The organism is Geodermatophilus arenarius, assembly GCF_042654585.1.
Lineage (GTDB): Bacteria > Actinomycetota > Actinomycetes > Mycobacteriales > Geodermatophilaceae > Geodermatophilus > Geodermatophilus arenarius.
Genome location: NZ_JBHSGR010000001.1, coordinates 170,885 through 494,902, shown reverse-complemented (window position 1 = coordinate 494,902; position 324,018 = coordinate 170,885). Strand labels below are relative to the sequence as shown.

The 324,018-nt window shown below is 75.5% G+C and carries 313 protein-coding genes, 8 tRNA genes and 2 pseudogenes (1 of these 323 running past the window's edge); 194 read left to right on the top strand and 129 right to left on the bottom strand.

Features of this window, described 5'->3' with window-relative positions:
* A partial coding sequence (locus ACFO3M_RS02405; protein WP_387985851.1) for a hypothetical protein occupies positions 1-700 on the bottom strand: 700 nt, incomplete at its 3' end.
* A gap of 89 nt (positions 701-789) precedes the next feature.
* Between ACFO3M_RS02405 and ACFO3M_RS02400 the strand changes: the two genes are divergently transcribed.
* Entirely contained in the window at positions 790-1,290 is a 501-nt protein-coding gene (locus ACFO3M_RS02400) for a DUF2127 domain-containing protein (RefSeq protein ID WP_387985848.1), read from the top strand.
* Here the strand turns inward: ACFO3M_RS02400 and ACFO3M_RS02395 are convergent.
* From ACFO3M_RS02395 to ACFO3M_RS02380, 4 genes are read right to left on the bottom strand one after another with little or no spacing between them, the layout of a single operon-like run.
* Entirely contained in the window at positions 1,241-2,212 is a 972-nt protein-coding gene (locus tag ACFO3M_RS02395) for an aldo/keto reductase (protein ID WP_387985845.1), read from the bottom strand. The genes ACFO3M_RS02400 and ACFO3M_RS02395 overlap by 50 nt on opposite strands.
* Before the next feature lie 42 nt (positions 2,213-2,254).
* The gene (locus ACFO3M_RS02390) at positions 2,255-3,322 is read right to left on the bottom strand and encodes a winged helix DNA-binding domain-containing protein (protein ID WP_387985842.1); all 1,068 of its coding nucleotides are present in this window, start codon (positions 3,320-3,322) and stop codon (positions 2,255-2,257) included.
* Between the two features lie 29 nt (positions 3,323-3,351).
* Entirely contained in the window at positions 3,352-3,990 is a 639-nt protein-coding gene (locus ACFO3M_RS02385; RefSeq protein ID WP_387985840.1) for a hypothetical protein, read from the bottom strand.
* A gap of 32 nt (positions 3,991-4,022) precedes the next feature.
* Entirely contained in the window at positions 4,023-4,553 is a 531-nt protein-coding gene (locus ACFO3M_RS02380; RefSeq protein WP_387985837.1) for a GNAT family N-acetyltransferase, read from the bottom strand.
* Positions 4,554-4,612: 59 nt separating this feature from the next.
* Between ACFO3M_RS02380 and ACFO3M_RS02375 the strand changes: the two genes are divergently transcribed.
* The 4 genes from ACFO3M_RS02375 to ACFO3M_RS02360 all read left to right on the top strand — a co-directional run bounded on the left by ACFO3M_RS02375 (position 4,613) and on the right by ACFO3M_RS02360 (position 7,688).
* Entirely contained in the window at positions 4,613-5,191 is a 579-nt protein-coding gene (locus ACFO3M_RS02375; protein ID WP_387985835.1) for a class I SAM-dependent methyltransferase, read from the top strand.
* 82 nt (positions 5,192-5,273) lie between these two features.
* A complete protein-coding gene (locus ACFO3M_RS02370; RefSeq protein ID WP_387985832.1) occupies positions 5,274-5,699 on the top strand; it encodes a DUF1801 domain-containing protein in 426 nt (141 codons plus the stop codon).
* Positions 5,700-5,815: 116 nt separating this feature from the next.
* Complete coding sequence (locus ACFO3M_RS02365; RefSeq protein WP_387985830.1) at positions 5,816-6,022, top strand: three-helix bundle dimerization domain-containing protein; 207 nt, start codon at positions 5,816-5,818, stop codon at positions 6,020-6,022.
* 46 nt (positions 6,023-6,068) lie between these two features.
* Positions 6,069-7,688: an ABC-F family ATP-binding cassette domain-containing protein gene (locus tag ACFO3M_RS02360; RefSeq protein WP_387985827.1), complete on the top strand. Its 1,620-nt coding sequence runs from the start codon at positions 6,069-6,071 to the stop codon at positions 7,686-7,688.
* A 57-nt stretch (positions 7,689-7,745) separates the two neighbouring features.
* Here ACFO3M_RS02360 and ACFO3M_RS02355 read toward each other — a convergent pair whose 3' ends face one another.
* On the bottom strand, positions 7,746-8,603 hold the full coding sequence (locus tag ACFO3M_RS02355) for a DUF4190 domain-containing protein (protein WP_387985824.1): 858 nt from the start codon (positions 8,601-8,603) through the stop codon (positions 7,746-7,748).
* Positions 8,604-8,791: 188 nt separating this feature from the next.
* Here ACFO3M_RS02355 and ACFO3M_RS02350 point away from each other — a divergent pair, with 188 nt between their 5' ends.
* Positions 8,792-9,181 carry a hypothetical protein gene (locus ACFO3M_RS02350; protein ID WP_387985822.1) on the top strand — a complete coding sequence of 130 codons (390 nt, stop codon included), beginning with the start codon at positions 8,792-8,794 and terminating at the stop codon, positions 9,179-9,181.
* Between the two features lie 105 nt (positions 9,182-9,286).
* Here ACFO3M_RS02350 and ACFO3M_RS02345 read toward each other — a convergent pair whose 3' ends face one another.
* Positions 9,287-10,492, bottom strand: coding sequence for an alanine racemase (locus ACFO3M_RS02345; protein WP_387985819.1), 1,206 nt, complete (start codon positions 10,490-10,492; stop codon positions 9,287-9,289).
* Between the two features lie 104 nt (positions 10,493-10,596).
* Here ACFO3M_RS02345 and ACFO3M_RS02340 point away from each other — a divergent pair, with 104 nt between their 5' ends.
* Both ACFO3M_RS02340 and ACFO3M_RS02335 read left to right on the top strand, forming a co-directional pair.
* Positions 10,597-11,916: a D-arabinono-1,4-lactone oxidase gene (locus ACFO3M_RS02340; RefSeq protein ID WP_387985816.1), complete on the top strand. Its 1,320-nt coding sequence runs from the start codon at positions 10,597-10,599 to the stop codon at positions 11,914-11,916.
* A 1-nt stretch (position 11,917) separates the two neighbouring features.
* Complete coding sequence (locus ACFO3M_RS02335; RefSeq protein WP_387985814.1) at positions 11,918-12,508, top strand: TetR/AcrR family transcriptional regulator; 591 nt, start codon at positions 11,918-11,920, stop codon at positions 12,506-12,508.
* A gap of 1 nt (position 12,509) precedes the next feature.
* Here ACFO3M_RS02335 and ACFO3M_RS02330 read toward each other — a convergent pair whose 3' ends face one another.
* From ACFO3M_RS02330 to ACFO3M_RS02320, 3 genes are all read right to left on the bottom strand, one after another.
* The gene (locus tag ACFO3M_RS02330) at positions 12,510-13,400 is read right to left on the bottom strand and encodes an aldo/keto reductase family oxidoreductase (protein WP_387985812.1); all 891 of its coding nucleotides are present in this window, start codon (positions 13,398-13,400) and stop codon (positions 12,510-12,512) included.
* Positions 13,401-13,435: 35 nt separating this feature from the next.
* Positions 13,436-14,644: an MFS transporter gene (locus tag ACFO3M_RS02325; protein ID WP_387985809.1), complete on the bottom strand. Its 1,209-nt coding sequence runs from the start codon at positions 14,642-14,644 to the stop codon at positions 13,436-13,438.
* A gap of 181 nt (positions 14,645-14,825) precedes the next feature.
* Positions 14,826-16,007, bottom strand: a complete 1,182-nt coding sequence (locus tag ACFO3M_RS02320) for an alcohol dehydrogenase catalytic domain-containing protein (protein WP_387985807.1) — start codon at positions 16,005-16,007, stop codon at positions 14,826-14,828.
* A 592-nt stretch (positions 16,008-16,599) separates the two neighbouring features.
* Here ACFO3M_RS02320 and ACFO3M_RS02315 point away from each other — a divergent pair.
* The 6 genes from ACFO3M_RS02315 (at position 16,600) to ACFO3M_RS02290 (ending at position 22,396) form a co-directional block, all read left to right on the top strand.
* A complete protein-coding gene (locus ACFO3M_RS02315; RefSeq protein WP_387985804.1) occupies positions 16,600-17,601 on the top strand; it encodes a M23 family metallopeptidase in 1,002 nt (333 codons plus the stop codon).
* Positions 17,602-17,742: 141 nt separating this feature from the next.
* The gene (locus ACFO3M_RS02310) at positions 17,743-18,678 is read left to right on the top strand and encodes a cation diffusion facilitator family transporter (RefSeq protein WP_387985802.1); all 936 of its coding nucleotides are present in this window, start codon (positions 17,743-17,745) and stop codon (positions 18,676-18,678) included.
* Positions 18,679-18,746: 68 nt separating this feature from the next.
* Entirely contained in the window at positions 18,747-19,709 is a 963-nt protein-coding gene (locus ACFO3M_RS02305; RefSeq protein ID WP_387985799.1) for a cytochrome c oxidase assembly protein, read from the top strand.
* 79 nt (positions 19,710-19,788) lie between these two features.
* Entirely contained in the window at positions 19,789-20,292 is a 504-nt protein-coding gene (locus tag ACFO3M_RS02300) for a metallophosphoesterase family protein (protein WP_387985797.1), read from the top strand.
* Entirely contained in the window at positions 20,289-21,515 is a 1,227-nt protein-coding gene (locus ACFO3M_RS02295; RefSeq protein ID WP_387985794.1) for an MFS transporter, read from the top strand. Before ACFO3M_RS02300 ends, ACFO3M_RS02295 begins: the two co-directional genes overlap by 4 nt.
* A 29-nt stretch (positions 21,516-21,544) precedes the next feature.
* The gene (locus ACFO3M_RS02290; protein ID WP_387985872.1) at positions 21,545-22,396 is read left to right on the top strand and encodes a putative RNA methyltransferase; all 852 of its coding nucleotides are present in this window, start codon (positions 21,545-21,547) and stop codon (positions 22,394-22,396) included.
* Between the two features lie 72 nt (positions 22,397-22,468).
* Here ACFO3M_RS02290 and ACFO3M_RS02285 read toward each other — a convergent pair whose 3' ends face one another.
* Positions 22,469-22,747 (bottom strand): GlsB/YeaQ/YmgE family stress response membrane protein, encoded by a 279-nt coding sequence (locus tag ACFO3M_RS02285; RefSeq protein WP_387985792.1) that lies wholly within the window; start codon positions 22,745-22,747, stop codon positions 22,469-22,471.
* A 202-nt stretch (positions 22,748-22,949) separates the two neighbouring features.
* Here ACFO3M_RS02285 and ctaD point away from each other — a divergent pair, with 202 nt between their 5' ends.
* Both ctaD and serB read left to right on the top strand, forming a co-directional pair.
* Positions 22,950-24,707, top strand: coding sequence for an aa3-type cytochrome oxidase subunit I (gene ctaD / locus ACFO3M_RS02280; protein WP_387985789.1), 1,758 nt, complete (start codon positions 22,950-22,952; stop codon positions 24,705-24,707).
* A gap of 119 nt (positions 24,708-24,826) precedes the next feature.
* Positions 24,827-26,095 carry a phosphoserine phosphatase SerB gene (serB, locus tag ACFO3M_RS02275; protein WP_387985788.1) on the top strand — a complete coding sequence of 423 codons (1,269 nt, stop codon included), beginning with the start codon at positions 24,827-24,829 and terminating at the stop codon, positions 26,093-26,095.
* 171 nt (positions 26,096-26,266) lie between these two features.
* Here serB and ACFO3M_RS02270 read toward each other — a convergent pair whose 3' ends face one another.
* The gene (locus ACFO3M_RS02270) at positions 26,267-26,833 is read right to left on the bottom strand and encodes an isochorismatase family protein (RefSeq protein WP_387985785.1); all 567 of its coding nucleotides are present in this window, start codon (positions 26,831-26,833) and stop codon (positions 26,267-26,269) included.
* Positions 26,834-26,847: 14 nt separating this feature from the next.
* Entirely contained in the window at positions 26,848-28,131 is a 1,284-nt protein-coding gene (locus tag ACFO3M_RS02265) for a nicotinate phosphoribosyltransferase (RefSeq protein ID WP_387985783.1), read from the bottom strand.
* Between the two features lie 72 nt (positions 28,132-28,203).
* Here ACFO3M_RS02265 and clpS point away from each other — a divergent pair, with 72 nt between their 5' ends.
* Together clpS and ACFO3M_RS02255 are read left to right on the top strand one after the other, a co-directional pair.
* The gene (clpS, locus tag ACFO3M_RS02260; RefSeq protein WP_387985781.1) at positions 28,204-28,500 is read left to right on the top strand and encodes an ATP-dependent Clp protease adapter ClpS; all 297 of its coding nucleotides are present in this window, start codon (positions 28,204-28,206) and stop codon (positions 28,498-28,500) included.
* Positions 28,497-28,994, top strand: coding sequence for a DUF2017 family protein (locus ACFO3M_RS02255; RefSeq protein ID WP_387985780.1), 498 nt, complete (start codon positions 28,497-28,499; stop codon positions 28,992-28,994). The genes clpS and ACFO3M_RS02255 overlap by 4 nt, the downstream gene beginning before the upstream one ends.
* Here ACFO3M_RS02255 and ACFO3M_RS02250 read toward each other — a convergent pair.
* Positions 28,933-29,289, bottom strand: coding sequence for a hypothetical protein (locus tag ACFO3M_RS02250; protein WP_387985778.1), 357 nt, complete (start codon positions 29,287-29,289; stop codon positions 28,933-28,935). The genes ACFO3M_RS02255 and ACFO3M_RS02250 overlap by 62 nt on opposite strands.
* Before the next feature lie 107 nt (positions 29,290-29,396).
* On the opposite strand from ACFO3M_RS02250, the gene ACFO3M_RS02245 reads away from it, so the two are divergent.
* The 8 genes from ACFO3M_RS02245 (at position 29,397) to ACFO3M_RS02210 (ending at position 36,540) form a co-directional block, all read left to right on the top strand.
* Positions 29,397-29,870, top strand: a complete 474-nt coding sequence (locus tag ACFO3M_RS02245) for a M67 family metallopeptidase (protein WP_387985776.1) — start codon at positions 29,397-29,399, stop codon at positions 29,868-29,870.
* A gap of 159 nt (positions 29,871-30,029) precedes the next feature.
* Complete coding sequence (locus tag ACFO3M_RS02240) at positions 30,030-30,308, top strand: ubiquitin-like small modifier protein 1 (protein WP_387985774.1); 279 nt, start codon at positions 30,030-30,032, stop codon at positions 30,306-30,308.
* Between the two features lie 47 nt (positions 30,309-30,355).
* Positions 30,356-31,306 carry a PLP-dependent cysteine synthase family protein gene (locus ACFO3M_RS02235; RefSeq protein ID WP_387985771.1) on the top strand — a complete coding sequence of 317 codons (951 nt, stop codon included), beginning with the start codon at positions 30,356-30,358 and terminating at the stop codon, positions 31,304-31,306.
* Positions 31,297-31,959, top strand: a complete 663-nt coding sequence (locus ACFO3M_RS02230; RefSeq protein WP_387985768.1) for an HAD-IA family hydrolase — start codon at positions 31,297-31,299, stop codon at positions 31,957-31,959. The genes ACFO3M_RS02235 and ACFO3M_RS02230 overlap by 10 nt, the downstream gene beginning before the upstream one ends.
* A 54-nt stretch (positions 31,960-32,013) precedes the next feature.
* Positions 32,014-32,751 carry an MBL fold metallo-hydrolase gene (locus ACFO3M_RS02225; RefSeq protein ID WP_387985766.1) on the top strand — a complete coding sequence of 246 codons (738 nt, stop codon included), beginning with the start codon at positions 32,014-32,016 and terminating at the stop codon, positions 32,749-32,751.
* 109 nt (positions 32,752-32,860) lie between these two features.
* A complete protein-coding gene (locus ACFO3M_RS02220) occupies positions 32,861-33,814 on the top strand; it encodes a DNA polymerase domain-containing protein (RefSeq protein WP_387985764.1) in 954 nt (317 codons plus the stop codon).
* Between the two features lie 114 nt (positions 33,815-33,928).
* Complete coding sequence (locus tag ACFO3M_RS02215) at positions 33,929-35,749, top strand: DUF4262 domain-containing protein (protein ID WP_387985762.1); 1,821 nt, start codon at positions 33,929-33,931, stop codon at positions 35,747-35,749.
* Positions 35,750-35,949: 200 nt separating this feature from the next.
* The gene (locus ACFO3M_RS02210; protein WP_387985759.1) at positions 35,950-36,540 is read left to right on the top strand and encodes a QsdR family transcriptional regulator; all 591 of its coding nucleotides are present in this window, start codon (positions 35,950-35,952) and stop codon (positions 36,538-36,540) included.
* A 4-nt stretch (positions 36,541-36,544) separates the two neighbouring features.
* Here ACFO3M_RS02210 and bcp read toward each other — a convergent pair whose 3' ends face one another.
* Both bcp and ACFO3M_RS02200 read right to left on the bottom strand, forming a co-directional pair.
* Positions 36,545-37,027: a thioredoxin-dependent thiol peroxidase gene (gene bcp / locus ACFO3M_RS02205; RefSeq protein WP_387985756.1), complete on the bottom strand. Its 483-nt coding sequence runs from the start codon at positions 37,025-37,027 to the stop codon at positions 36,545-36,547.
* 48 nt (positions 37,028-37,075) lie between these two features.
* Entirely contained in the window at positions 37,076-37,480 is a 405-nt protein-coding gene (locus ACFO3M_RS02200; protein ID WP_387985754.1) for a YjbQ family protein, read from the bottom strand.
* Between the two features lie 75 nt (positions 37,481-37,555).
* On the opposite strand from ACFO3M_RS02200, the gene rph reads away from it, so the two are divergent.
* From rph to ACFO3M_RS02175, 5 genes are all read left to right on the top strand, one after another.
* Positions 37,556-38,278 (top strand): ribonuclease PH, encoded by a 723-nt coding sequence (gene rph / locus ACFO3M_RS02195; RefSeq protein WP_387985751.1) that lies wholly within the window; start codon positions 37,556-37,558, stop codon positions 38,276-38,278.
* Positions 38,275-38,886 carry an RdgB/HAM1 family non-canonical purine NTP pyrophosphatase gene (rdgB, locus tag ACFO3M_RS02190; protein WP_387985749.1) on the top strand — a complete coding sequence of 204 codons (612 nt, stop codon included), beginning with the start codon at positions 38,275-38,277 and terminating at the stop codon, positions 38,884-38,886. Before rph ends, rdgB begins: the two co-directional genes overlap by 4 nt.
* A 121-nt stretch (positions 38,887-39,007) precedes the next feature.
* Positions 39,008-40,060, top strand: a complete 1,053-nt coding sequence (locus ACFO3M_RS02185) for an HPP family protein (protein WP_387985747.1) — start codon at positions 39,008-39,010, stop codon at positions 40,058-40,060.
* A gap of 89 nt (positions 40,061-40,149) precedes the next feature.
* Complete coding sequence (locus tag ACFO3M_RS02180; protein ID WP_387985745.1) at positions 40,150-41,352, top strand: glycosyltransferase family 2 protein; 1,203 nt, start codon at positions 40,150-40,152, stop codon at positions 41,350-41,352.
* Positions 41,353-41,372: 20 nt separating this feature from the next.
* Positions 41,373-41,534: a hypothetical protein gene (locus tag ACFO3M_RS02175; RefSeq protein WP_387985743.1), complete on the top strand. Its 162-nt coding sequence runs from the start codon at positions 41,373-41,375 to the stop codon at positions 41,532-41,534.
* Between the two features lie 16 nt (positions 41,535-41,550).
* On the opposite strand, the gene ACFO3M_RS02170 is transcribed toward ACFO3M_RS02175, so the two are convergent.
* Entirely contained in the window at positions 41,551-42,513 is a 963-nt protein-coding gene (locus ACFO3M_RS02170; RefSeq protein ID WP_387985741.1) for a hypothetical protein, read from the bottom strand.
* Between the two features lie 223 nt (positions 42,514-42,736).
* Here ACFO3M_RS02170 and ACFO3M_RS02165 point away from each other — a divergent pair, with 223 nt between their 5' ends.
* A complete protein-coding gene (locus ACFO3M_RS02165) occupies positions 42,737-43,657 on the top strand; it encodes a DUF6910 family protein (protein ID WP_387985738.1) in 921 nt (306 codons plus the stop codon).
* A gap of 8 nt (positions 43,658-43,665) precedes the next feature.
* Here ACFO3M_RS02165 and ACFO3M_RS02160 read toward each other — a convergent pair.
* A tRNA-Leu gene (locus tag ACFO3M_RS02160) sits at positions 43,666-43,746 on the bottom strand.
* A 102-nt stretch (positions 43,747-43,848) separates the two neighbouring features.
* On the opposite strand from ACFO3M_RS02160, the gene ACFO3M_RS02155 reads away from it, so the two are divergent.
* Both ACFO3M_RS02155 and ACFO3M_RS02150 read left to right on the top strand, forming a co-directional pair.
* Positions 43,849-44,079: a DUF3618 domain-containing protein gene (locus ACFO3M_RS02155; protein ID WP_387985736.1), complete on the top strand. Its 231-nt coding sequence runs from the start codon at positions 43,849-43,851 to the stop codon at positions 44,077-44,079.
* Positions 44,080-44,132: 53 nt separating this feature from the next.
* Entirely contained in the window at positions 44,133-44,585 is a 453-nt protein-coding gene (locus ACFO3M_RS02150; protein ID WP_387985733.1) for a DUF427 domain-containing protein, read from the top strand.
* Positions 44,586-44,588: 3 nt separating this feature from the next.
* Here ACFO3M_RS02150 and ACFO3M_RS02145 read toward each other — a convergent pair whose 3' ends face one another.
* Entirely contained in the window at positions 44,589-45,200 is a 612-nt protein-coding gene (locus ACFO3M_RS02145) for a TetR/AcrR family transcriptional regulator (RefSeq protein ID WP_387985731.1), read from the bottom strand.
* 121 nt (positions 45,201-45,321) lie between these two features.
* Between ACFO3M_RS02145 and ACFO3M_RS02140 the strand changes: the two genes are divergently transcribed.
* Positions 45,322-46,419 carry an EAL domain-containing protein gene (locus ACFO3M_RS02140; protein ID WP_387985729.1) on the top strand — a complete coding sequence of 366 codons (1,098 nt, stop codon included), beginning with the start codon at positions 45,322-45,324 and terminating at the stop codon, positions 46,417-46,419.
* Here the strand turns inward: ACFO3M_RS02140 and ACFO3M_RS02135 are convergent.
* Positions 46,397-46,978 carry a histidine phosphatase family protein gene (locus ACFO3M_RS02135; protein ID WP_387985727.1) on the bottom strand — a complete coding sequence of 194 codons (582 nt, stop codon included), beginning with the start codon at positions 46,976-46,978 and terminating at the stop codon, positions 46,397-46,399. The two genes, ACFO3M_RS02140 and ACFO3M_RS02135, sit on opposite strands and share 23 nt — an antisense overlap.
* A gap of 129 nt (positions 46,979-47,107) precedes the next feature.
* Between ACFO3M_RS02135 and ACFO3M_RS02130 the strand changes: the two genes are divergently transcribed.
* Positions 47,108-47,962, top strand: coding sequence for an aldo/keto reductase (locus ACFO3M_RS02130; protein ID WP_387985725.1), 855 nt, complete (start codon positions 47,108-47,110; stop codon positions 47,960-47,962).
* A 54-nt stretch (positions 47,963-48,016) separates the two neighbouring features.
* On the opposite strand, the gene ACFO3M_RS02125 is transcribed toward ACFO3M_RS02130, so the two are convergent.
* The gene (locus tag ACFO3M_RS02125) at positions 48,017-48,556 is read right to left on the bottom strand and encodes an STAS domain-containing protein (protein ID WP_387985723.1); all 540 of its coding nucleotides are present in this window, start codon (positions 48,554-48,556) and stop codon (positions 48,017-48,019) included.
* A gap of 190 nt (positions 48,557-48,746) precedes the next feature.
* On the opposite strand from ACFO3M_RS02125, the gene ACFO3M_RS02120 reads away from it, so the two are divergent.
* The 5 genes from ACFO3M_RS02120 (at position 48,747) to ACFO3M_RS02100 (ending at position 54,450) form a co-directional block, all read left to right on the top strand.
* Positions 48,747-49,901: an acyl-CoA dehydrogenase family protein gene (locus tag ACFO3M_RS02120; RefSeq protein WP_387985721.1), complete on the top strand. Its 1,155-nt coding sequence runs from the start codon at positions 48,747-48,749 to the stop codon at positions 49,899-49,901.
* A gap of 49 nt (positions 49,902-49,950) precedes the next feature.
* Positions 49,951-50,637 carry a PaaI family thioesterase gene (locus ACFO3M_RS02115; RefSeq protein WP_387985720.1) on the top strand — a complete coding sequence of 229 codons (687 nt, stop codon included), beginning with the start codon at positions 49,951-49,953 and terminating at the stop codon, positions 50,635-50,637.
* Positions 50,638-51,756: 1,119 nt separating this feature from the next.
* Positions 51,757-51,960, top strand: a complete 204-nt coding sequence (locus ACFO3M_RS02110) for a hypothetical protein (protein WP_387985718.1) — start codon at positions 51,757-51,759, stop codon at positions 51,958-51,960.
* Between the two features lie 1,062 nt (positions 51,961-53,022).
* Complete coding sequence (locus ACFO3M_RS02105; protein ID WP_387985716.1) at positions 53,023-53,784, top strand: hypothetical protein; 762 nt, start codon at positions 53,023-53,025, stop codon at positions 53,782-53,784.
* A gap of 48 nt (positions 53,785-53,832) precedes the next feature.
* On the top strand, positions 53,833-54,450 hold the full coding sequence (locus ACFO3M_RS02100; RefSeq protein ID WP_387985714.1) for a hypothetical protein: 618 nt from the start codon (positions 53,833-53,835) through the stop codon (positions 54,448-54,450).
* A 21-nt stretch (positions 54,451-54,471) separates the two neighbouring features.
* Here the strand turns inward: ACFO3M_RS02100 and ACFO3M_RS02095 are convergent, their stop codons facing one another.
* From ACFO3M_RS02095 to ACFO3M_RS02080, 4 genes are read right to left on the bottom strand one after another with little or no spacing between them, the layout of a single operon-like run.
* Positions 54,472-55,590 (bottom strand): NAD-dependent epimerase/dehydratase family protein, encoded by a 1,119-nt coding sequence (locus tag ACFO3M_RS02095; protein WP_387985712.1) that lies wholly within the window; start codon positions 55,588-55,590, stop codon positions 54,472-54,474.
* A 9-nt stretch (positions 55,591-55,599) separates the two neighbouring features.
* The gene (locus ACFO3M_RS02090; protein WP_387985709.1) at positions 55,600-56,889 is read right to left on the bottom strand and encodes an MFS transporter; all 1,290 of its coding nucleotides are present in this window, start codon (positions 56,887-56,889) and stop codon (positions 55,600-55,602) included.
* A complete protein-coding gene (locus ACFO3M_RS02085) occupies positions 56,886-57,467 on the bottom strand; it encodes a helix-turn-helix domain-containing protein (RefSeq protein WP_387985707.1) in 582 nt (193 codons plus the stop codon). Before ACFO3M_RS02085 ends, ACFO3M_RS02090 begins: the two co-directional genes overlap by 4 nt.
* Before the next feature lie 58 nt (positions 57,468-57,525).
* The gene (locus ACFO3M_RS02080; RefSeq protein WP_387985704.1) at positions 57,526-57,726 is read right to left on the bottom strand and encodes a hypothetical protein; all 201 of its coding nucleotides are present in this window, start codon (positions 57,724-57,726) and stop codon (positions 57,526-57,528) included.
* A 216-nt stretch (positions 57,727-57,942) separates the two neighbouring features.
* Between ACFO3M_RS02080 and ACFO3M_RS02075 the strand changes: the two genes are divergently transcribed.
* From ACFO3M_RS02075 to ACFO3M_RS02065, 3 genes are read left to right on the top strand one after another with little or no spacing between them, the layout of a single operon-like run.
* Entirely contained in the window at positions 57,943-59,493 is a 1,551-nt protein-coding gene (locus tag ACFO3M_RS02075; protein WP_387985701.1) for an MFS transporter, read from the top strand.
* Positions 59,490-61,172 (top strand): NAD(P)/FAD-dependent oxidoreductase, encoded by a 1,683-nt coding sequence (locus ACFO3M_RS02070; RefSeq protein WP_387985700.1) that lies wholly within the window; start codon positions 59,490-59,492, stop codon positions 61,170-61,172. The genes ACFO3M_RS02075 and ACFO3M_RS02070 overlap by 4 nt, the downstream gene beginning before the upstream one ends.
* Positions 61,169-62,599, top strand: coding sequence for an ATP-binding protein (locus ACFO3M_RS02065; protein WP_387985698.1), 1,431 nt, complete (start codon positions 61,169-61,171; stop codon positions 62,597-62,599). Before ACFO3M_RS02070 ends, ACFO3M_RS02065 begins: the two co-directional genes overlap by 4 nt.
* A gap of 71 nt (positions 62,600-62,670) precedes the next feature.
* Here the strand turns inward: ACFO3M_RS02065 and ACFO3M_RS02060 are convergent, their stop codons facing one another.
* Both ACFO3M_RS02060 and ACFO3M_RS02055 read right to left on the bottom strand, forming a co-directional pair.
* Positions 62,671-63,141, bottom strand: a complete 471-nt coding sequence (locus tag ACFO3M_RS02060) for an Hsp20/alpha crystallin family protein (protein ID WP_387985695.1) — start codon at positions 63,139-63,141, stop codon at positions 62,671-62,673.
* Positions 63,142-63,221: 80 nt separating this feature from the next.
* A complete protein-coding gene (locus ACFO3M_RS02055; protein ID WP_387985692.1) occupies positions 63,222-64,055 on the bottom strand; it encodes an alpha/beta fold hydrolase in 834 nt (277 codons plus the stop codon).
* A 59-nt stretch (positions 64,056-64,114) separates the two neighbouring features.
* Here ACFO3M_RS02055 and idi point away from each other — a divergent pair, with 59 nt between their 5' ends.
* From idi to ACFO3M_RS02035, 4 genes are all read left to right on the top strand, one after another.
* A complete protein-coding gene (idi, locus tag ACFO3M_RS02050) occupies positions 64,115-64,663 on the top strand; it encodes an isopentenyl-diphosphate Delta-isomerase (protein ID WP_387985690.1) in 549 nt (182 codons plus the stop codon).
* A gap of 104 nt (positions 64,664-64,767) precedes the next feature.
* Entirely contained in the window at positions 64,768-65,550 is a 783-nt protein-coding gene (locus ACFO3M_RS02045; protein ID WP_387985688.1) for a polysaccharide deacetylase family protein, read from the top strand.
* A gap of 108 nt (positions 65,551-65,658) precedes the next feature.
* Positions 65,659-66,432: an SDR family NAD(P)-dependent oxidoreductase gene (locus ACFO3M_RS02040; protein WP_387985687.1), complete on the top strand. Its 774-nt coding sequence runs from the start codon at positions 65,659-65,661 to the stop codon at positions 66,430-66,432.
* Positions 66,429-66,683: a hypothetical protein gene (locus tag ACFO3M_RS02035; protein ID WP_387985684.1), complete on the top strand. Its 255-nt coding sequence runs from the start codon at positions 66,429-66,431 to the stop codon at positions 66,681-66,683. The genes ACFO3M_RS02040 and ACFO3M_RS02035 overlap by 4 nt, the downstream gene beginning before the upstream one ends.
* A gap of 33 nt (positions 66,684-66,716) precedes the next feature.
* Here the strand turns inward: ACFO3M_RS02035 and ACFO3M_RS02030 are convergent, their stop codons facing one another.
* The 3 genes from ACFO3M_RS02030 to ACFO3M_RS02020 form a co-directional block, all read right to left on the bottom strand.
* Entirely contained in the window at positions 66,717-69,098 is a 2,382-nt protein-coding gene (locus ACFO3M_RS02030; protein ID WP_387985682.1) for a SpoIIE family protein phosphatase, read from the bottom strand.
* The gene (locus ACFO3M_RS02025; RefSeq protein WP_387985679.1) at positions 69,095-69,697 is read right to left on the bottom strand and encodes a biliverdin-producing heme oxygenase; all 603 of its coding nucleotides are present in this window, start codon (positions 69,695-69,697) and stop codon (positions 69,095-69,097) included. The genes ACFO3M_RS02030 and ACFO3M_RS02025 overlap by 4 nt, the downstream gene beginning before the upstream one ends.
* Positions 69,698-69,798: 101 nt before the next feature.
* Positions 69,799-70,365, bottom strand: coding sequence for a TetR/AcrR family transcriptional regulator (locus ACFO3M_RS02020; RefSeq protein ID WP_387985677.1), 567 nt, complete (start codon positions 70,363-70,365; stop codon positions 69,799-69,801).
* A 75-nt stretch (positions 70,366-70,440) separates the two neighbouring features.
* Here ACFO3M_RS02020 and ACFO3M_RS02015 point away from each other — a divergent pair, with 75 nt between their 5' ends.
* Complete coding sequence (locus ACFO3M_RS02015; RefSeq protein WP_387985674.1) at positions 70,441-71,016, top strand: hypothetical protein; 576 nt, start codon at positions 70,441-70,443, stop codon at positions 71,014-71,016.
* On the opposite strand, the gene ACFO3M_RS02010 is transcribed toward ACFO3M_RS02015, so the two are convergent.
* Positions 70,914-72,017: a PucR family transcriptional regulator gene (locus ACFO3M_RS02010; RefSeq protein ID WP_387985672.1), complete on the bottom strand. Its 1,104-nt coding sequence runs from the start codon at positions 72,015-72,017 to the stop codon at positions 70,914-70,916. The genes ACFO3M_RS02015 and ACFO3M_RS02010 overlap by 103 nt on opposite strands.
* Positions 72,018-72,144: 127 nt before the next feature.
* Between ACFO3M_RS02010 and ACFO3M_RS02005 the strand changes: the two genes are divergently transcribed.
* The 3 genes from ACFO3M_RS02005 (at position 72,145) to ACFO3M_RS01995 (ending at position 77,295) form a co-directional block, all read left to right on the top strand.
* The gene (locus tag ACFO3M_RS02005) at positions 72,145-73,074 is read left to right on the top strand and encodes a proline dehydrogenase family protein (protein ID WP_387985670.1); all 930 of its coding nucleotides are present in this window, start codon (positions 72,145-72,147) and stop codon (positions 73,072-73,074) included.
* Between the two features lie 19 nt (positions 73,075-73,093).
* Positions 73,094-74,719, top strand: a complete 1,626-nt coding sequence (gene pruA, locus ACFO3M_RS02000) for an L-glutamate gamma-semialdehyde dehydrogenase (protein ID WP_387985667.1) — start codon at positions 73,094-73,096, stop codon at positions 74,717-74,719.
* Between the two features lie 200 nt (positions 74,720-74,919).
* Entirely contained in the window at positions 74,920-77,295 is a 2,376-nt protein-coding gene (locus ACFO3M_RS01995; protein ID WP_387985665.1) for an ATP-binding cassette domain-containing protein, read from the top strand.
* A gap of 21 nt (positions 77,296-77,316) precedes the next feature.
* Here ACFO3M_RS01995 and ACFO3M_RS01990 read toward each other — a convergent pair whose 3' ends face one another.
* Complete coding sequence (locus tag ACFO3M_RS01990) at positions 77,317-77,835, bottom strand: DUF488 domain-containing protein (protein ID WP_387985663.1); 519 nt, start codon at positions 77,833-77,835, stop codon at positions 77,317-77,319.
* Between the two features lie 76 nt (positions 77,836-77,911).
* Complete coding sequence (locus tag ACFO3M_RS01985) at positions 77,912-78,400, bottom strand: hypothetical protein (protein WP_387985661.1); 489 nt, start codon at positions 78,398-78,400, stop codon at positions 77,912-77,914.
* Positions 78,401-78,569: 169 nt separating this feature from the next.
* Here ACFO3M_RS01985 and ACFO3M_RS01980 point away from each other — a divergent pair, with 169 nt between their 5' ends.
* The 3 genes from ACFO3M_RS01980 to ACFO3M_RS01970 all read left to right on the top strand — a co-directional run bounded on the left by ACFO3M_RS01980 (position 78,570) and on the right by ACFO3M_RS01970 (position 82,392).
* A complete protein-coding gene (locus ACFO3M_RS01980) occupies positions 78,570-80,525 on the top strand; it encodes a sensor histidine kinase (protein ID WP_387985658.1) in 1,956 nt (651 codons plus the stop codon).
* Positions 80,522-81,157: a response regulator gene (locus ACFO3M_RS01975; protein ID WP_387985656.1), complete on the top strand. Its 636-nt coding sequence runs from the start codon at positions 80,522-80,524 to the stop codon at positions 81,155-81,157. Before ACFO3M_RS01980 ends, ACFO3M_RS01975 begins: the two co-directional genes overlap by 4 nt.
* A gap of 83 nt (positions 81,158-81,240) precedes the next feature.
* A complete protein-coding gene (locus ACFO3M_RS01970) occupies positions 81,241-82,392 on the top strand; it encodes an MFS transporter (protein WP_387985655.1) in 1,152 nt (383 codons plus the stop codon).
* A 4-nt stretch (positions 82,393-82,396) separates the two neighbouring features.
* Here ACFO3M_RS01970 and ACFO3M_RS01965 read toward each other — a convergent pair whose 3' ends face one another.
* Complete coding sequence (locus ACFO3M_RS01965) at positions 82,397-82,828, bottom strand: Lrp/AsnC family transcriptional regulator (RefSeq protein WP_387985652.1); 432 nt, start codon at positions 82,826-82,828, stop codon at positions 82,397-82,399.
* Between the two features lie 103 nt (positions 82,829-82,931).
* On the opposite strand from ACFO3M_RS01965, the gene ACFO3M_RS01960 reads away from it, so the two are divergent.
* The gene (locus ACFO3M_RS01960; protein WP_387985650.1) at positions 82,932-83,969 is read left to right on the top strand and encodes an ornithine cyclodeaminase; all 1,038 of its coding nucleotides are present in this window, start codon (positions 82,932-82,934) and stop codon (positions 83,967-83,969) included.
* A complete protein-coding gene (gene ctlX / locus ACFO3M_RS01955) occupies positions 83,966-85,357 on the top strand; it encodes a citrulline utilization hydrolase CtlX (protein WP_387985648.1) in 1,392 nt (463 codons plus the stop codon). Before ACFO3M_RS01960 ends, ctlX begins: the two co-directional genes overlap by 4 nt.
* Here the strand turns inward: ctlX and ACFO3M_RS01950 are convergent.
* The 4 genes from ACFO3M_RS01950 to ACFO3M_RS01935 form a co-directional block, all read right to left on the bottom strand.
* Positions 85,338-86,159, bottom strand: coding sequence for an ABC transporter permease subunit (locus ACFO3M_RS01950; RefSeq protein WP_387985646.1), 822 nt, complete (start codon positions 86,157-86,159; stop codon positions 85,338-85,340). The two genes, ctlX and ACFO3M_RS01950, sit on opposite strands and share 20 nt — an antisense overlap.
* Entirely contained in the window at positions 86,156-87,076 is a 921-nt protein-coding gene (locus tag ACFO3M_RS01945; RefSeq protein WP_387985644.1) for an ABC transporter ATP-binding protein, read from the bottom strand. Before ACFO3M_RS01945 ends, ACFO3M_RS01950 begins: the two co-directional genes overlap by 4 nt.
* Before the next feature lie 137 nt (positions 87,077-87,213).
* Positions 87,214-88,290: an FAD-dependent oxidoreductase gene (locus tag ACFO3M_RS01940; RefSeq protein WP_387985642.1), complete on the bottom strand. Its 1,077-nt coding sequence runs from the start codon at positions 88,288-88,290 to the stop codon at positions 87,214-87,216.
* Between the two features lie 27 nt (positions 88,291-88,317).
* Positions 88,318-88,656 carry a hypothetical protein gene (locus ACFO3M_RS01935; RefSeq protein WP_387985640.1) on the bottom strand — a complete coding sequence of 113 codons (339 nt, stop codon included), beginning with the start codon at positions 88,654-88,656 and terminating at the stop codon, positions 88,318-88,320.
* Positions 88,657-88,771: 115 nt separating this feature from the next.
* Between ACFO3M_RS01935 and ACFO3M_RS01930 the strand changes: the two genes are divergently transcribed.
* Genes ACFO3M_RS01930 through ACFO3M_RS01915 form a run of 4 tightly spaced genes read left to right on the top strand, consistent with a single transcriptional unit; the run spans position 88,772 to position 91,059 of the window.
* Positions 88,772-89,911: a zinc-dependent alcohol dehydrogenase gene (locus ACFO3M_RS01930; RefSeq protein WP_387985869.1), complete on the top strand. Its 1,140-nt coding sequence runs from the start codon at positions 88,772-88,774 to the stop codon at positions 89,909-89,911.
* 9 nt (positions 89,912-89,920) lie between these two features.
* Positions 89,921-90,502 (top strand): hypothetical protein, encoded by a 582-nt coding sequence (locus ACFO3M_RS01925; RefSeq protein ID WP_387985637.1) that lies wholly within the window; start codon positions 89,921-89,923, stop codon positions 90,500-90,502.
* Positions 90,503-90,536: 34 nt separating this feature from the next.
* Entirely contained in the window at positions 90,537-90,728 is a 192-nt protein-coding gene (locus tag ACFO3M_RS01920) for a helix-hairpin-helix domain-containing protein (RefSeq protein ID WP_387985634.1), read from the top strand.
* Between the two features lie 19 nt (positions 90,729-90,747).
* On the top strand, positions 90,748-91,059 hold the full coding sequence (locus tag ACFO3M_RS01915; RefSeq protein ID WP_387985631.1) for an antibiotic biosynthesis monooxygenase family protein: 312 nt from the start codon (positions 90,748-90,750) through the stop codon (positions 91,057-91,059).
* Between the two features lie 50 nt (positions 91,060-91,109).
* On the opposite strand, the gene ACFO3M_RS01910 is transcribed toward ACFO3M_RS01915, so the two are convergent.
* Positions 91,110-91,182: transfer RNA gene (locus ACFO3M_RS01910), tRNA-Lys, on the bottom strand.
* A gap of 165 nt (positions 91,183-91,347) precedes the next feature.
* On the opposite strand from ACFO3M_RS01910, the gene ACFO3M_RS01905 reads away from it, so the two are divergent.
* The 4 genes from ACFO3M_RS01905 (at position 91,348) to ACFO3M_RS01890 (ending at position 94,506) form a co-directional block, all read left to right on the top strand.
* Complete coding sequence (locus tag ACFO3M_RS01905) at positions 91,348-92,550, top strand: L,D-transpeptidase (protein WP_387985629.1); 1,203 nt, start codon at positions 91,348-91,350, stop codon at positions 92,548-92,550.
* Between the two features lie 61 nt (positions 92,551-92,611).
* A complete protein-coding gene (locus tag ACFO3M_RS01900) occupies positions 92,612-93,043 on the top strand; it encodes a hypothetical protein (protein ID WP_387985627.1) in 432 nt (143 codons plus the stop codon).
* Between the two features lie 87 nt (positions 93,044-93,130).
* Positions 93,131-94,228, top strand: a complete 1,098-nt coding sequence (locus ACFO3M_RS01895; protein WP_387985625.1) for a WD40/YVTN/BNR-like repeat-containing protein — start codon at positions 93,131-93,133, stop codon at positions 94,226-94,228.
* Complete coding sequence (locus ACFO3M_RS01890; RefSeq protein WP_387985622.1) at positions 94,225-94,506, top strand: ubiquitin-like small modifier protein 1; 282 nt, start codon at positions 94,225-94,227, stop codon at positions 94,504-94,506. The genes ACFO3M_RS01895 and ACFO3M_RS01890 overlap by 4 nt, the downstream gene beginning before the upstream one ends.
* A 7-nt stretch (positions 94,507-94,513) precedes the next feature.
* Here the strand turns inward: ACFO3M_RS01890 and ACFO3M_RS01885 are convergent, their stop codons facing one another.
* Positions 94,514-94,759, bottom strand: a complete 246-nt coding sequence (locus ACFO3M_RS01885) for a hypothetical protein (protein WP_387985620.1) — start codon at positions 94,757-94,759, stop codon at positions 94,514-94,516.
* A 104-nt stretch (positions 94,760-94,863) separates the two neighbouring features.
* Entirely contained in the window at positions 94,864-95,124 is a 261-nt protein-coding gene (locus tag ACFO3M_RS01880) for a hypothetical protein (RefSeq protein WP_387985617.1), read from the bottom strand.
* A gap of 78 nt (positions 95,125-95,202) precedes the next feature.
* Between ACFO3M_RS01880 and ACFO3M_RS01875 the strand changes: the two genes are divergently transcribed.
* Together ACFO3M_RS01875 and ACFO3M_RS01870 are read left to right on the top strand one after the other, a co-directional pair.
* Positions 95,203-96,486 (top strand): MFS transporter, encoded by a 1,284-nt coding sequence (locus ACFO3M_RS01875; protein WP_387985614.1) that lies wholly within the window; start codon positions 95,203-95,205, stop codon positions 96,484-96,486.
* A 98-nt stretch (positions 96,487-96,584) separates the two neighbouring features.
* Positions 96,585-96,929 (top strand): ANTAR domain-containing protein, encoded by a 345-nt coding sequence (locus ACFO3M_RS01870; protein WP_387985611.1) that lies wholly within the window; start codon positions 96,585-96,587, stop codon positions 96,927-96,929.
* A 13-nt stretch (positions 96,930-96,942) separates the two neighbouring features.
* Here ACFO3M_RS01870 and ACFO3M_RS01865 read toward each other — a convergent pair whose 3' ends face one another.
* The 5 genes from ACFO3M_RS01865 to orn form a co-directional block, all read right to left on the bottom strand.
* Positions 96,943-97,323 (bottom strand): hypothetical protein, encoded by a 381-nt coding sequence (locus tag ACFO3M_RS01865; protein ID WP_387985608.1) that lies wholly within the window; start codon positions 97,321-97,323, stop codon positions 96,943-96,945.
* 246 nt (positions 97,324-97,569) lie between these two features.
* Entirely contained in the window at positions 97,570-98,652 is a 1,083-nt protein-coding gene (locus tag ACFO3M_RS01860) for a tartrate dehydrogenase (protein ID WP_387985605.1), read from the bottom strand.
* A gap of 101 nt (positions 98,653-98,753) precedes the next feature.
* The gene (locus ACFO3M_RS01855) at positions 98,754-99,719 is read right to left on the bottom strand and encodes a LysR family transcriptional regulator (protein ID WP_387985602.1); all 966 of its coding nucleotides are present in this window, start codon (positions 99,717-99,719) and stop codon (positions 98,754-98,756) included.
* A gap of 365 nt (positions 99,720-100,084) precedes the next feature.
* A tRNA-His gene (locus tag ACFO3M_RS01850) sits at positions 100,085-100,160 on the bottom strand.
* 57 nt (positions 100,161-100,217) lie between these two features.
* The gene (orn, locus tag ACFO3M_RS01845; protein WP_387985600.1) at positions 100,218-100,910 is read right to left on the bottom strand and encodes an oligoribonuclease; all 693 of its coding nucleotides are present in this window, start codon (positions 100,908-100,910) and stop codon (positions 100,218-100,220) included.
* A 151-nt stretch (positions 100,911-101,061) separates the two neighbouring features.
* Between orn and ACFO3M_RS01840 the strand changes: the two genes are divergently transcribed.
* Entirely contained in the window at positions 101,062-102,273 is a 1,212-nt protein-coding gene (locus ACFO3M_RS01840; RefSeq protein WP_387985597.1) for a hypothetical protein, read from the top strand.
* 133 nt (positions 102,274-102,406) lie between these two features.
* Positions 102,407-104,278, top strand: coding sequence for a hypothetical protein (locus tag ACFO3M_RS01835; RefSeq protein WP_387985594.1), 1,872 nt, complete (start codon positions 102,407-102,409; stop codon positions 104,276-104,278).
* Positions 104,279-104,300: 22 nt separating this feature from the next.
* Here the strand turns inward: ACFO3M_RS01835 and ACFO3M_RS01830 are convergent, their stop codons facing one another.
* Positions 104,301-104,900 carry an SACE_7040 family transcriptional regulator gene (locus ACFO3M_RS01830; RefSeq protein WP_387985591.1) on the bottom strand — a complete coding sequence of 200 codons (600 nt, stop codon included), beginning with the start codon at positions 104,898-104,900 and terminating at the stop codon, positions 104,301-104,303.
* Positions 104,901-105,040: 140 nt separating this feature from the next.
* Here ACFO3M_RS01830 and ACFO3M_RS01825 point away from each other — a divergent pair, with 140 nt between their 5' ends.
* Positions 105,041-106,195 (top strand): acyl-CoA dehydrogenase family protein, encoded by a 1,155-nt coding sequence (locus tag ACFO3M_RS01825; protein WP_387985589.1) that lies wholly within the window; start codon positions 105,041-105,043, stop codon positions 106,193-106,195.
* On the opposite strand, the gene ACFO3M_RS01820 is transcribed toward ACFO3M_RS01825, so the two are convergent.
* Positions 106,192-107,205, bottom strand: a complete 1,014-nt coding sequence (locus tag ACFO3M_RS01820; protein WP_387985586.1) for an NADPH:quinone reductase — start codon at positions 107,203-107,205, stop codon at positions 106,192-106,194. The genes ACFO3M_RS01825 and ACFO3M_RS01820 overlap by 4 nt on opposite strands.
* Before the next feature lie 79 nt (positions 107,206-107,284).
* Here ACFO3M_RS01820 and ACFO3M_RS01815 point away from each other — a divergent pair, with 79 nt between their 5' ends.
* The 3 genes from ACFO3M_RS01815 to ACFO3M_RS01805 all read left to right on the top strand — a co-directional run bounded on the left by ACFO3M_RS01815 (position 107,285) and on the right by ACFO3M_RS01805 (position 112,118).
* Entirely contained in the window at positions 107,285-108,187 is a 903-nt protein-coding gene (locus tag ACFO3M_RS01815; protein WP_387985584.1) for an ATP-grasp fold amidoligase family protein, read from the top strand.
* A gap of 51 nt (positions 108,188-108,238) precedes the next feature.
* Positions 108,239-110,104 carry a putative bifunctional diguanylate cyclase/phosphodiesterase gene (locus ACFO3M_RS01810; protein WP_387985581.1) on the top strand — a complete coding sequence of 622 codons (1,866 nt, stop codon included), beginning with the start codon at positions 108,239-108,241 and terminating at the stop codon, positions 110,102-110,104.
* 100 nt (positions 110,105-110,204) lie between these two features.
* On the top strand, positions 110,205-112,118 hold the full coding sequence (locus ACFO3M_RS01805) for a glycosyl hydrolase family 28-related protein (RefSeq protein WP_387985579.1): 1,914 nt from the start codon (positions 110,205-110,207) through the stop codon (positions 112,116-112,118).
* 68 nt (positions 112,119-112,186) lie between these two features.
* On the opposite strand, the gene ACFO3M_RS01800 is transcribed toward ACFO3M_RS01805, so the two are convergent.
* Positions 112,187-114,790, bottom strand: coding sequence for a bifunctional FO biosynthesis protein CofGH (locus tag ACFO3M_RS01800; RefSeq protein ID WP_387985576.1), 2,604 nt, complete (start codon positions 114,788-114,790; stop codon positions 112,187-112,189).
* A 94-nt stretch (positions 114,791-114,884) separates the two neighbouring features.
* Positions 114,885-115,385 carry a flavin reductase family protein gene (locus ACFO3M_RS01795; RefSeq protein WP_387985574.1) on the bottom strand — a complete coding sequence of 167 codons (501 nt, stop codon included), beginning with the start codon at positions 115,383-115,385 and terminating at the stop codon, positions 114,885-114,887.
* Between the two features lie 34 nt (positions 115,386-115,419).
* Between ACFO3M_RS01795 and ACFO3M_RS01790 the strand changes: the two genes are divergently transcribed.
* Entirely contained in the window at positions 115,420-116,844 is a 1,425-nt protein-coding gene (locus tag ACFO3M_RS01790) for a dihydrolipoyl dehydrogenase family protein (RefSeq protein ID WP_387985571.1), read from the top strand.
* A gap of 4 nt (positions 116,845-116,848) precedes the next feature.
* Here the strand turns inward: ACFO3M_RS01790 and ACFO3M_RS01785 are convergent, their stop codons facing one another.
* Positions 116,849-117,631 (bottom strand): transglutaminase-like domain-containing protein, encoded by a 783-nt coding sequence (locus ACFO3M_RS01785; RefSeq protein WP_387985568.1) that lies wholly within the window; start codon positions 117,629-117,631, stop codon positions 116,849-116,851.
* A 69-nt stretch (positions 117,632-117,700) separates the two neighbouring features.
* On the opposite strand from ACFO3M_RS01785, the gene ACFO3M_RS01780 reads away from it, so the two are divergent.
* Entirely contained in the window at positions 117,701-118,501 is an 801-nt protein-coding gene (locus ACFO3M_RS01780; protein WP_387985566.1) for an SGNH/GDSL hydrolase family protein, read from the top strand.
* A 41-nt stretch (positions 118,502-118,542) separates the two neighbouring features.
* Here ACFO3M_RS01780 and ACFO3M_RS01775 read toward each other — a convergent pair whose 3' ends face one another.
* A complete protein-coding gene (locus ACFO3M_RS01775; protein ID WP_387985564.1) occupies positions 118,543-120,564 on the bottom strand; it encodes a putative bifunctional diguanylate cyclase/phosphodiesterase in 2,022 nt (673 codons plus the stop codon).
* Between the two features lie 250 nt (positions 120,565-120,814).
* On the opposite strand from ACFO3M_RS01775, the gene ACFO3M_RS01770 reads away from it, so the two are divergent.
* Both ACFO3M_RS01770 and ACFO3M_RS01765 read left to right on the top strand, forming a co-directional pair.
* On the top strand, positions 120,815-121,183 hold the full coding sequence (locus ACFO3M_RS01770) for a VOC family protein (RefSeq protein ID WP_387985561.1): 369 nt from the start codon (positions 120,815-120,817) through the stop codon (positions 121,181-121,183).
* A 42-nt stretch (positions 121,184-121,225) separates the two neighbouring features.
* Positions 121,226-122,266 (top strand): LLM class flavin-dependent oxidoreductase, encoded by a 1,041-nt coding sequence (locus tag ACFO3M_RS01765; RefSeq protein WP_387985559.1) that lies wholly within the window; start codon positions 121,226-121,228, stop codon positions 122,264-122,266.
* Between the two features lie 62 nt (positions 122,267-122,328).
* Here the strand turns inward: ACFO3M_RS01765 and ACFO3M_RS01760 are convergent, their stop codons facing one another.
* Entirely contained in the window at positions 122,329-122,979 is a 651-nt protein-coding gene (locus ACFO3M_RS01760; RefSeq protein ID WP_387985556.1) for a DUF4333 domain-containing protein, read from the bottom strand.
* 118 nt (positions 122,980-123,097) lie between these two features.
* Positions 123,098-123,170, bottom strand: a tRNA-Arg gene (locus tag ACFO3M_RS01755).
* Between the two features lie 181 nt (positions 123,171-123,351).
* On the opposite strand from ACFO3M_RS01755, the gene ACFO3M_RS01750 reads away from it, so the two are divergent.
* The 3 genes from ACFO3M_RS01750 to ACFO3M_RS01740 all read left to right on the top strand — a co-directional run bounded on the left by ACFO3M_RS01750 (position 123,352) and on the right by ACFO3M_RS01740 (position 126,240).
* Complete coding sequence (locus ACFO3M_RS01750) at positions 123,352-123,861, top strand: single-stranded DNA-binding protein (protein WP_387985553.1); 510 nt, start codon at positions 123,352-123,354, stop codon at positions 123,859-123,861.
* Positions 123,862-123,978: 117 nt separating this feature from the next.
* The gene (ettA, locus tag ACFO3M_RS01745) at positions 123,979-125,649 is read left to right on the top strand and encodes an energy-dependent translational throttle protein EttA (protein ID WP_387985550.1); all 1,671 of its coding nucleotides are present in this window, start codon (positions 123,979-123,981) and stop codon (positions 125,647-125,649) included.
* 177 nt (positions 125,650-125,826) lie between these two features.
* Entirely contained in the window at positions 125,827-126,240 is a 414-nt protein-coding gene (locus ACFO3M_RS01740; protein WP_387985547.1) for an acyl-CoA thioesterase, read from the top strand.
* Positions 126,241-126,249: 9 nt separating this feature from the next.
* On the opposite strand, the gene ACFO3M_RS01735 is transcribed toward ACFO3M_RS01740, so the two are convergent.
* Positions 126,250-126,696, bottom strand: coding sequence for a YccF domain-containing protein (locus tag ACFO3M_RS01735; RefSeq protein WP_387985545.1), 447 nt, complete (start codon positions 126,694-126,696; stop codon positions 126,250-126,252).
* Positions 126,697-126,842: 146 nt separating this feature from the next.
* Here ACFO3M_RS01735 and ACFO3M_RS01730 point away from each other — a divergent pair, with 146 nt between their 5' ends.
* Positions 126,843-127,955, top strand: coding sequence for a class I SAM-dependent methyltransferase (locus ACFO3M_RS01730; protein WP_387985542.1), 1,113 nt, complete (start codon positions 126,843-126,845; stop codon positions 127,953-127,955).
* Positions 127,956-127,959: 4 nt separating this feature from the next.
* On the opposite strand, the gene ACFO3M_RS01725 is transcribed toward ACFO3M_RS01730, so the two are convergent.
* The 4 genes from ACFO3M_RS01725 to ACFO3M_RS01710 are packed head-to-tail and all read right to left on the bottom strand — an operon-like array spanning position 127,960 to position 130,446.
* A complete protein-coding gene (locus ACFO3M_RS01725) occupies positions 127,960-128,487 on the bottom strand; it encodes an MOSC domain-containing protein (RefSeq protein ID WP_387985539.1) in 528 nt (175 codons plus the stop codon).
* Positions 128,484-129,149, bottom strand: coding sequence for an energy-coupling factor transporter transmembrane component T family protein (locus ACFO3M_RS01720; protein ID WP_387985536.1), 666 nt, complete (start codon positions 129,147-129,149; stop codon positions 128,484-128,486). Before ACFO3M_RS01720 ends, ACFO3M_RS01725 begins: the two co-directional genes overlap by 4 nt.
* Positions 129,146-129,886 (bottom strand): energy-coupling factor ABC transporter ATP-binding protein, encoded by a 741-nt coding sequence (locus tag ACFO3M_RS01715; RefSeq protein WP_387985534.1) that lies wholly within the window; start codon positions 129,884-129,886, stop codon positions 129,146-129,148. Before ACFO3M_RS01715 ends, ACFO3M_RS01720 begins: the two co-directional genes overlap by 4 nt.
* Entirely contained in the window at positions 129,883-130,446 is a 564-nt protein-coding gene (locus ACFO3M_RS01710; protein WP_387985531.1) for a biotin transporter BioY, read from the bottom strand. Before ACFO3M_RS01710 ends, ACFO3M_RS01715 begins: the two co-directional genes overlap by 4 nt.
* A gap of 625 nt (positions 130,447-131,071) precedes the next feature.
* Between ACFO3M_RS01710 and ACFO3M_RS01705 the strand changes: the two genes are divergently transcribed.
* Positions 131,072-131,440 carry a hypothetical protein gene (locus tag ACFO3M_RS01705; RefSeq protein WP_387985528.1) on the top strand — a complete coding sequence of 123 codons (369 nt, stop codon included), beginning with the start codon at positions 131,072-131,074 and terminating at the stop codon, positions 131,438-131,440.
* Positions 131,441-131,518: 78 nt separating this feature from the next.
* On the opposite strand, the gene ACFO3M_RS01700 is transcribed toward ACFO3M_RS01705, so the two are convergent.
* The 6 genes from ACFO3M_RS01700 to ACFO3M_RS01675 form a co-directional block, all read right to left on the bottom strand.
* Positions 131,519-133,072 carry an ATP-binding cassette domain-containing protein gene (locus tag ACFO3M_RS01700; RefSeq protein WP_387985525.1) on the bottom strand — a complete coding sequence of 518 codons (1,554 nt, stop codon included), beginning with the start codon at positions 133,070-133,072 and terminating at the stop codon, positions 131,519-131,521.
* A 152-nt stretch (positions 133,073-133,224) separates the two neighbouring features.
* Positions 133,225-134,817 (bottom strand): glycoside hydrolase family 13 protein, encoded by a 1,593-nt coding sequence (locus ACFO3M_RS01695; RefSeq protein ID WP_387985523.1) that lies wholly within the window; start codon positions 134,815-134,817, stop codon positions 133,225-133,227.
* Positions 134,818-134,896: 79 nt separating this feature from the next.
* A complete protein-coding gene (locus tag ACFO3M_RS01690; RefSeq protein WP_387985520.1) occupies positions 134,897-135,295 on the bottom strand; it encodes a globin in 399 nt (132 codons plus the stop codon).
* Positions 135,292-136,602 (bottom strand): MFS transporter, encoded by a 1,311-nt coding sequence (locus ACFO3M_RS01685; protein WP_387985517.1) that lies wholly within the window; start codon positions 136,600-136,602, stop codon positions 135,292-135,294. The genes ACFO3M_RS01690 and ACFO3M_RS01685 overlap by 4 nt, the downstream gene beginning before the upstream one ends.
* On the bottom strand, positions 136,599-137,609 hold the full coding sequence (locus ACFO3M_RS01680; protein ID WP_387985515.1) for a mechanosensitive ion channel family protein: 1,011 nt from the start codon (positions 137,607-137,609) through the stop codon (positions 136,599-136,601). Before ACFO3M_RS01680 ends, ACFO3M_RS01685 begins: the two co-directional genes overlap by 4 nt.
* A gap of 53 nt (positions 137,610-137,662) precedes the next feature.
* Entirely contained in the window at positions 137,663-139,765 is a 2,103-nt protein-coding gene (locus ACFO3M_RS01675) for a prolyl oligopeptidase family serine peptidase (protein ID WP_387985512.1), read from the bottom strand.
* 227 nt (positions 139,766-139,992) lie between these two features.
* Here ACFO3M_RS01675 and ACFO3M_RS01670 point away from each other — a divergent pair, with 227 nt between their 5' ends.
* Both ACFO3M_RS01670 and ACFO3M_RS01665 read left to right on the top strand, forming a co-directional pair.
* The gene (locus tag ACFO3M_RS01670) at positions 139,993-140,520 is read left to right on the top strand and encodes an HNH endonuclease (RefSeq protein WP_387985509.1); all 528 of its coding nucleotides are present in this window, start codon (positions 139,993-139,995) and stop codon (positions 140,518-140,520) included.
* Between the two features lie 82 nt (positions 140,521-140,602).
* Entirely contained in the window at positions 140,603-141,481 is an 879-nt protein-coding gene (locus ACFO3M_RS01665; RefSeq protein ID WP_387985506.1) for an SCO6745 family protein, read from the top strand.
* A 15-nt stretch (positions 141,482-141,496) separates the two neighbouring features.
* Here ACFO3M_RS01665 and ACFO3M_RS01660 read toward each other — a convergent pair whose 3' ends face one another.
* Both ACFO3M_RS01660 and ACFO3M_RS01655 read right to left on the bottom strand, forming a co-directional pair.
* Positions 141,497-142,642, bottom strand: coding sequence for a hypothetical protein (locus ACFO3M_RS01660; RefSeq protein WP_387985504.1), 1,146 nt, complete (start codon positions 142,640-142,642; stop codon positions 141,497-141,499).
* A 48-nt stretch (positions 142,643-142,690) separates the two neighbouring features.
* Positions 142,691-143,944, bottom strand: coding sequence for a kynureninase (locus tag ACFO3M_RS01655; RefSeq protein ID WP_387985502.1), 1,254 nt, complete (start codon positions 143,942-143,944; stop codon positions 142,691-142,693).
* A gap of 38 nt (positions 143,945-143,982) precedes the next feature.
* Between ACFO3M_RS01655 and ACFO3M_RS01650 the strand changes: the two genes are divergently transcribed.
* From ACFO3M_RS01650 to ACFO3M_RS01640, 3 genes are read left to right on the top strand one after another with little or no spacing between them, the layout of a single operon-like run.
* Positions 143,983-145,422 (top strand): amidase, encoded by a 1,440-nt coding sequence (locus tag ACFO3M_RS01650; RefSeq protein WP_387985499.1) that lies wholly within the window; start codon positions 143,983-143,985, stop codon positions 145,420-145,422.
* 29 nt (positions 145,423-145,451) lie between these two features.
* The gene (ctaJ, locus tag ACFO3M_RS01645) at positions 145,452-145,838 is read left to right on the top strand and encodes an aa3-type cytochrome oxidase subunit CtaJ (RefSeq protein ID WP_387985497.1); all 387 of its coding nucleotides are present in this window, start codon (positions 145,452-145,454) and stop codon (positions 145,836-145,838) included.
* A 49-nt stretch (positions 145,839-145,887) separates the two neighbouring features.
* The gene (locus tag ACFO3M_RS01640) at positions 145,888-146,340 is read left to right on the top strand and encodes a DUF5130 family protein (protein WP_387985495.1); all 453 of its coding nucleotides are present in this window, start codon (positions 145,888-145,890) and stop codon (positions 146,338-146,340) included.
* Positions 146,341-146,464: 124 nt separating this feature from the next.
* Here ACFO3M_RS01640 and pepN read toward each other — a convergent pair whose 3' ends face one another.
* Positions 146,465-149,017, bottom strand: coding sequence for an aminopeptidase N (pepN, locus tag ACFO3M_RS01635; RefSeq protein WP_387985493.1), 2,553 nt, complete (start codon positions 149,015-149,017; stop codon positions 146,465-146,467).
* A 137-nt stretch (positions 149,018-149,154) separates the two neighbouring features.
* On the opposite strand from pepN, the gene ACFO3M_RS01630 reads away from it, so the two are divergent.
* Positions 149,155-149,817 (top strand): mycothiol-dependent nitroreductase Rv2466c family protein, encoded by a 663-nt coding sequence (locus tag ACFO3M_RS01630; protein ID WP_387985490.1) that lies wholly within the window; start codon positions 149,155-149,157, stop codon positions 149,815-149,817.
* 72 nt (positions 149,818-149,889) lie between these two features.
* Positions 149,890-150,645: an SDR family oxidoreductase gene (locus ACFO3M_RS01625; RefSeq protein ID WP_387985487.1), complete on the top strand. Its 756-nt coding sequence runs from the start codon at positions 149,890-149,892 to the stop codon at positions 150,643-150,645.
* Here ACFO3M_RS01625 and ACFO3M_RS01620 read toward each other — a convergent pair.
* Both ACFO3M_RS01620 and ACFO3M_RS01615 read right to left on the bottom strand, forming a co-directional pair.
* Positions 150,638-151,399 carry an MBL fold metallo-hydrolase gene (locus ACFO3M_RS01620; protein WP_387985485.1) on the bottom strand — a complete coding sequence of 254 codons (762 nt, stop codon included), beginning with the start codon at positions 151,397-151,399 and terminating at the stop codon, positions 150,638-150,640. The two genes, ACFO3M_RS01625 and ACFO3M_RS01620, sit on opposite strands and share 8 nt — an antisense overlap.
* Complete coding sequence (locus ACFO3M_RS01615) at positions 151,396-152,097, bottom strand: DUF429 domain-containing protein (protein ID WP_387985482.1); 702 nt, start codon at positions 152,095-152,097, stop codon at positions 151,396-151,398. The genes ACFO3M_RS01620 and ACFO3M_RS01615 overlap by 4 nt, the downstream gene beginning before the upstream one ends.
* Here ACFO3M_RS01615 and ACFO3M_RS01610 point away from each other — a divergent pair.
* A complete protein-coding gene (locus ACFO3M_RS01610; protein WP_387985480.1) occupies positions 152,096-152,587 on the top strand; it encodes a ribose-5-phosphate isomerase in 492 nt (163 codons plus the stop codon). The two genes, ACFO3M_RS01615 and ACFO3M_RS01610, sit on opposite strands and share 2 nt — an antisense overlap.
* Before the next feature lie 3 nt (positions 152,588-152,590).
* Here ACFO3M_RS01610 and ACFO3M_RS01605 read toward each other — a convergent pair whose 3' ends face one another.
* From ACFO3M_RS01605 to ACFO3M_RS01595, 3 genes are read right to left on the bottom strand one after another with little or no spacing between them, the layout of a single operon-like run.
* Positions 152,591-153,832 (bottom strand): GNAT family N-acetyltransferase, encoded by a 1,242-nt coding sequence (locus ACFO3M_RS01605; RefSeq protein ID WP_387985477.1) that lies wholly within the window; start codon positions 153,830-153,832, stop codon positions 152,591-152,593.
* Between the two features lie 42 nt (positions 153,833-153,874).
* Positions 153,875-154,546, bottom strand: a complete 672-nt coding sequence (locus tag ACFO3M_RS01600; RefSeq protein ID WP_458167100.1) for a response regulator — start codon at positions 154,544-154,546, stop codon at positions 153,875-153,877.
* Complete coding sequence (locus ACFO3M_RS01595; protein WP_387985474.1) at positions 154,537-155,826, bottom strand: sensor histidine kinase; 1,290 nt, start codon at positions 155,824-155,826, stop codon at positions 154,537-154,539. The genes ACFO3M_RS01600 and ACFO3M_RS01595 overlap by 10 nt, the downstream gene beginning before the upstream one ends.
* 222 nt (positions 155,827-156,048) lie before the next feature.
* Here ACFO3M_RS01595 and ACFO3M_RS01590 point away from each other — a divergent pair, with 222 nt between their 5' ends.
* From ACFO3M_RS01590 to ACFO3M_RS01570, 5 genes are all read left to right on the top strand, one after another.
* Positions 156,049-157,686, top strand: a complete 1,638-nt coding sequence (locus tag ACFO3M_RS01590; protein ID WP_387985472.1) for a hypothetical protein — start codon at positions 156,049-156,051, stop codon at positions 157,684-157,686.
* A 7-nt stretch (positions 157,687-157,693) separates the two neighbouring features.
* Positions 157,694-157,882, top strand: coding sequence for a hypothetical protein (locus ACFO3M_RS01585; RefSeq protein ID WP_387985470.1), 189 nt, complete (start codon positions 157,694-157,696; stop codon positions 157,880-157,882).
* 159 nt (positions 157,883-158,041) lie between these two features.
* The gene (locus tag ACFO3M_RS01580; protein ID WP_387985467.1) at positions 158,042-159,043 is read left to right on the top strand and encodes a sigma-70 family RNA polymerase sigma factor; all 1,002 of its coding nucleotides are present in this window, start codon (positions 158,042-158,044) and stop codon (positions 159,041-159,043) included.
* A gap of 120 nt (positions 159,044-159,163) precedes the next feature.
* On the top strand, positions 159,164-159,661 hold the full coding sequence (locus ACFO3M_RS01575) for a DUF4396 domain-containing protein (protein WP_387985464.1): 498 nt from the start codon (positions 159,164-159,166) through the stop codon (positions 159,659-159,661).
* Positions 159,662-159,728: 67 nt separating this feature from the next.
* Entirely contained in the window at positions 159,729-160,553 is an 825-nt protein-coding gene (locus ACFO3M_RS01570) for a M55 family metallopeptidase (RefSeq protein WP_387985461.1), read from the top strand.
* A 16-nt stretch (positions 160,554-160,569) separates the two neighbouring features.
* On the opposite strand, the gene ACFO3M_RS01565 is transcribed toward ACFO3M_RS01570, so the two are convergent.
* From ACFO3M_RS01565 to ACFO3M_RS01540, 6 genes are all read right to left on the bottom strand, one after another.
* Complete coding sequence (locus ACFO3M_RS01565; RefSeq protein WP_387985460.1) at positions 160,570-160,758, bottom strand: hypothetical protein; 189 nt, start codon at positions 160,756-160,758, stop codon at positions 160,570-160,572.
* 335 nt (positions 160,759-161,093) lie between these two features.
* Positions 161,094-161,243, bottom strand: coding sequence for a hypothetical protein (locus ACFO3M_RS01560; RefSeq protein WP_387985458.1), 150 nt, complete (start codon positions 161,241-161,243; stop codon positions 161,094-161,096).
* A gap of 473 nt (positions 161,244-161,716) precedes the next feature.
* Positions 161,717-161,935, bottom strand: a complete 219-nt coding sequence (locus ACFO3M_RS01555) for a hypothetical protein (RefSeq protein ID WP_387985456.1) — start codon at positions 161,933-161,935, stop codon at positions 161,717-161,719.
* Between the two features lie 211 nt (positions 161,936-162,146).
* Positions 162,147-162,815: a peptidoglycan-binding domain-containing protein gene (locus ACFO3M_RS01550; RefSeq protein ID WP_387985453.1), complete on the bottom strand. Its 669-nt coding sequence runs from the start codon at positions 162,813-162,815 to the stop codon at positions 162,147-162,149.
* 208 nt (positions 162,816-163,023) lie between these two features.
* On the bottom strand, positions 163,024-164,988 hold the full coding sequence (locus ACFO3M_RS01545; RefSeq protein WP_387985451.1) for an ATP-binding cassette domain-containing protein: 1,965 nt from the start codon (positions 164,986-164,988) through the stop codon (positions 163,024-163,026).
* A gap of 153 nt (positions 164,989-165,141) precedes the next feature.
* Positions 165,142-167,235 carry a serine/threonine-protein kinase gene (locus ACFO3M_RS01540; protein WP_387985448.1) on the bottom strand — a complete coding sequence of 698 codons (2,094 nt, stop codon included), beginning with the start codon at positions 167,233-167,235 and terminating at the stop codon, positions 165,142-165,144.
* 312 nt (positions 167,236-167,547) lie between these two features.
* Between ACFO3M_RS01540 and ACFO3M_RS01535 the strand changes: the two genes are divergently transcribed.
* Positions 167,548-168,672 carry a serine/threonine-protein kinase gene (locus ACFO3M_RS01535; protein ID WP_387985445.1) on the top strand — a complete coding sequence of 375 codons (1,125 nt, stop codon included), beginning with the start codon at positions 167,548-167,550 and terminating at the stop codon, positions 168,670-168,672.
* 431 nt (positions 168,673-169,103) lie between these two features.
* On the opposite strand, the gene ACFO3M_RS01530 is transcribed toward ACFO3M_RS01535, so the two are convergent.
* Positions 169,104-170,030 carry an FHA domain-containing protein gene (locus ACFO3M_RS01530; RefSeq protein ID WP_387985442.1) on the bottom strand — a complete coding sequence of 309 codons (927 nt, stop codon included), beginning with the start codon at positions 170,028-170,030 and terminating at the stop codon, positions 169,104-169,106.
* Between the two features lie 83 nt (positions 170,031-170,113).
* Between ACFO3M_RS01530 and ACFO3M_RS01525 the strand changes: the two genes are divergently transcribed.
* The gene (locus tag ACFO3M_RS01525) at positions 170,114-171,211 is read left to right on the top strand and encodes a calcium-binding protein (RefSeq protein WP_387985439.1); all 1,098 of its coding nucleotides are present in this window, start codon (positions 170,114-170,116) and stop codon (positions 171,209-171,211) included.
* Between the two features lie 581 nt (positions 171,212-171,792).
* Here ACFO3M_RS01525 and ACFO3M_RS01520 read toward each other — a convergent pair.
* Positions 171,793-171,866 (bottom strand) — tRNA-Gly (locus ACFO3M_RS01520).
* Positions 171,867-171,911: 45 nt separating this feature from the next.
* Between ACFO3M_RS01520 and ACFO3M_RS01515 the strand changes: the two genes are divergently transcribed.
* The 7 genes from ACFO3M_RS01515 to ACFO3M_RS01485 all read left to right on the top strand — a co-directional run bounded on the left by ACFO3M_RS01515 (position 171,912) and on the right by ACFO3M_RS01485 (position 179,301).
* Positions 171,912-173,363 carry an amidase gene (locus tag ACFO3M_RS01515; RefSeq protein ID WP_387985436.1) on the top strand — a complete coding sequence of 484 codons (1,452 nt, stop codon included), beginning with the start codon at positions 171,912-171,914 and terminating at the stop codon, positions 173,361-173,363.
* Between the two features lie 14 nt (positions 173,364-173,377).
* Positions 173,378-173,451: transfer RNA gene (locus ACFO3M_RS01510), tRNA-Pro, on the top strand.
* 87 nt (positions 173,452-173,538) lie between these two features.
* Entirely contained in the window at positions 173,539-175,014 is a 1,476-nt protein-coding gene (gene tig / locus ACFO3M_RS01505; RefSeq protein ID WP_387985433.1) for a trigger factor, read from the top strand.
* Positions 175,015-175,322: 308 nt separating this feature from the next.
* Positions 175,323-175,958, top strand: a complete 636-nt coding sequence (locus ACFO3M_RS01500; RefSeq protein ID WP_456902534.1) for an ATP-dependent Clp protease proteolytic subunit — start codon at positions 175,323-175,325, stop codon at positions 175,956-175,958.
* Between the two features lie 20 nt (positions 175,959-175,978).
* Positions 175,979-176,608 (top strand): ATP-dependent Clp protease proteolytic subunit, encoded by a 630-nt coding sequence (locus tag ACFO3M_RS01495; RefSeq protein ID WP_387985431.1) that lies wholly within the window; start codon positions 175,979-175,981, stop codon positions 176,606-176,608.
* A 306-nt stretch (positions 176,609-176,914) separates the two neighbouring features.
* Complete coding sequence (clpX, locus tag ACFO3M_RS01490) at positions 176,915-178,186, top strand: ATP-dependent Clp protease ATP-binding subunit ClpX (protein ID WP_387985428.1); 1,272 nt, start codon at positions 176,915-176,917, stop codon at positions 178,184-178,186.
* A gap of 197 nt (positions 178,187-178,383) precedes the next feature.
* Positions 178,384-179,301 carry a DUF559 domain-containing protein gene (locus ACFO3M_RS01485; RefSeq protein ID WP_387985427.1) on the top strand — a complete coding sequence of 306 codons (918 nt, stop codon included), beginning with the start codon at positions 178,384-178,386 and terminating at the stop codon, positions 179,299-179,301.
* Positions 179,302-179,343: 42 nt separating this feature from the next.
* Here ACFO3M_RS01485 and valS read toward each other — a convergent pair whose 3' ends face one another.
* Positions 179,344-181,929, bottom strand: a complete 2,586-nt coding sequence (valS, locus tag ACFO3M_RS01480; protein WP_387985424.1) for a valine--tRNA ligase — start codon at positions 181,927-181,929, stop codon at positions 179,344-179,346.
* Between the two features lie 41 nt (positions 181,930-181,970).
* Here valS and folC point away from each other — a divergent pair, with 41 nt between their 5' ends.
* A complete protein-coding gene (gene folC / locus ACFO3M_RS01475; RefSeq protein ID WP_387985422.1) occupies positions 181,971-183,323 on the top strand; it encodes a bifunctional tetrahydrofolate synthase/dihydrofolate synthase in 1,353 nt (450 codons plus the stop codon).
* Complete coding sequence (locus ACFO3M_RS01470; RefSeq protein WP_387985420.1) at positions 183,320-183,712, top strand: DUF4233 domain-containing protein; 393 nt, start codon at positions 183,320-183,322, stop codon at positions 183,710-183,712. The genes folC and ACFO3M_RS01470 overlap by 4 nt, the downstream gene beginning before the upstream one ends.
* Position 183,713: 1 nt before the next feature.
* On the opposite strand, the gene ACFO3M_RS01465 is transcribed toward ACFO3M_RS01470, so the two are convergent.
* Both ACFO3M_RS01465 and ACFO3M_RS01460 read right to left on the bottom strand, forming a co-directional pair.
* The gene (locus tag ACFO3M_RS01465; RefSeq protein ID WP_387985417.1) at positions 183,714-184,247 is read right to left on the bottom strand and encodes a Clp protease N-terminal domain-containing protein; all 534 of its coding nucleotides are present in this window, start codon (positions 184,245-184,247) and stop codon (positions 183,714-183,716) included.
* 1 nt (position 184,248) lies between these two features.
* Positions 184,249-184,488, bottom strand: coding sequence for a helix-turn-helix domain-containing protein (locus ACFO3M_RS01460; protein ID WP_387985414.1), 240 nt, complete (start codon positions 184,486-184,488; stop codon positions 184,249-184,251).
* 74 nt (positions 184,489-184,562) lie between these two features.
* On the opposite strand from ACFO3M_RS01460, the gene ndk reads away from it, so the two are divergent.
* The 4 genes from ndk to ACFO3M_RS01440 are packed head-to-tail and all read left to right on the top strand — an operon-like array spanning position 184,563 to position 187,576.
* Positions 184,563-184,976, top strand: coding sequence for a nucleoside-diphosphate kinase (gene ndk / locus ACFO3M_RS01455; protein WP_106280974.1), 414 nt, complete (start codon positions 184,563-184,565; stop codon positions 184,974-184,976).
* Positions 184,977-185,014: 38 nt separating this feature from the next.
* Complete coding sequence (locus ACFO3M_RS01450) at positions 185,015-185,968, top strand: ABC transporter ATP-binding protein (RefSeq protein ID WP_387985411.1); 954 nt, start codon at positions 185,015-185,017, stop codon at positions 185,966-185,968.
* A 1-nt stretch (position 185,969) separates the two neighbouring features.
* Positions 185,970-186,746: an ABC transporter permease gene (locus ACFO3M_RS01445; RefSeq protein ID WP_387985408.1), complete on the top strand. Its 777-nt coding sequence runs from the start codon at positions 185,970-185,972 to the stop codon at positions 186,744-186,746.
* The gene (locus ACFO3M_RS01440) at positions 186,743-187,576 is read left to right on the top strand and encodes an ABC transporter permease (protein WP_387985406.1); all 834 of its coding nucleotides are present in this window, start codon (positions 186,743-186,745) and stop codon (positions 187,574-187,576) included. Before ACFO3M_RS01445 ends, ACFO3M_RS01440 begins: the two co-directional genes overlap by 4 nt.
* Here the strand turns inward: ACFO3M_RS01440 and ACFO3M_RS01435 are convergent.
* The gene (locus ACFO3M_RS01435; RefSeq protein WP_387985404.1) at positions 187,573-189,819 is read right to left on the bottom strand and encodes a putative bifunctional diguanylate cyclase/phosphodiesterase; all 2,247 of its coding nucleotides are present in this window, start codon (positions 189,817-189,819) and stop codon (positions 187,573-187,575) included. The genes ACFO3M_RS01440 and ACFO3M_RS01435 overlap by 4 nt on opposite strands.
* Before the next feature lie 327 nt (positions 189,820-190,146).
* Between ACFO3M_RS01435 and ACFO3M_RS01430 the strand changes: the two genes are divergently transcribed.
* The 9 genes from ACFO3M_RS01430 (at position 190,147) to ACFO3M_RS01390 (ending at position 201,375) form a co-directional block, all read left to right on the top strand.
* Positions 190,147-192,075 (top strand): TIGR03960 family B12-binding radical SAM protein, encoded by a 1,929-nt coding sequence (locus tag ACFO3M_RS01430; protein WP_387985401.1) that lies wholly within the window; start codon positions 190,147-190,149, stop codon positions 192,073-192,075.
* Between the two features lie 2 nt (positions 192,076-192,077).
* Positions 192,078-192,845, top strand: coding sequence for a TIGR03936 family radical SAM-associated protein (locus tag ACFO3M_RS01425; protein WP_387985398.1), 768 nt, complete (start codon positions 192,078-192,080; stop codon positions 192,843-192,845).
* Positions 192,846-193,121: 276 nt separating this feature from the next.
* Complete coding sequence (locus tag ACFO3M_RS01420; RefSeq protein WP_387985397.1) at positions 193,122-196,490, top strand: Rne/Rng family ribonuclease; 3,369 nt, start codon at positions 193,122-193,124, stop codon at positions 196,488-196,490.
* 191 nt (positions 196,491-196,681) lie between these two features.
* Positions 196,682-196,993, top strand: coding sequence for a 50S ribosomal protein L21 (rplU, locus tag ACFO3M_RS01415; protein ID WP_110007164.1), 312 nt, complete (start codon positions 196,682-196,684; stop codon positions 196,991-196,993).
* A 7-nt stretch (positions 196,994-197,000) separates the two neighbouring features.
* A complete protein-coding gene (gene rpmA, locus ACFO3M_RS01410) occupies positions 197,001-197,258 on the top strand; it encodes a 50S ribosomal protein L27 (RefSeq protein WP_387985394.1) in 258 nt (85 codons plus the stop codon).
* A gap of 158 nt (positions 197,259-197,416) precedes the next feature.
* A complete protein-coding gene (gene obgE / locus ACFO3M_RS01405) occupies positions 197,417-198,910 on the top strand; it encodes a GTPase ObgE (RefSeq protein ID WP_387985391.1) in 1,494 nt (497 codons plus the stop codon).
* A complete protein-coding gene (gene proB / locus ACFO3M_RS01400; protein WP_387985389.1) occupies positions 198,907-200,043 on the top strand; it encodes a glutamate 5-kinase in 1,137 nt (378 codons plus the stop codon). Before obgE ends, proB begins: the two co-directional genes overlap by 4 nt.
* Positions 200,040-200,522, top strand: coding sequence for a peptide deformylase (def, locus tag ACFO3M_RS01395; RefSeq protein WP_387985387.1), 483 nt, complete (start codon positions 200,040-200,042; stop codon positions 200,520-200,522). Before proB ends, def begins: the two co-directional genes overlap by 4 nt.
* 70 nt (positions 200,523-200,592) lie before the next feature.
* Positions 200,593-201,375, top strand: a complete 783-nt coding sequence (locus tag ACFO3M_RS01390) for an isocitrate lyase/PEP mutase family protein (protein WP_387985385.1) — start codon at positions 200,593-200,595, stop codon at positions 201,373-201,375.
* A gap of 9 nt (positions 201,376-201,384) precedes the next feature.
* Here ACFO3M_RS01390 and ACFO3M_RS01385 read toward each other — a convergent pair whose 3' ends face one another.
* Genes ACFO3M_RS01385 through ACFO3M_RS01375 form a run of 3 tightly spaced genes read right to left on the bottom strand, consistent with a single transcriptional unit; the run spans position 201,385 to position 202,721 of the window.
* Positions 201,385-201,720 carry a hypothetical protein gene (locus ACFO3M_RS01385; RefSeq protein ID WP_387985383.1) on the bottom strand — a complete coding sequence of 112 codons (336 nt, stop codon included), beginning with the start codon at positions 201,718-201,720 and terminating at the stop codon, positions 201,385-201,387.
* 33 nt (positions 201,721-201,753) lie between these two features.
* Positions 201,754-202,068 carry a hypothetical protein gene (locus tag ACFO3M_RS01380; protein WP_110007157.1) on the bottom strand — a complete coding sequence of 105 codons (315 nt, stop codon included), beginning with the start codon at positions 202,066-202,068 and terminating at the stop codon, positions 201,754-201,756.
* Positions 202,065-202,721 (bottom strand): maleylpyruvate isomerase family mycothiol-dependent enzyme, encoded by a 657-nt coding sequence (locus ACFO3M_RS01375; RefSeq protein WP_387985380.1) that lies wholly within the window; start codon positions 202,719-202,721, stop codon positions 202,065-202,067. The genes ACFO3M_RS01380 and ACFO3M_RS01375 overlap by 4 nt, the downstream gene beginning before the upstream one ends.
* A 72-nt stretch (positions 202,722-202,793) precedes the next feature.
* On the opposite strand from ACFO3M_RS01375, the gene ACFO3M_RS01370 reads away from it, so the two are divergent.
* The gene (locus ACFO3M_RS01370) at positions 202,794-203,285 is read left to right on the top strand and encodes a MarR family winged helix-turn-helix transcriptional regulator (RefSeq protein ID WP_387985377.1); all 492 of its coding nucleotides are present in this window, start codon (positions 202,794-202,796) and stop codon (positions 203,283-203,285) included.
* Here the strand turns inward: ACFO3M_RS01370 and ACFO3M_RS01365 are convergent.
* The 4 genes from ACFO3M_RS01365 to ACFO3M_RS01350 are packed head-to-tail and all read right to left on the bottom strand — an operon-like array spanning position 203,276 to position 206,481.
* A complete protein-coding gene (locus ACFO3M_RS01365; RefSeq protein ID WP_387985374.1) occupies positions 203,276-203,686 on the bottom strand; it encodes a Fur family transcriptional regulator in 411 nt (136 codons plus the stop codon). The genes ACFO3M_RS01370 and ACFO3M_RS01365 overlap by 10 nt on opposite strands.
* A complete protein-coding gene (locus ACFO3M_RS01360) occupies positions 203,683-204,723 on the bottom strand; it encodes an iron chelate uptake ABC transporter family permease subunit (RefSeq protein ID WP_387985372.1) in 1,041 nt (346 codons plus the stop codon). Before ACFO3M_RS01360 ends, ACFO3M_RS01365 begins: the two co-directional genes overlap by 4 nt.
* 1 nt (position 204,724) lies before the next feature.
* Positions 204,725-205,528, bottom strand: coding sequence for a metal ABC transporter ATP-binding protein (locus ACFO3M_RS01355; protein ID WP_387985370.1), 804 nt, complete (start codon positions 205,526-205,528; stop codon positions 204,725-204,727).
* The gene (locus tag ACFO3M_RS01350; RefSeq protein ID WP_387985367.1) at positions 205,525-206,481 is read right to left on the bottom strand and encodes a metal ABC transporter substrate-binding protein; all 957 of its coding nucleotides are present in this window, start codon (positions 206,479-206,481) and stop codon (positions 205,525-205,527) included. Before ACFO3M_RS01350 ends, ACFO3M_RS01355 begins: the two co-directional genes overlap by 4 nt.
* A gap of 65 nt (positions 206,482-206,546) precedes the next feature.
* On the opposite strand from ACFO3M_RS01350, the gene ACFO3M_RS01345 reads away from it, so the two are divergent.
* The 10 genes and pseudogenes from ACFO3M_RS01345 (at position 206,547) to holA (ending at position 217,880) form a co-directional block, all read left to right on the top strand.
* Positions 206,547-207,815 (top strand): glutamate-5-semialdehyde dehydrogenase, encoded by a 1,269-nt coding sequence (locus ACFO3M_RS01345; RefSeq protein WP_387985365.1) that lies wholly within the window; start codon positions 206,547-206,549, stop codon positions 207,813-207,815.
* 26 nt (positions 207,816-207,841) lie between these two features.
* Positions 207,842-208,729, top strand: coding sequence for an AAA family ATPase (locus ACFO3M_RS01340; protein ID WP_387985364.1), 888 nt, complete (start codon positions 207,842-207,844; stop codon positions 208,727-208,729).
* Complete coding sequence (locus ACFO3M_RS01335) at positions 208,729-210,180, top strand: vWA domain-containing protein (protein ID WP_387985362.1); 1,452 nt, start codon at positions 208,729-208,731, stop codon at positions 210,178-210,180. The genes ACFO3M_RS01340 and ACFO3M_RS01335 overlap by 1 nt, the downstream gene beginning before the upstream one ends.
* Before the next feature lie 297 nt (positions 210,181-210,477).
* Entirely contained in the window at positions 210,478-211,197 is a 720-nt protein-coding gene (gene nadD / locus ACFO3M_RS01330) for a nicotinate-nucleotide adenylyltransferase (protein WP_387985360.1), read from the top strand.
* Complete coding sequence (gene rsfS, locus ACFO3M_RS01325) at positions 211,194-211,787, top strand: ribosome silencing factor (RefSeq protein ID WP_387985357.1); 594 nt, start codon at positions 211,194-211,196, stop codon at positions 211,785-211,787. The genes nadD and rsfS overlap by 4 nt, the downstream gene beginning before the upstream one ends.
* Positions 211,784-212,536 (top strand): histidine phosphatase family protein, encoded by a 753-nt coding sequence (locus ACFO3M_RS01320; RefSeq protein WP_387985355.1) that lies wholly within the window; start codon positions 211,784-211,786, stop codon positions 212,534-212,536. The genes rsfS and ACFO3M_RS01320 overlap by 4 nt, the downstream gene beginning before the upstream one ends.
* Before the next feature lie 70 nt (positions 212,537-212,606).
* Complete coding sequence (locus ACFO3M_RS01315; protein ID WP_387985353.1) at positions 212,607-213,461, top strand: DegV family protein; 855 nt, start codon at positions 212,607-212,609, stop codon at positions 213,459-213,461.
* A 135-nt stretch (positions 213,462-213,596) separates the two neighbouring features.
* Positions 213,597-214,463, top strand: coding sequence for a ComEA family DNA-binding protein (locus ACFO3M_RS01310; protein WP_387985351.1), 867 nt, complete (start codon positions 213,597-213,599; stop codon positions 214,461-214,463).
* Positions 214,460-216,565 (top strand): annotated as a pseudogene (locus tag ACFO3M_RS01305) (ComEC/Rec2 family competence protein); the annotation flags it as partial. The gene ACFO3M_RS01310 and the pseudogene ACFO3M_RS01305, both read left to right, overlap by 4 nt.
* Positions 216,566-216,878: 313 nt before the next feature.
* Positions 216,879-217,880: a DNA polymerase III subunit delta gene (gene holA / locus ACFO3M_RS01300; protein WP_387985348.1), complete on the top strand. Its 1,002-nt coding sequence runs from the start codon at positions 216,879-216,881 to the stop codon at positions 217,878-217,880.
* A gap of 85 nt (positions 217,881-217,965) precedes the next feature.
* Here the strand turns inward: holA and rpsT are convergent, their stop codons facing one another.
* Positions 217,966-218,226, bottom strand: coding sequence for a 30S ribosomal protein S20 (rpsT, locus tag ACFO3M_RS01295; protein WP_387985345.1), 261 nt, complete (start codon positions 218,224-218,226; stop codon positions 217,966-217,968).
* Between the two features lie 180 nt (positions 218,227-218,406).
* Between rpsT and lepA the strand changes: the two genes are divergently transcribed.
* The 4 genes from lepA (at position 218,407) to ACFO3M_RS01275 (ending at position 223,431) form a co-directional block, all read left to right on the top strand.
* Positions 218,407-220,236, top strand: a complete 1,830-nt coding sequence (gene lepA / locus ACFO3M_RS01290; protein ID WP_387985342.1) for a translation elongation factor 4 — start codon at positions 218,407-218,409, stop codon at positions 220,234-220,236.
* A complete protein-coding gene (locus ACFO3M_RS01285; protein WP_387985340.1) occupies positions 220,233-220,889 on the top strand; it encodes an MOSC domain-containing protein in 657 nt (218 codons plus the stop codon). The genes lepA and ACFO3M_RS01285 overlap by 4 nt, the downstream gene beginning before the upstream one ends.
* A gap of 123 nt (positions 220,890-221,012) precedes the next feature.
* Complete coding sequence (locus ACFO3M_RS01280) at positions 221,013-221,714, top strand: LppX_LprAFG lipoprotein (RefSeq protein ID WP_387985337.1); 702 nt, start codon at positions 221,013-221,015, stop codon at positions 221,712-221,714.
* Positions 221,683-223,431 (top strand): MFS transporter, encoded by a 1,749-nt coding sequence (locus ACFO3M_RS01275; protein WP_387985334.1) that lies wholly within the window; start codon positions 221,683-221,685, stop codon positions 223,429-223,431. The genes ACFO3M_RS01280 and ACFO3M_RS01275 overlap by 32 nt, the downstream gene beginning before the upstream one ends.
* Here ACFO3M_RS01275 and ACFO3M_RS01270 read toward each other — a convergent pair.
* From ACFO3M_RS01270 to selD, 3 genes are read right to left on the bottom strand one after another with little or no spacing between them, the layout of a single operon-like run.
* On the bottom strand, positions 223,400-223,714 hold the full coding sequence (locus ACFO3M_RS01270; RefSeq protein WP_387985332.1) for a hypothetical protein: 315 nt from the start codon (positions 223,712-223,714) through the stop codon (positions 223,400-223,402). The two genes, ACFO3M_RS01275 and ACFO3M_RS01270, sit on opposite strands and share 32 nt — an antisense overlap.
* A gap of 14 nt (positions 223,715-223,728) precedes the next feature.
* The gene (locus ACFO3M_RS01265) at positions 223,729-224,694 is read right to left on the bottom strand and encodes a zinc-binding dehydrogenase (RefSeq protein ID WP_387985329.1); all 966 of its coding nucleotides are present in this window, start codon (positions 224,692-224,694) and stop codon (positions 223,729-223,731) included.
* Between the two features lie 10 nt (positions 224,695-224,704).
* The gene (gene selD / locus ACFO3M_RS01260; RefSeq protein ID WP_387985327.1) at positions 224,705-225,712 is read right to left on the bottom strand and encodes a selenide, water dikinase SelD; all 1,008 of its coding nucleotides are present in this window, start codon (positions 225,710-225,712) and stop codon (positions 224,705-224,707) included.
* Between the two features lie 23 nt (positions 225,713-225,735).
* Here selD and ACFO3M_RS01255 point away from each other — a divergent pair.
* The 4 genes from ACFO3M_RS01255 to ACFO3M_RS01240 all read left to right on the top strand — a co-directional run bounded on the left by ACFO3M_RS01255 (position 225,736) and on the right by ACFO3M_RS01240 (position 229,354).
* A tRNA-OTHER gene (locus ACFO3M_RS01255) sits at positions 225,736-225,831 on the top strand.
* Between the two features lie 37 nt (positions 225,832-225,868).
* Positions 225,869-227,179, top strand: coding sequence for an L-seryl-tRNA(Sec) selenium transferase (gene selA, locus ACFO3M_RS01250; protein WP_387985324.1), 1,311 nt, complete (start codon positions 225,869-225,871; stop codon positions 227,177-227,179).
* On the top strand, positions 227,170-228,930 hold the full coding sequence (gene selB, locus ACFO3M_RS01245) for a selenocysteine-specific translation elongation factor (RefSeq protein ID WP_387985321.1): 1,761 nt from the start codon (positions 227,170-227,172) through the stop codon (positions 228,928-228,930). Before selA ends, selB begins: the two co-directional genes overlap by 10 nt.
* A 49-nt stretch (positions 228,931-228,979) precedes the next feature.
* Positions 228,980-229,354: a PH domain-containing protein gene (locus ACFO3M_RS01240; protein WP_387985318.1), complete on the top strand. Its 375-nt coding sequence runs from the start codon at positions 228,980-228,982 to the stop codon at positions 229,352-229,354.
* Between the two features lie 123 nt (positions 229,355-229,477).
* Here the strand turns inward: ACFO3M_RS01240 and ACFO3M_RS01235 are convergent, their stop codons facing one another.
* Together ACFO3M_RS01235 and ACFO3M_RS01230 are read right to left on the bottom strand one after the other, a co-directional pair.
* Positions 229,478-229,633 carry a hypothetical protein gene (locus ACFO3M_RS01235; protein ID WP_387985315.1) on the bottom strand — a complete coding sequence of 52 codons (156 nt, stop codon included), beginning with the start codon at positions 229,631-229,633 and terminating at the stop codon, positions 229,478-229,480.
* 32 nt (positions 229,634-229,665) lie between these two features.
* Entirely contained in the window at positions 229,666-230,448 is a 783-nt protein-coding gene (locus tag ACFO3M_RS01230) for an enoyl-CoA hydratase-related protein (RefSeq protein ID WP_387985312.1), read from the bottom strand.
* A gap of 48 nt (positions 230,449-230,496) precedes the next feature.
* On the opposite strand from ACFO3M_RS01230, the gene hemW reads away from it, so the two are divergent.
* The 3 genes from hemW (at position 230,497) to ACFO3M_RS01215 (ending at position 233,576) form a co-directional block, all read left to right on the top strand.
* Positions 230,497-231,720, top strand: coding sequence for a radical SAM family heme chaperone HemW (gene hemW, locus ACFO3M_RS01225; protein WP_387985309.1), 1,224 nt, complete (start codon positions 230,497-230,499; stop codon positions 231,718-231,720).
* 141 nt (positions 231,721-231,861) lie between these two features.
* Positions 231,862-232,974, top strand: a complete 1,113-nt coding sequence (locus ACFO3M_RS01220; protein WP_387985307.1) for a sensor histidine kinase — start codon at positions 231,862-231,864, stop codon at positions 232,972-232,974.
* A complete protein-coding gene (locus tag ACFO3M_RS01215; protein ID WP_387985304.1) occupies positions 232,971-233,576 on the top strand; it encodes a response regulator transcription factor in 606 nt (201 codons plus the stop codon). The genes ACFO3M_RS01220 and ACFO3M_RS01215 overlap by 4 nt, the downstream gene beginning before the upstream one ends.
* A gap of 3 nt (positions 233,577-233,579) precedes the next feature.
* Here the strand turns inward: ACFO3M_RS01215 and ACFO3M_RS01210 are convergent, their stop codons facing one another.
* Entirely contained in the window at positions 233,580-234,047 is a 468-nt protein-coding gene (locus ACFO3M_RS01210) for a GNAT family N-acetyltransferase (protein WP_387985302.1), read from the bottom strand.
* Positions 234,047-234,403: a type II toxin-antitoxin system VapB family antitoxin gene (locus ACFO3M_RS01205; protein WP_456904155.1), complete on the bottom strand. Its 357-nt coding sequence runs from the start codon at positions 234,401-234,403 to the stop codon at positions 234,047-234,049. The genes ACFO3M_RS01210 and ACFO3M_RS01205 overlap by 1 nt, the downstream gene beginning before the upstream one ends.
* Positions 234,404-234,619: 216 nt before the next feature.
* On the opposite strand from ACFO3M_RS01205, the gene hrcA reads away from it, so the two are divergent.
* From hrcA to ACFO3M_RS01190, 3 genes are read left to right on the top strand one after another with little or no spacing between them, the layout of a single operon-like run.
* Positions 234,620-235,639, top strand: coding sequence for a heat-inducible transcriptional repressor HrcA (gene hrcA / locus ACFO3M_RS01200; RefSeq protein WP_387985299.1), 1,020 nt, complete (start codon positions 234,620-234,622; stop codon positions 235,637-235,639).
* Between the two features lie 14 nt (positions 235,640-235,653).
* Positions 235,654-236,787: a molecular chaperone DnaJ gene (dnaJ, locus tag ACFO3M_RS01195; protein WP_387985296.1), complete on the top strand. Its 1,134-nt coding sequence runs from the start codon at positions 235,654-235,656 to the stop codon at positions 236,785-236,787.
* On the top strand, positions 236,784-237,557 hold the full coding sequence (locus ACFO3M_RS01190) for a 16S rRNA (uracil(1498)-N(3))-methyltransferase (protein WP_387985295.1): 774 nt from the start codon (positions 236,784-236,786) through the stop codon (positions 237,555-237,557). Before dnaJ ends, ACFO3M_RS01190 begins: the two co-directional genes overlap by 4 nt.
* Before the next feature lie 6 nt (positions 237,558-237,563).
* Here the strand turns inward: ACFO3M_RS01190 and ACFO3M_RS01185 are convergent, their stop codons facing one another.
* The 3 genes from ACFO3M_RS01185 to ACFO3M_RS01175 all read right to left on the bottom strand — a co-directional run bounded on the left by ACFO3M_RS01185 (position 237,564) and on the right by ACFO3M_RS01175 (position 240,852).
* Entirely contained in the window at positions 237,564-239,168 is a 1,605-nt protein-coding gene (locus ACFO3M_RS01185) for a PhnE/PtxC family ABC transporter permease (RefSeq protein WP_387985292.1), read from the bottom strand.
* Positions 239,165-239,842: a phosphonate ABC transporter ATP-binding protein gene (locus ACFO3M_RS01180; protein ID WP_387985290.1), complete on the bottom strand. Its 678-nt coding sequence runs from the start codon at positions 239,840-239,842 to the stop codon at positions 239,165-239,167. The genes ACFO3M_RS01185 and ACFO3M_RS01180 overlap by 4 nt, the downstream gene beginning before the upstream one ends.
* Before the next feature lie 62 nt (positions 239,843-239,904).
* Entirely contained in the window at positions 239,905-240,852 is a 948-nt protein-coding gene (locus ACFO3M_RS01175; RefSeq protein ID WP_387985287.1) for a putative selenate ABC transporter substrate-binding protein, read from the bottom strand.
* A 117-nt stretch (positions 240,853-240,969) separates the two neighbouring features.
* Here ACFO3M_RS01175 and ACFO3M_RS01170 point away from each other — a divergent pair, with 117 nt between their 5' ends.
* From ACFO3M_RS01170 to ACFO3M_RS01115, 12 genes are all read left to right on the top strand, one after another.
* A complete protein-coding gene (locus ACFO3M_RS01170) occupies positions 240,970-241,329 on the top strand; it encodes a histidine triad nucleotide-binding protein (protein WP_387985284.1) in 360 nt (119 codons plus the stop codon).
* A 31-nt stretch (positions 241,330-241,360) separates the two neighbouring features.
* The gene (locus tag ACFO3M_RS01165) at positions 241,361-242,188 is read left to right on the top strand and encodes an enoyl-CoA hydratase/isomerase family protein (RefSeq protein ID WP_387985282.1); all 828 of its coding nucleotides are present in this window, start codon (positions 241,361-241,363) and stop codon (positions 242,186-242,188) included.
* Between the two features lie 88 nt (positions 242,189-242,276).
* Positions 242,277-243,410, top strand: a complete 1,134-nt coding sequence (locus ACFO3M_RS01160) for a PhoH family protein (RefSeq protein ID WP_387985280.1) — start codon at positions 242,277-242,279, stop codon at positions 243,408-243,410.
* A gap of 5 nt (positions 243,411-243,415) precedes the next feature.
* Positions 243,416-243,919 (top strand): rRNA maturation RNase YbeY, encoded by a 504-nt coding sequence (gene ybeY, locus ACFO3M_RS01155; RefSeq protein WP_387985278.1) that lies wholly within the window; start codon positions 243,416-243,418, stop codon positions 243,917-243,919.
* Positions 243,920-243,923: 4 nt separating this feature from the next.
* The gene (locus ACFO3M_RS01150; RefSeq protein ID WP_387985276.1) at positions 243,924-245,255 is read left to right on the top strand and encodes a hemolysin family protein; all 1,332 of its coding nucleotides are present in this window, start codon (positions 243,924-243,926) and stop codon (positions 245,253-245,255) included.
* A 6-nt stretch (positions 245,256-245,261) separates the two neighbouring features.
* On the top strand, positions 245,262-245,594 hold the full coding sequence (locus tag ACFO3M_RS01145; RefSeq protein ID WP_387985273.1) for a cytidine deaminase: 333 nt from the start codon (positions 245,262-245,264) through the stop codon (positions 245,592-245,594).
* Between the two features lie 130 nt (positions 245,595-245,724).
* Positions 245,725-246,639: a GTPase Era gene (era, locus tag ACFO3M_RS01140; RefSeq protein WP_387985271.1), complete on the top strand. Its 915-nt coding sequence runs from the start codon at positions 245,725-245,727 to the stop codon at positions 246,637-246,639.
* Complete coding sequence (gene recO / locus ACFO3M_RS01135) at positions 246,639-247,430, top strand: DNA repair protein RecO (RefSeq protein WP_387985269.1); 792 nt, start codon at positions 246,639-246,641, stop codon at positions 247,428-247,430. The genes era and recO overlap by 1 nt, the downstream gene beginning before the upstream one ends.
* Entirely contained in the window at positions 247,420-248,202 is a 783-nt protein-coding gene (locus ACFO3M_RS01130) for an isoprenyl transferase (protein WP_387985267.1), read from the top strand. The genes recO and ACFO3M_RS01130 overlap by 11 nt, the downstream gene beginning before the upstream one ends.
* A 161-nt stretch (positions 248,203-248,363) precedes the next feature.
* Complete coding sequence (locus ACFO3M_RS01125; RefSeq protein WP_387985264.1) at positions 248,364-249,920, top strand: FAD/NAD(P)-binding protein; 1,557 nt, start codon at positions 248,364-248,366, stop codon at positions 249,918-249,920.
* 56 nt (positions 249,921-249,976) lie between these two features.
* Positions 249,977-250,411 (top strand): hypothetical protein, encoded by a 435-nt coding sequence (locus ACFO3M_RS01120; protein ID WP_387985261.1) that lies wholly within the window; start codon positions 249,977-249,979, stop codon positions 250,409-250,411.
* Positions 250,411-251,934: an FHA domain-containing protein gene (locus ACFO3M_RS01115; RefSeq protein ID WP_387985258.1), complete on the top strand. Its 1,524-nt coding sequence runs from the start codon at positions 250,411-250,413 to the stop codon at positions 251,932-251,934. Before ACFO3M_RS01120 ends, ACFO3M_RS01115 begins: the two co-directional genes overlap by 1 nt.
* Positions 251,935-252,396: 462 nt before the next feature.
* Here the strand turns inward: ACFO3M_RS01115 and ACFO3M_RS01110 are convergent, their stop codons facing one another.
* Positions 252,397-254,499: a cation:proton antiporter gene (locus ACFO3M_RS01110; protein ID WP_387985256.1), complete on the bottom strand. Its 2,103-nt coding sequence runs from the start codon at positions 254,497-254,499 to the stop codon at positions 252,397-252,399.
* 254 nt (positions 254,500-254,753) lie between these two features.
* Between ACFO3M_RS01110 and ACFO3M_RS01105 the strand changes: the two genes are divergently transcribed.
* Positions 254,754-255,599: a protein kinase domain-containing protein gene (locus tag ACFO3M_RS01105; RefSeq protein ID WP_387985253.1), complete on the top strand. Its 846-nt coding sequence runs from the start codon at positions 254,754-254,756 to the stop codon at positions 255,597-255,599.
* A gap of 81 nt (positions 255,600-255,680) precedes the next feature.
* On the opposite strand, the gene ACFO3M_RS01100 is transcribed toward ACFO3M_RS01105, so the two are convergent.
* Entirely contained in the window at positions 255,681-257,546 is a 1,866-nt protein-coding gene (locus ACFO3M_RS01100) for a serine/threonine-protein kinase (RefSeq protein WP_387985250.1), read from the bottom strand.
* A gap of 280 nt (positions 257,547-257,826) precedes the next feature.
* Here ACFO3M_RS01100 and ACFO3M_RS01095 point away from each other — a divergent pair, with 280 nt between their 5' ends.
* The 3 genes from ACFO3M_RS01095 (at position 257,827) to ACFO3M_RS01085 (ending at position 260,124) form a co-directional block, all read left to right on the top strand.
* The gene (locus ACFO3M_RS01095; RefSeq protein ID WP_387985247.1) at positions 257,827-258,675 is read left to right on the top strand and encodes a hypothetical protein; all 849 of its coding nucleotides are present in this window, start codon (positions 257,827-257,829) and stop codon (positions 258,673-258,675) included.
* An 84-nt stretch (positions 258,676-258,759) separates the two neighbouring features.
* Positions 258,760-259,077, top strand: a complete 318-nt coding sequence (locus ACFO3M_RS01090) for an antibiotic biosynthesis monooxygenase family protein (RefSeq protein WP_387985245.1) — start codon at positions 258,760-258,762, stop codon at positions 259,075-259,077.
* A 39-nt stretch (positions 259,078-259,116) separates the two neighbouring features.
* Entirely contained in the window at positions 259,117-260,124 is a 1,008-nt protein-coding gene (locus ACFO3M_RS01085) for a hypothetical protein (RefSeq protein WP_387985242.1), read from the top strand.
* A gap of 10 nt (positions 260,125-260,134) precedes the next feature.
* Here ACFO3M_RS01085 and ACFO3M_RS01080 read toward each other — a convergent pair whose 3' ends face one another.
* The gene (locus tag ACFO3M_RS01080; protein ID WP_387985240.1) at positions 260,135-261,595 is read right to left on the bottom strand and encodes an Nramp family divalent metal transporter; all 1,461 of its coding nucleotides are present in this window, start codon (positions 261,593-261,595) and stop codon (positions 260,135-260,137) included.
* 218 nt (positions 261,596-261,813) lie between these two features.
* Between ACFO3M_RS01080 and ACFO3M_RS01075 the strand changes: the two genes are divergently transcribed.
* Positions 261,814-263,217 carry a glycine--tRNA ligase gene (locus ACFO3M_RS01075; RefSeq protein WP_387985238.1) on the top strand — a complete coding sequence of 468 codons (1,404 nt, stop codon included), beginning with the start codon at positions 261,814-261,816 and terminating at the stop codon, positions 263,215-263,217.
* Here ACFO3M_RS01075 and ACFO3M_RS01070 read toward each other — a convergent pair.
* Entirely contained in the window at positions 263,187-264,386 is a 1,200-nt protein-coding gene (locus ACFO3M_RS01070) for a glycosyltransferase family 9 protein (RefSeq protein WP_387985236.1), read from the bottom strand. The two genes, ACFO3M_RS01075 and ACFO3M_RS01070, sit on opposite strands and share 31 nt — an antisense overlap.
* Before the next feature lie 122 nt (positions 264,387-264,508).
* Here ACFO3M_RS01070 and dusB point away from each other — a divergent pair, with 122 nt between their 5' ends.
* The 8 genes from dusB to ACFO3M_RS01030 all read left to right on the top strand — a co-directional run bounded on the left by dusB (position 264,509) and on the right by ACFO3M_RS01030 (position 274,267).
* Complete coding sequence (gene dusB, locus ACFO3M_RS01065; RefSeq protein ID WP_387985233.1) at positions 264,509-265,663, top strand: tRNA dihydrouridine synthase DusB; 1,155 nt, start codon at positions 264,509-264,511, stop codon at positions 265,661-265,663.
* The gene (locus ACFO3M_RS01060; protein WP_387985230.1) at positions 265,660-266,100 is read left to right on the top strand and encodes a hypothetical protein; all 441 of its coding nucleotides are present in this window, start codon (positions 265,660-265,662) and stop codon (positions 266,098-266,100) included. The genes dusB and ACFO3M_RS01060 overlap by 4 nt, the downstream gene beginning before the upstream one ends.
* A 104-nt stretch (positions 266,101-266,204) precedes the next feature.
* The gene (locus tag ACFO3M_RS01055; protein WP_387985228.1) at positions 266,205-266,564 is read left to right on the top strand and encodes a hypothetical protein; all 360 of its coding nucleotides are present in this window, start codon (positions 266,205-266,207) and stop codon (positions 266,562-266,564) included.
* A gap of 263 nt (positions 266,565-266,827) precedes the next feature.
* Positions 266,828-269,539: a pyruvate, phosphate dikinase gene (gene ppdK, locus ACFO3M_RS01050; protein ID WP_387985225.1), complete on the top strand. Its 2,712-nt coding sequence runs from the start codon at positions 266,828-266,830 to the stop codon at positions 269,537-269,539.
* 64 nt (positions 269,540-269,603) lie between these two features.
* Positions 269,604-270,230, top strand: coding sequence for a YdcF family protein (locus ACFO3M_RS01045; protein WP_387985222.1), 627 nt, complete (start codon positions 269,604-269,606; stop codon positions 270,228-270,230).
* Between the two features lie 9 nt (positions 270,231-270,239).
* Positions 270,240-270,758 carry a hypothetical protein gene (locus ACFO3M_RS01040; RefSeq protein ID WP_387985219.1) on the top strand — a complete coding sequence of 173 codons (519 nt, stop codon included), beginning with the start codon at positions 270,240-270,242 and terminating at the stop codon, positions 270,756-270,758.
* 102 nt (positions 270,759-270,860) lie between these two features.
* A complete protein-coding gene (dnaG, locus tag ACFO3M_RS01035) occupies positions 270,861-273,686 on the top strand; it encodes a DNA primase (protein WP_387985216.1) in 2,826 nt (941 codons plus the stop codon).
* A complete protein-coding gene (locus tag ACFO3M_RS01030) occupies positions 273,683-274,267 on the top strand; it encodes a hypothetical protein (protein ID WP_387985213.1) in 585 nt (194 codons plus the stop codon). The genes dnaG and ACFO3M_RS01030 overlap by 4 nt, the downstream gene beginning before the upstream one ends.
* A 21-nt stretch (positions 274,268-274,288) precedes the next feature.
* On the opposite strand, the gene ACFO3M_RS01025 is transcribed toward ACFO3M_RS01030, so the two are convergent.
* Positions 274,289-274,603: a hypothetical protein gene (locus ACFO3M_RS01025; RefSeq protein WP_387985211.1), complete on the bottom strand. Its 315-nt coding sequence runs from the start codon at positions 274,601-274,603 to the stop codon at positions 274,289-274,291.
* Between the two features lie 139 nt (positions 274,604-274,742).
* Here ACFO3M_RS01025 and ACFO3M_RS01020 point away from each other — a divergent pair.
* The 8 genes from ACFO3M_RS01020 to ACFO3M_RS00985 all read left to right on the top strand — a co-directional run bounded on the left by ACFO3M_RS01020 (position 274,743) and on the right by ACFO3M_RS00985 (position 285,301).
* Positions 274,743-274,815 (top strand) — tRNA-Asn (locus ACFO3M_RS01020).
* A gap of 388 nt (positions 274,816-275,203) precedes the next feature.
* On the top strand, positions 275,204-275,875 hold the full coding sequence (locus ACFO3M_RS01015; protein WP_387985208.1) for a zinc-binding dehydrogenase: 672 nt from the start codon (positions 275,204-275,206) through the stop codon (positions 275,873-275,875).
* 509 nt (positions 275,876-276,384) lie between these two features.
* Positions 276,385-278,700, top strand: coding sequence for a penicillin acylase family protein (locus ACFO3M_RS01010; RefSeq protein ID WP_387985205.1), 2,316 nt, complete (start codon positions 276,385-276,387; stop codon positions 278,698-278,700).
* A 48-nt stretch (positions 278,701-278,748) separates the two neighbouring features.
* Positions 278,749-279,672, top strand: coding sequence for a polysaccharide deacetylase family protein (locus ACFO3M_RS01005; RefSeq protein WP_387985202.1), 924 nt, complete (start codon positions 278,749-278,751; stop codon positions 279,670-279,672).
* A 193-nt stretch (positions 279,673-279,865) separates the two neighbouring features.
* Positions 279,866-281,443, top strand: a complete 1,578-nt coding sequence (locus tag ACFO3M_RS01000; protein WP_387985199.1) for a GAF domain-containing sensor histidine kinase — start codon at positions 279,866-279,868, stop codon at positions 281,441-281,443.
* A 4-nt stretch (positions 281,444-281,447) separates the two neighbouring features.
* Positions 281,448-282,080 carry a response regulator transcription factor gene (locus ACFO3M_RS00995; RefSeq protein WP_387985196.1) on the top strand — a complete coding sequence of 211 codons (633 nt, stop codon included), beginning with the start codon at positions 281,448-281,450 and terminating at the stop codon, positions 282,078-282,080.
* A 1,162-nt stretch (positions 282,081-283,242) separates the two neighbouring features.
* Positions 283,243-284,505, top strand: a complete 1,263-nt coding sequence (locus tag ACFO3M_RS00990; protein ID WP_387985193.1) for a DUF4032 domain-containing protein — start codon at positions 283,243-283,245, stop codon at positions 284,503-284,505.
* Between the two features lie 358 nt (positions 284,506-284,863).
* Positions 284,864-285,301 carry an ATP-binding protein gene (locus ACFO3M_RS00985; RefSeq protein ID WP_387985191.1) on the top strand — a complete coding sequence of 146 codons (438 nt, stop codon included), beginning with the start codon at positions 284,864-284,866 and terminating at the stop codon, positions 285,299-285,301.
* Between the two features lie 169 nt (positions 285,302-285,470).
* Here ACFO3M_RS00985 and ACFO3M_RS00980 read toward each other — a convergent pair whose 3' ends face one another.
* From ACFO3M_RS00980 to ACFO3M_RS00950, 7 genes are all read right to left on the bottom strand, one after another.
* The gene (locus ACFO3M_RS00980; RefSeq protein ID WP_387985188.1) at positions 285,471-286,307 is read right to left on the bottom strand and encodes a substrate-binding periplasmic protein; all 837 of its coding nucleotides are present in this window, start codon (positions 286,305-286,307) and stop codon (positions 285,471-285,473) included.
* Positions 286,308-286,387: 80 nt separating this feature from the next.
* Positions 286,388-287,044 carry an amino acid ABC transporter permease gene (locus ACFO3M_RS00975; protein WP_387985185.1) on the bottom strand — a complete coding sequence of 219 codons (657 nt, stop codon included), beginning with the start codon at positions 287,042-287,044 and terminating at the stop codon, positions 286,388-286,390.
* On the bottom strand, positions 287,041-287,679 hold the full coding sequence (locus tag ACFO3M_RS00970; RefSeq protein ID WP_387985182.1) for an amino acid ABC transporter permease: 639 nt from the start codon (positions 287,677-287,679) through the stop codon (positions 287,041-287,043). The genes ACFO3M_RS00975 and ACFO3M_RS00970 overlap by 4 nt, the downstream gene beginning before the upstream one ends.
* Complete coding sequence (locus ACFO3M_RS00965; protein ID WP_387985179.1) at positions 287,679-288,443, bottom strand: amino acid ABC transporter ATP-binding protein; 765 nt, start codon at positions 288,441-288,443, stop codon at positions 287,679-287,681. Before ACFO3M_RS00965 ends, ACFO3M_RS00970 begins: the two co-directional genes overlap by 1 nt.
* Positions 288,440-289,600 carry an aminotransferase class III-fold pyridoxal phosphate-dependent enzyme gene (locus tag ACFO3M_RS00960; RefSeq protein ID WP_387985177.1) on the bottom strand — a complete coding sequence of 387 codons (1,161 nt, stop codon included), beginning with the start codon at positions 289,598-289,600 and terminating at the stop codon, positions 288,440-288,442. Before ACFO3M_RS00960 ends, ACFO3M_RS00965 begins: the two co-directional genes overlap by 4 nt.
* 31 nt (positions 289,601-289,631) lie before the next feature.
* Complete coding sequence (locus tag ACFO3M_RS00955) at positions 289,632-291,167, bottom strand: aldehyde dehydrogenase family protein (RefSeq protein ID WP_387985175.1); 1,536 nt, start codon at positions 291,165-291,167, stop codon at positions 289,632-289,634.
* Positions 291,168-291,205: 38 nt separating this feature from the next.
* Positions 291,206-292,384, bottom strand: coding sequence for an NAD(P)/FAD-dependent oxidoreductase (locus tag ACFO3M_RS00950; RefSeq protein WP_387985173.1), 1,179 nt, complete (start codon positions 292,382-292,384; stop codon positions 291,206-291,208).
* A 285-nt stretch (positions 292,385-292,669) separates the two neighbouring features.
* Here ACFO3M_RS00950 and ACFO3M_RS00945 point away from each other — a divergent pair, with 285 nt between their 5' ends.
* The 5 genes from ACFO3M_RS00945 (at position 292,670) to ACFO3M_RS00925 (ending at position 298,365) form a co-directional block, all read left to right on the top strand.
* On the top strand, positions 292,670-293,530 hold the full coding sequence (locus ACFO3M_RS00945) for an MBL fold metallo-hydrolase (protein WP_387985170.1): 861 nt from the start codon (positions 292,670-292,672) through the stop codon (positions 293,528-293,530).
* A gap of 90 nt (positions 293,531-293,620) precedes the next feature.
* Positions 293,621-294,370 carry a FadR/GntR family transcriptional regulator gene (locus ACFO3M_RS00940; RefSeq protein WP_387985168.1) on the top strand — a complete coding sequence of 250 codons (750 nt, stop codon included), beginning with the start codon at positions 293,621-293,623 and terminating at the stop codon, positions 294,368-294,370.
* Positions 294,370-295,086 (top strand): cache domain-containing protein, encoded by a 717-nt coding sequence (locus ACFO3M_RS00935; RefSeq protein ID WP_387985166.1) that lies wholly within the window; start codon positions 294,370-294,372, stop codon positions 295,084-295,086. The genes ACFO3M_RS00940 and ACFO3M_RS00935 overlap by 1 nt, the downstream gene beginning before the upstream one ends.
* A gap of 388 nt (positions 295,087-295,474) precedes the next feature.
* Positions 295,475-296,923 (top strand): APC family permease, encoded by a 1,449-nt coding sequence (locus ACFO3M_RS00930; protein ID WP_387985163.1) that lies wholly within the window; start codon positions 295,475-295,477, stop codon positions 296,921-296,923.
* The gene (locus ACFO3M_RS00925) at positions 296,923-298,365 is read left to right on the top strand and encodes an amidase (RefSeq protein ID WP_387985160.1); all 1,443 of its coding nucleotides are present in this window, start codon (positions 296,923-296,925) and stop codon (positions 298,363-298,365) included. The genes ACFO3M_RS00930 and ACFO3M_RS00925 overlap by 1 nt, the downstream gene beginning before the upstream one ends.
* Positions 298,366-298,741: 376 nt before the next feature.
* Here ACFO3M_RS00925 and ACFO3M_RS00920 read toward each other — a convergent pair whose 3' ends face one another.
* The 3 genes from ACFO3M_RS00920 to ACFO3M_RS00910 form a co-directional block, all read right to left on the bottom strand.
* Positions 298,742-299,755 carry an SGNH/GDSL hydrolase family protein gene (locus ACFO3M_RS00920; protein WP_387985158.1) on the bottom strand — a complete coding sequence of 338 codons (1,014 nt, stop codon included), beginning with the start codon at positions 299,753-299,755 and terminating at the stop codon, positions 298,742-298,744.
* Between the two features lie 214 nt (positions 299,756-299,969).
* Positions 299,970-300,302 (bottom strand): branched-chain amino acid transporter permease, encoded by a 333-nt coding sequence (locus tag ACFO3M_RS00915; protein WP_387985156.1) that lies wholly within the window; start codon positions 300,300-300,302, stop codon positions 299,970-299,972.
* Positions 300,295-300,975 carry an AzlC family ABC transporter permease gene (locus ACFO3M_RS00910; RefSeq protein ID WP_387985153.1) on the bottom strand — a complete coding sequence of 227 codons (681 nt, stop codon included), beginning with the start codon at positions 300,973-300,975 and terminating at the stop codon, positions 300,295-300,297. Before ACFO3M_RS00910 ends, ACFO3M_RS00915 begins: the two co-directional genes overlap by 8 nt.
* On the opposite strand from ACFO3M_RS00910, the pseudogene ACFO3M_RS00905 reads away from it, so the two are divergent.
* From ACFO3M_RS00905 to ACFO3M_RS00895, 3 genes and pseudogenes are all read left to right on the top strand, one after another.
* Positions 300,887-301,108, top strand: a pseudogene (locus ACFO3M_RS00905) (winged helix-turn-helix transcriptional regulator); the annotation flags it as partial. The gene ACFO3M_RS00910 and the pseudogene ACFO3M_RS00905 sit on opposite strands and share 89 nt — an antisense overlap.
* A 21-nt stretch (positions 301,109-301,129) precedes the next feature.
* Positions 301,130-301,408 carry an Lrp/AsnC family transcriptional regulator gene (locus ACFO3M_RS00900; protein ID WP_387985857.1) on the top strand — a complete coding sequence of 93 codons (279 nt, stop codon included), beginning with the start codon at positions 301,130-301,132 and terminating at the stop codon, positions 301,406-301,408.
* Between the two features lie 109 nt (positions 301,409-301,517).
* The gene (locus tag ACFO3M_RS00895; RefSeq protein WP_387985150.1) at positions 301,518-302,711 is read left to right on the top strand and encodes an NAD(P)/FAD-dependent oxidoreductase; all 1,194 of its coding nucleotides are present in this window, start codon (positions 301,518-301,520) and stop codon (positions 302,709-302,711) included.
* On the opposite strand, the gene ACFO3M_RS00890 is transcribed toward ACFO3M_RS00895, so the two are convergent.
* Positions 302,690-303,418, bottom strand: a complete 729-nt coding sequence (locus tag ACFO3M_RS00890; RefSeq protein ID WP_387985147.1) for a B3/B4 domain-containing protein — start codon at positions 303,416-303,418, stop codon at positions 302,690-302,692. The two genes, ACFO3M_RS00895 and ACFO3M_RS00890, sit on opposite strands and share 22 nt — an antisense overlap.
* On the bottom strand, positions 303,415-304,005 hold the full coding sequence (locus ACFO3M_RS00885) for a helix-turn-helix domain-containing protein (RefSeq protein WP_387985144.1): 591 nt from the start codon (positions 304,003-304,005) through the stop codon (positions 303,415-303,417). The genes ACFO3M_RS00890 and ACFO3M_RS00885 overlap by 4 nt, the downstream gene beginning before the upstream one ends.
* Positions 304,006-304,070: 65 nt before the next feature.
* Here ACFO3M_RS00885 and ACFO3M_RS00880 point away from each other — a divergent pair, with 65 nt between their 5' ends.
* The 3 genes from ACFO3M_RS00880 to ACFO3M_RS00870 all read left to right on the top strand — a co-directional run bounded on the left by ACFO3M_RS00880 (position 304,071) and on the right by ACFO3M_RS00870 (position 307,152).
* Positions 304,071-305,180: a trans-sulfuration enzyme family protein gene (locus tag ACFO3M_RS00880; RefSeq protein WP_387985141.1), complete on the top strand. Its 1,110-nt coding sequence runs from the start codon at positions 304,071-304,073 to the stop codon at positions 305,178-305,180.
* Between the two features lie 116 nt (positions 305,181-305,296).
* Entirely contained in the window at positions 305,297-306,646 is a 1,350-nt protein-coding gene (gene gdhA, locus ACFO3M_RS00875) for an NADP-specific glutamate dehydrogenase (RefSeq protein WP_387985139.1), read from the top strand.
* 110 nt (positions 306,647-306,756) lie between these two features.
* Positions 306,757-307,152 (top strand): VOC family protein, encoded by a 396-nt coding sequence (locus tag ACFO3M_RS00870; RefSeq protein ID WP_387985136.1) that lies wholly within the window; start codon positions 306,757-306,759, stop codon positions 307,150-307,152.
* A 6-nt stretch (positions 307,153-307,158) separates the two neighbouring features.
* On the opposite strand, the gene ACFO3M_RS00865 is transcribed toward ACFO3M_RS00870, so the two are convergent.
* The 3 genes from ACFO3M_RS00865 to ACFO3M_RS00855 all read right to left on the bottom strand — a co-directional run bounded on the left by ACFO3M_RS00865 (position 307,159) and on the right by ACFO3M_RS00855 (position 310,874).
* Positions 307,159-308,022 carry a PhzF family phenazine biosynthesis protein gene (locus ACFO3M_RS00865; protein ID WP_387985133.1) on the bottom strand — a complete coding sequence of 288 codons (864 nt, stop codon included), beginning with the start codon at positions 308,020-308,022 and terminating at the stop codon, positions 307,159-307,161.
* A 62-nt stretch (positions 308,023-308,084) separates the two neighbouring features.
* Entirely contained in the window at positions 308,085-310,268 is a 2,184-nt protein-coding gene (locus ACFO3M_RS00860) for an MMPL family transporter (RefSeq protein WP_387985131.1), read from the bottom strand.
* A gap of 6 nt (positions 310,269-310,274) precedes the next feature.
* The gene (locus ACFO3M_RS00855) at positions 310,275-310,874 is read right to left on the bottom strand and encodes a TetR/AcrR family transcriptional regulator (protein ID WP_387985129.1); all 600 of its coding nucleotides are present in this window, start codon (positions 310,872-310,874) and stop codon (positions 310,275-310,277) included.
* 133 nt (positions 310,875-311,007) lie between these two features.
* Here ACFO3M_RS00855 and ACFO3M_RS00850 point away from each other — a divergent pair, with 133 nt between their 5' ends.
* The 3 genes from ACFO3M_RS00850 (at position 311,008) to amaB (ending at position 314,751) form a co-directional block, all read left to right on the top strand.
* Positions 311,008-311,844, top strand: a complete 837-nt coding sequence (locus ACFO3M_RS00850) for an HpcH/HpaI aldolase/citrate lyase family protein (RefSeq protein ID WP_387985127.1) — start codon at positions 311,008-311,010, stop codon at positions 311,842-311,844.
* An 85-nt stretch (positions 311,845-311,929) separates the two neighbouring features.
* Positions 311,930-313,087: an NAD(P)/FAD-dependent oxidoreductase gene (locus ACFO3M_RS00845; RefSeq protein ID WP_387985125.1), complete on the top strand. Its 1,158-nt coding sequence runs from the start codon at positions 311,930-311,932 to the stop codon at positions 313,085-313,087.
* Positions 313,088-313,221: 134 nt separating this feature from the next.
* Positions 313,222-314,751, top strand: coding sequence for an L-piperidine-6-carboxylate dehydrogenase (gene amaB, locus ACFO3M_RS00840; protein ID WP_387985123.1), 1,530 nt, complete (start codon positions 313,222-313,224; stop codon positions 314,749-314,751).
* Between the two features lie 33 nt (positions 314,752-314,784).
* On the opposite strand, the gene ACFO3M_RS00835 is transcribed toward amaB, so the two are convergent.
* From ACFO3M_RS00835 to ACFO3M_RS00820, 4 genes are all read right to left on the bottom strand, one after another.
* Positions 314,785-315,477, bottom strand: coding sequence for a hypothetical protein (locus tag ACFO3M_RS00835; RefSeq protein WP_387985121.1), 693 nt, complete (start codon positions 315,475-315,477; stop codon positions 314,785-314,787).
* A 66-nt stretch (positions 315,478-315,543) separates the two neighbouring features.
* Positions 315,544-316,425 (bottom strand): polysaccharide deacetylase family protein, encoded by an 882-nt coding sequence (locus ACFO3M_RS00830; protein ID WP_387985119.1) that lies wholly within the window; start codon positions 316,423-316,425, stop codon positions 315,544-315,546.
* Between the two features lie 68 nt (positions 316,426-316,493).
* Positions 316,494-317,480, bottom strand: coding sequence for an asparaginase (locus tag ACFO3M_RS00825; RefSeq protein ID WP_387985117.1), 987 nt, complete (start codon positions 317,478-317,480; stop codon positions 316,494-316,496).
* Between the two features lie 101 nt (positions 317,481-317,581).
* Positions 317,582-318,289, bottom strand: a complete 708-nt coding sequence (locus ACFO3M_RS00820; protein WP_387985114.1) for a class I SAM-dependent methyltransferase — start codon at positions 318,287-318,289, stop codon at positions 317,582-317,584.
* 14 nt (positions 318,290-318,303) lie between these two features.
* Between ACFO3M_RS00820 and ACFO3M_RS00815 the strand changes: the two genes are divergently transcribed.
* Positions 318,304-320,133, top strand: coding sequence for a CehA/McbA family metallohydrolase (locus ACFO3M_RS00815; RefSeq protein WP_387985854.1), 1,830 nt, complete (start codon positions 318,304-318,306; stop codon positions 320,131-320,133).
* The gene (locus ACFO3M_RS00810; RefSeq protein WP_387985111.1) at positions 320,126-320,725 is read left to right on the top strand and encodes a hypothetical protein; all 600 of its coding nucleotides are present in this window, start codon (positions 320,126-320,128) and stop codon (positions 320,723-320,725) included. The genes ACFO3M_RS00815 and ACFO3M_RS00810 overlap by 8 nt, the downstream gene beginning before the upstream one ends.
* Before the next feature lie 260 nt (positions 320,726-320,985).
* Here ACFO3M_RS00810 and ACFO3M_RS00805 read toward each other — a convergent pair whose 3' ends face one another.
* On the bottom strand, positions 320,986-321,924 hold the full coding sequence (locus ACFO3M_RS00805; RefSeq protein WP_387985108.1) for an alpha/beta hydrolase: 939 nt from the start codon (positions 321,922-321,924) through the stop codon (positions 320,986-320,988).
* Between the two features lie 65 nt (positions 321,925-321,989).
* Here ACFO3M_RS00805 and ACFO3M_RS00800 point away from each other — a divergent pair, with 65 nt between their 5' ends.
* Complete coding sequence (locus ACFO3M_RS00800; RefSeq protein WP_387985105.1) at positions 321,990-322,787, top strand: alpha/beta fold hydrolase; 798 nt, start codon at positions 321,990-321,992, stop codon at positions 322,785-322,787.
* A 15-nt stretch (positions 322,788-322,802) separates the two neighbouring features.
* On the opposite strand, the gene ACFO3M_RS00795 is transcribed toward ACFO3M_RS00800, so the two are convergent.
* Positions 322,803-324,018, bottom strand: partial view of an alpha-amylase family protein gene (locus ACFO3M_RS00795; RefSeq protein WP_387985102.1) — the 3' portion only. The gene runs 788 nt beyond the window's last position; only the last 1,216 of its 2,004 coding nucleotides appear in the window; the start codon falls outside the window, past its right edge — the gene reads right to left on this strand; it ends in the stop codon at positions 322,803-322,805.

The window sequence follows — 324,018 nt, the reverse complement described above, 5'->3', positions numbered from 1 at the left end:
GCAGCGCGGCGAGGAACAGCCGCTCGACGTCGTCGCGGCGGGCGCCGTGGCGGCGGTCGCCGCGGCCGCTGCCGCCGCGGACCGCGACGTCGGCCAGGCGCACCGCCCGGGCCGCGCCCGCCGGTGGGCCGCCCACCCCTGCCCTCCCCACCGCGGACTCGGCCGCCTCCAGGGCGCGGCGCTCGGGGCCGGCCGGGTCCCACACCCAGGGCAGCATGCAGCCGGCCCGGGCCAGCTCCGCGCCGGCGGCGGCGGCGAGGGCGTCCGCGCCGAGCCCGCCCGGCGTGGTGCCGAGCGCGCTGGAGCCGCCGGCCACCAGGACGACGCCCAGCGGGCCGGGCGGGCCGACCCGCCAGACGACGCTCGCCGCGGCGGCCGAGGCGGCCGGCGCCGCGCAGGCCAGCACCAGCGCGGCCGGGTGCCCGCCGGCCAGCGCGCCCAGGGTGCTGCTGGCCACGAGCACCACCCCGACGACGGCGACCACGCCCGCGCGGCGGCGGTAGGGCAGCGCGTGCCCGTAGACCGCGGTGAACGACGCCAGGCCCGCCGCCGAGCCGAGGTCCGGGCGCCCCAGCGCGACGCCGGCGGCCAGGGTCAGCACCAGGCAGGCCGCGGCGGTCACCCCGCGGCGCCCGCCGGCCCGCCACAGCGCCCGGAGCGGGGGGACCGGCGGGCCGAGCAGCGGGCGGACGGCGGTCACCCTCCCATCGTGGCCGTGCCCCGCGGGCCCGGCCGCGAGCCGCGGGCGTGATCCCGGTCCCTGGACGCGCCCCCTCCGGCTCCGGGATCATGCCCGGCACGACCACCGACCGGCTGCTGCGCGCCGCCCTGCTCCTCAAGGGACTCGACGGCGCGGTCGAGCTGCTCGCGGGCCTGGCGCTGCTCGCCGTCGGCCCGCGGGCGCTGGACGGGCTGACCCGCCGGGTCGTCGCGCACCACCTGCTCGGCAGCCCGGACGGCGCGCTGGCCGAGCGCGTCACCGCCGGGGAGGCCGCGCTGAGCGGCGGCGCCCACACCTTCGCCGTCGTCTACCTGACCCTGCACGGCCTGGTGAAGCTGGGCCTCGTCGCCGCGCTGCTGCGCGAGGTGCTGCCCGCCTACCCGGTCGCCGCCGCGGTGCTCGGGGTGTTCGGCGGCTACGAGGTGTACCTGGCCGTGGACCGGGGCTCGTGGGGGATGTGGGCCGCGGGCGGCCTCGACCTGCTGCTGACCGCGCTCGTGCTCCGCGAGTACCGGCGGCTCAGAAGCCGACGACGGCGTGCGGGCGGTACGGCTCCTCCAGGCGGGTGACCTCCTCGTCGGTGAGCCGCAGGTCGACGGCGGCGACGGCGTCGTCGAGGTGCGCGGCCCTGGTGACGCCGACGATCGGCGCGGTGACCACCGGCTTGGCCAGCAGCCAGGCCAGTGCCACCCGCGCCCGCGGGACGCCGCGCTCGCGGGCCACCTCGGTCACCCGCTCGACGATCGCGCGGTCGCTGGCCTCGTCGTAGAGGCGGCCGCCGAACGCGTCGTTCTCCGACCGGTGCGTCGTCTCGTCCCAGTCGCGGGTCAGCCGGCCGCGGGCCAGCGGGCTCCACGGGATCACGCCGATGCCCTGGTCGGCGCACAGCGGGAGCATCTCCCGCTCCTCCTCGCGGTTGAGCAGGTTGTAGTGGTCCTGCATCGACACGAACCGGTGCCAGCCGCGCTCGCCGGCCAGGTGCAGCGCCTTGGCGAACTGCCAGGCCCACATGCTGCTCGCGCCCAGGTACCGGACCTTGCCGCTGCGGACGGCCGAGTCCAGCGCCTCCAGCGTCTCCTCGATCGGCGTGGCCGGGTCCCAGCGGTGGATCTGGTACAGGTCGACGTGGTCCACCTGCAGCCGCCGCAGGCTCGCCTCCAGCTCGCGCAGGACGGCCACCCGCGACAGCCCGCCGCCGTTGGGGCCCGGGCGCATCCGGCCGTGCACCTTGGTGGCCAGGACGACGTCGTCGCGGGTGGTGAACTCGCGGATCGCCCTGCCGGTGATCTCCTCGCTGGAGCCGGCCGAGTAGACGTTGGCGGTGTCGAGGAAGGTGACGCCGGCCTCGAGCGCCTTCCGGATCAGCGGCCTCGCCTCGTCCTCGGGCAGGCTCCACGGCGTCATCCCGCGGTCGGGCTCGCCGAAGCTCATCATCCCGAGGCAGATCCGCGAGACCTCCAGGCCGGTGGCACCCAGGCGCACGTACTCCATGCCCCCACCCTTCCCCGGAGGCGCGGTGGTCGCCTCCCGGCGTCAGGGGAGCGCGGCGGCCAGCTCCGGCACGCGCTCGGCGACGCCCGGGGGGAAGGCGGTGAACGGCTCGGCGGCGGCGACCCGCTTCGCGCCCCTGCCGGTCCACCGCCACGTGCCCACCACCTGCCCGCCGCAGACCACGGTGGACCGGAACACCCCGTTGCCGCCGGGCACGATCCGCTCGGCGAACTCCGGCGGCACCGTGCAGCTGCGGTCGGCGTAGCCGAGGACGACCTCGTCGAAGCCGGGCAGCAGGTGCAGCCCCTCGGCGTCGGCGCGGCAGGCGGCCAGCCGCTCCGGGGTCTCCGGGTCGAGGTACGCCTCGGTGCCGCCGACGTCGACCGTCGCCAGCCGGTCCCGCACCGGCGCCAGGCCCGCGCGGGCGTCCCGGACCGTCGTGCCCGCCCAGCGCACCAGGTCCGCGACGGTGGCCGGCCCGTGCCCGGTGAAGAACCGCAGCGCGAGCTCGGCCAGCGCCTCCTCGCGCTCCAGGCGGCGCGGCGCGGGCACCCACTCGTCGAGCAGCACGAACGCCTGGTCGCCGTCGTCGGTGGGGCCGAGGACCAGCGTCCCGGTCTGGGAGAGGTACCAGAGCGTGTGGTAGCCCCTCTGGCCCGCGACGTCGCAGCCGGCGTCGGCCAGGGTGGCGAGCAGCGCCTGCCGGCCCAGCCGCCGCCCGCCGGTCAGCGCGGCGACGGCGGCCTCCCGCGACCGCTCGAGGTCCTCCTCGGTCAGCCCGACGACCGCCCGCCGCTTCGCCGCGCCGGCCAGCACCCGCCCGCCGAGCAGCTCGAGCATCCAGGGCAGGTCCTCGGCGGCGACCAGGTGCAGCGTCCCGCGCATCGGCCAGGAGCGGACGACGTCGCCGGCGTCGAGGGCCGCGGTGACCCCCGCCCGGGAGCGGCCGGCGGTGCGCAGCGCCACCGACGTCAGCGCGCCGGGCAGGTCCTGGCCCTGCACCGCGCCGAGCGCCCGCACCGCCGCCGCGGCGTCGGGGAACGGCGGTCCGGCCACCCGCTGGGCCACCAGGCGCAGCAGCGCGACCTCCCGGGGCGTCACCGTGGTCATGCCGGGAGGGTGCCAGCAGGGGGTGACCGTCAGGCGTCCTGCCCGCGCTCGATCCCCAGCGTGGCGAGCAGGTCCTCGTGCAGCTGGATCCACACCGTGTGGCAGGAGTCGACCTCGGGGGAGTCCACCCAGCGCCGCTCGCCGTGGTCGACCCGGGCGAGCGCGGCGGCGTAGCGGTCGGCGTAGCCGTCCAGGCGCTGCAGGCAGCGGGCCAGGGGGTCGGTCACCGCGGCCAGGTCGCGGCCGAGCGTTGCCAGCGCCCGGAGCACGCGCTCGTCCCACCTCCAGTCGGTGTGGTCGTTGGCGGCCATCGGCTCGGTGCGGGTCGGCCGCAGCTGCCAGTCGGTGCACACCTTCCCGAACCGGCGGTTCAGCGGGACGAACCGGCCGTGGGCCTCGGTGACCAGGTCCCGTGCGCCGGTCAGCTCCAGCTCCGCGCCCATCCGCCGCTCGTCCTCGGCCCGGCCCGCCTCGGTCAGCGACCACCCGGCGCTGTCGGCGAAGCGGGTGTGGGTGACCCAGCCCCGGGTGGCGTGCTCGAGCAGGCGGTCCTCGACCTCGTCGCGGTCGAGCCCGTAGCGGTCGGCGATCCGCCCCGGGGAGGCGAAGCCCAGCACCCGGGGGCCGTGCAGCGCGAGGTCGTCGGGGTCGGAGACGTGTGCGGGCACGGGGCCATCCTCGGTCACGGCACCCGCGCCGGTCAGCGCTCCAGGCGCAGGTGGACCACGTCCTCGGCGTCGGGCTCCGTGGTCAGCGGGGTGAACCCGGCTGCGGCGGCCACCCGCAGGCTCGCCGCGTTGTCCGGCTCGATGCCCAGGACGAACTGCTCGACGTCGGCGGTCTCCGGCGCGGCGACCAGCGCCCGCAGCGCGGCGCTGCCGTGGCCGCGCCCCCGGCGCGCCGGGTCGACGACGTAGGCCACGCCCATCGTGCGGCGCCCGTCGGTCGCGAGGACCCGCTCGGCCACCGGGTCCCACGTCGTCCACCGGTCGTAGACGTCCCCACCGATCTGGGCGACCGGGCGGCCGGTGTCGTCGAGCGCGACGAACGAGTGGCTGCGCAGCACCCGGCGCCCGCGGAACTCCTCGGTCCACCGCGTGCCGCGCAGGGCCATCTCCCGCACCGGCCACTCGCGGCCGCCCAGCCGCCGCCGCGTCGCCTCGTCGTCGAACCAGGGCGTGACGGCGGGGAGGTGCTCCGGCTCGAAGGGGACCAGCCGGAGGGTGCTCACCCGCCCACCCTGACCCCGGCCCGGACGGCGCGCACGTCGTCGCTGCCACACTCCGGCCCGTGCAGGCCGAGGACTGGGACGCGCGCTACGCCGAGCGGCAGCAGTGGTCGGGGGAGCCCAACCCGCTGGTCGCGGCGCTCGTGGCGGACCTGCCGCCGGGCGACGCCGTCGACCTGGCCGCGGGGGAGGGGCGGCACGCGCTGTGGCTCGCCCGGCGGGGATGGCGGGCGACCGCCGTCGACTTCTCGGCCACCGGCCTGGCCCGCGGGCAGGCGCAGCCGGACGCCGACCGGGTCACCTGGGTGACCGCCGACGTCACCACCTGGACGGCGCCGCCCGCCTCCCTGGACCTGGTGCTGGTCGCCTACCTGCACCTGCCGGACCCGCCGATGACCGACCTGCTCCGCCGGGCTGTCGGCTGGCTGCGCCCCGGCGGGCGGTTCCTGCTGCTGGGGCACGACGCCGAGAACGTGACCGCGGGCGTCGGCGGGCCGCAGGACCCGGCGATCCTGCACAGCACCCGGCGGCTGGCCCCGGTCGCCGGCCTGCTCGCCGTCGACCGGCTCGAGCAGGTCCGCCGGGAGACGCCCGCCGGCACGGCGCTGGACACCCTGCTCTGGGGACGGCGGCCCGCCTGAACCCGGGAGGACCCCTGCCCCTCGCCGCTCGCACGCTCGCGGCGGGACCCTGCAGGGGGCCGGGGTCGATACCGTCCGGTCCGTGACCGACACCGTCGAGGAGTGGTTCGCCGCGGCCGGGCCGCGCGAGGCCGAGCTGCGGCGGGTGGACGCCCTGGTCCGCGAGGCCGCGCCCGGGCTGGACCGCGAGCTCGTGCCGGCCGGGTCGGGGCACGTGCTCGGGTACGGCCTGCTGCCCTACCGGCCGCGCTCGGCCAGGGAGACCACCCGCTGGCCGCTGGTCGCCCTCGCCGCGCAGAAGCGGCACCTGTCGCTGTACGTGTGCGCCGTGGTCGACGGCGAGTACCTGCCCGAGGCGCGCGCCGCGCGGCTGGGGAGGGTGTCCTGCGGCAAGAGCTGTGTCCGGTTCACCTCCCTGGACCGGATCGACCGGGCGGAGCTCGCCGCGCTGGTGCGTGACGCCGCCGCCGTCACGTCCTCGGGCGGCAACGCCTTCTTCGTGTCCTGACCGACACGCCGCAGCGGTCCTCGGAGGGGGACGAAGGTCCCTGTTTAACACGCGTCCCACCCGCCACCGTGGACGCCGTACCCCCGCACGGACCGAACGAGGAGTCCCGCGCGCCCATGACGCCGATCGAGCAGCTCCCCGCCGACCCCAGCGTCGAGCAGGCCGTCACCCGGCTCGTGGACGAGTTCGGCGCGCGGTTGCGACCCCAGGTCGTCGGCAACGTCGTGCGCATGTGCCGGCAGGACCTCAGCGGCGTGCCCGTGACCGCCCTGCCGGAGATGGTGGAGCGGCTGGCCCGGACCCGCCTGCAGGCCGTCGGCTGAGGGAGGCCCTGCCGAATCCGGTTGCCCGGCCCCGGACGATGTCGGGGTGGGCTACGTCGACGTGAGCGGGGTCCGGCACACGCTGCCGGGCGGCCGGGTGCTGCTGGACGACGTCTCGTTCCGGATCGGCGAGGGCGCCCGCGCGGCGCTGGTCGGCGAGAACGGCGCGGGCAAGACGACGCTGCTGCGGATCGTCGCCGGTGACCTCGTGCCCGAGGCCGGCGCCGTCGCCCGCAGCGGCGGGCTCGGCGTCATGCGGCAGTTCATCGGCTCGGTGCGCGACGACACCACCGTCCAGCGCTTCCTCGTCGACCTCTCCGCGCCCGCGGTGCGCGCCGCCTGGGACGCCGTCGAGGCCGCCGAGCTGACCCTCATGGAGACCGACGACGAGCCCGCGCAGCTCGCCTACGCCGACGCGCTCGCGCAGTGGGGCGACGCCGGCGGCTACGACGCCGAGGTCACCTGGGACACCGTGACCGTCGCGGCGCTCGGCGTCCCCTACGACCGGTGCAAGTACCGCGAGCTGTCCACGCTGTCCGGCGGTGAGCAGAAGCGGCTCGCCCTCGAGGCGCTGCTGCGCGGGCCCGAGCAGGTGCTGCTGCTCGACGAGCCGGACAACTACCTCGACGTCCCCGGCAAGCGGTGGCTGGAGCAGCGGCTGCTCGAGACGCGCAAGACGGTGCTGTTCGTCAGCCACGACCGCGAGCTGCTCGCCACCGTCGCCGACCGGGTGGTCACCGTCGAGGGCGGGACGGCGTGGGTGCACGGCGGCGGGTGGTCGTCCTATCCCGAGGCCCGCGAGGCGCGGCACGAGCGGATGGCCGAGCTGCGCCGCCGCTGGGAGGAGGAGCACGAGCGCCTCGTCGACCTGGTCCGCACGCTGCAGCAGCAGGCGGCCAACTCCCCGGACATGGCCTCGCGGTACCGGGCGATGCAGACCCGGCTGGCGAGGTTCGAGGCGGCCGGGCCGCCGCCGGACCGGCCGCCGCAGCAGCGGGTGACGATGCGGCTGCGCGGCGGGCGCACCGGCGTGCGGGCGGTCGTGGCCGAGCAGCTGGAGCTGACCGGGCTCATGCAGCCGTTCGACCTGGAGGTCTGGTACGGCGACCGGGTCGGCGTCCTCGGGGCCAACGGCGCGGGCAAGTCCCACTTCCTGCGGCTGCTGGCCGGCCAGGACGTCGCCCACACCGGGTCCTGGCGGCTCGGGGCGCGCGTCGTCCCCGGCTCCTTCGCCCAGACGCACGCGCACCCCGACTGGCAGGACCGGACGCCGGTGGACCTGCTGTGGCACGGCGAGCCCGGCCGGCTGGGCGTCGACCGCGGGCGGGCGATGGCGGTGCTGCGCCGCTACGGGCTCACCGACTCCGCCGACCAGCCGTTCCGGACCATGTCCGGCGGGCAGCAGGCGCGGCTGCAGGTGCTGATGCTCGAGCTGTCCGGCGCCACGCTGCTGCTGCTCGACGAGCCCACCGACAACCTCGACGTCCTGTCCGCCGAGGCGCTGGAGGAGGCGCTGGCCGCGTTCGACGGCACCGTGCTCGCGGTGACCCACGACCGCTGGTTCGCCCGCTCCTTCGACCGGTTCCTCGTCTTCGGCTCCGACGGCCGGGTGTACGAGTCGGACGAGCCGGTGTTCGACGAGACGCGGGTCGCCCGCGCCCGCTGAACGACACCGGCCGGACCCCCGTCGTGGGGGGTCCGGCCGGTGGCGGGGGAGCGGGGACTACGGCAGGGCGTAGAAGACGCGGTCGTCGGAGTCGAAGCTCATGGTGGGCTCGACCGACAGCTGCCCGCCGGCGACGGCGGCCGGCGGCACGTCCATGCAGAACTGGAAGGTGTCCGACCCGCCCGGGTTGAGGGTCGGGGCGTCCATCGCGTCGTCGGCCAGGACCGCCGTGCACTCGGCGTCGCTGTACTGCCGGGCGTCGGACCCGTGGAAGACGGCGGTCAGGTCGAAGCCGGGCATGCCCTCCGTCTCGCCGGTGTAGGTCACGCTCAGCTGGGCGAGCACGTACTGGCCGGTGGCCGGCTCGTTGAAGTCGTTGGCGGCCTGCACGGACGCGTCGGCGTCGAGCTCGACCGCGTCCACGGTGACCTGGTAGTCGCCGACCTGGGCCGGGACGCCGAGCGGCACGACGTCGGCGGCCGGGGCCTCCTCGGGAGCGGGCTCGACCAGCCCCGCCGTCCCGCCGTCGGGCAGGGCGCCGTCCGACGGGACGGCGCTGCTGAGCTCCTCGTCGAGGCTGTCGGCGACCTCGTCGATGACGCTGGCGTAGAAGGCCTGCGTCGCGATCACCACGGCGATGGCCACCAACGAGGTGACGAGGCCGGTGACGGCCAGCCCCTTGCCGCGGTGGGTGCCGCGCCGGGCACGCAGCAGCGCGGGGATGCCCAGCGCCAGGCCGACGACGGCCACCACGGCGGCGACGTTGTTGATGATGGGCACCCAGCTCAGCAGCAGCGCGATGATCCCCAGGACCATCGACGCCACGGCCAGGCCGGCGCCCTTCTGCTGGGGGACGTACGGCGGCTGGACCGGAGCGTAGGGCTGCTGGTACGGCGCCTGCGGGGGATGGGACACGGAACGGCTCCTCGCGGGGGCGGGGCGGAATCGGATCGAGACCGTGTCGTTCTTCGGCCGGACCACGCCCACGAGTGACCCGAACCGCCCAGAGGCACCCCGGCCGCCGCAGGAGCACCACCCGTCCCGAGGGCGCGGACCGGGGCAGGGGCTCGTGCCTGTCAGGCCGTCCTGACGGAGGATGGGTCATGGACCTCGACGACCTCGAACGGCGGCACACCCTCGCCAGCGCCGTCCGCCGCTACGACGAGTTGCGCACGCGCGACTCGCTGGCCGACCCCGACGACCCGGCCGGACCGCGGCCGCTGACCCGTGAGGAGGCGCTGGAGCTCCTGGCGCTGGGCGAGGTCGTCGCCCGGCGGGCGGCCCAGGGGCGCCAGCTCACCGTCCGGACGGCGCGGGCGACCGGTGCGTCGTGGGCGCAGATCGGCCGGGCGCTGGGCGCCACCCGGCAGTCGGCGTGGGAGGCGCACCGGCGCTGGATCGACACCCAGGTCGACCACCCGGACGGCTCGGGCGGGCTCACCGAGGACGAGGCCGCCGAGGCCCGCGCCCTGCTCGCCAACGACGCCGACTGAACGGCTCGGCTCCGGCGATCACCGGAGGTGTGCACGGCCGGCCGGCGCGTCCCGCCGTGTCGCGTGCACACACCCGGTGATCACGCCGAGCGAGCGAGTCGGGGCTCAGCCGAAGGACCGGCCCTCGCCGCGGTAGGTGGGGACGGCGCCGGCCAGCCGGTCCCCGGCCAGCGTGTGCAGGACCTCGACGTGCTCGCACACCTCGCCGGCCTTGGCGTGCCGGAACCAGACGCGGTCGCCGACGGCGAGCCCGCCGGCGTCCGGGCCGCGCAGCGGCGTCTGCACCTCCCCGGCGCCCTCGGTGCCGAGCACCCGCAGCCGCGGCGGGTGCACCGGGCGCGGCAGCCGGTCGGCGCCGGGCGGCCCGGAGGCGATCCACCCACCGCCCGCGACGGTCACCGTCCCGCGCGCGGGGCGGCGGGTGACCGGCAGCGCGAACAGCAGCGCCGGCCGGCCGCGGAAGGCGCGGTACCCGTCGAACAGCGTCGGCTGGTACAGCCCCGAGCCCGCGGCGACCTCGGTGACCGACGGGTCGGCCGCGGTCCGTTCCAGGCTCCCGGTGCCGCCGCCGTTGACGAACGCCAGCGGCGCCACGGCGGAGACGGCGGCCACCGCGGCGGCGCGGCGTCCGGTCAGCTCCCGCACCGACAGCGCCTGCACCCCGCGCACCGCCAGGCCGCGCAGCGGGCGCCCGGGCGGCGCGTCCGGCACGCCCGCGACCTGGGCCTCGTAGGCCATGAGCCCGACCAGGGCGAAGCCGGGCCGGTCGCACACCGCCCGGGCCAGCGCCGCGGCGGCCCCGGGGTCGTGCACCGGCGACCGGCGCACCCCCACGTGCAGCCGCCCGGCCCGCAGCGACGCGTCGAGGTCCAGGCAGATCCGCACCGGCGGCCGCGACCCGGCCGGCGCCACCGCGTCGACGGCGTCGAGGTGGTCGGGGGAGTCGGCCATCAGCGTCACCCGCGCGGCGAGCGCGGGGTCGGCCACCAGCGCGCGCAGCGCCGCGCGGTCCACCGAGGGGTAGGCGACGACGACGTCGTCGGACACCGGGTCGTCACCGCCGGCCAGCCAGAGCGCCTCGGCCAGCGTGTACGCGAGAACGCCGGCGAAGCCCGGCCGGGCCAGCACCCGCCGCAGCACCGCCCGGCTGCGCACCGACTTGCTCGCCACCCGGACCGGACGCCCGGCGGCGCGGCGGACCAGGTCGGCGGCGTTGGCGTCCAGCGCGTCGAGGTCCAGGACGGCCAGCGGCGGGTCGAGGTCCGCGGTCGCCCGGTCCAGCCGGGCCCGGGCTGCGGCCGGGGAGGTCATGGCGCGGCAGCATCCTCGCGGTCCGCCGAGTGGGTCAAGCGTCCCAGTCGCTTGACCGAGTCCGGCGGGCACGGGACGCTGCCGCGCACGACGGAGGAGGCGGCGTGGGCACCTGGCGCAACTGGGCCGGCAACCAGCGGGCGGACGGCGTGACCGTCGTGCACCCGGCGGGCACCGGGGAGATCGCCGCCGCGGTCCGGAGCGCTGCCGACGCGGGCCGCCGGGTCACCGCCCTGGGCAGCGGCCACTCGTTCACCGGCATCGGCCGCCCGGAGGACGTCGCGCTGGCGCTGGACCGGCACGCCGCGCTGGTCGGCGTCGACGACGCCGGGCTGGTCACCGTGCAGGCCGGCATGCCGCTGCACCGGCTCAACGCGGAGCTGGCCGCGCGCGGCTGGGCCCTGACCAACCTCGGCGACGTCGACCGGCAGACCGTCGCCGGCGCGATCTCCACCGGCACCCACGGCACCGGCGCCCGGTTCGGCGGGCTGGCCACGCAGGTCCGCGCGCTGGAACTGGTCACCGCCGACGGGACGGTGCTGCGCTGCGCGCCGGACGAGAACCCCGACGTCCTCTCCGCCGCGCGGGTCGGCCTCGGTGCCCTCGGCGTGCTGAGCACCGTGACGCTGCAGGCGGTGCCGGCGTTCGCGCTGCGCGCCGAGGAGGGCACCGCCGCGCTGCCGGACCTGCTGGCCGACTTCGCCGGCTTCACGTCCTCGACCGACCACGTCGAGTTCTACTGGTTCCCGCACACCGACCGGTGCCGGACCCTGCGCAACACCCGGGTGCCCCTCACCGAGCTCGCGCCGCGGGGCCGGGCGCGCGCGTTCTGGGACGACGAGGTGCTCGCCAACGCCGGCCTCGCCGCCGTCGTCGCCGCCGGCCGCCGGGTGCCCGCGCTGGTGCCGACCCTGGCGCGGTTCTCCGCCGGGGCGCTGGGCGCCCGCACGTACACCGACGTCGCGCACCGGGTCTTCGTCTCCCGCCGGCGGGTGCGGTTCCGGGAGACGGAGTACGCCCTCCCGCGGGAGGCGGCCCCGGCCGTGCTGGAGGAGCTGCGGCGGGTGGTCGACGCCGGGCCGCACCGGGTGCCGTTCCCGGTCGAGGTGCGCGTCGCCGCCGCCGACGACGTCCCGCTGTCGACGGCGTACGGCCGCGACACCGCCTACGTCGCCGTCCACGTGCCCGCCCGCAGCGAGCCGGGCGGGTACTCCGCCGCGTTCGAGGCGATCGCGCTGGCCGCCGGCGGGCGCCCGCACTGGGGCAAGGAGCACGGCCTCGACGCCGCGGCGCTGGAGCAGCGCTACCCGCGGTTCGGCGAGTTCGCCGCGCTGCGCGCGCGGCTGGACCCCGCCGGGGTGTTCACCAACGCCCACCTCGCCCGGGTCCTCGGTCCGGCCGGGCAGCCCGCCGGGCAGGCCTGAGGTGCCCCGGCTGCCGGCCGGGCAGCGGCGCGCGGCCCTGGTGGAGGCGGCCCTGCGGGTGATGGCCCGGGACGGCCTGGCCGCCGGCACCACCCGCGCGGTCGTCGCCGAGGCCGGGATGCCGCTGGCCGCCTTCCACTACGCCTTCTCCTCGCGCGACGAGCTCCTGCGCGAGCTGGTCACCCGCGTGGTCGGCCGCGAGCTGGCCGCCGCCACCGCGGGGCTGGACCCGGCCGCGGGCCTGGCCGGCTGCCTGCGCGCGGCCGCCGCCGGCTACCTCGACCACCTCGAGCGCGAGCCCGGCGCCGAGGCGCTGATGCTCGAGCTCACGCTGCACGCGGTCCGCGACCCGGCGCTGCGGCCGGTGGCCGCCGAGCAGTACCGCGCCTACACCGCGGCGGCGACCCGCCTGCTGGAGGAGGCCGCCGCCGCGACGGGCGCCACCTGGCGGCGGCCGGTGCCGGAGCTGGCCCGGCTGCTGGTCACCGTCGTCGACGGCGCGACGACGACCTGGCTGGTCGACCGCGACACCGCCGCCACCCGCGCGGTGCTCGAGGCCGCGGTCGACCAGCTCGCGGCCTGGGGCAGGTGACTCAGAGGTCGACGTCGGGCTCGCCGGTGCCGCCGATGCGGTCGAGCTCCTCCATCTCCAGCGGCCCCAGGACCCGCGCGCCCGCCTGCAGGTTCTCCTCGAGGTGCGCCACCGACGACGTCCCCGGGATCAGCAGGACGTTGGGGGAGCGGGCCAGCAGCCACGCCAGCGCCACCTGCATCGGCGTGGTCTCCAGCCGCCGCGCCACCGTCTCCAGCGCCGCGGACTGCAGGGGCGTGAACCCGCCGAGCGGGAAGTAGGGCACGTAGGCGACGCCCTCGCGGGCCAGCGCGTCGAGCAGCGGGTCGTCGTCGCGGTGCACGAGGTTGTAGTGGTTCTGCACGCACACCACCGGCGCGATCGACCGCGCCTCGGCGAACTGCTGCGTCGTCACGTGGGAGACGCCGAGGTGCCGGATGAGCCCCTGCTGCTGGAGCTCGGCCAGCGTCTCGAACGGCTCGGCCAGCGAGCGCTCCGCCGGGGCGTGGCCGGGCATGCGCAGGTTCACCACGTCGAGCACGTCGACGCCGAGGTGGTCGAGGTTGTCGTGCACGGCCTGCGTCAGCTCGTCGGGGGAGAGCGCCTCGGGCCACGCGCCGTCCGGCGTCCGGCGGGCGCCGACCTTGGTGACGATCGTGAGCTGCTCGGGATAGGGGTGCAGCGCCTCGCGGATGAGCTCGTTGGTCACGTGCGGGCCGTAGTAGTCGCTGGTGTCGACGTGGTCCACGCCCAGCTCCACCGCCCGGCGCAGGACGGCGACGGCGGCCTCCCGGTCGGCCGGCGGGCCCATCACCTGCGGGCCGGCCAGCTGCATCGCGCCGTAGCCGATGCGGTTGACCGTGCGGTCCCCGAGCGGAAACTGTCCCGACCTCTCGGCCGTCGTGGTCGTCATGCCCGCCTCCTACCCGGGGAGTCCGGGGGAACCCGTCAGGCCGCCAGCCGGCTGCCGACCTCCGCGTGCCAGCGGCCGACGTCGGCGCTCACCCGGGCGGTCTCGCGCCGGTCGGCCCGCCGGGCGACCAGCGCCAGGCCGCTGCCCAGGAGCGCGAGGGCCGCGCCCACCCACATCGGCGCGGTGTAGCCCAGGCCCAGGGAGATGACCAGCGCGCCCAGGGCCGCGCCGACCGCGTTGGCCACGTTGAACGCCGCCTGGTTGGCCGCCGACACCAGGCTGCCGCCGGACACCCGCGCGGCCACGATCACGCCGTTCTGCACGACCGGACCCATCGCGAAGGCGACCGCGCCGAACAGGACCAGCACGACGACGGCGGCCGCGGGGGTGCGGGCGAGGAAGGCGAAGGCTGCCAGCAGCAGCGCGGTGGCCAGCAGCCCGGCGACCACGAACGTCCAGCCGAACCGGTCCCCGAGGCGGCCGCCGGCCAGCGTCCCGACGGTGGTGCCGACGCCGAACAGCGCCAGCACCGGCGTCACCCAGCCCTCGGGCAGGCCGGCCAGGTCGGTGAGGATCGGGCTGACGTAGCTGTAGACGGAGAACAGCGCGGCGAAGCCCACCATCGTCAGCACGAGCACCAGCCACACCTGGGGGCGGCGGAAGGCGGCCAGCTCGGCCCGCAGGTCCCCGCGCTCCCCGGTGCCGGCGGGCAGCCAGGCCAGCAGCCCGGCGATCGTGACCAGCCCGATGACGGCGATCGCGGCGAGCACCAGCCGCCAGCTCAGCTGCTGGGCGACGAACGTGCCGAGCGGGACGCCGACGACGTTGGCCAGCGTCAGCCCGACCATCATGAGCGAGATCGCCTGCGTGGCCCGCTCCGGCGCGACCAGCCGCCGCGCGGCCACCGCACCCACGCCGAAGAACGACCCGTGCGCCAGCGCGGTCAGCACCCGTGCCGCGGCCAGGGTCTCGTAGGTGGGCGCCACCGCCGACAGCGCGTTGCCGACGACGAACACGACCATCAGCGCGACCAGCGTCTGGCGCGGGGAGAACCGCACGCCGAGCGCGGTGAGCGTCGGCGCGCCGAGGACGACGCCGACGGCGTAGGCGGAGATGAGCAGGCCGACGGCGGACACCGAGACGCCGAGGCCGTCCGCGATCTCGGGCAGCATGCCCATCACGACGAACTCGGTGGTGCCGATGCCGAAGGCGCCGATGGCGAGCGCGAGCAGACCGCGGGGCACGGGAGGACTCCAGGGGACGACGGCGGGAGGGGGAGCGTGCGGACGTCGTCGTCCGTGCTGGCCCTGCGGGGCGGGTACTACAGGGAGGCGGGTACCGCAGAGAGGCGGGTACTACAGAGGGGCAAGGCACCGGCCGCGCAGGACATGCCCCGCGCGGCCGGTGGGTGTGCTCACACCCGGGTCAGGGCTGCAGCAGCACCTTGACCGCGCCGTCCTTCTTCTCGCGGAAGTCGGCGTAGGCCTGCGGCGCCTGCTCCAGCGGCACCCGGTGGGTGGCGAAGTCGTCGACGCCGAGCGGGTCGCCGTCGACCAGCAGCGGCAGGATGTCGGGCACCCAGCGCCACACGTTCGCCTGGCCCATCCGCAGCTGGATCTGCTTGTCGAACATCCGCATCAGGGGCAGCGGGTCGGTGGCGCCGCCGTAGACGCCGGACAGCGAGATGGTGCCGCCGCGGCGGACCGCGTCGATGGCGGTGTTCAGCGCGGCCAGCCGGTCGATCCCGGCGACCTGCATGACCTTCTCCATGATCGCGTCCGGGACGACCGCGGTCGCCTTCTGCGCGATCTGCGCCAGCGGGGAACCGTGCGCCTCCATGCCCACGGCGTCGATCACCGCGTCGGCGCCGCGGCCGGCGGTCGCGTCCTGGATCTGCTGGACGACGTCGTCCTTCTTCGTGGAGCGGATCACGTGCGTGCCGCGGGCGGTGGCCCGCTCGAGCCGCTCGGGCACGACGTCGGAGGCGTACACGTCCTCGATGCCCAGGTGGTGGGCGATCCGGGTGCACATGTCGCCGATCGGCCCCAGACCCAGCACCAGCAGCGTGCCGCCGGGCGGCGTCGCGGCGTACTGCACCGCCTGCCAGGCGGTGGGCAGGACGTCGGAGAGGTAGACGAACCGGTCGTCCGGCGGGCCGTCCGGGACCTTGATCGGCAGCGTGTTGCCGAACGGGACCCGCAGGTACTCGGCCTGGCCGCCGGGCACCTGCCCGTAGAGCTTGGTGTAGCCGAACAGCGAGGCGCCGAAGCCCTGGTCGCGGTTCTGGGTGGTCTCGCACTGCGACTGCAGGCCCTGCGAGCACATCCAGCAGGTCCCGCAGGAGACGTTGAACGGGACGACGACGCGGTCGCCGGGCTTCACCGCGGTCACCGCGGAGCCGACCTCGCGGACGACCCCCATCGGCTCGTGGCCCATGACGTCGCCCTTGGTCATGAACGGCGCCATCACCTCGATCAGGTGCAGGTCGGACCCGCAGATGCCGCTCGAGGTGATCTCGACGAGGACGTCGGTGTCCTCCTGCAGCGTGGGGTCGGGGACGGTGTCCACCTGTACGTCGGCACGTCCGTGCCAGGTCACTGCGCGCACGAGATCCTCTCCTCGGGTCGTCCGCAGGGAGCGCTGTCGATCACGCCTGTCCAGGGCCTTCTGCCCGGTGTGGGCCTGATCGCCCCTCGTTCAACGCTCAACCGGCGTGTTCATCACTGTCCGTCACATCAGTTCTACGCAGCGTCGAATGACAACGGTGCAGCTCCGTGGCCCGCGCCACACATCCGGCCCTCCGTACCCAGGTCCGCAGATCACGTAACGGTCACGGCGTGTTTACATGGGCCCCGCCCGCTCCCCCGGGCACGGCACGACGTCCCTGTCCCCGACGGAAGTCAGGTGCATGACCGAGCTCCACCCGGACCGCCTCCTCGACGGAGGGACGGCCGCGCAGCCCGCGGCCGGCACCCCCCTCCGGCAGGCAGTGGCAGCGTCGCCCGACCGGCGACCCGCCGACGCCGCGACGACGGCCCCGCGGCCCACCCCGTACCGACGTCAGGGGAAGACGTCGCCGGGCGGGGACCGCACCGAGTCCCGATCCGAGTCCCGCCCCGCCCGCCGTCCCGGCCCCCGGCCCACGCCGTCGCCGCGGACCTCGCCCGAGGAGACCGCCGCCGCGACGCCCGCCCCCGCGGTGGCCGGCCTCGAGGTCCGCACCGTCGTCGCCGGGACCGGGCCCGCGCAGGCTCCCGCCGCCGCCGAGCCCGCCGAGGTCCTCGCCGACGCCGACGCCGCCGGGCTGGCCGAGGCCGCCGGCGCCCAGGCGCTGGCCGCCGTCGACGCCGCCGGCGCCGACGACACCGGCGCCGACGGGCCCGAGGGCGCCGGCGCCGGTGGGGAGCGGGTCCCGGTCACCGTCGTCGCCGGCCACGGCCGGCACCGGGCGATGGCCCGTCTGCTGCGGCTGCCGCGCCGCCGGCCCGCCTTCTACCTCGCCGCCGCGCTGGTCGGCGCGGTCGGGGTCGGCTCCTTCTCCGTGGGCGACCGCGTCGCCCAGGCCGACGGCCCGGAGGCGGTCAGCCACTCGGTGAGCGTGGCCGAGGAGCTCGGCATCGCCGACCAGGACCTGCCCGCGGCCGCCGAGGCCGCGACCCTGCGCTCGGACGCCACCCTGCTCGGCGCGGTCACCGCCAGCCGCAACGCCCGCGAGGCCGAGGAGGCCGCCGCGGCGCAGGTCCAGGCCGACGCCGACCGCGCCGCCCAGGAGGCCGCCGCGGCCGCGGCCGCCGAGGCCGCCCGGCCCAGGACCGTGCTGCCGGTCGACGGCGCGCGGCTCACCAGCGGCTTCGGCGCGCGCTGGGGCACGCTGCACGCCGGCATCGACCTCGCCGCGCCCATCGGCACGCCGGAGTACGCGGCCGCCGACGGCGTCGTCCTCGAGGCGGGCCCCGCCAGCGGCTTCGGCCTGGCGGTGTACGTCCAGCACGAGAACGGTGACGTCACCGTCTACGGGCACATGGAGGAGATCCTCGTGCAGCCCGGCCAGGTGGTCCGCGCCGGCGACACCATCGCGCTGCTGGGCAACCGCGGCCAGTCGACCGGCCCGCACCTGCACTTCGAGGTGCACGTCGGCGGCATCGACGGCGAGCGGATCGACCCGATCCCGTGGCTGCGGGACCGCGGCGTCGCCATCTAGACGCGAGGACCCCGCCGCCCCGCCCCTCGCAGGCCCGGGGCGGGCCCCGTGCAGCGGGGCCGGCACGACACGCGCCCCCTCCCGGCAGGTCCGGGCAGGGGGCGCGTGCCGTCGGAGGACACTGGAGGGGGAGGTGGGCCGATGGGAGCCGGGCACGGGCACGCGCACGCGCACGCGCACGGGCACGCCACCGTCGCGGCGGCCTCGCGCGGGCGGCTGGCCGTCGTCCTCGGGCTCACCCTCGCCGTCCTCGTCGCCGAGGTGGTCGGGGCGCTGGTCTCCGGCTCGCTGGCGCTGCTCGCCGACGCCGGGCACATGGCCACCGACGCGCTCGGCGTGGGCCTGGCCCTCGGGGCCGTGACGCTGGCCCAGCGCCCGGCCCGCGGGCGGCGCACCTTCGGCTGGCAGCGGGTGGAGATCCTCGCCGCGGTGGCCAACGGGCTGCTGCTCGCCGGCGTCGCGGTGTTCGTCCTCGTCGAGGCGGTGCGGCGGATCGGCGACCCGCCCGAGATCACCTCCGGCGTCGTCCTCGCCGTGGCCGCCGGGGGCCTGGCCGCCAACCTCGCCGGGCTGGCGCTGCTGCACCGCGGCCGGCGGGGGTCGCTCGCCGTCCGCGGTGCGCACCTGGAGGTGCTCGGCGACGCGCTGGGGTCGGTAGCCGTCCTCGTCGCGGCCGGCGTCGTCGCGCTCACCGGGTGGACGCCGGCCGACACCGTCGCCGCGCTGCTCATCGGCTGCCTGGTGCTGCCGCGGGCGTGGGCGCTGCTGCGCGAGTCCCTCGACGTCCTGCTCGAGGCCGCGCCCCGCGACGTCGACCTCGACCGGGTCCGCGCGCACGTCCTCGGGGTGCCCGGCGTCATCGGCGTCCACGACCTGCACGCCTGGACGATCACCTCCGGCCTGCCGGTGCTGTCCGCGCACGTCGTCGTCACCGACGCGGCACTGGCCGCCGGGCACGGCGGCCGGGTCCTCGACGCGCTGTGCGCCTGCCTCGGCGACCACTTCGACGTCCCGCACTGCACCTTCCAGATCGAGGCCGAGGCGCACGCCGGCCACGAGGCCCCCGTCCACGACTAGGAGGCCGCCCCTGGTGGGGGCGCCGGTGGGACAGTGGGAAGCGCACGACCGACGGACCGGAGGTACAGGTGGAGCACGGGCACCACTCGGGCATGTGGGTGCCCGACGAGCCACCCACGTGGGGACGGGTCTTCCTGCCCCACCTGGACGCGTGGTCGGTGCTGCCGGTCCTCGCCCTGCTCGGCGTGCTGGCCTACCTGGTCGGCCTGGTCCGGCTGCGCCGCTCGGGCGTGGCCTGGCCGTGGTGGCGCACGGCGTCCTGGGTGGCCGGCTGCCTGTCGCTGTTCGCCGTCACCGGGACCTGGCTGAACGGCTACGGCATGGTGCTGTTCAGCGTGCACATGGCCCAGCACATGGTGCTGTCGATGGTCGCGCCGCTGCTCCTGCTGCTCGGCCGGCCGGTGACGCTGGCGCTGCGGTCGCTGCCGCGGGGGAGGGGAGTGGCCGGCGTCCCGCGGGCGCTGCTGCTCGACGCCCTGCACAGCCGGGTCGCGCGCTTCCTCTCGCACCCGCTGTTCACGCTGCCCCTGTTCCTGGTCAGCCTCTACGGCGTCTACTTCACGCCCGTCTTCGACGCGCTGATGGGCGACCCGTTCGGGCACCAGTTCATGCTCGCCCACTTCACCGTGACCGGGCTGCTGTTCTTCGGGCCGATCCTCGCCCAGGACCCGTGGCCCCGGCAGGTGGGTCACGCCGGCCGGATGCTCGAGCTGCTGATCCCCATGCCGCTGCACGCCTTCTTCGGCGTCGCGATCATGATGTCGACGTCGCTGGTGGTGCGGACCTTCGCCGACCCGCCCGCCGGCTGGGGCGTCGACCCGCTCGCCGACCAGAACGCCGCGGGCAGCATCGCGTGGTCCTTCGGCGAGCTGCCGACGGTGCTCGTCCTCGTCGTCGTCCTGTTCAGCTGGATGGGCTCCGAGGAGCGCCGCGGCCGCCGGATCGACCGCACCGCCCGGCGCACCGACGACGCCGAGCTCGAGGCCTACAACGCCCGGCTCAGGCAGCTCGCCGCCCGCTCCGGGTCCTGAACGCGGCACCGTCCGCGGCCCCGGCGCGGAACGGGTCGGCCCCCGGGGCGGCGACCCGGCGCCCTGCCACCATGGGGCCGTGTCCGTCTCGCTGGTGGTGACCGCCGACACGCACCTCCCGAAGCGGGCCCGTGACCTGCCCCGCTCCCTCTGGGCCGCGATCGAGGCCGCGGACCTCGTCGTGCACGCCGGCGACTGGGTCGACGTCGCCCTGCTCGACGCCCTCGAGTCCCGCGCCCGGGCCCTGCTCGCGGTGTACGGCAACAACGACCACGGGGCCCTGCGCGAGCGGCTGCCGGAGGTGGCGCGCGCCGAGGTGGGCGGGCTGCGGGTCGCCGTCGTCCACGAGACCGGCGACGCCAAGGGCCGCGAGCGCCGCTGCGCCGCGCGCTTCCCCGACACCGACGTCCTGTTCTTCGGGCACAGCCACATCCCGTGGGACACCACCGCGGACACGGGACTGCGGCTGGTCAACCCCGGCTCGCCCACCGACCGGCGCCGGCAGCCGCACGGCACCTTCGTCACCGCGGTCGCCGACGGCGGGGCGCTCACCGAGGTGGTCTTCCACCCGGTCGCCCGGTGACGGCCTCCCCACCGGCGTCCCCTCCCGCCGCCCGCTGGCGTCACCTGGCCGTCGGCCTGACCGGGCTGGTCGCCGCCTGCGCGGCGCAGAACGGGATGCCCTTCCTCACGCTGGCGCTGCGGGAGGAGGGGCTCTCGCTGCCGCAGGCCGGCCTGCTGGTCGCCGCGCCCACCGCCGGCCTGGTGTGCGCGCTGCTGCTCTGGGGCGTGCTGGCCGACCGGTACGGCGAGCGGCTGGTGCTCTCCGCCGGGCTCGCGGTCGCCGCCGTCGCGCTGACCGGCGCCGCGCTGGCCGACGCCGCCGTGCCCACCGGCCTGTGGCTGCTGCTGGCCGGGGCGGGCAGCGCGTCGGTGCACGCGGCCAGCGGCAGGCTGGTGCTGGGCTGGTTCCCCCCGGAGCAGCGCGGGCTGGCGATGGGCGTCCGGCAGGCCGGGCAGCCGCTGGGCGTGGGCCTCGCCGCGCTGACGCTGCCGCGGCTGGCCGCCGACGGCCCCGGCGGCGCCTTCGCCTTCCTCGCCGCCGGCTGCGCGGTCACCGCCGTCCTCGTCGGCCTGCTCGTCCGCGACCCGGCCCGGCCGCCGCGCACCGCCGGCGCCCCGCGGCCGGCCTCGCCCTACCGCGGCCCGGTCCTGTGGCGGGTGCACGCGGCCAGCACCCTGCTCGTCGTGCCGCAGTTCGCCGTCGCCGGGCTGGCCTTCGACTGGCTGGTGCGCGGCGCCGGCTGGAGCGCGGCCGGCGCCGGGACGCTGCTGGCGGTCGCGCAGGCCGGCGGGGTCGCCGCACGCCTCGGCGCGGGCAGCTGGTCGGACCGGGTGGGCAGCCGGCTCGGGCCGCTGCGGCAGGTCGCGGGCGCGGTGGCCGTCGTCGTCGGGGTGCTCGCCGTCGTCGCGGCCCTGACGCCGGGCCTCCTCGGCCCGGGGGTCGCCGCGGCGGCGGTGACGCTGGCGGCGGTCGCCACGGTGAGCCCGAACGGGGTGGCGTTCACCTCGGTGGCCGAGCAGGCCGGCAGCGCCTGGGCCGGGCGCGCGCTGGGCGCGCACAACACCGCGCAGAACCTGGCGGCCGCGCTGACCGTCCCGCTGGCGGCGCTGCTCGCCGACGGCGGACCCGGCTACCCGGCGGCGTTCGCGCTCGGTGCGGTCGCCGCCGCGGCCGCGGTCGCCGTCGTGCCCGCCCGGACGGCCGAGCCGGCGCCCCCGCCGGTCGCGGTCGGTGTGCCGTGAGCCGGTGGCGCCCCTGGCCGCCGCGGGCGGTGGCCGTGCTGGCCTGTCCCGTCTGCGGCGCGGAGCTGGCCGCGCTCCCCGGCGACGCCGGCCTGCGCTGCCCGGCCGGCCACTCCTTCGACCGGGCCCGGCAGGGCCACGTGACGCTGCTGCCACCGGGCCACGCGCCGCCGACCGGGGACACCGCCGCCATGGTCGCCGACCGGGCGGAGGTGCTCTCCGCCGGGACCTACGCCGGGCTCACCGGGGTCCTGGCCGGCGCGCTCGCCGCGGGGGAGGGGCCGGTGGACGCCGTCCTCGACCTCGGCGGGGGGACCGGGCACCACCTGGCGGGCGTGCTGGACGCGCTGCCCGGCGCGGTCGGCGTGGTGCTCGACGCCTCGCGGTACGCGGCCCGCCGCGCGGCCGGCGCCTCGCCGCGGGCGCTCGCCGTCGTCGCCGACACCTGGGCCCGGCTGCCGGTCCGCGACGCCGCCGTCGACCGGGTGATGGTGGTCTTCGCGCCGCGCAACGGGCCGGAGACCGCGCGGGTGCTGCGCCCGGGCGGCCGGCTGGTGGTCGCCACGCCGGCGCCGGAGCACCTGGCCGAGCTGGTCGGCCCGCTGGGGCTGCTGCGGGTGGACCCGGAGAAGGAGGCCCGGCTGTCCGCGGCCCTGGAACCGCACCTCGTGCCGGCCGGCCGCGTGCGGCACCGGGAGGAGCTGGAGCTCGACCACCGCACCGTGACCACCGTCGTGGGGATGGGGCCGCACGCCCGGCACCTGGCGCCGCAGCGGCTGGCCGCCGCGGTCGCCGCCCTGCCGCCGCGGGTGCGGGTCACCCTCGCCGTCGACGTCACGACCTGGGCGCTGCCCGCGGACGCAGGAGGGGCCCGGCCGTGACGGCCGGGCCCCTCCTGGGCGACCAGGCGCAGGGCTCTCGTGGCCCCCGGGGCGCCGGGAGCCCTGCGTCGGTCAGATGCGGGTGCGGCTGCGTCCGCGGGTGGCGAAGACGTAGACCAGCAGCACGATGATCGCGCCGATGATCGAGCCGATGATGCCGGCGGCGCCGATCTCGAAGCCGTTGCCGCTGATCAGGCTCCCGAGCAGGTTGCCGACGAAGGAACCGATGATGCCGAGGACGATCGTCATCCCGACGCTCATGGACTGCTTGCCGGGGACGACGGCCCGCGCGATGAAGCCGGCGATGGCGCCGACCACGATCAGCACGATGATGTTCCAGAGAAGCTCCACGGGGGACCTCCTGAGGGGATGGCCGGGTGGCCGAGGCGCTGGGATCTCCAGGCTCGGACGGTGCTGTTCCCCTGGTGAGCAGGGCGGAAACGCGTCTTGATCATGACGTGACCTGGTCGTCACCCGAGAGGGGGGCGCCGTCACCGGCGCGCCCGCCCGGACGGGCCCGACGGGCCCGTCGCCCTCGGTCTAAGCTGCGCTCGTGACGATCGCGCCTGCACCGATCGTGAGCCGGCCCAGCCCGGCTCGCGAGGTCCAGCGGGGTGCGCGGCTCTCGAACCTGCTGCGGACCACGGACCACAAGACCATCGGCCTGATGTACATGGCCACCTCGTTCGCCTGGTTCATCGTGGGTGGCTTCATGGCCATGCTGATCCGCGGTGAGCTGGGCCAGCCCGGGCTGCAGTTCCTGTCGCCCGAGCAGTACAACCAGCTCGTCACGATGCACGGCACGATCATGCTGCTGATGTTCGCGACGCCGCTGTTCTTCGCGTTCTCGAACCTCATCATGCCGCTGCAGATCGGCTCGCCGGACGTCGCCTTCCCGCGACTGAACGCCTTCTCCTTCTGGCTGTTCTTCTTCGGCAGCCTCATCGCGGTCTCGGGCTTCTTCACGCCCAGCGGCGCGGCCGACTTCGGCTGGTACGCCTACGCCCCGCTGTCCGACGCCGTGCACTCCCCGGGCCCCGGCGCCAACCTGTGGTTCTCGGGCCTGGCGGTCAGCGGTCTCGGCACGATCCTCGGCGCGGTCAACTTCACCGCCACGATCGCCTGCCTGCGGGCGCCGGGCATGACGATGTTCCGGATGCCGATCTTCACCTGGAACACGCTGGTCACCAGCCTGCTGGTGCTGCTGGCCTTCCCGATCCTCACCGCGGCGATCTTCGGCATGCTGGCCGACCGCAACCTCGGCGCGCTCGTCTACTCGGACGAGAACGGCGGCCCGATGCTGTGGCAGCACCTGTTCTGGTTCTTCGGCCACCCCGAGGTCTACATCATCGCGCTGCCGTTCTTCGGCATCATCACCGAGATCATCCCGGTGTTCGCCCGCAAGCCGCTGTTCGGCTACAAGGGCATGGTCGGCGCGACGCTGCTCATCGGTGGCCTGTCGCTCACGGTGTGGGCGCACCACATGTACGCGACCGGCGCGGTCCTGCTGCCGTTCTTCGCGTTCCTGACCTACCTCATCGCCGTGCCGACCGGCATCAAGTTCTTCAACTGGATCGGCACCATGTGGCGCGGCCAGCTGACGTTCGAGACGCCGATGCTGTTCTCCATCGGCTTCCTGGTGACCTTCCTCCTGGGTGGCCTGACCGGCGTGCTGCTGGCCAGCCCGCCGCTGGACTGGCACGTCAACGACAGCTACTTCGTCGTCGCCCACTTCCACTACGTCGTCTTCGGCACCGTGGTGTTCGCCGCCTACGCCGGCATCTACTTCTGGTTCCCGAAGATGTCGGGCCGGATGATGGACGAGCGGCTGGGCAAGCTGCACTTCTGGCTGGTGTTCATCGGCTTCCACGCGACGTTCCTGGTCCAGCACTGGCTGGGCACCGAGGGCATGCCGCGCCGGTACGTCGACTACCTGCCCACCGACGGGTTCACCACCCTGCACGTGATCTCCACGATCGGGTCGTTCGTCCTGGGCGCCTCGACCATCCCGTGGCTGTACAACGTGGTGAAGTCGTGGAAGTACGGCCGCCTCGCGCTGCGCGACGACCCGTGGGGCCACGGCAACTCGCTCGAGTGGGCCACCTCCTCGCCGCCGCCGCGGCACAACTTCACCGAGATCCCGCGGATCCGGTCGGAGCGTCCGGCGTTCGAGGCGCACTACCCGCACCTGGTCGAGCGGCTGCACGCCGAGGCGCACGTCGGCAAGCGGCACCAGCCCTACGCCGGTGTCAGCGAGCTGGCCGAGGGCACCGGCCCGCGTCAGGGTCCCAACGACCCCGACCCGTTCTGATCCCCGGGGCCCGGCCCCACGCGATCGCACGTCACGACGACGCCCCGTCGGCTCCGGCCGGCGGGGCGTCGCCTCGTCCGCGGGACCACCGCCCGGAGCCGCCGGGGGAGTGCGGCACCATGGCCGCCGTGCCGCTCGACCCCGCACCCCGCACGCGTCCGCAGGCCGCCCCCGACGGGCCCCGCGCGGTCCTGACGGTCACCGGCGCCGACCGGCCCGGCGTGACCGCCCGGCTGTTCGGGGCCCTCGCCTCCGGCGACGAGGGGCTCCCGCCGGTCGAGGTCGTCGACGTCGAGCAGGTCGTCGTGCACGGCCAGCTGGTCCTCGGGGTGGTCATCGGCGCCCGGCCGGCCGACGGCGCGGTGGACGAGGCCGGCTTCCTCGCCTGCCTGGGCCGGCTGGCCACCGAGGTCGCCCGCGCCACCGGGGTCCGGGTCGAGGTGGAGACCGCCTCCGGTCGCGGTGCCGGCACCACACCCACCGGGCGCCCCCACCACGTGATCCTGCTCGGCCGGCCCGTACCGCCGTCCGCGGTCGCCGGCGCGGCCACCGCCATCGCGGGCGTCGGCGGCAACATCGACGCGATCCGGCGGCTGTCGGACCACCCGGTCACGTCCCTGGAGCTCACCGTCTCCGGGGCCGGGGCCACCGAGCTGCGCACCGCGCTGGCCGCCGTCGCCGCCGCCACCGGCGCCGACATCGCCGTCGAGCAGGTCGGGCTCGCCCGGCGCAGCAAGCGGCTGATCGTCCTCGACGTCGACTCCACGCTGGTGCGCGGCGAGGTCATCGACGAGCTGGCCGCCCGCGCCGGGCGGGCGGCCGAGGTCGCCCGGATCACCGCGGCGGCCATGAACGGGGAGCTGGACTTCGCCGAGTCGCTGCGGGCCCGGGTGGCCACGCTGGCGGGCCTGCCGGTCGAGGTCCTCGACGAGGTGCGCGAGCACCTGGAGCTCACCCCCGGCGCCCGCACGCTCATCCGCACGCTGCAGCGGCTCGGGTTCCGCTGCGGCATCGTCAGCGGCGGCTTCAGCCAGATCACCGACCCGCTGGCCGCCGCGCTCGGCCTCGACTTCGCCGCGGCCAACACCCTCGAGGTCGCCGACGGGAGGCTCACCGGCGGCCTGGTGGGCGAGATCGTCGACCGGGCGGGCAAGGCCCGCGCGCTGGCCCGCTTCGCCGCCGAGCACGGCATCCCGCTGGAGCAGACGGTCGCGGTCGGCGACGGCGCCAACGACCTCGACATGCTCAACGCCGCCGGGCTCGGCATCGCGTTCAACGCCAAGCCCGTGGTGCGCGAGCAGGCGCACACCGCGCTCAACCAGCCCTACCTCGACGCCGTCCTGCAGGTCCTCGGCTTCACGAGGGACGAGGTGATGGACGCGCTGTGACACCGTGTGACTGTGACACCGTGTGACTGTGACACCGTGTGATCTGCCGTCCTGCCGGACGGCACCGCGGCCACGAGCCGTACCCCTGCTGCGCTGAGCCCTGCCACGACGTCCCGACCGGAAGCCTCCGGCCCCGCGGTCGGTCCGCCGTCCTGCGCGGGGCGGCTCGCTTCAGGGGCGGGTGACCGTGCCCTCCAGCTCCACGCCGGCGGTGCGCAGCTGGTCCAGCGCCGCCTCGGTCGACGCCTCGGACACCCCCGCGGTGAGGTCGAGCAGCACGCGGGTCGCGAAGCCCGCCGCGACGGCGTCGAGGGCGGTGGCCCGCACGCAGTGGTCGGTCGCGATGCCGACGACGTCGACGGCGTCCACGCCCCGCTCGCGCAGCCAGTCCGCCAGCGGCACGCCGTCGGCCCGCCCCTCGAAGCCGGAGTAGGCCGCCGCGTAGTGGCCCTTGTCGAAGACGGCGTCGAGCGGCCCGCGGTCCAGCGACGGGTGCAGCTCGAGCCCGCTCGTGCCGGCGACGCAGTGCGCCGGCCAGGTCTCCAGGTAGTCGGGCTCCTCGTGGAAGTGGTCGCCCGGGTCGACGTGGTGGTCGCGCGTGGCGACCACGTACGCGTAGTCGGCGGACCGCACGTGCTCGGTGATCGCCGCCGCCACCGCCGCACCCCCGGCCACCGCCAGGCTGCCGCCCTCGCAGAAGTCGTTCTGCACGTCCACCACCAGCAGTGCGCGCGTCACCGCGGGACCTCCGTTCACGCCGTCACCGTCTCCAGTGCGGGTTCCCCGCGGGAGAGCGCCCATGCCTCCTGCGGCAGGGCCTCGCGCGCCCGGCGGTGGTGCGCGGCCGCCGCCTCGAGCGCGTCGGCCGGCGACGACGGCGTCACCACCTCGCCGCCGCGGACCAGCTCCACCAGCAGCCGCCGGTCGCCGTCGCGCGGCTCGACCCGCCCGCTGCTGACCACCTCGGCGGTCGCCGTCCCGTCGGCGTCGTGCCGGCGGACGGCGGTCTTGCGGCCCCCGGTGGAGTTCTTGCCCTCGGAGCGCTTGGCCACCGGGACGCCGTCGCGCTCGACCAGCTTGTAGACCATCCCGGCGGTCGGCGCGCCCGACCCGGTGACCAGCGAGGTGCCGACGCCGTAGCCGTCGACCGGCGCGGCCATGAGCCCGGCGATCGCGTACTCGTCGAGGTCGCTGGTGACGATGATCCGGGTCTTCGTGGCGCCCAGGTCGTCGAGCTGGCGGCGGGCGGCGGTGGCCAGCGTCGGCAGGTCGCCGGAGTCCAGCCGGATGGCGCCGAGCTCCGGCCCGGCCACCTCGACCGCCGTCCTGATGCCCTGGACGACGTCGTAGGTGTCCACCAGCAGCGTGGTGCCGACGCCGAGCGTGTCGACCTGCGCGCGGAAGGCGGCGGCCTCGTCGTCGTGCAGGAGGGTGAACGCGTGCGCGCTGGTCCCCGTCGTCGGCACCCCGTACCGGCGGCCGGCCTCCAGGTTGGAGCTGGCGGTGAAGCCGACCAGGTACGCCGCCCGCGCCGCGGCGACCGCGGCCTGCTCGTGGGTGCGCCGCGAGCCCATCTCGATGCACGGCCGCTCGCAGGCCGCCCCGACCATGCGGGCCGCGGCCGAGGCGATTGCGCTGTCGTGGTTGAGCACCGAGAGGACCAGGGTCTCCAGCAGCACGCCCTCGACGAAGGGCGCGCGCACGGTGAGCACCGGGGAGCCGGGGAAGAACAGCTCGCCCTCGGCGTAGCCGTCGACGTCGCCGGAGAAGCGGAAGTCGGCCAGCCAGTCCAGCAGCCGCGCGTCGGTCAGGCCCTGCTCGCGGAGGGTGGCCAGCTCCTCGTCGCCGAAGCGGAAGGCGGGCAGCAGCTCCAGGAGCCGGCCGGTGCCGGCGACCACGCCGTAGCGGCGGCCGTGCGGGAGGCGCCGGGCGAAGACCTCGAAGACGCAGTCGCGGTCGGCGGTGCCGTCGGCCAGGGCGGCGGCGACCATCGTCAGCTCGTACCGGTCGGTGAGCAGGGCGGTACCCGTCGGCATGATCCCGACCCTAGGTCGACCGCCGCGACCGCACCCGGGGGACCGGGGGAGCGACCGTCCTAGAGTGGTCGGGTGGCCGGACCACTCGCGCCGACACGGACGCCCGAACCCACGGTCGAGGAGACCGCCGACCTCGACCGGCCCTGGGTCACCATCGTCTGGAACGACCCGGTGAACCTCATGACCTACGTGACCCACGTGCTGCGGGAGCTGTTCGGCTACGACGAGCCGACGGCGACCACGCTCATGCTGCAGGTGCACAACGACGGCAAGGCGGTGGTCAGCTCCGGCCCGCGCGAGCGGATGGAGCACGACACCAGCCGGCTGCACGCCTACGGCCTGTGGGCCACCTACCAGCAGGACGCATGAGGCCGTTCCGCCGCAAGGGGGCCGACGTCGTCGCGCGGCTCGAGCCGGCCGAGGCCGGCGTCCTCGGGCTGCTGCTCGACCAGCTCGAGCAGCTGCTGGGCGCCGACCCCGAGGACGTCGACGGCGACCCCGTGGTCGCGCGGCTGCTGCCGGCCGGGCACCGCACCGACCCGGAGCTCGCCGCCGACTACCGCGAGCTGACCGAGTCGGCGCTGCGCGCGGGCAAGACCGACGACCTGGCCGCCGTCCGGGCCACCCTCCCCGCCGACGGCGGTGAGGTGCGGCTGGACCGGGACCAGGCCGGCGCGTGGCTGCGCACCATGAACGACCTGCGGCTGGCCCTGGGTGAGCGGATCGGGGTCACCGAGGAGACCGAGCCGCCCGAGGACCCGGCCGGCGAGGAGGGCCAGCAGCTGGCCGTCTACTACTGGCTCACCGGGCTGCAGGGGTCGCTCGTCGACGCGGTCGCCGCCGGGCGCGACGCCCGAAGGTGAGCAGCACCAGCGCCGCCAGCAGCAGGTCCAGCACGAAGAAGACCAGCACCAGGCTGGGCAGCTCCAGCTCGCGGACGGCCGCCCCGACGGTGGAGACGAGCGTGACCACCGACAGGGCCAGCACCAGCAGGAGCACCAGCACCCGCAGCGCGACGAGCAGCGCCAGCGACAGGCGGTCGGCGGCGACGTCGCTGCTGTAGTGCCCGCTGCGCAGGGTCAGCCCCCGGATGCCGAGCCACAGCGACGGCAGCGCGACGACGACCACGCCGGCCGCCATGATCAGGTCGAGCACCACGGGTCCGCACCGTATCCGGTCGGTGACGAGCGGGTGACCTGCCCCGGTCGGGCGAGCGTCGCCCGGTGCCCGCGGTGCCGCTCCCGGGCGCCGCCTAGACTGGCGGTGTGCTGCGCATCGACCGCGCGACCTACGACGCCATCGTGGCCCACGCCCGGGAAGACCACCCGGACGAGGCCTGTGGCGTCGTCGCCGGGCCCGAGGGCAGCGACCGTCCCGAGCGGTTCATCCCGATGCTCAACGCCGCCCGGTCGCCGACGTTCTACGAGTTCGACTCGGCCGACCTGCTGCGCTTGTACCGGGAGATGGACGACCGGGACGAGGAGCCGGTGGTGATCTACCACTCCCACACCGCCACCGAGGCGTACCCCTCGCGCACCGACGTCAGCTACGCGTCCGAGCCCGACGCGCACTACGTGCTCGTCTCCACCCGCCACCACGGCCGGGAGACCGGCCTGGCCGGGGACGACGTCGAGTTCCGCAGCTTCCGGATCGTCGACGGCGAGGTGAGCGAGGAGGACGTCGAGGTCGTCGAGTCCTACCTGTTCGGCCACTCGCCGACCACCGTCGTCTACGACTGACCGAGGACCCCGTCCTCCCCACCCCTCGCGAGCCCGGGGCGGGGCCCTGGACGGGCCGGCCGCGGAATGACCCGCGGCGAGCGGGCGTTGCCCGCACCGACACGCGCTCACGCCGAGCGCTCCCGCACGTCCCCACCCTCCCGAGGAGAACCGCACGCCATGGCCATCGAGGTCCGGATCCCGACCATCCTGCGCACCCACACCGGCGGCAACAAGACCGTCGAGGGCAGCGGGGACACCCTCGGCGCGCTCGTCGACGACCTCGACGCCAAGCACCCCGGCCTCAAGGGCCGCCTGGTGACCGAGGAGGGCAAGCTGCACCGCTTCGTCAACGTCTACGTCAACGACGAGGACGTGCGCTTCACCGGCGCCCTCGACACCGCGGTCAAGGACGGCGACTCGGTCACCATCCTCCCGGCGGTCGCCGGCGGCTGCTGAGGCCTCCCGCCCCGCCGTCCCGTCCCCTCACCCGGAAGAGCTCCCGCATGGCCCGCTTCAACTCCCTCGTCGACTCCCTCGGCGGCACCCCGCTGGTGGGGCTGCCGAACCTGTCGCCGACGCCGGACGTGCGGCTGTGGGCCAAGCTCGAGGACCACAACCCGACCGGGTCGATCAAGGACCGCGCCGCGATCTCGATGATCGAGGCGGCGGAGAAGGACGGGACGCTGCAGCCGGGCGCCACCATCCTCGAGCCGACCAGCGGCAACACCGGCATCTCGCTGGCGATGGTGGCCCGGCAGCGCGGATACCGGCTGATCTGCGTCATGCCGGAGAACACCTCCGTCGAGCGGCGCCAGCTGCTGGAGATGTACGGCGCGCAGATCGTCAGCTCGCCGGCGGCCGGCGGGTCCAACCAGGCCGTCGCGATGGCCAAGGAGATGGCCGCCGAGCACGACGACTGGGTGATGCTCTACCAGTACGGCAACCCGGCCAACGCCGAGGCGCACTACACCGGCACCGCCCCGGAGATCCTCGCGGACCTGCCGTCGATCACCCACTTCGTCGCGGGCCTGGGCACCACCGGCACGCTCATGGGCTGCTCGCGCTACTTCCGCGAGCACAAGCCCGGCGTCCAGGTGATCGCCGCCGAGCCGCGCTACGGCGAGCTGGTCTACGGCCTGCGCAACATCGACGAGGGGTTCATCCCCGAGCTCTACGACCCCTCGCTGCTGGACTCGCGGTTCTCCGTGGGCCCCGAGGACGCCGTCCACCGCACCCGGCAGCTGGTCGAGCGCGAGGGCATCTTCGCCGGCATCTCGACCGGGGCGATCCTGCACGCGGCACTCGGCGTCGCCGACCGCGAGGTCGCCGCCGGCCGCCGCGCCGACATCGTGTTCATCGTCTGCGACGGCGGCTGGAAGTACCTGTCCACCGGCGCCTACGCCGGCACCCTCGAGGAGGCCACCTCGGCCCTCGAGGGCCAGCTGTGGGCCTGAGCCCGGAGCTGCCCGCCCGGGCCCTGCTGTTCGACAACGACGGCGTCCTGGTCGACTCCGACGCCGCCGTCACCTCCTCCTGGTCGCGCTGGGCCACCGAGCACGGCCTGGTGCCCGCCGACGTGCTCGCCGTCGTGCACGGCCGGCGGTCGGCCGACACCGTCGCCGACCTGGTGCCCGGGCCCGGGCGGGCCGCCGCGACGGCGCTCATCGACCGGTACGAGCTCGAGGACGCCGCCACCGTGGCCGCCGTCCCCGGCGCCGCCGACCTCCTGGCCGGCCTGCCCGCGGACGTGTGGGGCGTGGTCACCTCCGGCACCCCCGACCTCGCCACCGCCCGGCTGACCGCCGCGGGGCTGCCGCTGCCCCGCACCCTGGTCACCGCCCGCGACGTGCGCACCGGCAAGCCCGATCCCGAGGGCTACCGCCTCGGCGCCCGCCTGCTCGGCGTGCCCCCGGAGGACACCGTGGTGTTCGAGGACAGCCCCGCCGGCATCGCCGCCGGCCGGGCGGCCGGCGCGCGGGTCGTCGGCGTGGGGGAGCGGGCCCTCGGCACCGGGGCCGACGTCGTCGTCCGGGACCTGCGCGGCCTGTCCTGGGCCGGCGGCGTCCTGTCCGTCCCGGCCGCCGCCCTGCTCCCGACCGGCGGCTAGCCTGGCGCCCGCGATGGACAGCGGATGGACGTGCGACCGGCCGGGGGTCGCGGCATGAGGCTCACGGTCGTGGGCTGCTCGGGCAGCGGGCCCGGCCCCGCGTCGGCGGCCTCCTGCTACCTCGTCGAGCACGACGGCTTCCGGGTGCTGCTCGACCTGGGCAGCGGCGCGTTCGGGGCGCTGCAGGCGCTGGCCGACCCCGACTCGATCGACGCCGTCTACCTCTCCCACCTGCACGCCGACCACTGCCTCGACGTCGTCCCGTTCGTGGTCTGGCACCGCTACTCCGGCCGCTCGTCGCGGCGCCGGGTCCCGCTGATCGCCCCGGCCGGGGCCGAGCGGCGGCTGGGCCTGGTCTACGACGAGGGCGGCGCGCCGCTGACCGACGTCTTCGACTTCGCGGCCACCCCGGTGTCGGCGGTCCTCGGCCCGTTCACCGTGCAGACCGCGCGGACCGCGCACCCGGTCGAGTGCCACGCCGTCCGGCTGACCGCCCACGGCAGCTCGCTGGTCTACACCGGCGACACCGGGCCGTCGCGGGCCGTCGTCGACCTGGCGCACGGTGCCGACGTGCTGCTGGCCGAGGCCGCCCACCCCGACCGGGACGGGCTGCCGCCGGACCTGCACCTCACCGGCCGGCAGGCGGGGGAGGCCGGGGCCGCGGCCGGGGTGCGGCGCCTGCTGGTCACCCACGTGCCCGCGTGGGTGGACCCCGGCGCGCAGCTGGCCGCGGCGCGGACGGCGTTCCCCGGCGCGGAGCTGGTCGCCCCGGGCGCCACCTACGACGTGTGAGCGGACCCCTTCCGCCCCGCGTGCTCGGCGCGGGCGCCCGGAGGGTGGCCGGCGGGGACCAGCGGTGGACTCACTTGCCGCGCCCTTGCCGGCCGGGCACGGTGGGCCGGTGGTCGACGACGAACGGGACGGCGTCCGGCTGACCAGCCTCGACGCGCCGCTGGGGGACGGGCTGGGGGTCACCAAGGGCGACCTGGTCGACCACCTCGACGCGTTCGCGGACCGGCTGGTGCCGCAGCTGGCGGGCCGGCCGCTGTCGGTGAAGCGCGTGCGGCCGGGCCAGGAGCCGTTCATGCAGCGCAACGTGGCCAAGGGCGCGCCGGACTGGGTGCGCACCGTGCCGGTGTGGTCGTCCGGCGCCCACCGCCAGGTGCACCAGGTGCTGTGCGACGACCGCCGGACGCTCCTGTGGCTGGCCAACCAGCGCGCCGTGGAGTTCCACGTCCCGTTCTTCCACGCGGGCGCCGAGACCGAGCCGACCGGCGTCGTGCTCGACCTCGACCCGCCGGAGGGCGCCGACTTCGCGGTGGTCGTGCGGGCCGCGGAACTGGTGCGGCGGGCGCTGGCCGACGCCGGGCTGGCCGGGGCGGTGAAGACCAGCGGGTCCAAGGGCGTGCACGTCGTCGTCCCGGTGCGCGGGGCCGGGCCCGAGGACGCCGCCGCCGCGACCCGCGCGCTCGCCGCCCGCGCCGCGGCCCTCGACCCGGACCTGGCCACGACCGCCTACATCAAGGAGGACCGGCACGGCCGGGTCTTCCTCGACTCCACCCGCTCGGGGTCCTCGACGATCGTGGCCGCCTACAGCCCCCGCATCCGGCCGGGCCTGCCGGTGTCGGCGCCGGTGGCGTGGGAGGACCTGCCCTCGGTCCGGCCGGGCGACGTCACCGTGACGACCGCGCCGGACCGGCTGGGGGACGGCGACCCCTGGGCGCGGCTGCTGCCCCCGCCGCAGGAGCTCCCGGCCGACCTCGTCGCCGAGGGCCACACCATCCCGGTCGCGCGGGTGGCCGCGATGCACGAGGGCAAGCGGCGGGCGCGGGCCAAGCGGTCCGCGGAGGGCTGAGCGGGCGACCCGGGGGCCGACGGTCCGGCCGCCGTCGTCCACAGGGGGGACCCGCGTCCACCACCGGGTGTGCGCGGGCGCGTCCTGTCGGTGCCGACCCGCAGGCTCCCGGGCATGACGCACGACCCGCAGACCACCGCCTGGCTCGACCAGGAGGACGCCCACCTCGCCGCCGTCATCCGCCGCGCCCGCTTCGCCGTCCAGTACGTCGGGCCGGGGGACCGTCCCGACGAGCCGGCGTTCGGCTACACCATCGGCCTGTTCGGTCTCGGCCACCCCGAGCTGGTGCTCGTCGGGCGCGGGACCTCCGCCACGCACTCCCTGCTCGACGCGGTGGCCCGCGAGGTCGTGGCCGGCCGGTCGCTGGTGCCCGGGGAGCTGCTCGAGGCCGGCCGGGAGGAGCTGGTCGTGGAGGAGTGCCCGAACCCGGGCGAGGTGCTGCTCGGCGCCAACCGCTGGTACCGGCGGCCGGCCGAGTACTCGGTGCCGGCGCACGTGCTCACCTGGGCCTCGCCCGCCGGGTGCTTCCGTGGGACCCGGACTGGGACGACGGCCGGTGCGGGCAGCCCCGCCCGGGCACGTGGACGGCCTGAGTCCGCCCTGGGAGAACGCCTCTCGTCCCGGGCGCCGGGAGGGGCCAGGATGGCCCGCGTCGCGGGATGCCGGGACGCGCCCGGCGGGCGGGAGGTGCACGTGACCGCGCGAGCCGATCGACCGTCCGGGGTGCGCGCCCACGCCCGGGTGCTGCCGACGACGGAGCACCACACGGTCACCACGCTGGAGCTCTTCTTCGACCTGGTCTTCGTCTTCGCGATCACCCAGGTCACCGCCTTCATGGCCGAGGACGTCGGCTGGCGCAGCGCGGTGCGCGGCCTGCTCGTCCTCGCGCTGCTGTGGTGGGCCTGGAGCAGCTACGCGTGGCTCGGGAACCAGGCCCGGGCCGACGAGGGCGTCGTCCGCGGTGCGCTGATCACGGTGATGGGGGCGCTGTTCCTCGTCGCGCTGTCGATCCCGGAGGCGTGGCGCGACGAGGGCGACGGGTTCAGCGCCCCGCTGGTGCTGGCCGCGTGCATCGCCGTGGTGCGTCTGGGTCACCTCGCGGTCTACCTCGTCGCGGCGGGGCAGGACGCCGGGTTGCGCCGGCAGCTGCTGCGGACCGCGGTCCCGGTCGTCCTGGCCGTCGGGCTCCTGGTGGCCGGGGCGCTGGCCGGGGGGACCGCCCAGACGCTGCTGTGGGTCCTGGCGCTGGTCGTCGACTACACCGGCGTCTACGCCTCCGGAACCGACTGGCGGTTGCCGGCGCCGCGGCACTACGCCGAGCGGCACGGCCTCATCGTGATCATCGCCCTCGGCGAGTCGATCATCGCGGTCGGCGTGGGGGTCGTCGACCTGCCGCTGACCCTGCCGATCGCGGCCGTCGCGCTCCTCGGGCTCACGGTGAGCGTGTGCCTGTGGTGGTCCTACTTCGACGTGGTCGCCCCGGTGGCGGAACGGGTGCTGGCCGGCAGGCAGGGCGTGGACCGGGTCCGGCTGGCCCGCGACTCCTACACCTACCTGCACTTCCCGATGATCGCCGGGATCATCTTCCTCGCCCTCGGGCTGAAGAAGGTCGCCGAGTACGTCGGTGACGTCGAGCACCACGACCTGACCGACCCGCTGAAGGGGACGGGCCTGTGGTCGCTCTACGCCGGCGTCGCGGTGTACCTGCTGGCGCACCTTGCCTTCCGGCTGCGCAACGTCGGGTCGGTCAACCGGCCGCGGGCCGTCGTCGCGGTGGTGCTGCTGCTCGCGCCCCTGGCCGTGGCGCCCCTGCCGGCGCTGGCGCAGCTCGCGGTGCTCGCCGCGGTCCTGGTGGCGCTGCTGAGCTTCGAGGTGGTCCGCTACGCCGACGCGCGGGCGCGGGTGCGGGCGGAGGCGGCCGCCGAGCACGGGTGACCGCCTCCGCCCGTGCCCGGCCGCCGCGCCAGGAGCGGTGCGTGGACACCGGCACCCGGCACTCGCGGTGCACCGGCCCGACCCGGCGTCCTGACGACGGGGACGGCCGCCGTGCACGCACGGTGGCCACCCTCCCGCGGGCGGGTGAGGCCGGTGCCGGGGCCGTGTCGACGCCGGACGCCCGCGCCTACGCTGCGTCCGTGATCGCGCCGCGTGAGGAGGTCGTCCGCCGGGCGGCGCGGACCCTCCTCGACGGCGAGCGGCTCGACACCACGACCCTCTCCGCCCAGCTGGGCATCTCGCGGGTGACGCTGTTCCGCCGGGTGGGCAACCGGGACGCCATCCTCGGCGAGGCGATGTGGTGGCTGGCCGAGCGCACGCTGCGTCGAGCCGCGGAGGCGCACGACGCCCGGCCCGAGGGCGCGGAGCCCGCGGCCCGGCTGCGCAGCCTGGCGATCATCGAGGACTACCGCCACGTCCTGGGCACCGCGTCGTCGCTGCGCCGCTTCATCGACGACGAGCCGACCACCGCGATGCGCGTCCTCACCGACCCGCGCGGCCGGGTGCAGCCGCGGCTGGTCGAGGCCTACACCGCGCTGTTCGAGCGCGACGTCGAGGAGCGCGGGCTGACGCCGGAGGTGCCCCTGCCGGTGCTGGCCTACGCCGTCGTCCGGCTGGGGGAGTCGTTCCTCTACTCCGACGTCATGGTCGCCCGCGACCCCGACCTCAAGGCCGCGACGACGGTCGTCGACGCGTTGGTGACCGGGGTGCTCGGCGTCCGCGGGGACTGAGCGCTCAGCCCAGGCCGAGGTCGCGGCGCAGCTTCGCCACGTGCCCGGTGGCCTTGACGTTGTAGGCGGCCCGCTCGATGCGGCCCTCGGCGTCGACGACGAAGGTCGAGCGGATGACGCCCTGCACCTCCTTGCCGTAGAGCTTCTTGGTGCCGAAGGCGCCGTAGGCGGTGAGCACGCGCTTGTCCGGGTCGGACAGCAGCGTGATGCCCAGGCCCTCCTGCTCGCGGAAGCGCTGCAGCTTCTCCGGCGGGTCGGGGGAGATGCCGATGATGTCCAGCCCGGCCTCGGCCAGCTCGCCGGCGGCGGCGGTGAAGTCGACGGCCTGGGTGGTGCAGCCCGGGGTGAGGGCGGCGGGGTAGCAGTAGACGATCACCCGGCGGCCGCGGCGGTCGGCGAGGGAGACCGGGGTGCCGTCGGCGTCGGGCAGCGTGAAGTCCGGCGCCGGGTCACCGGGCGCGAGGCGGACGGAAGCGGTCTCGGTCATGCCCGGCATGATGCCGTGCCCGCCCGGCGGGGTCGGGGAGCAGGGGCGTCAGCCGCGGAGGAACGACAGCCGCACCTGCCGCTCGGGGTTGTCGCCGTTGGGGTCGACCAGGCAGATCCGCTGCCAGGTGCCCAGCTGCAGCCGGCCGCCGAGCACCGGCACGCTCAGGTGCGGTGGCACGAACGCCGGCAGCACGTGGTCGCGCCCGTGGCCGGGGCTGCCGTGCCGGTGGCGCCAGCGGCCGTCGCGGGGCAGCAGCTCGTCGAGCTGGGCGAGCAGGTCGTCGTCGCTGCCCGCGCCGGTCTCGATGACCGCGAGCCCGGCCGTGGCGTGCGGGACGAACACGGACAGCAGGCCGTCGTCCTCCTGCCGGACGAAGTCCTCGCACTCGCCGGTCAGGTCGACCACCACCGGCTCGCCGCCGGTCCGCACCGTCCGCAGCTCCGATCGCACGTCGTCGATCGTGGCACGCCGATCGCGGCATCTCGCCGGGAGGACGGCGTGCCGGCGTCGATAGGCTCGGTGCCCGTGACCCGCCCCGACGGCCGCGCGGCCGACCAGCTCCGCCCGGTGACCATCACCCGCAACTGGCTCGACCACGCCGAGGGCTCGGTGCTCGTCGAGTTCGGCCGCACCCGCGTGCTGTGCGCGGCCAGCGTCACCGAGGGCGTGCCGCGCTGGCGGAAGGGCTCGGGCCTGGGCTGGGTCACCGCCGAGTACGCCATGCTGCCGCGCGCCACGCACACCCGGGGCGACCGTGAGTCGGTCAAGGGCCGCATCGGCGGGCGCACCCACGAGATCAGCCGGCTCATCGGCCGCTCGGTGCGCGCCTCGATCGACCTCGCGGCGCTGGGGGAGAACAGCGTCGCCATCGACTGCGACGTCCTGCAGGCCGACGGCGGCACCCGGACGGCGGCCATCACCGGCGCCTACGTCGCCCTCGCCGACGCCGTCGCGTGGCTGGCCGACCGCCGGAAGCTGGCGAAGAAGAACGCGATCGTGCAGTCGGTGGCGGCGGTCAGCGTCGGCGTGGTCGACGGCGAGCCGCGGCTGGACCTCGCCTACGAGGAGGACGTGCGCGCCGGCACCGACATGAACGTCGTCTGCACCGGCGAGGGCGGGTTCGTCGAGGTGCAGGGCACCGCCGAGGGCGCGGTGTTCGACCGGCCCACCCTCGACCGGCTGCTCGACCTCGCCGTCGCCGGGTGCGCCGAGCTCACCCGCGTCCAGCAGGAGGCGCTGCAGCGATGACCACCCGCCTGCTGCTGGCCACCCGCAACGCCGGCAAGCTCGCCGAGCTGCAGCGGCTGCTGACCGACGCCGTCCCGGGCATCGAGGTGGTCGGCCTGCGCGACGTCCCCGAGTACCCGGAGGCCCCCGAGACCGGCGCGACGTTCGCGGAGAACGCGCTGCTCAAGGCGCGCGAGGCGGTCCGGTACACGGGCCTGCCCGCGGTGGCCGACGACTCCGGTCTCGCCGTCGACGCGCTCAACGGGATGCCCGGGGTGCTCTCGGCGCGCTGGTCGGGCCGGCACGGCGACGACGCCGCCAACACCGCGCTCCTGCTCGGCCAGATCCGCGACGTCCCCGACGAGCGGCGCGGCGGGGCGTTCGTGTGCGCCGCCGCCCTGGTCACCCCGGACGGCGCGGAGTCGGTCGTCGAGCGGCAGTGGCGCGGCCGGGTGGTCCGCGAGCCGCGCGGCAGCAACGGCTTCGGCTACGACCCGGTGTTCGTCGCCGACGGCCTGGACCGCACCGCCGCCGAGCTCGAGCCCGCGGAGAAGGACGCCCGCAGCCACCGCGGGCAGGCCTTCGCCGCGCTGGTCCCGGTGATCGCGCAGACGCTCGGCGCGGCCTGACCGCCGCGCCGCGGCGGCACCTCGGCACCGCCCCGACGACGTAGGGTCCACGCCCGCGGCGGGCGGGGGCCCGCGGGAGGGGAGCCGGGTGCGCGCGGACGTCGGGGCGTGGAGGACCGGGTTGCGGCCCTCGCCGGTGGGCTACCGCCGCTCGGAGGTGGTGCGCGGCGGGCTGGGCGCACTGGCCGGCATCGCGCTGGCCGCGCTGACCGCCTCCGCGGTCCCCGGCGGGCCGGCCGGGCTGCCGTGGATCGTCGCGCCGATGGGCGCCACCGCGGTGCTGCTGTTCGCCGCGCCGGCCAGCCCGCTGGCCCAGCCCTATCCCGTGCTCGCCGGCAACACGGTGTCCACGCTGGTCGGCGTCGCGGCGGGCAAGCTGCTCGACGACGTCACGCTGGCCGCGGCGGTCGCCGTCGGCGTGGCGGTCCCGCTGATGATGGTGCTGCGCTGCGTGCACCCGCCGGGCGGCGCCTGCGCGCTGTTCACCGCGGTCGGCGGGGCGGCGGTCGCCGACCACGGCTGGGCGTTCGCGCTGTGGCCGGTCGGCGTCGACACCCTCGTGCTGCTGCTCGTGGCCGCGCTGGTGAACAACCTGACCGGCCGGCCCTACCCGCACGTGCCCGAGCCGCCGCGCACCGGGCCCGGGGCGCCGCCCAGCGAGCGGGTCGGGCTGCAGGCCGAGGACGTCGCGGCGGCGATGCAGCGGCTGGACCGCGGCCTGGACGTGCTGCCCGGCGACGTGCTGGCGCTGGTCCGCGACGCCGAGGCGCACGCCCTGGACCGCCGGCTCGGGCAGCTGCGCGTGGGCGCGCTGATGGAGCGCGACGTGCGGACCGTGCAGCCCGACGAGACGCTCTACCGCGCCCGGATGCTCATGAACCAGCACGCGGTGAAGGCCCTGCCGGTGGTCACGCCCGACCGCCGGGTCGTCGGGATCGTCACCGTCCACGACCTGTTCAACCTCGACGTCGTGGACTTCGACCCGGTCGCGAAGGTCATGACCAGCCCGGTCACCACCGTCGGCGCCGACACCCCGGTCTCCGAGCTGGTCGGGCTGATGGCCGACCGCGGGCTGCGGCACCTGCCGGTGGTCGACGCCGACGACCGGCTCGCCGGGATCGTCACCCGCGCCGAGCTCGTCGCCGTCCTGCACCGGGCGCTGGTCGGCTCCTGACCCGTACGGGTGGTCCCGCCGGCGCCGGCTGCGGGATCCGCCTCGGGCTGCCGTTGACCTCCTGACGGGCCGACGGCAGGGGGGCGGGCATGGCAGGGGACGACGGGCGTCCGGCGGCGCGGCTGGTCGTGCTGATCCCGGCGCACGACGAGGCCGCGAACATCGGGGACACCCTCGACGCGCTGCAGCGGCAGACGCGCCGTCCCGACCGCGTGGTCGTCGTCGCCGACAACTGCACCGACGACACCGCCCGGATCGCGCGCGAGCGCGGGGCCGAGGTCTACGAGACCGTCGGCAACACCGACAAGAAGGCCGGCGCCCTCAACCAGGCGATCGTGCAGCGGTTCCGCCGCACCGCCACCGCCGACCGGCGGGGCGCCTCCGACGACCCGCGGCGCGGCCCCGACCGGCGCGGGGGCGCGGCGGACGACAGTGCACCCGCCGGCCCCACACCCGACCTGCGCGACGACGACCTCGTCCTCGTGATGGACGCCGACACCGAGCTCGCGCCCGGCTTCCTCGAGGCCGCCGCGGCCAGCCTCGAGTCCTCGCCGCGGATCGGCGCCGCCGGGGGCCTGTTCTACGGGCACCCCGGGGCGGGGGTGCTCGGGCAGCTGCAGCGCAACGAGTACCTCCGGTACAGCCGCGACGTCTCGCGGACCGGCCGCGTGATGGTGCTGACCGGCACGGGCACGCTGTTCCGCGTCCGGGCGCTGCGGGAGGTCGCCGCCGCCCGCGGCACCGCGCTGCCCGGCCGGGAGGGGCAGGTCTACGACACCCTCGCGCTGACCGAGGACAACGAGCTGACCCTCGCACTCAAGACCCTGGGCTGGCGCATGACCAGCCCGGCGGCGTGCTCGGTGGTCACCGAGATCATGCCGACCTGGCGTGACCTGTGGAAGCAGCGCATGCGGTGGCAGCGCGGCGCCCTGGAGAACCTCCGGCACTACGGGCTCACCCGGGTCACGCTGCGCTACTGGGGCCAGCAGCTCGGCATCGGCCTCGGCGTCCTCGCCTTCCAGGCCTACCTGCTGCTCACCGTGCTGGTCCTCGCGCGCGACGGCGGCCTGCACCTGGACCCGTTCTGGGCCTCGGTCGGCCTGGTCTTCCTGGCCGAGCGGCTGGTGACCGTCCGCCGGGGCGGCCCGCGGGCGTTGCTGCTGGCGCTGCCCCTGGTCGTCGAACTGGTCTACGACCTGTTCATCCAGGCCGTCTTCGTCCGCTCCCTGGTGGACGTCGTCCGCCGCCGGGAGGCGACCTGGCACCACGTCGCGGTCCCCGCGGCGGGCTGACCCACCGAGAGGAGGTGCACGTGTACAGCAAGGCGGGTTACGTGACGGCCAGCGGCGTGGGCGGGTCGACCGCCCTCGCCTCCACCGGCTTCGACGCGCTGGCGGTCGTGGTCGCCGGCGTCACCCTGCTGTTCGCCGGGCTGGCGCTGCTCAAGCTGGTCCCCCGGCGGGCGAAGGACTGACGGCGGGGCGGCCGGCTCAGGCGGCCGGCTGCGCCCCGCTGTCCGCCTCGGCCTGCGGCTCGGTGCCCGACCCGGAACCCGAGCCGCCGCCGGAGCCGCCGCCGGAGCCGCTGTCGGAGTCGCTGCCGCTGTCCGGGGCGGTCCCCGGTGCCTGCGTCGACGGCTCGGCGGGCGCGGACTCCTCCGTGCCGCCGTCCGTGTCGCCGCCGGTGCCGCCCCCGGTGTCCTCGCCGGTGCCGCTGTCGGTGCCGTCGTCGGTGCCGTCGTCGCTGCCGCTCTCACCGGCGGGCGCGGACTCCTCGGGCGGGGTCGCGCTCTCCCCGGCGTCCCCGGGCGTCCCCGTGGCCGGCGCCCCGGTCGTCGGCGTGGTCGGGTCGGAGTCCGACGGCGTCAGGTCCCGCGAGGACGAGGCGTTGGACAGCTCGCCGATCGTGGTGGACGACGACGAGGTGTCGGACCCGCCGACCAGCGCCGACACCGGCTTCTGCCCGACCAGCTCGATCGCGGTGACGATCCCCATGGCCAGCACGAAGACCGCGGCCGCGTACGCCGCCACCCGCGGCCAGCGGATCCGCCTGCGCGGTGCCGGGGCCCGGCGCGGGTCCAGGTGCGCGGGCAGCTCGCGGGTCGCCGCCTCACCGGCCGCCGGCCCGGCCGCGGGCATCGCCCGGGTCGGCGCCTCGCCGGCCGCGGAGGCGGGCCGGGTCGCCAGCTGCTCGCGGGCCTTCCGCAGCTTCTCGCCGGTGCGGTTCAGGGAGGCGCTGTAGAGCGCGGAGCCGACGGTGCTGACCACGCTGACCAGCGCCGCGCCGATCACCGTGCCGGCGACTCCGAAGAACGAGGCGAGGACCGCCGCGGACACCGCGGCCAGGGCGCCGGCCGCCACCTGGGTGACGGTGAGCGAGGCGCGGGGCTTGTCGGGGACCGGCTCGGGGTCCGTACCGGGGGAGGTGCTGGTCTCGGTGCGCGGGGAGGTCATGGGCTCCGACGGGTCGTGTCCGGAGGACGGTGTGCGGGGAAGAGGACCGGCCCCGGGCACCCCGTCGTGCGGCCGGCCGGCCGATCCGAGGCTACGTCGGATGCGGCGCCCGTGCAGCGGCCCCGGACCGGCTTCAGCGTGCTGACCTGGGAAGAGACAGTTGTGTGATCCGGTCCCAGCGGTCGTCCGCGTGGGGCCGCACCGGAGCGGGCACCCCGTCCCCGTGCGCGTCGACCTCACCGCTGTCCGCGAGCTCCGCTTCGACGACGGGACGCCGGTGACCGCGGCCTCGGGCCTCGCGCCGCTGGGCGACGGCTGGCTCGTCGTCCAGGACGACGCCACGTCCGCGGCCTGGCAGCGCCCGGTCGGCGTGGTCCCGGTGCGGCTGCTGCCGCCGGTCGAGGGGCACGACCGGTTCTCCGAGGCGGCCGGGACCAAGTCCCTCAAGCCCGACCTGGAGACGGCCTGCCCGGTGGAGGCCGACGGGCGGCCCGCGGTGCTGCTGCTCGGGTCGGGGTCCACGCGGCGGCGCACCCGCGGGGTGCTGGCCGCCCTCGACGGCGACCGGCCCTCCGCCCGGGCGGCCGACCTCGGGCCGCTGTACGCCGCGGTCGGCGACCGCCTCGGGGTGCCGGACGGGCAGCGGAACCTGGAGGGCGCCGCCCGCGTGGGCGACGTCCTCCGCTGGTACCAGCGCGGCAACCGCGCCGCCGGGGTGCCGAACGCCTGCGTCGAGGTACCGCTGGCGCCGCTGGTGGCGGCCGTGCTCGGGCGCGCGGACCCCGGCTCGGTGCCGCTGGGGCCAGTGCACGCCCTCGACCTCGGCGAGGTCGCCGGCGTCGGGCTCGCCGTCACCGACGCCGTCGCCCTGCCCGACGGCCGGGAGCTGCTGTCCGCGGCCGCGGAGGACACGCCGAACGCCGTCGACGACGGCCCGGTGGTGGCCACGGCGCTGGTCCTGGCCGAGCACGGGCGGGTGCTCGACATCGCGCCGGTGCCGGAGGTGGACGGCCGGGTCGCGAAGGTCGAGGGCCTGGCGCTGCGCGGCGTGGACGGCGACCGGGTGCGCCTGCTGGCGGTGGTCGACGCCGACGACCCGGGGCTCGCCTCGCCGCAGGTCGAGCTCACCGTGAGCCTGGGCTGACCCCTGGGTGCGGGAGGCGGGAGTCGAACCCGCACGCCCGAGGGCACCAGATCCTAAGTCTGGCGTGGCTGCCGTTACACCACTCCCGCGTGGCCGCCGAGTCTAGGTCGCATCCGGGGGCGCATCGCCCGCGCGGGTGCCGCTGATCGCCGGAACGGGCCGGTCGGCGCGGTGTCTGGCAGGCTGTCGCCGTGCCTCGCGACCCTCGAGAGATCCAGCTGGAGATCGACGCCGCCCGTGAGTCGCTGGCGGCCACCCTGGACCAGTTGGCGTACCGGAGCAGCCCGACGCGGCTGCGCGCCCAGGGGCAGGCCGCCGTCGTGCGCTTCCTGCAGTCGACGGCGGGGCGCGCCACCGTCGGCGCGCTCGGCCTGCTGGTGACGCTGGTCGTCGTGCAGAAGGCCCGGCACCGCAACGACTGAGCCGCACCGTGCGCCCGCCGCGCCGCGACCCGGTCGGCCCGGGTCAGGAGTCCGTGTGGGACTACCCGCGCCCGCCGTCGGCGGAGGTGACGCCGCGCCGCGTCGTCGTCGAGCTGGGCGGGCGGGTGGTCGCGCGGACCGGCCGCGCGGTGCGGGTCTGCGAGACCAGTCACCCGCCGGTCTACTACGTGCCCCGCGAGGACGTCGCCCCCGGCGTGCTCGAGCGGGCCGCCGGGTCGTCGTGGTGCGAGTGGAAGGGGCGGGCCACCTACTGGGACGCCGTCGTCGACGGGCGGCGGTACCCGGCGGTCGGCTGGTCCTACGAGGACCCGGCCCCGGGCTACGAGCACCTGCGCGGCGCGGTGGCGTTCTACCCGAGTCGGGTGGACCGGGCGCTGGTCGACGGCGAGCAGGTGCGCGCGCAGGCGGGGGACTTCTACGGCGGCTGGATCACCGCGGACGTCGTCGGCCCGTTCAAGGGCAAGCCGGGCACGCTCGGCTGGTGAGCGTCAGCTCCGGCGGACCAGCGGGAGCACCACGGTCTCGAGCACGGCGTCGGCATAGGCCGCGTCCACCGGCTCGCGGGTGACCAGCCAGCGCTGCACGAGCAGCGCGGTGGTGGCCTCGGCGGGGATCGACTGCGGCAGCCCGGGCCCCACCTCGCCGCGCGCCTGGGCGCGGTTCCACACCTCGTCGTAGGCCCGCCGCCAGACGGCCAGCGGGCCCTCGCGGAACGCCTCGATCAGCGCCGGCTCGTGCTGCATCGCCGCGAGCAGCGAGCGGGTGGCCGCCCCGACCGGGCTGGCCATCATCTCCACCATGCGGTGCACGAGCTGGCGCAGGTCGCCCTCGAGCGACCCGGTGTCGGCGGTGACCGTCCACGCCCGGTTCAGGTCGGAGACGGTGTCGACGACGAGGTCCTGCTTGGTGCGCCAGCGGCGGTAGATGGTCGCCTTCCCGACGCCGGCCTCCGCGGCCACGGCGTCCATGGTCAGCGCGCCGTACCCGACCTCCCCGAGCAGCCGGAGGATGGCCGCGCGGATGACGTCGTCGCGGCTGGGGTCCCGTGGTCGGCCGCCGCGGCCTGTGCGCGTCGGCGGCTCGGTGATCACAGCAGCCATGCAGCGACAGTAGGGCCTCCGCGCCGCGTGCAGGCAGGTCCGCGGCGCGGCATCCTGAACGGTCGGACCTCGTCCGCGCGCCTGCCCGCCCCGGCCGGGCGGGTCGGTCATCCTGCTGCGCGTGGGGAGTCCGATCGGCGCGGCGCGGCGGCGCGAGCAGTGGCCCCTGCCCGAGGCCGCGACCCGCGTGCTGCTGGCGACCGCGGAGGAGAACGTGCTGCCCGCCGTGGCCGCCGTCGCCCGGTCGGCCGGGCTGTCGGTCTTCGCCGCCCCCGGTCTGCTCGACCTGTCCGACGAGCGCGACGGCGTCGGGGTGGAGGTCTTCTTCGACCGGCTCTCCCGCGCGCTGACCGGTGCCGAGGCCGAGGCCGTGCGGGTGGCCACCGACCCGGCCAACGAGTACACCGCGCTGACCCTCGGCCTGCTCACCGCGCCGACCCTGGCGCAGGAGCTGGCCCGCCGCGGGGTGACCGCCGAGGTCGGCGTGCTCGCCGAGGCCGAGCTGTGGTCGGCGTACCAGCCGATCGTGGCGCTGGCCGACCGCGCCGTCGTCGCCCACGAGGCGCTGCTGCGCGGCGACTCCGACGGCCGCACCGTCGACGGCGGGGACCTGTTCTTCGTCGCCGACTCCGCGGGCTGGCTGACCCGGCTGGACCGGGTCGGCCGCGAGTGCGCCATCGCCGGCGCCGCGGGCTGGCTGGGGAGCGCCGACCTGTTCGTCAACACCCGGCCCACCTCGGTGCTGCACCCCGACGCCGACCTCGCCAGCACCGTCGAGGCGCTGGAGGCCGCGGGGCTGGAGCCGGGGCAGCTGGTGCTGGAGGTGGGGGAGCGGGCCGCCGTCGCCGACCGCGGGCACCTGCTCGCCGTCCTCGAGTCCTACCGCGAGCGCGGCTGGCGGGTGGCCCTCGACGAGGTGGCCGCCGGGTGGTCCAGCCGTTCGCTGCTCGACGTCGTCCGGCCCGACGTCGTCAAGCTCGGCCGGGCGCTGGTGTCCGCGCTGCCCGACGACGGCGCCCGCGCGGTGGTGCGCACGGTGACCGAGCACGCGCACCGGCTCGGGGCGGTCGTCGTCGCGGAGGGGGTGGAGACCGAGCAGGTGGCCGCGGAGGTGGCGGCGCTGGGCGCCGACCTCGCGCAGGGCTGGCTGTTCGGCCGGCCCGCCGCGCCCGCCGGCGCCGTCGAGCCGGCGGGCCTCAGCCCAGTCCCCATCCCGTGAGCACCGGGCGCGCGTGCTCGTGCCCGAGCACGCCGTAGGCGCCGGCCGGCAGCGCGAACAGCGCTCCCGCGGCGGGCTCGAGGCCCAGCCAGCGCGCGGTGAGGACCCGCAGCACGTGCCCGTGCGCGACGAGGGCGACGTCGCCGTCGTCGAGCCGGGCCCGCGCCCGGTCCAGCACCCGGTCCACCCGCTCGCCGACCTGCTCGAGGGTCTCGCCGGGGGTCTCGCCCGCCACCACCGGGTCGCGCCAGACCGACCACTCGCGGCCGAGCTCCTCGCTGATCTCGGCGGTGGTGCGGCCCTCGTAGCCGCCGTAGTCGAGCTCGACGAGGTCCTCGTCGACGGCGGTGGCGGTCAGCCCGGCCAGCTCGGCGGTGCGCCGGGCGCGCTGCCGGGGACTCGTCCACACCTCGACGACGTGCCGCTCGGCCAGCGCCGGGGCCAGGGAGCGGGCCCGCTCCTCGCCCTCGGGCAGCAGCGGCAGGTCGGTCACGCCGGTGTGCTGGCCGCTCTTGCTCCACTCGGTCGCGCCGTGCCGCAGCACCAGGATCTCGCCCATCGCCGTCCTCTCGCTCGCCGTGTCGCCGGTCACACCGCCGGCGCGCCGGGAAGACCGGCGCGGACCGCCGTGCTGGCGGGGTGCGGGACCCCGGGCAACCGGCCCGGGGCACACGCACCGGGAGGGTCCATGACCGCCACCGCACCTGCCGACACCTTCGCCATCGGCGGCGACCTCACCGTCCACCGGCTCGGCTACGGCGCCATGCAGCTGCCCGGCCCGGGCGTCTGGGGCGAGCCGGCCGACCGCGACGCCGCTCTCCGGGTGGTCCGCGCCGCCGTCGAGCAGGGCGTCGACCTCATCGACACCGCCGACTCCTACGGGCCGTTCGTCAGCGAGCAGGTCATCGCCGAGGCGCTGCACCCGTACCCGGAGGGCCTGGTCATCGCCACCAAGGCCGGCCTGACCCGCCAGGGCCCGGGCATCTGGACGCCGGTCGGGCGCCCGGCCTACCTCAAGCAGCAGGTCGAGCTGTCGCTGCGCCACCTGCGGGTGGAGCGCATCGACCTCATCCAGCTGCACCGCATCGACGCCGAGGTGCCGCTGGCCGACCAGCTCGGCGCGTTCAAGGAGCTGCAGGACGAGGGCAAGGTCCGCCACATCGGCGTCTCCGAGGTCTCGGTCGAGGAGCTGCAGGCGGCGCGCGAGATCGTCGACGTCGTCAGCGTCCAGAACCTCTACAACCTGACCAACCGGCAGTCGCAGGACGTCCTGGACCACGCCACCGCCCACGGGATCGCGTTCATCCCGTGGTTCCCGATCGCGACCGGCGACCTCGCCGCCCCGCACAGCCCGGTGGCCGACATCGCCCGCGAGCTGGACGCCACCCCGGCGCAGGTCGCGCTGGCCTGGCTGCTGCAGAAGTCCCCGGTGGTGCTGCCCATCCCCGGCACGAAGTCGGTGGACCACCTCACCGAGAACATGGGCGCGGCGCGGCTGACGCTCTCCGACGAGGACATGGCCCGCCTGGACGCCCTGGCGTAGGCACTGCCCGGTCGTGCCCCGGTCCGCCGCGTGCGGGCCGGGGCACGCGCGCGTTCAGCGCCAGCGGTCCAGCGGGACGGGGACACGGCGGCGGGACGCCCCGGCCGGTCCCCGCACCGGGTGTGCCGCAGCCCGCGGCCGGGGGGCCTCCTCGGGCGCCGGGGCCGGCAGGCCCGCCGCCGCGAGCAGCGACCCGACGGGGAGGGGCTGCGTGGGGCGCGGGTCGGTTCCGGACTCCGGGGCCGGCCGCGGCAGGGGGCGTACCGGGTCGGCGCCGGTGAGCGGGCCGTCGAGCTCGAGGACGCCGGCGAGGCCGGCCTCGGCCACCTGGCGCCGGGTGGCCGCGGGCGCGCCGACCACCCGGCACCGCCGGCCGGCGGCGCTGAGGGTGTCGCTGAAGCCGGCGAGGGTCCGCAGCGCCGCGCGGTCGTGGAAGCGGGCGCCGGCCACGTCGACGACGACGCTGGGGGTGCCGTGCTCGGCGGCGCGGGTCAGGCCCGCGGCCAGGCGGGGGAGGGTCGGGCGGCCGGCGTCGCCGGTCAGGCGGACGACGACCTGGCCCGGTGCGGGCACGACGGCGACGGAGAGGTGCACGAGGGCTCCCGGGGGGAGGACACGGCGCCGCTGGTTCGGGTGCCGTCCGTGACGCTAGTGCCGCTGACCGTGACCGGCAACGGGGTGTGTCCGGACGACGACGTTCCGTTCGCGCGTGTCCGTAACACCGTCGGTGCGGTGTTGCACCCCCGGCTCGTCGGGAGGCCGCCCGGGGCGGCACCATGGGGCCGTGGACGCCGAGGACTTCACGCAGATCCGGGACGCGGTTCGCCAGCTGGTGCGGGAGGTGGTCGTCCCGCGCGAGGAGGAGATCGACCTCGACGACCGCATTCCCGAGGAGCTGCGCGGCGCGGCGGCGGAGATGGGCCTGTTCGGCTACGCGCTGCCCGAGGAGTACGGCGGCCTGGGCGTCTCCATGAGCGAGGACGTCGAGCTGGCGTTCGAGTTCGGCTACACGACGCCGGCCTTCCGGTCGCTGTTCGGCACGAACAACGGCATCGCGGGGCAGGTGATCGCGAAGTTCGGCAGCGAGGAGCAGAAGAAGGCCTACCTGCCGCGGCTGGCCGCGGGCGAGCTGATCGGCTCCTTCGCGCTCACCGAGGCCGAGGCCGGCTCCGACCCCGCGGGCCTGCGCACCAGCGCCCGCCGCGACGGCGACGGCTGGGTCCTCAACGGCGTCAAGCGCTACATCACCAACGCCCCGCTGGCCGACCTGTTCGTCGTCTTCGCCCGGACCGACCCGGAGGAGAAGGGCGGCCGCGGGATCTCCAGCTTCGTCGTCGACGCCGGGGCGCCCGGCGTCACGCTCGGCCCCAAGGACAGGAAGATGGGGCAGTCCGGGGCGTGGACCTCGGAGGTGTTCTTCGACGACGTCCACGTGCCGGCCGACGCGCTGATCGGTGAGGAGGGGCGCGGCTACTCGAAGGCGCTCACCGTGCTGTCCCGCGGCCGGCTGCACATCGCGGCGCTGTGCGTGGGGATGGCGCAGCGGGTGCTCGACGAGTCGGTCGCCTACGCCGCCACCGCCAAGCAGGGCGGCGCCCCGATCGGCCGGTTCCAGCTGGTGCAGGCGCTGATCGCCGACATGCACGCCGAGACCCTGGCGGGGAGGGCGATGGTCCGCGAGGTCGCCGCCCGCTACGACTCCGGCGAGGACACCTCGATCGGCCCCTCGTCGGCGAAGCTGTGGTGCAGCGAGATGGTCGGCCGGGCGACCGACCGCGCCGTCCAGGTGCACGGCGGGCTGGGCTACCTGCGGACCACGCCGGTCGAGCGCTTCTACCGCGACGCCCGCCTCTACCGGCTGTACGAGGGCACCAGCGAGGTGCAGCGGGTCATCGTCGGCGGCGGGCTGCTGCGCGCGGCCGGCATGCCGCGTGGCTGACGAGGGACCCTCCTGCCCCCCGCCCCTCGCCGCCGCTCGGGGCGGGTCCGTGCAGGAGGGCCGTCCCAGCCCGTCACCCGAGGAGCGGGCCGCCCGGCGGGTGGCCGTCGGCGAGCTCGGCGACGCTCTGCGCGAGCTGGTCGACGCCGCCGTCCGCACGGAGGTGCCGGAGGCCGAGCTCGAGGCGGCCGCCGCCGTCGCGCGGGAGCTGGCGGCGCGGCTGCGGGTGGCCGGCCGCGGCCTGCACGAGATCGCCCGCGTCGACGACCCCGAGACCGGCGAGCGCTGGTACAGCCCGGTGTACGGCCCGGGCAGCCCGGTGGCGCCGCCGCTGGTGGCCACCGACACCCCCGACGGGACGGCGACCGGCCGGGTCACCGTGGGCAAGGCGCACGAGGGGCCGCCCGGGCTGGTGCACGGCGGCGTGGTGGCGACACTGCTCGACCACGTCCTGGCCCGCGCGCTGCGCGCCGCCGGCCGGGGCGGGCTGACCGCGACCCTCACCGTGAAGTACCGGCGCCCGGTGCACCTCGGGGTGCCGCTGCTGGTGACCGCCGAGATGGGGGAGACCGCCGGCCGGCGCACCACCGCACACGCCCGGCTGGTGGCCGAGGACAGTCCCGAGGTGGTGCTCGCCGAGGCGGAGGGCCTGTTCGTGGCGCTGCGCGCGGAGCAGGCCGCCGACGTCTTCGCGGCCACCGGTCGCTCGGTCGGCGCCTGGACGTCACGCACCTGACCCGGCACCGCCTCCCGCGGATCACACGAAGCGTCCCTGCCGCCCGAGTCCCCGAGCGGCCCACTGCGGGACGAGCCCGGCTCAGACGCCCTTCCGACGTGAGTGCTGCTCATGGGCGGTCAGTCACGGCCCGTAGCGCTCCGGCAGGCCCCGCCACGGCGCTCCGGCGCGGGCGCCGCAGGAGCGCGTCGATCACCTGCCGGTGATCGCGCCACCGCTCACCTGTCGTCCGGTCAGGGCCGGCAGCGGCTCGATGCGGACCCGGGCCCCGTCGGTGAGCTCGTGGCGGCCGACACTCGACCACCCCCCGGCGCGGATCACCTCTCCTGGGCGTTGGCGCCCGTGGCCGGCCCCCTTGATGGAGCGGCGCTGAACGGGATGGAGCCGTCACGCCCGCACCGGGAGGATTGACGTGGGGCCGCGGGTGGGTACCTCCGAGGGTCAGCGACGGGGCGTGTTTCCGCTTTCCAGTGGGGGAGGCGTCGCAGTATGGCTCAGGAGCGTCGTGCGGCGCCGGAGCGGCGTGCGGCGGCGCGGGCCGCTGGTCCACAGCGCAGCCCCGCCCGTTCCACGCGGACCGCCGGCTCGTCGCGGACCGGCACAGCCGCAGTCCCGCGGCCGGCCGCCGGTGCTGCTCGGGCCGGGCAGATCCGTCGTGACGCCGGACACGGTCGGGACGCGCGCGCGGTCACCGGACGACGTGCCGACACCGGCACCCGCGTGGCGCAGCCACCCACCGAGCGCCGACGGCGCCCGGCGAGCGCCGAGAAGCACCTGACCGGCGGCACGCCCGAGGTGAGCCGCGAGGCCAGGGCAGACGGCGGACCGGCTCGAACCCGCGACGCCGGCCGCACCGACGACCGCACGCCGGGTTCCGGCCGGCCTCGGTCGCCATCCCGCCCCGCCCCCCGCCGCACGGGCACGGCACGGCGGTCCCGCGGTCTCGGCGCCGTCCTCTCGGCGGTGCTGCGCCGCGCCCGTGCCGCACTGGACGGGCTCGGCGCTCGTCTGGGGCGGACGGTCCGGCGCATGATCCGTCGGTTGTCACCCCGGATAGCCGAGGCCTTGCACGGCCTCGCCGGCCGCGGCAGCGGGCTACAGCGGGCCGCGTGGGCCGCCTTGCGAGCCGTCCTGACCGGCCGCAACCCGGTGCTCGCGGCGATCAAGGCCTGGTTCGCCGCGCTGAGCACGCCGATGAAGATCCTGGTGATCGGGGCGCTGGTGTTGCTCGCCGTACTCGCGCCGCTGCTGCTGTTGCTCCTCCTGCTGGCCCTCGCCATCGCCCTCGTGGTCATCGCCGTACGGGCGCGGGCCACCGCCTGAGCCCTGACCGGCCGATCCTCCTCGCCCGCGGACCCGGCGGCTCCTCCTGACAGCCCGAGGCAACGTCTCCTCCGGGCTGCGCGCCCTGCGCCGCCCTCGGCCTGCGTGGACGTCTCCGGCCGCTGACACCCGCCGGGGCGCCACGCCGGCCTGGGCGACGTCGGCCGTCGAGGGACCGGTCGAGGTGTCAGGGCGGCACCGCCGCACCCGGTACGTCAGGGGAGTCGCCGTCACGGCTGCACGTGAGCAGACTCCCTGCCGTCGACACGGTCCGCCGGGTTCGCTGGGGGACCACTGTCCCCCAGCGGCTCACTACGGGACACCTGAACTCGGCGGGCACGCCTTCTGCCACGGCGGGGACTGGGACGCCGACTTCGAGGTCAGGTGCCACTGCCCGCGACACTGGGAACAGAGGTAGACGCCCGTCGGCCGCTTGCGCTCGGCTTCCGGACTCCGCTTCTGAATGGCCCGTAGAGCCAGCAGTGCTGCCACTTGGGACGGGTAGCGCTTCTTGAGGCAGCCCGACATCTCGGTGCATCCCTCTATGCGAGGTGCTCGGCCGGCTCACATCCGGCCCGACACCGCGGCACACGCCTCATAGCGGGCGGCCACATCACTCCTGATGGAGCGCTCCAGGTCAGCATACGTGGGCGCCGAAGCCACTGCTTCGAAGCCGCCCTCCCGGCGAGCCGGCCCGGTGTCCCGTAGTGGACTCTCGGGGCGGGCACAGAGGGACCACGGCGTGTCCTGCGAATCATGTGCGCACTGCTGCTGCCGGTATCCTTGAGCGGCTCACTGAGGGACAGTCGCGCAAACCCAGTTCGGGACTCCCCGCAGGTCGTCTTGGGCTCCCGGGTCCGGTGGCATCCGACTGATCCGGCGGCTGAGTCGGTCCGCGCGCGGCGCCCCGTCCTTCGCCGCCCCACGGTCGCGACCTGTGGTCAGCCGGCGCGGGTCACTGCGCCGCGGTGTCGTGGCGGCACGGTGTCGTGGCGGCACGGTGTCGTGGCGGCGGTGTGCCGGTGCGGCATCCTGCAGCCTGGTCCGGAGGGGCGGAGGGCGATGAGCCGATCGGTGGGTGGCAGCGCGGTGCTCCGCGCGACCGGGGCTCGGCGGAGCGCCCGGCGCCCGAACCAGCGCAGGCACGTACGGATCGGGGTGCTGACGGCTGCACTCCTGGCCGGTGGCACCGGCTGCGGCGACCCGGACCTGCTCGACCCGACCGAGGATCCGCTCGCCGCCGACCGCGAGCGCGTCATCTCCTCGATGACCGAGGGCATGGCCGCAGCCGCCGACCAGCTCGGCGCCGGCGAGGTGTTGGGTACCCGCGTGGATACCTGGTGCTCAGCCGGTGAGGACACCTGGAAGTACACCGACGACCACCGCTCCACCTGCCAGATGTCGCTGTCCACCGGCTTCCCGCTTTCCACCGGCGTCGACGTCGCGCTCGGCGGCAGCCTCGAGGGGATGCTCGCCTTCGAGGAACGGATGGACGCCGCAGGATGGGGCAGCGCTGACTGGTTCCTGAGCATCAACCAACCCGGTGTCGGGGTGGAGGTGGACCACCTGCGCGAGTACGGCCTGCCGGTGACTCAGGTGACCGGTGTCCGGCTCTACAGCGCCCAGGGCAACGATGACTCGATCACCCTGTCGTTCCAGCCGGCGGCCACACCGGTCGACCCGGCCCGGCCGAGCTCGCCGGCGGGTTACTACAGGGACACCGAGGGCGCGGACTGGCAGACGGCGTGGTCGGCCGAGAGCGCCTGGCACCCATATGTGCTCGTCGGGTACGGCGACGCCGTCTTGGCCGAGCAGCCGTGGTGAGCAGCGGATCGCGCCGTTGTGACCCGCGCTGATCGCAGCGACGCGTCGGTGAGCCCTCCCGACGGCGTCACACTCGCCGCGGTCAGCCCGAGGCCGTGGCCGACCGCCACCAGCTGGCTGGTGTGTGTCCTGCTCGGCCTGGGCCTGGGCCTGGGCCTGGGCCTGGGCCTGGGCATGGCGTGTCGGCTGCCGCTGGCCTTCACCGTCGTCACGGGCTCCGCGGCCGCGATGACGACCGGCTGGGTGACGCCTGCCCCCACCCTCGTCGACGATGGCCTGTTCTCGGCGGTCTTCGCCACCGCCGCGCTGTGGGCGCTGTTCGCCCTGACGGCAGTGCCGGCGACCACGTTCCTGCGGCGACGGACACCCGTGCCGCCGCGCGCGTGGTGGAGCGTGTCCCTGCTGCTGTGGGGCGCCCCGTTCGTCGTCGCGGACGTGCTCGGCGGCCGGATGGCACCTGACTGCACCGCGGCGGTGCGCGCAGCGCTTCAGTGGTGCGCGTGCACACCGCATCGTGTTCGGACCTCGACCGGCACACGGAGACCGCCCCGTAGGGCCGTGTCACCTCAGGCCGGCAGGGCTGGCACCCAGTTCACGTACCGGCGACCCCGCCACGTGTTCGATCATGGGTTCGAACGGGCAGGGGAGCAAGTCTGTGGATGGTGAAGTGCCTGGCCACGGGCCTGTTCAGCCCGGGCGGTGGTCCGGCACGTTGGACGGGTCGCCGCCCGGGTCGTGCTCCTTGCCGCCGGTCGCGGCCAGCAGCGGGCCGGGGCCACCTTCGCCGCGGCCGAGGGCGGCCACGAACTGACGCAGGGAGTCGTCGCCGCGGTAGGCCGGCTGCCAGTCCAGCTGGGTGCGGGCGCGGGCGGTCTCGAGCACCGGCGACTTCAGGGCGAGGTCCAGCCAGCCCGGCTCGGTGGGCACCAGGCGCGCGTGGAAGGCCGCGCTCAGCCCGGCGCGCAGCACCGTCGCCGGCACCGGGATCCGGGTGGTGCCGAGCGCGCGGGCGATCCCGTCGGCGTCGAGAGCCGGGTCGGCGGAGAGGTTGAACGGGCCGGGGGCGCGCCGGTCGAGCATGCGGGTGATGGCGTCGGCGACGTCGTCGGCGTGGATGAAGCCGACCCGCAGCGACGGCAGGGGCAGCGGCAGCAGCGAGGCCACCTGCCCGGGCACCAGCCGGGCGGCGCCGAGCAGCAGCGGCCCGAGGAAGTAGCGGCCGATCTCGCTGGCCGCCTCCGGCTGCAGGACCAGGGTCGGGCGGACGACGGTCAGCGTGACGTCCCTCCTCCGCCCGACCACCTCGCGCACCACCCGCTCGGCCTCGGACTTCTGCCGGCTGTACTGCGAGCTCGGGATGCCGGTGACCGGCCAGTCCTCGGTCACCGGCCGGTCCCCGGCCCCGGCGGCGTAGGCGCCGAGCGAGGACATGTGCACGACGTGCCTGACCCCCGCCGCCACCGCGGCGCGCACCACCCGGCGGGTGCCGTTGACGTTCGCCTCGTGCAGCGCGTCCGGCTTGCGGCCCGGCTGCAGCACCCAGGCCAGGTGGACGACGGCGTCGACGTCCTCGAGCAGGTTGGTCAGCGCCTGCTCGCTGGAGGTCTCGCCGAGGTCGGCGGTGTACCAGGTGACGGAGTCGTAGGGTGCGGTGTCCGGCGGCTGCCGGCGGGCCAGACCGCGGACCTCGGCCACCCCGCTGCCCGGGGCGGTCAGCCGCCGCAGCAGTGCCGTCCCGACGTTGCCGCTCGCGCCGGTGACGGCGACCCGGAGGCCCTTCAGGTGGTCGCGGGGGAGATCAGCCATGCCCCGCCGCTACCCGCGCTGCCGCGAGGCAACCGGGGTGGCCGGCCCCGAGGCGGCCGCCGCGCCGGAGCGCAGACCCAGTGACACCGCCGCGACGACGAGCAGTGCCCCCGCGGCCACCCAGAACCCGGTCGCGGTGCCCAGGGCGTCGGCCAGCCGCAGCACCAGCAGGCTGGCGAGCAGGCCGCCGACCTGCAGCGTCAGCGACGACGCCGACAGCGCGGTCGCCCGCTGCCCGGCGGCCACCCGCGCGTGCAGCGCGTCCTTCCACAGCGGCCACGCCGCGGCGTTGCCCACGTAGAAGACGGTGAACAGCCCGCCCAGCGCCGGCGGCCCGCCGAGGGGCACGACCGCGACGGCGAGCGCGCCGAGCAGCCCCGGCCCGGCCGCCGCCGCGCCCGCCGACCTGCGCGCCGCCCGGCGGGCGAGCGGCGCGAGCAGCGCCCCGACCCCGGCCGCCGCGTACGACACCGCCATCACCACGCCGAACACCGCGGCGCCCTCGGCGTCGTCGCCGGTGAGCGCGGCGACGTGCAGCGGCCCCACCAGCTCGAGCGTGCTCAGCGTGCAGCCGACCAGCAGCGAGATCGCCAGCAGCCGGCGCAGCACCCGGTCGCGGACGACCAGCCGCGCGGTGTCGCGGACGACCGCGGGCACCTCCCGGACGCCGGCGCGCAGGGCGGCCACCCCCGCGTGCCGCGCGGGACCCACCGGGACGACGAGCGCCGCGACGGCGGCCACCGACAGCAGGGCGACCCCCGTGGCGGCCAGCACCGGCAGCACGAGCACCGCGTCGCCCGAGCCGTCGGCCACCAGGGGCAGCAGCCCGCCGAGCACCGCGCCCAGGCACAGGCCGGCCCCGTCGGCGGCGCCCGCGCGGGACAGGCCCGGGGTCACGTCCGCGGACGGGTCGGCGGCGCGGACGGCGTCGACGTACCAGGCCTCCAGCGGCCCGGAGTCCAGCGCCCGGCCGACGCCCTTGAGCGCCCACGCCACCGCGAACGCCGCGACGGAGTGCGCGAGGGCGGAGGTGACCAGCCCGGCGGCGGTCATCAGCCCGGACAGCACGAGCACCTGCCGGGTGCCGATCGCGTCGGCCAGCCCGCCGGTGGGCAGCTCCAGCAGGAGGGTGACCAGCGAGTAGACGGCGACGACGACGCCGACGTCGGCCGGCGACAGCCCGCGGGAGGCGGCCAGCAGCACGGACACCGGCGCGGCGAGCCCGATCGGCAGCCAGCGCAGCGCGGTCAGCCCGACGAAGCGGCGACCGGCGGAGCGCACGGTCAGCGGCGCGCTCACGCCGGGTCCTCGGTGAGCGGGAACAGGTCCAGCAGGACGTGCACCAGCGGCTGACCGGGCTCCTCGCGCTCGGCCCGCCAGCGGGCGAGCACGCCGTTGAGCTCCTCGGCGAGCGCCGCGGTGGCCTCCGGCGACAGGTGCAGCGCCCAGTCGTTGAGCGAGACGGCGTCGCGCCAGACGGGCTCGAGGGCCTCCCGCTGCTCGGCGTGCGCGGCGAGCATCCGGCGCTGCCGGCCCAGCGACTGGTGGGTCAGCTCCTCGACGACCTCGCGGCCGCCGGGCTGGGTGACCAGGTCCTCGGTGCGCCAGCGGGTGCTGCGGTGCCGGGCGCGCCACCAGCGCTCCCGCGCGGTGCCCTGGCCGGCCACCTCCTCGACGAAGCCGAGGTCCGCGAGCTGGCGCAGGTGGTAGCTGGTCGTCCCGCTGCTCTCGCCCAGGCGCTGGCCCAGCCGGGAGGCCGTGGACGGCCCCTCCGACCGCAGCAGGGCGAGCAGCCCGGTGCGGATCGGGTGCGCCAGCGCCCGCAGCGTCCGCGGGTCGGTGACGTCGACGGTCTCCTCGGGGGCGGTGTCGGACACGCCGCCAGACTAGGGATGCAGAGACCTCTTTGCAAAGAGGTCTCTGCATCCGGTGGTGTCAGCCGTCGGAGTCCTCGCCGTCGGTGGCGTCCTCGACCTCCTGCTCGGCCTCGTCGACGCCCTCCTCGACGTTCTGCTGCACGTCGTCGTCCACGACGTCGGAACCGCAGGCGGCGACGGTCCACGGGGACGCGGCGAGGGCGAGGCCGACGGCGGCCAGGCGCCAGCTGCGGCGGCGGGGCGTGGTGGCGGGCGACATGGTGGCTCCCTGGGGTCGGGGGTGGGGGCACGGGGTGCCCCGGACGGGCGGCGTCCATGCGCCCGGGCCCGCCGCCCGGGGTGATTGACAGCCCGCGACCGGCGGGGCGAGGCTCGCGGCCACAGGCATCCGCCGACGTCGCCGGGCCTCGGAGCAGCGCACTCCCGCTGCCCGGCACCGGTGGGGGATCGAGGTGGCGCTCAGGTGACGTCCCGGGTGCGGCCGACCCCGGCGGAGGGCCTGCGGATGGGCACCCCGCAGGGGCGGTGGGTGCTGCTGACCACCGTCCTGGGCTCCAGCCTGGCGCTGCTGGACAGCACGGTGGTCAACGTGGCCCTCGAGCGCATCGGGGCCGACCTCGGCGCCGGGTTCACCGGGCTGCAGTGGACGGTGAACGCCTACACCCTCACCCTCGCCTCGCTGATCCTGCTCGGCGGCTCGCTGAGCGACCGATTCGGCCGGCGGCGCGTGTTCGTCGTCGGCGTCGTCTGGTTCGCCGCCGCGTCGCTGCTGTGCGGGCTGGCGCCGGACACCGGGACGCTCGTCGTCGCCCGCGCGCTGCAGGGGGTCGGGGGAGCGCTGCTGACCCCGGGCAGCCTGGCGATCATCTCGGCGTCCTTCGCCGGGGAGGACCGGGCCGCGGCGGTGGGCGCCTGGTCGGGGCTGGGCGGGGTGGCCGGCGCGGTCGGGCCCTTCGTCGGCGGCTGGCTGGTCGAGTGGAGCTGGCGGGCGGTCTTCCTGGTCAACCTGCCGGTGGCCGCGGTGATCGTGGTCGTCGCGGCCCGGCACGTGCCCGAGACCCGCGACCCCGCCGCCGCACCGGGCCTGGACTGGACCGGGACCGTCCTGGTGGTCGTCGGCCTCGGCGGGCTCACCTACGCCCTCACCGCCGCCGGCGGACCCGCCCCCGGGCCGGCGGTCTGGGCCTGGGGGGTCGCCGCGGTGGTCGCGCTGGCCGCCTTCGTCGCCGTGCAGCGCCGCTCCCGCCACCCGCTGGTGCCGCCCGTGCTCTTCCGCAGCGTCCAGTTCACCTCCGCCAACGTGGTGACGCTGCTGGTCTACGCCCCGCTCGGGGTCGTCTTCGTGCTGCTGGTGCTGCAGCTGCAGGTCGTGTCCGGCTACAGCCCCCTGCTGGCCGGGACCGCGCTGCTGCCGGTCACCGTGCTCATGCTGCTGTTCTCCTCGCGGGTCGGCGCCCTCGCCCAGCGGATCGGGCCGCGGCCGCTGATGACCTCCGGGCCGCTGCTGTCGGCCGCGGGCCTGCTGCTGATGCTGCGGATCGGCGAGGACGCCTCCTACCCGCTCGACGTCCTGCCGGCCACCGTCGCGTTCGGCGCCGGGCTGACCCTGCTGGTCGCCCCCCTCACCGCGACCGTCCTCGACTCCGCCGACGACCGCTACGCCGGCGTCGCGTCCGGGGTCAACAACGCCGTCGCGCGGGCCGCCAGCCTGCTCGCGGTGGCCGTCGTCCCGGTCGTGGCGGGCATCGGCGGGGACGACTACACCGACCCCGCCGCCTTCGGGTCCGGCTTCCGGACGGCGGTGCTCGTCTGCGCCGCGCTGCTGGTCGCGGGCGCGCTCGTCGCCCTCGCCGGGATCCGCCGGCCGCTGCGCACGGCGGAGCCCGGACCCGGCGGGCGGCTGCCGGTCGAGGAGTACGCGCACTGCAACGTCGAGGGCCCGCAGCTGCACCCGCGCGAGCCCGTGGGCTCCCGCCCGGCCCGCGGGGGCGGTCCCCGCGGCCCCGAACCCCTGGAGGACCAGTGACCCAGGCCCCCGAGGCCGCCGGGCGGGCCCGGCCCGTCCTGCTCACCGTCGACGACGACCCCGGGGTGTCCCGGGCGGTCGCGCGCGACCTGCGCCGCCACTACGGCGAGCGGTTCCGGGTGGTCCGCGCCTCCTCCGGCGAGGAGGCGCTCGGGGCGCTGCGGGAGCTCAAGCTGCGCGGGGACCGGGTGGCGGCGGTGCTCGCCGACTACCGGATGCCCGGGATGAACGGCATCGAGTTCCTCGAGCAGGCGATGGACCTGTTCCCCCGCGCGCGCCGCGCGCTGCTCACCGCGTACGCCGACACCGACGCCGCCATCCAGGCGATCAACCTCGTCGACGTCGACCACTACCTGCTCAAGCCGTGGGAGCCGCCGGAGGAGAAGCTCTACCCGGTCGTCGACGCCATGGTCGCGTCCTGGGAGGCCAGCCCCGACACCGCCGTCGAGGACGTCAAGCTGGTCGGCCACCACTGGTCGGCGCCGTCGTTCGCCGCCCGCGACTTCCTGGCCCGCAACGCCGTCCCGTACCGCTGGTACAGCGTCGAGGAGCCCGAGGGACGGCGGCTGCTCGCCGCGGCCGGCGCGGGTCCCGACGACGTCCCGGTCGTGGTGCCGCCGGGCGGGGAGGCCCTGCTGGCGCCGACCGAGGCGGAGCTCGCCGCCGCGGTCGGCCTCACGGTCGAGCCGAGCACCGACTTCTACGACCTCGTCGTCGTGGGCGGGGGTCCGGCCGGGCTCGGCGCCGCCGTCTACGGCGCCTCCGAAGGGCTGCGGACGGTGCTGGTCGAGCGGCAGGCCACCGGCGGGCAGGCCGGGCAGAGCAGCCGGATCGAGAACTACCTCGGCTTCCCCGACGGCGTCTCCGGCGGGCAGCTGGCCGAGCGGGCCCGGCGGCAGGCCATCCGGTTCGGCACCGAGGTGCTCACCGCCCGCAAGGTGACCGCGCTCGAGGTCCGCGGCTCGGCCCGGGTGGTGCACTTCGCCGACGGCGGCAGCATCGCCGCGCACGCGGTCGTGCTGGCCACCGGCGTCGCCTACCGGACGCTGCCGGCCGCGGGCGCCGACGGGTTCACCGGCCGCGGCGTCTACTACGGCTCGGCGCTGACCGAGGCTGAGGCCTGCGCCGACCAGCCCGTGTACGTCGTCGGCGGGGCGAACTCGGCCGGGCAGTCGGCGGTGTTCTTCTCCCGGCACGCCAGCTGCGTCACGCTGGTGGTCCGCGGCTCCTCGCTGGAGACGTCCATGTCGCACTACCTGGTGCAGCAGCTGGCCGCGATCCCGAACGTCGTCGTCCGGACCGGCACCACCGTGACCGCCGTGCTGGGCGACGACCACCTGGAGCAGGTCGAGCTCACCGACCGCTCCGGCCGGGTGGAGACCGTGCCCACGTCGCACCTGTTCGTCTTCATCGGCGCCGAGCCGCGCACCGACTGGCTCGACGGCGTCCTCGCCCGGGACGAGCGCGGGTTCGTGCTCACCGGCCCGGAGCTGCTCGTCGACGGCGAGCGGCCACCGGGCTGGCGGCTGCAGCGCGACCCGTTCTTCCTCGAGTCCAGCGTCCCGGGCGTGTTCGTCGCCGGCGACGTCCGCGCGCAGTCGGTGAAGCGGGTGGCCTCCGCCGTCGGCGAGGGCGCCATGGCGGTCACGCTGGTGCACCGCTACCTGGAGGAGCGGTGACCGCGCCCGCCCGCCTGGAGCCCGCGCGGCTGCGCGAGCTGTTCCTGTTCGCCGACCTCGACGAGGCGCAGCTGGCGTGGGTGTCGGAGACCGGCGACGTCGTCGCGTTCCCCGCCGGCAGCGACGTCTCCACGGAGGGCGAGCCGGCCGAGTGCTTCTACGTGCTCCTCACCGGCACCCTGCGGATGGTCCGGCGCGTGGGGCGCGACGAGGTGGAGACCGTGCGCACCGACCAGCCGGGCGTGTACAGCGGCGCGGTGCAGTTCTACCTCGGCGACCAGGTCCCGCAGGTCTACCCGGCGACGGTGCGCGCGGTCACCGACTGCACCTTCCTGGCGCTGCCCGCGGCCGAGTTCGCCGCGGTGTTCCGCCGCTGGTACCCGATGGCCGTCCACCTGCTGCAGGGCCTGTTCCTGGGCACGCGCAACTCCGAGGAGCTGGTCGGCCAGCGGGAGCGGCTGCTGGCGCTGGGCAAGCTGACCGCGGGGCTCACCCACGAGCTCAACAACCCGGCCGCGGCCGCGTCCCGGGCCACCGCGGCGCTGCGCGAGCGGGTCGCGGGCATGCGGCACAAGCTCGCGCTGCTGGCCGACGGCACCTTCGACGGCTCGCAGCTGCGCCGGCTGACCGAGCTGCAGGAGCGGTTCGTCGCGGGCATCGGCAGCGCGGTCGAGCTGAGCGCGCTGGAGCGGTCGGACCGGGAGGACGAGCTCGGCGACTGGCTCGAGGACCACGACGTCGACCGGCCGTGGGAGCTGGCGGCGGTGTTCGTCCCGGCCGGGCTGGACACCGAGTGCCTGGAGGCGGTCGCCGGCGCCGTCGACGCCGACTTCCTCGAGCCGGCGCTGCGCTGGCTGGGCTACACCGTCGAGACCGAGATGCTGCTCGCCGAGATCCTCGACAGCACCTCGCGGATCTCCCACCTGGTCGGCGCGGCCAAGCAGTACTCGCAGGTCGACCGCACGCCGCACCAGCTCACCGACCTGCACGCCGGGCTGGACGCGACGCTGGTCATGCTCAGCGCGAAGACCGGCCCGGGCATCCGCGTGGTCAAGGAGTACGACCGCGCGGTGCCGCCGGTCCCGGCCTACGCCGCCGAGCTCAACCAGGTGTGGACCAACCTCGTCGACAACGCGCTCGACGCCATGGCGGGGGAGGGCACGCTCACCCTGCGCACCGCCGTCGACGGTGACTCCGCCGTCGTCGAGGTCGCCGACACCGGCCCGGGCATCCCGGAGCCGGTGCGGCGCCGGGTGTTCGAGCCGTTCTTCACCACCAAACCGGTGGGCCACGGCACCGGCCTCGGGCTCGACGTCGCCTGGCGGATCGTCACCAACCGGCACGGCGGGGTGATCAAGGTCCGCTCGGAGCCGGGGAACACCCGGTTCGTGGTGCGGCTGCCGCTGTCCGAGCCGCCGGCGGGCTGAGGCGTCCGCGTCCGCCGGCGGCCGCCCCGTCCGGGCGGGAGGGGTGTCGCCCGGACGGGGAAGCGCGGAGGTCAGCCGGTGATGGCGATCCGGCGCGGCCTGGCCTGCTCGGCCTTGGGCACGCGGACGGTGAGCACGCCGTCGGACAGCGTGGCGGTGACGTGCTCGGCGTCGACGTCGCCGGGCAGGGTCACGGAGTAGGAGAACCGGCCGACGCGGCGGTTCGTGCGGCGCAGGATGCCGGTGCGCTCCCTCTGCTTCACCTCACCGGCCACGGTCAGCCTGCGGTCGCTGAGCTCGATGTCGACGTCGTCCCGGGTCACGCCCGGCAGCTCGATCTCGACCGACCAGGCGTCCTCGGTCTCCTCGACGTCGGCGAGCGGGGACCAGCGGTCGACGGCGCCGCCGAACCCCTCGGTCCAGAGCCGGTTCACCCGCTCGTAGAGGTCCTCGAGCTCGCGGAAGGGGTCCCAGGTCGCGACGTCCCGGGAGGACTCCCGGGAGCTGAGGGGACGGGACGACGAACGGACGGGCAGGGTCATCGTGGTGTCCTCCTCTCGACTCGGTGGTGGTCCGTCCGTCTGCTGGAACCTGTAGTGGTCGCTGGAGATTCCCGGCCGGGTCAGGAGGCGCCGCGGACGTGCGCGGCCACCATGTCGGCGGTGCGCTCGGCGGCGAGCTCGGGGATCCAGTGCGGCACGTCCTCGAGCACCTCCAGCCGGTAGGGCCCGGTCACGTGGTCACGGGTCCTCTCGGTGGCGGCGCGGCCGAGGAAGGTGTCGCCGGTGCTCCACACGTGCAGGGTCGGCACGGTCACCTCCCCGACGGTGTCGCGGGCGGCGAGGGGCACGGCCCGGTACCAGGCCAGGGCGCTCGACAGCGCGCCCGGCTCGCGCATCCGGGAGACGTAGCGCTCGACGACGTCCGGGGGCAGGCCGCCGTTCTCCAGCACGCCGCGCAGCGCCCGCCCGTCACCGGCGAGCAGCAGCCGCTCGGGCAGGACGGGGAGCTGGAAGAGGGCCATGTACGACGAGCGCAGCCCCTGGTCGCTGGTGAGCACCGCCCGCCCGACCGCGGCCGGGTGCGGGGTCGACAGGGAGGTCAGCGTGCGCACCCTGTCCGGGTGCCAGGCCCCCAGCGCCCACGCGACCGCGCCGCCCCAGTCGTGCCCGACGACGTGCGCCCGCTCGAGCCCGGCGGCGTCGAGCAGCGCCAGGACGTCGCCGGTCACCGCGCGCAGCCGGTAGGCCGAGCGCCCGGGCGGCCGGGCGCCGGGGCTGTAGCCGCGCTGGTCGAGGGCCAGGGTGCGCAGCCCGGCGGCGTGCAGCAGCGGCGCCATCCGGTCGAAGGCGCTCGCGTCCTGCGGGAAGCCGTGCAGGAGCACCACCGGCTCCCCGTCGGACGGGCCGCCGTCGTGCACGTCGAAGGTGAGGCCGTCGTTCTGGCACCGCTCCATGCCCTCCCCCTGCCCGCCCGGCGGCTGCCGGAACCCCCGGCGTCGGGGAGGATGGGGCGGTGACGGTGACCGCGGCGGAGCTGATCGTGCTGGTCGACGACGACGGGACGCCGATCGGCACCCTGCCCAAGCCGCTGGTGCACCACGGCGAGACGCCGCTGCACCGGGCGTTCTCCGCCTATCTCTTCGCCGACGACGGGCGGCTGCTGGTCACCCGCCGCGCCGAGGACAAGCAGACCTTCCCGGGCATGTGGACCAACACCGTCTGCGGCCACCCCGGCCCCGGCGAGGACGACGGCGCCGCGATCGCCCGCCGCGCCGGCCAGGAGCTCGGCCTGCGGGTCGCCGACCTGCGCCCGGCGCTGCCCGGCTACCGCTACCGCGCCGAGTTCCGCGGCGTCGTCGAGAACGAGGTCTGCCCGGTCTACCTGGGCCGCTTCACCGGCACGCCCGACCCCGACCCGCGCGAGGTGGGGGAGTGGGAGCTGCTGGAGTGGACGGCGTTCCGCCGCCGCCAGGAGGACTCCGAGCGCGACGAGTGGTCGCCCTGGTGCCGCGAGCAGGCGCGCCTGATCGAGCAGGCCGGGCTGGTCCCGAGGAGCCGTTGACGCGCGGGAGGCGGTAGCCGGCAGGACACGGACGGTGGCGGGCGCGCCCGCCCGCTCGTGTCGCTGCGCCGGACACGCGGGGGCGCCCTCCTAGCGTCCGCCGCGTGGACCGCCGGGGCTTCCTCCTCCTGCTCGCCACCGGACTCGCCGGGGCCGCCGTCGGGCGCGGCGCCGCCGAGATGGACCTGGGGGCACCGGACCTCGTCGCCCCGCCGCCCGCCGCGGCGGCCACCCCCACCGGCCCGGGCGGCCTGGTCGCCGTCCCGGCACCGGCCGGCGTGGTCGAGGAGATCCCCGGCAGGGGCAACCAGCTGGCCCTGACCATCGACGACGGCAGCAACGGCGAGGTGGTCGCGGCGCTGGTCACCCTCGTCCGCGAGACCGGCACCCGGCTGACGTTCTTCCCCAACGGCAGCTACCGCACCTGGGGCGACAACGCCCGCGACCTGTGGCCGCTGATCGAGTCCGGCGAGGTCGCGTTCGGCAACCACACCTGGTCGCACCCGGACCTCACCACCGTCTCCGACGCCGAGGTGGCCGAGGAGCTGCGGCGCAACCAGGAGTTCATGCGCCGCACCCTCGGCGTCACCGACACCCCGTTCTGGCGGCCGCCGTTCGGGTCGCACGACGAGCGCGTCGACGCGATCGCCGCCGACCTCGGCCACCCGACCACGGTGATGTGGAACGGCACCTTCGACGACGCCCGCGCGATCGGCGCCGAGGAGCTGATGGCCGCCGCGGAGCAGTGGTTCGCCGCCCGGGCGATCATCGTCGGCCACGCCAACCAGCCGGCCGTCACCACCGTGCTCGACCGGCTGCTGGAACTGATCGAGAGCCGGCAGCTGCAGACGGTGACCCTCGCCGACGTCTGGTCCTCCCCGGCCTGACCGCTCCGACCTGCGGGCCGCGCGGACCTCGGCGAGAGTGGCGGGGACGCATCGTGATCACGGGTCCGCTGGTCGCGTACCGGTGCGGGCCGGAGGACGGAGGAACGGGTGGCAGGGGAGCTGAAGGGCCGCGTGGCGCTGGTCACCGGCGGGGCCAGCGGGCTGGGCCGGGCGACGTGCGTGTCGCTGGCCGAGGCCGGCGCGCACGTCGTCGTCGCCGACATCGACGCCGACGGCAGCGAGCGCACCCGCGAGCTGGTGACCGACGCCGGCGGCAGCGCCGAGGTCGTCCCGCTGGACGTGACCGACGACGCGAGCCGCCGCGAGGTCGTGGCCCGGCTCTTCGAGCAGCACGGCGACGCCTTCGACGTCCTGGTCAACGTGGCCGGCATCGACCGGCCGGGCTACATCACCGACATCGACCTCGACGACTACCGCCGGGTCATGGCGGTCAACTGCGAGGGTCCGATCTTCCTGACCAGCGAGTTCGTCAAGCGGGTGCAGCACCTGCCCGAGGGCCGCACCGCCGACGTCGTGCACGTCGTGTCGCTGTCGGCGATCACCTCGGGCAGCGGCGCGATCGCCTACAACGGCTCCAAGGCCGGCTTCCTCAACGCCACCCGCTGCATCCAGCGCGAGCTGCGGGAGAAGGCGGTGAGGCAGGAGGACGGCAGCGAGCGGCCCTTCCCGGCGCGGGTCATGAGCGTCATCCCGGCGGCGATGGACACGCCGATGATGGAGCAGTGGGGCATCCCCGGGCACCTGATGATGCCGCCGTCGGCGGTGGCCGACACCGTCCGCACGCTGCTCCTGCTGCACCCGTCGGCGTTCGTGCCGGAGATGCAGGTCGTGCCGCGCCTCGAGCCGAACTTCCCGCGATGACCGACCCCGACCTCCCCGACAGCGGCATGGCCTCCGGCTCGGACGCCGGCGAGCCGGGGGAGCACCTCGGCAGCGGCGACCTGCGCCCCGACGAGGAGCGCCTGCTCGCCGAGCTGACCCGGGGCGTCGACGCCCCGCCCGACTCCACCGAGGCCGAGGTGCGCGCCGCCGAGGACGAGGCGCCGCTGCCCGACGACGGCGGCGCCCAGGACGACGGCCTGGAGGCCGACTTCTCGGACCCCCAGCCGTGAACGCGGCCCCTGCCGGATCCCGGGAGGGGCCGCTCACGCCTCCGGGGACAGGCGGACGGCGACCAGGGCGACGTCGTCCTCGGCGCCGTCGGGGACCATCCGCGCCAGCACCTCGTCGCAGACCTGCTCCACCGGCCGGTCGCGCAGCTCCGCGAGCGCCCGGGCGAGTCGCGTGACGCCGTCGTCGAGGCCCTCGGTCCGGCGCTCCACCAGGCCGTCGGTGAACAGCAGCACCGTGGAGCCGCGGGCGAGGACCACCTCGGCGTCGGCGCGGACCGCCTCCGGGCGCACCCCGAGCAGCAGGCCCGGCCGGCCGCCGTCCAGCGGCGCGCTGGTGCCGTCGGGGGCGGCGACCAGCGGGGGCAGGTGGCCGGCGCTGGCCCACCGCAGGCGGGTGACCCCGGCAGCGCGGTCGTCGCCGGTCTGCTCGAGCCGGCCGACCAGCACGGTGGCCATGGCGCCGAGCTGCAGGCCCTGGATCGCCGCGTCGAGCCGGGCGAGCACCGCCGCGGGGCTGTCCCCGCTGTCGTAGGCGATGCCGCGCAGCAACCCCCGCAGCTGGGCCATGCAGGCGGCGGCCTGGACGTCGTGGCCGACGACGTCGCCGATGACCAGCATCGTCGAGCCGTCGGGCTGGACGAAGACGTCGTACCAGTCGCCGCCGACCTGGGCCTCCCGGGTGGCCGGCACGTAGCGCACCGCCATCTGCAGGTGGTCGGGCTGCGGCGGCTCGGACAGCAGGCTGCGCTGCAGCGTCTCGGCGGCGCGGACGATGCTGCGCGAGCGGGCGTAGAGCGCCTCGAGCAGGTGGCTGCGCAGCTGCAGCACCTCGGCGCGCTCCTGCGGCGTCCACGGGTGCGAGCGCTCGCGGACGGTCTCCCGCCAGCGGTCGAAGCTCTTGCGCGGGCTGAGCCGGACGTCGTCGCCCTCCCGCTCGGCGATCGCCTTGTTGTGCGGGTCGCCGCCCCAGTCGACGTGCCGCACGGCCTCGCGCCGGTGCCACAGCACGTACTGGCCCTCGGGGAGCGGCAGCACGAGCACGCCGCAGGCGACCTCGACCGGGACGCCGAGCCCGGGCGCCTCGCGCTGCAGGGCGTCGGTGGCCACCACGTCCTCGCCGCTCGCGGCCGCCCAGGCCACCACCCGCTCGAGGACGTCGGCCGGCAGCTCCGCGCCCTTGGTGCCGCTGCTGCCCTGGAGGCAGACCGCGACGCCGTCGGCGGGCAGGACGTCGAGCAGGCTGGTGGTGCCGAGCAGCGTGTCGGCCAGCGGGCGGTCCTCGTCGAGGGTGGCCGCGGTCAGCCAGGCCAGGGTGGAGCGGACCTGCAGCGCCCGGTGCACCTCGTCCTCGGCGGTGCGGTCGACCAGCCGCAGCGACAGCGTCGAGCCGAGGAACTCGGCCGCGGCGCGGGTGGCGTAGGGCGGCTGGTGCGGGCCGGAGTAGTGGTGGCAGGCGATGAGGCCCCAGAGCCGGTCGTCCTGCAGCAGCGAGATCGACATGGAGGCGCGCACCCCCATGTTCCGCAGGTACTCGACGTGGATCGGCGAGACGCTGCGCAGCGTCGACAGGGTGAGGTCCAGCGGCCGGCCGGTGGCCGGGTGCGCGGCCGGCTGGATGCGGCTGGGGACGTAGTCGACGTCGCTGATCAGCCGGATCCAGTTCTTCTCGTACAGCGCCCGGGCCTGCGCCGGGATGTCCGAGGCCGGGTAGTGCAGGCCGAGGAAGGAGTTGAGGTCCGCGGCCTTCGCCTCGGCCACGACCTCGCCGTTGTGGTCGGCGTCGTAGCGGTAGACCATCACCCGGTCGAAGCCGGTGAGGGCGCGGATCGCCCGCGCGGTGATGTCGTAGAGCTCCTCCAGCGTGGAGGCCCGGTTGAGCTCGGCGACGGTCCCGCGCACCGCCTGGTAGGTGTTCGGGAAGGAGAACGGCCGCGGCCCGCGCGCGGGCTCGAGCTCCACGACGAGGTTGGTCAGCGGCGGGGCGCCGTCCTCGGGCTGCCCGTGCTCGTCCCGGGCGCCGTCCAGCACCGCCCGGTGCAGGATCGCGTCCACCGGCACGGGGTCGCCGTCGACGTCGAGGGTGACCTCCACCGGGTTGCGCTCGCGCAGGTCGCCGAACGCGCTTGCCGAGCGGACGACGGCCTCGGTCTGCGCGACCCCGAGGACGTCGGCGAGCGGGCGGCCGAGCGCGTCGGACCAGACGACGCCGGTCAGCCCGGCGAGGTTCTCCGACGCCTGGACGACGACCAGGTCGGGCTCGCTGACCGCCAGCAGCACGCCCCGCGGCTGGATGCTGCCCGGGACGTGGATCGGCTCGCGGGCGCAGTTGTCCAGGTCGACCGGCTCACCCGGTGACAGCCACGCGACGTCTGCCCCGGCGGTGTCCGCCCCGGAGGTGGCGTCGACGTCGGTCACGCGGTGGCCCCCTGCGCCGCCGGGGCGCACCAGTCGGCGAGGACGGCGAAGGTCTGGCGGGCCGCGGCGACCACCCGCCCGGCGTCCCCGGCGCCCGCGACGTGCGCCCGGGTGACCCGGCGGAACCCGGCCCACATCGCGCCGGTGTCCTCGCCGTAGGGGCTGAAGCAGCGCAGCCGGGGCAGTCCCGGCAGGCCCGCCAGGTGGCGGTCGATGAAGGTGCCGCCGAGGGTCGAGCCCTCCATCACGTACAGCCGGCCCAGCGCCTCGTCGGTGTCCGGAACGGCGGGCAGGTCGGGCCGGCCGGCGTCGGGGGAGCCGCCCAGCCCGGCCAGGTCGGCGGCGTAGAGACCGGTGTGGCGGCGGCGCTCCCAGTCGAGGGCGGCGGCGTCGGCGGGGTGGCGGGCGGCCCAGTCGTCCAGCCCGGCCTCGGCCGCGGCCCAGAAGGCGTGCAGCCGCGCCAGGACGGTGACCAGGCGGCCGCGGTCCAGCGCGGGGTCCATCAGGTCGAGGGTGGCCTCGACCCGTCGGTGCTCCACGGCGGTGGCCGTGCGCAGGTCCCGGAGGACGTCGCCGGCGCCGCCCGCGTCTCGAGGCAACGCCTCTCCTCCCGCAGCCATCAGCCCTTCGAGCGTAGGTCACGCCCCGGACAGCGTCGCGGGGGAGAAGGTGCAGTGCGCAACAGTCCTCCTCCGGCGGGTCAGGAGGTCCGCGGCGGGCGGTCCAGCAGCAGGTCGGCGGCGCGGGCGAGGACCTGCGCCCGGGTGCGCCCGCCGTGGCCGGTGACGAGGAAGTGTTCGCCGATCGCCAGGCAGAAGGCGATCAGGGCGCGCGCCTCCACCTCGTCGGGGTCGGCGCAGAACGTGCCGATCAGCTCGCGCAGCAGCCCCATGCGCCGCTCGTCGACCCGGCGCAGGCGCGCGGCGACCGCCTCGTCCCGGCGGGCCCAGTCGCGGACGGCGAGGTCGATCGGGAGCAGGCGGTCGCTGGAGAAGGTGAGGACGCCGGCCCGCGCGATGCGCGTCCGCGGGTCGCCGCCCTCCCGCTCGACGCGTTCGAGCACCTCGTCGGTGCTCTCCCGTTCCCAGGTGTCGAGCATCGCCTCGAGCAGGGCCTCCCGGTCGGCGAAGTGCCCGTAGAAGCCGCCCTTGGTGACGCCGAGGTCCTTGGCCAGCGCCTCCACGCGCACCGCGTCGGGACCGCCCGCGGCCAGCGCCCGCAGGCCCTGCTCGACCCACCGCTCCCGCGGCGTCCGCACGACCGCCACGCCCACCTCCTGTACGCCACCGTACACATCCGCTACCGTCGTCTGTACGGCACCGTATACGAGAGGGGACCCGCCATGACCCGGCTCGACGGCACGGGGGTGGTCCGCGGGATCACCGCGTCCGCGCGGGAGGTCTGCCCACTGCCCCGGATCGACTACGCCGACCGCTGCACCCTGGTCACCGACGCGACGGCGACGCCGGAGCGGTGGGCCCGGGCGATGTTCGGCGACGTCCCGAGCCCGGCGGAGCGGTTCGTCTGGCGGGGGCTGCTCGCCTTCCGGCTCGACCCGCGGCGCTCCCCGGACACCGTGGGGGGCTGGCGGGTCGGCGGGCGCGGCGAGGACTGGATCCGGCTGGAGACCGCCTCCCGGTCGCTGCGCGCGGCCATGGTCGTGCAGACCGCCGGGCGCCGGGTCACCTGGACGACGTGCCTGTCCTACGAGCGGTCGTGGGGCCGGCTGCTGTGGCCGCCGCTGTCGGCCGTGCACCGCCGGCTGGTGCCGCGGGTGCTCGCCGCCGCCGGGCAGCGGCTCCGGGAGACGGACGGTCAGGACAGCCGGGCGCGGCGCAGCGAGGCGTGCACCAGCAGCCGGGTGTCGCCGTCGGCCAGGTCCAGGCCGGTCAGCGCGGTGATCCGGCCCAGCCGGTAGTACAGCGTCTGCCGGTGGATCGACAGCGCCGCCGACGTCCGGACCACGCTGCCGCCCGTGTCGAGGTAGGCCTCGGCCGTGGCGGCCAGCACCGGGTCGGCGAGCAGCGGCGCGACGGCCGGGTCCGGCGCGGGCAGCGCCGCGGCGACCCGCCAGCCGCCGAGCTCCGACCAGCGGGCCACCGGCGCGAGCCCCGGCGCCACGGCCGCGACCCGGGCCGCGGTGCGGGCCTGCGCCCAGCACGCGGGCAGGCCGGCGGGACCCGCGGCGGGGTCGGACACCCCCGCGGCCGCGCCGCCGGGCAGCCGGGCGAGGGCCGCGGACGCGGTGGTCGCGGCCGGGCGCAGGTCGCCGGGGCGGGCCAGCCGGACGAGGACGGCGACCTCGCGGCGGTCCTCGGCCGCCACCGCCGCGGGCGGCGGGCTGGGCCACCCCTCGGGGAGCGCGCCCCGCAGCGCCACCAGGGCCAGCGGCGTGTCCTCGCCGAGCCGGGCGGTCAGGGTGCGCGTCGCCCGCTCGCGCGCCGGCGGGGTGCCGGTGAGCGCCGCGGCCAGGGCCTCGCCGAGGTCGCCGTCGTCGTCCCCGCCGGCCAGCAGCCGTCCCGCGCGGGCGGCGAGGGCGACCGCCGCGGCCAGGGCCGGGTCGGCGTCGTCGTCGGGGTCGGTGCGGCCGCCGTCGAGCAGCCAGAGGTAGCCGAGGGTGCGGCCGCCGTGCCGGACCGGCAGCAGCAGGCGGGTGAGGATCCCCGCGTCCGGGTCGGCGGGGGTGCGCACCGGCCGCTGCGCGGTGGCGATGCCGAGGTCCTCGAACCAGCGGCGGGTGTCGGGGGTGGAGCCGCGGCCGAGGATGGAGCGGGTGCGGACGGCGTCCATCGCGGTGTCGCCGCCGTCGAGGGGGTGCGCGGCGAAGGCCAGCAGCGTGAAGTCGACGTCCTCGAGCGTGGCCGGGGCGCGCAGCAGCCGGGCGACCTCGTCCACCACGTCCTGCAGGTCGTCGCGCACCGTACGACTGTATGAAACCGGACGTCCGGAGTCCGTACGTCCGTCCCTGGTGGACCCGATCGGGCGCTCCTAGCGTTCGGGCCAGGCGTGCACTCCCGCGGGAGCGCACCGACGACGGAGGTGGCCGGTGCTGTCCACGAAGACCCTGCTGCTGGGGGCCTCCCGCCGCCCGGCGCTGCGCCGCGCGCTCGTGGGCACCCCGGTGACCCGGCGCGTGGTCGAGCGGTTCGTGGCCGGCGAGACGCTGCCCGACGCGCTGGTCGTCGTCGGCCGGCTCACCGGCGAGGGCATCGAGGTGACCCTCGACCACCTCGGCGAGCACGTCACCGACCCCGCCGAGGCGCGCGCCTCCCGCGACGCCTACCTCGCCCTGCTCGAGGCGCTGGCGCCGCTGGACCTCGGCCCGCGCGCGGAGGTGTCGGTGAAGCTGTCCGCCTTCGGCCAGGCGCTGCCGGGCGGGGAGGACCTCTCGCTGGAGCTGGTCCGGCCGGTGGTCGAGTGCGCGGCGCGGATCGGCACCACGGTCACCCTCGACATGGAGGACTCCTCGACCGTCGACGCCACCCTCGCCGTCCTCGCCGAGCTCCGCCGCGACCACCCGCAGACCGGCGCCGTGCTGCAGGCCGCGTTGCACCGCACCGAGGACGACGTGCAGGCGCTGGCCACCCCGGGCTCCCGGGTGCGGCTGGTCAAGGGCGCCTACGACGAGCCGCCGTCGGTCGCCCACCAGGGCCGCCGCGACGTCGACGCCGCCTACGCCCGCTGCCTCGGCGTGCTCATGCGCGGTCCCGGCTACCCGATGGTCGGCAGCCACGACCCGGCGATGATCGCGCTGGCCCAGCGGCTGGCCGGCGAGCACGGGCGCGCCGCCGACTCGTGGGAGGTGCAGATGCTGCACGGCATCCGGGTCGACGAGCAGCGCCGGCTGGCCGCCTCCGGCACCCGCGTGCGCGCCTACGTGCCCTACGGCCGCGACTGGTACGGCTACTTCGTCCGCCGGCTGGCCGAGCGCCCGGCGAACCTGCGCTTCTTCCTCCGCGCCCTCGTCTCCCGCTGACACACCCTGGAGGTCCCCCGTGGACGGCACCACCCGCGTCCCCCCGCCGCGCAACGAGCCGGTGCTCACCTACGCGCCCGGCTCGTCCGAGCGCGCCGAGCTCGAGACCCGCCTGGCCGAGCTGGCGGCCGAGCCGCTGGAGCTGACGGCCACCATCGGCGACAAGCAGCGCATGGCCGGCGGTGAGCGCTTCGACGTCGTCCAGCCGCACCGGCACGCCGCGGTCCTCGGCACCTCGGCGCACGCCACGCACGCCGACGCCGAGGAGGCCGTGGCCACCGCCAAGGCCGCCGCCCCGGCCTGGCGCGACCTGTCGCTGGACGACCGCGCCGCGGTGTTCCTCAAGGCCGCCGAGCTGCTGGCCGGCCCGTGGCGGCAGACGCTCAACGCCGCCACGATGCTGGGCCAGTCGAAGACCGCTCACCAGGCCGAGATCGACAGCGCCTGCGAGATGATCGACTTCTGGCGCTGGAACGTGCACTTCGCGCGCGAGGTCGTGTCCGCGCAGCCGGTGTCCTCACCGGGCGTGTGGAACCGCAGCGACCACCGGCCGCTGGAGGGCTTCGTCTACGCGGTGACGCCGTTCAACTTCACCGCGATCGCCGGCAACCTGCCCACCGCGCCGGCGCTCATGGGCAACACCGTCGTCTGGAAGCCCGCGCCCACCCAGCAGTTCGCCGCGCACTTCCTCATGCGGCTGCTGGAGGAGGCCGGCCTCCCCCCGGGCGTGATCAGCATGCTGCCCGGCGACGGCATCCCGGTGTCGGAGGTCGTGCTCGCCGACCGCGACCTCGCCGGCATCCACTTCACCGGCTCGACGCCGGTCTTCCAGCACCTGTGGCGCACGGTGGGGGAGAACATCTCCGGCTACCGCGGTTACCCGCGGATCGTCGGCGAGACCGGCGGCAAGGACTTCGTCGTCGCCCACCCCTCGGCCGACCTCGACGTGCTGCGCACCGCGCTGGTCCGCGGCGCCTTCGAGTACCAGGGGCAGAAGTGCTCGGCCGCCTCGCGCGCCTACGTGCCGCGCTCGGTCTGGCGGCGGCTGCGCGACGACCTGGTGGCGACGACGGAGTCCCTGACGATGGGCGACGTCACCGACCTGTCGAACTTCATGGGCGCGGTCATCGACCGGAAGTCGTTCTCGAAGCTGTCCGGCGTCATCGACCGGGTCGACGACGACCCCGCGCTGTCGATCGTCGCCGGCGGGCAGGCCGACGACAGCGAGGGCTTCTTCGTCCGCCCGACGGTCATCGAGGGCACCGACCCCGAGCACGAGGTCTTCACCACGGAGTACTTCGGCCCGATCCTCGCCGTCCACGTCTACGACGACGCCGACTACGACACCGTGCTCACGCAGCTCGAGTCGGTGGCCCCGTACGCGCTCACCGGCGCGGTGATCGCCCAGGACCGGGCGGCCATCGCGCACGCGCAGCGGGTCCTGCGCTTCGCGGCCGGTAACTTCTACGTCAACGACAAGCCCACCGGCGCCGTCGTCGGGCAGCAGCCCTTCGGTGGCGGGCGCGCGAGCGGTACCAACGACAAGGCCGGCGCCGCGCAGAACCTGCAGCGCTGGACCTCGACCCGGTCGATCAAGGAGACGTTCGTCCCGCCGACCGACCACTGCTACCCGCACATGGGGTAGCCGCCCGCCTCCGGCCCGGGACGCCGGGGAGCGGAGCGCGGGCGCAGCGTGACGACGGGCACGCCGGGGACCCGGCCGCCCGGGTCCCCGGCGCCCGGCGACCGCGAGGCGGTTGACGGGCGCCGGGCGGACCGGGACGGTGCCGTCGTCCCGGTCCGCACCGACGGCCCCGGCTGCACGGGGGCAGGAGGGGCTCCGTCATGGCCGGTCGCCGTCTCGACCAGCCGCCCCCGCCCGGGCGGCCCGGCGCCCGGACGGTCGCGGCCCGGCCGCGGGACGGCACGGTCGTGCAGCTGTCCGCCTCCGGCCGGGTGTGGACCTTCGACGGCTCCCGCGCGGTGGTGGTGGGCCGGGACCCCCGCAGCGACGTGCACCTGCCGGACGAGCGGGTCAGCCGCGCCCACCTGGCCGTGCGGCACGAGGCGCGCGGCTGGGTGCTGCAGGACCTCGGCAGCCGCAACGGCACCTCCCTCGACGGGACGGCCGTGCCGCCCGGCACGGTGGGCGGGTCACCCGGCCCGGCGGTGCCGCTGGAGCCCGGCCGGGAGCACCGGGTGCAGGTGGGCGGGCACGGCGGGCCGGAGCTGCTGGTCCGGTCCGTGTCCGGGGGGCAGCGCCCGGGGGCGGACGCCGGCCCGGCCGCGGAGCGGATGGTCGTCATCGGCCGCGACCCCGCCTGCGACGTCGTCGTCGCCGACGACCCGATGGTGTCCCGCCGCCACGCCGCCATCGAGCTCGGCGCACCCGGCACCGCCGTCGTGCGGGACCTGGGCAGCTCGAACGGGACCTACCTGAACGGCACGCGCCTGGCCGGGACGGCGGTCCTCACCGCCGGGGACACCATCGGCATGGGCGGCACGATGGTCACCTGGGACGGCCGGGAGGCCGTCCTCCCCGGCCGCCGCGCGGCGACCCTCAGCGCCCGGCACCTGGGCGTGTCCACCCGCGGCGGCAAGCGCCTGCTCGACGACGTCTCGCTCACCGTCCGGGCGGGCCAGCTCGTGGCGGTGATCGGCCCCTCCGGCGCCGGCAAGTCCACCCTCCTCGGCGCCCTCACCGGCCTGCGCCCCGCCGGCACGGGCCGGGTCACCTGGGACGGGCGGGACCTGTACGAGGGCTACGGCCACCTGCGCCACCTCATCGGGCTCGTGCCCCAGGACGACGTGCTGCACCGCCAGCTCACCGTGCGGCGGGCGCTCGGCTTCGCCGCCCGCCTGCGGCTGCCCCGCGACACCACCGCCGCCGAGCGCGACGAGCGGGTGCGCCGGGTCCTCGCCGAGGTCGGGCTGTCCGAGCAGGCCGACCAGCGGATCGACTCCCTCTCCGGCGGCCAGCGCAAGCGCACCTCCATCGCCCTCGAGCTGCTCACCGCGCCGCAGCTGCTCTTCCTCGACGAGCCCACCTCCGGCCTGGACCCGGGGCTGGACCGGCAGGTCATGGAGGGCCTGCGGGCGCTGGCCGACGGCGGCCGGGTGGTCCTCGTCGTCACCCACAGCGTGCTCGCCCTCGACCAGTGCGACCTGGTCCTGCTGCTCGCCACCGGCGGCCGGGTCGCCTTCTTCGGCCCGCCCGGGCAGCTGCTGTCGTTCTTCGGGGTACCCGACCACGCGGCGGTCTTCCGGGCGCTGGACGACCCCGCCTGGGTCGCCCGGTTCGCCGCGTCCCCGGTCCGCCGGGCCTACGTCGGGGCGACGTCGGTGGAGGCGCGGCCCCCGCCGCCGGCCGGTGAGGCCCCGGCGCCGCCGCGGCCGGCGCCGGTCCGCCAGCTGGTCACCCTGGTCCGGCGCAACCTCGCCGTCGTGGCCGCCGACCGGCTGTTCCTGGCCCTGCTGGTCGGGATGCCGGTGGTGCTCGCGGTCATGGCGCACGCCTTCCCCGGCGAGGCCGGCCTGTCGCTGCGCGCGGCCGACGGGGACCCCGCCGAGGCGCAGCAGCGGATCATCGTGCTGGTGGTGGGCGCGGCCCTGATGGGCGCCGCGCTCGCGGTCCGGGAGTTCGTCGCCGAGCGCCCGATCTACCGCCGCGAGCACGCCGTGGGCCTGTCGCCGACCGCCTACCTCACCAGCAAGGTCCTCGTCGTGGGCGGGGCCGTCGCGGTCCAGTCGGTGGCCTTCACCCTGCTGGCGCTGATCGGGCTGCCCGGCCCCGACGACCCGCGGCTGCTGCCCTGGGGGCAGGCGGAGGTCGCCGTCGCGGCGGCCGCGGTGGGCGTGACGATGTGCATCGCCGCGCTGGCCGTCTCCGCGCTGGCCCGGTCCACCGACCAGACCATGCCCGCCCTGGTCGCGCTGGTGATGGGGCAGCTGGTGCTGTGCGGCGGGCTGTTCCCGCTGGCCGACCGGGCGGGCCTCGAGCAGTTCTCCTGGGCGCTGCCGGCCCGCGCCGGCTACGCGGCGATGGCCGCGACGGTGCAGCTGCAGCCCCTGTCCGGCCCCCAGCCGGACCCGCTGTTCACGCCCACCACCTCCCGCTGGGCGCTGGACCTGGGGCTGCTCGCCGCGCAGGCGGCGGTCTTCCTGGCCCTGACCGCCTGGGCGCTGGCGCGGTCGGTGGCGCGCCACGGTGCCCCGCGCTGACCGGTCCGCTCCGCGCCGGGGTCACGGCCAGTGCACGAGGCCGTCGTCGCCGAGGACGGCACCCCCGGACGGGCGGTGCGGGGCGAGCCGCCCGTCGGGCATCAGGTGCGTGACCGGCACGCCGCGGGCCAGGACGGCGACGTCGGCGACCAGCCGCCGGTGGCAGCGCCACCACACGCCCTCGCTGCACATCACCGCGACCGTGGCGTGCGCCGCCTCGGCCAGCACGCCGTCGAGGGCGGCCGCGAACCCCGCGGTCCGGGTGTGCGCGGCGTAGGCGGCGAACTGGGCGACGGTCCACCAGCCGTCGGCCACCGGCTCGCCCGGGGGCAGCCGGCGCCGTCCGCCGAGCCGCTCCTCCCACCGGTAGCCGACGCCGGCGGCCGGCAGCCACTCCTCGAGCGCCTCCCGCCGGACGTCGGGGTTGCCGCGGCTGCCGGGGAAGCGGCGGACGTCGACCACGAGCTCCACCCCGGCACCGGACAGCCGGGCGGCGAGGGCGGTCCGGTCGTCGGCCCCGTGGCCCACGGTGAGCAGCACGGGCACCCCCTACCCGCGCGGCGCGCGCCGCCGGGACCGCCTGCGGCTGCGGGGACGGTCCCGGGACGGGTGCGGGTCAGCCGGTGAACGCCAGCCAGACGGCGGCGGCGACGGTCAGGACGGCCAGGGTCAGGCCCGCGGCGGCTGCGGCGGGGAGCCGCCCGAGGCGGCGGCGGGCGTCCAGCGCGAGGCCCGTGGCGGCTCCGGCGAGGACGGCCGGCACCCCGGTCCAGAAGACCAGGACCGAGACGGCGCCGAGCGCGGCGAGCACGAGGGCGACCCGGGCGGTGCGTGCAGGCGGGGCGGTCCGGGCGCGCACGGCCACGAACCCCGCGACGAGCGCCGCCACCGCGACGAAGGCGACCAGCAGCACCAGGCCGCCCCAGCCGCCGTTGCCGTGGAAGTCCGTCCCCCACGCGTCGGACCCGGACCTCCACGGCGTCTCCACGAACTGGCCCACGAGCGTGGAGCCCAGGCCCACACCGGCGCCGGCGGTGGTCCAGCCGTCGGGGAGCGGCGTGGGCCGGCGCGCGGCGACGGGCGGGCGGGCGGGACTGGCGGTCATGACGGTCCTCCTCCATCGGGCCGGCCCTCGCGGCCGGACGGGACGACCGTGGCCGCCCACGGCGACCCGCCGGACGGGGCACGCGACCCGGCCGACCCGGGAGGACCTCCCGGCCCGGCCGGGACGCCGGAGGCCCCACCCGGGACGCCGCCGGAGCCACACTGACGCCGTGCGCGGGCGCGCTCTCCCCACCACCGTCGCCGTCGCGGCGGTCCTGCTCTGCGCCGCCGCCGGTGCGCTGGCCGCGTGGGTCGCCCCGCGACTGCCCGAACCCGAGCCGACCGCGATCGGCGCCCTGTACGCCGTGGCCAGTGCCGCCACCGGGGCCCTGCTCGTGCGCCTGCGGCCGCGCAACGTCATCGGCTGGCTGCTCGTGCTGTGCGGGCTGCTGCAGGCGGTCAGCGTCGGCACGGGCGCCTACGGCGGCTACGGGGTGGACGTGGCCGACCCGCCCTGGCCGGGGGCGCGGTGGGTGGCGCAGGCCGGGTCGATGACGTGGTTGCCGTCCCTGGTGCTGCCCGCCACCGTCCTCGTGGCGTTCTACCCCTCGGGCCGGCTGCCGGCCCGGTGGTGGCGGTGGCCGGTGCTGGCCACCGCCGCCGGGCTGTGCGTCGTCACGGTCGGGGCGAGTCTCTCGCAGGAGACCTACAACGACATCGCCTCGGGCCCGGCACCCCTCGAGCTGCCGCGGACCTGGTGGACGACGGCCGTGCTGGTCGCGGCGGTCGTCGCACTCGGCGCCGGGGTCCTCACCATCTGGGTGGCGACGGTGGTGCGGATGGTCCGCGCCCGTCCTCCGGAGCGGCAGGAGCTGGCCTGGCTGGTCTGCGTCGTCCTGCCGCTGATGGTGGTGGTGTTCGTGGTACCGGCACCCGGGTGGGTGGTGGTGCCCGTGGCCCTCATGGTCCCGGGCGCGATCCTCGTCGGGGTCGTGCGCTACCGGCTGCTGGGCATCGTCGTCAGCCGGGCGCTGGTGTACGGGGCGCTGACGGCCGTCGTCGTCGGGCTGTACCTGGCCGTGGCGGCGGTCGCCGCGGCCGGCCTCGGCCGCACGCTGTCGCCCGTGACCGGCGCCGTGCTCGCCGCGCTGCTCGCGGTCGCCCTCGGTCCGGCCCGTTCCCGGTTGCAGGCGGCGGCCGACCGGTTCGTGTACGGACGGCGCCGCGACCCGGTGACGGCGGTGACCGAGCTCGGCGACCGCGTGGCCCGGGCCGACGAGGCCGGCCTGCTGCCCGCCGTCCTCGGGACGGTCGCCACGGCGCTGCGCGCCCCGGACGCCCGGGTCCTGCGGCCGGGGGAGCCGGGGCCCGGCGACGGGGTGGTCGCCGTCCCCCTGCGGGTCGGCGGCCGGGACGTCGGCACCCTGTGCGTGGCCGAGCGCGCCCCCGGGGAGCCGTTCACCGCCGGGGACCGGAGGCTGCTCGCGGCCCTGGCGCCGCAGGTGGCCGCCGTCGTCCGGGCGCTGGAGCTGACCCGCTCGCTGGAGCGCGAGCGCGACCGGGTGCTCACCGCGACGCACGCGGAGCGGGACCGCATCCGCCGCGACCTGCACGACGGGCTCGGGCCCTCGCTGGCCGGCGTCGGCCTCGGGGTCCAGGCGGTGCAGGCCATGCTCGGGGAGCGGGCCGACCCGGCCACCCGTGCACTGCTGGCGCGGATGCGGGAGGAGGTCGACGGCGCGGTCGGCGAGGTGCGCCGGATCCTCGACGGGCTGCGGCCCGCCCCGCTGGACGACGTCGGCTTCGTGGCCGCGGTCCAGCGGCACGCCGAGGCGCTGGCCCCGTCGGTGCCGGTGCGGGTGACCGCCGAGCCGCTGCCGCCCCTCCCGCCCGACGTCGAGACGGCGGCCTACCGGATCGCTCAGGAGGCGCTGACCAACGTGGCCCGGCACTCCGGCGCCCGCCGCGCCGAGGTGGGGCTGCGCGCCCGCGACGGCCGGCTCGAGGTGGCGGTGGTCGACGACGGCGCGGGCTTCCCGCCGGAGGACGGCGACGCCCGGCCCGCGGGCGTCGGGCTGTCCTCGATGCGGACGCGCGCCCGGGCGGTGGGCGGGGAGCTCACCGTGACCAGCGGTCCCGGCGGCACGCGCGTCGTCGCCGGCCTGCCCCTGGGGGCGGAGCGGTGACCGTCCGCGTGGTGCTGGCCGACGACCACCCGATGTACCGGTACGGGCTCCGCTCGGTGCTCGACGCCGCGCCGGAGGTCGAGGTGGTGGGCGAGGCCGCCGACGGCGCCGAGCTGCTCGCCCTCGTCGCGCGGACCGCGCCGGACGTCGTCCTCACCGACCTGGCGATGCCGCGGCTGCCGGGCATCGCCGCGATCGACGAGCTGACCCGCCGTCGGCCGGGCCTCGGGGTCCTCGTCCTGACCATGCACGAGGACGACGCCTCCCTCTTCGGCGCGCTGCGCGCCGGTGCCCGCGGCTACCTGCTCAAGGGCGCCGACGCGGGGGAGATCGTGCGTGCCGTGCTCGCCGTCGCCGACGGGGACGCCGTCTACGGGGGAGCGGTGGCCCGCCGGGTCGCGGACGCCCTGACCGGGACGGCTCCCCGCGCGCCGGCCTTCCCGGAGCTCACCGGCCGGGAGCGGGAGGTGCTCGAGCTGCTGGCCGCCGGGCTCCCCACCGGCCAGATCGCCCGCCGGCTGGCGCTGTCGGACAAGACGGTGCGCAACCACGTCTCCGCGGTGCTCACCAAGCTCCAGGTCCCAGACCGCGCCGCCGCCGTCGCCCGCGCGCGGGACGCCGGGCTGGGCTGAGCCGGTTCCACCCGCCGCCGGGCCGCCCCGGCCCCCCGGTCATGCTGGACGGCCGGGCGACGACGCCCGCGGAGGGGAGCGGTGTGAGCAGGGGGACGACGGACCGGGTGTCGCTGTGGCGGCTGCCGGCGATGCGGGCGCTGGTGGGGGCGACGACGCTCGGCTTCGCCAGCTACTGCCTGACCCTCGCCTCGCTGCCGGCGTACGCGGTGGCGGGCGGGGCGTCGGCCGACACCGCCGGCGTGGTGACCGCGGTCTTCCTGGCGGTGACCATCGCGGTGCAGTCGGTCGTCCCGGCGCTGACCGCGCGGTTCGGCCTGGGCCCGGTCCTCGCCGCCGGCCTCCTCGCGCTGGGTGCGCCCTCGCCGCTGTACGCCCTCGGCGACGGCGTCCCCTGGCTGTCGGCGGTGTCGGCGGTGCGCGGCGCGGGCTTCGCGGTGCTCACCGTGCTCGGCGCGGTGCTCGCCGCGCAGGCCGCCCCGCCCGAGCGCCGCGGCGAGTCCATCGGTCTCTACGGGCTGGCGATCGCGGTGCCCAACCTGGTGGCGGTGCCGGCCGGGGTGGCGCTGGTGCTCGACGGCCACCCCGGCTGGCTGGCGTGGCTGGCCGCCTCGCCGGTGCTCGCGCTGCCGCTGGTGCCCGGGCTGGCCCGCTCGGTGCACTGGGAGGGCGGCGCCGGCACGTCCTCGCGCGCCGCCGCCCGCGCCGCGCTGGCGCCGTCGGCGGTGCTGCTGCTGGTCACCCTCGCCGGCGGCGGCGTGGTCACCTTCCTGCCCATCGAGCGCCCCGACGGCGTCCTCGCGACGGCCGCACTCCTCGTGTTCGGCGTCACCGGCGCGCTCACCCGCTGGCGCGCCGGCCTGCTGGCCGACCGGGTCGGCACCGGCCGGCTGCTGCCCGCCGCCCTGGTCGCGGGCGCACTCGGGCTGGCCGCCGTCGCGCTGGGCCTGGTCACCGGCGACGCCGTCGTGCTGGCCGGGGCGGCGCTCTTCGGCGCCGGCTACGGCGCGGTGCAGAACCTGACGCTCGTCACCGCCTTCGCCCGCGCGGGGGAGGGCGGCTCGACCGCGGCCAGCGCGCTGTGGAACGCCTCCTTCGACGCGGGGACGGCGATCGGCGCGCTGGTCCTCGGGCTGGTCGCGGCCGGCGTCGGGCTGCCATGGACCTACGTGCTGGTCGCCGGCGTCCTGCTGGCCGGGCTGCCGGTGGCCCGGACGGCGACCCGCGCGGCCTGAGCGCTCAGCGCAGCACCGAGGTCAGCAGCAGGCTCGTCTGGCTGTTGATCACCCCGGGCACCGACCGGATGCGGTTGAGCAGCCGGTCGAACTCCACGAGGTCGGCGGTGCGGTGCTCGGCGATGAGGTCCCACGCGCCGTTGGTCGAGTGCATCGACTCGATCTCCGGGAAGCCGCGCAGCCGCCGGATGACGTCGTCGGTGGAGCGGCCCTCCACCTCGACCAGCGACACCGCCCGGACCCCGCCCGCGGCGGCCTCGTCGCGCACCCGGACGGTGAACCCGACGATGACGTCCTCGGCCACGAGCCGGTCGAGGTGGCTGGTCACCGTCGCCCGGGTGACCCCGAGCCGGCGGGCCAGCCCGGCCACCGGCGCGCGGCCGTCCTCCCGCAGCGCCGCGAGCAGGCGGCGGTCGAGGTCGCTCAGATCGGCCATGCGCAGAACGTACAGCTGATCTCGGTGAAGTGATCGGTGTCTGGTCACAACGCGCGCCGTTCGCTCATTGTGTGTGCAGATCGCCCAGCAATACCGTTCCGGCATGACCGCGTTCGTCGACGTGCGCAACATGGTCCGCTGGACGGCCGAGACCGGGCCCGAGCGGATCATCGCCGGGATGTCCCGCTACGTGGAGGACGACTTCCGCCGGTGGGAGTCCTTCGACAAGATCGCCCGCGTCGGCAGCCACACGCCCTGGGGCGTGATCGAGCTGATGCCGACCAGCGACGGCGAGACCTACGCCTTCAAGTACGTCAACGGGCACCCGAGCAACCCGGCGCGCGGCTTCCAGACGGTGAGCGCCTTCGGGGCGCTGGCCGACGTCTCCAACGGCTACCCGGTCTTCCTCGCCGAGATGACCCTGCTGACCGCGCTGCGGACGGCGGCGACGTCGGCGATGGTCGCCCGCCTCCTCGCCCGGCCGGACTCCCGGCGCCTGGCGCTCATCGGCGCCGGCAGCCAGGCGGAGTTCCAGGCGCTGGGCATGCGCGGGGCGCTGGGCGTCAACGACGTCGCGGTCTGGGACACCGACCCGGCCGCGATGGCCAAGCTGGTCCGCAACCTGGAGCCGCTGGGCTTCGACGTGACGGTGGCGTCCTCCGGCCGGGAGGCCGTGCGCGGCGCGGACGTCGTCACCACCTGCACGGCCGACAAGGCCCGGGCCACCGTGCTGCAGGCCGACTGGATCGAGCCGGGGATGCACCTCAACGCCATCGGCGGCGACTGCCCCGGCAAGACCGAGCTGGACCCCACGATCCTGCTGCGCGAGGACGTCGAGGTCTTCGTCGAGTTCCCGCCGCAGACCCGCATCGAGGGCGAGATCCAGGCGATGCCGGCCGACTTCCCGGTCACCGAGCTGTGGCAGGTGCTCACCGGCCGGGCGGCCGGGCGCACCTCGGCGGCCCAGGTGACGCTGTTCGACTCCGTCGGGTTCGCGGTCGAGGACCTCTCGGCGCTGCGCTACGTCCGCGACGCGGTCGCCGGCACGCCGTGGGTCGATGACATCGACCTGGTCGCCGAGCCGGACGACCCCAAGGACCTGTTCGGGATGGTCGCGGCGTTCACGCCGATCCCCTCGTGACGGCCGGGGCCGCCGCCCAGGCCCCCTCGGCCGTCGTCCTCGTCCGCCCGCACGCCTTCTCGCCCAACCCGCTGACGCTCGGGGACAACGCCTTCCAGGTGCGCGTCGTCCGCGAGGACCCGGGCGTGCTGGCGCGGCGCGCGTACGACGAGGTCACCGCGCTGGCCGGGGCGCTCACCGCCGCGGGCGTCACGGTGCACCTGTTCGACGACCCCGGGCCCGGCCGGCCCGACAGCGTCTTCCCGAACAACTGGCTGTCCACCCACGCCGACGGCCGCGTCGCGCTGTTCCCGATGTACGCGGCCAACCGGCGCGGGGAGCGGCGCGGCGACGTCGTCGAGTTCCTCGAGGCGGCCTACCGGGTGCACGAGGTCGTCGACCTCTCGGGCCTGGAGCACGACGGCCGCTACCTCGAGGGCACCGGCGCGATGGTGCTCGACCACGTGGCGCGCACGGCCTACGTCGCGCGGTCGCTGCGGGTCGACCCCTGGGCGCTGGACCGCTTCTGCCGCGGCTTCGGGTACGAGCCGGTGGTCTTCGACGCCGTCGACGCGGCCGGCCGGGCCGTCCACCACACCAACGTGGTGATGAGCGTGGCCGGCGAGTACGCGCTGGTCGGGCTGGAGCTGCTGCCGTCGGCGGCCGAGCGGGCGGGGCTCGTCGCCCGGCTGGAGGCGACCGGGCGCACCGTCGTCCCGCTCACCGCGTGGCAGGTCGGGGAGTTCGCCGGCAACGCCATCGAGGTGCAGGGCGCCGACGGCCCGGTGCTCGCGCTGTCCGCACGGGCCGCGGCGAGCCTGGACGCCGGCCAGCGCCGGGTGATCGAGGCGTCGGCCCGGCTGCTGCCGGTCGCCGTCCCGACGGTCGAGCTCGCCGGCGGCCCGGTGCGCTGCACGGTCGCCGGGGTGCACCTGGACCTGCGCACCGCGGCCGTCCCGGCCGCGGTCCGATCCCCGGGCTCAGGAGACGCGGTCGGCCGCGGCCTGCAGCGAGCGGATGAGCAGCAGCTCCTCGCCGGAGCGGCGCAGCCACTGCCGCAGCGCGGCGACGTCGGTGCGGGCGGCGTCCCGGACCGCCCCGAGCCGCAGCTGTCGGGTGTTGGCCTGCGCCCGCTGCGCCGGCGGCAGCGCGCGCCCCTCGGCCCGGGCCTGCGCGGTGAGCGCCGCGCCGACGTAGACGAGGTCGCGCACCTCGTCGACTCCGGCGAGCAGCGCGTCGGCCCCGGCGTCGTCGCCGGCCTCGAGGCGGGTCAGCAGCAGGTCGGCGCGCTCGCGGCCCAGGGCGGCGGGATCGGGGGAGGTCACCCCTCCACGGTGCCAGCCCGCCCCCTCCGTGCGGACGGAGGGGGCGGGCCGGGGCCCGGGCGGCCTAGGCGTCGCGGCGGGTGAAGGCGACCGCGGCGACGGCGAGGACGACGGCGACCTCGGCGGCGAAGACGGCGAACCCGACCCACGGCTCGAGCAGCAGCGGGTTGAACGACTCCGGCATCGCGATCCGCGAGCCCGCGTTGCCCGGCATGAGCTTGGTCAGCCACTCGCCCAGGGCGCCGGGCAGCAGCATCACCAGGTTGCCGACGAGGAACACCAGCGCGAGCACCACCGACACCGCGGCGGCGGTGGAGCGCACCAGCAGCCCGACGGCCATCGCGAACAGCCCGAGACCGGCCATGTAGAGGCCGCTGCCGAGCAGCGAGCGCAGCACCCCGTCGTCGCCGAGGGACAGGCCGATGCCCTCCGCGGACAGGAACGCGTTGCCGCCGAGCCAGCCGAGGACGGCGGTGACCACGCCGGCGACGAACAGCACCGCGGCGAGCACCAGCGCCTTGGCGGTGAGCACGGTCCCGCGGCGCGGGGTGGCGGCGAGGGTCGCCCGGATCATCCCGGTGCCGTACTCGGCGGTGACCGTGAGTGCGCCGAGGACGACGGCGGTGACCTGGGCGAACAGCAGCCCCCAGGTGATGAACGCGCCGACCGGCTCGCCGGTCTCCCCGGCGGCCAGGTCGGGAGCGACGAGCGCGCACACCAGCGTGGTGAGCCCGGCGCCGAGGCCGACCATCGCGGCCACCGACCAGCCGGTGGAGCGCACCGACCACAGCTTGATCCACTCGGCGTGCAGGGCGCGGGGCAGCCCGGCGGTCGCGGCCGGGGCGGGGGAGGACGCGCGGGGCGCGGCCAGGGTGGAGGCGGTCACCGGGTCACCTCGGCGGGGCGGGCGGCGGCGTACTCGACGCTGCCGGCGGTCAGGGTCATGAAGGCGTCCTCGAGGGAGGACCGGACGAGGCCGAGCTCGTGCAGCACCAGGCCGGCGCCGGCGGCGAGCTCGCCGGTGGCGGCGGCGTCGACGCCCTGGACGCGCAGCTCGTCGCCGTCGCGGGTGACGTCGGCGCCCGAGCGCCGCAGCAGCTCGGCGAGGTCGGCCGGCCGGGGCGTGCGGACGCGCACGTAGGAGGCGGCGTGCTCGGCGATGAAGTCCGCCGTCGGGCAGTCGGCGAGCACCCGGCCGCGGCCGATGACGACCAGGTGGTCGGCGGTCAGCGCCATCTCGGCCATGAGGTGGCTGGACACCAGCACCGTGCGGCCCTCGGCGGCGAGGTCGCGGGCCAGGGTCCGCACCCAGCGGATGCCCTCGGGGTCCAGCCCGTTGACCGGCTCGTCGAGGACGACGACCGGCGGGTCCCCGAGCAGCGCGGCCGCGATGCCCAGCCGCTGCCCCATGCCGAGGGAGAACCGGCCCACCCGCTGCCCGGCCACCGCCTCCAGCCCGACCAGGCCGAGGACCTCGTCGACGCGGGCGGCGGGGATGCCGTTGGACGCGGCCATCCAGCGCAGGTGCGCCCAGGCGGTGCGGCCCGGGTGCAGGGCGCGGGCCTCCAGCAGCGCGCCGACCGCGCGCAGCGGGGCGGGGCAGTCGAGGTAGCGGATGCCGTCGACGGTGACCGTGCCCTCGGTGGGCCGGTCCAGGCCGATGACCATCCGCATCGTCGTCGACTTGCCGGCGCCGTTGGGGCCGAGGAAGCCGGTCACCCGGCCCGGCCGGACGGTGAAGGAGACGCGGTCGACGGCGACCCGGTCGCCGTAGCGCTTGGTGAGTCCGCTGGCGACGATCACGGGGTCACCGCCGGGGTGGGGGAGGGCTGCGAGGTCATGCCGGGAAGGCTCTCGGCAGCGGGGTGCCCGGCACATCGGGGAGGACCCCCGGCCCGACCCTGGACCGTCCCCCACCCGGTGCTGGGGGACGCCCCCGGTCAGGCGGTGCGGGGCAGGTCGGCGGCGAGCAGCCGGCGCAGGGTCACCGCCGCCGTCCGGCCGGCCCGGTTGGCGCCGATCGTGCTCGCGCTGGGCCCGTAGCCGACCAGCTGGAGGCGCGGCTCGTCGACGGCGGAGGTGCCGTCGAGCCGGATGACGCCGTCGCGGGTGCGCAGCCGCAGCGGGGCCAGGTGGCCGACCGCGGCGCGGAAGCCGGTGGCCCACAGGATCACGTCGGCGGCGACGGACCGGCCGTCGTCCCAGGCGACGCCGCCGGGGGTGATCCGGTCGAACACCGGCAGCCGGGTGAGGACGCCGTCGTCCAGGGCGCGGCGCACCCACGGGGTGACCACCAGCCCGGTCGCGCCGACGACGCTGCCGGGCATCCGGCCGGCGCGGACGGCGGCCTCGACGCGGGCCACCGCCTCCCGGCCCTGCTCCTCGCCGAAGGGACCCTCGCGCCAGACCGGCGGGCGGCGGGTCACCCAGGTCGTGCGGGCGACCGGCGCGATCTCCCCGAGCAGCTGGACCGCCGAGGCGCCGCCCCCGACGACCACGACCGACAGCCCGGCGAACTCCTCCGCACCGCGGTAGCCGACGGTGTGCAGCTGCCGGCCGCGGAAGGTCTCCTGGCCCGGGTAGTGCGGCACGAACGGCCGCGTCCAGGTGCCGGTGGCGTTCACCAGGCCCCGCGCCCGCCACGTCCCGCGGTCGGACTCGACGACGAAGCGGCCGTCGTCGCCGCGGCGGACGGCCGACACCCGCACCGGCCGCCGGACCGGCAGGGCGAAGCGCCGCTCGAAGCCGGCGAAGTAGGCCGGCACCGCCTCGGCGGCGGGCAGGTCCTCCGACGCCGGCGCGAACGGCAGGCCCGGCAGCTCGTGCACCCGGTGCGTCGTCGCGAGGGTCAGCGAGGGCCAGCGGTGCTGCCAGGCCCCGCCGGGCGCGGCGTCGGCGTCGAGGACGACGAAGCCGCTGCCGGGCGCGAAGCCCTGGCGGGCCAGGTGGTACGCGGCGCTCAGGCCGGCCTGGCCCGCGCCGATCACCACGACGTCGACGTCCCGCGGGCTGCTCACGCCCGCGGAACGCTCCCCGGCCCGCCGCTATGCCGGGGTGAGCCGGCCGAGGTCCGCGCCCGCCAGCGGCACCGACGCCGGGTCGTACCCGAACCGGACGACGACCGCCCCCGAGCGGGCCTCGACCAGCCACGCGGTGCGCGGCTCGCCGGTCTCGGGCGTGTAGGTCCAGCGGTCGGCGAGCAGCGCCAGCCCGCGCTCGCGCAGGAAGGCGACCGCCTGCTCGCGGGTGGGGAACCGCCGCAGCGGCATGCCGGGGACGGCGTGCGCCGTCCACCCGTCCCGGCCGTCGGCGGCGGTCAGGTGGCCGACGAGCTCGCCGTCCTCCGGACGGTGCACCGGCTCGAGCCCGGGGGTGGTCGTCATGCCCTCCATGCTGGGGACGGGATCAACCGGTTTCCGGGCGGCGGGCGCCGGGCACGGCTGCGGCAGCGCCGGTGTGCAGGGCCCGGCACGAGGAGAGGGGCGCTGCGTGCGCGCGATGGTCTACCGCGGGCCGTACAAGGTCCGCGTCGAGGACAAGGACGTCCCGTCGATCGAGCACCCGAACGACGCGATCGTCCGGGTCACCCTGGCGGCGATCTGCGGCTCGGACCTGCACCTCTACCACGGCCTGATGCCGGACACCCGGATCGGCCACACGTTCGGCCACGAGTTCATCGGCGTCGTCGAGCAGGTCGGCCCCTCCGTGCGGAACCTGCAGGTCGGCGACCGGGTGATGGTGCCGTTCAACGTCTTCTGCGGGTCGTGCTGGTTCTGCGCCCGCGGCCTGTACTCCAACTGCCACAACGTCAACCCGAACGCCACCGCCGTCGGCGGCATCTACGGCTACTCGCACACCACCGGCGGCTACGACGGCGGCCAGTCGCAGTACGTGCGCGTCCCGTTCGCCGACGTCGGCCCGGTGCGGATCCCCGAGTGGATGCACGACGAGGACGCCGTCGTCATGACCGACGCCGCCGCCACCGGCTACTTCGGCGCCCAGCTCGGCGAGATCGCCGAGGGGGACACCGTGGTCGTGCTCGGCGCGGGGCCGGTCGGGCTGGTCGCCGCGCAGTCGGCCTGGCTGATGGGCGCCGGCCGGGTGATCGTGGTCGACCACCTGCGGGAGCGGCTGGAGAAGGCGCGGACCATGGCCCACGCCGAGACGCTGAACTACGACGAGCACGACGACGTCGTGGTCGAGATGAAGAAGCAGACCGACTACCTGGGAGCCGACGTCGTCATCGAGGCGGCGGGCGCGGAGGCCGACGGCAACTTCCTGCAGCACGTCACGGGGACCAAGCTCAAGCTGCAGGGCGGCTCGCCGGTCGCGCTCAACTGGGCGATCGACGGGGTGCGCAAGGGCGGCACGGTGTCGGTCGTCGGGGCCTACGGGCCGATCCCGAACGCCGTCAAGTTCGGCGACGCGCTCAACAAGGGGCTCACGCTGCGGATGAACCAGACGCCGGTGAAGCGGCAGTGGCCGCGGATGTTCGAGCACGTCCGCAACGGCCACCTGACCCCGCGCGAGGTGGTCACGCACCGCTTCCCGCTGGAGCACATCGCGGAGGCGTACCACGTGTTCTCCAGCAAGCTCGACGGCTGCATCAAGCCGGTGATCCTGCCCGACGCGGCCTGAGGGGCGACCATGAGCGAGTCCGACATCCCGAGCGCGTACGTCCGCGACAAGCGCACCCCGACGCCGAGCCGCGAGGAGCTGCGGGCCCGCATCCCCGGGTGGGGCGCCGACCTCGACCCGGCCGACCGGCCGTCCCACCCGAAGCTGCAGTACCCGGCCGACACCGGCGCCCACTGGGACTTCCCCGAGCGCCAGCCGGGCAGCGAGGGCCGGGAGCACTCGATCGAGCACGCCTTCGTGACGCCGGTGTTCGGCACCGCGCAGCCGCTGCGCGGCCTGCCCGGGGCGATCCGCCGGTTCGCCTACGCCCGGTTCAGCGAGGGCCGGCTCGCGCACTGGCTGCTGCTGGTCGTCGGCGACCGCGTGGACGCCTGGGAGCACCACCTGCGGTCGTTCGCCTCCGGCCGGCCCGACGTGCCCGCCACCGGCCTGCGCACCGAGTTCACCCGCGGCGGCCTGCGCTCGCGCCGCGGGCGCTCGGACGTCCGGCACCAGCTGCTCGACCCGGTGGTCGTCGCCGGGCCGTGGCTCGCCGGCGCCGGGGCCGCGGTGCTCGGCGTCCGCCGGGTGGTGCGCGCCGTCCGCGGCTGACACCGGCGCGCCCGGGGCCGCTACGGTCCCGGGCGTGACGCCGCTCGACGAGCTGCCCCGGATCGGTGCCCCGGCGACCGGGGCTCTGCGGCTGGCCGGCTACACGCGACTCGACCAGCTGGCCGGCGTGCCGCGGGCGAGCCTGGCCGCGCTGCACGGCGTGGGCCCGAAGGCCCTGCGCACCCTGGACGAGGCGCTGGCCGAGCACGGGCTGCGGCTGGGCTGAGCCGGAGGTCCGGACCGGCGTGTTCGTGCGGATCTGGGAGTACGAGGTCGCCCCCGCGGCCGTGCAGCGGTTCGTCGCGGCCTACGGGGCGGACGGGGACTGGGCGCGGCTGTTCCGCCGGGGCGACGGGTACGCCGGCACGGAGCTGTTCCGCGGCGCGGAGGCTGGGAGCCGCTTCCTCACCGTCGACCGCTGGCGGGACCGGGGCGCCTGGACCGCCTTCCTCGACCGGGAGCGGGAGGCGTACCGGGCCCTCGACGCGGAGCTCGCCCCGCTCACGACGCGCCAGCGGCCGCTGCTCGAGGGGACGGTCCCCGACGACGGCCCGTGAGACGACGGGAGCGGCCCCTCCCGCCGGGGAGGAGCCGCTCTCCTGTGCTGTGCGCCATCAGGGACTCGAACCCCGAACCCGCTGATTAAGAGTCAGCTGCTCTGCCAATTGAGCTAATGGCGCGTGTCTCCCGGCTGCCCGGGTCACGAGGGAGAACGATACCAGCGGTCGACGGCGTCCCGCTCGGGGGTCCCGGGTGGCGGACGCCACGGTTCCGTGATCCGCGTGGACACTGGACGGGTACGGCCGTGCCCGGGGGTGGCGCGGCAGGGACGAGGGGGCAACACGGTGCGACGGACGGCTGCGCTGGTCACGGCGGGGGCGCTGGTCCTGCTCAGCGGGTGCCAGGGCGGCGACGACGCGGGGTCGGCGTCCGCGTCGTCCGCGTCATCCGCGTCGTCCGCGGCGTCGACGTCGGCCGACGCGGCGCCCGCGCAACTGCAGCTCGCCCCGGCCGACGGCGCGGTCGACGTCGCCCCGGCCGACCCGGTCGAGATCTCCGTCACCGACGGCGACCTCGCCGACGTCGCCGTCACCGACGGCGCCGGCGCGGACGTGCCCGGCCAGGTGGCCGACGGCGACACCGAGGGCACCGACGTCTGGACGCCGGACCAGGACCTCGCCTACGCCAGCACCTACACGCTGACCGCCACCGCGACCAACGCCGACGGTGAGCGGACCGAGGCGAGGAGCACCTTCACCACCGTGGACCCGGAGACGGTCACCACCCCCTCGATCGGCCCGCTGGACGGCCAGACGGTCGGCGTCGGCATGCCGATCCGCGTCTACTTCGAGCAGCCGGTCGCGGACAAGGCGGCCGCCGAGAGCCACCTGCTGGTCACCAGCTCGAACCCCACCGACGGCGTGTGGAGCTGGCTCAGCGACACCGAGGTGCACTTCCGCCCGTCGCAGTACTGGCCGGCGCAGACCGACGTGACGCTCGAGGCAGACCTCTACGGCGTCCACCTCGGCGACGGCATCTGGGGCGAGAAGGACCGCACGGTCTCCTTCCGCATCGGCGACCGGCACGTGTCCGTCGCCGACGCCGCGACCCACCGCATGCGGGTCTACGACGGCGACCGGCTGGTGCAGGACTGGCCGATGAGCGCCGGCAGCCCGGACAACCCCAGCTACAACGGCCCGCACGTGGTCACCGAGCTCAACGCCGACCGCGTCATGGACTCGAGCACCTACGGCGTCCCGGTCGACAGCCCCGAGGGCTACCGCACGCCGGTGAAGTGGGCCGTGCGGATCTCCGACAGCGGCGAGTTCGTCCACGGCGCCCCCTGGTCGGTGGCGCAGCAGGGCCGGGAGAACGTCTCCCACGGCTGCATCAACCTCTCGGACGAGAACGCCCGCTGGTTCTACGAGTTCTCCCAGCCCGGGGACGTCGTCGAGATCGTCAACTCCGACGCCGGCCCGCTCACCTCGCCGATCGCGGACTGGACCATCCCGTGGGACCAGTGGCAGGCGGGGTCCGCGCTGAGGTGATCTCGGTTTCCCGGGTCGCTCACCAGGGCACTCCCGAGTCGATCTCGGGAGGGAGAGCGTCGTGGACACCTGGTTGATCGTGCTCCTCGTGGTCGTGGCGGTCGTCGTGCTGGCCCTGGTCGGGCTCGCACTGGCCAAGCGCAGCCGGGTCGCCGGCGCACGCCGCCGCGAGCAGCAGCGCGCCCAGGCGCGCGAGCACCTCGAGGAGGCCCGGCTGCGCGGCGTGCAGGCGGAGAAGGAGCAGGCCCTGGCCGAGGAGCAGGCCGCCCGCGCCCGCCGCGAGCGCGCCGAGGTCGAGGAGCGCACCCGCCTGGCCGAGCAGGAGGCCCGCCAGCGGGCCGAGGCGGCCCGGGAGCACGCCTCGGCGGCGGACAAGCTCAGGGCGGAGGCCGAGCGGCTGGCCCCGGGCCTCGCCGACCGGCACGCCGACCGGCACGCCGACGGGCACCCCGGCCGGACCGCCGAGGGCACGGAGGGCTCCACGCGCCTCTGAGCGGGCCCCCCGCTCAGTTCCGGCGCCGGCCGCGGTCTGCAGTGCCGGGAGGGACCCGCCGGGTCCCGCCGACGCCGCGGAGGCACCGTGACCGACCTGCTCGCCATCGGCACGCGCAAGGGGCTGTGGCTGGCCCGCAGCGACGACGGCCGCCGCACCTGGACCGTGGACGGGCCGCACCTGCTCGCGCAGGAGGTGGCGGCGGTCGGCGTCGACACCCGGGGCAGTGACACCGACGGCGGGGCGCCGCGGGTGCTGGCCGGGGTCCAGTACGGCCACTGGGGCCCGACCGTCACCTGGTCCGACGACCTGGGCCGCACCTGGGCCGAGACCGAGCAGGGCGCGATCCGCTTCCCGGCCGACACCGGCGCCGCGCTGGCCCGCGTCTGGCAGATCCGCCCGGACACCGCGGACCGTCCCGGCGTCGTGTGGGCCGGGTGCGAGCCGCACTCGCTGTGGCGCAGCGACGACGGCGGCCGCACCTTCGCGCTGGTCCGCGGCCTGTGGGACCACCCGCACCGGCCGACCTGGGAGCCGGGCGCCGGCGGCGGCGCGGTGCACACCGTCCTGCCGCACCCCACGACCGACCGGGTGCTGGTGGCGATGAGCACCGGCGGCGTCTACGCCAGCGACGACGGCGGGGCGACCTGGGCGCCGCGCAACGCCGGCATCACCGCGCCGTTCCTGCCCGACCCGCCGCCGGAGTACGGGCAGTGCGTGCACAAGGTCGCCGCCGACGCGGGCGACCCAAACCGCTTCTACGCGCAGAACCACTTCGGCGTCTTCCGCACCGACGACGGCGGCGCGTCCTGGACCTCGATCGCCGCCGGGCTGCCGGTCGACTTCGGCTTCCCGGTGGCCGCCTCGCCGCGCACCCCGGGCACCGCGTGGGTGGTGCCGCTGGTGGCCGACGCCGAGCGGGTGCCGCCCGGCGGGCGGCTGCGGGTGCACCGGACCCGCGACGCCGGGGCCACGTGGACCGAGCTGGGTGCGGGGCTGCCCGACGGGTCCTGGACCGCCGTGCTGCGCGACGCCGTCTGCGTCGACGAGGGCGACCCGACCGGCGTCTACGTGGGCACCCGGGACGGCTGCGTCTACGCCAGCGCCGACGAGGGCGACACCTTCACCACGGTCGCCGAGCACCTGCCCGACGTCCTGTGCGTCCGCGCGGCGGTGCTGCCGTGACGGTCGAGGTGGTGCTGCCGGGCGTGCTGGCCGACCTGGCCGGCGGCGTCCGGCGGCTGCGGGTGGACCCGGGCGACGCGACGCTGGCCGGCCTGCTCGACGCGCTGGCGGCCACCCACCCGGTGCTGGAGCGGAGGATCCGCGACGAGGCGGGGGAGGTGCGCCGCTTCGTCAACGTCTACGTCGACGGCGACGACGTCCGTTTCTCCGCGGGCCTGGCGACGCCGGTGACCGCCGGGTCGGTGGTGCAGGTGCTGCCCTCGGTGGCGGGCGGCTGAGGACCCCTCAGAGGCGGGCCAGCTCCGCGCACTCCCGGCAGAGCTGGTGCTCCTCGTACTCCTCCGGCGGCCACTCCGTCTGCTCGTCCACCGCCACGTACGCGCCGCACAGCGACTTGCGGCTGCGGCCGGTGACCCGGCCGATCGTCGCGTGCGCCGGACCGATCTGCCGGGGCTGCAGGCCCTCGGGGCTGTCGACCGAGCCGACCATCACGACCGAGTGCGCGGTCCCGTAGGAGAAGGCAGTGGTCATGCCGCCAGGGTCCGAGGCGGCGCGGCGGTGGGCCAGCACCGCCCGGTGCGTGTCCGGATCGGGGCGGCGCACCCGCCCCTGCCGTCACAGGCGGCACAGCGGGGTCAGGCGCCGGGTGCCCCGTCCGGGGTCGCGCTGATCCGCGCGGCGGCCGCGTCGATCCACGGCAGACCGGTGTCCAGGCCCTCCGCCGTCGCGACGGCCCGCACCGCGGCCGTCGTGACCTCCAGCGGCTGCCCGGGCACGCGGTCGGAGGCCAGCTCGTACACGAGCAGGGCCTTGAGCCGGCTCTCCAGGGACATGCCGTCCAGCTGCTCCCGCCAGTCCCCCACGGGGGAGCGGTGCCCGGGGGAGGGCCGGTCCATGCGCGTCTCCGGAACTCCGACGCCGTGGTCCCCGCGGGCGGCCGGGAGGCGGTCCGGGTCGCGGGGGACCATGGCCCGGTGACCGCCTCCCCGCGGGCGCTGGCGCCGCTGCGCTCGGCGGCCTACCGCCGGCTGGCGCTCTCCCTGGCCCTGTCGCTCGTGGCCAACGGCGCCTGGGCGGTGACCGCCGTCTGGCAGGTGGTGGCCCTCGGCGGCGGGCCGGCGGAGCTGTCGCTGGTGACCGGCGCCTCCGCGGTCGGGACGCTGGCGACGGCGCTGCCCGGCGGGGTGCTCGCCGACCGGGTGCCGCAGCGCCACCTGCTGGTCGCGGTCACGCTGCTGGCGGCGGTGCCGGTGGGCCTCGCCGGGGCGCTGTCGGTGGCCGGCGCGCTGCCGCTGCCGCTGCTCGCCGTCGCCGGGCTGCTCGGCGGAGCCGGGCTCGGCCTGCACTACCCGGCCTACTCCGCACTGGTCCCCGCGCTGCTGCCGGAGGACCAGCTGCTGGCCGCCAACGGCCTCGAGGGTGCGATGCGGCCGCTGCTGTACCAGGTCACCGGGCCCGCGCTGGCCGGGCTGCTGGTGGCGGCGGCCTCCCCGGGCGCGGCACTGCTGGCCACGGCGGCCACCTCGCTCGCGGCCACCGGCTGCGTCCTCGGGCTGCCGCTGCTGCCCGCGCACCGCGCCGCGGACGGGCCGGCGCACCCGGCGCGGGCGCTGGTCGCCGACCTGCTCGAGGGCCTGGCCTTCCTCGTGCGCACCCGCTGGCTGCTGGCCACGCTGCTGTTCGGGTCGCTGATGCTGCTGGTCACCACCGGGCCGCTGCAGGTCCTGACGCCGTTCGCCCTGCGCGAGCACGCCGGCGGCGGTCCCGTCGAGCACTCCCTCGTGCTCGCCGGCTCCGGCGTCGGCGGCGCGCTGAGCTCGCTCGTCGTCGCCTCGCGGCCCCTGCCGCGCCGCTACCTCACGACGACGACGCTGCTGTGGGCCGCCGGCTGCCTGCCGCTGGTCGCCTTCGGCACCGCGACGTCGGTGCCGGTCGTGGTCGGCGCCGCCGTCCTCGTCGGCGCCGGGGTGCACGGCGGGATGACCATCTGGGGCACCCTGCTGCAGCGCCGCGTCCCGTCGGCACTGCTCGGCCGCGTGTCCAGCCTCGACTTCGTCGTCTCGGGCGCGCTGGTGCCGGTGTCGGTGGCCCTGGCCGGACCGGTGGGCGAGGGCGCCGGTCTGCGGGCGGCGTTCCTCGTGGCCGGCCTGGCGCCGCCGGTGCTGGCCGTGATCACCCTCCTGGTCGCCCGGCTGCCCGCCGACGAGCGCGCCCACCCCCTGGACCGGCCGGTACCGGAACCGGACGCCGGCCTGTGAGGGGCGCGGCATCGGCTACGGTCAGAGGGAGCACCAGGTGTCCAACCTCGGGCACCCGGTACCTCGGCCCTCCGGCCCACCCGCCACGGAGACCACCTGTGGTCGACCACCTCCCCGCGGAGCGCCCGCGCGCCGGCGCCGACGGCCGGGCGCGGCCCTCGCGCGGCGAGACCTCGGCGGCCGTCGCCGCCGCCCTGAAGCGGGCCGCCGACCAGGTCGCCCGCATGGAGAAGAACCTGCTCGTCGCCGACGAGCAGATGGCCCACCTGCGCACCGCCCTGGAGTCGAACCGGCGCATCGGCATGGCGATCGGCATCCTCATGGCGCTGCGCAAGGTCGACGAGGAGGCCGCGTTCGGCCTGCTCAGGACCGCCAGCAGCCACCGCAACGTCAAGCTGCGCCAGGTGGCCGAGGAGGTCATCCGCACGGGGACGGTGGACTGACCGCCCCGCGGACTCAGCGGTCCTGGGCCCGGTCGACCTCGGACTGCTCCCGGTCCGCCCGGGCGGCGACCCGGTCGCGGGCCGCCGCGTCCCGGTCGGCGGCGGCCGCCGCGCGGTCGCGGGCCGCGGCCTTGCGGTCGGCCTCCTGGGCGTCGCGGTCGTCGCGGGCGGCGTCCCGGTCGGCGGCCCTGTCCCGGTCGGCGGTCACGTGCCGGTGCCCGGCGGCCGTCATGCGCTCGACGGCGCGCGCGTCGCGGTCCTCGGCGTCGCGGTCACGCTCGCGGGCGTCGGCGTCCCGCTCGGCGGCCGCGTCGTCGCGGTCCCAGCCGCCGGTGACGGGGTCGCGCGCGCCGGGGTGGCGGCGTCCCGTCCCGGGGGGAGTGGTGTCCGGCACGGCGTCCCTCCTCGGCTCGACGGGGCGCTGGGACCCATCCTGGCCCGTCCCCCGCGCCTCCGCACCTCCCTGGAACGGGCGGAGGCCCCGGCCGGGGAACCCGGCCGGGGCCGCTGCGCGCAGGGGTGGGTGACGGGTTCGCACCCGCGCGTGGAGCCCGTGCCGGGCCTGGTGACCCGGCAGGTGCGCAGGTCAGCGGAGCAGCCCCGGCCCGCGCGCGGCCCGGGGCTGCTCCGGGCGGGACGGTCAGAGGGACAGGTGGTCGATGACGGCCGCGGTGACGTCCTCCGTGCCGGCGGTCCCGCCGACGTCGCGGGTGCGGATGCCCTTGCCCGAGGTGACCTCGATGGCGTGCTGGACGGCCTTGGCCTCGTCGTGCAGGCCGAGGTGCTCGAGCATCAGCGCGGCGCTGCCGATGGCGCCGACGGGGTTGCAGATGCCCTGGCCCGCGATGTCGGGCGCGGAGCCGTGGACCGGCTCGAACATCGAGGGGAAGCGCCGCTCCGGGTTGAGGTTGGCGCTGGCCGCCAGGCCGAGACTGCCGGCGAGGGCGCTGCCGAGGTCGGAGAGGATGTCGGCGTTGAGGTTGGACGCGACGACGACGGAGAGGTCCTCGGGGCGGAGGACGAACTTGGCGGCCATCGCGTCGACCAGCACGCTCTCGGTCTCCACGTCCGGGTACTCGGTGGCGACGCGCTTGAACACGTCGTCCCAGAGCACCATGCCGTACTGCTGGGCGTTGCTCTTGGTGACGCTGGAGACCTTCTTGCGGGGCCGGGTGCGGGCCAGGTCGAAGGCGAACCGGATGATCCGCTCGCAGCCCACCTCGGTGAACACCGCGGACTGGACGGCCACCTCACCGCGGTCGTCGCGGCCGGCGAAGTTGCGGCCGCCGAAGCCGGCGTACTCGCCCTCGGAGTTCTCCCGGACGACGACCCAGCTCAGGTCGGTCGTGTCGGCCTTGCGGAGCGGGCTCTGGATGCCGGGGAGGAACTCGACGGGGCGGACGTTGGCCCACTGGTCGAAGCTCTGGCAGATCCTGAGGCGCAGGCCCCACAGGCTGACGTGGTCGGGGACGGTCGGCCAGCCGACGGCCCCGAAGTAGATGGCGTCGAAGTCCCTGAGCTGGTCGAGGCCGTCCTCGTCCATCATCCGGCCGTGCCGGGCGTAGTGGTCCGCGCCCCAGGGGAACTCCTGCCAGGCGAAGGAGAAGCGGCCGTTCGAGGCCCCGGCGAGGGCGTCGAGGACGGCGCGGCCGGCCGCGACGACCTCGACACCGACTCCGTCGGCGGGGATGGCGGCGATGCGGAACGTGTGCTGGGCGGTCATGACGGTCTCCGTGGGGACGACTGCTGCGGTCGCTCCCGAGTGAACGGGGTCACGCCGGCGCCCGTCCAAGACGCGTTGTCGATGCTCCGGATAGTCCGGGCCTATCGATCCGCGCGGCCGGTGCCCGCCTCCGCGTCGGACACGTACTGCTCGACGCACGCGACGAAGGCCCGTGCGGCCGGCGTGAGGGCGCCCGTCCGGGAGACGAGCGCGATCCGCAGCAGGACGGCGGGCTCGATCCGCCGGACCAGTGCGCCCGACCGCTGCGCCAGCGGCGTCCAGGACGACGGCAGGACCGCGTGTCCCACCCCGGCGAGCACCAGCGGCAGGATCGAGGTCCGGTGCTCGACCTCGACGACGATGCGCGCGTCGACGCCGCTGGCCAGGACGTCGTCCACCAGCCCCCGCACGAGGCTGCCGTGCCTGCTCACGATCAGCCGCGTCCCGGCGAGGGCCGCACGGTCCACCGTGCGCACGGCCGGATCCCCCAGAGGCCGGCGGTCCCCGTGCTCCGGCGGCGCCGGGTCGCCGGGGAGGGGGTCCTCGGGCGGGGAGACCAGGACCAGGGGCTGGTCCTCGATCAGCAGGGCGCGCAGGCCACCGGTGTGCGGAGGCGAGGCCGCGCCGAGCAGCCCGAGCTCGGCCCGGCCGGTCTTGACCGCCTGGACCACCTCCTCGGGGGTGAACGCCGCGTCGGCCGTGACGGTCATCGCCGGATGGGCGGCGGTGAAGTCGCGGATCAGGGTCGACAACGGCTCCATGCCGGGACTGGGCATCGCGACGAGCTCGACCCGGCCGCGCTGCAACCCGCGGACGGACTGCGCCGCGGCCCGGGCGGCCTCCAGGTCACGGACCACCTGGCGAGCCGGTTCGACCAGCTGGGCTCCGGCGTCGCTGAGCACGATGCCGCGGCCCACCCGGTGGAACAGCGGCACGCCGAGCTCCCGCTCGAGCGTCCCGATCGCCTGGGACAGCGAGGGCTGCGCGATGTACAGCTGCTCCGCGGCGCGGCCGAAGTTCATGGTCTCGACGACGGCGAGGAAGTAGGTGAGCTGCCGGACGTCCACCGCGTCACCTCCCGCGGACCGATAGGCCGAACCTACCGGTGCGGTAGCGAACGCGTCTTGGACGGGTGTGGCCGGAGTCACCCACCGTGGCGACCACCACGTCCACCCCTCCGGCAGTCGAAGGACCGAGGTGTCCCCCATGGACCTGTCCCACGCGCACACGCCACCTGTCCAGGCGCCTCGCCGCGGTCGCCGGTGAGCTCATCGGCCGGCGGCTCGGCTCCCTGCGCACCGCCGGGCGTCAGGGTGCCGGCCGCGCCCACCCGCCGGCGTCCACCGTCGACGTCTGACCGCGCCGCCCGGACGGTCCCCACCTCGGGAACGGGGGAGGCCCTGGTCAGTCACCTGACCAGGGCCTCCCTGCGTGGGGTGAGTGACGGGGCTCGAACCCGCGACACCCAGGATCACAACCTGGTGCTCTACCAGCTGAGCTACACCCACCGCGTGCACCCGGCAGCGGACCCGCGCCGGAGGCAGGGACGAGGATACCGGAGCCGGTCAGCTCCCCGACGCAGCCGGGGGTGCGTCGTCCTCCGCGGGGGCGGCCGGCGGCGTGGCGTCGGCCGCGGAGAGCACGTCGGCGAAGCCGGCGACGACCTCCCCGGCGGCCCGCTGCGCCTGCGACGTCGACGGGCCGGGGGCGTCGACGAACAGCGTCCGGCGGTAGTAGGCCAGCTCGCGGATCGACTCGACGATGTCGGCCAGGGCGCGGTGGGCGAGGCCCTTGGGCGGCTGGGCGAAGTAGACCCGCGGGAACCAGCGGCGGGCCAGCTCCTTGATCGAGCTGACGTCGACCATCCGGTAGTGCAGGTGGTCGTCGAGCTCGGGCATGTCGCGGGCGAGGAAGCCGCGGTCGGTGCCGATCGAGTTGCCGCACAGCGGAGCGGTGCGCCGCTCGGGCACCCACCGCTTCACGTAGGCGAGCAGCTGCTGCTCGGCCTCGGCCACGGTGAGGGTCGAGGCGCGCACCGCCTCGGTCAGGCCCGACTTCGCGTGCATCTCGGTGACGACGTCGGCCATGTCCTCCAGGTCGGCGTCGTCGGCGGAGATCACCAGGTCCAGGCCGGGGTCGAGGACCCGCAGCTCCGAGTCGGTCACGACGACGGCGACCTCGATGAGCTTGTCCCGGGTGAGGTCCAGCCCGGTCATCTCGCAGTCGATCCAGACCAGGTGCCCGCCGTTGTCCGCCACGTCGGCCGACCCTACGTCCCGTCCGTCCCGCATGCCTCGCGTGTCGGCCCACTACTCCATGCGCCACACCGGCGCCACTCGGGGGGTCGGCATCGGCGACCTGCGCCGTTACGGTGGGGCCATCCCGTCAGCGAGACCAGGGAGTCCTCCCGTGCCCCACCCCGTCCCCGCCGCTCCCGCCGGAGCGGTCCCCCCGGCACCGGGCTCGCTGGCCGCCGGGCTGCGGCACCCCGTCGCGCTGCTGCGCTGGCTGTGGCTGGCGTACATGACGCCGGGCCGGCCCGGGCGCCCGACGGGGGAGACCGAGCTGCGCTGGATCTACACCGCCTGGCTCGGGGCCTTCCTGCTCAAGATGCTCGGCTCGTCCTGGGACGTCTCCTGGCACTTCAAGTGGCTGCGCGACGACCTGGCGCCCCCGCACCTGCTCAACTCCGCCGGCACCGCGGTGGTCGTCGCGCTGGTGGTCTTCCACAGCTACAGCGGCTACGGCGTCGACCGCCGGGCGCTGCGGCTCATGCAGTGGGGGATCGGCACCTTCCTCGTCGCCATCCCGGTCGACATCGTCAACCACCGCGTCAACGGGCTGGACATCACCAGCTGGAGCCCCAGCCACGCGCTGCTCTACATCGGGACGGCGATCATGCTGGCCGGCGCGATCCGCGGCTGGTGGCTGTACGCCGCGCCCGGCCGGGTCCGCACGCTGGTGTCGCTGGGCCTGTGGCTGTTCTTCGTCGAGAACGTCGTCTTCCCCAACCAGCACCAGGAGTACGGCGTCCTGTCGCTGCGCGCCTACGAGGCCGGGCGGACGACGGCCGAGCCGCAGCTGCTCGACTTCGCCGCCTCGCAGGGCCAGACCCCCACGATGTTCATGCTGCCGGTGCCCTCCTGGGTGCACCCGGCCTGGCTGGTCTGCGCCGGCCTGCTCTCGCTGGTCGTGGCGCGCAGGGTCGTCGGCCTGCGCTGGACCGCGACCGTCGTCGCCGGCACCTACCTGGCCTACCGCGCGGTGATGTGGGCCGGGCTGGTGGCGATGGGCTTCCCGCCGTCGGTGCTGCCGCTGGCGCTGCTGGCCGGCGCGGTCTGCGTCGACCTCGCGGTCACCCGCGGACTGCCCGGCTGGAGCGCCGCGCCGGCCACCGCCGTCGTCGTCTACGCCGCCGGCCGGCTGCAGGACGCCGCCGGGGTCCTGCCGCCGTGGAACTGGTCCTGGTGGTCGGTCGCGCTCGTGGTCGCGGCGTTCACCGTCCTGTGGTCGGCGGTCGACGTCGTCGGCCGCAGCGCCCGGTTCGCCGACTGGCGCCGTCCCGTCGAGCCGGGCCTCCCGGCCGCCGCCGCCCCGGCCGGCGGCGCGCCGTCCCGCTGAGGTGCGGGACGGGCCCGTCACCTGACGTAACGTCGGACGTGGCCGCCCGCCCGGACCCCGCTGCCGGGCCGCGCCCCGCGCCCTCGCGCGCGCCCGGCCTCCCCCCGACCCCCACCCGCCCCCGGAGGACGACGTGCTGGCCCTGACGCCCGTGCCGCCGCAGACGGCGGGGGAGCGTGCGCTCTTCGCCGAGCTGACCCGCTGGGACCGCGGCGGAGCCGTCCGGGGCGCCGTCGTGGCGTCGGTCCCGGTCGTCGACGGCCCCATGGAGCGTCGCCTGTCCGACGCCGTGGTCTTCGTCCCCGAGGGCCTGGCCGTCGTGCGCGTGGTCGAGGTGGTCCGCCAGTCCGGCGTCGTCACCGCGACCCCGGAGGGCTCCTGGACCATCGGCCCGGGCGCCGGCCCCGGCGAGGTGCTGCAGCTGGCCGGCGGCGGCTCGACGCCGCTGGACGGCCTCATGCGGGCCGGCATGGACGCCGCGGTCCGGCTCCGCCGGGCCGGGCTCGAGCCCGGCCGCATCGCCCGGCTCACCGTCCTCGCCGGCGACCTCACCGGCCTGGTCCCGGCCGACGGCGACCTCGGCGACGGCGACCAGGTCGCGCTGCTGGAACCCCGCTCGCTGCTGCTCGGCATCTCGCGGGCCGCCCGCTACGCCGGGGTGGACAACCCGCGGCTGTGGACCACCGCCGACGTCCGCGCCGCGCTGACCGCGCTCGGCCTCGAGGGCCGCGGGCCCACGGTCGAGGAGCTCAACGGCGAGGGTTTCCCGTACTCGCCCTACGTCCTGCGCCGGCGGGAGCTGCTCGCGCCCGCGGCGATGGCCGCCTCGGCCGCCTCGGCGGCCCCCGTGGCGCCGCCCGCCCCGCCGGTCCCGGCACCGGCCCCCGTGGCGGTCCCGCCGCCGGCCGCCCCGGCCGGCCCGCTCGTCGACCCGGTCGCCGCCGCCGCCGTCGCCGTCGCGGCGATCCGGGCCGACGAGGAGGCCGCGGCCCGCGCGGCTGCCGCCCGGGTGGCCGCTCCGGTCGCACCCGCCCCCGTCGCACCTGTCCCCGTCGCACCTGTCCCCGTCGCGCCCGCCCCCGTCGCGCCCCCGCCGGTCGTGCCCGCCCCGGCGCACCCGGCCACCGCGCGCTTCGAGACGCCCGCCGTCCAGTCCGGGGGCGGCGTCCCCGACGCCCCGGTCGCCGTCCCCGCCGTCCCCGCCGTCCCCGCCGACATCGCCGACGAGACCGGCGGCATCGGCGGGCTGTTCGGCGACGCCGACACCGACGCCGGGCACGGGACCCCGCCGGCCGCGCCGCCCGCGGCTCCCGCCCCGGTCCCGCCGGCTGCGCCGGTCCCGCTGGTGGGGCCGCGCCGCCGCTCGCCGGCCGCGCGGAGCCGGCGGGCGCTGCTCGCCGCCGCCGCGCTGGCCGTGGTCGTCGTCGCGGTGGTCGCGCTGGTGAGCCTCACCGGCGGCGGGGGCGACGCCTCGGCGGCCGCCCCGCCGAGCACGAGCACCCCGGCTCCCTCCCCGGGGGCGCAGGAGGCCGGCCCGCAGCCGGGCGAGCGCGCGGTCCTCGACGGCCTGGAGTTCGTCCTGCAGCGGGTGCAGGTCGACGACACCTGCGTCGGCAACTCCTACGGCGACGTCGCGGACTCCTTCGAGCGGACCGACTGCGCGGGCCTGGCGCGGGCGCTGTGGTCGACCGACGTCGACGGCCGGGCCGTGGTGGTCTCGGTGTCCACCGTGGACATGGGCGACACCGTCGCCGCCCGCGCCCTGCGCGACCTGACCGACCGCAACGGCAGCGGGAACGTCAGCGACCTGCTGCGCGAGGGCGTGACCTACCCGGGTGCGCCCGCGGAGCTGTCCGGCGCCGAGTACGCCAGCGCCGTCGAGGGTCCGGTGGTCACCATCGTGGAGACCGCCTGGACCGGTCCCGGCGAGGCCGGCACCGCCGACCTCGACCTGGTCGCCGGCACCGGCCTGAGCCTGCCGATGCCCGAGCCGTCCGCCGGCTGACGACCCCGGCGGCGACGCCGCGTCAGGCGGTCGCGGCCGCCTCGGCCATCGCGGCGAGCAGCGCCGCCGTCCGCGCGCGCGGCAGCCGGCCCGCGCTGTGCGGGGTGGAGTTGACCAGCCCGAAGACGGCGTGCGCGCGGGCCCGGCTGGCGTCGGTGCCCTCCTCGGGCCGCAGCCGGGCCAGCACCTCCACCCACACCTCGACGTAGCGGCGCTGCAGCCGGCGCACCGCGGCCGCGTCGTCCGGCGGCAGGGAGCCGAGGTCGCGGTCCTGCACGGTGATCAGCGCGGGGTTGTCCAGCGCGAAGTCCACCTGGAAGGCGATCAGCGCCCGCAGCTGCGCGACGGGGTCGGGACCGGCGGCGGCGACCCGCTCACGCCCGCCGGCCAGCAGCCGCTGGCTGATGCCCTCGAGCATCTCGGCCAGCATCGCGTCCTTGCTGGCGAAGTGCCGGTAGATGGCCGGGCCGGTCACGCCGACCGCGGCGCCGACGTCGTCGACGCCCACCGCCCGCGCGCCGCGCTCGGCGAACAGCTGCGCGGCCGCCCGCAGGATCTGCTCCCGCCGGGAGGGCCGGGCGGCGTCGGCCGTCAGCGCCGAGTCGGGCTGGCTGGCGGTCACGCCGCGGATGCTAACGGCCGCGGTCTGGACCCCGATGTGAACCGTCGTTAACATCGCTGAGGAGCGGCCGGCCGACCGGAGCGGCCGCAGGCGGGCCCCGGGGAGGACCCCACCGGCGCCCCGGCACCAGGGAGCACACCGTGCTGGACTACCGGCTCGACGACGAGACCGAGGCCCTGCGGAAGACCGTCCGCGAGTTCGCGCTCGAGGTGGTGGCCCCGCAGATCGGCGACTTCTACGAGCGCGACGAGTTCCCCACCGCGATCGTGCGGCAGATGGGCGACCTCGGGCTGTTCGGCCTGCCCTTCCCCGAGGAGTACGGCGGCTCGGGCGGCACCTACTTCGACCTGTGCGTGGCCATCGAGGAGCTGGCCCGGGTGGACAGCTCGGTGGCCATCACCCTGGAGGCCGGCGTCTCGCTGGGCGCGATGCCGCTCTACCGGTTCGGCAGCGAGGAGCAGCGGAAGCGCTGGCTGCCGCGGCTGTGCACGGGCGAGGCGCTGGCCGCCTTCGGCCTGACCGAGCCCGGCGGCGGCTCCGACGCCGGCGCCACCCGCACCACCGCGCGCCTGGAGGACGGGCACTGGGTGGTCAACGGCTCCAAGGCCTTCATCACCAACTCCGGCACCGACCTCACCGAGCTGGTCACCGTCACCGCCGTCACCGGCACCCGGCCCGACGGCGGCAAGGAGATCTCCGCGATCGCCGTCCCGTCGGGCACCCCCGGCTTCACCGTGGGCCCGCGGTACTCGAAGGTCGGGTGGAACGCGTCGGACACCCGCGAGCTCTCCTTCAGCGACTGCCGGGTGCCCGAGGACTCGCTGGTCGGGGAGCGCGGCCGCGGCTACGCGCAGTTCCTCTCCATCCTCGACGAGGGGCGCGTCGCCATCTCCGCGCTGGCCACCGGCCTCGCCCAGGGGTGCGTGGACGAGTCGGTGCGCTACGCCGGCACCCGCGAGGCCTTCGGCCGGCCCATCGGCCGCAACCAGGCGGTCCAGTTCATGATCGCCGACATGGAGGTGCGCGCCTCCACCGCGCGGCTGGCCTACTACCGCGCCGCCGAGAAGATGCTGCGCGGCGAGCCGTTCCGCCGCGAGGCCTCGATCGCCAAGCTCTACAGCTCCGAGGTCGCGGTGGACAACGCCCGCGCGGCCGCCCAGGTGCACGGCGGCTACGGCTTCATGAACGAGACGCCGGTCGGGCGCTTCTACCGCGACGCCAAGATCCTCGAGATCGGCGAGGGCACCAGCGAGGTGCAGCGGATGCTCATCGCCAGGGACCTCGGCGTCGGCTAGGCCGTCACGTCCACCAGGACCTTGCCGACGGCGCCGTCCTGCACGGCCCGGTGCGCCTGCGCCGTCTCCGCCAGCGGGAAGACGTGCAGCGGCAGCCCGGCGTCCTCGCCCACCCGCAGCGCGCCGTCGAGGAGGGCCGCGTTGACGTCCTCGACGCCGAGGACCTTGGCCCGCTCGGGCTGCGTGTAGACGAGCACGAAGTTCCAGCGGGCGTTGGGGCCCATCTGCGCGCGCACCGGGATGGTGACCTCCGCGCCCCCGTCGTCGGCGTACACCGCGACCGCGCCGTGCATGCCGACCACCTGCGCGTCGACGGCGGCGTTGCGGGCCGCGGACACCTCCACGACCGTGTCGACGCCCCTCGGCGCGATCTTGCGGACCTCGGCGACGACGTCCTGCCGCCGGTAGTCGACGACGTGCGAGGCGCCGGCCGCCGCGGCCAGCTGCGCCTTGCGCGGGCTGCTCACCGTGGCGACGACCGTGGCGTCGGCCCAGCGCGCGAGCTGGATCGCCGCGTTGCCCACCGCGCCGGCGCCGCCCTGCACCAGCACGGTGCGCCCGGTCAGCGAGCCGGGGCCCATCCGGTCGGGCACGGACTCGCCGAGGGTGAGGCAGCGGTGCGCGGTGAGGAACGGGATGCCCAGCGCGGCGCCGAGCTCGAACGAGGGCGCCGGGCCCATGGGCACCGCCTGGCGGGCGGGCACGACGGTGTACTCCGCCGCCGTCCCCCAGGGGCGCTGCCAGGCCGCCTCCCACACCCAGACCCGCTCGCCGCGGATCGCGGGGTCCACGCCCTGCCCGACCGCCTCCACCGTGCCGGCGCCGTCCTGGCCGGGCACCTGGCCCCCGGGCCCGGGCTGCGCGTTGCTGCGGGACTTCCAGTCGGTCGGGTTGACGCCGGCCGTCGCGAGCCGGACGAGGACCTCGCCGGGGCCGGGGTCGGGGGTGGGCCGGTCGGTCAGCTGCAGGACCTCGGGGCCGCCGGGCCGGGTGTAGGTGATGGCACGCACCCGGCGGCCCTACCCTGCGCGGCGACCCTGTTGCGTACGGCCCTGTTCCGATCGGGGCGCGGCGCGGTAGGGAGAGCGGGTGAGCGAGTCCGCCCCGGCCTGGAGCCGCGTGCTCCCGTCCTCGCTGCGCCGGGCGCGGCTCTACCGGCAGCACCACGGCCGGCTGCCGCCGTGGGGGGAGCCACGCACCTTCACCGAGAAGCTGCAGCGGCGGATCACCCGCGATCGCCGTCCGCTGCTGGCGCCGACCTGCGACAAGCTGGCCATGAAGGAGCACTTCGCGCGGCGGGCGCCGGACCTGCTGCGGGTGCCGCGGACGTACTGGTCCGGCACCGACGTCGCGGAGCTGGCCGGCGTCGACCTCCCCGGCCCGTGGGTGCTCAAGCCCAACCACTCGTGCCGGCGGGTACTGGTGGGGGAGGGGCGGCCCGACGTCGCCGATCTCGCCGCGCGCACCGCCGGCTGGGTGGCCGAGCGCTACTGGCGCGACAGCGAGGAGTGGGCCTACCGCTGCGCCCGGCCGGGCCTGCTGGTGGAGGAGCACGTCGGGGAGCCCGGGGAGGTGCCCACCGACCTCAAGGTCCTGGTGTTCCACGGCGTGCCGCGGGTGGTCGGCGTGCACACCGGCCGGCGGGACGTGCACCGTGCGCGCCTGTACACCGCCGGCTGGGAGCCGCTGCCCTGGACGTGGGGCTACCCGCCCGGGCCCGACGTGCCGCGCCCGGCCTGGCTGCCCGAGCTGCTCGAGGCCGCGGCCGCGGCGGCGGCCGGCTTCGACATGCTCCGGGTGGACCTCTACCGGCACGACGGCCGGCTCTGGGCGGGGGAGCTGACGCCCTACCCGGGCGCGGGGCTGTCCCGCCTCGAGCCGGGGCTCGACGCGTGGCTGGGCACCTGGTGGACGCTGCCCGCCGAGGTGGACCGGCCCCGCTGGCGCACCGCGGCGGCGCGCCGGTGTGGCGGTCCTCACCCCCCGGGGTGACCACCGCGGAACGGAACTGATCCGGAACAGACGGGCGGCCGATGGGGCCTCATGGAGCTCCCCGTCATCGGCCGACTCCGCCGCGCGCTGCCCGAGGGGCGGCCACTGCCGGACGAGGTCTGGCAGCGGCGGCACGCGCTGCTGCTGCGGCTGGCCGCGGTGCAGGCCGTGGCGATCGGCGTCCTCGCGGTGGCCCGGGGCTGGGCTCCGGCCGCGGCGGGCGGTGCCGCCCTCGCCGTCGCCTACCCGGTGTCGTTCAGCCTGCTGCCGAACGCCGGCCGCACGCTGCGGGCCGCGGGGGTGACCGGGAGCCTGCTGGCCGCCTCGGTGCTGTTCGTGCACGTCTGCGACGGGCTGACCGAGGCGCACTTCCACTTCTTCGTCGTCGTCGGCCTGGTGTCGCTCTACCAGGACTGGGTGCCCTTCGGGCTGGCCCTCGTGGTCGTCATCGGGCACCACGGCGCCGTCGGCACGCTCTTCCCGCACTCGGTGTTCGACCACGAGGCGGCCTACCGCGACCCGTGGCTCTGGGCGCTGGTGCACGGCGGGTTCGTGCTGGCCGCGAGCCTGGCGCACCTGTCCTCGTGGCGGCTCAACGAGCGGCAGGGGCTGCACGACCCGCTCACGGGGCTGGCCAACCGCACCCGCCTGCTGCAGACCACCGCCACGCTGCTGGCCCGCCGCACCGGCCCGGTCAGCGTGCTGTTCCTGGACCTGGACGACTTCAAGGACGTCAACGACACCCGCGGGCACGCGGCCGGCGACGTCCTGCTCACCACGGTGGGCGACCGGCTGCGGGCCTGCGTCCGGGAGGGCGACGAGGTGGGCCGGCTGGGCGGCGACGAGTTCGCCGTCGTGGTCGACGGCGGCGCCGACGAGGCGGCGGCCGTCGGCGAGCGGGTCCTGGCCGCGCTCGCCGAGCCGGTCGACGTCGGCGGGCGGCCGCTGGCCGTGCACGTGAGCATCGGCGTCGCCGACACCGCGACGGCGGGCGACCGGCGGCCCGGGACGCTGCTGCGCAACGCCGACCTGGCCATGTACCGCGCCAAGGCGCTGGGGAAGAACCGGCTGGTCCGCTACGCGCCGGGCATGGCCGAGGCGGCCGAGGAGGAGGTCACCCTGCTGCAGGACCTGACCGCCGCGGTCCGGGCCGGCCAGCTGGAGGTGTACTACCAGCCCACCATCGACCTCGCCGACGGCCGCACCACCGGCTACGAGGCGCTGCTGCGCTGGCAGCACCCGCAGCGCGGGCTCGTGCCGCCCGCGGAGTTCGTGCCCCTGGCCGAGGCGAGCGGCGCGATCCTCGAGATCGGCCGCTGGGTGCTCGAGCAGGCGGTCGGGCAGGCGACGGTCTGGACGGCGGAGGCCGGCCGGCCGATCGGCATCGCGGTCAACCTCTCGCCGCGGCAGCTGGCCGACGACGACGTCGTCGCGCTGGTGTCCGCCGTCCTCGCCGCGAGCGGCCTGCCGGCGGCGCAGCTGACGCTGGAGGTGACCGAGGGCGTGCTGCTGCGCGACGTCGACCGCGTGGCCGGGCAGCTGCGGGCGCTGCGGGAGCTCGGCGTGCGGATCGCGATCGACGACTTCGGCACCGGCTACGCGAGCCTGACCTACCTGCGCCGGCTGCCCGCGGACGTCCTCAAGATCGACCGCAGCTTCGTGCAGGACCTCGGCGGCGACGTCCGCTCGCGGGCGCTGGTGGCCTCCATGATCGAGCTGGCGCGCAACCTGCGGCTGGAGGTGGTCGCGGAGGGCGTGGAGACCAGCGAGCAGCACGCCGTCCTCGGCGGCCTCGCCTGCTCGCACGCGCAGGGCTACCTCTTCGGCCGCCCGCTGCCCGCGCCCGCGCACGACCCCGCCCAGCCGGCGCCCACCGGCGCCGTCCCCGCACCGCGGGAGCCGGTACCGGCCCCCTGACCTGCGCGGGCGTCCGGGGGTGGTCGCGGACGGAACGGAACGGTCCCCTAACCTGTGCGCGCACCGTGACAGCAGTCACACCGTGCGTACACCCTCGACGATGAGGACGTCCGTGCAGCCAGGAACCCTCCCCGCCGTCCGCCGGCGCCGTCTCGGCGCCGCGCTCGCCGTCGCGACGACCCTGTCCGTCTCGCCCCTCGCGGTGGGCGCGGCCTCCGCCGCCCCACCGCCCGCCACCAGCCCCACCGCGCCGGACCTCGGCGTGAACGTCACCGTGTTCGACCCGTCCATGCCGGTCAGCGAGATCCAGGCCGAGCTGGACGCGACCTTCGCCGCCCAGAGGGACGACGAGATGGGCACCGAGCGGTACGCCTACCTCTTCCGCCCCGGCACCTACGGCATCGACGCCCAGCCGCTGCAGATCAAGGTCGGCTACTACACCGAGGTCACCGGCCTCGGGGACTCGCCGTCCGACGTGGTCATCAACGGCAAGGTCGAGAGCTACAACCGCTGCCTCGACGGCGGTGGCACGACCAACTGCATCGCGCTGAACAACTTCTGGCGCACCGTGTCGAACCTGACGATCGACGTCAACGCCACCGGTCAGGACGGCTGCCGGCAGAGCGCCAACTTCTGGGCCGTGTCCCAGGCGGTCTCGCTGCGCCGGGTGGACGTCACCGGCGGCACCCTGTCGCTGATGGACTACTGCACCGCCGGACCGCACTACGCCAGCGGCGGGTTCATCGCCGACTCCCGGGCGGGCGCGGTCGTCAACGGCTCGCAGCAGCAGTGGCTGACCCGCAACAGCACGGTCGGCTCGTGGTCCAACGGCGTGTGGAACCAGGTGTTCTCCGGCGTCGTGGGTGCGCCCTCCGAGGAGGCCTTCCCGACCCCGCCGTACACCACGCTGGACACCACCCCGCTCAGCCGCGAGAAGCCGTACCTGTTCCTCGACGACGCGGGCCGCTGGAACGTGCGGGTGCCCGCGGCGCAGCAGGCCTCACGCGGCACCAGCTGGGGTGCCGGGCTCACGCCGGGCCGCACGCTCCCCCTCACCGACTTCCTCGTCGCGACGCCGTCGACGCCCGTCCAGCAGATCGACAACCACCTCGCCCGCGGCGGCCACCTGCTGCTCACGCCGGGGGTGTACGACGTCGCGCGCAGCATCGACGTCAAGCGGCCGGGCACCGTGGTGCTCGGCATCGGGCACGCGACGCTGACCGCGGTCGGCGGGGCGGTCCCGCTGACGATCGCCGACGTCCCCGGCGTCGTCGTGGCCGGCGTGACGATCGACGCGGGCACCGTCGAGTCGCCGGCGCTGCTGCAGGTCGGCAACCCGAACGGCAACGGCGGGCGGTCCGACGCGGCCGACCCGACGACGCTGTCCGACGTCTACTTCCGCGTCGGCGGCCCGCACGTGGGCAAGGTCGACACCGCGCTCGTGGTCGACAGCGACGACGTCCTCATCGACCACACCTGGGTGTGGCGCGCCGACCACGGCGTCGAGCCCGGCTTCACCCAGGGCGTCAACGGTGACACCGACCGCTGGCGGACCAACACCGGCCGGGTGGGCGCCGAGATCAACGGCGACCGGGTGACCGCGACCGGCCTGTTCGTCGAGCACTTCCAGACCCACAACACCATCTGGAACGGCGAGCGGGGGACGACGGTCCTCTACCAGAACGAGCTGCCCTACGACCCGCCGTCGCAGGCCGACTGGCAGCAGCCCGACGGCACCCTCGGCTGGGCCGGCTACAAGGTCGCCGACGACGTGCAGCAGCACCGCCTCTACGGCGGCGGCGTCTACGGCTACCAGCGCAACGCCGGTCCGGGGATCACCACCGAGAGCGGCTTCGAGGTGCCGACGACGCCGGGCGTGCGGCTGCACCACGTGACGACCGTCCACCTCGACGGTCTCGGCGTCATCCGGCACGTGGTGAACGACGTGGGTGACCAGGTCGACGGCAGCCGTCCCGGCACGCCGGCCTACGTGGTCGACCACCCGGCGGCCTGACGCAGTGAGCCCGGTGGGCCGTCGCGGACTCCCGCGGCGGCCCACCGGCGCGTCCGGCCCCCGGGGGCTCAGGCCGGGGTGATCGAGAGGGTGAGCGCGCGGCGGCCGGCCTCGGAGCGGGCGGTGCGCAGCCGCTCCTCCGAGGGGGTGCCGTACTCGGTGGTGCGCTGGCGAGCGGGCCGGCCGATCGCCGCGGCCATCGCCTCGAGCTCGGCGATCGTCTTCAGCGAGCCGTTCTCGCTGCCGGCCATCCGGCTGATGGTCTCCTCCATCAGCGTGCCGCCGAGGTCGTTGGCCCCGCCCTGCAGCACCGCCTGCGTGCCGGCGTCGCCGAGCTTGACCCACGAGGTCTGGACGTTGCCGATCCGCCCGTGCAGCAGCAGCCGGGCGACGGCGTGCACCGCCCGGTTCTCCCGCACCGTCGGGCCCGGCCGTGCGACGCCGGCGAGGTAGATCGGCGCGTTGTGGTGCACGAACGGCAGCAGCACGAACTCGGTGAACCCGCCGGTCTCGTCCTGCTGGCGGGCGATCGTGCGCAGGTGCGCCACCCAGTGCGCCGGGGTGTCGACGTGGCCGTACATCATCGTCGACGTCGTCGGGATGCCCACCCGGTGCGCGGTGCCGATGATCTCCAGCCAGGTCGCCGCGGGCAGCTTGCCCTTGGTCAGCACCCAGCGGACGTCGTCGTCGAGGATCTCCGCCGCCGTGCCGGGGACCGAGTCGAGCCCGGCCTCCTTCGCCGCGCGCAGGAAGTCCTCGAACGACAGCCCGGTGCGGGCCGAGGCGTTGACGATCTCCATGGGGCTGAACGCGTGCAGGTGGATGCCGGGCTGGCGGCGCTTCACCTCGCCGATCAGGTCGAGGTAGGCGGACCCGGGCAGGTCGGGGTGGATGCCGCCCTGCATGCAGATCTCGGTTGCGCCGGCGGCCCACGCGCGGTCGACCCGGTCGCCGACCTCGGACAGCGAGAGCGTGTAGGCGTCGGCGTCGGTGCGCCGCTGGGCGAACGCGCAGAACCGGCAGCCGGTGTAGCAGACGTTGGTGAAGTTGACGTTCCGGTTGACGACGTAGGTGACGTCGTCGCCGGTGACGTCGCGGCGGACGGCGTCGGCCAGCGCGCACAGCGCCTCGAGGTCGGGGCCGTCGGCGCCGAGCAGCGCCAGGTACTGCGCGTCGGAGAGCCCGGCGGGGTCGCGCTCGGCGGCGCGCAGCGCGGCGTGCACCTCGGGGTCACCCACGGCCAGGGCGGTGGAGGAGCCGTCGCGGGCCGCCGTGGTGCGGTCGCGCAGGTCGGCCCAGTCGCCGTAGACGGCGTCGAAGTCCCCGCGCCGGTCGCCGGTGCGGCCGACGGTGTCCACCTCGACGTGCAGGTCGGTGCGACCGGAGGACACCCAGGCCTCGTCGGGCTCCTGCCACGGCAGCCCGGTGGGGATGCGGCCCTCGACGGCCAGGCCGTCGGGCCCGGCCAGCGCGGCCACGTGCGGGCGCACCCGCGGGTCGAGCCACGGCTCGGGCTCCAGCGCGTAGCGCGGCTGGGCGGCCAGCCGCTCGCGCAGGGTGAACCCGCCCTCGGCGGTCAGCGCGGCGAGCTTGTCGGTGTTGGGCCAGGGCCGCTCGGGGTTGACGTGGTCGGGCGTGAGCGGGGAGACCCCGCCCCAGTCGTCGACGCCGGCGCGCAGCAGCAGCCCGAGCTCGGTGGAGTCGGACAGGTTCGGCGGCGCCTGCACCCGCGCCCGCGGGCCGAGCAGCAGCCGGGTGACGGCGACGGCGGCCACGTACTCCTGCAGCGCGAGGTCGTCGTGCGCGGCCATCGCGGTGCGCGGCTTCGCGCGGAAGTTCTGGACGATGACCTCCTGCACGTGCCCGTGCCGCTGGTGCGCGGCGCGGATCCGCAGGACGGCGTCCACCCGCTCGGCCGGCGTCTCGCCGATGCCCAGCAGCACGCCGGTGGTGAACGGGACGGCGGAGCGGCCGGCGTCCTCGAGCACCCGCAGCCGCACGGCCGGCTCCTTGTCGGGGGAGCCGAAGTGGGGGCCGCCGCGCTCGGACCACAGCCGGGTCGCGGTCGTCTCGAGCATCATCCCCATCGACGCCGACACGGGCTTGAGCCGCTGGACCTCCTCCCAGGTCATCACCCCGGGGTTGAGGTGCGGGAGCAGCCCGGTCTCCTCCAGCACCCGGATCGCCATCGCCCGCAGGTAGGCCAGCGTCGAGTCGAAGCCGTGCGCCTCCAGCCACTCGGCGGCGACCGGCCAGCGGTCCTCGGGCCGGTCGCCGAGGGTGAACAGCGCCTCCTTGCAGCCCAGCGCCGCGCCCTGCCGGGCGACGTCGAGCACCTCGTCGGGGGAGAGGAACGGCGCCCTCCCCTGGGCCCGCAGCTGCCCGGGCGTGGTCACGAACGTGCAGTAGTGGCAGCGGTCGCGGCACAGGTGGGTGAGCGGGATGAACACCTTGCGGCTGTAGGTGACCACGCCGGGGCGGCCGGCCGAGGCCAGGCCGGCGTCGCGCACCCGCGAGGCGGCGGTGAGCAGGCGGTCCAGCGGCTCGCCGTCGCCCAGCCCGCGGGCCGACAGCAGGGTCTCGGCCTCGCCGGCGTCGAGGGTCACGCCACGCTCGGCGCGGGCGAGGGCCCGGCGCAGCGCGGACGGCACGGGGGTCTGCGGCTCGCTCATCGCCCCTGAAACTAGTCGAAGGACCCCACACCCCCCACCCGCTCGCAGGCTCGCGGGCGGGCCCCTGCGAGGGGCCGGAACCGCCTCTGTCGCGCTAACGGCTCCCGGGGGCGTCGACGTAGCGGCCGCGCAGCCGGAGCAGGGGCGCGGCGCCGTCGCGCAGGACAGGCACGTCCTCGACGGCGAGCAGCGCCAGCACGTGGTCGCCGGCCGGCACGAGCCGGTCGAGCCGGCAGTCCAGCGCGACGACGCCGCCGTCGAGCACGATCGCGCCGCTGCCGGCCGCCCGCGACCACGGCACCGACTCGAGCAGGTGCCGCGCCGAGGGCCGCCCGGCGGAGGAGAACCGGCTGGCGAGGATCGCCTGCCCGGCGGCGAGGACGGTGAGCCCGCAGGTGCCCACGGCGTCCAGCACCTCGGCCGGGTACCCGTCGGCGGTCAGCCCGACGGCGACCAGCGGCGGGTCGGCCGACACGCTCATGACCGAGGTGACCGTCGTGCCGACGTCGTCGATGTCGTCCCGGACGGTCAGCAGCGCCACCCCCGCCGCGTACTGCCGCAGGGCGGCGCTGAAGTCGGAGGGTGACACCGGCATGGCGGCCAGTCGACCACACCGCCAGGATGGCCCGGTGAGCAGCGCGGACGAGAAGACCTACGACGTCGTCGTGATGGGCGCAGGCTCGACCGGGGAGAACGTCGCCGACGTCGTCGTCCGGGGCGGGCTGTCCGCGGTGCTCGTGGAGGAGCACCTCGTCGGCGGGGAGTGCTCCTACTACGCCTGCATGCCGAGCAAGGCGCTGCTGCGCGGCACCGAGGCGATCGAGGAGGCGCGCGCGGTCAAGGGCGCCGCCGCCGCGGTCACCGGCGAGCAGGACGTCGCCGCGACCCTCGAGCGCCGCGACTCCTTCACCAGCCACTGGGACGACGCCGGCCAGGTGCGCTGGGTCGAGGGCGCCGGCATCGACCTGGTCCGCGGCACCGCCCGGCTCGAGGGCGAGCGCACCGTCGTCGTCACCCGCCCCGACGGCGGGGAGACCCGGCTCACCGCGCGGCACGCGGTCGCGGTCTGCACCGGGTCGGAGGCCGCGGTGCCGCCGGTCGAGGGCCTGCCCGACGTCGAGCCGTGGACCCCGCGCGAGGCCACGAGCGCGAAGGAGCCCCCGCGCCGGCTGCTGGTGGTCGGCGGCGGCTACGTCGGCTGCGAGACGTCCTTCGCCTGGAACGCCCTCGGCTCTCAGGTGACGCTCCTCCAGCAGGGCGACCGGCTGCTGCCCGGCGCCGAGCCGCAGGCGGGTGACGCGGTGCTCGCCTCGCTGCGCGACCGTGGCGTCGACGTCCGGCTCGACGCGGAGGTCCGCGCGGCCCGCCGCGAGCACGACGAGGTCGTCCTCACGACCGCCGAGGGCGAGGTCCGCGGCGACGAGGTGCTCGTGGCCGTCGGGCGGCGGGCGCGGACGACGGCGATCGGCGTGGACAGCGTCGGCCTCGAGCCGGGGGAGTACCTCGACGTCGACGACACGCTGCAGGTGCGCGGGCTGCCGTGGCTCTACGGCGTCGGCGACGTCAACGGCCGCCGGCAGCTCACCCACATGGGCAAGTACCAGGCCCGCCAGGCCGGCGCGGCGATCGTCGCCCGCGCCCGCGGCGAGGAGGTGCGGGTGGAGGACTGGTCGCCGCACACCGCCACCGCCGACCACGCCGCCACGCCCTCGGTCGTGTTCACCGACCCGCAGGTGGCCGGCGTCGGCCTGACCAGCGCCCAGGCGGAGGAGCGCGGCCTGCCGCACCGCGTCGTCGAGTACCCGATCGGCTCGGTCTCGGGCGCCGCCCTGTTCGCCGACGGCTACGAGGGGACCGCGGTCGCCGTCGTCGACACCGAGCGCGAGGTGCTGCTCGGGGTGACCTTCGTCGGCCCGGCGGTGGCCGAGCTGCTGCACGCGGCGACGATCGCCGTCGTCGGGGAGGTGCCGATCGCGCGGCTGTGGCACGCGGTCCCGGCCTACCCGACGGTCAGCGAGATCTGGCTGCGGTTGCTCGAGACCTGGCGCGGCTGAGCGCTCAGGGCAGCGGGAACGGCGTGTCGCTCGGTGCGGGCAGGTCGCCGTCGACGGCGGCGGTGACGGTCATGCCCCGGAACTGCGCGCCGCCGAGCGTGGTCAGGAAGGCGGTGTCGGCGGCGTCGCGGCCCGAGCAGATCCGCACCAGCGACGACGTCGGCGCCAGCCGCGTCGCGTCGACCACGCACCAGGTCCCGCCGACGTCGGCCTCCGCGACGGCGTGGAAGTCCATCGGGTCCAGCCCGGGCGCGTAGACGGCGACCAGCCGCGCCGGCACCTCCAGGGCGCGCAGCAGGGTGACCGTCAGGTGCGCGTAGTCGCGGCACACGCCGCGCCCGGCCAGCAGCGTGTCGACGGCGGTGTCCACCGGGCGGCTGGCGCCCGCGGCGTAGACCAGCCGCCGGTGCACCCAGTCGGCCACCGCGCCCACCAGCTCGGCGCGGGGCAGCGAGCGGTCGAACTCGGTGGCGGCGAACCCCTCGAGCTGGTCCGACGGGCAGTAGCGGCTGGGCCGGATCGCCTCCGCCCACGCCTCCGGCGTCACCGCGCGGCCCGGGCCGCCGCGCTCGGCGGTCGCGGTGTAGGTGACCTCGGTGGTGCCCGCCTCCAGCCGGACCCGGTGCACCCGCGCCTCGCCCACCCGGAGCTCCTCGACCTCCAGCGGGCGCCCCTCGCACAGCACGGTCAGCGTCTCGGTGGCGGGCGTGGCCACCGCCACCTGCAGCAACGCGGTGGCCGGGCCGGCCGAGGAGAGGGTGAGCGAGGCGGCGACGGAGGTCGGCATGACCGAGATCGTCGCCGCGGCCGGGGTCCCGGCGCGCTGTGTGCTCGCTCACCGTGCTGCAGTGGGTCCGTGCCCGCACCGTCCCGCAGTTCCTGGCGCCGCTACGTCGCCCTCGGCGACTCCTTCACCGAGGGGCTCAGCGACCCCGACCCGGCCCGCCCCGGCGAGTACCGCGGCTGGGCCGACCGGCTGGCCGAGCACCTGGCCGAGGCCTCCCCGGGCGCCGACGTCGAGTACGCCAACCTCGCCGTCCGCGGGCGGCTGCTCCCGCAGGTGCTCGCCGAGCAGGTGCCGGTCGCCCGCGCGGCGCAGCCGGACCTGGTGAGCCTGGTGGCCGGCGGCAACGACCTGCTCCGTCCCGGCGCCGACCCCGACGTGCTGGCCGCCGCGCTGGAGGCGGCGGTGGCCGCCTTCCGCGCCGACGGCGCCGACGTGCTGCTCGCCACCGGCGTCGACCCGCGGCTGACGCCGATCATCCGGCGCACCCGCGGCCGGGTCGCGGTGTTCAACGCCTCGCTGTGGTCGATCGCCGCGCGGCACGGCGCCGTCGTCCTCGACCAGTGGGGCGCGGACTGGCTGCTGGACTGGCGGCTGTGGGACAGCGACCGCATCCACCTCACCGCCGAGGGGCACCGGCGGATGGCGCTGGCCGCGGCCGACGCGCTCGGCGTCCCGGTCCCCGGCGACGGCGAGTGGCGCACCCCGCTGCCGCCGGCCCCGCCGCGGGCGCTGCGCGCGGCGCTGGCCGAGGAGGCCGCCTGGGTGCGCGGGTTCGTCGCGCCGTGGATCGCCCGCCGCCTGCGCGGCCGGTCCTCCGGCGACGGGCGGGCCCCGAAGCGGCCGGTGCCGCTGGCGCTGCCCCGCGGCTGAACCGCCGGGACCGTGCACCTCCGCGGAGGTTCCCGGAGGGCTCAGGCGGGGGACTGGTCCCCGTCCGTCTCGTCCCCGTCGGTGGCCGGCTCGTCGTCGGTGGTCGTGTCCTCGACGACCACGAGGAACGGCCGGGGGGCCGGGGGCTCCTCGGCGTCCTCCAGCGGGAACAGGTCGACGCCGTCGCCGCCGGCCGGGTCCGGCACCGGGGGCAGCTCGCCGGTGACCGCCTCCAGCTCGCCGGTCACGGCCTCGAGGACGGCGGCGGCCTCCTCGGCGGCCTGCTCGACGAGCACCTCGGCCATGAGCGCCTCGGCGCGGCTGGGTAGCGGCGCGGGCCGGCCGAAGGCGTAGCCCTGCGCCATCGCGCAGCCGTGCCGGCGCAGCCACTCGGCCTGCTCGAGGTCCTCGATGCCCTCGGCGATCACCTGCAGGCCCATGCCCTGCCCGAGCTGCAGCAGGCCCTGGACCAGGGCGGCGGTGGAGGGCCGGGTGACGACGTCGGCGACGAATGACCGGTCGATCTTGACGGTGTGGATCGGCAGCCGGTGCAGCGCGGTGATGGCCGAGTAGCCGGTGCCGAAGTCGTCGAGCGCCAGCGTCACGCCGCGCGCGGTCACCTCCGACACCGCCTGCAGCGTGGCCTCGGCCGCGAACAGCGCCGTCGACTCGGTGATCTCCAGCTCCAGCCGCCCGGGCGGCAGGCCGGACTCCTCCAGCGCGGCGGCGACCAGGTCGCTGAAGCCCTCCTCGGCCAGGTGGCGCGCCGAGACGTTGACGTGCACCCGCAGCCCGGCCGGCCAGCCGGCGGCGTCGGTGCACGCCTGTCGCAGCACCCAGGCGCCCAGGCGGGAGGTGAGCCGGTTGTTCTCCGCGGCGTCGAGGAACGCGCCCGGCGGCAGCAGCCCGCGGGTGGGGTGCTGCCAGCGGATGAGCGCCTCGTAACCGAGCAGGGTCTCGTCGGCCAGGGAGACGATCGGCTGGTAGAACAGCCGCAGCTCGTCGCCGTCCAGCGCGCGGCGCAGGTCGGTCTCTAGCTGCAGCAGGTCGACCTCGTCCTCGGTCAGGCCGCCGTCGTGCACCTCGATGCGCGCCCGGCTGCCGTCCCGCTTGGCGCGGGTGAGCGCGCTGTGCGCCTGGCGCAGCAGGTCGTCGGGGGCGACGTCGGAGCCCATGGTCAGTCCGACGCTCGCCGACAGCACGATCTCGCGGTTGCCGAGCTGGAACGGGTCGTCGAGCACCGACAGCAGCCGGTCGGCCAGCGCCCGCAGGCCGTCGAGGTCCTCGACGTCCTCGGCGAGGATGAGGAACTCGTCGGCGCCGAGCCGCACGGCGGTGTCCTCGACGCGGGTGCTCCAGCGGAGCCGGTCGGCGACCTGGCTGAGCAGCTGGTCGCCGGCCTCGGTGCCGAGGGTGTCGTTGACCGCCTGGAACCGGTCGAGGTCCAGGTGCACCAGGCCCACCTGGAGCCCGCGGCGGCGGGACAGCGCGAGGGCGTGGGCGAGCCGGTCGGTGAGGGCGCGGCGGTTGGGCAGCCCGGTGAGCTGGTCGGTGAAGGCCCGGCGGACCAGGTCCTCCTCGGCCCGCCGCCGGTCGGTGACGTCGACCAGCGACAGGACGACGAAGTGCGGCTCACCGGTGGTCCGGTGGACGACGGTGTGCGACTGCTGCACCCACAGCTCGGTGCCGTCGGCGCGGCGCAGGCGGCGCTCGCCGTCCCGGCGCAGCCACGGGTCCAGGCCGGCCTCGTCACCGGCAGCGCCGTCGCCGTCGGCGATCGGGGCCTCGTCGGGGTGGGCGAGCAGGTCGACGTGGCGGCCCACCACGTCGTCGATGCCGCGGCCGGACAGCGCGCACAGCGCGTCGTTGACGACGAGCAGGTGGCCGTCGAGGCCGACCAGGGCCTTGGGGACCGGCGAGTTGAGGAACAGGGCGCGGAACACCTGGCCGCGGTCGGCCAGCAGCGTGTCGATGGCCCGCAGCCTCGTCCCCGCCGGTGCGCCGCTCGGCTCGCCGGGCTGGTCGGCCCGGGGCCGGGGCACGTGGGGGGCGCTGAGAGTCACCTGCACAGGGTGGCCGACCGGACGGCCGGAGCAGCGGAACCCGCACACGGAGAGTCGTGGTCGGTCGCTCACGTTGCGTCACGGCGGGAGGCTGCCGTGTCGTCCGGTGCGCGTGGGGCGCCGCGGTGAGCAGCGCCTCCACCTGCGGCCGCGGTCTCCCTCGGCACGGGTGTCCGCTCCGGGCGCCCCGGAGGGTGCCCGCCCCCCGCTCCGGGGAGCAGGGTGGGCGCCCCGAGCGGAGGAGCGCGTCATGGACTGGAAGCTCGAGCTGGTCGCCGTGCCGGTCAGCGACGTCGACCGTGCGATCGCCTTCTACACCGACGGCGCCGGGTTCCACCTCGACCACGACCACCGGGTGAGCGACGAGGTCAGGTTCGTGCAGCTCACCCCGCCGGGGTCGGCGTGCTCGATCGCGATCGGCACCGGCCTGCTCGACGTGCCGCCCGGGGCGGCGCAGGGGCTGCAGCTCGTCGTCGACGACGTCGAGGTGGCGCACGAGGAGCTGACCCGGCGCGGCGTCGAGGTCAGCGAGGTCCAGCACCTCCCCTGGGGGTCGTTCGTGTTCTTCAGCGACCCGGACGGCAACGGCTGGGCGGTCCAGCAGCTGCCGCCGCGCTGAGCGCCGGGGAATCCCGCGCCCGGCCCGTGCGCTGTGCCGGGCATGGACGTCGGCAAGCGCATCGGGTTCCTGTCGTTCGGGCACTGGCAGCCGCTGCCCGGCTCGGAGGTGCGCACGGCGCGGGACGCGCTGGTGCAGACCGTCGAGCTCGCCGTCGCCGCCGAGGAGCTGGGCCTGGACGGCGCGTTCGTCCGGGTGCACCACTTCGCGCGGCAGCTGGCCTCGCCGTTCCCGCTGCTGGCCGCCATGGCCGCGCGGACCTCGCGGATCGAGCTCGGCACCGGCGTCATCGACATGCGCTACGAGAACCCGCTGTACATGGCCGAGGAGGCCGCGGCCACCGACCTGCTCGCCGGCGGCCGGCTGCAGCTCGGCGTGAGCCGGGGGTCACCGGAGACGGCGCTGCGCGGCTCGGAGGCGTTCGGCTACGTCCCGCCGGAGGGGTCCTCGGACGCCGACCTGGCGCGCGAGAAGACGGCGCTGTTCCTCGCCGCGGTGCGCGGCGCGACCGTCGTCGACGCCGACCCCGGGATGACCGGCGGCGCGCGCGGCCGGCTCGCGATCCAGCCGCAGTCGCCGGGCCTGGCCGACCGGATCTGGTGGGGCGCCGGCACCCGGGCGACGGGGGAGTGGGCCGCCCGCCAGGGGCTGAACCTGATGAGCTCGACGCTGCTGTCCGAGGACACCGGCGTGCCCTTCGACGAGCTGCAGGCCGAGCAGATCGCCCGCTACCGCGCCGCCTGGGCCGAGGCCGGGTGGGACCGCGAGCCGCGGGTGTCGGTGAGCCGCAGCGTCGTCCCGATCGTGTCCGACGTCGACCGCGCCTACTTCGGCGACGAGCGCCGCTCGTCCGACCAGGTCGGCCTGCTCGAGGGCGTGCGCGCCCGCTTCGGCCGCAGCTACGCCGGCGAGCCCGACGAGGTGGCCGAGGAGCTGGCCAAGGACGCCGCCGTCCGCGAGGCCGACACCCTGCTGCTCACGGTGCCGAACATGCTCGGCGTCGAGTACAACGCCCGGCTGCTGGAGAACGTCGCGCGCCACGTCGCGCCGGCGCTGGGCTGGACGCCCGCCGGCGCGCGCTGACGCACGCACGCGAGAGGCCCGGGACCGCGGTGCGGTCCCGGGCCTCTCCTGCGTCCTGGGGGTCACTCGAAGCTGACGTTGCCCTCGGCGTCGAGCGTGGCGGTGACGAGGGCGCTGTTGGTCGGGTCGTCGGCCGCGGCCACCTGGCAGTCCAGCGTCAGGCCGTCCTCGGCGACGAGCACGGTGCGGTCGCCGGCGTCGCAGGTGGAGACGACCTCGAGGCCGGTGCTCGCGGCGAACTGCTCGCTCAGGGTCGCCTCGACGTCGGCCACGTGCACGTAGACCTGGTCGCTGTCGATGGTCACGTTGCCCTCGTCGTCGGTCTGCTCGACGGTGAAGGTCACCTCCTGGCCCTCCAGCTGCGCGGTGCAGGTGGTGACCGTGCCGGCGGCGAGCTCGACGTCCTCGGGGCAGCTGACGTCGGTGACGGTGACGCCGGCCTGCTCCTGCGCGACGGCGGCGATCTGCCGCTCGGCCTCGGCGGTGTCGAGCACCTTGCTGCCGAGGAGGAGGAAGGCGCCGACGCCGAGCGCGGCGACGACGAGCACCGCGAGGACGCTGCCGACGATCGCGCCGGTGCGCTTCCCGGGGGGCTGCTGGCCGTAGGGGGCGCCGGGGCCGTCCCAGCCGTTGGGGGCGGGGAAGGGCGCCGGGGCGTAGGGGCCCTGCGGGGCGTGCGGCTGGGCGTTGCGGGGGTCGTGGACCTGGGTCACGGGGTGCTCCTCGGTGCGGTCCCGGGGCCGTCCCCGGGTGCTCGGGAGCACCGTCCCGCCGCCCGCTTGCAGCGCCCTTCGGGACGACTTGCGGTCCGCGACAAGTGGCGGTGACCGGCGCGCCCGGCAGGGATCGAACCTGCGACCAAGTGCTTAGAAGGCACCTGCTCTATCCGCTGAGCTACGGGCGCTCGGTCGCCGATGATGACACCTCCACGGCGCCGGGGGTGAGCGGGTGACGACCGGGCCGGTCGCCGTCCACAGGCGCCGGGTCCTCCACAGGCCGCTCCCGGCGCCGCCACGGGCCCCCGCGCGGGACGAGGGTCGGGCCCGGACCGGCACCGTGCCGGCTCCTGGGACCCGAGGAGCACCGTGAGCACCACCGAGATCACCGTCGTCGGCAACGTCGTCACGTCACCCAGCCGCGTGCGCACGCAGAGCGGCACCGTCACCAACTTCCGCGTCGCCTCCACCGAGCGGCGCTGGGACAGCACCGCCCAGGGCTTCGTCGACGGCGCGACGTTCTTCGTCGACGTCGAGTGCTGGAACGAGCTGAGCGGCAACGTGTCGCACAGCGTCAGCAAGGGCGACCCGGTCATCGTCCGGGGCACGCTGCGCACCGACGAGTGGGAGAACGACACGGGCCGCCACAGCCGGCCGCGGGTCCGGGCCCGGACCGTGGGCTTCGACCTCAGCAAGGGCACCGCCGAGTTCCGCAAGACCCGGCGGACGGCGGCCGCGCCGCCGCCGGCCGAGCCGGTCGACGAGGCCGCCGACGGGCGGGACTATCCGGAGCCGGTCCAGCCGTTGTACGAGGTGGACCCCGACTCGTCCGCGGCCGGTGCGGCGCTCGACGCCCTGCCGGAACCGGCTCTCCACTAGCCGCCGCGAACTGGGAGGATCGGGGACGAGAACGCACGGGGGCCGGGCCGGGGCACGCACCGGCCCGCCCCTCCCTGCGCATCGACACCGCGCACCGACGGAAGGCTCGAACGCCCAGTGGCTCAGTACATCTACACCATGGCCCGTGCCCGCAAGGCGCACGGCGACAAGGTCATCCTCGACGACGTCACCCTGTCGTTCCTGCCCGGCGCCAAGATCGGCGTCGTCGGCCCCAACGGTGCGGGCAAGTCGACCGTCCTCAGGATCATGGCCGGGCTGGACCAGCCCTCCAACGGCGACGTGATGCTGGCCGCCGACGCGACCGTCGGCATCCTGCTGCAGGAGCCGCCGCTCAACGAGGAGCTCGACGTGCGCGGCAACGTCGAGGAGGCGGTCAAGCCGCTGCGCGACGCGCTGACCCGCTTCGAGGAGGTCAGCGCGGCGATGGGGGAGCCCGACGCCGACTTCGACGCGCTGCTGGCCGAGCAGGGCGAGCTGATGGAGGTCATCGAGCAGCACGACGGCTGGGAGCTCGACGCCCGCATCGAGCAGGCGATGGACGCGCTGCGCTGCCCGCCCGGCGACGCCGACGTCAGCGTCCTGTCCGGTGGTGAGCGCCGCCGCGTCGCGCTGTGCCGCCTGCTGCTCGAGGCGCCCGACCTGCTGCTGCTCGACGAGCCCACCAACCACCTCGACGCCGAGAGCGTCGCGTGGCTGGAGCAGCACCTCGAGAAGTACGCCGGCACCGTCGTCGCCGTCACCCACGACCGGTACTTCCTCGACAACGTCGCCCAGTGGATCCTCGAGCTCGACCGCGGCCGGGCCTACCCCTACGAGGGCAACTACTCCACCTACCTGGAGACCAAGGCCGCCCGCCTCAAGGTCGAGGGCGCCAAGGACGCCAAGCGGCAGAAGCGGCTGGCCGAGGAGCTGGAGTGGGTGCGGTCGGGCGCGAAGGCCCGCCAGGCCAAGAGCAAGGCCCGCCTCCAGCGCTACGAGGAGATGGCGGCCGAGGCCGACAAGTACCGCAAGCTGGACTTCGAGGAGATCCAGATCCCGCCGGGCCCGCGGCTGGGCAACGTGGTCGTCGAGAGCCACGACCTCACCAAGGGCTTCGGTGACCGCATCCTCATCGACGACCTGTCCTTCACGCTGCCGCGGAACGGCATCGTCGGCGTCGTCGGCCCCAACGGCGCCGGCAAGACCACGCTGTTCAAGATGCTGGTCGGCGAGGAGAAGCCGGACGACGGCGAGATCAAGGTCGGCGAGACCGTGAAGATCTCCTACGTCGAGCAGACCCGCAGCGGCATCGACCCCAAGAAGACGCTGTGGGAGGTCGTCTCCGACGGGCTGGACCACATCAAGGTCGGCAACGTCGAGATGCCCTCGCGGGCCTACGTCGCGGCGTTCGGCTTCAAGGGCCCGGACCAGCAGAAGCCGGCCGGCGTGCTCTCCGGCGGTGAGCGCAACCGGCTGAACCTGGCGCTGACCCTCAAGCAGGGCGGCAACCTGCTGCTGCTCGACGAGCCGACCAACGACCTCGACGTCGAGACGCTGACCAGCCTGGAGTCGGCGCTGCTGGAGTTCCCCGGCTGCGCCGTGGTGGTCAGCCACGACCGGTGGTTCCTCGACCGCGTGGCCACCCACATCCTCGCCTACGAGGGCGACTCGAAGTGGTTCTGGTTCGAGGGCAACTTCGCCGACTACGAGAAGAACAAGGTCGAGCGGCTCGGCCCCGAGGCCGCCCGCCCGCACCGTGCCACGTACCGCAAGCTGACCCGCGACTAGTCCGCGGTCACACCCCACCGACGGCGGCCGGAGCACCCGCTCCGGCCGCCGTCGGCGTCCGCGGGCGCCGAGTGTGCACACGACGCGGGCAGGCGGCGGTCCGGGGCGCGGTGCGCGCACACGGCGTCGGGAGCCGCGGTCGACGGGCACGGGAGGCGTGCGGCAGGGTGTCGGACCGTGCGGTTCACGGTGCAGGTCCCGATGCGCTGGTCGGACATGGACGCCTACGGCCACGTCAACAACGTCGTCCACCTGCAGTACTTCGAGATGGCGCGGGTCGCGCTGTTCTTCGAGCGGGCGTCGCTGGAGGAGCGCACCGGGCTGCGCCGCGGCACCGTCGTCGCCGCCCACGAGATCGCCTACAAGCGGCCGGTCGTCTACTCCGCCCGGCCGCTGGACGTGCAGATCTGGGTGTCGGGCGTCCGGGCGGCCGCCTTCACCTGCCACTACGAGGTCTTCGACCACGAGCGGCTCGCCGTCACCGGCAGCACGCTGCTGGTGCCCTTCGACTTCTCCATCGACCGGCCGCGCCGGCTCACCCCGGACGAGAAGGACTTCCTCGCCCGCTGGGCCGACGAGCCGGAGGCCTGAGCCCGGGGGTCACCAGCGGGCGGCCGGCGCGCCCTGCACCACGCCGCTGCCGGCGTGCACCCAGTCGCGCGGGGGAGCGGTCTCCACCACCCGCTTGCCCAGCGGGAACAGCCCGACGGCGGCCAGCTTGAACGACGCGATCCCGAACGGGATCCCGACGACCGTCACGCAGAAGGCGATCCCGGCGAGCACGTGCAGCAGCGCCAGCCACCACCCGGCGACGAGGAACCACACCAGGTTCCCGATCGCCGAGGCGACGCCGGCGCCCGGCGCCCGCACCGTCGTCCGGCCGAAGGGCCACACCACGAACCCGGCGAGCCGGAACGCGGCGATGCCGAACGGGATGGTCACCACCAGCAGGCAGGCCACGACGCCGGCGAGCGCGTAGGCCAGGGCGAGCAGCCAGCCGTGCAGGACCAGCCAGACCAGGTTCAGCAGCGTGCGGAGGGTGTCCACACACAGACGACGGACCGCGGGCGCGCCGGGTTCCGCGCCGTCGGGACGGTCCGCGGGCGGACGACGGGCACCCGGCCACGGCAGGATCGCGACCGCCGGCGCGGTCGGCCGACCGGCCGGGCCCACCCGAGAGGAGCCGGTCCGCGATGACCACCGACACCCGCGCACCCGCCGTCGAGGACACGGCCACCGACACGGCCACCGAGGCCCTCGCCGGGCGCCTGTTCGACACCGTGCTGGCCTGCCTCGACGCCCAGGCGATCGTGATCGGCGACCGGCTCGGCTACTACCGGGCCCTCGCCGACGGCGACGCGCTCACCTCCGCCGAGGTGGCCGAGCGCACCGGGACGGCGGAGCGCTACGTGCGCGAGTGGCTGGAGCAGCAGGCCGTCACCGGGATCCTCACCGCCGCCGACGACCCCGACCGCCCCGGCGACGCGCGGGCCCGCCGCTTCACCCTGCCGCCCGGCCACCGCGCCCCTCTCCTCGACGTCCTCAGCGGCGACCACCTCCTCCCGCTGGTCCGCTTCGCCGTCGCGGCCGGCCGGCAGGCCGACGCACTGGCCGAGGTGCACCGCACCGGCGGCGGCATCTCCTGGGCGCAGCAGGGCGCCGACGTCCGGGAGGCGCAGGCCGCCGCGAACCGGCCGCTGTTCCTCGGCCCGCTGGGGCGCGAGCACCTCCCGTCGATCCCCGACGTCGACGCGGCGCTGCGGCGCGGCGGCCGGGTCGCCGACGTCGGCTGCGGGTACGGCTGGTCCTCGATCGGCATCGCGCTGGCCTACCCCGCGGCGACCGTCGACGGCTTCGACGTCGACGCGCCGTCGGTGGAGGCGGCCCGCCGCAACGCGGCCGAGGCCGGGGTCGCCGACCGGGTCCGGTTCGCCGTCACCGACGCCGCGACGGTGTCGGGCACCTACGACGTCGTCACGGCCTTCGAGTGCGTGCATGACCTGGCCGACCCCGTGGCGGTGCTCGCGGCCATGCGGCGGCTGGCCGGGGACGGCGGCGCGGTCCTCGTCGTGGACGAGCGGGTGGCCGAGGAGTTCACCGCCCCCGGCGACGACGTCGAGCGGCTGATGTACGGCTACAGCCTGGTGTGCTGCCTGCCCGACGGGCTCTCGACCCGGCCCTCGGCCGCGACCGGGACCGTCATGCGGCCGGCCACGCTGCGCCGGTACGCGCGCGAGGCGGGCTTCACCGACGTCGAGGTGCTCGACGTCCGGGACGAGGTCTTCCGCTTCTACCGGCTGGTCTGAGCCCTCAGCCGGCCACGATCCGCGGCACCGGCCGGTCCGCCCCCGTCGGCGCCCCGCGGCGGGCGGCCTCCTCCTCCGGCACCGGCCGGACGACGGCGCCCTCGGCGATCCCCGCCCCCGCGAACACCGCCGCGTTGATCCCGCCGCGGTGCACCATCGCCTTCACCAGACGGGCGCCGGTGAGCCGCTCGAGGTGCGCGCACGGCGGGCAGCGCTTCACCCCGAACAGCAGCGCGTCGCCGACGGCGAACCACCGGCCCACCAGCGAGGGCAGGTCGACCCCCGTGGTGACCAGGTTGCGGCGGGTGTCCCCGGGCGTCAGCGGCACGCCGACCTCGTCCGCGACCGCCGCGACGTCGTCGGCGTCGATCAGCGTGAGCTGCTTCTCCAGGTCCGGGTAGCGCGCCCACGTGCCGCCGCCGAGGGCGTAGCGGTCACCCTCCAGCCCGCGCCCGGCCAGCAGCCGCCCGGCGGGGACCCGCCGCATGGGCGCGGCGGCGGCCGGGGTCGTCCAGATCTCGAGGACGGTCATCGCGGGACCTCCGGGGCGGGGGAGCGCCGGCGGCGGCGCGGGGGCGGGGCGTCGTCGGCGCCGCGGGCGTCGAGCGCCTCGCTCACGTCGTGGGCCATCTGCAGGACCTGCACCAGCAGCGGGGCGACGGTCGTCCGCAGCCCGCGCAGGCCGTGCGGGGAGCCGCCGCGGGCCGCCTGCGCCTCCCGGATGCGGTCCGCCCGCTCGACGAGCACCGGGATGAACCGCAGCGCCATGGTGACCACCAGCCCGACCCGTGCCGGCCGCACCCCGACCAGCCGCAGCGGGGCGGCCAGCCGCTCGACCACCGCCACCATCGCGCTCACCCGCGTCGTCGCCGTCACCACGGCCGCGGCCAGCACCAGCGTGAGCAGGCGCAGCCCGACGTGCGCGCCGGTGCGCAGGTCGGTGGTCAGCGCGTGCACGACCAGCAGCGCCAGCACCCACCACAGCACCGCCCGCGCCTGCCGCGCCAGCACCGCGACCGGCAGCCGGGCCACCAGCAGCCCGACGGCCAGCACGCCCGCCAGGGCCACACCGGCCGCGGTCAGCGTCGGCAGCCAGAACAGCGCGACGGCGAGGACGGCGAGGGCGAGCAGCTTCGCCCCGGCCGGCAGCCGGTGGACGACGCCGTCCCGCGGGACGTACAGCGCGAGGGTCACCGGCCGGCCATCAGCGCGCGGTAGGCGGCCACGGCCGGGCCGGGGGCGGCGTCCTCCACAACCCGGCCGCGGTCGACGACCAGCACCCGGTCGAAGCCGTCGAGCAGGTCCAGTTGGTGGGTGACGACGACCACCTGCTGCTCCAGCCCGGCGATCAGCTCGGCCACCCGCCGGGCGTTGACCAGGTCCAGGAGCGTCGTCGGCTCGTCGAACACGATGCGGGCGGGGCGCATGACCAGCACGCCGGCGATGGCCAGCAGCTGCTTCTGCCCACCCGACAGCAGGTGTGCGGGGTGGTCGGCGTGCCCGGCCAGGCCGTAGCGGGCCAGCACCTCGGCGACACGGGTGGCCCGCTCGTCCGGCGGGACACCCTGGTTCTCCAGCCCGTAGGCGACGTCCTCGGCGACCGTGGGGTGCACGATCTGCGCGTCGGGGTCCTGGAAGACGAACCCGACGCGGCGCCGCACGGCGCGCACCTGGGTGCGCGTGTCCAGCCCGTCGACCAGCACCCGCCCCTCGGTGGGCACGACCAGGCCGTTGAGCAGGCGGGCGAAGGTGCTCTTGCCCGAGCCGTTGGCACCGACGACGCCGACCCGCGGCTCGGTCAGGGTGAGGTCGAGGTCCTCGAGCACCACCCGCTCGCCGTACCGGTGCCCGACGCCGCGCAGCTCGATGCCGCGCCCCGGCTCCGCGAGCTCGTCCGCGGCGGGCGCCGGACCGGGACGGCGGAGCCTCACCGGGTGCCGGCCGCCCGGCGGGGACGGTCGATGACGGGGTAGCTGCGCCGGACGACGTCGGCGACGGCCGCGGCGACGAAGGCCTTGAACAGGTCGCCGGGGATGAAGACGGCGGCGCCGGTCCACAGCGCGGTGCCCCAGTCGAGCCCGGCCACGGCCTTGAGCACCGGGACGCCCACGGCGTAGACCACGACGATCCCGCCGACGACGTTGGCCACCAGGCCCCAGCCGACGTTGTAGCGGTCCCAGACCCGCTCGGTCAGCCAGCCGACGACGAACGCGGCGAGCGGCCAGCTGTAGAGGTACCCGGCCGTGGCGCCGGCGAAGGGCGCCAGGCCGCCGGCGCCGCTGGCCAGCAGCGGCAGCCCGACCGCCACCAGGACCAGGAACAGCAGGACGGCGAGGAAGCCGCGGCGGGCACCCAGGACGCTGCCGGCCAGCATGACGCCGAGGGTCTGCGCGGTGATCGGCACCGGCCCCACGTTGATCGCCGGCAGGGTCCCCAGCGCGGCGATGATCGCGGCGAAGAGGGCGACGTAGGCCAGGTCCCGGGTCTTCACGGCGTCTCCTCCACAGGCAGCGGGACGGGCCCGCGCGGTCCCCGCGGAAGGTACCCGAGGGGCGCGCGGGACCGGCCCGGCGGGCGTCCCGGGACCCCGCCGGGCCCGTCGCCGTCGGTGTCCGGGCGCTCACCTGCAGATACGTCCGCCGGTTTGCCCGGGCCGCGCGCGACGTGTTTTCTGGGGTCGCTGAGGCCTTCGGCGGAGGCGAGGAACAGGCGGAATCTGCATGGCAACCGGGTGGTGGGCGTCACTGTGGTCGCGGGGACGTCACGAACCGCGGGACCCCACCGCCGAGTCCACCCGGGAGCCGCACCGGGACCCGTGGCCCGGGCGCGCCGGCGCCGCCCGGCCCGCCGCGGCGGCACCTCCGCCGCAGCCCCCGCCCGAGCCCCCGCCCGAGCCCCCGCCCGCCGCCGTCGAGGAGCCGGTCACCCTGCCGGCGCCCCGGCCCACGCCGCTCCCGGCCCCGCCGGGTGCGGCACACGACGCCCCGGCGGCCGAGCCGCCGCAGGACGCCGTGCCTCCCCAGACGCCCGGCCCGTCCGGTCGACCCGGGCCGCCTCCCGGCCCGGTGCGCAGCCCGTCGCTGCGTCCCCCTCTCGAGACGACAGGAGCCCTTCCCATGGCCTCACTCGACACCGTCATCGCGGACCTGCTCGCGATCGAGGGCGCCAGCGGCGCCGCGATCGTCGACATCGACAGCGGCATGGCCCTCGCGTCCGGCGGCACGCCCGGCTTCGACCTCAACGTCGCGGCCGCCGGCAACTCCAACGTCGTGCGCGCCAAGCTGCGCACGATCAACGACCTCGAGCTCAAGGACGAGGTCGAGGACATCCTCATCACGCTGCAGAGCCAGTACCACCTGATCAACGTGCTCAAGGGGCAGGGCAACGCCGGCCTGTTCATCTACCTCGTGCTCAACCGCGTCACCGCCAACCTGGCGCTGGCGCGGCACAAGCTGCGCGCGGTCGCGGCGACCGTCAGCGTCTGAGCCGGCGGCGTCGGCACCCGACCCGGACGGGGGCCGGGGAGGGTGCCGACGCGGCGGCCCGGTGGCCGAGCCCGGTCGTCAGGCGGCCGCCGTGGCGGCCTCGACGATGCGGTCGCGCACCGCGTCGACGGCGAGCTCGCCGGTGTCGATCCACCGGGCGACGCGGCCGCCGGCGACGATGCCGACCCGGTCGCAGCACTCGGCCAGCTCGTCGGGGTCCACCGACACGACGACGACCGAGGTCCCGTGCGCGGTCGCCTCGTCCAGCAGCCGGCGGACCTGCCGCCGGGCCCGCACGTCCAGGCCGCGGGTGGGCTCGTGGAGGACGACGACGTCGCGCGCGCACTCCGACATCCACCGGGCGAGCGCGAGCTTGTGCTGGTCGCCGCCGGACAGCGCGCCGAACACCGTGCGGATGCTCAGCGTCTTCACGTCCATCTGGTGCACGGTGCGGATGACCCCGCGCAGCCGGGCGATCTCCGTGCGCAGGTCCGACAGTGAGCCCCAGGCCTCCTGGGTCATCGTCCGGGCGATCGTCTCGCCGGGGTCCACGCCGTAGGCGTCCTCGTCCGGGCGGTACACCGGCAGCTCCAGCGCCGGGCCGTCCGCGGAGGACCCGAGCGAGCGCTCCTCGCCGAACAGCTGCAGCTCGTCGGTGACCGCCGGCAGCTCCCCGGACAGCGCGTCGGCGATCTCGCGGACGCCGGAGGACCGGTGCCCGGTCAGGCCGATCACCTCGCCGCGGCGCAGCAGCAGGTCGACGCCCTCGACCGCGCCCGGCACCCGCAGGTTGCGGACCCGCAGCACCACCTCGTCGGAGGGCACCAGCCGCGGCGAGAGGCGCACGGGGGCCTCCTCGGCCGCCGTGGGCCCGGCCGCCGCGGGCTCGGGCGCCGAGGCCACCCGGGGCTCCGGCGGCGTCACCGGCTCGCCGACGGTCTCCGCGGCCAGCCGCACCGGGTCCAGCCGGTCGGCCGGCGCGTCGAGGGCGATCCGCCCGTCGCGCAGGACGAGCACCCGGTCGACCACCTCGAGCATCTCGGGCAGCCGGTGGCTGATGTAGAGGACGCCGCGGCCCTGCCGGCTCAGCCGGCCGGCGACGGCGTGCAGGCGGCCCACCTCCGAGGGCAGCAGCGGCGCCGACACCTCGTCGAGCACCACCAGCCGGGTGTCCTCGGCGAGCACGCGGGCGGTCTCGACGAGGCCGTGCACGAAGTGCGGCAGGTCCCCGACGGGGGTGTCCGGGTCGACGTCGAGGGCGACCTCGGCGAGCAGCACCTGCGCCTGCCGGCGCAGCTCCCGCGGCGGCAGCCCGGCCTGGGTCGTGCCGCGGAGGACCGCCTGCGCGACGGTGAGCGCCGGGTCGATGTGGACCAGCTGCTCGACGACGCCGACGCCGAGGTGGCGGGCGTCAAACGCCGACAGCGGCGCGTAGGGGTGGCCCTGCAGCGTCATGGAGCCGGCGTCGGCGGGGGTGATGCCGGCGATGACGTCGCCGAGGGTGGACTTGCCGGCCCCGTTGGTGCCGACGAGCCCGACGATCTCGCCCTCGTCGATGGTGAAGGAGACGTCCCGCAGGACGCGGCGGGCCCCGAAGGACTTCGTCAGGCCCTGGACCTGCAGCAACGTCATCGGTGGGCGCGCCTCCCCCGGCACAGGGCCGCCGACACGGGGTCGGTCGACCGCGGCGTCAGCGTCCCCCCGTGACGCTCAGTTCCGGATCCGATGCTACCCGCGTGCGGGCGCGGCGCCTCCCGGAGCGGAGGGCGCGGCGCCCGCCCCGCTCACGCCTGCAGCCAGACCGCCGAGTCGGTCGGCAGGGCGCCGCCGGCCACGTCGGCGCTGGCCAGCAGGACCCGGCCCTCGGGCAGCGGCACGGCCTGCGCGGAGAGGTTCACCAGGCACACCAGCCCGCCGGGACGGCGGAACGCGAGGCACCCCTCGGGCGCGGGCAGCCACTCCAGCGACTCGCCGGTGAAGGCCGGCGACGACGCCCGCAGCGCCAGCGCGGCCCGGTACAGCGACAGCACCGACGACGGGTCCGCGGCCTGCGCCTCGGCGGTCAGCGGCCCCCAGCCCCCGGGCATCGGCAGCCAGGTGTCCCGCTGCGCCGAGAAGCCGTAGGAGGGCTCGGTGCCCGACCACGGCACCGGGACGCGGCAGGCGTCGCGGCCGCGCTCGGTGTGCCCGGACCGCTCCCAGATCGGGTCCTGCAGCACCTCGTCGGGCAGGTCGACGTCGGGCATGCCGAGCTCGTCGCCGTTGTAGACGTAGGCCGCGCCGGGCAGCGCGAGCTGCAGCAGCGCCGCGGCGCGCGCCCGCCGGGTGCCCAGCCCGCCGCCGCCGTAGCGGGTCACGTGCCGGGGCCGGTCGTGGTTGGACAGCACCCAGCAGGCCGGCGCCGGGACGTGGGCCACCGACTCCAGCGAGTGGACGACGGCGTCGCGGAGGTCGTCGGCGTCCCAGTCGGCGGTGAGCAGCTTGAAGTTGAAGGCCAGCTGCAGCTCGTCGGCGCGCAGGTAGTCGGCCAGGCGGTCGTCGTCGGAGACCCACACCTCGCCGACGGCCATGGTGCAGGGGTACTCGTCGAGGACGGCGCGGATGCGCCGGTGCACCTCGTGCACCCCGTCGTTGTCGAACCGGTGGTCGCCCGGGCCGTGGTCGTCGAGCAGCCCGGTGTCCTCCATGGGCTCCATGTCGGGCAGGCCGTCGGGCTTGGCCATGCCGTGGGCGACGTCGATGCGGAAGCCGTCGACGCCGCGGTCGAGCCAGAACCGCATGGTCTCCTCGAGGTCGGCGAGCACCTCGGGGTTGGTGAAGTCCAGGTCGGGCTGCTCGGGCGCGAAGATGTGCAGGTACCACTGGCCGTCGGGCACCCGCGACCACGCCGGCCCGCCGAAGACCGACGGCCAGTTGTTCGGCGGCTCGGCGCCGTCGGGCCCGCGGCCGTCCCGGAACAGGTAGCGCGCCCGCTCGGGCGAGCCGGGGCCGGCGGCCAGGGCCGCCTGGAACCACTCGTGCCGGTCGGAGGTGTGGTTGGGCACCAGGTCGACCGTCACCCGGATGCCGGCCGCGTGCGCCTCGGCCAGCAGCGCGTCGAACTCGGCGAGGTCGCCGAACACCGGCTCGACGTCGCGCGGGTCGGCGACGTCGTAGCCGTGGTCGGCCATCGGCGAGGGGTAGAAGGGCGTGATCCACAGCGCGTCGACGCCGAGGTCGACCAGGTGCGGCAGCCGGGCGCGGATGCCGGCGAGGTCGCCGACGCCGTCGCCGCTGCCGTCGGCGAAGCTGCGGATGTAGACCTGGTAGAAGACCGCGTCGCGCCACCAGTCGGCGTCGGTGCGGCGGAACGGGCGGGCAGGGGTGAGGGAACTCACCGGGCTCCTAGTGATCGAGGACGGCCCCCTCGCAGGGGCCCGCCGCGAGCGTGCGAGCGGTGGGGGGCGAGGGGGTCCTTCAGCGGTTCTGCATGCTGCGGGCGGCCATCTGCAGGTAGCCCCACAGGGTGGCGTCCTGCTCCTCGGTGAGGTCGAGGGTGTCGACGGCGTCCCGCATGTGCCGCAGCCACGCGTCGCGCTCGGCCGGGCCGATGGCGAACGGGGCGTGCCGCATCCGCAGGCGCGGGTGCCCGCGCTCCTGCGAGTAGGTGGTGGGGCCGCCCCAGTACTGCTCGAGGAAGCGCCGCAGGCGGGTCTCGGCACCCTCCCAGTCGTCCTGGGGGTAGAGCGGCGCGAGCACCGGGTCGGCCTTGACGCCGGCGTAGAAGCGGGCGACGAGCCGCCGGAAGGTCGGCTCTCCGCCGACCTCCTCGTAGAAGGTCCGCGCCGACGGCAGGGACCGGGTCGCCTCGCTCATGACACCGATGGTCCCGCAGCCGGGCGGTCCCCCGCCACGAGGGTCCGGGTGCGGCCGTAGGCGAGCAGCGGCGGCACGACCGCGACCAACCCGATCCCGCCGGTCAGCGCGACGACGGCGCTGGGCGACAGCCCCTCGGCGGCGAGCCCCGCGGCCAGCGCACCGACGCCCTGGATGCCGTAGAGCCCGCTGACCGCGACGCCGAAGGCCCGGCCCCGGTAGGCCGGCGGCACCGCTTGCACGAAGGCGACGTTGAGCGGGATGGTCCAGGAGGCGCCGAGCCCGGCGACGAACATCAGCCCGACGACGACGGCGAACGCGCCCCGGCCCGGGCCCGCGGTCACGGCGACCAGGCCGGCCAGCAGCACCGGCGCCAGCGACAGGCCCACCAGCACCGGCATCAGCCGGTCGCTGCGCGCCGTCCCGAGGAAGCGGGCGACCACCAGGCCGCCGACGGTGACCCCGAGCGGGTTGGCCGCCAGCAGCACGCCCACCTGGACCGCGCGCTCGCCGAGCTCGTCGGTCAGCGGGGCGGCGATGCCCTCGGCGGCGTTGGCGAACAGCGTGCCGACCCACAGCAGCGCGATGATCGCCACCAGCCGCGGGCTGCCCCCGATCAGCCGCAGCCCCTCGCCGGCCTCTCGCCACACCGACGACGGCGCCGCGAGCTCCTCCGTCGGCGCCGGCCGCCGCTGCAGCCCGAGGGTCAGCCACACGGCGGACACGGCGAAGGTGGCCGCGTTGACGAGCAGCACCACCGAGGGGTCGAGCACGGTGACCAGCCCGCCGGCGGCGAGGAACCCGACCACCTGCGCCACCTGCAGGCTGACGTTGGTCAGCGAGGTGGCGACGGCGTAGCGCTCGCCCTCCAGGACGTCGGCCATCAGCGCCGAGCGCGCCGACTCGAACGGCGGCGCGCACAGCGCGACGAGGAACAGCAGGACCAGCAGCAGCGGCAGCGGCGTCCCGGGGACCGCCATCCCGGCGACCAGGACCGCGCGGACGACGTCGCTGGTGATCAGCACCCGGTGCCGCGGGAACCGGTCGGCGACGGTCGCCAGCACCGGGCCGCCGAGCGCCCACGGCAGGAAGCCCAGCGCGAAGGTGAACGCCGACAGCAGCGGCGAGTCGGTGCGCTGGTAGACGAGGACGGTCAGGGCCACCCGCGCGAGCTCGTCGCCGATGGTCGACAGCGTGTAGGTGCCGAACAGCGGCCGGAACTCGCGGACGGCGAAGACCGCGCGGAAGCTCGCCCGGTCGGTGGCCCTCCCCTCGGAGGTCGCGCGGCGACCGTCCCCGGTGCTCATCGGGCGCCGGCGGCCGCGGCGCCGGAGGACGCGCCGATCAGCGGGGGCGGGGTCTTGATGCCCTCGGCGACGAACCGCTCCTTGAGCCGCATGCGCAGCTCGCGGCCGACCCGCCACTGGTCGGCGTTGGTCGAGCGCACCTGCACCCGCATGAAGACGCCCTCCGAGAGGATCTGCTCGACGCCGAGGGACTCGGGCTCGGCCAGCAGCACCGCCGCCCACTCGTCCTCGGCGTACATCCCGTCGGCGACCTCCTGCATCACGGTGCGGCAGCGCTCGAGGTCGGTGTCGTGCGCGACGGGCATGTCGATGACCACCTGCGCGTAGCCCTGGCTCTTGTTGCCCACGCGCAGGATCTCGCCGTTGCGGGCGTACCAGACGACGCCGTTGACGTCGCGCAGCCGGGTGATCCGCAGGCCCACCGCCTCGACCGTCCCGCTGGCCTCGCCGAGGTCGACGACGTCGCCGACGCCGTACTGGTCCTCGAGGATGATCCCGATCCCGGCGATGAAGTCCTTGATCAGGTTCTGCGCGCCGAAGCCGAGCGCGACGCCGACGACGCCCGCGCTGGCCACGATCGGCGCCAGGTTGATGCCGAGCTCGCCGAGCACGAGGACGACGGCGATGCCCATGACGACGAACGAGGCGAAGCTGCGCAGCACCGACCCGATCGCCTCGGCGCGCTGGGTGCGCCGGGCGGCCACCTGCTCGAGCGGGTCGCCGCCGCCGGCGGCCGCGCGGTTGCGCAGCGGCCGCAGGATCGTCGGCATCGACCCGGTGGCGGTGCGGTCGGTCAGCCGCCGGATCGCCCGGTGCAGCAGCAGCCGGACGACCGCGGCCATCACCACGACGAGCAGGATCTTCGCCGGCTTCTCGATCAGCGCCTCGGCGTTGTTCGCCAGCCAGTCGATGCCGGACAGCTCGTAGACCTTGGCGCACAGCGTCGTCGGGTCGGAGACGCAGTCGGGCATGGAGCCGGCGAGCCCGCTGTCAGCAGCGGCGGTCACTACGGAGGGTGGAGCAGTCATCACTCTCCATGGTGTCAGGTCGGAGCGACGGATCAGGAGTGATCCGCGCGCCATCCGGACAGGCCGGTCGCGGCGGCGAGGAAGGCCAGCTGGTCCGCGGCCAGGCCGACGGTGCGGCTGACCGCCCGGGCGCCGTGGCCGACCGACGTCTCCCGCCGCAGCAGCACCGGCGCGTCGGCGCTGGTGGCGGCCTGCAGCGCGGCGGCGAGCTTGCGGGCGTGCAGCGGGTCCACGCGGGTGTCGGACTCGAAGGTCGTGAACAGCGTCGCCGGGTAGGCGGCGCCCTCGCGGACGGCGTGGTACGGCGAGTAGCCGAGCAGCCAGCCGAGCTCCTCCGGGTCCTCGGCGGTGCCGTACTCGTCGTTCCACGTGCGGCCCAGGCCGAAGCGCTCGTACCGGACCATGTCCAGCAGCGGCGCGCTGCAGACGACGCCCGCGGCGAGGTCCGGCCGCTGGGTCAGTGTCGCGCCCACGAGCAGGCCGCCGTTGGATCCGCCCATCACCGCGAGCTGCCCGTGCGTCGTCCACCCCTGGGCGACCAGGTGCTCGCCGGCCGCGGCGAAGTCGTCGAAGACGTTCTGCTTGCGCTCCCGCATGCCGGCGCGGTGCCACTCCTCGCCGTGCTCGGAGCCGCCGCGCAGGTTGGCCACCGCCCACACCCCGCCCGCGGCCACCCAGGCCAGCGCCTGCGCCGAGTAGGACGGGGTGAGCGCGACGTTGAACCCGCCGTAGCCGTAGAGGACGGTCGGCCGCGGGGTGTCCGGCTCGCCGGTACGCGAGACCACGAACAGGTGCACCGGCGTCCCGTCGCGCGAGGTGGCGTGCGTCTCCACGACGGTCACCTCCGGCACCTCGCCGGCCACCGGGGCGCGTTCGTCCTCGGTGAGCGCCGTCGGCTCGGCGGCGTCCCAGCGCAGCACCGACGGCGGGGTGGAGTGGTCGGTGTAGCCGACCCAGGCGGTGGTGCCGCCCTCCGGCGGGGCGCTGACGCCGGAGACGCTGCCGACGCCCAGGCCGGTCACCTCCGCCAGCCGGCCGGAGCCGTCGCCGGCCCAGACCGAGAGCCGGTCGGTGGCGTCGACCGAGTGGACGGCGAGCACCTGCAGCGAGCCGTCGGCACCGTCGACGAGCGCGACGTCGGACAGCACGCCGTCCTCGGCCTGCGGGACGACGTCGGCCCACGCCTCCACCGCCCAGGTGGCCGGGTCGGCCGGGTCGGCGACGGCGAGCCGCCAGCGCGGGGTGCCGCGGTCGCTGAGCAGCCACAGCCGGCCGTCGCGGGCCACCCAGGCGGCGGTCTGCGCGTCGACGCCGACCTGGAGCTCCTGCAGGGGTGGGCGGGTGCTGGGTGCAGAGCTGGTCAGGTCGGCCAGCCAGACGTCGTCGCGCGGGGCGGTGCCGGCCGACGCGGAGACGACCAGCCAGCGGCCGTCGCGGCTGGTGCGCACGCCGTAGTAGTTGGTCGGGTCCAGACCCTCGCCGTGCACCAGGACGTCGTCGCCGGGGTCGGCGCCGACCCGGTGGCGCCACACCCGGCGGTGGAACTGCTCCTCGCCGGCGGGCACCTGGTCGGGTGCGAGGCGGCGGACGTAGAACAGCTCCTCGCCGCCGGGCAGCCAGGCGACGGGGGAGTAGCGGCAGCGGTCGACCGGGCCGTCGAGCCGCTCGCCGGTGGCGACGTCGAGGACGTACAGCCGCGACTCCTCGTCGCCGCCGGTGGACAGCTGGTAGGCCAGCCGGTCGCCCTCCCACGACGGCGCCCAGGCGTCGAGCGTCGTCGTCCCGGAGGGGTCGACGGCCATCGGGTCGACCAGCACGCGCACGCTGCCGTCGGCCTCGCGCACCCGCAGGACGGCGTGCTCCTGGCCGGGGTCGCGGCGGGTGGAGAAGGCGCGGCCGCCGCGGTGCACCGGGACGCCGACGGCGCCGGCGTGCACCAGCCGCTCGAGCCGGGCGGCGAGGTCGGCCCGCAGGGGGAGGGCGCCGAGGACGTCGGCGGTGAGCGCGTCCTGGGCGGCGGTCCACGCCTGCGTCCGCGGGTCGTCGGGGTCCTCGAGCCAGCGGTAGGGGTCGGCCACGCGGTGACCGTGCAGGTCCTCGACCAGGTCGAGTCTCTCGGCGTCGGGGTAGCGCACCCGCACCACCGTAACGGCGCCCCCGTCGGCGCCCCGGCACCCTCCGGAATCGTTTCCCCGCGCGCCGGAGGCGCAGGTCAGGGCAGGATGGGCACAGCCCTGTGCGGCCGCCCCGGTACGGCGGTCCGGGGCGTCGGAGGTGATCCGTGTCGCGTTCCGCGTCCGGGTCGTCGCCGGCGGGCCACCCAGGTCCGCGGCGCGACCCCGTCCCCGTCCCCCGGCTGCCCGTGCCCTCGTCCGGCACGGCGTCGGCCACGCTGCTGCTCAACGCCACCTACGAACCCCTGTGCGTGGTCTCCAGCCGCCGCGCGATCGTCCTGGTCCTGGCCGAGAAGGCGGTCCCGGTGGACGACTCCGCGGAGGTGGTGCACGCCGAGCGGGTGGCCCTCGCCGTCCCGGTGGTCGTGCGGCTCACCCGCTTCGTGCGGGTGCCCTACCCCGCGCAGGTGCCCCTGTCCCGGCGGGCGGTGTTCACCCGCGACGGGCAGACCTGCGTCTACTGCGGCGGGTCGGCCACGAGCATCGACCACGTCGTCCCGCGCAGCCGCGGCGGCACGCACACGTGGGACAACGTGGTGGCCGCCTGCCGGAAGTGCAACCACACCAAGGCCGACCGGTCGCTGGCCGAGCTGGGGTGGAAGCTGCCACACCCGCCGCGGACGCCGAGCGGCGCGGCCTGGCGGCTGCTCGGTGCACGCACCGTGGACCCCCGCTGGCGGGAGTGGCTGGGGATGCCGGAGAGCGTCTCCGCATGAGGGAGGACCCCGTCCTCCCCGTCCGTCGCAGGCCCGGGCCGGGCCCCTGGACGGGGCCGGCGAGCGGCCGGAGGAGGACCCCGTGACCTCCGCGGGCACCGCCCGGCGGCTGTGGGCGCTGGGCGAGCCGTACCACGCGGTCACCTACTTCGCCGACGAGGCGCGGTCCGCGGCCGGGGAGGCCGGGCTGTCCGGCTTCTGGGCCACGTACTTCGCGCTGCGCGCCGCGCCGCTCGGGCCGGTGGGGCCCGCGGTGGTCACGGCGGCGTTCTACAACTTCGCGCCGTCGTTCGTCGCCCGCCGGGTGCCCGGCGTCTGGTCGGCGGTGACGCCGGAGCAGGCGCTGCGCGTCCGGCTGGCCGCCGTCGACGCCGTCGTGCGCCGGGTGCTGGGCGAGTGGGCGTCCTCGGCCGAGGCCGCGGAGGCCGCGGAGCTGGCGCGCATCGCCGCCGAGGCGGTCGACCTGCCGGGCCGGCCGCTGGCGGCGGCGAACGCGGCGGTGGCCGAGCCGGACGAGCCGCACCTGGCGCTGTGGCAGGCGCTCACCACGCTGCGGGAGCACCGCGGCGACGGGCACAACGCGGCGCTGCTCGGCCGGGAGGTGTCCGGCGTCGGCGCGCACGTGCTGGTGGCCGCCGCCGGCCGGGTCGACCGGGCGTGGCTGCAGAAGGCCCGCGGCTGGGGCGACGACGCGTGGGCGGCCGCCGCCGACGAGCTCGCCCGGCGCGGCTGGCTCGACGGCAGCGGGCCCGACGACGTGGAGCTGTCCGCGGAGGGCCTGGCGATGGTCACCGCGATCGAGGCCGACACCGACCGCCTCGCGCTCGGCCCGTGGCGGACGCTCGGCGACACGCGCTGCGACCGGCTCGCCGAGCTCCTCGTGCCGCTGCGCCGCGCCGTCGTCGCCGCCGGTCTCTTCCCCGACCGCAACCCGATCGGCGTCCCGCCCGACGCCGACTGAGTCGACTCCGGATCGTCACTCGGACGGAGGGTCGCTCTCGGGTGCTTCGACGCCCTCCGACACCGCGGAGGTCGGCACGCCCATCACCGACGGGTCTTCGTGCAGCGCCTCGCTGATGACTCGCACGTGAGCCACAGCCTGCTCGAGGAGCGACTCCACGACGGCGTCGCGAGGTGCTCCCAGCGGTATCCCGAGAGGTCTCGTGACTCCCAGCGCATCCAGTCGCTCTCGCCGGGCGGACACGACGGCCCGATCGGCCCGAGTGGGTCTGGTGTAGAACCGCCCCGCCCAGACGGGACTGGGGAAGCTGGCTGAAGCGAATCCCGCCGAGTCGTCACGTGGATCGCCGGGCACTGTCGCCCAGTAGTCAGGGCTGTAACCCACCCAGAACTGGTGGTGCAACACCGTGATCGTGACCGTCGGATCGGTGTCCCAACCGCGTGAGCGCGTCAACGAGTCGTAGCGGACCTCTTCCTCGTCCAGGCGGGTCTTCAGCTTGTCGCAGAGGTCTCGGGCGATGCTGACCACCTGCTGCACCATGCGACCTGTCGCCACGTCTTGCACGGATGCCGTGAAGGGAACGAAGTCACTGACCCCGACGAGGGCGGCGTCCAGGGCCAGCAACTCCGTGAACGGCCGCCCGGAGCGGTCGAGGACCCCGTTGAGCAACTGGGACCAGGACAGCACCACGACCGTCCGAGTGTCGGCATGGCCCGTGTAGCTGCCGGTGGAAGAGCTCAGACGGACACCCAGCTGCTCGCGGACCTGTACCGCCAAGGCGTCGACCAACGGTTCACGCGTGACCAGGACGAGAGAGCCATCGGCGTCGAGTTGCTCGAGGTATCGCGGCGCTTGGTCCTCCGAGGTGAGCGCTGAGTCCACCTTGGTCTCGACGATGCACCGGGGAGACCCCTTCGAGGTGACGAGGAAGTCCCGGTAGGACTTCTTGCCTGTGACCGGATCCTGTTCGTACGCCTCTCGCTCCACGACGCAGTCATCGAGCGAGAGGCCGGTCACCGATCCGAGGAAGGCGAGGAAGGCGCAGCGCATCTCGGGGTGAGCGTCCAGTAGTGCCTTGAGGACGTTGTTGGTGCTGACCTCCGGGCTGCCGGAGGAACGGATCAGATAGCGCAGTGCCTCATGCGCCGGTGCATCGACCATCGTCACTCCTCGATGCGGTGAGCGGTGTCTCCGACAGCGGTGTTCCGTTCAGGTGACGCGGGCGCGCTCCTCGGGGTAGGCGGCCCAGCCGCCGTCCTCGAGCAGGGCGCGGAACCGGTCGACGGCGTCCCAGACGTCGACGAACCGCGTGTACAGCGGCGCGGGGCCCAGGCGCACGCGGTCGGGCGTGCGGAAGTCCGGCACCACCCCGCGGTCGACCAGGGCCCGGGTCAGCTGCCAGGCGTGCGGGTGGGCGAGCGTGACGTGCGACCCGCGCCGCGCCGGGTCGCGCGGGCTGGCCAGCGCCACGCCGTGCGGCACCAGGTGCGCGTCGGCGAGGTCGACCAGCAGCCCGGTCAGCGCCCGCCCCTTCGCCGCCAGCCGGTCGGTGCCGGCCTCGGCCACCAGGCGCGCGCCCACCTCGACCGCCGCGGCGGCGAGCACCGGCGGCGTCCCGGTGGCGAACCGCCCGACGCCGGGCACCGGGTCGTAGGCCGGTCCCATGGCGAACTGGTCGCGCTGGCCGAACCAGCCCCAGATCGGCTGGCGCAGCGTCTCCTGCAGCTCACGCCGCACGAAGAGGAACGCCGGCGCGCCCGGCCCACCGCCCAGGTACTTGTACGTGCACCCGACGGCGAGGTCGACGCCGCTCGCGGTCAGGTCCAGCTCCACCGCGCCCGCCGCGTGCGAGAGGTCCCAGACGACCAGCGCCCCGGCGTCGCGGGCCGCCGCCGTCACCGCCGCGACGTCGGCCAGCGCGCCCGAGCGGTAGGCGACCGCGGACAGCACGACGACGGCGACCCGCCCGTCCAGCGCCGCCGCGAGCACCGCCGGGTCCAGGCCCTCGTCGACGTCGGCGGGCACCTCCCGCACGGTCATGCCGCGGGCGGCGGCGACCCCGGCGACGACGTACCGGTCGGTGGAGAAGTCGTCGGCGCAGCAGACCAGCACGTCCCGGCCCGGGCGGGCGTCGGCCGCGGCGACGAGCAGCTTGTAGAGGTCGACGGTGGTCGAGTCGCTGAGCAGCACCTCGCCGGGCCGGGCACCGAGGACGCCGGTGCCGATGACGTCGCCGACCCGCGTGCCGACGTCGATCCACGACGACCACGACCCGACCAGCCCGCGGCCCCACTCCTGCTCGGCCACCCGCGCCAGCGCCGCCGGGGTGTCGACGGGCATCCGGCCCAGCGAGTTGCCGTCCAGGTAGAGCAGGCCGTCGTCGACGCCGGCGAAGCGGGCGCGGAACCCGGCCAGCGGGTCGACGTCGTCGAGGGCCTCGGCGTGCGCGCGGGAGAGGGACACGGCGACGTGTCTACCGGGCGGGGCTACCGTCGCCGCCCGTGACCGGTACGCAGGTGCACGAGCTCACCGCGCTGGAGCAGGCGGCCGCCGTCCGGGACCGGACGGTCAGCCCCGTCGAGCTGGTGGAGGCGGCCCTCGCCCGCGTCGAGGCCCTCGACGCCGGACTGGGCGCCTTCGTCACCGTCACGCCCGAGCGGGCGCTGGCCGCGGCGGCCGAGGCCGAGGCCCGGGTGCTCCGCGGCGGCGACCTGCCGCCCCTGCTCGGCGTGCCGACGGCGATCAAGGACCTCAACAACACCGCCGGCGTGCGCACCACCTTCGGCTCCGCGGTGTTCGCCGACTTCGTGCCCCAGGTCGACGACGCCGTCGTCACCAAGCTCGCCGCCGCCGGGACGATCAGCCTGGGCAAGACCAACACCCCGGAGTTCGGCTACCCCTGCTACACCGACAACGACCTCGCCGGCCCCGCCCGCTGCCCGTGGGACCCCACCCGGCTGGCCGGCGGGTCCAGCGGCGGCGCGGCGGTGGCGGTCGCCGCCGGCATGGTGCCCTTCGCCCAGGGCAGCGACGGCGGCGGCTCGATCCGCATCCCGGCCAGCATCAACGGGCTGTTCGGCATCAAGCCGACCCGCGGGCGGATCAGCAACGGGCCGCTGGGCAGCGACGTCACCGGGCTGGGCACCAACGGGCCGCTGGCCCGCACCGTCCGCGACGCCGCCGCGATGCTCGACGCCATGGCGGGCCCGGTCACCGGCGACTTCGCCTGGGCGCCGCCGCTGCCGCCGGGGGAGACGTTCCTCGCCGCCGCGGACCGGCCGCCCGGGCGGCTGCGGATCGGCCGCGCGCTGGAGTCCCCGATGCCCGGCACGGTGCTGCAGCCCGAGGTGGCCGCGGCCCTCGACGACGCCACCGCGCTGCTCACCGACCTCGGGCACGAGGTGGTCGACGTCCCGCCCGGCCTGGTGGGCCCGGACGTGCTCGGCGCCTTCGAGCGGGTGTGGTCGCTGTCGGGGACCACGCTGCCGGTGCCGCCGGGCCGGGTGGGGGAGCTGCGGCCGCTCACCCGGGAGCTGCGCGCCCGCGGGCTGGCCCTGTCGGCGCAGGCGGCGATGGAGGCCCTGGGTGCCCTCCGGTTGTTCGCCCGCCGCTACGTCGAGGCCACCGACGGGTTCGACGTCCTCGTCGCCCCGGTGACGACGATGACGCCGCGGCCGCTGGGCTGGTTCGACGCCGACGGCGACGGCGCCGAGGACTTCGAGCGCAACAAGCGGTACGCCGCGTTCACCGCGCTCTACAACGTCACCGGCCAGCCGGCCGTCAGCGTTCCCCTGCACTGGACCGGCGACGGCCTGCCGGTCGGGACGATGCTCGTGGGGCGGCCCGCGGACGAGGTCACGCTGATCGCCCTCGCCGCCCAGCTGGAGCAGGCCCGGCCGTGGGCGCACCGCCACCCGCCGGGCTGGGACGCGTACGCATAGGTGATCACGGAGGGCGGTAGATTCCGGGCGTGACCGTCGTCGAGACCCTGCTCGTCTTCCTCGTGGCCCCGCTGGCGGTGTTCGTCCTCCTGTGGGCGCTGACCTACCTGCCGGGCGGGCGCAAGCGCCAGGGCGTCCGGTACAAGCCGGGTCAGCCCTGGGAGCACGAGCCGGTCTGGTACGAGCCGCAGCCGAAGGACGCCCCGACGCACGCCGCCGGCCAGGGCGACACCCAGGCCGTCGGGTCCTCGCTGTACGGCGAGACCGCGTCCACCGGGTCCGGCCACGGCGGCTCCGGGACCACCACCGGCTCGCACGTGATCGCCGGCGGCTCGCACGGCGCGACCGCCGTCTCCGCCGGTGCGCCGGCCCCGTCCGCCGGCGGCCCGCTCGGCGGCGCCCGCGGCACCTGGTGACCGCCCTCGTGACACCCATCCACCTCGCGACCGCCTCAGGAGGCCGGCGATGACCCGCGTCTTGGACGCCGACGCCCACGACACCGGGACGGTCGACACCGCGCCCAACCGGGCCGACGAGGGCTACGACACGATCTTCAGCTACCGCGAGCTGGCGCGGCTCGACGAGGCGCTGACGATGTCCTCGCGCGAGACCGGCCTGCGGTTCACGCTCTACATCGGCGACCTCGGGCCCAAGACCCGCATCCGCGCCGAGGAGCTGCACGCCCGCGGCGGCGACCCGGCCGAGTCCGTGCTGCTGGCCGTCTCGCCCGGGCAGCGGGTCATCGAGGTCGTCACCGGCGCCTCGGCCGCCCGCCGGCTGCCCGACCGGGCGTGCGCGCTCGCGGTGCTGTCGATGACGAACTCCTTCGCCTCCGGCGACCTCGTCGGCGGGATCGTCAACGGCCTGCGGCAGCTGTCCGACCAGGCCGGCCACCCCCGCGGCGCCCGCACGCACTGACGAAGGACCCCCTGCCCCCACCCACCCGCGAGCTCGTGGCGGGACCCTGCAGGGGGCCGGACGCCCCTGGTGGACGCGAGAGGCCCAGGACCCGGCGGGTCCTGGGCCTCCCGCGTCCAGCGGGTCAGGCGCCGGCGGCGGCGTCCCGCGCCCGGTTGCGCAGCGCGCGGGCGATGCCGTCGCGGCCCTCGGAGACCAGCCGGCGCAGCGGCGCCGGGTGCCCCTCCTGGCCGAGCCACCTGTCGGCGGCCTGCAGCGTCCGCTCCTCGACGACCGACGGGAACAGGTACTGCACGGCGTTCTTCGCGATCTCGCCGGGCCGGCGCGCCCACATCGGGCCGCACTCGGTGAAGTACCGGTCCACGTACTCCGCGGTGAGCTCCCGCTGCGCCGGGTGCCAGAAGCCCGCCACCAGCGCCTCGTGCACGGCGTTGGGGATCTCCGGGTCGTGGAACGCCCGGTGCCACGCCTCGGCCTTGGCCTCCGCGGTCGGGCGCAGCGCCCGCGCGGTCGCCGCGCGCCGGATCCCGGTGGCGGTGGCGTCCCGCTCGGCCTCGGCGTCGATCTCGGCGTCGCCGGCCGCGCCGATGGCCACCAGGCCGTTGAGGAACGCCCACCGGGCGTCGGCGTCGACGGTCAGGCCCTCGACGGTGCGGGAGCCGTCGAGCAGCCCGCGCAGCACCGCGGCGTGCTCCTCGGTGCGGGCCGCGGCGGCCAGGGTGCGCGACCACTGCAGCTGCTCGTCGCTGCCCGGCTCGGCCGACTCCAGCGCCTGCAGCGCCTTGTCCGCCAGCGCGGCCCACCCGGTCTCGGCCCACGCCGGGTCGGCGTACGAGGTCAGCGCGGACTGCACCCGGGCCAGCAGCGACTGCACCACGCTGATCTCGGTCTCGGCGTCGATGCCGGCCAGCACCAGCTGCACCCACTCGCGGGCGGGCAGCTCGGCGTCGCGGGTCATGTCCCAGGCGGCGGCCCAGCACAGCGCGCGGGCGAGGGGGTCCGGGACCGTGCCGATCGCCTCGCGCAGCGTGGCCAGCGAGCGGTCGTCGAGGCGGAGCTTGGCGTAGGTGAGGTCGTCGTCGTTGACCAGCACCAGGTCCGCCACCGGGTGCCCGGCCAGCTCGGCGACCTCGGTGCGCTCGCCGTCGACGTCCAGCTCGACCCGGGTGGTGCGGGTCAGCCCGTCCGGCCCGCGGTCGTACAGGCCCACGGCCAGCCGGTGCCGGCGCAGCACGGGGTGCTCGGGGACGGCGGTCTGCTCGATGGCGAACGAGGCGTAGCGGCCGTCGTCGGTGAGCTCGTACACCGGGCGCAGGGTGTTGACCTGGCTGGTCTCCAGCCACTGCGCCGACCACTCGGTGAGGTCGCGGCCGGTGGCCTCCGACAGCGGGTCGAGCAGGTCGGCCAGCGTCGTGTTGCCGTACTCGTGGGTGCGGAAGTAGCGGCGGATCCCGGCGAGGAACTCCTCCCGGCCGACGTAGGCCACCAGCTGCTTGAGCACCGAGGCGCCCTTGGCGTAGGTGATCCCGTCGAAGTTCACCTCGACCGCGGCCACGTCGACCATGTCCGCGGCGATCGGGTGGGTGGAGGGCAGCTGGTCCTGCGCGTAGGCCCAGGCCTTCTCGGTGTTGGCGAACGTCGTCCAGGCGGTCGTGTACTCGGTGGCCTCGGCCTGGCACAGCGTGGAGATGTAGGTGGCGAAGGACTCGTTGAGCCACAGGTCGTCCCACCAGCGCATGGTCACGAGGTCGCCGAACCACATGTGCGCCAGCTCGTGCAGCACCGTCTCGGCGCGCCGCTCGTAGCGCGCCCGGCTGGTCCGCGACCGGAAGACGTAGTCCTCCAGCACGGTGACCGCGCCGGCGTTCTCCATGGCGCCGGCGTTGAACTCCGGCACGAACAGCTGGTCGTACTTGTCGAACGGGTACGGGTAGTCGAACACCCGCTGGAAGAACTCGAAGCCCTGCTTGGTGACCCGGAACAGCTCCTCCGGGTCCAGGTGCTTCGCCAGCGACGCGCGGCAGTACAGCCCGAGCGGGACGTCCTCGTAGCAGTCGGTCACCCGCGCGTAGGGGCCGGCGATCAGCGCGACCAGGTAGGTCGACAGCCGCTTGGTCGGCTCGAAGTGCACCAGCTGCGAGCCCGCCGGCCCGGCCTCGATGGTGCGGCCGCCGGTGTTGGACACCACCTGCCAGTCGAACGGCGCGACGACGTGCACCTCGTAGGTGCCCTTGAGGTCGGGCTGGTCGAAGCAGGCGAACACGCGCTTGGCCTCGGCCGGCTCGAAGTGCGTGTAGAGGTAGACGTGCCCGTCCTCGGGGTCCTCGAAGCGGTGCAGGCCCTCGCCGGTGTTGGAGTACCGGCAGTCGGCGTCGACGACGAGCGTGTTGTCGGCGGCGAGGTCGGGCAGCGGCAGGCCGCCCTCCTCGGTGTAGGTGGAGACGTCGAGCTCGACCCCGTTGAGCGTGGCGGACCGGACGGTCTCGGCGACCAGGTCGACGAACGAGGCGGCGCCGGGCTCGCGGCAGGTGAACCGCACCGTCGTCGTCGAGCGGAAGGTCCCGCTGCCCGGTCGCCCCTCACCGTCGGTGAGGTCGAAGCGGAGGTCGTAGCTGTCGACGTCGAGCAGGCGGGCGCGGGCGGCGGCGTCGTCGCGGGTCAGGTTGGGTACGGCCACGCCCGGCAGCCTGCCACGGACGGCCGACACGCCCGCAGGGCACCGGGAACAACCGGCCGGACGGGGCACTTGGCAGCGGGCAGTGGCCGGAGGTGCGACCCCGGCCCCGAGGACGACGGACCAGAGGAGAGCGATCGATGACCGAGGCAGTGCAGAGCGCCCCGACCAGGGCCCGGGTGGACTTCTGGTTCGACCCGCTGTGTCCCTGGGCCTGGCTGACCAGCCGCTGGGTCCTGGAGGCGGCGAAGGTGCGCGACATCGACCTGCACTGGCACGTCATGTCACTGGCGGTGCTCAACCGCGGGCGCGACCTGCCGGAGGAGTACCAGAAGATGATGGAGCAGGCGTGGGGCCCGGTGCGGGTCGCGATCGCCGCCGCCGAGAAGCACGGCGACGAGGTCCTCGGGGACCTCTACACGGCCATGGGCACGCTGCGGCACCACGAGGGCAGGGAGCTCGACGAGCTGATCGCCCCCGCGCTCGAGCGCGTCGGCCTGCCGGCCGAGCTGGCCGAGGCCGCGACCTCCACCGACCACGACGAGGCGCTGGAGAAGAGCCACCACGCCGGCATGGACCCGGTCGGCGACGACGTGGGCACCCCGGTCATGCACATCGACGGCGTCGCGTTCTTCGGCCCGGTCATCAGCCGGGTGCCCACGGGCGAGGACGCCGGGCGGGCCTTCGACGGCGCCGTGCTGCTGGCCAACCTGCCGGACTTCTGGGAGCTCAAGCGGACCCGCACGTCGGGCCCGGACATGGACTCGGTGCCGGCCGACGCCCTGGAGCTGGAGAACAGCTGAGCCCGCCCGTGCACTTCCGCGGACCCGCACCGGGCGGGTCCGCAGAAGTGCACGGCTGGCATGCTGCCGGGCGTGCCGCGACCGACCCGCCAGCGCATCCTGATCACCGGCGCCAGCTCCGGGCTGGGCATGGGCATGGCCCGCCGCTTCGCCGCGCGCGGCCGGGACCTCGCGCTGGCCGCCCGCCGCGAGCACCTGCTGGAGGAGCTGCGCGACGAGCTGCTCGCCGCGCACCCCGGCATCCGGGTGGTCACCGCGGCCCTCGACGTCGACGACGCGACGGCCGTGGCCGAGGGCGTCCCGGCGCTGGCCGCGGAGCTGGGCGGCGTCGACCGGTTCGTCGCCAACGCCGGCATCGGCAAGGGCGCGTCGGTGGGCACCGGCGCCGGCTGGGCCAACCGCGCGACGCTGTTCACCAACGTCCTCGGCACCCACGCCCAGTGCGAGGCCGCCGTCGAGCTGTTCCGCGCGCAGGGGTCGGGCCACCTCGTCGTCGTCAGCTCGGTCGCCTCGGTCCGCGGGATGCGCGGCACCCGCACCGCCTACGGCGCCAGCAAGGCCGCGCTCAACGCGCTCGCCGAGGGCATCCGGTCGGACCTGCTCGGCACCGGCATCCGGGTCACCACGGTGCTGCCCGGCTACATCGAGACCGACATCAACGTCGGCCGCCGCGGCCCGTTCACCGTCGACCTCGACACCGGCGTCGACGCCCTCGTCGCCGCGATCGAGCGGGAGCCGGTGCGGGCCTACGTGCCCGAGTGGCCGTGGCGGCCGGTGTCGGCGCTGCTGCGCGTGCTCCCGCTGCCGGTGGTGCGCCGCCTCACGTGAGGCGGGAGGCGGCGGCCCGCATCGCCGCCTGGTCGTAGGGGCCGCGGTCCAGCCGGCCGGCGCGGACGGCGGCCAGCACCGCCAGCAGCTCCTCGCGCTGGGCGCCGACGAAGTCCGCGTCCACCACCGCGCCGTGGCCGGGGACGACCGGCCCGCGGGCCAGCGCGTGCAGCCGGCCCAGCGTCGCGGGCCACTCGGCCGGGAAGGCGTCCTCGAACGCCGGCGGGGCGCCCTCCTCGACCAGGTCCCCGGCGAAGACGGTGCCGTCCTCCACCTCCACGACCAGGTCGTGCCCGGTGTGCCCGCGGCCGAGGAAGCGCAGCACCACCTCGACGCCGCCCACGTCGAGCACCGCGACGTCGTCGATCAGCGCGTCCGGCGGGTCCAGCGGCGCCCGCCGCACCTGCGCCGCGGCCTCGTCGTCCCCGGCCGCCAGCAGCTCCGCGACCCGGGCCGCGCGCTGCGCCTCGCCGGTCGCCAGCAGGTCGGCGGCGCAGCCGCGCGTGCCCCACACCGTCGCCGGCCGGAACGCGGCGTTGCCGAAGCAGTGGTCGTAGTGGGCGTGGGTGTTGACCACGGTCCACGGGTGCGGGGTCACCCGGCGCACGGCGGCGGCGAGGTCGGCGGCCTCGGCGGGGGAGGAGCGGGTGTCGACGACGAGGCAGGCGCCGTCGCCGACGACCAGCCCGCAGTTGAGGTCCAGCGACCCGTGCCGGCGGACGAAGACGCCCTCGGCGACCTCGGTGAACGTCACCAGCAGATCCGCATCGGCCGGCCGCGGGCGTCGAGCGAGCCGTCGCCCACGCACTCCGCGGCGCCGTCGGCGATCCGCCGGGCCGACCAGGCGGCGGCGCAGGCGTCGAGCGCGTCGACCGCCGGGATGCCTGCCGGCGCCTCGGACAGCGCGTCCAGGACGTCCATGACCGGCTGGAGTGCGCGCAGGCGTTGACCCTGGCCCCGGGCGCTCGCCTTCGGATCGCGCACGCGCTCGTCGAGGGCGCGGAACGCCAGCTCGGGGTGGACCTCGTGCACGCGGGGGTCAGACGGGTCGCCGAGGGCGTCGTCGAGGTCGCGGATGGAGCGCCTCAGCCGGAACGACTGCGCCGACAGCGAGCGCCCGCCGGTCGCCGCGATCGAGAGCTCACGGGCGTGCGCGTAGTCCCGCGCGGCCAGGACCGGGCGCACGGGGGCGGGGAACACCGAGCCGGCGGCGCCGCGGCCGCGCAGCTCGTCCCGCGCGGCGACGTCGCAGGTCCGCACACCGTCGTCGGACAGGCCGATGGGCATGTCGACGGCGACGACGTCGACGTCCGGCACCGCGAGGACCGCCGCGGCGTCGTCGAGGTGGAGCAACCGCACCGTGCGGCCGTCGAGCAGCGCGCCGACCCAGGCCCCGCGCCAGCCGTCCACCCCGAGCACCGCCACCACCCGACCCTGACAGACTCGGCGCATGCGCGTCTTCGTCGGCACCGACCACGCCGGGCTGGACTTCAAGGAGCACCTCAAGCAGGCGCTCACCGAGGCCGGGCACGAGCCGGTCGACTGCGGCGCCTTCGAGTACCACCCGCAGGACGACTACCCGCCGTTCTGCTTCGAGGTCGGCGAGCGCGTGGTCACCGAGCCGGGCAGCCTCGGCGTGGTCATCGGCGGCTCGGGCAACGGCGAGCAGATCGCGGCGAACAAGGTGCCCGGGGTGCGCGCGGCGCTGGTGTGGAACACCCAGACCGCCCAGCTCGCCCGGCAGCACAACGACGCCAACGTCGTCTCGATCGGCGCCCGCCAGCACTCCATCGAGGAGGCCACCGCGCTGGTGCTCGAGTTCCTCCGGACGCCGTTCAGCCACGACGAGCGGCACGTCCGCCGGATCGGGCTGATCCACGACTACGAGCAGAACCGGCACCGCCCCGCCGGCGGCCTCCCCACCCGCGGCGACGTGGTCTGACGATCAGAACTGGTCCGGGCAGAACGGGCTCACGGGCCAGGAGAACGCCGTCGCGGCCTGGGTGACCGCGCCCGGGCTCACCTCGGTGACCCGGCCGGCCGCCTGCAGCGTGCCCAGCGAGACCCCGCCCAGGTAGGCCGCGGCCAGCGCCTCGACGTCGACGACCAGGTCGGGGTCGCCGTCGGTGGGGGCGCAGAACGCCCCGGCCGGGTGCCCGCGCAGCCACCAGCGGCCGTCGTTCCACGGGCAGAACCGGTCGCGCACCTCGAGGACCATGTCGATCGGCGCCGGGTAGCGGCGCGCGGCCAGCGCCCGGCCGACGTCGACCAGCCGCAGCCACAGCCCGTCCAGCGGGCGCGCCTGCAGCGCGCGCGGGTCGGCGAGCAGGTGGCGCAGCGGGTCGTCGGCGGGCGCGTAGCCGGCCTCCACGGTCCGCACGAGGTCCAGGTCGAGCAGGTACCGCCACAGCGCCGCGTAGCCGGGGGTGCTCCGCGCCCGCACGTCCTCGACGAGGACCGTGCCGTCGGCCAGGCCGTCGTCGGTCCACCGGGTGCGCACGCGGAACGCGGCGAAGCCGGTGACCTCGCCGTCGGCCTCGGTGTGCAGCACGTACCGGCGGGCGCCGGCGCCGCCGCGGCGCTCGGCCGGGTCGCGCAGCGCGCGCTCCCACCAGCGCCCGTCGCGCTCGAACGTGCCGGGCACCCAGCGGCGCAGCGCCTCGTGCACCCGCGCGGCGCCGGCCCGCCACGCCTCGGGGTCGGCCGGGGCCACCGTGCCGGTGCCCAGGTCGACGCCGGGGCGGAAGGCCATGTCGCGGGTGGAGCCGCGCAGGTTCCCGCGCTGCGTCGCGGGCGCGTAGCCGAAGCGGCCGTAGATCGAGCCCTCGGAGGCCCACAGCGCGGCCAGCGGCTCGCCCTGCTGCTCGTGCAGCTCGGTGAGCTGGCGGCGCATCATCGCGGTCAGCACGCCCCGGCGGCGGTGGGTGGGGGAGACGGTCACCCAGGTGACGCCCGCGCACGGGACGACGGCGCCGGGCACGGTCACCTGCCGGCTGTAGATGCCGCCGGTGGCGGCGACCCGCCCGTCGCCGGCCCACAGCGACAGCGACCGGTCCAGCTCCGCCGTCGGCGGGACCCGCTCGGTGAAGTCGCCGATCGGGTCGTCGCCGAAGACCTCGAGCATCGCCCGGCTGAAGGCGGGCCACTCCTCGGCGGTGACGGGGCGGAGGTCGGCGGGATCGGTCACCCCTGGTGTCTACCGGGCGGGGACGGCGGCCCGCGACCGCGTTCAGCCGCGGAGGTAGGCCAGGGTCGCCATCACCCGGCTGTTGCGGTCCTCGTCGGGCGCGAGGCCGAGCTTGGCGAAGATCCGCTGGGTGTGCTTCTCCACCGCGCCCGGGGTGACCACCAGCTGCCGGGCGATCGCGGTGTTGGAGTGGCCCTCGGCGATCAGCCCGAGCGCCTCGCGCTCGCGCGGGGTGAGCCGGCGCACCGGGTCGTCGGCGCGGCGGCGGGCGAACAGCTGGGCGACCACCTGCGGGTCGAGCACGGTGCCGCCGGCCACCACCTCGGCGAGCGCGGAGAGCAGCTGGTCGAGGTCGGTCACCCGGTCCTTGAGCAGGTAGCCGGCGCCGCCGCGGCCGTCGGCGAGCAGCTCGTCGGCGTAGGCCACCTCGACGTACTGCGACAGCACCAGCACCGCCGTCCCGGGCACCGCCCGGCGCACCTCGACGGCAGCGCGCAGCCCCTCGTCGGTGTGCGTGGGCGGCATCCGCACGTCGACGACGGCCACGTCGGGCCGGTGCTCGCCCACGGCGCGCACCAGCGACGGGCCGTCGCCGACCGCGGCCACCACGGTGGTGCCCGCCTCCTCGAGCAGCCGGACCAGCCCCTCGCGGAGCAGGACCGAGTCCTCGGCGAGCACCACCCGCAGCGGCCGGCCGTCCGGGGTCAGGCCCACGGCAGCTCGGCGGTGGTCCGGGTCGGGCCGCCGCGCGGGCTGTCGACGGCCAGCACGCCGTCGACGGCGCGCAGCCGGTCGGCGAGCCCGGCCAGGCCGTGCCCGGGCACCAGCAGCGCCCCGCCCTCGCCGTCGTCCTCGACGACGACCCGCAGCACGTCGCCGGCCCGCCGCACCTCGACCCGGCACACGCCGGCCCCGCTGTGCTTGGCCACGTTGGCCAGCGCCTCGCTGACGACGAAGTAGGCGGTGTTCTCCGTGACCGGCGCCGGCCGCTCGTCGGGCAGGTCGACGGCGAGCTCCACCGGCACCGGCGAGCGGGCGGCCAGCGCGGCCAGCGCCGCCGGGAGGCCGCGGTCGGCGAGCACCGGCGGGGCGATGCCGCGGGACAGCGCCCGCAGCTCCTCCAGCGCCTCCTTGGCGAGGACGCCGGCCTCGGCCAGCGTCGTGCGGGCGGCGGCGGGGTCGCGCTCGAGCTGGCGCTGGGCGCGGGAGAGGTCCATGCCCAGGCGGACGAGGTGCTGCTGCGGGCCGTCGTGGATGTCGCGCTCCAGCCGGCGCAGCGCCACCGCCTCGGCGGCGACGGCGGCGTCGCGGCCGCGGGAGAGCCGGCCGATCTCGGCCTGGGTGGCGGCGCGGGAGGTGAGCAGCACCCGGCCGAGCTGCGCCTGCAGCAGCGCGACCGCCCGGACGGCGAAGGGGAGCACGGCCGCGGCGACCAGGCCGATCGCCGTGTAGCCGACGATCCGCAGCGGGGTGCCGCCGTCGAAGCCGAGCAGCTCGAACAGGTCCTCGTTGCCCTCCTGCGGCAGCGCCCAGTCCCACAGCCCGTAGGTGATCCCGCCGAGCGCGAGCGCCCAGAACGTGACCGTGACGACGAAGGCCAGGACGGCGAGCGGGAACCGGGCGACGGCGTGCAGCACGTCGAGCCAGGACTGCGGGTCGCGCAGCGGGGTCAGCAGCCGGCGCACCCGGCCGCCGTCGGGGGTCAGGTAGGCCGGGCGGGGAACCGGGTGGCCGAGCACCGCGGGCAGCTGCGCCCGCTCGAGCGCGGCGAACCCGCGGGCGGCGAGCAGGGTGAGCGCGAGGACGGCGAGGCCGACCCAGACCACCACGGTGCCGACGCCGACGGCGACGCCGGTCACGGCGACGACGAAGGCGGCGATCCCGACCGGCAGCGACAGCAGCGCGTAGCCGGAGTCGACGAGCAGCCGGCGCAGGAGGCCGGCGTGCGGTGGGGCGGCGGTCGCGGAGGGCATCACGAGGGTGTCGGTGGTCATGCAGCGAGCCTGCTGGCGCGGGGGCGCCCGGCCGATCCCGTCAGCCGGTCGATCCGCTGTCGGGCTGGCCCGACACCCGCTGCGCTCCTCATGTCGCCGGCGATGCTCCCGGTCACGGCGGGCCGGTGTCCAGCGTCCTGGCTAGTGTCGGGCGCGATCCCGAGCGCGCCGACGGCGCCGTGCCCCCGCGCGGCCGCGTGCCCGGCTGGACGGAGGTCGCCCGTGCGCCCGAGGTCGGTACCCGTCGCGCTCAGCGCGCTCCTGCTGGCCGCCGGCTGCACGGCGTCCACCGCCGCGGAGGAGGACGGGGGCGGCACCGCCCCGGTCGCGACCTCCGCACCGGACCAGCGGCTGACCGTCGTCGCCGACGCCGAGCCCGCGGCGTCGGCCGTCAGCGCCAGCCGCGCGCTGTTCGACGAGGCCGGCGTGGTCGTCGTCGCCCCCGAGGGCGACCGGGCGGCGACCCTGCTCGGCGCCTCGGCCGCGGTCGGCCTGGGCGTGCCGCTGCTGCTGGACCCCGAGGGTGAGGACGCCGACGCTGCCGTCGCCGAGGAGATCGGCCGGCTGGGGGCGCGCACGGTCCTCGCCGTGGGCGCCGACACCGCACCCGGCGACGCCGACGTCGTCGGCGTCCCGGCCGGTGCCGAGGCGGTCGCCGCCGCCACACGCCTCGACCTCGCCGACGCCGACCCGGTGCCGGCCGACGGCGAGGCGGCCGCGGTCGCGGCGCTCGACCCCGACCGACCCGCGGCCCTGCGCCCCGAGGAGGACGGCGCCGCGGCCGAGGGCGAGGCCGACGGCGAGCTGCCCGCGGTCACCCGCGCCGAGCCGCTCGAGGGCACCGTCGTCCTGGCCGACGGCGACCCGGGGTCGCTGGCCGGCGTCGCCACCGCCCGGGCCGCCGGCGCGCGCGTGCAGGTGACCGGCGGGCAGACCGACCCGCGGGGGTCGGCCGACGCGGTCGAGGCGGTGTCCGGCGCGGAGACCGTCGTCGCCCTGGGCGCGGGGTTCGGCGCGGAGGACGGCCTGGACTGGAAGGTGGAGACCGCGGCGACCGGCACCCAGCTGCCCGGCGGCGGGCAGACGCTGTTCCCGCAGCACTTCATGGTGGCGCTCTACGGCCACCCGGGCACCGGCGCGCTCGGCGTGCTCGGCGAGCAGGACGTGCAGGCGAGCGTCCAGCGGGCCCGCGACCACGCCGCGCCCTACGAGTCGCTGGTCCCCGACGCCACCGTCGTCCCGGCCTTCGAGATCATCGCCACGGTCGCCTCGGAGTTCCCGACCGACGGCAACGACTACTCCTTCGAGGCGCCGCTGGAGCAGATCCGCCCGTGGGTGGAGGCCGCGGGGGAGGCCGGCCTCTACGTCGTCCTGGACCTGCAGCCCGGGCGCACCGACTTCGTCACCCAGGCCGAGCTGTACCGGCCGCTGCTGGAGCTGCCGCACGTCGGGCTGGCGCTGGACCCCGAGTGGCGGCTGGCGCCGAACCAGGTGCACCTGACGCAGATCGGCTCGGTCGGCATCGACGAGGTGAACCGGGTGGTGACCTGGCTGGCCGACCTCACCCGCGAGAACCGGCTGCCGCAGAAGCTGCTCGTGCTGCACCAGTTCCGGGTGGACATGATCCCCGGCCGCGAGCAGGTCGACCTGTCCCGCGACGAGGTCGCCGTCATGGTGCACGCCGACGGGCAGGGCCCGCAGGGGAGCAAGCAGGACACGTGGCGGGTGCTGCACGGCATCGGCCCCGAGGGGCTGGCCTGGGGCTGGAAGAACTTCTACGACGAGGACTCGCCGATGCTCACGCCCGAGGAGACGATCGCCCAGGTCTCCCCGCGACCCCAGCTGGTCACCTACCAGTAGTCCCCCGGTGAACGGTTACCGGCGCTCGGGTGCCGGCTTCCCAGGCATCTCGACCGCGCCGGTCGTCCACGAGGAGCAGCAGGAGATCCGCCAGCCGCTCGTCGACCGGGCGCAGTCCGAGGGCGTCATCGACCCCGCACGGTCCGCCGTCGCGAACTGGCGGCGGGTCCGCACCGGCGAGCCGCTGGCGCCCTGACGCACCCGTCCCACCCGCACTCGACCGCCCAGACGGAGCCCTTGGGCGGGGCGGTCGGCGTCCGGGACGGTCAGCCCGCCGGGGACTCCCGTTCCGTCGGTCCTCCGTGGTGGACTACCGCCCGTCGACGGGGATGGCGACCGAGGAGAGGTGGTCCGCGTGACCAGCGTGCTGACCGGGGTGTCCGACGAGCTCGACCCGCGACTGCTCGAGCACCGGCGGGAGCTGACCGGCTACTGCTACCGGATGTTGGGGTCGTCCTTCGACGCCGACGACGCGGTGCAGGAGACGCTGGTGCGGGCGTGGAAGAGCTTCGGCTCGTTCGAGGGCCGCTCCTCGCTGCGCTCCTGGCTGTACCGGATCGCCACCAACGTCTGCCTCGACCAGCTCTCCGGGCGGCAGCGCCGGGCCCTGCCCATGGACCTCTCCGGCTCGCCGTGGTCGCCGGTCGAGGCGTCCCTGGCCGCCAAGCGGCCGGCCGATGCCTGGGTCGAGCCGGTCCTCGACCGCGCGGTCCTGCCCGAGGACGGCGACCCGGCCGAGCGTGCGGTGGCGCGTGAGTCGGTGCGGCTGGCCTTCGTGGCGGCGCTGCAGCACCTGCCGCCGCGGCAGCGCGCCGTCCTCCTGCTGCGCGACGTGCTGCGCTGGCACGCCGACGAGGTCGCCGCCCTGCTCGAGACCACCGTCGCCTCGGTCAACAGCGCCCTGCAGCGGGCCCGCGCCACGCTGGCGGCCATGGGCGGCACCCCGGAGGAGCGGCCGCTGGACACCGACCACCGCGAGCTGCTGGACCGCTACCTGGACGCCTTCGAGCGCTACGACATCGACGCCTTCGTCGCCCTGCTGCACGAGGACGCCACCCAGCACATGCCGCCGTTCGAGATGTGGCTGGGCAGCGCCGCCGACATCGGCACCTGGATGCTCGGCCCGGGCAGCGGCTGCCGGAACTCCCGGCTGCTGCTGACCGAGGCCAACGGCAGCCCGGCGGTGGCGCAGTGGCGCCCCACGGACGACGGCGGCCACACCCCGTGGGCGCTGCACGTCCTGGAGATCGAGGACGGCCGGATCCGGCACATCACCAGCTTCCTCGACCTCGACAACGACCTGTTCGCCCGGCTCGGCCTGCCGCTCACCCCGGACGCGGCGCCCGCCGCCGGCTGACCTCCCGCCCGCCTCCACCGCCGCCTCCCACCCACCCGGGTCGGGAGGCGGCGGCGCGTCGAGGGGTTGCCCCCAGTACCCCCGGGGGGTATACATGGCGGCACCGACGGAGGAGGGGACATGCACAGCGACCACGTCCACCGGATGCCCACCACGGATCGGCACGCGGGCCACGGGAGGAACGCCGTTCCCTGGGCCGCGGCGGTGCAGGCCACGCTGCACTGCCTCACCGGCTGTGCCATCGGCGAGGTCCTCGGGATGGTCATCGGGACCAGCCTGGGCCTGTCCACCTGGGCCACGGTCGCCCTGGCCGTCGCGCTGGCCTTCGTCTTCGGCTACGCCCTGACGATGCGCGGTGTCCTGCGCGCGGGCCTGACGTTCCGCCGGGCGCTGCGGGTGGCGCTGGCGGCCGACACCGTCTCGATCGCGGTGATGGAGCTGGTCGACAACGCCGTCCTGGTCGGCGTCCCGGGTGCGATGGAGGCCGGCGTCGGCTCGGCGTTCTTCTGGCTGTCCCTGGCCGCCGCCCTCGCGGTGGCGTTCGTCGTCACCCTGCCGGTCAACCGCTGGCTGATGGGGCGCGGCCTCGGCCACGCCGTCGTCCACGCCCACCACTGACCGCCTCCGGCGGCCCCGTGCCGCCGCGGTGCGAGGCCGCCGGAGGGCGCGGCCGAGGATGGGGCCCGTGAAGATCTACGTGTCGTCGGACATGGAGGGCACCGCGGGTGTCGTCGACTGGGCGCAGTGCCGCGGCCCGGGTGGGGAGTACGAGCACTACCGGCGGATGCTGCAGGACGAGGTGAACGCGGCGATCGCGGGCGCGATGGACGCCGGCGCCACCGAGTTCCTCGTCAACGACTCGCACTCGACGATGCAGAACCTGCGGCCCGGCGAGCTGCTCGGCAACGCCCGCTACCTCGCCGGCCGGCACAAGCCGATGTACATGATGGAGGGGCTGGACGGCTCCTTCGACGCCGTCTTCCTCGTCAGCTACCACGGCTCGATGTCCGGGACGGCCTCGGTGCTGTCGCACACCTACAACCCGGCGGCGGTCGCCCGCGTGCGCCTGAACGGGCTCGAGGTGGGGGAGTCGGGCATCAACGCGCTGGTCGCCCTCGGCCACGGCGTGCCGGTCGTGCTGGTCACCGGCGACGAGACGACGGCCGAGGAGGCACGCGCGGTGTGCCCGGGGATCGAGGCCGCCGTGGTCAAGCGGTCGGTCACCCGGTTCGCGGCCGAGAGCCTGCACCCGGCCGAGGCGTGCGCGCTCATCCGCGAGCGGGCGGCCGCCGCCGTGCGGGGCCTGTCCGCCGCCGGCCTCCCGGCGATCGAGCTGCCGGCGACGCTGGAGGTCACCTTCCGGAACGCGGACCTGGCCGAGCTGGCCTGCCGGGTCGTCGGGGTCGAGCGCACCGGGACCCTCGACGTCCGGATCGCCGACGACGACCCGGTCGCCCTCTACCGGACGTTCGTCACCGTCGTGCTGCTCACCCGCGGGTTCACCGACTGAGCGGCGTCCGGCGCGGCTAGATGCGGGTCAGCCAGACCACCGGCGGCCGGGCGCGCCGCGCGGCGAAGGCGTCCAGTTGTGCCCGGCCCGGGCGGCAGCCGCCCGGGCAGTCGAACTCCACGGCCTGCCCGTCGACCCACCCGACGGCCGCCGGCCGCCGGCAGATCGGGCAGTCCTCCCACGTGACCCGCTCGCTGGCTTCCACGATGTCGCCTCCCGGTCCCGGCGACCTGCCCGGGGAACGGGAGAGGACCTGGGCACGCTGTTCGAACCAGGGCCCCTCTGCGGAACGACCGTAACCGGGCGTGTCCGGCACGAAACGGCCTCTGGACGGACGGCCTGTTCCGGTTCGCCGGGGTGCCGGTCGAGGAGAGCGGGTGACGGGAATCGAACCCGCATGGCCAGCTTGGAAGGCAGGATCTCGTGACCCCGTCTGCGTTGGTCAGCCGCTCATTCCGACCTCCGGACGAGGGCTCGTGACCCACATGTGACCCAGCGGTCCGGCATGACCCACGCGTGACCCACCGCGCCGGGAGCCTGCTAGTCGTCCCGGTCCGGATCGTCGTCCCATGACTCACTGGCCGCACCCAGCATGGCGTCGAGAGCACGGGCGATCTCGGCATCGCGGTCGTCCGCGGCATGCTGGTAGAGCAGGGCGGCGGCGGGGGAGGAGTGGCCCAGCCGGCGCATCAGCTCCCTTGGTGGTCGCGCCGGTGGCTGCGGCCAGGGTGGCGCCGGTGTGGCGGAGCTCGTGCGGGCCGGACCGCCGGCAGGCCGACGGCGTCGGCGGCACGGCGGAAGGTCCCGTTCCAGTTGCTGCGGGCGAGGTAGCCGCCGGAACTGGTGGCGAACAGGAGGGCGTCCGGAGAAGCGGGGACGTGCTTCTCAGGTGCTCCTCCAGTACGGTCGCGATGGCGGCGAGGAGAGTCACGGTCCGGTGGCCAGCGTCAATCTCGGTTCGCCGACTGACCGGCCGTTTCCGACGCGTCGGAATGAGCGCTCGACGCGCAAGTGACCGCCGGGCAGGACGGGGGAGCGGCGCATCGCGGTGGCTTCACCAACTCGGGCCCACCGAAGGTGGGGACGAGCAGCAGTGCGCGGTAGCGCTGGGTCCATGGGTCCTCCCCATGCTGAATGGTGTCTGCAGCGCTTGCGTCGTGGGCTCACCCCAGGTGGTTGTCGCGCATGTATGCGGCTCTCCTAATTGTTGCAATGAGCCAGAACGCACCCCCCAGGATGAAGATTGCGGCCATGAAGACGCCTTCACCGATGAGGGGGCCAATCATCATCAGGATGAACGTGGCGAGCATCAATGATGTGATCTTGTGAGCCCAGAGCCACGTGAGAGGCCCGTCCGATTTGACCCATTTGTTGCGCGCCACGGCGATCTCCGTTCGAAGAGGTTGTGGGCTCGTGTCATGTCTGCACACGAGGCTTGGTGCGGTACTGCATGTGGCAGGTCCCGTCGCCGAGACGGGCGGCATAGATCAAGGGGAAAGAGTTGTCAGACGTCGGTTCGGCGTTCTGACGGCTGCGCCGATGGTCACGGGGACTGCCCTACCGGGTCCTTCCGCAACGGGGCGTGGAGCCGGATCAGGGCATCGGCACCGACTCGTACGCCTGTCGCGTCTCCGGATCGATGTCGACGAACATGCAGTCGAAGACGCTCACGACGGTGGCCACCGTGCTGAGCTTTTTCACTGCATCCTCTGCCGCCTGTCTGGCCACGTCGATGGGGTAGCCGATCTTGAGCGACTCCTCGAACTGCTTGAGTGCAACCTCTTCCCGTGCGCACTCCAGCGGGTCGAGTCCGAGTGGGATGACCCCGTCGCGGACGCACCGGTCCTCTCCGAGGACGATCCACCCTGGGCCGATGAGTCGGCATCGCTCGCTCGGGGTCAGCTCGGGGCCGGGGGACGGCGTGTCGACCGACGCCCGCTGGAGCGCCTGGCGTTCCAGCTCGTCGGCGGTGGAAGCGCCGACGATGCCGTCAGCCCCGAGGTGGTTGCGGCCCTGAAAGTCCAGGACGGCGATGCGGGTTGCGGAGCCGAACTGTCCGTCGGCGTCTAGGTCGTAGCCGTCGTTGACCGCGTTGAGGGAGTGCTGCAGCCGCTCGACGCAAGTCCCGGACGGATCGCCCTCATGGAGCACAGGGCAGCCCGGGAAGCTGCGGCTGGTGTCGGCAGTGGCCGGGGCGGCCGGTGTCAGTAGAGCCATGGTGATCGCGGCGAGTGCCGTGAGAAGAAGGCGGATGATGCGCACGGAAGGTCCTTTCTCGGGCCAGGTGGAATCGGGGCAGGATCGGGGGCGCCCTGTGCACGGTCTGGCGGCAGCCGTGGTGCTGGTGCGGACGCGCTCGGCCGGGGGTGGCACGCGGCGGGTGGCCGGGCCAGCGCAAGCCGTCCCAGTACCGCTCGACGGCGGCGATGCCGGCAGCGTCGGAAGCACATCCGGCGGAGAATGGGGCCGGTCAGCGTCGGGAGGTGGCGCGGCGGTGGAGGACCCAGCACAGGGTGAGCAGCGCGATCCCCGCCAGTGCGCCGAGCTCGAGCAGGTTGAGCAGCCACGTCGCGGCATCGCCGTGCCAGGCCGCCGGAGCGTCCGTACCGCCTTCCACGACCTGCAGGTCGGTGCTCGCGGCCGTTGCGGAGAACGCCGCCCGTGCGCTGACGACGCGGGACGCGAGATCAAGAGGCAGCAGGTCGTCGACCCGCACGAGCGCGCCGCACAACAGCAGTTGAGGCACCACGACGAGGGGGGCGAGAGCCGCGGCTCCGGCACCGGACCGGGTCAACGCCGACAAGAGCAGGGCGACGGCGGCCGACGTCCAGCCGGTCAGGGTGAGCGTGAGGAACAGCTCGAGCCCGGGACGGGCCAGGAGCTGCCCGGCCGGAAGGTCCCGCCCGGCCATCGCGGCGACCAGCAGCCCAGAGACCTGCACGAGCACGAGCAGCGCCAGCAGGGCTGCGCGGGCGGTCACGTAAGCGAGCGGTGACACCCCAGCGCCCAGCTCACGGTCGAGGACGCGGCGCTCGTCGACGACCTGCCGGATCGCCGCGAAGGTACCCAACCAGGTTGCTGCGAGGACGAGGACCAGGAGCACCGTGCGGATGTCGCGGTTCGGTGCGGTCATGGGGTCGAAGCCGCCGCCGTCGGGGAACAATCGGGCCAGCATGCCCAGCAGCGGGGCCTGGAGCAGGAGCAGGGCCAGACTGCCCCGATCGGCGGCCAGCAGGCGCAGGTTGCGTCCTAGCAGCGCGGGGAAGTGGTGGCGGCGCGACCCGTGTGCCGGCGATGGAGGGGCCACGGCGATCCGGCGCGTGCCGGACGCGCGGCGAGCACACTCCCATAACTGGGCCCAATTCTGGGCGTTGTTACCCATCTCGGCGAAGACGGTGCCGAGCCCGCGGGCCCGGAAGTGTCCAGGCAGACCGCCGGGCGGACCCTCGTAGGCGATTCGCCCCGCCGCCACGGCGAGCACATGGTCGGCGACGTCGACGGCAGCGGGGCTGTGGGTGACCACGACGACCGTGGTCCCAGCATCCGTCAGCTCCTTGAGGTCGCGCATGTAGGAGCGCTCCAGGTGCGGGTCCAGCCCCGATGTGGGCTCGTCCAGCACGAGAAGGTGGGGCCGGGTGAGGAGGGCGGCGGCCGCGTTGGCGCGCTTGCGCTGCCCCCCGGACAGCCGGTCGATCCGCAGGCCACCGCGCTCAGTCAGGTGCAGCTGCTCCAGCACCCGCTCGACCGCCGCGTGCCGGTCCCGTCGACCGGTCGACGCGGGGAGGAGCAGGCGGGCGCTGGTCCGCAGGCTGGCGCGTAGGGGCAGCGAAGTGTGCAGGACGTCCTCCTGCGGGACCACGCCCACGAGCGAGGCGAGGAGGTCGGTGCCGAGGTCCGCCAGGTCCGCGCCGCCGAGGAGCACCCGGCCACGGCTGAGCGGGACGGCCCCGGTCAGCGCCGCGAGCAGTGTCGACTTCCCGGCGCCGCTGGGGCCGATGATCACGGAGAGCTTGCCCGGAGGCAGCGTTGCGCCGACCCCGTGCAGCAGCTCGACACCGCCACGCCGGACGACGACGTCCTCCATCACCACGCCGGCCCCGCCCGTGCTGACGATGCCGACCGGCGGGCGCCGCGACCGCGGGGTGACCAGATTCACGCCTACCCCGCAGTCGGGGTGGGCGAGGCGGATACTGGTGTCGCCCTGCACCAACCTCTGCCGAATCCGCTCGCCTCCGTGGAAGGTGCCGTTCCGGCTGCCGAGGTCGGTCACCCGCCAGGTACCGCCCGCAACCGGTTCGACCCGGAAGTGGTGACTCGAGACGCGCGGGTCCGCTACCCGGACGTCACAGTCGGCCGCGCGCCCGATGACCCATGGCCGGTCCGACAGCTCGATCACGTGGGGCGGTGCGGCCTCGCCCGTGATCCGCAGCTCCATCCCCCGCCTGCTGGGCCGTCCTCGACAGGGGACAGGTGCCAAGTCCAGTTCCATGGCACGGACTGTCGCCGCGGGAGGGCCGCGAGTCCCGGGCACCCCTGCCCGCCCGCCAGAGTCGGGTCCTGTCCGCCGGACGACCGGTGGCCCCGGCACTCAGCCGGCGGTGTCCAAGACGGCCACCATCCCGGCCCGCTCAGGGGCCGCGTCGTCCGGCGGCTCGGACACGGTGACGAAGGCCTGACTGCCATCGGCGCGCAGCACGATGCTCGTCGGCTGGTTGCCGACCGGGACGCGGACGACCTGCAGGGTCTGGGTGTCCACCACGGAGAGGCTGTCGTCATCGAGGTTCACCGTGTACAGGTGGCGGCCGTCCGGCGCGAAGGCCACGTCCTGCGGGTTGTTGCCGACGCCGACCTTCTGCGGGTTCGACGGGTCGGCGAGGGGATACAGCCAGACGTCGTGGCTCCGGAAGTTGACGACCGCCAGTTGCTGGCCGTCGGGGGAGAGGGCGAGGCGGTGAGGTGCGGTTCCCGCACCGATACGGTCACCGACCTGCCGGACGTCCCGGAGGTCGCGGAGGTCCCATGCGGTGACCGCGTTCGATTCGTGGTTCGCGACGTAGCCCGTCTCCCCGTCGGCGCTGATGGCGATCGAGTGCGGGTTCTCCGGCACCGAGAACCGGGTGATCGGGAGGCCGTCGGCGTTGAAGACCTCGACCTGGCCCATATCGTGCAGCGGCACGTACACCAGTGCCCCGTCCGGGCTCACCGTGGGCTTGAGTGGATACCGGTCAACGGGCGTCGACTCGCGGACGGTGCGACCCGCGAGGTCCACGACGAGGAAGTACAGGTCGGTGGACTGTTCCTGGGACGTGGTCACGTAGGCCGTGCTGTCGTCCTCGGGGGACAGCGTCACGTACTGCGGTGGGCCTTGCGGAATCGGGATGGAGTCGACGACGGCCTGCTGGCCGAGGTCGATGACCTGCAGCAGCCCGGCATCCGCATCGGCGACGTAGGCCCGGGTGCCGTCTGGGGACAGTGCGATGTCGTGCGGATTGTCCAGCCGCTCGGTGATCTGACCGGCTGGCACCGGCGACCGCACGCTGGGCAGGGGGGCGGCGGAGCTGGACGAGGACGCAGACGAGCTGCGTGACGGCGGTGCACCCGGCCCGCCGGCGACGGCGTCGTCCTCCCGGTCGGGCAGGTACACGAGGGCCAGGACGATCGCGGCGACGAGCGCCAGCACGCCCGCCGCAGTTAGTGCGGTCCGGCGCACGGTGCGCGCGGGCGCCGCGTGGGACCTGTCAGGGCCCCCGTCGGCGGGCACGGGCACGGGTGGCCGGTCCCGGCGGGGTGCCGTCGTCGAGAGGCCGTTCACCGTCGCCTCGTCGTCGCGCCGGACGACGGTGGCCGGCGCCGGCCTGTGTCCCTGCAGCGCCTCCGTCGCGGCGGCGACCAACTCTCCGGCGGTCGGGAAGCGGTCGGCCGGGTCCTTGGCCATCCCGCGCGCCACCACGTCGTCCAGCTGGGCTGGGATCCCCGGCACGAATCGGCTCAGCTGAGGCGGGTCCAGGCTGATGTGCGCATAGAGGAGGGCCGGTAGTTCCTCGCCGCGGAACGGTGGCGCACCCGTCAGGCACTCGACCAGCACGCAGGTGAGTGAGTAGAGGTCGGTCCGGGCGTCGAGATCCTGCCCGAGGAACCGCTCGGGAGCCATGTACTGCAGGGTGCCGATGGCCACGCCGGTCCCGGTGAGTGCCGTGTTGCTCGTCCCGGACGCGCGGGCGATGCCGAAGTCGACGACGTACAGGAAGTCCTGCGGCGTCACCACCATGTTCGAGGGTTTCACGTCGCGATGGACAAGCCCTTCGGCGTGGGCGGCGTCGAGGGCCGCCGCGGCCTGCGCGACGAGCGAGACGGCCCGGCCGGGGGGGAGGGGTCCGCTGCGGCTGAGGAGCCGGTGCAGGTCGCTGCCCTGGACCAGCCGCATCTCGATGTACGGGCGACCCTCGATCACCCCGTAGGAGTGCACGGGGATGACGTGCGGCTCGCTGAGCTGCGCGGTGATCCGGGCCTCCCGCTCGAACCGGACCATGAACTCCCGGTCGGCGCTCAGACTCTCCGGCAGCAGCTTGACCGCGACCCGGCGGTCGTGATGTCGGGAGTCCCGGGCCAGGTAGACTTCGCCCATCGAACCGGACCCGAGCAACTGTTCCAGCTCGTACGGCCCCAGTCGTCGTGGCGTCATCGCACCCCCGCCGCGACCGTGGGCAGCCCTGCGCCCGTCCCTGTGCCCGTGCAGCCCGGGAAGTCACGGCTGCCCGTCCCGGGCAGACGTTAACCGGTGGGCCGCCCGACTGCAGTGCAGCGGCCCTGTGCGGCCGGGCTTTCGAGGCGCTGTCGTACCCGTGCCGTCACCAGCATCGATGCGGACACCGAGCTGCGGTGACATGGCGTCCCTGCTGGCCGTCACTGGGCCCATCCATGTCGCCAACATCGCGCGGTCGGACGGCGCGGAGTTCCAGGCACCCCTGTCCGGGGCGGGGTTGCGTCGGCCCGGGTGGTGCAGAGCAGAGGACGTTCGGTCGTGGAGCGACGTCAACGGGTCGGCGCCGGGTCGACGGTGCGCGAGGATGAGGAGGTCAGCGAAGCGGCGGTCAGGGGTGGCATGGGGTCGAGGAGGGACCTGCCGGCGTCCATCGCCGGCTATCAGGTGCTCGCGGAGCTCGGCGCTGGCGGCATGGGCACCGTCTACCTGGTCCGGCACCCGCGGATTGGTCGGCTCGAGGCGCTCAAGGTCATCTCTCCAGCGCTCGCGGCAGACCCGGAGTTCCGCAAGCGCTTCCTCCGGGAGGCCGAACTCGCCGCGTCGGTCGAGGCGCGAGGGGTGGTCCCCGTGTACGACCGCAACGAAAGCGACGGCCGGCTGTACTTGACCATGCGGTACGTGGACGGCGTCGACCTCGGCCACCTGCTACTGACGTCGCCGCGCCCCTCCGTCGAGGACGCGCTGACCGGGTTGGCTCAGGTCGCCGGCGCGCTCGACGCCGTCCACCGCGGGGGACTGGTGCACCGCGACGTCAAGCCGTCCAACGTGCTCCTCGCCGGGGGGCGGTTCGAGGCCGCCCCAGGTGCCGAGGTGCAGTGGTTCCTCACCGACTTCGGCATCGCCCGCCGGCTGGACCAGACGACGGACCTCACCGGCCGGGCTTTCCTGGGAACCGTCCCCTACACCGCGCCGGAACGCTTCTCTGGAGCTCCGGCGACCCCGGCCAGCGACGTCTACTCGTTCAGCTGTCTCGCCTACGAGGTGCTGATCGGGCACCCGCCGTTCGGCCGTACCGCCGGGCAGGTGCTCAGTGCCCACGCCGGGAGGCGGGCTCCAGAGGACGACGCCGCTCTCGCTCCCGGGCTGCGAGCTGCGCTGCAAGCCGGTCTCGCCAGCCGGCCCGAGGACCGCCCCGGGACGGCGACGGAGTTGGTCGCGGCGATGCAGCGGTCGGATGCAGCTGGGGGATGGGCAACCGCGACCCCGGGTCCGGCACCCGTTTCGGAACCCGCGGAGGACGCCGCGACCCTGGCCACGACCGGATGCGGCACGTTGCCGGTGGCAGGCCCGCCGCCTCCCCGGGGACGGCCCAGGCTGTGGCGTCGGGTGGCGCGCGCCTTCAACCCCACCCTGTGACCGTCGCTCGCTGACTTGAGTCCCCAGGCCGATCGTCGTCATGGCTCGCAAGACCGGATGAACCACTGCGCGACCGACTGCTGCTGACGCCGTGGCTGGGGCAGATCGCCCACAACTGAATACACCGCCAGCGGACCCGTCCCCTCAGGCACTGGTGGAAGCGCTAGTGCCACCAACCGAGTAGTGCCAGTGCCCGTTGCCGACGCAGGTCGCGCTGTAGGGCTCTGGGTTGAGCTTCAATGCCTCGAGCCGCCCCGAGCGCGACGGTCCGTCGAGGTAGACGGTCCCATCGCTCCGCTGCCGAGCTCGTGGAGAGGTGCTTGCCAGCGACCACGCGCAGCGCCTCCGACGTCACTCTTGCATTCCCAATTCGCTGCGGGACCGCAGAGGGATCAACACGTCGGGGACAGCTGCGCCGAGAAGGTCGGGTTTCAGACCGCCCGGCGGTCGAACTCATCGAGTTCGTCGTCGGTGACGTTGTCGGACAGCCGCGCCCATTGTGCCAGTTGCGGCAGAAAGGACTGCTTTCCGCCCGCGGGGCGGTCGGCGGACTCGCCTTGGATGTCGGCTACGCCATGCTCGTGCGCCAACACGTAGCGGAGGTCGTCGAGAGCATTGCGGATCCGTTTGGCGCTGACCGCGACTCCTCGCTCGCGCAAGATCTGCTCCATCTCCGCGTAGGTGGGCGTGCTGGTCCGACCGTTCCAGCCGAGGCTCGGGGGTAGGCAGAGTGCGCACAGCAGCTCCCGCTGTCGCTCGCTGAGCTCCGGAATCCGGCGGTACCCGACCGTGGCATCGACGGTCGCCGCGGCCGCCGGGCGCCGAGGCGACGCCGAGAGACCCGTCGTGTCCACCCGGATGGTATGCCGTCGGCCGCCCTCACCACGGACCACGATGGTCACGAGGTCGTGCGGCATCGTCCCCATGAGCATCAGCGGCGGGATCTCGAATCCCGGACCGGGGAAGGTCTCAACGAGGAGCGTTCGCTTGTCGGAGAGGTTGTGGATGAGGACGCCGTCGGGTCGGCACTCAAGCCGTCCCACAGAGCGGGGAACGCGCAGGTCCTCTGGGACATGGCCGATCCGCAGGTCGCTGCTCGCTGCGCGGCCGAACGTGAGCGAGCTGCCCGGCACGAGGACGTGTCGACCCGTAGAAGAGGAGACGATTGCCTGGGGTGCAGGCGGCGCAACTGCAGACATGCGGGTCCCGTCGAAGAGAGTGGCGCGTCGGCTGAAATCTTGCACGAACCTCGATCGAGCAAGCGGGTAGCTGACCAGAGGACCGCACGTCTCGGCGGCGGAGCCACCCGGCTGTTCAAGGTGGAAAAGGCCCGCCACGTCGACCTCGGTCCTGACCATCAGTCGAAGCGTGGAGGGGCAGGGGTGCCCGTGTCCTGAAACGCCATGCGCACGACGCTGCCGTCATGAATTGGAGAATTGCGGTGGCGACCCATCGGAGGCTCGTGCCGATTGCAGCGGTGACTGTCCTGGCCGTCATCGGCCAGCAAGCGGTTGCGCAGGCAGCCCCAGCAACGGGGGAGCCCGGGTGGGGCCTCTGCACGATCGACGGAACCAGCAGGGCGGACATCATCTTCGGTACACCGGGCGACGACGTCATATGCCTTGGTGGCGGCGACGACCTCGTCCATGGCGAGGGCGGTCGGGACCGCATCTTCGGCGGTGCCGGTGACGACATCGTGCACGGCTCGGACCCGGTTTCGGACAGCGGCCCGTTGAGCGGCGACATTATCGACGGCGGACTGGGCGACGATGTGTTGTACGGGTACGGCGGCGACGACCACGTCTCCGGTGGCGCCGGTGCCGACCTGATCCGGGGTGGGGATGGTGACGACAACCTGCACGGCCGGCGCGTGGGGGCCCTGCCGGCGTCCGGAGGAGAGCGTGACGGCGACGATGAGATTCACGGGGGCGCCGGTAATGACTTCATCGACGGGGATGAGGGGGATGACTTCCTCTACGGCGGGACGAGCACGTCGGTCAACTCGGTACATGGCGGCACGGGTGACGACGTCCTGATCGGCGAGCCGGGGTCTTTCAGTGATGACTTTTGGGGCGACGACGGCGACGACGTGGTCCTGCCCAATCCCCTCAGGGCGTCCCCGCTCGGCAACGGGGCACGCGGCGGGGAAGGCTTCGACGTGATCTCTACCTTCAACTTCATGCGGGACTTCTACGACCCGGATCCCGACATCGAGGTGCCGGTGCTCGAGAGTTGCAGCGTGCAGGTCGATCCGCAGACGCCGGAGGGTGAGCTGCCTCTCGCCGCTCAGTGCCGGCTCCCCTGGCCGAACCTGCCGCCCGGACTGGCGAACTCGTTCGGCGTCACGATGACCGTGGCAGCCGATGGCAGCGTCACCGTGGGGGGTGACCTCAGGGGCGGACTGGCCACCCTCACGGTCGAGGACTGGCGGCAATTGCAAGAAGGCAACGTCGGTGCACTCAGCGGCGATGTGGTCCTGTTCGATCCTGTCCTCAGCACGGCCCCGGTGGACCTCCTACGGGCAGACTTCACCTATTGAGACGGTGGAGCGCGGAACCACTGCTTTCGCCCCGACGCGTCTGTCCCGCTGTGGCTCTTCAGGGTCGTGAGACGCATTCCTGGTCCTGAGAGCCATAGCTGGGTCGGAAACCGCCGAGGACCCGGCAGCGGCATGCTGTCTTGCTGGCGAGCCGCCTTGACCTGCACTACCTCCAGCGAGCCGGCCGGTTCAGCCTGGCCCACGTTCCAACGCTGGTGGTCCGTCACGGAGGACCCGAACTGGAACATCCGCTCGGCCGCGATCACGGGCCCTGTTGTGGCGTGCTGCGACTCGGCAGGGTTGGCCGCGCGCTTGGACCGTGGGATCGGTTGATCATGGCGACGGCGATGGGGCTTGCTGCACCGATGGACACGATGGACTGCAGCTCACCGCGTGACCAGTAGTGGTCACGGCGAGGGGTGGACGAGGGTCTCCACCTGGCCGTAGGGGGATCTGGCGTGACCAATCCATGACCAATGCAGAGGAAAACAGGGGTCCTGGAAGGCTTCAACGGGCCCTCCGGAGTCCCCTCCAGAGCTTCTCCAGAAGGCCTGACGGGCGCCCTGCCCTGCGGCTATGTGTGGAGCGGGTGACGGGAATCGAACCCGCATGGCCAGCTTGGAAGGCTGGGGCTCTGCCATTGAGCTACACCCGCGAGGTGCCGCACCAGCGTAGCGGGCCGGGCCGATAGCGTCCGGGCGTGACCGAGCCCACAGAGCTGGACGCCACCGCGCAGGCCGACCTCGTGCGCCGGGGCGAGGTGAGCCCCGCCGAGCTCGTCGACGCCGCGATCGCCCGGATCGAGGCGACGAACGCGCAGTTCGCCGCCGTCATCCGGGAGCGGTTCGACGCCGCCCGCGCCGAGGCCGCCGGCACGCTGCCCGACGGACCGTTCCGCGGCGTGCCGCTGCTGCTCAAGGACATGGGGGCGCACATGGCGGGGGAGGAGACCTGCTACGGCCTGGCCCCGCTGCGCGACGCGCAGATCCGTTGGCGGCGCGACAGCCACCTGGCCGAGGCCTTCCGCGCCGCCGGGTTCGTCGTCCTCGGACGCACCAACGTCCCCGAACTCGGGACGACGGTCACCACCGAGCCCGCCGCCAACGCCCCCGCCCGCAACCCGTGGGACCCCACCCGCTCCACCGGCGGCTCCAGCGGCGGGTCGGCCGCGGCCGTCGCGGCGGGGTACGTGCCGGTCGCGCACGCCAGCGACGGCGGCGGCTCCATCCGCGTCCCGGCGAGCGAGTGCGGGCTGGTCGGGCTCAAGCCCAGCCGCGCGCGGGTCAGCCAGGGCCCCGACGTCGGCGAGGGCTGGGCCGGCGCCACCATCGACGGCGTCGTCACCCGCAGCGTCCGCGACACCGCCGCCGTCCTCGACGCGATCGCCGGCCCGATGCCCGGCGACCCCTACGCCGCGCCGCCGCTGCCGCGCCCGCTGGTCGAGGAGGTCGGCGCCCCGGTCGGCCGGCTGCGCGTCGGCCTGGTCGACGCCCCGCCGCACGAGCGCTGGCTCGACAGCCCCGAGTGCCGGGCCGCCGTCGCCCGCGCCGGCCGGCTGCTGGAGGACCTCGGCTGCGACGTCGAGCCCGCCGCGCCCGCCGCCTTCTTCGACGACGGCTTCTCCCGGCACTTCAACGCCACCATCGCCGCCGACACCGCCCGCATGCTCACCGACCTCGAGCGGGTCCTCGGCCGGGAGATCACCGACGACGAGCTCGAGCCGCGCAACGCCCACTACCGGGCCGCCGGCCACCGGATGACCTCGGCCGAGTACCTCGGCGCCCGCGCCTGGCTGGGCTCCTGGTGCCGCCGGATGGCCCGCTTCTGGACGCCGGCCGCGGACGGCGGGCAGGGCTTCGACCTGCTGGTCACCCCGACCGTGGGCGCGCCCCCGCCGGAGCTCGGCTGGTTCACCGCCGCAGGCCCGCGCGAGGAGGGCCGCCGCATCGGGGCGTTCATCCCGTACACCGCCCAGGCCAACGTCACCGGCCAGCCGGCGGTCAGCCTGCCGCTGCACACCACCGACGCCGGGCTGCCGGTCGGCGTGCAGCTGGTCGCGGGCGCCGGGCGGGAGGACCTGCTCGTGCGGGTCGCCGCCGCGCTGGAGGAGGCCGCCCCGTGGGCGGCACGCCGCCCGCCGGTGCCCGCCTAGACTCGCAGCCGCCACGGGGTGTGGCGCAGCTTGGTAGCGCACCCGCTTTGGGAGCGGGGGGCCGTGGGTTCGAATCCCGCCACCCCGACCCCGCCCCCGGCGTCTCTAGACTCGGGGGTCGACCCGGCGCCGGTCCCGGCGTCCCCCTTCCGTCGTACCGAGGAGCACTGCCGCTGTGAAGAGCACCATCGAGGAACTGGGCCCCACGCGGGTCCGGATGGCGATCGAGGTGCCGTGGGGAGACCTGGACCACGCCTTCGGTGAGGTCTACAAGGAGCTCAAGCGGCAGGTGCGCGTCCCCGGGTTCCGCCCGGGCAAGGTGCCCAACCGCATCCTCGACCAGCGCATCGGTCGTCCGGTCGTCCTCGAGCAGGTCGTCCAGCACGCCATCCCGGAGGTCTACTCCGAGGTCGTCCGCGACAACCAGGTCCGCGTCATCGGCCAGCCCGACATCGAGGTGACCCGCCTCGACGACAACGACACCCTGGCGTTCACCGCCGAGGTCGACGTCGCGCCGAAGATCGAGCTGCCAGCCCTCGACGACCTGAACGTCACCGTCGACGACGTCGAGGTCACCGACGAGGAGATCGACCAGCAGGTCTCGGTCATGCGCGAGCGCTTCGCCATGCTGACCGGCGTCGAGCGCGCCGCCCAGGACGGCGACTACGTCTCCATCGACCTCGAGGCCCGCGTCGGTGACGAGGTGCTCGAGGACGGCACCACCAGCGGCATGTCCTACGAGGTCGGCTCCGGCTCGCTCATGGAGGGCCTCGACGACGCCGTCCGCGGGCTGTCCGCCGACGAGTCGGCCACCTTCGAGACCCCGCTGCAGCAGGGCCCGCACGCCGGCGAGCAGGCGCAGGTCACCGTCACCGTCCGCTCGGTGAAGGCCAAGGAGCTGCCCGAGCTCGACGACGAGTTCGCCTCCACCGCCAGCGAGTTCGACACCCTCGAGGAGCTGCGCGACGACGTCCGCACCCGGCTGTCGCGGGTGAAGGTCATGCAGCAGGGCGCGCAGGCCCGCGACAAGCTGGTCGAGCACCTGCTCGAGGTCACCGAGGTCCCGATCCCCGAGGGCCTGGTCGACCGCGAGCTCGAGTTCCGCAACAACGCGCTGACCACCGAGCTCAACGGCGCCGGCATGGACTGGGACACCTTCCTGTCCATGTCGGGCAGCGAGAGCCGCGAGGCCTACGACGCCGAGCAGCGGAAGAACATCGAGGAGGCGGTCCGCACCCAGTTCGTCCTCGACGCGATCGCCGACGCGCGTGAGATCACCGTCGACAACGACGACCTGTCGGCGCAGATCATGGCGCAGGCCTCGCGCAACCGGATGAGCCCGGAGCAGTACGCCCAGCAGCTGCAGCAGAGCGGCAACATCGCCGAGTTCGTCGCCGACGTGCGCCGCACCAAGGCGCTGGCCCAGCTGCTCGAGCAGACGACGATCACCGACGCCTCGGGCAACGTCGTCGACCTGGAGGCCGCCCGCCCGCAGACGGTGCGCGCCGCCGAGGCCGCCCCCGCGGCTGACGACACCGCCGCCGACGACACCGCCGCCGAGGAGGCTCCCGACGCCGAGGTCGCCGACGCGGCCGCCGTCGAGGCGACCGAGGGTGCCACCGAGGACAGCGGGGACGTCGCCAAGGGCTGACGGAGGACCCCGTCCTCCCCACCCCGAGCGAGCTCGGGGTGAGCCTCGGCACGGGGCCACCCGGATGCCCACCACGGACGCCGTCCTGCCCCGCGCACGCGGGGGAGGGCGGCGTCCGTCGTCTTCCCGGGGGCGCGCTGCGCCGTCGGCGAACAGGCCCCCGCGCCGGGACTCCGGGCCCAGGGGTGCGCGTTAGGGTCGACGTGACTCGGGGCGGACGCCGGGGGTACGGCCCGCCAGGGCCGCCGGCCCCGCCTCCCGCCCACCGAGACCGACTCGATCCACCGCCAACGGAGGTCACACCACCCGTGAGCACCGACCCGAACCCGGCGTACAGCCCGCTGATGCGGGGTGCCGCCGGGGGGATGAACCTCAACGACTCGGTCTACGAGCGCCTGCTGCGCGAGCGCATCATCTTCCTGGGCACCCAGGTCGACGACGTCATCGCCAACCAGCTGGCCGCGCAGATGCTGCTGCTGTCCGCCGAGGACCCCAAGCAGGACATCCACCTGTACATCAACTCGCCGGGCGGCTCGGTCAGCGCCGGCATGGCCATCTACGACACGATGCAGTTCATCGACTGCGACGTCGCCACCTACGGCATGGGCCTGGCCGCCTCGATGGGCCAGTTCCTGCTGACCGCGGGCACCAAGGGCAAGCGCTACGCCCTGCCGCACGCGCGGATCATGATGCACCAGCCCTCCGCGGGCGTCGGCGGCACCGCCGCGGACATCGCCATCCAGGCCGACCTGTTCCGCCGCACCAAGCGCGAGCTCAACGAGCTGCAGGCGTTCCACACCGGCCAGTCCATCGAGCAGATCGAGCGGGACTCCGACCGCGACCGCTGGTTCACCGCGCAGGAGGCCCTCGAGTACGGCTTCGTCGACCACGTCGTCAGCCGCGCCGCGATGACCGACAGCGCCAACCCGGTCTCCGACAACTGAGCAGCGAGGACTGACAGACGATGAGCGACTTCCAGCTGCCCTCCAGCCGGTACGTGCTGCCCTCCTTCGTGGAGCGGACCAGCTACGGCATGAAGGAGAGCAACCCGTACAACAAGCTCTTCGAGGAGCGGATCATCTTCCTCGGGGTGCAGATCGACGACGCGTCGGCCAACGACGTGATGGCCCAGCTGATCACGCTGGAGTCGGCCGACCCCGACCGCGACATCACGATCTACATCAACTCGCCCGGTGGCTCGTTCACGTCGCTGATGGCCATCTACGACACGATGATGTTCGTCCGCCCGGACATCCAGACCGTGTGCATGGGCCAGGCCGCCTCGGCCGCCGCCGTCCTGCTCGCGGCCGGCACCCCGGGCAAGCGGCTGGCGCTGCCGTACTCGCGCGTGCTGATCCACCAGCCCTCCGGCGAGGCCGGCGGCCAGGTCTCGGACCTCGAGATCCACGCCGCCGAGATCGCGCGGGTGCGGGCCCAGATGGAGGAGATCCTGGCCCGCCACACCGGCCGCTCGGTGGAGCAGGTCCGCGCCGACATCGACCGCGACAAGATCCTGACGGCCCCCGAGGCCAAGGAGTACGGGATCGTCGACCAGGTCATCCAGAGCCGCAAGCTCAACGCGCTGCCGGTCTGATCGCCGTGATCGCCCGATCGGTACGGGTCGAGTCATCGCGTGTCGCGCACTCGACCCGTACCGTTCGAGGTGCAGTGCCGGGAGTGACGCGCGAGTCGGACGCCCCCGGCGCACCGGGGCGTCGAACCCCCGCGGCGTCGGCGGCGGCAGGTACCGTCGGCGAGCGTCCGATCCCCGGCCGGCAGCGCCGGGAGGTCACTCTCGCGGCACCCGCTCCCGCGGGGCCGAGCACGGGCAGCAAGCGACACACGATCCGCAGGTCCGCATCCCCGGGACCTGCAAACCCCCTGAGGTGGAGGTCAGCAGGTGGCACGAATCGGTGAGAGCGGTGACCTGCTCAAGTGCTCGTTCTGCGGAAAGAGCCAGAAGCAGGTCAAGAAGCTCATCGCGGGCCCCGGCGTCTACATCTGCGACGAGTGCATCGACCTCTGCAACGAGATCATCGAGGAGGAGCTCTCGGAGTCGTCGGACCTGAAGTTCGACGAGCTGCCGAAGCCCCGCGAGATCCACGACTTCCTCGAGCAGTACGTCATCGGCCAGGAGAAGGCCAAGCGCACCCTCGCCGTCGCCGTCTACAACCACTACAAGCGGGTGCAGGCCGGTGGTGAGCGCTCCCGGGACGACTCGGTCGAGCTCGCCAAGTCCAACATCCTGCTGATGGGCCCGACCGGGTGCGGCAAGACGCACCTGGCGCAGACGCTGGCCCGGATGCTCAACGTCCCGTTCGCGATCGCCGACGCCACGGCGCTGACCGAGGCCGGCTACGTCGGCGAGGACGTCGAGAACATCCTGCTCAAGCTGATCCAGGCCGCGGACTACGACGTCAAGCGCGCCGAGACCGGGATCATCTACATCGACGAGGTCGACAAGATCGCCCGCAAGAGCGAGAACCCGTCGATCACCCGCGACGTCTCCGGCGAGGGCGTGCAGCAGGCGCTGCTGAAGATCCTCGAGGGCACGACGGCGTCGGTGCCCCCGCAGGGCGGCCGCAAGCACCCGCACCAGGAGTTCATCCAGATCGACACGACGAACGTGCTGTTCATCGTGGGCGGTGCCTTCGCCGGCCTGGAGAAGGTCATCGAGCAGCGGGTCGGCAAGCAGGGCATCGGCTTCGGCGCGGAGATCCGCGGCAAGAAGGAGATCGAGGAGGCCAACGCCTTCGCCGAGGTCATGCCCGAGGACCTGCTGAAGTTCGGCATGATCCCCGAGTTCATCGGCCGGCTCCCGGTGATCACCAGCGTGCAGGCCCTCGACCGGGATGCGCTGATCCAGATCCTCACCGAGCCGAAGAACGCGCTGGTGCGCCAGTACCGGCGGCTGTTCGAGCTCGACGGCGTGGAGCTGGAGTTCACCGACGACGCCCTCGAGGCGATCGCCGACCAGGCCATCCTCCGCGGCACCGGCGCCCGCGGGCTCCGGGCGATCATGGAGGAGGTGCTGCAGTCGGTGATGTACGAGGTGCCCAGCCGCGAGGACGTCGCCTCCGTGGTGATCACCAAGGAGGTCGTGCTGGAGCACGTCAACCCGACGATCGTGCCGCGCAAGCCCACCCGCGAGCGCCGCGAGAAGAGCGCGTAACGCTGCGCTGACACCGCCGACGAGCCCGTCCCCGACCTCCGGGGGCGGGCTCGTCCGCGTCGGTGGGCCCGAGCGTGTGCGCCGACGCCGCCTTCCGGGGCCCGGAACGCGGCCCCGGCGCACACACTCGCCAGGCCGCCGTCCACAGATCCGCCGACGGCGGATCAAGACGGTCCCCGGTCGGTCACCGTCGCCGGGTGACCCACGACCTCGCCGCGCTCGTCGGCCCGGACGGCTGGACGACCTGGGAGGCGCTGACCGCCCGGGTCGACCGCGGGACCGTCGCCCGCTTCGTGGCCGACGGGCGGCTCGCGCGGCTGCAGCCCGGTGTCTACGCCCTGCCCGCAGTGGCCAGCGAGTGGCGGCTCCGGGTGGAGGCCGCCGTCCGCAGCTGCCGCGGGGTGGTCAGCCACCGGTCCGCGCTGGCGCTGTGGGAGCTCGGCCCGCCCGGCGGCCCCGTGCACCTCACCGTGGGCCACACCCGCAGCGGGCGGGGGACGCCGGGCGTCGTCCTGCACCGCACCCGGGCCCTCGACGACAGCGTCCGCCGGGTCGAGGGGCTGCCGGTGTCCTGTCCCGAGCGGGCCGTCGTCGACGCGTGGGGGAGTCCGGCCGGCCTCTCCCGGGCGGACGTCCGCGCCGCGGCGATCGACGCCGTCCGCCGCCGGCTGTGCGGGCCGCGGGAACTGCTGGCCGAGACCGGGCGCCGTCCGTGCCTGCCCGGCCGGGCCGCGCTGGTCGACCTCGTGCGCCTGCTGGCCGAGGGCTGCCGCAGCGAGCTGGAGATCTGGGGATGCCTCGCCGTGCTGCGCGGCCCCGGCATGCCGCCGTTCACCCAGCAGCGGCGGATCGAGGTGGCGGGGGAGGTGTTCGTCCTCGACGCGGCCTACGAGGAGGTGCGGCTGGCCGTCGAGATGGACGGCGCCGCCTGGCACGGCTCCCGGGCCCAGCGCGAGCGGGACATCCGGCGGGACGCGCTGCTCGCCACCGTGGGCTGGCAGACGCTGCGGTTCGGCTTCCGGCGGCTCACGACCGAGCCGGTGGCCTGCCGCCGGGAGATCCGCGCGGTCCACGAGGCGCGCCGGCGGCTGTTCGGCGCCGATCGTGTGCGCTGACGCCGCGTCCCGGGTGGCCGGATGCGGCGTCAGCGCACACGCTCACCCCTCCGCGGGGGCGGCGAGGACGACGTCGACGGTCAGCGGGCCCTCGCCGGCGACGACGGTCAGCGAGGCGATCCGCCCGGCCGACACCAGGTCGTCCCGCGCGGCCTCCACCTGCGGCACCTGCGCCTCCGGCGCGGTCACCGTCGCGGACTCGACGTCGGCCCGCATCGACTGCTTGGCCTCCGACTTGGCCTTGCGCACCGCGGCCAGCGCCTCGGCGGCCACCTCGACGACCGCCGGGTCGCCGCCGCCGGGCAGCTCGTCGGCGGCCGGCCACGCCGCCCGGTGCACCGAGCCGGCCTGCCACCAGGACCAGACCTCCTCGGTGACGAACGGCAGCACCGGCGCGAACAGCCGCAGCTGCACCGACAGCGCGAGGGCCAGCGTGGCCTGGGCGGAGCGGGCGGCGTCGTCCGAGCCGTAGGCGCGGGACTTCACCAGCTCCACGTAGTCGTCGCAGAACGACCAGAAGAACGCCTCGGACACCTCCAGCGCCCGGGTGTAGTTGTAGGCCTCCATCGCCGCGGTCGCCTCGTCGACGACGTCGACCAGCCGGCGCAGCAGCCCGAGGTCGATCGGCTCGGTGACCTGCCCGGCGGAGAGGTCGGCGGTCACGCCGAGGCCCAGCACGAACTTGCCGACGTTGAGGATCTTCATGGCCAGCCGGCGGCCGACCTTCATCTGCGCCTCGTCGAACGGCGAGTCCGCGCCCGGCCGGGCGCCGGCGGCGCGCCAGCGGACGGCGTCGGTGCCGTAGCGCTCGAGCACGTCGATCGGCGTGACGACGTTGCCCTTCGACTTGGACATCTTCTTGCGGTCGGGGTCGACGACGAACCCGGAGATGGTGGCGTGCGTCCACGGCACCGCGCCGAACTCGAAGTGCGAGCGGACGACGGTGGAGAACAGCCAGGTGCGGATGATGTCGTGCGCCTGGGGCCGCTGGTCCATCGGGAAGACGTGCGCGAACAGCTCCGGGTCGGTGTCCCAGCCCGAGGCCACCTGCGGCGACAGCGACGACGTCGCCCAGGTGTCCATGACGTCGGGGTCGGCCATGAACCCGCCGGGGACGCCGCGCTGCGACTCGTCGAAGCCCGGCGGCACGTCCGAGGAGGGGTCGACCGGCAGCGACGCCTCGTCGGCCAGGATCGGCTCGTCGTAGACGGGGTCGCCGGAGGCGTCGAGCCGGTACCAGACCGGGAACGGGACGCCGAAGAACCGCTGCCGGCTGATCAGCCAGTCGCCGTTGAGGCCCTCGACCCAGTTCTCGTAGCGGTGCCGCATGTGCTCGGGCACCCACTGGATCTCCCGCCCGCGGGCGACGAGGGCGTCCCGGAGCGAGGCGTCCCGCCCGCCGTTGCGGATGTACCACTGCCGCGTGGTGACGATCTCCAGCGGCCGGTCGCCCTTCTCGAAGAACTTGACCGGGTGGGTGATCGCCTTCGGCTCCCCCTGCAGGTCGCCGGACTCGCGCAGCATCTCCACGATCCGCTGCTGGGCGCTGAACGGCGTCTTCCCGGCGAGCTCGGCGTAGACGCCGGCGGGGACGCCGTCCGGGGCGTCGGCGACGAAGCGGCCGTCCCAGCCGACCACCGCGCGGGTGGGCAGCTGCAGCTCGCGCCACCAGGTGACGTCGTTGAGGTCGCCGAAGGTGCAGATCATCGCGATGCCCGAGCCCTTGTCCGGCTCGGCCAGGCGGTGGGCGACCACCGGCACCTCGACGTCGAACAGCGGCGTGCGCACCGTCGTGCCGAACAGCTGCCGGTAGCGCTCGTCGTCGGGGTGGGCGACCAGCGCGACGCAGGCGGGCAGCAGCTCCGGCCGGGTGGTCTCGATGAACACCGGGCCGTCGGCGGAGTGGAACGAGATCCGGTGGTAGGCGCCGGGGCGCTCGCGGTCCTCGAGCTCGGCCTGCGCCACGGCGGTGCGGAAGCTGACGTCCCAGAGGGTCGGCGCCTCCTGGGCGTAGGCCTCACCGCGGGCCAGGTTGTGCAGGAACATCCGCTGCGCGGTGGCCCGCGAGGTCTCCGAGATGGTCCGGTAGACGTTCGACCAGTCCACCGACAGCCCGACCCGGCGCCACAGCTGCTCGTAGGCGCGCTCGTCCTCCTCCGTCAGCTGCATGCACAGCTCGACGAAGTTGCGCCGGCTGATCGGCACCTGGTCCTTGCCCGGCTTGGCCGGCGGCTCGAAGCCCGGGTCGTAGGGGAGCGAGGGGTCGCAGCGGACGCCGTAGTAGTTCTGCACCCGCCGCTCGGTCGGCAGCCCGTTGTCGTCCCAGCCCATCGGGTAGAAGACGTGCTTGCCGCGCATGCGCTGGTAGCGGGCGACGATGTCGGTGTGGGTGTAGCTGAACACGTGCCCCACGTGCAGCGACCCGCTGGCGGTCGGCGGCGGGGTGTCGATCGAGTACACCTGCTCGCGCGGCGCGGCGAGGGCGGCGGCGCGGTCGAAGGCGTAGGTGTCCTGCTCGGCCCAGCGGGCGACCCAGGTGTCCTCGAGTCCGTCGAGGCTCGGCTTCTCGGGTACCCCGGCCCCGGCTCCCGGGGTGGTGCTGACCGGGGTGAGGGGATCGGCGACCATGCCCCCATCCTAGGAAGTGCGCGACTGGCATCCTGGGGAGGATGAGCAGCAGTCCCGAGGCCGAGCTGGCCCGCGTCGAGAAGGAGCTGCTGGCCCGCTGGCCGGAGACCCGGCTGGAGCCCTCGCTGGGCCGCATCGCCGCCCTGGTGGACCTGCTGGGCAGCCCGCACCGGGCCTACCCGGTCGTGCACGTCGCCGGCACCAACGGCAAGACGACGACGTCGCGGATGGTCGACGAGCTGCTGCGCGGCTTCGGCCTGCGCGTAGGCCGGTTCACCAGCCCGCACCTGCAGTCGGTGCGCGAGCGGATCGTGCTCGACGGCGAGCCGGTGAGCGCCGAGCGGTTCGTGGAGACGTACGACGACATCGCGCCCTACGTGCAGATGGTCGACGCCGCCGGCGAGCACCCGATGAGCTTCTTCGAGGTCGTGGTCGGCATGGCGTACGCGCTGTTCGCCGAGGCGCCGGTCGACGTCGCGGTCGTCGAGGTCGGCATGGGCGGCACGTGGGACGCCACGAACGTCGTCGACGCGCGGGTCGCCGTCGTCACGCCGGTGGCGCTGGACCACGCCGAGTACCTCGGTCCCGACGTCGCCACCATCGCCGGCGAGAAGGCCGGGATCATCAAGGCCGACGCGATCGCCGTCCTCGCCCACCAGCAGCCCGGGGCGCTGGACGCGCTGGTCCGCCGCGCGGTCGAGGTCGAGGCCGTGGTGGCGCGCGAGGGCACCGAGTTCGGCGTGCTGGACCGGCGGGTCGCCGTCGGCGGGCAGCAGCTGCGGCTGCAGGGCCTGGGCGGGGAGTACGACGACGTCTACCTCCCGCTGTTCGGCGCGCACCAGGCACAGAACGCGGCCACCGCGCTGGCCGCGGTCGAGGCGTTCCTCGGCGCCGGAGCGGCCACCGGGACCGTCGACGTCGAGACGGTGCGCGCGGCCTTCGCCGCCGTCCGCTCGCCCGGCCGCCTCGAGCGGGTGCGCACCAGCCCGACGGTGCTGGTCGACGCCGCGCACAACCCCGCCGGGATGGCCGCCACCGTTGAAGCGATCCGGGAGTCCTTCGACTTCACCCGGCTGGTCGGGGTGGTCGGCGCGGTGCGCGGCAAGGACGTCGAGGGCATGCTGCGCGAGCTGGAGACCGTCTGCGCGGAGCTGGTGGTGACGCAGAACAGCTCGCCGCGGGCGGTGCCGGCCGACGAGCTCGGCGCGCTCGCCGTCGACGTGTTCGGCGCCGACCGGGTGAGCGTCTCCCCGCGGCTGCCCGAGGCGCTCACCGAGGCGATCGAGCTGGCCGAGGCCGGTCCCGACGACGCCCTCGGCGGCTCCGGCGTGCTGGTCACCGGCAGCGTGGTCACCGCCGGCGAGGCCCGCACGGTCCTGGGCGGCCGGCCGTGACGGCGCCGGACCCGGTCCGGGCCGCGAGGGCGCTGCGCGGGGCGGCCGCCGCCGTGCTGCTGCTCGAGGGCATCGCGGTGCTGTTCGTCCCGCGGGCGATCGCGCAGACCGAGGCCGGCCTCGGCGCCACCCGGCTGACGGTCCTGCTCGTGCTCGCCGTCGTCCTCGTGCTGGCCAGCGGCGTCCAGCGGCGGCCGCGCGGCCTGGAGATCGGCACCGCGCTGCAGGTCCCGCTGCTGCTCACCGGGCTCATCGACTCGTCGATGTGGTTCGTCGGCGGCGTGTTCCTGCTGATCTGGCTGTACCTGCTGCAGATCCGCAAGGAGCTGCTCGGCGCGCCGTTCCGCGAGCCGGCCGCTCCCTCCGGGGACGACGCGCCGCCCGCCTGAGTCAGGCCGCGTCGGCCTCGCCCGCCAGGCGGCGGCGCAGGCCGGCGACGTCGGCGCCGGCGCGGGCCAGCGCCGCGGACACCGCGGGGTCGCCGACCTCGAGCACCCCGGCGAGCAGGTGCCGGCCGTCGATGACCCGGTCGCCGCGCGCGATCGCCGCGCGCAGCGCCTCCTTGAGCGCCTCCCTGCTGCCGGAGGCGAAGCGCAGGTGCCCCCTCCGGCGGCCGGGGGACCCGCGGTCCAGCGCGCCGGGGCCGAACGCCGCCTCGGCGGCCGCCCGCACCCGGTCCAGGTCGATGCCGAGCGCGGCCAGCGCCTCCGCGTCGAGCGCACCGCCTCCGGAGGAGGGCAGGCCGGCGCGGAGGTCGGTCACGTGCACGCCCGCGGCGGCCAGCAGCGGGCCGGCCGGGCCGGGCGCGGCGGCGAGGGCGACCAGCAGGTGCACCGGGTCGACGCCGTCCGACCCGGCGGAGCAGGCCTCCTCCTGCGCCAGGACCACGACCGTGCGTGCCTCGGCGGCGAACCGTTCGAACACCTCAGGACTCCCTCCACGTCGCCCCGGACGACCGGGCGTGCTTCTTGTGCACCGCCTGCCGCGTGACGCCGAGCGCGTCGGCGACCTGCTGCCAGGACCAGCCCCGCCGGCGGGCGGCGGCGACCTGCAACCCCTCGAGCCGGTCGGCCAGCTCCCGCAGGGCGCGGACCCCGCGCAGGCCGACGGCGGGGTCGTCGCTGGTGGCGGCGGTGAGCGTCTCGTCCGCGGTCCGGCTGGTCACCGTGTCAACTGTGGTTGACACCCGCGGGGATGTCAACCCCGGTTGACGGACGGCGACCCGTAGGCTGCCGTCCCGTGACTGATCGCACCCTGGTCCTCGTCAAGCCCGACGGCGTCGCCCGCGGCCTGGTCGGAGAGGTCGTCTCGCGGCTGGAGGCCAAGGGCCTGCGCCTGGTCGCCGCCGAGCTGCGCACCCTGACCCGTGAGGTCGCCGAGGAGCACTACGGCGAACACCGCGAGAAGCCCTTCTTCGGCTCGCTCGTCGAGTTCATCACCGGCGGCCCGCTGCTCGCCCTCGTCGTCGAGGGGCCGCGCGCGGTCGAGGCGTTCCGCGCGCTGGCCGGCGCCACGGACCCGGTCAAGGCCGCCCCCGGCACCATCCGCGGCGACTTCGCCCTCGAGGTGCAGTCGAACATCGTGCACGGCTCGGACTCCGCCGAGTCCGCCGCCCGCGAGATCGGCCTGTTCTTCCCGGACCTCGCGGCGTAGTCGACCCGGCCCCCGGGGCCGGGGTCAGCATGGGGGACATGGTGGAGTCGCTGGTCCGGGCCCGGGGCCTGGTGAAGCGCTTCGGCGAGCACACCGCCGTCGACGGCATCGACGTCGACATCGCGCCCGGGGAGGCCTTCGGCTTCCTCGGGCCCAACGGCGCCGGCAAGAGCACGACCATGCGCATGGTCGGGGCGGTGTCGCCGCCGACGGCGGGGGAGCTGCGGATCCTCGGCATGGACCCCGCCGTCGACGGCCCGGCGATCCGCGCCCGCCTCGGCGTCGTCCCCCAGACCGACAACCTCGACCTCGAGCTCACCGTCGAGGAGAACCTGCTGGTCTACGGCCGGTACTTCGGGCTGCCGCGGGCCGTCGTGCGGGAGCGCACGGCGGAGCTGCTGGACTTCGTGCAGCTCAGCGACCGGGCGCGGGACCGGGTCGAGCCGCTGTCGGGCGGGATGAAGCGGCGGGTCACCATCGCCCGCGCACTGGTCAACGACCCCGACGTCGTGCTGCTCGACGAGCCCACCACCGGGCTGGACCCGCAGGCCCGGCACGTGCTCTGGGAGCGGCTGTACCGGCTCAAGCAGCGCGGGGTCACCCTCGTCCTCACCACCCACTACATGGACGAGGCCGAGCAGCTGTGCGACCGGCTGGTGGTCATGGACCGCGGGCGGATCGCCGCCGAGGGCTCCCCGGCGCAGCTGATCGCCACCTGGTCCACCCGCGAGGTGTGCGAGCTGCGCTTCCCGCTGACCGAGGGCGGCGGCGGGCCGGCCGCGCACGCCGACGCGCTGGCGCCGCTGCTCTCCCGCGGCGCCGTCGAGCGGGTCGAGGTGCTGCCCGACCGGCTGCTGCTCTACACCGCCGACGGCGACGCCGCGCTGAGCGAGGTGCTCGCGCTCGGGCTGCGTCCGCTGTCGTCGCTGGTCCGGCGCAGCTCGCTGGAGGACGTCTTCCTGCGGCTGACCGGCCGGACGCTGGTCGACTGACGTGGTCCCGTCCCCGGCCGCCCGCTCCTTCCTGGCCCAGCGGCTGACCGCGCACCGGCACTTCTGGCGCAGCAGCGCGATCGGCAGCGTGCTGGAGCCGGTGCTGTTCCTCGCCGCGATGGGCCTGACGCTCGGCACCCTCGTCGACCGCGGGCCCGGCGTCCCGGGCGGGGTGGGCTACCTGGCCTTCCTCGCCCCGGGCCTGCTGGTGGCCGCGGCGATGCAGACGGCGACGGGCGAGTCGACCTACCCGGTGCTCGGGGCGCTCAAGTGGGACCGGCTCTACGAGGCGGTGCTCGCCACCCCCGCCCGCCCGGCCGACGTCCTCACCGGCCACCTGCTCTACGTCGCCTTCCGCGTCACGACGTCGGCCGCGGCGTTCCTCGTCGTCCTCGTGCTGTTCGGCGCCGCGGAGAGCCCGCTGGTGGTGCTCGCGCTGCCGGTCGCGCTGCTCACCGGCCTGGCCTTCGCCGCGCCGGTGACGGCCATGGCCGCCCGGCTGGAGGAGGACGCCGCCTTCGCCGCGCTGCAGCGGTTCCTCATCGTGCCGATGTTCCTGTTCAGCGGGACGTTCTTCCCGGTGACGCAGCTGCCGGCGGCGCTGGAGTGGTTCGCCTACGCCACCCCGCTGTGGCACGGCGTCGCGCTGGCCCGCGACCTCGCCCTCGGGACGGCGGGGGCGGGGTCCGCGCTGCTGCACGTCGGCTACCTGGCGCTGTGGGTCGCCGCCGGCACGTGGCTGGCCGCCCGGGCGCTGCAGCGGCGGCTGGTGCGGTGACCGGCGTCCCCGCGCCGGTGCGCCCGGCGTCGCTGCTGCTGCGGATCGTGCCGCTGTACCCGCTGTCCGCGCGGCGGGCCGGGCAGCTGGTGTACCGGAACCTGCTGGTGGCCCGGCGCAGCTGGCTGGTGTTCGTCTCCGGGTTCGCCGAGCCGTTCTTCTACCTGTTCTCCATCGGCGTCGGCATCGGCGGGCTGGTCGGCGACGTCGTCACCGACACCGGCACCGCGCTGACCTACCAGGAGTTCGTCGCCCCGGCGCTGCTCGCGTCGGCCGCGATGAACGGCGCCATCTACGACGCCGTCTTCAACCTGTTCTTCAAGCTGCGCTACGCCAAGCTCTACGACGCCGTCCTCGCCACGCCGGTCTCGGCCGCCGACGCCGCGGTGGGGGAGACGGTGTGGGCGCTGCTGCGCGGGGCCGTCTACTCCGCGGCGTTCCTGCTGGTCATGCTCGCGATGGGGCTGGTCGGCTCGTGGTGGGCGCTGCTCGCCCTGCCCGCGGCGGTGCTCATCGGCTTCGCCTTCGCCGCCGTCGGGCTGGCCGCGAGCACCTTCCTCCGCGGCTGGCAGGACTTCGAGTTCGTGCAGGTGGTGATCCTGCCGCTGTTCCTGTTCTCCACGACCTTCTACCCGCTGTCGACCTACCCGCGGCCGCTGCAGGTCGTCGTCGAGTGCACGCCGCTCTACCACGGCATCGAGCTCGTCCGCGGGCTGGTGACCGGCGACGTCCGGTGGGGGCTGCTGGTCTCGGTCGCCTACCTCGCGGTGCTGGGCGCGGCGGGCCTCGCGGTGGGCGCCCGCCGCCTGGGGCGGCTGCTGCTCCGTTAGGCGGCACCCGGCAGGGGGCGGCCGGCGCGGACCAGCCGCTCGACGGTGTCGGCCGGCACCGGGGAGCCGAACAGGTGGCCCTGGGCGGTGTCGCAGCCCAGCGACCGGAGTGCCGCCAGCTGGGCGGGCTGCTCGACCCCCTCGGCCACCACCTGCAGGCCCAGGCTGTTGCCCAGCGCGATGACGGCGTCGGCGACCGAGCCGGCGGCGGCGCCGGCGGCCAGCGGCGCCACCGACGAGGGGTCGATCTTCAGCCGGTCCAGCGGCAGGTCCTGCAGCCGGGACAGCGACGACGCGCCGGTCCCGAAGTCGTCGATGGCCACGTGCACGCCCAGCGCCCGCACCTCGCGGATCCCGGCCGCGGCGTCGGGGCCGGCGGCGACGGCCTCGGGGACCTCGATCTCCAGCCGCCCGGGGTCCACGCCCGCGTCCCGGGCGGCCGCGGCGATGCTGACGGCGAGGCCGCCGGTGGCCAGCCGGCGCGGGGAGACGTTGACCGCCACCCGCAGCGGGGGCAGGCCGGCGTCGTCCCACGCGCGCAGCTGGGCACAGGCCCGGCCGATCACCCAGTCGTCGATCGCGTCGATGACGCCGGTGGCCTCGGCGACCGGGATGAAGCCGGCCGGCTCCACCAGCCCGCGGGTGCGCGACTGCCAGCGGGCCAGCGCCTCCACGCCGGTGACCGCGCCGCTGCGCAGGTCCACCTGCGGCTGGTAGAGCACCCGCAGCTCGCCGGAGTCGACGGCGGCGCGCAGGTCGCGGACCAGCTCGTCCTGCGCGGCGACCTCCTCGCGCATGCCGCGCTCGAACACCCGCACCCGGTCCTTGCCGCCGGACTTGGCCACGTACATCGCGAGGTCGGCGTCGCGGAGCAGGTCGTCCATGCCGCGCCGGTCGCCGGCGTCGGTGAGCGTGACCCCGACGCTGCCGCCCACGGTGAACCGCTCGTCGCCCCAGGCCACGGGCTCGCGCAGCGCTCGCAGCAGCCGATCGGCCACGGCCAGGACGTCGCAGCGGCCCTCGACGTCCTCCATGAGCACGACGAACTCGTCGCCGCCGAGGCGGGCGACGGTGTCGGCCGGCCGCACGTGCGACTCCAGCCGCCGGGCGACGGCGGTCAGGACGGCGTCGCCCGCCTCGTGCCCGCAGTCGTCGTTGACCGCCTTGAAGTCGTCGAGGTCGAGCAGCAGGACCGCGTGCCGGCGGGCGCGGCGGTCGGCGAGGGCGTGCTCGAGCCGGTCCTGCAGGAGCGCCCGGTTCGCCAGGCCCGTGAGCGGGTCGTGCAGCGCCATCCGGGCCAGCTCGCCGGCCTGCTGCTCGAGCTGGCGGGCGGCGGCGCGGGCCTCGGCCTCCTCGCGCTTGCGGCCGGTGATGTCCCGGGTGATCCCGGCGACGCCGGTCGGGGTGCCGTCCTCGTCGCGGATGAGGGAGGAGGTGACCAGGGCGTCGAAGACCGAGCCGTCCTCCCGGCGGTGCCGCCGCTCGTGGCTGCCGGGCGGCAGCCGGGTCAGGTCCGCGGGCAGCGGGGCGCCCGCGGACAGCATCGACACGTGCCGGCCGAGGGCCTCCGCGGCGGTCCAGCCGTAGAGCCGCTCCGCGCCCGGGTTCCAGCTGGTGATCCGGCCGTCGGGGGTCGTCGTCACGACGGCGTCGTCGGTGGTCTGGACGACGGCGGCCAGCCGGGCCAGCTCGTCGCGCTGGGCGCGCAGCTCGGCGGTGCGCTCGGCGACCAGCTGCTCGACGCGCTCGCGCCGGTCGTCGAAGCGCCGCCAGGCCGCCAGGCACGCCCAGCTCTCCAGCAGCACGAACGCCGCGTGCAGGGCGGCCATCGGCAGCGCCGGGACGGAGTGCGCGAACACCGCGTGCGGCCACAGCGTGCCCAGCACCAGGTGGTGGAGGGCCACGAAGCCGACCGCGAGCAGGAACGGCGCCCGCGCGGCGTAGAGGGCGGCGAGCGGGAGCAGGGCGAAGAACAGGAAGTGCGCCTCGGTGGCGCCGTCGGACAGCCACACGCCCAGGGCGGCGGCGGTCATCAGCCCGAGGGCGGCGGCCGCGGCGCGAGTGTTGCGGCCCAGCCCCGGGGCCCAGGCCAGCGCGGTCAGCAGCGCCAGGGGTGCGGCGTGCAGCACCGAGGGGACGACGCCGCTCCCGCGGACCAGCGCGTAGACCGGGACCGCGGCGACCAGCACCAGCAGCGTCCGGAGGACGAGGAGATGGTGGGCGGCCCACTGCTCCGCCGGCATCGCCCGGCCCCGGGGCAGTAGGGACATCGCCCGGCCCCGGGGCAGCGGCGACATCGCCCGGCCCCGGGGCAGCGGCGACATCGCCCGGCCCCGGGGCAGCAGGGACGTCGCCCGGCCCCGGGGCAACGGGTGCGGGAGCCGGCCGGAGGGTCGGGTCGGGGAGACGCCGTCGGCGTCGCGCAGTGCACCGGTGCTCCCGGCCGGCGGGACCATGCTCCTCCTCGGAGGCCGTCCTGCTGGTCACCGACAGTTTAGGCGCGATCACGGTGAGCCGCCGGTCGAGAACCGGGCCGGGGACGGCGGGGGGCCGTCTACCCTGGACGGGTCATGAGCGGAGAGAGCCTGTACCCCCGTCTCGAGCCCCTGCTGGCCCAGGTGCAGAAGCCCATCCAGTACGTGGGCGGTGAGCTGAACGCGCAGGTCAAGGCCTGGGACGACGTCGCCGTGCGCTGGGCGCTGATGTACCCGGACGCCTACGAGGTGGGGCTGCCCAACCAGGGCCTCATGATCCTGTACGAGGTGCTCAACGAGCGCCCCGACGCCCTCGCCGAGCGCACCTACGCCGTCTGGCCCGACCTCGCCGCGCTCATGCGCGAGCACGGCGTCGGCCAGTTCACCGTCGACGCCCACCGCCCGGTGCGCGACTTCGACGTCCTCGGGGTCAGCTTCGCCACCGAGCTGGGCTACACGAACCTGCTCGAGGCCCTCGACCTCGCCGGGATCCCGCTGCACGCGGCCGACCGCGACGAGACGCACCCGGTCGTCGTCGCCGGCGGGCACGCGGCGTTCAACCCGGAGCCGATCGCCGACTTCGTCGACTGCGCCGTCCTCGGCGACGGCGAGCAGGTCGTCGGGGACGTCACCGACGTCGTCAAGGCGTGGAAGGAGCAGGGCCGCCCCGGCGGCCGCGAGGAGCTGCTGGCCCGGCTGTCCCGCGTCGACGGCGTGTACGTGCCGCGCTTCTACGCCGTCTCCTACGGTCCCGACGGCGCGATCGCCGCGGTGACCCGCACCCGCGACGACGTCCCGGCCCGGGTCGGCAAGCGCACCGTCATGGACCTCGACGAGTGGCCCTACCCGAAGACGCCGCTGGTGCCGCTGGCCGAGAGCGTGCACGAGCGGATGAGCGTCGAGATCTTCCGCGGCTGCACCCGCGGCTGCCGGTTCTGCCAGGCCGGGATGATCACCCGCCCGGTGCGCGAGCGGACGATCACCGGCATCGGCTCGATGGTCGACCAGGGCCTGCGCGCGACCGGCTACGAGGAGGTCGGGCTGCTGTCGCTGTCCAGCGCCGACCACTCCGAGATCGGCCAGGTCGCCAAGGAGCTCGCCGACCGCTACGAGGGCACCAACACCGGGCTGTCGCTGCCGAGCACCCGCGTCGACGCCTTCAACGTCACCCTCGCCAACGAGCTGTCCCGCAACGGGCGCCGCTCGGGGCTGACCTTCGCGCCCGAGGGCGGCAGCGAGCGGATCCGCCGGGTGATCAACAAGACCGTGTCCAAGGAGGACCTGGTCGCCACGGTCACCACCGCCTACGCCAACGGCTGGCAGCAGGTGAAGCTCTACTTCATGTGCGGGCTCCCCACGGAGACCGACGAGGACGTCCTGGAGATCGCCGAGCTGGCCGTGGAGGTCATCCGGGCGGGCCGCGAGGCCAGCGGCCGCAAGGACATCCGCTGCACCGTGTCCATCGGCGGGTTCGTGCCCAAGCCGCACACGCCGTTCCAGTGGGCCGGGCAGGCGAGCGCGGACACCATCGACCACCGCCTGAGGGTCCTGCGGCAGGCGATCAACGCCGACCGCCGGATCGGCCGCTCCATCGGCCTGCGCTACCACGACGGCAAGCCCGGCGTGATCGAGGGCCTGCTGTCCCGCGGCGACCGCCGGGTGGGCCGGGTCGTCGAGCGGGTGTGGCGCGAGGGCGGCCGGTTCGACGGCTGGAGCGAACACTTCTCCTACGAGCGCTGGACCGCCGCGGCCGCCGCGGAGCTCACCCCGCTCGGCGTGGACCTCGACTGGTTCACCACCCGCGAGCGCACCCAGGACGAGGTCCTGCCCTGGGACCACCTGGACTCCGGGCTGGACAAGGAGTGGCTCTGGGACGACTGGCAGGACGCGCTGTCGGAGGAGGAGGTCGCCGACTGCCGGTGGACCCCCTGCTACGACTGCGGCGTCTGCCCGACCAACGGCACCGAGATCCAGATCGGCCCCACCGGGCGCAGCCTGCTCCCGCTCACCGTCGTCGGCCGCTGACCGTGGCCCGCACCCCGGAGGGCCCGCCCCCGCCGCCGACCGTCCAGCGCCTGCGGCTGCGCTACGCGAAGCGCGGCCCGCTGCGCTTCGCCTCCCACCGCGACCTCGCCCGCGCGCTGGAGCGGGCGCTGCGCCGCGCGCGGGTGCCGATGGCCTACTCCGCCGGCTTCACCCCGCACCCGAAGATCAGCTACGTGGGCGCGGCGCCGACCGGGGCGGCCAGCGAGGCGGAGTACCTGGAGATCGGCCTGGCCGAGCGGCGCGACCCCGAGGAGGTCCGGGCCGCGCTGGACGCGTCGCTGCCCCCGGGCATCGACGTCCTCGAGTGCGTGGAGGCCGCCGAGGGCGGCGGCTCGCTGGCCGACCGGATCGACGCCGCGCGGTGGCGGATCGAGCTGTCCGGCGTCGAGCCCGCGACCCTCGCCGCGGCGGTCGACGCCTTCCTGGCCCGGGAGGAGGTGCTGGTCGCCAAGCGCACCAAGAACGGCCTCCGCGACGTCGATGCGCGCGGCCCCGTCGCGTCCGCGTCCGCGGGCGGGGAGGCAGGATGTGCCATACTGCACGTGGTCGTCCGGCAGGTGACGCCCGCCGTTCGACCCGACGACGTGGTGGCCGCTCTCGCCGCCGTCGCCGACCTGCGCCCGCCGTCGCCCCCCCGGGCCGTGCGTGAGGCGCAGGGCCGGCTCGACGGCAGCGGGACCGTGGCCGATCCGCTCGGTCCCGACCGTGCGGCGCGCACCCGCTGCCAGGGGGAGCACGCCGCCGTCTGACCGGGCGACCCGGGAGCCACCGCGACGTCGAGCGACACGGCTGCCAGACGTGCCGCCCAGGACCGGCACCACCCGAGACCATCGGCACCACCGCTCCACCAGCAGTCCGGCCCCGGCCGCGGCGACCGCCGCGCGGGACCGACCACAGACTTCGCGAGCCGGGCTCGCCGCCGCACCCCGTGCGGCCGCCCGGCCCGCCCAACCCGTGCTCCTGCGCGGCCGCCCGTCCCCGGTGGGGACCGGCGCCCGGGAGCACTACACAGGAGGCGAGCCCTCGTGGCCGACCAGGACAGCGACACCCCGACCACCGACACCCCGACCACCGACGCCGGCAGCGCGCCCGCCCTCCCGCCCGGCGACGCGCCGGTCGCGGAGGTGCTGAGCGGCGAGGCGGCGACCGGGGGGACCCCGGACGAGGAGCCGGCGGAGGCCGACCCGGAGTCCCACCCCGACCCGGAGCCCCCGCCCGCCCCGGAGCCCGAGGAGGAGCCGGAGGACGAGCCGGACCGGTCGCCGTTCGGCGCCCAGTTCAGCTCACCGGAGCCGACCGCGGTCATCGCCCGGCCCCGCCGCCGCGCCACCCGCCCGGCGGCCGCCCCCGAGCCCGCCGCCTGGACGCCGCCCCCGCCGGTCGCCGCCCCGGTGGTGCCGGCCTTCGTGAGCTTCGTGGCCCCCGAGGCGGAGGTGACGCCGGCGCCGCGCCGGCGCAGCCGCCGGCCGCTGCCCGAGTCGCCCGACGTCGAGGACGTCGCGGCGCCGGCGGAGGACGAGGAGGAGACCCCGGCGCCGCGCTCGCGCCGCAGTCGGTCGCGCCGCCGCGGCGGGGCCGCCGAGGAGCCGCCCGCCGACGAGCGGGCCGTCGTCGGGACCGCCGAGGACGCCGACGAGGACACCGCTGACGAGGCCGACCGCGCCGACGCCGACCGCGACGAGGCCGACCGCGACGACGCCGACCGCGACGAGGCCGACCGCGACGAGGCCGACCGCGACGAGACCGCCGGCGGCAGCCGGCGCCGCCGCGGGGGCCGCCGCGGCCGCGGCCGCCGCCGCAACGGGGACGACGCCGCGGACACCGACGCCGACGAGGACACCGCCGAGCGCGCCTCCGACGACGAGGACGACGACGACGAGGACACCGACGCGGAGGCCGGCGAGGACGCCGAGGGCGACGACGGCGAGGGCGCCGAGGGCACGTCGACCACGCGGCGCCGCCGCCGGCGCCGCCGCCGCGGCGGGGACGGCGAGGCGGCCGCGGCCGAGGACGACGACGACCGCCCCGAGCGCGCCGGCCGCAACGGCCGCAGCACCAGCGACGACGACGTCCGCGGCGTCACCGGTTCCACCCGGCTGGAGGCCAAGCGCCAGCGCCGCCGCGAGGGCCGGGACAGCGGCCGCCGTCGCGCGCCGATCCTCACCGAGGCCGAGTTCCTCGCCCGCCGCGAGGCGGTGGAGCGCCGGATGGTGATCCGCCAGCGCGGCGAGCGCACCCAGATCGCCGTCCTCGAGGACGGCGTGCTGGTCGAGCACTACGTCACCCAGGCCCAGGCGACGTCGTTCGCCGGGAACGTCTACCTCGGCCGGGTGCAGAACGTGCTGCCCAGCATGGAGGCGGCGTTCGTCGACATCGGCAAGGGCCGCAACGCCGTCCTGTACGCCGGCGAGGTCAACTGGGACGTCGCCGGGCTCAGCGGCAAGCAGCGCTCGATCGAGCAGGCGCTCAAGTCCGGCGACAAGGTGCTGGTGCAGGTCACCAAGGACCCGATCGGCCACAAGGGCGCCCGGCTGACCCAGCAGGTCAACCTGCCCGGCCGGTTCCTGGTCTACGTGCCCGGCGGGTCGATGACCGGCATCAGCCGCAAGCTGCCCGACACCGAGCGCCAGCGGCTCAAGGACATCCTGAAGAAGATCGTCCCCGACGACGCCGGCGTGATCATCCGCACCGCCGCGGAGGGCGCCTCGGAGGAGGAGCTCACCCGCGACGTCGCCCGGCTGCAGGCGCAGTGGGAGGTCATCCGGCAGAAGTCGGAGTCGTCGAACAACGCCCCGGCGCTGCTCTACGGCGAGCCCGACCTCGCCATCCGGGTCATCCGCGACGTCTTCAACGAGGACTTCAGCGAGCTCGTCGTCCAGGGCGACGACGCGTGGGACACCGTCGAGGCCTACGTCGCGCACGTCTCCCCGGAGCTCACCGGGCGGCTGACCCGGCACACCGGCGAGGGCGACGTCTTCCGCGACCTGCGCATCGACGAGCAGCTGGCCAAGGCGCTGGACCGCAAGGTCTGGCTGCCCTCGGGCGGCTCCCTGGTCATCGACCGCACCGAGGCGATGACGGTCATCGACGTCAACACCGGCAAGTTCACCGGGTCCGGCGGCAACCTCGAGCAGACCGTCACGCGCAACAACATGGAGGCGGCCGAGGAGATCGTCCGCCAGCTCCGGCTGCGCGACGTCGGCGGCATCATCGTCATCGACTTCATCGACATGGTGCTCGAGAGCAACCGCGACCTGGTGCTGCGGCGGCTGACCGAGTGTCTGGGCCGCGACCGCACCAAGCACCAGGTCGCCGAGGTGACGTCGCTGGGCCTGGTGCAGATGACCCGCAAGCGGGTGGGCCAGGGCCTGCTCGAGGTGTTCTCCGAGCCGTGCGAGCACTGCCGCGGCCGCGGCGTCATCGTGCACACCGACCCGGTCGACGACCGTCGCCGCGGCGGCAACGGCTCGGGCGGGCACGGCCCGGGCTCCGGCAACGGCGGCCGGCGCGACCAGGGGGGCCGCAAGGACGCCGAGCGCGCCGAGCGCAAGGACACCGAGCGCAAGGACACCGAGCGCAAGGACACCGAGCGCAAGGACACCGACCGCAAGGACACCGACCGCAAGGACACCGACCGCAAGGACGCCGACCGGACCGAGGCCGAGGTCACCGCGCCCGACGCCGCCGAGAACGGCGAGGGCCAGCGGTCCGGCGGCGGGCGGCGCAACCGGGGACGGCGCAACCGCGGCCAGTCCGGTGAGGAGCGCGCCGCCGAGGACGCCGCGGTGCTCGCCGCCGCCTCCGGCGAGGAGCCCGCCGACGCCGGGACGTCCGAGGAGGCCGTCGCGGAGCAGGCCGTCGCCGGTCCGGCCGCGGCCGCCGACGAGGCCCCCGAGGTCGAGGTCACGGCCGCGGTCGGCGCCGAGGTGCCGGGCGCCGAGGTGACCGAGCCGGAGGAGGCGCCGCAGCCCGGGCCGGCTCGGCCCCTGACCGCGGAGCCCGAGGTCGCGGAGCCCGAGGTCGCGGAGCCCGAGGTCGCGGAGCCGGAGGACGCGGGGGAGGCCCCGCAGGCCGACCCCGGCCTGCTGGTCACCGACGCCCCCGTCCCGGTGGACGCCGCCTCCGCGGAGCCGCAGGGCCCGGGCGAGGAGGAGGAGGAGGCGGTCCCCGCGGGCGCCGGCCCCGACGACCCAGCCCCGGCGGCGGACCCGCAGGCCCCCGGCGGCCAGGTCCCGGCCGAGGAGGTCCCGGCCGAGGAGGTCCCGGCCGAGGAGGCCCCGGCCGCCGAGGCGCAGCCGCCGGTGGCCGACGACGGCACCGGTGCCGCGGTGGGCGGGGCGCGCCCGCGCCGCCGCCGGGCCGCCAGCCGCCCGGCCGGGCCGCCGGCCAGCTAGACCCTCCGGGCAGCCGGGGCCGCGTTCGACCCGGTCCCGGCTGCTCGGGTACGCTGGTCGGGTTGCACCGCCCCGGACCGGGTCTCCCGGTCCCGCGCAGGCGGAGCGGCCCGTCCAGCACCCGGCGCCCGCGCCGGGGTGCGCGCAGGACGCAGCGCGGGGACAGACAGCAGCGATCGAGGAGTTCAGTGGTGTACGCAGTCGTGAAGGCCGGGGGCCGGCAGCACAAGGTGGCCGTGGGCGACCGGTTCACGGTCAACCGTCTCGCGGGTGAGGCGGGCGACACCGTCACCCTCCCGGCCCTGCTCCTGGTCGACGGCGAGACCGTCACCAGTGACGCGCAGGCGCTGGCCGGCGTGACCGTGACCGGCGAGATCGTCGGCCACGGCAAGGGCCCGAAGATCCGCATCCACAAGTTCAAGAACAAGACGGGCTACCACAAGCGTCAGGGCCACCGTCAGCCGCTGACCGACGTGGTCGTCCGCGACATCACGAAGGGCTGACGACGACATGGCACACAAGAAGGGCGCCTCGTCCTCCCGCAACGGCCGCGACTCGAACGCCCAGCGCCTCGGCGTCAAGCGCTTCGGCGGCCAGGTCGTCAAGGCCGGCGAGATCATCGTGCGCCAGCGCGGCACCCACTTCCACCCGGGCCTGGGCGTCGGCCGCGGCGGCGACGACACGCTGTTCGCGCTGACCCCCGGTGCGGTCACCTTCGGCACCAGCCGGGGCCGCAAGACCGTCTCGATCACCACGGTCGAGGCCTGAGGAAGGACCCCACCGCCCCCACCCCTCGCTCCGCTCGGGGCGGGGCCCTGCGGCGGGGCCGACCGTGAGGTCACCACGGACAGCACGAGGACGAGCGCACGGGCTTCGGGCCCGTGCGCTCGTCGTCGTTGAGCGAGCAGTGAGCAGGTAGAGCAGACATGGCCGCGTTCGTCGACCGCGTCGTCGTGCACGTCGCCGCGGGCAACGGCGGTCACGGCGTCGCGTCCGTGCACCGCGAGAAGTACAAGCCCCTCGGCGGACCCGACGGCGGCAACGGAGGGGACGGCGGCGACGTCGTCCTCGAGGTGGACCCCTCGGTCCACACGCTCCTCGACTTCCACCACCGCCCGCACCAGCGGGCGGGCAACGGCCGGCCCGGCGCCGGCAGCCACCGGCACGGCGCCCGCGGCGAGGACCGCGTGCTGCGCGTCCCCGAGGGCACCGTCGTCAGCGTCGGTGGCGAGGTGGTCGCCGACCTCATGGGTGCCGGCACCCGCGTCGTGCTCGCGCACGGCGGCAAGGGCGGGCTGGGCAACGCCGCGCTGGCCAACCCCCGGCGCAAGGCCCCGGGCTTCGCGCTGCTCGGGGAGCCGGGGGAGAGCTTCGACGCCGTCCTCGAGCTCAAGAGCGTCGCCGACGTCGGCCTGGTCGGGTTCCCCTCGGCGGGCAAGTCCTCGCTGATCGCGGCGATGTCCGCGGCCCGGCCCAAGATCGCCGACTACCCGTTCACCACGCTGGTGCCCAACCTCGGCGTCGTCCGCGCCGGCGACACCGTGTTCACGATGGCCGACGTGCCCGGGCTGATCCCGGGCGCGGCCACCGGCAAGGGCCTGGGCCTGCAGTTCCTCCGCCACGTCGAGCGCTGCGCGGTGCTCGTGCACGTGGTCGACACGGCGACGCTCGAGCCCGGCCGGGACCCGGAGAGCGACATCGAGGCGCTGGAGCGCGAGCTCGCCCTGTACTCCGAGGGCGCGGCCGGCGGCGACGAGCTGGACCTGGTGGGCCGGTTGCGCTTCGCCGTCCTCAACAAGATCGACGTGCCGGACGGCCGCGAGCTGGTCGACCTCGTCCGCCCGGCGCTGGAGGAGCGCGGGCTGCGGGTGTTCCCGGTCAGCGCCGCGACCGGGGAGGGGCTGCCCGAGCTCGGCTACGCGCTGGCCGCCGCCGTCGAGGAGCACCGCGCCGCGCTGCCGGCGCCCGAGCCCGCCCGCGTCACGCTCACCCCGCGCGCCGTCGACGACTCCGGGTTCACCGTCGCCTTCGACGCCGAGGACGAGGCCTACGTCGTCCGCGGCGTGAAGCCCGAGCGCTGGGTGCGGCAGACCGACTTCACCAACGACGAGGCGGTCGGCTACCTGGCCGACCGGCTCAACCGGCTCGGCGTCGAGGACGAGCTGACGGAGCTCGGCGCGCAGGAGGGCGACACCGTCGTCATCGGCGACGTGGCCTTCGACTTCGCGCCCAGCCTGCCCGCCGGCACGCCGCTGGCCGAGGAGACCGCGGGCCTGGGCGGCCGGGGCACCGACAACCGCATCGACGCGCCGCACCGCGTGCGCGCGGCCGAGCGGCTGGCGGCGAAGAAGGCCCGCCGGGTGCCCTACGAGCTCACCGAGACGTGGACCGACGACGACCTGCCCGGGGAGACCGAGTGACCGCCCGTCCGCAGGTCGCCGGCGCGCCCCGGGTCGTCGTCAAGGTCGGGTCCTCGTCGCTGACCACGCTGCCCGGCGGGCTGGACGCCGACCGGCTCGCCGCGCTGGTCGACGTCCTCGCGGCGGTGCGGGCGCAGGGCCGCGAGGTGGTGCTGGTGTCCTCCGGCGCGATCGCGGCGGGCCTGGCGCCGCTCGGCGTCGAGGGCCGGCCGCGGGACCTGGCGACGGCGCAGGCGGCGGCCAGCGTCGGCCAGCTGCGGCTGGTGCAGACCTACGCCGACGCCTTCGACCGGCACGGCGTCACCGTCGGGCAGGTGCTGCTGACCGCCGACGACCTCACCCGCCGCGGGCACTACCGCAACGCCCGGCAGACGCTGGAGCGGCTGCTCACCCTCGGCGTGATCCCGATCGTCAACGAGAACGACACGGTCGCCACCGACGAGATCCGCTTCGGCGACAACGACCGGCTCGCCGCCCTGGTGGCGCACGTGGCCGCCGCCGGCGCGCTCGTGCTGCTGTCCGACGTCGACGGCGTCTACGACGGCGACCCGCGCACCGGCCCGGCGCAGCTGCTCGACACCGTCCGCGGCCCGGGGGACCTCGCCGCGGTCACCCTCGGCACCGCCCGGCGCAACGGCGTCGGCACCGGCGGCATGGCCACCAAGGTCGAGGCGGCGCTGATCGCCTCGGGCGCGGGCGTGCCGGTCGTGGTCACCTCGACGCCGCAGGCCGCGGCCGCGCTGGCCGGCGAGCGGGTCGGCACGCTGTTCGAGCCCTCGGGCCGCCGTCCCTCGGGCCGGCAGTTCTGGCTGCGCTACGCCAGCCGGCCGCGCGGGCGGCTGGTGCTCGACGACGGCGCGGTGCGCGCGGTCCGCGAGCGGCACGCCTCGCTGCTGGCCGCCGGGGTCACCGGCGTCGACGGCGACTTCCTGGCCGACGACCCGGTCGAGCTCGTGGGGCCCGACGGCACCGTCGTCGCCCGCGGACTGGTCGCCTACGACGCCCGGGAGCTGCCGACGCTGCTCGGCCGCCGCACGACCGACCTCGACCCGGAGTACCGCCGCGAGGTGGTGCACCGCGACGAGATGGTGCTGGTCGGGCGGCCGCGGACGGCTGCGAGACTGCCCGGGTGACGATCCGCCCCATCCGCGAGCTCGGTGACCCCGTGCTCCGCACGCCCGCCGACGAGGTGCGGGCCTTCGACAAGGAACTGGCCGCCCTGGTCCGCGACCTCGAGGAGACCGTCGACCACCCCGGCCGCGCCGGGCTGGCCGCCCCGCAGATCGGGGTGAGCGCCCGGGTGTTCAGCTACAACGTCGACGGCGAGATCGGCCACCTGGTCAACCCGCGGGTCGTGGAGCTGTCGGAGGAGACCCAGGACGGCGACGAGGGCTGCCTGTCCATCCCGGGGCTCTGGGCGCCCACGGTGCGCGCGATGTCCGCCGTCGTCGAGGGCTTCGACGTGCACGGGGAGCCGCTGCGGCTGGCGGGCACCAGGCTCATGGCCCGCTGCCTGCAGCACGAGGTGGACCACCTCGACGGGAAGGTGTTCCTCGACCGGCTCGCCGGCGAGGCCCGCAAGGCCGCCCTGCGCGCGCTGCGCGACCGGTGAAGGACCTCGTCCTCCTCACCCCTCGCGAGCCCGGTGCGAGCCTCTGGACGAGGCCGTACGGTCGGGTCCCGTGACCGACCTCGCCACCCGCGCCCGGACCCTGCTCGACCTGCACACCGCCCCGGAGATCCTCGTCCTCACCAACGTGTGGGACGTCGTCTCCGCGCAGGTGGTGGCGGCCACCGACGGGGTGCGGGCCCTGGCCACCGCCAGCCACGGCATCGCCGCCACCTTCGGCTACGAGGACGGCGAGAACATCCCGCTGGACCTGCACCTGGACATGGTCGGCCGGATCACCGCCGCCGTGGACCTGCCGGTCAGCATGGACATGGAGGCCGGCTACGGCGACGCCGGCGAGACCGCCCGGCGGGCCATCGGGAAGGGCGTCGTCGGCGGCAACCTCGAGGACCAGATGAAGCCGCTGGACGAGGCCGTGGCCGCCGTCGAGGCGGTGGTGCGCGCCGGGCGCGACGCCGGCATCGACTTCGTGCTCAACGCCCGCACCGACGCCTTCGTCCGCGCTCCCCAGGGCGCCGACCGCGGCGAGCTGGTCGCCGAGGCGATCCGCCGGGGGAAGGCCTACCTGGAGGCCGGCGCGCCGGTCGTGTTCGTGCCCCGCCTGGTCGACCGCGACGAGATCGCCGCGGTGGTCGAGGGCCTGGGGCGGAACAGGCTGACGCTGATCAGCGTGCCCGGCGCGTCGCTGCCGGCCCGCGAGATGCAGGAGCTCGGCGTGGCCCGCGTCTCCACCGGCCCGTTCACCCAGCGGGTCGCGCTCACCGCGCTGCAGGACGCCGTCGTCGAGATGGTCGGCGGCGGCGTCCTGCCGCCCGGCACCCGCGCCCTCAACTGAACCGGCGGGTCACCGGCCGGCGGGGAGTGCCACCCCGCCGGCCGGGACGACCAGGCCGCGGACGTCGAACGGGGTGACCACCACGGTCGGCCACGGCCGCCCCGCGAGGACCTCCGCGACCAGCGGCCCGATGCCCTCGCGGCCGTAGCGGTCGTACTGCTCGCGGGACTCCCACACCGCCACCTCCCGCAACCCGTCGGCGGTCGCCCAGGCCAGCTGGACCAGCCGCCCGTCGACCTCCCCACCGGTGCGCTCGAGGTGCAGCCGGTGCACGGTGTCGTACAGCTCCACCACGTCGTACGGCTGCTCCGCCGGTGCGGACGCGTCCTCGATCACCGCCCACATGACCTCGTCCCCCTCTCCGACGAGAGCGCGACGTCAGACCGCGACGCCGGCCCGCGGCAGCACGAGGCCGCGGACCTCGAACTCGGTGTCCACGGAAGCGGGGGGTGCCTGCCCCCGCAGGACCTCGGCGAACACCGGTCCGACCACCTCCCGGTTCCCGCGCTCGTAGTCCTCGCGCGACTCCCACACCCCGATCACCTGGAAGCCGTCCGCGGTGGGGCGGGCCAGGTGCAGCAGCAGCCCGTCGAGGGCCGGGCCGATCTGCTCGATCCGCTCGAGCATCGCCGCGTGCACGGCGTCGTAGAGCTCCACGGGTGCGGACACGTCCGTGATCACGCCCAGGGTCATGTCGTCCTCCTCGACTCCTCCCGGCGGCCGTCCGCCGCCGGCAGCCGTTGCCGGCCCTCGCCGGAGAGCCGGTGCACCGTGGCGGTGCGCCCCGTGATCAGCAGGAGCAGGTCGCCGGTCGTGCCCTCGACCGGAGCACCCTCGCCCAGCACGAGGTCGCTGTCGGTGGCCCGCAGCTGCAGGCCGGCCAGCCGCTTCCGCACCCCGAACGGGAAGCTCATCGCCCAGGCCCGCCTCGCCGACACGGCCGCGGGGACCGGCGGGATCGGCCGCTCGCGGCCCAGCGGCAGGGCGATGTCCTGCCCGTGCACGAGGACGTCGGTGAGCGGCTCGATGGGGGAGATGAACGGCGCCCGCCGCCGGGAGCCGACCATCGCCCGGATCCGCCGGCCGTACTCGTCGTCGGGCAGCGGGCCGACGCGCAGGGCCGTGTCCCGGATGATCCGGTTGAAGCTGCCGCCCGCCCGGATCGCGGCGACCGTCAGGGGCCACGGGCCCATCTGCGCCAGCGTCAGGTGCGCGGCGACGTCGCGCACCCGCCAGGCGTCGCACAGGGACGGGGTCTCCCACTCGGCCGGCGACAGGTCGTCGAGCAGGTCGGCCAGGCTCAGGCGCTGGGCGTCGATGGTGCGCCACACGTCGTCGAGGTCCACGACGACCTCCCCGGTGTTGGTAAGATGGTCTGACCATTCAGTCAGATCATCTGACCAACGTCAAGGGGCGGCGTGAGCGTTCGCGACGAGGTCCGGCAGGACGGGGACCGCCCGGGCCGGGACGACGGGGAGCAGGGGTACCAGAACCTGGCCCTGCTGTGCTTCTACCCGCACCGGGCGATGGAGGCCCGGCTCCTCGCGACGCTGGCGGCCGAGGGCCACGACGACCTCACCCTCGCCCAGGCGCGCGTCGCCGCCCGGATCGGCCCGTCCGGCACCCGGCTGACCGACCTGGCCGCGCAGGCGCTGGTCACCAAGCAGACCGCCGGTCACCTGGTCGACCAGCTCCAGCGTGCCGGCTACGTCCGCCGCGTCCCCGACCCCACCGACGCCCGCGCCCGGCTGGTGCAGATCGCCGAGCGCGGGCGGGAGCTGGTGGCGATCGCCCGCCGGGTGGAGGCCGAGGTCGAGGCCGAGTGGACGGCCCACCTCGGCGAGGAGGCCACGGCCCAGCTCCGTGCGGCGCTCACCCGGCTGCGCGAGGTGACCGACCCCTACCGCTGAGCGGCGGTGCAGCTGCCGCAGGTGCCGAAGACCTCCAGCTGGTGCTGCACGTCGGCGAAGCCGTGCTCGGCGGCCACCCTCGCGGCCCAGCGCTCCACGGGCGGGTCGGCGACCTCCACGGTGGTCCCGCAGGAGCGGCAGACCAGGTGGTGGTGGTGCACCGGCGAGCAGCGCCGGTAGGCGGCCTCGCCGTCCTCGCCGCGCAGCACGTCGACCAGGCCGTCGTCCACCAGCGCCTGCAGGGCCCGGTAGACGGTGGCCAGGCCGACCGCGTCGCCGCGCTCGCGCAGCAGGGCGTGCAGGTCCTGGGCGGTGCGGAACCCGTCGAGCTCCTCGAGCAGGGCCATGACCGCGGTCCGCTGGCGGGTCTGGCGGCGGACCGGGACCTCGGGTGCGCTCACGGCCGCTCCGTCCCCACCGTCGGCGGGACGGCGGCGGCGGGCGGGTGGGCAGGCCCGTCGTGCTCGTCGTAGTGCACGCCCGTGCCGGTTCGGTGCGGCGCGTGCAGGTGCCCGTCGTGGTCGTAGTCGACGTGGTCGCCGTGCGGCACCGGGCGGTGCCCGCAGCCGTCGCCGTGCTCGTGCGGGTGCGCGGCGTGCACCTGCACCCGCCGCCCGTGCCGGCGCCGCGCCGTCGCCTCGCGCAGCGCCACGGCCACCGTGACCAGCAGGAACAGGGCGATGGCCAGCAGCACGATCGTGCCGCCGGAGGGGGTGCCGGTGTAGTACGACGCCGCCGTCCCCCCGACGCTGACCACCAGGCCGATCGCGCAGGCCAGGTGCAGCGTGGCGCGGAAGCTGCGCCCGACCAGCTGGGCGACCGCGCTCGGCAGGATCATCAGCGCGCTGATCAGCAGCAGGCCGACCACGCGCATCGACAGGACGACGGTCGAGGCGACCAGCGCGGCCAGCACCACGTTGAGCGGCAGCACCGGCAGGCCGACCGCCCGGGCGTACTCCTCGTCGTCGCTGACCGCGTACAGCCGCCGGCCGAGCAGCCACACGACCGCGAGGACGACGACGGTGATGACGCCGAAGACGGCGACGTCGGCGCCGGTCGTCGTGGTGATCGCGCCGAACAGGTAGGCGTCGAGGTTGGTGGCCTGCCCGCGCGGCGCCAGCGACAGCAGCACGACGCCGCCGGCGATGCCGCCGTAGAACAGCACCGCGAGGGCGACGTCGCCACTGGTCCGCCCGCGCGCGCGGACCAGCTCGATGAGCACCGCGCCCAGCACGGCGGCGACCAGCGCCGTCCCCACCGGCGCGGTGGAGGTGAGCACCCCGATGCCGACGCCGGTCAGCGCCACGTGCCCGAGGCCGTCACCGAGCAGCGACAGCCGGCGCTGCACCAGGAAGACGCCGACGGCGGGCGCGACCAGCCCGACCATCAGCGAGGCCAGCAGCGCCCGCTGCATGAACCCGTACTCGAGCAGCTCCACGTCAGCGGCTCCCGTCGCGCACGCGCACGGCGTCCGGCGCCGGCCGCGGCTGGTCCAGGCGGTAGCCGCGCGCCGCCGGCTCGGTGCTCTCCCCGGGGTGGTGGCAGTCGGGGCCGGCGGGGCCGGCGCCGGCCAGCGGCCCGTCGTAGGTGAGCCGGCCGGAGTCGACGACGACCGCGCGCGCCAGGACGCCAGCGAGGGGGCCGGTCTCGTGGGTCACGACGACGAGTGTCGTCCCGGCGGCCGCGACGCGGGTCAGCACCGCGGCCAGCGCGGCCTGGCTGGCGGCGTCGACGCCGGCGGTCGGCTCGTCCATGACCAGCAGCTCCGGCTCGGCGGCCAGCGCCCGCGCCACCAGCACCCGGCGCTGCTGGCCCCCCGAGAGGGAGGCGACCGGGTCCTCGAGCCGGTCGGCGAGGCCCACGGCGTCGACCGCCTCGGCGACGGCCGCCCGGTCGCGCGGGCCGGGCCGGCGGAACAGTCCCAGCCGCGGCAGCCGGCCGACGCCGACCACCTCGCGCACGGTGGCCGGCATCGCGCCGCTGACGGTGTGCCGCTGCGGGACGTAGCCCACGCGGCCGCGCTCGCGCAGCCGGCCGACCGGGGCGCCGAGCACCTCGACCGTGCCGCCCAGGACGGTGGCCAGGCCCAGCACGCCCCGCATGAGGGTGGTCTTGCCCGAGCCGTTGGAGCCGAGGACCGCGACGGCCTCGCCGCGCCGGACGGTCAGGCCGGCGTCGCGGACGATGGCCACGTCGCCGTAGCCGATCGTGGCGCCGGCCAGCCGGAGCGCGGCGTCGTTCATGCGCAGCCCTGTCCCTCCTGCAGCGTGGCGAGGTCCGCGCGCATGACCGCGAGGTAGTCCTCGCCGGCCGACTCGTCGGTCAGGCCCTCGATCGGGTCGAGGACGGCGGTTCGCACACCGGCCTCCTCGGCGACGGTCTCGGCCACGGCGGGGTCGACGAGGGTCTCGGTGTAGACGGTCGTCACCCCGCGCTCCCGGACCAGCGTAGAGATCTCGGCCAGCTGCGCCGGGCTGGGCTCGGTCGACGGGCTCAGCCCGCTGACGCCCACCACGTCGAGGCCGTACCGCTCGCCGAGGTAGCCGAACGCGTCGTGCGCGGTGACCAGCGTGGTCACCGCGCAGTCCGCCAGCCCCTGCTCCATCTCGGCGTCGAGCGCCTCGAGGTCGGTGCGCAGCGCCGCGGCGTTCTCCCGGTAGGTGTCCGCGCCGTCGGGGTCGACCTCGGCCAGCCGGTCGGCCAGGGCGTCGCCGACGTCGGCCAGCCGGGTGGGGTCGAGCCAGAAGTGCGGGTCGACGGCCTCGCCCTCCTCGCCGGCGTGCTCGGCGTGCTCCGCCTCGCTCTCGCCCTCGTGGCCGTGCTCCTCGGCGGTCAGCGACAGGTCGGCGGCCTCGCCGGCGTCCCAGGCGGAGTCCCCGGCCTCGGCGACGGCGTCGTCGAGGCCGGGCTGGAAGCCGGCGAGGTAGACGACGAGGTCGGCCTCCGTCAGTGACGCGACGTCCTGCGGGGTGAGCTCCAGGTCGTGCGGCTCGGCGCCCGGCGGGGTCAGCGACTCGACGTCGACGCGGTCACCGCCGACCCGCTCGGCCGCCCACTGCAGGGGGTAGAAGGCGGCCTGGACCGAGACGCCGTCCGCGGCCGCGGCCTCGTCCTCCCCGGAGGAGCCGCACGCGGCCAGCAGCAGGACGGTGGCGGCGGCGGTGGTCGCGGCGAGGGCGCGCGTCGTCGTGCTCATGAGAACCATTCTCACACAGCGGCGGAGGTGCCCGGCTGGAGGGGGCGGCGCGTACCCTGCGGGGCGTGTCCGACGCCGCCGACCTGCCGCTGATCGGGGCCGCCGCGCTGCGTGCCCGCGCCGCGTCCCGCGTCCTGCGCACCCTCCCGACCGACGTCAAGGACGCCGCGCTCACCGCGATGGCCGAGGCGCTGGTCGAGCGGACCGACGAGGTGCTGGCCGCCAACGCCCAGGACGTCGCGGCCGCCGAGGCCGACGGCACGCCGCCGTCGGTGCTCGACCGGCTGCGGCTGGACGCCGGGCGGGTGGCCGGGGTGGCCGCCGCGCTGCGCGAGCTGGTCGCCCTGCCCGACCCGGTCGGTGACGTCGTCCGCGGCTCGCGGCTGCCCAACGGGCTGGAGCTGCGGCAGGTCCGGGTGCCCTTCGGCGTGGTCGGGATCGTCTACGAGGCCCGCCCGAACGTGACCGTCGACGCCGCCGGCCTGTGCCTCAAGAGCGGCAACGCGGCGCTCCTGCGCGGGTCGGCCTCGGCGTACCGGACCAACCTCGCGCTGGTCACCGTGCTCATGGAGGCCGGGCAGAAGGCCGGGCTGCCCGAGGGCTCGGTCGAGCTGCTGCCTGCCGACCGCGCCTCGGTGGGCGAGCTGCTGTCCGCGCGCGGGCACGTCGACCTGGTCATCCCGCGCGGCGGCGCCTCGCTCATCCAGCGAGTGGTCCGCGAGGCGCAGGTCCCGGTGATCGAGACCGGCGTCGGCAACTGCCACGTCTACGTCGACGCCTCCGCCGACACGGCGATGGCCGAGGCGATCGTGCTCAACTCCAAGACCCACCGGGTGAGCGTCTGCAACTCCGCGGAGACGCTGCTCGTGCACCGCGACGTGCCGTTCCTCCCGCGCCTGCTGTCGGCGCTGGTCGACGCCGGCGTCACCCTGCACGGCGACCAGGCGACGATCGACGCCGCTGCGCAGTCCGGTCTCCAGGCCGTCGTCCCGGCCACCGACGAGGACTGGGCCACCGAGTACCTGTCGATGGACATGGCGGTGCGCGTCGTCGACGACCTGCCGGCCGCGCTCGGGCACATCGCGACGTGGGGGAGCGGGCACAGCGAGGCGATCGTCGCCGACTCCGCGTCGGCCATCGCGGCGTTCACCGCCGGGGTCGACGCCGCCGCCGTCCTGGTCAACGCCTCCACCCGGTTCACCGACGGCGGCGAGTTCGGCTTCGGCGCCGAGATCGGCATCTCCACCCAGAAGCTGCACGCGCGCGGGCCGCTGGGCCTGCCCGAGCTGACCAGCACCACCTACGTCGTCACCGGGAACGGCCACACCCGCTGATCCCGGCCCCCGATCCGAGGAGTCGCATGCCCCGCCCGCCGACGCAGTCGCCCCAGTTCTCCTCGGTGGCCGACGTGAGCAAGCGGCTGTCGACCGCCGGGTACCTGCCCGACGCGCAGATCGCGACGACGGTCTTCCTCGCCGACCGGCTGGGCAAGCCGCTGCTGGTCGAGGGCCCGGCGGGCACCGGCAAGACCGAGCTGGCCAAGGCGCTGGCGGCGGCCACGGGCTCGGAGCTGATCCGGCTGCAGTGCTACGAGGGCCTGGACGAGGCGCGGGCGCTGTACGAGTGGAACTACAAGAAGCAGCTGCTGCGGATCCAGGCGGCGCAGGGCGGGGACGGCGCGGACTGGGACACCGTCCACGACGACATCTTCGGCGAGGAGTTCCTGCTCTCCCGGCCGCTGCTGACCGCGATCCGGCGCACCGAGCCGACCGTCCTGCTCATCGACGAGACCGACAAGGCCGACGTCGAGGTCGAGGGCCTGCTGCTGGAGGTGCTCAGCGACTTCCAGGTGACGATCCCCGAGCTCGGCACGGTGACCGCCACCCGCCGGCCGACCGTCGTCCTCACCTCCAACGCCACCCGCGAGCTGTCCGAGGCGCTCAAGCGGCGCTGCCTGTACCTGTCGCTGGACTACCCCTCGGCCGAGCGGGAGCGGGAGATCGTGCTCTCCCGGGTGCCCGACCTCGCGCCGGGGCTGGCCGAGCAGCTAGTGCGCACCATCCGGGCGCTGCGGGCGATGGAGCTGAAGAAGTCGCCGTCGATCTCCGAGACCCTCGACTGGGCGCAGACCCTGCTCGAGCTCGGCCTGGACACCCTCGACGAGACCGCGGTGCGCTCGACGCTCGGCGTGGTGCTCAAGCACGCCAGCGACCAGGACCGCGCCGCCGCCGAGCTGCGGCTCAACTGATGTCCGCGCCGTCGGCGCCCGCCGGGGGGCTGGCCGGTCACCTCGACGGTTTCGTGCGGGCGGTGCGGGAGGCCGGCATCCCGGTCGGGATCAGCCAGGCCGTCGACGCCGCGGAGATCCTCACCGTCGTCGACCTGCTCGACCGCGAACAGCTGCGGCACGGGCTGGCGGCGGTGCTGCTGCAGCGCGCCTCGCAGCGCCCGGCCTACGACGTGCTGTTCGACCTGTGGTGGCCGCTGTCGGACCGGCCCGCTCCCGGCCCCGCCGGCGACGACGCGGACCCCGCCGACGGCGAGCCACAGGCTGGCGACGGCTCGACCCTGGACCTGCCCGACGGGCACGGCGACGGCGACGAGCGCGACCTCGCGCAGCGGATGCGCGAGCAGCTGGCCCGGCTGCTGCTCGAGGGCGACGACGAGGCGCTGCGCCGCTTCGCCCGCCAGGCGGTCGAGCAGCTCGGGCGGGCGCCGGCGTCGCCGTCGGGGCAGTCCTACTTCGGCTACCGGGTGATGCGGGCGCTGTCGCCGGACACCCTGGTCACGCAGCTCCTGGCCGGGCTGCTCGGCGACGGGGGCCGCGGCGGGCTGGCCGAGCAGGTGGCCCGGCAGACCGTCCGCGAGCGGCTGGCCGCCTTCCGCACCGCCGTCGACGCCGAGGTGCGCCGCCGGGCCGCGGCCGACCGCGGGCGCGACCGGGTGGCGAAGAGCGCGGTGCGGCCGCTGGCCGAGCAGGTCGACTTCCTGCGCGCCCAGCAGTCCGACCTCGCCGAGCTGCGGCGGGCGGTGGCGCCGCTGGCCCGCCGGCTCGCGGTGCGGCTGTCGGCGCGGCGGCGGATGGGCCGCCAGGGCCGGCTGGACTTCCGCAGGACCGTGCGCGCCTCCCTCGGCACCGGCGGGGTGCCGGTGGTCACCCACCACCGGCCGCGCAAGGTGCACAAGCCCGAGCTGGTCGTGCTCTGCGACGTCAGCGGCTCGGTGGCCGGGTTCAGCCACTTCACGCTGATGCTCACCCAGGCGCTGCGCGAGCACTTCTCCGGCGTCCGGGCGTTCGCCTTCGTCGACTCCACCGACGAGGTGACCCGGTTCTTCCGGCCCGGCGCCGACGTCGCCGGCGCCGTCGCGCGGATCGGCCGCGAGGCCGACGTCGTCGCCTTCGACGGGCACAGCGACTACGGCAACGCCCTGGAGGTGTTCGCCGACCGCTGGCCCACCGCCGTCGGGCCGAAGACCTCGCTGCTGGTGCTCGGCGACGGGCGGACCAACTACCGCCAGCCCGGCCTGCCGGTGCTCGCCGACCTGGTCCGCCGCGCCCGCTCGGCGCACTGGCTCAACCCCGAGCCGCGGCGGCTGTGGGGCAGCGGCGACTCCGCCGCCGACCGCTACGGCGAGGTCGTCGACATGGTCGAGTGCCGCAACGCCACCCAGCTGGCGGAGTTCGTCACCACGCTCTGACACCACCCGGTTCCAGCGACACGCCCGGGGGACCCTCTGCGAGACCGCGCGTAACCGGTGGCCGGCAGCGCCGTTGGTCAGCGCGGGCACCGAGACGCGACACGGTGCCCGGCCCGTGCTCCCGTCGTCGCGGTCGGGAGCGCGGACGGCGCGACCGACGGCACGGGGGTGCCGGTCGCGACCGGGACGGTCCCGTCCCGACGGCCGGGTGCGGCGGCGCCCCGCGCCCGGCCGTCCGGGACCGGATCCGCCGGGTGCACCCGGGCCGCCGGTGCGGTGCCCGGCTAGGCTCGATCGGTGGCTGGTACCCGGATCGGCGTGATGGGTGGGACGTTCGACCCCGTCCACCACGGTCACCTGGTCGCCGCCAGCGAGGTGGCCGGGCTGTTCGGTCTCGACGAGGTGGTCTTCGTCCCCACCGGCCAGCCCTGGCAGAAGACCGAGCGCGAGGTCAGCCCCGCCGAGGACCGGTACCTCATGACCGTCATCGCCACCGCCTCCAACCCGCGGTTCTCCGTCAGCCGGGTCGACGTCGACCGCGAGGGCCCGACCTACACGATCGACACGCTCACCGACCTGCACGCCCAGCGTCCCGACGCCGAGCTGTTCTTCATCACCGGCGCCGACGCGCTGGCGCAGATCCTCAGCTGGCGCGACAGCGACCGGTTCCTCCGGCTGGCCCACTTCATCGGGGTCACCCGCCCCGGTTTCGTCCTCGCCGACGGGCACCTGCCCGAGGGCGCGGTCAGCCTGGTCGAGGTCCCGGCCCTGGCGATCAGCTCCACCGACTGCCGCGACCGCGTGGCCCGCGGCATGCCGGTCTGGTACCTGGTGCCCGACGGCGTGGTGCAGTACATCGAGAAGCGGGGCCTGTACCGCGCCGGCGGCCGGCGCTCGCCGGGCCCGCGCGGCGACCGGCCCACCCACGACCGCCCCCCGCCCGCCGCGCAGGCGGACCCGGCCGACCCCGACCCCACCGACCCACCGTCTGCCCACCTCCGGGAGGTGCCCCGATGACCGCCTCCGCCGAGGCCCGGGAGACCGCGCTGCTCGCCGCCCAGGCCGCCGCGGACAAGCTCGCCACCGACGTCTCGATCGTCGACGTCAGCGACCGCCTGGCCATCACCGACGCGTTCGTGCTCGCCGCGGCGCCCAACGAGCGCCAGGTGCAGGCGATCGTCGACGAGGTCGAGGAGCGGCTGCGCCGGCACGGCGTGAAGCCGGTCCGCCGCGAGGGCGTCGCCGAGGCCCGCTGGGTGCTGCTGGACTTCGTCGACGTCGTGGTGCACGTCCAGCACGCCGAGGAGCGCGCCTACTACGCCCTCGAGCGGCTGTGGAAGGACTGCCCGACCATCCCGTTCGTCGACCGCGCCGCCCCGCCCGCCGCCGACGGGGCGCCCGCCGCGACCGGCACGCTGTCCACCGACGACGTCGACCCGGGCAGCTCCGACCCCGTCCCGCTGGCACCCGACCCGACCGAGGACCTCACCGAGGACGACCTCACCGACGACGAACTGGCCGACGAGGACGCCCTCGAGGGCGACCCGCTCCAGGAGGAGCCCCTCGGCGGCGCCGCCGACGGGGACGCGGGGACGACCGGCCGGTGACGGCTCCCGCCGCCCTCGACCTGCCGGTGCCCCGGCTGGTCGTCTGGCGGCACGGACGGACCGAGTGGAACGCCACCGGGCGCTTCCAGGGCCAGATGGACCCGCCGCTGGACGCGGAGGGCCGCGCCCAGGCCGCCCGCACCGCGCCCCACCTGGTGGCGGCCGGGCTGGCGCCGGGGACGACCGTCGTGGTCGCCAGCGACCTGGTCCGCGCCGCCGACACCGCCGCCGCCCTGACCGGCCTGCTCGGCGTGCCGCTGCGGCTGGACGAGCGGCTGCGCGAGCACGGGCTGGGCTGCTGGGAGGGGCTCACCCGCGCCGAGGTCGCCGAGCGCCACCCCGAGCAGTACGCCGACTGGCTCGCGGGCCGGCCGGTGCAGGGCCGCGGCGGCGAGGAGGCCGCCGACGTCGCCCGCCGCGCGCTGGCCGCCCTGCGCGACCTGCCGCCGGCCGAGGTGGCCGTCGTCGTCACCCACGGCGGGACCGCCGGCCGACTCGTCGAGGCCCTGCTCGAGCTCGGCCCGCAGCACCGTCGGGTGTTCGGCCCGCTGGCCAACTGCGGCTGGAGCGAGCTCGCCCGGCAGGGGGACCGGTGGCGGCTGATGCGGCACAACGCCGTCGTCGCCGCCCTGCCGGGCCGGGTCGAGGGACCGGCCGTCGGCGCCCCGGCGCCGGTCCCGGCCGACGCCGCGGCCACCCCGGAGGGCGCCGCGCCCCCGCCGACCCAGGACGCCGACGCGGTCCTCTGAGGTCACCCGCCGGCCACCGGCCGTCCGCCTGCGCGTCAGCCGCCGGTCGGCGTCGGGCTAGCCTCCCCTGGTGTCCGTCGCCGTGGTCACCGACTCCACGGCCTACCTGCCGCCCGACCTCGTCGCGCGGTACGGCATCGAGGTGGTCCCGCTCTACGTCGTCCTCGCCGGGCACTCCGGCCGGGAGGGCACCGAGATCACCCCGGAGGACGTCGCCCGGGCGCTGACCTCCCGCGGGCAGCACGTCTCGACCTCGCGGCCGACCCCCGGCGACTTCGTCGCCGCCTACCGCCGCCGGCTCGCCGAGGGCGCGGACCGGGTGGTGTCGATCCACCTGTCCGCCGAGCTGTCGAGCACCTGGGACGCCGCCCGGCTGGCCGCCGCCCAGGTGGGGGAGCACCTCGTGACCGTCGTCGACTCGCGGTCGACGGCGATGGGCACCGGCTTCCCCGTCCTCGCCGCCGCCCGCGCCGCGGCCGACGGCGCCACCGCGGCCGAGGTCGCCGCCGTGGCCGCGCGGACCGCCGCGCGCACCCGCACGCTGTTCGTCGTCGACACCCTCGAGCACCTGCGCCGCGGCGGCCGCATCGGCTCGGCCGCCTCGCTGCTGGGCACCGCGCTGGCGGTCAAGCCGGTGCTGCACGTGGCCGAGGGGCGGGTCGTCCCGCTGGAGCGGGTGCGCACCTCCGGGCGCGCCCTCGCCCGGCTGGTGAAGCGCGCGGAGGAGGCCGCCGGCGGCCCGGGCGCCTCCCTCGCCGTCCACCACCTGGCCGCGCCCGAGCGCGCGCAGCGCCTGGCCGCCGAGCTGCAGCGCGCCGTGCCCGGCGTCCGGGAGCTGCACGTCAGCGAGCTGGGGGCGGCGGTCGGCGCGCACGTCGGGCCGGGCGCGGTCGGCGTCGTGGTGACCCCGGCGGAGGGGGACTGAGCGGAGGGCGGACACGGCGCGCAGCGTGCACCCGGCGCCCGCCGGACGGCCCGCGCCCGTCCACAGCCCGCACCGCCGTCCACAGTCCCCGCGGACCGGTCCTCCCGGGCGGGCGGTCTCCCTAGCGTCCGCCGCGTGCGCCTGACCTCCCGCCGCGACCCCGCCGCCGACGTCATCCGTGCCCGTCTCCGGGTGCTGCTCGACCAGGGCCGGCGCTCGGGCTGGCTGCCCGACGACGACCCGCTCGAGTCCCCGCCGCGCACCGGCGTCGCCCTCCTCCGCCGCCCGGAGCCCCGTGGGGACCGGGTCGACGACGACCTCGACGACGACCTCGACGACGACCTCGACGACGAGCCGGCGGACGGGCGGCTGCCGGGCGGGCTCGGCCGGCACCGGGCGCCCGGGCGCGCGGTGCGGGTGGACCCCGGCCGCCGAGGCAGCGCGGCGCTGTGGCTCACCGGCCTTGTGGCGGCGCTGCTGCTCGCCGGGTGGACCTGGCTGCAGCGGCCGGAGGTGGAACCGGCTCCCGAGCCCGCCCCGGCCGCCGACACGGAGCCCGCGCCCGCGGAGGCGGCCGGGGCCCGCACGACCGTCGTGGTCTCGGTCGTCGGCCTCGTCGTCACGCCCGGCCTGGTGACGCTGCCCGAGGGCGCCCGCGTCGCCGACGCGGTGGCCGCGGCCGGCGGCCTCCTGCCCGAGGCCGATCCCGCCTCGGTCAACCTGGCCGCGGTCGTCAGCGACGGGCAGCAGATCGCCGTCGGCGTCCCCGGCACGGCCGCCGCGCCGGCCGGCGGGGGAGCCGCCCCGCCCGGCCCGCTGGACCTCAACGCCGCCACGGTCGCCGACCTCGACGCCCTGCCCGGCATCGGCCCGGTGCTCGCCCAGCGCATCGTCGACCACCGCGGGCAGCACGGCCGGTTCACCAGCGTCGAGCAGCTCGACGACGTCCCGGGCATCGGCCCCGCCGTCTACGGCGAGCTCGCCGACCTGGTCCGGGTGTGAGCGCCCGCCCGGACCGGCGCTGGTCGTGGCTGGACCTGCGCCTGGTCCCGGTCGCCGCCGCGGTGTGGGCGGTCACCCTCGCCGCCGGCCTGCTGTCGCCCCCGGCCCTGCTCGTCCTGGCCGGCGCGGCCACGCTCGCGGCGCTGCTGCTCGTCCGGCGCCGGGGACGGGCCGGCGTCCTCGTGCTGCTCGCCGTGCTCGCCGCCGTGGCCACCACCGCGACCGTCGCCGCCGTCCGCGGCGCCGCCCGCGCCGCCTCCCCGCTCGCCGACGTCGCCGCCGGCCGCACGGTCGACGCGGTCCTGAAGGTCGACGGCGACCCGCGGCGCGTCGCCGGCACCGGCCCGCCTCGGCTGGTCCTCGACGTCACGGTCACCGCGGTGACCGACCGGGCGGCCACCGTGTCGCTGACCGCCGGGGCGGTGCTGTTCGCGCCGGCGCCGGACTGGACCGGCGTGCTGCCCGGGCAGGTGGTGCGCACCCGGGTGGCGGTGGCGACCGCGCCCGCCACCGACGGTGTCGTCGCGCGGCTGTCGGCCCGCGGCCCGCCGGAGCCGGTCGAGGAGCCGTCCCGGCTGCAGCGCGCCGCCGGTGCCGTCCGCGACGGGCTGGCCGCCACCGCCCGGCGCGTGCTGCCCGCACCCGCGGACGGGCTGCTGCCCGGCCTGGTCGTCGGCGACACCCGGGGCCTGGACCCGGTGCTGGAGGAGGACTTCCGCCGCGCGGGCCTGTCCCACCTCACCGCGGTCTCCGGCGCCAACGTGGCGATCGTCCTCACCGGCGTGCTCGCGCCGCTGCGCCGACGGGCGGTCGACCGCCGGGTGCAGGCGGTCGTGGCCCTCGCGGTCCTCGCCGGCTTCGTGGTGCTGGTCCGGCCCGACGCCAGCGTCCTCCGGGCGGCGGCCATGGGCGCGGTCACCCTCCTGGCGCTGGCCTCCGGCCGGGCGCGGGCCGCGGTCCCCGCGCTGGCCGCCTCGGTCGCGGTGCTGCTGCTGCTCGACCCGCGCCTGGCCCGCGACGCCGGCTTCGCCCTGTCGGTCGCGGCGACGGCGGCGATCGTGCTGCTGGCGCCCCGCTGGTCGCACCGGCTGCGGCGCCGCGGCTGGCCGCGCACCCCCGCCGACGCGGTGGCGGTCGCGGCGGCCGCCGGGCTGGCCACCGCGCCGCTGGTGGCGGGCCTGTCCGGGCTGGTCAGCCCGGTGTCGCTCCCGGCCAACCTGCTCGCCGCGCCGGCGGTGGCTCCGGCGACGGTGCTCGGCCTACTGGCCGCCGTCGTGGGACCGGTCGTGCCGGAAGCCGGGGACGGTCTGGTGTGGCTGGCGGGCTGGCCGGTGCGGTGGCTGGTCGCCGTGGCGCGCACCGCGGCCGCCCTGCCCGACGGCGCGACCGGCTGGCCGGCCGGCACCGGCGGTGCGCTGCTGCTGACCGTCCTGCTGCTCGCCGCAGGGCTGGCGCTGTGGCGGTACCGGCGGCTGCGCCCGGTGGGGCTGGCCGCGCTGCTCGGGCTGGTGCTGCTCGGCTGGCCGCTGCGCCAGGTGGCCGACGGCTGGCCGCCGCCGGGGACCGTGCTGGTGGCCTGCGACGTCGGCCAGGGCGACGCGCTGGTCCTGCCGACCGGCCCGGGCGAGGCCGTGCTCGTCGACGCCGGCCCGGAGGTGGGCGCGGTCGACCGCTGCCTGGACCGGCTGGGCGTCGACCGGCTGCCGCTGGTGCTGCTGTCGCACCTCGACGCCGACCACGTCGGCGGGCTGGCCGGGGCGCTGGACGGGCGGGAGGTGGGCGCCGTCGCCACCGGCACGCTGTCCCCGGCCGACGACCGGGCCGGCGACCTGGCCCGCGCCGCCGCCCGGGCGGGCGCTCGCCGCGAGGTCCTCGTCCCCGGCGACCGCCGCGACGTCGGCGGCGCCCGGCTCGAGGTGCTGGCGCCGCCGCCGGAGATCGCCACCGCCGCGGCCGAGCCCAACGACCTCTCGCTGGTCGTGCGGGTCACCGTGCGCGGCGTGCGGGTGCTGCTCACCGGCGACCTGAGCGCGGCGGCCGAGGCGCGGGTCCTCGACCGGGGCGTGGACCTGCGCGCCGACGTGCTGAAGGTCCCGCACCACGGCAGTGCCGACGTCGACCCGGCCTTCCTCGCCGCGACCGGCGCCCGGGTGGCGCTGGTCAGCGTCGGCGCGGAGAACACCTACGGGCACCCGGCGCCGCGGCTGCTGTCGCTGCTGGCCCGGGACGGGGTGCGGGTGCACCGCACCGACCGGGAGGGCGACCTGGCCGTCGTCGGCTCGGTGGGGGAGTGGGGCGTCGCCGCCCGCGGCGCTCCGGGGGCGCAGGCCGGACCGGTGCACCCCGGCGACGACGGCGTGCCGGGAGGACCCGCGGTGCGGCCGGACCGTCGGCGGGCCGTGACACCATCGGAGCGTGGCAGCGGCACCCCCGGCACCGACCTCCCGCCTGCGGGCCGTCGTCGGCGAGGAGGAGCTGCTGCGCTCCCGCGCCGTCGCCGCCGTGCGCGCCGCCGTCCTCGAGCGCCACCCCGCCGCGGAGGTGCACGAGCTGGTCGCCGCGGGCCTGCCGGTCGGGCAGCTCGCCGACGTGCTGGCGCCGTCGCTGTTCGGCGAGCACCGCCTGGTCGTCGTCAGCGGGGTGCACGAGGCCGCGGGCGCCCTGGTCGACGCCCTGACCGGCTACTGCAAGGACCCCGACCCGGAGCTCACGCTGGTCGTCGTCCACCACGGCGGCAAGCGCAACGAGGCGCTGGTCAAGGCGTTCACCGCGGCCGGTGCGGCGCTCGACGAGTGCGCCAAGATCTCCTCGCCCGGCGACCGGGCGGCGTTCGTCCGCAACGAGGTGCGCGCGGCCGGCGGCCGGATCACCCCCGACGCGGTGGCCGCCCTGGTCGACGCCGTCGGCGCGGACCTGCGGGCGCTGTCGTCGGCGGCCACCCAGCTGGTCGCCGACTTCGGCGGGACCATCGACGCCGACGCCGTCGCCCGCTTCCACCGCGGGCAGGCCGAGGTCACCGGCTTCACCGTCGCCGAGAAGGTGCTGGTGGGGGACCGTCAGGGCTCGCTGGAGACGCTGCGCTGGGCGCTGGACCGCGGCGTCGCGCACGTGCTCATCGCCGACGCGATCGCCGACGGCATCCGGACCGCGGCCCGGGTCACCTCGCTGAACACCACCAACACCGGTGACCTCGCGCGGGCGCTCAAGCTGCCGCCGTGGAAGGTGAAGAAGGCCCAGACGCAGGCGCGCGGCTGGAGCATCGAGGGCCTGCAGCAGGCGATCGGGGTGGCCGCCGAGCTCAACGCCGACGTCAAGGGCGTCGCCGCGAGTGCCGACTACGCGCTCGAGCGGGCCATCCGCCGGATCGTCGACATCCGCGCCACCACCGGCCGCGGCCGGGTCCGCGCCGGCTACTGAGCGGCCGGGCCGGCCCGCCCCGCACAGCGACGGGCCCCCGTCCTCCGGTGGGGAGGACGGGGGCCCGGGAGCGCTGGGACGCAGCTCAGAGGCTGGTCAGCTGCTTGGCCATGCCCGACTTGCGGTTGGCGGCCTGGTTCTTGTGGATGATGCCCTTGCTGGCGGCCTTGTCGAGGGCCTTGCTGGCCTTCTGCAGCGCCGTGGTCGCGGCCTCGGTGTCGCCGGCGGCGGCGGCCTCGCGGAAGCGGCGGACGGCCGTCTTCAGGGCGGACTTGACGGCGACGTTGCGCTGGCGCGCCTTCTCGTTCGTCTTGTTCCGCTTGATCTGGGACTTGATGTTCGCCACGCGTGAGCCTCGGTGTCTCGCAGGAGGGAAAGGGTCTGTCGGTGCGTCCGGACGGCATGCGTCAGCGGACCGGCCTGCCAGGTTACCAGCGTGCGGCGCGCCGTCCCAACCCGGCCGCGGGGGGACCTCCCCGGCACGGTGCTCCACCGCCGTGCCCCGGCGTGGGACGATGGCGGCACTGTGACGACTCCCGCTGCCACCGATCCCGCCCGGATCCGGAACTTCTGCATCATCGCCCACATCGACCACGGCAAGTCGACGCTGGCCGACCGGATGCTCGAGGTGACCGGGATCATCGAGGCGCGGCAGATGCGCGCGCAGTACCTCGACCGGATGGACATCGAGCGCGAGCGCGGCATCACCATCAAGGCGCAGAACGTGCGCCTGCCCTGGAAGGTCGGGGACACCGAGTACGTCCTCGACATGATCGACACCCCCGGCCACGTCGACTTCACCTACGAGGTGTCCCGGTCGCTGGCCGCCTGCGAGGGCGCGGTCCTGCTGGTCGACGCCGCGCAGGGCATCGAGGCGCAGACCCTGGCCAACCTCTACCTGGCCCTGGAGAACGACCTCACGATCATCCCCGTCCTCAACAAGATCGACCTGCCGGCCGCGCAGCCCGAGAGGTACGCCGCCGAGATCGCGCACATCATCGGCTGCGAGCCCGAGGACGTCCTCAAGGTCAGCGGCAAGACCGGCGAGGGCGTGCCGGAGCTGCTGGACGCGATCGTCGCGCAGATCCCCGCGCCGGAAGGCGACGCCGAGGCCCCGGCCCGCGCGATGATCTTCGACTCGGTCTACGACATCTACCGCGGCGTCATCACCTACGTCCGCGTCGTCGACGGGCGGATCTCCAGCCGCGAGCGCATCCGGATGATGTCGACCGGCGCCACCCACGAGCTGCTCGAGATCGGCGTCATCTCGCCCGAGCCCAAGCCGGTCGACGGCCTCGGCGTCGGCGAGGTCGGCTACTTCATCACCGGGGTGAAGGATGTCCGCCAGTCCCGCGTCGGCGACACCGTCACGCTGCAGCACCGCCCGGCCGCCGAACCGATCGGCGGCTACAGCGACCCCAAGCCGATGGTCTACTCCGGCCTCTACCCGATCGACGGCAGCGAGTACCCGCTGCTGCGCGAGGCGCTGGACAAGCTGCTGCTCAACGACGCGGCGCTGACCTACGAGCCGGAGACCTCCGCGGCGCTCGGCTTCGGCTTCCGCGTCGGCTTCCTCGGCCTGCTGCACCTGGAGATCGTCCGCGAGCGGCTCGAGCGCGAGGCCGGCATCAGCCTCATCTCCACGGCGCCCAACGTCGTCTACCGGGTGGTGATGGAGGACGGCACCGAGCACACCGTCACCAACCCCAGCGACTGGCCCGAGGGCAAGATCGACAAGGTCTACGAGCCGATCGTCAACGCCACGATCATCGCGCCCAGCGACTACACCGGCGCGATCATGGAGCTCTGCCAGAGCCGGCGCGGTCAGCTCGGCGGCATGGACTACCTGAGCGAGTCCCGCGTCGAGCTGCGCTACACCCTGCCGCTCGGCGAGATCATCTTCGACTTCTTCGACGCCCTGAAGTCGCGCACCCGCGGCTACGCCAGCCTCGACTACGCCGAGGCCGGCGAGCAGGAGTCCTCGCTGGTCAAGGTGGACATCCTGCTGCAGGGCGAGGCCGTCGACGCGTTCAGCGCCATCGTCCACAAGGACAAGGCGTACAGCTACGGCGTGATGATGGCCGGCAAGCTGCGCGAGCTCATCCCGCGGCAGCAGTTCGAGGTGCCCATCCAGGCCGCCGTCGGCTCCCGGGTGATCGCCCGCGAGACCGTGCGCGCCATCCGCAAGGACGTCCTCGCCAAGTGCTACGGCGGTGACATCACCCGCAAGCGGAAGCTGCTGGAGAAGCAGAAGGAGGGCAAGAAGCGGATGAAGATGGTCGGCCGCGTGGAGGTCCCGCAGGAGGCCTTCGTCGCCGCGCTGTCGACCAACGAGCCCTCCGCCGCCAAGAAGTGAGCGGCCGGCTGCTCGCCGTCTGCGTCTCCGGCTCCGACCTGCTGCCCCTGCCCGGGCGCCGGCCCGACCGCAGCGGCATCGACAAGCGGCCGAGGCCCGGCCGCGTCGCCGTCGGCGAGCTGGGCCTGGACGGCGACGTCCAGGTCAACCGGAAGCACCACGGCGGGGAGGGGCAGGCGGTCTACGCCTACGCCCAGGAGGACGCCGACTGGTGGGCCGCCGACCTCGGCCGCGACCTGCCGCCGGGCCGCTTCGGCGAGAACCTCCGGACGGCGGGCCTGGACCTCACCGAGGCGGTCATCGGCGAGCGCTGGCGGGTGGGGACGGCGCTGCTCGAGGTGACCGCGCCGCGCATCCCGTGCGCCAACTTCGCCCGCTTCTGGGACGTCCCGGACCTGGTCAAGCGGTTCACCGCGCACGGCGCCACCGGCGCCTACCTGCGGGTGCTCGAGACCGGCGACGTCGGCACGGGGGACGAGGTCGCCGTCGTCGACCGGCCGGAGCACGGGGTCACCGCCGGCCTGGCCTTCCGCGCGCTCACCACCCAGCGGTACCGGATCGCCCAGCTGGAGCCCGCGCTGGCGTCGTTCCCGGTCAAGGACCAGCCAAGGCTCGCCGCGCGGATCGCCGCGAGGGCCGCCGCCCCGGCCTGACGCGGCGCCGGCGTGGACCGGCCGCCCCGTCCCCGGGACCCCCGCCGCCTGCGTCTGCCGGCCACCGCGACGCGCTACCGTGCCCGCGCCGGGAGCCGACCGGCGGGAGCGGGGAGGACGACGATGGTGCTGCGCCGTGCTGCCGCGACGGTGGCCGGGCTGGTGGTCGCGGTGTCCGCGCTGGCCGGCTGCGGCGGGAGCGAGCCGGAGGAGTCCGCCGGCGACCTGCTCGCCCGCGCGAAGACCACGCTAGACGAGACCGAGTCGCTGCACTTCGTGCTGACCAGCGAGGGCGCCCCCACCACCGGCACCGCGCTGGTCGGCGGCGAGGGCGACGTCCTCCGCCCGGCCTCGTTCGAGGGCACGCTGCAGGTGCTGGCCGTCGGCTCGGCGCTCGACCTCGCCGTCGTCTCGGTCGACGGCACCGTCTACGCGCAGCTGCCCTTCACCAGCGGCTACAGCGTCGTCGACCCCGCGCAGTTCGGCTTCGGCGACCCCGGCGCGCTGCTGGACCCCGACACCGGCATCTCGCAGCTGCTCGCCCAGTCCGACGCCGCCGAGCTGGGGGAGGAGCGCCGGGTCGACGGCGAGGTGGTGCGCGAGGTGACCGCGGAGATCCCCGGCGACCTGGTCGAGCAGGTGCTCACCAGCGAGGACCCGAGCCAGCCGGTGGAGGCCCGCTTCTCCGTGGCGACCGAGTCCGGCCAGCTGCGCCGCGCCGAGCTGACCGGCCCGTTCTACGCGGCCGACCAGGACGCCACCTTCACCATCGAGTTCTCCGACCCCGGCGACGATGTCGAGATCACCGCACCGCCTGTCGGCTGAGCCGCAGGCGCCCGCGGTCCCGGGGCTACCGCTGGTCGTCCTCGCCACCCTGGCGGTGCTGGTCACCGCGGCCGACACCTACGTCGTCGTCCTGGCGCTGCCGGACATCCTCACCGGGGTCGGCGTCGGCATCGACGAGCTGCAGCGGGCGACGCCGATCGTCGGCGGCTTCCTGCTCGGCTACACCGCCACGCTGCCGCTGCTGGGCCGGCTGGCCGACCTGCGCGGCCGGGTCCCGGTGCTGGCCGGCTGCCTGCTGCTGTTCGCGCTGGGCTCCCTGCTGACCGCCACGGCGACCGACCTGGGCCTCGCCGTCGCCGGTCGCGGGCTGCAGGGCGTGGGCGCCGGCGGGCTGGTCCCGGCCACGCTGGCACTGGTCGCCGACCGGTGGCCTCCCGAGCGCCGGGCGGTGCCGCTGGGCGTGGTCGGCGCGGTGCAGGAGGCCGGCGCGGTGCTCGGCCCGCTGGCCGGCGCCGCGGTGCTCGCGGTCGGCGACTGGCGGGCGGTCTTCTGGCTCAACCTGCTGCTCGGGCTGGTCCTCGCCGCGGGGGTGGTGCTCACCGGCGGCCGCCGGCGGCCCGACCCCGTCGGCCTGGTCCTGCTGCTGCTCACCGGCACCGCCGCGGGCCTGCAGCTGGCCGAGCCGGCCGCGCTGGCCGAGGACGTCACCCTCGGCCTGGCCTGGGTGCCGCTGGCCGACGGCGGAGCCGCCTCGACGCCGCTGGTGCTGGCCGCCGTGGCCGCCGGGCTGGCGCTGGTCGCGCGGAGCCTCGCGCACCCCGACGGCGCGGTGCTGCCGCTGCGCGGGGCGCCGCGGCTGGTCCGCGAGGTCGACGCGCTGGGCTCGCTGCTCGCCGTCGTCGCGCTCGGGGCGCTGGTGTGGTCCTTCGCCGCAGCCGACCCGGCCACCGAGGTCGTCGCCCACGGCCCGGTGCTGCTGCCGGTCGCCGCGCTGGCCGCCGCCGGCTTCTGGCTGCACGAGCGGCGCGCGCCCGACCCGGTGCTGCCGCTGGGCGCGCTGCGACCGGCCGGCGCGTGGGGCGCGCTGCTGGTCAACCTGCTGGTCGGGGTGGCGCTGGTGGCCGCGCTGGTCGACGTCCCGCTGTTCGCCCGCGCCACGACGACGCCCGGCGACCAGCTCGGCGCCGCGCTCGTGCTGGTGCGGCTGCTGGTGGCGGTCCCGGTGGGCGCGGTCGCCGGCGGGTGGCTGTGCCGGGTGCTGCCCCCGCGGCTGGTCGCCGCGGGCGGCACGGTGCTGGCCGCGCTGGCGCTGTGGGCGATGACCGGCTGGGGCGAGACGTCGCTGGACCGGTGGGGGTCCACGGTCGTGCTGCTGGCCGCGGGGCTCGGGTTCGGCCTGGCGATCGCGCCGGTCAACGCGGTGCTGCTGGCGGTCACCGGGCCCGCCGTGCACGGCAGCGCCAGCGCGCTCGCCGTCGTCGCCCGGACCGTGGGGATGCTGGTCGGGCTGTCGCTGCTCACCGCGGTGGCGCTGCGCCGGTTCACCGCCGAGGTGGCGGCGCTCGGCTCGCCGCTGACCGTCTGCCCGGACACCCCGGCCGACTGCCCCGCCTACGAGGCGGCCGTCGACCAGGCCGTCCTCACCCAGCTGCACACCGTCTTCGCCGGCGCCGCGGTCGCCGCCGCGCTGGCGGCGGTCGCGGCGCTGGCGCTGCTGCGCGAGGTCAGCGCGGCTCGTGCACCGCGTAGTGCGTGACGGTGTCCTCGCGCTGCACCAGGAAGCGGTCGTCCTCGGGGTAGTAGACGGCGGCCTCGAGGTCGTCGCCGGCGAACCCGCGGACCGCGTCCAGCGACTCCCACAGGCTCAGCGCGACGACCTCGGTGCGGCCGTCGCCGAGGTCGCGGGTCAGCACCCAGGCGCCCTCGTTGCCCGGCGTCCGCCGGTACTCGCCGACCCCGGTCTCCTCGACGTAGGCGGCGTAGGCGTCGGCGTCCCCGGTGCGGACCCAGCCCCGCCACACCCGCGCTGTCCTGGCCACGGCCGGCCTCCTCGTCAGAGCGTGAAGACGATCTTCCCGGCGGTGCGCCCCTCGAGCATGCGGCTGAAGCCCTCGCAGGCCTCCTCGAGCGGCAGCTCGACGTCGATGACCGGGCGGACGCCGGTCACCGCGCACATCCGGACCAGCGACTCCAGCTCGTCGCGGGTGCCCATGGTGGACCCGACCACCGACAGCTGGGTGAAGAACACCCGGTTGAGCTCGGCGCCCGGGTCGTAGCCGGTGGTGGCGCCGGAGGTGACGATGACGCCGCCGGGCCTCAGGGACCTGACGCTGTGGCTCCAGGTCGCCTTGCCGACCGTCTCCATGACGCCGTCGACCCGCTCGGGCAGCCGGGCGCCGGTCTCGAAGGCCTGGTCGGCGCCGAGCTCGAGCGCGGCCGCGCGCTTCTCCTCGCTGCGGCCGGTCACCCACACCCGGTAGCCGGCGGCCCGCCCCAGGACGACCAGCGCGGTGGCGACGCCGCCGCTGGCGCCCTGCACGAGCACCGTCTGGCCGGGCCGCAGACCGGAGCGGACGAACAGCATCCGGTAGGCGGTCAGCCAGGCGGTGGGCAGGCAGGCGGCCTCGGCGAAGGACAGCTCCGCGGGCTTGGGCAGCAGGTTGCGCCGGGGGACGGCGACCCGCTCGGCCATCGTGCCCTGGTACAGCTCGGAGAACAGCGTGCGCTTCGGGTCGAGCGTCTCGTCGCCGGTCCACCCGGGGCTGGCGACGACGCCGTGGACGACGACCTCGTTGCCGTCCTCGTCCAGCCCGGCGGCGTCGGTGCCCAGGATCATCGGCATCCGCTCCTGGGGCAGGCCGACGCCGCGCAGGCTGAACAGGTCGTGGTGGTTGAGGGAGACGGCCTCGACCTGCACCGTCGTCCAGCCGTCGGGCACCTCCGGCTCGGGCCGGTCGCCGACCTCCAGGACGGAGAGCGGGTCGTCGGGCGAGGGTGTGGAGACGAAGACGGCGCGCATGCGGCGGACGCTAGCGGACGACCAGGACGTGCTCCTGCCGCGGGACGAACTCGCCGATCACCGGGGCGCCGGGCACCTCCCCGGCCAGCAGCAGCCCGCCGGAGGTCTGCGCGTCGGCCAGCAGCAGCGCCTCGTCCTCCCCCACGGCGGACAGATCGGTGTGCGGGCGCACCCAGTCGAGGTTGCGCCGGGTGCCGCCGGAGACGAACCCTGCGGCCAGCGCCTCGCGGGCGCCGGCCAGGTAGGGGACGGCGGCGGCGTCGACCACCGCGGTCACCCCGCTGGCGCGCGCCATCTTGTACAGGTGACCGAGCAGGCCGAAGCCGGTGACGTCGGTGCCCGCGCGGACGCCGGCGGCCAGGGCGGCGCGCGAGGCGTCCCGGTTGAGCGCGGTCATCGAGGCCACCGCCTCCTCGCTGACCTCGCCGGTGGCCTTCATCCGGTTGTTGAGCACGCCGACGCCCAGCGGCTTGGTCAGCGACAGCGGCGTCCCGGCAACGGCGGCGTCGTTGCGGATGACCCGGTCGAGGTCGAGGACGCCGGTGACGGCCATGCCGTACTTGGGCTCGGGGTCGTCGATCGAGTGCCCGCCGCCGACGTGGCAGCCGGCCTCCTGCGCCGCCTCGAGCCCGCCGCGCAGCACCTCGGCGGCGAGCTCGGCGGGCAGCACGTCCCGCGGCCAGCCGAGCAGGTTGACCGCGACCACCGGGGTGCCGCCCATGGCGTAGACGTCGGACAGCGCGTTGGCCGCGGCGATCCGGCCGAAGGTGTACGCGTCGTCGACGACCGGGGTGAAGAAGTCGGTGGTGAGCACCAGCCCCTGCCCGCCGGCGGTGCGGACGACGGCCGCGTCGTCGCCGTCGTCGAGGCCGACGACGAGCTCGGCGGCCGGGTCGACCGGGCCGGTGTGCGTGAGCCCCGCGACGACGGCCTCGAGCTCCCCGGGCGGGATCTTGCAGGCGCAGCCGCCGCCGTGCGCGTACTGGGTGAGGCGGATCCGTGCGGGCGCGCTGGTCACGGCCCCACCGTAGGCTGGCCGGCGGAGGCGTCAGGGCGCCTGGTGGCCCCCGCGGCCTCTAAAGCCGACGTGGCCGAGCAGCTCGGTCAGGCGGGTTCGATTCCCGTCCGCCTCCGCCAGCCTCCCCGCGGGCCGGCGCGCATACGCTCCGCAGCGATGAGCGCCGACCCGCGGCGGGCAGTGCCCCGCACCGACACGCTGCTGGCCGACCCGGCGCTGGCCGACGCCGCCTCGCGCCTGGGCCGGGAGCTGGTCAAGGACGCCGTCCGCGCCGTGCAGTCCCGCATCCGCGCGGGCGAGCTCGCGCCCGACGACGCGGTCGCCGCCGTCCTCGCCGGCCTGCCGTCGACCGCGTCCGCCCTGCGCCCGGTGCTCAACGCCACCGGCGTCCTCGTGCACACCAACCTCGGGCGGGCACCGCTGTCGGCCGCGGCCGTCGAGGCGGTGGTCGCGGCCAGCGGCACCACCGACGTCGAGCTGGACCTGTCCACCGGCCGCCGCGGGCCGCGCGGCGAGGCGGCGATCGCCGCGCTGCTGGCCGCCGTCCCCGCCGCCGGGGCCGCGATCGTGGTGAACAACTGCGCGGCCGCGCTGGCGCTGGTGGCCACGGCGCTGGGCGGCGAGCTGGTCATCGCCCGCGGCGAGCTGGTCGAGATCGGCGACGGCTTCCGCATCCCCGCCCTGCTCGAGTCGACCGGCGCCCGCCTGCGCGAGGTGGGGACGACGAACCGGGTGACCCTCGACGACTACCGCGACGCCCTGTACGACGACACCGGCGCGGTGCTCAAGGTGCACCCGTCGAACTTCGTCGTCCGCGGTTTCACGCGGGCCGTGCCGGTGCACGAGCTGGCCGAGGCGCTGGCGAACAGCGGCGTGCCGCTGGTGGCCGACGTCGGCTCCGGGCTGCTGCGGCCGCACCCGGCGCTGCCCGACGAGCCGGACCTGCAGACGACGCTGGCCGACGGCGCCGACCTGGTGCTCGCCAGCGGGGACAAGCTGCTCGGCGGCCCGCAGGCCGGCCTGGTGCTCGGCCGCGCCGACCTGGTGCAGCGGCTGCGCCGGCACCCGCTGTACCGGGCGCTGCGGGTGGACAAGACGACGCTCGCCGCGCTGGAGGCCACCCTGCGCGGCCCGCAGCCTCCGGTGCAGCAGATGCTCGCCGCCGACGTGGACGGGCTGCGCGCCCGGGCGCGCGCGCTGGCCGGCCGGCTGGCCGCCGCCGGGGTCGACGCGCACGCCGTCGACTCCGCCGCCCGGGTCGGCGGGGGAGGGGCGCCCGAGCACCCGCTGCCCAGCGCGGCGGTCTCGCTGCCCGAGCCGTTCGCCGAGCCGCTGCGGCGGGGTGCGCGGCCGGTCGTCGGGTACGTGGCCGACGGGCGCACCCTGCTCGACCTGCGCAGCGTGCCGCCGTCGGCCGACGACGACCTCGCCGCCGCGGTGCTGGAGGTGGCGCAGCGGTGGCCCTGAGCGGCATGGACGTGATCGCCACCGCCGGGCACGTGGACCACGGCAAGTCGACGTTGGTCCGCGCGCTCACCGGCATGGAGCCCGACCGGTGGGAGGAGGAGCGCCGCCGCGGTCTGACCATCGACCTCGGCTTCGCCTGGACGACGCTGCCCTCGGGCCGGGTGCTGGCCGTCGTCGACGTGCCGGGGCACGAGCGGTTCGTCGGCAACATGCTCGCCGGCGTCGGGTCCGTGCCGGCCGCGCTGGTCGTGGTGGCCGCCGACGACGGCTGGTCGCCGCAGACCGCCGAGCACGTCGCCGTCCTCGACGCGCTCGGCGTGCGGCACGCGCTGCTCGCCGTCACCAAGGCCGACCTCGCCGACCCCGCGCCCGTGCTCGCCGACGCCACCGAGCGGCTGGCCGCGACGTCGATGGGCGCCGTCCCCGGCGTGGCGGTGAGCGCGCCGACCGGCCGCGGCGTCGCCGAGCTGACCGCCGCCCTCGAGGCGCTGCTGGCCGGGCTGCCCGCGCCGGACGCCGAGGCGCCGGTGCGGCTGTGGATCGACCGCGCGTTCCCGATCCGCGGCGCCGGCACCGTGGTCACCGGGACGCTCGCCGCCGGGTCCGTCGCACCCGGCGACCGGCTGCGGCTCGGCGACCGCGAGGTGGGCGTGCGCGGCGTGCAGTCGCTGGGCCGTCCGGTGGAGCGGGCGACGGCGACCGCGCGGGTGGCGCTGAACCTGCGCGGGATCGCCGTCGAGGACCTCTCCCGCGGCGACGCGCTGCTCACCCCCGGCGCGTTCCGGACCACCGCGGAGGCCGACGTCGTCCTAGCCCGCGCGCCCGAGGGGCGGCTGCCGGCCGAGGCGGTGCTGCACGTCGGCTCGGCGGCGGTGCCGGTGCGGCTGCGCCCGCTCGACGGGCGGGCGGTGCGGCTGCGGCTGGCCGCCCCCCTGCCGCTGCGGGTGGGGGACCGGGTCCTGCTGCGCGACCCGGCCGACCGGCGGCTGCTCGGCGTCGGCGTCCGCGACGTCGCGCCGCCGGAGCTGCGCCGCCGCGGGGCGGCCCGGCAGCGGGCCGGCGAGCTGGGCCGCCAGCAGGCCGGGCCGGCCGGTGCCGCCGGCGACCTCGCCCGCCGACGGGTGGTGCGCGCCGACGACTTCACCGCGATGGGCTGGCCGGTGCCCGGCGACGCCGTCCGCGCCGGACCGTGGCTGCTGGCGCCGGGGCTGGTCGGCGAGCTGGCCCGACGGGTGCCGGGGCTGGTGGCCGCGCACCGGCAGGCGCACCCGCTGGAGCCCGGGCCGCCGGTCGCCGTCGTCCGCCGGGAGCTGGACCTGCCCGACGACGACCTGGTGGCCCTGGTCGTGCGGCCGCCGCTGGCGCTGCGCGAGGGCCGGGTCGTCGTGGCCGCCGCCGGCCTGCCGCCGGCGGTGCAGCGGGCGGTCGACGCCATCCGGGCGCGGCTGGCCGCCGATCCGTTCGCCGCCCCGGACGCCGACGAGCTGCGCGCCGCCCGCCTCGGACCCCGCGAGCTGGCGGCCGCGGTGCGCGACGGGCAGCTGGTGCGCATCGCCGACGGCGTCTACCTGGCGCCGGGCGTGGAGGAGGCCGCCCGCGCGCGGCTGGCCGCGGTGCCGCAGCCGTTCACGCTCAGCCAGGCGCGCTCGGCGTGGGGGACGACGCGGCGGGTGGCCGTACCGCTCATGGAGTGGCTCGACGCGCGCGGGGTCACCCAGCGGCTGCCCGACGCCACCCGCCGGCTCCGCTGACCCGGCGTGGGATACGGGCCGTGACGTTCCGCTGACCTAGCGTGTCCCGGTGATCGACTTCTCCAGCGGCTCGGTGTTCAAGCTGAGCCAGTGCAACCCCCAGGACGTCGCCGGCGACGTCGCCCCGCTGCTCATCCCGGGCGAGCAGCTGTACTTCGCGTTCAAGACGGTGCGGGACTTCGTCGTCTTCACCGACAAGCGGCTGATCGCGGTGAACGTCCAGGGCATGACCGGCCGCAAGAAGGACTTCACCTCGCTGCCCTACAGCAGGATCCAGGCCTTCTCGGTGGAGACCGCGGGCACCTTCGACCTCGACGCCGAGCTGGACCTGTGGTTCAGCGGGCTGGGCAAGGTGCGGCTGGAGTTCAAGGGCAACTCCGACATCCGCCAGCTCGGCCAGATGATCGCCACCTACGTGCTCTGAGCGCAGTCGTGCTCTGCACACACCCGTGTGCAGAGCACGACTTCCCGGCGCGGATCCTCGGGTCCGGGCAGCTCGTGCTCTGCCCCCACCGGCGGGGCAGAGCACGACCGCGCACGGGACAGGTCAGCCGCCGGCCTGGCGGAGCAGCGCGTCGCGCTCGTCGCTCTCCGTCAGCACCGGCTGCGCGGAGGAGGCGTCGACGGTCTCCACGGTGTCCTCGAGGTCGACCGGCTCGGGCAGGGTGCGGAAGCGTTCGCGCGGGTCCTCGGGAACGGTCATGTCCGGAGCGTCCCGCGGGTGAGCCGGGTCCGCTAGAGCGAGGGGACCCAGCGCGCCGGGCGCCTCTCGCGGAACGCGGCGATGCCCTCCTGACCGTCCTCGCCGGCGAAGGCCCGCGCCGAGAGCTCGAGCAGGTCGTCGAAGGAGCCGCGGAGCCCGCCGGCGCGCAGCAGCCGCTTGGTCTCGGCCAGCGCCCACGGCGACCCGGCGGCCAGCGCCAGCACCTGCCCGTCGACGGCGGCGTCGACCCCGTCGTCGGGTGCCACCAGGTCCACCAGCCCGCCGGCCGCGGCGGTGGCGGCGTCGAACACCTCGCCGGTGAGCATGAGCCGGTGCGCCACGTGCGGGAGCATCCGCGGCAGCACGACCGCGGAGATGACGGCGGGCACCAGCCCGAGCCGCACCTCCGACATGCCGAACGTCGCCGAGGACGCGGCCACCACGACGTCACAGGCCGCGGCCAGGCCGACCCCGCCGGCCCGCGCCGGCCCGCGCACCGCGGCCACCACCGGCTTGGGGGCGGTCCAGATCGTCCGCAGCAGGTCGGGGAGCTCGCGCACCCCCTGGTCCCCGGCCCCGGCGCCGGCCGCCTCGGACAGGTCCATCCCCGAGCAGAACACCCGCCCGGTGTGGTCGAGCACGACCACGCGCACCGCGTCATCGGCGAGCGCGGCGTCGAGGGCCTCGCGCAGCTGCGCGCGCAGCGCCCGGGAGAGCGCGTTGCGGTTGCCGGGGGAGTCCAGCACCAGCCGGGCCACGCCCCCCGCGACGGTCACCTGCAGCAGCCGGTCCTCGTCCACGGGCGCAGAGCTCACCCGGGCATCCTGCCCCGGGGTGGCGGGGGCGCGGCACACTGGGAGCAGATGACCACCACCCTGCCGCTGCTGCCGGCGCGTCCGCCCGCGGACGACGACCTGCCGGTCGGTGCCCGCGAGCACCTGACGACGACGCCGTTCGGCCTCTACGTGCACGTGCCGTTCTGCGCCACCCGCTGCGGCTACTGCGACTTCAACACCTACACCTCCGACGAGCTCGGCCCCGGCGCCAACCGCGCCGAGTACGCGGGCACCGCGATCGCCGAGCTGCACCGCGCCGCGCGGGTCCTCGGCCCCGACCTGCCGACGGTCTCCACCGTCTTCGTCGGCGGCGGCACCCCGACGCTGCTGCCCGCCGAGGACCTCGCCGCCGTGCTGGCCGCCGTCCGCGAGCTGTTCCCGGTCGCCGACGGCGTCGAGGTGACCACCGAGGCCAACCCCGAGTCGGTGACCCCGCGGTCGCTGGCGACCCTGCGCGCGGCCGGCTTCACCCGGCTCAGCCTCGGGATGCAGTCCGCCGCCGAACACGTGCTCGCCGTCCTCGACCGGCGGCACACCCCGGGGCGCGCGGCGCAGGCCGCGCGGGAGGCGGTCGCGGCCGGCTTCGAGCACGTCAACCTGGACCTCATCTACGGCACGCCGGGGGAGACCGACGCCGACTGGGCCGCCTCGCTCGACGCCGTCCTGGCCGCGCCGGTCGACCACGTCAGCGCGTACGCGCTCATCGTCGAGGACGGCACCCGGCTGGCCCGCCGCATCGCCCGCGGCGAGCTGCCGATGCCCGACGACGACGTCCTCGCCGACCGCTACGTCCAGGCCGACACCGTGCTGCGCGGCGCCGGGTTCGACTGGTACGAGGTCAGCAACTGGTCGCGCGGGGACGCCGCCCGCTGCCGGCACAACGAGCTGTACTGGGCCAACGCCAACTGGTGGGGCGTGGGCCCGGGCGCGCACAGCCACGTCGGCGGCGTGCGCTGGTGGAACGTCAAGCACCCGGCGGCGTACGCGCAGCGGCTGGCGGCGGGGGAGGGCCCGGTGGCCGACCGCGAGGTGCTCGAGCCCGCCGACCGCGCGCTGGAGACGGTCATGCTCGGCCTGCGGCTGCGCGACGGGCTGCCGCTGACCGCGCTGTCCGACACCGGCCGGGCCCGCGCCGCCGACGCCGTCGCCCGCGGCCTGCTGGAGCCCGCCGCGCACGCCGGGGGCCGGGCGGTGCTCACCGACCGCGGCCGCCTGCTCGCCGACGCCGTCGTCCGGGACCTGACGGACTGAGGCTCCGCCTCTCGCGCGCGAGAGGCGGCACCTCTGCCTCTCGCGCGCGGAAGGCGGGGACAGCACCTGACGGATGTCAGCCCGGGCCGACGACGTCCGGCACGTCCGGTACCGGGATCGGCAGGTCTACGGTCGGGCGCCGTGGACGCCCACTCCCGGTGGCGGCAGATCGGCTGGTCCCTGCCCTGGCTGCTGTTCCAGGCCTTCCCCCTCGCCGACCTGCTGACCACCGACCGGCCGACGGCGGTCCGGGTGGTCGCCGGCGCCGCGCTGCTGGTGTTCACCGCCGTCTACCTCGACGTGTTCCGCCGGTCGTTCACCAGCTGCGACCCGGGCGGACCGCTCGGCCGGCTGGCGGTGGTCGCGGCGCTCGGTGCCGGCCTCGCCGTCTGGCTGGGCCCGGCGTGGGCGGGTCTGCTGATCTACGTGTCGGCGGCCTCGGCGGCGGCACTGCCGCGGCGCTGGGTGTGGCCGGCGGTGCTCGCCGCCGCCGCGGTGTGCGCCGGGGTCGTCACGGCCGACGGCCAGCTCGCGAACCTGTTCATCCTCCCGGTGATGTGTCTGCTCACGGCGTTCGCGATGCGCGGCACCCGCCACCTGGTCGAGGTCAACACCGAGCTCGCCGCGGCCCGCGAGGAGCTGGCGCGCAACGCGGTCGCCGAGGAGCGGCTGCGCTTCGCCCGCGACCTGCACGACCTGCTCGGCCACAGCCTGTCGCTCATCGCGCTCAAGAGCGAGCTCGCCGGGCGGCTGGCCGAGGTCGACCCGGCACGGGCGCGCACCGAGATGGCCGACGTCGAGGCCGCCGCCCGCCGCGCGCTGGCCGAGGTCCGCGACGCGGTCAGCGGCTACCGCCAGGTCAGCTTCGCGCAGGCGCTGGCCGAGGCGCGCGCGGCGCTGTCCGGCGCGGGGATCGCCGCCCGCCTGCCCGACCGGGTGCCCGTGCTGCCCGGCCCGGTCGACGCCGCCCTGGGCTGGGTGGTCCGCGAGGCGACGACGAACGTGCTGCGGCACAGCGGCGCCCGGACGGTCACCGTCACCCTCGCCGACGACGGCACCGACGCGGTGCTCACCGTCACCGACGACGGCCGCGGCCCCGCCGACGACACCGGGCCCGGCTCCGGGCTCACCGGCCTGTCCGAGCGGGTGGGGGCGCTCGGCGGCCGGCTCACCGGCGGCGCCGGCCGCGACGGCGGCTACGAGCTGCGCGCGGTCCTGCCGCTGGTGCCGGCTCACGCGGCGGTGGCCCGGTGATCCGGGTGCTGGTGGCCGAGGACCAGTCGATGGTCCGCGGCGCGCTGCGGGCGCTGCTGGAGCTGGAGCCCGACATCACCGTCGTCGCCGAGGTGGGCCGGGGCGACGAGGTGCTGGCCGCCGCCCGGGAGCACGCCCCCGACGTCGCGCTGCTCGACATCGAGATGCCCGGGCGGGACGGTCTGGAGGCCGCCCGCGAGCTGGCCGCCGAGCTGCCGGGCGTGCGCGCCGTCGTCCTCACCACCTTCGGCCGGCCGGGGTTCCTGCGCCGCGCCATGGAGGTGGGCGCGGCGGGCTTCCTGGTGAAGGACGCGCCGGTCGCCGAGCTCGCCCGGTCGATCCGCGCCGTCGTCGCGGGGGAGCGGGTGATCGACCGGGAACTGGCCGCCGCCGCGCTGGCGATCGGCGCGACGCCGCTGTCCGCGCGCGAGGCCGACGTGCTGCGGGAGGCCGCCGACGGCGCCACCGTCGCCGACATCGCCCGGCGGCTGTTCCTGTCCGAGGGCACGGTGCGCAACTACCTGTCCTCGGCGATCGGCAAGACCGGCGCCCGCACGCGGGTGGAGGCCGCCCGCGTCGCCGCCGACAAGGGCTGGCTGTAGCGGCTAGAGCTCCAGCTTCATGCCGACGTGTGAGGCGACGAAGCCCAGCCGCTCGTAGAAGCGGTGCGCGTCGGGGCGGCGGACGTCGGTGGTCAGCTGCAGCAGGGCGGCGCCGCGGCGGCGGGACTCCGCGGCGCACCACCGCAGCATCGCCTCGCCGAGCCCCCGCCCGCGGGCGGCCGCGGCCACCCGCACGCCCTCCACCTGTGCGCGCAGCGCGCCGCCGCGGGACAGCCCGGGCAGGAACGACAGCTGCAGCGTGCCGACGACGGCGCCGGCGTCCTCGGCCACGACCAGCAGGTGCGCGGGGTCGGCGTCGACGGCGGCGAACGCCCGCTCGTACGGGACGGGGTCGGCCGACTCCCGGGTCGCGCCCAGCGGGTCGTCGGCCAACAGCGCGACCACTGCGGGCAGGTCCCCGGCGGTCGCCTCCCGCAGCAGCACCCCGCCGTCGAGCCGGGCCGGGTCCATCAGGCCAGGTTGGCGGGCATCAGCGCGTCGAGGTCGAGCACCCGGACGTGGATGACCGAGCGCTGCTGCAGGGCCGCCCGCAGCGCGCGGTGCAGGCCGTCCTCGAGGTAGAGGTCGCCGTGCCACTGGACGGCGTGCGGGAACAGGTCGCCGTAGAAGGTCGAGTCGTCGGCGAGCAGGGTGTCCAGCGCCAGTTCGCGCTTGGTGGTGACGAGGGTGTCGAGCCGGATCTGCCGGGGCGGGATCATCGCCCAGTCCCTGGTGGACAACCCGTGCTCGGGATAGGGGCGCCCGTTCCGCACCGCTTTGAAGATCAGGGACCCGACCTCCGTCCAACACCTGCCCCGTACCGGCACCGACGCGTCCGAGCGTATCGGCCCGCCGCCCGCCGTGCCGGGCCCCCACCGGGTGGTGGACCCCGTCACGTCCGCGACGGAACGGCTCCCTGGTCGTATGCTGGATTGGCACTCGGTCCGTGCGAGTGCCAACCCGGCCGGGCACCCGGCGAGGGCGGGCCGGAGCCCCCGCGGCTCCCCGCACGGCGACGTCGACCGGTTCGGGGAGGTGTCACCGTGGCGCACGACGAACGGCGCCTGCAGGTCCTGCGGGCGATCGTGCAGGACTTCGTCTCCACCAACGACCCCGTGGGCAGCAAGGCCCTGGCCGAGCGGCACGACCTCGGGGTCTCGCCGGCGACCATCCGCAACGACATGGCCGTCCTCGAGGAGCAGGGCTACATCACCCAGCCGCACACCAGCGCCGGGCGGGTGCCCACCGACAAGGGCTACCGGCTGTTCGTCGACCGGCTCTCGGCGGTCAAGCCGCTGTCGCCCGCCGAGCGCCGCGCCATCGAGCGGTTCCTCGACGGCGCGGTCGACCTGCACGACGTCCTCGGCCGCACGGTGCGCCTGCTCGCCCAGCTGACCCACCAGGTCGCCGTCGTCCAGTACCCGACCCTGTCGCGCAGTGCGGTCCGCCACCTCGAGGTGGTGCAGCTGACCGGCTCGCGGCTGCTGCTGGTGCTCATCACCGACACCGGCCGCGTCGAGCAGCGGGTCGTCGACTGCCCGGTCGACGTCAGCCGCGACGACGTCTCGGACCTGCGTGCCACGCTCAACGCCGCGTTCACCGGCGCCCGGCTCGCCGACGCCGGCAGCAAGGTCCCCGACCTCGTCGAGACCGCGCCGGAGCACCTGCGGGCACTGGTCGCCGCGGTCAGCGCCGCGCTGGTCGAGACCCTGGTCGAGCCGGGGGAGGACCGTCTCGTCATCGGCGGGACGGCGAACCTGGCGCGCGTCGCGCTCGACCCGGGCAGCCTGCGCCCGCTGCTGGAGGCACTGGAGGAGCAGGTCGTCGTCCTCAAGCTGATCAGCGAGGTCGACAGCAGCGGCGCGGTGCTCGTGCGCATCGGCGAGGAGAACGCCCACGAGGCGCTGGCCGGTGCGTCGGTCGTCTCGGTGGGGTACGGCACCGGTGACCGGGCGCTGGGCGGGCTGGGCATCGTCGGCCCGACCCGCATGGACTACCCAGGCAACATGGCCGCGGTGCGAGCCGTGGCCCGCTACGTCGGCCAGTTGCTGGCCGGGAGCTGAGGTCTCGACCCCTGATGGCAACCGACTACTACGGCGTGCTCGGGCTCTCCCGGGGCGCCTCCGACGCCGACATCAAGAAGGCCTACCGGCGGCTGGCACGGGACCTGCACCCCGACGTCAACCCCGACCCGGAGGCCAAGGAGCGCTTCCAGGAGGTCAGCCGGGCCTACCAGGCGCTGACCGACCCGGACAAGCGGCGCATCGTCGACCTCGGCGGGGACCCGTTCGACAGCGGCGCCGGCGCCGCCGCGGGCTCGCCGTTCGGCGGGGCCGGCTTCGGCGGGCTCGGCGACATCATGGACGCCTTCTTCGGCGGCGGGATGGGCACGCGCGGGCCGCGCAGCCGCGTCCGCGCCGGCGACGACGCCCTGATCGCGCTGGAGCTCGACCTCGAGCAGACGGTCTTCGGCACCACCGAGACGATCACCGTCGACACCGCCGTCCTGTGCGGCACCTGCGCCGGCGCCGGCACCGCGCCGGGCACCCACCCGACCACCTGCGTCACCTGCTCCGGCCGCGGCGAGGTGCAGAGCGTGCAGCGCTCGTTCCTCGGCCAGGTCGTCTCCAGCCGGCCGTGCCCGACCTGCGCCGGCACCGGCCAGGTCATCCCCGACCCCTGCCCCGAGTGCGGCAGCGAGGGCCGGGTCCGCGCGCGGCAGGACATCCAGGTCAAGGTGCCCGCCGGCGTCGAGGACGGCATGCGGATCCGGCTCACCGGCCGCGGCGAGGTCGGCCCCGGCGGCGGCCCCGCCGGCGACCTGTACGTGGAGATCCGCGAGCGCCCGCACCCGGTGTTCACCCGCGACGGCGAGGACCTGCACTGCCACGTCGCGCTGCCGATGACGGCCGCGGCGCTGGGCACCACGCTGCCGCTGACCCTGCTCGACGGCGAGGACACCGACGTCGACGTCCGCCCGGGCACCCAGGCGGGCACCGTCCTCACCCTCCGCGGCCAGGGCGCGCCCCGGCTGCGGGCCACCGGCCGGGGCAACCTGCACGTGCACGTCGACGTCCAGACGCCGACGCGACTCGACGCCGAGCAGGAGAAGCTCCTGCGCGAGCTGGCGGTGCTGCGCGGCGAGGACCGCCCCGGCCCGGCGGAGACGCAGGGCGGCCTGTTCTCCCGGGTCCGGAACTCGTTCAAGTGAGCGTCCCGGCCCCCGACGACGCCCGGCCGGCCCTCGACGGCTCCCCGTTGTTCCTCCTGGACGAGCTGCCGGGTGACGGGGCGGACGAGGTGCTGGTCGGCGGCGCCGAGGGCCGGCACGCCGTCGACGTGCTGCGGCTGACCGCCGGCGAGGCGGTGCGGGTCGGCGACGGCCGCGGCGCGGTCGTCGAGGGCACCGTGCTCCACGCCGGGCCGGCCGGGCTGCGCGTGCAGGTCACCGCCCGCCACGATGTGCCCCCGGCCGAGCCGGAGTTCGTGCTGGTCCAGGCGCTGCCCAAGGGCGACCGCGGCCCGCTGGCCGTGGAGCTGGCCACCGAGCTCGGCGTCGACCGGGTGGTCCCGTGGGCGGCCGCGCGCTGCGTCACCCGCTGGCGCGAGGACCGCGTCGAGAAGGGCCTGGCGAAGTGGCGGGCCGCGGCCCGGGCGGCGGCCAAGCAGTCGCGGCGGCCGCGGGTCCCCGAGATCGGCGACCTCATGACCACCCGGCAGGTGTGCGGGGAGCTCGCCGACGTCGACCTCGCGCTGGTGCTGCACGAGCAGGCCCGCCGTCCCCTCGCCGGGGTGGACGTCCCCGCCAGCGGCACGGTCGCCGTCGTCGTCGGCCCCGAGGGCGGGCTCACCGACGGCGAGGTCGTGGCCCTGCGCGCGGCCGGCGCCCAGCCGGTGCGGCTCGGGCCGGAGGTGCTGCGGACCTCCACCGCCGGCGCCGCGGCGCTGGCCGCCCTGTCGGTCCGGACCCGCTGGGCCTGAGCACGCTCAGCGGAGGGCCCGCCGCGCCCGCTCGCTGACCAGGTCCACGGCGAGGGTCAGCGCGATCGTGGCCAGCAGCACCGTCGTCACGGCGGGCCAGTCGAAGACCGCCAGGCGCGAGGCCAGCAGCGCGCCCAGCCCGCCGGCGCCGAGCAGCCCGACCAGCAGCGTGTCCCGGACGGCGACCTCCCACCGGTACAGCGCGAACGCCAGCACCGGCCCGGCCGCCTGCGGCGCCACCCCGTACAGCCACGCCCCCGCCGGGCGGGCGCCCAGGGCGGTGAGCGCCGACCGCGGCCGGGCGTCGGCCTCCTCCACCACCTCGGCGGTCAGCCGCCCGAGCACCCCGAGCGTGTAGACCCCGAGCGCGAGCGCCCCGGGCAGGACGCCGGGCAGCAGCACGAACAGCAGGACCAGCGCCCACACCGGCGGGGGCACCGCCCGCAGCAGCAGCAGGGCCGCGCGCACCAGCGCCCCGGCGACCCGCCCGGGCGCCGACCGCCCCGCGAGCCGCGCGGCCGGCCCGGCCACCAGGACCGCGCCCGCCGTCGCCACCGCGATCGCCAGCACCGACGTCTGCAGCGTGACGACCGCCTGCCGGGCGACCTCCCGCAGCAGGTCGCCGCCACCGGCCGGGGGCCAGGCCGCGCCGAGCACGTAGCCGGCCTGCTCGCGGGCGCGCGCGGACACCAGCGACGCCGGCGACAGCGCCAGGAACCACCACGCCCGGGCGACGGCGGCCAGCGCCGCGCGCGCGGCGGCGGTCAGCACGCGGTCGCGGGAGAGGGTGCCGGCGCGCCGCCGCGGGGCGGCCACCCGGCGGCGCACCGCCCGCCCGGCGACGTCGGCGCCGAGGCACAGGAGGGCCAGCGCGTAGACGGCGGTCCAGACCTCGGGCCAGCGCAGCGACGAGAACGACAGCGACAGCTGGTAGCCCAGCCCACCGGCGCCGACCAGCCCCAGCACGACGGCGGACCGGACCGCGCACTCCAGGCGGTAGACCGCGTACGACAGCAGCCCGCCGGTCGCCTGGGGGACCAGCCCGTACAGCGCGGCGGCGACCCGTCCCGAGCCCTGCGCGAGCAGCGCGTCGTACGGCCCGCGGGGCACCTCGTCGAGCAGGTCCGCGAACACCTTCGCGGTCACGGCGCCGCAGGGCAGGCCGATCGCCAGCACGCCGACCCACGGGTCCAGCCCGAGCAGGTTCACCAGCAGCAGGCCCCACACCGCCTCGTGCAGACCGCGCGGCACCGCGAGCGCGCCGCGGGCCGCCGCCCAGCCCAGCCGCCGCCCGCCCCAGGTGGTGCGGGCGAGCAGCACCGCCCCCGCCGCGCCGAGGACCAGGGCCAGCGCGGTGCCCAGGACGGCGTAGGCGACCGTCACCAGCGCCGCGGTGCCGAGCACGCCGAGGAAGGCGCCGTCGAGCGCGGGGGACAGCGCCGCCCCGGCGAACCGGCCGAACTGCGTGCCGCCGGCCGGGTTGAGCACCCCGCCGTCCAGCGCGCTCGCGAGCGCCCAGCCGACGGCGGCCGGCGCGGCCAGTCCCCACGCCCAGCGGCGCCGGTCCCGCCGCAGCGGCGGTGCCGCCGGGCGGGACAGCACCGCGGTCACGCGGCCGCCCCGTAGAAGTCGGCCAGGTCGCGGACCGACAGCGAGGCGGCGCGGACGTCGAGGACCACCCGGCCGGCGGCCAGCCCGACCACCCGGTCGCAGCACCGCAGCGCGAGCGCCGGGTCGTGCAGCGCGGCCAGCAGGGCGCCGCCCCGGGACGCGGGCCCGCCCAGCAGCTCCAGCACCCGGCCGGACAGCGCCGGGTCCAGCGCGGAGGCCGGCTCGTCGGCCAGGACCAGCTCGGGGTCCTGCACCAGCACCCGTGCGACGGCGACCCGCTGGCGCTGCCCGCCGGACAGGGCGTCGGTGCGGTCGAAGACGCGGTCGGCCAGCCCCACCCGCTCCAGGGCGGCGAGCACCTCGGGCAGGCCCTGCGGCCGCAGCAGGGACCACGCCGCCCGGGCCGCCGGCCACCCGCCGAGCCGGCCGGCGTTGACGTTGTGCACCACGCGCAGCGGACCCACCAGCTCGAGGTGCTGGTGGACGGTCCCCACCCGCGCGCGCAGCCGGCGCAGCGCCCGCCCGCGCAGGGCCGCGGGGTCCTGCCCGAGCACCTCGACCGTGCCGGACGACGGCGGCACCGCGCCGTTGGCCACGGCCAGCAGCGTCGACTTCCCGGCGCCCGAGGCCCCGACGACGGCGACCCGCTCGCCGGGACCGACGGTGAGGTCCACGGACTCCAGCGCGGTCGCCGCCCCGAACCGGACGGTGACGCCGGTCAGCCGGAGGACGGCGCTCAGGTGACCAGCCCCAGGCCGCGGCCGATCTCCTCGATCCGGTCGTGGTCGGAGGCCCGCGCCGGGACGAAGGAGCCGGCGCCGAACAGCTCGAGCACCGCGGCGTCGTCCGGGTCCTCGGCCGACAGCCCGGTGAAGTAACCGGTGAGCCGCTCGGCGACGTCGTCGCCGAAGCGCTCGGGCGCTCGCGGGCCGAGCAGCCAGTGGTAGTCGTGGTAGGCCGGGGTCCGGGCGTACCGCACGACCGCCGGGTCCACCGCGCCCGCCTCGGAGCGGGAGGTCCACACCTGCTCGTTGAGCACCCCCGCCTGGTAGGTGCCCGAGGCGACGAGCTGGATGGTCGCGTCGTGCGAGCCGGAGAACCCCGGCCCGCCCGGGAAGCCCTGCGGGTCGACGCCGGCCTGCTGCAGGAAGTACGCGGGCATCAGCCGGCCCGACGTCGAGGTCTCGCTGCCGTAGGTGAACCGCAGCCCGGCCAGCGGGCGCAGGTCGTCCGACGGCGCGAGGCCGGTGGCCGTGTGGACCACGAAGACCGAGTGGAACGCCGTGTCGATGTCGCGCTGGGCGACCGGCCGCGCACCCGGCGCCTGCAGCCGCGCCTGCACCCCGGTGAGCCCGCCGAACCAGACGAGGTCGAGGTCGCCGGTGCGGAAGAGGGAGACCGCGGCGGCGTAGTCGGTGACCGGCACGTAGGTGACGTCGAGGCCGAGCGCGGCGGACACCGAGTCGGCGAGGGTGCTGTAGAGGCGCTGCAGGACCTCGGGGTCCTGGTCGGGGATCGCGCCGATGCGCATGGTGGCCGTCGCGCCGGAGGAGGGGGCGGCGCCGACGGGGGAGGAGCGGCCGCACGCGGCGGTGGCGAGGGCGAGAGCGGTGCCGGCGAGGAACGCGCGGCGGGACGGGTGGACCCCGGGGCTCCCCGACCGGAGAGCGCTGCGGCTGGTCACTACGTCCTGTTGGGGGGCGGGGGGACGGGCACGGGGCACCTCCGGGGACGGGCGGGGGAGGGGGACCGGCCCATCGTGTCGCGCGTGCCCGGGCGGCGCGCGTCCTAGTGTCGGCGCGTGACCGACTGCCTGTTCTGCCGGATCGTCGCCGGGGAGATCCCGGCCGACGTCGTGCACGAGACCGACCGCACGCTGGCCTTCCGGGACGTCAACCCGCAGGCGCCCACGCACGTGCTGGTCATCCCCAAGCAGCACCACGCGACGGCGGGGCTTCTCGTCGGTGCCGACCCGCAGCTGCTCGCCGACGTGGTGGCCGCGGCGCACGCGGTGGCGATCCAGGAGGGGCTGGCCAGCGAGGACGGCACCGAGCCCGGCTACCGGCTGGTGGCCAACACCGGCCCGCAGGCCGGGCAGACCGTCCACCACCTGCACCTGCACGTCCTCGGCGGCCGCGACCTGCACTGGCCCCCGGGCTGAGCCGGGCGGGCCGCCTGGCAGGGTGGCCGGCATGACCGACGCCGGCAGCGCCGCCCCCGTCCGGATCGAGCGGGACGGCGACGTCGCCGTCGTCGTGCTGGACGCACCGCCGCTCAACCTCTTCGACGAGTCGGTGTTCGCCGCGTTCGAGCGGGTCGCCGCCGAGCTGGTCGCCCTCACCGAGCCCGGCCGGCCCGACCGCGCCCGCGCGGTGCTGCTCGAGGCCCGCGGGAAGGTCGTCTCCGGCGGCGTCGACGTGCACGCCTTCCAGGAGATCGCCGAGGGGCCCGAGCCCGCGCAGCGCGGCGCGGCGCTGTGGGCGCGGCTGCTGCGCATCGCCCAGACGCTGGAGGACCTGCCCGTCCCCACCGTGTTCGCCGCGCACGGGCTCACCCTCACCGCCGCCTTCGAGCTGGCGCTGGCCTGCGACGTGCTGCTGGCCGCGGAGAAGGCGTCGTTCGGGCTGCTCGAGATCGTCGTCGGGCTGACCCCGTCGATGGGCGGGCCGCAGCGGCTGGCCGAGCGGGCCGGCCCGGCGCGGGCGAAGGAGCTCATCTTCACCGGCGAGCGCTACCCGGCCGCGGTGCTGGAGCGGTGGGACGTCGTCAACCGGGTGCTGCCCGACGACGGCTTCGCCGAGGCCGCCCGCGACTACGCGCGCCGGGTCGCCGCCGGCCCCACGCTCGCGCACGCGGCCACCAAGCGCCTCGTGACGACGGCGGTGCGGCACGGCGCGCGGGCCGCCGACGAGATCACCCCGCAGGTCTCCGGGCCGCTGTTCGCCACCGACGACCTGCGCGGCGCCGTCGCCTCCTTCCTGGCCGACGGGCCGGGGAAGGCGACCTACTCGGGGCGGTGACCCGCCTGCGAGCGCGGTTCCCGGTGGCGGGGCACGGGTAGAGTCGAACCGTCTAGTCCCCGTGCCAGGAAGGCAGGGTCGAGGGTTCTTGCCCGACACCTCCCCGAACGTCCCCGTGCCGGGCGCCCCCACGTCCCGCGAGGCCTCCGCGCAGGCCGTCGCCGCGGACAGCGCCAGCACCCTCGCGAGCGCCACCCCCGCCGCGGTCCGCGCCACCATCACGGTCCCCGACTCCGTCTCGATGGTCGCCCTGCTCGGCTCCGGTGACGAGCTGCTCCGGCTGGTCGAGTCCGAGCTCGACGCCGACGTGCACGTCCGCGGCAACGAGATCGCCGTGACCGGGCAGCCGGCCGACAACGCCTTCGCCGTCCGCGTGTTCGACGAGCTCATCGCGCTGCTCGGCACCGGCCAGGCGCTGCGCCCGGACTCGGTGCGCCGGGTCATCGGCATGCTGCGCAGCGGTGGCTCCGAGCGGCCGGCCGACGTCCTCAGCCTCGACATCATCAGCCGCCGCGGCCGCACGATCCGGCCCAAGACGCTGAACCAGAAGCGCTACGTCGACGCGATCGACGCGCACACGGTCGTCTTCGGCATCGGTCCCGCCGGTACCGGCAAGACCTACCTGGCGATGGCCAAGGCCGTGCAGGCGCTGCAGACCAAGCAGGTCAACCGGATCATCCTCACCCGCCCCGCGGTCGAGGCCGGCGAGCGGCTGGGCTACCTGCCCGGCACGCTCAGCGAGAAGATCGACCCGTACCTGCGCCCGCTCTACGACGCGCTGCACGACATGGTCGACCCCGAGTCGATCCCGCGGCTCATGCAGTCCGGCACCATCGAGGTCGCGCCGCTGGCCTACATGCGCGGCCGCACGCTCAACGACGCGTTCGTGATCCTCGACGAGGCGCAGAACACGACCGCCGAGCAGATGAAGATGTTCCTCACCCGGCTCGGCTTCGGCTCGAAGATCGTCGTCACCGGTGACGTCACGCAGGTCGACCTGCCCGGCGGCGCGCAGAGCGGCCTCAAGGTCGTGCGCGAGATCCTCGACGGCATCGACGACGTGCACTTCGCCAACCTGACCAGCTCCGACGTCGTCCGTCACCGGCTGGTCGGCGACATCGTGGACGCCTACGAGCGGTGGGACGCCGCCCACCAGCAGGGCGCCGGCCGTCCCGCCGGCCCGGCCCGGCCCGCGCGGCCGACCCGCCGGCAGGGGAGCTGACCGCCGTGCCCGTCGAGGTCGCCAACGAGTCCGAGATCGCCGTCGACGAGGCCGAGCTGACCGGCATCTGCCGGTACGTCCTCGCCGAGATGGGCGTCAACCCGATGGCCGAGCTGTCGGTGCTGTGCGTCGACCCGGACTACATGTCCGTGCTGCACGAGCGCTGGATGGGGGAGAAGGGCCCGACCGACGTCCTGGCCTTCCCCATGGACGAGCTCGACACCGCCCGCCCCGACGACCCCGAGCCCGGCCCCGCGCTGCTCGGCGACGTCGTGCTGTGCCCCTCGGTCGCCGTCCGGCAGGCCCGCGCCGCCGGCCACTCCATGGACGACGAGCTGCTGCTGCTGGCCACCCACGGCGTGCTGCACCTGCTCGGCTACGACCACATGGAGCCCGAGGAGGAGCGGGAGATGTTCGGCCTGCAGACCCGCCTGCTGGAGGGCTGGCGCGCGGCGCCGCGGCAGCCGGTCACCGGCGAGCCGGCCGAACGGGGTCCCGGGACGCGGTGACGCGATGAGCGCCGGTACGGTCACGCTGCTGGTGGTCGCGACCTGCCTGGTGCCGCTGGCCGGACTCTTCGGCGCCATGGACGCCGCCCTGCAGCGGGTGTCCGCGGCGCGGGTCGAGGAGTTGCGCCGCGACGGCGTCCGGCGGGCGGCCACCCTCGAGCGGGTCCTCGACGAGCGCGCCCGCCTGGTGGCGCTGCTCCTGCTGCTGCGGATCGTCTGCGAGATGGTCGCCGCGGTGCTGGTCGCCGTCGTCCTGGTCCGCGTGCTGGGCATGGGCTGGCAGGCGGTGCTCGCCGCCGCCGGCGTGATGACCGTCGTCAGCTACGTGCTGGTCGGCGTCGGGCCGCGGACGCTGGGCCGCCAGCACGCCTACCCGCTCGCCCTGGCCACCGCCGGGGTGGTGCGGCTGCTGGGCCGGGTGCTCGGCCCGGTCGCGACGCTGCTGATCCTGATCGGCAACGCGATCACCCCCGGCCGCGGCTACCGGGACGGCCCGTTCTCCACCGAGGTCGAGCTGCGCGAGCTCGTCGACCTCGCCGAGGAGCGCGGCGTCGTGGAGTCCGGCGAGCGGAACATGATCCACTCGGTGTTCGAGCTCGGTGACACCATCGCCCGCGAGGTCATGGTGCCGCGCACCGACGTCGTGTGGATCGAGCGCACCAAGACCGTCCGGCAGGCGCTGGCCCTGGCGCTGCGCAGCGGCTTCAGCCGCATCCCGGTGATCGGGGAGAACGTCGACGACGTCGTCGGCGTCGTCTACCTCAAGGACCTCGTGCGCCGGTCGCAGAACCTCGGCGACGGGCGTGGCCCGAAGGTGGAGGAGCTCATGCGCCCGCCGGCGTTCGTGCCGGAGTCCAAGCCGGTCGACGAGCTGCTGCGCGACATGCAGGCCCGCCGCACCCACATCGCGATCGTCGTCGACGAGTACGGCGGCTTCGCCGGGCTGGTCACCATCGAGGACATCCTCGAGGAGATCGTCGGCGAGATCGCCGACGAGCACGACGCCGTCCAGCGGCCGCCGGTCGAGCACCTCGACGACGGGTCGGTGCGGATCACCGCCCGGCTGCCGGTCGAGGACCTCGCCGAGCTGTTCGACGTCGAGCTGCCCCGCGACGACGACGTCGAGACCGTCGGCGGCCTGCTCGCCCGCGAGCTCGGGCTGGTGCCGATCGAGGGGTCGTCGGCGGAGGTCGCGGGGCTGCGGCTGGTCGCCGAGAGCACCGGCGGGCGGCGCAACCGCATCGACACGATCGTCGTCACGCGGGTGCCCGACGCCGATCCCGGGCACCAGTCCGGGGCCACCCGGGCCGAGGTCCCGGCCGGCGTGGAAAGCTGAGCCCTCGTGCCCGACCTGCAGCCCGAGGACGCCAAGCTCGTCACCCTCGCCCGCTCCGCGCGCGGCCGCACCGGCGCCCCGGAGGGCGCCGCGGTCCGCGACACCGACGGGCGCACCTACGTGGCCGCCAGCGTCGCGCTGCCCTCGCTGCGGCTGTCCGCGCTGCAGGCGGCCGTCGCCGCGGCGGTCTCCAGCGGCGTCGAGGGCCTGGAGGCGGCGGCGATCGTGTCCGACGCCGACGCCGTCGAGCAGGAGGGCCTGGCCGCCGTGCACGACCTGACGCCGTCGGCGCCGGTGCACCTCGCCGGGCCCGACGGGGTGCTCCGCACCACGGCGTGACCGCGACGAGTGGGGGCCGGAGGCCTCCGCGAGGAGCGGTCGTGGGGTTCCACGCCTGTGGCGGACGGCACGTGGCCGCGGTGTCGGCCGGTGGGCCGACGATGTCGTCACGCAGTGGGAGACTGGGCCGGTGAGCACGCCGGACCAGCCGTACCGCAGCGGCTTCGCCTGCCTGGTCGGCCGGCCCAACGCGGGCAAGACCACGCTGACCAACGCCATGGTCGGCGAGAAGGTCGGCATCGTCAGCAACCGGCCGCAGACCACCCGGCACGCGATCCGCGGCGTCGTGCACCGGCCCGGCGGGCAGCTCGTCCTCGTCGACACCCCCGGCCTGCACAAGCCCAGGAGCCTGCTGGGCCGCCGGCTCAACGACGTCGTCCGGGACACGCTGTCCGAGGTCGACGTCGTGGTGTTCTGCATCCCGGCCGACCAGCCGGTGGGCACCGGTGACCGCTTCATCGCCCGCCAGCTGAAGGAGGTCACGGCGCCGGTGGTCGTCGTCGTGACCAAGACCGACGCCGCGTCGAGGAAGCAGGTCGCCGAGCAGCTGGTGGCCGCCAGCCAGCTCGTCGAGGCCGCCGAGGTCGTGCCGGTGAGCGCGGTCGCGGGCGACCAGGTCGAGCTGCTGGAGGACCTGCTGGTCGGCCTGCTGCCGGAGGGTCCGCCGCTGTACCCCGAGGAGCAGACCACCGACGAGGACACCGACCGCCAGATCGCCGAGCTCATCCGCGAGGCGGCGCTGGAGAAGGTGTTCCAGGAGGTGCCGCACTCGCTCGCCGTCACCGTCGAGGAGCTCAACCGCCGGCCCGACCCCAAGCGGGAGGGCGCGGAGCTGGTCGAGGTGCACGCGCTGCTGCACTGCGAGCGCCCCAGCCAGAAGCCGATGCTGCTGGGCAGGGGAGGGTCGGTCATCAAGGCGATCGGCACCGAGGCCCGCGCCGGGCTCGAGCAGCTGCTCGGCGCGCGCGTCCACCTCGACCTGCACGTCACCGTGCTCGGCGAGTGGCAGGACGACCCCAAGAAGCTCAACCGGCTCGGGTACTGATGAGCACCACGCCGAAGTCGCTGTACCGCGACGAGGGGATCGTCCTGCGCACCCAGAAGCTGGGGGAGGCCGACCGCATCGTCACGGTCCTCACCCGCCGGCACGGCAAGGTGCGCGCGGTGGCCAAGGGCGTGCGCCGCACCAAGAGCAAGTTCGGCGCCCGGCTCGAGCCGTTCAGCCACGTGGACGTGCAGTTCTACACCGGCCGGAACCTCGACATCGTCAGCCAGGCGGAGTCCATCCGCTCCTACGGCTCGGTCATCGCCGCGGACTACCGCGCCTACACCGCCGGTACCGCGGTGCTCGAGACCGCCGACCGGCTGACCGCGGAGGAGAAGGAGCCCTCGCTGCGGCTGTTCCTGCTCGTCGTCGGCGCGCTGCGGGCGCTGGCCGAGCAGACGCACCCGGCCGGGCTGGTGCTCGACGCCTTCCTGCTGCGCGCGATGTCGGTGGCCGGCTGGGAGCCGGCGCTCGGCGACTGCGCCCGCTGCGGCCTCGAGGGGCCGCACCGGCACTTCTCCGTCCCCGCGGGCGGCTCGGTGTGCCTCGACTGCCGCCCCGCCGGAGCGGGCAGGCCCAACCCCGTCACCATCGGGCACCTGGAGGCGCTGCTGTCCGGCGACTGGGCCACCGCCGAGGCCAGCGAGGCCGCGCAGTGCCGCGAGGGCAGCGGCCTGGTCGCCGCGTTGCTGCAGTGGCACCTCGAGCGCGGGCTGCGCTCCCTGCCGCTGGTCGACCGCTCGGACCCGTCGGCCCCGCGCCGGGAAGTGAGCCTGCTGAGTGAGGCGTGAGGTCCCGGCGCCGCGGCAGGTGAAGCCGCCGAACCCGCACCCCTCGGGCGTCCGCCCGCCCGAGCTGCCCGCCGACAAGGTGCCCCGGCACGTCGCGATCGTCATGGACGGCAACGGCCGCTGGGCGAAGGAGCGCGGCCTGCCCCGCACGGCCGGCCACGAGGCGGGGGAGTCCTCGCTGTTCGACTGCGTCGAGGGCGCCATCGAGCTCGGCGTGAAGGCGATCAGCGCCTACGCCTTCTCCACGGAGAACTGGCGGCGCAGCCCCGAGGAGGTCCGCTTCCTCATGGGCTTCAACCGCGACGTCATCCGCCGCCGCCGCGACGAGATGCACGACCTCGGCGTCCGGGTGCGCTGGGCCGGCCGCCGTCCGCGGCTGTGGCGCAGCGTCATCCGGGAGCTCGAGGTCGCCGAGGAGCTCACCCGGGACAACGACGTCCTCACGCTGACCATGTGCGTCAACTACGGCGGCCGCGCCGAGATCGCCGACGCCGCCGCGGCCATCGCCCGCGAGGTCGCCGCCGGCCGGCTGGACCCGGGCGAGGTCGACGAGGACACCGTCGCCCGGTTCCTCGACGAGCCGGACATGCCCGACGTCGACCTGTTCGTGCGCAGCTCCGGGGAGAACCGGACGAGCAACTTCCTGCTGTGGCAGTCGGCCTACGCCGAGTTCGTCTTCCTCGACACCCTCTGGCCGGACTTCGACCGCCGGCACCTGTGGGCCGCGTGCGAGGAGTACGCCTCCCGCCAGCGCCGCTTCGGCAAGGCGTAGGCCCCCGTCCGCGGGTCCGCGACGGGGACCGCCCGGACCGCTCCGCGGGCGTCCGTGCAGGCCGGGACGCGGTTCCGGCCTGCCGCGCCGGAATCCGTTGACAGTGCGTGCGCGCCCCCTGACAGTGGCGGCTCCCCCGACAGAGGACGGAAGCCCCCACCGTGAGCGAGAGCACGATCGCGTCCCAGCACGCCCGGACCCCGGCAGCAGCACCGCAGCCCGGTGACCTGAACGACCAGCTGATCGCCAGTGACTTCTGGACCGACCAGATGCTGGCCGACGCCGGCATCCCCGTCGTCGACGTCCCGTTCGTCACCTTCGGTGGCGGCATCGGCTCGTTCGTCACGGTCGACTACCTGCGGATCTGCGGTGTCCCGACGAGCGCCATGCGCGTGCTCACCCCGCTGAAGACGCCGTGGGAGAGCTACGAGTACCTGACGACGGTCTCCCAGATCCCGCGCGGCGAGCGGCTGCGGTCGGACTCGTCGTCCTGCCCCGACAACATCTGGGGCTTCCCGAGCTACGCCATCCGCGAGGCCCTGCAGGGCAACCTCAAGCAGGCCTGGAACGTGCTGGTCGAGCCGATCTTCGCGAACTACTACACGCCCAAGGCGGGGCACGCGTTCGAGTCGATGGAGAAGGAGATGTACCGGATCCGGTACCCGGAGATGGTCGTCCACGGCCAGGTCCGCATGGTCCGGCGCCGCGTGGGCGGCGGGTACTTCACCATCCTGACCCCGCCCGAGGGCGCGACGCCGACCAAGCGGATCGCCTACCGCAGCACCTGGGTGCACGTGGCCGTCGGCTACCCGGGCCTGAAGTTCCTGCCCGACCTGCAGCGCTACCGCAACGAGCACAACGACTACGGCAGGGTCGTCAACGCCTACGAGCGGCACGAGCAGGTCTACGAGCGGCTGCACCAGCGCCCGGGCACCGTCCTCGTCCGCGGCGGCGGCATCGTGGCCTCGCGCGTCCTGCAGCGGCTGATCGACGACCGCGACCGGCTCGGCCTGCAGACCCAGATCGTGCACCTGTTCCGCACCTACGTGGACAGGCCGCACGGCACCGGCATCCTCAAGCGCCGCAAGGGCGCCGACGGCTGGGCCTACCAGGGCTTCAACTACCCGAAGTCGGTGTGGGGCGGCCAGCTCAAGCAGCAGGTGCGCAAGAGCGAGGGCGCCGACCGGAAGCGGCTGTACGAGGAGATGGGCGGCACCAACACCCCCGTCCGGCGGGACTGGAAGGAGCAGCTCAAGCGCGGCCGCGCCGAGGGCTGGTACCGGGTGATGATCGGCCGGATCGAGGAGATGAAGCCGGCCGGCGACCTCGTCGAGGTCACCGTCAGCACCCCGGACCAGGGCCCGCACACCGGCACCTTCGACGCCGTCATCGACTGCACCGGCCTCGAGGCCGACATCCGCGAGCACCGCGTCCTGGCCGACCTGCTCGACCACTCCAACGCCACCCGCAACCCGGTGGGCCGGCTCGACGTCCAGCGGAACTTCGAGGTCACCGGCACGCGGAACGGCGGCAAGGTCTACGCCTCCGGCAGCGCCACCCTCGGCGGCCCGTTCCCCGGCGTCGACACGTTCTTCGGCCTGCAGATCGCCGCGCAGGAGATCGCCGACGACCTGATCGCGCAGGGCTTCGCGCAGAAGCTCGGGCCGGGCCGGTCGACCAGCCAGTGGTGGAAGTGGGTCCGGAACGAGCAGATCTGACCGACCCGCCCTCACCCCGCCGACCGACGTCCGCGACGACCGAGAGAGACGACGCCGTGCTGCCCACCCTGAACGGCCGCATCCAGACCAGGATCTTCCTGCTGGCCGTGGTCGGTTCGATCTGGACCCTGATCATCACCCCGGTGCTCCCGACCGGGGCCTCGCTCGGCGCCTCCTACGGCGCCACCTTCTCCGTGCTGCTCGTCGTGCTGGTGCTCGGCGTGCTGTGGGAGCTCGTCTACCACGGCATCCAGCAGTTCCGGTGGGAGAAGGACTGGCCGACGCTGTTCGGCCTGCTCACCGGCATCCCCGAGGGCCTGCTCGTGTGGTTCCTCTTCGCCGGCGGTGCGATCCCGTGGATCGACTCGCTGCCCGGCCCGGCGTTCGCCGTCCACTTCGTCAGCACCTGGCTGATCGTGTGGCTGGTCGCCAACGGCCCGATGCGCGTGCCGTTCATCCACTGGCGGATCAACGGCGGGAGGCTCGTCTGATGTCGGCCCCCACGCCTCCGCTCACCGGGACGACCGGCGCACCGGCCACCGTGCCGCCGTTCGACCAGGTCGCCGTCCGGGTCGCCCCCGGTCCCGACCTCGTCGTCCGGATGCCCGGGGTGCTCCTGGTCGTCGGGGTCACCACGCAGCCGTCCGGCCCCGCCGCCCCGGCGGCCCGGCCGGCGCTGGTCGGCTGGGGCTCGGCCCCGGTCCCGCCCGCGCCCGCGGCCGCCCCGGCCGGCGACGCGCACGTCGGCGAGCTGGTCGCGCTGTGCCGCCGGCTGTCGGCGGCCGGCTCCCGCGCCCCGGGCCGCCGGCTGCACGAGGAGCTGCGGACCTGGCTCGGCACCGTGACCGAGCCGCCGTCGTTCGCGGTCGCCGCCGCCACCGAGGACGGGCTGACGCTCGTGCTCGTCGGCGGCGGCAGCGCCGAGGTGCCCGACCTGGGGCTGCGGCTCACGCCGGCCCAGGGGGAGAAGCTGGACAACGGCACCCTCGTGCTCGACCGCTTCGTCACCTGGCCGCCGGCCCCGCTGCACCTGTCGGCCGGCTCGCCCGCCGACACCGCGCCGCACCCGCTCGCCGACCTCGAGGCCGGCGCGGTCCCCGGCGCGGCCGCGGTGCTCTCACCGGCCCCCGCGCCCTCGGCCGCCGCCCCGGCGCCGTCGGGCACCATGCAGGTCCGGCTGCCGGCACCGCACGCCCGGGTGCCGCTGTCGACGGCCAAGCCGCCGGCCCGTCCGGTGCCCGCCGCGCCCGCCGGGGCCCCGGCCGGCCACGACCACGCCGGCCACGCCTCCGCCGGTCACGACCACGCCGGTCACGACTCCGCCGGGCACGCGCACGCGGCCCCGGCACCCCTCGCGGCCCCGGCACCCGCCGTCGACCCGGCTCCGGTCGCGCCGCCGCCCGCGCCGGTGGAGCTGCCGGCGCCGGAGCGGTCGTCCCTGCTGTTCGGTGCCGCCGCCGAGGCGGAGCCGGCGCGGCAGCCGCTGCCGACCCCGGGCCAGGAGCCGGCGCCCGCCGCCGCGGAGCCGGAGGACGAGCGGCCCACGGTCAAGGGCATCCTCTGCAAGAACGGCCACCTCAACGACCCGCGGGCCGGGTTCTGCGCGCTGTGCGGCATCCGCACGACGCAGCAGACGGCGGTCGTCGTCGAGGGCGTGCGCCCGCCGCTGGGGCTGCTCGTCTTCGACGACGGCGCCACGGTGAGCCTGGACATGGACTACCTGCTCGGCCGCGAGCCGGAGACCGACGAGCGCGTCGTCTCCGGCCGGGTGCGGCCGCTGCTGGTCCTCGACCAGACCGGCGGCGTCAGCCGGCACCACGCCGAGATCCGGCTCGAGGGCTGGGACGTGCTGCTGGTCGACGTCGGCTCGGCCAACGGCACGCTCGTCGCCCCGCGCGGCGCCCCGGGCTGGTCCTCGCTGGTGCCGCACCAGCCGATCCGGCTGACCCCGGGCACGGCGGTCCGCATGGGCGGTCGCCAGTTCGCCTTCGAGTCGCAGCACGGCGGGTACTGACCCGCACCCCGCTCCGCTCCGGCGCCCGTCTCCCCACCCGGGGAGGCGGGCGCCGTCGCGTTCCGGGGACTCCCGCGGGTGCCCCACCCGCGGTGGAGCTCTGTACCGGTCAGGGCGCGACGCCCGGGGGCCGGAGAGGGGGAGGGGTCCTGCGCACGCTCGTGCTCTGCCCACCGGTGTGTGCAGAGCACGAGCGGTCGGAGCGGGGACGACCGGGGGCAGGGACCACGAGGAGGTGAGGAGGGCCGGGAGGTGAGGAGGGCCAGGAGGTGAGGAGGGCCAGGAGGTGAGGAGGAGCGGGAGATGAGGAGGAGCGGGAGATGAGGAGGAGCGGGAGCAGTCGTGCTCTGCCCCCGGTCGGGGGCAGAGCACGAGCGGCGGCCGGGGAGCAGGAGCCGGACGCGACGGAGCCCGCGTCCCCTCGAACGGGACGCGGGCTCCGGGCCTGCGGGGGAGCGGGGCTCAGGAGGCCCCGGGGCGGGCGGCGATGCCGGCCAGGGTCTCGTCCATGTCCCGGTCGCTGTCGGCCGTGCCGGCGTGCACCAGCAGGATCGGCGTCAGGTCGTCGGCAGCCGGGACGGGGCCGGCACCGGCCGGGGCCAGCAGCAGGGCGGGCAGCGTCTCGGTCTCCGCGGCGACCTGGACGCCGGCCTTGCGCAGCGAGTCGGCCACGTTGCGCCGGACGCCCCGCCGGCCCTCCGCGGCCCGCAGCTGCAGCGGCACCCGGCGGCCCACGGCGGCGTGCGCGGCCAGTCGGAGGGCGGCCCGGCCGGAGGCGTCGCCGTCCTGCAGCACCGCGACCGGCCCGCCCGGCTGCAGGCCCGCCTCGCCGAGCTCGCCCGAGACGGTGACCACCGACCCGCGCAGCGACGGCGGCCAGGGGGTGCCGGCGGTGAGCGCGCCCTCGACGATGCCCCAGCCGCTGCGGACCAGGACGACGTCGGCCGCGGTGCTGCCGGCCAGGTCGGCCACCTCCGCCCACGGGTCCTCGCTGAACCGCGAGGCGACCGACGCCTTCAGCCCCCGGGCCTCGACCAGCCGGGCCAGGGACCGCAGCTCGTCGGCCACGGTGGCCATCAGCTCGAGGTCGGCGCCCAGGCCGCTGGACACCTCGGGCTTGGGCCGGGAGCGGCGGACCACCCGGGTCAGCACGACCTGCGCGGGCGACTCGCGGCCGACCAGGTCGCAGGCCAGCTCGACCAGCGCGGCGTCCCGGTCGGGCTCGTCCACGACGACCACGACGGTGTAGGCCTCGGTGAGCCCCATCTCCGCCCGCTCGGCCGCGGCGATGTCCCGGTCGAGGATCCGCCTGGGGTAGACGAGGTTGAGCAGCGGCGTGGCCATGCCCGTCGTCACCAGGGCCATGATCACCATGAGCGTGAACATCTCGCCGTCGAGCACGCCCTGCTGGACGCCGATGTTGAGGATGACCAGCTCGGTGAGCCCGCGGGTGTTCATCAGCGTGGCCAGGGCGGTGGACTGGCGCCGCGGGACCCGCATGGCCCGCGCGGCGGCGTACGCGCCGACGAACTTGCCGGAGATGGCGACCAGCAGGATCAGGCCGAGCTCGCCGAGGCCGGCCAGGTCGATGGCGCCGACGTCGACGTTGAGGCCGGTGATGACGAAGAACACCGGCAGCAGCAGGAGCACGCTGACCTGCTCGAGCCGGTCGATGATCTCGTGGTTGAGCCGGGCGGCGCCCTTGCGGGGCATGACGACGCCGAAGAGGAAGGCGCCGAAGATGAAGTGGATGCCGATCTCCTCGGCCACCCAGGCGCTGGTGAGGATGCCGATGAGGACGCCGGCGAGCATCTCCGGGGTGAGCTGCCCGAGCCGCTCGTAGCGGGTGACGAGGACCCGCAGCACCGGCTTGACCACCAGGAACATCACCAGGGCGAAGGCCACCGACAGGCCGAGGATCAGCACCACGCCGGTGAACGACGAGGCGGCCACGATCGCCACGACGACGGCCAGCAGGCACCAGGCCAGGACGTCGTCGACGGCGGCGCAGGCCAGCGCGAGCACGCCCGTGGGGACGCGGTGCATCTGCCGCTCGGCGAGGATCCGCGCGAGCACGGGGAACGCGGTGATGGACATGGCCACGCCCATGAACAGGGCGAACCCGAGGAAGGGGATCACCGAGGTCGACCCGTCGGTCGCGGTGAAGACGTCGTGCTGGGTGTGCAGGTAGGTCGCCAGCAGCACGCCGAGCGCGAACGGCAGCAGGATCGACGCCAGCGACACCGAGACGGCCACCTTCTCCCGGCCGCGCATGAACGACAGGTCCACCTCGAGGCCGACCAGGAACATGAACAGCACCAGGCCGAGCTGTGCCAGCACGTTGAGGAACGGCCGGATGTCGGTCGGGAACAGCAGCAGGTCGAGGTCGCCCGGCAGGGCGCCGAGCAGCGTCGGGCCCAGGAGGATGCCGGCGACGATCTCGCCGACGACGGCCGGCTGACCGACCTTGACGGCCAGCCGCCCCATCAGCCGGGCGATGACCATGATCACCGCGAGGTCGACGAAGACGTAGGCGATGATCTCTGCGACGGGGCGCGCTTCCACGTGTTCTCCGGGCATGGCTGTCCGCGCCGCGTGGGACCGCGCGGGAGTCGGTTGGGACGGCGGGGACCGGGCACCCGGGGCCACGCCGGGCGCGGATGCTAGCCGCGGCGGTCCGGTCGCAGGGGTCCCGCGCGCGCGGCATCTCGGCGGGCGCGAACCGGTTCCCGGACGGCGGGTCCCCCGGCACACTGTGCCGCTGCCGCGCACCGCGGCGTCCGGCGCGGCCGGGGATACAGCGTTTCAGGAGGACATGCATGGATGCCGTCGGCCTGGTGGGCGCGGCGCCTGCCAACATCGCGGACTACCAGGTGGTCCGCGTGCTCGGTGAGGGCAACAACGGCCGCTTCTACCTCGCCCGCCCCCCGGCGCGGCTCGGCCTGCCCGACGAGTACGTCGCGGTGAAGGTCTTCACCGGCACCCACAGCGAGCAGGCCTACGAGCGGGGCGTGCGGGAGCTGCGCGCCTTCGCCCAGGTGGCCTCGCCGTACCTGGTCAAGGTCTACGACGCCGTGCTGCAGGACAGCTTCCTGTACGCGATGGAGTACTGCCCCCTCGGCTCGCTGGCCGCCCCGGCGCGGCCGCTGAGCCGCGGCGAGGTGCTGCGCGCGGTGGCGCACGCCGCGCACGCCGCGCACGCGCTGCACGAGGCGGGCCTGACCCACGGTGACGTCAAGCCGGCCAACGTCCTGCTCACCGAGGAGGGTGGCAAGCTCTCCGACCTGGGCCTGGCCCGCTACCTCGCGCCGGGCGTCACGCTGACCGGCATGGCCAGCGCCGCCTCGGTCGAGTTCCTGGACCCGGCGCTGCTGCGCGGTGACCGGCCCTCGCGGGCCACCGAGGTGTTCGCCCTGGGCGCCACCCTCAACCGGGCGCTCACCGGCACCGGCCTGTACGGCGAGCTGCCCGACGGCGAGCCGCTGCTCGCCATCCGCCGGGTGATGAGCGCCGAGCCGGCGATCGCTCCCGGCCTGACCGACGAGGAGGCCGCGCTCGTCTCCGAGTGCCTGGCCCCGGTGGGGCAGCGCCCGGTGACCGCGCTGCAGGTGGCCGAGCGGCTGGACCGGATGGCCGCCGAGGCGCTGGGCGCCGCCCGCGCCTGACCGGCGTCCGACACGACGAGGGCCCCGTCCCCACCGGCCGGTGGGGACGGGGCCCTCGTCGTGTGGGGGGCCGGGAGACGGTCAGCGCTGCGTGAAGTCGCTGTGCGCGCTGTCGGTCCACCAGGCGTACAGGGTCCCCAGCCCGGCCTGGCCGCCGTTCTGGATGGCCACGATGCCCTCGGCGGCGAGGTCGTCCTGCGTCCAGTACAGGATCGCGTTGTTGTCCCCGTCGACGAAGCAGCCGAGGCGGCCGGCGTCCACCCCGCCGATCGTGTACTCGTCGTAGCCCTGCCCGGTGGCGCAGTCCGGCTGGCCGGTGAAGGGGCTGACGCCCTCGCGGGTCATGTCCGCCAGGAAGACGGCGTCGACGGTCGCGGCGTCCTCGTACAAGTAGAACGACGACGCCCCGGGACCGGGCTGGGTCGCGGCGGCGCCGCAGTTGACCGCGGCGACGTCGCCGTCGCCGGCCGGGTCCGCGGTCTCGCAGGCCGCCGGGTCGAAGTCGCCCGGGAGGATCGCCAGCAGCTGGTCCTGGGCGTCGGCGTCGGTGGAGGTCCCGCCGCCGGTGCTGCCGCCGGAGGTGTTCCCGTCCGACGTGTCGCCGCCGGAGGTGTCGCCGTCGGAGGTGTTGCCGCCGGAGGTGTCGCCGTCCGGGGTGCCCCCGGTCGAGGTGCCGGTGTCGTCGGCCCGGACGTCGTCGCCGCCGCTGAAGCCGCCGGCCAGCGCGATGACCCCGACCACGACCGCGATCAGCGCCACCGCGGCCCCCACGATCAGCAGCGGCAGCCTGTTCGAGCCCTTCCCGCCGCCCGAGGCCGACGAGCCGCCCTGCGGCGGGAACCCGGGCCCGGCCGACGGCGGGAAGCCGGTGGGCGGGCCCGGGTTCGAGGGGGGCCCGTAGCCGGTGGGCGGGCCGGGGTTCGACGGCGGCCCGTAGCCGGTGGGCGGCCCCGGGTCCGACGGCGGGGTGTACAGCGCCGCGGGCGCGCCCGGGTGCGACGGCGCCCCGTAGGAGCCGGCGGGGCCGGGGTTGGAGAAGCCCACGGTCTGCGGGTGGGCGAGCAGCGGGGCGACCGACGTCGGCGGCGCGGTCTCGGGCCGCACGGTCACGCCGGCGGAGCTCAGCGCCGCCCGCGCGGCCGCGGCGAACTCACCGCAGGTGCCGTACCGCTCGTCGGGCTCCTTGGCCAGGCCCTTGAGGACGACGTCGTCCAGCCCGCGGGGCAGGCCCGGCCGCAGCGCGGACGGCGGCTGCGGGGTCGTGTTCAGGTGCGCGTACATGAGCGTGGCCAGGCCGTCGCCGGTGAACGGCCGCCGGCCGGTGAGGCACTCGAACAGCACGCACGCGAGCGCGTAGACGTCGACCCGCTTGTCGATCGGCTTCTCGAGGAACCGCTCGGGCGCCATGTAGTCGAAGGAGCCGAGTGCGGCGCCGGTCTGGGTCAGCGCGGGGCCCTGCGCGTCCGACGTCGACCGGGCGATGCCGAAGTCGACGAGGTAGACGAACTCGTCGTCACCGGTGCCGGTCAGCAGCACGTTGGAGGGCTTGACGTCGCGGTGCACCAGGCCGTCGGCGTGCGCGGCGTCGAGGGCCCGGGCGGTCTGGCTGACGACGCCGACCGCCCGCTCGGGGCTCATCGGACCCTCCTCGGCCAGCACGGCGGCGACGTCGCGGCCGGGCACCAGGCGCATGTCGAGGAACAGCCGGCCCTCGATCTCGCCGTAGCGGTGGATCGGGACGATGTGCGGCTCGTTCAGCCGCGCCGCCAGGTGCGCCTCGCGGCGGAAGCGCTCGCGGTAGCCGCGGTCCGCGGCCAGGTGCTCGGAGAGCACCTTCAGCGCGACCGTGCGGTCGTGCTCGGTGTCGAACGCGCGGTACACCTCTCCCATGCCGCCGCGGCCGAGCAGCACCTCGATGCGGTAGGGGCCGAACTGTTGCAACTCCACCGGTGATCCTCCGTGTGCCGCAGCTCCGGGCGCTCGTCGGAGCCGGCGCCGGGTGCGGGTCGACGGCGGAGTCTAGGGACGGGTCCCCGGCCCGACCAGCGTCTCGGCCGCGGCTCGGTGGCCGGCGGGACGGGGCGGCCACCGGGCGGCGGACCGTGACCGGGCCGTGACCCGGCGGCGGAACTGGCGCGCGCGAACCAGTGGTCGGGACGGCGGGGTCTCCCTATCTTCCTCTCGCTCTCGGGCCCCCAGCGCCCGTCCCCACGAACGGAAGAAGCAGATGAGTCAGCCCCCCGGCCAGTACGGCGCGCCGAGTCAGTACGCGCAGCCCGGTCAGTACGGCGCGCCCGGTCAGTACGGCGCCCCCGGCGGCTACGGCGCGCCCGGCGGCTTCGGCCCGGGCGGCGGCCCCGGCTTCGGCCCCGGCGGCTACGGGCAGCCGCCGCAGAGGAAGAGCGTCCTGCCCTGGGTGATCACCGGGCTGGTCGTGGTGCTGGCCGGCGTCGGCGTGCTCCTGTTCTTCCTCCTCCGCGGCGACGACACCCCGGCCCCGGCGGCGCAGGAGTCCTCGACCTCGGCCGACGCCTCCGACGACGGCGGCGAGGAGGGCGGCGACGAGGGTCCCGACACCGGGTCCGGCACCGGCTCCGACACCGGCACCGGCTCGGGCATGGGCATGGACATGGGCGGCCCGGTCGGGGTGCCGCCGGGCGCCGGCACCCCGGGCAACGGCGGGGGCGGCAGCACCGGCACCCCCATGGGGAACGACACCGGCGGCGCCGCCGCCGGCCAGATCCCCGGCTCCTCCGACCTCGCGCTCGCGTGGGTGCAGGCGGTCTACGACTTCGACTTCGCGACCGCCTACGGGCTGTCCTGCGCCGAGCTGCAGGCCGCGGCGCAGCAGGGCTCGGCCGGCACCGAGTACGGCCCCGAGGAGTACCTGACGCTGTACTTCTACAGCCAGGTCCTGGGCGGCCAGACCATCGCCGAGGGCGGCCTGGTCAGCATCGAGTACGACCCGGCCAACGCCGTCGACGTCGCGACGTTCGAGCTGACCCTCGGCGACGGCACCACCCAGAGCGTGCAGGTCTGGGTCGGCCAGGACCTCACGGTCTGCAACTTCGGCTGACGCACCCCTCCGACGGCCGGTCCCCGCAGCGCGCGGGGGCCGGCCGTCGGCGTCTCCACCGCCGGACTGCGGCACGATGGGCCGGTGTTCGCGGTGACCCGGCTGCGCGTGCCTGAGACCGAGGCGGCCCGCCTCGCCGACGCCGTCGACGGGCTGCTCGCGGCGCTGACCGCCCGGCCCGGCTGCCACGGCGGGGAGGCCGGCCGCTGCGCCGACGACCCGACGCTGTGGGCGCTGGTCACCCGCTGGGACGGCGTGGGCGCCTACCGCCGCGCGCTGTCGGCCGCGGAGGTCAAGGTCGCCGGCGCGCCGGTGTGGGTGCACGCCCTCGACGAGCCCGGCGCCTACCTCCCCGTCGACGAGCCCGGCGCGCGCCCGGTCGCGCAGGCCCCGGGTGCGTAGCCTGCCCGCGAGAGCACACACCGGCCCGGGAGAGGCGCGATGAGCCAGCCGCCGCAGGACGAGGGGACGCCGCCCGAGCGCACCCGCGAGGTGCGCCTCCCACCGCCGCCCCCGCGTCCGCTGCCCGACGAGCCCACCGACCGGCTGCCCGGCGGTCCCGAGCAACGCGACCCCACCCTGCGGATGGGCGCCCCCGGGCAGCAGCCCGGACCCCAGCAGCCCCGGTACGGCGGGCCGCCGTACGCCCCGCCCGGGTACGGGCAGCCTGCCCACGGGCAGGCACCGTACGGGCAGGCCCCGTTCGGTCAGGCGCAGCCCGGCCTCGGTCAGCAGCCCCCGTACGGGCAGCCGCCCGCCGCCGCGCCGGGGTACGGCCCGCCGGGCTACGGACCGCCGGGCTACGGACCGCCGGGCTACGGACCGCCGGGCTACGGGCCGCCGCCCGGGTACGGCGCCCCGCCGCAGCCGCCGCGCCGGAACCGCGGCCCGCTGGTCGCCCTGCTCGCCACGCTCGCCGTCCTCCTGGTCGGCGGCGGCGTGCTCGCCGCGGTCCTCCTCTCCCGGGACGACGACGGCGGCGGCGGCCCGGCCGCGACGGCGACGTCGGCCGGCACGTCGGCGTCCACCTCGTCGTCGCCCCCGTCCTCCTCGCCGGAGTCGTCCGGTGGGGGCGGCTTCGGCGGCGGCGCCGGCACCCCGACCGGGGGCGGAGGCGGGGGAGCGGGCGGGGACCTCAACGTCCCCGGCAGCCCGGACTTCGCCGCCTCGTGGGTGCAGTCGGTCGTCGACCGCGACGCGGCCGCGGCCTACGACGGCCTGTGCGCCGACGGACGGGGCCAGTTCCCCGACGGGCAGGCGGTGCTCGCCGACTTCGACGCCTTCCTCGGCGGCCGGATCACCGAGGGCTCGGCCACCGGCGCGGCAGCGGCCGGCGACGTCGACGAGGTCACCTTCGAGGTGACCCTCGACAGCGGGCGGCCGGCCACCTTCGTCGTCACCGTGGTGGACGAGGGCGGCCCGGCCGTCTGCGGGTACACCGAGCCCTGACCCGGCGTCGTCAGCCGCCGAAGAGGGTCTCCAGCTGGGTGCGGAAGGTCAGCACCGACAGCGTGCCGAACAGCAGGATCGCCCACACCAGGGCGCCCAGCCGCACGCCCCGCACGCGGATCGGCGCGGGCAGGAGCTTCCGGTTGACCAGGATCAGCAGGCCCGCGTAGACGAACATCATGAACCCGCCGACGACGGCGGAGATGACCAGCAGCACCAAGGGCTGGTCGAGGCCGGCGAGCAGCACGACGATGCCGATGGCGATCAGGCCCCACACCAGGCCCGCGTAGACCTTGCTCTCGTTGGCGTTCCGGGCGTACGAGGTCTTGATGACGTCGGCGGCGAGCCGGCTGGTGTAGTCGACGATCCCCAGGGCGGCGGCGAACAGCGCGAAGGCGCCGATCGCCCAGAAGAAGTACTGGAACCAGGTCCCGACCCGCTCGCCGAGCACCTGCCCCTCGATCTCGATGAAGCCGATGTCGTTGGCGACGTCGTCGCGGCCGAACACCGTCGCGTACGCCAGCAGGGAGGTGAACAGGATGGTGACGAAGGTGATCGCGACGAACGTGGCGAGCTGCTCGACGTTCGCGAAGCGCCACCAGCCGCGCCACCGGCGCAGGTTGTCGGGGGTCGGCTCGAACACGTACCCGGTGCTCGGCACGGCCTCCGGCTCGCCGGTCACCGGGCTGACCAGCCGGGGCACGTAGGCGCCCATGCCGAAGCCCTTGTCGCGGATCCAGTTGGACTGCACCAGGTTCTGCCCGCCGCCGCCGCCGGCGAAGGCCAGCGCGCCGAGCAGCAGGGCGAAGCCCAGCTCCTCGACCGGGATCCGCGGCCGGGTGACCACCTGCGGCACGTCGGACCACGCGGCCGCGCCCACCGCCACGACCGCGGCCACGGCGAAGAGGACCAGCACCGCGGCGACCTTGAGCATCTGCGCCCGCTCGAGGGCGACGTACACGACGGGGGCGAGCGTGAGGACGAGCCCGATCGCCACCAGCATGCCGATCGCGATCCAGCGCGGATCCCCTCCGCCGAACAGGTAGGTGACCAGGGTCGCCGAGCTGGTCGACCACCCGGGCCACAGGTTGGCGAAGTAGGTGAGCACCGCGAAGAACAGGCCCCAGTGCCGCCAGAACCGGCTGAAACCGGTGAGCGCGGTCTCGCCGGTGGCCAGCGTGTACCGCTCGATCTCCATGTTGAGGAAGTACTGGGTGAGCAGCCCGAGCAGTGCCGCCCAGACGAAGACGAGCCCCACCTGGGAGGCGATGTAGGGGTAGAGGATGAACTCCCCGGAGGCCAGCCCGACGCCGGCGGCGATGATGCCCGGACCGATCAGCCGCAGCTGCCGGCGCGGCTCCTCCGGCATGGCCCGGACCTCGGGGCGTGGGTGGTGACGCGTGGGGAACGCGGCGGCGACGTCCTCCACCGGCGTGCCCCCGACGGCTCCGGCGCGGTCTGACCTGGCCATCGGACCTCCTCCCGGGCGCGGCCGGGAACCGGCGGCGCCGCCTCGTCGCTGTGTGGCAGGTCACTCTGCCCGGGGACGGGCGGCGACGCCACGGTCCGTCCGGTCCGGGACGTCGTCCTCCCGTGGACCGTGCCCGTCCCGCGGAGGGGCGACGCGCCGCGGCCGACTACCGTGGGCAGGTCAACCGCCGACCGCCAGCCGGATGGAGCACCGAGCTCGTGAGCGCCAGCAACACCACGCACGACCCCGCCCGCCTCGACAAGGTGGTCAACCTCTGCAAGCGCCGGGGGTTCGTCTTCCCGTCGGGTGAGATCTACGGCGGCACCCGCTCCGCCTGGGACTACGGGCCGCTGGGCGTCGAGCTCAAGGAGAACATCAAGCGGCAGTGGTGGCGCACCGTCGTCCAGAGCCGGGACGACATCGTCGGCCTGGACTCCTCGGTGATCCTGCCGCGGCAGACCTGGGTCGCCTCCGGCCACGTCGGCGTCTTCACCGACCCGCTGACCGAGTGCCAGAACTGCCACAAGCGCTTCCGGGCCGACCACCTCGAGGAGGCCTTCGAGGCGAAGAAGGGGCGGCTCCCGGAGAACGGCCTCACCGAGGTCACCTGCCCCAACTGCGGCGTGACCGGCCAGTGGACCGAGCCGCGCGACTTCAACATGATGCTCAAGACCTACCTCGGCCCGGTCGAGGACGAGTCGGGGCTGCACTACCTGCGCCCGGAGACCGCGCAGGGCATCTTCGTCAACTTCGCCAACGTCATGGGCGCGGCGCGGAAGAAGCCGCCGTTCGGCATCGGCCAGATCGGCAAGTCCTTCCGCAACGAGATCACCCCGGGCAACTTCATCTTCCGCACCCGCGAGTTCGAGCAGATGGAGATGGAGTTCTTCGTCGAGCCGGGCAGCGACGAGGAGTGGCACCAGTACTGGATCGACGAGCGCACCCGCTGGTACACCGACCTGGGCATCTCCCCGGACAACCTGCGGCACTTCGAGCACCCGAAGGAGAAGCTCTCCCACTACTCGAAGCGCACCGTCGACATCGAGTACCGCTTCGGCTTCCAGGGCTCGGAGTGGGGCGAGCTCGAGGGCATCGCCAACCGCACCGACTTCGACCTGTCCACCCACACCGAGCACTCGGGCGTGGACCTGTCCTACTTCGACCAGGCCACCAACACCCGCTGGACGCCGTACGTCATCGAGCCGGCGGCCGGGCTCACCCGCTCGCTGATGGCCTTCCTGGTCGAGGCCTACACCGAGGACGAGGCGCCCAACGCCAAGGGCGGCGTCGACACCCGCACCGTGCTGCGGCTGGACCCGCGGCTGGCGCCGGTCAAGGCCGCCGTCCTGCCGCTGTCGCGCAACGCCGACCTCTCGCCCAAGGCGCGCGACCTCGCGGCCGCGCTGCGCCGGAACTGGAACGTCGACTTCGACGACGCCGGCGCGATCGGCCGCCGCTACCGCCGGCAGGACGAGATCGGGACCCCGTTCTGCCTCACCGTCGACTTCGACACCCTCACCGACGACGCGGTGACCGTGCGCGAGCGGGACTCGATGAGCCAGGAGCGCATCGGCCTGGACCAGGTGGAGTCCTACCTGGCCGCCCGCCTCCCCGGCTGCTGACCGCGCACCTCCGCGGACGTGCCCGGGGCACCTCCGCGGAGGTGCACGACGGGTGCGGCCGGGTGCACCACCGGGCCGCCGTCCTCGAGCAGGTCGAGGGCGGCGGCCCGCACCGTCTCCGGGGACACCTCCGCGACCAGGGAGCGGTCGTGAGCGCAGCGTGCCCGGCTCTGGTCCAGGCCGCAGGCCGGGCACGCGGTGCGCGTGGAGACGGCCACCCGGTGCCGCCGCCGGGTCAGCGGGCCGGCGTTGAGCAGGTTGTGCTCGAGGAAGACGCCGACCGTCGCCGTCCCGACCGCCTCGGCGAGGTGCCGCGGCCCCGAGTCGTTGCCGACCAGCAGCCGGCAGCGGGCCAGCACCCCGGCCAGCGCGGACAGCGACAGCCGGCCGACCAGGTCGAGCAGCGGCGCCGCCGTCGCCGCGCGGATCGCGTCGGCGGCGCGCCGGTCGTCGCCGCCGGAGCCCACCAGCACCACGGTCGCCCCCTCGGCGGCCAGCGCGCCGGCGACCTCGGCGAAGCGCTCCGCGGGCCAGCGGCGCCGCGGGTCGCTCGCGCCGGGGTGGAGGGCGACCAGGGGCGCGGGACCGGCGGGCAGGACCCGGTCGGCAGCCGCGGCGTCGGCCGGGGTGACCGCCAGCCGCGGCTCGAGGGTCACCGGCACCGCCCCGACCAGGCCGGTGAGCTCGAGGCAGCGCAGCACCTCGTGCTGGTCGCTCGTGTAGGGCAGCCAGCGGTCCAGCGCCGGCGCGCCGGCGTCGCGCGCGCCGGCCGTGACCCGGGCGCCGAGGGCCGCCACGAGCGGGTTGGAGTTGCCGCCCCCGCCGTGCAGCTGGAGTGCCAGGTCGTACCCCTCCCCGCGCTGCGCGGCGAGGAAGCGGCGCACCTCGGCGCCGTCCCGCGCGGCGCCCGGGGCGTCGCGCACGCCGGGCCACGGCGGCACGACGACGACCCGGTCCCACGGCCCCGGCCGCCCCTCGAGCAGGTCGGCGTGCCACGGCCGGCCGAGGAGGGTGACCTCCGCACCGGGGTACGCCGCCCGCAGCGCGGCCAGCGCCGGCAGGGTCAGCACCAGGTCGCCGAGCAGGTTCGCCCGCAGCACCGCGATGCGCCCGACGTCGGGCACCGGGGCTCCGGTCGCGGTCAGCGCGGCGGCAGACGACCGGGGCACGCGCGTCCTCCTGGGCTCGGCGGGCGGGAGCCTCCCTCTGCCCAGGCCGGCGCCGGTCCATGCGGGGGCGCCTCCCCGCGGGTGACCCCGGCCACCGGGCGCGGCCACCTACCCTGGACCGCGTGACGAGCACCCTGGCGCCGGCGGTCGCCCCGCTGCGGCTGGGGCCGCTCACCGTGGACCCCGCCGTGGTGCTCGCGCCGATGGCCGGCATCACCAACCCCGCGTTCCGCACGCTGTGCCGCGAGTTCGGGGCCGGCCTGTACGTCTGCGAGATGATCACCACGCGGGCGCTGGTGGAGCGCAACGAGAAGACGCTGCGGATGATCCGGGCCACCCCCGAGGAGGCCGCCGCGGGCTTCTCCGTGCAGCTCTACGGCGTGGACCCGGCCACCGTCGGGCGCGCGGTGGAGATGCTCGTCGACGAGGAGGTCGCCGGCACCCGCCCGGCGCACGTCGACCTGAACTTCGGCTGCCCGGTGCCCAAGGTGACCCGCAAGGGCGGCGGCTCGGCGCTGCCGTGGCGGCGGGTGCTCTTCCGCGACATCGTGCGGGCCGCCGTCCGCGCCGCCCGCGACGTGCCGGTGACGGTCAAGACCCGCATCGGCATCGACGCCGACCACGTCACCTACCTCGACGCCGGCCGGATCGCGCAGGACGAGGGCGCGGCCGCGATCACCCTGCACGGGCGCACCGCCGACCAGCTCTACAGCGGCACCGCCGACTGGGGCCCGATCGCCCGGCTGGTGGAGACCGTCGACATCCCGGTGCTCGGCAACGGCGACGTCTGGGAGGCCGACGACGCGCTGCGCCTGGTGCGCGAGACGGGGTGCGCCGGCGTCGTCATCGGCCGCGGCTGCCTGGGCCGGCCCTGGCTGTTCGGGGACCTCGCCGCCGCCTTCGCCGGGGAGTCCCGCCGGGCGCTGCCGACGCTGCGCGAGGTGGCCGCGGTGATGGTCCGGCACGCGCGGCTGCTGTCGGAGGGGCAGGGCGAGCTGCACGGCTGCACCGACTTCCGCAAGCACGTGGCCTGGTACCTCAAGGGCTTCTCGGTGGGCTCCGACGTCCGTCGCGCCCTGGCGATGGTCAGCTCGCTGGACGAGCTGGCCGGCCTGCTCGACCGCATCCCCGACCAGCCCTACCCCACGGCCGTCCTCGGCGGCCCGCGCGGGCGCACGAGCAGTCCCCGGCCGGTGGCGCTGCCCGAGGGCTGGCTCGACGACCGCGACGACCCGCGCCCGCCGGCCGGCGCGGAGCTGGAGACGAGCGGCGGATGAGCGGCCCGTACCTGTACGACGAGGGCCCCGAGGCGCTGCACACCGGCACCCCGCGGCGCCGCAACGGGCTGCTGCTGGGGATCTTCGGCGGCACGGTGGCGCTCGCCGTCGCCATGGTCGTGGCCCTGCCGCTGGTGAAGGGCTCGGGGGAGGAGCAGGCCCGCGAGGCGGTCGGCGTCTTCCTGGCCGCGCTCGAGGCCGGCGACACCGAGACCGCCGGCGACCTGCTGTGCCAGGCCGAGCGCGACCGCGGCGAGGTCGGTGACGTCCTCGCCGGGTACGAGCACCCCGGCGACGCCGAGGTGGTCGGCGTCGCGGAGGGCCGGCTCGGGGACCAGGACAGCCAGGAGGTCCGGGTCCGCTGGGACGACGGCGCGGAGGCCACGCTGGCCGTGGTCCTCGAGGACGGCCCGCGCGTCTGCGGCACCTCCGGCTGACCGCGCCGGCGCCGCGAGCGGATCCCTTCTCGGAGTGCCACCGGGCTGTCACCATGTGCGCCGCCCGGCTGGAGGTCCACCGGGCCAGCCCGAGAGGAACCGCGTTGACGCAGCCGCCCCACCCGCCCGTCGCCCCCGCCGCGCCGTACGCCCCGCCCGGGCCGTACGCGCACGCTGCGCCCTTCGCGCCCGCCGGTGTCGCGCCGGCCGCCGCGCCCGTCCCGCAGCCGGCCGCGCCCACGCAGGTGGCCTTCCCCGGCCAGGTCCAGCTGCCGCCGCAGCCGCAGTTCGCGCCCACCCCGCAGCAGGCCGCGCAGGTGCAGCGCGGCGCGCCGGCCAGCGGCTTCCCGCGCTACGTCCCGCCGCCGCCGTCCCCGGTCAACCGCACCGGCCTGTACGTCGGCATCCTCGTCGTCGTGCTGACGCTGCTGTTCGCGGTCCTCGGCTTCACGCTCGTCGCCTGATCCCCCCGGCCGGCCCGGCCCGCTCTCCCGCCGGGCCGGCCGTCCGCTGCGGAAGCGCGCTCACCTCCGTGTCCCCGGACGGCTGACGGGCTGGCGTGTCCACCGTCCGGTGGGTCACGATCGCTGCCTGGCTCCGGGTGGACGTATGAGACGTCTACCCCCGACCGGGAACCCGGGGCCGCGCTCGCCGGAGCGGCCGACGGGGACCCCGCGACGCCGCACCGGCGGACGGGCGGCCGGCGGGACGAGCGCGGAGGTGCACGGTGGGCAGCGTCACGAGCACGACCACCTGGGTCTACGACTTCAGTGAGGGCAACAAGGACCAGAAGGACCTCCTCGGCGGCAAGGGCGCGAACCTCGCCGAGATGACCAACCTCGGGCTGCCCGTGCCGCCCGGCTTCACGATCACCACCGACGCCTGCCGCCACTACCTCGAGCACGGCAGCACCCCGCCCGACCTCGCCGGCCAGGTGACCGAGCACCTGACGGCGCTGGAGAAGGCGATGGGCAAGACCCTCGGCGACCCCGCGGACCCGCTGCTGGTCTCGGTCCGGTCCGGGGCCGCGGCCTCGATGCCCGGGATGATGGAGACCGTCCTCAACGTCGGCCTCAACGACGAGTCGGTGCAGGGGCTGGCCGCGCAGTCCGGCAGCGAGCGCTTCGCCTGGGACTCCTACCGCCGGCTGATCCAGATGTTCGGCAGGACGGTGCTCGGCATCGACGGCGAGGCGTTCGAGCACGCCCTCGACGAGGCCAAGCGCGAGCAGGGCACCGACCTGGACCTCGACCTCGACGCCGAGCACCTGCGCGACGTCGTCGGCCGGTTCAAGGCCATCGTCCGCGAGCACACCGGCCGGGACTTCCCGCAGGACCCGCGCGAGCAGATGGACCTGGCGATCAACGCCGTCTTCGACTCGTGGAACAGCCCGCGCGCCATCCTCTACCGCCGCCGCGAGCGCATCCCCGGCGACGCGGGCACGGCGGTCAACGTCTGCTCGATGGTGTTCGGCAACCTCGGCGCCGACTCCGGCACCGGCGTCGCGTTCACCCGCGACCCGGGCAGCGGCGAGCAGGGCGTGTACGGCGACTACCTGCAGAACGCGCAGGGCGAGGACGTCGTCGCCGGCATCCGGAACACCGTGCCGCTCACCGAGCTCGAGCGGATCGACCGCGGCGCCTACGACGAGCTCCTGCGGATCATGAGCACCCTCGAGTCGCACTACCGCGACCTGTGCGACATCGAGTTCACCGTCGAGCGCGGCAAGCTGTGGATGCTGCAGACCCGCGTGGGCAAGCGGACGGCGGCCGCGGCCTTCCGCATCGCCACCCAGCTGGTCGACGAGGGCCTCATCGACACGGACGAGGCGGTCCGCCGGGTCACCGGCGACCAGCTCGCCCAGCTGATGTTCCCGCGGTTCGTCTCCGGCGGGGACGCCACCCGGCTGACCCAGGGCATGAACGCCTCGCCGGGTGCCGCGGTGGGGAAGGCGGTGTTCTCCTCCGAGACCGCCGTCCAGTGGGCCGACCGGGGCGAGAAGGTGGTCCTCGTCCGCCGCGAGACCAACCCCGACGACCTCGCCGGGATGATCGCCGCCGAGGGAGTGCTCACCAGCCGCGGCGGCAAGACCTCGCACGCCGCCGTCGTCGCCCGCGGGATGGGCAAGACCTGCGTGTGCGGCGCCGAGGAGCTGCAGGTCGACACGACGAACCGGCGGTTCACCGCGCCCGGCGGCGTCACCGTCGAGGAGGGCGACGTCATCTCCATCGACGGCTCCACCGGCCTCGTGTGGCTCGGGGAGGTGCCGGTCGAGGACTCCGCCGTCGTGCGGTACTTCGAGGGCGAGATCGGCCCGGACTCGCCCGAGGCCGACGACCTCGTGCGCAGCGTGCACCGGATCCTCACCCACGCCGACGAGGTGCGGCGGCTGGACGTCCGCACCAACGCCGACACCCCCGAGGACTCCGCCCGCGCCCGCCGCTTCGGCGCCCGCGGCATCGGCCTGTGCCGGACCGAGCACATGTTCCTCGGCGACCGCCGGCAGCTGGTGGAGAAGCTGATCCTCGCCGAGACCGACGAGGACAAGCAGGCGGCCCTGGACGCGCTGGCGCCGCTGCAGAAGCAGGACTTCGTCGAGATCTTCGAGGCGATGGACGGGCTGCCGGTGACCGTGCGGCTGCTCGACCCGCCGCTGCACGAGTTCCTGCCCGACCTCACCGACCTGTCGGTGCGCGTCGCCGTCGCCGAGGCGCAGGGGCACCCCGATGAGGCGAACCTGCGGCTGCTGGCCGCCGTCCGCCGGCTGCACGAGCAGAACCCGATGCTGGGGCTGCGCGGCGTCCGGCTGGGCCTGGTGGTGCCCGGCCTGTTCGCCATGCAGGTGCGGGCCATCGCCGAGGCCGCGTGCGAGCGCCGGTCGGCCGGCGGCGACCCGCGGCCGGAGATCATGATCCCGCTGGTCGGCGCGGTGCAGGAGCTCGAGGCGATCCGCGAGGAGTCCGAGCAGGTGCTCGCGGCGGTGTTCGAGGAGTGCGGCGTCGAGCTCGACGTCCTCATCGGCACGATGATCGAGGTGCCCCGCGCGGCGCTGACCGCGGAGGAGATCGCCCGGTCGGCGGAGTTCTTCTCCTTCGGCACCAACGACCTCACCCAGATGACCTGGGGCTTCTCCCGCGACGACGTCGAGGCGGCGTTCTTCCACGCCTACCTGGACAAGGGCATCTTCGGCGTCTCCCCGTTCGAGTCGCTGGACCGGCCGGGCGTCGGCCGGCTGGTGGAGGTCGGCGTGCAGGGCGGCCGCGCGGCGCGGCCGGACCTCAAGCTCGGCGTCTGCGGCGAGCACGGCGGCGACCCCGACTCGGTGCACTTCTTCCACGAGGTGGGCCTGGACTACGTGTCCTGCTCGCCGTTCCGGGTGCCGGTCGCCCGGCTGGAGGCCGGCCGGGCGGCGCTCGGCGGGGAGCGCGCCGGGTCCTGACGGCCGCGCGGCACGCCCGTCGCACCAACCACACCCGGCGCACGGCCCGTGTCATCCTCGACCGGTGACGCGGGCCGGGGCACTGGTGACACGGGTCTTCGGCGCCGTCGTGCTCGCCGCCCTGCTGCTGGTCGCCTCGACCGCGGCCGCCATCTGGTGGACCGCGCGGCACGACGCGCGGCCGGCCTCGGACGCGATCGTCGTGCTCGGCTCGGCGCAGTACAACGGCGTCCCGTCGTCGATCTTCGAGGCCCGGCTGGAGCACGCGCTGTCGCTGTGGGAGGACGGCGTCGCGCCGGTGGTCGTCACCGTCGGCGGCAAGGCGGCCGGCGACCAGTTCACCGAGGCCGAGGCCGGGCGCGACTACCTGATGAGCGCCGGCGTCCCCGGGGAGTCGCTGCTCGCGGTCCCCGAGGGCGTGGACACGCTGGAGAGCATGCGGGCGGTCGGGACCGCGTTCGGCGAGCGCGGGTGGACCAGCGCCGTCCTGGTCACCGACCCCTGGCACGCCATGCGCGCCGAGCGGATGGCCGAGGACGCCGGCATCAGCGCCGAGAGCTCGCCCACCCGGCAGGGCCCGGCCGTGCAGACCCGCAACACCCAGTTCCGGTACATCCTCCGGGAGACCGCCGCGTACCTGCTGTACCGCGTGACCGGGGAGAGCGTCGCCGGCGCGCCCGGCATCGGCTGAGGAGGGCGCGTGCTGGAGCTGGGGAGGGCGGGGGAGCGCGGGGCGGCCAGGCGCGAGGTGCCGGTCCTGCGGGACGGGGAGCCGGTCGGCCGCCTGCGCTCCACCGACTTCTGGCGGGAGGCGTCGGTCGCCGTCGTCGAGGACCGCGAGTGGGTGCTCGGACGGCGGAAGGGTGGGGTGCTGGCCGGGCGGTGGGCGACCGAGCCCGAGGACGCCGCCCGGTTCACCGCGCGGCAGGTGTCGGCGTGGCGGGGCACCTGGCGGGTCGAGGTCGACGGCACCGCGGTCGACGTCGTCCCGGCGTCCTGGTGGAAGGGCACCTACCGGTTCACGGCGGGGGAGCGGGCGGTGGCCGAGAGCGGCTCCACCGGCGGCTGGTCACCCCGCCCGACGCTGACCGCGGACGACGACCTGCCGCTCGACGTCCAGGTCCTCCTGCTGTGGCTGGTCCTGGTGCTGCAGCGGCGCACCTACGGCACGGCGGTCGCCGTCGCCGCCGGCGGAGCCGCGGCCGCGGGCGGCAGCTGAGCCCACGGCGGACGAGGGCCGCCCCTGGCCGTCCTCGCGACGGGGGATGATCGGTGCGGGACGCGCACGGGCGTCCCGGCAGCAGCACGACGGAGGAGGCCCATGGCCGGCCGGGGACGCATCCGAGCAGCGGACATCGCGCTGGTGCGCGAGCGCAGCCGGATCGACGAGGTGGTCGGCGAGCACCTGCAGCTCAAGCGCGCCGGGGGCGGCAGCCTCAAGGGCCTGTGCCCGTTCCACGACGAGAAGTCGCCGTCGTTCCACGTCACGCCCTCGCGGAACCTCTACCACTGCCTCGCGGGCGAGACCGGCGTCCTCACCGAGGACGGCGTCGTGCCCATCGCGGAGCTTGCCGGGCGGACGGTCCGGGTGCTGAACGGGGACGGCGGCTGGGTCGAGGCGCCGTTCCGCTCGTACGGCGTGCAGCGGCTCATGCGCGTCGTCGTCTCCCGCAACGGCCGGGAGAAGGAGCTCTTCGCCACCGACGAGCACCGCTGGTTCGTCCCGGCGGGGAAGCTGCGGCAGGACCGCCGGGAGAAACTGACCAGGGACCTGCGCCCGGGGGACCAGCTCTCCCCGTCGTTCCCGATGAGCCGGGTGCTGCACCCGGCCACGCGACCGTCCCCGTTCGGCATCGCCCGTGGACTGGTCTACGGCGACGGGACGCGGGCGGGCTCCGGTTCGATCGCCAACCTCTTCGGCGAGAAGGACGCGCAGCTCTCCCGGTACTTCGACGGCTGCCGTAGCTGGGAGGGCGAGGGGGTCACCAAGTACTACGGTCTCCCGGCCTACTTCAAGGACGAGCGACCGGCCCTCGACGAGGACGCCTCATACCTGCTCGGCTGGCTCGCCGGCTACTTCGCCGCCGACGGGTGTGTGGCCGACGACGGGGACGCCGTCCTCAACTCGGCCCGCGTCGACGACCTCGAGTACGTGCGGACGCTGTGCACCCGGCTGGGCATCGGGACCTACGGGGTGGCCAAGCAGACCCGCCTCGGCATCGACGGCGTCATGAGCGACGTCTACAACGTCCGCTTCATGACCAAGGGGCTGCCCGACTCCTTCTTCCTGCTGCAGCACCACCGCGGGCGCATCGCCGCCAACCGCAAGAAGTACGAACGCAAGCGCTGGGTGGTCCGGTCGGTGGAGTGGAGCGATCGGATCGAGGAGGTCTACTGCGCCGAGGTGCCCGGCACCCACGCGTTCACGCTCGAGGACAACATCCTCACGGGGAACTGCTTCGGCTGCGGGGCCGGCGGTGACGTCATCAGCTTCGTCCAGCAGATCGACCACCTGAGCTTCACCGAGGCGGTCGAGCGGCTGGCCGCCCGCGCGAACATCGACCTGACCTACGAGGACGACGGCGGCCGGCCCACCGGGGCGCCGGACCGGGCGCAGGCCGGGCAGCGCGCGCGGCTGGTCGCCGCGAACACCGAGGCGGCGGCCTTCTACGCCGAGCAGCTGCGCAGCCCCGAGGCCGCGCCCGCGCGCCAGTTCCTCGCCGACCGCGCCTTCGACCGGCAGGTCGCCGTCGACTTCGGCTGCGGGTACGCCCCCGGCGGGTGGGACGCGCTGACCCGGCACCTGCGCGCGAGGGGCTACAGCCAGCAGGAGCTGGTGACCGCGGGCCTGGCCAAGGAGTCCTCGCGCGGCACGCTCATCGACCGGTTCCACCGCCGGCTGGTGTGGCCGATCCGCGACATCACCGGCGACGTCATCGGCTTCGGCGCCCGCAAGCTCATGGACGACGACCCGGGCCCCAAGTACCTCAACACCCCCGAGACGCCGCTGTACAAGAAGAGCAGCGTCCTCTACGGCATCGAGCGGGCCAAGCGGGACATCGCGAAGAAGCACCAGGCCGTCGTCGTCGAGGGCTACACCGACGTCATGGCCTGCCACCTGGCCGGGGTGACGACGGCGGTCGCGTCCTGCGGCACCGCGTTCGGCGCCGAGCACATCGGCGTGCTGCGCCGGCTGCTCATGGATCAGGACGAGTTCCGCGGGGAGGTCGTCTACACCTTCGACGGCGACGCCGCGGGTCAGGCCGCCGCGCTCAAGACGTTCAAGGAGGACCAGCGCTTCGTCGCGCAGACCTTCGTGGCCGTCGAGCCGGACGGGCGCGACCCCTGCGAGCTGCGCCAGGCGCACGGTGACGCCGCCGTCCGGGACCTCGTGGCGCGGCGGACCCCGCTGATCGAGTTCGTCCTGCGGACCACGCTGGCCGAGTACGACCTGGACACCGTCGAGGGGCGGGTCGCCGCGCTGGACCGGACGGCGCCGCTGATCGCCCAGGTCAAGGACCACGCGCTGCGCCCGGCCTACGCCCGCCGGCTGGCCGGGCTGATCGGCGACACCGACGAGGGCGAGGTGCTCGAGCGGGTGCGCCGGATCACCGGCGGGGAGGTGGCGTCCTCGCGGTCGCGGCCGCGGGTCCCCAAGCGCACCCCGGACGACGCCGCGCTGGCGGTCGAGCGGGAGGCGGTCAAGGCCGCGCTGCAGGTGCCCGAGATCGCCGGGCCCTCCTTCGACGCCGTCCCGCCCGAGGCCTACACCGACCCGGACTACGCCGCCGTCGCCGCGGCCGTGGCACAGGCCGGGGGAGCGGCGGCCGCGCGGGTCACCGGGCCGGAGTGGCTGGACCTGGTGGCCGCGCACTGCGAGCGCGAGACCGCCCGCGCCCAGCTCACCGCGCTGGCGGTGGAGCCGCTGCGGTCGGTGGGGGAGGGCGACGCCGGCTACGTCTCGGCGGTGCTGGCCCGGCTGCAGGAGATGGCCATCGTCCGGCAGGTCACCGCGCTCAAGGCCAGGCTGCAGCGGATGAACCCGGTCGAGGAGGGCGACGCGTACATGCGCGCCTTCTCGAAGCTCATGGCGCTGGAGCAGGAGGCCATCTCGCTGCGGCAGCGGGCGATCGGCGGGCTCACGTGAGGCTCGCGTCGGCCCTGCGCCGCCGGCTCACCCGCCCGCCGGAGCCGGTGCGCGCCGTCGTGCAGGCGTCGGCCGACCCCGAGGAGCGGGTGCTGGCCTGGGGCACGCTGGTCCGGGGGCAGGGCTGGCTGGTGGCCACCAGCCGCGGGCTGCGCGTCGTCCCCGCGGACCTCCCGCTGGACGCGGCCGGCGACGTGGGGGTGCTGCGCTGGCACGAGGTCGGCTCGGCGCGCTGGGCGGCCACCGACGACGACGGCGGCGGCAGCTTCACCGTCAGCGCGCTGACCGAGGTGGAGCCCGGCGTCCAGGCGCGCGAGCCCGCAAAGCGGCACGCGCTCAGCGACGCCGGCGACCTGCCGGCCGTGGTGCGCCGCCGGGTGGACCAGACGGTGGTCGCCAGCCGCCGCTCGCCGCTGCCGAACGGCGGCGGGGTGGTGCTCGTGGCGCGCCGGGTGCCGGGTCAGGCGGCGCGGGAGTGGACCGTCGTGTTCGACGACGACGCCGACCGCAGCGACCCGGAGGCGCGCGAGGTGGCCCGCCGCAAGCTCGAGGAGGCGCTGGCCGCGGAGCAGCCGGGCTGAGGTCGGCTGCTCGTGGCAGGGTCAGCCGACCGGCGGCGGGTCGACCGGCAGCGCGGTCAGGTCGGGGGACTCGGTGGCCGTGGTGGGCGGCGTCGTCGTGGTGCCGGTGCTGCGCGGGGGTGCGCCGTTGGAGCCGGTGTCGCGGCCCATCTTGGCCTTCACCGAACTGACGACGTCGTCGGCGCGGGCCTGCGCCATCCCGGCCAGGCCCTGCAGCTGCGGGTTGTCCTTGGCGTCGGACCACAGCCCGCGGATCTGCTCGTAGCGCTCGCGGCCGGCCCGGGCGCCGAGCACGTATCCGGCGCCGAAGCCGAGGAGGAAGGAGAACTTGGCCACGGGGACCTCCGGGGTCGCGGGGCGGACTGCTTCGTGATCACGCTACGGCGCGACGCGATCGTCCGCGATCCGGAGGGCCTGCGCAGAGCGCCGGAGGGCGTGGGGTACATTCGTGAGGCGCGCGGGTCGCACCCGCCCATCCCCCGTAGCTCAATTGGCAGAGCATGCGACTGTTAATCGCAGGGTTATTGGTTCGAGTCCAATCGGGGGAGCAAAGCTTCAGCTCAACGGCCCGTGGTGATCTGGGGAGATCCGCGGCGCCCCACTGAGCCCCAGTCTTTCCCGTCTGCGCCGTGTCGTCGCGGTCCGGATGCCCGTGGGGAGCCCTGGCCGTGCCGGCGTGCCACAGCCCCCTCGTGGCGTTGTGCCTGGGGCAGTCGCCCAACGGTAGGCGCGGCACGCTGGGTCGGCTTCATCACAGTGACGGCGGATTCGCGCAGTTCACGGTCGCTCCCGCTCGCGAGGCGTATGCCGTGCGGAGCGACTGGAGCGACGAGGAACTCGCGGCTGTGCCCTGCGCCTACTCCACGGCGGAGAACATGCTGCACCGGGCCGCGGTGGAGGCGGAACGGGTGCTCGTGACCGGCGCCTCCCAGGGGCGTGGGACGCGCCGCGGAGCAGCTCGCCAAGCGCCGGGGCGCGACGGTCACCGCGGTGTGTTCGGCCGCGAAGGCCGCCGACGTGCTGGCTCAGGGTGCCGATCGGATCGTCGATCGCGGCGAGGACCTGGTCCGCACCCTCGGCAGGGCGAGCGTCGACGTGGTGATGGATCTCGTCGGCGGGGCCCAGTTCCCGCAGTGGCTCGACCTCCTGCGGCCCGGCGGTCGCTACGCCATCGCGGGGGCCATCGGAGGGCCGATCGCGGAGATCGACCTGCGCACGCTGTACCTCAAGGACCTCTCGCTGCTCGGCTGCACGTTCCAGGAGGACGAGGTCTTCGAGAACCCGATCGAGTACGTCGAACGCGCCGAGGTCCGACCGGTCGTCTCGCGCACGTACCCCCTGGCGGAGATCGCCCTCGCGCAGGAGGCGTTCCCTGACGAAGGGGCACATCGGAAAGCTGGTGCTCGTCCCACCCGGCCTCGCTGCTTGAGGGAACACCCTGCGACAGCCGCTGCGGGGCAGGTGGTCGGCGAGGCGAGCTGCTCGCGCAGCGCGGCGCCCCGGCTGGTGGAGGCCTCGCCAACATCCGCAGCCGGTCGAGCAGCGCCCGCGCTCGCCGGCATCGAGATCAGCCACTGGCTGAGCCGGCGTCGCGATGCGTCCCGGTGACGAGTGCGGCCCCGCGCCTGGGACTGCTCCATCCTGAGCAGACCCCTGAGCCACCGACGGGTGGCACAGCAGGGTGCCTCGCGGCCGTCGTCGAGGGACCAGCAATGCCACCCTCGAGTGCAGCATCTCCGCTCATTCGGTACCCGTTCCCGCCCACCGACGCCGTGGCGGCTGCTTCCCACAGGCGATGTCGGCCCCGCTCCTCGTGGCGGAGGACCGCACGCGGTCGACCCCCCGGCTCGTCCTGCTCCCCAGGGCGCTCCGGTCAGGAACGGGCCACCGCCGCCTGCGTCCACTAGCCGCCTGGCTAGTCCCGGCTCGCCGTTCGAACGAGGGAATGCTGCCCGCGCGGCTCCACCGGTTCCGGCTTCAGTGCACCTGGGCGATCGCCGCGACGGCAGTCGGCCAGCGGCGCGCGGCACGCCAGGACCTCGGCGACCGAACCTCTACGAGGGAGTTGAGCGATCATTTCTCTTCGGGATCACGACCTCGACAAGCGCACCTTCGTCGTGCCGGGCCTGACGGAGCCGGCGCAGATCATCGTCGACAGGTGGGGCGTTCCCCACGTGTACGCGGCCACGACCTACGACGCGTTCAGGGCGCAGGGCTTCAACGCAGCGCGTGATCGGCTCTGGCAGATCGACTTCTGGCGGCGTCGGGGCCTGGGGCGGTTGTCGGAAGTGTTCGGCGCGGAGCACGTCGAGCGCGACCGGGCCGCGCGCCTGTTCCTGTTCCGCGGGGACGCCCACGCCGACTGGTTGTCCTACGGGTCGGACACCAAGCGCGCCAGCACCGCTTTCGTGGAGGGCATCAACGCCTTCGTCCAGCTCACGCGCGAGGACCCGGAGCTGTTGCCCGTCGAGTTCCGGGAGCTCGGCTACACCCCGTCGTTCTGGGACCCCGCGGACGTCACCCGGATCCGCAGCCACGGGTTGTTCTACAACCTCCGCGAGGAGGTGGCGCGGGCTCTGACGATCCGCGATCACGGGGTCGCCGTCGAGGAGCTGCGGCGACGGCGGGAGCCGCACCGGGAGCTCGTCGTCCCGGAGGGGCTCGACCTGGCCAGGATCCCTGACGACGTCCTGGCGGTGTACGACCTGGCCACCACGCCACCGGTGTTCACCGCGCGCCAGCCCGGCGAGGCGCAGGGCTCCGTCCTGCCCGAGGGCAGCAACAACTGGGTCCTCTCCGGTGACCGGACCGCCACCGGGCGCCCGCTGCTCGCCAACGACCCGCACCGGGCTGCGGCCGCGCTCCCCGGCCTGCGCTACCTGGCTCACCTGAGCGCTCCCGGCTTCGACGTCATCGGCGGGGGTGAACCGGGTCTGCCGGGCATCAGCATCGGCCACAACGGCCAGATCGCCTTCGGGTTGACGATCTTCGCGATCGACCAGGAGGACCTGTACGTCTACGACCTCAACCCCGACGACCCGCTGGAGTACCGGTACCAGGGCCGGTGGGAACCGATGCGGGTCGAGCGGGACACGATCGAGGTGGCCGGCGGCGGGCAGGTCGAGGTGGAGCTCGCCTTCACCCGGCACGGCCCCGTCATCCGCAGCGACCCCTCCACGAACACCGCGTTCGCCGTGCGGGCCGCCTGGCTCGAGCCCGGCATGGCCCCCTACCTCGGCAGCATGGACTACATGCGGGCGCGCAACTGGGACGAGTTCCTGGGCGCGATGAACCGGTGGGGCGCGCCCCCGGAGAACCAGGTCTACGCCGACACCCGCGGCAACATCGGCTGGAAGACCGGCGGCCTCACCCCCATCCGGCCCAACTGGGACGGCACGCTCCCGGTGCCCGGCGACGGCAGGTACGAGTGGGCCGGCTTCTACGACATGGACGAACTGCCCGGTGCGCTCAACCCCGAGCGGGGGTGGCTGGCCACGGCGAACGAGATGAACCTGCCGGAGGACTTCCCCCCGGATCGGCACATCACCTACGACTGGTACGCCCCGTACCGCCGGCACCGCATCGACGACGTCCTCGGCGGCCTGACCGCGGCCACCGTCCAGGACATGGTGGACCTGCAGGGGGACTACGTCAGCATCCCGGCGCAGCGGATCCTGGCCGCCGTCCGCGGGCTGGACCTCCCGGACCGCGACCAGATCGACGGGCTCGACCTCCTCCTCGACTGGGACGGTGACCTGCGCCCCCACTCACCTGCCGCAGCCCTGTTCGAGGTCTGGTACCGACGGCACCTGCGGCCGGCCCTGCTCGCCCGGGCAGTCGCCGAGGTCACCGCCCGCGACGACAACGCCGACGTCCTCGCCGCCATCGCCAACAAGGAGGACCTGCTCGCCGACGCCCGGATCGACATCGAGCTCCTGGAGTCCCCGGGGCACCGGCTCGGGCCCGACCCGGCCGGCTTCCTGGCCGCCGCCGTGCCGCAGACGTTGGCGACGGCGCTCGCCGACCTCGGGGAGCTGCTGGGACCGGACCGCAGCGAGTGGGCCTGGGGCCGGCTGCACGTCGCCCGGGCCACCCACCCGCTCCGGGCCCTGCTGACCGGTGTCCCGGAGGACAGGCTGTCGGTGGGACCCCTCCCGCGCGGGGGGAGCGGCGACACGGTGGGCAACACCGCCTACGGGCCGAACTTCGTCCAGACCGCCGGATCGACGTTCCGCATCGCCATCGACGTGGGGGAGTGGGACTCCTCGACGGCCATGAACGCGCCCGGACAGTCCGGGAACCACGACAGCCCGCACTACACCGACCTGTTCGAGCCGTGGGTGCGCAACGACGCCTTCCCGCTCCTGTACAGCCGCGACCGCATCGAGGAAGCAGCCGTGCAGGTCATCGACCTCCTGCCGTCGGACGACTGACGGCCACGGCCACCGGATCCCCTCCACAACAGAGAGAAGGTCACGCACGTGGGACACCTGCAGCTGCCCGAGGGCAAGAGGATCGCCGTCAACCTGGGCACGGACTTCGACGCCCAGGCGCTCTGGCTGGGGGCGTTCAACCGGCCGAGCCCGGCCTTCATGTCACGCGGCGAGTTCGGTGCCGAGGTCGGAGTGCCGCGGCTGCTCGAGCTGTACAAGCGCTACGACATCAAGTCGACCTGGTTCACCCCCGGCCACTCCGTGGACACGTTCCCCCAGTGGTGCCGGAAGATCCTCGAGGACGGGCACGAGTTCGGTCACCACGGCTACTACCACGAGATCCCGCCGGGCATCAGCCGTGACACCGAGCGGCGCCTGGTCGACCTCGCCTTCGACAGCTTCAAGAACCAGCTGGGCATCCGCCCCACCGGCTACCGCTCGCCCTACTGGGACTACAGCGACAACACCCTCGACATCATCGAGGAGTCCGGCTTCACCTACGACACGAGCCTCATGGCCCGCGACCTCGTGCCGTACCACCCCCAGCGGTGGCAGGTGAACTGGGAGAAGGGCAACGTCGCCGGCCGGGCGAGCGAGGTGCTGGAGATCCCGGTGAACTGGTATCTCGACGACTTCCCGCCGCTGGCCTACACCGGCACGTCGACGGGCATGCAGGACACCGACACGATCTTCCGGCGGTGGCGGGACATCTTCGACTACGCCTACCAGAACGTCGAGAACGCCGTGTACGCGACGTGCGTGCACCCCCAGATCATCGGGCAGGCGCACCACATCATGTGGTACGAGCGGCTCATCCAGCACCTCGCGGAGAAGGACGGCGTCTGGTTCGCCACGATGGACGAGATCGCCCGGTGCTGGGTGCCCGACGACGAGGACCGCCGCAAGATGGCGCTGCCCGACGTCCGCGGAGTGGAGCCGGCGCCCGCCGACTCCAGCTTCGCGCGGCAGTAGCGTGACGCTCCCCCCGAGCCGCCCCTAGGCTCGGGGGGAGCCGATCGCCCCAGCCACAGGAGGGCCGTCCCCTGGCACACCCGACACCCGTGCCGCTGGAGCCCGGTCGCTCCCCGGCCGAGCGCGGCAGGCCCCCGGCGTGATCCCGGAGGCAGCGCAGGTCTACTGGGCCGACGGAGGTGGTTCCCGGGCGGTGTTCGACTCGCTCCGGGAGATCCTCGTCGAGTTGCGCGAGGCGGTCCTCAGCGAGCGGGCCATCGCCCTCTACCAGCCGACCGGCACCGGGGGGAGTGACTTCTTCGTCCTCTCCGACAGTTGCTCCACAGGTCTCGAGCCGGCGATCGCGAACGAGCCGCTGCGCCTGAACCAGTCGCTGGACACGCTGGCGCCGGTGAGCGTGTCCGGAGTGGCGGCCCGGTCCAGGCTGCGCCCCTTCGGCCTCCACCTGGCGTCGGCCCTGGCCATGCCGTGGCGCGACCCCTTCGGTCGCGGAGTGGTCCTCGTCGGCATCGAGGTCGACGGTGGAGAGTGTCAGTCACTCCAGCGGCTCAGGGGGGTCGCCGACCTGCCCCGGCTCACGCGAACGCTGGGGGAGTCGCGCCTGAGCGGCACCCTGCACATCCAGCGTCAGCTCAGCTCTGCCCTCCGGTCGGTGCTGGCTGCCGACACCAGCGGTGCGGGGCCCATGGGGCGACTGCGCTCCCTGGTCGACACCGCACGGGTGCTCCTCCGCTCGGACGCCGCCTACCTGGCGCTGCCCGAGCAGGAGCCGAGCGGCACGCACTACTACTTCGCGTCGTTCTCCAAGGTCTACACCCCGGACTTCCGACACCTGCGGATGGAGTTCGGCCAGGGCCTGGGGGGTCTGGCCCGCAGGACGGGCAGGGTCGTCACCTCCATCGACTACGCACGTGACGAGCGACTGCTCGAGGCGCCAGTGAGCGAGACCCTCGACGAGGGGATCCTCTCCGCCGTCGCGGCCCCGTTGACCCGGAGCGGGAGCGAGGTCCACGGCGTCCTGTACGTGGGCAACCGGACCCCACGGCCGTACAGCGAGACCGACGAGCGTCTGCTCAGCGAGTACGCCGAGTACGTGTCCTTGCTCATGAACACCTCGGAGTTCAAGGAGTCCGCGCAGAGCGCTCGACTGGGCCGACTACGCGAGGACTTCGCGCACGCCATCCACGACTCGGTGGTGCGTCGTCTGGTCGAGATCGGGTTCACCGCCGAGCAGGCCGCGGCATCCGCCGAGGACGGGGCGGCCGCGGCGTCGGTCGAGGCCATCCGCCAGTCGGCTGCCGACGCACTGCAGACCCTGCGCGCCGAACTGAGCGAGCTGGTGCCGCGGGGCCCTGCGCAGATGAGCGTCAGTCAGGTCCTCGACAGCATCACCTCCGTCAGGGCTCGGCCGGGCGTCTCGCGGACCGTCCTCGTCATCGGCCCGATGACGGAGGCCCCACTGCCGTCCCACGTGGCCGAGGCAGTCGTCCAGGTCGGCGCCGAGGCCCTGACGAACTCGCTCAAGCACTCCGCTTGCACCATGCAGACCATCAGCATCGACAGCTCGGCGACCGGCGTGACGCTGCGCGTCACGGACGACGGCCGGGGGTCTCCCATCGTGAACCTGGACCCGGCCCAGCTGTCCAGCATGGGGCACCTCGGGGTGACGTCCATGCGCCGGCGCGCGGCCAGGATCGGAGCGTCCCTGACGATCGACTCGAGCGCCGACGAGGGCACCAGGGTCTGCCTCGACGTGCCCCGCACGTGGTGACGCGGTGGACGACGTGGTGCGCTTCTGCGCGATCGACGACCACGACATCATCCTGTTCGCGGTCGAGGCCATGGCGGCCAAGGAACCGGACCTCGAGTACTGCGGTGGAGCGACCGACGCCCGTCGTGCCCTGGCCCTGATCCAGGAGACGGAGCCCGACCTCGTCCTGCTCGACCTCCGACTCGGGACCCGGAACAGCTTCCCCTTGTGTGAGGAGCTGTCCGAACGGGTGCCCGGGACGGCCGTCCTCATGTTCACGGCCTTCGCCAACGAGGACCTGCTGCAGGGCGCCATCCACGCGGGCGCGGTGGGCTACCTGCTCAAGGACACGTCCACGAGCGCCCTCCCGCACGCGCTCCGGACGGCGAAGGCGGAAGGGGCCTACTTCGATCCGCGCGTGGTCAACGCCTCCCTCATCGGGTCGAGGCGAGGCAAGGACCATTCCCCGCTCACTGATCGTGAACTCGCCATCCTGCGACTCGTCGCAGACGGGGCGGACAACCACCAGATCGCCGAGGCACTGCAGTTCAGCGTGCACACGATCAAGCTGAACATCGCCCAGATGTTGAAGCGCTTCGGCGTGAGACGGCGAGCCGAGCTGGTCAAGGTCCTCATGGAGCGGCAGTTGCTGACCTGAGGGACAGCACCACAGGCGCGGCTGCCGCACTGGCCGGACGAGCTCGTCGAGCAGGGCGGAGCGGCATCCGTCCCGGCCGACAGCAGGATGCAGCCCGATCACCACGGAACCGCCGCGGTTGCCGGCTGCTGGTCGCGACGTCCGTACGGGGAAGAGGAGGAGCAGGATCCACCCGGCATCCGCCCCCGCCGGGACGGCTCACGGACACGGGTTCTCGTCGCGCTCGCCCGACCCGTCTGAACCGGATCTGTAGCGGAGCACGACCCCGTGAGTCACCTCAGACGCCGGAGCCGACTCGCCGGCGGGCCGACGGCGGCGTCAGCGCGGATCCGAGGAGCCGTTCCCCACCACCGTGTCTCGCCACGATTCCTCCTCGCGCTCCGTTGTCCGCCTTGGTCCGCTGCGGTCCCGTGTCCCCTCCGCCTGCGAAGACGCCCCTCCTTCCGCCGCGGCGGACACGTCTCGCACGTCTCGGCGTCTTGACGGCTTCGCCCCGTCCGCAGAAGCAGGGGTGGCTCACGTGTCGAGGGCCTCGAGGACGGCGGCGGCGAAGGCGTCGCGCAGGTCGGCCTGGGTGTTGGAGGGCTCGCGCCAGCCACCCAGGGGAGCGGGCAGACCGGCCGGGCGCCGCGGTCATCGTCGGCCGTATCCAGGCGGTCGGCGCGACCATGTCCGACCACCCGATCCGGGAGATCGACGCGGCGGCTCCGCCGGGATGGGGTCCACGAGTTCGAGACCAGCGTGCCCTGGTGTTCGCCGTCGGCGACGTCCGGCACGGGTCGGTGGAGCGGGTGGTCTCCGCGGTCGGGGCGGGGAGGTCGTCATCCGCAGGGTGCACGACCACCTCAGCCGTGTTCGAGGTCCCCACCCGGGACGGGTCTGCCGCCGACGGCTCGGAGGCCCGGTGTGCCGCTGAGCTCGTCCCCGACCACCTCGCTGTGGCCGCCGACCGGTGGGTGTGGACCCTGGCCGGGCTGACGACCCGGACGGACACCGGGGACACGCGGTGCCGCAGCCGACCGTGGGCGGCCGTCGGCACGCCCCCGCTCGCCCTCACGGCGCCGGCCCCGGCGGCGCGCCGGCCTGCGGCCGATCGTGCGGCATCCGAGGAGGCGCGCGCTAACCTCGCATCAGAACCGGGTCCGGGAACCGGAGGTCCGGGATGCGCTTCGTGTTCAGTCCTCCCGCCGAGGCGGCGGCCGATCTGCTCACCCTGCCCTGGGACGTCCCGCTCGCGCAGTGGACCGACGACCGGCTCGTCGAGATCCCGCAGCACGGGCGCTCCCGTCACGTCGTCCGGTTCGTGGCGGAGGCCGGACGCGTGTTCGCGCTCAAGGAGCTGCCCGAGCGACCCGCTCGCCGCGAGTACGAGGTGCTGCGCCGACTGCACGAGCTCGGCATCCCGGCGGTCGAGGTCGTCGGCGCCGTCGTCGACCGGCCCGGCGACCAGCAGGCGGTGCTCGTCACCCGCTTCCTGGACTACTCGTCGTCGTTCCTCGCGCTGTTCGCCAACCCGCGGGGCGCGCACCTGATCGACCGGGTGATGAACGCGCAGGTGGAGCTGCTGGTCCGCCTGCACCTGGCCGGGATCGTGTGGGGCGACTGCTCCCTGGCCAACACCCTGTTCCGCTTCGACGCCGGGACGCTGGCCGCCTACCTCGTGGACGCCGAGACGGGGGAGGTGCACGAGCGGCTCACCCAGAGCCAGCGGGACCACGACACGGACGTCGCCTACGCCCGGGTCGTCAGCGAACTGACGGCCCTGCGGGAGAGCGGCTCCCTGGCCGAGGACGTCGACCCGGCACTGGCGGCGGCCGACCTGGTGGCGCGGTACGAGCAGCTGTGGGCCCAGCTGACCAGCGAGGAGGTGGTGTCGCGCGAGGAGCAGCAGCTCCGCGTCGCCGGGCGGATCCGCAGGCTCCAGGACCTGGGGTTCGACGTCGGTGAGGTGGAGCTCGTCGAGGACCCGGCCGGCGGGAGCCGGCTGCGCCTCACCACCCGCGTCGCGGAGCCCGGCGACTGCCGGCGGGCGCTGTTCAGCCGGACGGGGCTGGACGTCCAGGAGAAGCAGGCCCGCCGCCTCCTCGCCGACATCGTGAGCTACCGGGCCGCGCTCGAACAGGTGGCGGGAGGCCCGGTCTCCGAGACCGCGGCCGCCATCCGCTGGCTGAACGAGAGCTACCAGCCGACGATCGCCGCCGTCCCCGCGCACCTGCGCAGCCGGCTGGACGCCGCTGAGATCTTCCACGAGGTCCTCGAGCACCGGTGGTTCCTGTCCGAGGCGGCCGGCCGGGACGTCGGGATGCAGGCCGCGGTGCGGGACTACGTCGACCGGGTGCTGCCGGCGGTGTCCGGCGACCTGGTGACGCCGCCACCTCCCCAGCGCCGACCAGGAGCTCGAGCCCCGCTCAGCGACTCCTCGTAGGGCCGGTTCCACCGTCCTCCGGACCCCCCTCGGCACCCTGGCCCCCGGCTCCGCGTCGGCCCACCCCCGCAGTGCGAGGGGCCCAGCCCCTCAGCCCGTCCGACCCGGTCACCTGACGCGCCATCTCCTGGTGCACCCCGTGACTGCAGCGACAGGGCCGAGCGTGTCGGGTCACCCCTCGCCGGTGGAGCACGCGCTCGGCCGGGCGGCCCCGACCCCCGCAGGCCTACGCTCGGATTACAGAACAGCAGCGGCCGCAAGGAGCAGGGTCCCTGTGCCCTGCCCGACCGCCGGAGCCTGGAGCGGACACGTGCCGATCGGTCCGGGGCCTCGCTCCTCCCCGAGCAGAGGGTGGCCGATGGACCAGGTGATGTGGACTCAGCGACCGCTCCCGACCGTGCCCGACGTCGCCCGTGCGGTCTGGCGACGGGAGCTGTGCACGCCCGTCGACCTCACGGTGAGCCGGAACCAGCTCCAGGCGACGGTGCGCACGGCGGAGCTGCGAGACCGCGCGCCGGTGGACGTCGACGAGCTGCTCCTGGTCTACGAGGAGCTGGCCTCCAACGGCATGCGCCACGGCCGGTCGCCGGTCGCCGTCTGCGTCGTGGCCGCCAGCGGCGGTTGGCTCGTCGACGTCACCGATGCCGCGGTCGAGAGTCCTCCGGTGCCGGCCGTCGACCGTGACCCGGTCGACGGGGGCCTGGGCCTGCACCTCGTGGCCCGGCTGTGCCGCACGCACGGCTGGACGGTCGACGACGGTCGCAAGCACGTGTGGGCGTGCGTCACCGCCGCGTGAGCCCGATCCGGGATGGCGCCCGGCCGGCGGAGTGGTTGGCCGACCCCGTGTGCTCACGGGGACCGGCACCGCCGTGGACGGGGACCGGCACGGCACCCCACCGGCAGACGGGGAGGGCCCGTGGCCACGGGTGAGCGCGACCACGGGCCCCTGACCTGCAGGCGGACCGTCAGATCAGCCGGGGGTCGCCCACCTCGGCGGCCGACGCCGGCAGCCCGTTGGCCTCGAGGATCTCGACCAGCGAGCCGTCCGCGCGCATCTGCGTGACGTGCTCGTCGATCGCCGTGGCCAGGGCGTCGTTGCTCGGGTCGAGCAGCAGGCTCGTCTGCGAGGGCTCCTCGGTCGCGGGGACCCGCGGGTCGGTCTCGAGGACCTCGATCCGGAAGTCGGTGCCCTCGGTGGACTGCGCCGCGGCGCCGTAGCCGTCCAGGCCGATGTCCAGGCGCCCGGCGGTCAGGTCCTGGGCGAGGCTGAGCGAGTCGGGGTAGGTCCGCAGGCTGTCGCCGAGCAGCTCGCGCAGCGCGTCGACCCAGAGGTAGCCCTCCACGGTGCCCACCTGCTTGCCGATGAGGTCGTCGACGGTCGAGACGCCGTCGGCCGACATCACGGTGAGCTCGTCGAGGTACACGGGGGCGCTCAGGGTGACCACGTCGCCGCGCGCGGCGGTCCGGTAGAAGCCGCCGACCGCGACGTCGACCCGGCCGGTCTCCACGGCCGGGACCGCGGTGGCGTAGGTGTAGGCCTCGTACTCGATCGTCAGGCACTCGTCGGCGGCGATCTCCTTGAGGATGTCGCTGTCGATGCCCTCGGCCTGGCCGCCCTCCTCGAAGGAGTAGGGCGGGGTGTTGGTCAGGGCGACGGTGAGCACGCCCTCCTCGACCGTCTCGAACTGGTGGGCGGGCTCGCAGTCGGCCGCCACCTCGCCGGCCGGGTCCGATCCGCAGCCCACGAGGGCCACGGCGGAACCGAGGGCGAGGACGGCGGCGCTCAGGCGGTGCGTCTTCACGGTGATCTCCTCAGGACGAACGGGCCCGACGGCGGGATCGCCGTCGCGCTGCGGTGCGGTGGGTGGAGCGGGTGGTGCCGTCAGAGGTGGCGGGACAGCCGCCGTTCTGTGCCGTTGGTCAGCCAGCCGGCGGGGATCGTCACGGCCAGGTAGAGCAGCCCGGCCAGCACGAGGACGTCGAGGTAGCGGAAGGTCGCCGCGCCGATGGAGTAGGCCTGGCTGAGCAGCTCGACGACCGAGATCGTGAAGGTCAGCGACGTGGCCTGGAAGATCAGGATCGCGAAGCCCATGAGCGACGGCAGGGCGATCCGGACCCCCTGCGGGACGATGACGTAGCGGAGCGTGTCCCGGCGCGACATGCCCAGGGCACCGGCCGCCTCGGTCTCCCCGGCCGGCACGGCCTGCAGGCCGCCGCGGAGGATCTCGCTGGTGTAGCCGGCCGTGGTGAGCGACAGCGCCGCGATGGCGGAGACGAAGGCGGTCAGGGACAGCCCGGCCGAGGGCAGCCCGTAGTAGACGAACTGCAGCATGACCAGCGCCGGCGTGCCGCGGCCGATCTCCACCAGGCCGATGGCCGTCCACCGCACCGCCCGGTTGCGCGCCGAGCTGAGCAGGGCGAGCGCCAGGCCGAGCGGCACCCCGATCAGCAGGCTCACCACGGTGAGCTGCAGGCTGGTGAGCAGGCCCTCCAGCAGCCGGGGCAGCCAGTCGCCCCACGAGGTCAGCAGGCCGGTCATCGCGCCACCCGCGCCCGGAGTCGTGCGTCGAGGCCGCGGGACAGCCAGGCCAGCGGCGCGCTGAGCAGGATGTAGACCGCCGCGGCGACGAAGAACGGGGTGAGTCCCGCCCCCATCGACCGGGCGCTCTGCGTGGCCCGGAAAAGGATCTCGGTGACGCCGATCGCCGAGACGATCGTGGAGTCCTTGAGCAGGCTGATCGCGTAGGTGGTCGCGGCGGGCAGCGAGACCCGGAACGCCTGCGGCGCCACGATGCGGACCAGCGTGTCGCTGCCGCCCATCCCCAGCGCCGAGGCGGCCTCCCACTGCCCGCGGTGCACGGCGGACAGCCCACCGCGGTAGATCTCGGCCAGGTAGCCGGCGGAGATGATCCCGAGCCCGATCACCCCGGCCTCGATCGGCTCGAGCCGGATCAGGTCCCTGCCCAGGCCGAAGAAGATGAGGAACAGCCAGACCACCGGCGGGATCCCGCGGACGACGTCGATGACGACGCGGCCCAGCCAGCGGACCGGCGTCACCCGCGACCGCCGGGCCGCCGCCAGGGGCACCGCCAGCACGGCGCCCAGCGCGAACGCCAGGACCGTGACCAGCAGGGTGACCGGCACCCCGAGCAGCACAGCCTCGAGGACGTCCATCAGCGGTCGACCACCGCGCTGAGGAAGCGCCGGGCACGGTCGGTGGCCGGCGTGCGCAGCACCTGCTCGGGGCTGCCCTCCTCGAGGATCGCGCCGTCGGCCATGACCACGACGCGGTCGGCGACGTCGGCCGCGAAGTGGATCTCGTGGGTGACGACGACCATGGTCATGCCGTCGGCGGCCAGCTCGCGCATGACGGCGAGGACCTCCAGGCCCAGCTCCGGGTCCAGCGCGGACGTCGGCTCGTCGAAGAGCATGACCTCCGGGTCGAGGGCCAGGGCGCGGGCGATCGCGACCCGCTGCTGCTGACCGCCGGAGCAGCGGGAGGGGTAGGTGTCGGCCTTGGCGCCGAGGCCCACCCGCTCGAGCAGCTGCCGGGAGCGCTCGTCGGCCTCGGCGCGGCTGCGGCCGAGCACCCGCTCCTGCGGGAGGGAGACGTTGCGCAGCACGGTCATGTGCGGGAACAGGTTGAACGACTGGAAGACCATGCCGACGTTGCGGCGCAGGGCGGCGAGGTCGCGGTGGGAGACGCCGGCGCCGGGCTCGACCGCCCGGCCGACCACCTCGACGCGGCCGGAGTCGGCCCGCTCGAGCAGGTTGATGCAGCGCAGCAGCGTGCTCTTGCCCGACCCGCTGGGGCCGATGATCGCCACGACCTCGCCGCGGGCGACCGACAGCGAGACGTCCTTGACGACCACGAGGTCGCCGAACTGCTTGTGGATCCGGTCGAGGACGACGACGGGTTCCTGCGCCACGGCGCTCACGCGGCCACCTCCACAGCGGCGAGGACGGCGTCGCGGACGGTGTCCACGTCGTCGTCGGTCATCGGGGTCGAGAGGGCGAGCAGGCCGTTGGTGCCGGCCAGCACCCCCCGCTCGTAGAGGCGCCACCAGGTGGCGCCCGGGTCGGGCAGCAGGAGCCGGACCAGCGAGCCCGAGCCGCTGACCGCGACACCGCGGGCGGCGAGCTCCTCCCGCAGCCGGTCGCCGCGGGCGTTGAGGGCGGCCACCTCGTCGGCGCCGAAGAGCCGCAGGGCCGCCGTGCCGGTGCGCATGGTCACCGGGTTGGCGCTGAAGGTGCCGCCCCAGCTGACCGCGCCGTCGGCGAGCGGGCTGAAGGCGTCGAGGACCTCGCGGCGCCCGCCGACGCCGCCCACCGGGAACCCGCCGCCGACGACCTTGCCGACGGTGACCAGGTCGGGTTCGACGCCGTAGCGGCTGTGCAGGCCACCGACCTCCAGCCGCAGGGTGATGACCTCGTCGACGACCAGCAGCGCGCCCGCCCCGCGGGTCAGCGCGGCCACCAGCTCGACGAACGACGGGTCCGCCGGCCGCAGCCCGGCCCGGTTGGGCATGAGGTCGACGAGGACGGCGGCCACCTCGCCGCCCCGGGCCCGCATCAGGTCGGCGAAGGCCCCCGCGTCGCCCTGCGGGAGGGTCACCACGGCCTCGGCCACGCTGCCGGGGACGCCCGGGGCGGTGGGGTCGACGACGGCGTCGTAGGTGCCGTGGTAGCTGCCGGCGAAGCGGACCACCAGGTCGCGGCCGGTGGCCGCGCGGGCGCCGCGCAGCGCCATCATCACGGCCTCGGTGCCGGAGTTGCAGAACCGCCAGCTCGGCAGGCCCACCCGCTCCCGCAGCAGCTCGGCGCAGACCACCTCGGACTCCGTCGGCAACCCGAAGGCGGACCCGGCGGCCACTGCCTCGGTGGCCACCGCGACCAGCTCGGGGTGGGCGTGGCCGTGGATCAGCGCCGTGTAGTTGTTGTTGCAGTCGACGACCTGGTGCCCGGTGGCGTCGGTGACGACGCAGCCGCTGCCGGACACCGCGTACGGCGGGTGCGGCGGCACGAAGAGCGTGCTGCGGGTGTTGCCGCCCGGCATGACGCGGCGGGCGCGGTCCCGGAGCTCGGCGACCGTCACGGTGCCTCCTCGGTCGGTGGGGTCGGGTCGGTCAGCCGGCGACGGTGCGCGACTGCTCGCGCATGAAGCCGGGCAGGTACCAGGGGCCCAGGCCGCCCTTGCCGGACGAGCCGCTGGCCTTCCAGCCGCAGAAGGACTGGATGCCGGGCCAGGCGCCGGTGGTCGCGCCCGCACGCCGGTTGACGTAGACGACGCCGGCCTCGATCTCGTCGAGGAAGCGGTCGACCTCGTCCTGGTCGCCGGTGAAGACGCCGGCCGACAGGCCGTAGTCGACGGCGTTGGCCTCCGCGATCGCCTCGTCGAACCCGTCCACCGCGGTGACGGTGACGAACGGCGCGAACAGCTCCTCGCGGGTCAGCGGGTGGCCCAGCGGCAGGTCGGCGACGACGACCGGGCGGTAGAAGTTGCCGCTGCGCTCCTCGGCGCGGCCGCCGGTGACCACCCGGCCGTCGCGCGCCGCCGCGGCGAGGGCGTCGTCGATGCGGCGGCTGACGGCGTCGTCGGCGACCGGGCCCATGCCGGTGCGCGGGTCGGCCGGGTCGCCGACGACGATCGCCTCGGCCGCCGCGGCGAGCTTGGCGACGAGCTCGTCGGCGACGCGGCGGTCGACGACCACGCGGCGGCAGGCGCTGCACTTCTGGCCCGACAGGCCGAACGCGGAGCGGGCGATGCCGTGCGCGGCGTCGTCGAGGTCGGCGGTGGCGGTGACGATCGCGGGGTTGCTGCCGCCCATCTCGGCGAGCACCGGCCGGGCGTACGCGCCCTGACCCAGCTCGCGGACCAGCTGCCAGCCGACGGCGGCCGAGCCGGTGAAGGCGATCCCGTCGACGGCGGCGCCGGCCAGCTCGCGGCCGGTGTCCGCGCCGCCGTGCACGACGTTCAGCACGCCGGCGGGCAGCGCCGCGCCCAGGATCTCCCACGCCAGCGCCGTGGAGCGCGGCGTCTTGTCCGACGGCTTGGCGACGACGGTGTTGCCGGTGACCAGCGCGGCCGCGGCCATGTTGACGGCCAGGGCGACGGGGAAGTTGAAGGGCGCGATGACGGCGAAGACGCCGAAGGGGCGCAGGACGTCGGTGTTGCGCTCGCCCGGTGCCGACCGCAGGGGGGTGACGAAGCCGTCGTTGCGCTCCATCTCGGCGCAGTAGTGCTCGACGAGGTCGACGGCCTCCTGGGCCTCGGCCAGCGCCTCGAGCCGGGTCTTGCCGGTCTCGGCCGAGACGACGCCGGCGATCTCGGCGGCGCGGTCGGCGAACCCGGCCTTCGCCTGCCGCAGCGCCGCGATGCGGTCCGCGGCGGGCGTCGTCCGCCAGCCCCGGGTCGCGGCGCGGGCGGCGGCCACGGCGTCGGCGACCACGGCGCTGTCGGCGGTGCGCGCGGTGGCGACCACGGTCCCGGGCGCGCAGGGGTCCTCGCGGGTGAACGTCGCGCCGCGCTCGTCGGGCCGCCCGGCGATGACGTGGGCGAGCACCTCGCTGCCCTTGCGGGCCTCGGCGAGGGCGGCCTCGAAGCGGGCGTCGAGGTCGGCGTCGCCGAGGTCGGTCGATCCGTAGTCGAGCTTGGTGGTCACCGGGACTCTCCTTGCGTGCGGGGGATCGGACGGGGCGGTCAGGGGGCCTGGGTGGCGGCCGGCGCCGCCGGCGCCAGACGGGCCGGGTCCCAGCCCGGGTCGGTGGCGGCGAAGGTCGGCTCGGGGACGCCGACGAGCGCCTCGGCGGCGACCCGGCCGATGGCGGGGGCGAGCTGGATGCCGTTGCCGCCGCCGCCGACGGCGCAGACGACGTCGGCGCGGGAGGGGTGGCGCCCGACGATCGGCCGGTGGTCGGGCGTCATCGGGTAGAGACCGGTCCAGCTGCGCCCGATCGCCGCGCCGTCGGTGTCGGCGAGTCGCTCGGTCAGCCGCTCGACGAGCTCCTCCAGGAAGGCGTCGTCGACCCGGCCGAGGGGCACGTCGGGCGAGACGGCGTCGGCGACCGCCTCCTCCACGTGCAGCCCCGCGATGAGCTGGTCGGCGCGCTCGGAGCGGAAGTAGACGCCGGCCCGTCCGGACCCGGGCACGTAGTCCATGACGAAGGGCAGCAGCGGGGTGAGCGGCTCGGTCAGCTCGATGGTCACCGCGCCGTGCAGCTGCGGGACCAGCGGCACCGGCGCCCCGAGCAGGTCGCCGACCGCGCCCGCCCACGGGCCCGCGGCGTTGACCACGACGTCGGCCTCGACCGTCCGGCGGGGGGTCCGCAGCGTCCACCCGCCCGACGACGCCTCGGCGCCGACCAGCCGCTCGTTCGTCAGGACCCGCCCGCCCCGCTCCCGGACGAGCCGGGCGGCCAGCGTGCAGTACTCGTAGCCGTCGATGTGCCCGTCCGAGGGGCCGAAGAGCCCGCCGACGAGGTCGTCGACCACCAGGTGCGGCCACCGCCGGGCGATCTCGGCCGGGGTCAGGACCTCGGCGTCGGGCACGCCGGCGGCGCGCTGCCGCTCGATGCTGCGCCCGTAGGCGTCGAGGTCCGCCGCGCTGCGGGCGGTGCGCAGGTAGCCGCCGCGGACGAAGGTCAGCCCGTGGTCGCGTTCCAGGCGGTCGTAGTGGCGACGGCCGTGCGCCCGGACCGCGATGTCGGCGGCCTCGACGTACTGGGTCTCGACCATGCCGACGGACAGCCCGGACGACCCGTCGCCGGGGTGGCCGGCGTCGAGGACGACCACGTCCCCGACGCCGAGGTCCTGCAGCTCCGTGGCGGTGGACAGCCCGCAGACCCCGGCGCCGATCACCGCGACACGGACATCACTCACGTCGAACTCCTCGGAGTCAGCAGGGCCTCAGCGGGGGAACCTCGTCCAGCGGCCGCGTGGGTGTCCGGCCTGCTGTCGCTGCGGGTGGACGTCGGACCGGGTCGTCGGCCGGAGGTCCACCTCGGCGTGCGGGTAAACATATAGCCCTGTCGGTTTGAGTCAACGGTCGTCGGCCGGGCGGTTACCGGATCGTGTTCTGCGGGGGTCCGACCGGTGCCCGACGCCGCGAGGGGGTGCACTGCACGCATGGGTCCAGGTGCTGATCACGACGTCCGGTACGGGGGCGTGACCGTCCTCGCGTCCCCGGAGGGCGGCCGCTATCCCTGCGGCAACTCGCTGCTGGTCTCCGGGTCCGAGGCCACCGTCCTCGTCGACCCCTCCCTCGAGGTCTCGCGCCGCGGGCGGGCCACGGGGGCGGTCGACCTGGTGGCGGTGAGCCACGGCCACGAGGACCACGTCTCCGGGCTGCACGTCTTCCCCGAGGTGCCCGCCCTGGTGCACCCGGCCGACGCCCCGGCGGTCCGGGACCCGGAGGTCCTCCTCTCGGGCTTCGGGATGGCCGGCCCGGAGGCGGCGGAGTTCCGCGCGACCCTGCGCGACACCTTCTCCCTCGTCGGCCACGCGGACGTCCGGCCCGTCGCGGACGGTGAGGTGATCGACCTCGGCGGCCGGTCGCTGACCGTCGTCCACCTCCCCGGGCACACCGCGGGCCACTGCGGCTTCCTCGTCGAGCCGGACGGCTTCCTCTTCACCGGCGACATCGACCTGACGTCCTTCGGTCCGTACTACGGCGACGTCGGCAGCGACCTGGACGCCTTCGAGGCCTCCCTGGCGCGGCTCCGGGACGTCGAGGCCCGCTGGTACGGCACCGCGCACCAGCGCGGGGTCGTCGAGGGCCGGACGGAGTTCCTCGCCCGGCTCGACGAGTTCGCCGCGGTGATCGGCCGCCGCGACGAGGCGCTCCTCGCGATGCTGGCCGAGCCGCTGACGGTGGCCGACGTCGTCGCCCGGCGGCTGGTGTACCGCCCCCATGTCCAGCTGCCCTTCGTGGCCGCCGTCGAGCGCCGGACGGCCGAGCTGCACCTCGAACGCCTGCGGCGGGCGGGACGGGTGCGTGAGGACGACGGTGTCTTCCGGGCCGTCTAGTCCCGCGTCCGACGACCGGTCCGGCCCGGCCGGGCCGACTAGGGTGGCCGCCGGGATCGGCGTCCGCGACGCCACGGGACCGGAGGTGACGTGCGCACCGATCTGCTGTCGACGCTGACGCGGCGGGTGCTGTTCGCGCCGCTGGCCGACCAGGGCCGGGCGGACGTCGTGGCGGTCCGGCTGCGCACCGCCATCACCCTCGGGGTGCTCGCCGAGGGCGAGCAGCTGCCGGCCGAGGCCGACCTCGCGGCGCAGTTCAACATCTCCCCGGTGACCCTCCGGGAGGCCCTCACCCAGCTGCGGGACCAGGGGCTGGTCACCACCAAGCGCGGCCGCGGGGGCGGCACCGTCGTCACCGCCGGGCGGCCGGACCAGCTCCGTGCGGCGGCGGAGCAGGCCCGACCGCTGTCCGGTCTGGACCTGCGCGACCTGGCCGACTGGCGGCGCGCCGTCGCGGCGGAGTCCGCGGCGCTCGCCGCCCGCCGGGCCTCCGCCGAGAACGTCGCCCTGCTCGAGCGGGGCAGCGATCGGCTGTCCACCGCCGGCGACGAGGTGGAGGCACGCCGGGCCGACAGCCGCTTCCTCATCGAGCTGGCGGCGGCGGCGCAGTCGGTGCGGCTGAGCACGAGCATGATCGGTCTGCAGGTGGAGTACGCGCCGTTGCTGACCCTCGCGTACGTGGACACAGGTGTGAGGTCGACCGTGTCGCAGTTGTTCGAGGCCACCGTCCGCGCCGTCCGCGACGCGGAGCCCGACGTGGCCCGCGGGTGCGTGGTCCGGGCGGTCGACCACGTGGCCGGGCGGGTCGCGGAGCTGCGGACCCGCGGGTGGGCCGTCTGATGGCCGGCACGGCGCCGGCGTCCGCCGACGGTGCGCTGCGGGACGCCGCCGCCGGTGTCGTCGAGCTGACCGCCCCGGTCTTCGGCGACCTGACCGGGCTCGGGGAGACGGCCGCCCGGCGGCTCGACCTCACCCGGCACCCGGTCTTCGGTGAACCGCGGGCCTGGGACGCCCTCGAGCCCGACGTGGGCGCGATGCTCCGGAACCGGGCGCTGGTCACCGGGGCCGGCCTGGCGGTCCGCCCGCCGACCGAGTCGGGGGCCGGGGTGCCCTCGATGGCCTGGTGGGTCATCCGGGACGGCGAGGTCCGCGTCAAGCAACACGTCCTCAACCCCAGGTCCGACTCCTTCTACGACGTCCCCCGGGCCCGCTGGTTCCGCGTGCCCTACGCCAGCGGGGCGCCCACGCTGCTCTCCCCGTACGTCGACAGCTGGGGCACCGACGACGTCACGATGACCGCGGCCGTGCCGCTCACCGTGGGCGGCGAGACGCTGGGCGTGGTGGCCGCCGACCTCGACGTCCGCGCCTTCCTCGACGCCGTCGAGCGACTGCTCGTGGCGGCGGGTGCCACCGCCCTGCTCGACGAGGAGGACCGGGTCATCACCGCGATCCACCCGCAGCTGGAGACCGGCTCGAGGTTGGCCGCCACGGAGGTGGGCCCGGTCGCGGCGCGCGCCGGGATCGCGCAGTTTGGCTGGGCCGTCGTCCGTCTCTGACCGCCGGAGTCATCGGTCTCGCTGCTCCAGAGTCGTCCCTGGCCTGGAGTCCCCGACGCGTCACGGGAAGCGCGGCGGTCGCCGGCTGCGGGTCCCGCTCGTCACCGGAGGGTCGGGCGGGGGCACGACCATCGCTGGTGTCGTCGCGGACGTCATGAGTGGGACGGGACCGGAGCGGCAGCCACGGGATCCCTGCTCCTGGGAAGCGACGGTGACCTCCGGCGTTCGGCGCGGGGCTGGTCGAGGCGCGGGTGTGACAACTCGCCGAGTCGCACCCTTGCCAACAAAACCGACAGCACTGTAGGTATTACAGCCGCGTCCAGGCCGCGTGACCTCCACCACTCGACGGCGGGTCATCCGCCGCCTCCTCACTACGGATTGAGAACCCATGAGCACGAAGCACGAACCGACGGGCCTGAGGGCCAACTCCGTGCGCACGCCAGGCTTGATCGCACAGTCACTGGGGGCTGACGAGCCGCAGCTGTCCGCGGTCGTCGTGGTCGCGTCCGTCGCACTGTTCGCCGGGGGAGCGACCCCCGCCGCCCTGCTCATCGCCGCGATCGGGATCGCCGGCTTCCTCTACCTCGTGGCGAAGTTCTCCGCCGTCGTGGGCGATGCGGGTGGTCTCTACACCATCGCGACCGAGGGGCTGGGGCGGCGGGCGGGCGCGGTGACCGGCTGGTTCATGGTGTACGGCCTGGTGCTCATCGTGCCGTCGCTCTTCATCGCCGCGGCCTTCCTGACCCAGGCTTTCTTCGCCGCCGTGACCCCCGGCATGACGGCGTTGAGCGGTCAGTGGATCTGGTGGGCGGTCGTCCTGACGACGGTTGGGCTCTTCGTCGTCTTCCGCGGCGTCACGGTCTCGGTCACGCTCCTGCTGGCCATGACCTTCCTCGGTCTGACAGCCCTGCTGGTGTTCGACCTGGCGATCCTGTTGCAGGGTGGCCTCGAGGGCATCGCCTGGGGTTCGCTCCTGCCGTGGAACCTGGGTGGGATCGGTGCCACAGCGCTGTTCGCTGCGCTCGGCCTGGCCGTTTACACCTTCGGCGGCCTCGAGGGCTCGGTCTACCTCGCAGAGGAGGCCGAGGCACCGACCCGCACGGTGCCCAGAGCCGTCCTCATCTCCGGCGGGATCGCCAGCGGCTTCTTCATCCTGACCGCCCTGGCAGTCGTCAGCGGCTACGGGACCGAGCGAGTGGGCGAGGAGTGGGGCACCAAGGTCAGCGGCGTCCTCCTCGAGCTCTCGGACATCTACCTCTTCCCCGGCTACGGGCAGTTCCTCCTCGCCATGGTCGCCCTGTCGGGTTTCTCGGTCGCGATCGCCAACGCCAACAGCACGGTGCGGTTGCTCTACAGCTGGGCTCAGAAGGGCCTGCTGCCTCGGTCCCTGGCGCGCAGCCACCCGACCCATCGCACCCCGCACGTCGCGACCGCGGTGGTCGCCGTCGCCGTCGCCGTCGCCGTCGTGTTCTTCTTCGCGTGGCAGGGTGGATCGGCCGCGGGTGCCTTCAACTCGTTCACCTGGCTGTCGCTCGCCGGGGTCTTCGGTGAGATCCTCGCGTACCTCATGGTGGGAGTCGCCGGCTTCGTGTACGGACGGCGCCACGGCAAGGGGCTCCTCTTCACCTACGTCGCGCCGATCCTCTGCGTCACGGTCATGGGGCTGGCGCTCGTCACCTACTTCGTGCCGGCGCCACCGGTCGCGCCGTTCACGTGGACTCCGGTGGTAGGCGCCGGCCTCGCGCTCGTCGGTGGCATCTACGCCGTCCGTGCGTCGACGCGGGAGGAGCGCGGGGAAGCGCTGCCCACCACCCTCCCCGTGCAGGAGTCGGCCTGATGGATCTCGCTGCCTACGCCGCACTCGACGGCACCGGACTCGCCGAGGCCGTTCGCGCCGGATCGGTGTCAGCGGGCGAACTGGTCGAGACGGCGCACCGAGCGGCGAACGGGACTGCCGGCACCGTCGGTGCGGTCGCGGAGTTCTACACCGACCGGCTGGAGCAGGTGACCGAGGTCGACGCCGGGCTCCCGTTCGCCGGGGTGCCGATCATGATGAAGGACGTCGGCTTCCACGAGCGCGGGCGGTCGGCCACCTGCGGCAGTGCACTGCTCGAGGGCGTGATGGCCGCGGAGGACAGCGAGCTCATGCGGCGGCTCCGTGCCGCGGGCGTCACCAGCGTGGGGCGGACCACCGCCTCCGAGTTCGCGATCATGGCGACGGTCGAGACCCGCGCGTACGGGATCACCCGCAACCCGTGGGACGGCAGCCGCATCGCCGGGGGATCCAGCGGTGGGGCCGCGGCCGCCGTCGCCGCGGGGATCGTCCCCGTGGCCCACGGCAACGACGGCGGCGGATCCATCCGCATGCCCGCCGCCTGCTGCGGAGTCGTGGGTATGAAGCCCAGTCGCGGCCGGGTGTCGTCCGCGCCGTGGCGACGACCCGTCGGTGACCTGGTCTACGAGTTCGTCCTGACCAGGTCCGTGCGTGATTCCGCACGCATGCTCGACGTCCTGGCCGGCCCGGACCCGGACGTCACCCACGGCCTCCCCACACCCGAGGCCGGTTACGCCGGTTGCCTGGAACGACCGTCGGAGCCGTTGCGCATCGGGTACACGCTCGAGCGCATGGACGGCCGCCCCACCGACCCGGAGGTGCGGGCCGGTGTGGAACGCGCGGTCGAGCTGTGCGCGGCCCTCGGTCACGAGATGGTCGAGTGCCGTCCGGAGCTGCCGTATGAGAGCTATGTCGAGGCCACCCTCGCCGTCTGGGGTCTCGAGACGGCCATCGCAGTAGACGAGGCCGCGCTGGCCAGCGGTCGGCCGGCGGACGACGAGCATCTCGAGGGCCTGACCCTCGCCTGGGCGGAGCACGGAAGACGGCTCACGCCGTTGCGTCTTGGGCGGGCGCTCGACGTCCTCGACGACGTCCGCCGGCGGATGAACCGCTTCATGGCCGGATTCGACGCCTACGTCAGCTCGACCCTGCCCGTACTGCCCCCACCACTCGGCACCTACGACCCGGATCTCGACGTCCCGGCGGAGTGGTACTACGGCAGCCCCGTCGGGCAGCTGGAGGTGACGACCATGGTCTTCAACTGCTCGGGGCAACCGGCGATCTCCATCCCGCTCGAGGTCTCGGTGGAGGGCCTGCCGATCGGCATCCACCTCGCTGCTCCCCATGGGCGCGACGACACCGTGCTGCAGTTGGCGGCGGATCTGGAGCGAGCGGCTCCCTGGCGGCACCGGCTCCCACCCGTCCACGTGTCACGGATCGGCTGAGGCGCTCGCCTGCCCGACTGCGCGCGCAGTCCTGACCCAGCGGGGGTCCGAGAACCATGGGCCCGGGCACCGCTCAGGGGTCGGCTGCAGCACTGACCGGACCGCACGTCCGGCCCGTCCCGGGCCGGTCGGACCCCCCGTGCCCGTCAGCGACCGGGGTGGCAGCCATCGCGTCCGCGGGTCGAGCGAGGCTCTCCCAGAACGAGGGAAGGGCCCGCGACCTCGATCGCGGGACCTTCCCTCGTGCTCGAGCGGGTGTCCGAGCTCGGGGCGTCCTGTACGGCCGTCTCGGGACACGAGGACGCGACCGCTTCCTTCGGTTCCCGCAGGCAGGGAGGCCCGGCGCCCGGATGGGGCCGGGCCTCCCCGGGGGTGCTCAGACGTGCCAGGCGGCGGCCGCCTCGTCGTGCACGAAGCCGGCGATGAGCTCCCGGGTGGCGGCCGTGAAGTGGCCGTAGCCGGCGAAGGCGTACGTCCGGTCCGCGTCCGGGGTGACCCAGGCGTCCGGCCCGCAGGAGAACCCGGCGTTCGTGCACGCGTCGCCGTCCACGACCTCGAAGCCGTACTCGGCGGGGGAGGCCTCGACGTCGGCGAACAGGCCGGCCACGTCCACCAGCCGGACCCGGCGGTCCTCGGGGAGCGCCTCGGCCAGCGCCAGGTTGAAGGTGGTGGTGAGCGCCCCGGCCAGTGCGTTGCCCCCCGCCTGGATGCCGGGCCCCTCGGCGGTGATCCCGAGGTCGATCATGTTGAGCACCGCCACCCGCTTGGCCCCGGCGGCCAGGACGTCCGCGACCAGGTCCGCCTCGCGCCGGGCCACCGCCACAACCTCGTCGGTCGCCTGCTCGATCTCCTCGCCGGTGAGGTCCCCGACGACGAAGCGTGCGGCCTGCTCCTCGTCACCGGCCAGGTAGGTGAGGATGTCGTTGCCGCCCGCCCAGACGGTGACGAGCTGGTGGCTGTCGAAGGAGCCGTGCTCGTCCAGGAACGCCTCCAGCTGGGCGGTCATGGGGCGGGGCGTGCCGTCCGGGTCGTCGGTGATCGGCGCGACGAAGGCCCCGCCCTCGGCGTAGTTCAGGCCGCCGACGGTCTCCTCGGAGAGGACCGCGCCGTCCTCGCCCTGCGTCACGAGGCGGTTGACCTCCTGGTCGGCCCCGTACTCGGCGGCGAGCAGCTGCGGCCAGGCCTCACCCGGCGTCGTCCCGAAGACGTAGCCGAACGTGCCGGCGTCCGACCAGCTGTCCCCGAACGACACGACCTCGCGGACGGGGCCGGTCGGCTGGTCCCCCGGCCTGTTGCCCGGTGCCGCCGCCGCGGCTGAGGAGGCGCAGACGGTCGGGACCAGGACGGCGGCGAGCACGGCCGCGCGGGCGGAACGGCGGGCGGTGGGCATGGGTGACCTCCGGGCGAGCGTTGGGTGGGGCAGTGAACCTATAGCGCTGTCGTTTTTATGGTCAACGCATCGCCGGGACGTCGCCGACGGGTGTCCGGACGGGGCGGCGGTGCCCGTCGACGGTCGGGGCCCGGCCGTGCCCCGGGGGGGCGTCCGACCGGGTCGGCAGGACGGCGGGCGCCGGACCGGCCGGCGGGGGCTGCGGCGGACGGCCTCAGGCGCCGGCGAGCAGGGTGGCGAGGGTGACGTGCACGGCGGTGCCGACGGCGATGCTGAGCAGCACGTGCCCCCGCCACAGGTGCAGCCCGACGGTGACCGCGACGGCGACGACGAACGGCGGCGCGGCGACCACCGAGCCGGTCGGGACGTCCCGCAGCGTGTGGGCGGCGAGGATGCACAGGACGCCCAGCGGCACGTGCCGGCGCAGGGTGGCGACGACGGCGCTGTCGTGCACGGGTGCCAGCACGGCGAACGGTGCGGCGCGCAGCGTCCAGGTCACCGCGGCGGACAGGCCGACGACGACGGCGACGTAGCCGGGCTCAGGCACGGCGGGCCCCGCTCCCGGGTCGGCGGCCGGTCGGGCGGCGCGCGCGCCGGCGGCCGGCGCCGTGGCGCAGGAGCAGCAGTGCGGTGAAGCCGGCGTAGGCGGCCGGCAGCGCCTGCCCGGGCAGCAGGACCATTGCGCCCAGGGCGCAGGCCAGCGCCACCACCGCGGTGCGCAGGTCCGGCTGCGCCCGGTAGGCGTCGACGGCCAGCACGGTGAACAGGGCGGACAGCGCGAAGTCCAGGCCGTGCAGGGAGTCCAGCGGCAGGACGTCGCCGAGCAGGCCGCCGAGGGTCGCGCCGGTGACCCAGGAGGCGTGCAGGACGACCTGCAGGCTGACGATCCGGGTGCTCGACCACCGCTGCGCGTCGGGGCCGGTGGTGAACGCGTGGGCCTCGTCGGTGAGCGCGGACGTGCCGTAGGTGCGGGCGACCGGTCCGCGCAACCGGTGCAGCGGGAAGGACAGCGCGTAGAACACGTGCCGGCAGTTGACCACGGCCGCCGTCACCGCCACCTGCGCCAGGGGCGCCGCCGCGGCCACCATCCCGACCAGCAGGAACTCCAGCGACCCGGCGAAGACGACGGCGCTGAAGACCGTCGCCCACCACCACGCCAGGCCGGAGTGGAGCACGAGCAGGCCGAACGCGACGCCGAGCGGGATCATCCCCAGCGCCACCGGTGCCGCCAGGCGGACCCCGGCACGGACCTCGGCGCGCCGACCCGGCGGGGACTGCGGCAGCGGCCGGGAGGAGGTCGGCCTCGCCCCGCCGCCGTGCCTGCGCCGGGTCAAGCGGCTCGAGGCCGAGGGGGTCATCACCGGGTACCGGGCGGTGGTCGACCCGCGGGCGGCCGGACGGGCCTTCCAGGTCGTCGTCGCGGTGGAGATCCGGGCCAACGACCGGCGCACCGTCGAGGAGTTCGAGGACGCCGTCCTGGCCTTCGAGGAGGTGGTCGAGGTGCGGCGGCTGTTCGGTGTCCCCGACTACTTCCTCCTCGTCGCCGTCGCCGACGCCGAGGCGTTCGAGGCGTTCCAGATGAACAAGTTGATCGGCCTCCCGGCCGTCGCCCGCGCCGTCTCCCACCAGACGATGCGCCTGCTCAAGGGCTGACCGCGGAGCCGCGGGACCCCCTCGCCGTCGTCGGCTCGCCGGGGGCGTGGCACTCCCCGCACCCGGTCCGGCAGAGTCGCGGCACCGTCACCCCCGGAGGAGGACACCCGTGACCAGCGCCCCGGTGCCGCTGTGGCAGGACGAGCCGTACCGCCCGCGGTCCCCGCTGCAGGGGGAGGCGCGGGCGGACGTGTGCGTGGTCGGCGCGGGCGTCGGCGGGCTGGCGACCGCCCGGCGGCTGCTCGACGCCGGCCTCTCGGTGGTCGTGCTCGACCGGCACGAGGTGGCGTCGGGCGCCAGCGGCCGCAACGGCGGCTTCTTCATCGCCGGCGCCGCGCCGATGTACCACGAGACCCGTGAGCTCTGGGGGCGCGAGCGGGCGGTCGCCGTCCACGCGGCGACGCTGGCCGCCCAGCGGGAGGTGCTCGAGGTGGCCGAGGCCGTCGGCGCCCGCGCGCACTTCCGCGTCGACGGGCTGCTCCGGCTCGCCGTCGACGCGGCCGAGGCCGACGACGTCCGGGCCAACGCCGCGGCGCTCGCCGAGGACGGCTTCCCCGGGCAGGTCGTGGCGGGCGACGACCTCCCCGGCCCGCTCGCCCGGCCGGAGCGCGCCGGGCTGCTCTTCCCGCACGACGGGTCGGTGCACCCGGTCCGCTGGCTGCGGGCGCTGGCCGCCGCCCTGGAGGCGCGCGGCGCGCGGGTCTTCGAGCGCTCGGCGGTGGTCGCGCCGCCGGCCGCCGACGGGGACGGCGTCGTCGTGCGGACGGCGGCCGGGACGGTGCGCTGCGACCGGGCGGTCGTGGCCGTCGACGGCGACCTCGCGGCGCTGGTGCCCACGGCGGCGGCCGTGCGCCCGCGGCGGCTCAACATGCTCGCCACCGCACCGCTCGGGGAGACGGTCCTCCCGTTCCCCGTGTACGCCCGCTACGGCCACGAGTACGTGCACCAGACCGCGGACGGCCGGATCGCCCTCGGCGGCTTCTCCGACCTCGACGGGGACGCCAGCTGGACCGACCGCGCCGAGGTCTCCGGGCCGGTGCAGGCGCGGCTGGACCGGTGGCTGCGCGAGGAGCTCCGGGTCGGCGCGCCGGTGACGCACCGGTGGGCCGGCGTCGTGGGCTTCGCCGCGGACCCCCTGCCCCGGTGCGGGCCGGTGCCCGGCACCGGCGGGCGGGTGCTCGCGCTGGGTGGCTACAACGGCACCGGCCACGTGCAGGCGTGGGTCGCCTCCCGCGTGGTGGCGGACCTGGTCGTCAGCGGCGCGAGCGCCTCGGCCGGGCTCTACGCCCCCGTCGACGCCTGAGCGCCGAGCAGCCGCCGGTGGACGACGGCGCCGGGGCCCAGCGCGAGCAGGGCGTCGGTGAGCGCGTCGGCCGCGGCGTGCGCGTCGTCGTCGGTCATCGGGTCCAGGACGTCCAGGATGAACAGCGCGCTGGTGGTGCCGGTCGTGATCCGGGTGCGCACGCCCTGCCGCCAGTTCCAGCGGCGGCAGGTGACCCCGGCGTCGTCGCGCCACACGACCTCGCCCGGCTCCGGGTGCTCGACCACCGTCTCCCCGCCCGCGGTGGTGTCGAACGGCTCGCTGCCGTCGGCGCGCACCAGCCGCGGCGGGCCGGCGTAGGCGGTGCGGTCCTCCCCGCCGAGCGGCAGCAGGTGGGCGACGGAGACGGCGTTGTAGACGTCGGTGATCCGGTCGACCCGGGGCAGACCGTCGGCGTTGAGGCGGCGCAGCAGCGCCTCGACGCTGGGTCGGGTGCGCTGCGGCTTGGCGCCGAAGGCCCGGTACGCCTCGCGCCAGGCGGCCGGGTGCGGCAGCTCCTCGGGCCTGCGCCCGTCCAGCCGCTCCCGCGCGGTGGCCTCGGCGGCGGCGAGGACGCGCTCGCTCACCGCGTCGCTGGGGCCGCCCTGCAGCCCGTCGGCGGTCAGCAGCAGCGCCCGGTAGTCCGGGCGCAGGGCGAGCACGGCGTCGTCGACGGCGGCAGCGGCCAGCCACTCCTGCGGGTCGGTCATCTGCGTCCTCCGGTGACGTCGGGCTGGAACACGGTCAGGGTGAAGCGGGCGGGGCCGGTCGCGTCGGCGGGGGCGGCGTAGCCGTGGGGGACGTCGCCGGCGAAGGCCGCGGAGTCCCCGCTCCCCAGCCGCTCGGTGCGGTCCCCGACGCGGAGGTCGACCCCGCCGTCGAGCACCAGCAGCAGCTCGCGGGTGCCGGCGCTGTGCGGCTCGCTGGTGTGCTCCTCGCCCGGGTGCAGGGTCCAGTCCCACAGCTCGACGACGTCGGGCGGCTCGGTGCCGGCGACCAGCAGCGCCCGCCCGCCGCGCGCGCCGCGCCACAGCACCGGTGCCTGCCCGGCCGCGGTGACAGTCAGCGCGCGGGGGCGCTCGACGTCGACCAGCACGGGCAGGCCGACGCCGAGGGCGTCGCTGATCCGCAGCAGGGTGGCGATGCTCGGGTTGCCCTCGCCGTGCTCGATGGTGATCACCATCCGGCGGCTGACGCCGGAGCGGTCGGCCAGCTCGTCGAGGGTCCAGCCGCGGGCGGTGCGGTGCTGCCGGACACGCTGCCCGATCAGCTCGTTGACCCCGGGCGCTTGCGTCATACCCGCTCACTCCTCGTACGCTGCTCTCGATAGTGCAACATACTGCATCAGAGGAGGCGGTGTCCGTGGAGCTGCGGGCGGAGACCCGGCTGGCGGTCCTGGGCCGGGGGAGCGGGGCGCCGGGGCAGCCGCTCAACGTCCCGATCGTGCCGGCGTCGAACTTCCGCGCCGCCCCGGCCGGGACGGCGGGGCGGGAGTACTCCCGCGACGACGGCACGCCCGGCTGGGAGGCGTTCGAGGAGCTGATCGGCGACCTCGAGGGCGGCTCCGCGGTGGCCTTCTCCTCCGGGATGGCGGCGATCGCCGCGGTCCTCGAGCTGCTGCCGGTGGGGGCGCGGGTGGTGGTGCCGCGGGACAGCTACACCGGCCTGCGCGCGCTGCTCGCGGACGGCGCGGCGGCCGGCGGGCGCTGGGCGGTGCGCACGGTCGACGCGACCGACCCCGGCGCGCTCGCCGCCGCGGCCGGCGACGCGGACCTCGTCTGGCTGGAGACGCCGAGCAACCCGCTGCTCCAGGTCGTCGACGTCGCCGCGGTCGCCGCCGCGAGCGGGGCGCTCGTCGCCGTGGACAACACCTTCGCCACCCCGCTGCTGCAGAACCCGCTGCGGCTCGGCGCCGACTTCGCCGTCCACAGCGCGACCAAGGCGATCGGCGGGCACTCCGACCTGCTGCTCGGCGCGGTGGTGTGCCGCCGCCCGGAGGACCGGGCGCGGCTGGCCCGCCGGCGCGAGGTCGCCGGGGCCACGCCGGGCGCGCTGGAGGCGTTCCTCGCGCTGCGCGGTGCCCGCACCCTCGCCGTCCGGCTGCGCCAGGCGCAGGAGTCCGCGGGCGAGCTCGCCCGCCGGCTGGCCGCCCACCCCGCGGTGGAGCGGGTGCGCTACCCGGGCCTGCCCGGCGACCCGCACGCCGCCCTCGCCGCCCGGCAGATGCGCGGGCCGGGCCCGGTGCTCGCCTTCGAGGTGGCCGACGCCACCACCGCGGACGCGGTGTGCGCGCACGTGCGGGTCGTCGCGTCCGCCACCAGCCTCGGCGGGGTGGAGTCCACCGTCGAGCGGCGGGCGAAGCTGCCCGGGCAGGAGCACGTGCCGGCCGGGCTGGTGCGCCTCAGCGTCGGGATCGAGCACGTCGAGGACCTGTGGGCCGACCTCGCCGCCGCGCTGGAGGCCGCCGGGTAGGTCCCGGGTACCGCCCGGCGAGGTGGGTACGTGCGAGGCGGACCCGGACCCGGACCGGGCATCATGACCGCACCGCGGATCCGGAACGGGTCCGGCCGAGGAGTGGAGGGATCCCCGTGGCCGACAGCCTCCCGCCGGTGGTCGAGCGCATCCACGAGGAGGTGCTGCGCCGCAACCCCGCGGAGCCGGAGTTCCACCAGGCGGTCCGCGAGGTGCTCGAGTCGCTCGCCGTGGTGCTCAGCCGGCACGGCGAGTACACCGAGATGAAGACCGTCGAGCGCATCTGCGAGCCCGAGCGGCAGGTCATCTTCCGGGTGCCCTGGCAGGACGACTCGGGCGAGGTCCAGATCAACCGGGGGTTCCGCGTCGAGTTCAACTCGGCCCTGGGTCCCTACAAGGGCGGGCTGCGCTTCCACCCGTCGGTCAACCTCGGGATCGTCAAGTTCCTGGGCTTCGAGCAGGTGTTCAAGAACGCGCTCACCGGCATGCCCATCGGCGGCGGCAAGGGCGGCTCGGACTTCGACCCCAAGGGCCGGTCGGACGCAGAGGTCATGCGCTTCTGCCAGTCGTTCATGACGGAGCTCTACCGGCACCTCGGCGAGTACACCGACGTGCCCGCCGGGGACATCGGCGTGGGCTCCCGGGAGATCGGCTACCTGTTCGGCCAGTACAAGCGGATAACCAACCGCTACGAGTCCGGGGTCATCACCGGCAAGGGCCTGGGCTGGGGCGGCGCGCTGGTCCGCACCGAGGCCACCGGCTACGGGGCGGCCTTCTTCGCCGAGGCGATGATGGAGACGGCCGGGGAGTCGTTCGACGGCCGGCGCGTCACCGTCAGCGGGTCGGGCAACGTCGCCGTCTACGCGATCGAGAAGGTGCACCAGCTCGGCGGCACCGTCGTCGCCTGCTCGGACTCCAGCGGCTACGTCGTCGACGAGAAGGGCATCGACCTCGAGGTCCTCAAGCAGGTCAAGGAGGTCGAGCGGGCCCGGATCGGCGAGTACGCCGAGCGGGTCGGCTCGGCGTCGTTCGTGGCCGGCGGCAGCGTCTGGGACGTGCCCTGCGACGTCGCGATCCCCAGCGCGACGCAGAACGAGCTCGACGGCGACGCCGCCGCCGTCCTCGCCCGCAGCGGCTGCCGCTACGTCGTCGAGGGGGCCAACATGCCGGCCACGCCCGACGCGGTCCGGGTGTTCCGCGAGGCCGGGGTCGCGTTCGCGCCCGGCAAGGCCGCCAACGCCGGGGGAGTGGCCACCTCCGCGCTGGAGATGCAGCAGAACGCCTCGCGAGACCGCTGGACCTTCGAGCACACCGAGGCCCGGCTGGAGGAGATCATGCGCGGCATCCACGAGCGGTGCCACGCCACCGCCGAGGAGTACGGCTCCCCGGGCGACCTGGTCCTCGGCGCGAACGTGGCCGGCTTCCTGCAGGTGGCCGAGGCCGTCCACGCGCACGGCCTGGTCTGAGGCGGCGCGGGAGGGTGACGGCCCGGTCTCCGTTGCCCCCCGGTGCCGGCCGGGTCTAGCGTCCGCGGACGTCAGCACGGGGGACCCGTCCCACCCCTCGGGAGCCGGTCATGCTGGACGACAGCCGCGTCGCGGCGAACATCCCGGCGAGCGACATCGACCGGGCGCGCGCCTTCTACGCCGACAAGCTGGGCCTCACCCCGGTGCGCGAGCTCATGGGTGAGGTCCTGGAGTACGAGACCGCCGGGGGGACCCGCTTCGGCGTCTACCGGACCGACTACGCCGGGCAGGCCGGCCACACCATCGCCCAGTTCCACGTCGACGACGTCGAGGCCCAGGTGAAGGAGCTCAAGTCCCGCGGGGTCGCCTTCGAGACGTACGAGGACATGCCCGGCGTCGAGTGGAGCGGGGAGATCGCCTCGATCCCCGGCATGGGCCGCGCCGCCTGGTTCAAGGACAGCGAGGGCAACGTCCTGTGCATCGACCAGGAGGACGGCCGGGCCTGACGCGGGTCACCCCGGGATCGGGACGGCGGTGCCGCTGACCTCGATGCCGCCGCTCCCGGCCGGCACGTGCACCGACAGCGTGCTCGGCCGCCCCATGTCCGCGCCCTGCAGCACGGTGAGCCGGGCGGGCACCGCCACGTGCCCGCCCTCCCGGAGGTACCCGCCGAGCGCCGCCGCGGCCGCGCCGGTGGCCGGGTCCTCGACGACGCCGCCGGGCGGGAACGGGTTGCGCGCGGAGAAGGTGGTCGCGTCCTGGCGCCACACCAGCGCGACCGTCGTCCAGCCGCGGTCGGCCATCAGCCGGCCGAGCCCGGGCACGTCGTAGTCGAGGACGGCCAGCCGCTCGCGGGAGGCGAGGGCCAGCACCGGGTGCCACGCGCCGGCGTAGGCCACCCGCGGCGGCAGCGCGGGGTCGAGGTCGCCCGGGGTCAGCCGCAGCAGCGCCAGCAGGTCGCGCAGGTCGCCGTCGGTCAGCGGCGCGGTCCGCGGCGGGACGCTGGTGAGCGTCGCCGTCCAGGCGCCGTCGGCGCCGCGCCCGGTCCGCACCGGCACCTCGCCGGCCGCGGTGCGCAGGTGCAGCGTCCCCGCGCCGGCGCGCTCGGCGTGCGCGACGGCGGTGGCGATCGTGGCGTGGCCGCAGAAGCTCACCTCGGCGAGCGGGCTGAAGTACCGGGCGTCCAGGCCGTCGGCGTGGGGGAGCAGGAACGCCGTCTCGGAGAACCCGACGTCGGCGGCGATCGCCAGCATCTCGTCGTCGGTCAGGCCGGTCGCGTCCAGCACGACCCCGGCGGGGTTGCCGCCGGACGGGTCGTCGCTGAACGCGACGTACCGCAGGACGTCGGGACGGTTCACCGGGCTCGTGTCCACCACCCCGCCATGACACCGCACGGCCCGCCTCCCCGGGAGGGGAGACGGGCCGTGGACGTCGTGGATCAGCGCGGGTCGCCGGCCAGCGCCGGCTCGCGCGCGGGTTCGGGGTGCCGCTCCAGCGCGGCGCCCTCGACGTCGAGCACCGGCAGCCAGCGCAGCCAGCGGGGCAGCCACCAGGCGGCCTTCCCGAGCAGCGCCAGTGCGGCGGGCACCAGCACCATCCGGACGACGAACGCGTCGACCAGGATCCCGATGGCCAGCGCGAAGGCGATCGACTTGATCGTCGCCTCGCCGGCCGGGACGAACCCGGCGAACACGCTGAACATGATCAGCGCCGCGGCGACGACGACCGGCGCGGCCTGCCGGAACCCGGTGCGGATCGCCTCCAGCGGCGGGGTGCCGTGGCTGTGCGCCTCGTGCATCCGCGACACCAGGAACACCTGGTAGTCCATCGCCAGGCCGAACAGGATGCCGATCACCAGGATCGGCGTGAGGCTCAGCAGCGGGCCGGTGGTGTCCAGGTTGACCACGTCGGCCAGCCAGCCCCACTGGAACACCGCCACGGTCGCGCCGAGCGAGGCGCCGATGGTCAGCAGGAAGCCCAGGACGCCGACCAGCGGCACCAGCAGCGACCGGAAGACCAGCACGAGCAGCACCAGCGCCAGCCCGACGACGAGCAGCAGGTACTTCGGCAGCGCCTCGTCCAGGCTCTGCGCGACGTCGACGCTGACCGCCGTCGCGCCGGTGACGTGGGCGTCGACGCCGTCGAGGTCGGCCAGCTGCGCGCGCAGGTCGGCGACGAGCTGCTCGGTGGCCTGCGTGGTCGGGCCCGACTCTGGGACCACGGTGAGCAGCGCGGCGGTGTCGTCGGCGTTGGGCACCGGCGGCGCGACCAGCGCGACGTCGTCGAGGCCGCTGACCGCGCCCGCGGCCTGCCCGGCGGCCTCCGCGGCCCGGTCGCCCTCGAACAGGACGGTGATCGGGCCGTTGAAGCCCTCGCCGAAGCCCTCGGCCAGCAGCGCGTCGGCGCGGGCGGCGGAGGTCCCCTCGGCCGGCGTCTGGATGAGCGTGGTCTGCATGGACGCGACCGGGATCGCGATCACGCCGAGGCCCACGATCGCGAGCAGCAGCGAGGCCGTGCGGAACCGGGTGACGGTGCCGACCCAGCCGCCGAGGAAGCCCCGCCCGCGGGCCGGCACGGCGGTCCCGGCGGTCGCCGCGGCGCGGCTCCTGCGCGGCAGCACCCGGTGCCCGAGCAGGGCGAGCACCGCCGGCACCAGCGTGAGCGCCACCAGCACGGCGACGACGATCGTCGCGGCCGCGGCCAGACCCATCTGGGTCAGGAACGGGATGCCGGCGACGAACAGCCCGGCCAGCGCGATGACGACGGTGAGCCCGGCGGTGACCACCGCGGAGCCGGCGGTGCCGACGGCCAGCCCGATGGACCGGTGGACGTCGGCGCCCCGCAGCAGCTCCTGCCGGTGCCGGGTGACGATGAACAGCGTGTAGTCGATGCCGACGGCCAGGCCGAGCATCGCGGCGAGGATCGGCGTGGTCGAGGACAGGTCGACGAAGCCGGTGGCGATGGTGATGCCCAGGACGCCGACGCCCACGCCGACGAGCGCCGTCAGCAGGTTCATGCCGGCCACGGCGAGCGCGCCGTAGGTGACGGCCAGGACGACCAGCGCGACGACGACGCCGAGGACCTCGGCCGGGCCGCCGACGGCCGGCACCTCCTCCAGCGCCTGGCCGGTGACCTCGACGGTCAGCCCGGTGTCGCGGGCGTCGGCGACGGCGTCGCGCAGCGCGTCCTGCTCCTCGGGGGTGACCCCACCGGCCTCGGCGTCGTACGTGACGGTGCTGTAGCCGACCGTCTGCTGCGGGTTGACCGACGGCGCGGCCGGGTCCAGGGGATCGGTCGCGGACACGACGCCGGGCAGCTGCCCCAGCGTGCCGGCCAGCCCGGTGACCGCGGCGGCGTTCTCCGGCGTGGTCAGCGTGGCGCCCTCGGGCGCGGCGACGACGACCCGCGCGGACACGCCGCCGGCCCCCGCGCCGAACTCCTCGCCGATCCGCTCCAGCGCGGTCGTGGACTCCTGGCCGGGGATGGAGAAGCTGGTCGACGTCGGCCCGGAGAGGGTGACCGCGCCGACGCCGCCGGCCACGAGGACCAGCAGCCACACGGCGAGGACGGCGAACCGGTGCCGCGCGGAGGAGGTCCCGAGACGGGACAACAGGACTGCCATGGACGATCAGGCCTCCGCCTGGGTGGGGTGGGAAGGGGTCGCGCGCGGACGGCGGTGGCCGAGCGCGTCGAAGCAGGTCGCGACGACGTACGGCCGCCACGCCGGGGTCAGGTCCGCCTGGCGGGCGGCCAGGGTGAGGACGGCGAGCGCGCCGAGGGCACCGACGACCCGGACGCACCGCTCGGGCTCGGCGGTCTCCGGGTCGACGCCGAAGGCGGCCAGCGCCATCGCGCCGGCCCCCTCGGTGAGGGCCCCCTCGGCGCCGGGCTCGCCCTGCGTGGCCGGCGCCAGGAGCAGCGCGACGACGCCGGGGTGGGCCAGGGCGACGTCGACGAGCACCTCGACGGCGCGGCGGTCCCGCGCCGGGCCCAGCGGCAGGTGTGCCACCTGGTCGAGCACCCGCTTGCCGAGCGTCTCCGCCTGCGCGAGCACGGCCTCGTGCAACGCGTCCTTGCTGGGGTAGTGGTGCAGCAGCCCGGCCTTGGACAGGCCCACGGCGTCGGCGACGTCCTGGACCGACGTCTTGGCGTAGCCACGCCGGGCGAAGAGGGCGGCGGCGCGGTCGAGGATCCCCTCGTCGATCTGCTGCCGGAACGGGCGGGCCACGGTCCCAGGCTACGGCCGACCGACCGATCCGGTCGGGTGACCGCCCGATCCGGTCGGCGTGGGGTCGCTCACAGCATCCCGCTGGGCGGGAGTCGCTCCCGGGTCTCCGCGCGCGCCGGGCGAGGATGACGTCATGACGACACGCAGGAGGGTCGGCCCGGCGGACGCGCGCTCGTGGCTCCTCGTCAACGGCGCCCGCCCGGAACTGTTCGCGGAGCGGTACGCCTCGCGCGCGGACCAGGTGGTGCTCGACATCGAGGACGCCGTCGACCCGGCCCGCAAGGACGAGGCCCGCGCCGGCGTCGTGGACTGGCTGCGGGACGGCGACCGGTCGACCTGGGTGCGGATCAACGACCACTCGACGCCGTTCTGGGAGGACGACGTCGCCGCCCTGGCCGGCCTGCCCGGGCTCGCCGGCGTGATGCTGGCCAAGACCGAGGCCGGCGAGCACGTCACCGAGACCTTCGACCGGCTGGGCGGCTCGACGCCGGTGCTCGCGCTGGTGGAGTCGGCGCTGGGCATCGAGGAGGCGGTGACCATCGCCCGCGCCCGCGGCGCCTTCCGGCTCGCCTTCGGCAGCGGCGACTATCGCCGCGACACCGGCACCAGCGCCGACGAGCTGGCGATGGCCTACCCGCGTTCCCGGCTGGTCGTGGCCAGCCGGATCGGCGGCCTGCCCGGCCCGATCGACGGCCCCACGGTGAGCACCAGCCACCCGGTGCTGCGCGAGCAGTCGGCGGTCACCGTGACCCTCGGCCTCACCGGCAAGCTGTGCCTGGACCCCGAGCAGGCACCGGTGATCAACGAGGTGATCAGCCCCGCGCCGTCGGACGTCGCGTGGGCGCTGGACTTCCTCGCCGACTTCGAGGCCCGCGGCCAGGTCATCCGCGACGGCAGCGACCTGCCCCGGCTCGGCCGGGCGCGCAAGATCCAGCGGCTGGCCGAGACGTTCGGGGTCCGGCCCGCCTGATCGGGTTCCGCGGCGGCCGGGTCGTGGTGCGGGGGGCCGCCAGGGCCCAGGATGGGGCTCCGTCCCGTCCTGAGCAGGAGGTCCCATGACCCGGCAGCTGCCCCGCTCGGCCTCGGTCGTCGTCATCGGCGGCGGGGTCGTCGGGCTGGCCACGGCGTACGAGCTCGCCCTGGCCGGGGTCCAGGACGTCGTCCTGCTCGAGCGGGACGCCCTCGGGTCGGGCTCGACGTGCCGGGCCGCCGGGGGAGTCCGGGCGATGTTCTCCGATCCGGTGAACGTCGCCCTCGGCGCCCGCAGCCTGGAGACCTTCCGCGACTTCCCGGCCCGCTTCGGGCAGGAGATCGACTTCGCCCCGGTCGGCTACCTGTTCCTCCTCGACGACGCCGCGGCCGTCGCGGACTTCGAGGCGGCGGTGGCGCTGCAGAACGACCTCGGTGTGCCCAGCCGGATGGTCGACGTCGCCGAGGCGGTGCGGCTGTCCCCGATGGTCGACCCGGACGGGCTGCTGGCCGCCGCGTGGTCGCCCACCGACGGGCACTGCACGCCCGAGTCGGTCGTGCTCGGCTACGCCTCCGCCGCGCGGCGGGCCGGGGTCACCGTGCTGCCGCACTGCCCGGCGACCGGCATCGACGTCCGCGACGGGCGCGTCGCCGCCGTCGAGACCGCGGCGGGCGCGATCGGGACCGGGGCCGTGGTCTGCGCGGCCGGCCCGTGGTCGGCGCAGGTCGGCGCGTGGGCCGGCGTCGACCTGCCGGTGAGCCCGCTGCGCCGGCAGATCCTGGTCACCGAGCCGGTGCCCGGCCTGGACCCGCACACGCCGTTCACCATCGACTTCGGCACCTCGTTCTACTTCCACCGGGAGGGCGAGGGCCTGCTCCTGGGCATGTCCGATCCCGACGAGACCCCCGGCTTCCGGCTCACCCGCTCCGACGCCTGGTTGCCCCGGCTGGGCGCGGCGATCGAGCGGCGGGCGCCCGCGCTGGCCGGCGTCGGCGTCGCCGGCGGGTGGGCGGGCCTGTACGAGATGACGCCGGACCACAACGCCCTCATCGGCCGCGCCGCCGACGTCGAGGGGTTCCTGTACGCCACCGGCTTCTCCGGCCACGGGTTCCTCATGGGACCGGCGGTCGGGGAGGTGGTGCGTGACCTGTACGTCGGCGCGCAGCCGTTCGTCGACGTCTCCGGGCTGGACGTCCGCCGGTTCGCCGGCGCCGGCGTCCGCCCGGAACTGAACATCGTGTGAGGACCCCTCTGCCCCCACCGCTCGATGAAGGACCCCGTCCCCCTCACCGCTCGCAAGCTCGCGGCGAGCCTCTGGACGGGGCCGCCGGCGGGAGACTGCACGATGGCGACCACACCCACCCTGAGGAGTGCCCTGTGACCACCCTGCCCACCGCCGAGGACCTCGCGCGCCTGGCGGCCGACGCCGCGGGCCGCTGCGGCGTCGACCTCGATGCGATCGCGGGCGACTTCCCGGTGACCTCCCCGGTGAACGGGCAGCGGGTCGCCTCGCTGCGCCGGGACACCGCCGCCGACGTCGCGACCGCCGTCGAGCGCGCGGACGAGGCGTTCCGCACCTGGCGGACGGTCCCGGCGCCGGTGCGCGGCGCGCTGGTCCGCCGGTTCGGCGAGCTGCTGCGCGAGCACAAGGCCGACCTCGCCACGCTGGTCAGCGTCGAGGTCGGGAAGATCACCTCCGAGGCGGCCGGTGAGGTCCAGGAGATGATCGACATCTGCGAGTTCGCCGTCGGCCTCTCGCGGCAGCTCTACGGCCGCACGATCAGCTCCGAGCGCCCCGGCCACCGGCTCATGGAGACCTGGCACCCGCTCGGCGTCGTCGGCGTCATCAGCGCGTTCAACTTCCCCGTCGCCGTCTGGTCGTGGAACACCGCGCTCGCACTGGTCTGCGGCGACCCCGTCGTCTGGAAGCCCTCGGAGCTCGCGCCGCTGTCCGCGCTCGCCTCCGCCGCCCTGCTGGACCGGGCGATCGCGGAGACCGGCGCGCCGGAGGGGCTGAGCCAGGTCGTGCTCGGCGGCGCCGACGTCGGCGAGGCGCTGGTCGAGTCGCCCGGGGTGGCGCTGCTGTCGGCGACCGGGTCGACGCGGATGGGCCGGCTCGTGGGGCCGCGGGTGGCCGACCGCTTCGGCCGGTCGCTGCTCGAGCTCGGCGGCAACAACGCCGCGATCGTCACGCCGTCGGCCGACCTCGACCTCGCCACCCGCGGGATCGTCTTCTCCGCCGCCGGCACCGCCGGGCAGCGCTGCACCACGATGCGCCGGCTCATCGCGCACGTCGACGTCGTCGACGCCCTCACCGAGCGGGTCGCGGCCGCCTACCGCCGGCTGCCGATCGGCTCGCCGCTGGAGCCGGGCACGCTGGTCGGGCCGCTGATCCACGACGCCGCGTTCAAGGCCATGCAGGACGCGCTCGAGGCCGCCCGCCAGCAGGGCGGGGAGGTGCTGGCCGGCGGGGGACGGCGCCTGGCCGACGAGGCGCCGGACGCCTACTACGCCGAGCCCGCGCTGGTCCGGATGCCCGGGCAGACCGACATCGTCCGGCAGGAGACGTTCGCGCCGATCCTCTACGTGCTGCCCTACCGCACGCTGGAGGAGGCGGTGGCGCTCAACAACGACGTCCCGCAGGGGCTGTCGTCGAGCATCTTCACCTCCGACCAGGCCGAGGCCGAGCGCTTCCTCGCCGCCGACGGCTCCGACTGCGGCATCGCCAACGTCAACATCGGCACCTCGGGGGCGGAGATCGGCGGCGCGTTCGGCGGGGAGAAGCACACCGGCGGCGGCCGCGAGTCCGGCTCGGACGCGTGGAAGGGCTACATGCGCCGGGCCACCAACACGATCAACTTCTCCGGTGAGCTGCCGCTCGCGCAGGGGGTGGAGTTCCCCATCTGACGGCGGCGGGGGAGCCCGGGCCGGTCGCCCGGGTCACCCCTCGCCCGCGTGCAGGGCCAGCACCCGACGGCCGAGGGCGTCGAGCGTCAGGGGCGTCCCGTCGACCGCCACCCGGGTGCGGGTCCGCTCGTGCGGTCCGCGACCGGCCAGCCGCAGGGCGAGCAGGGCGGCGAGCGCGGGCACCCGGTCGCGGGGGACCGCGGCGGGGACCCCGGGGAGCCGCGCGGCCGGGCCTCGCCACCCCGCGAGCGTGGCGCTCTCGAGGCCGGCGACCCGGACGGAGCGGCGGAGGGGGTCGGCCAGGAGCAGGTCCAGCACCTCCTCCGGCCGCTCCCGGGCGGTCAGCACGACGGGTGCGCGGGCCCCGGTCACCCGGTGCGGCCAGGCCACGTCGCGGGTGTCCACCGCGCCGGGGACCGCGTCGCCGTGCACCAGCGTCACCGGACGGCGCCCGCCCACCGGCACGTGGGCACCGGCCGCGGGCGGCAGGTCGACCTCGGCGCCCGGATCGGCCGCGGCGGCCTCGACCAGCCGGGTGAGCGTGCCGGCCACGGTGGTCCCGCCGGTGGGACGGGCGACCGTCCACCCGCCGGGCACCGCCCGCACGCGGACGCCGCGGGGAGCGGCGGCCCCGACCACCGCGGCCGCCGCCGACCGCGCCGCGGGGGAGCCGAGGACGGGGGAGGCCCAGTCCTCGGCCGGGCCGGGGCCGCATGCACCGCACACCTGGGGACCTCCGTTCGGCCGGCGGGCGCTCGGCGCCCGCCGGCGGCAGCTGGGGGGAGCCGGCCGTCAGTCCCGGCGGGGACGGCGCGCCGCGAAGTCGTCGGCGATCTGGTCGAAGGTCGTCCAGCGGACGCCCTCGTGGGCGTTGACGTGCTCGATGAGCCGCTCGAGCATGAGGAGCACCTGCGGCCGGCCGGACACGTCGGGGTGCACGGTGAAGGTGACCACCGCGTAGTCCATCTCCCGGTGGACCCAGTCGAACTGGTCCTGCCACATCTCGCCGAGGTGGCGGGGGCTGACGAAGCCGTGGCTGTTGGGGCTGGCCTTGATGAACATCATCGGCGGCAGGTCGTCGAGGTACCAGTTCGCCGGGATCTCGATCAGGTCGGTCTCCCGGCCCCGGACCAGCGGCTTCATCCAGGTGTCGGCCGGCCGGGAGTAGTCGATCTTCGTCCAGCTGTCGCCGACCCGGACGTAGTAGGGCTCGAAGTCCCGGTGCATGAGCGAGTGGTCGTACTTGATGCCGCGCTCGAGCAGCAGCTCGTTGGTGACGGGGGAGAACTCCCACCACGGGGCGACGTAGCCGGTGGGACGGCGGCCGGCGCGCTCCTCGATCAGCTCGATGCAGCGGTCGAGCACCGCGGACTCCTGCTCGCGGCTCATGGCGATGGGGTTCTCGTGGCTGTAGCCGTGGACGCCGATCTCGTGCCCGGCCGCCACGCAGGCGTCGAACTGCTCCGGGAACGTCTCGATGGAGTGGCCCGGCCAGAACCACGTGCTCGGCATCCCGTTGCGACGGAAGAGCTCGAGCATGCGAGGGACGCCGACCTCTCCGGCGAAGATGCCGCGCGAGATGTCGTCCGGCGAGTCCTCTCCGCCGTAGGACCCCAGCCAGCCGCCCACCGCGTCGACGTCGACGCCGAAGGCGCAGAGGATCTCCTTGGGCATGCACCTCTCCTCTCGGGTTCCCCGGACCGCGACCTGCAGCCGGGGTCGTTCCTGCCGGCCGGTGCCGGTCAGCCGGCGGTCCGGGCCCGCCACCCGGCGCGGACGGCATCCGGGTCCCGGTCCAGCCCCAGCAGGACGGCCAGCAGCACCCGCGCCTGGGAGGGCCGCAGCAGGCCGGCGGGGAGGGCGCCGGCGGCGAGCAGGTCGGTGCCGCCACCGTTCCCGTAGAGGGCGGCGACCGGGCCGGCCGCCACCCGCGTCGAGGTGACGACGACGACGCCGGCGTCGGTGAGCTCCCGGACGGCCCGGCAGACGACGGGGTTGGCGTTGCCGGCGCCCGTCGCCTCCAGGACGATCCCGCGGGCGCCGGCCGCCGCGAACGCGTGCAGCGCGGTGGCGTCGGCGTCGGGGTGGCAGGCGACGACGTCGACGCGGACACCGGACAGGTCGACGCGGGCGAGGTCGAGGGGAGCGGAGCGGCGGGCCGAGCGCTCGAGGAGGAGGGCGCCGTCCCGGACCCAGCCCAGCGGACCCGCGTCCGGCGCGGTGAAGGTGTCGGCCGCCAGCGTGTGGCCCTTGCGCGTGCCCCGTGCCGGGAACACGTGCCCGCCGAAGGCGATCAGGACGCCCTGGTCCCGGGCGGCCGGGCTCGCGGCGACGGTGGCCGCGTCGGCGAGGTTGCGCGGCCCGTCGCTGTCGGGGGCGTCCGCCGGCCGCTGGGCGCCGGTGAGCACGACCGGCCGGGGATCGCCGTGGACGAGGTCGAGGAGGAAGGCGGTCTCCTCGGTGGTGTCCGTGCCGTGCGTGACGACGACCCCGTCGACCTCCGGGTCGGCCAGCTCGCCGGCCACCGCGGACGCGACGGCGTGCACGCGCTCGAGCGTCATCAGGTAGCTACCGACCCGCAGCACGTCCCGGACCCTCAGGCGGACGCCGAGGTCCCCGGCCAGCCGGGCGACGAGGTCGGCCCCGCCGTCCTGCGCCGTCGACACCCCGCTCGCGTCGGCGCGGGTCGCGATCGTGCCGCCGGTCGCGAGCACCGTCACCAGGGACATGGGGAGACCTCCCGAACGCAGGTGTCGGGGACCGGGACGGGGTGCGCTGACGCCGCGTTCCGTGCGCCGGGACGCGGCGTCGGCGCACACGCTCCCGGCCGCTAGACCGCCGTGGCGGTGACGAACGTGCAGACGCCGTCGCCGGAGGTGGCCCGCTGCCGGATGCCGAGCAGCCGCAGCACCGCCATCTCCACGCGGTAGGCCAGCCGCATGGGCCCGGTGTAGAGGGTGTCGCCGGCGGTGGTGACCTCGATCCGGTCGAACCCGGCCAGCCGCACGTGCTCGGTGAGCATCCAGTCCGGCAGCAGCGTGATGTGGCCGGGGGAGTGGTAGTGGCTCGGGCCGAAGATGTAGGGCGCCCCGCGCAGCAGGGTCAGCAGCCGCGAGTGGGGGTGCGTGACGTTGGGGGTGCTCACCAGCAGCCGGCCGCCGGGGCGCAGCAGGGCCCGGATCGAGCGCAGCACCTGCCGCGGGTTCTCCACGTGCTCCAGCGTCTCCACGCACACCACCAGGTCGAACGGGCCGCGGGTCTCGTCGGTCCAGTCCGGGTCGTCGAGGTCGAGCCGGGCGATCCACTCGTGCGGCGGGTCGAGGTCGGTGGGGACGACGTCGACCCCGGCGTCGCGCAGCCGCAGCGCCAGCGCGCCGCAGCCGGAGCCGACCTCGAGCACCCGCCCGCCGTCGGGGAGCAGCGTCCGGACCAGGCTCGCGGCGTACTCGTGCACGCCGGGGGCCGCGTGGATGCCGTGCCCCTGGTAGGTGCGGACGGCGGCCGTGCGGCGGCCGTCGCGGTGCTGGACGTCGGTCACCCGTCCACCCTGGCATCCCCACGCCCGTCGCGCAGACGTCACGCCGGGCACCACGGTGTGTCATCGACGAGCCACCCGTCGGTCACCTCGGTCCTGAGGATGGGTCGGGGCCGGACCGCTCCCCGCGGCCGGCCCTCCTGTCGCCGCTCCCCGAGGAGAGACGTGTCCGGTCCACCACCACCACGACCACCACCACGGCCACGACCACGACCACGGGCACGACCACGGGCACGGGCCCGCCGCCTGGACGCCCTACGGCGACGTCTCGGTCCCCGACCGGGACCTCTCGCCCGGCGACCTCTCCCGCCGGCGGTTCCTGCAGGCGGCCGGGGTCCTCGGTCTGGCGGTCGGCGCGACGGTGGCCGGCGCGCCCCGGACCGCCCAGGCCGCCCCGCGCGGGGGGCAGCGGCGGCGCCGCCTCCTACACCTGGCTCAACGGGGACCACCACGTCCACACGCAGTACAGCTCCGACGGCCTCTACACCGTCCGCCAGCAGGTGGAGCAGGCCCGGCGCAACGGCGTCGACTGGATGGTCGTCACCGACCACGGCTCGGCCACGCACGCGCGCCTGGGCGTCGACCTGGTCAACCCCGACATCCGCGCCGCCCGGACGGCCCACCGGGACGTGCTGGTGTTCCAGGGGCTGGAGTGGAACATCCCGGCCGCCGAGCACGGCACCGTCTTCGTCGTCCCCAGCAGCGAGGAGGTCGCCGTCCTGCGGGAGTTCGAGCAGCAGTTCGACGGCTCCCTCGGCAACACGACCGAGGACCGCGCGGTGGCCGGCATCCGGTGGCTCGGCCAGCAGATGACGAACCGCCGCACCCCCAACGCGCTCTTCCTCGCCAACCACCCCGCCCGCAACGGCATCGACTCGCCGCACGAGCTCCGCGCGTGGCGCGACGCCGACCCGCGGGTCGCGATCGGCATGGAGGGCGCGCCCGGGCACCAGGCCGCCGGCATCCCGGCGCCGGAGGGCCCGGGCGAGGCGCGCGGCTACTACGGCAACAGCCCCCGGCCCGACAGCTTCCCCGGCTACCCCCTCGAGTCCTACCGGACCTTCGGCGGCTTCGACTGGATGACCGCCAAGGTCGGCGGCGTGTGGGACTCGCTGCTGGCGGAGGGCCGGCCCTGGTGGATCACCGCCAACTCCGACTCGCACTCGGTCTACCGCGACCAGCTCGTCCGTCCCGCGGGTGCGGACTCCAGCGAGTGGTTCACCGCCAACGGCCGCTACGGCGACCCGGTGGACGGCGGCGTCCCGCAGGTCGGCCGCGGTGACTTCTTCCCCGGCCACTACTCGCGGACGTGGGTGGGGGCGGCTAGCCGCGACTACGGCGCCGTCATGGACGGCCTGCGGGCCGGGCGCGCGTTCGTCGTCCACGGCGACCTCGTCGACGCCCTCGAGGTCAGCGTCCGGGGCGCCGGCGGCGGCGACGCACCGGCCACCCTGGGCGAGCAGCTGCGCGTGGGCCCCGGCGAGAACGTGCACGTGCAGGTCCGGATCACCCCGCGCCGCCGGCCCAACGCCCACGGCGACCTGCCGGTCCTGCGCCGGGTCGACCTGATCAGCGGCCCGATCACCGGCCCGGTGGCCGACCGGGACACCCAGACGGCGCCGGAGACCGCCGTCGTCGAGTCCTTCGAGGTCCGCGGCAACGGGCAGGTCGTGGTCAACCACGTGTTCCGGCGGGTCGACCGCCCGTTCTACCTGCGGCTGCGCGGGACCGACGGCAACTTCTCGGCGCCCGGCAGCATCGAGCCGCGGCAGGACCCCGACGGCAACAGCGACCCCTGGACCGACCTGTGGTTCTACTCGAACCCGGTGTTCGTCACCGTTGGCTGAGTCCCGCTCCGGCGACTGCTGGCTCGCCGTCTGCGGCGACACGGGCACCTCGCCGGCCGCGCTGGCCGAGGTCGAGCACCGGCTGCTCGACCTCGGCCGGCGGGTCGGCGCCACCGAGGTGGCGACGCACGTCGTGCGGTCGGCCGGCGGCAACCACCACGCCGGCTCGCTGCGGGCTCCCCGCTCGGCGGAGCTCGCAGCCGCCGTCGCGGCGTGGGCCCGCCCCGGGGACGCGGTGGTGGTCTCCGGGGACGGGGACGCCCCGTCGGCCGGGGACCCCGGGCACGTCGAGCACGCGGTCGCAGTCGGCCGCGCGCACCGGGAGCGGGCCTCCGGCCGGCTGGTCCGCTTCCCCGGCCAGGAGGACCTCCCCGGCCGGCTGCCACTGGCCGAGCTGACCACCCGGTCGGCGGTGCAGGCGGTCGACCTCGTCGGCGTCGCCGACGACCCGGGCCTGGTCCTGCGGACGCGCGAGCACGTGCGCCCGGAGTACCGCGACGGCGTCCTCGTGCTGCCGGTGGCCGCGTCGGGCGACGGCGAGGTCGTCCCGTTCGAGTCCCCGAGACAGCGGGACTGCTGCAGCGACCACTGAGGGACGGGAGCCCGAGGCGGGCCCGCGGTCGCCGGCCGGGTGCGGCGGCGTCCTCGGGAGACCGGACCGGCGGCACGTCCCGCGGTCGTGGCCAGGTCTGCCACCCGGAGGGTCCCGCGGGGCCCGTGGACCGACAGGGGCCATGGGCTCTGCCCACCGTGCGCGGTGACGGGAGCAGCCGCCCGGGCGTGCGGCAGGTGGTGGCAGGGCCGTGGGTGCGGGGAGCGGGCCCGGGCACCCCGCGACGCCGGGCGACACGGTCAGCGGCTGAACACCGCCGCCTGCTCCGCGCACAGCTCCGCCAGGGCCTGCGGCGCCGACCGGCACAGCCGCGGGAAGGCGAGGAACCCGTGCGGCATGCCGACGTACTCCGTCAGCCGGACGGGCACGCCCGCGTCCCGCAGCACCGCGGCGTAGCGCACGCCGTCGTCGCGGATGGGGTCGTGCTCGGCCACCTGGACCAGCGCCGGCGGGAGGCCCGCGTGGTCGGTGGCGAACAGCGGCGAGGCGTGCGGGTGGTGCGGGTCGCCGTCGCCGAGGTAGTGGTCGCGGAAGGCGCGGCAGTCGGCGCGGGTGAGGATCGGCGCGTGGGCGTTCTCGTCGATCGACGGGCTGCTCATCGTCAGGTCGACCGACGGGTAGACCAGCCCCTGGTGGGCGATCCGCGGGCCGGAGCGCTCCCGGGCCATCAGGCAGACGACGGCGGCCAGGTTGCCGCCCGCGCTGTCGCCCATCACCGCGACCCGCTCGGGGTCGGCGCCGAACTCGGCGGCCCGCTCCACGACGTCGGTCAGGGCGGCGTAGCAGTCCTCGGCCGCGGCCGGCCAGCGGTGCCCGGGCGCGAGCCGGTACTCGACCGAGACGACGACGGCGCCGACGGTGGCGGACACGCTGCTGCACAGCCAGTCCGCGGAGTCGAGGTTGCCCAGCGTCCAGCCGCCGCCGTGGAAGTTCACGACCAGCGGCAGGGGGCCGGTGGCCCACTCCGGCCGGTACGTGCGCACGGGCACCTTGCCGGCCTCGCCCCGTGCGGTCCCGTCGGTGAGCCGCACGCCCGGTGCCACGCCGCCGAGCAGCAGGTCGGTCACCGGGTTGTGCGGGACGCGCCGCTGCTGCGCCCTGCGCAGCCGCTCGCCGTCCATCCGCGTGATCGACGTCCGCGCGAGCAGCCGGCCCAGCAGCCGAACCCTCAGGTCCATCCGTGCCACGTGTCCTCCTCCGTGTGGTGCCGATGAGTGGTGCGCCGTCCGCCGGTCTCCCCGGCATGACGTACGAGACGGTCGCCTCGGCGGACGGCACCCGCATCGCCTACGAGGTCTGCGGGTCCGGGCCGCCGCTGGTCACCGTGTGCGGCGCGACGTGCGACCGCGCGCTGATGCGCCCCACGGCCCGGGCGCTCGGCGAGCGGTTCACGACGGTCGACTACGACCGGCGGGGCCGCGGCGACAGCGGCGACACCCTGCCGTACGCCGTCGAGCGGGAGGTCGAGGACCTCACCGCGCTGGTCGACGCGGTGGGCGGGCACGCGTCCCTCTACGGGCACTCCTCCGGCGCCGCCCTGGTGCTGCGCGCCGTCGGGGCGGGGCTGCCGGTGGACCGGTTCGTCCTCCACGACCCGCCCTTCGCCCCCGACGACCCCGCGTTCCGGGGCGAGAGCCGCACCTTCGCGGCCGGGATCCTGGACCTGCTGGCCGCCGGGGAGCGGGACGAGGCGGTGGACCGGTGGTGCCGCGGCACCGGGATGCCCGGCGAGGTGGTCGACGCGATGCGGGCGACGCCGCGGTGGGCGGAGCTGCTGGCCCTCGCCCCGACCCTCGCGTACGACCTGGCGGTGCTCGACTCGGTGCGGACCGGCGGCGCGGTGCCCGAGGACGTCGCCCGCCGCGCGGCGCGGCCCGGGCTCGTGCTGGTCGGCGGCGACAGCCCTCCGTTCATGCAGGAGGTGGCCCGGCGGCTGGCGGACCTCCTCCCGGCGGGCGCGCTGCGGGTGCTCCCCGCCTCCGGCCACGTCGTCGCTCCCGAGGTCCTGGCGCCGCTGGTCGCGGACTTCCTCCGCGGGTGAGGTGGTCCGCACCGGTCAGGGCTCGGCGAACCAGGCGGAGCCGAGGCCGGGGACCAGCAGCAGGCCGTCGCGGACGGGCAGGGGCCCGTCGCTGCCGTGCACCTGCGCGAACGTGCCGAACCCGGTGACGGTGTCGGCGTCGATCCGCTGCGGGTGCGGCGAGAAGTTGGCCACCCCGACGAACGTGCCGCCGCGCGGGTGCTGCCGCCGCCAGACCAGCACCGCGTCGTTGCCGACGTCGACCACCGTCGACTCCACCCCGCCGCGCAGCGCCAGCAGCGACCGGCGCACCTCCCCGAGCCGGCGGATCCCGGCCCACACCCGGCCCTCCAGCGTGGTCGGGTCGCCGCGGCGGGCCGCGGCCGCCCAGTCCATCGGCGGGCGGTGCATCCAGCGGTTGTCCGGCGCCCGCTCGGGCTCGGCGAGGTAGGAGCTGTCGTTGCGCAGCGCCAGCTCGTCGCCCATGTAGAGCAGCGGGACCCCGCCGAAGGCGTAGGCGACCGAGTACAGGAGCAGCAGCCGGCGCACCCCGGCGTCGAGGGCGACCGGGTCGTCGCGGTCGAGGGCGTCCTCGATGCCGCACAGCGACGCCGCCGACCCGGAGATCCGCGCGTCGCCGGTGACCGGGTTCTCCTGGAACAGCGCGCCGCGGGCGAAGGAGCCGGGGAAGCGGCCGGCGTAGAAGTCGTTGAGGAACCGGCGGTGGGCGAACCCGTCGAGGCCCACGGCGGCGGCGTCCTCGTCGGTGATCGCCCAGCCGATGTCGTCGTGGCCGCGCACGTAGGTGCACCAGGTGGTCGTGGGCGGGATCGGCCGCATCCGGCGCAGCGCCTGCCGGGCCAGCCGGACGTCCTGGGTGGCCAGGCTGCTCCACAGCAGCACCATGAGCGAGTTGTGGTAGGCCAGCTCGCACTCGGGCCGGTAGCGGTCGTGGCCGCCGAGGTAGGCCACCAGGTCGTCGGGGGAGACGATCGCCTCCGCCTTGAACACCACGCCGGGAGCGGCCAGCCGGGTCAGCGCGTGCAGCAGCTGCAGGAGGGTGTGCCCCTCGGGCTGGTTCTGGCAGCTGGTGCCCAGCCGCTTCCACATGAACGGGACGGCGTCCATCCGGAAGACGTCGACGCCGCGGTTGGCCAGCCAGGCGATCTCACCGGCCATCGCCAGCGTCACCTCGGGGTTGGTGTAGTCGAGGTCCCACTGGTACGGCCAGAACGTCGTCCACACCCAGCCG

Bases quoted from the DNA above. Each gene is read 5' to 3' on its own strand.
- ACFO3M_RS02400 (WP_387985848.1), top strand. From the start codon at position 790: ATGCCCGGCACGACCACCGACCGGCTGCTGCGCGCCGCCCTGCTCCTC.
- ACFO3M_RS02395 (WP_387985845.1), bottom strand. From the start codon at position 2,212: ATGGAGTACGTGCGCCTGGGTGCCACCGGCCTGGAGGTCTCGCGGATC.
- ACFO3M_RS02390 (WP_387985842.1), bottom strand. From the start codon at position 3,322: ATGACCACGGTGACGCCCCGGGAGGTCGCGCTGCTGCGCCTGGTGGCC.
- ACFO3M_RS02365 (WP_387985830.1), top strand. From the start codon at position 5,816: ATGACGCCGATCGAGCAGCTCCCCGCCGACCCCAGCGTCGAGCAGGCC.
- ACFO3M_RS02350 (WP_387985822.1), top strand. From the start codon at position 8,792: ATGGACCTCGACGACCTCGAACGGCGGCACACCCTCGCCAGCGCCGTC.
- ACFO3M_RS02345 (WP_387985819.1), bottom strand. From the start codon at position 10,492: ATGACCTCCCCGGCCGCAGCCCGGGCCCGGCTGGACCGGGCGACCGCG.
- ACFO3M_RS02330 (WP_387985812.1), bottom strand. From the start codon at position 13,400: ATGACGACCACGACGGCCGAGAGGTCGGGACAGTTTCCGCTCGGGGAC.
- ACFO3M_RS02310 (WP_387985802.1), top strand. From the start codon at position 17,743: ATGGGAGCCGGGCACGGGCACGCGCACGCGCACGCGCACGGGCACGCC.
- serB (WP_387985788.1), top strand. From the start codon at position 24,827: ATGGCCGCCGTGCCGCTCGACCCCGCACCCCGCACGCGTCCGCAGGCC.
- ACFO3M_RS02265 (WP_387985783.1), bottom strand. From the start codon at position 28,131: ATGCCGACGGGTACCGCCCTGCTCACCGACCGGTACGAGCTGACGATG.
- ACFO3M_RS02255 (WP_387985780.1), top strand. From the start codon at position 28,497: ATGAGGCCGTTCCGCCGCAAGGGGGCCGACGTCGTCGCGCGGCTCGAG.
- ACFO3M_RS02240 (WP_387985774.1), top strand. From the start codon at position 30,030: ATGGCCATCGAGGTCCGGATCCCGACCATCCTGCGCACCCACACCGGC.
- ACFO3M_RS02235 (WP_387985771.1), top strand. From the start codon at position 30,356: ATGGCCCGCTTCAACTCCCTCGTCGACTCCCTCGGCGGCACCCCGCTG.
- ACFO3M_RS02225 (WP_387985766.1), top strand. From the start codon at position 32,014: ATGAGGCTCACGGTCGTGGGCTGCTCGGGCAGCGGGCCCGGCCCCGCG.
- ACFO3M_RS02215 (WP_387985762.1), top strand. From the start codon at position 33,929: ATGACGCACGACCCGCAGACCACCGCCTGGCTCGACCAGGAGGACGCC.
- bcp (WP_387985756.1), bottom strand. From the start codon at position 37,027: ATGACCGAGACCGCTTCCGTCCGCCTCGCGCCCGGTGACCCGGCGCCG.
- rdgB (WP_387985749.1), top strand. From the start codon at position 38,275: ATGACCACCCGCCTGCTGCTGGCCACCCGCAACGCCGGCAAGCTCGCC.
- ACFO3M_RS02180 (WP_387985745.1), top strand. From the start codon at position 40,150: ATGGCAGGGGACGACGGGCGTCCGGCGGCGCGGCTGGTCGTGCTGATC.
- ACFO3M_RS02170 (WP_387985741.1), bottom strand. From the start codon at position 42,513: ATGACCTCCCCGCGCACCGAGACCAGCACCTCCCCCGGTACGGACCCC.
- ACFO3M_RS02145 (WP_387985731.1), bottom strand. From the start codon at position 45,200: ATGGCTGCTGTGATCACCGAGCCGCCGACGCGCACAGGCCGCGGCGGC.
- ACFO3M_RS02135 (WP_387985727.1), bottom strand. From the start codon at position 46,978: ATGGGCGAGATCCTGGTGCTGCGGCACGGCGCGACCGAGTGGAGCAAG.
- ACFO3M_RS02130 (WP_387985725.1), top strand. From the start codon at position 47,108: ATGACCGCCACCGCACCTGCCGACACCTTCGCCATCGGCGGCGACCTC.
- ACFO3M_RS02105 (WP_387985716.1), top strand. From the start codon at position 53,023: ATGAGCCGATCGGTGGGTGGCAGCGCGGTGCTCCGCGCGACCGGGGCT.
- ACFO3M_RS02095 (WP_387985712.1), bottom strand. From the start codon at position 55,590: ATGGCTGATCTCCCCCGCGACCACCTGAAGGGCCTCCGGGTCGCCGTC.
- ACFO3M_RS02080 (WP_387985704.1), bottom strand. From the start codon at position 57,726: ATGTCGCCCGCCACCACGCCCCGCCGCCGCAGCTGGCGCCTGGCCGCC.
- ACFO3M_RS02060 (WP_387985695.1), bottom strand. From the start codon at position 63,141: ATGACCCTGCCCGTCCGTTCGTCGTCCCGTCCCCTCAGCTCCCGGGAG.
- ACFO3M_RS02055 (WP_387985692.1), bottom strand. From the start codon at position 64,055: ATGGAGCGGTGCCAGAACGACGGCCTCACCTTCGACGTGCACGACGGC.
- ACFO3M_RS02035 (WP_387985684.1), top strand. From the start codon at position 66,429: ATGACCGACCCCGACCTCCCCGACAGCGGCATGGCCTCCGGCTCGGAC.
- ACFO3M_RS02015 (WP_387985674.1), top strand. From the start codon at position 70,441: ATGACCCGGCTCGACGGCACGGGGGTGGTCCGCGGGATCACCGCGTCC.
- ACFO3M_RS01995 (WP_387985665.1), top strand. From the start codon at position 74,920: ATGGCCGGTCGCCGTCTCGACCAGCCGCCCCCGCCCGGGCGGCCCGGC.
- ACFO3M_RS01985 (WP_387985661.1), bottom strand. From the start codon at position 78,400: ATGACCGCCAGTCCCGCCCGCCCGCCCGTCGCCGCGCGCCGGCCCACG.
- ACFO3M_RS01965 (WP_387985652.1), bottom strand. From the start codon at position 82,828: ATGGCCGATCTGAGCGACCTCGACCGCCGCCTGCTCGCGGCGCTGCGG.
- ACFO3M_RS01960 (WP_387985650.1), top strand. From the start codon at position 82,932: ATGACCGCGTTCGTCGACGTGCGCAACATGGTCCGCTGGACGGCCGAG.
- ACFO3M_RS01935 (WP_387985640.1), bottom strand. From the start codon at position 88,656: ATGACGACCACCCCCGGGCTCGAGCCGGTGCACCGTCCGGAGGACGGC.
- ACFO3M_RS01930 (WP_387985869.1), top strand. From the start codon at position 88,772: ATGGTCTACCGCGGGCCGTACAAGGTCCGCGTCGAGGACAAGGACGTC.
- ACFO3M_RS01925 (WP_387985637.1), top strand. From the start codon at position 89,921: ATGAGCGAGTCCGACATCCCGAGCGCGTACGTCCGCGACAAGCGCACC.
- ACFO3M_RS01885 (WP_387985620.1), bottom strand. From the start codon at position 94,759: ATGACCACTGCCTTCTCCTACGGGACCGCGCACTCGGTCGTGATGGTC.
- ACFO3M_RS01880 (WP_387985617.1), bottom strand. From the start codon at position 95,124: ATGGACCGGCCCTCCCCCGGGCACCGCTCCCCCGTGGGGGACTGGCGG.
- ACFO3M_RS01860 (WP_387985605.1), bottom strand. From the start codon at position 98,652: ATGACCGCCCAGCACACGTTCCGCATCGCCGCCATCCCCGCCGACGGA.
- ACFO3M_RS01810 (WP_387985581.1), top strand. From the start codon at position 108,239: ATGGAGCTCCCCGTCATCGGCCGACTCCGCCGCGCGCTGCCCGAGGGG.
- ACFO3M_RS01805 (WP_387985579.1), top strand. From the start codon at position 110,205: ATGAGGACGTCCGTGCAGCCAGGAACCCTCCCCGCCGTCCGCCGGCGC.
- ACFO3M_RS01800 (WP_387985576.1), bottom strand. From the start codon at position 114,790: ATGAGCGAGCCGCAGACCCCCGTGCCGTCCGCGCTGCGCCGGGCCCTC.
- ACFO3M_RS01795 (WP_387985574.1), bottom strand. From the start codon at position 115,385: ATGCCGGTGTCACCCTCCGACTTCAGCGCCGCCCTGCGGCAGTACGCG.
- ACFO3M_RS01785 (WP_387985568.1), bottom strand. From the start codon at position 117,631: ATGCCGACCTCCGTCGCCGCCTCGCTCACCCTCTCCTCGGCCGGCCCG.
- ACFO3M_RS01770 (WP_387985561.1), top strand. From the start codon at position 120,815: ATGGACTGGAAGCTCGAGCTGGTCGCCGTGCCGGTCAGCGACGTCGAC.
- ACFO3M_RS01765 (WP_387985559.1), top strand. From the start codon at position 121,226: ATGGACGTCGGCAAGCGCATCGGGTTCCTGTCGTTCGGGCACTGGCAG.
- ACFO3M_RS01730 (WP_387985542.1), top strand. From the start codon at position 126,843: ATGACCACCGACACCCGCGCACCCGCCGTCGAGGACACGGCCACCGAC.
- ACFO3M_RS01725 (WP_387985539.1), bottom strand. From the start codon at position 128,487: ATGACCGTCCTCGAGATCTGGACGACCCCGGCCGCCGCCGCGCCCATG.
- ACFO3M_RS01705 (WP_387985528.1), top strand. From the start codon at position 131,072: ATGGCCTCACTCGACACCGTCATCGCGGACCTGCTCGCGATCGAGGGC.
- ACFO3M_RS01700 (WP_387985525.1), bottom strand. From the start codon at position 133,072: ATGACGTTGCTGCAGGTCCAGGGCCTGACGAAGTCCTTCGGGGCCCGC.
- ACFO3M_RS01690 (WP_387985520.1), bottom strand. From the start codon at position 135,295: ATGAGCGAGGCGACCCGGTCCCTGCCGTCGGCGCGGACCTTCTACGAG.
- ACFO3M_RS01685 (WP_387985517.1), bottom strand. From the start codon at position 136,602: ATGAGCACCGGGGACGGTCGCCGCGCGACCTCCGAGGGGAGGGCCACC.
- ACFO3M_RS01660 (WP_387985504.1), bottom strand. From the start codon at position 142,642: ATGGTCGATGCACCGGCGCATGAGGCACTGCGCTATCTGATCCGTTCC.
- ACFO3M_RS01640 (WP_387985495.1), top strand. From the start codon at position 145,888: ATGACCCGCGTCTTGGACGCCGACGCCCACGACACCGGGACGGTCGAC.
- ACFO3M_RS01630 (WP_387985490.1), top strand. From the start codon at position 149,155: ATGACCGAGGCAGTGCAGAGCGCCCCGACCAGGGCCCGGGTGGACTTC.
- ACFO3M_RS01610 (WP_387985480.1), top strand. From the start codon at position 152,096: ATGCGCGTCTTCGTCGGCACCGACCACGCCGGGCTGGACTTCAAGGAG.
- ACFO3M_RS01615 (WP_387985482.1), bottom strand. From the start codon at position 152,097: ATGCGCCGAGTCTGTCAGGGTCGGGTGGTGGCGGTGCTCGGGGTGGAC.
- ACFO3M_RS01595 (WP_387985474.1), bottom strand. From the start codon at position 155,826: ATGACCACCGACACCCTCGTGATGCCCTCCGCGACCGCCGCCCCACCG.
- ACFO3M_RS01575 (WP_387985464.1), top strand. From the start codon at position 159,164: ATGCACAGCGACCACGTCCACCGGATGCCCACCACGGATCGGCACGCG.
- ACFO3M_RS01560 (WP_387985458.1), bottom strand. From the start codon at position 161,243: ATGCGCCGGCTGGGCCACTCCTCCCCCGCCGCCGCCCTGCTCTACCAG.
- ACFO3M_RS01545 (WP_387985451.1), bottom strand. From the start codon at position 164,988: ATGGAGCTGCGGATCACGGGCGAGGCCGCACCGCCCCACGTGATCGAG.
- ACFO3M_RS01540 (WP_387985448.1), bottom strand. From the start codon at position 167,235: ATGACGCCACGACGACTGGGGCCGTACGAGCTGGAACAGTTGCTCGGG.
- ACFO3M_RS01530 (WP_387985442.1), bottom strand. From the start codon at position 170,030: ATGGTCAGGACCGAGGTCGACGTGGCGGGCCTTTTCCACCTTGAACAG.
- ACFO3M_RS01495 (WP_387985431.1), top strand. From the start codon at position 175,979: ATGAGCGACTTCCAGCTGCCCTCCAGCCGGTACGTGCTGCCCTCCTTC.
- valS (WP_387985424.1), bottom strand. From the start codon at position 181,929: ATGGTCGCCGATCCCCTCACCCCGGTCAGCACCACCCCGGGAGCCGGG.
- folC (WP_387985422.1), top strand. From the start codon at position 181,971: ATGAGCAGCAGTCCCGAGGCCGAGCTGGCCCGCGTCGAGAAGGAGCTG.
- ACFO3M_RS01450 (WP_387985411.1), top strand. From the start codon at position 185,015: ATGGTGGAGTCGCTGGTCCGGGCCCGGGGCCTGGTGAAGCGCTTCGGC.
- ACFO3M_RS01435 (WP_387985404.1), bottom strand. From the start codon at position 189,819: ATGCCGGCGGAGCAGTGGGCCGCCCACCATCTCCTCGTCCTCCGGACG.
- ACFO3M_RS01430 (WP_387985401.1), top strand. From the start codon at position 190,147: ATGAGCGGAGAGAGCCTGTACCCCCGTCTCGAGCCCCTGCTGGCCCAG.
- rpmA (WP_387985394.1), top strand. From the start codon at position 197,001: ATGGCACACAAGAAGGGCGCCTCGTCCTCCCGCAACGGCCGCGACTCG.
- obgE (WP_387985391.1), top strand. From the start codon at position 197,417: ATGGCCGCGTTCGTCGACCGCGTCGTCGTGCACGTCGCCGCGGGCAAC.
- ACFO3M_RS01385 (WP_387985383.1), bottom strand. From the start codon at position 201,720: ATGTGGGCGGTGATCGAGGACGCGTCCGCACCGGCGGAGCAGCCGTAC.
- ACFO3M_RS01380 (WP_110007157.1), bottom strand. From the start codon at position 202,068: ATGACCCTGGGCGTGATCACGGACGTGTCCGCACCCGTGGAGCTCTAC.
- ACFO3M_RS01355 (WP_387985370.1), bottom strand. From the start codon at position 205,528: ATGAACGACGCCGCGCTCCGGCTGGCCGGCGCCACGATCGGCTACGGC.
- ACFO3M_RS01350 (WP_387985367.1), bottom strand. From the start codon at position 206,481: ATGAGCACGACGACGCGCGCCCTCGCCGCGACCACCGCCGCCGCCACC.
- ACFO3M_RS01340 (WP_387985364.1), top strand. From the start codon at position 207,842: ATGCCCCGCCCGCCGACGCAGTCGCCCCAGTTCTCCTCGGTGGCCGAC.
- ACFO3M_RS01335 (WP_387985362.1), top strand. From the start codon at position 208,729: ATGTCCGCGCCGTCGGCGCCCGCCGGGGGGCTGGCCGGTCACCTCGAC.
- rsfS (WP_387985357.1), top strand. From the start codon at position 211,194: ATGACCGCCTCCGCCGAGGCCCGGGAGACCGCGCTGCTCGCCGCCCAG.
- ACFO3M_RS01280 (WP_387985337.1), top strand. From the start codon at position 221,013: ATGGTGCTGCGCCGTGCTGCCGCGACGGTGGCCGGGCTGGTGGTCGCG.
- ACFO3M_RS01275 (WP_387985334.1), top strand. From the start codon at position 221,683: ATGTCGAGATCACCGCACCGCCTGTCGGCTGAGCCGCAGGCGCCCGCG.
- ACFO3M_RS01265 (WP_387985329.1), bottom strand. From the start codon at position 224,694: ATGCGCGCCGTCTTCGTCTCCACACCCTCGCCCGACGACCCGCTCTCC.
- selA (WP_387985324.1), top strand. From the start codon at position 225,869: ATGAGCGCCGACCCGCGGCGGGCAGTGCCCCGCACCGACACGCTGCTG.
- ACFO3M_RS01235 (WP_387985315.1), bottom strand. From the start codon at position 229,633: ATGACCGTTCCCGAGGACCCGCGCGAACGCTTCCGCACCCTGCCCGAG.
- hemW (WP_387985309.1), top strand. From the start codon at position 230,497: ATGACCACCACCCTGCCGCTGCTGCCGGCGCGTCCGCCCGCGGACGAC.
- ACFO3M_RS01210 (WP_387985302.1), bottom strand. From the start codon at position 234,047: ATGGACCCGGCCCGGCTCGACGGCGGGGTGCTGCTGCGGGAGGCGACC.
- dnaJ (WP_387985296.1), top strand. From the start codon at position 235,654: ATGGCAACCGACTACTACGGCGTGCTCGGGCTCTCCCGGGGCGCCTCC.
- ACFO3M_RS01165 (WP_387985282.1), top strand. From the start codon at position 241,361: ATGACCGACGCCGGCAGCGCCGCCCCCGTCCGGATCGAGCGGGACGGC.
- ACFO3M_RS01150 (WP_387985276.1), top strand. From the start codon at position 243,924: ATGAGCGCCGGTACGGTCACGCTGCTGGTGGTCGCGACCTGCCTGGTG.
- recO (WP_387985269.1), top strand. From the start codon at position 246,639: ATGAGCACCACGCCGAAGTCGCTGTACCGCGACGAGGGGATCGTCCTG.
- ACFO3M_RS01115 (WP_387985258.1), top strand. From the start codon at position 250,411: ATGTCGGCCCCCACGCCTCCGCTCACCGGGACGACCGGCGCACCGGCC.
- ACFO3M_RS01105 (WP_387985253.1), top strand. From the start codon at position 254,754: ATGGATGCCGTCGGCCTGGTGGGCGCGGCGCCTGCCAACATCGCGGAC.
- ACFO3M_RS01095 (WP_387985247.1), top strand. From the start codon at position 257,827: ATGAGTCAGCCCCCCGGCCAGTACGGCGCGCCGAGTCAGTACGCGCAG.
- ACFO3M_RS01085 (WP_387985242.1), top strand. From the start codon at position 259,117: ATGAGCCAGCCGCCGCAGGACGAGGGGACGCCGCCCGAGCGCACCCGC.
- ACFO3M_RS01080 (WP_387985240.1), bottom strand. From the start codon at position 261,595: ATGGCCAGGTCAGACCGCGCCGGAGCCGTCGGGGGCACGCCGGTGGAG.
- ACFO3M_RS01060 (WP_387985230.1), top strand. From the start codon at position 265,660: ATGAGCGGCCCGTACCTGTACGACGAGGGCCCCGAGGCGCTGCACACC.
- dnaG (WP_387985216.1), top strand. From the start codon at position 270,861: ATGGCCGGCCGGGGACGCATCCGAGCAGCGGACATCGCGCTGGTGCGC.
- ACFO3M_RS00990 (WP_387985193.1), top strand. From the start codon at position 283,243: ATGCGCTTCGTGTTCAGTCCTCCCGCCGAGGCGGCGGCCGATCTGCTC.
- ACFO3M_RS00985 (WP_387985191.1), top strand. From the start codon at position 284,864: ATGGACCAGGTGATGTGGACTCAGCGACCGCTCCCGACCGTGCCCGAC.
- ACFO3M_RS00975 (WP_387985185.1), bottom strand. From the start codon at position 287,044: ATGACCGGCCTGCTGACCTCGTGGGGCGACTGGCTGCCCCGGCTGCTG.
- ACFO3M_RS00970 (WP_387985182.1), bottom strand. From the start codon at position 287,679: ATGGACGTCCTCGAGGCTGTGCTGCTCGGGGTGCCGGTCACCCTGCTG.
- ACFO3M_RS00935 (WP_387985166.1), top strand. From the start codon at position 294,370: ATGGCCGGCACGGCGCCGGCGTCCGCCGACGGTGCGCTGCGGGACGCC.
- ACFO3M_RS00930 (WP_387985163.1), top strand. From the start codon at position 295,475: ATGAGCACGAAGCACGAACCGACGGGCCTGAGGGCCAACTCCGTGCGC.
- ACFO3M_RS00925 (WP_387985160.1), top strand. From the start codon at position 296,923: ATGGATCTCGCTGCCTACGCCGCACTCGACGGCACCGGACTCGCCGAG.
- ACFO3M_RS00920 (WP_387985158.1), bottom strand. From the start codon at position 299,755: ATGCCCACCGCCCGCCGTTCCGCCCGCGCGGCCGTGCTCGCCGCCGTC.
- ACFO3M_RS00890 (WP_387985147.1), bottom strand. From the start codon at position 303,418: ATGACCGACCCGCAGGAGTGGCTGGCCGCTGCCGCCGTCGACGACGCC.
- ACFO3M_RS00885 (WP_387985144.1), bottom strand. From the start codon at position 304,005: ATGACGCAAGCGCCCGGGGTCAACGAGCTGATCGGGCAGCGTGTCCGG.
- ACFO3M_RS00870 (WP_387985136.1), top strand. From the start codon at position 306,757: ATGCTGGACGACAGCCGCGTCGCGGCGAACATCCCGGCGAGCGACATC.
- ACFO3M_RS00860 (WP_387985131.1), bottom strand. From the start codon at position 310,268: ATGGCAGTCCTGTTGTCCCGTCTCGGGACCTCCTCCGCGCGGCACCGG.
- ACFO3M_RS00850 (WP_387985127.1), top strand. From the start codon at position 311,008: ATGACGACACGCAGGAGGGTCGGCCCGGCGGACGCGCGCTCGTGGCTC.
- ACFO3M_RS00845 (WP_387985125.1), top strand. From the start codon at position 311,930: ATGACCCGGCAGCTGCCCCGCTCGGCCTCGGTCGTCGTCATCGGCGGC.
- ACFO3M_RS00830 (WP_387985119.1), bottom strand. From the start codon at position 316,425: ATGCCCAAGGAGATCCTCTGCGCCTTCGGCGTCGACGTCGACGCGGTG.
- ACFO3M_RS00825 (WP_387985117.1), bottom strand. From the start codon at position 317,480: ATGTCCCTGGTGACGGTGCTCGCGACCGGCGGCACGATCGCGACCCGC.
- ACFO3M_RS00805 (WP_387985108.1), bottom strand. From the start codon at position 321,924: ATGGACCTGAGGGTTCGGCTGCTGGGCCGGCTGCTCGCGCGGACGTCG.
- ACFO3M_RS00800 (WP_387985105.1), top strand. From the start codon at position 321,990: ATGACGTACGAGACGGTCGCCTCGGCGGACGGCACCCGCATCGCCTAC.